A 367,647-nucleotide genomic window follows, 5' to 3' on the forward strand; every position below is an offset into this window, starting at 1 on the left:
TTGACGCAGCGGCTGATCCTTCAGCCCAAGGTGGAGTTCGATCTGTCCGCGCAGGATATGCCGGAGCTTGGTATCGGATCGGGGCTGACCGGCGCCGAATTCGGCCTGCGCCTGCGCTATGAATTCGCGCGCGAGTTCGCGCCCTATGTCGGCGTCGTCCACGAAACCAAGTTCGGTCGCACTGCGGACTATGCTCGCACCGGCGGAGGCGACGCGTCGTCGACCAACGTCGTCATCGGGGTGCGCGCCTGGTTCTGATCCGCGACCTGGCGCGCGTCTAGCCGGCGGTTTCCCGCCAGCTGCCGGGCGCCAGATCGTCGAGGGTCCAATCCCCTATGCGCCAGCGTACCAGGCGTAGCGTCGGGTGGTCGATCGTAGCGGTCATCCGACGCACCTGGCGGTTGCGGCCCTCACGGATCGTCAGGCGCAGCCAGCAGTCGGGCACTGTCTTGCGGAAGCGCACCGGCGGGTCACGTGGCCAGAGCTGCGGCGGATCGATCCGCTCGACCTCGGCAGGCAGCGTCATGCCGTCCTTGAGCCGCACGCCACGGCGCAGCTGGCCCAATGCGGCATCGTCCGGCTCGCCCTCGACCTGAACCAGATAGGTCTTGGGGGTCTTGAACCGCGGGTCGGCGATCCGCGCCTGCAGCCGTCCGTCGTCGGTGAGCAGCAACAACCCCTCGCTGTCGAGGTCGAGCCGTCCGGCCGGGTAGACGCCGGGGAGGTCGATAAACGCCGAGAGGGTCGGTCGCGGCGTGGGGTTGCGCGCATCGGTGAACTGGCAGAGCACGCCATAGGGTTTGTTGAACTGGATCAGCCGCGCCATGCCGAGGCCTTAGCGGCAATGTCGGGGTTCGTCCTCCCTTCCATGCGCCGGCGGGGAGCGGTTCCCGCCGTTTCACATAAGACCGGTCCGGAACGGGTCGAGTGTGGTTTCCGATAACAGCTTCATATGATTTGGATTTCTTTGCATCCGGCGCATGTGGGCTCCACGGTGGATACCAAAGTCGATGCAACGGTGCCTGCTGACCCCCGCGGCCGCGCGATAGAGCCATGATCTTCGCCAATGGCTCCGGAACGGATGCACATCCACCGACGTTCCCGAAATGATCGTCTAGTGTTCCCCCGCAGCGCAAAGCGGTGGGAACGTAAGATGCGGCTCGCGAATCATCTCTTCTATGGCGACAATCTGGATGTGCTGAGCGCGCATTTCCCGGACGAGAGCGTTGACCTCATCTATCTCGACCCGCCGTTCAATTCGAACGCCAACTACAATATCCTGTTCCGATCGCCCACGGGGGCGGAGGCGGACGCGCAGGTCGAGGCGTTCGAGGATAGCTGGCACTGGAACGACAGCGCCGAGCATGCATTCGATCAGGCAATGCAGAGTGGCTGCACGCGTGCCTTCGACCTGCTCAACGCGATGCGCGGCTTTCTGGGCGAGAACGACATGATGGCGTATCTCGCGATGATGGCGATCCGGCTGATCGAGCTGCACCGCGTGCTCAAACCGACGGGCAGCCTCTATCTCCACTGCGACCCGACCGCGAGCCATTATCTCAAGCTGCTGGCGGACGGCGTGTTCGGCGCCGACCGGTTCCGGAACGAGATCACGTGGAAGCGTACTTCGGCGCACAGCGATGGCGGGCGTTATGGGCGCAACACCGACACCATCCTCTTCTATTCCAAGGGGGCGAAGCCGATGTGGAACCCGCAATTCACACCCTATGATCGTGAGTATGAAGCGCGCTTTCGCCACAGCGACACCGATGGGCGGCTGTGGATGGACGATAATCTGACCGCCAAGGGGTTGTCGGGCGGCGGTTATCATTATGAGTATAAGGGGGTGCATTCCTATTGGCGGATGCCGCTCGAGACGATGGAGCGGCTGGACGCGGAGGGGCGTCTGCATTTCACGCGCAATGGTGGCGGCATCCGGCTGAAGCGCTATCTGGACGAGGCACGCGGGCTGCCGGTGCAGGCATTATGGACCGACATTCCGGCCATCAACTCACAGGCGCAGGAGCGGCTGGGCTATCCGACGCAGAAACCGATCGCGTTGCTCGAGCGGATCATCGCCGCCTCATCGAATGAAGGCGATCTGGTGCTCGATCCCTTTTGCGGCTGCGGGACGGCGGTTCATGCCGCGCAGAAGATGGGGCGGCGCTGGGCGGGAATCGACGTGACGCATCTGGCGATCAGCCTGATCGAGCGGCGGATGAAGGCCGCGTTTCCGGGGGTTGCGCTGAATGTGGAGGGCACGCCGCGCGACCGAGCCTCGGCAGAGGATCTGGCGCGGCGCGATCCGTATCAGTTCCAATGGTGGGCGGTGTCGATGATCGATGCTGTGCCCTTTGCGGGGCGCAAGAAGGGACCGGACGGGGGCATCGACGGGATCATCTACTTCAAGCCCGAACGGCAACGGACGGCCAAGGCGCTGGTATCGGTCAAGGGTGGCGAGCATGTCGGGGTGAAGGTGGTGCGCGATCTTCATTCGGTGATGGAGCGCGAGAAGGCGCCGATCGGCGTGATCGTCAGTCGTGCGCCGCCCTCCGCGCCGATGCTGCGCGAGGCTGCGGCGGTGGGACGGTTTCACTCCGAAGCCACCGGGCGAAGCTATGCGCGGATGCAGATCCTGACCGTGGATGAGTTGTTCCACGGGCGCCGTCCCGATATTCCGTTGGTCGATCCCACCGCGGCATTCCGCAGCGCGCCGCGGGAGGCGGGAGCGGCGCAGGCGCAACTGCTCTAGCCCGCTTCCCATTCGCTGCGGGGGTCCGTAAACCCGCCGGCGATGACGGGTTCTCCTCCCCAGCCGATCCCGGCCGCGACGCTGATCGTGATGCGTGAGCGCGAGTCCGGCGCACCCGAACTGCTGATCGTCGAGCGATCCGCGGCGATGCGTTTCGCGGGCGGGGCGCTGGTGTTCCCGGGCGGTCGCGTCGATCCGGGGGATGTCGCGCTGGCGGCGTTGCATGATGGCGACGCTGATGACCTCGCGGCCCGGATCGCGGCAATCCGCGAAACGATCGAGGAGGCGGGGCTGGCGATCGGGGTGTCGGGGTTGTCCGACAGCGAAGCTGCGCGGGCGGCTCTCTATGCGGGGTCACCGGTTGGTGAGGTGCTGGCCGGGCAGGCGCTGGACCTCGATGCGCTGGTACCCTTTGCGCGCTGGCTGCCACCGGAAGATGTCGCGCACAAGGTGTTCGATACGCGCTTCTATTTGGCGAAACTGCCAAGGGGAGCGGAGAGCGCCGCCGCTGTCGACGGGAATGAGAATGTGCGGCTGTTCTGGGCCAGCGCACAGGATGTTCTCGACATGGCCGACAGGGGCGAGGCCCGGATCATCTATCCGACGCGGCGCAATCTGGAGCGGCTGGCGCAGTTCGGAAGCTTTGCCGAGGCGGCGGCCAACGCACGCGCGCATCGGGTCGAGCCGATCACGCCCTGGATCGAGGTACGCGCCGGTGAAGAGCGGCTCTGCATTCCGGAGGGGCTGGGCTATCCCGTGACCTCGCAGCCCGCGAAGATGGCATCCCGCGCGTGAAGTCGCTGCGTAGCACCACCGTGGCGATCGTGCTGGCGGCATTGGCGTTGGCCCTGCTGCTGCTGCTCTATGCGGCTGTGAGGGATCGGCCGGAGGATCTGCCCTGGACCGATCTCGATCTGCGCCAGCCGATCGGACTGTTCACCGGGCGCAAGCTGGCGGCGCTGACCGATGATTTTCCCGCGTGCCGCAAGGCGTTGGACAAGGCGGGGGTGCGCTACACCGCGTTGGCGCCGCTGAGCGAGGAGAATGGCAAGTGCGGCTATGAGGATGCGGTGCGGTTCCGGTCGGGCGGCGCGCGACGGATCGGCCTTGCACCCTCGGACCTTGGCATGTCCTGCCCCGTCGCCGCGGCGCTGACGGTTTGGGAATGGGAAGTGGTTCAGCCGGCCGCGCAACGTCACTTCGGACAGAAGGTCGCCGAGATCGAGCATTTCGGCAGCTATAATTGCCGCCGGATGTACAATCGCGAAGGTGCCAGCTGGAGCGAGCACGCGACCGCCGATGCGGTGGACATCGCGGCATTCCGCCTGGCCGACGGGACGCGCATCACCCTAGTGGGCGATTGGGAGGGCAAGGGGTCGAAGGCGCGGTTCCTGAAGGATGTTCGCGACGGGGCGTGCGGGACATTCTCGACCGTGTTGTCGCCCGATTACAATGCCGCGCACCGCGACCATTTCCACCTGGATCAGGCGAAACGGATGTGGAGGGTGTGCCGTTAGAGGGGAGCGGGCTGATGCCGTGTCCCGCGCAAGCGGGAACCAGTTCAACCCGGCATCGGCTCCGTGCCGACCTTCTCCACCCATTGCGGGAAGAAGGCGGGCTGACGGTTCGACCAGCCCGACGCGGTCGCCGCCGCTTCGCTGATCGACTGGAGCAGCTTGCGCCGGAGATCCGGATGGAGATGCGGAAGCGCTGCAGCCGCGCAGAAGGCGGCGGGTAGCCACGGCCGCACTTCCGCGCCGACCAGTCGCTCATAGAGGAAGCGATAGGACGAGAAGCTGGTGAGCCGGCTCTGGCTCAAATCGAAGGCGGAAACGGTGATGAGCGGGGCCATGAACGGCTCCATCGCATCGAGTCCGCTGTCGTCGGGGATCAGCGCACGGATTTCAGGGAGGCGGTCGTACATATGCGCCTGGGCACGGATGCTGGCGGCTTCGACCACGTCACGGGACCAGCGCTCCATCGCATCGGTGCGATCGAGGCCGATGTCGAGCGCGCGGCGGATGTAACGCTGCGTCGCTGCGGCAAAGCCCGCGAACTCCTTCATCTCGGCCAGCGTCATCGCGCCTTCGGCCGGTTTGCTACGTGCGCTCATTCTCCTTCACTCCCACCCACTTTACTCCTTGCGACGGATGATGCCCTAAGATGGTTAACACCAAGCTTAACCCCGCGTCGTCCGTCGTTCAGACAAGGAATCACAGAAGGTTTTGCGTTGCAACAAGGCTTGCGACGAACGGAAGGCGGGCGGCGGAAACGGATTCGGGGCGCGACATTCGAGCAACAAATTGCGGTGAGTGGCGTAACGATCGGCTCGACAGCACGGGATTTGGTCGGATTTCGCTCTCCGAAGCTGAACAAAATGTCAGTCATCGCCGCGACGACACGATTCATCGGATAAGCGGCGCGACGGGCTAGGCTGGCCGGAACCGATCTGCCACCAACCCTTCAACGAGATTCGGGGTCGAAGGGGGCCATCATGACAGCCAAGGTTATCGCAGCGCGATTCGCGCTGATGGCAGCGCTTTGCCTGGCGACGATCGCTCCCGCGAACGCGCAGTTCTGGCAGTGCGCCCCCTATGCCCGCATGATTTCCGGCGTTCAGATCTTTGGTAACGCACACACCTGGTGGAGCCAGGCCGAGGGCCGCTATGCGCGCGGCGACGAGCCGGTGGTCGGCTCGGTCATGTCCTTCGCGTCGACCCAGCGCATGCGCCTTGGCCATGTCGCGATGGTGTCGAAGGTGATCAGCGACCGCGAAGTGCTGCTGACCCACGCCAACTGGTCGCGCCGCGGCGGGATCGAGAAGAATGTGGTCGCGATCGACGTGTCCGAGAAGGGCGACTGGAGCCGCGTCAAGGTCTGGTTCGCATCGAACGGCGGCCTTGGCACCTCGACCTACCCGGTCAACGGCTTCATCTACACCGGCAAGACGCCGAAGCTGGAGCGCGACGAGGATGTGTTCGGCGGCGTGACGATCGCGTCGGTCGATCTCGAGAAGTTCGGGATCACCACCTCGCTCCAGAAGTAAGGCGGCGCCAGCTTCCGGACTTTGTCATCGTCCCGGCCCTGAGCTATTCTGATCAGGCGGGAAGGCGATCAGAGACGGGAGCGGACCATGGCGGTTGCAAAAGTCATCGAAGTCATTTCGAGCTCGACCGAGAGCATCGAGCACGCGATCCGCGACGGTGTCGCGAAGTGCGGCGAGACCGTGGACAATATCGAAAGCGTCTGGGTCAAGGACACCAAGGGCGTCGTTCGCGACAACAAGGTCGTCGAATGGCGCGTGATCCTGGCGGTGACGTTCGTGGTCCGCTAGCGGCGCCCGCCGGCATCAGGCCGGGGTGAAGGTCATCGCCAGTCCGTTCATGCAATAGCGCTTGCCGGTCGGACGCGGGCCGTCGTCGAACACATGGCCAAGATGTCCGCCGCAGCGGCGGCAGATCACTTCGGTGCGCGGTATGCCGATCGCATAGTCGGTGCGGGTACGGATCGCGTCCTTGAGCGGTGCGTAGAAGCTCGGCCAGCCGGTGCCGCTATTATACTTGGTCCGCGAGCTGAAGAGCGGGAGCGCGCAACCGGCGCAGGCGAACACGCCCTCGCGCTTTTCCTTGTCGAGCGGGCTGGAATAGGGCCGCTCGGTCGCTGCCTGCCGCAGCACCCGGTATTGCGCGGGACTCAAGCGCTTGCGCCATTCCGCATCGGTCAGGGTGAATTCGAACCGCTGCGCCGCCTGTGACTCAGGTGAGGAGCAGCCGATGACAACGGCGATTCCGCCGGCGCCGGTGAGGGCAAGGAAGAGACGGCGACTGACGGGCATGGCAGCGTCCTTTTCACGGCTTCAGAAGAGCTACGCAGGAAGATGGGAAAAGGTTACGCTTGGCGCAAATGGCGGGCGCGGTTCACCGCCCTGAATGCCTGGTTGGTCGAGGGGGCGTGGCTGGCCCGCGAACAAATTCTCTGCGGTTGACAGTCACGTGTATTGCTTATGTAGTACACGCCACTGTCAATCGGGGGATTCATGAAGCTGCTAAATGGGTTCCACTTGACCGGCCTTCTCGCTGTGACCGGATTGCCGATGACGTTTCCGGCCCACGCGATGTCGTCGAAGGGGGACCCCTATCGCGCCTATCTGGCGGAGTGTCACACCAAGCATGTTTGCAATGGCACCTATCTGGTGGCCCGGAAGGGCAAGACAGTTTTCGCGGGTGCCTTTGGTGATGCGGGGGATCAGGCACGCACGCCGCTGACGGTCGATAGCGCTTTCGACATCGGGTCGATTTCCAAGCAGTTCACGGCCTTCGCCGTGCTTCGCCTTGCGGCGGAAGGGAGGCTTGCGCTCGACACGAGGGTCGTCAGCTACCTCTCTGATTTTCCTTATCCCGATGTGACCGTCGCGCAGCTTATGTCGCATAGCTCCGGCCTGCCCGATGCGATGCCCTATTATACGAAGCTCCTGCGGGAGGGCGGCGGCAAGCCACCCGTCACGGGTGCCGATATCGTTTCAGTGTTGGCTGAGACCCGCATGCCCGTCATCGCGGCTCCGGGCGCTCAGTTCAAGTACAGCAATACGGGCTATATGGTGCTCGCGGTGCTGGTGGAGCGTGTGTCGGGTATGCCCTTCGCGGTGTATCTGGAGCGTCGTTTCTTCAAACCGCTCGGGATGAAGAGCACCCTGTTGCCCATTCCGGGTGGGAAGCGCGAGATTCGCGGTCGCGCCTTCGGCTTCGTGCCGGCCGCCGTTGGCGGTCGTCGCGCTTTGGACCAGATTCCAGGTCTCTTCATGCGCGGCGCTGGGGGGATTTACTCGACGGTGCCTGATCTGCTGCGCTGGCAGAACGCCGTTACCGCCGGCCGCGTGGTGCCGCGCCGCTGGGTGGCGCTTGCGCGGGCGCCCACGCGGCTGTCGGATAACAGCACGATCCCCTATGGCTTGGGGCTGGGTCTCAAGCCCGATGTTGCAGGGGCCGCACGGATATCGCACGCGGGCCATTGGCGCGCCTTCAAATCGGACCTCTCATGGTATCCCGGCGGGGACGTGACCGTCATTCAGCTCACCAACAACGGCGAGGACGACAGTGTCGACGCCAATGCCGCCGCGCTGGCAATGATCGCGGTTGGCCGCAAGCCGCCGCCCTTGCGAGAGCCGATCGTGTGGGAGCTGGCCAGACGAGTGGCGGATGCGACCGCGCTCCACAGCTGGTTCACGGAAGAACGGGCGCGCGAACCGCGGCGTTACGACATCCAGGAAAGCGCACTCAATGCGCTGGGTTATGCATATTTGCAGCGGAAGGAACCCATCCACGCCGTCAACGTGTTCGCACTCGCCACGGAGGCCTTCCCCCGATCGGCGAACGCGTTCGACAGTCTCGCGGATGCTCAGGAAGCCGCCGGCGATATCCGTGGTGCTTATGAAAGCGTGCAATCAGCCGCGAAACTGGAACCGGGTTCGGCGTCTCATGGCAAGCGCGCCGCGAAGCTGAGGGCGCAGTTGAGGTAGTCGGATCGCGGCATTGCCCGCTCGCCGGATTCGGTAGATCAACGCTGGGTCTGGAAGGGTGAATCGATGGATGGAGAGTCACGCAGGGCGCGTGCGGCTGACGGGAAGCCCAGCGGCCTTCGCCAATTTGTGGACCTTGAGCGACAGCGCGCCTGGCTGGATGGCGAGATCGATCTGTACGACTTTGGCGAGCGTTCGGAGAATCTGGAGCACCGCTTCAAATACGCCGCGCGCTTCGACAAATTGTCACGCAGGCCGCAAGCCGAGGACGTGCTGGAAATCCTCGGCCGCTATGGCCGGACGTGCATCCCGGTGCCGCGCCAAACCGAACGCGATTACTGGTCGGTCTCGTGCCTGCCCTCGACCTCGGACAAGCCGTTGGTGCGAGTCAACGCAAGCTGGATGGAACTGTTCACCCTCTATGCGGACGGGGACGGCATACGATCCCGTTTCATCCTGCACCTATCGGATTTCACGATGGACGGCTCAGCGCTGCAGCACCAGTTGGACACCGACTTTCTCGACAGCTGCGTCGCGACGCCGGGCGATATCGGCTGGTTCTTCCCGCGCGGCGCCGACATGTTCGGGATCAAGGTCCGTGGCGCCGCGTCGGTCCGCGAATTCATGGCTTCGCCTCGCGCGTTGCGTGCGATCCGCAGATTCAACCTCACGCATATGAACCGCGGCCGGAACGCCTATCAGGCGAGCCACAGCTATAGCGTGGCCGACCATATGCTCGAAGCCTGAGGCTCCCCTCAGTAGCGGCTGAGTTCCACCGGCATCGCCTTGTAGCCATGGACGAAGCACGCGGAGACCCGCTTGGGCTCGCCCAGGACATTGGGCCGCAGCCGGCGCTTCGCCATCTCCTCCATCAACACGCCGATCTGCAGCTCCGCCAACCGCGCGCCGACACAGCGATGGATGCCGTGCCCGAAGGCGAGATGGCGCCGGGCATTGGCGCGATCGACGATGATGTCGTCGGGCCGTTCGAACACGCTCTCGTCGCGGTTGGCCGACAGGTACCAGAGGACGAGCTTGTCGCCCTCAGCGATCTTCTGTCCCATCAGCTCGGTATCCTGCGTCGCGGTGCGGCGCATATGCGCGAGCGGGGTCTGCCAGCGGATGATCTCCTGCGTGGCGTTAGGGATCAGTTCCGGGTTCGCTTCCAGCTTGGCGCGTTCCTCCGGAAACTGCTCGAGCGCCCAGGCATAGGCGCTCATCGAATTGCGCGTGGTATCATTGCCGCCGACGATCAGCAGGATGAGATTCCCCAGGAATTCCATCTGGTCCATCTCGGCCATCGCGTCCGAATGGATCATCATCGAGATCAGGTCGGGCGTCGGCTCCTTGCCGACCTTGCTATTCCACAGCGCGCCGAATTCGGCGGCGCATTGGAACAGGATGTTGCGGCGCTCCTCCTTGCGGACGGGATCCTTGGCGATCTCGATATCGCCGGCCCAGTCGGACCAGTAGGTGAGCTTGCGGCGCTCTTCCCACGGGAAATCGAACAACAACGCCAGCATTTGGGTCGTCAGTTCGATCGAGACGCGATCGACCCAGTCGAACGTCTCGCCGACGGGAAGCGAGTCGAGAAGCTCTCCGGTACGTGCACGGATGTCGCCGCTCATCCGCACCATCTCGCTCGGCGTGAAGGCGGGCGCGACGGTACGGCGCTGGCCGGTATGTTTGGGCCGGTCCATCGCGATGAACATCGGCATCTTGATGTCTTCGGGCATCAGGTCGGCGACGGTGATCCCACCGGCCTGCGACGAATAGAGATCGGGGAGCGACTCCACCTCGACGATCGGCTTGTAGGACGAGATTGACCAATAGGGGCCGAACGCGCTGTCATGGCACCGATAGACCGGCGCGTCCGCACGCAGCCGCCGAAAGGGCTCGTGCCACAGATCGTCGCGATAGAGTTCCGGCCGGGTGACGTCGAGCGGATCGACTGCGGGCTCGGCGGCTAGGGTGGCCATGGCTTTACTCTCCCGGACATTGTTTTCCGGGAGAGTGGCTCAACTTACAGCTTTGTCAATAGTGCTGCGATGGGTCGTCAGCCAACCGTTCTCTTCCGCAAACGCAGCCCCGGACTGCCCGACTGAAGCACGCCACGGCGGAACAGCCGGGCGGCAACGGTGACGGTGATCGCGACCCACAATGCCTGCCAACCCAGCGCGAGGATATGCGGCCAGATCTCCGGCGAATTGGCGGCACGGGCGACCATCGCGAAAGGCGAGCTGAACGGGAAGGCGGCCGCCGCCATGGCAAGTCCGCTGTCTGGGCTGAGCGCGGTCGCCGAGGCGAGGCCCCACATCGCGACCTGGAAGATGGTGATCGGCAACGACATCATCTGCAGTTCGCGCTGGGTGGATGCCTGTGCGCCCAGCCCCAGGAATACCGCGCCGAGCAGCATGTACGAGGTCACGAAATAGGCGAAGAACAGCAGACCGAACATCGGCAACCCGACCGCCGGCCCGACATCGATGAACGCGGTAGCGAGCCCGGACGGCAACAGGGTGCCGACATTGACGACAATCGTTCCCCAGAAGCCGAGGAACAGCAGCGCCACGCCGAACATGCCGACCAACTTGCCGAAGAATACGCTTTCGAGCGGCACGGCCGCGGCGAGGATTTCGATCACCTTGTTCGACCGTTCCTCGGCCATGGTGCCGACAACCTGGCCCGCGAGCAGCAGGCTGATCATGAACAGGGCGGTGGTCGCGAAGAAGGCCGCTTGACCTTGACCGCCAGCGGAGGTGCCGGCGCGCGCGATGACAATCTTGGTGGCCTCGCTGAGCGGAGCGGCGGTGCCGGCACGCTGGGCGCGCAGCACCTGATCGGCGAGCGCGGCGAGATAGGTGGCGGACCGGGTACCGTTGATGCTGTGCAGGATCTGCGGCCTGTCGAGCGGCCCGTACATCACCGCATAGGTATCGCTTTCCTTGCGCTCGAACATCGCGCGGCCTTGCGCCTCGGGATTCGCGCCCGGTACTTCGATCAGCAGCCGAGGCGGTTGCTCGACAGTGCGGAACATGGTGCGCAGCTGGCGATCGGCCGCGACCGCCATGCGTGCCTGATCGCCACTGGCGAGCAGCACGATCCGTGCCTTGTCGTCGCCGCTCTTGCTGATCGACGCCGCGCCGACGCCGCCGATGGCACCAAATCCGACCATCATTAGTGGTGCGAACAGAAAGAGCAGGAAGGTGGGCGTGAACACGGTCGCAACGAAATCGCGGCGAGCGATGGTCAGCGTCTGGCGGACCAGGCGGGCGAGGCTGCTCATGGCTGCGCCTCCGCCTGTGCCGCTTCGGCTTCGGCGAGCGCCTTGGCCCCGACGATGCGGACGAACACGTCGTGGAGGCTCGGCCGTTCGATCGACAGGCCCGAAATACCGTAGCCGGCGTCGATCAGCTTCACCAAGGTCCCCTCGATGCCTTCGTCCGGCAGTGTGAAGCGCCAGCCGTCGCCATCGGGCGCCGCGTCGGCAGGGAGCAGCGCGCGGATGCCGTTATCGGGATGATGCGGGACATAATGCGCCTTGAAGGGCAGGGTGGCGCGCGCATCGGCAACCGTGCCTTCGAAGCGCACCTTGCCGCCCGCGATGATCGCCAGCCGGTCGCACAGCCGCTCGGCATGCGCCATGACATGGGTGGAGAAGAGCACGGTGGCGCCGCGATCGCGCTCGGCCAGGATCAATTTCTCGAGCCGCTCCTGATTGACCGGATCGAGGCCCGAAAAGGGCTCGTCGAGCACGAGCAGGTCTGGCTGATGGACGACCGAACCGAGCAACTGGACAAGCTGGGCCATGCCCTTGGACAGCTTGCGAATCTTCTGGTCGGTGGCGTGGCCAAGTCCGGCGGCTTCCATCAGCTGCACCGCGCGGGTGCGGCCGGTGCGCCAGTCGAGCCCACGCAGCGCGCCCATGAAGGCGATCGCCTGAGTCGTCTTCATCGAGGGATAGAGGCCGCGTTCCTCGGGGAGGTAGCCGACATGGTCGCTTACCTCGCGCGGGCGATCATTGCCGAGCAATGTGCGTTCGCCGTCATCGGGTTCAATGATGCCGAGCAGCATGCGCAGCGTGGTCGTCTTGCCTGCGCCATTGGGGCCGAGTACGCCATAGATCATGCCCTTGGGCACCGCGATATCGACGCCATCCACCACGCGGCGGTTGCCGAAACGCTTCACCAGCCCGGTGGCGCTGACCGCCAGATCGCTACTCAACAAAATTCCCCTCACTAGCGGGAGCCGTGGTAGCGGGGGGTGATGCACGTAGGCAAGTCACTGGAAGCGCGAATCCGCGACAAGGCGGCGGAGCTGGGCTTCGCCGCTTGTGGCTTTGCGCGCGCCGACGCGGCGCCGCTCGCGGGCAAGCGGCTGCACGAATGGCTGGCTGACGGGCGTCACGGTGACATGATCTGGATGGCCGAGCGCGCGCATCACCGCGAGAGCCCTGAAGGGTTGTGGCCAGAGGTCAGGAGCGTGATCTCGCTCGGGATGAGCTATGCACCCGTGAGCGATCCGCTCGCGCTCGCTAAGGTGGCGGATCGGGCGCGCATCTCGATGTATGCGCAGGGCGCGGACTATCACGATGTGATGAAGAAGGCGCTCAAGGCGCTGGGCCGTTGGCTGGCGCAGGAGGCCGGATGCGATCTCAAGGTGTTCGTCGACACCGCGCCGGTGATGGAAAAGCCATTGGCCGAGGCCGCCGGGCTGGGTTGGCAGGGCAAGCACACCAACCTCGTCAGCCGCGACCATGGCAGCTGGCTGTTCCTCGGCGCGATCTACACAACGCTCGAACTGGCGCCGAGTGAGCGCGAACGGGGTGGATGCGGATCATGCGATGCATGCCAGACCGCGTGCCCGACCGATGCCTTTCCCGCGCCCTATCAGCTCGATGCGCGACGTTGCATTTCCTATTTGACGATCGAGTTGAAGGGGCCGATCCCGCAAGAGTTTCGCGAAGGGATCGGCAATCGCATCTATGGTTGCGACGATTGCCTGGTGGTGTGCCCGTGGAACAAGTTCGCGGCGGCCGCGGCGGCGAACCTGTCGTTCGCGCCGCGCGCGGAACTGACCGCGCCCGAGCTGCGCGACCTGCTCGCGCTTGATGATGCCGGGTTCCGTCAGGTCTTTTCCGGATCGCCGATCAAGCGGATCGGGCGCGACCGGATGATGCGCAACTGCCTGATCGCGGCGGGGAACAGCGGGGACGTCGCGCTGTTGCCCGCGGTGGAGGCGTTGCGGGATGATCCCGATCCGGTGATTGTCGACGCCGCCGAATGGGCGCGCGCGCGTCTTACTTCCCGCGACTAGCCCTGAGCGCGGCCGCGCAGCTTGACTGATCGATCGGCTTGCCGTCGCGTTGGCGCGTCTCGGCGAAGGTGACGGTGGCGTCGCCGCGGCCCGACTTGGGCGGGTAGAGATAGGCGTCGAGCACGCAGATCGGCCCCGCGAACTGGAGCTTGCGTGCGCTGCCTTCGCTGATGTCGAGCTGGGGGCGGCCGAACTGTCCGATCAGCGCGTTGGCACTGGCACCCATGACGGTGGTGAGTGCCGCCATGCCCGGCTGCGGCACGGGGATCGGCGCGGCGCGGACCACCGGCGGGGGGGCGGTGGTGCCGCCGCAGCCCGCGAGCAGGACAAGCAAAGCGGCCGGGGCGATAATCTTCACTGAACGGTCCTCCGGTGGAACAGGTGCGTCGCCATCGCCGCGCCGAGGACGGGCGCGACGAAATTGACGAACGGCACGAAAAACAATGCGGTGCCAGCCGCGCCCAGCGAGAAGCGCGAGAGACGGGTGGCGGACCGCCACTGGGCCAGGTCCGCAGCCGGCAGATGCCGCACGGCGACCATGTCTCCCAGGTCGCGCCCGAGCAGCCAGCTGTTGACGACGAAAAAGGCGAGCGCGGTGCCGATGCCGGTGACGAGCAGGATGATGTAGAGTGGCGAGAGGATCAGGTTGACGAGCAGCGCGCGCGCTGCGGACTTGAGGCCCATCTGGAGCGAGCGGACGAAGGAAAGGTCGCGGGCTGCGGCGAAGCGGTCGGGATAGTGTTTCGCCTCGACCGCATGGACGACCTCGTCCGCGAACACGCCGATCACCGCGACCGCGATCACGCGGAACAGCAGCCAGCCGCCGAACAGGCCGATCAGCAGTGCCACCGCGGAAGCGGCTGAAGCGGCGGCCTCGCTGCCCTCGAAATAATGCCGGACCAATGCATCGACCCCGAACCATAATCCGGTGCCGAACGCGACGAAGATCGCCAGTGTCAGCAGGATCGACTTCAGGAATACGCTGAGGATTCGCTTGTCGCCGAGTTGGCGGACCGACAGAAGAAAGGCATCGAGCATTACGGCCATGGATGGGCTGACGGAGAGGGATAAGTCAACGCGGTTGCGTGAATGCGCCGCGTCCACTAGGCGCGCAAAAACTTTCACCGGAGACCAATGTGACCGCACCCGTGCATGACGTCGTCGCCATCGGCAACGCCATCGTCGACGTCCTCGCTTCGGCCGAGGACAGCTTCATCGAGGAGATTGGTGTCGCCAAGGGCTCGATGCAGCTGATCTTCTCGCCCGAAGACGCCGACGCGCTCTATGATCGGATGGGGCCGGGCCGTGAGATTTCGGGCGGTTCGGCAGGCAATACTGTCGCGGGCATGGCCGCGCTCGGCAGCCGCTGCGCCTTCATCGGCCAGGTCGCCGACGATCAGCTCGGTGCGGTTTTCGCGCATGATCTGCGCGCCACCGGTGTCGATTTCGATACCGAGGTGCGCCCGGGCGCGCCGTCCACCGCGCGCTGCCTGATCTTCGTGACGCCCGACGGGCAGCGCACGATGAACACCTTCCTGGGCGCGTCGCAGTTCCTGCCCGAAAAGGCGCTGGACCGCGATCTGATCGCGGGTGGCGCGATCCTGTATCTCGAGGGCTATCTGTGGGATCCCGAAGAACCCCGCCAGGCGATGCGTGCGGGGATCGAGATTGCGCGTAATGCCGGCCGCAAGGTCGCCTTTACCCTTTCCGACGTGTTCTGCATCAGCCGTCATGGCGGCGATTTCCGCAAGCTGATCGCCGAAGGGCTGATCGACATCCTGTTCGCTAACGAGAACGAGCTGCTCGCGCTGGCCGAGGTCGAGGACTTCGAAGCGGCCGTCGCCAAGGTTTCCGCGCAGGTTCCGGTGCTGGTCGTGACGCGCAGCGAAAAGGGCGCGATCGCGGTGTCCAACGGCACGCGTGCCGAGGTGCCTGCGGAGCCGATCGACAAGGTGGTCGACACGACCGGCGCGGGCGATCTGTTCGCTGCGGGCTTCCTGCACGGGCAGGCGCAGGGCTGGACCCTCGAAAAATCGCTCAAGCTCGGTGCGGTCTGCGCGGCTGAGATCATCAGCCACTATGGCGCTCGGCCTGAGGTGAACCTCAAGGCGCTGGCTGCCGCCAAACTCGGCTGACGGTTCGCGGCGAGCCCGGCGAAATTCCGGGCCGCCGCTTACCTTATGTCAGCGATTTGCCCCTATCCCGTGCGCGAGCGTGGGAGAATGAATGCAGCGGGCGCGGACATCCGAACCAGATTGTGAGCCAGCGGTCGTCGTCGGGCTGCACAATGGCGTGCCCGCGCTGCTGGATGATCTGGCAGAGAACGCCGACACGTCGCATCGGTTTCTGCGGGCCGCCTGGTACGCGATGGCGGCGGGCGATGCTGTTGTCACGGTCGCCGCTACCCGCGAGGACGGCGCGCCGATCGTAGCGCTGCCCACCGCACCGCTGGGTCCTACGCTGATCGGCGCGCGCAGCGTTCCGGGAAGCTATTGGCCCTTCCGCTCGATCCCGCTCAATCCCGATGTGACGGACGCCGAACTGACGGCGTTCTTTGCCCATGCGGTCAGCATATCGGCGCTGGGGCCGGCATGGCGGATCGGGCCGATCTATGCCGATGACCCGGCGACAGCACGGATCAAGCGTGCCGCTGCGGTGGCGGGGTGGACGGTGCTGACGCGCAAGCTTGGGCGCACCTTTCTGTTCGACGCGCGTGATGAGGCCTGGCCGCGGCGCTCGACCCGACGGCGGCTGGCCAATTACGAGCGCCAGCTGGAGCAGCTGGGCGCCGTCGCGATCCGCCATGTGAGCGGGGACGCCTGGAGCGCCGCCGTGCTGGACGATCTCGCGGCGATCGAGGCGGCGAGCTGGGTGGGGACCGGAACCGACGGAACCGGCGCCAAGTTCCTGACCGACGAGAAGCGCGCGGGCTGGCTCGAAGCGGTGGCCGATCCGATTCTGGCGCGGGCGCTGTCCGCGACGATCCTGTCGGTCGGCGGCAAGCCCGCGGCTTTCTCGTTCGATCTCAAGTCCGGGGCGATGCAGTACGGCATCGCAAGTAGCTACGACCAGCGGTTCGCCGCGTTCCGGCCCGGCAAGATCGTTACGGCATATCAGTTGGAACAGGCGCGCAAGGACGGGGTCGAGACGATCGATCTGGGGGCGGGCGATTCGGGCTATAAGCGCGAGATGGGCGCTGTGGTGGGGTCGGAGATCCTGGATCTGCTGATCGTGCGCCACCGCACGGCGGCTTCGCTGCTGGGACTGCGCTGGGGCGCGGAGTCAGAGATCGCGCGAGAAGCCTATCTGGCGGCGTCAAAGCTGCGTGACGCCGGGCGGGATCGCAGCGATCGCGGGCGGATCGAAGCGCTGCTGGCGCTTGGCGCGCTAGCGGCGGCGGCATTGACCTTCGCGGAATAGGCGCGCCGAAACGACATGGCACAGGAATGAAGAAGGGGCCGGGAGATCGCTCTCCCGGCCCCTTTTCTTGTGCCCTATCCGGATCAGTGCGTGCCCGGAACCGGCGGATCGAGCTCCTGATACGCCTCATGCTCAGGCGTCTCGATGATGCCACGACCGACATGGCTCTTCCGGCGGCTATAGCCGAAATAGACGAGCAGCCCGAGCGCCGCCCAGCCCACGAACATCATCTTGGTGTCGTGGCCCAGGCTGTAGAACAGATAGGCGCAGCCCAGGATCGCGATCGGCGCCGTGATGATGATGAGCGGCGTGCGGAACGGCCGCTTGCGGTCCGGGTCGGTGCGGCGAAGCACCAGCACCGCGATCGACACCGCGGCAAAGGCGAACAGCGTGCCCGAGTTAGAGATGTCGGCGAGCTTGCCGACCGGGAAGAAGGCCGCGAACAGCGCCACGAACACGCCCGTCAGGATGGTGATGACGTGCGGGGTGTGGAACTTCGGGTGAACCTTCGAGAACACGGCGGGGAGCAGACCGTCGCGGCTCATCACGAAGAAGATGCGGGTCTGGCCGAACATCATCATCAGGATGACCGAAGGCAGCGCCAGGCCGGCCGCGAGGCCGATCAGATTGCCGATCTGGGGCCAGCCGATTTCACGCAGCGTCCAGGCGAGGGCCTCCTTCGAGCAGACCACGGCTTCCTTGCCGGTCGCTGCCGCGGTCTCGACGCATGCCTTGGCCAGCTCGGTGCTGCCCGGTGCCAGTGCCGCGCCGTCGGCGCCGAGAATCGGCTGGGCGCCGACACTGCCGATCACACCGGCGGCGACGAGCAGATAGAAGATGGTGCAGATGGCGAGCGAGCCGATCAGGCCGATCGGCATGTTGCGCTGAGGGTTCTTGGTTTCTTCGGCCGCGGTCGAGACCGCGTCGAAGCCGACATAGGCGAAGAAGATCGATGCCGCCGCTGCCGACACACCGGCGAAGCCGAGCGGCGAGAAGGGCTCGAAATTCTGCATGTTCATCACAGGCACAGCCAGGACGATGAACAGCGACAGTGCTGCGACCTTGACCAGAACCAGGATCGAGTTGACGAGCGCGCTCTCCTTGGTGCCGATCACCAGCAGCCAGGTGACAAGACCAGCGATCGCCATTGCGGGCAGATTGACGATGCCGCCGTCATAGGGGCCGCGAACCAGTGCATCCGGAATGTCGACCGCGAAGGCGTTCTCTATCAATCCCACGACATAGCCGGACCAGCCGACCGAAACCGCGCCCGCGGCGACGGCATATTCGAGGATCAGAGCCCAGCCGACCATCCACGCGATAAGCTCGCCCATCACGGCATAGCTATAGGTGTAGGCCGAACCCGAAACGGGGACCATTGCCGCCATTTCGGCGTAGCAGAGTGCCGCGACCGCGCAGACGACGCCGGCGATCACGAACGACAGCATCATGCCGGGACCGGCTTTCTGCGCCGCTTCGGCGGTGAGAACGAAAATGCCGGTGCCGATGACCGCGCCGATACCGAGCATGGTGAGCTGGAACGCTCCCAACGAACGGTGGAGCGATTTCTTTTCGGCGGTGGCTAGGATGGCGTCGAGTGGTTTTACTCGCCCGAATATCATGCAACTTCCCCCAATGCGGCTTGGTTCTTGCCTTGTCGCCGCTGATACGAAAGCGGCGACCCTAGCCGCAAAATGGGATGGCGCAATCCCCCAAAAGCTCAGCTTATCGCGCCAGCATCGGCCCCAGCGGCTTGCCCGCGAAAACATGGACATGGAGGTGGGGTACTTCCTGTCCGCCATTGAGGCCAACATTGGCGAGCAGGCGATAACCCGGTTCGACGGCCCCGGCTTCGCGCGCGACGATACCGACGGCGCGGACAAATCCTGCGATTTCAGCGTCTGACGCGCGGGCAGAAAAGTCGTCCCACGACACATAGGCGCCCGTTGGAATCACCAGCAGATGCGTTGGCGCCAAAGGGTTGATGTCGTGGAACGCGATGGCGAACGCGTCCTCATAGACGCGTCGCGAAGGGATTTCGCCGCGCAGGATCTTCGCGAAGATATTCTGATCGTCATAGGGCTTGGTTGCGTCAATCGGCATGTCGGCTGGCCTTTTCGTCGATTCCGGAGAGCCCCTCGCGGCGATCGAGTTCGGCGCGCACATCGTCGAGCGACAGCCCCGAATCCGCGAGCAGGACGAGGAGGTGGAAGATCAGGTCGGCCGCCTCGCCGGTCAGGCCCTGGCGGTCGTCCTGCACGGCGGCGATCGCTGCCTCGACCGCTTCCTCGCCCAGCTTCTGCGCGATCTTCGCGCGGCCCTTCCCCGTCAGCTTGGCGACATAGGAAGTTGCGGGATCGCCGGTGCGGCGCTCGCGGATCACGGCTTCAAGCGTGTCGAGGATATCGGCGGCCATACGGAGGGCAGTTCCCTAGCGGCGCGTCGGTGTCAATCCTTGGGCTTGCGCTTGCGGCGACGCATCGCGCGCTGGGCGAACCAGATGCCGAACGCGGCCATGGCGGCAAGTGCGAGGTCCGACAATTCGGGCATCGTTCGCCGTGTCACTTCCCCGCTATGCGCGGCGAGCGCGGGTGCGGCGGCGAGTAGCGGGAGGAGAAGGCGAAGCATCGGATCAGCGTCTAGCCCGATCCGGCTGCGAAAGCATTAATCGTGATTACGCACCGGAATGCCCGCCGCTGCGAGCGCCGCATGGGCATCGGCGATGCTCGCTTCGCCGAAATGGAAGATCGAGGCGGCGAGGACGGCGCTGGCATGGCCGTCGCGGATCCCGGCAACGAGGTGATCGAGACTGCCGACCCCGCCTGACGCGACCACGGGCACGGTCACCTGATCGGCGACGGTGCGGATGAGGTCGAGGTCATAGCCGTCGCGCGTACCGTCGCGGTCCATCGAGGTGAGCAGCAGTTCGCCTGCACCCAGCCGCGCGAGGTTGAGCGCGTGCTCGACCGCGTCGATTCCGGTGGGCTTGCGGCCGCCATGGGTGAACACCTCCCATCGGCCCGGCGCGACGCGGCGCGCATCGACCGAGGCGACGACGCACTGGCTGCCGAATCGCTCGGCGATCTCGCTCACCGCTTCGGGCCGCGTCACAGCGGCGGAATTGACCGCGACCTTGTCCGCCCCGGCAAGGAGGAGCGCGCGGGCGTCCTCGGCACCGCGCACGCCGCCGCCGACGGTGACGGGCATGAAGCAGACTTCGGCGGTACGGCGCACCACGTCGATGATCGTGCCGCGCGCCTCATGGCTGGCGGTGATGTCGAGGAAGCAAAGCTCATCGGCGCCCGCGGCGTCATAGGCGCGCGCCTGCTCGACGGGATCGCCCGCATCACGCAGATTGACGAAGTTCACGCCCTTGACGACGCGGCCATTGGCGACATCGAGACAGGGGATGACGCGCGCGCGGACGGTCATGCGGCGACCTTGAGCGCCTCGGCGAGGTCGAGACGGCCGTCATAGAGCGCGCGACCGGTAATGACGCCCTCGATGCCGGTCTGGCCGACCAGCGCGTGGATGTCCGCGATATCGGCGACCCCGCCGCTGGCGATGACCGGGATCGAGACCTCGGCGGCGAGCGCAACCGTTGCCTCGACATTGCAGCCCTTGAGCAGGCCGTCGCGGCCGACATCGGTGAACAGCAAAGCGGCGACGCCGGCATCCTCGAACCGGTGGCCGAGTTCTGCGATCGAAACGGTCGAGACTTCGGCCCAGCCCTTGGTCGCGACGAAGCCGTCGCGCGCATCCACGGCGACGACGATCTGGCCCGGGTGGGCGGCTGCGGCCTCACGCACGAAGCCGGGGTCTTCAAGTGCGGCGGTTCCGATGACGACCCGGCTGACGCCCATGTCGATCCAGCGCTCGACCGACGCGCGGTTGCGGATGCCGCCACCGAGCTGAACCTTGCCTGGAAAGCGCGCGAGGATCGCGGCGACCGCGCCGCCATTGATCGATTCGCCCGCGAATGCGCCGTCGAGGTCGACGACATGGAGGTGCGTCGCCCCGGCCTTGGCAAAGGCATCGGCCTGCGCGGCGGGATTTTCGCCATAGACGGTGGCGCGGGTCATATCCCCTTCGGCCAGACGGACGACCTGACCGGCCTTGAGGTCGATGGCGGGGAAAACGATCACGGGTTCCACCTCAGAAAGCGTTCGAGCAATGCCAGTCCGTAGCGCTGGCTCTTTTCGGGGTGGAATTGCACCCCGGCGAAATTGTCGCGGCCGATCGCAGCGGTGACCGGGCCGCCATGTTCGGTCGTGGCGAGCACGGTTTCACCGTCATAGGCGAAGCTGTGAAGGAAATAGGCTTCACCCGGCTCGATCAGCGGGTGGGGCGCGACCGGAACGACATCGTTCCAGCCCATATGGGGAATGCGGACATTGTTGGCGGGCAGTTCGCGCACGGTGCCGTCGAGCCAGCCCAACCCTTGATGCGTGCCCAGCTCTTCGCCGGTCTTGGCCAGCAATTGCATGCCTACGCACACACCGAGGAAGGGCGCGGCACCCTTGAGTACGCGCTGGTCGAGCGCCTCGACCATCCCCGAAATTGAGCGCAGCCCGGAGGCACAGGCACCGAAAGCGCCGACGCCGGGGAGCACGATCCGATCAGCCTTCGCGACGATGTCCGGATCGGCGGTGACCGCGACGTCCGTAGCACCCGCCGCCTTCAGCGCATTGTGGACCGAGTGAAGATTGCCCGCACCATAATCGATCAGCGCGATCGTCACTGGCTGAGCGCCTCGAGCCCCGGCGCGAGGATCGAGGGGGCGACCTCGATGAAGTCATAGTCGGCCGCGCCCTCGGTCGCGAACGGATCGGTTGCGGCCCAGGCCTTCGCCTCATCCAGCGTGCCGCGCACCAGCAGCATGCCGCCGGTCACCGGGACCTTGCGCCCGGCGAGCAGGAGCCGGCCATCGGCAAGCCCCTGCCTGAGCCATTCGACATGGGCGGGGCGGAGCGCGTCGATCGTCTCGATCGGCACCTTGTAGCTCAGCAGTACCGCGATCATCAGAGCGTGCCCTTGGTCGAGGGGATCGCGTCGGCCTTGCGCGGGTCGATCTCGACCGCCTGGCGCAGCGCGCGGGCAAGGCCCTTGAACGCGGCTTCTGCGATATGGTGGTTGTTCTGGCCGTAGAGCGTCTCGATGTGCAGCGTCACGCCCGCGGTCTGGGCGAAGCTGTGGAACCAATGCTCGAACATCTCGGTATCCATCTCGCCGAGCCGTTTCTGGCTGAACTCGGTTTTCCACACGAGATAGGGGCGGCCGGAAATGTCGATCGCGACGCGGGTCAGCGTTTCGTCCATGGGCGAGAGCGCGTCGGCGTAGCGGCGGATGCCGCGCTTGTCGCCCAGCGCCTTGGCCACCGCTTCGCCGATCGCGAGCCCGGTATCCTCGACCGTGTGGTGCTGGTCGATATGCAGGTCGCCGACCGTCTTCACGTCGAGATCGATCAGCGAATGGCGCGAAAGCTGCTCGAGCATGTGATCGAAGAAGCCGATGCCCGTGGAGATGGCATAGGCGCCGGTGCCGTCAAGGTTGACCGTCACGTCGACCGAAGTCTCGCTGGTCTTGCGGCTGATCGTCGCGGTGCGCATGGCCGCTCCATAGCGCCGTCGCGGGGCCATGCAATGATGGCGAAGCTATGCAAGACCCCAGTTGAGCTTGGCCCGGATGATCTTCGTCCGCAGTCCATCTTGACCCGGGCCGCCGGTCCGTTAGGTCAGGGCACATGACTGGTAGCGTGCCCGATAGCCTGATTCCCTATGACGAGATCGTGCAGGAGGCCCTGCGTGCGGTGGTCGGCCGTGTGCTGGACCAGGTTGCTGCGACCGGCGCGCTGCCCGGGACGCATCATTTCTACATCACCTTCAAGACCCGTGCACCGGGCGTGGATATCCCCGACCGGCTGATCGAGCGATTCCCGGACGAGATGACGATCGTCCTGCAGCATCGCTTCTGGGATCTGAAGGTCGATGACGAGCGATTCTCGGTTGGTCTCAGCTTCAACCAGATCCCGTCGATGCTTGTGATTCCGTTCGCAGCGATCACCGGGTTCCACGATCCGGCGGTCAATTTCGAGCTTCGCTTCCAGGCCGCCGAAGATCCCGATGGCCCCGAGCCGCATGACGAGGCCGAGAATGATGGCCCGCCGGTGGCAACGCCGGTCGAGGACGGGTCGAACGTCGTCGCGGTGGACTTCAAGCGCAAGAAATAGGCTGGCGCGCGCGGCGCCAGCCCTGACGCGTCACTTGGTGGTGTAGCCGCCATTGACCAGGATGGTCTGCCCGGTCATCCACCAGCCGTCGCTGACCAGAAAGCGGATCCACGGCACGATATCCTCGATATGCGTGAGCCCCGTGGGCGTGAAGGGCGACAGCGCCGCCGCCGTCTTGTGATAGGCCACCGCCTCAGGCCCCTCGGCGGGATAGAAGAAGGGCGTGTCCATCGGCCCCGGCCCGATCGCCGTCACCGAAATACCGCGCTCGCCAAACTCCTTCGATGCCGCGCGCGTGAAATGCTCGACCGGCGCCTTGGTCCCCGCATAGCTGGCGTAGAAGGGCGTGTAGGCGCCCAATAGCGAGGTCACCAACGTGCACACCTTGCCATTGTCGGCGACATGCCGGCCTGCTTCCTTGAGGAAGAAGAAGGCTGCCTTGGCGTTGATCGCGCTCATTGCGTCATATTCGGCCTCGCTGATTTCGACGATCGGCTTCTTGAGCACCTTGCCGACGGTGTTGATCGCGATGTCGGGCCGGCCGATCGCGTTGACCGTGTGAGCGAAAAGCTTCTCCATTGCGCCCGCTCTGGTGAGATCGGCCTGGATGGCGACCGCTTCCGCTCCTGCGGCGCGAATCGCATCGACGGTATCGGCCGCCGCGTCCGCCGTCGCGACGCTGTTATAGTGGATCGCCACCGCCTTTGCGCCATGCTCGGCAAGATCGCGCGCGATCAGTCCACCCAGATTCTTCGCGCCGCCCGCGATAAGGACCGTTTTTCCGCTGATGCCATGATCGGCCATGCGTTCGTCTCCAGATACTTCCGCCACACCGGAGCGGCGTGGGCGCTCAACCTCGCGCATGCCACTGTTCGTAAAAAGACGATCATTCTGGAATGACATGTCGTGATTTCTGGATAATCTACGGCCATGGATCAGGTAACGCTCTTCCGCGTGTTTCTGCGCGTGGCCGAAAGCGCGAGCTTCACGCGCGCGGCCGACATGCTCGGTATGCCACGCTCGTCGGTTTCGGCGGCGGTGCGTGAGCTGGAGGGGCGGGTGGGCGCCCGGCTGCTCCACCGCACGACGCGCAATGTCCGGATGACGCAGGAGGGGCGTACCTTCCATGCGCATTGCACGCGACTGGTCGCCGAGATGGAGGCGGTGGAAGGGCTGTTCCGTCCGCAGGACAGCCCGAGTGGCCGGCTGACGATCGATGTACCGGGCCGACTGGGGCGGCTGGTCATCGCGCCGGCGTTGCCGCACTTCCTCGACCGTCACCCGGGAATCGACGTGGTGTTGGGGGTGACCGATCGCGCGGTCAATCTGGTCGAGGACAATGTCGATTGCGCGCTGCGGGTAGGGCCATTGGCGGATTCGGCGATGGTGGCGCGCCGGATCGGCGAGCTTCGCTTTATCAATGTCGCCAGCCCCGCCTATCTGACCCGCTTCGGAACGCCGAAATCGCCCGCCGATCTTGCGGGGCACCAGGGCGTGCTGTTCGCGTCGCCGACGACGGGGCGGGTCGAGGATTGGGAGTGGGAGGAGGCGGGGGTGTTGCGGCGGCTGGCGATTCCCGGCCGGGTGACGGTGAACAGCGCGGAGGCGCAGATCGCCTGCTGCCTTGCGGGCCTCGGGCTGATCCAGATCCCGGCCTATGACGTCCGTGCGCATCTTGCCGCGGGGGAGTTGGTCGAAGTGATGCCGGACCATGTCGTTGCGCCGTTGCCGGTGACGCTGCTTCATCCCGACCGGCACCATGTGCCTGCTCGGCTGCGCGTGTTCATGGACTGGGTGACGACGCTGCTGCGCGCCGAGGTGCTTGATTGAGTGCTTGCCGATGCGCCGATCCTCCCTAGATCGGCGGCGAAAAGATGGAGGCGATGTGACGCAGACCCGCACCGAAACCGACTCGATTGGCGCGATCGAGGTTCCCGCGGACGCCTATTGGGGCGCGCAGACCCAGCGCAGCATCGAGAATTTCCCGTTCGGTCTGACCGAACGGATGCCGATCGGCATCGTCCATGCGCAGGCGATCGTGAAACAGGCGGCGGCGCGGGTAAACGCGAAGCATGGCCTGAAGCCCGAGATCGTTGCGGCAATCGAGGATGCGGCGCAAGCGATCGTCGCCAGTAAGCTCGACGAGCAGTTCCCGCTCGTCATCTGGCAGACCGGGTCCGGCACCCAGACCAATATGAACGTCAACGAGGTAATCGCGGGCTACGCCAACGAAAAGCTGGCGGGCGCGCGTGGCGGCAAGGCGCCGGTCCATCCCAACGATCACGTCAATATGAGCCAGTCGTCCAACGACAGCTTCCCCACCGCGCTGCACGTCGCGACGGTGCTGGCGACGCGCGATGCGCTGTTGCCGGCGCTGGAGGTGCTGACCGCTTCGCTCGTCGCCAAGGCGAAGGCGTGGGATCATATCGTCAAGATCGGCCGTACCCACACGCAGGACGCGACGCCGCTGACCTTGGGGCAGGAGTTTTCGGGCTACGCAGCGCAGCTGGTGAGCTGCCGCGCGCGGATCGAGGGGGCGTTGAACGGCAATATCCGCAAGCTTGCGATCGGCGGCACCGCAGTCGGCACCGGGCTTAATGCGCCGGAGGGCTGGGCCGAGGACATGACGGCGGCGATCGGCGACATCACCGGTACGGAATTCGAGAGTGCGCCCAACAAGTTCGAGCAGCTGGCAGCGAAGGACGGGCTGGTCTTCTTCTCGGGCGCGCTCAACACGCTGGCGGTGGCGCTCAACAAGATCGCCAACGACATCCGTTTCCTGGGATCGGGTCCGCGTTCGGGTCTTGGCGAGCTGTCGCTGCCCGCCAACGAGCCGGGCAGCTCGATCATGCCGGGCAAGGTCAACCCGACCCAATGCGAATCGCTGACGATGGTCGCCGCACAGGTGATCGGGAACAATCAGGCGGTGACCGTCGGCGGCATGCAGGGGCATTTCGAGCTGAACGTGTTCATGCCGCTGATCGGGGCGAACGTGCTGCGCTCGATCCATCTGCTTTCCGTCGGGATGACGAGCTTTGCTGAGCGCTGCGTCGACGGGATCGAGGCGAACGAGCGACAGATCGCCGATCTGGTCGGGCGGTCGCTGATGTTGGTCACCGCGCTGGCGCCCGAGATTGGCTATGACAATGCCGCCAAGATCGCCAAGGTCGCGCATGCCGAGGACCTGACTCTGCGCGAGGCGGGCCTCAAGCTCGGGCTGGTGGACGAAGCCACCTTTGACCGGCTGGTTCGACCCGAGACGATGGTGGGTCGCTAGGAGTCACCCGCTGTTCAGGGAACCGACGCGACAACCCGCAGTTGAAGGACAGGACCTAGGCAAGAGGAGCCACTATGATCGGACGGGTTATCGGCGCGCTGGTTGGGCGGGAAATCGATCGGCGCGACGGCAGCGGCGGCGCGAAGGGTGCCGCGATCGGCTTCATCGCGGCGGGCGCGCTGAAGCGGCTGGGTCCGATCGGTCTTGCGCTGGGCGGTGCTTACGTCGCCAAGAAGGCGTATGACCGGCACAAGGCGACGCGTGGGAAGTAACGCCCCGGCTTGACGCATGCGCCATGCCCGCGCCAAAGGCGCACATGGCGCATCGCGATTCCAAATTCCAATTCGACCGCAGGGGCGTTCTGTTCGTCCTCTCCTCACCCTCCGGCGCGGGGAAATCGACCATTGCGCGCAAGCTGCTCGAGGTGGAGCCCGGCATGGGCATTTCCGTCTCCGCGACCACGCGTCCGATCCGTGACGGCGAGCAGGACGGGCGCGAATATCATTTCGTGAGCACCGAGGAATTCAAGGCGCGGGCCGCGAACCACGAGTTCCTCGAATGGGCGCACGTCTTCAACTATCGCTATGGTACACCGCGCGCGCCGGTGAAGAAGATGCTGGCCGAGGGCCAGGACGTGCTGTTCGACGTCGACTGGCAGGGCGCGCAACAGCTCTTCCAGCTCGAAGGCGGCGACGTGGTGCGCGTATTCATCGTGCCGCCCTCGCTCACCGAGCTGGAACGGCGCCTGCGCGACCGCAATACCGACAGTGAAGAAGTGATCCAGTATCGGATGAAGCGCGCCGAGCGCGAGCTCTCCCATTGGGACGGCTACGACTATGTCGTGGTCAATGACGACCTCGATGCCTGTTTCGAGAAGGTCCACACGATCCTGCAGGCCGAGCGCGAGAAGCGCTCGCGCAAGCCGGGGCTGATCGGTTTCATCCGCGAGCGACAGGAAGAAGCGGTCGCCATGGGCCTAACGACGCGTTAGGCTCATTCCCCTGAACAAGGGGAGACGCATGATGCCGAGAGCTGTACTGGGCGGCCTGCTGGGCGGGATCGCCATGTGGATCGTGGGCTTCATCTTCTGGGGCACGCCGCTCAAATACCTCGCGCTGACTCAGACCAGCGACGCGGCAAGCGCCACGATCCAGGCGACGCTGGCGCAGCAGCTCGCGGCGACCGGGACCGGCGCCTATCCGATCCCCTGGCCCGATACCCCGACGGGCACTCAGCTCTACGGGCAGGGTCCGGTGGCGATGGTGTTGTTCAACAATAGCGGCTTCGCGGCGCTGGATACGAGCGCGCTGATCAGCGGGCTGATCCTGGGCATCGTCTGTTCGGTCCTGCTGGCGTTCGCGTTGGCCCGGGTAACGACAGGATGGAGCTTCGGCGGGCGGCTGACGATCGTCGGCCTCTTCGCGCTGGCGATCACCACCTATGCCCAGCTCGGTCAGCCGGTGTTCAACCACGCGCCCTGGGGCTATTTCATCTATCTGTGGATCAGCGAGATCGTCGGGTGGATCGCGGCGGGCGCGGCGATCGCGTGGCTGCTGCCCAAGCCAGTCGTTGCGGCGGTGGTGGTGGAACCGGCGGAGCCTCCGAGCGTCTGAACCTCCCGGCCGTCACCCCGGCCCTATGCCGGTGTCCACGCCGCCGCACCGGTGATCCTTGGACCTCTTGCCCAATGCCCGCCTCACGGTGGAGCCCGGCACAAGGCCGGGATGACGAGCAGGGGCTGGGGCGATGGCTTGCTAGAGCAGCGACAGGAGCCGCGCGCCGGCGTCGAAATCGGCGCGGTGCGCGGCGCGGGTTTTGCGGGCGAGGTCATCCTCGCCCCAGTGTTCGGCTTGCCAATCCTCGTCGAGATTGGCGGCGGACCAGATATCTTCAGGCGTCGCCGCGCCTTCGAGCAGCGCCAGCGCGGCGATGAGCGATCCGGTGACGGTGACCAAAGGCGAGAGCGCGGCGAGCTGGAACGGGGAGAGCGCGGCGACGGCGTCCGCGAGCCTTTCGACCGTCTCGGACGATTGCGGGCGATGCATCACGCCGGTGGTGGTGACCGGATCGATGCCGTAGCGGTCGCGCGCCCAGTCGAGCAGTGGATCCCATGCAGCCTGCTGGCGCAATTGAAGCTCGAGCGGGTGATCGGCGCGATAGCAGAGCAGGTCGCTCTCGCCATATTTGGCGAGGCCGGCGGCGAAGGCGGCGGGATCTGGGGCGATCCGGTCGATCGCGGCATTGCTGAGACCGGTAAGCGGCATTGCGCGCGGATCGATCGTCTCGCCGACATTGCGCCATTCGTCGGCGACCGCTTCGGCCAAGGCGGGAGAGGGCAGCGTCAACGGCACACGGCTGGGCGTGCGGACGGGCTTGCCGTCGAGATGGATGTCATGGCCACCCGACACCGCGATGGCGGCGGCGTCCTTCCAGAAACGCTTCATGAATTACTGATCCGGTGTCGGCGGCGTGCGCCAGCGGCGCGCCAAGAAGCGGGGAACGACGGCAAGGCAGTAGAGGCCGGCGAGCAGGATCGCGCCGCCGAGCAACCGCATCCACATCGTATCGGCCTTGCCCAGGATGACGAGGCCGAACACCGCGCCGGCGACCGCCACGATCTGCGACATCACCATCAGGAAATAACGGTTGCGGGCGGGATCCTCGGTCATCGCGGCACCATCTCCAGCAGGGCCTCCAGCATCGCCGGAAGTTCGCGCGCGTCAGAGGTAACGCGGTGTGCGCCGGCTGCCGTCAATTCATGGGACTCGTGATAGCCCCACGCAACCCCTACCGCATGCGTGCCCGCGTTGAGCGCCATGACGATGTCGAAGCTGGTGTCGCCGATCATCGCGGTGGTGTGCGGCGCGGCGCCGGCTTCGGCGATCGCCAGCTCCAGCATCGACGGGTGCGGCTTGGAGGGATGGCGGTCGGCGGTCTGGAGCGTGACGAAGCGCTTGGTGAGGCCATGATGCTCGAGGATCAGCGCAAGGCCGCGGTCGGACTTGCCGGTGGCGACGCCGAGCAGCCAGCCGGCCTGGTCGAGCGCCTCGATCGTCTCGGCGACGCCGTCGAACAGCGGCTCGGGATCAAGCGCGCGGTCGGTGCGCATCGCATGGAAGGCGCGCTTGTAATCCTCCGCCATGGCTTCGTGCTGGCGTGTTTCGGCATCGGGCAGCAGCGCGGCGATGGCGGGAACCAGGCTGAGGCCGACGATACGGCGGATCGACTCGCGGCTGGGCGGATCGAGCCGGTGCTGGGTAAAGCATGCCTCCATCGCGCGGCAGATATTGGCCTGCGAATCGACGAGCGTGCCGTCGCAGTCGAACACGGCGAGACGGTTCATTTCTTCTTCGGCTTCCCGGGCTTGGTCGGTTTCCCGATCTTCTCGGCCTTGTCACCGCGGCCGCGCCGTTCGCCGCGCCGTTCCTTGCGATAGGTTTTGGCGTGGGCCTTGGCCTTCGCCTTTTCCTGTTCGCGCGTCATCGGCGTCTTTTCGTCGGGCGGCAGATTGTCGCCGCGCTCGATGTCGAAACCCAATTGGGTAAGCGTTTCGGCGAAATGCGTGGGCAGATCGGCGGTCACGTCGAGCTTGCCGCCATCGGGGTGATCGATGCGAATGCGGCGCGAATGGAGGTGCATCTTGCGTGAGATGCTGCCCGACAGGAACGCCTCGGCGAGGCCGTATTTCCCGTCGCCGACGATCGGATGGCCGATCGCCGCCATGTGGACGCGCAGCTGGTGGGTGCGTCCGGTATGCGGCTGCAGCTCGACCCAAGCTGCACGGTTCCCTGCTCGATCGATCACGCGATAGCGGGTGCGGGCGGGCTGGCCCTCCTCCTCGTCCACCTGCATCTTCTCGCCGCCGGTGCCTGGCTGCTTGCCCAGCGGCAGGTCTATGAAACCGTCCTCGATGCTGGGTACGCCCATGATGATCGCCCAATAGGTTTTCCGCGCGGTGCGGCCGGAAAAGCTCTTGGAGAAATAGGCGGCGGCACGGGCGGTTCGGGCGAGGACGAGCGCGCCCGACGTATCCTTGTCGAGCCGGTGGACCAGCTTGGGTCGCGTATCGAGCTCGTAATAGAGGCCGTCGAGCAGCTGATCGACATGGTCGTGCGTCTTGGTGCCGCCCTGCGTCGCAAGGCCAGGGGGCTTGTTGATCACCATCGCCTGCGCGTCGCGATGGATGACCATCGATTCGGCGAATTCCATCTGTTCCGGCGTGAGCTGGGGACGGGCCTTTTTCGGCTTTGCCGTCGCCGCCTGAACCGGTTCGGCCGGCGGGACGCGGATCACCTGGCCTGCCTGGATGCGGTCGCCCGGCGTGGCGCGCGCGCCATCGACGCGGAGCTGGCCGGTGCGCGCCCAGCGCGAGACGATGTTGAAGCTCGCATCAGGCAGATGCCGCTTGAACCAGCGATCCAGTCGGATGCCGTCATCGTCGAGGCCAACGGTGAACTGGCGGACGTTCTGCGAAGCGTCGCTCATGCGGCCACCCGCGCGATCTGGAGCCCGGCGAAGAGGGCGAGGAGGGAGCCGGCTACCGAGGCGATGATGTAGAGGAGTGCGAAGCCATGGTCGCCGCGCTGGAGCATGGTCGCGGTCTCAAGCGAGAAGGCCGAGAAGGTGGTGAAGCCGCCGAGCACGCCGACGCCGAGCAGGTAGCGCAGCGCGTCATCCCCGCTGGCGCGGGCAGCGAGCCAACCCGCGAGCAGGCCCATGGCGAGGCCGCCGGCGAGGTTCACGATCAGCGTGCCCCAGGGAAAGCCCGGCCCCCACAATGCGAGCGCGGCGCGGCCGGTGAGATGTCGCGCCCCGGCGCCGATCGCGCCGCCGAGCATGACGAGGAAGAGGTGGTTCATCCCGTGCCACTAGCGGGAAACGGGGGCGGGGACTAGGGCCTGCACCCTGGACCACCGCCCCCGTCGGGTGGGGGACGGTGCCGAAGCCCCGTCCCCCGGGAGAAACTAGTTACCGCCGTTGGCGATCAGATCGAGATCCGTGCCGCCGCCGCTGCGCGCGGAGAGCATCACGACATAAGCGGAGCCGTCTCGAGCGCGCGTGCCGCCGAGAACGTGCTGACCATCCTTTGCCTGATGTTCGGCGGTGAAACCGCCCTTCACCGCGCGGGTGTAGTACCAATCGACCATGGTCTGTAATGGCTGCGGAGTCGAGAAGCTTACCACCCGAAGCGAGCATTGTCCGTCCTGCGCGCCCGCCGCCTCGCTGACGCGGGCCTGCGGATGGAGCGGCATGCCGGCGGGGAGGCGGGCCGCCCATTGCGCCGAATAGTTGAGTTTCGCCGCGCATCCGGCGGTGCGCTTATCCTTCTGCTTGGCGGCGAGACTGCCAAGCGTGATCGCGGCTTTCTGGGTATCGCATGTTTCGCACGTGCCGCTGGGGGCAGGCGCCTTGAGCAGTTCGCCGTCCTTGGGCATCGCGGCCTTGCCGGCGGCGACCGTCTCGGATGGGAGCGGCGCCGAATAGGGCTGGCTGGGCGGGCGGATCGCGTCCTTGTTCGACTGACCGGCGAGCTGGGGATCGACCATGATCTGGTCCTGCAGCGCACCCATCAGCGCGGGATCGGCGGTGTTGCCGGTAATCTCGTTATCGAGCGCGTCGACATTCTGGTTGCCCGCGCCACCGCCGCACGCGGCGAGCACGAGCGGCAGGATGGCGATGGCAGTGGCCCGGTGGATCATGTTCGCGCTTCCCATTTCAAAGAGCGTGATGACAGGACAGGGTTAAGGAAGCGTTGGGGATAGTGGTTCGACAAAGGTCTCGTCACCCCGGCCTTGTGCCGGGGTCCACCGCGAGGCGAGCGAAGGAAAAGAGGCTCTGGCTTTGCCCGTGCGGCACCGTGGATCCCGGCACAAGGCCGGGATGACGAATGAAGGAAGGGGCCGCTCACACTCACCCCTTCGTCTTCTCCGCCGCGATCCAGGTTTCGATCTGCGCGTCGAGTACGTCGAGCGGGACGGCGCCCTGGGCGAGTACGGCGTCGTGGAAGCCCTTCAAATCGAACCTGGCCCCCAGCGCCTTCTCCGCGCGTGCGCGCAATTCGCGGATCTTGATCTCACCGAGCTTGTAGCCGAGCGCCTGGGCGGGCCAGCTGATATAACGGTTGACCTCGGCATCGATGTTCGCCGCCGACAGCGCGGTATTGTCGAGCATGAACTGGACGGCCTGCTCCTTGGTCCAACCCTTGGAATGGATGCCGGTATCGACGACCAGGCGGCAGGCGCGCCACATCTCGTACGAGAGGCGGCCCATCTGCTTTTCGGGCGTATCGTACAGGCCCATCTCGATCCCGATCCGCTCGGAATAGAGGCCCCAGCCCTCGGTGAAGGCGGTGAAGCTGGCGAGATGGCGGCGGAACTTGCTCGTTTCCATCTCCTGCTGGAGTGCGATCTGGTGGTGGTGGCCGGGCACCGCCTCATGCGCGGTCAGCGCGGGCAGCTCGTAGAGCGGGCGCTGGTCGAGCTTTGAGGTATTGACGAAATAATTGCCGGCCATGCCGAGCTGTGGGTTGCCCGGGCCGTAATAGGCGGTGGTGGTGCCCTCCGCCGTTTCCGCCGGAATCTGCTTCAGGCCATAGGGAAGGCGGGCCATCTTGTAGAAGAAGCCCGGCATCTTGCCGTCGATCAGCTTGGCCTGGAAGGCCGCCGCTTCCATCAGCTCATCGGCGGTCTTGGCATAGTATTTGGGATTGGTGCGCAGCTCCTGAACGAACGCCTCGCGGCTGGGATAGCCGGCTTTCTTGGCGACCTCGGCCATCTCGGCGCGGATGCGGGCGACCTCGTCGAGACCGATCTTGTGGATCTGCTCGGCGCTATAATCGGTGGTGGTGAGCTGGCGGATGCGGAAGGCGTAATATTTGGCGCCGCCAGGCTGGGCCGAGACGCCGACCGCCTTGGCGCATTTCGGTTCATAGGTGGTGCGGTAGAATTGCGCCGCCTTGGCATAGGACGGGTTGATCGCGGTGGTGATCACCGATTTCGCGCGGGCCTGGAGTGCCGCCCATTCGGCGTCGCTGGCGTCGGCGGGCTTGGGGCGGGCGAAGGGCGCGTAGAAGCGCGATTTGGTCGCGTCCTCCTGGATCACGCCGGTGATCGTCTTCTCGAAGCCGGCGAGGCTGACGCAAGGCTGGACATAGCCGCCCTTCACCGCCTGTGCGGTGATGTCGATCAGCGTGTCGTTGGTCTTGGGGAATTTCTCGAGACGCGCGAGATAATTGGCATAATCGGCCTTGCGGCGGAACGCGGTGCGATCGGCCTGGCCGGCGGCGCCCTGCCACGGGTTCGAATAGCTGGTGAACAGCATCGTGCGCTGGCCATAGCCATTCGCCTCGACGCTCTCGGCGAGCAGGCGGCGCAGGATCGCCTTGTCGGTCCGCTCGGCGGGCGAGAGGCCCGAATCGGGAATGGCGTCGAGGCGCTTCAGGAACACACCCTCGGCGGCGGCGCGGCGATCCTCGGCGGCGAGGCTGACGTCGCCGACTTCGGTGGCGTACTGTGCATTGCCGATCGACAGGGCGAAACCGGGATTTTCCTTCTCCACCCAGGCGAAATGCTCGCCGAGGAGCGTACGGAGATCGTCCGACGGCGTCGCGGCGGCGGGGGCCGCAATGGCCAGGAACGCGGCGCCCAGCGCGAGTCGGGCGGCGGCACGGGAAAGCGATAGGTTCTGCATGGCGCGAGGCAAGCAGACCGCCCGCGATATTGCAACCGTTGCGCGGCACCTTTCGGTGCGGGCGGGGAAGGGTTACCAGACAGGAAAGGGCGGAGGCGATTGACCGGTGGCCGCAGGATGGGGAGTTGGTGCGGTGATCGAGGTTCGATGACAGAGGCTGCCGTTCCGCGCCGGACGCTTGGCGATCTGGACGTGTTCGCGCTGACCGTCGGCATCGTGGTGGGGGCGGGCATCTTCCGCACCCCGGCGATGGTCGCGGGATTCGCACCGGACGCGGCGACAATGATCGCGGCCTGGATCGCGGGCGGCCTGCTCTCGATCGTCGGGGCGCTCTGCTATGCCGAGATGGCGGCGACCTGGCCGCATATGGGCGGCGATTACCATTTCCTAGGGCGGGCCTATGGCGAGCGGCTGGCGTTCCTTTACGCCTGGGCGCGGCTGGCGGTGATCCAGACCGGGTCGCTGGCGCTGCTCGCCTTCATCGTCGGCGACTATCTGCAAGTGATCGCGCCGCTGGGACCGGTGGGGCCGGCGATCTGGGCGGGCATCGCCGTTGTCGCGGTGAGCGGGCTCAACTGGCTGGGCATCCGCTGGGGCGCCACCGCGCAACGCTGGCTGACCACAGTGGAAGTCGCGGGGCTGGTCGCGGTGATCGTGGCGGGCTTCATGGTCGCGCCAGCCGGGAGCGCACCCGCACCGGTGAGCGAAGGCGGCGCGATCGGGCTGATGATGGTGTTCGTCCTGCTCGCCTATGGCGGGTGGAGCGAGGCGGTGTACGTCTCCGCCGAGATGAAGGCGCCGCCGCGGCGGATCGCGCCGATCATGGCGGCGGCACTCGCGCTGGTGACCGCGCTCTATGTGCTGGTGAACCTCGCGGCGCTGCATTCGCTGGGCTTTGCCGGGCTGGCCGCGTCCGATGCGATGGCGGCGGAGGTGATGCGCCGGGCGCTGGGCGATGGCGGCGCGGCGGCGATCAGCGCGGCGGTGGCGGTGGCGGCGCTGACCAGCGCCAACGCCACCGCGATCACCGGGGGGCGGACCGCGTGCGCGCTGGGTCAGCGCTTTGCCGCGCTGCGCTGGCTGGGCCGTTGGGATCTGGTGCGCGACACGCCGGGCAACGCGTTGATCGCACAGGGGGCGGTGGCACTGGCGCTGGTGATCGCGGGCGGGTTCGCGCGCGACGGGTTCCAGCTGGCGGTGGAATATACCGCGCCGGTCTTCTGGTTGTTCCTGTTGTTGGTCGGTGTGGCGCTGTTCGTGCTGCGCCGCCGGTTTCCCGAGGTCGAGCGGCCGTTCCGCGTGCCGCTCTATCCAGTCCTTCCCGCGATCTTCTGCGCGACGACGGCGTATCTGCTGTGGTCGAGCCTGGCCTATACCGGCTGGGGCGCGCTGGCCGGGGTTGCCGTGCTGGGGGTGGGCGCCGTCCTGCTGTTGTTCCTCAAGCCCGAGGAAGCGGGGAAGGCGGGGGGCTGATTCCACCTGGCTGCAGCGACGTCGCCTCCTGCGCTGCGTCGTCAGCCCACCTTCTCTTCTTGTCCGATGCCTGCTGCCCGGTGGACCCCGGCACAAGGCCGGGGTGACGGGGAAAGCCAAATCCTATGGAAAGCGGATCACCACGTTCGGCAAGGGCATCGCGGCGGTGAAACGGCGCGCGGCGGCAGGCTGCCAGCGTTCGCCCGAAAAGGCCTGATCGATCGTTGCCCAACTGCCGACCTGATCGAACGCGTCGAGCGCGAAGGGCAGACCTTCGGCGCCGAGCGGGGAGTTGGTGTCGGCGACATGGAAATGGAGATGGGTGCCGCCGACCTGGCCGGTCGCGCCGACCCGACCGAGCAGTTGGCCGCGACGCACGCGATCGCCCTTCCTGACCGCCAGGCCCTGTTTCAGATGCTCGTAGAAGACGATGCGGCCGTTTCCGATATCGATCGCGACATAGTTGCCGGTGGCGTTTTCCGGATCGCTCGCCTCGTCGGGGTTGCGCTGGACCGGATCGACGAAATCGTCGCGCGCGGCGATGACGCGGCCATCAGCGACCGCGATCACTTCGGCGCCAAAGCCGGGATCGGCGGCGTAGCGTGGTTCCTTGGGGTTGCGATCGGCGTGGAAGAAGTCGATCGCGAAGCGGCCGGGGACGCGGGGGGTGCCGTTGAGGGCATAGACGTAGCGGCGGTGGCCGAATTCCATCTCAGGCTTGTAGACCGCCGACCAGGTGCCACCACGCAGCGGCGGGCCGAAGGGGCGGGGCGCTGCAGTGACGGCGCGCGCGGTGCTTTCGATCGTGACCGGTGGGCGATCGGTAATCGTGTAGGTGATGCGGTGGCGGACCGCGGCGACCGGCGCCGCGACCGGCTGGTTGACGAAGATCGTCGCGTGCGCGCCGGGCGCGACCAGGGTACGGTCGGCGTCCTTCGCGACCCATTGGCCGCCGATCAGCGCGGCGAGCGTGTCGCCTTCATAGCGGCCGAGCGTGCGACCCGTATCGTCGAGGATCTCGAGCGCGTTCAGGCGGAGCGGCGAGCGGTGGAAGCTTGAGATGCGAAGTTCATAGGCGATTTGCGTGCCGTCCGTGCGCACAAGGTGCGCGGGCTGAGCGGGGACGGTGAGCTCGAGCGAGATGGGCGGGATTTTCTGTGCGCTGGCCGGGACGGTGATCGCGAGTGCGGCGATGACGGGGAGCGTACGGATCATGCGGTCTCCAGCAGACGATCGGCCTGAGCGCGGGCCTCGTCGGTGATCTGGGCGCCGGAGAGCATACGGGCAATTTCTTCTCGACGAGCGTCGTCATCCAGCCCACGAACGCCGGTGCGGGTGACCAGCCCGTCATGACTTTTGGCGATGAGCAGGTGATGCCCGCCGCGTGCCGCGACCTGCGGGCTATGAGTGACGACGAGCAATTGCGCATCCGTGGCAAGACGCGCGAGGCGCTCGCCGATCGCGCTGGCGACCGCGCCGCCGACGCCGCGGTCGATCTCGTCGAAGATCAATGTGCGGGCGCCTCCCTCTTCGGCGAGCGCCACCTTCAAGGCGAGGATAAAGCGGGAAAGCTCGCCGCCCGAGGCGATCTTGATCAGTGGGGCGAAGGGCGCGCCGGGATTGGTCGACACCTCGAACTCCACCCGGTCGCGGCCCGAAGCGGCCCATTGGTCGCGCGGGAGCGGATCGACGACGGTGCGGAAGCGCGCCGCATCGAGCTTGAGCGGGGCGAGTTCGGTCGCGACGGCGGCGTCGAGACGCGCGGCGGCGGACGCGCGAGCGGTGGAGAGGGCTTCGGCGGCCCGGGTATAAGCTGTTTCGGTTTCCGCGAGCGCGGCTTCGAGGCGGTGGATGGTGTCCTCGCCTCCCTCGATTCGCGACAGGCGCGCGGCGAGGGTTTCGGCCAGCTCGGCAAGATCATCCGGCTGGATACGATGCTTGCGGGCGAGGCCACGCAGCTCGAACAGGCGGGCTTCGTCGGATTCGAGCGCGCGCGGGTCGAAGGCGAGCGCCTCGGCGGCCTCGTCGACCTTCTCCTGCGTGGTGCCGCCTTCGATCAGTGCACGGTCGAGCGCGGCGAGCGATTCGGTGAGGGCCGGGTGGTCGTCGGCAATGCGTTCGAGGATCCGTGCGGCCTGACGCAGCCGGGTGAGGGCGCCGTCGTTGCCGTCGAGCAGGTCGGCGATCGCCTGAAGCTCGCCCGCGATCTTCTCGCCCCGCTGCATCGATGCGCGGCGGTCGGCGAGTTGCTCCTCCTCGCCCGGTTCGGGGGCGAATGCCGTGAGTTCGGCGACGGCATGTTCGAGCCATTCGCGGTCGCGCGCGGCATTCTCCTGCTCCTCGCGCGCGGCGGCCAGTTCTTCCTCGGCGGCGCGGAAGGCGCGGTGCGCGTCGGCGACCGCATCGGTGTCGAGCCGCCCGAAGGTGTCGAGCAGGGCGCGGTGGCCGCGTGGGTTGAGCAGGCCGCGGTCGTCATGCTGGCCATGGATCTCGACCAGGAAGGCGCCGAGTTCGCGCAGCAGCGCGGCGGAGGCGGGCGAATCGTTGACGAAGGCGCGGCTGCCGCCATCGGCCTTGACGATGCGGCGGATCAGCAGCGGTTCGCTGGGGTCGAAGTCGAGGCCGTTCTCGGCGAGCAGCGCGGCGACCGGGGCGGGGTCGGCCAGTTCGAAGCTGGCGGTAACCACGGCCTGCGCCGCGCCCTGACGGACGAGGCCGCTGTCGGCGCGCATGCCGAGGGCAAGACCAAGCGAATCGAGCAGGATCGACTTGCCGGCGCCCGTCTCCCCGGTCAGCACGCCAAGGCCGGCGCGGAAATCGAGGTCGAGCGCCTCGATCAGCACCACGTCGCGGATATTGAGGCCGGTCAGCATCGGCCGCTGTTACCCCTTTTTGTTCCGCCTTGGGAGAGGCGATTCATCGGGGCGGTATGCCTTACTTGGTTTCGTCGTCGACGGGCTTGGGCTTTGGCACTTCGTCGAGCTTCGGTGCGGTCGCGGCCGCCGCGGCGGGGACGGGCACAGCCTCGCCATGCTTGCCGATCAGCTCATAGGCGCGTTGGTACCATTGGGTGCCGGGATAGTTGGCACCGAGCACCGCGGCGGCCTTCTTGGCCTCCTCCTTCACGCCGAGCGCGAGGTAGGATTCGGTCAGGCGCATCAGCGCCTCCGGCGTGTGGGTGGTGGTCTGGTAGTTGTCGACCACGGTACGGAAGCGGATGATCGAGGCGAGCCACTGGCCGCGCACCTGATAGTAGCGACCGACCTCCATCTCCTTGCCCGCGAGGTGATCGCGGACGAGATCGACCTTGAGCCGCGCATCGGCGGCGTAGCGGGTGTTGGGATAGCGGCGGTTGAGCTCGCCCAGCGCGTCGAGCGCCTGCTGGGTGATCTTCTGGTCGCGGGTGACGTCGCTGATCTGCTCATAATAGCTGAGCGCGATCAGATAATAGGCATAGGGTGCGTCGCGGTTGCCGGGATGGACGGCAAGAAAGCGCTGCGACGACTGGATCGCCTGAGTGTAGTTGCGGTCGAGATAATAGGCGAAGGCGCCCATCAGCTGCGCGCGGCGCGCCCAGATCGAATAGGGATGCTGGCGCTCGACCTCATCGAACAGCGCGGCGGCGAGCTTGTACTGGCCGCTGTCGAGCCGATCCTTCGCCGCAGTGTAGAGCGTGCCGACGTCGCGCGCGACATAGGGCAGATCGGCGCGGGTGCCGCCGCCGCGGTTGCAGCCGGTCAGCGCGAGCGCTGCGACAAGAGTAAGGGCGAGCGGACGGATCGAAAGCATACGCATGGCGAGGTTCTTAGCGGAGCCCTTGCACGACGCACACACTTTTTTGGTGGTCCTCGCCGCAAGGTTGATCGCAGGTCCAACAAGGTGTGTCTCGGCCCGCCGCGAGGGCGAGGCTGGGTGCCTGACTAGATCGCGACGCGCGCCCGTATCGGACGCCAGCGAGCTGCTGTTCGTCGATCTGGGCACCGCGCGACTGCAATTGTTGGCGGGTCGCCCGCCGGGGTCAGAAGAAGAAGCCGCCCAGCCAGAGCCGGACGAAACCAACCACCAGCACGACCAGGTTGAGATTCCGGCCCGTGTTCGAATCCGACAGCGCACCCAGTGCCGCACCAAGCACCGTGAGCGGGATCACCAGATAGTTGAGCCAGCCGAGCAGCGGGATGAGGCCAAGCAGCATCACCGGAAGGGCGACGACACCAACGACGATAGAGACCAGGTTCAGCATAGCTTGAAGATGGCTCCTTCCTGACGATCTGACAAGGTGTCTTGCCTAAATAACACACGAACTCGCAACGCGGAAGCTGCTGGGCGAAGATGAACGAACCTCATCCGGCTGCGACAATCGGCGACACAAAAGCACGGCTTTGGTGAAACTGCTGCGACAGCCCCTCCCGATAACAGCATTCGACCGCAAGACGGTCCGGTTTGAGTGAGGAGAACAGAGATGAAGAAGATCGCAATGCTGATCGCCGGCCTTGGCATCGCCGCCGCCACTATCCCCGCCGTTTCGGCCCAGCAGGGCGGCTGGCAGGGAATAAACCAGCGCCAGGCACAGCTCGACCGGCGCATCGACCAGGGCGTGCGCTCGGGTCAGCTCAACCGGCGCGAAGCCGAGCGGCTGCGGAGCGAGTTCCGTGGGATCGCGAACCTTGAGTACCGCTATCGCCGTTCGGCCCCGGGCCTGACGATGGCGGAGCGCCGCGATCTTGACCGCCGGTTCGACGCGCTGTCGCGCAAGATCCGCTGGGAGCGCAATGACCGGAACCATCGCCGCTAAGGCGCCCACCGGTTGAGATGAATAGCGGCCTTCGCCCTGACGGGCGGAGGCCGTTTCGTTATCCTCCGTTCGCCCTGAGCTTGTCGAAGCGCTGCGGTTGTCCGGCTTGGGAGAAGGGCAGTGCTTCGACAAGCTCGGCACGGACGGAGGATGGCTGGCGCTGCTCAGCGCAGCGGCTGGCCGCTGTCCTTCCACTTGTCGAGGATCTGCGATTCGGGCGCTGCGGTATATTCGGGGCGAACGTCGCCGCTGCGGGCATATTCCTGCTGCACCGGTGCGGGTGCCGGACGGGGTTGGGCAGCAGAAGGGGCGGGCATCGCCGGCATCGGGACGGTCGCGGCGGCGGCCGCAGCCGCGATCTCGGCCGCGGTGACGGCGCGGGGATGCGGGCCAGGATAGGGTTCGCCGCCGAGATACGCCTGTTTGAACGCGGCACCGGTGCCCCAATAGCCCTTCCACCGGTGGAAGAAGTGGGCGCCGAACACGCCGGTCATCACCAGACTGCGGTTCCAGGACGGGGTGACGGCATAGGTGTGATAATGGGTCGCCATGCCGACCGGCGCGAACACCTCGCCCGCCAGCGCGGAGGCGGCGACGCGCGAGGCGCGCAGCCAGGCGGCCCGCGACGGGCGGCGGGCCATCGCGCCGTCGCAGGCATAGCTGAACTGGCAGCCGGCCTTTTCCGACCCCTGATAGATCACACCACACACGGTGGCGGGGAAGGTGGGATGGCGGACGCGGTTCAGGATCACCTGCGCCACCGCGCGCTGGCCGTCATCCGGCTCATTTGCCGCCTCGTAATAGATGGCGGTGGTGAGGCATTCGAGCGCGCGCGCCTTGTCCTGCGGCGTGCCGCGCATCACGAAGGGCGCGGCGGGGCGCAGCGTCGGATCGGGCACATAATTGGCCGGCTCCGGGCCGGTGGGGAGTGCGACGGTGCCGGTCACGCCCGCGGCGGGGGCTGCGGTCTCGTCGCTGGCGAGCTGATAATAAGCGGAACCCGGGAAATGATCGTCGGCCTCATAGCCGGTGGGGGCTGGGCCGGGGAGGGTGACGCGCTCGTCGCCTGCGCTCAGCGCCGAGAAACCGGCATGGGCCGAAAAGCCCGCGCCGACCAGCGACACCAGCAATGCCGCCACGATTCCCCGAAGCTGTAGTCGCGTGAATTGCCGCAGCACGATGGGTTCCCATGCGAGGCAATGGCCTCGTCAGGCGGCTCCCATAGCGCAGAACGGGTGAATTTTCTGCCCCGCATTTCCGGCCGTCCCGGGGCGAGACGGTTGGTGGTTAAGGTAAGCTTTGGCGAGCGTCGCGCCTGCCCTCAGGCGGCTTCGGCCTTCGCCTGATTGAACAGGGCCATATTGGCGTCGCCCCAGGCCTGGAGCGCACGCAGGATCGGCTCGAGTGTTCGGCCACGTTCCGACAGGCAATAGTCCACGCGCGGCGGCACCTGGGCGAACACCGTCCGGACGAGCAGCCCATCCGCTTCCAGCTCGCGCAGCTGATTGGTCAGCATCCGTTGGGTGACGCTGGGGAGCTTCCGCCGGATTTCGTTGAACCGCATCGTACCCGACAACAGGTGATAGAGAATCACGCCCTTCCACTTGCCGTCGATCAGGCTGAGCGTGGCCTCGACCGCGCAACCCGGACTGCATGCATAGCTTGAATGGCGAGGGCGGGGCATTCCAATAGTTCCTTTTTCGACACTATGTGCTGAAAATGTGCATTCTTGTTGATGATGGTAATTGTGCGCAAATCGCTCCTGAACAGTCAATGGAGCAAGATGATGCGCGCAATCGGATACCGGCAAGCACAGGCGATCACGGCGGAGACGGCGCTGGTTGATATCGAATTGCCTCGTCCCGAGCCGACCGGCCGGGACGTACTGGTCGAGGTGAAGGCGGTTTCGGTCAATCCGGTGGACACCAAGATCCGTCGTTCGGTGACGCCCGAGGAGGGGCAGTGGAAGGTGCTGGGCTGGGACGCGGCGGGCGTCGTTGTCGCGGTCGGAGCCGATGCGACGCTGTTCAGGCCGGGCGACGAAGTCTTCTATGCCGGAGCCATCCACCGCCCGGGGACCAATGCCGAATATCATCTGGTCGATGAGCGGATCGTCGGTCGCAAGCCCCGGTCGATCGGTTTCGCCGAGGCCGCGGCGCTGCCGCTGACCGCGATCACGGCATGGGAGATGCTGTTCGATCGGCTCGACGTGAGCCGGCCAGTTGCGACCGGGGCGAACGCGTTGCTGGTGATCGGCGGCGCGGGCGGGGTCGGATCGATCGCGATCCAGCTGGCGCGCAGACTGACGGACCTCACCGTAATCGCGAGCGCGTCGCGGCCCGAGACACGGGCGTGGGTCGAGTCGCTCGGCGCGCATCACGTCGTCGACCACCGAGCGCCGCTTGCCGCGCAGGTCGCGGCGCTGGGGGCCGGCGCGCCGGGGTTCGTCTTCTCGACCACCAACAGTGACGATCACCTCGCCGAGATCGTCGAGTTGATCGCGCCACAGGGGCGGTTCGGACTGATCGATGATCCCAAGCTGCTCGACGTGATGCCGCTCAAGCGCAAGTCGCTCTCGCTGCACTGGGAGCTGATGTTCACCCGATCATTGTTCGGAACGCCCGATATCGAACAGCAGCACATACTGCTCAACCGGGTGAGCGAGATGGTCGATGCAGGTGAGATCACTTCGACGATCAGCGAGAATTATGGCGCGATCAACGCCGCGAACCTCAAGCGTGCGCATGCGCTGATCGAGTCCGGCAAGGCCAAGGGCAAGATCGTGCTCGAGAGTTTCTGACGCTTCCCGGAGGACCATGAAATGCCGAATGAAAAACTGACCGCGCTTGCGGTGTTGAAGGCGCGCCCGGGCAAGCGTGAGGCTTTGCTCGAGGCATTGCTCGCGCTGATCGAGCCGACGCGCGCCGAGCCCGGGAATCTGGACTATGTGCTGTTCGAGCGGCAGGACGCGCCCGGCACCTTCTATATGCGCGAGGCCTTCACCGATGCGGCGGCGCTGGAGCAACACAAGGCGCTACCCCATTTTCAGGCCTTTGCCGCGCGGCTCGACGAATTGCTCGCCGAGCCGCTGCGGCTGATCCTGCTGGATCAGGTGTCCAGCTGACGCGCGCTTATTTCAGCGTCGCGCTGTCGAGGTTGAGCGATGCCGCCGGGATCACCTCGAGATTCGGGTGGGCCTTGCGCAGCTCGTCCACGAACAGCTTGGCGTCGCCGACGACGACGATGCTGGCGCCGGTCGGGTCGAGTATCTTCTTCGCCGCCGCCTGCACCTTGGCTGGGTCGACGCCCTGGATCGAGGGGATGTAGGTCGACAGCGTGTCGAGCGGCACGCCCTCGGCGACATAGTCGGCGAGCGCGCCGGCGATGCCGTCGGTCCGCTCGATCCGGCGGCCGAAACCGCCGACCAGCACCGCCTTGCGCGAATCGAGTTCGGCGGCGGGGACGGGGGCCTCGCCGAGCTTCTTCATCTCCGCTGCGATCAGCGAGACCACCTCGGGCGCCGAGGGGTTCTTGGTCTGGGTGGAGGCGGTGACGATGCCGGGCGCGCGGCGCGCATCGACGCTGCTGCCCGCGCCATAGGCGAGGCCGCGCTTGATGCGGATTTCGCGGTTGAGGCGTGAGGTGAAGCCGACGCCGAGCGTGGCGTTGGCGACCTGCGCCGCATAGAAATCCTTGTCGGCGCGCGCGATTCCAGAGCGCGCGATGACGACGCCGGCCTGACCCGCGCCGGGCATGTCGACGACGATCACGCGCGGGCCAGCGCGTGCGCTATCCCCGTCTGGAACGCCGTCGTGAACACCGGTCTTCCAGTCGCCGAACAGTTTCTGTGCGAGGGCGGTTGCGTCCTTCTGAGCGATGTCGCCGACCACCACCAGCGCCGCCTGGGATGGAATCCAGGCGTTGCGATAGGCGCTGGCGATATCGGCGCGCGTGATCTTCGGCAGCGAGGTCACTGTGCCCGAGAGCAGATTGCCATAGGCCTGCTCTCCGAACACGGCGCGGCTGGCGACGATGCCAGACAGCGCGCCCGGATCCTTGAGCTGAACCGCGACGCCGTCGATCGACTGTTTGCGTGCGCGGTCGATCTCCTCCTGCGCGAAGGCGGGGTTGCGCGCGACGTCGGCGAGGATGGCGAGTGCTGGATCGGCCTGGTCGGCCTTGACCGTGACGGTGGCGAAGGCAGCGTCCCAATCTGCGCCCGCACCGATCGAGCCGCCGAGTGATTCCACCTGCTGCGCGATCTGTTCGGCCGAGCGGGTTGTGGTGCCCTTGGTCAGCAGGTCGGCGGCGAGCGCGGCGGTGCCGGCCTTGCCGTTGAGATCGCTTCCGCCGCCCGCAGGCGCAACGACGGTGGCGGTGACGATCGGCAGGTCGCGCTTCTCGACCACGATCACGCGCAGGCCGTTGGCGAGCCTGGTCTCGGTCGCCTTGGGGATGACCGGCGAGATCGGGGTGCCGGGCGCGGGAACGGCGACGCGCTGACCTTCGGGCGCCTGGGTGTGGATCACCACATCGCTTGGCACGACGAGCGGGGCGACCTTGACCGTCGAGGCGACGGTAATGCTGTCGCCCTTCGCACCCTTGGCCATGCTGTCGGGCAAATAGATCAGCGCGGCCGACTGATTGTCGCCCAGATATTTGCGGGCGACGCGCTGGACGTCGGCGGCGGTGACCCGGGCGACGGCGGCGAGCTGCTGGTCGGCGGCCTTGGGATCGCGGCTGACGATGATCGCATTGGCGAGCGTCGTGGCCTTGCCCTCCGCGGTCTCGCGGCTCTTGAGCGAGGCGGTCAGGATCTCGTTCTTCGCCTCGGCCAGCTCGGCGTCGCTGACCGGCTTGTCGCGCAGATCGGCGATCTCGCGGCGCATCGCCTTCTCGCCATCCTCGGCCGACTTGCCGCCGGCGAGGATCGCGTACATCGCATAGGAGCCGGTCGACTGGCGCGTGTCGAGGAAGGTGTCGGCCTGCGCCGCCAACTGATCGCGATAGACGAGGTTACGGTAGAGCCGCGAATTCTCGCCGCCCGAAAGGATCCCGTCGAGCACCGCGAGCGCGGGCGTGTCGGGATCATTGTCGGCCGGAAGTTGATAGCTCAGCAGCACCGCGGGCAGCGGCGTATTCGCCTCATAGACCGTCTGGCGCGTCGCGGTGGTGCGCGGCGGCTCGGCGACGGTGACGCGCGGGATCGGCCGGTTCGGCTTCGCGATTCCGGCGAAGTATTTGTCTACCCATTTGTCCAGCTGGGCCGGATCGAAATTGCCCGCGACGACCAGCACGGCATTGTCCGGCCGGTAATAGGTCGCATGGAAGGCGCGGATGTCGCCGATCGTCGCGGCGTCGAGATCCTCGATGCTGCCGATGCCGGGACGGGCATAGGGATGCGTCGAATAGGAGATGTTGGGGAAGTAGATGTAGAAGAGCTTGCCATAGGGCGAGGCGAGGACGCGGTTGCGCAATTCCTCCTTCACCACGTCGCGCTCGGACGCGAACACCTTTTCGCTGACCACCAGGCTGGCCATGCGGTCACCCTCGGCGAACAGCAGGCGTTCGAGATGGTTGGCGGGAACCACCTCGAAATAATTGGTGTAGTCCGAATTGGTCGAGGCGTTGTTGTAGCCGCCGACATCCTCGGTCAGCCGGTCCATCTGCTCGTCGACCAGGTTCTTCGTGCCCTTGAACATCAGGTGCTCGAACATGTGCGCGAAGCCCGACTTGCCCGCGGGGTCGTCCTTGCTGCCGACATCGTACCAGACCTGGACCGAGACATTGGCGGTCGAGGTGTCGCGGATCGCGTAGACCTTGAGCCCGTTGGGCAAGGTGCGCTCGGTATAGGCGAGCGGTGCGACCTTGATTTCCTTCGCGGGCGCCGGGGTGGCGGTCTGCGCATGGGCGGCGAAGGGGAGCAAGGCGGCGCTCAGGTAGAGCGCGGTGCGGGTCAGGCGCATCTGGGTCTCCGGTCTGGAGGAAGAGGGGTCAGTCTTTCTTGCGGTTGCGCGCGGCGTAGATCACCGCGGCGGCGAGGGCGGCGGAACCGATGCCGATGCCGATCTTGCCGAGCGGCCACTTCTTGTCCTCGCCGGGCTTGCGCGTGCCTTTGGCGCGCTCGGCGGTTTCGCGCGTGGCGCGGGCGGCGGCGGTGATCTCGTTGGCGATTTCGTCTTGTTCGTCGGTCTTGTCGGTCACTGGATACTCCTCTGTTTCACAGGAGTAAGACTCCGAAGCCAGCGGCGCAATCAGGCTTTGCCATAATAGGTAGCGCGGAAATCATTGGCGAAGGCGGTGAGGCGGCCCTCCGCGATCGCGGCGCGCAGATCGGCCATCAGTGCCTGATAGAACCACAGATTATGCTCGGTCATCAGCATTGCGCCGAGGATCTCGCCCGCGCGGACGAGGTGATGGACATAGGCGCGGGTGAAGGTGCCACAGGTCGGGCAAGCGCAGGCGGGGTCGAGCGGCCCCTGATCCTCGGCGAACTTCGCGTTGCGGATGTTGATCGGGCCCTGGCGCGTGAATGCCTGACCGGTGCGGCCCGACCGGGTGGGCAGGACGCAGTCGAACATGTCGATCCCACGCTCCACGGCCCCCACGATATCGTCGGGCTTGCCGACGCCCATCAGGTAGCGAGGCTTTGCAGGATCGAGCTGCCCGGGAGCGTAGTCGAGGCAGGCGAACATCGCCTCCTGCCCCTCGCCGACCGCAAGGCCGCCGACCGCATAGCCGTCAAACCCGATGTCGAGCAGCGCGTCGGCGGATCGCTTGCGCAACTCCTGATCGAGCGCGCCCTGCTGGATACCGAACAGCGCGTTGTTCTCGGCATGCGCGCCGCCGGCATCGAAGCCCTCGCGCGAGCGCTTCGCCCAGCGCATCGAGCGCTCCATCGCCGCGGCCTGCACTTCGCGGGTCGAGGTGGTGGGCACGAGTTCGTCGAACGCCATGACGATGTTGGAGCCGAGCAGCCGCTGGATCTCCATCGATCGCTCGGGGCTGAGCATATGGCGCGAGCCGTCGAGGTGCGACTTGAAGACGATGCCTTCCTCGCTGCGCTTGGTCAGTTCGGACAGGCTCATCACCTGATAGCCGCCGCTGTCGGTGAGGATCGGGCGGTCCCAGCCCATGAAGCCGTGCAGCCCGCCGAGGCGGTCGACCCGCTCGGCCGAGGGGCGGAGCATGAGGTGGTAGGTGTTGCCGAGCAGAATGTCGGCGCCCGATGCGCGCACGTCCTGCGGCTTCATCGCCTTGACCGTGGCGGCGGTACCGACGGGCATGAAGGCGGGCGTGCGGATATCGCCGCGCTGCATCGCGATCGTGCCGGTGCGCGCCTTACCGTCGGTGGCGTGGATGGTGAAGTCGAAACGGGGCGTGGACATGCGGGTGCCTTTGCCCTTTCGGCTGCGCGGTGCAAGTCTATCGTCCCGCACGACCGGGAAGGGGTTAAGGGGAATCGGATGAGCCTGCCCGCGATCGCCAATCTGTTCGCTCCACTGCCATTAGCGGCGGCGGGCGAAATATTCACCGAATTGCTCGCGCGGCCGGGCGTTCGGATCGAGCGGATCGTGTCGGAAGGGCAGGTGACGCCCGAGGACTCGCCGTTCGTGCAGGATGCCGACGAATGGGTGCTGTTGCTCGCCGGAAGCGCGGCGATCCGGCTGGAGGCGCATGACGAAGCCATGCTGGGACCGGGCGATCACCTGCTGATTCCGGGCGGGACGCGGCATTGGGTGACGCGCACCGACCCCGAGGTGCCGACGGTTTGGCTAGCGATCCACCTCGGCTGAGATGAGATAGGCGGTTACTTCCTGCGGGCTGGCGAAGGCGAAGTCGGGGTTGAGGTGCGCCAGCGCGTCGGGATTGGCATAGCCCCACAGCGCCGCGCCCGCGCGAACGCCGGTCTCGCGCGCGGTGTCGATGTCACGGGTTTCGTCGCCGATCGACAGCACCCGATGTGGTGGGACACCGCTGGCCTTCAACACCTTGCGGAATTTGGGCGCCTTGCCGAACAGCGACGCGCCGCATGCCCACCAGCTGACGCGGGCGGCATTCTCCGGGCCGAGCACGGCGCGGGCATTGGCCTCGCTGTTCGAGCTGACGACGGCGATGCGGATACCGGCGGCCTCGATCGCGGCGAGCATTTCGGGCACGCCGTCGAACAGATGGACCTGATGCGTATGGCGGCCGAACAGGCGGCGGACATAGCGGGCGATGAAAGGCAGCCGCCAGCGCGGAACCCGCAGGTGGCGGATTACGTCGCGCGTCGGCATCCGGCGCAATGGTTCGACCTCGTGCTTGCCGACCCGACGGAATCCGTAACGGTCCGACAGATGATCCATGATCGACAGGAACCACCCGCCGCTATCCGAAAGTGTCCCGTCGAAGTCGAAGATCACGAGCCTGGGGCCCGGCTCAGCCATGGCTGTGGCCGTCATGGTCGTGATCATCGTGCCGGTGGGTATCGTGCCCGCGACTATGCCCGTTGTGCATGCGACAGGGATCGCCGTCGCCGACCTCGATCTGGAGCGTCGCGTGACCGATGCCGAAATCATGTTCGAGCTTATGCTGGGCATCGTCGAGGAAGGCGTCACCCGGATGGCCGCCCGGGATGATCAGATGCGCGGTGAGTGCCGATTCGGTTGTGCTCATCGGCCAGATATGAAGATCGTGGACGCGGGTGACGCCGGGCAGGGCCGCGAGCGCTTCCTCGACCTTTTCGGGATCGATTCCGTCGGGGACGGCGTGAAGCGCCATCGTCACCGAATCGCGCAGCAGTCCCCAGGTGCTCCACAGGATCACTGCGACGATCACCAGGCTGATCGCCGGATCGATCCACGATGCATTGGTGAGCAGGATCAATCCACCGCCGACCACCACACCCGCCGAAACCACCGCGTCGGCAACCATGTGGAGATAGGCGCCGCGGATGTTGATGTCGCCGGCGCGGCCGCGCATGAACATGAAGGCCGTCGCACCGTTGATGAGGATGCCGACCCCCGCGACGATCATCACCGTCAACCCGGCGACCGGCGGGGGATCCTGGAAGCGCTGCACCGCCTCGAGCGCGATCGCGCCGACCGCCACCAGCAACAGCACGGCATTGGCAAGCGCGGCGAGGATGGTCGAGCTCGACAGGCCATAGGTGAAGCGGCGCGATGCCGGACGCTTGGCGAGCGAGGCGCCGCCCCAGGCGATCAGCAGCCCGAGAACGTCGGACAGGTTGTGCCCGGCGTCCGCTAGCAGCGCCATAGACCCGGTGATGATGCCGGCGGCGCCCTCAACGAGCACGAAGGCGAGGTTGAGCGCGGTTCCGATCGCGAAAGCGCGGCCGAAATCGGCGGGGGCGTGGCTGTGACCGGCGTGCGAATGGCCGGAATGACTGTGCGATCCGTGCATGGCGCCGCTTTTAACCGCTTGGTGCCATGTGATGCTAGGACACTGAGCAAGGAATTGCGCCGGGTGCTTGACCCTGACGCTGCGTCATCCCCGATAGGACGATTCGCGTGAAGATGAGGAACGACATGCGAACGGTACGGCAAGTGGCGAAGGCGGCGCGAATCAGTGTGCGCACGCTCCACCATTATGATGCGATCGGCCTGCTCAAGCCGGCGCATGTCGGGGCCAATGGCTATCGCTATTATGGCCGGACGGAATTGCTGCGGCTGCAGCAGATCCTGTTCTATCGCGAACTGGGGCTGGCGCTCGGCGAGATCGGTTCGATCCTCGACGATCCCGGCTTCGATCCGCTGGTGGCGTTGAAGGGCCACCGCACCGCGCTGGCGGCGCGGATCGACCAGTATCGCGACCTCATCCGCACGATCGACCGCACGATCGCGTCGCTCGAAAAGGATGAGACGATGGAAGACAGCGACTATTATGCCGGCATCGCGCCCGAGACCCGCGAACGCTGGGAAAACGAGGCCAAGAGCTTCTGGGGCGAGGACGCGGTGAAGGCGGCGCAGGCCAAGGCGCGAAACTTCTCGAAGGAGGAGGTCGCGGCGATCCGGGCCGAGATGGAGGCGATCAAGAGCGACTTCCGGCGGCTGTTCGCCGAACGCGTCGAGCCGGGATCGGACGAAGCGCAGGCGGTGACGGCCCGGCACTATACCTGGGTCTGTCACAGTTGGACCCCCGACGCGAAGGCGTTCGCGGGGCTGGGTCGCTTCTATGTCGAGAACCCGGAGTTCCGGGGGACCTATGACGATGGCGCGCTGCCCGGAACGGCGGCGTTCATCGCCGAGGCGATGGCGATCTACGCTGATCGATCGCTTTAGATCCTAACGGCGTTTCGGGCGGCGATCCTCGTCGCCTGGACGTCCGCCGGGTTGCGGCACCGGGCGGGTGGTGAGCAGCTCGGCGCGCGTGATCGCGCCGTTCTTGTCGCGGTCGAACCGCGTGAAGAACAGGGCGAAGCGAGCCCGCAGTTCACCCAGGCTGATGCGGTTGTCGCCGTCCTGGTCAACCTCGAACGGGCTGGGCAGCGCGTTGCGGTTGCCCAGCCAGCGCTCCGACCAGTCGCCGAACTGGATATAGCCGATCGAAGCCTGCCCCTTCGCTATGGCGTCGAAGCTCTTGCCCACGCCCGCGTCATATTCGGTGCGGGTGACGATGCCGTCGCCGTCCGTATCGAACGCGGCGATCGCCATCGCGACCGGTTCGGCGATCATCAGCGGGATCGGCTCGGAGCCGGGCTGCGGGGCCTGAAGCGGCACGCCCGGTGCGGGGGGCTGCTGCTGCGCGGCAAGGGCTATGGCGAGGGTGAAGAGGATCATGCGGTCTTTCCGGGCACGAGCAGGCTGGCATCGCCATAGCTATAGAAGCGGTAGCCCTCCGCAATAGCGTGGGCATAGGCGGCCTGCATCCGGTCCAGCCCCATCAGCGCGGAGACCAGCATGAACAGGGTCGAGCGCGGCAAATGGAAGTTGGTGACGAGGCCGTCAATGCCACGGAAGCGGTAGCCCGGCGTGATGAAGATCGCGGTGTCGCCTTCGAACGGGCGGATCACACCGTCCTCGCCGGTGGCGCTCTCGATCAGGCGCAAGCTGGTGGTGCCGACCGCGATCACCCGGCCACCCTTGGCGCGGACGGCGTTGAGCCGGTCCGCGGTCGCGGCGTCGATGCGGCCCCATTCGGCGTGCATCCGGTGGTCGTCGGTATCGTCCGCCTTGACCGGCAGGAAGGTGCCCGCGCCGACATGAAGGGTGAGGGTGGTGTGCCCGATTCCAGCGGTTTCGAGCGCGGCCATGAGGCCGGGCGTGAAGTGCAGCGCGGCAGTGGGTGCCGCGACGGCGCCCGGTTCGTTCGCGAACATGGTCTGGTAATCGTCGGCGTCGCGCGCGTCGGTCGGCCGCTTGGCGGCGATATAAGGTGGGAGCGGCATCCGCCCGGCACGCTGGAGCAGCAGCTCGACCGGCTCATCGCCGGGAAAGAGCAGGGTAAAACTTCCATCCTCGTGGCGCGCTTCGGCGGTCGCGGTGACGCCGTTACCGAAGTCGATGGTCTCGCCGACGCGCAGCCGCTTGGCGTTGCGGATGAAGGCGATCCAGTGGCGCGGCCCTTCGCGCTTATGGAGTGTGGCGCCGATCTTCGCTTCGCCGCGGGTTCCCTCGAGCTGGGCGGGGATGACGCGCGTATCGTTGAAGACGAGCAGATCGCCGGGTGCGAGCAGCGCGGGGAGATCGCCGACGGTGCGGTCTTCGGTATGCCCTGAATCGCCGGCACCGTCGAGCAACAGCAATCGCGCCGAATCGCGCGGCAAGGCCGGACGGAGCGCGATCCGCTCCGGCGGCAGCTCGAAATCGAACAGGTCGACGTTCATTGGGCCTCAACGCCCGGCGGTGCCGGGCGATCGATCACTTCTTGCCGGGGCCGGGCGGAAGCGCGGCGGGTTCCTGCACCGGCGCGGGCGGCGGTGGCGGGGCATAGGCCGGGGGGTTGTCCGCGGCGATATAGGCATGGACGATCTTGGCGGGGTCCGCAGGCGGCTCGCCGCGCGGGATCGCGTCGACATATTGCATCCCGTCGAGCACGCGGCCGAACACCGTGTACTTCTGGTCGAGCGCGAGCCGGGGCACGAACATGATGAAGAACTGGCTGTTGGCGCTGTCCTCGCTCTCCGCGCGCGCGGCCGACACCGCACCGCGAACATGGGGGAGGTAGTTGAATTCCTTGGTGAGGTCGGGCTGCTCGGAGCCGCCGGTGCCGTCGCCCTTGGGGTCGCCACCTTGCGCCATGAAGCCTTCGATCACGCGGTGGAAGGGGAGCCCGTCATAGAATTTCTTGCGGGTCAGTTCCTTGACCCGCTCGACCATCTTGGGTGCGACGTCGGGGCGCAACCAGATGGTGACGCGGCCACCGGTCGACAGGTCGAGAATCCACAGATTCTCCTTGTCGGTCGTCGCGGGCGGCGTCGCGCGCCCCTCGGGGCCGGGCACATATTGCGCGCTTGCCGGCAAGGCGAAGAGCGACGCCACAAAGGCAAGCATCAGGGCAACAAAACGCATCGATATCCTCACGGGACAGGAAGTTGCAGCGGCTTAGAGCAATTCGCGCGCGGCGGCAAAATGATTGCGCCGGGTGGCGGAAATAGGGCCGGCGAGGCCTAGGAACCCTTGCGCCCGATCACTTCCACCCGTGCCGAGACCTCATCGCGCACTATGGGTGGCACGAACTTGGCGATCTCGCCGCCGAACATCGCGATTTCCTTGACCAGCCGGCTGGCGATCGGCTGGAGCGAGACATCGGCCATCAGGAAGACGGTCTCGATCCGGCTGTTCAGCTGTTGGTTCATGCCGGCCATCTGATATTCGTACTCGAAGTCGGCGACCGCGCGCAGGCCGCGGACGATCATGCTCGCCCCTTCGCGTTCGGCGAAGTCCATCAGCAGCGAATCGAAGCTGACGACATGGATCTCACCCGCGATGCCCGAAACCTCGCGCTTCACCATCGCCATCCGTTCCTCGACGGTGAACATCGGATTCTTGGACGGGTTGGTGGTGACGCCGATCACGAGTCGATCGACCAGCTTCGCGCCGCGCCGGATGATATCCATATGGCCAAGCGTGATCGGATCGAAGGTGCCGGGATATACGCCGGTGCGGATGGTCATGGATGGGCTCCCTTAGCGGTCGCGTTCGAGCACGTAGCGGGCGATGTCGCGAAGTAGGTCGGCTTCCTCGCCATAGGCGTGGAGATGCTCGATCGCCTGATCGACAAGCAGACGCGCCTGTTCGCGCGCGCGGTCGGGGCCGAGCAGCGAGAGGAAGGTTTCCTTGCCCGCGTCGGCGTCCTTGCGCAGCTTCTTGCCTGCGGCTTCCTCATCGCCCTCGACGTCGAGCAGGTCGTCGGCGATCTGGAAGGCGAGACCGATGTCGCGCGCATAGCCGCGAAGGCCGGTGCGCCCCTCGGGCGGGACGCGGCCCAGGATCGCGCCGGCTTCCACCGACCAGGCGATGAGCGCGCCGGTCTTGAGTGCCTGGCAGCGCGTGACCGTGGCGAGATCGAAGTTCGACTGCTCCGCCACCAGATCCATCATCTGCCCACCCGCCATGCCAGCCGGGCCGGCCGCGCGCGCCAGTTCGGCGATCAGCTCGGCACGGACGAAGGGATCGGCATGGGTGGCGGGATCGGCCAGCACCTCGAACGCGAGCGCATGGAGGCAGTCGCCGGCGAGGATCGCGGTCGCCTCGTCAAAGGCGCGATGGACGGTCGGCTTGCCTCGGCGCAGATCGTCATTGTCCATCGCCGGCAGGTCGTCATGGATCAGCGAATAGACATGGATACACTCGACCGCGGTGGCGGCGCGCGCCGCGCAGACCGGGTCGACGGCGAACAGACGCGCGGTGGCGAAGGTCAGCAACGGACGCAACCGCTTGCCGCCGCCGATCGCGGCGTGACGCATCGCGGCGTAGAGGCGCGCGCGCGAATCGGTCGGGATGGCGAGCAGCAGGTCGAACTGGCGGTCGATCTCGTCCGCAACGTCGCGCATCGCCGATTCGAGTGCGATGCTCGCGCTGGCCACCGTCGAGTTCATCCTGCCGCGAAGGGCGTGGTGCCGGCGACGTTGCCGTCTGCATCGGCGCGGATCGCCTCGATCCGGGCCTGCGCCGCGTCGAGCCGGGCTGCGCATTGCTTGCGCAGCGCGTCGCCGCGTTCGTAGAGCGCGATCGCCTCGTCCAGCAGGGCGTCGCCGCTCTCGAGGCGGGAGACGATGCGTTCGAGTTCTTTCAGCGCATCCTCGAACGAAAGCGCGGCGATGTCGGTCCCCTCGGTCATGGCGCCGCTATGCGCTGTGGGCCGAACCAATTCAACCTCCCGCTATCGCCTCGGCGCCCCTACATTGGCCGTGAAGGAGACCTGCCATGTTCATCAGCATCAACCCGGCGACCGGCAAGGAGGGCGCGCGGTTCGAGGCGCTGGACGATGAGGGGATCGAGGCGGCACTCGTGCGGGCGCACGCCGCGTACCGCTCCTGGCGCGTGAGCGATATCGTTCAGCGCACCGCGCTGCTGACGGCCATCGCGGACCAGTTCGAGGCGAACAAACACCATCTCGCCGAGATCGCGACGCTGGAGATGGGCAAGACGCTGGCCTCCGCGATTGCCGAGGTGGAGAAATGCATCGCGGGGTTCCGCCATTATGTCGCCAAGGGGCCGGACTATCTCGCGCCGGTCGAGACGAAGACCGCCACGGGACGTGCAGTGGGACATTGGCTGCCGCTGGGGCCGATCCTGGCGGTGATGCCGTGGAATTTTCCTTATTGGCAGGTGGTACGCTGGCTGGCGCCGACGATCCTGGCGGGCAATGTCGGGCTGCTCAAGCACGCGTCGCTGACCCAGGGCTGCGCCGCGCTGATCCAGCAGATGGTGGGCGCCGCAGGCGCACCTGACGGCGTGTTCCAGAATCTGCCGATCAAGTCGGATAAGGTGTCGCGGATCATCGCCGACAGGCGCGTCGCCGCGGTTACACTGACCGGGAGCGAGGGCGCGGGCGCCAAGGTCGCGGAGGCGGCGGGCCGGGCACTCAAGAAGGTGGTACTGGAACTGGGTGGGTCTGACCCGTTCATCGTCATGCCCTCGGCCGATCTCGATCTGGCCGTGAAGACCGCGGTCAAGGCACGCGTCCAGAATGCCGGGCAGAGCTGCATCTGCGCCAAGCGGATGATCGTCCACGCCGATATCCATGACGCGTTCCTGGAGAAGTTCACTGCGGCGATGCTGGCGGTGAAGATCGGCGACCCGATGGCGGACGGGGTGGAGATGGGCCCGCTATCGAGCATCGAGCAGCGCGATACGGTGCTGGAGCAGATCGCGCGAGCCGTTGCGGACGGCGCGATACTAGTGGGCGGCGCGAAGATCGACCGCGACGGCGCATGGATGGGTGCGGGCGTGCTCACCCATGTCGATCCCGATGCCGATTTCGCGCAGGAGGAGATTTTCGGTCCGGTCGCGATGGTGTTCCGCGCGGACGATATCGACGCGGCGATCGCGCTGGCCAATGACGTGCCGTTCGGCCTCGGATCGAGTGTGTGGACCCGCGATCAGGCGGAAATCGACCGCTTCGTACGCGATATCGAAAGCGGGATGACCGCGGTGAACCAGCTGCTCGCCTCGACTCCCGAGGCGCCGTTCGGCGGCGTCAAGCTGTCGGGCCATGGCCGCGAGCTTGGGCCATGGGGACTCCATGAGTTCATGAACCTGAAGGCGGTGATGCTGGCGGAGTAGGTAGAGGGGGCCGGTCAGCGGGCCTTCGACATTTTTCGGCGTCTTCGCCTGGAAGCCGACATTCCGGATACGATCCGTTGCGGATATCGGCTGACTTCGCGATATTAGATGGGAATGATTGAATCACGACTTCTCGGCAAACACCTTTCACAGTTTGTTTCGGTGCTTGGCTATCCGGTTGTTGTGCCGCCCCGACCGGCGCCGGACGACCTTGAGTTCGGACTAGACCGGTACATAGAGCTACCCAGCCGCGGTGTTTGCGTGCTGATAGATTGGAACGATACGTGCAATAGTGTTCAGTTCTTCGGCGCGAAGAACGAGATGTCTTATGAGGAGTATGCAGGGGAGTTGCCTGCTGGCCTCACATTCGAAAGCTCAAGATGCGCAGTTCGCGAAGTGATGGGGCCGCCTGTCGCTAGCAACGATCGTACATTCATGGACCATCCGCTCATTGTTTATCCCTGGGATTGGTTCATTCACGAAGGTCGAAAGGTCCACTTCCAATACAACGCTACGGTCGATTGCATTTCGCAAGTTACCGTGATGCCCTTGCCCGAGCCGGGTTGAGGATTCTGGCGGCTGCTTCCTACCCAGATTCGGTCATTCAGTACTCCGTTAGTGGTGCCCGAAAGCTGGCAAATATCGGGAGCGTAATTCGCTGCGTGGCCTAGACGCTGGCCTCTGTCGCGATCTCGATCAGCAGGTCCTTGCGGCTGAGCTTGCCGATCATCGTCTTGGGCAGCTTCTCGCGGATCACCACGGCGTCGACGCGCTCGTGCTTGCCGAGCTGCGGATTGAGCCAGTCGCGCAGCGTATTGCCTGTCACCGCTTCGGCATCGTCGTTGAGCGCGACATAGGCGCGCGGGGTCTCGCCGCGATAGGCATCGGGCATCCCGACCACCAGCGCCTCCTTCACCGCGGGATGGCGGTAGAGCACTTCCTCGATATGTTTGGGGAAGACCTTGAAGCCGCCGACGGCGATCATGTCCTTGAGGCGATCGACGATCTTGATGAAGCCGTCTTCGTCGATCTGGCCGACATCGCCGGTGCGCAGCCAGCGCTGGCCGCTGGCATCGACGGTGAAGGTGCTGTCGTCGGTTTCGGGCCGGTCCCAATAGCCCTGCATCATCTGTGGCCCGGCCAGGACGATCTCGCCCGGTTCGCCTTCGGGGGCGGGCTTGGATGGATCCTCCTTGTCGACCAGCCGCACATGGGTGGCGATGATCGGCTGGCCGATCGTGCCCGACTTGCCCTCGGCGACATAGGGGTTGGCGGAGACCACGCCCGAGCTTTCGGACAGGCCATAGCCCTCGATCAGCTTGGCGCCGGTTGCGGCCTCGAAGCGGGTCTTGAGCTCGGCCGGAAGCGGCGCGCCGCCCGAGATGCAGTATTTGAGGCTCGACCAGTCGGTCGATGTCGAGTTGGGGTGGTCGAGCAGCGCCTGGAACATGGTCGGCACGCCGGGCAACGCCAGCGGGCGGGTGCGCGTGATCGCGGCGAGCGCCTGCGCCGCATCGAAGCGCGGGAGCATCACGATCTCGCCGCCGGTGATGACGGTGCGGTTGAGCACGCAGGTGTTGGCGAAGACATGGAAGAATGGCAGCACGCCCAGCACCTTGTCCTTGGTCGTGCCCAGTTCCGGGTCGAGCTTCGCCACCTGCCGCGCATTGGCGGTCAGGTTCTGATGCGTGAGCATCGCGCCCTTGGGCACGCCGGTCGTGCCGCCGGTATATTGGATCAGCGCGAGGTGCGTCTCGGGATCGATCGTCGCGGTTTCGCACGCGCCGTCGTTCGCGATGAGCTTGGAGAAGGCGATGATGCGCGGATCGTCGGGCTTCTCCGCGACTTCCTTGGCCTTGAACCAGCGGTAGAGCAGCGACTTGGCGGGGGGCAGCGCACCCGCGACCGAACCGACGACGAGCCGCTCGAGACTGCTCGCCTCCAGCACCTTGAGCGCGGTCGGGAGAAGCGCGGTGGCGCTGATCGTAAAGAGCAGGCGGGTGCCCGAATCCTCGACCTGGGCTTCGAGTTCCTCGACCGAGTAGAGCGGTGAGAAGTTTACGACCGTCGCGCCGAGCTTGAGGATGCCGTAATAGGCGGCGACATAGTGGGGGACGTTGGGCAGGAACAGGCCGATGCGGTCGCCCGGACCATAGCCCAGCGCCTTGAGGCCGCAGGCGACGCGGTTGGCGCCGTCGAGCGTCTCGGCATAGCTGTAATGCCGGCCCATGAAGTCGAGCAAAGGCGCATTGCCCATCCGACGGGCCGAGTCATCGAAAGCGGTCGCCATCGACAGCGGGGGCAAGACCTGATCCCAGGGACCGGGATGACGATAGGCGGTACGCCAGACCTGCTCGGGATCGCTCATTGACACAGGTGTAAGCAACTCGTCCGGCGTGTCAACGCGGCGAAAATCAGCGGCGCGAACCCTTCGCCGTCCAGGTATAGAGTACCGAGACGGCCATGACGCCGAAGTCGAGCGCCGCCTGGAATTTGTGGGGCGCGACGTCGGTCACGTCATGCGTGACGATGTGAATGTTCGCGGAGGGGTGGTGCATCGCGGAGAGCGCCAGCAACGCGGCGCCGCCACCGGCGAGAGCGATCCTGCGCTTGCTGAAACTGTCCATCCTAAGCGGCCTCCCTGCGCCGCGGGCCATTACGCAGCCGCCGGCTGAACGGCAACTGAATTGGGCGCGGATCAGGCGGCTTTCGACGCGGCGCGGACGCGGTCGCGCCCCGCCGATTTGGCCGCGAACAATGCCGTGTCGGCGGCGCGATAGAGGGTCTTCCAGTCTGCTTCGGCGGCAAGCGATCCGGTGGCGGTCCCGATGCTCGCGGTAACGCGCAGGTCGAACGGCATCCGCGTCGCGCGCAGGCGGGCCAGGATCGTGTCGGGATCGACGGGCTCGGCCATCGCGGTGACGATCGCGAATTCCTCTCCGCCGAAGCGAGCGATCAGTGCGCCGGTGGGCGCGATCGTGCGCAGGGTGCGGGCGACGACACGCAGCACTTCGTCCCCGCCGTCATGGCCGAGCGTGTCGTTGACCTGCTTGAAATGGTCGAGGTCGAGGATCAGCAACGTCTGCGCGCCCGGCCGACCGATCGCCTGGGCCAGGAAAGACCGGCGGTTGAGCAGGCCGGTGAGCGGATCGGTATCGGCAAGGCGGCGGGCGACGGTTTCGGCCGCGACCGCGGCGTCGCGCTCATGGCTGAGCAGGCGAATACGATAGGCGATCGCGACCGAGGAGATCAGCGCCTCCGCCGCCATCGACAGGATCGTCGAATTGTCGAGCCAGAAGTTCCAGCGGATCAGCCCCAGATTGGCGAAGGTGCGAAGGCTGGCGGCGAAGATCGGCAACGCCCAGGCCAGCGCGAACACCCACAGGAAATTGGATCGCCCGCGCCAGGCACTCCACAATGTCGCCGCGACGCAGATCAAGACGCCGAAGAACACCCAGGAATAGACGCGGTCGACGATCTGGACGCCCAGGGGGGCGAAGGTGACGAAGAAGACCCCGGTGCCGATCAGCACCGCCACGGTCGCACGGATCAGCAGCCGCAACCGCGGACCGAAGACATGCTCTTCGAAAAAGGCGCGGGCGAACAGCAGCGCCGAGGCGCTGGCAAGGGTGAGCAACAGATAGTTGAGGCGGAGTCGATCGTTGTTGGCGATGTCCGGCACCATCCACGCCATCGCGCCCGATGATGTGTAAGCATAGGCCAGCAGCGCGGCAACCATGACGCAATAGGCGAGCTGAAATCGGTACCGGAGCGAGGCCCAGAGCGCGAGATTGTAGATCAGCAGCGCGAGCGCGAGGCCGCCGAAGCCGCTGTAGATCGCCGCCATGACCAGGTTGGCGCGATCGCTGCCCGCCTTGGTCGCGATACGCGCGCCGATCACGATCCCGCGCAGGTTCCCCGCGCCCTCGACATGCCACATCAGCCGTTGGACGGGGGCATGGGTGTGGGGGATCGGGTATTGGACGATTGCGCCCAACTGGATGCGCTTGGTGATGCCGCGATTGTCGTCGGCCATCGTCGCCAATCGGCCATCGGCAAAGAGGATGTGCAGGCTCAGCCGCTGTTGCCAGACGCTGCCGAGCCGGGCGACGAGCGGGTCGTCAAACGTGGAGAGCTTTCCGATCGGGTTGGAGATCACCCAATAGTCGCCCGGTCCAAAGGCGGTCTGTTTGGTCGTGCAATCGAAGCGTTGCGGTTCGCGGATCAGTCTCGCCGGATCGTCGCCTGGTTGCGCGCGCAGCACGCAAACGCTGAGTGGCTGACCCACCTGGCCGGCACCGAGATTCGCGAATTGGGCGCGCGCCGGGGCCGCGAGCAGCATCAGCGCCGCGAGCAGCGTTCCGAGGAGGGCGGCAAAGCCACGAACCATGACGGAGGTCTACGCACAGGACCCGAACAACTGGTAAATGGAATCTTGTGTCGGAAAGGTTTCTTCGGGTGGGGATCAGCCCTCATCCGGGGTTGGCGCGGTCGTAGCGGTCACGATTGGCGTAGATGGCGGTAAGGTTACCCGATGCCCAGCCGCCGAGCTGCAGGATCGGCTCGGACAGCGAATGGCCAAGATCGGTGAGCCGGTACTCCACCTGTGGCGGCACGGTGGGGTGAACGGTCCGCGCGACTAGACCGTCGCGCTCAAGCGCCTTTACGGTACGGGTCAGCATCTGCTGCGAGATCCCCTCGACCGCACGCTTGAGTTCGTTGAAGCGATGCGGCCGCTGATACAGCGTCATCACCACCAGGACTGTCCATTTGTCGCCGATGCGCGCGAGGATGCCGGTGATCGTCTGGCATTCACGGCGTCCCAAGGAATGAGAGGGGGAGTTGGGAGTCATAGGCATGTGACCTAGCCTCAAAAATATGCGTTCTTGGCGCGCTTGGGGTGGTTACATAGCTAGCCCTGGTCACAAATCCAGACCAGGAAAATTGACCCATGAAACTGCTTCACATCGATTCAAGCATCACTGGCCAGGTTTCGGCAAGCCGCGCGATCAGCGCCGCCGTCGTCGAGCGGTTGGGTACCGAAAACCCGGCGATCGAAACCATTTATCACGATCTGGCCGCGCGGCCCTTGTCACATCTGACGCTCGATATCCTCGGTGATCCGGCGGCCAATGCTGAACTCCAGGCCTTTCTGGCGGCGGATGTCGTCGTGATCGGCGCGGGCTTCTACAATTTCGGCATCCCCAGCCAGCTCAAGGCATGGCTGGACCGCATCCTGATCAGCGGCCAGACCTTTCGCTATGGCACCGAGGGACCGGAGGGGCTTGCCGGGGACAAGCGCGTGATCGTCGCGCTGACGCGTGGTGGCGTCTACGGCGAAGGCTCGCCCGCAGCGGCGTTCGAACATGCCGAGACTTATCTCAAGGCGGTGTTCGGCTTCATCGGGATCACGCCCGAATTCATCGTGGCCGAGGGACTGGCGATGGGGGACGAAGCCCGCGTGACGGGCATGGCGGCGGCGCTTGAGGCAGCCCGCAACCTTTCCGCTGTTGCGCTGGCGGCCTGAGCAGGGCTGGATGAAGAATGGGGCGGGATCACTCCCGCCCCATTTCGTTACTTGGCCTTGGCCGCGACGGTCTTCTTGCCGCCGCCCTTCTTCGGCGGTTTGGGCGCCGCGGGGGTGATCGCGAAGGTCAGCGCGCCGTCCTTCAGCTTCACCTCGACCTCGCCGCCATGGACGAGCTTGCCGAACAGCAGCTCCTCGGCCAGCGGCTGCTTGATCTTCTCCTGGATCAGGCGGCCCATCGGACGCGCGCCATAGAGCTTGTCATAGCCGCGCTCGGTGAGCCACGCCTTGGCCGCATCGTCGAGGCTGATATGCACGCTACGATCGGCCAGCTGGAGCTCGAGCTGGAGGATGAACTTCTCCACCACCCGCTCGACCACCTTGGGCGGCAGATAGTCGAACGGCACGATCGCATCGAGGCGGTTGCGGAATTCGGGGGTGAAGAGCTTCTTCACCGCGTCTTCCTGAACGTCCTCGCGGCTCATCTCGCCGAAACCGATGCTCTCGCGCGCCATGTCGGACGCGCCGGCATTGGTCGTCATCACCAGGATGACGTTGCGGAAATCGACGGTCTTGCCGTGGTGATCGGTCAGCTTGCCGTTGTCCATCACCTGCAACAGGATATTGAACAGGTCCGGATGCGCCTTCTCGACCTCGTCGAGCAGCAGGACGCAATGCGGCTGTTGGTCGATCGCATCGGTGAGCAGGCCGCCCTGATCATAGCCGACATAGCCCGGAGGCGCGCCGATCAGGCGGCTCACCGAATGGCGCTCCATATATTCGGACATGTCGAAGCGCTGGAGCGGGATGCCCAGCAGCTCGGCGAGCTGCTTGGTCACCTCGGTCTTGCCGACACCGGTCGGGCCGGTGAACAGATAGTTGCCGATCGGCTTTTCGGGATCACGCAGGCCGGCCCGGCTGAGCTTGATCGCCGAAGCGAGCACTTCGATCGCCTTGTCCTGCCCGAACACGACACGCTTGAGGTCGGTCTCGAGATTGGCGAGCGTCTTGGTATCGTCGGTCGAGACCGATTTCGGCGGAATGCGCGCCATCGTCGCGATCACCGCCTCGATCTCCTTGGGGGTGATCGTCTTCTTGCGCTTGGACGGCGGCACCAGCATCTGCATCGCGCCGACCTCGTCGATCACGTCGATGGCCTTGTCGGGCAGCTTGCGGTCGTTGATGTAGCGCGAGCTCAGCTCCACCGCCGACTTGATCGCGTCGGGGGTGTATTTGACCTTGTGATGATCCTCGAACGCGGTGCGCAGACCGGCGAGGATCTTGATCGTATCCTCAATCGTCGGCTCGTTGACGTCGATCTTCTGGAACCGGCGCAGCAGCGCGCGGTCCTTCTCAAAGTGATTGCGGAATTCCTTGTAGGTGGTCGAACCGATGCAGCGGATCGATCCGCCCGACAGCGCCGGCTTAAGCAGGTTCGACGCGTCCATCGCGCCGCCGCTGGTCGCGCCCGCGCCGATCACCGTGTGGATCTCGTCGATGAACAGCACCGCGTGCGGTAGCTTCTCAAGCTCCGACACGACCTGTTTCAGCCGCTCCTCGAAATCGCCGCGATAGCGGGTGCCAGCAAGCAGCGCGCCCATGTCGAGCGAGTAGATCACGGCTTCCTTGAGCACCTCGGGCACGTCGCCCTCGACGATTTTCCGCGCGAGGCCTTCCGCAATCGCGGTCTTGCCGACGCCGGGATCGCCGACATAGAGCGGGTTGTTCTTGGAGCGGCGGCATAGGATCTGGACGGTGCGGTCGACTTCCGGCCCGCGGCCGATCAGCGGATCGACCTTGCCGGCCTTGGCCTTCTCGTTGAGGTCGACGGTGAATTGCTTGAGCGCGCTCTCGCTCTTCTTCCCGCCCTCGTTCTTCGCCGGTTTCTCTTCCTCCATCGCGCCCTTGGGCGGCGAGGTGTCGGCCGGGGTCGCGCCCTTGCCGACGCCATGGCTGATGAAGCTCACGGCATCGAGGCGGCTCATATCCTGCTGCTGCAGGAAATAGACGGCATAGCTCTCCCGCTCGCTGAACAGCGCGACCAGCACATTGGCACCGGTCACCTCGTCGCGGCCCGAGGACTGGACGTGCAGGATCGCGCGCTGGACGACGCGCTGGAACCCGCTGGTGGGCGAGGGGTCGGTCGCTTGATCGACGCGCAGCGCCTGAAGCTCGGTATCGAGGTAGTGCGCGACGGTGGTCTTGAGCTCGTCCAGGTCCACGCCGCACGCGCTCATCACCTTCGAGGCGTGCTCATCGTCGACCAGCGCCAGCAGCAGATGCTCGAGCGTCGCATATTCGTGGCGGCGCGAGCTTGCTGCTTCCAAAGCGCGGTGGAGGGTCGATTCCAGGGCGGAGGCGAAACTAGGCATTCGGATACAACTCCAGTCGGGCCATCAGGATATGCGGCCCGTCTTTTCCAATGTTGGAAGTGCGGGCCTCAGCATCAACCACTGGCGCATCAAGCGCTGTGAGCCTCGTGTCGGAGTTCATGGCGTTCCGCCCGATCCCCGGTCCTACGCTCATCGCTTGAATAGAGCGTCAGCGCTTGCGCGATGGTTAACGGCGCGTTCCATCTTTTGTCGGCTGCGAACGATTTCGGCTTCAAGCAGCTGGATGCGCTCCGCCAGTTCCTCGACCGAAAAGGGGTCAAGGTCTTGCCGGGCGAGCTGCGCGGCGGGGTCGTCCTTGCGACGGGGAAGATCGGCCTCGTCCATTGCACTGCAGCGTCGGATGCCATTTGGGTAAAGTCAAGCGGGCCGGGCAGCATAAACTGGTGATAGATAAGGTGGTTGAAGCCTTGACGTCGTGGCTTCAGCACCCGATTCATGGACCAAGGGGGAACAGCATGACGAGCGTGCCACAGCAGATGACGGCCATTGATCCGGAGGTACCGGGCGGTCCCGAGGTGCTGACCCCCGTGCAGCGTCCGGTGCCCCAGCCGGGCGCGGGAGAGGTGCTGATCCGTGTCGCCGCGGCAGGCGTGAACCGGCCCGACGTCGTCCAGCGGCTCGGCGCCTATCCGCCGCCGCCGGGCGTGACGTCGATTCCGGGCCTTGAGGTCGCGGGCGAAGTGGTGGCGATGGGTGAGGGTGTCCCGGCAGAGATGATGCACCAGCGCATCTGCGCGCTGATCGCGGGCGGCGGTTACGCTGAATATGCCGTCGCGCCGGCCGTCCAGTGCCTGACGGTGCCGGATGAGCTGACGCTGGTCGAGGCGGCGGCAATGCCTGAGACGCTGTTCACCGTCTGGACCAATTTGTTCGAGCGCGGTTATGCGACCGAGGGTGAGACCGCGCTGATCCATGGCGGCACCAGCGGGATCGGGACGATGGCGATCTCGCTCTGCAACCTGTTCGGGGTGAAGGTGATCGTGACCGCGGGCAGTGACGACAAGGTCGCGGCGTGCCTGGCGCACGGCGCCGATCACGTGATCAATTACAAGACTGAGGATTTCGTCGCGCGGGTGAAGGAAATCACCGACGGGCGCGGCGCCGATGTCGTTCTCGACATGGTCGGGGGCGACTATGTCGCGCGCAACATCCGCTGCATGGCCGATGACGGTCGCCACGTCTCGATCGCGGCACAGGGCGGGATGCAGGCGACCGTTCCGATATTCGAGATCATGCGCCGCCGCCTGACATTGACGGGATCGACGCTGCGCGCCCGCGACACGGCGTTCAAGGGGCTGGTCGCGGACGAACTGTCGCGCAACGTGTGGCCACATGTCGAGGCGGGGAAGCTGAAGCCGGTGATCGACCGTACCTTCCCGCTGGCCGAGGCGGCCGAGGCGCACCGCCACATGGAAAGCGGCGCGCATATGGGCAAGATCGTGCTGGTGACCGGCGCCTAGTCGGCGAGCGCCGCGTAGCGCGCGTCGATCTGCTTCGCCATGTCGAGCAGGTGGGTGCGGACTTGGCCCAGGTTCGCCGGACGTGGCGACCAGTCCGGGTCGGGAAACTGCTCGATCGCGCGTTCGAGGTTCGCCTCATCGACGAACCCGGCGTCCGGCGTCGCGGCACGCAGATCCTTGAACGGCGCCAGGAAGATATAGCCGTCGAACAGGTCCGCCAGGGTGAAGTCGCGGTCGCACATGCTGTAATGGCTATAGTCGCGGATCGACCCCATCGGGGCGCCGCGCAGGTCGAACCCCGCCGGACGATTGCCGTTCAGCCGCATGATCCGTTCGACCGCGCCGTCGCCCGGCTGCTCGAAGAAATCGCGGCGGCCTGGAAGCGCGGGCAATGACTGGTGCAGCATCACGTTGGTAATCCGGCTGCCATAGGCCGCATGCAGCCGGTTGCCGAGCGCGTTGGCGGATCGCTGGCAAAATCCCTCGCCGTCGCTTTGTGTCTGCCCGGCGGCAAAGCGGGTGAAGGCGTGGAGCGTGCCGGTCAGCACCAGCGCCTTCTGTCCCTTATCCAGCACCTCGCGGGCTATCCGTTCGGCGCGGAACTGGTCGACCATCCCGCGCGGGAAGACCTGTCGCAGCGTCTCGGGCGTACGGGTGCCCGTGAAGCCGCTCCAATCGAAGATATAGCTCATATTGACGATGCGGAACGGCGGCTTGCCCTTGGGCAGGCTGCGGTTGAACGCCCACACCGCGCGATAGAGGTCGCGATAGTCCTGCCAGCTCCACATGACGTTATAGTTGAACATCAGCGCGCGGGCGGCTGCTGCGTCATAGGCGGGTGCCGTCACCAGCCGGTCGAGCCGGGCCTGATCCTCCTCCGCGCCGAACTCCATGACCAGGTTGGTGATCCCGGCGGCGTAGAGCTTCGGAATCGCGTTGGCGACGAAGGCCACGCTCTGCCGGACCGCATGATCCTCGCCGAGCAGGACGACGTCGGCGCTGCGAAACTTCCCGAGCAGATAATCGTCGGGCGTCCGTGCCGCGCGCATCTGCGCTAGCCGGTCGGCTTCGACCCTGGTTTCGGAAGTGTCGTCCGGCGCGAGCAGGAAGGTCAGCGGATCGGCCAGCCGTGCGGCCCACGCCTTCTCGCTGTGATCGGTCCCAGGATAGACGCGGCTTCGGAACGTAGCGGTCCAGCCGGCGCGGCGCATGAACGCCTCGAACGGCGCGGTATAGGGCGTGTAGCGCGCGTCCAGCGTCTCGGTGCCCCGGTCGACATAGATACGGTGCCGCTCGGGCGAGAGGTGCGCGAGCGCGATCTGCGTCTCGAACGCGCGCAGCACCTGACCGGTATAGAGCGGCGCCTCGGGCAGCGGCTTGCCTGAATTGCCCAGCAGCCAGTGCATCGACAGCGACGCACTGCCGCCGAATACCTCTGGATATTGGATCTGCGCATAAAGCGAGATCAGCCCGCCCATCGACGATCCCATGACGAAGGTCCCTGACCGGTCCGCCCGGGTGCGGTAATGCTGGTCGATGAACGGCTTGAGCTCGCGGACGAGGAACTTGAGGTAAGCATCCGACCGCGGGCTGCCGCCCCATCCATCGCGGATCATCGTCCGGCTGGTCTCGGGCAGCAGGTCGAAGATGCGCTGGGGCAGATATTCGCGGCCCCGTGCGGCCGAATTGTCGATGCCGACGATGATGACGGGCGGGATCTTGCCCTCGCGGATCAGGCGGGCGGCGGTCTCGCCGACGCCCCAGCTCTGCCCGCCGAACGCGCGCGCGCCCTCGTGGAGATTCTGCCCATCCTGCATGTAGATTACCGGGAGCGGTGGGCCGCCCTCGCCATAGCCGTCGGGCAGCCAGACGGTGACGTCGCGGGCGTCCACATGGCTCGACGGAAAGGCGTCGTGGCGGATCAGCCGCGGCGCGGCATCGGCGGTTGCGGCATGGACCGCACCCAGGCAGGCAAGCATCAGGAAGATCGCACCCCGCAGCCACCTGCCGCCAATCCCCGTCATCCGCTTCCTCCCCATCTCCGCCCGGTCGCCTCGCCAACGGATCGCCGGGCGATAGGAAGGGGGCACCCTTGCGTAAAGCGAACGCGCGGGTGAATACGTATGTCGCGTGAATGCGCGGACGCGAATTGTCCGGCCATCGGGGGGTGGATGCAATGCGGGATTTCGTACTGGCGGTGCTGGTGATTGCCTTCGGGGCGATCCTGTTATTCTCTGAGCGGGGGTGGGTGCTGAGCGATCAGCGGCGCGTGGTTTCCCATGTGGCCGATATCCCCACGGACGGCGGGCCGGGGCTGGCCGAGCTGCCCTATTTCGTCTTCCGAGGCGGGGTGCATGTGCCGGTGGACCACAGCAAGTTCGAATCGCTGATGCTGAGGGTGACGACCGGGCAGGCGCGTTTCGAGCCGACCCTTCAGGATCGCGAGAAATGGCCGTCGCTCGGGTTTGCGGTGCGCGAATGGACGCTGTTCGGCATGCCGTTTGGCTATTTCAGTGAGATGAACCACGTCCTCTATACGGAATCCCCGCGTGAGACGGTGATGGTGCCGCTGGGCGAGGAGGGGCTGGCGCTGCTGCGCAAGGAGCTCGGGCGCGATTTGACCGAGGGGTTCGTCTATCCGTTCTGGCGGCATTTGTGGGGCTGGCTATTCGTCGCCGGTATCGCGCTGTGGGGCTGGCTGTATCACCGCAGCGTGTTGAAGCGTCGCGAGGAACTCGGCCTGATCTGAGGCCGGATGTCGTATGTCGATGCCGCATGGCGGTGCGTCGATGACGCCTTGCTCGCGGGATGGGCGATCCTAGCGGCACCGGCAGCGCGGTTGCGCGTTCAACAGGGGGAGATCGACATTGATCCTGCACGAATATTCCGCGTCGGGAAATTGCTACAAGATCCGCCTTGCCGCCGCGCTGGCGGGCAAGCCGATCGAGCGGCGTGAGTATGATATCCTGAAGGGCGAGACGCGGACCGAGGCTTTTCTGGCGAACGTCAACGCCAATGGCCGCATCCCGGTGCTGCAGGATGGCGCTCGCTTCCTGCCCGAAAGCAACGCCGCGGCCTTCTACGTCGCGGAGGGGTCGGGACTGATCCCGGCCGATCCGTTCGACCGCGCGGACATGCTGCGCTGGATGTTCTGGGAGCAATATAACCACGAACCCAATATCGCGACGGTGCGCTTCTGGCTGGGCTGGGTGGGGGAGGAGAATCTCTCCGACCTTCAGCGCGCGATGCTGCCCGGCAAGCGCGACGGTGGCGTGGCCGCGCTCAAGCTGATGGATGAGCATCTGGCGAACCGCGACTGGCTGGTGGGCGATGGGCCGAGCGTCGCCGACATCTGCCTCTATGCGTACACGCATGTTGCCGAGCAGGGTGGGTTCGAGCTGTCGCCCTGGCCGGCGGTGCGGGCGTGGATCGCGCGTGTCGAGCAGCTGAAGGGCTATATTCCCATTACCGCGTGACAGCGCGATGACGCCGGAACGCACGCGACTGTAACATTCGAAAGCCATTAGCGCCCCGGGCAAGGACTTGTTGCGGGGCGCATATGGCCACGATCACTCGGCTTCCGTTCGACGGACATGTCACCGATCTCGCGGATTTCGCCGCTTCCAACCCGGCGATCCCCGAACGGCTGATCGGCGGGCGCAAGCAGTATCGCACCATCTGGATTTCCGACATTCATCTCGGCACGCGCGGCTGCAATGCGGAGATGCTGATCGACTTCCTCGACCATGTCGACAGCGATACCATCTACCTGGTCGGCGACATCATCGATGTCTGGCAGCTCAAGAAGAAGTTCTACTGGCCGGCCGCGCACAACGACATCGTGTGGCGCGTGCTCAAGCGGGCCAAGCGCGGCGCGCGCGTGATCTATGTCCCCGGTAACCATGACGAGATTTTCCGCCAGTTCACCGGCCTCAATTTCGGCGGGGTCGAGATCAAGCGCCAGGCGATCCACCAGACCGCTGACGGACGGCGCCTGCTGGTGCTGCATGGCGATGAGTTCGACGCGATCACCATGTCCCACCGCTGGCTCGCGCATCTTGGCGACGCCGCCTACACGGCGGTGATGGCGCTCAACCGCTGGTGCAACAAATACCGGCGCTGGCGCGGACTGCCCTATTGGTCGCTGAGCAAGCACGCAAAACAGAAGGTCAAGAACGCGGTCGAGTTCATCTGCGGCTTTGAAGAGATTGTCGCGAAGGAAGCCGGCGCGCGAGGCGTGGACGGCGTCATCGCGGGCCACATCCACACCGCCGAGATGCGCAACATCGACGGGATCGACTATTATAACGACGGCGATTGGGTGGAGGGTTGCACCGCGCTGGTCGAGCATTACGATGGCCGGATGGAAATTCTCCATTGGGCCGACGAGATCGCAGCACGCGAGCCTCTCGACCCGCAACGGGTCGAGGCGCTGGCGGCAGCTTGATCGAGCAAGAGATGCGGATCGCGATCGTGACCGACGCCTGGGAACCCCAGGTGAACGGTGTCGTCCGTACGCTCCAGGCGGTGCGCAAGGTGCTTGAGGCGCAGGGGCATAAGGTGCTCGTGATCTCGCCCGACCTGTTCTACTCGGTGCCGTGCCCCACCTATCCCGAGATCCGGCTGGCTATGGTGCGGAGCCGGACGATCGGCGATCTGCTCGACGAGTTTTCGCCGCATGCGGTACATCTGGCGACCGAGGGGCCGGTGTGCGTGGCGGCGCGGCGCTGGTGCCTGCGCCATGATTTTCCCTTCACCACCGCCTATCACACCCAGTTCCCCGACTATGTCGAGGCGCGTTCGGGCGTACCTGCGGAGTGGGTGTGGCGCTATATTCGCTGGTTTCATGCGCCCGCCCAGTCGATCCTCGCCTCCACTCCCTCGATCCGGCAGGCGCTGGTCGATCACGGCCTGACGCAGGTACGGCATTGGGGGCGGGGGGTCGATCTTGCCAATTTCCGCCCAGGTCTCGATCCGCACCCGGCGATGGCTGAACTGGAAGGCCCGATTCAGCTCTATGTCGGCCGTGTTGCGGTCGAGAAGAATCTCGAGGCGTTCCTCGCCTCGAAGCATCCGGGCACCAAGGTCGTCGTCGGCGATGGTCCGGCACGGGCGGCGCTGGCGGCCAAATATCCGCAGGCACGCTTCCTGGGGTCGATGTTCGGGGCTGAGCTGGCGAGCGCCTATGCCGCCGCCGACGTCTTCGTCTTCCCGAGCAAGACCGATACATTCGGGCTGGTGATGATCGAAGCGCTGGCGTGCGGCACGCCAGTCGCTGCCTATTCGGTGACCGGGCCGGTCGATATCCTGACGCCTGAAACCGGGGCGATGAACGACGATCTCGATGTCGCGATCGCCACGGCGCTGACCAGGGATCGCGGGGCCTGTGCCGATTATGGCCGCGGCTTCACCTGGGAAGCGAGCGCCCATCAGTTCCTGATGGCGCTGGTCCCGATCGTCGAGGAAGCGCGCGCGGCCTGACGTCCGGTTATCAAGTTACGGTATCGCCGGGAAAAGGGATCGGTTATTACGCCGCGTCCTTCTGTGCGCCTATCGGAAGTCATGCGCGCCGTTGACCTGATATAAAGATATCTTTATATCTATAACCCCATGAAGATCGCTCTCGAAATCTTCCGCGCGCTCGCGGACTCGACGCGGCTGCGCATTCTTGCGCTGCTCCGCTCGATGGAGCTGAGCGTGGGCGAGCTGGCTCAGGTGCTGGGGCAGAGCCAGCCGCGCGTGTCGCGGCATGTGAAGATCCTCTGCGACGCCGGACTGGCCGAGCGGCGCAAGGAAGGCAGCTGGGTGTTCGTCGCTTTGGGCGATGATCGCCATGTTCGGCCCGTGCTGGCCGCGCTGGATGCCTGGTCGGCGGACGATGCCGATCACTGGGCGGTGGCGGACAGCGCGCGGTTGGCGGCGGTTCGCGCCGATCGCGCGGCGGCGGCTGAAGAGTGGTTCGAAACCCACGCCGGCGATTGGGATGCGATCCGCTCGCTCCACGTCGCCGAAAGCGAGGTCGAAGCGGCGATGGCCGCAGCGCTTGGCGATACGGCGATCGAACGGCTGATCGACATCGGTACCGGCACCGGCCGCATGCTCGAACTGTTCGCGCCCAAGGCGAAGAGCGCGCTCGGCATCGATCGCAGCTCGGAAATGCTTCGGCTCGCGCGCGCCAAGCTGTCGGGGCAGGGGCTGGCCAATGCCGAGCTGCGCCAGGCGGATCTCTACGCGCTGCCGATGGCGGATGACGAAGCAGACGCGGCGATCTTGCATCATGTCCTCCACTTTGCGCAGCAGCCGGGTGCCGCGATCCGTGAGGCGGCGCGGGTGCTGGGCGACGGCGGACGGCTGCTGATCGCGGACTTCGCGCCGCATGATCGCGAGGAGCTGCGCCAGCGCGAAGGGCATGTGCGGCTCGGCTTCTCGGATGAGCAGATGCTCGGCTGGTTCGAGGCCGCCGGTCTCGCGCCGGTCAAGACCGAGACGCTCGAGGGCGGCGAATTGACGGTGAAATTGTGGCTGGCGCGAAAATCGGGTCAGCCTTTTGGGAAAGTGATGGCAGCATGAGTGTGGTTCTGGATCCGGGTGCGCCGCTGTTCGCGGACGTGGCCGGCGATATCGACGTCAGTTTCGAATTCTTCCCGCCCAAGACGGAGAAGATGGAAGAGACGTTGTGGGAGTCGATCCAGACCCTGTCGCCGCTGGGGCCGCGCTTCGTGTCCGTCACCTATGGCGCAGGCGGATCGACGCGCGAACGCACTCACAACACCGTCGCCCGCATCGCGCGCGAAACGCCGATCGCCGCCGCCGCGCACCTCACCTGCGTCGAGGCGACGCGTGAGGAGATCGACGCGGTCGCCGAGGAATATTGGGCAGCGGGCGTCCGCCACATCGTCGCGCTGCGCGGCGATCCGCCCACGGCGGGCGCGAAGTTCGTTTCGCCGGTCGGCGGCTATGAGAACGCAGCCGCGCTGGTCGCGGGCCTGCGCAAGCTGCACCCGTTCGAAATCTCCGTCGCGGCCTATCCCGAGTGCCACCCGGACTCCCCCGACGCGGCGCACGATCTCGATAACCTCAAGCGCAAGATCGATGCCGGCGCCAACCGCGCGATCACGCAGTTCTTCTTCGAGCCGGAAACCTTCCTGCGCTTCCGCGATCAGGTCGCGGCTGCGGGAATCAACGCTGAAATCGTCCCGGGCATCATGCCGGTGATGAGCTTCGCCGCCGTGCAGAAGATGTCGGCGATGTGCGGCACTGCGGTGCCCGGCTGGATGGCACGCCTGTTCGACGGGTTGGATGATCATCCGGCCGCGCGGCAGCTCGTCTCTGCGACGCTGGCGGCGGAACTGTGCCGCAAGCTCTATGCTGGCGGCGTGCGCCAGTTCCATTTCTACACGCTCAACCGCGCGGAGCTGTCGTACGCGATCTGTCATCTGCTGGGCGTTCGGCCACAGGATCTGAGCGGGGAGAAGGCGGCATGACCGCGCGCGAGAAGCTGATGGCGGAAGCCGCCAAGCGCATCCTGATCACGGACGGCGCGTTCGGCACCGAGATCCAGAACTGGAAGCTCGACGAGGCCGCCTATGCCGGCGACCTGGGCCTGACCCATGACCAGAAGGGCAATAACGACATCCTCGCGCTGACCAAGCCCGAGGTGCCGGCGTCGATCCACCGCGCCTATTTCGAGGCGGGAGCGGACATCGCCGAGACCAACACCTTCTCGGCCAACCGGATCAGCCAGGCCGATTACGGTGCCGAGCATCTGGTTCATGCGATCAATTACGAGAGCGCGAAGATGGCGCGCACCATCGCCGACGAGTTCGAGGCGAAGGATGGCCGTCCACGCTTCGTCGCTGGCGCGCTCGGGCCGACGAACAAGACGCTGTCGCTGTCGCCCGACGTCAACGATCCCGGCTATCGCGAGATCGACTTCGATCACCTGAAGGATGTGTATCGCGAGCAGATCGACGCGCTGGTCGAGGGCGGCATAGACTTCGTCCTGATCGAGACGGTGTTCGATACGCTCAACGCCAAGGCCGGGATCATGGCCGCGATCGAGGCGGGCGAGGCGCTGGGCCGCGACCTGCCGATCATGCTGTCGATGACGCTGACCGATCTGTCGGGCCGCAACCTCTCCGGCCATACGGTCGAGGCGTTCTGGCACGCGGTGCGTCATGCCAAGCCGGTGACGATCGGGCTGAACTGCTCGTTCGGCGCCGAGCAGTTGCGCCCCCATGTGAAGACGCTGAGCAACCTTTGCGACACGCTGATCATGGTCTATCCGAACGCGGGCCTGCCCAACGAACTGGGCGCCTATGACGAGGCGCCGGCGACGACCGCCGGGCTGGTCGGCGAATGGGCCGAGCAGGCACAGGTCAATGTATTGGGCGGCTGCTGCGGGTCGACGCCTGCGCATATCAAGGCGATCGCCGACGCGGTGGCCGGGTTGCCGCCGCGCGCGATTCCCGTGCCGGAAGTGCGGACGCGGCTCGCGGGTCTCGAGCCCTTCACGATGGCGGCCTGACCATGGCCGATGGGCAGAGCTGGCAGGTCCGCCAGGCGGGGGCGGGCGACGTCGCCGCGCTGTCGCTGATCGGGGCCGCGACCTTCCTCGAAACCTTTGCGGGTGTTCTGCCCGGTGCCGCGATCGTCGCGCATTGCGCACGATCCTATGTGCCGGAAGCCTTTGCGGCCTATCTGGCCAACGGCAGTCGCGCCTGGATTGCCGAGACCGCGCCGGGCAGTGCCCCGGTCGGCTTCGCGCAGCTGGCCGCGCCCGATCTTCCGGGCGCGCAGGACGGCGATATTGAACTCAAGCGCATCTACCTGCTCTCGCGCTTTCACGGCACGGGCGTGGGCGCGGCGCTGATGGCGGCGGCGGTTACGGGTGCGACGGGACACAAAAGGTTGCTTCTCGGCGTTTATGCCCGCAATGCCCGCGCGATCGCCTTCTATCGCAAGCAGGGCTTTGAGCTCATCGGCGAGCGCCAGTTCGACGTCGGCGGGCAGCTGTTCGACGACGTCGTGCTTGCCCGGCCCCTCGCTGCATGAACCCTTGAACAGAAAAGACAAATGACCACCAGCTCCTCCACCGCCTTCGTCAACATCGGCGAACGGACCAACGTCACCGGATCGGCGCGCTTCAAGAAGCTGATCATGGCGGGCGATTACACCGCCGCGATCGAGGTCGCGCTGCAGCAGGTGGAGAGCGGCGCGCAGGTGCTCGACGTCAACATGGACGAGGGCCTGCTCGACGCGCACGAGGCGATGACGACCTTCCTGAAGCTCATTCAGGCCGAGCCGGACATCGCGCGCATCCCGGTGATGGTCGACAGCTCGAAATGGGACGTGATCGAGGCGGGGCTGAAGTGCGTTTCGGGCAAGCCGATCGTCAATTCGATCAGCATGAAGGAAGGCGTCGACCAGTTCCTCGAGCACGCCCGCAAGTGCATGGCCTATGGTGCCGCCGTGGTGGTGATGGCGTTCGACGAGGTCGGGCAGGCGGACACCAGAGATCGCAAGGTCGAGATCTGCGAGCGCGCCTATAACCTTCTCGTCGGGATCGGCTTCCCGCCCGAGGACATCATCTTCGACCCCAACGTCTTCGCGGTGGCGACCGGGATCGAGGAGCACAACAACTACGGCGTCGACTTCATCGAGGCGTGTCGCGAGATCAAGGCGCGCTGCCCGCACGTGCATATCTCGGGCGGCCTGTCGAACCTGTCCTTCTCGTTCCGCGGCAACGAGCCGGTGCGCAAGGCGATGCACTCGGTGTTCCTCTACCACGCGATCCCCGCCGGCATGGACATGGCGATCGTCAATGCCGGCCAGCTCGACGTCTATGACCAGATCGAGCCGGAACTGCGCACCGCGTGCGAGGACGTCATCCTCAACCGCGATCCCGATGCCGGAGAACGGCTCGTGGCGCTGGCCGAGAAGTTTCGCGGCACGGACGCCGTGGCCGAGAAGCAGGCCGCCGAATGGCGCGGCTGGGCGGTTGAGAAACGGCTCGAACACGCGCTGGTCAAGGGCATCGACCAATATGTGGTCGAGGATACCGAGGAATGCCGCCAGAAGGCCGCGCGCCCGATCGAGGTGATCGAAGGGCCGTTGATGGACGGCATGAACGTCGTCGGCGACCTGTTCGGTTCGGGCAAGATGTTCCTGCCCCAGGTGGTGAAGTCCGCGCGCGTCATGAAGAAGGCGGTCGCGCACCTGCTGCCCTTCATCGAGGCGTCGAAGGAGCCGGGTTCCAAGGGCAAGGGCAAGGTCGTGATGGCGACCGTCAAGGGCGACGTCCACGATATCGGCAAGAACATCGTCGGCGTGGTCCTGCAGTGCAACGGCTTCGAGGTCGTCGACTTGGGCGTGATGGTGCCTTGGACGAAGATCCTCGAGTCGGCGAACGAGAATGACGCCGACATGATCGGTCTCTCCGGCCTGATCACGCCTTCGCTCGACGAGATGGTGACCGTCGCCGAAGAGATGAAGCGCGCGCAGATGACGATGCCGCTGCTGATTGGCGGCGCAACCACGTCGAAGGTGCATACCGCGCTCAAGATCGCGCCGGCCTATGACGGTCCGGTCGTCCATGTCCTCGACGCCAGCCGCGCGGTCGGCGTCGCAACCACGCTCGTCTCCGATACGATCCGCGACGAATATGTCGCCAAGGTTGCCGGGGAGTACGAGGCGGTTCGCATCGCCCGGGCCAACAAGGGGCAGAGCGAACTGGTGCCGATCGCGGTCGCGCGGGACAATGCGTTCGACGCGGACATGAGCCTCAAGCCCGGCAAGCCGCGCATGCCCGGCGTGCACAGCTTCCCCGATTGGGATCTCAAGGATCTGCGCCAGTATATCGACTGGACGCCGTTTTTCCGCGCGTGGGAACTGGCGGGCAATTACCCCGCGATCCTGACCGACAAGGTGGTGGGCGAAAGCGCGACCAGCCTGTTCGCGGACGCGCAGAAGATGCTCGACAAGATCGTCGACGAGAAGTGGCTCACCGCGCGCGGTGTCGCGGGGCTCTGGCCGTGCCGCCGCGACGGCGACGACATCATCGTTCATGTCGAGGATGAGAAGCACGTCACGCTGCCGATGCTGCGCCAGCAGATCCAGAAGCGTGAGGGCCGGGCGAATATGTGCCTCGCAGACTTCATCGACCGGCAGGGCGACTGGATCGGCGGCTTCGCGGTCGGTATCCACGGGATCGAGCCGCATCTGGCGCGCTTCAAGAACGCGATCGACGACTATTCCGACATCCTTTTGAAGGCGCTGGCGGACCGCTTGGCTGAAGCGTTCGCCGAGCGGCTGCACCATTATGTCCGCACCGCCTTGTGGGGCTATGCCGAGGGCGAGCAGCTGACCAATGATGCGCTGATCAAGGAAGAGTATCGCGGCATCCGTCCGGCGCCCGGCTATCCGGCCTGCCCCGAGCATAGCCTGAAGCCGATCCTGTTCGACATGCTCGATGCGCACAAGCGCACCGGCATCAGCCTGACCGAAAGCTTCGCGATGCTGCCGACCGCCGCGGTGAGTGGCTTCTATTTCGGTCACCCCCAGGCCGAATATTTCGGCGTGGCACGCGTCGGCCGCGATCAGCTGGAGGAATATGCCACGCGGCGCGGCGTCGGCATCGAGCAGGCGGAGCGCTGGCTGCGGCCCAATCTCGACTGAGACCGGCGGCCGACTCAACCGTTTCGGATTTGAAGACTCGGCGCTCTGCCTCGTCCGTGGCATGATCCCGGCTCCACATGGAAGCCGGGGGGCATCATGGAAAAACGACTCGTCCTGTTCGTGGGCACGGTATTCGCTGCTCTGCCGTTTCCAGCAGCTGCGCAGGAGCTGCTCTATCACCTGCCCAAGGGAACGGCCGCGGCCGGATGGCAGGCGCGGTTGCTGAGCTGTCCGACGGCAGGAGACGCGGAGATCGCGACCCAGGTATCGATCACCGGCGCCTATGCGGCCGGCGAACTGGTCCGTATCAACTCGACCAGCCCGTTTCTCGCCAGCCGTAGCGTAGCGCTGACCTTTCACGAGAACGGCACGCTCAAGACGATCAATGCCGAGGGCGAAGGCAAGGGTGGGGCGGTCGTCGCTTCGCTGCTCAAATCCGCCGCGGGGTTCATCTCGCTCGGGCCTGTCGGTGCCGCGGCAGGCGTCATGGAGCTCAAGTCCTGGAACGACGGCGTGTTGCCGCCGAAACCGCCGCAATGTGCGAAGGTCATGCGCGAAGCGGTCAGGGAATGGACGCGGCACAAGGACGATGTCGGGAAATTCGAAACCCGGATCGCGGCGGGACCCGCGCTTCCCGCGCTGGATCAGGCGGTGTACGAGCGAAGCCGCGCGCGGATGGTCGAGCTTGAGAAGCAGCTCACCCTGTCGACCAGCGTGAAGCTCGAGGTGGAGTCACCGGCGGAGCTGCTCGCGAAGCAGCCGGTGATCGATCCGGACACAAAGAAGTTGCGCTATTTCATCCATGGCTGGGCGAAGCCCCTGGATATGTCGAAATGGTTCGATTCGAGCGTGCCGGAGCAGGAGACCGGGAGGGATGGCTTCTGCGTGCGGTTTGCGATCGACCGCGACGCGCTCATCGCCTCGCAACCGACCGAGCATTTCGCGTGGCGAACCTGGCGCGATCGCGGGGTCGGCGGCGACAAGCGGCTTGCACGTCATATGCAAGACCGGTTCGTTTATCTGCGCCCCGTCTTGGTCGAGGCAAGCTTGCGCGAGGCGACTGCGACGATCAAAGCCGATCCGAAACCGAACGATGCGTGTGGGTCCGCGTTCGCGACACTCAAGAAGATCGACAGCAAGTCGGTGACGGTACCGCAGCTGTCCGGTTATTTCATCCTTCCGCTGGGCGCAGGTGCGTTCGAAAGCAAGGCAAGCGCGGCGGAATTCGCCGCCGACGGGCGGATCGTCAGCATCTCGCACAAGTCGGGCGGCGCCGGACAGGGCCTTGCCGATGCGCTGGCGGGTGGACTTGCCGCCGCGGAGACGATGCGGGACGGCGAGACCAAGTCAGTCCAGCGCCGTATCGACCGGCTGAAGGCCGAAGCGGAACTGGACCAGTTGCTCAATCCGTCCGAGCAGAGCGAGGTGCAAACCGTCGAGCCGTGAAAGGCGCCGGCAGGGCGCTCGCGATATTGCGTGCCCGCCGGGTCCGGTGATAGCGTTGCCATTGGGCAGGACCAATTAAGTCCAATTTAGCCCAATTGGGGGAGCGAAACCATGGCACCAGCCGAGCTAAGTATCTATTTCTTCGCGCAACTTGCGCTCATCATCGCCGCGGCCCGAGTCGTCGGCTGGGCGGCGCGAAAATGGCTGGGGCAGCCGCAAGTTGTCGGAGAAATGATTGCGGGCGTCATTCTCGGCCCATCATTGTTCGGTCTGTTCTTCCCCGAAATCCAGCAGGCACTGTTCCCCAAGGACAGCCGCACGCTGCTCTTCGTCCTCGCCCAATTGGGTGTCGGACTCTACATGTTCCTCGTCGGTCTCCAGTTCCGCGGCGACGAGTTCCGCGCCAATGTGAAGAGCGCGGCGTCGGTCTCGATCGCGGGCATGGCGGCGCCGTTCGGCATCGCGGTGCTGATCACCCCGTTGTTGCTGGCAAATGGCGGCCTGTTCACCGCCGGGGTCTCGCAGTTCCAGGCGACCCTGTTCATGGGCGCGGCGATCGCGATCACCGCCTTCCCGATGCTGGCGCGGATCATTCATGAGCGCGGCCTCAGCGAAACGCGTCTGGGCACGCTGTCGCTGTCGGCCGGCGCGATCGACGATGCGGCGGCATGGACCGTGCTCGCGATCGTTCTCGCCAGTTTTGGCGCCGGACCCATGGTAGCGGTCAAGGCGATTGTCGGCGGTGGTCTGCTCGCTCTGTTTATCCTCTTTGCCGGGCCGAAGCTGCTCGCGCCGCTGGGCCGGATCGCGGAGCGTGAGGGCAAGGTTTCACAGTCGCTGCTGGGCGTCACGCTCATCCTGTTCGCGACGGCGGCACTGGGCATGGACTGGGCGGGGCTGCACGCGGTGTTCGGCGGCTTCCTTCTCGGCACGGTGATGCCGCGTGGCGTGTTCGCGACGGAGCTTCGCCGCACGCTGGAGCCGGTAACGGTGGTGCTGCTGCTGCCGATCTTCTTCACCTTCTCGGGCCTCAATACGCAATTGTCGCTGCTCGCCGATCCGTCGATGTTCCTCATCGCGGGTGGTATCCTGGTCGCGTCGATCGCCGCCAAGGGCGTCGCCTGCTGGGGCGCGGCGCGGCTGACCGGGCAGGACAATCCGACCGCGATGGCGATCGGCGCGCTGATGAACGCGCGCGGCCTGATGGAACTGATCATCATCAACATCGGGCTTCAGCGCGGGATCATCACCCCGGCGCTGTTCTCGATCCTGGTGGTGATGGCGATCGTGACGACGCTGATGGCGTCGCCGCTGTTCGAGCTGGTCTATGGCCGCAAGGCACGTGCGGAAGGCGCGCTGGGCGAGCTGGGCGAGGTGCAGGACGAGGCGCCGGCGGTGGAGGCGAAGCCGGCCTCGGCGTGATCCGCGCGACAGGGCGGTCCGGGGACTGACTCCGGGCTGTCACTGCGCTATCATGCGTGCAGATATCGAAGGAGAGGGGAATGGCCCGGTTTCCGAAGATCGATAGCCCGTGCCCGTACAAGAGCCAGCTGGCGACGGTGCTCGACGGCGATTTCTGCCGCATGTGCAAGCGCGACGTATTCGACCTATCCGGCTGGTCGGACGGGGAGCGGGCAGCGTTTCTGAGCGGATGCGAGACCGAGGTCTGCGTGCGTTATACGCTGCCGGTGCGGCCCGCGATCGCGGCGGCCGCGCTGGCGGTGGCGGCGATGGCCGCACCGGCCCATGCGCAGGATGCCGTATCGGCGGCGATCGAGGCGACGATACCCGCCGAAGCACTGGATGAGGTCATCGTCGGCGGGATCAAGGATCCGAAGAACGCCCGGCTGGTTCAGGTCGAGGATGCGGCCGATGCGGCGCTGCCCGAGCTGCCCGTCGTCTATGACGATCCGGCGGAACCGGCTCCGGTCAAGGCGACGCCCGCTTCCTGACTTCCGCCAGCGATTGCCAGTCGAGCAGACCGGCAAGCTGGCCCGCCGCACCGATCGATCGCGCATCGCCGTCGCCGATGGTCAGCGCGATATGGGTCGCGTCAAAGCCGTCTAGCGACATGTCGAAGCTGCGCCACGCGCCATCGACATAGGCGAGTGTCCAGCTATGCGGCATGAACACATTGCTGACCCCGTGATAGCGTTCGCGTGAAAAGACCAGGCCGCTGGCCACCTTGGTCGGGATCCCCGCTGCCCGGCCCAGCGCGGCGAGGATCACGGCATCCTCGGTACAATCGCCCGCGCCGCGTGCGAGCGCATCGACGGCGGTGAAGTGGCCGATAAAGTCGACACGGGTCATCACCTTCTTCGCCCGCTCCGCAAGCAGCATCATTTTCCGCGTGTCGCTGACATCGAGCTTCGCGACCGGCGCGGCGATGGCCTGGATGCGCGGATGATCGCGCTGGAGCCAGGCGGTGGCGCGGCGCGCGGCGGCGAGAGAGGCTGGATCGACGGGCAGGCCCGGGCCGCACGCCGCGCAGACATCGAACGTCACGCTCTCATCCTCCACCCGAACGCGCTGTTCGGGCGTGGCGGGCGGGACGAAGGCGATGCCGTCGCGAAAGCCGAAGCGGTAGCGAATCTGGCCGTTGACCGCGCCCGGTGGAATGCGGACCGGGGATTTGCGCATCACGCTGCGCAGCACGCGATAGGGTGGATGATCGCGCAACGCGGTCTCGCGATCGGTGGGCCGAGTCACCACAGCAGTGCCGAACATCGGCTGGATGACCGCCATGACCTGCCCGCGCGCGTCGAGATCGAGGCGGACAATGCCCCGCAACTGCCCGTCCTCATGGCGTTTGCGCAGGATCGTGATCCCGCCGGGGCGCTGGATCGGGGCCGGTTCGATCGTGGTCCGCTCGACCGTCATCGTCGCGGGATTGAAGTTGGCGAAGTCGAGCGGCGCCTTGCGATCCCACCCCGCGAGCAATCCTTCGCCATTGTCGAGCCGCGTGCCGGGCGGAAGCGGGACATGCTGGACATGACGGTCGCGCGCGGTCTGGCGGGTAACGGTGGCAGCCTGGGCGGTGATACGCGTTTCGGTTCGCGTGGTGTTGCGGCCATGCTGGGCGATGCTGGTGATCGTAACCGGGCGTCCGGCCGCGTCTAACCGCGTCACCGTGCGTTCGGTGATCCGGGATGCCCGCTGACCCGCTTCGGTCAGGAAGAGTGTGCGGGTGTCGATGACCTCGCGACCATCGGTCCGGGCCAGGCTTTCGCGGGTGGCATGGCCCAGCACCGCGCCGGCGTCGTCCGTGATCAGATACCAGCTGATCGACTCCGCGGGCTGCGCCGCGCTCACGATCAAGGGGACGGTGAGGGCGAGGAGGCGCGCGCGGGGCATCGCGCTCAGCCTAGCCGGGGGTCTTTCGGCTGGCTAGCGTTCCGCGACGATGCTTGCCGCCACGGCTTCGGCGACCTTGATCCCGTCGATCGCGGCGGAGAGGATACCGCCGGCATAACCCGCGCCTTCGCCGGCGGGGAACAGCCGCTCGACATTGAGGCTCTGGAAATCCTTGCCGCGCGTGATGCGCACGGGGGAAGAGGTGCGCGTCTCCACCCCGGTCATCACCGCGTCGGGATGGTCGTAACGCGCGATCTGACGGCCGAACACGGGCAGCGCCTCGCGGATCGCCTCGACCGCGAAATCGGGCAGGCAGCGCGACAGATCGGTCATCGTCACGCCCGGCTTGTAGCTCGGCGTGACTTCGCCAAGCGCGGTCGAGGGTCGGGCGGCGAGAAAGTCGCCGACGCGTTGGCCGGGGGCGTGGTAATTGCCGCCGCCGACCTCGAACGCCAGACTCTCCCAATGCCGCTGCAGCTCGATCCCGGCGAGCGGGCCGCCGGGATAGTCGCGTGCCGGATCGATGCCGACGACCAGGCCGGAGTTCGCGTTGAACTCGGCGCGCGAATATTGGCTCATGCCGTTGGTGACGACGCGGCCTTCCTCACTGGTCGCGGCGACGACGCGCCCGCCTGGGCACATGCAGAAGCTGTAGACGGTGCGCCCGTTCGATGCGTGGTGGGCCAGGCTATAGGCGGCGGCGCCAAGGTCGGGATGGCCCGCGCACTTGCCGTAGCGCGCCTGATCGACCCAGCTTTGCGGGTGCTCGATCCGCACGCCGATCGAAAAGGGCTTGGCTTCGAGGAACACGCCACGACGATGGAGCATCTCGAAGGTCGGGCGGGCGCTGTGGCCGACCGCCATCACCACCTGATCGGCTTCCAGGAAGCCGCCGTCATGCAGATGCAGCCCGCGCACGCGCTGATTGCCGTCGGTCAGGCGTTCCAGCTCAAGATCGTCGACGCGGGTTTCCCAGCGATATTCGCCGCCCAGTTCCTCGATCGTCCGGCGCATGCTCTCGACCATGGTGACGAGGCGGAAGGTGCCGATATGCGGGTGTGCTTCCCACAATATGTCGTCGGGCGCGCCCGCCTTGACGAACTCCTCCAGCACCTTGCGGCCCAGGAAGCGCGGGTCCTTGACCCGGCAATAGAGCTTGCCGTCGGAAAAGGTGCCCGCGCCGCCCTCGCCGAACTGGACATTGCTGTCGGGGTTGAGCTTGGCCTGGCGCCACAGGCCCCAGGTGTCCTTGGTGCGTTGGCGGACGACCTTGCCGCGGTCGAGGATGATCGGCTTGAACCCCATCTGGGCAAGGATCAGGCCCGCGAACAGGCCGCACGGCCCCGCGCCGATCACCACGGGCCGCTTGCCCGACCAGCCTTGGGGCGCGGTCACGGGCGGGCGATAGGCCATGTCGGGGGTGGGGCGGACGTCCTTGTCCCCGGCCAGCCGCTCCAGCACCTCCGCTTCGTTCTTCAGGTCGATGTCGAGCGTGTAGACCAGCAGGATCGCACTGCGCCGGCGCGCGTCGTTGCCGCGCTTGAACAGCGTCCACGAAGTCAGGTCGCCGGGTTCGATGCCCAGTCGCTGACAGATCGCGGGCGCGATCGCTTCGGGTGCGTGATCGAGGGGAAGGGAGAGGCCGGAGAGACGAAGCATGTGGAGGGCATTAGGCCGGATGCGCGCCGGTTTCCAGTAAGCCGCGAGCGGGGGGCCACATGACAAACCTGACGGAAAAGGCCGGTTTTTCGGGCGACGCGACTGGAATGCGACGGGTTCGCGCCTGCGACGCGACACCCGGGCGACACTCGAGCGACTGTGGCGCGCCAGCGACGCGACGCTGAAGCGACGGTTTCGAACGGAAACGCGACGGGTTGGCGACGGCAACGCGCCACTTGCGCGCCACTTGGGCGCCGGCGAAGCGCCGCGCGCGTTTGAATTCGGAAATGTCGGCCAGCGCTCCACCGCCCAGGGTAGATCAGACGAAATCCAACATTGGAAGCACGTTGCGCAAACGCCACCCGGCGAACGCAGCAAGCCCATGACGGCGCTGCACTTGCCGGACCGCTTCAACCCGTTAAACCCTTCCCCAGAACGGGGTTGGGGGATTCTGAATGGCGACTGTGGCGGACGACATCCGGCCGGAGCATGAGCCGAGCAAGAGCGAGATGCGGCAGGTCGTGACCGCATCGTCGCTCGGCACGGTGTTCGAATGGTATGATTTCTTCATCTACGGCACGCTCGCCGCCTCGGGGATCATCGGCCGCACCTTCTTCGCCACCGGCAATCCGGTGCTTGAGACGCTCTATGCCTGGGCCGGGTTCGCGGTCGGCTTCGGTTTCCGCCCGCTCGGCGCGGTGCTGTTCGGTTATCTGGGCGACAAGCTCGGGCGTAAATACACGTTTCTCGTCACGATCACGCTGATGGGCGTCGCGACGGCTGGGGTGGGCTTCGTCCCGTCCTATGCCTCGATCGGCGCGGCGGCGCCGGCGATCGTGATCGGGCTGCGCATCCTTCAGGGACTGGCGCTCGGCGGCGAATATGGCGGCGCGGCGATCTATGTTTCCGAGCATTCGCCCAAGGGGCGGGCCGGCTATCACACCAGCTTCATCCAGGCGAGCGTGTCGGCGGGCTTCATCCTCAGCCTCGCCGTGGTGCTGATCACGCGCTTCACCATGACCGAGAATGTATGGAACGACTGGGGCTGGCGCTTGCCCTTCCTCTTCTCGATCGCCCTGCTCGCCATCTCCCTCTGGATGCGGGTGAAGCTGAGCGAAAGCCCGGTGTTCAAGGCGATGAAGGATGCGGGCGAGATCGCGCGCAACCCGCTCAAGGAGAGTTTCACCTACCCCGGCAACTGGAAGCGGCTGTTCGTCGCGCTGTTCGGGATCGCGGCGGGGCTTACGGTGATCTGGTACACCGCGACCTTTTCGGTCCTCTCGTTCCTGCAGGGGACGATGCGGGTCGATACGGTGACGGCGCAGCTGCTGGCCGCCGGAGGCGCGGCAGCGGGACTGTTCTGGTTCATCCTGTTCGGCAAGCTGTCCGACCGGATCGGGCGCAAGAAGCCGATCGTGATCGGCTATGGCTTCACGCTGCTGCTGCTCTTTCCGATCTTCTGGGTGATGGGCCATGCCGCCAATCCGGCCCTGTCGGAGGCAGAGCGCAACGCACCCGTGATCGTCTCGGGTCCTACCTGCGCCTACGACCCCTTTGCGGCCAAACAAGCGGATACGTGCGGCCAACTGCTCGACTATCTCTCGAAGAAGGGCGTTCCCTATACCAAGGAGATCACACCCTCGGCGTCGGTGTCGGTGAATGGCGTGCCGGTGATCTCAACCGATACCGCCGATATCGACAAGGCACTGTCGGACGCCGGCTATAGTTTCGACCGGGTGATCCCGACGCCCGGCAATATCGTGCTGATCCTGATCGCGATCGTCGCTCTGGCGGCGCTCTCGGGCGCGACCTATGGCCCGGTCGCGGCGTTGTTGACGGAGCTGTTCCCGCCGCGGATCCGCTACAGTTCGATGTCGATCCCATATCATATCGGCACCGGCTATTTCGGCGGATTCCTGCCGTTGATCAGCCAGTATATGGTGGCCAAGAGCGGCAACCCCTATTCTGGGCTGTGGTACACTTGGGCAGTGGTGGCGATGGCGCTGCTCGTCACGTTGTTCTTCCTCAAGGAAAGCGATCTGCAGAAGAACGTGTGATCGGGAAGTCTGGGCCGTTGCGGCGGCCGGCGCGGGAGCCTAACCGGGCGGCATGATCACCGCACCCCTGCGCCTGCGCCTTGATGGCGACGCCCTGGTTTCCAACTGGCGGACCCTTGCCGAGATGAGCGGGGCCGCGGCGTGCGGAGCCGCGGTGAAGGCCAATGGCTATGGCCTTGGTTCGCGTGAGGTCGTGCGGCGGCTGGCAGAAGCGGGGTGCCGCGATTTCTTCGTCGCAACCTGGAGCGAGGCAGCCGTCCTAGCGGATCTTGGCGTGCCCGTCGCTGTTCTCCATGGCTTGCGTGAAGAAGACGTTGCCGCCGCCTTGACCGCTGCAACCGTGCGTCCGGTCCTCAATACCGTACAGCAAGTACGGCGCTGGCGCGAAGCGGGGGGCGGGGTGTGCGACGTCATGGTGGATACCGGCATGAATCGTCTGGGCATCCAGCCCGAGGATGTGGCGGCGGGGCTCCTTGACGAGCTTGAGGTCGAAACGTTGATGAGTCACCTTGCCAGCGCGGATGAGGATGTGCCGCTCAACCGGATTCAGCGTGACAGGTTCGTCGCTCTCGAGGGTAAGTCGAAGGCGCGGCGGATGAGTCTCGCGAACTCGGCGGGGATTGCGCTAGGTCAGGATTATGCCTTCGATCTGACCCGTCCCGGAGTAGCGCTATATGGCGCCGTGCCGGTCCCGGCGTTCGAAGGGCTGATCCGCCAAGTGGTAACTCCGGAAGTGCAGGTGCTTCAGCGGAGACGGGTGCCGGTGGGGCAGGGCGTAGGTTACAACATGACCTGGACCGCGGGGACCGAAACCGAGGTGGCGATCGTCAACCTGGGCTATGCCGACGGCTATCTGCGCTGCTTCTCGGGCAAAGGGCGCGCGTGGGTCGGGGGGCAAGAGGTCCCGGTGATCGGGCGGGTGTCCATGGATCTGACCGCGATCGACGTCAGCAGCGCACCGGAGCTTGCTGAAGGGGACTGGGTCGCGATCGATTATGCGCTACCCGCCACCGCGGCGCTATCAGGTATGTCGCAATATGAGCTGTTGACGGGTCTTGGTGCACGGTACGATCGGATGTGGTATTGATCCAATTGGTTCAGGGTAGCGAAAGCTCAAAACGGGTAGAAAGTTAGCGCTAGCAAGTAACCTGTTACTGATATCGAACGGAGAATACCGATGCGTAAGTTGTTTGCAGCCGCTGCGCTCGCGCTGGTCGCGTTGCCCGGTGCCGCAATCGCGGACGAGCAGGTCAACGCTAAGGGCGAGGCGGAGCTGGCCAAGATGCTTGAAGGCCGGGTGGCCGGAAAGGCGGTCAAGTGCCTGCCCACGCATGCGATGGACAACAGCACCATCATCGACAAGACCGCGATCGTCTATCGCAGCGGATCGAAGCTGTATGTCAACCGTCCGCGTTCGGGCGCCGACAACCTCGACGATGACGATATTCTGCTGACCAAGCTCTATGGCGCTCAGCTCTGCAATGTCGACAAGGTCGATCTGATCGACCGCAGTTCCAAGATGTGGAGCGGCTTCGTCCTGCTGGGTGATTTCGTGCCCTATGAGCGGGTGAAGACCGGCTCGAAATAATCATGCGGCCGGGTCGCCCTGCGGGTGCCCGGCCGTGAACCCTAGGACAGTGTCCAGGGGTCGACCGGCGCGGTCCGGATCCAACGCGTTGCCAGCCATTTGACGCCCTCGACCACCGGCATCCCGGCATGTTGTGTCCGGGTGTCCGGCGTCCCGTCGGGCCGCAGCGTATCGAACATCAATGCATCGCCGCCGCGTGGGGTCACATTGACGCCCAGCAGGGGAAAGCTGGTCTCGCCGCCCCGGAACCCGCCATTGAGATAGATGAGGACGGTACGGATACGCTGGTTCTCCGCGCCTGCGATCGTATCGAGATGCGGGCGATATTCCTGACCCGGCCGATAGCGCAGGAGCGTCAAGGGCTCGCCCTGGGCGACGTCGGTTTCGCTTGCGGCAGCGATCCGCAGGTTGATCGCCCGGGTCACCAGATCCTCCCGCGCGGGGCCGATCGCGGCATTGTCGGACGTGCGGATCGGGTGAGGCACCCAGCGGCCGGTCGCCGGGTCGATGACGCGCGCCGGCTCGAGCAGTTCGCCGCCCACCGTGGCGATGTGCGCGCATTCGTCGGCGGTCAGGAAGCCGGGCAGGTGCACCACGCGCGGATCATCGCATAGCAGGCGGGATTCCGCGGCCGCCAAGGGGCTCCCGTCGGGGGCCAGCGCCATTTGATCGAGCAGGGCCTTTTGTCCGGCCGCGATATAATCGCCGGCGGCCGCTTCGGCGAGCAGGCGGCGCGCTTCCGACCAGTCGGCGGGGCCTCCGGTGCCGTTTGCGGTAAGGGCGACCTCCATCAGCGCGCCATCGACGTGGCCGATCGAGACCGCCCGGCGGAGCTGCTTCCGCGCTTGCCCATGATCCTCCGGCACGAAGCGACCGGTCAGCGACCAGACGGCCAACTGCATAAGCGCGTCGACATTGTCGCGGTCCGCTGCCGCGTTCAGCATTTCCAATGCCTGATCGGTTCGGCCTGCTTCGGCGTGCGTGAGTGCGTCGGCGATGTTGAACGTCATGCGAACGGGATAGCTTGAACGGCAGGCAAGAAAAAGGGGCCGGAGATTGCTCTCCGGCCCCAGATCGTTCGATCGCAGGGCGATCAGAACTTGGCGGTGGCGCCCACGTAGAAGAAGCGACCACGGTTGTCGTAGATACCCGAGCCGGCACCGACGCCGGTCAGGCCGTACGGCGGGTTCTTGTCGGTGACGTTGTTAACGCCGAAGTTCATGTCGAACTTGTCGTTGACTTCGACGCCGAGGCGCAGGTCGTGATAGGCGACGACAGGGTACATTTCGAGCGTCGCATAGTCCGGGTTCTGCGGCGGCTCGCCGTTGACACTGTTATAGTCTTCGAACGTGTTCAGGTACATCTTGTCGATCCAGCGCATCGTATGACCGATGGTGACCTTGCCGATCTTGATGTCGGTCGAGATGTTGAACTGATCCGAAGGATCGCCAAGCTCGCCCGTCAGGACGTTCTTGTAGGTCGGACGCGACGGATCGGTGAAGTTGTCGCGCTGAATGACGTGGGTCCACACGCCCTTCATGTTGATCTGACCCCAGTCGAACCGCTTGTTGTAGGCAATCTGCGTGTCGATGCCGCGCGCCTTGAACTGGGCGTAGTTACGCGGCGCGTCCTGGTAGCTGCCTTCCAGAATGCGGAACTGCTGTTCGCCACGCGGACCACCACCAGCACCGGCGCGCTGGAACAGTGCGCAGAACTGGTTGTTCAGATCCGGCGCATCGTAGCAGGCGTTGAGTGCTGCCTGGATAGGCGGCGAGGTGATCACGTCGTCAACGGTGATGCTGTAATAGTCCACCGATGCCGAGAAGCCCGGCAGGAACGACGGCGTGAACACGCCACCCAGCGTCAGCGACTTCGACTTTTCCGCCTTCAGGTTGAGGTTGCCGCCGCTGACGATTTCCAGCGACGAGGTGTAGACGAAGTCGTAGCCAGCCGGACGACCGGCGGCGGTGCAGTTCGCCACGCGGGTCGAGGAGCCGGTGTTGATGTTGCGAGCCGAACACGGATCGGCCGGAGCCGGCGTGAAGTTCTGGCCGGGCAGCGAGTAGACGTCACCCAGATACGGCGCGCGAACCGACCGCGAATACGAACCACGCAGCAGCAGGTCGTTGACCGGACGCCAAGTAGCCGAACCGCTGTACGCGTAGACCGTGCCTGCCCCGCCCTTATAGTCGGCGACACGACCCGATGCGTTGAGGGTCAGTTCCTTCAGCAGGAACACGTCCTTGACCAGCGGGATCGAGATTTCCGCGAACGCTTCCTTCACTTCGAAGGCCGGCGCGGTGAACGACGGAATGGCGTTGTAGAACGCGTAACCCGCCTGCGTCAGATCATCGAGGTCATAGTCAAGCGTTTCGCGGCGATACTCGGCACCGACCGAGAAGCCAACCGGACCGCCCGGCAGCGTGAACAGCGAGCCGAGGTTGCCCGACACGAAGCCGCTGGCGACGAACTGGGTCGCCTTGCCGGTGGCGGTGGTCGGCATCGTCAGATAGGACTTGGCTGCCTGGCTGATGTTGCCTTCGCCGAACGGGTTGAGCGGAACGCAGGCCGCGATATCGGCGGCCAGCTGTGCCGGATTGCCGGCGCGATCGGAGCCGGCATAGCGGGCGTCCACCTGCGAACGGCAGACAATCTGCCCTGCGCCGTTGGTGGTGGTGTCCATCGCCAGCAGGAAGCGCTGACGATTGATGTTGCCGCTGATGACGTTGTTTTCTTTGTGCTCGCCATAGTTGGCCGAGACTTCATAGTTGAAGTCGCTGCCGAGATCGCCGCGAACACCCAGCACGGCGCGATAGGTTTCACGCGTGATACGCTCGTCGCGAGCGCTGAGGTCGAGATAGTTGCGACGCAGCGAGAAGCGGTACGTTCCAGCTGCCACCTGCGCGAGCGAGGTCGCCTGGTTGGCGAGACCCGCCGCCGTGGTGCCATAGGCGGTGCCGGTATTCGGGTTGACGCCCGAATTGATCGCAGCGGTCAGCTGAGCGGCGATGGTGGAGCGCGCCGCGGCCGACAGATAAGGGTTGTCGAGGCGGATGGCTTCGCGGTTGACCGAGCCGTTGGTCGTGCCGGTGGCCGAACCATAGGAGCGATCGTTGAAGCCCGCGATGCCGATGCCGTCCGAGAGCGTCTGGCCCTGCGAGAAGAACGGGCCGCTCTGCGAACCGAATGCCCGGGTGCGGATATACTTGGCTTCGATGAACGGCACGAACGCCGGGCTGACCTCGAAGTGGCCAAGCACGTTGACGACATAGCGCGTCACGTCCGGCGAAAGTGCGACCAGCTGGCCTTCGCGGCTGGTGGTGCCGTTGCCGCCGACGAAGTTGCCGTTGGGGCCCAGGCCGACGCGAAGGCCGGTCTGGTTGACCAGGCTGCCGTTGGGCTGGAACAGGAACGCACAGGTGAAGGCGGAGCCGACCGCGTCAACACCGCACGGTGCCGACGAAGTGTTGTTGTAGCGGAAGCCGAGCTGGCCGCCGAGCGAGATGGTCGTGCTGCGCAGGTCGCGATAGAAAACGCGATCCTTGACGTCGTCGAAGCTGGCGCCCGTGTCGGTGTCGACGATGACGAACGCATCGTTCTGGCGCAGGTTCGGGCGGCCCGAAGCGTAATAATCGCTCTGATGCGCAAACTCGGCGTTGATCGAGATGTTGCCACGGCCGTCGGCGAAGTTCTTGCCCGCGACGAGCGAGACATACTGGTTGCCGGCATCGCCATAGTCGCTGACGCCGGTCTGGGCGTGCAGCTCGAGGCCGTCGAAATTGTCCTTCAGGATGAAGTTCACAACACCGGCGATCGCGTCCGAACCGTAGATCGACGAGTTACCGCCGGTCACGATGTCGATACGCTCGATCAGGTCGGTCGGCATCGTGTTGATGTCGACGGCGCTGCCGTTGTTGATGATGTCAGCCGACACCTGGCGGCGGCCGTTGACCAGCACCAGCGTGCGTGCACGGCCGAGGCCACGCAGATCGAGGAAGTTGACGCCGCGCGTACCGAGACCCGAAGTCGAGTTCTGCGAACCCATCGAGGTGCGAAGCTGCGGCAGGTCGTTCAGCACGTCGCCGACAGAGATACGGCCCGACTGGAAGATCTCTTCGCTGCTGACGGTCGTGACCGGGGTCGGCGCCACGTCGTTCGGGCGACGGATGCGCGAGCCGGTGACAAGGACCTCTTCCTCGCTGGCCGAAGCCGCGCCGGTATCGGTCTGGGTGTCCTGCGCACTCGCAACGTGCGGAAATGCGAACGCGGCGCTCGCGAGCGCCGTCGCCGTCAGAAAGCGGCTGAGTTTCATGTGCTGCCCCTAAAATGGTTCCGGCCCTTACCGGAATGTCACTATTGAAACCTCCCGTTCATGCTGTGGCAAGCCAAACAGTCATTGGCGGGCAACTTCACTGTCTCGCTGTTGCAACAAAGTCACATGACGCGAGCGATTGAGACATTTTTGACCATTTTAGGGGTGCGGAGCTATGTGTTTGCTACGCAGCGTAAAGGGGCGTCATCGCTCCACGCACATCGCGATTCCCATGCCGCCGCCGATGCACAGAGTCGCGAGTCCCTTTTTCGCGCCGCGGCGCTGCATCTCGTAGAGCAAGGTCGTCAGCACACGCGCACCGCTCGCGCCGATCGGGTGGCCGATCGCGATCGCACCGCCATTGACGTTGACCTTGTCGGGGTCGAAGCCCAGCTCCTTGCCCACCGACAGCGCCTGTGCGGCAAAGGCTTCGTTCGCCTCGATCAGGTCGAGGTCGGCGACGGTCCAGCCGGCCTTTTCCAGCGCCTTCTTCGACGCGGGGACCGGGCCGATACCCATGATCGACGGATCGACGCCTGCGGTCGCCCAGCTCTTGATCGTGGCGAGGATCGGGGTGCCGCGCTTCTCGGCCTCCTCGCGGCTCATCACCACCAGCGCTGCGGCGCCATCGTTGAGGCCCGAGGCGTTGCCGGCGGTGACCGTGCCGTCCTTCTTGAACGCCGGGCGCAGGCCCGCAATGCCGTCGATCGTCGCGCCGGCGCGGATATACTCGTCCTGATCGACGATGGTGTCGCCCTTGCGGCCCTTGATCGTAACCGGGGCGATCTCATCCTTGAAACGGCCCTCCGAGCGGGCGGCTTCAGCCAGATTTTGTGAGCGGACGGCGAACTCGTCCTGCTCGCCGCGGGTTACTTGGTACTGCTCAGCGAGATTCTCGGCGGTGATACCCATGTGATAGCCGTTGAACACGTCGGTCAGGCCGTCCTTGATCATCGTGTCGACCAATCCGACATCGCCCATCTTGGCACCAGCGCGCAGCGATTGCGCATGGGCGGAAAGCGACATCGACTCCTGCCCGCCCGCGACGACGATCGTCGCGTCGCCGGTCTGCACCGCCTGTGCCGCGAGCGCGACCGCGCGCAGGCCCGAGCCGCAGACCTGGTTGAGACCCCAGGCCGGAACTTCCTTGGGCACGCCAGCAGCCATTGACGCCTGTCGCGCCGGGTTCTGGCCCTGCGCGGCGGTTAGGACCTGGCCCAGGATCACCTCGGACACGTCCTCGCCCTTGACGCCGGCCTGTTCGAGAGCCGCCTCGATCGCGATGCGGCCCAGTTCATGCGCAGGGGTCGCGGCGAAGGCGCCGAGGAAACTGCCGACGGGGGTGCGCTTGGCGGCGGTGATCACGACTTCGGTCATAGGGATGCGACTCCATGATGGGTTTGGGCGCTATCTAAGGCCGGCGAGCCAGTCCGCCAATGGGCGCCATAGTGCATCCTTCGCCGACGAGCCGACCATCATCCCGACATGCCCCAGCCGCAGCTCCCGCCGGTCGGCGAAGCCCGCGGCGCTGGTGTGGGGGACGATGCGGTCGGTGAGCGACACGAACTCGACCGCGCGGCAGGGCAGGGTGGCGGGATCGGCGATGGTGTCCGCCACCCGCCAGCGTTTGCTGCCCGGCAGGTCGGCGGTGAACAGATCGTCGAAGACCTGTCGTCCCGCGGCATAGGTGAGCGGTGCGCCGGCATTCGCCCAATCCTCCATCGCGACAAAGGACTTCGCCGCGGCGCTCGCGGGATCGAGGCGACCGAACCGCTCATACTTGGCGATCGTGCGGGCGGGGTCGAGCTGCCAGAAGCCGGACTGCAGCACTTCCATCGGGACGAGGCCGAGCCGGTCGCAGGTTTCGCGTGCGCCATCCCACAGCGATTCGATCCGCGCGATTGCCTCGGCGCCGAAGCCGGAGAAGCGCCAGGGGGCGGCGATCAGTGCCAGACCGCGCGCGGAAACCGCGGCGGCGGCGGCCATCGCCATCGTACCGCCGAGGCAATAGCCGACGAGCGCTGTCGGCTCGCCGATGCTGCGGAGCAGCGGGATCAGCATTTCCTCAATATGCTGCACCACATCCTGATCGCGATGCTGCGGTGATGGCGTGCCCCAATCGACCAGCAGCGGACGCATGCCCTGCCGCGACAGCCAGCGCAGCAGCGAGCGGCGATAGGGCATGTCGAGGATCAGCGGCGGATTGATCAGCGAGGGGACGAACACCACCGGCGAACCGCTCCCGCCATAGTCGCGCAGCACGACCCGACCGGCGTGCGCGACGATGGGCATCGGGCGACGCGGGCCTGGGCGTGGAGCTGCCTGATAGGCGGAGAGTCCCGCCAGCGCGGCGGCGCGCCGTTCGGGCGATGCTGCGGTTTCGCTGCGTAGCAGTCCCAGAAAGAGAGGGAGGGGGCGTGGCCCGTGTTGCGGTGCAGTATCAAAGGGTGTTAGGACCATATCAAACACCCGTGGGGGTCAAGATGAAGAAAACGGCGAATACCGATGGCCCGGTCATCATCAAGAAGTATGCGAACCGGCGTCTCTACAACACCGAAACCTCGTCCTACATCACGCTCGACCATCTCGCCGCGATGACGCGCGAGGGGCGCGACTTCAAGGTCATCGACGCCAAGACCGAAGAAGATATTACCCATAACGTCCTCACCCAGATCATCATGGAGGAGGAAGCGCGGGGGCAGACGTTGCTGCCGGTGAACTTCCTGCGCCAGCTGATCGCGCTCTATGGCGATTCGATGCAGGCGGTGGTGCCCGGCTATCTCGAAGCGTCGATGGATAGCTTCCGCCGCAATCAGGCGCAGTTCAAGTCGGCGGTCGAGGGGGCGTTCGCCAACTCGCCCTTCGCCGAGATCGCCAAGCGCAACATGGCGATGTTCGAGGCCGCTGCCGATGCGTTCAAGCCGGGGACCCCGGGCGCGGCCGCCGCTGCGGAAGCACCGGAGAAGAGCAAGGACGATGAGATCGCCGCATTGAAGGCGCAACTCGCATCGCTTCAGGACAAGATCGACAAGCTGGGCTGAGGGCCATAGGCTCCCCGAAAGATCAGGGGAGCTACATGAAGACCTTCGTTGCATTTACCGTCGCGATGTTTGCGGCGGGTGCCGCGTTTGCCCAAGCGCCTGCTGTGGATCGCTATATCCATGCCGGGAAGCTGCTCGACCGACCGGGGCAAGCGCCGCGCGGCGCGAGCACGATCGCGGTGAAGGGCGACAGGATCGTCGGCGTCTATGACGGATACGTCACCCCTCTGGGCGAGGCGCCGGTCATTGATCTCAAGAACCGGACCGTGCTGCCCGGCCTGATCGACAGCCATGTCCATCTGAGCTCCGATCGCGCCGGGCAGGAAGGGCTGCTCGCGGGGCTGACCGAGAGTAAGCAGCTCAGCGCCTATGAGACGTTGTGGAACGCGCGGAAGACGTTGCAGGCCGGCTTCACCACCGTGCGCAACCTGGGCGATGAAGGTGGCACGTTGGCGCTGCGCGAGGCGATCGCGCGCGGATGGGCGAGTGGGCCGCGGATCGTGGATGCGGGGCGGTCGATCTCCACCACCTCCGGGCATATGGACAATCGGTTGGGGCTGTCGGAGGATCTGCATCCTGTCATCGGCATCGAGAACCTTTGCGACGGCGTCGAGGAATGCCGCAAGGCGGTGCGCACCCAGATCGGGCGTGGCGCCGACGTCATCAAGATCGCAACCACGGGCGGGGTGAATAGCCGGATCGGTGCGGGTCTCGGCAAGCAGATGTTCGACGACGAGGCGAGGGCGATCGTCGAGACCGCGCACCTCTATGGCAAGAAGGTCGCGGTCCATGCGCATGGGGCGGACGGCATCGCGGTGGCGCTGCGCGCGGGCGCCGATTCGATCGAGCACGGCACGCTGATGGACGATGAGAGCATTGCGCTCTTCAAGAAGACGGGCGCCTATTACGTGCCCACGCTCTCAACCGTGAACGGCTATCTCGAGCGGATCGCGAAGGATCCGAACGCCTATCCGCCGGAGGTTCGGGCGAAGATCGATTGGCGCATCGGCATCACCGGCAAGGCGCTGGAAAGGGCAGTGCCGGCGGGGGTCAAGGTCGCGTTCGGCACCGATGCCGGCGTGTCGAAGCATGGCCGTAACGCCGATGAGTTCGAACTGCTGGTCAAGCACGGCATGACGCCGATGCAGGCGATTGCGGCAGCGACGGTCAACGCCGCCGATCTGCTGGGCCTCGCCAAGGAGGTCGGCAGCATCGAGCCAGGCAAGAGCGCCGATATCATCGCGGTGAGCGGCGATCCGCTGAGCGACGTGAAGCTACTGAAATCGGTCGGCTTCGTGATGCGCGCCGGGACGGTCCACAAGGGGCCGTGAGGCGGGCCGGCAAGTAACCGGCCCGCCGGGCCGGTTACTTGCCGGGCTTGACGAACTTCAGCGTCATGCGGTCGCTCTCGCCGATCGCTTCGTATTTGGCTCGGTCGACATCCTTGAGCGCATAGCTGGGCGGGAGGGTCCAGACGCCCTTTTCCCAGTCGGCGCTATCCTTGGGATTGGCGTTGATCTGGGATTCTCCGGCGAGGCGGAAGCCGGCGTCGGCGGCGAGCTTCTTGATCGTTGAGGTCTTGATATAGCCGCTGGTCCGCTCGCGCTCCGCATCGGCGCTCTCGGGCAGGCGATGGTCGACGATGCCGAGCGTGCCGCCGGGCTTGAGCATCGCGAAGATCTGCTTGAACGCGGCCGCCGAATAGTCCTGCTTGTCGTCGCGCTGATAGCCCATGCGCCAGTTATGGACGTTGCGGAAGGTGAGCACGACATCGACGCTGTTGTCGGGCACCTTGATGTCGGCGGGGTCGAAGATCGGGAAATGCGCCGTCCTGATCTTGCCATAGAGCTCGGGCTTCGCGGCCATCATCCGCTTGGTGCCGCCCGACAGCTTTTCGAGCGAGGCGGCATAGTAGGTGCCCCCGCCGTTGAGGACATAGGGTGCCAGAATTTCAGTGTACCAGCCGCCGCCTGGCCACAGCTCGACCACCGTGTGGTTGGGTTTCACACCGAAATAGGCCAGCGTTTCGGCCGGGTGGCGATATTTGTCGCGGACGGTGTTCGCCGCAGTCCGGGTAGGCGCGGCGACCGCGCTCTTCAGTTCCTTGCTGGCACTCGCCATCTGGGGTGCGCCGATCGCGGCGGCGCTGAAGACCGCGGTGGCGGCTATGGCAGCAAGGGTCAGGGTGTTGCGCATTGTGGGCTCCTCTCCGATATGGCGTGGATTGGTGGAGCGGAGCGTGCGCCGATGCAAGGGCCGTTGTGGATTGGTGTAGGCGCTTTCGTCGCGGTCGCGGCGGGTAGCGGATTCGCGGATTGGTGGCGGACGAAGCGGCGCGATCTTGATCGCGTCGGCTGGATGCCGTGGACGCTGATCCAGATCATGGCGGTGTTGGGTGCCGTGGTCACCGCGGCCCTGGCGATCAAGGGCTAGTAGAAACGGGCCAAAGTCAGGCTGCGTTCGGTTCCGTCGCATAGCTGCAGGCGAACGGTACGCCCCGGTACGCCGGTGGGCCAGCTTGCAAGCGGGCTCGCGGCGTAGGCCGCCGGGATCGGCGCGCCGTCAACCGCACAGATCTCCATCCCCGCCTGCCAGTCGGTCGCGGCGGGGCTGCCGCGCATCACATACAGGACGCGGAGGCGATCTCCGCGCTGACCGATCATCAGCCCGCTCGTCGACCGCGTCACCGGCCAGTCGCTGCGCGTGGCGGGAGCAAGGACCATGCGACCCGCGCCGGGATCGAGCAGGACTCGGTGCCGCCGCAGCAATCCGCCGCCAAGGCGCCCGGCCACGCCCTTGCGGCCGGAAAAGCCGGTGTCGGGTTCGATCCGCAACTCGACTTCGTTGGCGGGCAACGAGGCAATCCGTAGCGCGGGGACGATCGTGACTTCGCTCTCGACCTGGCCGCCCAGGCCCCAGGCGATTGCAGTAGTGACGTTGCCGCCGGCTCGCTCGATCCCGCGCCAAGCGGTGCGTGTGAGGGTCACCATGGCGCCGTCGCCGGTGTCGACGATCATCGGACGGTGGCGCCGTCCGCCCAGATCGAGCTCGCTGAGATAGAGACCAGCGGGGCTTGCGAGCCGCAGTGGTGCAGTAACGCCCTTGAACGGCATCCGCCCAGATGGGAGCAGGCGGAAGCGCTGCGCGTCATAGTCGATTTCGAGCGCATGCGCGGCGAGCAGGTCGGCGCCGACGAACAGGTCGACCGGCGCAGGGCCGGTGACGCGCGGATCGGCATCGATGATCGCAATGCGGCCGCCGGTGCGGACGAGTCCACCGACCTCGACGCGATCGATCGCGCCCCAGCTGAGCGCGACATTGCCCCCGATCGCGTCTGCCTGCCCGGCGACCAGCGGCTTCATGCCAACCAAACGGGCGAAGCGCGCGGAGACCGCCGTATCGCTGACCCCGGTATCGAGGATCGCGTCGACCCAGCGGCCGTTGAGCAGGGTGCGGAACCGGATCTGGTTCCCCGCCGTCAGTTCGAACGGGACCCAGCGCGCTTCGGTATCAGCGGCGAGATTCGACACCGGCGGGCTAGCCCGCACGTCCGATGCGGGCGCAAGCAACGCGAGCAGGGCGAGCGTGAAGGTCATGGCCGCGCGAACATCCATCCATGGAAGGATATTCCGCGAGGAATCGAACGCCAGCGGTTGCAGGCGTGGTTAATGTCCCGATTGCAAACGCGCGGCGACACGTATCAGAGACACGCCTCGAGCAGGGCATGGTCGAAGCCGAACGAGCGCGCCTTTTCGAGCGTGTAGGGACGCAGGCCCATCGAGCGATACTCGCCGATGATCTTGCCGTCGGCGCTCTCGTCCAGATATTCGAACTTGAACAACTCCTGCGTCACGATCACCGGGCCTTCCATCCCGATCACCTCGGTGATGTTGGTCACGCGGCGCGAACCGTCGCGCAGACGCTTCACCTGGACGATCAGGTCGACCGAGTCGGCGATCTGGCGGCTGATCGCTTCCTTCGGGATCTTGATGTCGCCCATCATCACCATGTTCTCCATACGGCCGAGGCATTCGCGCGGGCTGTTGGAGTGGAGCGTACACATCGAGCCATCGTGACCGGTGTTCATCGCAGACAGGAGATCGAAGCACTCGCTTCCGCGAATTTCGCCGAGGATGATACGATCCGGGCGCATACGCAGAGCGTTCTTGACGAGGTCGCGAATGGTAATCTCGCCCTGGCCCTCAAGGTTCGGCGGGCGAGTTTCGAGCGGGAGCCAGTGCGGCTGCTGCAGACGGAGTTCTGCCGCGTCCTCGATCGTGAGCACGCGTTCGCCCGGGTCGATCATTTTCGACAAGGCGTTGAGCATCGTGGTTTTACCCGAACCCGTACCGCCCGAGATGACGATGTTGAACCGGCAGGCGCCCGCGATCTTGAGCGCGGTCGCCATCTTGGTCGACATCGAGCCGAAGCCGGCCATCATGTCCAGCGTGATCGGCTTGTCCGAGAACTTACGGATCGAGATCGCGGTGCCCTTCAGGCTCAGCGGCGGCACGATCACGTTGACGCGGGAGCCGTCCTTGAGGCGGGCGTCCGCGAGCGGGGTGGTCTGGTCGACGCGGCGGCCGACCGAGTTGCAGATGCGCTGCGCGATCTGGAACAGGTGTTCCTCGTCGCGGAACTGGATGTTGGCGAGCTCGAGCTTGCCCTTGCGCTCGACAAAGGTCTGCTCGGGACCGTTGACCATGATGTCGCTGATTGCGCTGTCGGCCAGCAGTTCCTCGAGCGGGCCAAGGCCGAGCAACTCGTCGACCAGCACCTTCTCAAGTGCGAACTGCTCGCGGCGGTTCAGCGTCAGCTTGAGTTCGGCCAGCACCTCGCCGATGATCGGGCGGAATTCCTCGGCCAGCTCGTCCTTGTTGAGCGTTGCGGCCGCCTCGGGGTCGACACGTTCGAGCAGGCGCGGGAGCACCTGTTCCTTGATACGGTGGATCGAGGCCTCGAAGCCTTCGACGCGCGAGCTGCCGGCTTCGCCTGAGGCCGCCTGGCGATCGGCGAGACGCTGCATCGCGTCGGTGGTGGTTTGGGGCGTGGTGTCCGAAACGTCCGAGTCGCGCTGGTTCGCGCCGGGGAGTGGAACATCCTGGAGCGCGGGGAACTGGTCGCCTCCTAGCGGTTCCTGGGGACGCGGCGCGGGGCCGCCGCCCTGCATCGGGCGGGCAACGCCGAAGGCCGGCCGGGCAGGCGTTGCCCCTGGTCCGCTGCGACGTCCGAATGCGCTCACGCTCAAATCCCCACTAGCTCAACACAGAGGGGATAGCGGGCAAGCTTTTACAAGTTCCTAACCATCGGTTGAGCCGGGGCTGCGAATGAAGGGGCCGTTGGCGCGCTTTCGGGCCCGTCCGGGGGGTAATCCGCTGAGCGACTGGAACTCGCGGGTCATGTGCGCCTGATCGGCATAGCCGGATGCGGCCGCGGTATCGGCCAGCGCCGCTTCGGGGGTCTGGATGCCGCTGACCGCGGTACGGAAGCGGAGCAGGCGCAGGTAGCTGCGCGGAGCCATGCCGGTCTCTCGCGCGCAGATGCGCTCAAGCTGACGAGTGGAAAGCCGGGCGACCCGGGCGAGATCGTCGACGCTCGTCGCGTTGCGAATGGCGGCGATGGATGGCGGACCCTGTTCGTAAAGAGCGGCGGCAAGGCGCGGCATCGGATCGGTATCGCCGGAAAGCAGTGCCGCGAGCGGATCGCTTTCCGAAATCTCCCGCCAGCCATCGGCAAAGCCGCTACAGGGCGCGCCGCCCAGCATATGCCATGCCCAGGGCCACAACCGGATGCCGGTGAAGCGCGCATCGCCGCTGAAGCGCAGCATTGCGGGCCGAAGTGCCAGGCCGGTCACGAACAACGACGGTTGGTCGGTGCGCCAGATCGAATGGCCCGAATGGCGACGGATCAGCTCGATACAGCCATCGGGTATCGCTTGGTGATCGACCCAGCCGTCTGCACCGACGTCGAGCGTCCATACAGCCTCGACCAAGCCGTAGAGTTCGGGTGGCGGAGGTGTTTCGGCGTAGCGCACGCCGCGAACTTGCCATGTCGCATCGGTTCAAGCCAGCGGGGGTGTGGATGCGCTATGCGAGGGGTGAACAGGGAAGGAGAGGGCCGATGATGTGGAAGGCGCTGGGATTGATGCTGATGCTGCCGGGTATGGCGCCCGCAGCGAGCGGATTGCCAGAATGGCTGGCGGGGCGTTGGTGCACGGCGGAGGGCGGATCCACTCGAACCTGCGAGCAATGGCAGCCGGTTGCGGGCGGAATGATGCTGGGCGCTTCGCAGATGGTGAAGGGCGACAGGACGCTCGCGTTCGAATTCCTGCGGATCACGATGGACGGCGATACAGCGGTCTATCTCGCGCAGCCCAGCGGCAAGCCGCCCACGGCGTTTCGCGCGGTTGCGGGCGGGGAAGGGATCACCTTCGTCAATGCCATGCACGACTATCCGCAGCGCATCCATTATCGGTTGAAGGGCAATGAGCTGACCGCCGAAATCTCGCTTGCCGACGGGAGCAAGGCGATGCGGTGGAGCTATCGCCGGACACCCTAGAGGGGGCGCAAAACAAAAGGCCGCGGGTTGCCCCGCGGCCTTTGTTGTTTCGTCCGTGCGTTGAGCGGTTACTCGGCCTTTTCGGCGAGAACCGTCAGGCCCTTCTCGTTCACTTCGGCGAACCCGCCTTCGATACGAACGATTTCTGGGCTCTGGTTGCCTGCGGACTTGTAGATTTCCAGATTGCCGTCGCGGATCGTGGACATGAAGGGCGAATGGCTCTCCAGCACGCCGAAGTCGCCCTCGGTGCCGGGAACGACGACCATATGGACTTCCTCAGAGCGGACGAGGCGTTCCGGGGTGACGAGTTCAAAGTGCAGCGGCATTTCTTGTTTCCCTTAGCCCCTCTCCCGAAGGAGAAGGGCCAGTAGAGGATCAGGCTTCGGCGGCCAGCTTCTTGGCCTTGGCGATCACGCCGTCGATGCCACCGACCATGTAGAAGGCGGCTTCGGGCAGGTGGTCATACTCACCGTTGACCACCGCCTTGAACGACTTGATGGTGTCCTCGATCTGCACGAACTCGCCCGAGATGCCGGTGAAGACTTCGGCGACGTGGAACGGCTGGCTGAGGAAGCGCTGGATCTTGCGCGCGCGCGAGACGGTCAGCTTATCCTCTTCCGACAGCTCGTCCATGCCGAGAATGGCGATGATGTCCTGAAGCGACTTGTACTTCTGCAGGATCGACTGGACGGCGCGCGCCGTGTCGTAATGATCCTGGCCGACGACGCGCGGCTCGAGCACGCGGCTGGTCGAGTCGAGCGGATCCACCGCCGGGTAGATGCCCAGCTCCGAGATCGCGCGGTTGAGAACCGTGGTCGCGTCCAAGTGGGCGAACGAGGTCGCCGGCGCCGGATCGGTCAAATCGTCCGCGGGGACGTACACGGCCTGCACCGAGGTGATCGAACCCTTGTTGGTCGAGGTGATGCGCTCCTGCAGCGCCCCCATGTCGGTCGACAGGGTCGGCTGATAGCCCACGGCCGAAGGAATACGGCCGAGCAGCGCCGACACTTCGGCGCCCGCCTGGGTGAAGCGGAAGATGTTGTCGACGAAGAACAGCACGTCCTGGCCTTCGACGTCGCGGAAATATTCGGCGATCGTCAGGCCCGACAGCGCGACGCGTGCGCGTGCGCCCGGCGGTTCGTTCATCTGGCCATAGACCAGCGCCACCTTCGAACCTTCGCTGATCGCGTTGCCGTCGGCGTCCTTGGCGATAACGCCGGCGTCGAGGAACTCGTGATAGAGATCGTTGCCCTCACGGGTACGCTCGCCCACGCCCGCGAACACCGAGGTGCCGCCATGGCCCTTGGCGATGTTGTTGATCAGTTCCTGGATGAGCACGGTCTTGCCCACGCCGGCGCCGCCGAACAGGCCGATCTTGCCGCCCTTCGCGTAGGGCGCGAGCAGGTCGATGACCTTGATGCCGGTGACGAGGATCGCGCTCTCGGTCGACTGGTCGACGAACAGCGGAGCCTCGGCGTGGATCGGAGCGGTCTGCTCGGCGTTCACCGGGCCGCGTTCGTCGATCGGCTCGCCGATGACGTTGAGGATGCGGCCGAGCGTCTTCGGGCCGACGGGGACGCGGATCTGCGAGCCGGTGGCGGTGACGGGCTGGCCGCGGGTCAGACCCTCGGTCGAGTCCATCGCGATCGTGCGGACGGTGTTTTCGCCGAGGTGCTGAGCGACCTCGAGCACGAGGCGGTTGCCGTTATTGTCGGTCTCGAGCGCCGAGAGGATCGCCGGGAGTTCGCCTTCGAAGGCGACGTCGACGACCGCGCCGATCACCTGCGCGATACGGCCCTTGCCGGCGGCGGCGACGATTGCCGACGCGGGTGCGTCTGCCTTGGGCTTGGCCGCGCGGGGCTTCCGGGCGGGCTTTTCTGCGGGGGCTGCGGTTGCCATGTCTATTGTCCTTGCTTGGCGAATGCTTCGATCAGGGTTGCTTGGGCCGCTCCGCCGCTTCGGCCGGGGCCGTAGCGGTCGGGCGATTGAAAGTCACGGTGATGCGGCGGCGGCCTTCAGCCTTCTCCACCGCGATGGCCGTCGGGGCGTTCCCGATCTGGCCGTTGGCGTCCTGCTCCTTGGCGATGGCGTCGAGTGCGCCGCCGTCCTTGACGCCATACTGGAACAGGAAGGCGCGGACGTTGTCGGTCAGGCGCTTCTTGGCCGTATCGGCGTTGACATCGTCGGTCACGGTGAGCGCGAAGACGATGGTGTCGATCGCCGCGCCGTCCTTGCCCGAAAGCTCGACGGTGCCGCGATTGGGGTTCTTGGCATCCGACTGCGACAGGAAGACCGGCTCACCAGCGGCGGTGAAGCCGTTGGGGCCGTTCTCGTACGCACCGAGGCGGTAGCCGAACTGGTTGAGTTTCGCGACGGTCGTTGCCGGATCGGTGAAGGCGTCCGCCAGCGAACCCGGATTCTCCACCGCCGCATTCTCCGGCGCAGCGACGTTCGCCCCGCCGGGCTGCGCATTGCAGCCCGCGAGTGCCGTCGCGGCGATGAAGAGAAGGGCGGCAGTACGCATCGGGCTTAGAGCGCCTCTGCGCCCGAGATGATCTCGACCAGCTCGGTCGTGATCGCGGCCTGACGGGCGCGGTTATATTGGATCGACAGACGCTTGATGAGGTCGCCCGCGTTGCGCGTGGCGTTGTCCATCGCGGTCATCTTCGAGCCCTGCTCCGACGCAGCGTTTTCACGCATCGCGCGGTAGAGCTGGATCGCGACGTTGCGGCCGAGCAGGTCGGCAAGGATTTCCTCTTCGCCTGGCTCATACTCGGTGACGGCCGAGGCAGCGGCATCACCTTCAGGCGCCGCGGGGATCGCGACCGGGATGATCTGCTGCTCGGTCGGCTCCTGGGTCAGGACCGACTTGAAGTTCGAGTAGAACAGGTGTGCGACGTCGAACTCGCCGGCTTCGAAGCGGGCGATCAGGTCGTCGGCATAGCCACGCGCATCGGCGAAGCCGAGCTTGCCGAGATCACCCGGCTCGATCGCATGGTGCATGTCCTTGGGGAACAGCCGGTTCAGCACCGCACGGCCCTTCTTGCCGATGGTGTAGAACTTGACCGTCTTACCCTCGGCGATCAGCTCCTGCGCGCGACGGCGCGCCAGGCGGGCGATATTGGTGTTGAACGCGCCGGCCAGGCCCTTGTCCGACGTCGCGACGACGAACAGGTGGACCTGATCCTTGCCGGTGCCCGCGAGCAGCTTGGGCGAAGCTTCGCTGATGCTCACCTTGCTGGCGAGCGAGGCGACGACGGCTTCGAGACGCTGGGCGTAGGGACGCCCGGCCTCGGCCGCTTCCTGCGCGCGGCGCAGCTTGGCGGCGGCGACCATCTTCATCGCCTTGGTGATCTTCTGCGTCGACTTCACCGAGCCGATGCGGACCTTGAGGGCCTTCAAACTTGCCATTTACGAATTCCGAGCAAGGGCCAGACGGCCCGCGAGACCAATGAATGCCGTACCGAGCAGACCTTCGACCCAACGCATCGCGTTGCTCTGCTTCGCCGCGCGGCCCGCACGGGCAGCGACGAAAGCAAGGCCCGAAAGCCAGAAGCTGCCCAGCACATAAGGCACGGCGATCAGCAGCGCGCCCTTGAGCGGGGCACCGGGGCCTTCGCCCACGAACTGCGGCAGGATCGCCAGGAAGAACAGCGCGACCTTGGGATTGAGCGCCGTGGAGAGCAGGCCCTGCCAGAAGGGCTTGCCCAGCGCAGGCGCCTCAGCCGAGACCGGCGCCGGACGCACCGCACCGTGCAGCAGCTTGAAGCCGAGCCAGGCGAGGTAGATCGCACCGGCGGTCTTCACGACGATGAACAGGGTCGGGAAGGCGGTGAGGATGCTGAGGAAGCCGAAGCCGCACAGCGCCATGTACCACAATCCGCCCAGGCCAACGCCCGCGACCGCCGCCAGACCGGCCCGAATCCCTCCACGCGCCGCGTGACCCGCGACGAGCATCGTGTCCGGCCCCGGCGTCAGCACGAGGCCGATGCTGAGGAGCGTCCACGCAAGGAGGGAGTGGTCGGCCACCGGCGTGCGATCAGGCGAACGTCGTGCCGAACGCTGCCAGCGCGTCCTTGAGCTTGCCCTTGGTGGCGTCGCTCAGGTCCTTGCTGTCGCGGATATCCTTGAGGATGTCGGCATGCTTCGAACGCATCTCGGCCAGCATCGCCGCTTCGTAGCGGACGACGTCCTGCACCGGTACGCTGTCGATATAGCCGTTGGTGCCGGCGAAGATCGACACGGTCTGCTCCTCGAACGGCAGCGGCGAGAACTGCGGCTGCTTGAGCAGCTCGGTCAGGCGCGCGCCGCGGTTGAGCAGCTTCTGGGTCGAGGCGTCGAGGTCCGAGCCGAACTGAGCGAACGCGGCCATTTCGCGATACTGGGCGAGCTCGAGCTTGATCGAGCCCGACACCTTCTTCATTGCCTTGGTCTGCGCCGACGAGCCGACGCGCGACACCGACAGACCCACGTTGATCGCCGGGCGGATGCCCGCGAAGAACAGGTCGGTCTCGAGGAAGATCTGGCCGTCGGTGATCGAGATCACGTTGGTCGGGATGTAGGCCGACACGTCGCCCGCCTGGGTCTCGATGATCGGCAGTGCCGTCAGCGAACCATTGCCGTTGGCGTCGTTGAGCTTCGCGGCGCGTTCGAGAAGGCGACTGTGAAGATAGAAGACGTCGCCCGGATATGCTTCGCGGCCCGGCGGGCGGCGCAGCAGCAGCGACATCTGACGATAGGCGACGGCCTGCTTCGACAGGTCGTCATAGACGATCACGGCGTGCATGCCGTTGTCGCGGAAATACTCGCCCATCGCGCAGCCCGTATAGGGCGCGAGGAACTGGAGCGGAGCGGGGTCCGACGCGGTCGCGGCGACCACGATCGAATATTCCATCGCGCCATTCTCTTCGAGCGTGCGCACGAGCTGGGCGACAGTCGAGCGCTTCTGGCCCACGGCGACATAGACGCAATAGAGCTTCTTGCCCTCGTCGGTGCCCGCGTTGACGGTCTTCTGGTTGATGAAGGTGTCGATCGCGACGGCCGACTTGCCGGTCTGGCGGTCACCGATGATCAGCTCGCGCTGGCCACGGCCGACGGGGACGAGCGCGTCGATCGCCTTAAGACCCGTTTGAACAGGTTCATGCACCGACTTGCGCGGGATGATGCCCGGGGCCTTCACCTCGACGCGCGAGCGCTGGTCGGAAACGATCGGGCCCTTGCCGTCGATCGGGTTGCCAAGGCCGTCCACGACGCGGCCGAGCAGGCCCTTGCCGACCGGAACGTCCACGATGGTGCCGGTCCGCTTGACGACGTCGCCTTCCTTGATCTCGGCGTCCGAGCCGAAGATCACGATACCGACATTATCGGCTTCGAGGTTGAGCGCCATGCCCTGAACGCCGTTGGCGAACTCGACCATTTCGCCCGCCTGGACGTTGTCGAGGCCGTGGACGCGCGCGATGCCGTCACCGACGCTCAGCACCTGGCCGGTCTCGCTGACCTCTGCCTCGGTACCGAAATTGGCGATCTGGTCCTTGATGACCTTCGAGATTTCTGCGGCGCGGATATCCATTGTCTTAGCCTTCAGCCTTTCATCGCGTGCGCGAGGGAATTGAGACGGGTCTTGATCGAGCTGTCGATCATCTGGGAGCCGATCTTCACGACCAGGCCGCCCAGCAGCGAGGGGTCGACCGACAGGTCGACATTGACGTCGCGGCCGACGCGCTCGCGCAGCTGCGCCTTGAGCGCGGTGACCTGCGCGGGGGAAAGGGGATGCGCCGACACGACTTCGGCGCTGGTCTCGCCACGATGACGCGCGGCGAGCGTGCGGAAATCGCGGACGATGCCGACCAGAGCGGCGAGGCGGCGGTTCTGCGCCAGCACACCGAGGAAGTTCGCGGTGAGCGAATCGAGCTTCATCACCTTTGCCGCCGCGGCGACCGCATTGGTCGCTTCGGTGCGGCCGACCAGCGGGCTGCTCGCGAGCGCTGCGAAGGCCGGCGAATCGGCAAGCGCCTGCTTCACCGCGCCAAGGCTCGATTCGACCTTGTCGATCGCGCCTTTCTCACGCGCCAGTTCGAACAATGCGGTGGCATAGCGACCGCTTAAACTTGCTTGAATACCGCCGGAATTCTCCACGGACGCGTGCTTCCTCTTGGAATCTCGAAAATGGCCCCATGCGAAAAAGGGGCGCGCCGAATGATCGGCAGCCCCTGCTTGGGTTGGCGGGCGCGTAGCAAAGGGGGGCGGCGGTTTCAACCCGCGTGACGCATTGCGGGAGGATCATGGCCTTGCGAGCGCCCGGCTTCGATGCGAAACCGTAACAGCTATTTGCTCCATTGAGCATTTTTGGGGTGAGGGAATCATGCGGACGAAGCGGTGCGGCCGACGCGTTGCATTATATTGCGTTGCGGCGACGGGAATCGCCGCCGGACCCGCTTATGGCGAATCCGTGCAGATGACGGGCAAGTTCGCGCCGCCCCATCGCGAGGCGGCGATGCTCGATTCGCTGGGGATCGACCGCTTCAGCGGACGCGACGGGCGGCAGGTGGAACTGGCGATCGAGCGCGCGCTCTCGCAGCCCGATGTCGAAGGACGTCCGCATTTCGACCTGATCTCCGCGTTCGGCGGGGGGCGCGGGCCCGAGGGGGTGCTGGGCGGCGCGGTGACGAGCGGTGTCGATGAGACTCGCTACAAGGACAAGCGCGAGCGCTGTGTCGAGCGTGAGGGCGGCAAGGACAGCGGCAAGTGCCTGCGCAAGGCCGACGTCGAGGTGGATTGCTGGCGCCGGGTGGTGAACGTCACCGCCGACCTTCGGCTGACCCGCGTCAGCGACGGGCGCATCGTCTATTCGGCCGCCAAGCCGCTGCGTGACGAGACGAGCTGGTGCCGCGGCGATAGCCCGTCGCGCACCGAGGAAGAAGCGGTGCGCGAGCTGGTTCTTGAGATCGCGAAAGCGGTGCGTCGCGATATCGCGCCGGTGGTGGAAACCTACAGCATCCGCTTCCGCGAAAGCACCAAGGGGCTGCCCAAGGAACTCAACCGCCCGTTCAAGGATGTCGTCAGGCAGACGCAGCGCGACCTGCGCGCCGCCTGTGCCGCATGGGGGGCGATGGATGCGCAGGCGCCCAATCACCCCTCGATCACGTTCGACCTGGGCCTGTGTGCCGAGGCGGAGGGGGACTATCGTCGTGCGCAGAACCTGTACCGCCGCGCTGCGCCGTTGATCGGTGGCCGCGGCAACGAGGCGGTCACCGGCTATGAGCGGATCGATCGCCTGATCGCCGCACAGGCGGACGACGCAGCGCGCCGGCGCCGGTGAGTCTGAAGGGAGGCGGGCCGGCCTTGGCCCGATAGCAAACGGGCGGCCCTGGGGCCGCCCGTTGTCGTTCTACTTAGCGTCCGCCGCCGCTGCGCTGGCCGCCGGCGGGGCGGGGTGCCCACTTCTTCTTCTTGGGGCCGTAGAAGCGCGGCTGATCGCCCTGCGGACGCTGGCCGTTGCCGTTCTGGCCGCCCTCACGCCCGCCGAAGCTGGCGCCAAGCGTCTGGCGCTGGCCTTCGGGACGAGCCTGGCGCTGGCCTTCCGGCCGGGCCTGACGCTCGCCCTGCGGGCGATCGCTGCGCTGCTCACCCTGGCGACGGTCACCGGCGGGGTTGCCGCGCGGGCCGCGCTGGCTCTGCGAGTTGTGGCGATGATGTGCGTTGCGATCCGCCATGGTGCGGCCGTTGCGGCCGTTCATCTCGTCACGGCTGATCGGGATCGGGCCGCGCGCGGACTTGATCCGCGCGGATTCGGCCATGAAGTCCTCGGGCAGCGGAACGACGGTGAGCTTCTGACGCGTCAGCCGCTCGATGTCGCGCAGGTACGTCCGCTCGTCATCGGCACAGAAGCTGATCGCGATGCCGGTCGCGCCGGCACGCGCGGTGCGGCCGATGCGGTGGACATACTGTTCCGGCACGTTGGGCAGCTCGAAGTTGAACACGTGGCTGACGCCCGACACGTCGATGCCGCGCGCGGCGATGTCGGTGGCGACGAGCAGCTTGACCTTACCCGAGCGGAACTCGCCCAGCGCGCGCTCGCGCTGCGGCTGGCTCTTGTTGCCGTGGATCGCGTTGGCGGCGATGCCGCTGGCGGCGAGCAGCTTCACGACGCGGTCGGCGCCATGCTTGGTGCGGGTGAAGATCAATGCGCGATCGATGCTCTCGTCGCGCAGCTTGATCGTCAGCAGCGACTGCTTCTCGGCCTGGTTGACGTTCGTCACGAACTGCTCGACGCGCTCGGCGGTGGTGGCGACCGGAGTCACCTTCACCTCGACCGGGTTGCTGATGAACTGGCCGGCGAGGTCGCGGATCGACTTGGGCATGGTTGCCGAGAAGAACAGGGTCTGACGCTTGCTCGGCAGTTCGCGGACGATGCGCTTGAGCGCATGGATGAAGCCGAGGTCCATCATCTGGTCGGCTTCGTCGAGCACGAGGATCTCGATGCCGAGCAGGATCGCGTAGCACTGGTCGATCAGGTCGACGAGGCGGCCCGGGGTGGCGACGATGATGTCGACGCCGCGCGCGAGGTCGGTCTTGTTCTTGTGGATCGAGGTGCCGCCGAACACGGTGGCGACGCTGAGGCGCGAGCCCTTGCTATAGTCGCGGGCGCTCTGCGCGATCTGGCTGGCCAGTTCGCGGGTCGGGGCGAGGACGAGCATGCGGCAGCCGCGCGGCTGGGCGCGCTTGCCCGATGCGATCAGGCGATCGATCGAGGGCAGCATGAACGCCGCGGTCTTGCCGGTACCGGTCTGGGCGATGCCGAGCAGGTCGCGGCCCTCGAGCAATGCCGGGATCGACTGCGCCTGGATCGGGGTCGCGGTGGTGTAGCCTTTCGCGGCAAGCGCGGCGAGGGTGGTCTCGGACAGGCCGAGGGTATTGAATTCGGTCAAGGGAATCTCTTCGTAATAACGGCCGACGCGCACGCCGAAAGCGCGCACGGAGGCGGGGTCAAAAATGACAACCCGCGTGACAGGGGAGCCTGTAAATCAACCGAGGCGGAGCCGGGGCGGCCGGGTTTCCGGCACGTCCGATCACGCTGCATAACGCCTCGCTGGGCGGGGATATGGCAGTGATGCTGCCAAAAGTCAATGTGAGGTCAGCCGGCCTTGCGCGCGGGCGGTGCATTGGGGTCGAGGATCAGCGCCGCGGCGGCGGCGAGGCGGGTCATCAGCCCGACCGCTTCGAGGTCGACCGCGCCGGGGTGGCGCCAATAGGCGCCGAGCGCGGCGGTGCGCCCGATCGGGAACGCCGCCATGCTGGCGACGAAGGTCGCGAGATAGGCGTTGAGCGGGACGCGCGGATCGTTGCGGATATCGGGGATCAGGATCGGCTCGCCCGCCATGATCGCGAGGCCGGAGATGCAGCGTTCGACCGGAAAGCGCTGGCCGGTCCAGAGCGGGCTGATCGCATCCTCGGCCGCGTAGAACACCTCGTCGCCCTCGCGCCGCACCACGGTGATGCCGTCGGCATCGGCGATGGCGCGGGCATGGTCGCGCAGGATCTTGCTGGCATCGTCCCAGCCGGACGCTGAATCGAGCAGGCCGATCGCCTGCGCCAGCCGCGCGTGACGGCCCTGGATGTCGTACTGCGCCATCCGCTCCCCCTCTGGGGAAAGATGGTTAACACGCGGAGAGGGCGAGGAAAAGAGTGGGGTGGGCTGGCGGTTGTCAGTGTCGCGAGGGTGGTTGTCGAAGTTGACAAAGTTGACTCGAAACGCGGTTTTTTTGTCAACTTGGCCGCGATGGTGGGGTTGGAGCGTCAGGTTGCAGCCTGGCTCGTGCGGATCGACGGGGTCAAAGAGCGGTCGTCGTACGACGGGGTGAGGCGAGCAGACGAAATCCAACATTGCAAGGGGAGGTCGTCGGCTAAGGACTCGGCGAAAGCGGACAGTCCACGGCTTGATGAAGAGGAGGCGGGCCTCTTGGTCGGCCTCGCCTCCTCCTTGATCACATGTCGGAAATCACGGCGCGACGCCGACCAGGTAGTATTTTGTGCCATCGCTGATGAAAGAATAGGCGGTCACCGAATTCACGCTCGAGCTGGGATCGGGAATCGGCGGATTCGACGCGAAATTGCCGCTGGCGGCAAAGTTGATCGTCCGCCCACCCGTGCCGTCTTGCGTGGTGATGATCGTGAGCCTGTCCCCCTTCTTGCTCATGCCGAGGCCGTAAGCCACGGAAACGTTCTGATTCAGGAGGACCTGCACCACGTCCGCGTATCTGGGCAGAACCAGCGCACCGCTGGCGATGCTGGCAGTCGCGAACCCCCGGTCGGTCCGAATGTTATCGCTGTCAATCACACCCCTACCCGAAGCGAATGCGCAATTTTCGACGTGCAATGACTGTTTTAGGAACGTCGCGCTTTCGATCTTGATATCGGACAGGAATGTACAGGTATCGAACGTGTGCGGAATCTGTGCCGAGGTGCCCTTGTCGATAAAGACGGATGGGTGCTTTTCAGGATCGCTGGTGAATGCTGCGCAGCGGCTGAACTTGTTTGCCTTGTGGTCATTTGTGCTCGTGACCCCCCAATAGAGGCCGCATGATCCTTCCATCCAGGAGTTGCGGACATCAAGGCCGAATGCGCCTCCGATCGTACTGCCCATCTTCTTGTTGAAGATCAGATAGCCTGCGCCGTCCTCGCTTTCGAGCACCGGAGGCAGGGCGCCGAATCCCCCTTGGCAGGTATCGAGCACCGAGGCCTGACCGCCGCTGTCGAACCAAATACCATACCGGATCGGCTGCGCGATCGGCGAGTCATCATAGTAAAGGCTGATGCTGTCGAAAATCTGCTGGTCGGCGTTCCACTCGTTGATGTGGATTGCCGAGTAGGCGCAGCCATAGAAAGTGAGATCGGTAAAGCGATTTGCGAAGAACTGGCGGTCGCCGGGATTCGCATCGGGCTCTCCCCATCGCCCAACGATGATACCATCGCGCAGTGCGTAGTGAAAACTGCACCGTTCGACGATGTTCTTTACCGACCCCGAGTTGGGTGATGAGGACATGAACTGCAGGCCGTAGCGGGCCTTGTGATTACAGTTGATGCTGATACCGCTCCAAACCACGCCGGAGGCTTGGTCGAACTTCACCACGGCCTTTTCAGTATCCTCCGGTCCTACCCACTTCAGCGAAGTAAAGAGCCCGCTGTTGACTGGACCCCTAACGCCATCATAGCCCCCCTGGCTGACGATCTCGGCGCAGTTGAGCGCAATCGGGGCATGAAGCTCCTGATCGATGAGATATTCGGCCGGAGGCACCACGAGCTTCTTCGTGTCGGCATCGAGGGCATTCAGCGCTGCCTGCCAAGCCGCCGTATCGACGCTGGCAGATCCGGTGCCGACGCCGGTGCCAAAGTCCAAGAGATTAAGTTCTGACATTCAAGACCTCCTTTGAGAAGGCGACGCGACAACGGCTGCCGTGACGAATCGCCTCGGCATTGATGTTCATGATTTGTTCTGTGTAGGAAAATGAAAAGTTAAGGTGGTGAGGCCGCCAATGCCTCCCTCTCACCCCGCCGCCTTCGCCAGCCCCCGCGACAATTGTACCGCAGCATTCAACCGCGCGCGCGGCGTCGCCCACGCCCGGCTGATGACCAGCTTCATGTCGGGGCGCAGCTTGGCGGTGCCCTCCAGCTTGGCGACATAGGCCATCAGGCCCTCGACGCTGGGGAAGCTGTCTTCGTGGAAGCTGACCAGCGCGCCCTTGGGCCCCACATCGATCTTGGCGATGCAGGCGCGCTTGGCGTTGAGCTTGGCCTCGATCAGGAGGAGGAGGTTCTCGGTCTCCTCGGGCAGCTTGCCGAAGCGGTCGATCATCTCGGCGGCGAATTCCTCGATCCCGGTCTTGTCCTCGACCTCGTTCAGGCGACGGTAGAGGCCCATGCGCAGGTCGAGATCGGGAACGAAGCTCTCCGGGATCAGGATCGGGGCGTCGACGGTGATCTGGGGCGACAGGTCGCGCGGGCGCGCATCGGCGAGGCCGCCGGCCTTGGCGTCCATGATCGCCTCCTCCAGCATCGACTGGTAGAGTTCGTAGCCGACCTCCTTGATATGCCCCGACTGCTCGTCGCCGAGCAGATTGCCCGCGCCGCGATGGTCGAGATCGTGGCTGGCGAGCTGGAACCCGGCGCCGAGGCTTTCGAGGTCGGACAGGACCTTGAGGCGCTTTTCCGCCGCTTCGGTCATCAGCCGCTGGGGCGCGGTGGTCATGTAGGCATAGGCGCGGGTCTTGGCCCGGCCGACGCGGCCGCGCAGCTGGTAGAGCTGGGCGAGGCCGAAGCGGTCGGCGCGGTTGATGATCATCGTGTTGGCGCTGGGGATGTCGAGGCCGGACTCGATGATGGTGGTGGAGACCAGCACCTCATATTTCTTGTCGTAGAAGGCGGACATGCGCTCCTCGACCTCGCCCGCCGCCATCTGGCCGTGGGCGACGACGTAGCGCACCTCCGGCACCTCCTCGCGCAGGAACTTCTCGATATCGGGCAGATCGGCGATGCGCGGGGTGACGAGGAAGCTCTGACCGCCGCGATAATGTTCGCGCAGTAGCGCCTCGCGCAGCACGACCGGGTCCCACGGCATGACATAGGTGCGCACCGCGAGGCGATCGACCGGCGGGGTCTGGATCACCGACAGCTCGCGCAGGCCCGACATCGCCATCTGCAAGGTACGCGGGATCGGAGTGGCGGTGAGGGTGAGGACGTGGACGTCGGCCTTGAGGCCCTTCAGCCGTTCCTTGTGGGTGACGCCGAAGCGCTGTTCCTCGTCGACGATGACGAGGCCGAGGCGCTTGAACTCGATGCCCTTGGCGAGCACGGCATGGGTGCCGATGACGATGTCGATCTGGCCGGATTCGAGGCCTTCCCTGGTCGCCTTGGCCTCGGCCGCGGGGACGAGGCGGGAGAGGCGGCCGATCCGGATCGGGAAGCCTTCGAAGCGCTGGACGAAATTGGTGAAATGCTGGCGGGCAAGGAGCGTCGTGGGGCAGACCACCGCGACCTGCTGCCCCGCCATCGCCGCGACGAAGGCGGCGCGCAGCGCGACCTCGGTCTTGCCGAAGCCGACGTCGCCGACGACGAGCCGGTCCATCGGGCGGCCGGCGGACAGATCCTCGAGCACGTCGCCGATGGCGCGATCCTGGTCGTCGGTCTCGGTGAAGGGGAAGCGGTCGACGAAGGCGGGATACCCGCCGGGATCGGGTTCGAGCACCTCGCCCGGGCGGACGGCGCGCGCGGCGGCGGTGGCGATGAGTTCACCCGCGATCTCGCGGATGCGCTCCTTCATCTTCGACTTGCGGCGCTGCCACGCCTCGCCGCCGAGGCGGTCGAGCGATGCCATCTCGTCGGACGAGCCGTAGCGTGAGAGGACCTCGAGATTTTCGACGGGGACGTAGAGCTTGTCGCCGCCGGCATAGGTGAGCGCGACGCAATCGTGCGGCGCCTTCTGCACCGGAATTTGGGTCAGGCCCTCATAGCGCCCGATGCCATGCTCGAGATGGACGACGAGGTCGCCGGGGGAGAGGGTGGCGAGTTCGGCGAGGAAGGCGTCGGTCGACTTCTTGCGCTTGTTGCGACGGACAAGGCGGTCGCCGAGCATGTCCTGCTCGGTGAGCAGCGCGACCTCGGGCGAGGTGAAGCCGTGGTCGAGCGGCAGGACGATGAGGGCGACATTGCCCGAATCGCGTCCACCCGCGGCGACGCCGAGCGCCTCCTGCCAGCTCTCCGCGAACACGGCATTGGGCAGGCCATGGTCGGCGAGCAGGCCCTTGAGGCGCTCGCGCGAGCCGATCGAATAGCTGGCGAGGACGGGCTTCTTGCCGCTCTTGCGCAGCTTGGCGAGGTGATCGGTGACGGCTTCGTAGATGTTGGTGCCGGCGGCGCGCTCGGGCGCGAAGTCGCGCGGGCCATCGACGGCGAAGTCGAGGACGGTCGCGCTCTCGGGCTCGTGGAAGGGCGTGGCGAGATGGGCCCTGGCTTCCTTGATGCGCTTCTCCCACTCGGCGGGGAGAAGGTAGAGCTGGTCGGTGCCGAGCGGGCGGTAGCTGCCGGCGTCGGTCGACTGGGCGCGGACGCGATTGGCCTGATAGTCGGCGATCGCCTCGAACCGGCCTTCCGCCGCACCGGCGTCCCCGGCGTCGCGGACGATCACGGCGTCTGCGGGGAGATGCTCGAACAGGGTTTCGAGCCGTTCCTCGAACAGCGGTAGCCAATGCTCCATCCCGGCGAGGCGGCGGCCGTCGCTGATCGCCTGGTAGAGCGGATCGCCGGTGGCGGTGGCACCGAACTTCTCGCGATAGCGCGTGCGGAAGCGCTTGATCGTGTCCTCGTCGAGCAGGGCTTCGGAGGCAGGGAGCAGGGTGAAGCCGTCGACGCGACCGGTGGTGCGCTGGTCGGAGGGATCGAAGGTGCGGACGCTCTCGATCTCGTCGCCGAAAAAGTCGAGGCGCAGGCCTTGCTCGGAGCCCGAGGGGAACAGGTCGACCAGGCCGCCGCGAACGGCGAACTCGCCGGAGTCGTGGACGGTGTCGGTGCGGACATAGCCATTGGCCGAGAGCAATGCGGCGAGCTTGTCGAGCGAGATGCGCTCGCCGGGAGCGAGGCGCGCGGTCATCTGACGGATGCGGAACGGGGTAAGGGTGCGCTGGGTCGCGGCGTTGACGGTGGTGAGGATCAGCCGCGGCTTGGCGGACTTGCCCTGCAACGCGGCGAGGGCGGCCATGCGCTCGGCCATGACGCGCAGCGTGGGGCTGGCGCGGTCATAGGGCAGGCAGTCCCAGGCGGGGAACTGGATGATCTCAAGCTCGGGCGCGAAGAAGGCCGCGGTGGAGGCGACCGCGCGCATCGCGGCCTCGTCGGGCGCGATATAGACGGCGCCGGTGGTGGACGCGCGCGCGAGATCGGCAAGCAGCCAGGGGAGGAAACCCGAGGGCGCGCCGGAGAGGGTGAGCGGCGCCTTGGCCGAGAGGATCTGGTTCAGGTCGGGCATTCTGCTCTCTTCGTCACCCCGGCCTCGTGCCGGGGTCCACTTTGCCGCCCGCGATGCGCAAGAGGCTCTCTGGATTCATGCGCCGCCCGGTGGACCCCGGCACGAGGCCGGGGTGACGGCTTTGGAATTACTCGGCGACCGGCACGTAGTTCAGCGCCTTGAGCGCGGCCATGATCGCGCCATGATATTCGGGCGGGACGGGTTGCGTGCCCATCGCCCAGGCCATGATGTCGACGTCCTGCTCTTCCAGCAGCGCTTCGAACAATTCGATCTCGGCGTCGCTCCAGCTGGCGTGGTGCGCGTCGAAGAATCCGCCGATCATCAAATCGGCTTCCTTGACGCCGCGGTGCCAGGCGCGGAAGCGGAGACGTTTCAGGCGGGTTTCGCGGTCCATTTTCTCAACGCAAATTGGCCGACGGCGCTTTGTTGCGCTGCCGGCTGGGTGTAGGCACACGCAGATAGACATGCGCCCCGATATCCTCAACCCGCTGTTCGCCGAAGTCACCGCGCTCAAGGGCGTGGGGCCGCAACTCGCCAAGCCGCTGGAGCGGCTGGGGCTGGCGCGCGCGGTGGACGTGGCCTTCCACCTGCCGAGCGGCTGGATCGACCGGCTGCCGCGCGAGGAGCTCGATGCGGCGGATGTCGGGAAGATCATCGCGATCACGCTGACCCCGGTAAACTACCGGATGGGCGGTAGCGCGCGGGCGCCGTCGCGGGTGGAAGCGGTCGATGCCAAGGGCAATTATGTCACCTTGGTGTTCTTCGGCGGCAATTCGGGCTGGGCGAAGAAGCAGCTGCCACTGAACGAGCCGCGCTGGGTGTCGGGCAAGCTCGACCAATACGGCCAGGAACTGCAGATCGTGCACCCCGAGGTGGTCGCACCCGAAGCCGCCGAACCCGCCGGGCGAGAAGCGATCTATCCGTTGTCCGAGGGAATGACCTCGAAACGGCTGGCGGCACTGGCGGCGCAGGCGGTCGAGCGCGCACCCGAACTGCCCGAATGGATCGAGCCGAGCCTGAAGGAACGGAACGGCTGGCCGGCGTGGCGCGAGGCGCTGGCGCGGATCCATGCCGATCCCGCGGACGCGAAGGCGCGCGACCGGCTGGCCTATGACGAGGTATTCGCCAACCAGCTGGCCCTGATGCTGGTGCGCGGCGCGGCGCGGGCGAAGAAGGGAAGGCCGCTCGCGGGCGACGGGCGGCTGCGTGATGCGCTGCGGCTGCCCTATACGCCGACCGGTGCGCAGTCGCGGACGATCCGTGAGATCGAGGGCGACATGGCGCAGAACCGCCCGATGCTGCGGCTGCTGCAGGGCGATGTCGGCGCGGGCAAGACCTTGGTCGCGGCCATGGCGCTGCTGATCGCGGTCGAGGCGGGCGCGCAAGGGGCAATGCTGGCGCCGACCGAGATCCTCGCGCGACAGCATTTCGAAACGCTGCAACGGCTGTTCTCCGGCCTCGATGTCCGCATCGCCATCCTCACCGGGCGCGACAAGGGGCGGGCGCGGGAAGCGACGCTGATGGGGCTGCACGACGGCTCGATCGATATCCTGATCGGCACGCATGCGATCTTCCAGCAGGGGGTCGAGTATCGCGACCTCGGGCTGGTCGTCGTGGACGAGCAGCATCGTTTCGGCGTGGCCGAGCGGATGATGCTCCAGGCCAAGGCGAAGACCGCGCCGCATCTGCTGGTGATGACCGCGACGCCGATCCCGCGCACGCTTCAGCTCGCGACGCATGGCGAGATGGACGTGAGCAAGCTCGACGAGATGCCGCCGGGCCGCCAGCCGATCGAGACGAGCGTGATCAGCGAGGAACGGCTGGAGGAGATCGTCAATGGTCTCGCCCGGCATCTGTCGGGCGGGGGGCAGGCCTATTGGGTGTGCCCGCTGGTCGAGGAGAGCGAGAAGATCGACCTTGCCGCCGCCGAGGAGCGCGCAGAAGCGCTACGCGGGCGGTTTGGGGATCGCATCGGACTGGTCCACGGCCGGATGAAGGGGCCGGAGAAGGACGCGGTGATGGCGCGCTTCGCAGCAGGCGAGTTGGGCGTGCTGGTCGCGACGACAGTGATCGAGGTCGGCGTCGACGTGCCCAACGCCACCCTGATCGTGATCGAGCATGCCGACCGCTTCGGCCTCGCCCAGCTCCACCAGTTGCGTGGACGCGTCGGGCGCGGTGGTGGTCGGTCGGTGTGCGTGCTGCTGCGCGGCGGGACGCTGAGCGAGACGGCGCGCGCGCGGCTGGCGCTGATGCGCGAGACCAATGACGGGTTCCGTATCGCCGAGGAGGATCTGCGGCTGCGCGGGGCGGGCGAGATGCTGGGCACGCGCCAGTCGGGCGAGCAGACCTTCAGGCTCGCGCCGCCCGAGAAGTTCGCCGAGCTGATCGGCGCGGCCAATGCCGATGCGCGGCTGCTGGTCGATCGCGATGGCGGGCTGGACGGCGAGCGCGGGCAGGCAGCCCGGGTCGCGCTGTATTTGTTCGAGCGCGATGCGGCGGTGGGATTGCTGCGCGCGGGTTGAAGTCTGTTGCGAATCGATCGCATCTGTGACAGGGGCGAGCTGCCTTCACGCGAAGGCCGTAAGCGTCTCACGTCAGGCAACGCATCCAACCCGGTGATCGGCCGGGAAACGGGGATCTTCCCGGGATGCTGGCCGATGCCCTGACTATGAGAAACACATGCCAAGCAATTTTCGTCCTCGCCGCCTGCCCGCCCGTCATGCGGGCTTTATCTCGGCGCTGATCCTTTCGATCATGATGACCTTTGTCGTCTCGGCGATCGCCACCGCGCGGAGCCTGGGTTTCTCCGAAGCCTTTCCGCGCGCCTGGATGGGGGCCTGGGCCCTGTCCTGGGTGATCGCCTTTCCGGTCCTCCTGATGCTGCTGCCGGTGGTCCGACGAATTGTCGGTGCGATCGTCGAGCGGCCGTCGGCCTGATCGGGGAAAGGGCGTAGCACGGGTTGAACCGGCTGCGTCACGACCTATCTGCTGCGCAGATGTCCGCGATCTTCCCCATCTTGATGACGATTCTCGCGGGCATCGGCGTAGCGATGCAGCCGCCGGTCAACGGCACGCTGGCGCGCAGTGGATCGGTGATCCTGGCGTCATTGATCTCGTTCGGGGTCGGGACCGTGATCCTGCTTGGCATCTGGGCGACGCTGGATCGTACCTCACCCGCCACCCTCAAGGACGTGCCGTGGTGGGCCTGGACCGGCGGAATCTATGGCGTGATCTTCGTCTCGACCTCGGCCTATGCCGCGCCGCGATTGGGCCTCGCGTCGATGCTGACCATCGCCATTGCCGCGCAGCTGGCGGCGGCGCTGGTGATCGACCATTTCGGGCTGATCCGCCTCGCGCAGAACCCGGTGACGCCGATGAAGGCCTTTGGCGTGCTGCTGGTGCTCGCCGGAGTCGTGCTGGTCCGAAAGGGTTAGATCACTTCTTCATCAGCTGGGCGATCAGCTCATAGTAACCGGCGAGATCGATCGCGGTGTCGAAGCTGGCGCCCAGGCGGCCGCCGAGCGACCAGCGCACCTCCGCCGCGACCACCCCGACCGCGGGAAGCGTCACCCGCATCCGGTCGCCCTCGGCGAAGGGTTTTTCGCAGCGGGCCATCAGGCCGTGGGGCGAGATATTGACGATCAGCAGGGTCACCGGCTGGGCGTCGGGACCGAAGGCGCGGGCTCGGTAATGGACCTCGTCGCGCTCGACCAGGCGACGATCATCGGCGGCCGCGGCTGCCGCGCGGGATGAGAATTGATACGTCACGCGTCCATGCCCGCGAGTTCCCCCAATGCCCTGGAATCAAAGGCTAGGCGGCGGGTGTAAACGTCCCGGCAACTCTCGTGGTTAGCGAAACCCTATCAGGCCTGAACGATCAGGCCGTGCTTCTTCTGGCCGTAGCTGATCTTGTCGCCCGGCTTGACGATCACATCCAGGCTGGAGACCTTCTCGCCATTCACGCGGATCGCGCCTTCCTCGATCTTGCGCTTCACCTCCTTGTTGGAGGCTGCGAAGCCGATGGCGGTATTGGCCTGAACGATGCCCATGCCTTCCGCCGGCACCGCCAGCGTCGGGAGGTCGTCGCCCGACGTACCTTCCTCGAAGGTTTTCCGCGCGGTCTCGGCGGCGGCTTCGGCGGCCTCGCGGCCACGGCACATGGCGGTGGCTTCGGTGGCGAGGATCTTCTTCGCCTCGTTGATCTCGGCGCCTTCCAGCGCTTCGAGCCGAGCGATCTCGTCGAGCGGCAGATCGGTGAACAGGCGCAGGAAGCGGCCGACATCGCGGTCGTCGGTGTTGCGCCAGAACTGCCAGTAATCGAACGCGGGGAGCTGATCCTCGTTCAGCCACACCGCGCCCGACATGGTCTTGCCCATCTTGCCGCCGTCGGCGGTGGTGATCAGCGGCGTGGTAACGCCATAGACCTCGGTCCCGTCGACGCGGCGCGCCAGTTCGATCCCGTTGACGATGTTGCCCCACTGGTCCGATCCGCCCATCTGCAGGCGGCACGCGGCGCGGCGCGACAGCTCCAGGAAATCATATCCCTGGAGGATCATGTAGTTGAACTCGAGGAACGACAGCGACTGCTCGCGGTCGAGCCGCAGCTTGACGCTATCGAAGCTCAGCATGCGGTTGACCGAGAAATGCCGGCCGATGTCGCGCAGGAACGGGATGTACTCGAGCTTGTCGAGCCAGTCGGCATTGTCGACCATCACCGCGTCGGTCGGGCCGTCGCCGAAGGTCAGGAACTTCTCGAACACCGTCTTGATCGAGGCGACGTTGGCCTGGATGATCTCGTCGGTCATCAGCTTGCGGGCTTCGTCCTTGAAGCTCGGATCGCCGATCTTGCCGGTGCCGCCGCCCATCAGGACGATCGGCTTGTGACCGGCCTGCTGCATGCGGCGCAGCAGCATGATCTGAACGAGGCTGCCGACGTGCAGCGAGGGCGCGGTCGGATCGAAGCCGATATAGCCGGGCACGATCTCCTTGCTGGCCAGCGCGTCGAGCGCGGCGGCGTCGGTGACCTGGTGGATATATCCACGCTGGTCGAGCAGGCGAAGCAGATCGGACGTGTATTCGGTCATAGCGCGGCGCGGTTAGCAGGGTTGGAAGCGGCGCGCCATGGGGTGGTGTGGCAGGTAATCGAAAGCAGGACAAAACGGTGAATGGCATCGTCACCGGGCCAGGCTGAATCCGGGGATGCGGGAAAGCGATTTCAAGGCGGGGACGGGCGATGCTACGCCTGCATCATGTTTCCCCTCGCCCATGCGCTTTCGCTCGCTCCGCATCCGGACACCCCACCCGGAACCGTGAGGTCCGTCGACGTCGAAATGTCCATGGCCGACGGTGAGAAGGTGTCGCTGACCTTTTACGTCACGCCGGGTGGCGGGTTGGCGGTGCCCGATCCCGTATCGCCCGGCCGCATGGACGGCTTGTGGCAGCGAACCTGTTGTGAGCTGTTCCTCAAACCCGGCGGCGGTGATGGCTATGTCGAGTTCAATCTGTCGCCCTCGGGGCAATGGGCGGCCTATGCATTCGACGGGTACCGTGCCGGGATGCGCGACCTCGAGCTGCTGATTGAACCGCGCATCGAACTGGAGCGTCAGGGCGAGAGCTTCGTTCTGGAGGCGGAGATCGATCTCGCGGCGATTCCGGCAGGGCCGGTGGCAATCAGCCTCTCCGCCGTGATCGAGGAGGTCGACGGCACCAAATCCTATTGGGCGCTACGCCACCCGCCGGGAAAGCCTGATTTCCATCATCCCGATTGCTTTGCGCTCGAACTCCCGGCACCTGACGCCTCATGAACTTCGGTATCGACCGGCTGCTCGCCGACCCCGCGCTCCTCGACCAACTCAAGGGCCGCCGCGTCGCGCTGCTCGCGCATCCCGCATCGGTGACGGCGGACCTGACCCACTCGCTCGACGCGCTGGTTGCGGCCGGGGTGAATGTCTCGGCGGTGTTCGGACCACAGCATGGCGTGCGCGGCGACCTGCAGGACAATATGATGGAGTCGCCGGACTATACCGATCCCACCTACGGGATGCCGGTGTTCAGCCTCTATGGCGAAGTGCGGCGGCCGACCGGCCAGTCGATGCACACGTTCGACATCGTCCTGATCGACCTGCAGGACCTGGGTTGCCGCATCTACACCTATGTGACGACTTTGCTCTACATGCTCGAGGCTGCTGCGGCGCATGGCAAGGAAGTGTGGGTACTCGACCGGCCCAATCCGGCGGGGCGTCCGGTCGAGGGGCTAACCTTGCTGCCCGGCTGGGAGAGCTTTGTCGGCGCCGGGCCGATGCCGATGCGGCACGGCATGACCTTGGGCGAGATGGGTGCGTGGTTCATCGACCAGTTCAAGCTCGACTTGTCCTATCGCGTGATCGAGATGCAGGGCTGGGCGCCCGAGGAAGCGCCCGGTTTCGGCTGGCCGCCCGAGCGAGTGTGGATCAACCCCAGCCCCAATGCCGCCAACGTCAACATGGCGCGCGCCTATGCCGGCACGGTGATGCTGGAGGGGACGACCCTGTCCGAAGGGCGCGGGACGACGCGCGCGCTGGAGTTGTTCGGCGCGCCCGATATCGATGCCAAGGCGGTGATCGCGGAGATGCGGCGGATCGCGCCCGAGTGGCTCGCGGGCTGCACATTGCGCGATGTCTGGTTCCAGCCGACCTTCCACAAGCATGTCGGGCAGCTGTGCAGCGGCGTGTTCATCCATGCCGAGGGAGCGGGGTACGACCATGCGGCGTTCCGTCCGTGGCGGTTGCAGGCGCTGGGGTTCAAGGCGATGCGGTCGCTCTACCCGGACTATGACCTGTGGCGCGACTTCCCGTACGAATATGAATTCGACAAGCTCGCCATCGATGTGATCAACGGCGGCCCCGGGCTGCGCGAATGGGTCGACGACGCGGGCGCTGTACCCGGCGATCTCGACTCGGCGACTCGAGCGGACGAATCGGCGTGGGAAGCGGTGCGGCGGGGGTTCCTTCGCTACTGACTTTGCCCTAACCGCTGCATGATGTTGGCGGGGCTCATTTTCGCGACCGAGGACGCAGGCGACAAGCCCGGAACGCTGGCGGCGACGCTGCCGTTCGGGGGCATGACCCTGCTTGAGTACCAAGCACGGCTGCTGGTCGGGGCCGGGGCGGGGCAGATCCTGGTCGCGGTGACGCGCGTGACACCCGCGCTGCTGGGCGCCGTCAGCCGCGCGGCGAAACGCGGCGTTCCGGTCGATATCGTGCGCTCCGCCGCCGAGGCATCGACCAAGGCGCACCCGCTGGCGAGCGTGGTGGTGCTCGCCGACGGCCTGGTCACCACCGACGATGTCGTCGAGAGAATGGCGAACGAGGGCAAGGACGCGATCCTCGTCACTCAGGAGCCGGCGGCCTCGCTCGAACGGGTCGATGCGCAGAATTGCTGGGCCGGCGTGGCACGCATCCCGGCACAGCGCATCGCCGACATCGCCGCCTTTCCCGCCGACTATGATTTCCAGTCGACCCTGCTGCGCGCGATCGTGCAAGCGGGCGCCGAACAGGTGCCGCTGCCGTCGAGCGCGGTGCGGTCCGGCCATGGGGTCGAGCGCGACGGCGGGGCGCTCGCCTCGCGCAGCAACGCCGTTCTCGCGGCGCTGACCGAGCGGCGGACGAGCTGGGCAGACCGCCACGTCTTCACCCGCGTCGCGCGGCTGGTGCTGCCCAAGGTGGTCGAGAAGGCGGTGCCCGGCTGGGTGCTGACGGCGGGCGGCCTGGCGCTGGGCGCGGGCGCGGCGGCGCTGATCGGGTTCGGCTGGCCCTGGGGCGCAGGGGTGGCGCTGCCCGGAGTCGCCGCGCTGGCGACCGGCGCGGCGCTGTCAGCACTGCGTGGCGAGGAGAAGAGCGCAGCGACTCAAGAGCATCTGATCGGCGCGATCGCCGCGATGGTGGTGCTGGCGCTGGGCATCACCGAGACGCGGGTCGACGGCACGCTCGACGGGTTGATCCTGGCGCTGACCGGCATCGCCGCGGCGCTGATCGGCGAGCGGACCCAGGCCCGGATCCGGCGCTGGTGGGGCAGTCCGGCGGGGTATCTGCTGCTCGTCACCCCCTTTGCGATCGTGGACCGGGTGAGCTGGGGGCTCGCGCTGGTGACGATTTATGCCTTCGTCACGCTCGCGCTGGCGGTTGAGAGTCGGCGAGAAAAGCCTTAGCTCTGTCTTAACCGCAGTTCCTTTAAGTTCGGAACCATGTCCAGGCCGATTGGCGACATGCGTAAAGGTGCCCGCGACGGGGCACAGGCGTTGCTCGCGCGAAGCGCGGCGGCGGACGCTGTCGCGCATCGTGCGCTGAACGCATCGATCGCGGACTTCGCGCTTTCCGATGACCACCGGCTCGACGAGCGCTCGCGTGCCGCGTTGGCGCGGCTGTTGCGCGCGCTGGTCGCGACCGTGGAGGGCGAGGTGGGCGGCCATGCCGAACGACAGTTGCGCGCTCAGGGCGAGACGGCACTGGCGGATATGCTGGCGGCGCAGGATGGCGTTGCCGATACGCTGCAGGCATCGGGACTGCTCCGCGATCCGGCACTGATGGGCGAATTGATTGCGCGCGTGCGCCAGGACCTGCTGGCGGGCGGAATGGCGGTACAGGCGCAGGACGAACCTGACAGGGCAAGTCTGCTCAACCGGCTGGCGCAGCATCCCGACCGGCTGCTGGCCCAGGGCGCGGCGGCGGTGCTGGTGAGCGAGAGCCGCCGGCGCAGCCTGCCGGACAACGGCCCGCTGGCGCAGACCGATCTGCCGTCGGAGCTCCACCATAAACTGGTTTGGCAGGTCGCGGCGGCGCTCAGGGCCGGCGTCGCGGGGCCGGCGCCCGCGCTCGACCGTGCATTGGCGGAGGCGGCGCAGCGCAGTCTGGCCGCGCATGACGAGGGTGACCGGCTGGAGGCGGCGGCGATGCTGCTGGCGGCGGCGATCGATGCCCGGCCCGGCGAGCTTCCCGATCTGTTGGCCGAGGCGCTGGGCGACCGGCGCGTCGCGCTGTTCGCGGCACTGTTGGCGCATGCGCTGCGAATCGATTTCGACGGCGCGCGGGCGATGACCTTCGACGCGACGAGCGGGCGGCTGTGGGTCGCGTTGCGCGCGCTTGATTTCGACCGGGCCGCCGTCGCGCGGCTGGGCGTGGCGCTGAGCGAGGCCGATCCACGCCGTAATGTCGAGGCGTTTGCCGACCAGCTCGATTCGATCATGGAGATTAGTGTTGAGGACGCACGGGAGGCTATCGCATCGCTGACCCTTCCAGCCGACTATCGCGCGGCGCTGCTGGCATTGAATCGGGCCGGGCGATGAACGCGATGGAGCCCAATTTGCCCGTTTCGATGGGGCGGATCGGTCCCGACGGGCGGCTGGTCCATGCCGAAGCGCGCCTGGCCGACCTCAATTCGCGCGCCGGGGGCAAGGTAGGCGCGCCGCTGGCGGTGCCGCCGATCGCGTCGATCGTCCGGCTGGCGCAGCGGCTGGGCATCGCGGTGTCGCGTGGGGTGGTTGCCGCCGATGGCGAGGATGATCTGGACCTGTGGGTTCGTGCCGATCCCGACCGGGAGGGCGTGCGGCTGGAGGTGAGTGGCTGGCGCCCACGTGCGGCCTGGCAGGCGCCCGACGGCGATATGCTGCGTGAGAATGATTTCCTTCACGCCGAAGCCGACTGGGTGTGGGAGACCGACGCGGCGATGCGGATTACCCATCTGGCTGCCGAGGCCGGGAGCGAACATGGCTTCGACGCCGTGGCGATGTTGGGACAGCCGCTGACGTTGCTGTTCGCGCTTGAAGCCGATGACGAAGGCGCGCTGCCGATCCTGACCGCCGCCGCGGAGCAGACCCGCTTCGACGGACAGGTCGCCGAGCTGCGCGGGACCGGACAGCGGGTGCGGATTTCCGCCAGCCCACGGGTCGATGCGGTCGGCCGGTTTGCCGGTTTCAGCGGTTCGGCGGTGCTGGTCGATCCCGCTGAAGAGGCTGCCGCGCCTTCGCAGGCGGTGGCCGACCCGGAGTTCACCGCCGAGTTCGGCCAGCGGCTGGAAAAGGCGCTGCGGGCGCCGCTGTCGCGGATCATTGCCAATGCCGACAGCATCAGCGCACGGGTCGATGGGCCGCTGCGCGACGATTATGCCGAATATGCCACCGATATCTCCAATGCCGGGCGACATTTGCTGTCGCTGGTCGAGGATCTGGCCGATCTGAGCGCGATCGAGCGCGATGACTTCACCGTAGAGATCGAGCCGATCGACCTTGCCGATATCGCCCGCCGCGCCGCCGGACTACTGGCGGTGCGCGCGAGCGAGGCCGATGTGCGGATCGAAAAGCCGCGTGCCGACGCCGAAATGCCGGTGACCGGCGAATTCCGCCGCGTGCTGCAGATCATGGTCAATCTGATCGGCAATGCGGTGCGCTACTCGCCTCCGGGCGGATCGGTGTGGGTCCAGATCGAGCGCGAAGGCGCCCTTGGCTGCGTGATCGTCGCCGATCAGGGCAAGGGCATCGCGGCCGAAGATCAGGCCAAGATTTTCGAGAAGTTCGGCCGCGTCGATCCCGGCGAGCCGGGCGGCAGCGGGCTTGGGCTCTATATCGCGCGCCGGCTGGCGCGGGCGATGGGCGGGGATATCCTGGTCGACAGTGCTCCCAATGAGGGCGCGCGCTTTGTATTGACGCTGCCGAGCCGCGACGCGTGATCGCGCGCCGAGGGGTATTGGGCGGCGCGCTCGCCGGCGTCACGGCCCCGCTATGGGCGCGCGAGCCGGAGCGCGACATCAGCTACGCGCAGGATTTCGACGAGATGTGGCGCACGCTGGCCGAGCGCTATTGCTTCTTCGGCGAGAAGGCGACCGATTGGGCGAAGGTGCGCAGCGTCTATCGCCCGCAGGCGATCGCCGCGCCGTCGCGGGACGCGCTCGCGATGGTGCTGAAGCGCGCGCTGGCGGAACTCTATGACCCGCATACCTCGGTGCGCAACGGCCCCGACGGGATCGCGCGGACGCCGCCGTTCGACCTGATGGTCGCGCGGGCGCCGGGCGGGATCGGCGTCACCGCCGTACAGGCGGATTCGGCGGCGGCGGATGCGGGGATCGCGATCGGCGACGTGTTGACCGCGATCGACGGCGTGCCGATCGAGACCGCGATCCAGGCTGCCGCGTTGCGCTGCCTCAAGCGGCCCGACCCTGCGGCCGACGCCTTCGTCATCGGCACCGTCGCGGCGGGGCGGCGGGGGATACCGCGCCGCTTTGCCGTCCGGTCCGGCGATGCGCCCGTGCGGGACGTCGTGCTGCCGCTCAAGCAGCGGGCTGATCTGCCCAATGTCGCGCATCGGCGGCTGGAGGACGGGATCGGGCTGATCGCGATCCGCAGCTTTGCCGACGACGCGGTGGTCGCGGGACTCGACGCGGCGCTGACGGAGTTTCGCGACGCCCCGGCGCTGCTGATCGACGTGCGCGGCAATGGCGGCGGCGACACCGCGGTGGCGCGGCCGATCATGGGCCGCTTCATCACCGAACGCATGCCCTATGCCTATATGCGACGCAGGGCAGGTGCTGGTCTGAGCCCGCGCTGGACCGAAACCGTCGAGCCGCGCGGACCATTCACCTGGACCAAGCCGGTGATCGTGCTGTGCGATCACTGGAGCGCCAGCATGGCCGAGGGCTTCCCGATGGGCATGCGGGGGCTGGGCCGGGCGACGATCGTCGGCACGCCGATGATGGGGCTGGGCGCGGCGGTGTTTCAGCTGCGGCTCGACCGCAGCGGGATCGAGCTGCAATATTCGGCCGAGCCGGTCTATGACGTGCAGGATCGGCCGCGCTGGACGATGCGGCCCGATGTGCTGGTGCCCGACGGCGCCGATATCCTGGCGGCGGGCATCGCCGAGGCGAAGCGGCGGATGGCGCTCGGCTGACGCTGCCGTTATCCTGCACCGCATGAGCAAGGGACGCGAGACGATCGAGGCACTGCGCGAATGGGGGCTGACCTTGCCCGGCGCGCATCTCAAATCACCATGGCCGGGCCATGCGGACCTGGCGGTCAACGACAAGACCTTTGCCTATCTGTCGACCGACGACGCCTTCCAGATGTCGGCGAAGCTGCGCTACACCAGCGAGGTTGCGCTGGCGCTGCCCTTTGCCGCTCCGACCGCCTATGGGCTGGGCAAGAGCGGCTGGGTGACCTTCACGCCCGGCGACGATGCCATCCCCGATCTCGCCCAACTCAAGGACTGGGTCGAGGAAAGCTATCGCGCTCAGGCGCCGAAGAAGCGGGTCAGTGAACTGGATGCCCGGGATTGAGCGCGGCGCTCAGCATCCACACCGCCATTGCGATCATCATCAGATTCTCGGTCAGTGAGATGAAGCCCAGCGGCACGTTGCTGTCGCCGCCCATGCACGCGCATTTCAGTTCGCGCTTCTCGATATAGACTGCCTTGAACACCGATGCCGCGCCGATGCCGCCGATGAACAGCGCGATCGGGATGGAGAGCCAGTGGAACGCGTTGGCGACCATCAGCACGCCCGCCGCACTCTCGGCGAAGGGGTAGATATAGCCATAGGGCACCCAGCGTTTGGCGAGCAGGTCGTAGTTGAGGAACATGGTCGAGAAATTCTCGATATCGCGCAGCTTGAGCAGCGCGAGCACGATCATGCTGAAGCCGATGAACCATTCGCCCGCCTGGATGGTGAACGGCGATCCGAACGCGGCGTTGCTGGCGGCGAGCGCCATCAATGCGGTCATCGCGAACAGGGCGATCACGGGGGTATAGCTGGTCGCGCCCTTCACCGGCACCTTCAGGCCGAAGAAGCGGCGCAGATCGTCATAGCCGCCGACCCGACGACCGCCGATAAAGGTCTGGGGCGTGGTCTGGACGCCATGCTCGGCCTTGAACGCGTCAATTTCCTCGCGCGTGCGCAGCCAATGATCGTTGACGCCATAGCCGCGCCGTTCGAGCAGCGACTTTGCCTTGATACCATAGGGGCAGCTGTGACCGGGCATCATCATGCGATAGAGGTTTGCGACGGGACGAGACGACATTCTGGGCTCCTTGCGACTCTGAGAACCCGCCCTAGATAGGCTCTGTACCATAGTACGGAGTCAAGCGGTGTCTGACATGACGATCGGCGCGCTCGCGAAGGCGGGTGGCGTGGGAGTGGAAACGATCCGCTATTACCAGCGTCGCGGGCTGCTGGCGGAGCCGGCTCGGGTCGGTCAAGGCGCAGGGAGCGTGCGCCGCTATGACGGGCAGGACGCGCGGCGGCTGCGCTTCATCCGGTCGGCGCAGGAGGCAGGCTTCACGTTGAACGAGATCGGCGAGCTGCTGGCGCTCGATGCCGGCGAGGACCGGGCACGGGCGCGCGAGTTGGCAAGGGCGCGGATTACGGCGATCGATGCGCAGGTGGCCAAGCTGACCGCCGCGCGCGTGGCGCTGGAGGGGCTGGCCGAACGCTGTGCTGCGGGCGAGGGGAAGGGCTGCCCGATCCTGGGGGCGTTCGAAACGCGCTAGATTGAGGCGTAGCCATGCAGGATACGCAGCGCGCGGGTCAGCTGATCGTCGTCGGCGAGTCCGCCGAGCGACACGCGCACGGCATTGGCACGGGCGTCGCCCGCCGCGAAGCGGTCCGCCGGCATCACCGACAGGCCGGTCGGGCGCATGGCATCGGCCAGGTCGTTGGGCTCGATCGCGTCAGCCAGGCGCAGCCAGAGGTGATAGCCCTGGGGGTGCGCGGTGAAGTCCAGCCCCTCCAGCAGCCGTGACGCGAGCGCCTGGCGCCGGGACGCCTCGGCCCGCATCGCGCCGATCAGGCGGGTGGCGGTGCCGTCACCGATCCAGCGGGTGAGCATCGCGGCGTTGAGCGGTGGGGGCATCACGGCGGTCTGGTAGATAAGCGTCGCGAGCTGGAGTGCTGCGGCGACATGCGGCGCGCGCACGAACGCGACGCGCAATGCGGGCGAGATGATCTTCGACGCACTGGCGATGTACCAGCTATGCCCCGGAGCGTGGGCCGCGACGGGAGCGAGCGGGGCGGGGGCGAGGGGGCCATAGGCGTCATCCTCGATCACCTGAAGGTCGTGGCGAATTGCCGCCGCCGCGATCTCGTGCCGGGCGCTTTCGTCGAGCGTCTTGGCCGTCGGATTGTCGTTGGTGGGGACGAGGTAGATGGCGCGGATGCGCGGGTCGGCGGTGCAGGCCGCGGCGATCGCTGCCGCATCCAGCGTGTCGAGCGCGACCAGCCGGATGCCGATCCGCTGCGCCAGCGCGCGAAAGCCCGAATAGACGAAGGGGCGGCAGAGGATGGCTTCGCCGGGAAGCAAGATGGTGCTCAGGATCGCGTGCAGCGCGTTCTGCCCGCCCGCCGCTAGGATGAGCTGGTCCGGCTCGGCGGGCAGCCCGATCGCGCCCAGGAAGTCGACGCCGGCGGCGCGGTCCTCGCTATTGCCGCCCAGCGCCTGATATTGCAGCCGCAAGGGGGAGGCATCGAGCAGCAGCGCCCCCACCGTATCGGTGATCGTCCGCGCCAGCAGCCCGCCGGGAAGCTCCGGCGGCAGATTCATGCCGGTATCGATGCGCGCAAGGTCAGCGATCTCGACGCGTTGCGGCGCGCGGACGAAGCTGCCAGCGCGGCCACGGGGATCGATCAGACCACGGCGCCGGGCGACTTCATAGGCTCGGGTGACGGTGGTGAGATCGACCCCGAGCCGCGCGGCAAGATCGCGTTGCGGTGGTAGGCGGGTGCCGGCGGACAACTCGCCGCGATCGATCGCATTGGCAAGCGCATCGGCAATAAGCGTGTATTTGGCGCCCGCGGTCCGGTCGAGGACGGGAAGCCAGCCGTCAGTCATTGGGCGGCGTATCGCGGGCATCCGCTTCGGCATGTAGCTTCGCCCAGAGCTTGGCGGTGCCCGCTTCCTGGGCGTTGTTCAGATATTGCGAGGCGACCAGCCAGCCCTTGATCGGGCGTAACGCCAGCACGCAGCCGCCCACCATGATGGGGATCGTGGTGAGGAAATGAACCCAGAAAGGCGGATCGAACGCCACCTGGAACCACACGCCGAAGAAGGTCAGCGGAAAGGCAACGAAGCAGAGTGAGAAGAAGGCGGGACCATCGTCGGGCGAGGCGAAACGATAGTCGAGGCCGCAGGACGGGCATTTGCTGGTGATCTTGAGCCAGCCCGAGAACATCGTCTTCTTGCCGCAGCGGACGCACAGGCCCTTCCAGCCGGTGTCGATGATCCAGCGCAGCTTGTCCTTTTCTTCGGGGCGGTCCATTATGTATGGCCTCAATATTGGATATTGTATCCATACATAACGCGGCATCGGGCCTTACGCAATAGCGCCGCCTTCCGATCCGCGCGTTACGGGCTATCCTAGCGCCGCGCAGGAGGAGCTATGACCCAGCACCGCATATATTCGATGAGCGTCGCGAGCGTGTATCCCCACTATGTCGCGAAGGCCGATAAGAAGGGACGAACCCGCGCCGAGGTCGACGAGATCATCCGCTGGCTGACCGGCTACAGCGCCGAGCAGCTCGGCGCGCATCTGGAGCAGAAGACCAGTTTCGAGGATTTCTTCGCGCAGGCGCCGACGCTGAACCCGGCGCGGTTGCTGGTTACCGGCGTGATCTGTGGCGTGCGGATCGAGGAGATCGAGGACCCGCTGATGCGCGAGATACGCTATCTCGACAAGCTGATCGACGAGCTGGCCAAGGGGCGGCCAATGACGAAGATCCTGCGGGGGTAGGTGTGACTATAGCGCCGGCAAGAAGATCGATTGAGGAGCATCGTCGCCCGGGTCAACAATCAGATGCTCTCCGCCACGCATCATGGAAAGAAGCAGGTCGGAATTCATGAACACTCCGTTGCCTTCGAAAGTGCTACCCTTGATCTGACTTTTGAATCTTTCTTCACTGGTAAATACGGGGATGAACGACTCATTGTCGCGGATAAAATCTTGGATTGTGATGCTGTGAGACTGTTCATCGTGCCAAGACGCGATGACGATCACTTCTTTAGGAAGCGAGGATCGGGCCGCTTGAAACGCGACCGGAACCTGAAAGGGCGTAACGCCTTCGGATTGTCCCATAGGCACATTCTAGGCGGCCCGGTGAACACCCGCAATTGGTCGTAAGCGGTCGCCGCAGTTTTCGTCATCCCGGCCTCGTGCCGGGATCCACCGGAAGGCGGGACATGGGCAATCGGCTCCATTGCATCGCATGCGGCTCCGTGGATCCCGGCACGAGGCCGGGATGACGGTTTTTGCCGGCTCTTGGCTGGCGAACCCAACGAAAAGGCCCGCCGGATCGCTCCGGCGGGCCTTTTCTTGTCCGATGTCCGGATCAGCGCTTGCCGACCGGGACGTAGTCGCGCTCGGTCGGGCCAGTGTAGAGCTGGCGCGGACGGCCGATCTTCTGGTCGGGATCGCTGATCATTTCGTTCCACTGGGCGACCCAGCCGACGGTGCGGGCGAGGGCGAAGAGGACAGTGAACATCGTGGTGGGGAAGCCGATCGCGGAGAGGATCACGCCCGAGTAGAAATCGACGTTCGGGAACAGCTTCTTCTCGACGAAATACTCGTCCTTGAGCGCCATTTCCTCGAGCTGCAAAGCGACGTCGAACAGCGGATCGCTGACGTTGAGTTCGCTGAGCACCTCGCGCACCGTCTTCTGCATCACGGTCGCGCGCGGATCGTAATTCTTGTAGACGCGGTGGCCGAAGCCCATCAGGCGGAACGGGTCGTTCTTGTCCTTGGCGCGCGCGATATACTCGGGGATGCGTTCCGGACGGCCGATCTCACGCAGCATGTTGAGCGCGGCTTCGTTGGCGCCGCCATGCGCCGGACCCCACAGGCAGGCGATGCCCGCGGCGATGCACGCGAATGGGTTCGCGCCCGACGAGCCGGCGAGACGCACGGTCGAGGTCGAGGCGTTCTGTTCGTGATCGGCGTGGAGGATGAAGATGCGGTCGAGCGCACGCTCGACCACCGGGTTCACCACATATTCCTCGGCCGGGACGCCGAAGGTCATGCGCAGGAAGTTGCCGGTGTAGGACAGGTTATTGTCCGGGTACAGGAACGGCTGGCCGACGGTGTACTTGTACGCCATCGCCGCGATCGTCGGCATCTTCGCGATCAGGCGGTGGCTCGCCACCATGCGCTGATACGGATCCGAGATATCGGTCGAGTCGTGGTAAAAGGCCGAGAGCGCGCCGACCACGCCGCACATCACCGCCATCGGGTGCGCGTCGCGGCGGAAGCCGCGGTAGAAGGTCGCCAGCTGCTCATGCACCATGGTGTGGCGGCTGATCGTGTGGGTGAACTGGCCGAGCTCGTCCTGGCTGGGCAGCTCGCCGTTCAGCAGGAGGTAGGCGACCTCCATGAAGCTCGAATGCTCGGCGAGCTGGCCGATCGGATAGCCGCGGTGCAGCAGCGTACCTTCGTCGCCATCGATATAGGTCAGACCCGACTCGCACGAGGCGGTCGAGGTGAAGCCTGGATCGTAGGTGAATTGGCCGGTCTGGGCGTAGAATTTGCGGATATCGACGACTTCAGGACCGACGCTGCCCTGTCGAACCGGATAGTCTTTCCCGGCGATATTGAGGGTGGAGTCGGTCATAATCTCGTCCTTTCGCATCAGCTTCCCGAAGGAGCCGTCATTTGATCGGCAATCCGGCCCAGGCTTTCCTCGCGCCCCAGAAGGACGAGGACGTCGAAGATTCCGGGCGAAGTCCGCCGGCCTGTCAGCGCGGCGCGGAGCGGCTGTGCGGCCGCACCCAATTTCACTCCCCCCGACTCCGCCACCTGGCGTACCGCCGTTTCGAGCGCTTCCGTATTCCAGTCCGCGACCGCGTCAAGCGCCGTGTGAAGGGAATGGAGGATCGCTTTCGCGTCGTCCCCTAGCAGAGCTTGTGCATCTGCGTCCATTTCCAGGGGGCGAGTGCGAAACAGGAAGGCCGAACCGTCAGCGATTTCAAGGAGATTCGCGGCGCGCGGCTTCAATGCATGCATGCTGCGTTGCAGAAGCTCGATCTGCTGCGGTGACGCTTCGAAGGGCAAAAACGGTGCCGCCAGCGCCGCGAGTCGCGCGTCGTCGGCGGCGCGGATGTAATGGCCGTTGAGACTATCCAGCTTCTTCAAATCGAAGCGCGAGGCCGACTTGCCGACGCCCGAGAGGTCAAACCAGTCGATCGCCTGCTCGCGATTGATGATCTCGTCATCGCCATGGCCCCAGCCGAGGCGGAGGAGATGGTTGAACAGCGCCTCCGGCAGCACGCCCAATTCGTCGCGATAGGCATCGACGCCGAGCGCGCCATGGCGCTTGGACAGTTTCGCCCCGTCCGCGCCGTGGATCAGCGGGATATGCGCATAGACCGGCTCGGCCCAGTTCATCGCGTGGATGATGAGCAGCTGGCGGAAGGCGTTGTTGAGGTGATCGTCGCCGCGGATGACATGGGTCACGCCCATGTCGTGATCGTCGACCACCACCGCGAGCATATAGGTCGGCGTGCCGTCCGAGCGCAGCAGGATCATGTCGTCCAGCTCGGCATTCTGGACGGTCACTTCGCCCTGAACCGCGTCGCGGATCGTCGCCGCGCCCTCACGCGGGGCGCGGATGCGAACGACGTGCGGCTGGTCGAGCGGTCCGTCGGTGCGGTCGCGCCACGGGCTGCGGATGCGATAGGGCTTCTTCGCCGCCTGGGCTTCCTCGCGCTGGGCCGCGATTTCTTCCTGGCTCATCCAGCAACGATAAGCATGGCCCGACTCGAGCATCGCATGCGCGACTTCGGCGTGCCGTTCGGCGCGGGCAAACTGATAGACCTCGTCACCGTCCCAATCGAGGCCGAGCCAGCGCATGCCATCAAGGATCGCCTCGATCGCCGCGTCGGTGGAGCGGGCGCGGTCGGTATCCTCGATGCGCAGCAGGAACTTGCCGCCGTGATGGCGCGCGAACAGCCAGTTGAACAGCGCGGTGCGCGCGCCGCCAATGTGCAGAAACCCCGTCGGCGACGGAGCGAAGCGCGTGACGATTTGCGTACCCGTGGCGGGTTCAGATGTTGCGCCCAAGCGCGCTTGCTCCCAGAAACTGTGATCGATGGCCAGTTCAGCCGCGAGCGCCCCTAGCACGGGGTTTCGCCTGCTTCAAATAGCGGGCGGCTTGCGTTTCGCTGAGCGAATCGAGCGATGGCTGGAGGCCGAGCGCGGACAGATCGTGCTGTGGATTCCGGTGATGCTGGGCGTGGGCATCGTCGCATGGTTCGTGCTGCCCGATGCGAGCCGGTGGGGCGCGGTGGTGCTGGGCGGACTGGCGGTGGCGGCTGCGGGACTGGCGCTGGCTGGTGGCGGACGCGCCGCGCGATGCGTGACGGTGGCCGGGCTGCTGGTGGCGATCGGCTGTGCGCTGGTGTGGTGGCGGGCTGAGCGCGTGACGGCGCCGGTGCTGGCGCGGCCCGCGATCGTAGCGTTCCAGGGCAAGGTGGAACGGGTGGAGCCGTTGCCGGCGCGGGCAATGGTGCGGCTGCGAATCGCGCCGGATGCGGGGGCGGGGTTGCCGCCGATGGTGCGCGTCAATCTGGAGAGCAAGGACGTGCCCGCCGGGCTGACGCGCGGCGCGGTGGTGAAGCTGCGCGCGCGACTGATGCCGCCGGCGCCGCCCGCCGTGCCCGGCGCCTATGATTTCGAGCGGGTGGCGTGGTTCGACCAGCTGGGGGCGAGCGGGCGAGGCTTTGCGCCGGTCGAGATCGTGACGCCGGGTGAGGCGAAGAGCGGGTTGCGCGCGCGGCTGACGGCACATGTCCAGTCGCAGATCGAGGGCAGCGCGGGCGGGATCGCGGCGTCGCTGGTGACGGGCGATCGCGGGGCGATTTCGGAGGAGGATGGCGAGGCGTTGCGGCGGTCAGGCCTGGCGCATCTGCTGTCGGTGAGCGGGCTGCACGTCACGGCGGTAGTCGGTGCGACGATGCTGCTGGTGCTGCGGCTGCTCGCGCTGAGCCCGGCGCTGGCGCTGCGTTGGCCGCTGCCGGTGATCGCGGCGGGCGCGGCGGGTGTCGCGGCGGTGGGCTATACACTGCTGACCGGGGCTGAAGTGCCGACGGTGCGATCGTGCATCGCGGCGCTGATGGTGCTGGCGGCGATGATGCTGGGGCGCGAGGCGATCACGCTGCGGCTGGTGGCGTTCGGGGCGCTGGTCGTGCTGCTGCTGTGGCCCGAGGCGCTGATCGGGCCGAGCTTCCAGATGAGCTTTGCCGCGGTCACCGCGATCGTCGCACTGCACGAGAGCAAGCGTGTGCGCGGCTGGTTCGAGCGGCGTGAGGAGGGCTGGGGGTGGCGGCTGGCGCGCAGTGTGGGGTCGCTGCTGCTGACTGGCTTGGTGGTCGAGATCGCGTTGACGCCGATCGCGCTGTTCCATTTCCACAAATCGGGCGTCTATGGCGCGCTGGCAAACATTGTCGCGATCCCGCTCACCACCTTCGTCATCATGCCGTTGGAGGCGGCGGCTCTGTTCTTCGACGTGGCGGGGTTGGGAGCGCCGTTTTGGTGGCTGGCGGGCAAGGCGCTGGCGCTGCTGCTATGGATCGCACATGCCGCAGCGGGCGCGCCGGGAGCACTGGCGATGCTGCCCGGGATGCCGGGTGGCGCCTATGCGCTGATGGTGGCGGGCGGCCTGTGGTTCGCGCTGTGGAAGACGCGGGTGCGGCTGGCCGGGGCGTTGCCGGCGGTGGCCGGGGCGGTGTGGGCGCTGGCGACGCCGATGCCCGACCTGCTTGTGACGGGCGACGGGCGGCATCTGGCGCTGCGCATGCCGGGCGGGGAGATCGCGATCCTGCGCGACCGGGCGGGCGACTATGTGCGTGACATGATGGCGGAGAATGGCGGGGTGGACGCCGAACTGCCCGCGCTGGCGGAGCAGCGGGACGCGCGCTGCAGTCCGGATCTGTGCCTGATCGATGTCGAGCGCGGCGGCAGGCGCTGGCGGATCGCGGCGACGCGGAGCGGCTATCTGGTGCCGTGGCGCGAGATGATCGTGGTGTGCCGGTCGGTGGACATCGTGGTTTCGGATCGACGGCTGCCGCCGGGGTGTGAGCCCAAATGGCTGAAGCTCGATCGGGCGATGCTGGCAAAGACCGGTGGGGTGGCGATCACGCTGGGTGAACGGCCGCAGGTGCGGACGGTGCGCAAGGCGGGCGCGCGGCATCCATGGATCGAGGCGGAGCGGGTGATGGCGCGGCGTTGAAAGGCGAAGCTGCGGTCGCTGAGCGCGCAATCGGGATAACGGCTCCCGTTGCCGCTATGGCTGCGGGGGAGGGACAATAAGCGGGCTGGGAGCAGGCGAAGCTTTGATCGTGGGCCGCAAAGGGGCCGGGATCAGGAGTTCGGCACAAGCCATGCCCAGATGTGCTGGATTGTCGAGGTTGTAGGCCCCCTTGAGGGAAACGGCTGCGGCGATATCGGCTTTCGGCATCACGATGTTTTCGGCCGGATTTCCGGTTGCGGGAAGCTCACGCGTCCGTTTGAGGAAGGCCGCGCGCATGGCGCCGTAGGCGGTGTTCAGGGACGCAGATGCCGTGCGATCAAGCTCGTTGTCGATGCGTCTTGTGTAGACATGCATCGGTCCGGTAAAAAAGGATCGAAACCGCATTTCGCTCAGCTGAGGCTCGGGCACGATCTTCCGGATCGCGGTGACTGTTGCTGGCACAAGCATAGGGGCAAATCGGAGGCTGACCTCCCGATTGCTGTCCGCAATGGCGCGACACCCCTTCTCAAAGCCGACACGCTTGATCTCGGCCCGCATGGACGGATCATCGTAAATCAGGGGATATAGCCTGCGCGACAGTCTATTCTCCTTGATGGCGAGATCTTCGAGCGCCTGATCCGAGACCGCGGACTGCCCGGCCGTTGCCGCCGCCTGACCGCTCTGGAGCGGCGTCGAGGCGGCGGTCTGTATCAAGGCCAGGGCAAGAAAGATCATGGCCGATTGTTAGTGAACCGAGTTCCGGCGCACAACGGCCGCAGGTTTGCCAGCAACATGCATTGCCGCTCCGCTAATCCATCCCCGGATAGCGCGGGAATTCCGGCAGATTATGCGCATCCTTCATCCAGCCGATGCGGTCGGCGACCTGGACATGGACGCCGGCGGGGATTGCATCGGGATCGTCGAGCGTCGCGACCTGGGTGTCGACGATGCCGGGGAGGTTCTCCGCATTGCGGTAGAACAGGCCGGTGCCGCATGTGCCGCAGAAATAGCGGCGGCCATGTTCGGACGAGGCATATTCCTGTGGCTCACCCTGGACCACGCTCAGCGCATCCTCCTGGAACATCGCCCAGCCGACCATCGGCGCGCCCGATGCGCGGCGGCAATCGGTGCAGTGGCACAGGGCATGGTGCATCGGTTCGCCGGTGAGGGTGTAGCGGATCGCGCCGCAATGGCAGCCGCCTTCCAGGGTGGTCATCATTCTCTCCTGTCGTTGGGTGGGCCTATGCAGGATAGGCGCGGCAAGCGCATGCTCAATTACCGCTGCGGTAATGACGCACAGCCACGACATCCGGCACGCCGGGGCCAGCCATCAATGAAAAGGGCGACCGCAGCCGCCCTTGGGTTCAGTAGCGCCGCAGCAGCCCGGCGAGCCGGCCCTGCACCCGCACCTGATCGGGGCGGTAGCGCTGCGCATCATAGGCGCGGTTGGCCGGATCGAGCCGGACCATGCTGCCTTCGTTGCGGAAATATTTGAGTGTCGCCTCGCTGTCCTCGATCAGCGCCACGACGATCTCGCCGTCGCGTGCGGTTTCCTGGCGGCGGATCAGCGCATAGTCGCCGTCGAAAATGCCGGCCTCGACCATCGAGTCACCGGCGACTTCGAGCGCATAATGTTCGCCCGAACCGAGCAGGGCGGCGGGGACCGGGAGCATGGTCGAGCCTTCGAGCGCTTCGATCGGAACGCCGGCCGCGATACGCCCGTGGAGCGGGATTTCGATCACGTCGTTCGCAGGCTGCGGCGCCGGGCGGGCGAGCGTGACGACATTGTCCTTGGCGGGGGCGGACGTTGCCTTCTTCGCCTCGGCACGTTCGGGCATCTTGAGCACTTCCAGCGCGCGCGCCCGGTTGGGCAGGCGGCGCAGGAAGCCGCGTTCCTCGAGCGCCGAGATCAACCGGTGGACGCCGGACTTCGACTTGAGATCGAGTGCGTCCTTCATCTCCTCGAACGAAGGCGAGACGCCGGTATCGTTCAAGCGGTCGGCGATGAAGCAGATCAGCTCATGCTGCTTCTTCGTAAGCATCGGACGTTCTCCATCTGGAACAGACATGGAACGTTTACGCCTTGTTCTTGTATGATGTCAAGGCGGCCGGTTAGCCGAAAGGCAGGATTTCCACCGAGTCGCCCGATTGTGCGGGTGGCGCATGCGGCGGGCGGACGATCAGGCAGTCCGCGCGGGCCAAGGTGCGGAGCATCGAGCTGTCCTGGATCGCGGCGGCCACCACCTGTCCGCCGCGATGCGCGGCGCGCAGATAATCGGCGCGCGGGCCGTTGGCGGGCAGCGGCTCGCCAAGCGTGGCGGTACGCAGCGGCGGCGAGGGATCGGCGGCACCCGACAGGTGCGCGACCAGCGGGAAGAGAAAGAGCCGCGCTGTGACGAAGGCAGAGACCGGGTTGCCGGGAAGGCCGAGCACCACCGTGTCGCCGAGCCTGCCCGCGATCATCGGTTTGCCGGGGCGGACCGCGACTTTCCAGAAATCGAGCACCGCGCCCGCCGCCAGAAGCGCGGGGCGGACAAGGTCATGGTCGCCCACGGATGCGCCGCCAGTGGTGATAAGGATATCGGCGTCGATTCCAGCAAAGGCGGCGGTCAGCACGTCGAGCTTATCGGGCAGGATGCCTAGGTCGGTGATCTCGACCGGAAGCCCGGCCAGCATCGCGATGAGCATGGTTCCGTTGCTCTCGGGCAGCTGGCCGGGGGTGAGCGGGGTGCCTGGCGGGCGCAACTCGTCGCCGGTCGCGGCGATGGCGATCCGGACGCGGCGGCGGACGAGTAGTGCGGCATGGCCCGCGATTGCGGCGAGCGCGATGCCGGCGGGGGTCAGGCGCTCGCCAGGTGCGATCAGCAAGTCACCAGCTTGGAAATCCAGTCCGGCTGCGCGCACGTTGCCGCCCCTGACCCGCGGTCCCTCACCGTCGAGATGGAGGCGGCTGGCTTCGCGGCGGGCCTCCTCCTGCACCAGCACGGTATCGGTGCCGTCGGGCAATGCGGCGCCCGTGAAGATCCGCACCGCCTGTCGCGTGGCGACGGTGCCAGCGAACGGCCGGCCGGCGGCGCTTTCCCCGATTACATCCCACGGGCCGGGTAAATCGACGAAGCGGATCGCATAGCCGTCCATCGCTGACAGCGGCTGTTCGGGCTGAGTGCGGGTGGCGATGATCGACTCCGCGGCCCATCGCCCGGCAACCTCACTCAGCGGCAGTGTTTCCACGGCCAGCGGTACGGCGAGGGCGAGCAAGCGCTGCTGGGCGTCGGCGACAGGAAGCAGATCGGCCATCTCTGCGGGTTACCGCGCTGTCGCGACGGGGTCGAGAGGTCAGCGTCCTGGGCGTGCGGCCTCGGTCAGCCGTGCCATTTCGTGCGGGCGCAGCGCGATACGGAACTCGGCGACGTGGCGCGCGCCGTGGCACTCGATCACCCGGATCGGCCAGCCGCCGATCCCGGGCAGAGACAGCCAGAGCGAGGACAGCGGCGTAAATTCGGTATCGCTCTCGAATTCGGCCAGGGTGCTGCTCAGGCTGTTGAGCCGTGCGTTCCACCAATTGACGCCAGAGCGGACATGGGTGGCGATGTCGAGCCGCAGCGCGTCCTTGACCGCGCCCAGCGCCGAAGGCGTCTGATCGTGGATCGTCACGGGCACCGGTCCGCGCCGCTGGCTCGCGACCTTGCGCAACCAGGGCATCAGCAGCTGCCAGCCCAGTTCTTCGGCAAAGGCGATGCCGGCCTGGCCGCGCTCTGCCCAGCGGACTTCGCCCTGAATGGGGCGCAGCCCGTCTAGCGTCAGTTCGACCTGGGCGCCCGCCGTCAGCAGGGCACGCGTCTCGACGCCGACGCCTGTGTTGGACAGGTTGCGGGTCCAGGCGAAGTCGACCTGATCGCCGTGCCGGACACACAGCCGCTGGCGCAGCTCGATACGTGGCATCTCGCGGCGTTCGGCGGGCAGGGCGGCAAGGCAGCGGGCGAGGGCACCGACCACGTCGAGCGGCTCGTCGAAACGGAAGGCGAGGGCGGCGGGGTCATGGCCGACGATCGCGCCGTCGGCGACCAGACCAAAGGGGAGCTCAATCGTCGCGCGGTCGCCATTGGTTACGGGACCCGTAACGGTGAGTGTCGCTCCGGCGGAAGTCAGGCGGTGGACGAAGCAGCTCCGCTCGCCCGCGCTGCCCAGCAACAGGCGGGCGGGCGACGCGTCCTCAACGGCGCCAGGCGGCGCATCGAGCTCGCCAGACAGCGAGAAGATCGCCGATCGTGCCGGAAGTGTCATTGGATCCCCACCCTATTGCAGGTGGGGACGATGCGCAGGCGCGCCTCAAGAATGTCTGAGCGAGCAGGGTGGAGGACGGGTTAACCTTCCGGATTTACCCAGTCGCCGGATTTTCCGCCGGTCTTGGAAAGGAGGCGGATGCCGCCGATTTCCATTCCCTTATCGAGGGCCTTGGCCATATCGTAGACGGTGAGCAGCGCGACCGAGACTGCGGTCAGGGCTTCCATCTCCACCCCGGTGCGGCCGGTGAGCGCGACGGTGGCGGTGGCGGTGACGCCGGCCTCGTCCGGGACGAGGTCGAGCGTGATCTTCGTCAACGCCAGCGGATGGCAGAGCGGGATCAGGTCGCTGGTCTTCTTTGCCGCCATGATCCCGGCGACGCGAGCGACCGAGAGCACGTCGCCCTTCTTGACCAGACCGTCGCGGATCGCGGTGGCGGCCTCCGGCGACATTGCTATGCGACCGGTGGCGACCGCCTCGCGCTGCGTTTCAGCCTTGGTGCCCACATCGACCATGCGCGCGGCGCCGCTCTCGTCGAGGTGGGTGAGGTCGTTCATCCCACCAGCGCCCGCGTCGCCGCCTCGACATCGTCCTGCCGCATCAGCGATTCGCCGATGAGGAAGCAACGCACGCCATGCTCCGCCATGGCGTCGAGGTCGGCGCGCGAGGTGAGGCCGCTCTCCGCGACGAAGGTGCAGCCTTCGGGTGCGCGGCCGACAAGTTCATAGGTACGGTCAAAGGAGACCGAGAAGTCCTTGAGATTTCGGTTGTTGACCCCGATCAGCCGTGAGCGAAGCGCGAGCGCGCGGTCAAGCTCGGCCTCGTCGTGGACCTCGACCAGCACGTCCATGCCCAGGCCGATGGCGGCATCCTCGATCTCCGCCATCTGTGCGTCCTCGAGCGCGGCGACGATGATCAGGATCGCGTCGGCGCCGATGCTGCGGGCTTCGATGACCTGCCAGGGGTCGATCATGAAATCCTTGCGGATCACCGGCAGGCCGCAGGCGGCACGGGCGGCTATGAGATAATCCTCATGCCCCTGGAAGAATTCGGAGTCGGTCAGCACCGACAGGCACGCCGCGCCGCCGGCTTCATAGGCGCGGGCATGGGCCGGGGGATCGAAATCGGCGCGGATCAATCCCTTGGACGGAGAAGCTTTCTTGATTTCCGCGATCAGGCCGTAGCCGCTTGCCGCTTTGGCATCGAGCGCGGCGCGGAAACCGCGCGGTGGGGTCTGGGCGAGCAGGCGGCCCTGCAGGTTGGCGAGCGAGGTCGCGGCCTTGCGCTCAGCAATTTCGCGGCGCTTCACTTCGAGAATCTTGTCGAGGGTGTTCATGCCGCCGCGATCCAGCAGTCGAGCAGCGCGTTGGCAAGCCCCTTGTCGATCGTTTCGGCGGCTTCCTCCACGCCTTCGCGCAGATCGGCGGCTTCGCCCGCGACCACCAGCGCAGCTGCTGCATTGAGCAGCACCGCGTCGCGATACGGGCCGGGCTCCCCCTGAAGCAGCTTGCGCAACGCGGCGGCATTCTCGCGCGCGTCGCCACCGCGCAGGCTGATGAGCGGGTGGGACGGCAGTCCGGCATCGGCTGGGGTGATCCGGGCAGGCAGGTGGACGTCACCGATGCTGACGACAAGACTGCCGCCTTCGGGAGAGAGCTCGTCGAGCCCCTCTTCGCCGGCGACGATCGCCGCGCCCGTGACGCCCAGCTGCTCCAACGCCTCGGCATAGATCGGCGCGTAGTCGGGGCGGGCGATGCCGATCAGCTGGCGTTGCACCCCCGCTGGATTGGCGAGCGGGCCCATCAGGTTGAAGATCGTCCGTCGTGCGATCCGGCGGCGGAGCGGGGCGATCCGGCCCATCGCCGGATGATGCTTGGCCGCGAAGAGGAAGGCGATGCCGAGATCGTTCAGATGCGCTTCGGCATTTTCCGCGGCGCGATCGAGGTCGAGGCCGAGCGCTTCCAGCGTATCCGCCGCGCCCGACTTGGACGAAGCTGCGCGATTGCCGTGCTTGGCGACCGGCACACCCGCTGCGGCGACCACAATGGCTACGGCAGTGGAGACGTTGAGCGTATGGTGTCCGTCGCCACCAGTGCCACAGACGTCGATCGCGTTGGCGGGGGCGCTGACCGGGATCACCCGTTGGCGCATCGCGCGCGCCGCTTCGGCGATTTCGATGCTGGTCTCGCCACGCTCGCTGAGCGCGATGAGGAAGGCTTCGATCTCGGGCTCGGGCGCGATGCCGTCGAGGATATCGGCGAACGCCTGAGCGGCAGCCTCGCGCGCGAGCGGGCTGGCGGGGTCCGGAAGGAGGCTGAAGCTGGTCACGGGGCCTCTATTGGGGCAGGTAAGGGCCAAGTCGAGCAAATCCTGTTGCGCAGCGGACAAGCAGAGCTGGGGACCGTGCATTCCGCCTGCAAAACGATTATCCGGTTGGTATCAGAACGGGGAGACCTTCAATGGACCTTCGATCGACCGAACCGGTGAGCTTCCTCTATGCCGCCGACCGTGACCGCGCATTGGGTTTCTATTGCGATCAACTGGGGCTGACGCTGCGCCACTCGGACCCGTTTGGTGACTTTATCGGCATGGACCATGCGGTGATCCGCCTGACTGTGATGCCGGAGTTCAAGGCCGGGCAGCATCCGGTGTTCGGATGGAATGTCGGCGATATCCGCGCGGCCGTCCATGTTCTGCGCGACAAGGGCGTCGCCTTCACCATCTATGACGGCATGGGGCAGGACGAAGATGGCATCTGGACCGCGCCGGGCGGCATGGCGAAGGTCGCCTGGTTCAACGATCCCGACGGTAACGTGCTGAGCCTGTCCCAGGCATAGGGTCTGGCTCTAGTTGTTCTTGCCCTGAGAGGAACGGAAGAACTGCCATTCCTCAATCACCCGGCCATCCGTCAGGTGGCAGTATCCGATCTCGCCAGCGGTTTCCTTGCGGATTTCGACGCGGCCGCCGGCCTTCACGCAATGAACCGACGCGGGATTCGCCATCCCGACAGTCGCTTCGTTCGCGGGTTTCGGTGCGCAGGCCATGATAGCAAGCGGGAGCAAGAGCATTACGGGTTTCAAGCCGGCCTCCAGCGGTGACGAGCGACGCGGGATCGCCCGCCGCAGAGGCTATGCTCGGCAGCCGTGGCTTGCAATATCGCGACCGCCGCGACGGATCAGGCCAGTGCCTTCGCCTCGATCCCGGCGATCTTCATGAAGTTTGCCAGCATCGCATGGCCATGTTCGGTGGCGATGCTCTCGGGGTGGAACTGGACCGAGTGGATCGGTAACTCACGGTGGCGGAACGCCATGACGCTGCCGTCATCGGCGGTGGCGTTGATTACCAGCTCCTCGGGAATGTCGGTGACGATCAGCGAGTGATAGCGCGTCGCGGTGAAGGGCGAGGGAAGCCCCTCGAACAGGCCGGTGCCGTCATGGCGCACCGGGCTGGTCTTGCCGTGCATCAGCCCGCCGCGCACGACCTGTCCGCCGAAATGCTGGCCGATCGACTGATGGCCAAGGCACACGCCGAGCAGCGGCTTCCCCTGATCGGCACAGGCGGCGACGAGGTCGAGGCTGATCCCGGCCTCGTTCGGGGTGCACGGGCCGGGCGAGAGCAGAAAGGCCTGCGCGTTGCTCGCGATCGCCTCATTGGCGGTCAGCGCGTCGTTGCGCACCACCTTCACCTCGGCGCCCAGCTCCATCAGATAATGGACCAGGTTCCAGGTGAAGCTGTCGTAATTGTCGATGACGAGGATCATGATGGGGCGGACTTAGCGACGCTAATAGCCCGCGTCGAGATCGACGACGTTCTTCATTGGCCGCCCCTCGACAAAGGCGCGGGCGTTTTCGAGGAACAGCGTGGCGGCGCGCATGAACATCTTCGTCTGCGAACGGCCCGACAGATGCATCGAATGGATGACGTTGGGCGCGGTCCACAACGGATGGTCGGCGGGTAGCGGCTCGGGGTCGACGACGTCGAGAAAGGCGCCGGCGATGCGACGTTTCTCGAGCGCCTCGATCAACGCGGGCTGGTCGACCATGTCGCCGCGCGCGACGTTCACCAGCCAGGCGCCGGGCTTCATTGCTGCCAGCTCGGCTGCGCCGATCAGGGTATGGGTATCGCCGGTCGAGGGCGCGGCGAGGATGATCCAGTCATGGTCCCCGATGCGCTCGCGCCAATGATCCGGGGTCAGCGTGCCGTCGCGGCCCGAGCGAGTGACGCCGGTTATATCCACGCCGAATGCCGCGAGCCGATTGCCGATCATTCGGCCGATCGTGCCATAGCCGACGATCAGCGCGCGGCTCTCGAACAGCTCGATCTTGCCCGGCGCGTCGGCGGGCCATTCGCGGCGGTCGGCCATGCGCACGACCTGATCGAAGCGCTTGGCGGCGGCGAGCATGCCCATCACCGCATATTCGGCGACCGCGATGGCGTTGATCCCAACGCCGTTGGTCAGCACCGTGCCGCGTTGCTTGAGCAGATCGACATCGAACGCGTCGATCCCGGCATAGATGGTCGAGAGCCATTTGAGCCGCGCGCCGGCCGCCGCCGCCTCGCCGGTCCATTCGGGGCGCATCATATCGACCCAGGCGATGTCGGCGTCCGCGACCATCGCTGTGGCCTCCGCCTGACTGGCGAACCAGTGCGGCGCGATCTCGGGCGGCAACCCGGTTTCGATCAGCGGACGGGCGAGGGCTGGCAGGACAGCTTTCATCTCAACAGGTTAGGCCGATCGGCTGTCTCACGCAAACGGACGGTAAATGAAGGGTTTGCGATGAATTGATACGGTTTTGTGCTGGTGAAGCGCTACAGAGTGGAGGAGATCGTACAGACAGCGCGACCGGCAGAGTTCGCGCGCAGGGGGCATATGGACAATCCGGACACGCCTCTGGTCGAGGCGGGGAATGACGAAGTCGAAGCGGCCGTACCGGGCGCGGCGCTGAGCGGGGCGAGCGCGCTTGCGCTCGGTTTCGCCTTGGCGGCGTGCGACTCGGGCGGGGGTGGCGGTGGCGGCGTGGTGACCGTGCCGCCGGCACCCACCCCGACGCCGACACCCGCGCCGGTCAGCGCCGCGCAGGCCAGCCGCTTTCTGGGCCAGGCGACGATGGGGGCGACCAGCGCCGACATCGCCGATGTCCGGGCGCGGGGCTATGCGGCCTGGATCACCGCCGAATTCGCCAAGCCGCGAGCCACCACCCATTGGGACTGGCTGGTGGCCAAGGGCTATAATGTGATCGCCAACCGGGACGGCGAGGCCGGCTTCGACAATGTGATGTGGAGCCAGCTGATCGGCGCGGGCGATCAGCTGCGCCAGCGCGTCGGCATGGCATTGTTGGAGATGCTGGTGGTCGGCATCGGCGGGGTGAACCTCAACTGGCGGCAATTCGCGATGGCCGCCTATGTCGATGTGCTGCTCGACAACGCCTTCGGCAATTTCCGCACGATCCTGGACAAGGTCACGACCAATGCGGCGATGGCGTCGTTCCTGACCTTCCTGGGCAACCGCAAGGCGAACACGGCGACCGGATCGGTCCCGGACGAGAATTACGCGCGCGAACTGATGCAGCTCTTCACCATCGGTCTGCACCGGCTCAATATGGACGGCACGGTGGTGATGTCGGGGGGTGTTCCGGTCGAAACCTATACCCCCGCCGATGTCTCCGGCCTGGCACGGGTGTTCACGGGGCTGACGCTCGATTCGACCGACGGCAACACGCCGGACCGGTATCGCCGCCCGCTGATCGTCAATGCGGGCACGCATGAGACCGGCGCTTCGGCGTTTCTGGGCGCGAGCGTGCCGGCGGGAGCGGCGGGAATGGATGCGGTGAAGATCGCGCTCGATACGATCTTCGCGCACCCTAACATCCCACCCTTCGTTTCGAAGCAGCTGATCCAGCGGCTTGTCACCAGCAACCCGTCGCCCGCCTATGTCGGCCGGGTTTCGGCAAAGTTCGCCGACAATGGATCGGGCGTGCGCGGTGACATGCAGGCTGTGATCCGTGCGATCCTGCTCGACGATGAGGCGCGCGTTGACCCGTCGGGCACGACTGCGGGCAAGCTTCGTGAACCGGTGATGCGCTTCACCGGCTGGGCGCGGGGATTTGGCGCCAATTCGGTGGGTGGAAGCTTTTCGATCGGCGACACCAGCAGCCAGATCAACCGGCTGGCGCAGACAATGGGGCGCAGCGCATCGGTCTTCAACTTCTTTCGGCCCGGCTACACCCCTCCCAACAGCGGTTTCGCAAGCGGGGACCTGGTCGCGCCCGAGTTCCAGATCACCAACGAAATCAGCACTATTGGCTATGTGAACTACATGCAGTCGGTGGTGAACAACGGGCTCACCGATCTCAAGACCGATTATGCCGAGCTGACGGCGATCGCCGCGGACAGTCAGGCGCTGATCGACCGGGTCAATCTGGTGCTCGCCGCCGGGCAGCTGAGCACGGCGACGGTCACGCAGATCAAGACTGCGGTCGATAGTTCGAGCAACACCAACAACCGGATCGCGATCGCGCTGCTGTTGACGATGGCCGCGCCCGACTATCTGGCGCAGAAGTGAGGGGCGGGGACATGGACAGCAATCAATCCCGCCGCGCTTTTCTTCGCCGCTCAGCGACCCTTGGCATCGCGGGCGGCGCGGCGCCGTTCGTCACCCAGCTCGCGGCGATCGGCGAAGCATCCGCCGCGGTCGCCAGCGACTATAAGGCCTTGGTCTGCGTGTTCCTCTATGGTGGCAACGACTATGCCAATACGCTCCCGCCCTATGACGCGGCGAGCCATGCGCAGTATGAAGCGGCCCGGCCCGGACTTGCTCACCTTCGCGACACGCTGACAGCAACCGCACTCAACCCGCTGAATTCGCTGGGTGGTCGGCAATATGCGTTGGCGCCGACGATGGCGCCGCTATTGCCCTTGTTCGACGTGGGCAAGATGGCGGTGGTGCTCAATGTCGGCACGCTGGTGCGGCCAGCGACCAAGGCGCAGTATCAGGCGAATTCGGTCGCGCTGCCTCCCAAATTGTTCAGCCACAACGACCAGCAAAGCTATTGGCAGGCATCGAGTGCGGAAGGCGCGACGTCGGGCTGGGGCGGGCGGATCGGGGACCTGTTGCAGAGCGGCAATGGCAGCGCGGCGCTGACCTGCATCAGTGCGTCGGGCAATGCCGTCTATCTCTCGGGCCGCAGCTCGATCCAGTATGTGACGGGTACCAATGGCCCGACATCGCTGATCAACAATGCCTCGACGCTGTACGGCTCGTCTGCCGCGGCGACCGCGTTGCGTTCGCTGATGGGCGGGGCACGGACGCACCTGATCGAGAACGAGCATGCGACGATCTCGAAGCGCGCGCTCGACCTCTACGCGCAGGTCAACAGCGCGCTGGGCAGCGCACCGGCATCGAGCTTCCCGCTGTTTCCGACCGGCAACAGCCTCGCCGATCAGCTCAAGATCGTCGCGCGGATGATCTCTGTCTCGCAGGAATTGGGAGCGAAGCGGCAGGTGTTCTTCGTGTCGATCGGCGGGTTCGACATGCACGACTTCCTGGTGCGGGATCACCCGACCCAGATCGGTCGCGTGGCGGCGGCGATGCGCGCCTTCTACGACACCACCGCCGCGCTCGGCGTGGCGGACAAGGTCACGGCGTTCACCGCATCGGACTTCGGGCGCACGCTGACCCAGAATGACGACGGGTCCGACCATGGCTGGGGGGCGATGCACTTCGTCGTCGGTGGGGCGGTGAACGGCCAGCGCATCTATGGCACCCCATCCGCGATCGGGCACAACACCCCGGACGATGTCGGGCAGGGCCGGTTGCTGCCGACAATCTCGGTCGATCAGTACGCCGCGACGCTGGCGAGCTGGTTCGGGGTGTCGGCGGGCAGCCTGTCGACGGTGCTGCCTAATATCGGCAACTATACGACGCGGAATCTGGGGTTCGTTTGAGTTTCTCCCACCCACCCCTAACCCCTCCCTTGCAGGGAGGGGATGACGAATTGTCTAGAGTTCGACCTTCCAGTCCCAGCCGATCGGATCGCCGTCCATCACTTCGACTCCTGCGCCCAGCAATTCGTCGCGGATCGCGTCGGAACGGGCGAAATCCTTCGCCGCGCGGGCTTCCTTCCGCTGGGCGAGGCGGGCTTCGATCTCGGCCTCGGTCACGAGTGCATCGGCGGGGCGAACGCGCAGGTCGGCGCGGCTGAGATCGAGCAAGTTGAGGCCGAGCGCGGTGTCGAACTGAGTGAGCGTCATCAGCCGTGCTTCCTGGCCGAGTTGCTTGTCGGCGAGCAGTTCCTCCAGCACCGGTAGCGCCTTGGGCGTGTTGAGGTCGTCCGACATCGCCGCGTCGAGCCGCTCGAGATAGCTAGCGGCATTGCCGCCGCCGTTGCCCTCGGTCGCGCGGAATTTCTCGGCGGCAAGGACAAGGCGGCGCAGACGGACGAGCGCAGCCATCAGATTCTCGCCGCTGAACTCGAGCTCGCTGCGGTAGTGCGCCGACAGGCACATCAGGCGATAGGCGAGGGGGTGCACGCCCTTCGCCACCAGCGCGTCGAGCGTGGCGATGCCGCCCTTCGACTTCGACATCTTCCCACCGCGGTCGACGAGGAAGTTGTTATGCATCCACACGCGCGCACCGCTGTCGCCGCAGCGGCAATGCGCCTGGTTCTGCGCGATTTCGTTGACGTGGTGGATCTCGCGATGGTCGATGCCGCCGGTGTGGATGTCGAACGGCAGTCCGAGCAGCTCGGCGCTCATCACCGAGCATTCGAGATGCCAGCCCGGCGCGCCACGGCCCCAGGGTGAATCCCACTCCATCTGGCGCGTCTCGCCCGGCGGGGTGGTGCGCCAGATCGCGAAGTCCTGTGGGTGGCGTTTGCCCTCGACGCTCTCGATCCGGCCCTCGCCGGCATCGTCCTGCCCGCCGGAGAGCTTGCCGTAGTCGGGCACGGTGCTGCTGTCGAAATAGAGGCCGCTATCGAGCTGGTAGCAATTCGCGTCGGCGAAGCCCTTCGCGAACTCGATCATCTTCTCCACATAGTCCGTGGCCAGCGGCATGTGATCGGGGGTGCGGATGTTGAGATCGCGCAGGTTGCGGCGGAACACATCGGCATAATGGCGCGAAATGTCCCACGCGCTCATGCCGCGCTTCTTCGCAGCCGCTTCCATCTTGTCCTCGCCCTCATCGGCGTCGGAGGTCAGATGGCCCACATCGGTGATGTTGAGGACGTGCGTGAGTGGATAGCCCTTCCAGCGCAGCACGCGGGAGAGGGTATCGGTGAAGACATAGGCGCGCAGATTGCCGAGATGAGGATCGCTATAGACCGTCGGTCCGCACGAATAGACGCGCGCGCCCTTGGCGGTATCGATCGGCGCGAACGGCTCGATCGAACGGGTCAGCGAATTGTAAAGGGTGAGGGTGGCGCCAGTCATAGGGGCGCCATAGCGCGGTGGCGGCGGCGGTCAAACTCGCGCGCCCGATCGCCGCGCGTTCAGGCGGCGAGCGAGTCGGGCTTGGAGCTGGTGTGGAACACGCCCGCACCGAATGTGCCGCCATTGTTGATCGGCAGCGCGGTGGCGCAAAAGGCGCATTCGGCGGTCATGCGCCCGACGGTCCAGTGTGACTGGCCGCAGCCTGGGCAGTGGTTGCGTTCACCCGGATGGAAGGCGATCCGGTACCCGCTCTGGGCGGTGGTGAAGGCGTCGGTGTCGTAGTACATCGGTTCGTCTCCAGATTCGTACGGTTGGACGCGCAGAATCGGGATTTGTTCCAAGCGCGTTCCGAATTGGGACCGCGCCTGTTGCAAAACTGCAACAATCGAGAAGTCAGGCGAGCGGCCGAATCCGGTCGAGAACGGTGTAGGCCATCACCGCGGTCGCGACCGCCGCGTTGAGGCTGTCGGCTTTGCCCAGCATCGGAATCTTGACCCGAATGTCGCAGGCCTCCGCATAGGCGGTGGGCAGCCCCTGAGCCTCGTTCCCGGTGAGCAAGAATACCGGCGCAGCGAAATCGGGCGCGCGGTAATCGACCGCGCCTTCGAGCGCGAGGCCGACCAATTGTCCCGGTCCGGCACGCAGCCAGGCGTGGAATTCGTCCCATGGCGCGCGCGCGATGGGAATCGTGAACAGCGCGCCCATGCTTGCGCGAACCGCCTCGACGCTGAATGGATCGACGCAGTCATCGACGAGGATCAGCCCGCCCGCGCCGACCGCGTCAGCCGTGCGCAAGATCGTGCCGAGATTGCCGGGATCGCGCAGCCGCTCGGCGACCAGCCAGATCGGCGCGCTGTTGCGGTCGAGCCGGGTGAGATCGGTGGGAAGTTCGCGGTAGACGCCGACGACAGCGCCTGGATTGTCCTTGCCCGAAAGCTTGGAGAGGATGTCGCTGTCGGTGGCGATCACCTCACCGCCGGCGGCCTCGGTCGCGCTAATCAGCTCGGCGGCGAGCTTGTGGGTATCATGCCCCTTGGCGAAGAAGAGATAGTCGGGAAGGTGTCCCGCCTCGCGCGCTTCGGTCAGGATGCGCAGTCCTTCGGCCAGGAACAGGCCCTCGTCGCGGCGGTGCTTCTTGTCGCGCAGCGAGCGGACCCGCTTGACCAGCGAGTTGGAGAAGGCGGTAATCTCGCGCATCAATCCTCGCCGAAGCGGTCCTCGACCAGTCCGACCAGCTTGAGCACCGCATCCTCGGCGCCGTCGCCGGCGGCGCTGATCGTGATCGTGTCGCCCATCGCGGCGCCGAGCATCATCAGCCCCATGATCGAGGTGCCGGTGACCGAATTGCCGTCCTTCTCCACCGTCAGTTCGACCACCTGCGAAGAGGCGAGGGTGACGAACTTGGCGCTGGCACGGGCATGCAACCCGCGGCGATTGCCGATCAGGACGGTCCGGCTGACGCGGCTCAAGCGGCAGCCTCCCCGAGCACTTCGGATGCGACGGTGATGTATTTGCGCCCCGCCTCGCGCGCGGCGGCGACGGCTTCGGTGACCTTCATGGTCTTGCGCGCGCCGCCAAGGCGAATCAGCATCGGCAGGTTGATCCCGGCGATCACCTCGACCCGGCCCGCTTCCATCAGCGAGATGGCGAGGTTGGACGGCGTGCCGCCGAACAGATCGGTCAGCACGATGACCCCACGGCCCCCATCGACTTCGGCGATGGCCGTGGCGATGTCGGACCGGCGGCCCTCCATATCGTCCTCGGGGCCGATCGAAATGGTGGCGATTCGCTCCTGCTTCCCCACCACATGCTCCATCGCGACGACGAACTCCTCCGCGAGCCGCCCATGCGTCACGAGTACCAGACCGATCATTTCTATGCTTGTCCCATGCGGTTCATCTTGCCACCGGCGGGCCTTCTAACGAGTCCTGCGGCGCGGTCTGCAAGTCACGATGCGTCACCGTGGGCGAAAATCCCGCTTCGTGCAACCGGGCAGAGACCCGTTCCGCGACATGAACCGACCGGTGCCGTCCGCCGGTGCAGCCAAATGCGATGGTAACATAGGATTTTCCCTCGGCGCGATAGCGCGGAAGCAGCTGTTCGATCAGCCCTTCGATTCGCTCCAATGCTTCATCATAGGCGGGGTCGCCCGCAACATAATCCGCGACGTTGCGATCCTTGCCGGTGCCCGGACGCAGCGAATCGACCCAGTGAGGGTTACGCAGGAAGCGCATGTCGAAAACCAGATCGGCATTGCCGGGAATGCCGCGTGCGAAGCCGAACGACATCACCGACAGGGTCGGCTTGCCCTGACCCTCGCCCGAAAAGGTGGCACGGATCTTCTGCGCCAGTTCATTGCCCGACATGTTGCTGGTGTCGATCAGCCGGTTGGCCCAGCGGCGCAGCGGTTCGAGCAGTTCGCGCTCACGCGCGATTCCTTGGCCGGCGGGGCGGTCCTGTGCGAGCGGATGACGCCGGCGCGTTTCGTTGTAGCGGCGTTCAAGCTCCGCCCCGGCGCAGTCGAGGAACAACGTACCGACGTCATAGTCACGTTCGTCACGCAGCTTCTTGATCCGGCGGACCACGCTGTCGGCGTCGAAGCCGCGGGTGCGCGTCCCGATGCCAAGCGCGAGCGGGCGATCGTCACCATCGGTGCCCTCAGCCGGTTCGGTGTCGAGCAGGCGGTTGAGCAGGAGGAGAGGAAGGTTGTCGACGACCTCCCAGCCCAAATCCTCAAGCGTGCGGAGCACGGTCGACTTGCCAGCGCCGGACATGCCGGTGACGAGCAGGATCTGCTTGGCCTTGCGCTTGCTCATTGCGCGAGTGTCCAGCCGATGTGCTTGAGTGCCAGTTCGACCTTGATCGGCGCCGATGGCTCAAGCGCGGCGAGCGCGACCTCGGGAATGTCGATGCCGGCGATTCGCCGCTTCTTCGGTTCCTCCGGCATCCGCGGCGGAGCGTCCAGAATCGTCACCAGCAATGCGATCGGTGCCCGGTCCTGATGCGGGATATCGATCACGCCGATTCCGCGTACCTCGATCTTGCCGACGATGTTGGCCGGGGCGGTGCCGTGCAACGTGCCGTTCGCGCGCGTGCAGATCGTATAGTCGTCCGATATCAGCATCGCGCCGCGATCGATCAGCCGCAGGGCCAAGTCCGACTTGCCCTCGCCCGAACGCCCTTCGATCAGCACCGCGCGCCCGTTGATCGCGACGCAGGATGCATGGAGGGTTTCGGAGGAGATGACGGCCATGCGCTTCTTTCCGGTTAGTTTGGCTGTACCAGCGGCAGGCGAACGACGAAGCGCGCGCCGCGCACCCGGTCCTCCCGCGATTCGACCCCGATCATACCGTCATGGCCTTCAACGATGGTGCGTGCGATGGCAAGCCCCAGCCCCGAATGCTGGCCGAATGCCTCGCCGTCCGGGCGCACCGAATGGAAGCGGCGGAACACGGCCTCGCGCGCCTCTTCGGGGACGCCCGGACCTTCGTCCTCTACGCGCACCTCGAGCATGTCGCCGAGCAAGGTCACGGAAAGGCTGACGAGGCCCTGTTCGGGGGAGAAGGAGATCGCATTGTCGATGAGATTCTCGAACACCCGCTCCAACCGCGCGCCTTCACCCATTACCTTCGGCACGGATGTCAACGGATGGTCGAGCTGCAGGCGTACGCCGCGCGCCACGCCACGGTCGGCGCGCTGGTCGATCAGCCCTCGGAGCATCGCGGCAATATCGATCGGCTCGAACTTGGCGCGACTGAGCTGTGCGTCGAGCCGTGAGGCTTCGGAGATGTCGCTGATGAGCCGGTCGAGCCGGTGGACGTCGTCGCGGACGATGGCGAGCAGGCGCTCTTGCAGCTCGGGATCACGGACATTGGCAAGGCCGTCGACCGCTGATCGCAGCGAGGCGAGCGGGTTCTTGAGTTCATGCGCCAGATCCGCCGCGAACGCCTCAGTGGCGTCAATCCGGGCGCGCAATGCCAGGCTCATGTCCGACAGCGAACGTGCGAGATGGCCGATCTCGTCGCGCCGTTCCGGCAGGCGCGGCACGATCACTTCGCGGGCGCGGCCCAGACGCACCCGCACGGCCGCGCGGGCAAGCCGGCGCAGCGGACGGACGATCGTGCGTGCAAGGAACAGCGAGAGGAACACGGAAAGGCCGATCGCCACCGCCAGCACGACGGCCAGCCGGAAGCGCTCGATGCGGACCCGCTGGGTGATCTCGCGTGCGTTGTCGGTGGTGAAGACCGCGCCCTCGGGGCCGTAAGGGGCAGCGGCGGTGAGTACCGGGGTGCGGTCTGGCGCACGCCACACGGTGGCGCTCGCCTCGCCCGTGCGCAGCGCGGTTGCCAGATCGGGCCAGTCCATGCCCTTATCCGGCGCTCGCTCACGGAATTGTGGCGCGCGGTCAGCGCCGGCGACGGTGTCGATCGCGGCATCGAGGAAGCGCGCTGCGCTCTGGCCCCAGGGATCCTTGTCCGGATCGCGAAGCACCACATTGTGGAGGCCCATGGCGCGTGTATCGAGCGTCACATTGCCTTTGGGATCGTAGAGGCGGATGCGCAGTCCCGCCTCGGTCGCGACACGGAGGATCAGCGCGCTGCGGTCCTTGGGCGGGGTCATTGCCACCGCCTGTGCGATCAGCCGTGCCTCGCGCCCGGCCTGCTCGACCTCATCGTCGATGATCCTCGCGCGGAAGCTGTCGAGGTAGAAGAAGCCGCCCGCCAGCATCGCCAGCGCGAAAATGTTGACCGCAAGAATGCGCGGCGTGAGGCTGAGCCGGGCCGACCAGCGCAGCGAGAGATCGCGGTCCTCCCGATCCTCTCGCCTATTCGTCGGAGAATCGGTAGCCGGCGCCATAGAGCGTCTCGATGGCGTCGAACTCGGGATCGACCTGGCGGAACTTGCGACGGACGCGCTTGATGTGGCTGTCGATGGTGCGGTCATCGACATAGATGTCGTCCTGATACGCCGCGTCCATCAGCTGGTTGCGCGTCTTGACGATGCCCGGGCGCTGGGCGAGCGTTTCAAGGATCAGAAATTCGGTGACGGTAAGCGTCACATTGCCACCGCCCCACGTCACCTTGTGCCGCGCCGGGTCCATGGCCAGCCGACCACGCTCGATCACGGGCTGCGGTTGCTCAGTCGCATCGGCGTCGGCCGGCGCTGCCAGCGCCTCGGTCCGGCGCAGGATCGCGCGGATGCGGGCGATCAGCAGTCGCTGGCTGAACGGCTTGGCGATGTAATCGTCCGCGCCCATCGCGAGACCCAGCGCCTCGTCCAGTTCGTCATCCTTGCTGGTCAGGAAGATCACCGGGGTGGTCAGCTTCTCGCGCAGGCGGCGGAGCAGCTCCAGCCCGTCGAGGCGCGGCATCTTGATGTCGAGCACCGCGAGGTCGGGCGGGTTCTCAAGCAGCGCCTTCAGCGCGGTCTCGCCGTCCGAATAGACGCGCGTCACGAAGCCTTCGGCTTGCAGCGCGATCGAGACCGAGGTCAGGATGTTCCGGTCGTCGTCAACCAGTGCGATCGTTGCGGTCATGGCGGGTGGCGTAGCCCAACGCTTGCCGCCACTCAATCGCGGGATTGTAATGACGGGGCCGAAACGGTCACGGCGCTTGCCAACGTTGTCGGCGCTCAATGTGCTCCTGGTCAACGTTGTCGGGTGATTTGGGATGGTTAGCGCAGGCGATGACACCGGTTACTGGCATTGACCCCCCTTTTGGCTGCTGCCTATGCGCGACTCTGATTTCAGATGACACGATCTCTGGACCCCATGCAGGCCCGGAGACGATGAGGAGAACCATCGTGACTGACCGCACGCCGGCAATCGGCCTCGACGCACTGGGCGTCGGGGCGGGCGCTACCGTCCACTGGAACCTGCTGACCGCACCGCTGGTCGAGCATGCCGTACGTCGTGGCGAGGGCCGATTGGCCAAGGACGGCCCGCTGGTCGTCGCCACCGGCAAGCACACCGGGCGTAGCGCCAAGGACAAGTTCATTGTCCGCGATGCCGAGACCGAGAGCAATGTCTGGTGGGGCGACACCAACCGCGGCATGACGCCCGAGCATTTCGCGGCGTTGAAGGCCGATTTCCTCGCGCATCTCGGTACCAAGGACACGCTGTTCGCGCAGGACCTGTATGGTGGTTCGCAGCCCGAGCATCGCGTCAACGTCCGCGTCGTCAACGAATTCGCCTGGCACAGCCTGTTCATCCGCACGCTGCTGGTGCGGCCGGAGGCGGATGCGCTGCCCGGCTTCGAGGCCGAATACACGATCATCGACCTGCCGAGCTTCCGTGCTGATCCGGCCAAGCATGGCACGCGCAGCGAGACGGTGATCGCGGTCAATCTGACCGAGAAGCTGATCCTGATCGGCGGCACCGCCTATGCCGGCGAGATGAAGAAGAGCGTGTTCGGCCTGCTCAACTATCTGCTGCCGGTCGACGGCATCATGCCGATGCATTGTTCGGCGAATATCGGCCCGAACGGCGACACTGCGGTGTTCTTCGGCCTATCGGGTACCGGCAAGACCACGCTGTCGGCTGACGCCAGCCGTACGCTGATCGGCGACGACGAGCATGGCTGGTCGGATACCGCCGTCTTCAACTTCGAAGGCGGTTGCTACGCCAAGATGATCAACCTCTCGCCCGAGGCGGAACCGGAGATCTTCGCGACGACCAAGCGTTTCGGCACGGTGCTCGAGAATGTCGTGATGGACGTCGAGTCGCGCGAGCTCGACTTCAACGACAACAGCCTGGCCGAGAACAGCCGTGGTTCCTACCCGCTCGAGTTCATCCCGAACACGAGCGAGAAGAATCTGGGCCCGGTGCCCAAGAACATCATCTTCCTGACCGCGGACGCCTATGGCGTGCTGCCGCCGATCGCGAAGCTGACGCCCGATCAGGCGATGTTCCACTTCCTCTCGGGCTATACCGCGCGCGTCGCTGGGACCGAGATCGGCGTGACGGAGCCGACCGCGACCTTCTCGACCTGTTTCGGTGCGCCGTTCATGCCGCGCCATCCGTCGGTCTACGGCAATCTGCTCAAGGAGCGGATCGCCAAGGGCGGGGTCGATTGCTGGCTGGTCAACACTGGCTGGAGCGGCGGCAAGGCGACGATGCCGGGGATCAAGCGGATGCCGATCAAGGTGACGCGCGCGCTGCTCAACGCTGCGCTCGACGGTAGCCTCAAAGACGCCGAATTCCGCCAGGATCCCAATTTCGGCTTCATGGTTCCGGTCGCGGCAGGGGATGTCGACCCCAACATGCTCGATCCGCGCGCGGCCTGGGAGAACAAGGTCGACTATGACGCGACCGCAGGCAAGCTGGTCGACGAGTTCGTGGCGAATTTCGCCCAGTTCGCGGACCATGTGGACGAGGGAGTGCGGCAAGCGGCACCCCAAAGCCGAGCCACCGAAACCGCCTGAATTGCCCGGTCATCGATCGGGTACGCCAAGAGAGACCCGATCGATGACCGACCACCCAATCCGTTTCTTCACCAATGACGCCGCCATCGCCCATCTGGGCGAGGGGCTGGTCGCGTGCACGTTGGAGCGGGAGGAATGGACGCATGAGGCGCATCTCGCCGCGTGCCTCTATTTGCTCGCCAGGCGGCCCGATATCGATGTGGATGCGTCGATCGCCGGTCTTATCTCCCGCTTCAACGAGAGCGTTGGCGGAGTGAATGACGACCACAACGGCTATCATGACACGATCACCCGCGCCTATGTCGCGGGGGTGCGGCAGTTCTTGCGCGATGGTGCGTCAGGAGATCTGACGGCGGACGTCAACGCGCTGCTGGCGAGCGAAGCAGGCAGCCGCGACTGGCCGCTGCGCTTCTACAGCCGTGAACTGCTGTTCTCGGTAGAGGCGCGGCGCGGGTTCGTTCAGCCGGACCGCGCGCCGCTCCCCTGAGGATCAGTCGAGCATCGATGCCGGGACCTTGCCGCCATTCGCGGCGAGTTCCTGCATCACGCGCTTGTGCAGCCAGATGTTCATCTCCGCGCTGCCGTCGAGCGCGCCGGTATAGCCCAGCTCCTGCGCCAGTTCCTTGCGCTCGGCGAGACTCGACTCGAGGCCGACCAGCTTCATCAGGTCGACGATCGAGGTGCGCCAGTTGAGGCCGCGGCCGTCGCTGCCGTCCAGCTCGACCAACACCGCTTCGATATCCACTTCCTGCGGCTGTTCCGGCACCGGCTGAGGCGTCGGCTGTGCAGCGGCGAGTTCGGGCTGCGGCGCGGCTTCGGGTGCGGGTGCTGCCTTCGCCTTGCCGAAGATTGCGTCCTTGATCGATGAGAAAATGCCCATGGGTACCTCCTGCAGTGGCCGCGGGGAGTCGTGCGGCGGATCGCCCCGTCGCCATGCTGGCGATTTTCCGAGACAAGGCAATGACGCACGACCTGCGAAAAAGTGCCTTGGGCGCATTGGTTGCCCGTCTGCCGCTCGCACCGTCTTGCGGCCCGTGCTACGTTCTTGGCTCCCCAAGCGTAGCAATGAGGATCGGCAAAATGAGCATTCTCGACGGGATTCTGGGCCAGATCGGCGGAGACGCCACCGTGACCAACCTGGCGGCCAAGGTTGGGCTGTCGCCCGAACATGCCGAATCGGCGATCCAGGCGCTCGCCAAATATCACCCGATGGAAGGGGACACCGCCGAGGGCGCGGCTGCCGCGACCGGCCTGCCGGTGGCCAAGCTGCAGGAAATCATCGGCCAGATCGGCGGCGAAGGTTCGCTGGGCCAGTTCGCCAATCTGCTCCAGCAGGACGGCGGCGTGGGTGGCATCCTCGGCGCGCTCGACAAGGACGGCGACGGCAACCCGCTCAACGACCTGACCGGTATCGCCTCGGGCTTTTTCGGCAAGAAGTAAGGCTATCGCGCCGTCCGCTTGACAGCGGGCGGACGGCGCGGTCTCTTGTATGGCAATGGGGGCGGCGATCCCCCCATGAGGCGTCAGCCGAAGTGTCGCGTCCGCAACATTCGAAGGACGCACCATGCCTGCACCCGATCTGATCCCCGTTACGACGCTTGCCCGACTCCTCGGCGGGCCGGACTCGCCGCTTGTCATCGATGTCCGCGAGCCGCCCGGCACGCACCGGATTCCCGCCGCCATACGAAGACTGCCGACGGACAAGGACCAGCGCACCGTCATCGTGGACGAGGCGGGCGGTGCGCTCGCCCATGCCGCCGCGGCGCGCTTGCGATACGACGGATTCGCCGCCGAGGTGCTCGAAGGCGGGCAGGCAGCCTGGGCAGCGGCGGGGTTGCCGCTGGTGCCGGAGGCCGCGCTGGTCCGCGATGAGGACGATCGCACGCTCTGGGTCACGCGCAACCGACCCAAGGTCGATCGCATCGCCTGTCCCTGGCTGATCCGCCGCTTCGTCGATCCGCGCGCGGTGATTCTGTTCGTGCCCCCGGCCGAGGTCGCCGGGGTCGCGGCGAGCACGGGCGCCGCGCCGTTCGACATTGCGGGCGATGGCGTGCGCTGGACGCATCGGGACGATCTCTGCACCTTCGACGCGCTGCTGGACGGTCTGGGCCTTGCAGGTATCGCACCGCTCGCGCTGCTTGCTCCGATTGTGCGCGGGGCCGATACCGCGCGGTCGGAGCTTGCGCCCGAGGCGGCGGGGCTGCTTGCGCTCTCGCTCGGACTGTCACGGCTCCATGCCGACGATCATCGCCAGCTCGAAGCCGGGTTGGCCGTGTATGACGCGCTCTATCGCTGGGCGCGCGATGCGCGGGAGGAGAAGCACGACTGGACCTCGCACCAGCCGCGCGGGGTGAAAGCGTGAGGCCCGCACCGGTGTCGCTCGGCGAAGCGGCGAAAGTGTGGGCGCGGATCGCCGCGCTCTCCTTTGGTGGCCCGGCGGGGCAGATCGCGGTGATGCACCGCATCCTGGTCGATGAGAAGCGATGGATCGGCGAGCAGCGATTTCTCCACGCGCTCAACTTCTGCATGCTGCTGCCCGGACCCGAGGCGCAGCAGCTCGCCACCTATATCGGCTGGCTGCTCCACAAAAGGCTGGGCGGGCTGATCGCAGGCGTGCTGTTCATCCTTCCCGGCGCGCTGGCGATCATGGCGCTGAGCTGGATCTACGTCCTTTACGGCAACACGGGATTGATCGCTGGCCTGTTCCTTGGCCTGAAGGCGGCGGTACTCGCGATCGTGTTGCAGGCAGTGATCCGGATCGGAGGGCGGGCACTGCGCACGGTCGAGGCGAAGCTGCTCGCGGGTGCGGCCTTCGTGCTGATCTTCTTCCTGGGCGTGCCGTTCCCGCTGATCGTGCTCGGCGCCGGGTTGATCGGGTTCCTTGCGGGACGTGCGGGAAGTGCCGCTTTCAAGGGGGGCGGACATGGCGGTGGAAGCGGCGGCGTCGCGGATGCCGATACTTTGCTGGGCGAGGATCTGCCCAGTCATGCCCGACCGCGCTGGCAGGGCGTGTTGTTCGATATCGTCCTGTGGCTCGCCTTGTGGCTGGTGCCCATCGTCGCGCTGCTGGCGGTACTGGGTCCCGACCATGTGTTCAGCCAGATCGCGGTCTTCTTCGCCAAGATGGCGATGGTGACCTTTGGCGGCGCTTATGCGGTGCTCGCCTATGTCGCGCAGCAGGCGGTCGAGCACTACGGCTGGCTGCGTCCCGAGGAGATGCTCGACGGACTGGGCATGGCCGAGACGACACCCGGGCCGCTGATCATGGTGCTTCAGTTCGTCGGCTTCCTCGGTGCCTATCGTGATCCGGGTATGCTCGCGCCGCTCTGGGCGGGGACGCTAGGCGGGCTGCTCGCGACCTGGGTGACCTTTGCTCCATGCTTCCTGTGGATCTTCCTCGGCGCACCGTTCATCGAGCGGATGCGTGGCAATGCGGCGCTGGCAGGAGCACTGTCGGCGATCACCGCAGCGGTGGTGGGGGTGGTGCTCAATCTGGCGCTGTGGTTCGCGATCCATGCGGTGTTTCGTCAGGTCACGCCGGTGGGGGCTGGGCCGATCCAGTTCGACATGCCGGTACTGACGAGTATCGATCCGTGGACGGCAGCGTTGACGCTGGCTTCCATCGTGGCGGTATTCCGGTTCCGCATCGGCACCTTCACGGTGCTGGCTGCGGCGGCGGCGATCGGGGTTGCGCTGCGCTTCGCCGGGCTGGTCTGAAAAGCGATTGAAGGGGTGTGCCGGTGACGGCACGCCCCTTTTTTCTGGTTCAGATACTAAGGTGTTGCCCTAACTATTGTCCCGCGCTATCTGCCTCGCCTCACATGGTTGACGGAGTAGGTTGATGTTCCCGGCAATGGGGCAGGCTAATGCAGGCGCACCGCCACCGGCGATGATCGACGGCGTGTTTCGCGCGCTCGCCGATCCCAAGCGGCGGGATGTCCTTGAACGGCTCAATGCCGGGCCGGCATCGGTCAGCGATCTCGCCGCGCCCTATCGCATGGCGCTCCCCTCGTTCGTCGAGCATCTGAAGATGCTCGAGGGGGCGGGGCTGGTGCGCTCGCGGAAGGCCGGGCGGGTGCGAACCTATGAACTGGTGCCCGAACAATTGCTGGTCGTTGACGACTGGCTGCGCCGCCAGCGCACCATGTGGGAGGGCCGGCTCGACCGGCTCGACGCCTATCTGCTCGCAAAGAAGAAGGAGAGACCCGAATGACTTCCCCGCTCGTGAAGCCCGATCCCAAACTCGACCTGGTGCTGGAACGCGATATCGACGTGCCCGTCGAACTCGTCTGGGAAGCCTGGACCGACCCGGAGAGCATCAAGCAGTGGTTCGTGCCCAAGCCTTGGGTCATCACCGAATGTGAGGTCGATCTGCGTCCGGGCGGCGTGTTCCGTTCGCTGATGCGTTCCCCCGATGGACAGGAATTCCCTAATATCGGCTGCTATCTCGACATCGTCCCGCTGCAGCGGCTGATCTTTACCGACACGTTGCTGCCGGGCTTCCGCCCGTCGCCCAAGCCCTTCTTCACCGCCGGTCTCTATCTCGAGCCGAACGGTACCGGCGGCACGCGCTACACGGCGATGGCGATCCACGGCAATGAGGAGGCGCGCCAGACGCATGAGCAGATGGGCTTCCATGACGGCTGGGGCACCGTGGTCGACCAGATGGTCGCGCACATCAAGGCATCGCTCAACTAAGGCGCGGGAAGGGGAGGCAAGACATGGCGGATACCGATCTGGGGCGGTGGCTCCTGTTCGCGGGCGTGGCAGCGGGGCTGTTGTTTTTCATCGTTCCGACGATCGAGATCTTTCGCCGACCGGCCTTCGACATCGGGCGGCACGCGATCAGCATGCTGAGCCTGGGCGAGGGCGGCTGGAAGATGAAGACGGTGTTCGTCGTCTCCGGCCTTCTCACCTTCGCCTGCGCGGCGGGGATGTTCATGGCGCTGGGACGCGGCTGGGCGGGGTACGCCACGCTGCTGCTGATCGGGGCCTATGGCGTGGGGCTGGTGCTGGCAGGCATCTATGACGCGCCGGCGGGGATCGGTTTTCCGGCCGGCACGCCGCTGGATCATCAGCCGGACATGACCAGCCGCGCCGCGATCCTGCACAGCGTCGCGTTCATGGTGGCTTATGTTGGATTGATGCTCGCCTGCTTTGCGCTCGGCACGCATTTCCTGCTGACGGAGCAGCTGGTGCCCGGCGTCGGGTCGCTCATCGTCGGGTTGGCGCTTCCCGCGATAATCGCGATCGGCATGGCAAATCTGGTCCCGCCGGGGATCGCCTTCTACTGGGGCGGGATGCTCGGCTGGCTGTGGCTTGGCGCCACCGCGCTGCACCTCGCCAAGGCGGCCTAGCCGCCGAACAGGCTCCCGTCGGCCACGTCGCTATGTTCGACCCCGTACGGACGTTCGAGCAGGAAGCGGTCGTCCTCGGGATAGTAGCGCGCCACCGCGATATCCGCGCCAGCAAAGGCGCGGATATCGTCCAGCGACCGCCACCAGCTCATTGTCACGACTTCGCTGGTGCCATCGCCCAGATCGCGGAACAGCATCTGCCAGCCGAGATTGCCCGGTGTGGAGGTATAGTCGCTCCCCCCGGTTCCCGCGATATAGGCGCGATAGGCTTCGCGCTCGGCGGTGCGGATCACACCACGCCAGCGCCGCAGGATCATGCCCGTCGGCTCGCGATATGCCGGTCGATGACGCTTTCCAGCACCGTCAACGGCACGCTGCCACCCAGCACGACTGCGTCGTTGAACGCCTTGAAGTCGTAGCGCGGGCCGAGCGCCGTTTTCGCCTTGGTGCGCAGCGTGTTGATCTCGGTATGGCCGAGCTTGTAGCCGCACGCCTGGCCGGGCCATGAGCAATAACGATCGACCTCGCCTGAGACTTCCTCGACCGACGATCCGTTGGCGGTGGCGAACCACTCGATCGCCTGGCTCCGAGTCCAGCGCTTGGCGTGAAGGCCGGTGTCGACCACCAGGCGGCAGGCGCGGAAGGCGAGGCTCTGGAGATAGCCGAGCCGGCCGATCGGGTCCGCGTCATAGGCGCCCAGCTCGGCGCCGAGCTGTTCCGCATACAGCGCCCAGCCCTCGGTATAGGCGTTGAACGACAGCAGCGAGCGGACCAGCGGCAGCTTGAAGGTGTACTCACCCTGCCAGACATGGCCGGGAATGCCTTCGTGATAGGCGAGGGTTGGCAGGCTGAAGCGTGAGTGCAGCGCTGTGGTACGCAGGTTCAGCCACACTTTGCCCGGCACCGTGCCGTCGATCGACCCGGCGCCGCCATAGGCGCCGGGCGCGCCCGGCTCTTCGGCGAGCGGCAGGCGCTTCACCTCGACATTGCCCGGGACGAGCGTGTGGAAGGCGCGCGGCATGCGGCTGCGCATGTCCATGATCCGGTCGGTCATGAACTTGAGGATTTCCGCGCGCCCTGCATCATTGTCGGGGAAAAGGAAGCGCGGGTCCTTGCCGAGTGCGGTCATCCGCGCGCCGACCGTGCCCTTGGAATAGCCCTGCTTCTTCAGGATTACGTCCATCTCGGCCTGGAGCATCTTGAGCTCCTCCTGACCGGTCCGATGGACTTCGTCGGGCGTCATCGTCGTGGTGGTGCCGGCGCGCAGCGCCCAGGCGTAATAGGCCTCGCCGTCGGGGAACTTCCACACGCCCGCGTCCGACGTCGCCTTGGCGCGATGGCGCTTCAGTTCCTCGATTTGACGGTCGAGAGCCGGGGCGATTTTGCCCGCCGCGATTTTCGCCGCAGCCGCGGCCTGATCGCCGGTGACGGCGCGCTTGGTGGCAAAGCTCGTCACCAGCTCCCATTTTCCGGCATCGGTTCCACGGGTCAGCGCGATCTGGCGGAGGCATTTGTCGAGCAGGAAGTCGGGCGCGACGACGCCCTTGTCATAGGCGACCTTGAGCCGCTCGGTCTCGCCATCGAGCAGCCCGGCATATTGATCGAAGCGCGCCAGCCAGCTCGCCGCGTCCGCCGCATTCTCCACCTTGTGCTCGGTGTCGAGGAAACGCGGAATGTCGAGATAGCCGCCGACATTCTGCACCACGACATAGGGCGAATTGCGCCAGCCGCCGACCGCGACGTCGCCATAGGGGAAGGCCATCCCGTCCAGCCCGATCTCGAACGAAGTGCGGACGGAATCGACATTGGTGCGCATCACCGGGCTGAGCGACTTGGGGTCGAGCGCCTTCAATTCCGCGACACGCTTGCGCAGCCCCTCGGCCACCCGCGCCTTGCCCGCGAGGCTGCGATCCTCAAGCTTCGAGCGGAGATGCGCGCGCTCGCCCTTGTCGATGCCGAGCGATGTCGCGCCCTCCGGCCCGTTCTCCAGTAACTGCTCGGCCGCGGCGGACAGCAGGCCTTCAGCCGCCGCATCGCCCGGTGCTGCCGTCTGACCGCGCGCGAAGGCAGGAAGGGCGGGCATCGTTGCGAGGGTGGCGGTCGTGGCGAGGAACTGGCGACGGGTGGTGCGCATGGGATCTCCGGGAAACGGGAGGAAGTTTCGGCGGTTACCTTAGGGACCTCTCGTTGGCCGCGAAAGGTCCCCTTCGATCAACGTCAACCTTGGCGATAGCTCAGCCAGAACTTGTGCAACGCTTCGATGTCTCCGCTGGTCAGCAGCGGGATGGCCTCGCGCAGCCTGTCGTCGGGCCAGTCCCACCACGCCATGTCGAGCAGCAGGGCGATCCGCCGCTCATCGAACCGCTTGCGCAGCACCCGCGCGGGATTGCCGCCGACGATCGCATAGGGTTCGACATCGCGTGTCACCAGGGCGCGCGTGCCGATCACCGCGCCGTGGCCGATGCGGACGCCGGACATGACGATCGCTTCGGACCCGATCCACACATCGTGCCCGATGACCGTGTCGCCCGCGGGCAGATAGCCGTTGGCCGCCTCCGCGAAGTCGGGCGCATCGGGATAGAAATGGAACGGAAAGGTGCTGACCCATTCGTGTCGATGCCCCTGATTGCCTGCCATGATGAAGGCGGCGCCGGAGCCGATCGAGCAAAAGCTGCCGACGATCAGCTTGTCGGCATCGGGATCGGGCAGCAGGAAACGGGCGCAATCGTCGAAGCCGTGGCCGTGATAATAGCCCGAATAATAGCTGTAGCGCCCGACCAGGATATTGGGGTGCGTGACCTGACGGTCGAGGGGAATGCCCTTGAACGGGTTTTCGAAATAATTGGTCATAGGAGACTCGCTGAAATCGGCGCGCGTCGTGCGCAGGGCGCCGAAGAGATATGAGAATGCGAGCCGGGCGCGGGGCGTCCGGCTTCAGAGTTCCGCACGCGTCAGCGCGGGAACGCTTCAGATGGTTCGGTCAGCGAGCTTCATCTTGATGCATGCTATGCCGTGGCTGGCAGAAGCCGGCAAGCGCGTCGGTCACGCCGATCGCTCAGACGGCTTCGAGCACCATGTTGAACGGCCCTTCGGTGGCGCGCCGGACCTGATCGAACCCGGCTTCGCGAACGATCTGTGCGAGCCTGGCTTCTCCCGCCTGCGCGCCCAGTCCTTCGCCGACCTCCTGATCGAGCGAGGTCGGGACGCAGATCATCGTCGACGCATTGTAGTAGAGACGCCCGACCGGGTTGAAGTTCTGTTCCGGGCTGTCCCCGGCGATCGGCTCGACGATCATCCAGGTGCCGCCCGGCGTCAGGATGCTGCGCATATGCGCGGCGCACCCGCGCGGGTCACCCATGTCGTGCAGGCAATCATACATGGTGACGAGATCGAAGTCGCCGCCCGGCACTTCCTTCGCGGTGGCGACCTCGAAACGCACCCGGTCGCTCAGACCGTGCGCCTGCGCATGGCGGCGCGCTTCCTCGATCGACGGTGCGTGGAAGTCGTAGCCGGTGAACGCGCTTTCCGGATAGGCCTCCGCCATCAGCAGGGTGGAGAAGCCCACGCCGCATCCTACGTCCGCGACTTTCGCGCCGCTGCGCAATTTGGCCTCGACGCCGCGCAACGCAGGAATCCACGCCTGGACGATGTTGTTGACATAGCCGGGCCGGAAGAAGGCGCCGGTGGCACAGAACAGGCAGCCGGCATGATCGCCCCAGCGCACGCCGGTGCCGTGGCGGAAACATGCCTCGACCTTGGGCTCGGCCTCGATCATTGCGGCGATCAGCTCGAATGCGCCGGCAAGATAGACCGGGCTGTCCGGGTTCACAAAGATCATCGCCTGCTCGGGTGAGATGTCGAAGCGATCGGTTGCCGGATCGAAACCGATATAGCCGTTCGCCGCCTGTGCCAGCGCCCATTCACGGACATAGCGTTCGTGTAGTCCGCCCGTGCGCCCGGCGAGTTCGGCAGCGGTGGCAGGGCCCTGCGTCAGCGCCTCGAATAACCCCAGCCGCAGGCCGATGCGTACCGTCGGCACGGACATCGCCCCGCCCAGATCGCCCAGCATCTTGCCAATGAACGCGTGGAGTTTCGTTTCGTCGATCGGTGACATGCTGTGCCTCCATCAAATGAGGACGCGACTCTTCACCTGTCGCTGATCATAGCATGTCTTGTGCGTCACGACGACGGCCATTGGTCAGGCGGCGGGCGGCTCGATCGCCTTCACCGCCTCGACCACCACCACGCCACCACGCACACCCGCGATCCGCGCCTTGGCGCCAGCCGCAAGGTCCGGACCCTCGGCGGGCCATTCCCCGTCACCCACGCGAACACGGCCGGTGCCGCCATCGATCGCCTCGACCACCGTCACCGTCTGGCCGATCATCCGCGCCGCGCGGTTGTTGAGGTCGGGGTCGCTGCTCGGCACCGGGTTGGCGCCGTACCAGCGCTTACCCACCAGCACGAAGACGGTCGACCAGGCAGCGAAGCTGACCAGCTGACCCACCGGTCCCAGCTCGGGGAACAACAGGGCGAGAATGCCGGTGATCCCGGCGCCCATCGCGACGAAGGTCAGATAGACGCCGGGCAGCATCAGTTCCGCGATCGCCAGCACCGCGGCGAGGATCAGCCAGATGAAGCCGCCCTGTTCGCTCCAGTTCATTCGCCGTCCTTCTGAACGAACGGCGACTGGCGGACGCGCGCCGGCGGGGGGGTAGGGGCGGGCGGCGAAGCCTGATTGCCCAGCGCTTCCTTGGCCAGTTCGCCGATGCCGCCCAGCGTACCGATCAGCTGGGTCGCCTCGACCGGGAACAGGATCGTCTTGGCATTGGGCGAGGTCGCGAACTTGCCGACCGCTTCGACGTACTTCTGTGCGATGAAGTAGTTGAGCGCCTGGCCCGACCCGGCCTCGACCGCCTGGCTGACCAGCTCCGTCGCCTTGGCTTCCGCTTCGGCAGCGCGTTCGCGCGCTTCGGAGTCGCGGAATGCCGATTCCTTGCGGCCCTCCGCCTCGAGGATACGCGCCTGCTTCTGGCCCTCGGCGCGCAGGATCTCCGACGCGCGCGAGCCTTCGGCCTCGAGGATGTTGGCGCGCTTCTCACGCTCGGCCTTCATCTGGCGGCCCATCGCGTTGACGATGTCGGCGGGCGGGCGGATGTCCTTGATCTCGACGCGGGTGATCTTGACGCCCCACGGCGTGGTCGCATGGTCGACCACTGACAGCAGCCGCGCGTTGATCTCGTCGCGCTTCGACAGCGTCTCGTCGAGGTCCATCGATCCCATCACGGTGCGCAGATTGGTGGTGGTTAGCTGGAGGAGCGCGACATACAGGTCCGACACCTCATAGGCTGCCTTGGCCGCGTCGAGTACCTGGAAGAACACGACGCCGTCTGTCGAGATCATGGCGTTGTCCTTGGTGATGATCTCCTGTCCCGGAATATCGATCACCTGCTCCATCATGTTCACGCGGCGGCCGACCCGATAGAAAAAGGCCGGGTAGAGGTTGAACCCCGGCTTCGCGACCGCGGTGAAGCGGCCGAAATGTTCGATCGTATATTCATAGCCTTGTCGAACGATCTTGATGCTCGAGAAGAGGTAGAGCAGCACCAGCAGCATGCCGATGAAGAAGGCGCCTACGGTCAGTTCCATCGTGACTCCCCAAGAAATCTTGCCGGGCCTCGCAAAGCCAGCGTGATGCTAGCATAGAGCGGTCATGAGCACAGTCCATTACATCGCCCCGCGCACTGCGCTGTTCCTGCCCGCATCGAACCCGCGCGCGATCGAGAAGGCGCGGGGGCTGCCCGCCGACATGATCATTCTCGATCTGGAGGACGCGGTGAAGGCCGCGGACAAGGACACGGCACGTGAGGCCGCGAGAACGGTGGAGCGTTTCGGGGATCGTCTGTTCGGCATCCGGGTGAATGCCGAGGACAGCGCGCATTGGGCAAGGGATCTGGCGGCGGTCAAGGAATCGGCCGCGACGCATGTGATCGTGCCCAAGGTCGAGAAGCCCGAGACGGTCGCCCATGCCGCGCTCCATTCGGGTCGGCCGGTCCTGGCGATGATCGAGACCGCGGCGGGGGTGATGAATGTCGGCGCTATCGCCGGCACAAGCGGGCAGGGATTGGCTGGACTGATCGCGGGCACCAACGATCTCGCCGCATCGCTGAGGCTACCGCCCGCGGCGGGCCGCGCGCAAATGCAGGCCGCGTTGCAGTTGATCGTGCTGGCGGCGCGCGCGCGCGATATCTGGGCGCTCGACGGCGTGTTCAACAAGCTCGACGAATCGGATGGCCTTGCCGCCGAGGCTGCGGAAGGCCGGCTGCTGGGCTTCGACGGCAAGAGCCTGATCCACCCGAACCAGATCGACATCGCCCGCGCTGCGTTCGATCCGACCCCGGCCGAGCTGGACGACGCGCGCGCGCTGATCGCGGCGGCGGGCGGCGGCGCGGAACGCTACAAGGACCGGATGATCGAGGACATGCATGTCGAGCAGGCAAAGCTGCTGCTGGCACGGGGCGCGTGAAGCACTATCTGTTCGTCTGCAGTCAGAACCGGCTGCGAAGCCCGACTGCCGAGCAGATCTTCGCGAACCGTGCCGGAATCGAGGTCAGTTCGGCCGGCACAAATCATGATGCCGAGAATCCGCTCACGCCCGAACTGGTTGAATGGGCCCATACGATCTTCGTGATGGAGCGTGCGCATCGCAACAAGCTCCAGAAGCATTTTCAGCGTTATCTCAAGGATAAGCGCATCGTCTGTCTGGATATTCCGGACGATTATGAGTTCATGGATCCTGATCTCGTCAGGCTGCTCGAAGCGCGGCTGGCGCGCTACATGCCGGCGGCCCTCGATTCCCGGCAGACACCCCCCTAGCGCATAGCGGTAACCACGGTTACATGGGCCGCCAACTTCCGACTCAGGACATTGGCGCACACATGGATATCCCTCTCGGCCTCACCTTCGACGACGTCCTTCTCTATCCGGGCGAATCCGAAGTGTTGCCGAGCATGGCGGACACCCGCACGCATGTGACGCGTAACATCGCGCTCAATATCCCGATCCTCTCCTCCGCGATGGATACCGTCACGGAAGCCGACATGGCGATCGTGATGGCGCAGCTGGGCGGTATGGGCGTGCTTCACCGCAACCTCACGATCGAGGAGCAGGTCGAGGCGGTGCGGATCGTCAAGCGGTTCGAGAGCGGCATGGTCGTCAACCCGATCACGATCCGCGCCACTGGCACGCTGGCCGAAGCTCAGGCGCTGATGGCGCGGCACAAGATCAGCGGCATCCCGGTGACCGAGGCGGATGGCAAGCTGGTCGGCATCCTCACCAACCGCGACGTGCGCTTCGCCGAGAATCCGAAGCAGCCGGTCAGCGAGCTGATGACGCATGAGAATCTCGCCACGGTATCGACCGGGGTTGGGCAGGAAGAGGCGCGCCGCTTGCTCCATTCCCGCCGGATCGAGAAGCTGCTGGTGGTGGACGACGCCTATCGCTGTGTCGGCCTGATCACGGTCAAGGATATCGAGAAGGCCGTCACCTATCCCGACGCGACCAAGGACGGCGCGGGTCGCTTGTGCGTCGCCGCCGCGACCACCGTGGGCGACAAGGGGTTCGAGCGGACCGAGGCGCTGGTCGATGCCGAGGTCGATCTGATCGTGATCGACACCGCGCACGGCCACAACAAGGACGTCGCGCGCGCGGTCGAGCGGGTGAAGAAGCTGTCGAACCGCGTCCAAGTCATCGCCGGCAACGTCGCGACGGGCGAAGCGACCAAGGCGCTGATCGGCGCGGGAGCGGATGGCGTGAAGGTCGGGATCGGCCCGGGGTCGATCTGCACCACCCGCGTCGTCGCGGGCGTGGGCGTGCCGCAGCTCACCGCCGTGATGGACAGCGCCAACGAAGCCGCCAAGTCGGGTGTGCCGGTGATCGCCGATGGCGGTCTGCGCACCTCGGGCGATCTCGCCAAGGCGCTGGCTGCGGGTGCTTCCACCTGCATGGTCGGCTCGCTGCTCGCGGGTACCGAGGAAGCTCCGGGCGAGACGTTCCTGTATCAGGGCCGCGCCTATAAATCGTACCGCGGCATGGGCAGCGTCGGCGCAATGGGCCGCGGCTCGGCCGACCGCTATTTCCAGGGCGACATCAAGGATCAGCTCAAGCTCGTCCCTGAGGGGATTGAGGGGCAGGTGGCGTTCAAGGGGCCGGCCAAGGACGTGATCCACCAGCTCGTCGGCGGTATCAAGGCGGCGATGGGCTATACCGGCGCGGCGACGATCCCGGACCTGCAGAAGAAGGGCCGCTTCGTCCGCATCACCGGCGCGGGCCTGCGCGAAAGCCATGTCCACGACGTGACGATCACGCGAGAGGCGCCCAACTACCCGACGCGCTGAACGCTGCCTTACTCTGGGCGGTTCAGCGCAGGGTCAGTCGCGGCACCGCATCTCGCCCCGCGCGTTGGCGCGAGTAGAGGGAGATGCGCGATGTTCGAGGTTACCAACCGCCGACGGTTGATCGCGGGAGCCGCGCTGCTGCCGGTCGCCGCGCTGGCGGGCTGCATGAGCGGCCCGGGCAGCTACGGGGTCGAGGAGGGCGTGCGCCGCCTGCTCACCTTGTCGAGCCAGCGCGCGTTCGATCGGCTGATCCGTCCCGGCGGCTTCTACGATGATCAGCTGACCCGGCTGACCATGCCCGATCGGCCGGGCGACCGGTCCGGCGCGGTGCTGGGTGCGATCCTGCGCACCAATGCGGTGCGCACCCGCATCGCGATCGCGCTCAACGATCTCGCCGTAGATGCCGCCGATCGCGCGACGCCGGTGGTGCTCGACGCGATCCATCGCATGACCTTCGCCGATGCGCTGGCGGTGCTGCGCGGCGGGCCGACTGCGGCGACCGACCTGCTGGCGCGTGAGACCGAGGGCGCGGTGATCGAGGCGATGTTCCCCGAATTCTCCGACGGGCTGCGCGGCGACGCATTCGAGATCCTGACCGCTGCGCTTGCCGCCGCGTCGGGCTTCGACCTTGCGGCACTCGCCCGCGACGTCTCGCGTCAGGCGGGGCGGGCGATCTTCTTCACGATCGGGCGCGAGGAGGCGGAAATCCGCCGCAACCCGCGCGCGACGCGCGATCCGGTGCTGATCGCGCTGCTGGGTGGCTAACGGGCCAGATAGTCGACAAGCTTGCGATAGTCTGGGTCGTCATAAGCGGCATAGGTGATGTCGCGAATCAGCTTCGTGCCGTTCGCGCCGTTGGTCAGGATGACGACCCCGAACTTCTTGTCGGGCACGAAGAAGGCCGCGCTGCGTTCGCCGTCATTGATCCCGGTATGGGTAATCACCGTGCCGCCCGGGAAATCCTCGACGAACCATCCCAGTCCCATGGCGATGCGGGGTGGGCAGATTGCCATTGGAAGACCGCCTTCGCCGCCGCAGAACTCGGGTCGGCGGTCCGGGGCGGTGGCGAAACGCTGCGCGGCGATCTCGGGTGAAAGCCTCCTGTCCTCCATCACCCCCGCCACGAACCGCGCATAGTCGCCGATGGTGGTGTGGACGCAGCATGCCGCCGAGAAGTCGAGCCGCAGCACTGGCCATAGTTCGCGACCCTGCCCGTCATGCGGATAGGCCGCGCGCGCCTTGTACGCGGGCGCGACGGTGAAATAGGTGTCGCGCATGCCCATCGGCGCCAGCACCAGCTGCCGGGTCAATTCCTCGAATCCGGTACCGGTCGCCCGCTCGGCATAGCGGGCGGCGTAGGTGTAGCCCTCACCGGCATAGCGAAAGCGCGCGCCGGGCTCCGCGCCGAATTGCAGCATATTGCCGGTTTGCGAACGCCAGTTGGGCAGGCCGGTTCGGTGAAGCAGCGCCATCCGCACTGTCAGTCTTCCCGCACGCGAGTCTCCGGCGATGTCGGGATCGGTATAGGCGGAGGCCATCGGTGCATCGAGGTCCAGCCGCTTCGCCGATGCCAGCCGCAACAGCGTTTCCGCGGCGATCGGCTTGGTGAGCGACGCGATGTTGAACAAGGTCCGCGTATCGGCGGGAACGCCACGCCGCTGCTCGCCATAGACCCGCGTCCACGCGACACGGCCGTTCGAGACATATCCTATTGCTGCACCCGGGACGCGATAGCGCTTGAGCAGCTGTGGGATGTTCGCGTCGAGCCAGGTTGGCAGTCGCTCGCCCTGAGCGGCCGGGGGCGGGGGCGTCGCTTCACCGCGCTTCGCGCGGGCGACCACGTTGCCGGCTTCCGCCACCGTCAGGCCAGTGTCGGAAATGGTGATGACCAGATCGCGCTCGACAGCGGCATAGCGTCCGTCTCCCGCCGGCTTGAGCGTGAAGGTGGAGGGACCTGACTGGAGGGTGAGCTTGCCGTCCGTTTGCACGACGACGATCCGTCCGCCGATATCGTCGATATAGGTGCCGGCGATATCCGCCGGCGGGGCTGTCTGGGTAGGAGAAGCGCTTGCCGATTGGGCGATCGCCGCAAGAAGGATCGCGGTTGGTCGGAACATGATCAGCCTCCGGGCGCATAGCTGTATTAGTAAAATAATACAGCTATGCGGACCTAGCGCAAGCATATGCGGCTTGTGCGGCTGTTATGATCGTGCGGAACGCAGAAGGGGCGCGGCTATTTGCCGCGCCCCTCGATGCAGGGTCGGAAGGGGTGAGGTGTTCGCGCCTCAGCCCCCGACTTCCCTGGCCAGCGCCTCGAGCAGTTCGCGGCAACCCTGTTCGCGCATCGTGCCGTCGTCATGGCCGTCGAGATAGGTGCCCTGTTCGGTCTGGACGAGCAGCGTGCCGCCGTCCTTCTCGACCAGCTCGATCGTGGTGAGCGATGCGGACATCGGCGCGCCTGCCATCGCCATGCGGTAGCAATAGACCAGCCGCTCGCCGGGCAGGATGTCCTGGTAGATGGTCTCGTTCAGGATCTCCGGCCCGCCCTGATAGGCGAAGCGCGAGCGCTCATGGCCGCCGATCTCGAAGGCGGGGGTGTATTCGAAGATTTCCCATCCCTCGCCCTCGATCAGCCAGCGGCGCTTGGAATCGGGATCGGCAAAGGCGTCGAACACGCGATTGGGAGTCGCATTGTAGAACCGCTCGATGCGGAAAGTACTGTGTACGGCGGGCTTGGTTGCAACATCGGTCACGACTTGTTTCCTTCTTCGTTGAGAAAGGCGGCCAGCCGGTCGAGCTTGCGCTCGGACGGAAGGCGCCGGGCTTCGATCCACAGGGCGAGCGCGTCCATCCCTTCCGGCTCCAGCCGGCAGATACGGGAACGCCCGACCTTTTCGCTTGCGATGATCCCTGCCGCCTCCAGCACCTGCAGATGCTGCATGACCGCCGCGAGCGACATGTCATAGGGCTTGGCTAGTTCCCCGACCGCAGCCGGGGCGTTGCTCAATCGCTCGATGATCGACCGGCGGGTCGGTTCGGCCAAAGCGCGAAGCAGGGTATCGACGTCTTGATACTTAAGCATGGACTTAACTAACGACTCGGGTGGACGATAGTCAAGTGAAAACTTAAGTGTTGGATCGGAGCCGCTTTCAACGGGTCCAGAGGAGGGGCTGCCGCCCGGCGTAAACCGGGCGGGGCCGCCTGGAAATTAGGTTTTCAGCGTCGTCATCTCGACCGGCTTGCCCTTGAGCGACGGGTTCGATGCGTTGGGCTTCGGGTCCTTCGTTGCCTTGGGCTTGCGAATCTCACGGTTCGATTTCTTCTGGCTTTTGGCCATTGTTCAGTTCCTCACGGCGATGATGCTTGTCTGTCTGATCGTGTCCGGCCTATTTCGGTTTCCTGTCCTTGCGTGCCGCATAGCGCGCGTCGCGAGCGGCCTTGCGGTCCGCGTCGCTAGGCGCGGCCGGTGTTTGCGCGGGGGCGGAAGCCACGGCGGCGTCAGCGCGTTTCGCGGCGGCCGCTTCCTCGCTGGCGAGGCGTCTGGTCTCTCGCTTCTCAGCCGCCGCCGTTTCGCGTGCGGTCGCCCGAGCAACGCGCGCCGCCTGTTCGGCGGCGTTCACGGGTGGCTTTGTCCGGAATTTTTCCAGCGCCGCGTTTTTCGCACGCGCGGCAAGGGCCGCGCGCTCCTGGAATCCGGGTTCCCGATACGCTGCCATGCGGTTCTACCGCCTGCTCATTCGGGTGGGGAGGCGGATCACGGTGCCTGTGATCACCTTTGCCCCATAGGCCTTGGCGACACGCGCGGTATCTTCCGCATTGTTCATCACGACACGCGTGCCGCCCGATTGCAGGATCTCGATCGCGCTGATCGGTATGTTGTGCTTCGCGCAGGTCGCGACGACATCGTCCTTTGACGCGTTGATGTTGAGTGCTCTGGACATGGTGTCTCCGTTCGCAAGAAATTAGGGGCGCCCTTTCGGGGCGCCCCTCGGTCGGTTTAAGCGGACTGGAGATTGACCGCGGACGTCTTGCCGCGGTTGTCGGTCTCGAGTTCGTAGGTGACGCGCTGATCTTTATCGAGCGTGCGCATCCCGGCACGTTCCACTGCCGAGATATGGACGAATGCGTCGCCACCGCCACCTTCCGGTGCGATGAAGCCGAAGCCCTTGTCAGGATTGAAGAATTTTACGGTTCCGGTGATCATGATTGGGGTTCCTTGTCCCATGGGGCGGGCATGCTCCAACAGCGGCGCATCCCGGCTACGGCGAGGCTAGAAAGGGACAAAGGGAGGAGCCAGGTCGGCCCAATATCCGTCGCAGGCGACGTCAGCGAGAGTTGTATAGCACGTAGTCGTGTTAAATAGAAATCGGATTGAGCGACGGAATTATATTTGAGAATTCGGCGGACATTTCCTGAAGTATCAAAAATGAAAACACTCGCGTTTCGTTCGAGTTCGATCGCATCAGGCTGAAATTGTTTCTGGCGATGAGGCGAAGTGGCGTCATCTCAGCCCAATCCGAGTTTGCAATCTTCGACTTTAGCAGGTGCCGGCCGCCAGCCTTTCTCCTTCCGCCGGAACGCTGCTGCGCCGCGCCCACAGCACCATGACCAGGCCGATCGCGGAGGTCGCGGCGCCTGCCAGCGATACCGCAGGATAGCCAAGGCCTCCCGCGATCACCGCGCCGCCCAGTGCCGCGCCGATCGCGTTGCCCAGGTTGAACGCGCCGATATTGACCGAAGAGGCGAGGTTGGGCGCGTCCGCGGCTGCGGTCATCACCCGCACCTGCAGCGGCGGCACCAGCGCGAAGCTCGCCACGCCCCACAGGAGTACGAGGACCGCAACCGGCGCATGGAACGGCATCAGCGCGGCGAACGCGACCAGCACCGCCGAGAGTGAGGCAAGGGTGATGATCAGCGTGCGGTCAACCGATTTGTCGGCGAACTTGCCGCCCAGCCAGTTGCCGACGGTCAGCCCGACGCCATAGACCACCAGCATCGCCGTCACGAACCCCAGCGAGGCGTGGGTCTGGGTCTGCAGGATCGGCGTGATGTAGGTGAACACCGTAAACATCGCGCTCGACCCGATCACGGTGAGGCCGAGCGCCGCGAGCACCGGCTTGCGCGCCAGCACGCGCAGTTCGTCGGCGACATTGCCGCCTTCGGGTGCTGGCATGGCAGGCAGGGTGAAGCGCAGTGCCGTCATCGTCACCACGCCCAGCCCGGCGATCGCCCAGAAGGACGCGCGCCAGCCGAGATGCTCGCCCGCCCAGGTCGAGAGTGGTACGCCAACGATGATCGCCACCGTCAGCCCCATGAACATCGCCGCGACCGCGCCGGCCTTGCGGTCGGGCGCGACCACGCTTGCCGCGACGATCGATCCGACCCCGAAGAACGCGCCATGGTTGAGCGAGGTGAGCACGCGGGCGGCGAGGAGCGTCCAATATCCGTCGGCAATGGCGGACAGCAGGTTGCCGAGCGTGAAGATCGCGGCGAGCCCGATCAGCAGGGTCCGCCGCGGCACGCGCCCGGTGGTCAGCGTCATCAGCGGCGCGCCGATCAGCACGCCCAGCGCATAGGCGCTGACCAGCAGCCCCGCGGCGGGGATCGAAGCGCCCAGATCATTGGCGATCACGGGCAGCAGGCCCATCGGCGCGAACTCGGTCACGCCGATGCCGAAGGCGCCCGTGGCAAGCGCGAGTAAGGGAGGGTTGATCTTCATTGGAATTGCTCCGGGTCAGACCAGCGGCGGATTGAGGCGGGCGAAGCCCTCCTGCTGCCGATAGGGGGTGTGGGGATAGGGCGGCAGTACGTCGCTCGCAGCATCGAGTGCGGCGACCTGCTCTGCGGTCAGCGACCAGCCGACCGCGCCGAGATTCTGCCGCAACTGTTCCTCGTTGCGCGCGCCGATGATGACCGACGAGACGGTCGGGCGCTGAAGCAGCCAGTTGATCGCGACCTGCGGCACGGTCTTGCCTGTTTCCTGCGCCGCGGCTTCCAGTGCGTCGATCACCTTATAGAGATGGTCCTCGGTCACCGGCGGTGCGAACTGCTCCGTATCATGCAGGCGGCTACCTTCGGGCGCCGGGCGATCGCGGCCGATCTTGCCGGTCAGGCGGCCCCAGCCGAGCGGACTCCACACCAGCGCGCCCACGCCCTGATCGGCGGCGAGCGGCATCAGATCCGCCTCATAGGCGCGGCCGATCAGCGAATAATAGACCTGATGCGCCACGAAGCGCGGCCAGCCGTGTCGGTCCGATGCGGCCAGCGCCTTCATCAGCTGCCAGCCGGGATAGTTGGAGACGCCGGTGTGGCGGAGCTTACCCTGCGCGACCAGCGTGTCGAGCGTTGCCAGCAGTTCTTCGACCGGCGTGTGCGCGTCGAGGGCGTGGAGCTGGAGGATGTCGATGTAGTCGGTGCCCAGCCGTTTGAGCGACGCATCGACGGCTGCGATTAGCCGCGACCGCGACGCGCCCCAGTCGGCGGGGCCGTCGCCCATCGGCAGGCCGGTCTTGGTCGAGATCAGCACCTGATCCCGCCGCCCCTTGATTGCTTCCGCCAGCACCTCCTCGGAAGCGCCGTTCGAATAGACATCGGCGGTGTCGAACAGATTGACCCCGGCTTCGAGGCAGACGTCGATCAGCCGTCGGGCCTCGGCCGCGTCGCTGGTTCCCCAGGCGCTGAACAAGGGGCCGGTGCCGCCGAAGGTGCCGGTGCCGAAGCTCAGTACCGGTACGCGCAGGCCCGAAGCTCCCAATTGCCGATATTCCATCATGCACTCCCTGATACGTGTTCGACGCACAGATGGACGGCAGGGGCTCGAGCTTGTAGGGCAAGGGAAAGCGAAGGATTTTTGCATTGGATGCAAAGATGGAGAGTGGCGCCGACCGCGCCCGATCATTGGAGGTGTTCGCCGCCGTTGCCGCGCAAGGCAGCTTCTCGGCCGCCGGGCGCCTGCTCGGCCTCACGCCGTCGGCGGTCAGCCGCACCGTGGATCGGATCGAGGCGCGGCTCGGCGTACGCCTGCTACTGCGCACCACCCGTGCCCTGACCCTGACGGCTGAGGGGCAGGCCTATCTCGGCGCGGCACGCCGCATCCTCACCGATCTCGACGATGCCGAGCAGGCGATCGCCGATCAGGGTGCCCCGCGCGGGCGCCTGCGAGTCAGCGCTGCGCTGTCGCACGGACGGTTGTGCATCGTCCCGCTGCTCGGCGAGTTCGGCTGCCTCTACCCGCACATCCTTGTCGATATCAGCCTGAGCGATTCGATCGTCGATGTCGCGGCGGGCCAGGCGGATGTCGCGATCCGCTTCGGCCCGCTCGCCGACAGCGGCCTTACCGCACGCAAGCTCGGCGAGAATGGCCGGGTGATCGTGGCGTCACCCGGCTATCTGGCGCGTCACGGCACTCCGCGCGTGCCCACCGACCTGCACGATCACAATTGCCTCAACTTCAACTTCCGTCGTGCTGAGCCAGTCTGGCCCTTCCGGTGCGAGGGCCGCGACGACGCACTCACCGTGAGCGGTAGTATCGAAGCGAATAATGGCGAGACGCTGGGGCAGCTTGCCGCCGCCGGGGTTGGTATCACCCGTGTCGGCGCGTTCAGCGTCGCGGATGAACTGGCCGACGGTCGCCTCGTCCCGATCCTTGAGGAATATAATCCTGGCGATATCGAGGTGATCCATGCCGTCTTCGTCGGCGGCGCCAACACGCCGGCTCGGGTACGCGTCTTTGTCGATTTTCTTGCGGAACGGTTGCGCTGAGTCCGACATGTTTTAGTCGTATTGCCATCCTAGCCACGCTCCGTCCGCGCCGTTTCTGTCTCCCGAGGTTCATTGTCCCAGCCGGATTCTCCCGCACCCTCAAGCCTTGATCGTTTGCGCGGCCGGTTCGGCACGCGCACGCGTGGCTTTGTGCTCGCATTGCTGGTCGAGCTTCTGGTCGTGCTGATGATCTTCACATTGGCACCGGACATTGTCGGCCGTGAGGACGGCGATGCGGGCATGACGGTGTTCGGCGTGACGCCCGAACCCGAGCCGGAAGCCGAAGCCGAGGAAAAGCCCGCGCCCAGTGCAGCCCCGAACCCCGCGCGGGTTCATCCTGCGGAAACCCAGCCCGATCCGTCGCCGGAGCCGCCCGTCCCACAACCCCAGCCCCAGCCTTCGCCGCCGGTTCTGCTCAACATTCCGCTGGGCCGGATGCCGGATATCGCGACGCTTCCCCGGCAGCCCGCTGCGCCGGCGCCGGCGCGTCGGGCGGCGGGGCCGCCCAACCTTGCCAGCCTGCCCGGCGATACACCTCGGGTGGAGGGGAGAGGGCCGCGCGGCGAGCCACTCTATGCCGCCGCCTGGTATCGCGAACCCTATGACAGCGAGCTTAGCGGCTATCTCTCCACCGCGACCGGGCCGGGCTGGGGATTGATCGCCTGCCGTACCGTGCCCGATTTCCGCGTCGAGGATTGCATCAAGCTCGACGAATATCCGGAAGGGTCGAATATCGCCCGCGCGGTGCTGGCTGCCGCCTGGCAGTTTCGTGTGCGCCCCCCGCGCCTTGGCGGCCAGTCCAAGGTCGGCGAGTGGGTTCGGATCCGGATCGACTATGGGATCAAGCGGCAGACTCCGCCCTGACGGCGCGCGCGGAGAGCGTTGCCCGGACCGCCACCGCCGCCACGGCCAGCGCCGCGATTGCTTCCAGCGCCGGGAAGGCGAAGGGCAGGGCGATCACCGCCACGGCGAACACCGGCAACACCCATCGCGCGGCCCCGTGCAGCTCGAACCGGTCGCGCACCAGCCATAGCGCCAGGAAATAGATACCCAGCGGGATCGCCACCGCCAGATCGCCGGCACGAATCCCGATCTTCGAATGGCCGGTCAGGATCTCGACCAGCACGGCGAAGCCCGCTCCTACCGCCGCGCCCGATGCGAAGACAAGCATATGGCCATAGCCCCATTGCAGCGCGCGGCTGAGCTTGGTGCTCGACAGCTGCTCCTCACGAGAGAAATAGAGCCACCACATCGCAAAGGTGATGACGAGTGCGGACATGGCGGTGTGCACCAGTCGCACGTCGAAGCTGCCATCCCAGGCCTTTTCGAGCGCCAGCGTCGCCGCCAGCAGCACCTCGCCCAACACGATGATCGTCAGCAGGCCATAGCGCTCGACGATATGATGCCGGTGCCACGGCGTCATATTCGCGCGCTCGGCAAAGGCGGGGACGGCCAGCTCGATGACCCAGCCGAGCAGGATCAACGCAACGAAGGTCGGTGAATGCGGATCGCCCAGGAAATAGAGCGCGATCCAATAGGCCTGGGCGATCGCGATTCCCCCGGCATAGCGCAACGCGCAGACGCGCCGCTCGGGATCGTGCCGCGCCGCGCGCAGCCACAGCGCGATCATCGCCACCCGCATAATCGCATAGCCCGCCACGACCAGACTGATGTCGAGATGGGCGGAGAAGCGTTCGATGCCTGCTGCGATCAGCAGCGCGCCGCCCATGATCACCATCGTCAGCAGCCGGGTCGGCGCATCGTCATTGTCATAGGCGGAGGCGAACCACGTGAAGTTCATCCACGCCCACCAGATCGCAAAGAAGGTGAACAGGTAGCGGACGACGCCTTCGGGCGCGTGGTCCGCGGCGATGCCATGGTGCAGCGACGCAGCGGCGGCGGCGATGGCGATCACCGTGACCAGATCGAACAGCAGTTCCAGCGGGGTCGCCGCGCGGTGCGGTTCGTGCGGATCGCGCGGCGCCATCGGCCGGATCGCTTTGTGTTTCATGCTTCCCCCTTCCAATGTTGGAACCCATCTGCTTTGCCGTTCCGGCAATGCCTTCCGGATTCCCCCTGCCGATGCCTCAGACCCCGAGCATCATCGCTGCCGTAAAAACACGCGTGTTGTGTCAACTTTGTCAACCGACCCGTCACCCGGATCGGCGGGCATGACGCCCGCCGCGCGGACTCAGGCGGCGATCGAGCTGCTCGACCAGGTGATCGTCGCAGCGCGCGACGGCGGCGCATCGGCGGATGTGCTGATCCAGCGCGGGTTTGCGGCACGGCGCTATGCCGGGTCGAAGGACCGCCGCGCGATCCGTGGGCTGATCTACGACGCGATCCGCCTCTGCGGCGAGCGACCCGAGAGCGGGCGCGCGGCGCTGCTGGCACTCGCGGCGCGTGACGCCGAACTGGCTGCAACGTTCGACGGCTCCTCCTACGGTCCGGCGCCGATTGGTGCGAATGAGGCCGCGGCACGCGCCGGCGTCGCGCCGGCATGGCTCATGGATGCGCTTGCCGCCTCGGGCATTGGTGCGGATCAAGCCACGGCGCTGCTCGACCGCGCCTCGCTCGACCTGCGCGTCAACACGCTCAAGGCCAGCGTGGCCCAGGTCCGTGCGACGTTACCAGAGGCGGTACCGGTGGATGGCGTGGATGCCGCCCTTCGCCTTCCGCCCGATACCCCGGTCGAGAAGACTGGGCCCTATATCGATGGCTGGATCGAAGTGCAGGACGCGGGCAGTCAGATCGTAACTCTCGCTGCGGGCGTTCAGTCCGGAATGCGGGTGGTCGACCTATGCGCGGGCGGTGGCGGCAAGACGCTGGCACTCGCCGCCGCGATGGAGAACCGCGGTGAGCTTCTCGCCAGCGACACCGATCGGCCCCGCCTGTCCCGGCTGATGCCACGGGCAGAGCGGGCGGGTGTATCGATCGTCGAGACGCGATTACTCAATCCCGGTCATGAGGCTGAACCCCTCGCCGACTGGGCGGGTACGGCAGACACGGTGCTGATCGACGCCCCCTGCTCGGGCACTGGCACTTGGCGGCGCAACCCGGAGGCGCGCTGGCGGCTGACTCCTGCACGGCTCGCCAAACTGGTCGAGACGCAGGCCCGCCTGCTCGATGTCGGCGCCGCGCTGGTCAAGCCGGGCGGTGTGCTGATCCACATCGTGTGCTCGCTGCTCGATGCCGAAGGGGCTGGTCAGGTTAAAGCCTTTCTTGAGCGCAATCCCGACTGGACCGCCGCGCCGCTTGCGCTTCCGCTCGGGACCCCGCATGGGTCCGGAATGCGCCTGACCCCGCTGTCCCATTCGACCGACGGCTTTTTTGTCGCGAAGCTGCTGCGCGCATGATAGCCCTGCGGTTTCCACGTCCGGAGTCCCTGATGCGTATCACCTTGGTGTCCGCCGCCGCCGCACTCGCGCTGCTGAGCGTCTCGACCTCGCTCTACGGCCAGCGCGCCGACGACCAGATCGACGCGCGCTCGGTGGCGCTCCTTGAGCGTGGCAAGGTAGCGAAGGCGGCCGGAAACTTCGAGGGCGCCAACGACCTCATCGAAAGCGCGCTCGCGGTCGATCCGCGCAATCGCCAGGCCTTTATCGTGCTGGCGGAAATCGCACGGACACAAGGCCTGCCGGGCAAGGCAATCCGCTTCTATCGCGAGGCGTTGACGCTGGAGCCGAACGACGTCGTCGCGCTGCGCGGGCAGGGCGAGGCGATGGTGCAGAAGGGCGCCATGGAGCGGGCCAAGGAGAATCTGGCGCGCGTGAAGACGCTGTGCGGCAACAGCTGCGCCGATGCGAACCAGCTTGCTGCCGCGATCGCCAAGGGGCCGCCCGCGACGGTCACCGCACAGGCGGTTCCGCCCGCGGCTGAAGCAAAGAAGAATTAGGCCGAAAGCGCCCGCGCCAGTGCGACGAACTCGTCGACGCTGACCGTTTCCGCACGACGCGTGGGATCGATCCCCAGGGCTTCGGCAGCCTCAACCGAACCTGGGACCGCTTTCAGGCTCTGCCGCAGCATCTTGCGCCGCTGCCCGAACGCTGCCGCGGTCAGCTTCTCGAGCACCGCGAGCTTGACGCCCGGTGGCTCGTCGCCTGGTACGATATGTACGACCGCCGACATCACCTTGGGCGGCGGGGTGAAGGCGGAGCGATGGACCGGCATCGCGATCCTTGCGCTGCTTCGCCACTGTGCAAGCACCGCCAGTCGCCCATAGGCGCCGGTGCCGGGCGCAGCGACGATCCGCTCTGCGACCTCCTTCTGGAACATCAGCGTCAGGCTCGCCCACCACGGCTTCCAGCGTGCCGACAGCCAGCCGACGGTTAGCGCGGTTCCGACATTATAGGGCAGGTTCGATGCGATATGCGGCTTCCCCGCGAACAGCGCCGGGGCATCCACCTCCAGCGCGTCCCCCTCGATCACGCAAAGCTTGCCCGGAAACGCGTCGCCCAGTTCAGCCAGTGCCGGGATACAGCGCCGATCGCGCTCAACCGCCGTCACCTTCGCGCCGGCTTGCAGCAGCGCGCGCGTGAGGCCGCCCGGGCCGGGGCCGACTTCGAACACTTCCTGCCCATTCAGGTCGCCCGGCACTCGTGCGATCCGGTCGAGCAGCTGGGAATCGAACAGGAAATTCTGCCCCAGCGCCTTGCTAGCGCTCAGCCCATGGTTGCGGATGACTTCACGAAGCGGGGGAAGTGGGGTCACGCGGTCACTTCTGTCAGGGTGATCAATGCGCGTTTCTCGGCGGCCTGGCCCGCCATGCGGATCGCGGCGATCATCGCACCCGGTTCAGCTTGATCCCGCCCGGCGATGCCGAACGCGGTTCCATGATCGGGGGAGGTGCGCACAATCGGCAGTCCCAGCGTCATGTTCACTCCCTCGTCGAAATGCAGCGTCTTGAGCGCGACCAGCGCCTGGTCGTGATAGGCGCAGATCGCGGCATCGTAGGTCGCTCGGGCGCGGGCATGGAACATCGTGTCGGCGGCCAGTGGTCCAACCGCGTCGATCCCCTCGGCCTGCAGCAGGCGGATCGCGGGTTCGATGATATCGATCTCCTCGCGTCCGATCGCACCGCCCTCTCCAGCATGGGGGTTGAGGCCGGCAAAGGCCAGCCGCGGTGCCTCGATCCCGAAATTGCGGGTCAGTCCGCGCGCCGTGGCTCGCGCCTTGGCGACGATCAACTCGATCGAAATCGCCTGCGGTACGGCGGCAAGCGGGATATGCGTCGTTACGGGCACCACGCGCAGCGTCGGCCCGGCGAGCATCATCACTGTATTCTGCGGCGCGATTCCGCAGCGTTCACTGACAAACTCGGTCTGACCCGGATGGGTGAAACCGATGCGATAGAGCTGCGCCTTGGAAACCGGACCGGTCACCAGCGCCCCGGCTGCACCCGATCGTGTGAGGCCGGTCGCCAGCTCAAGGCTGTCGAGCGCGCAACGGGCGCCGGCATCGTCGGGCAGGCCCGGGGTGATCTCGCCTGAGCTCGTGACGGCAAGTACCGGCAAGGCATCTGCGAATACGCCGCGCGCTTCGTCGGGATAAGCAATTGTCGCGACCGGGCCGTCCCACACCGCTGCGATCGCACGAGGGTCACCGACCGCGAAGAACACCGGAAGCGCCTGCAACTCGCGGTCCCGCCAGGTCTTGGCGACGATCTCCGGTCCGATCCCGGCAGGGTCGCCCAAGGCAACTGCAAGGGGGCGGACCGGAGCGCTCACAACTCAGCGATAATCGATAATGGCGTCGCGGCGCAGATCGCGAAGATAGCGCTGGGCGCGAAGGTTGGTACGCTGTTCCTCGATCCCTTCACGGATCTGCTCGGGGCTGGGTAGGGCAGCAGTCTTGGGGTCGTCGCGGCCGCACAGCACCAACGCACGTACGCCTTCCTCGGGCGAGCCGAAAGGTGGGGTCGCCTCTCCAACCTGAAGCTTGAGAACGATGTCCTGCAACTGCGGCGGTAGATCGCGCGCGCGAACTGCGTCATTGTCGACGACCTCGGCACCCAGCGTTTCAGCGGCCTTGCCGACCGCGCCGCAGCCTGCGGTCGATTTCAGCACCGTGGCGAACTCGGCAGCCTTGCCCTGTGCCTGTGCCTGAGTTGTACCCGCCGGGAATTTGACGGTCAGCTGACGCAGGCTCAGCTTCGCGTCACGCGGATCGGCCATTAGCACCTGGCGCTTGTCGACCAGATAGAGGACCGAAAAACCGCCCGGCACTTCGATCGGGCCGGCGACTTGGCCGACCTGCATCTGCTGCGCTGCCTGTGCGAGCTGGGGTGGAAGCATCGCAGCGCGTACCCAGCCAAGATCGCCGCCCTGCGCACGCGTCGTCGCTTCGGAAAAGCGTGCGAAATACTCAAACGGGCGACCCTGCTGCATCTGCTGGATCATCTGCTGCATCGCCTGGAACACTTCGCCCTGCCGCTCGGGCGTGGCGGAGATGTATATTTCGCGAAGCTGGAACTCGTCGGTCCCCTTTGATTCCTCAAGGCGGACGATGATGTTCTTCACTTCTTCGTCGCCGACGTTGATGAAGGCGCCGATTTTGCGCGCGATGACGCGCTGCCAGGCGATTTCACCCTCGATCTGACGCTTGAAGGAGCGCTCCGACGATCCGATTTGGCGCAGCCATGCGCGCATCTGGTCAGGTGTGCGTTGGTAGCGGCTCGAGATCGACGCGAAGCTGCGGTCGATCTGATCCGCTCCGATCGTGATGTCGTTCGCCTTCGCTTCCTGAATCTGGATCGTCTCATCCGTCAGCAGGCGAAGCACCTGAAGACGGAGCCGATCCTGTTCCTCGGGTGACAGATTGAGCTGATTGAGCGCGACGAACAGCGCGAAACGCTGATCGATATCGGTGCGGGTGATGACATAGCCGTTCACCAACGCCGTCGGTTTGCGGACATTGGGATCGACCTTGCCCAGAAGCTGGACTTCCTTGGGTAGGTCCAGATTGGCGGCGCTGGACGGGGCTTCGTCCGCGGCCGGAGGCGGCGGAGCCGTCGGCGCGGTCTGCGCGGCGATCGCGGCGCTACCGGCAACGCCAATGATCAGAGCTGCCGAACGACAGAAATGTACGACCTTGGAAGTCATCTTCACCTGTACCTGAAACCCGTTCCCATTCGAGGGAATGCGGCGTTTAATCGCCAATTGTGCCTGAACTGGGGCTTACATGTTTTTGTTGGCGGCACCAGCCCGCTCCCACACCCGGTCACCCAGCGGGTGCATCATTTTGGGGGCCGAGTAGGGGAGCGGGCTGGTGCCGAGCCGGAACCTAGCGCCCCAAATTCTTGAGCGCCAGCGTGAACAGATAGCTGTTGCCGCGACGCGCATCGCCGGTGGTCTGGTAATCGCGCTTCCAGGTGACACCGATGCGCAGACAGTCATCCTCATATTCGACCCCGAGGCGATGGCGAACTGGTTCGAACCCGTCGGAGAGCGAGGAGGAATCCTCTTCGGCGTTGGTTAGATCGATCACCGCCGATCCGAACACCGACCAGAAGCGCGAGACCTTCACACGCGCGCCAACCCGCGCTTCCTCGCGATCCTGCAGATCCTCAAGCGCGAAATCGACATTTCGGTTGAGTCGCAGATAGCCGATCGTCGCGAAGGTTTCCCGTGAGCCGATCGTGGCGTCGATCTCGTTACGGCGGATAGCGATATTGTCCTTGTCGAGCCGGTAGCGGTGCGTGAAGGTCAGGAAATCCTTGTAGCGGACCACCGTTCGCCCGACGATGTCGGACAGTCGATCGTTCAACCCGGTGCCGTCAGGCAAGATCGTCGGGCGGGAATCGAGCCGGTAGCTCTGGCCGATATTGGCTTCGATCGAGATGCCTGGCAGGTACAGCGCGTAGTCGAGGCCGAACGTGAAACGCGTCGAATCCTCGAACCGGTCGTAGCCGGGGAAGCGATTGAGCGCGAACAGGTTCGAATCCTCGAGATCGACCGAGCGTGCATCCTCGTTCGGGATATCGAAATTCTGGATTCTGGGTGCCGCAACGACTTGAAAGCGCGGGGTGATCCGCTGAACGCCACCGAAAGCCTCACCGATCAACGGCCATTTCATGTCGAGGGCGAGCGCGCCGATCGCCCGACCGCGAAACCCTTCCAGCCCGCGATAGCTGATCTGGCTGGTCGAGGCGACGTCCGTGGTATTGTACAGGTCACCGCGGCCATAGGCGGTTAGGGTCACCTCCTGCCCCCAGGCGGTTAGTTTGCGCAGATCGTAGCGCAGCGAAGCGAAGGCGCGCTGCGTATCCTGCCCGCTTGTCCGGCTGATCGCGAGGCTGTTGAGCTGAAGCTCGAACCGCCCGCCTTCGACCAGCGACTGGCCAAAGCGCAGGCGATAGTCGATCTCGGGTAACGCGATCGGCTGCAGGCCCTGACTTTCGCTGGGCCGCAGCGTCTGGACGGCCCAGCCGTTGATGGTCAGCAGCGAGTTCCGGTCGATCCGCTCGATCCGCAGGCTGTTGCGCAGCCGGTCGTCGCTCGAGATGTCGTAACGCCGCAGGAAGGTGCGGTCGCTCGCCACACGAACCGTACCGCTTACGCTCCAATTGGGGTCGAGCTGGAACCGGCCCGCCGCATCGAGATAGCCGCGAAACGCACGCTCGCTTGAAGTCGAGGGTGTCGGCGAGACGCCGTCGTCACTGCGCCGGCTGTAGGTGCCGTAGCCGGTGACACGGAACGCTCCGTTGCCGGTGAGCTGGCGATATTCGGCCTGCAGCATCGGCAGCGCGCGGGTGAAGATATGCGGCGTGACGGTGACGTCACGGTTGGGAGCGAGGGTAAAATAATAGGGCAGGGCGACTTCGAACCCGTTCACCGCGTCAAGGCGGATGGCGGGAGCCAATAGGCCGCTGGCATTGCCGGCACCGATCGAATGCGAAAAGGCCGGCAATGGCAGCGATGCGAACCCGAAGAGCGATACGCGAGCGTCCTTGTAGCGCATCCGCTTCTTGGCCGGGTCATAGACCACGCGCACCGCGGTGATCTTCCACGACGGCTCCTTGGGGCAATTACCCGTATCGACCACCGCACATGGGGTGTAAGCCGCGTGCTCGACGTTGATAACGCCATTGGCATCGCGTGTTCCGCGTTCCGCCGCCAGTCGCCCGCCCTGTTCGAGCACGACAAGCATATTGTCGATCGCGCCGTCCTTGAGCGAATCGGTCAGCTCGATCTTGTCGCCATAGGCGGTGTCGCCTTCGGGATTGGTGACGGCGATGCTGCCGGTCGCGACCACCTGACCGGTCTTGCGATTCCAGACCACCTTGTCGGCGCGCAGGCGGTTGCCGTCGCGGAACAATCGCACATCGCCGCTGACGCTAACGACGTCGCCCTCCGAATCATATTCGGCGAGGTCGGCGGAGAATTGCATCTGATCGGGATCGTCAGGCAGCGGCGTGCTGGACGGCGGCGGCGGGTCCACCGGCCGGTCCTGCAGATTCTGCGCCGTGGCCGTAGCGGGCACGAGGCAGAGCGCGAACGGCAGAATCCCAGCGAGAAGCAGAGCCTTGCGCGTCACCTTTGAACCAACCCCTTCAACCCGGTGCTTCTCGTTACCACCTTCGGCCCTATCGCACCCTGAGCATCGCTTCGCAATCGCCGGGCTTTGCCGTTCGCCGCGCACTGGCCTAGAGAGGCCTCAAAATGACAACAACACGATCCACAGGAACAGGAAGCTTCATGCGCGTAACATTTTCCGCCGCCCGTCCAGCCGATGCGGGCGTGATCGTCCTGCCTGTCGAGAAGGACGGACTCGACCGCGTTCCGGCCGGGGTTCTGGACGACGCGACGCTGGCGCTCGCGCGCGGTGCGGCCAAGGCGGGCCGGTTCGAGGGCGAGGCGGGTTCGATCGTCGAGATCTTCGTATCCGCGACCGATGGCGCGAACCGAATCCTGCTGCTTGGCGTCGGCGCGGGGAATGAGGCGGATTACGAGCGCGCGGGCGGCGCCCTCACCGCGCGTTTCCTTACTTCTGGCGTCACGACGATCACCGTCGACTTCGCCAGCCTGGGCGGTGCGCCGTCCGCACGCGCGGCAGCGCGTCTCGCGTCGGCTGCGGTGCAGCGCGCCTGGCGCCACGACGTGTATCGCACGCGCCTGACCGAGAAGCAGAAGCCGACGCTCGAAGCCATCGTGCTGGTCGGCGCGGCGGAGGGCATCGAAGGCGCGTGGAAGGATCAGGCGGCCATCATCGACGGGCTCAACCTGACCCGCGGCCTCGTCTCCGATCCGCCCAACATCGTCTATCCGGCAAGCTTCGTGGAACGCTGCCGCCATCTGGCCGATCTGGGCATCGAGATCGAGGTGCTCGACACCGACGCAATGGCGAAGCTGGGCATGGGTGCGCTGCTGGGCGTCGCGCAGGGTTCGGTCCGCGAAGGCCGGCTGCTGGCGATGCGCTGGAACGGCAAGGGTTCGGGCGACATCGACCTCGCGCTGGTCGGCAAGGGTGTGACCTTCGATACCGGCGGCATCTCGATCAAGCCCGCCGCGGGCATGGAGGACATGAAGTGGGATATGGGCGGCGCCGGAGCCGTCGTGGGTGCGATGAAGGCGCTCGCCACCCGCAAGGCCAAGGCGAACGTCATCGGCGTGTGCGCGCTGGCCGAGAATATGCCCGACGGCAATGCTCAGCGCCCCGGCGACGTCGTCACATCGATGTCGGGCCAGACGATCGAGGTCATCAACACCGACGCCGAAGGCCGTCTGGTGCTCTGCGACGCGATCACCTGGGTCCAGCAGGTCCACAAACCCAAGACCATCGTCGACCTGGCGACGCTGACCGGCGCGATGATCATCAGCCTGGGCAGCGAGCATGGCGGCCTGTTCGCCAATGATGATGGCCTAGCCGACGAGTTGCTCGCCGCAGGCCGCGCGACGGGTGATCTGCTGTGGCGTTTCCCGTTGGGCGATGCGTACAACAAGCTGATCGACAGCCCGATCGCCGACATGAAGAATGTCGGTCCGCGCGGCGCCGGATCGATCACCGCGGCGCAGTTCATCCAGCGCTTCGTTGATGAGGGCGTGCGCTGGGCGCATCTCGACATCGCGGGAATGGTCTGGGCGGACAAGCCCGGCAGCACCTATGACAAGGGCGCGACCGGCTACGGCGTGCGCCTGCTCGACCGCTTCGTTCGCGACAATTTCGAGGGCTGAGACGCGCTTCGGTCCGCCGTCCCGTGATTGCACGGAACGGTGGGCCGGACGTTGACGGACGCGACCGCATCGATACTCTCCGGAGGCTGGCCTTTGCCGGCATTTGCTAGAGGGGAAGTCAGATGACGGTTTTGCAGATCAGTGCCGCCGTGTTGTTGATTGCACTCACGCCCGCAGCGATGCCCACTGGTCGGGCCGGGCCCGATCAGAGCCTGTGCCAGACCAATTGCGCCGGGAACTCGCTGTGCGAATTCTGGCAGGATATGCTGTGCAGATGATACCCGCCGCCCGCCGGCGCTGGAGGTAAGGTTGCAGGTCGATTTCTACCATCTCACCGTGACGCCGCTGGAGCGGGCGCTCCCCGGCATCGCGGTGAAGGTGGTGGAGAGCGGCCAGCGGCTGCTGATCGTCTCCGCCGACGAACATCAACGCCAGCGGATCGACGGATCGCTGTGGACCTGGCAGGTCGAAAGCTTCCTGCCCCATGCCCAGGCCGGGGCGGGTGACGATAGCGTCCAGCCGGTGCTGATCACGGGCGAGGTGGCGCCGGCCAACGGCGCGCGCTTCGTCGCGCTGATCGACGGCGAATGGCGTGACGCTGCGCTGGAGTTCGACCGGGCGTTCCACTTCTTTGACGGTGACAAGATCGTCGAGGCGCGCGCGGCGTGGAAGGGGCTTGCGGACCGCGAAGGCGTGGAGCGGCGCTACTGGAAGCAGGACGAGAATGGGCGCTGGGGGCAGGCGGCCTAAGCAGGGCTATACTCGCTAGCTTCGCTTCAATAGCCGGCCAGTGCTATCGCTATCAGCATCGCGACAAGACCGCCGCTGAATATCGTGATCAGCCAGTAGAGTGGCGGATTCTCGTCCCGATCGACGCCATCGGCGCGCCTGCCGAACAGGTTGAGCAAGAACACGACAACGCCAAACGCAACCAGAAACCAAGTCGAGTTCATATCAGGGCAGCAATATCGAGACATTCGCGATGTGTCAGGGGCGTCGCGCGATGGGGCATTCCGAATTTCACTCCCCCTTGCCACCACCGTCTTGCCCGACTAGAGCGCCGCGCAATCCCCACCCCTAATGACAGGAGCCGCACGGCCATGGCCGCGAACCGGACCTTTTCGATCATCAAGCCCGATGCCACCCGCCGCAACCTGACCGGCGCGGTCACCAAGATGCTGGAGGAAGCTGGCCTGCGCGTCGTCGCTTCCAAGCGCATCCAGATGAGCCGCGAGCAGGCCGAGGGTTTCTACGGCGTTCACCGCGAGCGTCCCTTCTTCAACGACCTGGTCGAGTTCATGATCTCGGGCCCGGTGGTCGTGCAGGTGCTGGAAGGCGAGAACGCCGTGCAGCGCAACCGCGACATCATGGGCGCGACCAACCCGGCCAATGCCGATGCAGGTACGATCCGCAAGGAGCTGGCCGAATCGATCGAGGCGAACTCGGTCCATGGTTCGGACTCGGACGAGAATGCGGCGATCGAAATCGCGTTCTTCTTCAAGCCGGAAGAAATCGTCGGCTGATTTCGGGCTTCGGCCTGAAGGACAAGGACAGGCCTCTCCCCTTGCGGGAGGGGCCTTTCTTTTTGCCTCAGGCAGGCGGCTGAAGGCGAGCCAGCTCCTGCGCCCACAGCGCGTCGATGCGCGCCTGATCGCCGCCGCGCTCGCGGATTCGAGCCGCCTCGATGCGCAGTTCGCGGCCCGCGAGCATCCGGCCGTTTGTGCGCCATACCAGTTCGACGATCGCGTGGTCGCGCTTGGTCGCGTCGCCCGCGCGATAGCTGACCGTCACCAGCACCGGCAGTCGCCCTTCGCGCTCGTCCGCGCCCTTGTCGGTCGCTGCGAGTACCGCGCCGCTGAACCAGCTCGATTCGATACGGGGCAGGACTGGCGCCTGCGTGCCGACATCCAATGTCTTGGGGAAGGCGACCGTGGTGTCGAGAATTTCGTGGGCGGGATCGCTCAGCATGATCTGCTTACCGCCCTCGTTTACAGTAGCGCGCAGGTCTAGTCGCGTTTCGGCAGCTGCGGCCTTGCTCGCCGCACTCGCCTTCTGATCCGCCTCGTCGCGCTTGTCGGCCCAGCTCACCCAAAGCGACACGCCGGCGATGATCACGCCCGCGACCGCTACCAGCTCGCCGATGGTGAGCCAACGACGGCGGATCGCGCGGGCCTCGGCCTTTTCCGCAGGAGTCTCGTTCATGTCCCGCTGCATATCGCCGGGGGCGGGCGGAGTCACCGTCGCGGCAGCGAAATGATGGCGGAAAGTCCGCCGCCCTCACGGTTGGCGAGCGCGATGTCGCCGCCCGCCTCGCGCACGATCGCGCGAGCGAGGGTAAGGCCGAGGCCGACCCCGCCCGTGGTACGGTTGCGCGAGGGATCGAGCCGGGTGAAGGGATCGAACACCGCCGCGATCTGGTCGGGGGGAATACCGGGTCCGCGATCGGCGACCTCGATTCTGATCGCGTCCACATCGGATGTCAGCAGTACTTCGCTGCCGCCGCCATATTTGACCGCGTTCTCGATAAGGTTGCGCACCGCACGTCGCATCAATGCCGGGCGCAGGCGGACGATGAGGCGCTGGCCGTCCTGATAGTCGACCGCGTGGCCGAGGTCGCGGAAGTCGTCGACCACCGCGTCGATCAGCGCCGATAGGTCGGTCTCGGTCGGCGGTTCGCTCGGGCGACCCAGGCGGGCAAGGCTGAGAATGTCGTCGAGCGTGCGGTTCATCTCGTCGATCGTGTCAGCCATCCGGGCGCGGTCTTCCTCATCCTCCACCGATTCGATGCGAACCCGCAGCGCGGCGAGAGGGGTACGCAGATCATGGCCGATCGCACCGAGCATCTGGTCCTTCTCGTCCAGCATGGCGGTCACGCGCTGGCCGAGGGCGTTATAAGCGCCGATCACCGCGCGCACGTCGCTGGGTCCGGCTTCTTCCACCGGCTCAGCCTCCACCCCTGGCTGGAACCGGCGTGCGGCCGCGGCAAGGCCGTGCAACGGACGCGAAATCCGGCGGGTCGCCCACAACACCGGCAGCAGCATGATGACGTAGAGGATCAGCGTCTGGCCCGCGAGCAGCCAGAACAGCCGACGCGGATTGCCCTGCCACGGCGCGATGGTCGTCACCCAACCCTTGCCCGGAAGTTCGATCGCGATCAGCAGCGTTGGCCCCGGCGGCTTGTCGCGCATTCGGCGGCGCTGTTCGATCGGCAAGGGCTCGTCGGATACGGGATGCACGCCGGTGTCGATCCGGCCGGCTGTCACACCCTGCTCCGCTAGCTGGCGGCGCAGCTCGTCCTGCACCTCGGGCCGGCGTGTCAGATAAGGGGGGATGGGGTTGCCGGAAGCTCGGCGGACGCGTCCACGGTCTTGCGGGATTGGGCGACCGGTCTGCGCTTCGCGCTCGAGTGCGTCGGCGACACGGGTCGCGACCGGGCGGGTGGCCTGCGACAGCCGGAAACTGGTGCGGTCGCGCAGCGCGAGGCCGAAGTTGATCGCCTGCGCCACGAACAATGCCAGCGCCACAACCAGCGCCATCTGGCCCATCATGCTGCGGGGCCAAAGAGGGATGCGCTTCATAGCCGGGTGACGTCGCTCGCGAGCGTGTAGCCGCCGCCCCACACGGTTTTGATCAAAGTCGGGTTCTTCGCATCCGGCTCTATCTTCTTGCGCAGCCGGCTGACCTGATTGTCGACCGCGCGGTCGAACGCCGCCGCTTCGCGCCCCTGGGTCAGGTCAAGCAGCTGGTCGCGCGTCAGCACCGCGCGCGGGCGCATCACCAGCGCGAGGAGGAGGTTATACTCGCCGGTCGACAGCGGCACGGACACGCCTTCGCGGTCGACCAGCGCGCGTTCGCCGGTTTTGAGCACCCAGCCGGAAAAGGCGAAGCTGCCGCTTTCGGGCGCGTGCTGGCGGGTCCCGCCTGCCTGCATCCGGCGCAGCACCACCTTGATCCGTGCCGCCAGCTCGCGCGGGCTGAACGGCTTCACGACATAGTCGTCGGCGCCCATCTCAAGCCCGACGATCCGGTCGGTCTCCTCGCTCTTCGCGGTCAACAGGATCACCGGCGTCTCGCTCGTCGCGCGGATATGGCGGCACAGGCTCAGGCCATCCTCGCCCGGCATCATGATGTCGAGCACCACCAGATCGATCGAATAGGCCGACAGCCGCGCGCGGGCCGCTTCCGCATCGGCGACCTGGGTCACGCGGAAATGCTGTTTGGTGAGATACTGGGCCAGCGGCTCGCGGATCGATCGCTCGTCGTCGACGAGCAGCAAATGCGGGGTCTCTGCGGTCATCCCGACCGGGGTAGCAGATTCATCGAGTACGGGAAGTGCCGGGCGGGCGGCACGGAGGAGGTCGTAAAGCCCGCCCGACACCGACGTCACTCGCCCTGGGGGGCAGGGGGCGGCGTCATTCCGCGGCGACCGCGCTGCGGCAGTTCGGACGCGTCGATCTTGCCGTCCTTGTTGGTGTCCATTGCGGCGAAGCGCGCGGCGTTGCTCGCGTCGAACTCGGCGCGGGTGATGACGCCGTCGCCATTGGCGTCGGCCTTCATGCCATGGCGCTTGCCGCCCTGCATCGGGCCTGGGCCGCCTTCGGTCGCGTCGCGGCCGCGGCGTCCCTCGCCACGCTTCCAGCGGCCCTTGCCACGCTCATCGGCACCGATCGTGCCGTCGCCGTTGGTGTCCATGCGGGCAAAGCGCGCTTCGGCGGCGGCGCGGTTCTCGGCCTTGCTGATCAGGCCGTCGCCATTGGTATCGACGCGCTGGAGCATGCCTTCGCCGACCATGCCGCCGCGACGTCCGGCACCGGGCATGAAGTCAGCCATCTCGCCGCCCTTGCGTTCCGCCATCGCCGCGCGCGCTGCCTCTGCACCGGCCTTGCGTTCATTGGCGTCGAGCTGGCCGTCCTTGTTGGTGTCCATCCGGTCGAAGCGCGCATCGGCGCGGGCGAGCATCTCGGCTTTGGTGATCGGTTTTTTCGGGGCGGCGTCGGGGGTTTCGCTCTGCATCGCGATCGCGACGCCCGCGACCAGCATCGCGCCGAGCGCGCCGGCGGTCAGAAGAGTCTTCATCACAGGGCTCCTGTCGAGGGCGGCAGGGGGCGCCGCTGTGGTGCCCTTCTGAACCTCCGCTGTCGCAACCCTGTGTCAGCGCGACGGGAAAGTGTCGCAATTTGTATCGGGGCTCGACCCGTGCAGCCTCCGTCGCCCCGGGGCTTGGACCTTGCGCGATCGGGTGGATTCCGGAGATCGTCGGCCAGCGGAAGACCGTCGACAAGTTGACGAAATTACGCGGAACGCGGTTCATTCTGTCAACTTCGTCGCCTGTGTCGGAGGCGGTTCGGCCGTTTTGCCGTGGGGATCGACTGAATCAAAGAGCGGCGCCGAGCACCAAATGACGCAAGCAAATCAATTCCAACATCGCAAGTGGGGTGGCTATTGGGTGGCCAGCGGTCGCTGGCGCAAGACGTGCTAGTGCCTCATCTTGAGGCGGCGGGGCCCTTCGGGCGTAGCCCAGTGGCTCACGTCATCGCTTGGATAGAGAGGCTCACCGGCGGTGGTCCATCTGCCCAATCTCATAGGGTTCCTCGTCTTCACCCGAGAAAAACTGATACTCGACTGTCCAGCCTAACCGCGTGAGTTCCGCCGCGTGGCGACTGGATCCCGTCCGTAGCAACCCACTCGGCATCCCTTCCTCCGAGAATGTAATGCTGGGACTACGATCCTAATGGCGTGGGACCCAACGCACGTAACGCGACTCTAACCGACCGCCTAGTCTTGCTGTGGCTTACCCGAAAATAGCCACCCCTTGCATCCCCTCCGCCACCCGCACACCATCAGCGTTCGACATCCGCATCGACTGGCTGGAATAGCCGTCCCGCGCCCGGTCGGTCTCGGCTTCGAGCAGCCACCAGCCGTCGTGGGTTTCGGGACGGGGCTGGAGGATGTTGACGATCCAGGTGAGCGAGGAGAGCGGAGTCATCTTCTGGAACAGCTTGAACGCCGCCGGAGGCAGCGCATCGCCCATCGCCATCAGCTCGACTTCCGGGTCAAGCCCTTCGCGGTCGATCAGCCGGCCCCAGCGCAGCCATTCGGTGGCGCCGGGCGCCTTGAGATCGAAGAAGTTGAAGTTGCCGGTGAAGAACTCCGCTGGGCCGGTGTAGAGCGAGGCGTCGGCGGGCGGAGGGCGGTGGTCCGAGAGGGCTGTCACGTCATGGTCGATCGCCGACTGGAGTTGCGCCATGAAGACGAAGGTCGTGCGCAGGCCGAGGCCGGCTTCGGACACCATATCCGCCTGAATGAACGCGGCGTTGCGCCCGCGGCGCAGCTTGGTCGCGGTGACGGTGACCGGGCCGGAGAGCGGGCCGATAAACGCCACCTGCGCCGAGCGGAGTGGGGGCAGATCCGGTTCGATCTGCTTCGCCGCCGCCAGCGCCAATGCGGTCGATAGCCCGCCATAGGCGGTTCTTCCCTGCAGCCAGTTGGACGGGATTTCTGTGACGAAACCAGTCTCACTGCGCTGTGCCTGCGCCAGAAGAGCGGGGAGCGAGGTCATGCCGGAAGCGCCTCGACATAGCGGTCGCGCAGCTCGCGCTTGAGCACCTTGCCGATCGCACTACGCGGCAGTTCGTCGACGGGAAGTAGCGCGGCGAGCCGCTGGGTCTTGCCGAGCGTCGCATTGATCGAGGTCAGCAGTTCGGTGGCCGGCGTTTCGTCGGTGGGGACATAGAAGCCGACCGGCGTCTCGCCCCATTGTTCCGACGGCACGCCCACCACGGCGCAATCGCGGACGCCGGAATGCTTGGCCAATTCCGCCTCGATGTCGCTCGGGTAGATGTTGAACCCGCCCGAGATGATCAGGTCCTTCTTGCGGTCCAACAGGGTCAGGAAGCCCTCCGCGTCGAACCGCCCGACATCGCCGTGGCGGATATAGCGGTTACCGTCGGCATCGAACCACTCCGCATCGGCGCTGGCCTGTTTGCGGCCGTGATAGCCGCTCATCATCGCCGGGCTGCGGCCGACCACTTCGCCCATCTCACCCTGCGGCACTTCGTGCCCGTCATCGTCGATCAGGCGGATATCGTGTCCGGGCACGGGCATGCCGACGGTGTGCAGCTTGTTGGGGAACATGTTGCACATCAGCACGCAGGTGCCGCCGCCCTCCGTCATACCGTAATATTCGATCAGCATGCCCGGCCAGCGTGCCAGTACATCGGCCTTGAGCGCGGGGGAGAAGGGCGCGCTAGTGCAGGTCTTGATGCGGAAAGCGGAGAGATCGAAGCTGTCGAAATCCTCGATCGCCATGATCCGCTGATACTGGACCGGAACCAGCATGGCATGGGTGCCGCGATGCTTTGCCGCCGCTTCGAGGAAACCGCGCGCGTCGAACTTGCCCAGCAGTACGGCGGTGCCGCCCCAGCCGAGCGTCGGGATGAAGCTGACCAAAGTAGTGTTCGAATAGAGCGGGGTGGCGATCATCGTCACCGCATCGCCGAACCCGGCGGCGGCATTGTGCACGATATGCGCCCAGCGCATCGCGTGCGGCTGAACGATTCCCTTCGGCATGCCGGTGGTGCCCGAGGAATAGATGATGTTGAACGGGTCTTCGGGAGCCATCAAGGCCGGGGCCGGGGTGCCCGCGTCGTCGAGCCACGCGTCGAACGCGATGCCTGCGTCACTGCCGTCGAGCGCCACCCGCTTTGCCGAAATCGCGCGCTCGCCGAGCGTCGCGGCGGCATCGGCATCGAGGAACACGATTCCGGTGCCGCTGTCGTCGATCATCGCCGCCATCTGGTCGCCGGTGGAAGAGGGGGCTACCGGGGCCGGAGCGCCCCCTGCGCGGATCGCGCCGAGGAAGAGTGCGGCATAGTCGAGCCCCATCGCACCGACGATCGCTACTGCCTGTCCGTGGCCGAGGCCGTCGCGTTGGAGCGCCGCGGCGACCGCATCCATGCGAGCGTCGAGCTCGGTGTAGGTGAGGGTGGCGTCGCCCTGGATGATCGCGGGCTTGTCTCCGCGCTCGCGTGCATGGGCGGCGATCAGATCGGACAGGGTGCCGAAGGGCTGGGTCAGGATTTCGGCGGCGGTTTGCATGCTCTCTCCTCGATTCGGATGGAGTGCTAGGCGAAACCGCCATTGGCTGCCATACGCGATCTTCGAAAATGTGTCAGGGAGCGAGCGGAGATGAGCGGTTCGATGGACGGCATGGTCGCGATCGTCACAGGCGGCGGCACCGGGATCGGCGCGGCGGTGGTGCGCAGGCTGGCGGCGCGCGGGGTGCGCTGCGTGATCAATTATGCGTCGAGCAAGGGTGCCGCCGATGCGCTGGCGGCGGAAATCGGTAACGGATCGATCGCGGTGCAGGCCGATATCGCCGACGACGCGCAATGCCGTGCGCTGGCCCAGGCCGCGACCGATGCATTCGGGCGGATCGACCTGCTGGTCAACAATTCGGGCAAGACCAAGTTCGCCAATCACGAGGATCTGGATGGCCTGAACGCCGATGATTTCCTCGACATCTATCGCCTCAATACCGTCGCGCCGTTCCAGATGATCCGCGCCTGCGCCCCGGCGATGCGCGAGGGGCCGGCGAGCGCGGTGGTCAACATCGCATCGGTCGCGGGCGTGTTCGGGAACGGATCGTCGGTGGCCTATGCCGCGTCCAAAGGCGCGCTGGTGACAATGACCAAGAGCCTCGCCCGCGTTCTGGCCCCCGCAATCCGGGTCAACGCGGTCGCGCCGGGCTATGTCGGCACCGGCTGGTTCAGCGAGCGGATGACGCAAGAGGCGTTCGAGGCGTTCGAGAAATTCATCGCCGGCCAGACGCCGATGCAGATGGCCGCGCACGCCGAGGATATCGCCGGGCCGGTGGTGAACCTGCTCGATCCTGCCAGCCGCGTGATCACCGGGGAGACAATGCTGCTCGACGCGGGGGCGCATCTCGACGTCGGCCTCTCCCGACGACCGGGCAAAGGTTAGCGCCGTGCCTCGGTCGCCATCCGCACCGCGAGGCCGGCGAGCACCGTGCCCATCAGCCAGCGCTGGACCAGCGCGAAGCCGGGGCGGCGCTGGAAGAAGCGCGGAATGAAGGCGGCGCAGACGATGATCGCGGCGTTGACCGTGACGCTGGTGGCGATCTGGATCGAACCCAGCACCACCGCCTGACCCAGCACGCTGCCCTTCGTCGGATCGATGAACTGGGGGAGCAATGAAAGGTAGAGAACCGCGACCTTGGGATTGAGCAACACGGTCACCAGCCCCATCGAGAACAGCCGCCCCGGCCCGTCCTGCGGCAGATCGCGCACCTCGAAGCTGGAGCGGCCGCCGGGGCGCACCGCCTGCCAGGCGAGCCACAGGAGATAGGCTGCGCCGGCGATGCGGATCGCATCATAGGCGAAGGGTACCGCCATCAGCAGCGCGGTGAGACCATAAGCGGCGCAGAGCATGTAGACGACGAAGCCCAGCGCGATCCCGCAAAGCGAGATCAGCCCTGCCGTGCGCCCCTGAGAGATCGAGCGCGAGATCAGGTAAATCATGTTCGGTCCGGGTGTCAGGACCATGCCGAGCGCGATGGCAGCGAAGGCAAGCAATGTGTCGGGTCCGGGCATGTCATCCTCCAGGTCGAGAGCGATGCCCAGACGCGCGGCGCAACCCGCTCGCGCTTCCCGATGGTGTCCCATCTTGCAGCGTCAGTCACGCGGCGGTGAGGGAAGGTTAGGCGGGCTATGGGGCGCGGGGAAGGGCAGCGCTGCTAGGGTTGCCGCAAGTGTGACTTTACCGGCTGTCGGTCATCCGGAAGCGCTTTTCAGCCATTGCTCATGTCCCGCTCATGCCGCTCACCTCGGCCCGTGCAAGGAGGGGGCGGTATTTTCAAAGGAGGCAGAGGCATGAACGGATCGAGCAAGGCGGCCGGGATGGCGGCGGGCGGTAGCGCCGCCTATCGCGCGGGCGTGGGCGTGGCGGCGCTGACATCGTTCCTGATTGTGTGGACCACGATCGTCCGCGACAGCGTCGACAGTGCCGGCTTCTTCCTGTTGGTCATGGCGCCGGTCGTGGGCGGATACGCCGCGCGGTTCCGGGCGGCGGGGATGGCGCGGACGATGCTGGGCGTGGCGGTGATGCAGCTTGTCTGGACCCTTGCCGTCGCAACCGCGCCGGTGACCGCGCAGGTGCCGGACGGCGTGTTCAAGACCTGGCTGTTCGGCGGCTTCTTCACGCTGCTGTGGCTGGTATCGGCGTCGTTGTTCCGAGCGGCGGCAAGGGCGGGCCAAGAAGGCGTGGCGGGCCTTACCGACGGTATCTGATTCGGTGAATCGCCAGAATGGGTAATAACGATTCGTCAGAATGGGGAATTCGGTCACAATGACATTAACCGCGACCGTGTAGTGATAGCTCTTCCAGTGTGGAGGAAGATCTGTGCGTAATATTATTCCAGTAATTTGTCGTAACAAGCGCGGTGCAACGGCAATTGAATACGGATTGATCGCGGCATTGATTGCTGTTGCGGCGATAGCTGCGATGCAGGGTCTTGGAAATCAGGTATCAAAGACGTTTCGCAACGTATCTTCTAATATGAAGGCGAGTTAATCCAGAAATGTTGTTGGGCAGGGCCGTGTCATTTGGGCTCTCCCGGGTTCTGGCGTGCGAGCGTTGCGAAAAATGGCGGGTTCGGCGTGATTTTCGAACCCGCCATATCATACCATTTTATGTCGTTGCCGTGTTCGCTGCGGTCTGACCGAACAGGATCTTCTTGTCCTCTTCGCTCATCGTCGGGTTGCCGGGACGGACTTCCTCGCCCTTTTCATAGGCGCGGATCGTCGCGGGGCGGGCCTTCACGGCTTCGAACCAGCGCTTCAAATTCGGGAAATCGTCGAGATTCTGGCCCTGCGCTTCGTGCGGGACGATCCAGGGATAGATCGCCATGTCGGCGATCGAATAGTCCTCGCCTGTCACGAACGGCTTGCCCGCGAGCTGGCGATCGAGCACGCCGTAGAGGCGGTTGGTCTCGTCGATATAGCGCTTCTGGGCGTAGGGGATCTGCTCGGGCGCGTAGCGGTTGAAATGGTGGTTCTGCCCGGCCATCGGGCCAAGGCCGCCCATCTGCCACATCAGCCACTGCATCTGCACGACCTTGTCGCGCTGGGCCGGGCCAAAGAACTTGCCGGTCTTGTTGGCAAGATAGGTCAGGATCGCACCGCTCTCGAACACACTGATCGGCTCGCCGCCATCGGCCGGATCGGTGTCGATGATCGCGGGCATGCGGTTGTTGGGGGCGATCTTGAGGAAGTCGGGCTTGAACTGGTCGCCCTGGCCGATGTTGACCGGATGGATGGTGTAGGGGAGGCCGGCTTCCTCAAGGAACAGGGTGATCTTGTGGCCGTTCGGGGTCGGCCAGTAATAGAGGTCGATCATGTCGGGGAAGCCTCCGGCTTGGGTTGGAGCCGCGAGATAGGAAGCGGCTCGCCGTGTACAACCGCCGTTACGCTGCCGGTTCGGATTCCGCCGCGTCGCGCTTGTGAACCTTGGGCACCACGCGCAGCACGATGATGATCAGCGCCCCGAAGGCGAGCGCGGCGGCGAGGACGAAATTCCCCGCGTTGAAGCCGTGCTCCGCCCCGAAGGCCAGCGCCTGAGTGAGCGCCAGCGGCGCGAAGATCAGCGCGACGCTGTTCAGGCTGGCGATGCCGCCCTGCAGTGCGCCCTGGCGGCTTGCATCTGTCATGCGGGAGAGCAGCGCGTTCATCGACGGGAAGGCGAGCGCCTGGAACGCGCTGACCGCGAGGATGACGTAGATCATCCACGTCTCGCGCGCGAAGATATAGGCGGTAAAGGCGAGTCCGCCCGCCGCCATGCCGAGCACGACGGTGCGTTCCTCGCCCCATGCCTTGATCGCGCGGCCGGTGACCAGCATCTGGACCGCGGCCATGCACAGGCCGGCGGCGGCGAGCGACAGGCCGATCATCTTCTCGTTCCAGCCGAGCGTGATTTCGCCGAAGAACGCCCAGGTCGCGGGATAGACCATGTGCGCGAACTGCCACAGGAACATGGCGGCGAGCAGCCAGCCGGCATTGCCCGAATGGAACAACGGCTTGAACGCGGCAAAGATGTGCGCATTGCCCCAGCGGAAGGGGCGGCGCCCCTCCGGCTTGATCGTCTCGGGCAGCATGGTGAGGATCCAGATCGCGTTGAGCCCCGCCAGTACCGCCGCGGCGATGAACGGGGTTCGCGGACCGAACCCGGCAAGCAGGCCGCCGAGCGCCGGACCGAGGATGAAGCCGATGCCGAATGCCGCGCCCATCAAGCCGAAGGTGGCACCACGTTTTTCGGGTGGGGTGACGTCGGCGAGCACCGCATTGGCGGGGCCGTACGAGGCGCCCGCGATGCCGGCGATGACGCGGCCCAGGAACAGCCAGCCGATGGTGGGGGCGGCGGCCATCAGGGCATAGTCGATCGAGAAGGCGATCATCGAGAAGAGCAGCACCGGCCGCCGTCCGATCGCGTCGCCCAGCGTACCGAGGATCGGACCCGCGAAGAACTGGGCGATCGCGAAGGCGACGAGCATGTAGCCGCCAATCCGCGCCGCATCCTCGAGTCCGACATGAGCGAGCTCGACGATCAGTCGCGGAAGCACCGGCATGATGATGCCGAAGCCGATCGAGTCGATCATGACCGCGGTCAGCACGATCGGCACGGCACGATGATGGAAGCGCATGAGGTCCCCTTTGGACGCGGCTTTTAGCCGGAGCGCGGCGGTGTGTCTCGGGGGATATCTCAACGGATCGCGAGGCTGCTGCCAAAACGGTGCTTGACCTGCCTAGGGCCATACCGCAAACTCGAAAAATGGCTTCGAGACCGACTCTGGCTGGGACGGGTCCGGAGACGAAGTAGAACATGTCGGTGCCGATGTTTGGACTCGCGCAAGTGAGCGTGTCTCCGGCGCGGAGGGGAAAAGGAGAATAAGGTGGCAACCCTGGCAGAACCGGCGACGGCGAACGAGCTCGACTCTTTCCGTACCGAGGTGCGCGAATGGCTGGCGGCGAACTTCCCCGCGTCGCTCAAGGGCAAGGACAACACCATGTCCGCCGTCGAAGGCCCGACCGAGGAAACCCCCGATCAGGCCGCCTGGCGCAAGGCGATGGGCGAGAAGGGCTGGGGCGTGCCGACCTGGCCCGCCGAATATGGTGGTGGTGGGCTTTCCCGTGCGCAGGCCAAGGTGCTGGCGGACGAGATGGCGAAGGTCGGCGCGTGGAACCCGATCGGCGGGATGGGCGTGATGATGTTCGGCCCGACGCTGCTGGAATATGGCAACGAGGCGCAGAAGCGCGAGCATATCCCGGCGATCGCCAAGGGCGAGGTGCGCTGGTGCCAGGGCTATTCGGAACCCAATGCCGGGTCGGACCTGGCCAATTTGCAATGCTTCGCCGAGGACAAGGGCGACCATTATCTGGTCAACGGCCAGAAGACCTGGACCAGCGGCGGGCAGTGGGCGGACAAGTGCTTTTGCATCGTCCGCACCGACAAGACCCAGAAACAGGGCGGGATCACCTTTGTCCTGATCGACATGGATACGCCGGGCGTCGAGGTGAAGCCGATCCAGATGATCAGCGGCATGTCGCCCTTCTGCGAGACCTTCTTCACCGATGTGAAGGTGCCCAAGGCGAACCGCGTCGGCGAGGAGGGGCAGGGTTGGACGATCGGCAAGCGCCTGCTCCAGCACGAGCGGACGAACCTGTCGGGCGGCGGATCGCGTCTGATGCCGAGCGGGCCGTCATTGGCCGATATCGCCAAGAAATATGTCGGTGCCGATGCCGAAGGCCGCGTCGCCGATCCGGACCTGCGCGCACGGATCGCCAAATGGGAGATGGACTGGCGCGCCTTCCTGCTGACCGCGATGCGGGTGCAGGCGGAGAGCAAGGCTGCGGGCGGGGTATCGGAGGTCTCGTCGATCCTCAAGACCGTCGGCACCAAGCTGGGCCAGGAGCGCGCCGAACTGCTGATCGAGATCCAGGGGATCGAGGGGCTGGGCTGGGAAGGCGAGGGCTTCAGCGAGGCGCAACTCAAGGGCACGCGTGCCTGGCTCTTTGGCAAGGCGACGACGATCTATGGCGGATCGACCGAGATCCAGAACAACATCATCGCCAAGCGGATTTTGGGGATGCTGGACCACCAGTGAGTGTTCGTCACCCCGGCCTTGTGCCGGGGCCCACCGTGCCGCGGGCGATGCACAAGAGGCTCGATCGCATCGCGTGAGGCGGAGTGGATCCCGGCACAAGGCCGGGATGACGATCGAGAGGTTTGGAGAAGAAGAATGGCCGTTCTGACCGAAGAACAGACGATGCTGCGCGACATGGCGCGCGATTGGGCCGGGAATGAGAGCCCGGTTTCGGCGTGGCGCAAGGTGCGCGATGGCGGCGATGCGGCGGGCTATGACGCCGGCGCCTTTGCGACGATGGCCGAGATGGGTTGGACCGGGATCATCATTCCCGAGGCGCAGGGCGGCAGTGACTTTGGCTGGCTGAGCCTGGGGCTGGTGATCGAGGAGCTGGGCAAGACTCTGACGGCCAGTCCGCTGGCGTCGTCGGCGGCCGCGGCATCGGCGATCCTGCTCGGCGGGAGCGAGGCGCAGAAGGCCAAGTGGCTGCCGAAGATCGCGAGCGGCGAGCTGGTCGCGACACTGGCGGTGGATGAGGGGCCGCGCTTCGATCCGGCGACCATCGCCGCGAAGGTGGGGGGCGGTAAGCTATCCGGCACCAAGGCGTTCGTCGCCGAGGGCGATAGCGCCGGACTGTTCGTGGTCGCGGCGACCGATGGCCTGTACCTGGTGGAGGCGGGTGCGGGCGTGACTGTTTCGCGCCGGCATCTCGCCGACGTCCGCAGCCATGCGCAGGTCACGTTCGACGGCGCGGCAGCCGAGAAGCTGGCTGAGGGCGGCGACGGGTTGCTCGACGCGGTGATCGATCGCGCGGCGGTGCTGGCGAGCGCCGAGATGCTCGGCATGGCCGGCGCGGCGTTCGACACGACGCTGGCGTACCTCAAGCAGCGCGTGCAGTTCGGACAGGTGTTGGCGACCTTCCAGGCGCTGCAGCACCGCATGGCGAATCTGTTCAGCGAGATCGAGCTGATGCGATCGGCGGTCGAAGCCGGGCTGGCGGCGATCGATCGCGGTGGCGACACGCGTCAGGCGGCGTCGCTGGCAAAGGGCAAGGCCAATGAGGTCGGCCATTTGATGAGCCGCGAGCTGATCCAGCTGCACGGCGGCATCGGCATGACCGACGAGTATGACGCGGGCTTCACGCTCAAGCGGATGCGCGTGCTCGAGCAGATGTGGGGCAATGCGGCGTATCATCGGGATCGCTTCGCGCGGTTGAGCGGGTTCTGAGGCGAACGCTGGTCGTGGGCGCGAACCCCCGGGAGGTTGAACCCGGTGGGACGGGCGACGCCTGCCCTTGGCCAGCAGGCGCGGTCGACAACCCCTTGTTATCGATGCCGAAGAGGGATTCGCAGAGCCCGTTGATCAGAGTTCACAATGCGACGCCGATGACGTAGGGCTGCTGCTTCCGGAAGCCGATCGCTACTGCAGGTCGCCAAAACTGCCAGGCGGAGGAAGTGTTGTTGTTGAAGAGAGCGTTGGCTTCGGCCCTGTTTTGCGCCCTGATCAGTGGTTGTGGCAACGGTGGATCGTCGGGCGGCGTGATTGTTACGCCAACGCCAACGCCAACGCCCGCGCCCACTCCGACGCCTACACCCACACCGGCACCGATCTATAACCAGGCAGTTTTTGGCCAGAACCTCTCGTTTACGGGGCTCAGCGTCTCTCTTTCCGTGATCACTCCATCGGATGGGAGTCCGGTGGTTCGCACCTCTGGAATAGATGAGAATCCGGAGAGCGGGCGCCTGACTTATACCGCAAACAACGAAGCTGCCGCAGTTGCCTTCGCACAGGAAACGTCGTCCTTCACCGCTGCCAACATCATGTATCGGAGCGATTGGGTGAAGGACTACCGCTTGGCGACCGCTGGCGGCGAGGACACCCTCCTTATTGCCTTATCTCAACCGAGCGACAATTACTTCGTCCAGGTGAGGCAGGCGGTGAAGGACACCGTATTATCGCCTGCCGGTGCCAGGGACCTGACCCGTTTTTTCATCGGCGGCTCTCCGACCGTTGTGACGGACATGCCTAGAACCGGCGGGAGCTCTCGCGACCGCTTGGTATTTTCGGCTTCGCGCGGCTATTCGCGGTCCAACAGCTTCTACGGCGGTGGCGGGGTCGGCGAGTTCAATTTCGGCGAAGGCATCATGAGTGCCGGAATCGACATTTTAATAACCGGCGGTGGTGGTAGCGATGGCGGGATTGGAACCGCTGACTCTGGCAGGCTCTACTTCGCGGGACGGATCGACCGCCAGGGCAACAAGCTGGAAGGTACCATCACCGGCCAGTCGTACCAGCCCTCCGGGCGCTCGTACTCGGGCACGTTTACGGGCCTGTTCTTTGGGCCTCAGGCTCAGCAGTTCGGGGTCGTCTGCAGAGTGATTCGTTCGGATGGCTTCGTGATGGTCGGCGTTTTGTATGGACGGGCAAAGTAACATCGCCGTTCGATGTCGTTCGGCAGCTCGGTGAGCGAGGGAATTGCGGCCGCGTCTGTCTGCTCATCGTGCCCGACAGAGGCCTGTGTCCGTAACTGGGGCTTTAGGCCTTGATCTTCCATATAATGCCGATCAGGGTCCAGCTGCCTCAGCCTCATGCCGCCAGGTTTCTGGCCAGGACGAAGGGGACCGCGCCCACGATCGCGACGATGGCGATGCGGACGAGCAGATAGCCGCGGACATCGCGGCGGGAGAAAATGGTGCGCAGATAGCGCAAATCCCCGGCGAGGGTCAGCAGCGCTCCGCTGAGGGCGGCGTAGGCGAGAAACGTCGCGACCGGCACGCCCGAGAACCCAAGTCTTGCCGGCAGAATGACCATGATGGCGAAGTTGACGGCGAAGGGCAGCAGAAGGTCCGGCCGGATGAAGTGCCGGCTCATGCTTGACCGCTCTCGTGCGAGCGCCGGATGACGCGGACCAGTGCGACAATCAGAAACTCGGCGGCGACGAGCGCGATCGACGCTCGCAAGCCGACATAGAACAGGGAATGCGAGGTGCCCTTCAGCAGGAAGCCGAGCAACAGGAAGGGCAGGTTCCAGACCAGAATGCCGAGCGTAGCGGCGGTGAGGAATGAGATGGTCGGTAGCTTCAGCACGCCGGCGGGCAGCCCGAGATAGACCCGCGCCACCGGAATGGTCTGGCCGAATGCCGTTACCCGAAAGCGATTGCGCCGATAGGAGGCCGCCAGCCGCTGGTAGGTCGACAGCGGGAAAAAGACATATTTGCCGAAGCGCGCGACAAGCCGCTCTATTCGTTGTTCGCCCAAGATACGGCCGATCGCGAACCAGCCGGCCGAGCCGCATAGCGAGCCGATCACCGTGATTCCCAGCATCAACGTCAATCGTGGCAGATCGGGCGCGTTCATCCCCAGCGCCAGCAGCATGACGTAGGACGGAACGACCGGGATGAACTTCTCCAGCGTCGCGACGAGGAAAACGCCCATCAATCCAAGGGACAGCAGGTCGGTAACCAGGTCGGGGCCAGGCATGCGTCAGTCCGCCTGTGCCTGGCGGGCGGCGATCCGGTAAACCGAAGCCGGGGGGATATTCCGCCGGATCGTCGCGATGCGAACTGCATTCAGGTCGAGGCGCTGAAGCACCGCATCCGGCACCGGGCAATTGCGGCCATAGGTGAACAGGTAGAGCGGCGCGCCGCTGCGCATCCGCATGAAGGCGGCCCGCAGGATCGCCTCGACCTTCGCCGGCTTCATGTTCAGCAGGCCGAGTCCGCATATCGCCGCGCCGAACAGATCCGATGGCGATCGGTGAGCTTCGGCCAGGTCGGCGGCATCGATGCTGAGGATGTTCGCCCGCGGAAAGCGTCGCTTGAGCAGTCGCGCGAAGCCATCGTCATATTCGACGAGGGTCAGGTCATGTTCCGCGACACCCCGATCCAGCAATGCCTGCGTGAACACCCCCGTCCCAGGACCCAATTCCAGCACCGGTCCGGTTCGCGCATCGAAGTCACGCGTGATCAGTTGAGCCAGCGCCTTGCCCGACGGGGCGATCGCCGCGACGCTGCGTGGATTGCCCAGCCAGGCCGTAAAGAAGCGGATGCGATCGAGCGGCGACGTGGCAGCCGGCCCGCGCAGCCGATTGGTCTTTCTAGAGGCATTCCAACGCATAAGGGGACGGTCCAGTTCGTCTCATGATGGCCGACATCGATCCGATGGCGGTGGCGGGCAAGGTGGCAGGAGAAGGCGCGAGGGAAGGCATGGAGGCATCGGGCTACCAATAGTGATGCACTATGACAATACAGCGATACACTTTGCCCGTGAATACACCGCCGATCTCACCCATCGGCAGGCGGGCCGCAGATATCGACCCACTCGGCGCCAAGCAGCGTCGCGAGGCGATCCGTCGCGACCTCGACCGAGCTGTTGCGCGAGCCGGCGGCCGGGAAGACGGTGGCAAAGGCGCGCAGGCTGACGTCGCAATAGATCGGTAGCGGGGCGGGGAGTCCGAAGGGGGAGACGCCGCCCACGGGATGGCTGGTGGCGGCGAGCGTCTGGTCCGCGTCGAGCATTCGCGGCTTTCCGCCGAGCGCGGCCTTGGTCTTCTGATTGTCCAATCGGGCGTCGCCGCGCGCCACCACCAGCACGACACGCTCGTTGACGCGCAACGCCAGCGTCTTGGCGATCTGTCCCGGCGTCACGCCCAGCGCTGCCGCGGCCTCGATGACGGTAGCGGTGCTTTGCTCGGCCTCGATGATCGACAGGTCGGGCGCGCGTTGGGCGAGGTCGTTGCGGACGGATTCGTAGCTCATGGCGCGGGACATAGGAGCAGCGGTGTGCGGACGGCAATGTGCTTCAAGCGGGGCTTGGCTCCTGTTCTCCGCCATCCCGGCCTTGTGCCGGGATCCACGGTGCCGGGTGCGATACGACGGAGCCGGGAATTCCACGCGCGCGGCGTGGCGGATCCCGGCACAAGGCCGGGATGGCGGAATGGGAAATGGAGTCATTTCGAACAAGCGTTCAGCATACCCTTTATGCTGCACTGCCGCGTGGCGTGCCCGATCTACGCTAGTGTAAGTGGCAATTTGCAACGGTTTTGTGGTCTTGACCGCAAGCCGGATAAACGATCTATTCGAGTTTGCGGTATGGAGCCGGGAGGCGCTCCAACCCGAACGGGAGTGGGATCTATGAAACGGATTAGCCTTTTCTCGGCTGCGGCCATTCCGGCGCTCGCCATCGCCACGGCGTCGCCCGCCTTCGCGCAGGACACGCAAAAGCCGGCGGAGCCCGAGGCGGCGGCCGGTGAAATCGTCATTACCGCGCAAGGCCGTGCACAGCAGCTTGCAGACGTACCGTTGGCCGTGTCCGCGGTGAATTCGGAGCAGATGCAGAATTCGGGCGCGAACGACATCCGCCAGCTCAATCAGGTCGCGCCGTCGCTGCTGGTGTCCTCGACGGGCAGCGAGGCGAACGGTTCGGCGCGCATCCGTGGCATCGGTACGGTCGGCGACAATCCCGGCCTCGAAAGCTCGGTCGCGGTGTTCATCGACGGCGTCTATCGCTCGCGTTCGGGCATCGGCCTCAACGAACTGGGTGAGATCGAGCGCGTCGAGGTGCTGCGCGGGCCGCAGGGCACGTTGTTCGGCCGCAACGCCTCGGCGGGCATCATCAGCATCGTGTCGAAGGCGCCGTCGTTCAGCGGTTTTTCGGGCGGCGCCGAGGCGAGCTACGGCAATTACGATCTGATGCGCTTCAGCGGCAACCTCAACGTGCCGCTGGGCGAAACGCTCGCGGCGCGGGTTGACGGCGTCTATGTGAAGCGCGACGGCTTCTATAACGACGCGACCAACAAGACCGACGTCAACGATCGCGACCGCTATTTCCTGCGCGGGCAGTTGCTGTTCGAACCGTCGAGCGACCTGCGCATCCGCCTGATCGGCGACTATACCAAGCGCGACGAGAAATGCTGCGGCGCGACCTATGTCAGCAACAGCGTCAATCCGTATATCGGCAACCTCAACAATCCGGCGATCCCGCTGCAACAGCCGGGAGCGGTGCCGGGGCGTACGAATGACAGCGGCAACAATATCGTCAACGTGCTGACGGCGCTGGGCCAGAACCCGGCGGCGCTCCACGCCGGCTGGTCACGCGAGCTGTCGGTGTCGCCGGGCCGGACCTATGGCGGGCGGACCGAGGATTATGGCGTCTCGCTCCAGGCCGATTGGAGCTTCGGCAACACGACGCTGACCTCGATCACCGGCTATCGCAATTATTTCAGCAGCCAGGCTTCGGATACCGACTATAGCGCGGTCGACATCCTCTACCGCGCCGACAATGACGGCTCGTCGCGCCGGTTCGAGACGTTCAGCCAGGAACTGCGGCTGCAGGGCACGGCATTCGGCGACAAGCTCGACTGGCTGGTCGGCGGCTATTTCGCGAACGAGAAGCTGACCGCGACCGACAATCTGCGCTTCGGCAACCAATATGGCCGGTTCGCGAGCTGCCGCATCGTTTCTCCCGGCGGGCTTTCGGCACTCTACTCGCCGACTTCGCCCGCATGCCTTGCCGCGCGTCCGGCGCTGTTCGGCGCGGCGTCGCCGCTGATCTATGCGGCGTTCGACAATCTCGATTCGATTAACGACCGCGGCACCACGCGCGACACCTATCGCCAGGACAGCCGCAACTGGGCGCTGTTCACGCACAATATCGTCCACCTCACCGACACGCTCGATCTGACCCTGGGCCTGCGCTACACCAATGAGCGCAAGAAATTCGCGGCGAGCTTCGGCAACGACAACACCGCCTGCGTCGCCAATCAGGCGTTGCTCGGGGCGTTCGTCAACCCGAACAGCCCCGGGTTCAACACCGCGCTGTTCGCCGTGTCGCAGTCGCTGATCAACCTGTCGTGCCAAGGCAATTCGACCGCCGAGCTCAACGGCGTCTCGATCAGCGACGAGCGCAAGGAGGACCAGTTCACCGGCACCGCGATCCTGTCGTGGAAGCCGATGCAGGACCTGCTGCTCTATGCGAGCTATTCGCGCGGCTACAAGGCGGGCGGCTTCAACCTCGACCGGTCGGCGCTCAAGGCGCCGGTGTCCTCCTTCGCCAGCCTTGGCGGTGCGCAGGCGCTGGTCAAGAACCTGCAGTTCGACCCCGAGATCGTCGACGCGGTCGAGATCGGCGCGAAATACGCGACCGGGCCATTCAGCCTGAACGTTTCGGTGTTCCGCCAGCAGTTCAAGAACTTCCAGCTCAACACGTTCGACGGCACGGTGTTCATCGTCCAGAACGTCAATGGCTGTAAGAGCAGCCTGGGCGGCGCCGATCGGGACCAGAGCGCCAACCCCGGATCGGCCAACTATATCGCGCCGGTGATCGCGGCGGGCACCGCGTTCAACCTCAACCCGGCGCTGGGCACCGGGGCATGTCCCAAGAACGATGTCGGCTATGGTGTCAGCTCGACCGGTGTCGAGCTGGAGGCGACGTTGGTGCCGCACCGCGACATCCGCGTGGGCCTGGGACTGACCTACGCGAATACCAAGTATCGCGACAATCTGGTCGGCAACTCAAGCGGTGCTCCGCTCAACCCGGCGCTGCGCATGCTGCCCGGCGACAACCTCTCCAACGCACCGGAGATCGTCGCCACCGGATCGTTCGCCTGGACGCCCGATATCGGGTCGAGCGGCCTGTCGGGGCTGTTCTACATCGACAGCCGCCTGACCGATGACTTCAACACCGGTTCGGACCTGTTCCCGCAGAAGGAGCAGACCAGCTATGTCGTGGTCAACGGGCGCGTCGGTATCCGCGGCAAGGACGAGCGCTGGGCGCTGGAATTCTGGGCACAGAATCTGTTCAACGAGAAATACGCCCAGGTCGCGTTCAACTCGCCCTTCCAGCAGGGTGGGTCGACCACGCCGCCCTATGCGGCCGGGTTCACCGCGATGCCGTTCGCCGATCCGCAATTCCCGGGCGGGCGCCAGATGTTCTCGCAGTTCCTGGCCGAGCCGCGGACCTATGGCATCACCGGGCGGATCAAGTTCTGAGAGGTGCAGGTTCGAGAGGGTCGGGAACATTTCGATTACAGAGCCGTCACCCCGGCCTTGTGCCGGGGTCCACGGTGCCGCGTTGGCGGCCCTCGAACTTCTTGTCCAACGCCAGCCGCCCGGTGGACCCCGGCACAGGGCCGGGGTGACGGATGAGGTGAATTGAAACGGGTGTGAATCATCAGGGCGAGTCCGGGTTTCAGGGCTCGCCCTTCTTCGTGAAGGGTGATGATGGCTGAACTTTCGACGGACGAACGCGCCATTCGGCAACGTAGCGCCACGCTGGCGCTGCTCACCGCCGCCTATTTCTTCAGCTATATGGACCGGCAGATCCTCGCGATCCTGCAGGAAGACATCAAGGCCGAGCTGCTGCTGTCGGATACGCAGCTCGGGCTGCTCGCCGGCTTCGCCTTCGCGATCTTCTACGCCACGCTGGGACTGCCGGTGGCGCGTTGGGCCGACAAGGGCAACCGCGTCAACATCATCGGCATCGCGCTGGCATTGTGGAGCGCGATGACCGCGGTGTGCGGCCTCGCCCAGAATTTCGTGCAATTGCTGCTCGCCCGCATTGGCGTCGGGATCGGCGAGGCGGGGTCGAGCCCGCCCAGCCACTCGATTATCGCCGACCTCTATCCGCCCGAGAAGCGCGCGGGGGCGATGGGTATCTACTCGCTTGGCGTGGTGCTGGGGGCCGCGGGCGGGACGATGATCGGCGGCACGCTGGCGCATTTCTTCGGCTGGCGCGTGGCGATGTTCGCGGTCGGCGTTCCCGGCATCGTCCTGGCGGTGGTCATCAAGCTGTTCGTCGTCGAGCCGCGTCGCGGCCTTTCGGACCCCAGTCATGTGCCGGCGGCGCACGCAGCGATGCCCAGCTTCAGCGAAGGATTTCGCTCGCTCTTCGCCAACCGCGCGGCGGTGCATCTGGTGATGGGCGTCACGCTGACCTCGCTGATCGGCTATGGCCAGACCGCCTTCGGACCCAGCTTCCTGATCCGCACCATCGGTCTCGACAAACTCCAGATCGCGTCGATCGTCGCGCCGGTCGGGGCGGTCTGCGGAACCCTGTCGGCGGTGCTCGGCGGCTGGCTCGCCAACAAGGCGGCGGAGCGCTGGGGCCTGCACAGCCAGGCATGGCTGGTGCTGGTGATGAAGGGAGTTGGGTTGCCGCTTTCCTTCCTGTTCTTCGCTTCGTCCGACCCGTGGATCGCGATCCCGATCTACTGGGCGTCGCTGATCCTGGTGAACTCCTATCTCGGCCCGACCTTCGCACTGATCCAGGGGCTGGCGCCGCTGCGCATGCGCGCTTTGTGGGCGGCGGTGACCTTGCTGGTGATCAACCTGATCGGGTTGGGACTGGGGCCGACGTTGATCGGGGTGATCTCCGACGCGCTGCGGCCGTCGCTGGGGCAGGCGGAAGCGCTACGCTGGGCGATGCTGACCTTCGCCGCCGCGACCCCCTGGGCGCTGTTCCACTATTGGCGCGCCGGGGTGTGGCTGAAGCGCGGCGCCGCGTAGGCGCCGCCTTCGTTCCCGCGATCGACCTCCATTTCCGGCAGCGCCGTTCGGAATGCTAAAAAGCATATTATATACATACATTCTTGATTGTATGTAAGTTGAGGCATAGGCTCGCGAGGCCGGCGAAGATCGGCGAACGGGAGAGGATTTTTCACGCATTCGCGATGGCGGATGCGGGTCTGCACACATGCGCAAAACTTCCGCTCGTCTGCCTTCGCGCGGCCGGACCATCCGGCGCGCCGTCCATCGTCGCGCTCTGGTTCGGGAACGAAAACGACAAGCGCAAGGAGAGGCAGATGAAGGGATTATCTCGGGCGATCACGCTCATTTCCGCCACCGCACTGGCCGTGCCGGCCGCCGCTCAGTCGGTGCCGAACGCACCCACCGGACCCATCGAGACCAAATATTACGCCAACGGCCCGCTCGCGACGACGCAGACGCGATCGGCGGCGGCATGCGATTCCAAGGGCAATCAGTGCGACGTCTTCTACCCGAGCACCATGACGAATTCGCAGGAGCGACTGCCGCTGGTGGTATGGGCCAATGGCACCGGATCGACGCCGGACAATTACACGTTGTGGCTGAAGCATCTCGCCAGCTGGGGCTTTGTCGTGGTGGCGACGCGCGACCAGCAGACCGGCTATGGCAACACCGCGCTCGACTCGCTCGCCTATATGCGGGCCGAGGAGGCCAATCCGGCCAGCCCCTTCTATCACCGGATCGATTTCACCAAGGTCGGTGCGGCGGGGCATTCGCAGGGCGCGTCGGGCGCGGCGAACGCCATGTTCAATTCGAACGGCGTCATCACCACCACGGTGACGTTCGAACTGCCCGCTCAGATGTGGTGCAACCCGGCGGACAATTGCCTGCTGACCCCGAAACTGACCGGCGGATCGGGATCGATCTTCTATGTCAGCGGTACCGCCGACAGCATGATCGCGCCCGACACGCAGAATGGCGGCACCCAGCTCAACTCGCAGACCGCTTATTACAACGCCACGCCCACCACGATGCTCAAGGCCAAGGGGTTGCTGCGGGGCGCGAACCACAACGACATCAGCGGGACGCCCGGATGCGGCGTGCTGGGTTTCCTGCGTGCCTGCTCGAACGGCGTGTACGGCTATATGGGTTTCCCGACGGCGTGGTTCGCATGGCGTCTGAAGGGTGACACGGCGGCGGGCGCGGCGTTCAAGACCGGCACCGGCGAATTCTTCACCGCCACCGCCTGGACCGGCCGGGTCAGCAACATTCCGTGAGGAAGCTGATCGTCTTCGCGGCGATTGCCGTGGTTGCGGTGGCCGCCGCCCTTCTGTGGTGGCGGCCGTCGCAGGGCGATCCGGATGTCGGAGTGGTGGCGGTGACGCCGCGTCCGGGGGCGGTTCAGCCGTCCCCGGCACCGCCCGAGCCGGTACCAAGCTCGAGCCCGGCACGACCGGCGATCGAAACCGCGATCCTGGCGTCGATCGGCGATCCGGGCGCTGAGCTGAAGGGGGTCGTCGTCCGTCGCGATGCACCGCACATCGCCTGTGGCGAGAAGCGCACGTCGAAGGATCGCGGATTCCGGCGTTTCGTGTGGCTGGGGCATTTGAAGATGCTGGCGACCGATGACGGGTCGGGCTCCTTCGACGCGGTGGCCGGGGTCTGCCGCGAGGGTCAGCCGGTGCCGTGAAGCGGGCGGCCGCGCGGGTCGATCGCGCCCGCGCGGACCGCTCCGTCGATCAGCAACCGGAGGTAATCGATCGAGCGCTTGAGTTCGGCGGGGTCGGGCGCGAGCATCTGGGCGATCGAGAGGCCGCGCACCGCCCAGACGAGCAGGCGGATGCCCGGCAGCATCTCCGCCGCATCCGCGCCGCCGAACTGCGCATCGATTGCCGCGAGCGACATGCGCTCGACCGCCGCCTGCATCGGCGCGACCAGCGCGGCGAGTTCGGGATCGCTGCGCGAGGCTTGAAGGATCTCGAGTACGGCGAGGCCGGAGGGTTTGCTGAGAACTTCCCACAGCATGTCGGGCCAGTCGGACAGGCGCGAGCCGCGACCGGTTGCCGCCGCCATCTCCTGATAGGCGTGCTGCTCGCGTTCGTAGACGGTGCGGATCACCTCCGCCATCAGGTGCGCGCGGGTCTTGAAATGGTGGTGCAGCGCGCCGCGCGTCAGCCCCGCCTCCTCGGCGATCAGCTCGGTCGGGGCGCCGCTATAGCCGTTGCGATGGAGCAGCCGGATCGCCGCGTCGATCAGCGCCTCGCGCGTGCTCGCGGTGCGCTCCGCCTGCGTCCGCCGTTTCGGATTTGCCGCTCTTTCCACCGCGCCAGTCTGGCGGGGCGGGGGAAGGTCCGTCAACCGGCGATGGGTCAATCCTGGCGCTGGAAGGCGGTGGCGAAGCGCGGCATGTCGTTGACCGATCGCACATAGGTCGGCGGGCTGCGGCGGGGCAGCAGCTTCTCCAGCGCGGCGCCCGTCGCCAGCAATTGCCCATCGCTCCACGCCGGACCGATCAGCGAGATGCCGAGCGGCAGGCCCTCGACCTGGCCCATCGGCAGCGTGAGGTGCGGGTAGCCGGCGATCGCGGCCATGGTGGTGATCGACGTCATGCGCGGCCCGCCGCCGACCATATCGACCATAGGCGCGACATCGGTGGTGATGCCGATCAGCGCGCTGACCCTATACTCGGCACAGAGGCGGGCGATACCCTCGGGACCGGCCATCCGCCGCGCCTTGGCGACCAGCGCTTGCCAGGCGGGGTCATTCGCGGATGGCGCGGTCAGTGCGCGTACGAACAATTCCTGCCCGAACAGGACAGTCTCGCGCGGCGTGGCGTTGTTGAACGCGACCAGCTGTTCGAGCGAGCGTACACGGACCTGGGGCGCCGCGCTCGCCAGATACGCGTCGATACTTGCCTTGAAGTCGGGGACGAAGATGTCGAGCTGCATCGCCCGCAGCGGTGCCTCGTCATAGCCGGGCACCTCGACGATCTCGGCCCCCGCCGCGCGCAGCCGGTCAAGCGTCTGCGTGAGCAGCGCCTGGCGGGGGTCACCCGGCGTGCCGGCACCGTCGGGCCGGATCACCCCCAGCCGCACGCCCTTGAGATCGGCGGCGCGCACGCGGGCGGGATAGTCCTCGCGCCGGGCCGATGCTTCCGCCGTGGCGGAATCACCGGCATCGGACCCGGCCATGATCGACAGCAGCAACGCGGCGTCGGCCACCGATCGCGTGAGCGTGCCGACACTATCCTGTACCGGCGACAGCGGAACGACGTGCGTGCGCGGCACCAGGCCGAGCGTCGGCTTGTACCCGACCACGCCGTTGAACGCGGCCGGGCCGATGATCGAGGAATTGGTCTCGGTCCCGAGCGCGGCGGGCGCAAGGCTCGCCGCCACCGCCACCGCGCTGCCCGAGCTGGATCCGCCGGGGTTGCGGTCGAGCGCATGGGGGTTGCGCGTCAGCCCGCCGACCGCGCTCCACCCGGCCAGGCTGCGAAAGCCGCGGAACTGCGCCCATTCGGACAGGTTGGCCTTGCCCAGGATGATCGCGCCCGCCGCGCGCAGCCGCGCGACCGAGGGGGAATCGCGCCCCGTCCGGTTGTCCTTGAGCGCGAGCGACCCGGCGGTGGTCGGCAGCTCGATCGTCTCGATATTGTCCTTGATGACGATCGGCACGCCATGGAGGGGGCCGCGCAGCTTGCCCTGCCGGCGCTCGGCATCCGCGCGCCGAGCCTCCGCCTTCGCGTTCGGGTTGAGCGCGAGGATACTCTGCAGTCGCGGCCCGTTGCGGTCGATCGCCGCGATCCGCGCGAGATAGGCGTCGACGATCGCCGCCGAGCTCAGCTTTCCGCTCTGAAGGTCGGCGGCCAGCTCCGACAGCGAGCGTTCGACGACCTCGGCCCGCAACCGCGAGGGATCGACGGCCGCCCGCTCGTGCGGCGGCGAAGCGGCCTGTGCGCCGGTCGTTGCCATCAGGGCGAGCGCAAGCGCGAGGCGAAATGGGGCGTGCATCGATACTCTCTGGCTAGGGGCTGGGTGGCCGCTCGCGCGCCGGGGTGGCTCCCATCGGCGCACGAGCGACCATAAGCTTATTGGCGATAGGTGAGCGTCAGTCCGAAGGTGCGCGGGCGGATCGTCTGCGCATAGTAATTGGTGTCGGTCGGCAGCGAGTTGCGGACCAGGTTGAGCTGGGGCCGCGTGTCGAACAGATTGTTGACGAACAGCGACGCGTCGACCGCCTTGCCGCGATAGCCGAGCCGGACGCTCGTCTCCCCGAACCCGTCATTCTCGCGCAGCGTCGGATCGTAGCCCGACGCCTGGGGGTTGTCGAAGCGCGCGAAACGGCCGTTGTTGCGGCTGCGATATTCGTGGATCAGGCGGACATAGCCCTCGTTGGACCCGATCGACGCGGCATATTCACCGGTCAGCGTCACCTTCCACGGCGGCACGTCGCTGACCACCGCGCCCTTTTCGGCGAGATAGATACCGTTGGTGACGATCGATTGCTTGTAGCGCGTGCGGTTATAGCCGACCGCGGCGTTGAGCGAGAGGCCGGGCAGGGGGGCGGCCGAGACGTTGAGGTCGAACCCGTCGCTCTTCGCCGCGCCGAGATTGGCGATGAAGCCCGACGCGCATCCGGTAAGCTGGATATAGCTTTGGATGTCGGTCCAATCGACATGATAGGCGCTGACCTCGAAGCGCAGCTTGCCGAGCCGCGCTTTCGCCCCCGCTTCATAGCTCCATAGCGAGTCCGAATTATACTGGGTCGGTGCGCTCGACAGGCCGAGCTGCGCCAGCCCGGCGTTGCACAGCGGCGTCGATTGAGTCCCCTGATTGGCGCCGCCGATGCGGAAGCCCTTGGCCGCGCTGAGATAGAGCAACGGCCCGCCCTCCGGTTTCCACGACAGGCTGACGCGCGGGGTGATCGGCGTGTCCTGCTGCGATCCCGATGAGGTCTTCGGCCCACGGTTGAACGGCCCGTCGAGATCCTCGCGGAACGAGAAGCGCGTGTCGGCGATGCGGCCGCCTGTCGTCAGGGTGAAGGCGCCCAGGCGCAGGTCGACATTGGCAAAGCCGGCCAGCTGCTCCTCGCGATAAACGCCGTCGGTGGTGTAACGCACATTTCCGTCGATCGCGGGCGAACCGAAGAAGCCGGCGAAGAAACTGGCGTAGTAGGGATCCTCGATCCGCGCGGCGAACCCTTGTTTGTTGCGCTGGTAAAAGCCGCCGATCAGCCAGCTGATCGTGCCGCCGCTATCGGATTGCAGGCGGATCTCCTGCGTGAAATTGTCCTGGCGGCTGCGCGTGCGGCTGACCGCGCCGGTGAAGGCGGCGGGGAGCTGCTGCGGGATCGGCAGCTGCCCGCTGAACAGGCGGTAGAGACCGAAGTCCAGCGTGCTGAAATCGATGTCGCTGCGCGCGCGGCGCACGAGGTAGGAGGTGACCGAGGTGGCGGTGAGCGACCCGATCTCCGCCTCGACCTTCAGCGCGGGCAGGTAGAAGCGGTCGCGCATCGGCTGGGCGAGGCGGCGACCGCTGCGCAACACGCCGTCGTCGGGCCGCGACAGGCGCGGATAATATTGCTCGCGGTCGTGCAGATGCGTGTCCTGGAAGTTCAACGACGGGACGATGCGCACGCCGTTCAGGTCGAGGTTCAGGATCGCCTTGAAGGTCTTTGACGTCGTGCGATTGGAATCCGCCTCGACCACCGCGCCGCTCGCGTCGTCGACCCGATCGACATAGCCGCCGTCGCGGCGCCAGGAACCGCTGAGCCGGAGGCCCGCGACCCCCTCGATCAGCGGAAAGCCGACCGCGGCCCCGGCCTCGTACGACATGCCGCCATGCTCGGTCGCCGCCAGCTCGCCACGGGCATAGATGCTGGTCTTCGACACGTCCGGAACCGGGGTGATGAAGCGGATCGTGCCGCCCATGGATCCGGCGCCGAACAGCGTGCCCTGCGGTCCGCGCAGCACCTCGACGCGTTCGAGGTCGAAGATGGCGGGGAGCGGCGCCCCCGCCTCGCTGGCGTTGGTGTTGCGCGTCTGAACCGGCGTGTCGTCGATATAGATGCCGGTGGTGGCGGCGCCGACCACCGACTGGATACCGCGCACCGCGATGTTGGGCGGCTGGAAACTGCTCTGCGGGATCAGCGACAGGCCCGGCGTCTGGGCGATGATGTCGCCGACATCGCGAATGCCCTGTTCGTCCAGCTTCTCGCTGTCATAGCCGGCGACGCTGGCCGGAACGTCGCTCAGCCGCTCGGCACGGCGGTTGGCGGTGACGATGATCTCGTCGCTATCCTCGGCTGCTGGCGCGGACACGGTCTGAGCTCGCGCCGTGCCGATTCCGGCCGCCAGCGCATAGGTTCCGGCCATGCCGAGTCCGGCAATGAGCAGCCGGCGTGCGTTGATCCTGTTCATTCTTCCTCCCCGATCCGGGACGTGCGGCGGGTCTCCATCCCGGGCCTCGCCGTCATCTCCGTCCCTGGCCGCGATTATCCGGGGCGGGCGCCGCGTCCGCCATCGCCATCAGGGATGGATTCGCGCCAATTGGCGGTCAGGCCGCGCCATCGGAGCGCCAGGGACTTTCCCGACGGGGAATCGGGGATGATGATGGGGACGGATCGAGCGAGGACGCGATGGAACAGGACGGTATCTGCGGGGCGGCGCGGGCGATTACCTTCGTCGCGTTCGACGATGTCGCGCTGATCGACCTGTTCGCGCCGATGGAGGCGCTGGTGATCGCCAACGCGATGGCCGGGGGCGGGCGCTACCGGATCGAGCTGGCATCGCTTCGCGGCGGAACGATCACGGCGGTGGGCGGGGTGCGGGTCGAGACGATCCTGCTCGACGATGCGTTCGCGGCGGATACCGATACGTTGATCGTGGCGGGCAGCGGCGCGGTGCTGCCCGAAGGCGAGCTAGCGACGCTCGTGCCCTGGCTGCGCGCGCACGGGCCGGCCTATCAGCGTATCTGCTCCGTGTGCACCGGCGCGGTGATCCTGGCGCGCGCGGGGTTGCTCGACGGGCGGCGCGCGACGACCCATTGGGCGGCGCTCGACACGCTCCAGCGTGAACATCCCGGCGTGACGGTCGAACGCGGGCCGGTGTTCGTCGAGGATCGCGGCGTCTGGACCTCGGCAGGGGTGACGGCGGGGATCGACCTGGCTCTGGCGCTGATCGAGCGTGATCTCGGCCACCGCATCGCGATGGCGGTGGCGCGGACGTTGGTGGTGTTCATGCGGCGGCCCGGCGCGCAGGATCAGCTCAGCCATGTGCTGGCCGCGCAGTCCGCGTCGGACCCGGCCTTTTCCAATTTGCTCGCCTGGATCGCCGACAATCTTTCCCGTGACCTGTCGGTCGCGCGACTGGCCGATCAGGTGGGGATGAGCGTGCGCACCTTCGGCCGATTGTTCCGGCAGGCGGTGGGGGACACGCCCGTGCGCACGGTCGAGGCGATGCGGCTGCGCGCCGCGGCCGAGGCGCTCGCGAACAGCGACCGATCGATCAAGGACGTGGCTCGGATTACCGGCTTTGGATCAAGCCAGAATCTGCGCCGCGCCTTTCTGCAGCGTCATGGCGTGACGCCGGGGGCCTACCGCGAGCGCTACGGCAGCGGGGTCGGTTAGGGCCTTCGTCACCCCGGCCTTGTGCCGGGGTCCACTCAGCCTCGCGGACTGAACCAGCGCCTCATTTCCAGCGCCTGCCTCCCGGTGGACCCCGGTACAGGGCCGGGGTGACGGCGGAAGGAAGGGCGCCCAGGCCGGAAACCCGGATGTCTATCGGCCCTACGCCGCCAGTTCCTTGAGCGGGGTCGCGGCGTCGGCGAGTTTCGCCGGATCGATCGCCAGCCGCTCGACCACCAGCTTGCGGCCCTGGACATAGTCCTTGGTCGCGTTGACGCAGTCGAGCGCGATGACGTGGCCGTCCTTGAGGTAGATGACCGAAAAGCTGCGCGTCGCCGGATCGCCGCGCACCACGCTGGTATCGTGGCCGGTCGAAAGGCCGACGGTCTGGAGCTTCAAGTCATACTGGTTCGACCAGAACCATGGCACCGCGTCGTAATGCGCTTCGACGCCCGCGATGGTCTTGGCCGCGACGGTCGCCTGATCGTTGGCGTTCTGGACCGATTCCAGCCGCACCGGCATGTCGTCGGCATAGTGATTGGCGTGGAGCGCGCAGTCGCCGATCGCGAAGACATCGGGCAGCGAGGTGCGGCAATGCCCGTCCACCGCGACGCCGTTGCCGCCCTCGGCCCCCGCATCGATCAGCGGCTGGACGGCTGGGATGATGCCGATGCCGACGATCACCATTTCCGCCGGGATGACGCTGCCGTCCTTCAGGCGCACGCCGTTGGCCTTGCCGTCCATGGTCTCGATGCAATCGACCGCGACCCCCAGCCGGACATCGACGCCATGCGCGCGATGCTCGCCCTCGAAGAAGCGCGACAGCGGCTCGCCCGCGACGCGCGCCAGCACCCGGTCGAGCGCTTCGAGCAGCACGACCTTCTTGCCCGCCTTGGCGAGCACCGCCGCCGCCTCCAGCCCGATATAGCCGCCGCCGATCACGACCGCCTGGGTCACGTCGGGCAGTTCGGCGACCATGCGGTCGGCGTCGGCGCGGGTGCGGACGGTGTGGACGCCCGTGGCATCGCCGCCACCACAGCCGAGCCGTCGGGGCGATCCGCCCGCCGCCCAGATCAGATGGCCATAGCCGATCGTCGCGCCGTCTTCAGTGGTGACGCTATGCCCCTCGGGATCGACGCTGGCGACGCGGCGACCCAGCAGCATGTCGACCTTGCGCTCTTCCCAGAAGGCGGCGGGGCGGATCAGGATGCGTTCGAACGCCTTCTCGCCCGAGAAATAGTCCTTCGACAGCGGCGGGCGCTCATAGGGCAGTTCCGGCTCGTCGCCGATGACCGCGATGCTCCCTTCGAACTTGGCCTGGCGCAGCGCGATCGCCGCCTGCGCGCCGCCATGTCCGGCCCCCACGATCACCACGTCATAGCGCATGCGTCTCTTCCTCCCGTCGCGGACTGATGCCGCTTATTCCTCAGCCGCCAATTGCCTGAGCATTGTTTCCAGCGCCTGCGCCTGTTCGGCGCCGAGGCTCTTGCGCAGTGCGCGATCGAACGCAACGGCCTGTTCGGCAAGCCCGTCGAACAGGGCGCGGCCGGCTTCGGTCAGGCGCAGCAATTCCGCGCGGCGATCGTCGGCGGCGACGCGTTCGAGCCATCCGCCGTCCTCGAGCGCCGCCACGGCGCGGCTGACCTTGGACTTTTCGGTATTCGAGCGGCGAGAAACGGTCGCGGCGGTCAGTTCGCCGTAGCTGCCGAGATGCGCGAGGATGCGCCATTGCGTGCGGCTGAAACCATGTGCCTCGCGATAGGCCGGCTCGAACTTCTTGCCCGTCCGTTCCCCCGCCTGGTTGAGCAGATAGGGGAGGAACCGGTCGAGATCGAAGGGCTTCCCGGAAGGCGGTCTGGCGCTCATGGGTGCTTGCTTATCGTTGCATTCGCATCTATTGCAAGAACTAATTGTTGCATATGCAACTAATCATGGAGAGTGGCATGGCGTCGCACAACATGCGGGCGGTGGGCTATATGCCCGGCTTCGGCAACGACTTCGAGACCGAGGCGCTGCCCGGCGCGCTGCCGCAGGGGCAGAATTCGCCGCAGCGTTGCCCCTATGGCCTCTATGCCGAGCAATTGTCGGGAACGGCGTTCACCGCGCCGCGCGGTCAGAATGAGCGCAGCTGGTGCTATCGCATCCGTCCCAGCGTCCGCCATGTCGGCCGGTTCCAGGCGATCGACGTGCCGCATTGGAAGTCGGCGCCGAACGTGCTTCCCGATGTGACGAGCCTCGGCCAGTATCGCTGGGATCCGGTGCCGCATGCGCAGGAGGCGCTGACCTGGATCACGGGCATGCGCACCGTGACCACGGCGGGCGACGTCAACACCCAGACCGGCATGGCGAGCCATGTCTATCTCGTCACCGAATCGATGGTGGATTCCTATTTCTACTCGGCCGACGGCGAACTGCTGGTCGTGCCGCAGGAAGGGAAGCTGCGTTTCTGCACAGAACTCGGCGTGATCGACATCGCCCCCGGCGAGATCGCCGTGCTACCCCGTGGCCTACTCTATCGCGTCGAGGTGATCGAGGGGCCCTGCCGCGGCTTCGTCTGCGAGAATTACGGCCAACCGTTCGACCTGCCCGAGCGCGGCCCGATCGGTGCGAACTGCATGGCCAATCCGCGCGACTTCAAGACCCCGGTGGCGGCGTTCGAGGATCGCGAGGCGCTCTCGACCATCACCCTCAAATGGTGCGGGCAGTTCCACCGCAGCACGATCGGTCACAGCCCGCTCGATGTGGTTGCGTGGCACGGCAATTACGCGCCGTACAAATACGACCTGTCGACCTACAGCCCGATCGGGGCGATCCTGTTCGACCATCCCGATCCGTCGATCTTCACGGTGTTGACCGCGCGGTCGGAGATGCCGGGGACCGCGAATATCGACTTCGTGCTGTTCCGCGAGCGCTGGCTGGTCGCCGAGCACAGCTTCCGCCCGCCTTGGTATCACAAGAATGTGATGAGCGAGCTGATGGGCAATATCTATGGCGCCTATGACGCCAAGCCTGACGGCTTCGCGCCCGGCGCGATGAGCCTGCACAATTGCATGCTGCCGCACGGACCGGACCGCAACGCGTTCGAGAAGGCGAGCGCCGCCGAGCTCAGGCCCGAGAAGCTCGACCGCACGATGAGCTTCATGTTCGAGACGCGCTTCCCGCAGCATCTGACCCGCTGGGCGGCCGACGTGGCGCCGATGCAGGACGATTATGCCGATTGCTGGGACGGGCTGGACAAGAAGTTCGACGGCACGATCGATCCGGCGTGACGCCACTCCCCTAATCTTCCTGCTGAAAGGCCGATATGCCCCTGTTGCGATCCTGGGTGGATAGCGCGAATGCACCCGCTTGCCCGTTTCCCCTCAACAATCTGCCGTGCGGCGTGTTCAGCACAGTGGAGACCTCGCGACGCTGTGGCGTCGCGATCGGAGACCGCATCGTCGATATGGCTGCGCTGGAAGCCGCGGGTGTGCTCAGGCTGGCCGATGAGCCTCTATTCGCCGAACCGGTGTGGAATGCGGTGATGGCGGCGGGGCCGGCGGTGTGGCGGGCGCTGCGCGAGGCATTGACCGGCCTGCTCGCGGAAGGATCGGCGCAGCGCGAGGCGGTGGAGCCGCACCTGGTATCGCTGGCGGACGCACGGATGCACCTGCCGTTCCGCGTCGCGGGCTATACCGATTTCTACGCGAGCCGGCAGCATGCGTTCAATGTCGGGACCATGTTCCGCGGGCCGGAGAATGCGCTGCCGCCCAACTGGCTGCATATCCCGATCGGCTATAACGGCCGCGCCTCGTCGGTCGTCGTTTCGGGCACCGAGGTGCGCCGGCCCTGGGGGCAGGTGAAGGCGCCGGACGACGCGGCGCCACGCTTCGCGCCCTCGGCTCGGTTCGACATCGAGCTGGAGTTGGGCGCGGTGGTCGGGGCCGGATCGGTGGATCCGGTGACTGTTTCCGAAGCCGATGCGATGATCTTTGGCTATGTGCTGCTCAACGATTGGTCGGCACGCGACATCCAGGCGTGGGAGTATCAGCCGCTGGGGCCCTTCCAGGGCAAGGCGACGGCGACCACGATCGGGGCGTGGATCGTCACCAGCGCAGCGCTCGAGCCGTTCCGCGTCGAAGGGCCGGCGCGCGAGAAGACGCTGCTGCCTTATCTCGATGAGCCGGGGCCGATGCTCTTCGACATCAAGCTGGAGGTCGGGCTGACCGCGGAAGGCGGCACGGAAACGGTGATCAGCCGGACGGGCTACCGCGAAATGTACTATTCCGCCGCACAGCAGCTGGCGCATCATACGACGGCGGGATGCCGCATGGATGTGGGCGATCTGCTCGGCACCGGGACGATTTCCGGCCCGGATGCGGGCACTTACGGCAGCTTGCTCGAGCTCAGCTGGGGCGGGAAGCAGCCGATTCGTCTGGGCGATGGGGCTGAACGCAGATTTCTTGAGGATGGCGATACGGTCGATCTGCGCGGCTGGTGCGAGGGCAACGGATACCGGATCGGTTTCGGCGATTGCAGCGGCCGGATTCTTGCTGCGTACACAGATCCTTATCGGCGGGGCTGAAGCTTCATTTCTGGCTTGGAACTGGCCGTCCGGCGATCCCTCGCCGGGCGGCCAGTTGCTCTCTGCGCAACTTTTTCTGTCACGTATAGCGTAACGGTGTTGCGTATATTGACACTGTTTCAGTTCGGAGTAATTTCCTCGAACACGTTCAAACACACATAATAAAGGGGTGGCCCGATGCGGTTCAGGGACGGACAGGGAGTGGAGAAGAAGCTGAAGGTGCGGGCGCTGCTGCTCGCGACAGCGATTTGCGGCGTGCCGGTTGCGGCCAGCGCCCAGACCGCGCCGGCAAGCGAGCCGGCGGTCGCTGAAGAGGCGCAGGAGCAGGAAATCGTTCTGACCGGCAGCCGCATCTCGCGGCGCGACGTCGAAGCGCCGACGCCGATGAAGGTGCTGGGCGCCGAGGCGATCGAAGCGCGCGGCGCGGCCAGCATTGGCGAGTTCCTGGTGGAAGTGCCGTCGTTCCGCAACACGCAGGGTCCGCAGACCAACACCGCCGGTACGCTGGGCACTGGCCAGTTCTCGGCCGATCTTCGCGCACTGGGCGTCATCCGCACCCTGACGCTGGTCGATGGCCGCCGCTTCGTGCCGTCGGCCGCGACCGGCCAGGTCGACCTCAACCTGATCCCGCAGATCCTGGTCGACCGCGTCGATGTCGTCACCGCCGGCGCGTCGGCCACCTATGGTTCGGACGCGGTCTCGGGCGTGGTCAACGTCGTGCTCAACAAGCGGCTTGAAGGCATCAAGGGCGACTTCTCGATGGGGATCAGCGATCGCGGAGACGCGCGCGAGACCCGTGCCGCGCTGGCGTTCGGCGCCCCGTTCGCCGATGGCCGTGGCCACATCGTGATCGGCGGCGAATATGTGAAGTCCAAGGGCGTCAACGACCCGTTCGCGCGCGAAGCCTTCGCTGAACAGCCAGGACTGGTTTCCTATGTCGGTGCCCGCCCGGCGGGCAAGCCGTCGCGCGTCTATGAGCGGGGCGTTTCGTTCATCAACATGGCCTATGGCGGCCTGATCACCGGCGTGAACGCCGATCTCAACGCCGGCAATGGCGCGGACGTGCTGCGCGGCATCCAGTTCGGACCGAACGGCGCGCCGACGGCGTTCAACTACGGCAATTTCGCCGACTATGGCACCGGCAGCACGCTCGCGAGCAACTTCACGGGCGGCAACAAGGGTCTTTATCCGCAGGACGGCTGGACGCTGATCGTGCCGACCACGCGCCGGGTCGCCTTCGGCCATATCGACTATGAAGCGACCGACAAGCTGAACCTGTTCGTCGAGGCGAGCTACGGCCGCAGCGGCGGTTACGGCAACTCACCGCCGGTTCGCGATCAGGGTTCCGCCGCGACGATCCTGCGCGACAACGCCTTCCTCCATTCGTCGATCCGCGACATCATGGTCGCGAACAACATCTCGTCGTTCACGCTGGGCCGTCCGTATAATGACTTCGGTCCGATCACGCGCGCCAATGAGAACACGACCGAGCGGTTCGTCGCGGGCTTCGACTATGATCTGGGCGGCAGCTGGAAGATCGACGGCTATTATCAATATGGCCGCAACGTCCTGAATGCGAATGTCGCCAACCTGCGGATCGAGAACAACTTCCGCTTCGCGACCGACGCGGTGAATGTCGGTGGTCAGATCGTTTGCGCGGCGACGCAGGCGAACGGCACGGTGACCTCGACCGGGCAGGTGCTTAACCGCTTCAATTCGGCGGCTTCGGGCTGCGTGCCGATCAACCTGTTCGGCCAGGGTTCGCCGAGCAAGGCGGCGATCGACTATGTCACCGGCGACGTCTTCTACCAGGTGACGACCAAGCAGCAGGTCGCCGCGCTGAATATGCAGGGCGAGCTGTTCAAGCTGCCCGGCGGTGCTTTCGCGGTGGCGTTCGGCGGCGAGTGGCGCAAGGAAGAGGCCGCGGCCATCTCCGACGCGCTGTCGCAGGCGAACGGCTTCAACTACAGCAACCCCAAGCCCTATTCGGGTGGCTATGATGTGAAGGAAGTCTATGCGGAAGCGGTTGCGCCGCTGCTGCGTGACATGCCCTTCGCCCATCATGTCGAGCTGAACGGCGCGATCCGCTACACCGACTATTCGACCTCGGGCGGCGTCACGACCTGGAAGCTGGGCGGCATCTATGCGCCCTTCGCTGATCTGCGCCTTCGCGCCACCCGGTCGCGTGACATTCGTGCGCCCAACAATGCGGAACTCTATGCGACGACTGCGGGTCTCGCGCAGTTGCGCAACCCGTGGAGCGGCGTGACGACCCAGATCACGACGCTCAACCAGCCGAGTCCGACGCTGAAGCCGGAAAGGGCGGATACCTGGACCGTGGGCGGCGTGTTCACGCCCCGCTTCATTCCGGGCTTCACCTTCTCCGCCGATTACTATGACATCAATATCAAGGGCGCGATTTCGAGCTTCTCGTCGCAGTCGATCCTCGACAATTGCTTCGCGGAGACGGGTACGCCGTTCTTCTGCAACTTCGTCACCCGGACCGGGACGGGCTCCGCCACCGTGGTCGACCTGGTGTCGGTGCAGCTGCTCAACATCGCCGGAGTTCGGACACGCGGGTTCGACTTCTCGGCCACCTACCGTACGCGGATCGGTGAGAGCGAACTGACGCTTCGCGGCATGGCGACCTACGTCAAGGATCTGATCTTTGACGACGGCACCGGCGCTGCGCCGCGCTTCAACGCGGCGGGTGTGATCCAGTCGCTGGGCGGCCGGATCGACCGCGCCGGATCTGTCGGCGGCACGGCATTTACCGCCGGGCAGCAGACCAGCGCGACCAACACGCCGAGCTGGACCGCGACGGGGTCGATCGCCTGGGCGCTCAAGCCGGTGAACGTGAGCCTGCAGGGCCGCTATATCGGCGGCGGCAAGTTCGACGCGACGCTGGTCGGGCCGGGCGATCAATATTACGATGCCGCCTCGCCGATCTCGATCGGCAACAACCGGGTCGACAGCCGCTTCTACCTTGATCTCGCGGCACAGGTGGACGTGATCAAGGACGGCAACCGCAAGCTGCAGTTCTACTTCAACGTCAACAACCTGACCGACAAGGCACCGCCGTTCCCGGTGACCGCGATCGCGGGCATGTATGATCGTATGGGGCGCTATTATCGTGCCGGCCTGCGCTTCACCTACTGACGATAGCGTGGCCGCGCTCAGGGAAATCCTGGGTGCGGCCATGTTCGTCGATGACCGCGTCGCGTGCGACGCCCATCTTCAGGACATGACCGGCAATTGGCCGAGTGACGCGATTGCCGTTGCTCGGCCTTCGTCGCCACAGGAAGTGGCGGCGCTGGTGCGGCATGCCACCACCAACAACATGTCGATCGTGCCGCAAGGGGGGAACACCGGGCTGGTCGGTGGATGTGCCGTTGGGCCGGAAGCGCGCGCGGTGCTGCTATCTTCCCGGCGGCTCAATGCGGTGCGGGGGATCGATCCGCATGTTCCCGCGGTGATCGCCGAGGCGGGGTGCATCCTGGCCGATGTCCAGGCGGCGGTAGCCGAACAGGGGTTCTCGATCCCGCTCGGCCTCGGCTCGGAGGGAAGCGCAACGATCGGCGGACTGATCTCGACCAATGCCGGCGGCGTCCGCGCACTGCGCTACGGCGTGATGCGCAACCTCGTCCTCGGCCTTGAGGTCGTGCTGCCCGACGGGCGCATCTGGGACGGGCTGCGCACGGTCGCCAAGAACAATATGGGCTATGACCTCAAGCAGCTGTTCATCGGCGCCGAGGGGTCGTTGGGTGTCGTTACCGCCGCGGCGTTGCGGCTGACTCCGGCTTGGCGGCAGATCGAGACCGCCTGGCTGGCAGTCGAAAGCCCGGCATCGGCGTTGGCGCTGCTCCAGGATCTGCGTGCATCGCTCGGCGATCTGGTGGTCGCGTTCGAGCTGATCCAGCGGCGCGGTGTCGAATGGGCGACGCGAGCGGTTCCGACGCTTCGCGTGCCCGATACCGGCGATCATCCGTGGTTCGTGCTGGTCGAGTTCGCTTCCGCCGCCGCCAGGCTTCCGATCCGCGATGCGGTCGAGGATGCGCTTGGCCATGCCATGGAGCAGGGGCTGGCGGTCGGCGGGCTGCTGGCCGAGAGCGAGGCGCAGCGCCAGCAGCTATGGCGCATCCGCGAGGCGCTGGTCGAAGGCAAGCGCGGCGCAAAGCCGTCGGTCAGCGTGGATGTCGCGGTGCCGCTGGGGCAAGTTCCGGCCTTTCTCGAGGCCGCGAACCTTGCGGTGCAGGTGTTGCCGGGGTGCGAGACGCTCGCCTTCGGACATGTCGGTGACGGCAATATCCACCTGTCCGTGCATCGCGGCAAGAATCACCCCGAGCGGTTCGCGGAAGCGGCCGAAGAATTGTCAGCGGTGATCGAGGCGGTGGCACTCGCGCATGGCGGATCGATCTGCGCGGAGCATGGCGTGGGCCGGCGGATGCGCTCCGCCGTCGCCGCGGCGCTGAGCGAGACCGAGCTCGACCTGTTCCGCGCGGTCAAGCGGACGATCGACCCGGGGAACATCATGAACGCCGGGGCGGTGATCGCCGAGCGTTAGTCGCGCAGCACGAACTTTGCATTGGCCTCGACCGCCACGCCAAAGGGCAGGGCGGCGACGCCGATCGAGGTGCGGGTGTGGCGGCCGCGCTCACCCAGCACCGCGACGATCAGGTTTGACGCGCCGCTGATGACCTGGCTCTGCTCGGTGAAGCCGGGCGTGCAGGCGACGAAGCCATTGAGCTCGAGGCAGCAATCGACGCGGTCCGCATCGTCGCCGGTCGCCTCCGCCAGCCAGGCGAGGATGTTGAGCGCGCTGAGTTCCGCCGCCTTCGCACCCTGCTCGGTCGCAAGCTGGGCGCCGAGCTGGCCGAGATAGGGCTTGTCGCCCTCGAACTGCGCGATCATCCCGGAGACGTGCACGACATTGCCGACATGGCGATAGAGCAGGAACGGCGTGTCCTTCTGCACCACGCGCGGCAGGCGGTGGCCAGCGCGAATGACGGCGTCGGAAATGCGGTTGATGGCGGTCATTGACGCTCCTGCGGTCTTGGATTGATGCACGATAGAGTCGCATATCGTGACGACGTATCGTAAATCGAGACATGGAGGCTGGCAATGGATCGCCGGACACTGATCGCAGGCGCAAGCGGCCTTGCCGCGACACTTGCAATGGGCGCACCGCTGAGCGCGAAGGAAGGGGAGAAGGCCGTGGAGCAGAAGCCGTTCACCATCGGGATGATCGCGTTCGACATGATGACGAACCTCGATTTCGTCGGGCCGTTCGACATCCTATCGCGCGTGCGCGGCGCACGAACCATCGTGCTGGGCAAGTCGCTGGACCCGATCACGACCGATTCCAAATATCGCCTGCTGCCCGAGATGCGGCTGGCGGATGCGCCCGAGCTCGACATGATCTTCCTGCCCGGCGGGCCAGGGACGACCGGCATGATCGAGGACGCTGAGATGCTGGCCTTCCTGCGCGAGCGGGCACCGCGCGCGAAGTGGATCACATCGGTCTGCACCGGCGCGTTGGTGCTCGGCGCGGCGGGGTTGCTGGAGGGATATAGGGCGGCGACGCACTGGAGCGCGATGCACATCCTGCCGGTGCTGGGCGCGACGCCGGTCGACGAGCGGGTGGTGATGGACCGCAATCGCGTCACCGGCGGCGGGGTGACGGCGGGGATCGACTTCGCGTTGACGCTGATCGCGCATATCTGGGGCGAGGATCAGGCGAAGCTGATCCAGCTGGGCAATGAATATAATCCCCAGCCGCCGTTCGATGCGGGGCACCCGAAGCGCGCGCGCGAAGTCGCCACGCGCTATCGGGAGCTGACCAAGGGCATGACCAACGCCCGGCTGGAGGCATCGAAGCGCGCCGCGGCGAAACTGGGTATCGCCCCGGCGGCATAGCCCCGCGTTTGCGTCCATCCCGCACTGCCTGGGAGCTTAGCGTGCGTTCCACCATCGATGACGATTTCACGTTCGCCGCGGTCGGCGACACGTTGCAGGTTCGCGCGCAATTGCCGACCGACGACAAGGGTTTTCTGGCGGTCACCGAAGTGGTGCAGGCGGCCGATGTGGCCTTCGCCAATGGCGAGATGACCTGTTTCGATCTCACCACCTTCGACGGCCATCCTGCCGCGCAGACCGGAGGCGGGTTCACGCTGGGCAGTCCCGATGTCCCGGCCGACCTCAAGGCACAGGGCTTCTCCTTGATCGCGCGCGCCAACAACCATGCGGTGGACTGGGGCATTGAGGGGATGCGCGAGACCGACCGGTTGTTCGCGCGGCAGGGGCTGGTGATCGCGGGGACGGGGGAGAGCCGCGCTCAGGCGCGTGCGCCCCGCTATCATCAGTCGCGCAAGGGCCGGGTCGCGCTGGTCGCCACGACCACGACCTTCACGATTCAGTCCGAAGCGGGTGCGCCGCTGGGGCAGGCACGGGCGCGACCGGGGGTGGCGGCGCTGCGGGTCAAGCCGTCGGTGCATGTCGGGCAGGGCGTGATCGACGCGCTGCGCACGGACTATGGCGAGCAGGCCACGCCCGCGGTGGTGACCTGGACCACCGATCGCGCCAGCGCGCCGAGTGGGCGACCGGACCAGCTCAACATCTTCGGCGTCAACTTCAGGGCGAGCGAGACGCCCGGCGTCAGCTACGAGATGAACCCGGTCGACCTGGCGGAGACGATGGCGTCGATCCGGCAGGCGCGGGCGGCGTCCGACTTCGTCGCCTTCAGCGTCCACGCGCACGAGAGCGCGACCGGGCGGTTCAACGATCAGGAACAGGCCGACTTCATGCCCGTGCTGGCGCATGCCGCTATCGATGCCGGCGCCGACATCGTCCTCGGCCATGGGCCGCACGTGCTGCGCGGGATCGAGATCTACAAGGGCAAGCCGGTCTTCTACGGTCTCGGCAACTACTTCTTCCAGCTCGACCTGCTCGAAGGGCTGCCGCGCGACATCCTGAACCCGGCCTATCTGTCCGAGCATGAGCAGGTCGCGGCGCTGCTGGCCAAGGGCTTCGGCGACACCGCGACCTGGGAAAGCGTCGTCGCGGTCAACCGCTTTTCCGGAGGGGCGGTGCGCAGGATCGAACTACACCCGATCGATCTGGGCGCCGATTTGCCCTCGAGCCGGCGCGGGGTGCCGCGCCGGGCGTCGCGGGCCAAGGCGAGCGTGATCATCCGGCGCATCGCCGAATTGTCCGCGCCCTATGGCACCGCGATTGCCGAGAGCGACGGGATCGGGGTGATCTCCATCGCGCCCTGACCGGGCGTCAGCACGGCATATAGGCGAGGCATTCCACTTCGGTCAGCGCGCCGCCGACGAGCTTGGCCGCGCCGAACGCGCTGCGTGCTGGCAGGCGGTCCGCCGGGAAATACTCCAGATAGACCGCATTGAACTCGGGCCACTGGTCCATGTCGGCGAGCATCACGGTGCACTTGAAGATCGCATCCATGCCGAGGCCAAAGGTCGCGAGCTCGTCCTTGATGTTCTCCATCGTCTGGCGGGTCTGCGCGGCGAGGCCGGTGGGTTTGCTGCCGTCGGGCAGATTGCCGATTTTGCCCGACAGATAGAGCACGTCGCCGACGCGGACGGCGCGGGAGAAGGGTGAGCCGGGGCGACCGCCGGGGAAATATTCGATGCCGGGCCGTGTCGTGTCGTTCATGCCAAGATCCTCATCGCATTGCCGCCCATCACTTTTGCGGCTTCGTCTTCGGTCAGTCCGCGCGCGAGCAGGGTTCCGGCGAGGGCGGGCCAGTCGCGGTAGCTGGGCAGCACGCTGCGGTAGGTGAAATCCATGTCGGTCCCGATCGCGACATGATCGACGCCAAGCTGGTCGATCATGCGCAGGATCGTCTCGACGAAATCCTCGAAGCTCGCCTGGGCGAAGCCCGCCGGCACGCAACCGACCACGCCGCCGGTCGCGGTGACGAGGCGTGCATGCTCGGGCGAGATCAGCCGCGGATGCGGACCGGCGATCGGTGCGATGTTGGAATGCGACAGCAGCATCGGCCGCGTCGCGATGGCGGTGGCCTGCTTCACCGTATCGAAGCTGGCATGCGACAGATCGACCAGCACCCCGGCATCCTCCATAGCCTTGATCGTCGCGCGACCGAGCGGGGTGAGGCCGTGATGCACCGGCGCTTCGGTCTGGGTGTCGCCGATCTGGTTGACCCTATAGTGTATGATCGTGATCGAGCGGACGCCCAATGCCGCGGCCTGCGCGATCCGTTCGAGCTGGTCCTCGATGAAGTCGCCGCCTTCGATCGAGATGAACCCGGCGAGACCGCCCGAGGCGTGTGCGGCGCGGATGTCGGCGCAGCTGCGGGCGAGGGCGATATCGGTCGTGTCGAACAGCAACCGCGCCGCGTCGATCTGACGCAGATGATCTTCATGGGCCTCGCCTGGGGTGAAGGCACGGGTCGCGCCGAGGCCGCGCTCGGTCTTTCCGAGGACGGCGAGGTCGGCAACGGTCGCGAACATTGCACCGGCAAGCCCGCCATGACGCATATCGGCGACCGCCTGTTCCGGATCGGGCGCGGGATAGGAATCGACAAAGGCGCTACGCTGCGCGCCGGCCATGAAGAAGCGGCCGGGATGGGCGTGCAGATCGAAGGTTGGATGACGTGCGAGAAAGGCGACGCCCGCTGCGCGGCGTTCGGCATCAACCGAGGGCGAGTGCGGGGAGGGTATCGCCGCACCGGCAGGGGGCATGGCGCAGATCACGCACATCGGCGATCAATCCCTGCCATCACCGGCATTTTTCGGCGTTTCGCATTGCGGCCCTTCGACTGGCTATTGTAACGTATAACGTCACAGCGTATCGTATAACGAAACAACTGGAGATCACAATGTTCGCAGAACTCGCCGAGCCGCCGCTCGATCCGATCCTCGGGCTGGCCCAATTGCTCGCGCGCGATACCAGCCCCGACAAGGTCGATCTGGGCATCGGCATCTATCAGGATGAGCAGGGGCAGGTCCCGGTTCTGGATTGTGTGAAGGCCGCCGAGCGCTGGCTGGTCGAGACCCAGCCGAGCAAGCGCTATCTCTCTTCAGCGGGCAATGCCGACTATAATACGCAGACGCGCGGACTGTTGTTCGGCGAAGGCAGCGACGGGTTCGCGCGCAGCCGCACGATTCAGGCACCAGGCGGCACCGGCGCGCTGCGGCTGGCGTCGGACCTTCTCTACAAGCTGCGTCCCGGCGGGCGCGTATTCATCCCCGGCCCGACCTGGCCCAACCATCCCGGCATCCTCAAGGCCAGCGGGCATGAGGTCGTCGTCTATCCCTATTACGACATGGCGACGGGCGCGCTGCGCTTCGACGAGATGATGGCGACGCTCGCCGATCTCGGCGCGAACGACACGTTGTTGCTGCATGGCTGCTGCCACAACCCGACCGGCGCCGACCTTGACCTCGACCAGTGGAGCGCGGTCGCCGATCTGGTGGCGAAGGTGGGCGCGGCGGTGCTGGTCGACCTGGCCTATCTGGGCCTTGGCGACGGCGTCGATCAGGACGCGGCGGGCCTGCGCCTGCTGGCGACGCGGATCCCCGAATTCCTGGTCGCCAGCTCCTATTCCAAGAATTTCGCGCTTTATCGCGAGCGTGTCGGCGCGCTGACTCTGGTCGGCGGGAATGAGCAGGCGGCGGTCCTTGCGCACGCGCATTCGCTGCCGGTGGCGCGCACGCTCTGGTCGATGCCGCCGGATCATGGTGCGGCGATCGTCGCGCGCATCCTGAGCGATGCCGAATTGCGGCAAGGCTGGACCGGCGAGCTGACCACGATGCGCGAGCGGATCAACGGGATGCGCGCGCGGCTGGCGGCGCGGCTCGCCGAGCATGGCGGGCGCGACTATGGCTTCATCGCGAACCAGCGCGGCATGTTCACGATGCTCGGCATCTCGCCCGAGGGCGTCGAGACGCTGCGCCGTGACCATCACGTCCATCTCACCAGCTCGGGCCGCGTCAATGTCGCGGGCCTCAACAGCAACAATGTCGAGCGGGTCGCGGACGCGATCGCCGCCGTCAGCCAGAATTGAGCGGAGTAAACTAGAATGGCCAAGCCGTTTGCATCGTCGACAGACCTGACGGAAAAGACCGAGACCCTCGAAATCGTTGCGGACGGCGTCTACGCGCTGACCGCCGAGGGCGACCCCAATGTCGGCGTGATCGAGGGCGAGGATTTCATCGTCGCGATCGAAGCGCGTGCGACACCCGCTGCCGCGCGCGACTGGCTGGTGAAGCTGCGCGAGCATACCGACAAGCCGGTCCGCTATCTGATCCTGACCCACTATCATGCCGTACGCGTGTTGGGTGCGAGCGCATTCGACGCGCAGGACATCATCATGAGCAACGCAACCGCGGCGCTGGTCGAGGAGCGCGGCGAGCAGGATTGGGCAAGCGAGTTCGGCCGCATGCCGCGCCTGTTCAAGCAGCATGAGGAGATCCCTGGGCTGACGCGTCCGTCGATCACCTTCTCGAACAGCTACGCCATCGACCTGGGCGGGGATCGCGGACGGATTGATCTGCAATTCTGCGGGCGCGGGCACACCGAGGGCGACATCGTCGTGTGGCACGAGAGGACCGGCACGCTGTTCGCGGGCGATCTGGTGGAAGCGCAGGCCGCGCTCTACACCGGTGACGCCTTCCATTTCGACTGGGCGACCGGAACGCTCGACAAGGTGAAGGCGTATCAGGCCGAGCATCTGATCGGCGGGCGCGGCGCGGTTGCACATGGCCGCGCGGCGGTGGACGCAGCGGTCGAGCAGACGCGCGAGTTCCTGAACGGCATGATCGAGCATGTCGGCGCGGCGCACAAGAATGGCGGCACGCTCAAGGACGCGTTCGAGGCGACGCACACCGCGCTCGGCCCCAAATTCGGGCATTGGCCGATCTTCGAGCATTGCCTGCCGTTCAACGTCCAGCGCTTGTGGGACGAGTTCGACGGGATCGAGCGGCCGCGCATCTGGACGATGGAGCGCGACCGCGAGGTCTGGGCGCAGCTGCAGGGCTGATCCGATGGCCAATTTGCCCAACATTCCGGTGTGGCGCGAAATGGGTGCCACACCCGCCCCGGCGAGTGCGCATGAGTCGGCTCCCGTGATCGTGGTCGGCGCGGGGCCGATCGGCCTGGCGATGGCGCTCGATCTCGGGCGCCGGGGACATCGCGTCGTCGTGCTCTCGCAGCTCGATTTCGTTGCGGCGGGATCGAAGGCGATCTGCTTCGCCAAGCGCTCGCTCGACATCTTCGATCGGCTCGGCGTCGGCGATGCGATCGTCGACAAGGGCGTGATCTGGAATGTGGGCAAGGTGTTCTGGGGGGATCGCGCCGATCCGGTATTCCAGTTCGACATGCTGCCGGTGAAGAACCAGAAGCGTCCCGGCTTCATCAACATCCAGCAATATCATGTCGAGGAGCGGCTGATCGACGCGCTCGCCGCGCTGCCCAATGTCGAGCTGCGCTGGGGGCACAGGCTGTCGGCGATCGCGCCCAATGCCGACGGCGCGCTGATCGCGGTGGAGACCGCGGGCGGCAACTACACGATCGACGCCGGCTGGGTGATCGCGTGCGACGGCAGCCGCTCGGCGGTGCGCACGCAGCTGGGGCTCGATTTCGACGGGCGGGTGTTCGAGGACAATTTCCTGATCGCCGACGTCAAGATGAAGGGCGAGCGGCCGTCGGAGCGCTGGTTCTGGTTCGATCCGCCGTTCAACCCCGGCCAGTCGGCGCTGATGCACAAGCAGCCCGACGATGTCTGGCGGCTCGATTTCCAGCTCGGCTGGAACATCGATCGCGCGGCGGCGATGCGGCCCGAGAATGTCGAGCCGTTGGTCCGCGCAATGCTGGGCGACGACGTCGCGTTCGAGGAGGAGTGGTACAGCGTCTATACCTTCCAGTGCCGCCGCATGGCGCGCTTTGTCCATGGCAAGGTGATCTTCGCGGGCGATAGCGCGCACCTCGTCTCGCCGTTCGGCGCGCGCGGCTGCAATGGCGGGCTGGCCGATGTCGACAATCTCGGCTGGAAGCTCGACCTGATCCTGCGCGGCGAGGCCGGGGCGGGGCTGCTCGAAAGCTATAATGACGAGGCGATCACGATCGCCGACGAAAATATCCTGAACTCGAGCCGTTCGACCGATTTCATGACGCCTAAATCGGCGGCGAGCCGCATCCTGCGCGATGCCGTGCTCGAGCTGGCGAGCGAAGTGCCGTTCGCCCGCCCGTTCGTGAATTCCGGACGGCTGTCGACCGCGGTCGCACTGCCTGGCAGCGCGCTGAATACGCCCGATGGCGATGATTGGCAGGGGCTGGGCGTCGCGCCGGGCTATCCCGCGCTCGACGCCCCGGCCGGTGACGGCTGGCTGCTGGAGAGGTTGGCTGCCGGGTTCACGCTGCTGGTCGATGGCGATGTGCCGGAGGTTGAAGGGCTCGTCGCGATCGCGGTGGGCGAGGGCGATGATGTGTTGCGCGAGCGCTATGCGATGGCGCCGGGGTCGGCCTGCCTGATCCGGCCCGACCACCATGTCTGCGCCCGCTGGCGCCAGCCCGACGTGGCAGCGATCCAGGCCGCGATCGAACGCGCGAAGGGGAATTGAGATGAGCGGTCTGATTACCGATCCCAACATCAATGGCGTCGATGATGTCTATGAGCGGCTGATCGGCATTCTCGACGGGGAGTCGGTCGAGAACAGCCTGAAGGTCGCGATGCGGCTCAACCTGATCCTGATGAACCATGTCGGTGACCGCGCGGTGATCGCGGACGCGCTGGCGCTGGCTACGGGTCAGCCGCGCGGATAGATGTGGCGCGAGCCCAGCGCGTGTGAGCAGCGCTGGGCACAGGCGAGTAGGGATTCGACCAGCCACGGCTCGGGCGGACCCGGCGCCATCGCGTCACTCGCCAGCATCACCGTCACGGCGGCGACGATCGTGTCGCGATCGAAGATCGGCGCGGCGAGTGCGCTGTGACCGATGCCGAACTTGTTGACGCCCCAGCTGTAATGGCGCGCCTGCACGCCTGCGATTTCGCGTTCGAAGGTTTCGCGATCGTCGATGCGGAAATTGTCGCCGCGCGATTCCGCATGATCGAGAATCTCGTGCCGCCGCTCGCGCGGCTGGAAGGCGAAGCAGACGCGCGCCGTCGGCGATTCGGGCAGGCTGAGCATCAGCCCCGGCTGGACGTCGATCCGCATCGCCGCGCGCGCGGGCAGGCAGCTCATCACCACCGCATCCCCGCCGGCGACGGTGCACAGCAGCACGGTGCAGCCGCTCGACGCGTTGAGTTCCTCGAGCGGCGCGCGAAGCAGCTGGGGGAGCTGCATCCGGCCGGCGGCGATCTGGCCCCAGCGGCCGATCCGCCAGCCGAGCTGGAAGCCGCGCCCGGCGCTGCCGCGCGAGACCAGTCCGAGCATCTCGAGATTGCTCAAATGCCGAGACACGCGCGACTTGGTCATGCCCAGCGTCTCCGCCATTTCCTGCACGCCGATCGGGCGTTCGCTCTCTGCCAGGAAGTCGAGAATCCAGGCGGCGGTCGCCACCGTGGCGATCGAGGCGGGCGTATCCGGGGCGCGGCGTCGCAAGTCGCGGTCTGTCATGCAGCGATCCTAGCATTTGTTTCACTATACGCAACTCCTGAGGGTATATGTTGCGCATAGCGTTCCAAGTTCCATAACTTGTCTCATGAGAGGATGGAGTTGACGCGGTGAGGGCCGAACAGAATCAACGTTTCACGCAGGTTGGGCCGGGCACGCCGATGGGCGAGCTGCTACGCCGCTATTGGCACCCCTTTGCCGCGGTCGCCGAGGTCGATGAGCTGGGGGTCAAGCCGGTGCGGCTGCTCGGCGAGAATCTGGTCGCGTTCAAGTCCAAGAACGGCAGCTATGGCCTGATCGACCGGCAGTGTCCGCACCGCCGCGCCGACATGCTCAACGGCATCGTCGAGGACGACGGCCTGCGCTGCAGCTATCATGGCTGGTGCTTCGCAAGCTCGGGTCAGTGCCTGGAACAGCCGTTCGAGGACATCGCCAACCCCAAGGCGCGCTTCAAGGACAAGATCCGCACCAAGGCCTATCCGGTCGAGGCGAAGGCGGGGATGCTGTGGGCCTATATGGGGCCGCAGCCGGCGCCGCTGGTGCCGAATTGGGAGCCGTTCACCTGGGCTAACGGGTTCCAGCAGATCGTGTTCGCCGACGTTCCCTGCAACTGGTTCCAGTGCCAGGAGAATAGCTGCGATCCGGTCCATTTCGAATGGATGCATCGCAACTGGACCTCGGTGCTCAAGGGCGACGGCAGCTATGGCCCGACGCACCTGGAGCTGGCGTTCGAGGAGTTCGAGTTCGGCCATATCTACAAGCGCGTGCGCGAGGATACCGACAAGGACAATCCGCACTGGACGGTCGGCGCGACCGCATTGTGGCCCAACGCCTTCTTCCTGGGCGACCATATCGAATGGCGCGTGCCGATCGACGACGAGAACACGCTGTCGGTGACCTGGATGTTCCATCGCGTGCCGGCCGACCGCGAGCCGTTCGTCCAGAAGCGCATCCCCTATTGGACCGGCCCGGTGAAGGACGCCAATGGTGAGTGGATCACCAGCCATGTGATGAACCAGGACATCGTTGCCTGGGTCGGCCAGGGCACGATCGCCGACCGCACCAAGGAGCATCTGGGCAAGAGCGACTGGGGCATCGTGATGATGCGCCGCGCGTTCGAAGCCGACATGAAGCGCGTCGAGGCGGGCGAGGGTGATCCCAAGGCGGTGATCCGCGACGCCGAGTTCAACAAGTGCGTCGAGCTGCCGATCAAGCACAAGGAGCTCTTCACCGCGTCGATGACGCTCGAGGAGAGCCGGAGGCTGGGCGACACGCTGCAATACCGGATCAACCGGCCCGACTATCAGCACCAGGTCGGCCAACCCGAAGCGGTGAAGCGCGAATATCAGATCGCGATGGGGATGATCCCCGAGGACGCGACCGAAACCATCTGAACAATCGATAAGATCTAGGGAGTCGACGGCATGAAACTGGGTACGATCCGAATTGATGGCAAGCCGACGGTGATTGCCCGCGTCGCCGACGACAAGGCGGTGGCGCTGGACGCCTATCGCTGGATGGAAGACCTGATCGAGGCGGGCAATGCCGGACTCGACACCGCGAACGAGGCGATCCAGGCTGCGCTTGCCGGCAAGCTGCCGGTGATCGACCTGTCGGCGAGCACCGACTGGATGGCGCCGAACCCGCGCCCATCGAAGATCCTGGGCTGTGCGGTCAACAACAACAACCTGAACAGCAAGGCGATGAAGCCGATGACGGCGCCGATGTTCTTCATCAAGGGGCGTTCGGCGCTTACCGGCCACAACAAGACGATCGACATCCTGAAGGATCACGGCCCGTCGATCCCCGAGCCGGAGCCTGTCGTGGTGTTCGGCAAGACCGCCAAGAACGTGCCGCCCGAAAAGGCGCTCGACTATGTGTTCGGCTACACTCTGACCAACGACGTCACCGCGAGCGGCGTCAAGTTCGGCGAGGATTCGATCGCGCTCAAGCAGACCGCCGACATCGTCAAGCCCCACCACACCGCGTGGCGCCCGCAGTTCGAGGATGACAATAACTGGCTGCTGTTCATCTATCACTCCAAGTCCAAGGCGGCGGATACGTTCGCGGCGATGGGCCCGTGGCTGACGACCAAGGACGAGGTGCCGGACCCCAACAAGCTGCTGGTGCGCGGCTATATCGACGGCGAGTGCTTCACCGACGATTCGACCGCCAACTACTTCTTCCCGGTCGAACAGGTCATCTCGACCGCGTCGAAATGGTTCACGATGGAGCCGGGCGATTGCATCCACACCGGCACCGCGTCGAAGGGCACCGAGAAGCACCCACGCGGCAATATCGGCACCTATCTGTCGGGCTATGACGGCAAGCTGTGCGACGTCGAGATCGACGGGCTCGGCCGCCTGTCCAACCGCATCAACCTGGAGAAGTGACCATGTCGTCGGTGCCGGTGATCGACGTCCACACGCACATGCTGAGCGAGGCATGGCTGAACGATATCCGCGCGCATGGCGCCCCCAAATATGGGGTCAAGCCGACCGCGGCGGGGCAGGACAGCGTGTGGATGAGCGGCGCGCCGTTCGTCACGCTCTTCCCCGAGATGTTCGACTATGATCTGCGGGTCGCGAACATGGACAAGGCCGGCGTCGACATCGCCATCGTCTCCCTGACCTGCCCCAGCGCATACTGGGGAGGGGAGGCGGTGAGCACCCGCGTGTCGCGCGAGATGAACGCACACATGGCGTATCAGCAGGGGCGGTTCCCGGACCGCATCCGCTTCTTCGCGACCTTGCCCTGGCAATATCCCGAGCGCGCGGTCGAGGTGCTTGCCGAAGCCGTCGTCCAGGGCGCGGTCGGCGTATTCGTCAGCGCCAATATCGACGGCAAGAGCCTGACCGCGCCGCAGTTCGCGCCGATCTGGCAGGCGATCGACGATCTGGCGCTGCCGGTGCTGGTCCACCCCACCGCGCCGCAAGGCTCGGCGGAGATGGAACTGAGCGAATATGGCCTGGTGCCGCCGATCGGCTTCATGTTCGATACCACGCTGGCGGTATCGCGGATGATCCTCGACGGGTTCATCGACCGCTATCCCAACCTGGCGATCATCGCCGGGCATGGCGGCGCCACCTTGCCCTATCTCGCTGGCCGGCTCGACCGTTGCCACGAAATGATCCCGGCCTGTTCGGAGAAGATCAAGGACAAGCCGTCGAGCTATCTTCGCCGCATCTATTATGACACGGTCGTCTATGAGAAGAGCGCGCTCGACCTGTGTATCGAGGTCGCGGGCGGACCGGAGCGAGTGATGTACGGATCGGACTATCCCCATAATATCGGGGACATGGCGGGCTGCCTCGCTCGGGTGAATGCGCTCGATCCCGCCGCCGCGAAGCTGGTGAAGAGCGGCACCGCGCAGAAGCTGTTCAAGCTGTGACCGGGGTCCGCCTGATCGTCGACGGGAAAGCGCTGGCGACGGCGGAAACCTTCGCAGTGATCGACCCCGCCACGGGGCAGCCGTTCGCGGATGCCCCGCTGGCGAGCCGCGCCGACCTTGACCGTGCAGTCGATGCAGCGCGCCGCGCATTCCCAAGCTGGGCGGCGACACCGATCGATGAGCGGGCGCGGGCGATCCTAGCGATTGCCGACGCGTTGGAGGGCGCGAAGGACGAACTGGCGAAGCTCCTGTCGAACGAGCAGGGCAAGCCGGTCCCCAATGCCGGTGGCGAGATCATGGGGTCGGTCGGCTGGGCGCGCGCCACCGCGGCGCTACGCCCGCCGGTCGATGTCATCAAGGACGACGACAGCGTCCGGATCGAGGTGCATCGGAAGCCCTTGGGCGTGGTCGCGTCGATCAGCCCGTGGAACTTCCCGGTGATGATCGCGATCTGGCACATCATCCCGGCCTTGCTGTCGGGCAATACGGTGGTGATGAAGCCATCGTCCTACACGCCGCTGACCGCGTTGCGCATGGTCGAGATCGCCAATGCGCATCTGCCGGCGGGCGTGCTCAACTCCGTGACCGGCGAGGGCGATATTGGCCGGGCAATGTCCGAGCATCGCGGCATCGACAAGATCGTTTTCACCGGCTCCACGCCGACCGGCCGCTCGATCATGGCGAGCGGCGCGGCGAACCTCAAACGGCTGACGCTCGAGCTGGGCGGCAACGACGCGGCGATCGTGCTGCCCGACGCCAATGTCGACAAGATCGCGGCGAAGATCTTCGCCAAGGCATTCGGCAACAGCGGCCAGATCTGCGCCGCGGTGAAGCGTGTCTATGTCCATGACAGCCTGCACGATGCGCTCGCCGACAAGCTTGCCGAGATGGCGCGTGCGGCGGTGGTCGGCGCGGGAAGCGAGTCCGGCAGCCAGTTTGGCCCGGTCCAGAACCGCGCGCAGTTCGATCTGGTCCGCACCCTCGCCGACGATGCGCGGGCGCAGGGCGGCCGCTTCCTGGCCGGTGGCGAGCCGATGGATCGCGACGGTTATTTCTTCCCGCTCTCGGTCGTGGTCGACGTGACCGACGGGATGCGGGTGGTGGACGAGGAACAGTTCGGCCCGATCCTGCCGGTCATCCGCTATTCGGACCCCGAGGACGCCCTCGCGCGCGCCAACGCCAATGAGAATGGCCTGGGCGGATCGGTCTGGTCGTCGAACGTCGACGCCGCGACCGCGCTCGCGCAGCGGCTCGAGGCCGGGACCGTCTGGGTCAACGATCACGCCAGCATCTCACCCGACGCGCCGTTCGGCGGCGCCAAGCAATCGGGTGTCGGCACCGAATTCGGCCTCTATGGGCTGGAAGAATATATGCAGCTTCAGACTATCAGGGTGGCGAAGATCTGAAGCGCTTCGAGAGGGTACGGGATGTTTCAGTTCAACCAGGCATTCCGCGATGAGTTCAGCGCCAATTGGCGCGTGCTGGCGATCGCGATCACCGCTTTGTTCTTCGGATTCTCGGCGCCGGCCTATGCGCTGCCGTTCATCTATCCGGAGGTGATCAAGGATTTCGGCTGGACGCGCGAGCAGGCGACCCTGCTCGCCACCGCAAAATATCTGACGGGCGTGATCTCCTGCCTGGTGTTCGGGCGCTTCCTCGACATCGCGGGCGCGTGGAAGGCGTTGATGACCTCCATCGTCGTCGGCGGCTTCGCACTGCTCGGGTTCGCATTTGTCGGCGGGCTGACGAGCTATTATGCGGTCGGCGTGCTGCTCGGCATCGCCGGGCCGGGCGCGATGGTCTCGTGCTTCGTGTTGGTCGGGCGGACCTTCCGCGCATCGCAGGGGACCGCGACCGGGATGGTACTGCTCGGCACCGCGATCGGCGGCGTGGTCATGCCCATCGTCACCGCCGAACTGATCCAGGCATTCGGCTGGCGCAACGGCATGGCCGCACTGTCCGCGGGCATCTGGCTCGTCGCGATCCCGGCGCTGATCTACGGGATGCTGCGCGTGCCGATCACCGAGCAGGCGGCGAGCGCCAGCGACGCCAGCGAGAGCGTCGGCGTACGCGAGTATTTCGGCAAGATGATGCGCGGATCGAGCTTCTGGCTGATGTCGATCGCTTTCTTCCTCGTCACCATCGTCGATCAGGCGCTGACCCAGCATCAGGTGCTGATGCTGCTCGACGCCGGCCTCAGCAAGGACGAAGGGGCGTGGGCGGTCAGCGCGATCAGCGTCGTCGCGATCTTTGGCCGGGTGCTGGCGGGCAATATCCTCGACCGTAGTTCCAACCGCGGGCTGGCGGGACTGTATTTCCTGCTCACCACCTGCGCGATCCTGTCGTTCGCGCTGACCAACCCGATCGTGCTGATGTGCTATATCGTGGTGCGCGCGATGGGTCATTCGAGCGTAATGGTCGACGGTCCGGTGATCTCGCGTCACACCTATGGCACCCAGCATCTGGGGCTGTTGACGGGCCTCCTGACGGCGATGGCCAATCTGGGCTCGGCCACCGGTCCGTGGGTGATGGGCCGGATGTACGACGCGGCGCAGTCCTACCAGTCCGCGCTGATCCTGTTCATGATCCTGCCGGCGATGTCGGCGGCGTGCATCTGGTTCGTGAACCCGCGCGCGTGGAAAGCGCAGCGCGCGGACGCGCAGCGGCGGCAGGACCAGCCGGCGGAAGGCAGTCCGGCGGTCGGCTTGCCGACATCAGGCTGAGAGGTTGGCGAGCAGGGCGGCAGGATCGATATTGCCGCCCGACAGGATCGCCACGACGTTCCGCCCGCTAAGGTTGGGCGAGCGCGCTGCGGCATAGGCGATCGCGCTTTGCGCCTCGACGATCAGATGACTGTCATGGGCTAGGGTGCGGAACGCCGTTAGCGCCTCGGCTTCGCTGACCACGATCACGCCGTCGATCAGCTCGCGCAGCAGCGGCCACATGATGTCGAGCACCGATTGGGTGCCCGCGCCGTTCGCGAAGGTCGCGCCGCGCTCGAACGGGACAGGGTGGCCCGCGGCGAACGCGGCGGCGAGGGGGGCGGCGGCGTCGATCTCGCACGCCAGCACTTTCACCCCGACCCGCATCGCGCGCATCGCCGCGGCGATGCCGGAGATCATCCCGCCACCGCCGAACGGCACGATCACGGTATCGACCTGCGGCCATTGCTCGACCAGCTCCAGCGCCATCGTGCCGTTGCCGGTGATACCGTGCTCCTCGCACACCGGATGGAGGAACAGCGCGTCGGGATCCCCGGCGTCGCGCGTCTGCATGATCCGCCACCAGTCGGGAAAGGCGTGCGGCACGATTGCGACGTTCAGCCGCTCCAGCGCCGCAAGCTTCACCGCCGCGGCATTGGCCGGAACGTGACAGGTCAGCCGAAAGCCGCGCGCCGCGCCGACCATCGCGACGGCGGGTGCGAAATTGCCCGCGCTCGCCGTCACCAGGCCATGCGCGGCCGCATCGTCAGAAAGCTGTTCGACGCTGTTGGCGGCACAGCGGATCTTGAACGAGCCGCCGGGCTGGAGATTTTCGCATTTGATGCGGATCTCGCGGCCCTCCGGGGCGGGCGCGGCGAGCAACGGGGTGATAATCGCGTGCGGCGCGATCCGGGCGGCTGCGGCACGGAAATCGGCTTCCGTCTTGCCCAGGATCGCGTCGCGCAGGCTCATGCCCGACGTTCGCCGATCGTGTTGCGCAGGATGCCGATCCCCTCGACCTCCAGCTCGATGATATCGCCGGGTTCGAGATAGCGGCCGGTTTCGAATCCGCAGCCATTGCCCGCCGTGCCAGATCCGAACACGTCGCCGGGGTAGAGCGTCTCGTCGCGCGAGACGAAGGCGATGCACTGGGCGAAGTTGAACTGCATTCCGCTCGAATTGCTGCGCCCCTGGACCACGCCGTTGATGCGCGATTCCATCGCCAGGCTGGAGACGTCGGGCAGTTCGTCGCGGGTGACGATCCATGGCCCCATCGCATTGCCGGTGTCGAAATCCTTGCCCTTGGACGGGCCCATGCGGAACTGCTGGTCGCGCACCTGCTCGTCGCGCGCCGAAAAGTCGTTGTAGATCATGTAGCCGAAGATGTGATCCGGGGCGTCGGCCTCGGCGATGTCGGCGCCGCGCTTACCTATCACGGCGGCGAACTCCAGTTCATAGTCCATCGTACCGCTGAAGCGTGGCCACTGGATCTCCGACCCATGGCCGGAACAGGTCATGCGGTTGCCCTTGAAATAATAGGGCCGCTGGTACCAGCTCGCGGGCAGGTCATAGGCGCCGCTCGCCTTGAAGCCGGCATAGGCGGCCTCCGGATCGGGTTGGCTCGCCGCGCGCATCCGCATGCTCGCCTCCAGCGCCTGAAGGCAGTGCAGCTCGAAATTGGCGAAGTCGCGGATCGAGTTCGGCACGGGCAAGGGCGGCAGATAGCGGACATAGGCCGGGTCGAAACCATGGTTGCCGCGATAGCGCGCGACGATATCCGACGCGGCTTCGAGCGCGATGTCGCCGCCTTCGATCAGCGCCAGCATCGACGAGAACATGGGTCGCCCCGCAGCCGGCGCTGCCGCCGCGAGATCGACGATGGACCCGTCTCCGGCGATGGCTCCCACCAGCGCGCCGTTGCCCGCGTCGAATGTGACGAGTTTCATCGCTATCTCTCCATTTTTATATCGCATTACGCTACGAAGTAACGCATAGCGTAACAGATTATCGCGTCAATCGGTCGGAGGAAGCATGGCGAAGATCGTTTTGGGCATCGGATGCGCACACACGCCGCAGCTGCACACGCTTGCTCATGACTGGGACATTCGCGCCGAGCGGGACCGCCAGGACGGGATCCCGTTGTGGTTCAAGGGCCGCAAGCTGCGCTACGCCGAGCTCGAGGCGGAGCGCGTGGGTGAGAATATCGGGGCGCTGCTCGATCTGCCGACCCGGCAGGCGGCGCTGGACAAGAGCTTCGCGGCGATGGATGCGCTCCACGACGCCTATAAGGCGGCGGATCCCGACGTGGTCGTGATCATCGGCAACGATCAGCACGAGATCTTCTCGGAAATGGTCCCGACCTTCGCGGTGATCGCGGCGGACGAGATCGCCAATATCCCGCGTACAGATGTGCAGAAGACCCGTCTTCCCGTCGGGATCGAGATTTCGGATCACGGCCATCTACCCGATGCGCCGACCGTCTATCCCGGCCATCGCGAATTCGGTACGCATCTCGCCCGCCATCTGGTGCGCGAGAGCAGCTTCGACGTGACGCTGTGTCACGAGAAGCCGACCGTCAACAACGACAAGTCGCTGCTGTTCGGGATGCCGCACGCATACGGGTTCCTCTACAAGAACATCATGCGCGACCATATCCGGCCGCACGTGCCGGTGGACGTCAATTGCTGGTATTACGACAACAGCCCCAGCGCGGCGCGCAGCCATGATTTCGGCAGCGCGGTGGCACGGGCGATCGCGGCGTGGGACAGCGATGCCCGCGTCGCCGTGCTCACCACCGGCGGCCTGACCCATTTCGTCGTCGATCCCGAATGGGACGCGCGCTTCCTGGAGGCGATGCGCACCCGCGACCATGACTGGCTCCGCGCCATCCCGCAGAACGAGCTGATGGCAGGCACCTCGGAGTGCAAGAGCTGGATCGCGACCTCGGCGGCGATGGACGCGGCCGGGCTGTCGATGGACGTGGTCGACTATCAGAAGCTGTACCGGACCGAGGGTGGCACCGGATCGTCCTGCGCCTTCACGCTCTGGCGTTGAGAATTCCGGCGCCGCTGGCGGCGCCGGCATGTGCTCTCACCCGGTCATCCGCAAGGTATTCGCGTTGGGTGGTCGGGTGGGGGACCTGGGCTTGCAAGCCCTTGGACAAGCAGGCGTCTCGCTTATCGTGACGAGCGATGTTAGGGGGCAATGATGAGCGATCCGACCGCAGGCATGGAAGACGACGCCGGCTCAGCCCGGGTGAAGAGCGTCGAAGTCACCGTCCAGATCCTGGAGGTGCTCACCGAAGCGTCCGACCCGGTGCGCGTCACCGACATGGCGCGTCAGCTCGACATGACCAAGGCGCGTGTCTCGCGACACCTCCAGACGCTGACCCGTCTCGGCCTGGTCGATCGCGCGCGCGAGGGCGAGGGCTATGTCTTCGGGCGCAAGCTGCTGAAATTCGGCCGTGCGGCGGTCTATCGCAGCAACCTGGTCCAGCTCGCGCGACCGTTCCTGCAGGACCTGTTCAACGCGACCGGCCACACTTCGCTGCTCGCTACACCCACTCGCGGCGGTGCGATGGTGGTGCATTCGGTGCAGAACCAGTTCGAGCCGGGGATCATGATCCACCCGGGCACGCTGCTGACCCTGCCCAATTCACCCGCCGCGCGGCTGATCTATTTCTTCGAGAACCAGAAGCCGACCCCGCCGCGCGTGATCGCCAACCTCAAGCGCTACGGCGTCGATTTCGAGGCCAATCCGCGCGGCACTGGCCTGGGCGGCGTCGCCGCGCCGATCTTCGAGCCGGATGGTCTGATCGCGGGCACCGTCGGCGTCATCCTGTCCTCGTCGCTGCTGATGCCCGATCCCGACGAGGATCTGCTGGCGCAGGTCCGCTACACCGCCGCGCGGCTGCAGAACGAATATGCCGAAGGCGCGCTCTCCGCGCTCATGCCTGAGCGCGAAGGCGACGATAGCGAGGCCTGAGGCCGGTCAGTCCGGGAATGGCGTAACCAGCAACCGGTCTAGGAAGTCCTCGCACCGGGCGAGTTGTTCGAGCGTGACGAACTCGTCGGGCTTGTGGGCCTGCTCGATCGATCCCGGGCCGCAAAGCACCGACTGGATATTCTTCGCCTGGAACAGCCCGGCTTCCGATCCATAGGCGACGAACGCCGGCGCCGCGTTGGACCCCGCGAGCCGCTGGACATAGCGGGTCAGCGGCGCCTCTGCCTCGACCGCGAAACCGGGGACGCGCCCGTTCATCACGATTTCGATATCGGCGGTCTCGCTCACCGCGCGCATCTCGGGCAGCAGTTCGCTGTCGATATAGTGGCGCAGTTCGGCAATGATCGCGTCCGGGTCGGTGTCGGGCAGGGTGCGGATATCGAAGCGGAACTTGCAGATCGCCGGGACGATATTGCTGGCCTGGCCGCCTTCGATGACGCCGATGGATACGGTCGAGTAGGGGACCGAGTAGCCTTCGTTGCGGGGTTCGCTCTCGCGCAGGCGCGTGCCGATCGCTTCGATCCGCGCGATGATGCGCGCGGCGAAGAAGATCGCGTTGACGCCATAGGGCGCGAGCGAGCTGTGCGCCTCGAGCCCGCGCACGGTGCAGCCATAGGCGCTGCCCGTCTTGTGCCCGATGACGACGTCCATCGAGGTCGGCTCGCCGACGATGCAGCCGCGCGGACGCACGCCGCGCGCGACCAGGTCGTCGAGCATATAGCCGACGCCCTTGCACCCGATCTCCTCGTCGAAGGAGAGGGCGAGGTGGACCGGCTCCGTACGCTCCGCCGCGGCCAGCGCCGGCACCTTGGCGAGCACGGCGGCGATGAAGCCCTTCATGTCGCAGGTGCCGCGCCCGAACAGCTTCCCGTCGCGCTCTTCCAGCACGAACGGGTCGCTGCTCCAGTCCTGGCCATCGACCGACACGACGTCGGTGTGGCCGGACAAGACGATGCCGCCTTCGCCCGATCCGATCGTGGCGAACAGGTTCGCCTTGCCCGGATCGGCGCCATGGCTCAGCACCGACTCCACCCCGTGCGCGGCGAGATAGTCGCGTACCCAGTGGATCAGGTCGAGGTTCGAATCCCGGCTGACGGTCGGAAACCCGACCAAGGTACGCAGGATATCGACCGTGGCCGCCGACGGGCGGCGCTCAGCGGACCTTGCGACCATGGACGTGCTTCCAGGGGGAGGCGGTCGAATCCGAGTCCATCGGCACTTCGATCAGCACCGGGCCGTCGACGGTCTTGGCGGTCGCCAGCGCGGCGGCGAGGCCTTCCGGTCCCTCGGCGCGCAGGCCGGTGGCGCCGAACGACTGGGCGAGCGTCACGAAGTCCGGATTGTGCAGGTTCGACGCGATCAGGCGGCCGCCATATTTGTTCGCCTGGATGCGGCGGACATTGCCGAAATTGCCGTCGTTGAACACGATCGCGATCAGCGGGATGCGATGCAGCACCGCGGCCGCCAGCTCGGGCATGGTGTACATGAACCCGCCATCGCCATTGACCGAGATCACCCGGCGCTGGCCGGCGCCGACCTGCGCGCCGAGCGCGGTGGCGAAGCCATAGCCGAGCGTGCCCTGATAGCTCGAATTGACGTAGCTGCGCGGCGTGTAGATCGGGAGGGCGTAGCGCGAGGCATAGCCGACCTGCGTCATCTCATCGACGAACACGTCGTCCTCGGCCATCGCCGCGCGGATCACGTCGAGATAGCCGACCTGCGGCTGGATCTCGGCGGCGACTTCCTCCCGGAAGGCGGCGCGGATCGCGGCGAATTCGGCGGTGCGCGGCGCGGGCGACAGGCTCTTGGCCGCCAGTGCCTCGACCAGCTTCGCGGTGGCTTCGGCCGCATCGGCGACGATGCCGACGGCGGGCGGAGCGATGCGGTTGATCTCGGTCTGGTCGAGGTCGATGTGCACGACCTTGAGGCCGCCGCCCATGCCCCATTCGCGCAGCTGGGTCAGGCGCGATCCGATGCCGATCACCACGTCCACTTCCGGCCAGTGCGGCAGCGCGGCGGCGGCGGGCAGGGCATAGTCGTCGTCCGAGCGGACGACGCCGCGGCCCATATGGCGGCTGACGATCGGCGCCTGGATCAGTTCGGCGAGCGCGCGAACCTCACGGCCCGCTTCCTGCGCGCCGCTGCCGATGACGATCATCGGGTTACGCGCGCCTGCGATCAGCGTCGCGGCCTGATCGATCGCGGCCGGATCGGCGAGCGGGTTGGCGAGCGAGGGCAGCGCGTCGGGATAGGCGAAGAAGCCGGTCTGGGCGAGGACATCGGGCGGAATTTCGAGCGCCACCGGACGCGGGCGGCCGGTCAGCAGCTGACGGAATGCCTCGTCGAGCAGACCGGGGATTTCGCTCGCATGGGTCGCACGCGCGCTCCACTTGGTCAGGCTGCGCAGCAGGCCGTCCTGGTCGTTGATCTCATGCAGCGCGCCATAGCGGCGGTCGATCAGCGCGCTGTTGACGGTGCTGGTGAGGCACAGCACGCGCGCGTTGCAGGCATAGGCGGTCGACAGCGCCGCGCCCGCGTTGAGCAGGCCGGGGCCGGGGACCACGGCGCAGATGCCCGGCTTGCCGGTGACCATCGCATAGCCCAGCGCCATATAGGCCGCGCCCTGTTCGTGGCGGCTGTGGAGCACGCGGATATCGCCGCGCCCGCGCTGAAGCCCGTCGAACAGTTCGTCGAGCTGGACGCCGGGGACGCCGAACACCGTGTCGACATTCCACCGATGCAGTCCGGCCACCAGCACATCGCCACCCGTCATCCGCACGCCGCTGGCAACCGCCGCCCCTGTCCGCTCTGCAACTGTCACGATTCACGCCCTCCGTTGTAACGTATTGCGAGACTATGTCGCGTATATCGTGATAAAACGCAATGGCATTTGTCTCGCCTCACCTATATCGTCTCGCGAAGACCCGAGACAGACGATCGTTTGGCGCGCCGATCACGGTGCTGGAGGCCCAATGGAACGCAACGCTCCGATCCGTACCCTGATCCTGGCGTTCGACGGCATCAACCTGCTGGATATCAGCGGACCGCTACAGGCGCTGGGGGCGAGCGAGCGGCAGCGCGGGACGCCCGAACGCTATGAGACGATCGTCGCGTCGGTGAAGGGCGGCGAGGTCCAGACATCGGCGCGGATGCCGATCGTGACCCGCAAGCTCGCCGATCTTGAGGGGCTGGACTTCGACACGGTGATCGTCGGTGGCGGCAGCACCGGGGACGGGCCGATCGCGCCGCCCGAGCTGGTCGAATGGCTGATCGCGAACCAGGGGGACATCCGCCGCGTCTGTTCGATCTGTGCCGGCGCATTCATCCTCGCCACCGCCGGTTTGCTCGAGGGTCGCCGCGCGACCACGCACTGGCATTGGGCCGCGACGCTTCAGGCGCGCCACCCGGGGATCAGCGTCGAGCCCGATTCGATCTATGTCAACGATGGCAAATTCTGGACCTCCGCCGGCGTCACCGCCGGGATTGATCTGACGCTGGCGCTGATCGAGCAGGATTATGGTCATCGCGTCGCGATCGAGGCGGCGCGGCGACTGGTCGTGTTCATGAAGCGGCCGGGCGGGCAGGCGCAATTCTCGGTCCCGCTGCTGCTTCAGAGCGGCAAGGACGAGCGGTTCGCCGATCTTCATGCCTGGATGCGCGAGAATCTGACGCGCGACCTGCGCGTCGAGCAGCTGGCGGCACGCGCCGGCATGTCGGAGCGCTCGTTCACCCGCGCCTATGCCGCCAGCATCGGATCGACGCCGGCGCGCACGGTCGAGTCGATGCGGGTCGAGGCCGCGACCGGGCTGCTCGAATCGACGCGGCTTTCGCTCAAGCAGGTGGCGTCGGCGGCGGGGTTCGGCGACGAGCAGAATCTGCGCCGCGTGTTCGTGCGCCGCTTCGGCGTGAACCCACTGGCCTATCGCGCGCGATTTGCGTCGCCGAACCGCGGAACCGCTGGCGGGAATTGACCGGCGCTTGTCCTTTCGACCGGACCCGCCTGGCGATAGGTCGGCGTCGAAGGCCGGGCACAGGCGCGGCGATCCGGAGAGACAGGGCATGGAAGACGATCGGTCGAGCGCGGCAAACCCGAAGGGGCGCCGCCAGTTCCTCCAGACGATGGGCGCGGCGGGGTTGTCGAGCTACATGCTCGCGATGAGCCAGGCGGCCTATGCCCAGGCAGGGCAGGCCGGTCATGGCGGGCACACGGGGCACGGCCAGCCGGCGCGGCCGATGCATGGTGTGCTCGGCAAGGCGGGGGCGGGGCCGGATCGGCCGAAGATCGCGATGCTGGTGCATCCGAAGATGGTGATGCAGGACCTGGTCGGCCCGCTCACCGTGTTCAATCTGATGCACAGCGAGATCCATCTTGTCTGGAAGACGCTTGATCCTGTGCCGACCGACCTTGGCATCCCGGTGACACCGTCGACCGCCTTTCGCGACTGCCCGGACAATCTCGACGTGCTGTTCGCGCCGGGCGGACTGGACGGCACGGTGGCGTGCATGGAGGACCGCGAGGTGGTCGAGTTCTTCGCGCATCACGGCAAGACCGCGCGCTATGTCACCAGCGACTGCACCGGATCACTGCTGCTCGGCGCGGCGGGGCTGCTGCGCGGTTATCGCGCCGCGAGCCACTGGACGGTGCGCGACGTCGTGGCGTTGATGGGCGGAATCCCATCGACCAAGCGGGTCGAGGTCGACCGCAACCGCATCACCGGCGGGGGCGTGACGGCGGGGATCGATTTCGGGCTGACCGTCGCGGCGCTGCTGCGCAGCCCGGAAGCTGCCCAGACCATCCAGCTGACGATGGAATATGCGCCGGAGCCGCCGTTCAACGCCGGGCGCCCCGAAACCGCGCCCAAGGCGATCACCGATCGCCTCACCGCGGCGCGCGCGCCCGCGGTCGGTCGGGCAAGGGACAGGGCGCGGGCGGCGGCGGCGCTCTTCAAGGACTAGGGGCATTCTTGTCACCGGCGTCGCTCCGCCCTAGCTTCTCCCTGGTCCTGCCCGGGCGAAATTGGGGGGAGCGGCGCCGATGCTTTTGATTGTCCTTGCAATGGCAACCCAACAGGCTGGGACTCAGCCGCCAGCCCCAGCGCCGGATGTCGTCGTCACCGGACACCGGATGCGCGACGCGCTGGAAAAGTGCCTCGCGCGCGGCTGTCCGCCCGAAGAAGAGATCCGCGCCGCCATGAAGGCGGGCGAGGAGGGGTTTGCCGCAGGTCGCTATGTCGAGGCCAAGGCGATCCTGCGACGCGCGATTTCGCGAAACAGGCAATATGCGGCGCGCCTGCCTGGTCCGGTTTCGGACCTCTACTCCACTTATGCCGACGTGACCGAGCATGAGGGTGACGACAAGGAGTTCCGCTACGCCACGCGCGAGAGCGTTGCCGTGGTGCGCGACGCGCTGGGCCGTGAGCATTCGCAGGCGTTGAGCGTCTCCGGTCGCCTGGGCGATATGTGGGCCAAGCTCGGCGACCCGGCCAATGCCGACCGCGTCTATCGCGCAGTGGCCGGAGAGGCAGAGCGCGCCGGCAAGACCGACATCGCCGCGGGGCTGACCTTTCGCCGCGCGTGGCTGGCGCTCAGTGTCCAGGATCTGGCGCGGGCGCGCAGCCTGCTCGAGCAACTCGAGCGCAGCTATGGCAAGGATGCCCGTTTCGCCGGGGTGCTGCCCGTGCTGCGGGCGCGGATCGCCATCGCGAAGGGCGATGAGCGCGGGACGGACGAACTGATCGCCGCGTTGCGCGGCGCGGGCGGGACGGGACCCGTGATGCTGCACGAGCCGCGTTATCCCGAGTTCAGCCAATCAGGACCGTCAGGGGTTGCGATCGACGACAACGACACGATGGCCGCGTTCATTAATGCCAAGCTCGACAGTCCGGACATCAAATGGGCCGATATCGGCTATTGGATCCGGCCCGACGGCCGGCCTGGCGAGGTCGAGATTCTGCGTCCCGCGAAGGGTACGCAATGGGCGAAGCCGCTGGTCAAGCATGTCGAAGCACGCCGCTTCATGCCCGCCAAGGCGGATGCGAGCGGTATCGGAACCTATCGCGTCGAGCGATACACCCTGCGCCCCTCCTACGGGGCGCCGATCGGGTCGCTCGTCACGCGGCGTACGGGCGCGCCCAGACTGCATGTGATCGACCTGGCGAAAATAGATCCGTCGCGGCCGTAGGGCGCGGTCAGAAGTCCAGCACCCGGTCGTCGAACAGGCCGAAGACGATGGTCGAGGCATAGAAGGCGACGGCCTTGTCGCGCTCCATGGTGCCGGCCCATTTGCGCATGTCGAACGCCGCGTTCTGGATCGCCATCATCGCCTGACTGGCGACCAGCGGGTCGATCGCGCGGATCGAACCTTCGGCGATGCCGTCCGACAGCATCCCGGCATAGCGGCGCGCGATGCGGTTCGACCGGTCGACCATCGCGGTGCGCACGCGCGGCGGCAGGCCCGACAATGCCGTGGTGCGCAGCAGCGGCCCGCGTTCGGAGAACTGGACGTCGAGCAAGGTCGCGATGACACTGATCAGCTTGTGCCAATGGTCGCCCGGGCCTTCCTCGGCGAGGCGCTGGGCGTCGGCGATGATGTCGAAGCTGCGCTTGTAGCATTCGATCACCAGCTCGTCCTTGGCGTCGAGATGGTGGTAGAAGCTGCCTTTGGTGACGTTGAGCTCGCTCGCGATCTTCTGCACCGAAGCGCCGCGATAGCCGAGCTCGTTGATCAGGCGCGTCGCGGCGAGCAGGAACGCCTCGCGCCCCGGTTCGGCCTCGTCATGCTCGAGGTCGAGCATCCGCGGTTCCCACACCGCGCCCTTGGCGGCGATGCCGTGGCGGAACACGTCCATCAGCCGCGCCTCGACGCGCGGATATTCGCTGAGCTCGTAGCGGATCAGCCAGACCGGCAGCCAGAAGGTGTTTTCGAGAAGCACATGCGCGCGGCCGCCATAGAGGTCGGTCTCGGCGCGGGTGCGACCTTCGCCCCATAGCGCGCGCGTGCGGCGGAAGACATTCTGCCAGCGCTTCAACAACCCCGCCTTGAGGTCGCCTTCCATCGCGCGCAGGTCGGACAGGATCGCGAACGCCTTTTCCTCGCCGCGATGGATCTGCGCCAGTCGCTCCATGTTGATCGAGAGGTAGCGCGCGACACGGGCTTCGGGCGTGGCTTCCTTGTGCGCCTCGTCCAGCATCTCGTCGAGGCGGTCGAGCGTCACCTCGAACGCCGCCGCCGCCAGGTCTTCCTTGCGCTTGAAATAATAAGTGACGCTGGTGGTGTTGAGCCCCACGCGCTGTGCGACGTCCGCGAAGGTCATGCCCTTCGCGCTCTGTTCGTTGATCACATCGGCTGCCGCGGCGAGGATCGCGTCGCGCTTCGCCTTGAACCGTTTCGTCTCGCCCCGCGCTTCGGCGGGGAGCCCCTCTTCGACTACCATCCAGCCAGATTAGCAGCTTTGATTCGAAGGAACAGTCCTAAAGCGGGGAGGGCCGCACGCGGTGGATACGCTACGGAAAAATGGGTCCGGTCCCACTTTACCGAAAATCGGGTATGGCGTATTCGAGTCGAAACGAGCGATGCCAAGGAGAAGGATGATGGACTTCACGCTGACCGAGCGCGAAACCTATTTCCGCGACCGCGTGAAGGGGTTCATCGACCAGCACGTCATGCCGCGCAACGGCGACTATTACCGCCAGACGGCCGAGGGCGAGCGGTGGAAGGTGCTCCCGGTGATCGAGGAGCTGAAGGTCATCGCCAAGGCGCAGGGGCTGTGGAATTTCTTCATGCCGCCGCACTCGGGACAGACCCATGTCGATGACAGCTTCGAGTTCGAAGGCACGCAGCTCACCAACCTCGAATACGCGCTGTGCGCCGAGGAGATGGGGCGCGCCGGCTGGGCGAGCGAGGTATTCAACTGCTCGGCGCCCGACACCGGCAACATGGAGGTGTTGCACCGCTACGGCACCCGTGAACACAAGGATCGCTGGCTGAAGCCCTTGATGAACGGCGAGATCCGATCGGCATTCCTGATGACCGAGCCCGAGGTCGCCTCGTCTGACGCAACCAATATCCAGACCTCGATGGTCCGCGACGGTGACCATTATGTCATCAACGGCCGTAAATGGTGGTCGTCGGGCGTGGGCGATCCGCGCTGCGCCGTCGCCATCGTGATGGGCAAGACCAACCCCGACGCCTCGCGCCACGCGCAGCAGAGCCAGATTCTGGTGCCGATGGACACGCCGGGCGTCAGGATCGAGCGTATGCTTTCGGTTTTCGGGTATGATCACGCGCCGCATGGCCATGGCGAAGTGGTGCTCGAGAATGTTCGCGTGCCGGTCGAGAATATCCTGCTCGGCGAAGGGCGCGGGTTCGAGATCGCGCAGGGCCGGCTCGGGCCGGGGCGTATCCACCATTGCATGCGGTCGATCGGTGTGGCCGAGGCGGCGCTGGAGCTGATGTGCAAGCGGCTGCTGAGCCGCGTCGCGTTCGGCAAGCGCATCGCCGACCATTCGATCTGGGAGCAGCGCGTGGCCGAGGCGCGGTCGAACCTGGAGATGATGCGCCTGTTGTGCCTCAAGGCCGCGGACATGATGGACAAGGCCGGCAACAAGTCGGCGCAGGGCGAGATCGCGATGATCAAGGCGATGGGGCCGCGCATGACGCTGCAGATCCTCGACGATGCGATCCAGGCGTTCGGCGGCGCGGGCGTGTCGGGCGACACGCCGCTCGCCAGCGCCTGGGCGAGCATGCGCACGCTGCGCTTTGCCGACGGGCCGGACGAGGTGCACAATCGCGCCATCGCGCGCGCCGAGTTCGGCAAATACGGGGACTTCAAGGCGGATCGCCCGTCGAGCGGCGATCTGGCCGCGGCGCGTTAAGGGAGAGTTTGGTGAAGGCAGCTGTCCTGTTCGAGGCGAAACGGCCCCTCGAGATCCACGACATCACGATCGACAAGCCCGGCCCGCGCGAGGTGCTGATCCGCACCGCGGCGTGCGGGGTGTGCCGGTCGGACCTCCACTTTGTCGATGGCGCCTATCCGCACGTCATGCCGACCATTCCGGGGCACGAGGCGTCGGGCGTGGTCGAAGCGGTGGGCAGCGAGGTGACGCGGATCAAGCCGGGCGACCATGTCATCACCTTCTTCACCGTCTTCTGCGGATCGTGCGAATTCTGCGTCTCCGGGCGACCGTCGCTGTGCGTCGATAGCTCGACACGGCGCCCGAAGGATGCCGAGCCGAAACTGCGCCTGTCCGACGGCACTCCGATCGCGCATTTCCTCAACCTCTCGGCCTTTGCCGAGCAGATGCTGGTGCACGAGAATGCCTGTGTCGCGATCAGCAAGGACATGCCGCTCGACCGCGCGGCGCTCCTCGGCTGCGCGGTGATCACCGGGGCAGGAGCGATCTTCCGCGACAGCAAGGTCACGCCGGGCGAGACGGTGGCGGTGATCGGCTGCGGCGGCATCGGCCTGTCGGCGGTCAACGCCGCCAAGATCGCCGGCGCGGGCAAGATCATCGCGATCGATCCTGTGCCCGAGAAGCGCGAGATCGCGCGAAAGATGGGCGCGACCCATGTCTTCGACGCCATGGCCGACGATCTGGTCAAGCAGGTCGCCAAGCTGACCGATGGCGGGGTCGATTATGCGATCGAGGCGGTCGGGCGGCCCAATACCGCCGAGCTGGCGTGGAACCTGCTGCGCCGCGGCGGCACCGCGACGATCCTGGGCATGATCGCGCCGGGCCAGTCGGTGAGCATCCCCGGTCCCACCTTCCTGACGGGCAAGAAGCTGCAAGGTTCGCTGCTCGGATCGATGCGCTTCCCGGTCGATCTGCCGCGGCTGGTGCAGATGTACCTCGACGGGCTGCTCGATCTCGACACGATGGTCGCGGAACGCATCCGGCTGAAGGACATCAACCATGCCTTTGACAACCTCCGCAAGGGCGATGCCGTGCGATCCGTGATCGAGTTCACATGAGCGCGCCCGCAGGCCATCGCGGCGGGCAGCCGATGGAGGCGGTGAGCGACCTCGACACCGCGAAGCTGACCGCGTGGATGGATGCGAACGTCGCGGGGTTCGAAAGCCCGTTGACCTACGCCAAGTTCCCCGGTGGGCAGAGCAACCCGACCTATCGTATCGACGCGGCGAGCGGCACGTACGTCCTGCGCCGCAAGCCGTTCGGGCCGCTGTTGCCCTCGGCGCACGCAGTGGATCGCGAGTATCGGCTGATCGCCGGACTTCATCCGACCGGCTTCCCGGTGCCGCGCCCCTATGGGTTGTGCGAGGACGACGCGGTGGTCGGCTCCGCCTTCTACATCATGGAGCGGGTCGAGGGCGTGACCTATTGGGACGGCGCGTTGCCCGGGATGACGCCGGAACAGCGTAGCGGGATCTATTTCGAGATCTGTGACCGGCTCGCCCAGTTGCACAATACCGACTACGCCGCCGCCGGCCTGGGCGAGTACGGCAAGCCCGGCAGCTATTTCGAGCGGCAGGTTGGGCGCTGGACCAAGCAGTATCGGCTCGCCCAGACCGACGATCTGCCCGATGTCGAGAAGCTGATCGAATGGCTCCCGCGCACGCTGCCGCCGCAGACGCGCACCAGCATCGTCCATGGCGACTATCGCATCGACAATATGATCTTCGACGCGGATGCCCCATATGTGAAGGCGGTGCTCGACTGGGAGTTGTCGACCCTTGGCGATCCGATGGCGGACTTCTCCTATCTGCTGATGAACTGGTTCGTGCCCGCCAATGGCGCGTCGGGGATCGCCGGGATCACCGGACCGGAGACCGGCATTCCGACCGTCGATGCGATGGTCGAGCGTTACTGCGCTGCGACCGGGCGCGACGGCATTCCCGACCTCAACTGGTATTTCGCCTTCGGCACTTTCCGCCTGATGAGTATCGTCCAGGGGATCAAGAAGCGGCTGCTCGACGGCAATGCCAGCAATGCGCATGCCGAGGAAACGGCCGCGCGGGTGCCGGGGCTGGCGGCGAGCGCATGGGATTTCGCGCGGAAAGCGGGAGCATAGGACAATGAAGCTGTTCGACCTGACCGGGAAGGTCGCGATCGTCACCGGTAGCTCGCGCGGGATCGGCAAGGCATCGGCCGAGGCGCTCGCCGATCACGGCGCGAAGGTCGTGATATCGAGCCGCAAGCAGGATGCATGCGACGAGGTCGCCGCCGCGATCAACGCGAAGCACGGAGCGGGCACCGCGATCGCGGTCGCGGCGAGTATCTCGGACAAGGCGGCGCTGCAGCATCTGGTGGACGAGACGCGCCGGGCGTTCGGCCGGATCGACATCCTTGTCTGCAACGCTGCGTCCAACCCCTATTACGGGCCGCTTGCCGACATCGCCGACGATCAGTTCCGCAAGATCCTCGACAACAACATCGTCTCCAACCACTGGCTGATCCAGATGGCCGCGCCCGAGATGCGCGAACGGCGCGATGGCGCGATCGTCATCATCTCTTCAATCGGGGGCCTGCGTGGATCGCCGGTGATCGGCGCGTACAACGTGTCCAAGGCCGCCGACTTCCAGCTCGCGCGCAACTATGCGGTCGAATACGGACCCGACAATGTCCGCGTGAACTGCATCGCGCCGGGCTTGATCAAGACCGACTTCGCGCGCGCTCTATGGGAGGACCCTGCGGCGGAGGCACGCGTGAACAAGGGCACCCCGCTGCGCCGGCTGGGCGATCCCGAGGATATTGCGGGCGCGGTGGTCTATCTCGCTTCGCCCGCCGGCCGGTACATGACCGGCCAGGCGATGGTTGTGGATGGCGGGGTGACGATCTGATGGCCCGCTTTGCGGGCAAGTCGATCATCGTCACCGGTGCGGGTAGTGGCATCGGCCGCGCCGCCGCGATCCTGTTCGCGGCCGAGGGCGGCAAGGTGATCGTCGCCGACAAGACCGAGGGCGCCGACGAGACCGTAACCTTGATCGCGGAAGCGGGCGGCACGGCCAAGGCGATCCGCATGGACGCGGGCAGCGAGCCGGACGTGATCGCCACGGTTGATCTCGCGGTCACCGAATATGGCGGGCTCGACATCCTCTTCGCCAATGCCGGCATCTCGGGCGGCATGGCCAATATCTTCGACACCACGCCCGAGCTGATCGCGGAGGTGCTGCGGGTCAATCTGATCGGTCCGCTGCTGGCGATCAAGCACGGTGCGCCGAAGATCGCCGAGCGGGGCGGCGGAGCGATCGTGCTCACCGCCAGCGTCGCGGGCATCCGATCCGGCGCGGGCAGTCCGGCCTATTCGGCGTCCAAGGCGGGAGTGATCAATCTGGCGGCGGTTGCTGCGCAGCAATTGTCGGGGTCGAATGTGCGCGTCAACGCGTTGTGCCCGGGACTGACCGAGACCGGTATGACCAAGCCGACCTTCGACTATGCGCGCGAAGCGGGCAAGACCGACCGGATCGGCCGGCTCAACCCGTTGCGCCGTGGGGCGCAGGCCGAGGAGCTGGCGCGCGCGGCCCTGTTCCTCGCCTCGGACGATGCGAGCTATGTCAACGGACAGGCGCTGGCGGTGGACGGCGGCCTGTCGTCGAGCCACCCGGTAACCCGTCAGGAATACGGCAAGACGGCGGTTTGATCCGCACATCTGCCTTGCGCGTGCAATAGAGCTGCGCGAAGCTGAAGCGATGATCACATCGTTGATGCTCTTGGTCGGTGCGGCGAACCCACAGGTTGATCCCGCGCCCGTCATTCCCGCGCCGCCCGCCAGGGTCTCACCATCGGTGGCGCGTAGCCCCGTGCTTGTCGATTTCGTGCCTGCCGAAATCCGGTGCGACGGCACGCCGGTGACGCCGCGCTTCTCCGTTCGGCCGGTGCCCGCAGCAATCTATGCGCTGGCCGGAATGCCGGCGCGGGTCACGCTCGACTTCCGGATCGATGAGACCGGTCGTCCCTTGTCGATCGGATCCCCGAAGTCCGATGGATATTTCTATGCGGACATGAGCGATCTGGCGCCGGCGTTGGCGGCGTGGCGGTTCGCGCCCGGTGCGACCCGCAGCGGCTGCACCGTCAGTTTCGCGCTCGAAGCAGAGCCCATTGCCACCGCACCTGCCGCGCTCGTGCACCGGGCGTTCGCGCTGCCGCATGCGACTCAGCCCGCCGAAGCCGCGTTGCGGGAGCGGTTGCGCGCCGACGATGGCGATTGCGCTAGGACCGGCTCTCCAGCCGTACGTCTGCGCGCCTATCCTGATTTCGATCGCATTCCGGAGGCCCCGGGCTCAAGCAGCTATGCAATGGTCGGCTTCGACATCGATACCGGCGGCAAGCCGCGCAACGTGCGGATCCGGACAAGTGACGGCAATGCAGCGCTGGACCGCGCAGCGATCAAGGCGGTCGCTGATTCTCGCTTCGTACCCGGCGCGCGCAAGGGCTGCAGCTACTCCTATCACCGCCAGCAAAGCACGCCGATACCGGCGCCGCCACTGCCGTCCAAGGACAGCTTCCGGCCCGCCAATGCAACCTGCCCGCCGGTCCCTCCGCGTGTCGCGCGCGTGTCGCGGAGCGACTTCCCCATGCCGTTCGTGCGCCGCTCGATCGAGGGAGCCGCGATTATCGGCTATGATGTCGCGCCATGGGGGGCGATCGGCAATGTCAGGGTATTGGCCGCCGAACCCTCCGCCGCCTTTGGCGAGCAGGCGAAGCGGGTTATCGAGCGCACGGCGGCGCCCGTGCCTGAAGCGGGGAACGGCCTGACGGGCTGCGTCGCCCGCTTCGCGTTCCGGCTTGGGTGGGATGACGACACGACGACCGATTGAGCGTCCGCTCAGTGGCGGGCGGCCCCCGTCCTAGCCCCGCAGCCGCATCAGCCCTTCCTGTGCGGTGCTCGCCACCAGCCGCCCGTCCCGGGTGAAGATCTTGCCGCGGTTGAACCCGCGAGCGTGCCCGGCCCAGGGGCTGTCGGTGGCGTAGAGCAGCCAATCGTCCGCACGGAACGGCTCGTGCAGCCACACCGCATGATCGAGGCTGGCGGTCTGGAGATTGCCGGTCAGCCAGGTCACGCCATGCGGCAGTAAGGCAGTGCCGAGCAGCGACATGTCCGAGGCGTAAGACAGCACCGCGCGGTGCGTCGCCGGATCGTCGGGCAACGGCGCGATCGCGCGGAACCAGCTATACCAGATCGGCGGCGCCTTCTCCGGGTTGATCCAGTCGCGTGGGGCAACCGGGCGGATCTCGATCGGGCGGCGGCGCAGGAAGAAGGGGCGCATCCCCTCCGGGATCTCGTCGATCTTCTCGCGGCGCAATTCCTGTTCGGAACGAAGCCCCTCCGGCGGCGGCACATCGGGCATCGCGTCCTGATGATGCAGCCCTTCCTCGGCACGCTGGAACGACGCGGTCATGTTGAGGATCGGCACGCCGCGCTGCATCGCGATCACCCGGCGGTTGGCGAAGCTGCCCCCGTCGAAATCGCGCACCACGCGATAGGTGATCGGGTGATCCTCGTTGCCCGGCCGCATGAAATAGGCGTGGAGCGAGTGCGCGACCTTGTCCTCGACCGAGCGCTGCGCGGCCTGAAGCCCCTGCGCGATCACCTGCCCGCCGAACACGCGCCCGCGCCCGCCCGGCTGGCGGTGGCCACGATAGAGATCGGCATCGAGCTCCTCGACGTCGAGCAGCGTCAGCAGCTCCTGGACGATCTCCGCGTCGGTGCGCCGGGGTTTGACTTCATCCGCCATCAGTAGCCGCTTGCCCTCGCCAGCTGGTCGGCATGGAAATTGGCGTCGCCGAACATTTCCGCCAGCACGCGGCCGCGCTTCATGTAGAAGCCGATGTCGAACTCGTCGGTCATGCCGATGCCGCCATGCATCTGCACCCCTTCCTGCACCGCGAGCGTCGAGGCAAGCCCCGCCATCGCCTTGGCGACCGAGACGGCCTCGTCTGCCTTGGCATCGCCCGCGTCGAGCAGTTGCTGTGCCTTGAGCACCGCCGCGCGCGCGACTTCCAGCTCGGTGTAGAGATGGGCGGCGCGATGCTGCAGCGCCTGGAAGCTGCCGATCAGCGTGCCGAACTGCTTGCGTTCCTTGAGATACTGGACGGTCAGGTCCATCGCCCCGCCACCGACGCCGAGCGATTCCGCCGCGGCGCCGGTACGCCCGGCCGCGAGCAATGCGTTCAGCATCGAACGACCGCCATCGACCTCGCCGATCACCGCATCGGCATCGACTTCGACGCCCTCGAAGGTCAGGCGCGAGGCGAGGCTGGAATCGGCCAGCCGCTGCGGATCGGCGGTGAGGCCGGCTGCATCCTTTTGCACCGCGAACAGGGTGACGCCGGCATCGTCTTCAGACGACCCGGCGGTGCGCGCGGCGACGATCAGCAGGTCGGCGACATGGCCGTGGGTGACGAACTGCTTGGCGCCGGAAAGCTTGAAGCCATTGCCCGAACGCTCGGCCTTCATGGCGACCGCGCGGCCATGCTTGCCGCGCTCGTCGATCGCCAGCGCGGCGACGGTCTCGCCGGCGAGGATGCCGGGGAACCAGCGTTCGCGCTGGGCGCTGCCCTTGAGTGCTTCGACCGCCGCGATCGCCGTGGTCAGGAACGGGGAGGGGGAGAGGTTGCGGCCGATCTCCTCCAGCACCACACCCGCCTCGACATGGCCAAGGCCCAGGCCGCCATCGGCCTCCGGGATCAGGATGCCGGTAAAGCCCATCTCGGCGAACTGCTTCCACAGGTCGCGGCTGAAGCCGGTGGCGTCGTTAGCGTCACGCAGCCCACGCATATGGCCGACCGGGGCGGCTTCGCCCACAAATTGCTGCGCAGCATCGCGGAGCATCGTCTGTTCGTCGTTGAGGTAGAGAGGCATCGATTTCTTCCTTCGTCATCCCGGCCTTGTGCCGGGATCCACCGCGCCGGCAGCGCAAGTGGAGAAGTGGACCCCGGCACAGGACCAGGGTGACGGTGTTCGGTTCAGCCGCCCGGCAGTTCCAGAATCCGCTTGGCGATGATGTTGAGCTGGACCTCGCTGGTCCCGCCCTCGATCGAATTGGCCTTGGTGCGCAGCCAGGCGCGCGGCGCGGCGCCGTTGTTCGATGCCGCGCTCTCCCATTCGAGCGAGTCCGACCCGCCCGCCGCCATCTCCAGCTCGTGCCGCGCCTTGTTCAGCTCGGTGCCGTAGTACTTCATCATGCTCGGCTGGGCGGGATGCGCACGGCTGGCCTTGAGTTCATCGAGGAAGCGCTCCGACATCGCCGCGAAGGCGCGCGCACGCACCTCGTGCAGCGCGATCTGTCCGCGCAGCAGCGGATCGGCGAGGCGGCCGTCGTCGTCCAGCCCCATCCGCGCCACCGCATTGCCGATCAGCGTACCGCCGCTCGACAGGCCGAGTCCCATGCCGCTGATCATCTCGCGCTCGTGACCCAGCAGATATTTCGCGACGTCCCAGCCCTTGTTGAGCTCGCCCACCAGATTGGCCTTGGGCACCTTCACATCGTCGAAGAAGGTCTCGCAGAAGGGGGAGTAGCCGCTGATCAACAGGATCGGCTTGGTGGACACGCCGGGCGAGGCCATGTCGAACAGCAGGAAGCTGATCCCGGCCTGCTTGACGCTCTTGTCGGTGCGGACGAGGCAGAAGATCCAGTCGGCCTTGTCGGCATAGCTGGTCCATACCTTCTGGCCGTTGACGAGATAATGGTCGCCCATGTCCTCGGCGCTGGTCGCGAGCGCGGCGAGGTCGCTGCCGGCGTTCGGCTCGGAATAGCCCTGGCACCAGCGGATCTCGCCGCGCGCGATCCTGGTCAGATGCTCGAGCTTCTGTTCCTCGTTGCCGTATTTGAGCAGCGCCGGGCCGAGCATCGAGATGCCGAAGCTGCTCAGCGGATTGCGGCAGCCGAGCGCGCGCATCTCCTCGCGCAGAATCTTGCTCTCGGCCGGGGAGAGCCCGCCGCCGCCATAGGCCTTGGGCCAGTCGGGCACGGTCCAGCCGCGCTCGGCCATGCGGTCCATCCACAGCTTCTGGTCGGGGGTCAGCGCCGACTGGTCGCGGCCGCCCCACACCGTGTCCTTCTCGCCGCGCACCGGCTCGCGCATCGATGCGGGGCAGTTCGCCTCCAGCCAGGCGCGCGTCTCGGCGCGGAAACTCTCAAGCTCACTCATTGCAGCACTCCGTGGAGAAGGTCGGCGATCGCGATGGCGCGGTGATCGTCGCGATAATCGGCGATCACCTGCAGGCCGACGGGCAGGCCATCGGCGGTGGTTCCGGCGGGGAAAGCGGTAGCGGGCAGGCCGGGATAGGTGGCGATGCCCGCCCAGACGAGCTGCGCGTCATACGACGTATCCTGCCCGTTCACGGTCAGCCGCCGGTCGTTATAGGGATCGTCGCGGTGCGGAAAGGCGGTGACGACGTTGGCGGGCGTCACCACCGCATCGAATTCGTCGAACAGCCGGCCCCAGGCGCGGCGGTTACGTACCTGTGCGTCGAGCTGATTGAACCAGTCCGACAGGCTTGCGGCCTGACCGTTCGGCCCGGGCGCGCCACGTGCGAAGGTGATCGCCAGCATCTTGCAATAGGCGCGATGCTGCGCGGCGAGGTCGGGCAGCAAGTCGCTGGACCGGGCTAACTGGATACCCGCGCGGCCCGCCGCGGCATCGAGCCGCTCGAGCGCGGCGTGGATCGCGGGATCGGTCGGCGCTGCCGGGTGGCCGTCGATCAATAGCAACCGCTTACTGCTGGGATCGAGGAACCTCCCGGCACGCGGCAGCGGCGTATCGGCAAGGATATCGAGCATCGCGGCCAGATCGGCGGCATCCCGCGCCATCGGCCCGACCACGCCGAGCGGCACGGATGCGCCGTCGCTGCCGGGGAAGCGATGTCCATAGGCGTCGACCAGTTCGTAGCTGGGCTTGTGTCCCCACACCCCGCAAAAGGCGGCGGGAACGCGGATCGATCCGCCGATGTCCGATCCAATCTCGATCGGCACGAACCCGGCCGCCAGCGCCGCCGCCGACCCACCCGAGGAGCCGCCTGCCGTCAGCGAGGGGTCGTGCGGGTTGCTCGTGCGGCCATAGACCGGATTGTCCGACTGCCAGTCGGCGAGCCCCGCCGCGACATTGGTCTTGCCGAGGACAATCGCGCCCGCCGCCTTTATCCGTTGCACCACCACCGCATCGCTGGTGGCGAGGTTGTTTGCCGCATGGGCGAAGCCCCAGCTGGTCGGCAGCCCGGTGACATCGAATGCCTCCTTCACCGTCATCGGCACGCCCAGGAACGGCCGGCGCTCGCCGCGCGCGACGGCGGTGTCGGCGCGATCGGCCGCCTCCAGCGCCCGCGCGAAGTCACGGACGACGACGGCGTTGATATCGCCGTCGCCCGCCTCGATCCGCGCGATCGCCAGTTCGCATTGCGCGCACGCGCTGGTATCGCCGGCGGCGATGGCCGCGGCGATTCCGAGCGCGCTGGTCCCGGCCCATGCATCGGTTGCCCGATGCGGTGCCGGGACAGCCAGGTCAGCCATTGAACTTCCCGCCGCTCTCGGCCTTGTCGCGGAGCAGCTTGGAAATCTCGAAGCCGTGCTTCTCCAGCCCCGCGACGATGGTCTTGAGGCCCACCTGATCGGCCCAGAACATCGGGCCGCCGCGATAGGGAGGCCAGCCATAGCCATAGATCCACACGACATCGATGTCCGACGCGCGCTGGGCCATACCCTCTTCCAGGATCTTCGCACCCTCGTTCACCATCGTGTAGAAAGTGCGCTCCATGATCTCCTCGTCGGTCACCTCATGCTGCGGGGTGCCGGTCTTGGTGCGGAACTCCTCGATGATCTCGGCGACGCGCGGCGACGGCGACGGATTGCGCTTGTCGTCATAGTCGTAGAAGCCGGCCTTGGTCTTCTGGCCCCAGCGGTTCTCGGCGGCGAGCGCGTCGCGGATATTCTCGATCCGGGTCGGGTCGCGGTGCCAGCCGATGTCGACGCCGGCCAGATCGCTCATCTGGAACGGGCCCATCGGCATGCCGAACTCGACATGGACCTTGTCGACCTGCATCGGCGTCGCGCCCTCGTGGAGCAGCTTCATCGCCTCCATCTGACGCGGGATCAGCATGCGGTTGCCGATGAAGCCGTAGCAAACGCCCGCCACGACAGCGACCTTCTTGATCTTCTTGGCCAGGTCCATGACCGTCGCCAGCACGTCCTTGTCGGTCTTGGCGCCGCGCACGACTTCAAGCAGCTTCATGATATTGGCGGGCGAGAAGAAGTGCATGCCGACCACATCGCCCGGACGGCTGGTCGCCGCCGCGATCTCGTCGATGCTGAGGTAGCTGGTGTTGGACGCCAGGATCGCGCCCGGCTTGGCGATCTTGTCGAGCTTGCCGAAGATGTCCTTCTTGACGTCCATATTCTCGTACACGGCCTCGATGATGAGGTCGCATTCGGCGAGGTCGTTCAGGTCGAGCGTGGGCTTGAGCAGCCCCATCGCGCCCTCGACCTGCTCGGCGGTCATCCGGCCCTTGGCGGCGGTCGCCTCGTAATTCTTGCGGATCGTGCCCGCGCCGCGGTCGAGCGCCTCCTGCTGCATCTCGGCGATCGTCACCGGAATGCCTGCCGACAGGAAGTTCATGCTGATGCCGCCGCCCATGGTGCCGGCGCCGATCACGCCGACGCGCTTGATCGGGCGCAGCTTGGTGTCCTCGGGTACGTCGTCGATCTTCGCGGCCTTGCGCTCGGCGAAGAAGATGTGGCGCAACGCCGCGCTCTGCGCGCCCATGATCAGCTTCATGAAGCCCATGCGCTCGCGCTGCACGCCCTCGGCATAGGGTTTGCCCGCCGTCTCCTCGATCACCGCGATGATCTCGGCCGGAGCATCCATGTTGCGGAACCGCTTGGCGTTGGTCTTGCGGAAGGCGTCGAACACGCCCGCCTCGATCGTCACCGGCTGCTCGCTGGTGCGGGGCAGGGGCCGCGCGGCGGCGACTTCGTTGGCATAGGCGATCGCGTCGGCGGTCAGGCTGTCCTCACCGGCCAGACGGTCGACCAGACCCGCGTCCTTGGCGGCGCTGGCCGAGACCGGGTCGCCCTTGGTCGCCAGCTCGAGCGCGAATTCGACACCCGCGACGCGCGGCAGCCGCTGCGTGCCGCCCGCGCCGGGCAGGATGCCGAGCTTGACCTCGGGCAGTCCGAACTTCGCCGAGGGCACGGCAATGCGATAGTGGCACGCCAGCGCGACCTCGCACCCGCCGCCAAGGGCTGTGCCGTGGACCGCCGCGACGACCGGCTTCTCGCTCGCCTCGATCAGGTCGACCAGCACCGGGAGTGACGGCTCCTGCATCGGCTTGCCGAATTCGGTGATGTCGGCGCCGGCGAAGAAGGTGCGCCCGTCGCAACGGATTACCGCGGCCTTCAGGCTGTCGTCGCCCGCCAGTTCCTTGATCGCCGCGTCCAGCCCCTGCCGCACCGCCGCGCCAAGCGCGTTGACCGGCGGGTTGTTCGAGGTGATGACAAGGATCTCGCCCTGACGTTCGGTGGTGATAACGGACATCAAACTCTCCAGTGATAGGCCAGTGTGAAAGGGCGCCGGTCAGGCCAGCGCGGAGTAGATCATCGTCTTGAGCTCGCGCCGGACCGGGTAGGCGCCCGACGGCGAAAGCTGGGTCATGAACACCATCGTGATCCGTTCGACCGGATCGACGAAGAAGGCGGTCGAGAACATTCCGCCCCAATAATACTCCCCGACCGATCCGGGGATCATCGACTTGGCCGGGCTGAGGTTGACCGCGAAGCCCAGGCCAAAGCCGGTGCCGGCATTGCTGGTCTCGCTGAACAGGGATCGCGACAGGCTGGCGAGGTCGCCGCCGCCGGGCAGGTGGTTTTGCGTCATCAGCTCGAGCGTCTTGCGCCCGATGATCCGCACCCCATCCAGCGTGCCACCATTCAGCAGCATCGTTGCGAAGCGGTGATAGTCGAGCGATGTCGAGACGAGGCCGCCGCCACCCGAAACCAGGGTCGGCCGCCGGCTCCATGCCGACTTTGCGCCCTCGTCATACATGACGCGCGATCCCTGGATCAGGGTCCAGCAATCGGTGAGGCGCCCGATCTTGTCCTCGGGCACCCAGAAGCCGGTATCGGCCATGCCGAGCGGCGCGAAGATGCGTTCCTCGAATACGCGGTCGAGCGGCATGCCCGCGACGCGCTCGACCACCGCGCCGAGCACGTCGGTCGACACCGAATAATTCCACGCCTCGCCCGGCGAGAACTCCAGTGGCAGCTTGCCCAGCGCCGCGACGAACTCGTCGAGGGTGAGGTTGCCGTACCAGTTCTCGATCTTTCCGGCGCGGTAAGCCGCATCGACATTGCTGCGGTTCTGGAAGCTGTAGGTCAGGCCCGACGTGTGGCGCAGCAGATCGATCATTCGCATCGGTTCTGCGGTCGGCCTGGTGATGAACGGTACGCCGCCGCCGCCGCCATTATAGACGCCGACTCCCTTCAACTCGGACAGGACATGGTGGACCGGCGTGTCGAGCGCGACCTTGCCCTCCTCGACCAGCTGCATGAACGCGATCGAGGTGACCGGCTTGGTCATCGATGCGATGCGGAAGATCGAGGCTTCGTCGACCGGTGCGCCATTTTCGCGCGCGGCGCCCTGATGACTGAAATGCGCGATCCGCCCGTCGCGGGCGATCAGCAGCTGCGCGTGCGGCAGCAGGCCGGTGTCGAGATAGCGCGCCTTGATGAACGCATCGATCGCGCCGAGCCGGTCGGCGTCGAAGCCCGTCATGGCGGGCGGTGCGAAGCTGGCGGCGTCCATACCTCTAATTCGAATCCTTGCTTCCGGCGGTTTGCCATGCCTGTCGCTTCCCTATTGCGTTTGGCGGCATATGAATCAAGAATAACCTGAAATTCGGGGCGGTGAAATCGCCAAACCGGAAATTCAACAAACTGGAGAGAGTGCTGTGGCTGCCGAACCGATCATCCCGCTCGACCCCAACTGGCCGAAGATGACGCTAGGGCAAGCACAGGCGCTGATGACCGCGCCCGGCCAGAAGTTCGAAATGGACGAGGTCGAGATTCGCGGCGTCTCCACCCGCGTGTGGAAGAATGCGCCGCCCAGCCTCGCCTGGTTGATCCAGGCCTCGCGGACGCACGGCGACCGCATCTTCACGATCCACGAGGATGAGCGCGTCAGCTTCGACGCCAATTTCCGCGCCGTCGCCCGGCTCGCCACGCAGCTGCGTGAGATGGGCGTGGGGAAGGGCGACCGCGTCGCGCTGGCGATGCGCAACCTGCCCGAATGGCCGGTGGTGTTCTTCGCCGCGGTCAGCATCGGTGCGATCCTCGTCCCGCTCAACGCCTGGTGGACCAGCGGCGAGCTCGACTATGGCCTGCGCGATTCGGGCAGCGTGGTGCTGTTCACCGATGGCGAGCGCTATGACCGGCTCGCCGATGCGCTGCCGGGCCTGCCCGATCTCAAGCACATCGTCGTCAGCCGCGCGCGCGGTCCGCTTGGCGAGGGCGTGCGGCAGCTCGAGGATCTGATCGGCAAACCCAATGACTGGGCCGAACTGCCCGATGCGCCGCTGCCCGCCGAACCCTCGCTGGTGCCCGAAGATGACGCGACCATCTTCTATACCAGTGGCACCACCGGCCACCCCAAGGGCGCGCTCGGCACCCACCGCAACCTCATCACCAACATCCTCTCCAGCGGCTATTGCGGCGCGCGCCCATATCTACGGCGCGGAGAGATGCCGCCTGAGCTGAGCCCCAAGGTCGGCCTGATGGTGATCCCGCTGTTCCACGTCACCGCCTGTTCGGCCAGCCTGATGGGCGCGGTCTTCGCCGGCCACACCACCATCTTCATGCGCAAATGGGACGTCGAGCAGGCGATGGAGATCATCCAGCGCGAGAAGGTCAACCTGACCGGTGGCGTGCCGACCATCGCCTGGCAGCTGCTCGAACATCCCGCGCGCGCCAATTACGATCTCTCCAGCCTCGAGATGATCGCCTATGGCGGCGCGCCCTCGGCGCCTGAATTGGTCAAGCGCATCTACACCGAATTTGGCGCGCTGCCCGGAAACGGCTGGGGCATGACCGAGACCATGGCGACGGTCACCCAGCATTCGGCCGAGGACTATCTCAACCGCCCGACCAGCGCCGGCCCGCCCGTGCCGGTGGCCGAGCTCAAGATCATGGATGCCGAGGGCGAGAACGAGCTGCCCGTGGGCGAGGTCGGCGAGCTTTGGGCCAAGGGACCGATGATCGTGAAGGGCTATTGGAACAAGCCCGCCGAGACCGCCGAAAGCTTCCGCGACGGCTGGGTGCGTACCGGCGATCTCGCCCGGGTCGACGAGGAAGGCTTCCTGTTCATCGTCGACCGCGCCAAGGACATCATCATCCGCGGCGGCGAGAACATCTACTCGTCGGAGGTCGAGGACGTGCTCTACGCGCATCCGGCGGTCACCGACGCCGCGCTGATCGGCATCCCCCACCGTACGCTGGGCGAGGAGCCGGTGGCGGTGGTCCATTTGGCGCCGGGCAAGCAGGCGAGCGAGGCCGAGCTCCAGCAATGGGTCCGCGATCGCCTGGCCGGCTTCAAGGTGCCGGTGGCGATCCGCTTCACCAAGGACACGCTGCCGCGCAATGCCAATGGCAAGATCCTCAAGAAGGATCTGAAGGGGCTGTTCGCCGAGGAAGCGGCGGCCTAGCCGTCGAAGCTGTAGTGGAGCCGGACGCAGCCGCGGTCGAGCGCCTTGGCGGAGAGCAGGCGCGGCGAGGCGGCAAAGCCGGTCGGCGGGAACAGTGGTTTACCGCCGCCGATCAACTCCGGCATCACATAGATCTCGATCGCATCGAGCGCGCCGCGTTCGAGGAATGTCATCTGCAGCTGCCCGCCGCCCAGCATCCACACATCGCCATCGTCGAGCGCACGCAGCTCGGCGATCAGCGCATCGACATCGCCACGCGTCTCCAGCGGCCCCTTGGGCGTGTCGATCGGTCGTGAGGTGACGACCCGCACGCGTTGCTCTGCATAGGGCCACGGGCCGTTGTCGCGCGCGAGGAAGTCATAGGTGCCACGCCCCATCACCACGGTGCGGATGCCCTTCAGGAACTTGCCATAATCATGCTCGCCCAGATCGAGCCCGTCATAGCTGAACAGCCAGTCCAGTCCGTTGTCAGGCGTGGCGATGAACCCGTCGAGGCTCGTGGCGATGTAACCCAGAATTCGTGCCATCGACTCGCTCCTTGTCAATAAACGAACGATCGTTCATAAAATCTCGATGGGGCGGCGCAAGACGATTTCGGACGAAGCGGTGCTCGATGCGCTGCTCGCGGCGCTCAAGGCGGCGGGACCGGATCGGCTCAGCTTCGCCCTGGCGTCGAAGGCATCCGGGCTGGCGGCGGCGACCTTGGTCCAGCGCTTCGGTTCGCGTGAGGCGATGGTGGAAGCGGTGCTGCTGCACGCCTGGAATGCGCTCGATCGTGCCACCGCGCGGGCCGATAGCGAGATGCCGGCGACCCCGGGAGGCGCGATCGCGCTGTTGACGCGGCTAACCGTGGCCGAAACCGCGGCGGAAGACCTGACCGGCGGTCTGCTCCTGCTGCGCGAGGATTTCCGCAACCCGGTGCTGCGCGCTCGCGGGCGGGCATGGGGTGAGACCCTCGCGCGGGCGTTGGGCCGCCGTCTCGCCAACCGGCGGGACGAGGCCGAGCAACTAGGCTGGCAGATGGCGCGGTTGTGGCAGGGCAGTTTGATCTGGTGGGGCTTCACCCGCGACGGCGACGCGCGCACTCACGTCGAAGCGGTATTGCATGACTGGTATCGTACGTCGGCGTCGCCTGGGCTGCGTCCTAGCGGCGAGGCGGGCTGCTCCGGCGGATGATCGTTTCGGAGAGAATCGAGATGCCTGCGCCCGCTGCGTAGGCGACGAAGTCCCATGCTTCGAACCCCATGCCCAGCACCGTGCGCGCGACCGGGCTATGGGACAGGCCAAGCAGATGGACGATGCCGATGAGCTGGCCCAGTTCGACCGCGACGGCCACCGCGAACGCGGCGATGGCAGCGGCCGCCACCCCAATCCCTAGCACCGCGCGCAGTCCGAGATAGACCAAGATGACGGCAAGAACGTCGCCTAGATATGGGCGCACGAACCGGTCACGCACGTAAAGCGCGATCAGCACCTCGATCGCGAACACGAGCAGGGCCAGCAGCGCATAGCCGGTGTGGAAGCGAAGGAGTTTCATGAGTCTGCCGGGGTCAGTCGACGCGACCCGGCAACACCGCTGCGACGGCGCTTCGCCACCCCGCCAATCGCGCCGCGCGGGCCTCCGCATCCATTCCCGGCTCGAATCGCTCAACCTCGCCCCGCATCGCCGCCGCTTCGTCCAGCCCGGCGAACATCCCGCAACCCACGCCCGCCAGCATCGCCGCGCCCAATGCCGTCGTCTCGGTGAAGGCGGGCCGTTCGACCGTCACGTCCAGCACATCGGCCAGGTCCTGCGCGATCCAGTCGTTGGTCACCATCCCGCCGTCGATCCGCAGGCTCGACCAATCGGCGCCGTCGGCGGCGAAGGCGGCCTTCAGGTCATGGCTCTGGTGCGCCATCGCCTCCAGTGCGGCGCGGACGACATGCGCCTTGGTGCTGGCAAGGCTGAGGCCGCTGATCGCCCCGCGCGCGTCCGGCTCCCAATATGGCGCGCCTAGCCCGGTGAGCGCGGGCACGAAATAGACGCCGCCATTGTCGGGCACGGATCGCGCCAGTCCCTCGGTCTCGCCGGCATTGGCGATCAGCCCCAGCGAATCGCGCAGCCATTTGACCAGGCTGCCCGCGACGAACACCGATCCCTCGATCGCATAGGTGCGCCGCCCGCCCATCTGCCACAGCACGGTCGACAGCAGCCGGTTCTTCGACGCGGGCTGGCGCTCGCCGGCGTTGGTCAGCACGAAGGCGCCGGTGCCATAGGTCGCCTTGGTATCGCCGGGCGACAGGCATGCCTGGCCGATGGTCGCGGCCTGCTGGTCGCCTGCCATGCCGCAGATCGGGATCGATCCGCCGAAGATCGATGTCGCGCCGAACCGCCCGGCGCAGTCGACGATCTCGGGCAGCGCCGCGCGAGGCGCGCCGAACAGGTCGAGCAACCCGTCGCTCCACCCGCCGCTGCCAAGGCCCATCAGCAGCGTGCGGGAAGCGTTGGTCGCGTCGGTGATATGCAACCCTCCAGTCAGCTTCCACACCAACCAGCTCTCGACCGTACCGATCGCCAGCCGGTCGCCCGCTTCACGCAATTGCGGCCATTCCCGCATCGCCCAGGCGATCTTGGTGCCGCTGAAATAGGGATCGAGCAGCAGGCCGGTGCGCGCCTGCACGCCCGGTTCCTCGCCCGCCTCCTTAAGCTCACGGCAGATCGCCGCGCTGCGCCGGTCCTGCCACACGATCGCGGGCGCCAGCGGCTCGCCGGTGACCTTGTCCCAGAACACCACTGTCTCGCGTTGGTTGGTGATGCCGATCGCGGCGATCGCGTCCGCGCCGCCCGCCTTCTCGACCATCGCGGTCGCGCAGCGCAGCGTCTTCTCCCAGATTTCGGCCGCGTCATGCTCGACCAGCCCGGGTGCGGGATAATATTGCGTCAGTTCGGCGGATTGGCTTGCGAGCGGCGTCCCGTCCCGCGCGAACAGCATCGCGCGGGTCGAGGTCGTTCCCTCGTCGATGACCAGCAGTGTGTCTCCCATGGGCGTATGATAGCCGCTTTCCGCTGACGCGGAAGCTGCACCGGTTCGCTCCCCTCCCGGCCACCCATTCAGAATACGCTGTGGGTGGCTGGGAGGGGGAGCGGGCCGGCGCGGCACTCAAACCGCGGACGCCGGGATTACAAGACACGCAAATCACGCTAGAAAAGAGTGCTGGTCATTCTTCTCGCACCGTCATCCCGGCCTTGTGCCGGGGTCCACCGGGAGGCAAGAGCTGGACAGGAGGCTCAAGCCCCGCCGGTGTGGCGCCGTGGACCCGGGCACAAGGCCGGGGTGACGGCAGGCAGAGGCGACGGCGCGTAGAGGAGCGGGAGTTGGTCGAACAGGCGGGCAGGGTAGAGGAAGCGGAGACTGGCGCTGGGTCGTTTCCCAAGCCGCCGCTTCAGCCGCTCGTGACTCCCGTGGAAGACACCGAAGCGGAGAATCGCCGCGACCGGCTGCTGGCCGCGCTCACGCTGATGGCCGGTGCCGGCTTGTTCCTCGCTTTGCCTTTCGCGCTTCAGGCTGGTTCGGCCTTCTTCATGCCGCTCACCGCGGCGTTGGTCATCGCGGTTGCGCTGGTACCGGTGCTCGAATGGCTTGAGCGGCACCGGGTGCCCGCGCCGCTCGCCTCGCTGATCTGCGTGCTGTTGTTCCTCACGGCCGCCAATGCCGCGATCGTCTCGATCGTCGTGCCCGCCTGGGGCTGGCTCACCGCGATTCCGGAGCGGATCGACAATATCCAGTCGAACGTGAAGCCGCTGATTGATTTCTACGCCAACCTCGAGTCCTTCGTGAACAAGACGATTCAGGAGTTTGCGCACCGTCCGATCGGCCCGACCCGTGCCGCTGCCGAACCGCCGCGCTCGCTGCTCGAATTCGTCACCACCGCGGCGCCGACCGCCTTTATCGAGATGTTCTTCGCGATCCTGGTGATCTTCTTCTTCCTGTCGGGTTGGACGCGGCTGCGTCGCCGGGCGATCACCAGCCGCACCAGCTTTGGCGGGGCGATGGCGACCGCGCGGGTGATCCAGGACGTGGTCGACGATACCTCGGCCTATCTCGGCACGATCACCGCGATCAACGTGACGCTGGGCCTGCTCGTCGCGGGGGCATTGTGGCTGATCGACATGCCCAGCCCGCTGATGTGGGGCGGCATCGTCACCCTGCTCAACTATATCCCCTATCTGGGGCCGATCTTCGCGGCGATGCTGCTCGCCCTGGGCGGGCTCATGACCTATCAGGATGTGTGGACCGCGCTGGCGCCCGCCGGGATCATGATCGTCCTGCATCTGATCGAGGCGAATGTCGTGACCCCGCTGATCGTCGGACGGCGTTTGACGATCAATCCGATCATGATCCTGATCTCATTAAGCTTCTGGGGCTGGGTATGGGGAACGCCCGGCGCGCTGCTCGCCGTGCCGCTGCTGATCATCTTCCAGACCGTGCTCAATGCGGCGGGCAAGCCCGACATCGCTGGTTTCCTGTTCGAACACGGCACCTTGGTGGCCGGCGGAACTCCGTTGCCGCCGGGCGCGAAAAATAATCGCAACAATCTGCATGAAAGGGCTGTTGACAGCCCCGAACCCCCCGTCTAGTTGCCGCGCTCTCGCAAGGGAAAGCGCCGCGGCGCAGGACTTAAGCGGGTGTAGCTCAGTTGGTTAGAGCGCCGGCCTGTCACGCCGGAGGTCGCGGGTTCGAGCCCCGTCACTCGCGCCATCCTCTTCAGGATGGCGGCCCCTTCGAAACGATCCAGTCGATTGAAAAACGCCCCGCGCCGATCGTTGCGAACATCAGCCCGATCGTCACCAAGGCCGCCGCCGGAAAGGCCAGCCGGATGCCGAGCGCCGCATCGACCATCACCAGTGCGACGATGAAGTTGAATGCGCAGACCAGCCCCGCCCAGCGGATCGCGAATCCGGCGATGAAGGCGATTCCGACCAGAAACTGCGCATAGACGGAGAGGGGGGCCATCAGCCCCGGCATCGCGAATCCCTTGATGGTCAGAAACGTCTCGAACTCGGCCATCCGCTCGGCGCTGACGATATTGTCCCACACGCCGAAGACCAGGAATCCGCCCACCACCAGCCGCATCGCCAGCAACGCCAGATCCGCGCCGCCCGATAGCTGCGGCAACGTCAGCCAATTCGCGTTGTTCATCGTTTCCTCCCCCGTTGTGATTAGTCGCAATCCTCCGTGCGCAGCGGGATCGCCGCGCTCTGCTTGTGTACCCGTTTGACGAAGCCCGTCTCGTATCGCCGTACCGCCGGATCTTCCTGAAACAGCCGCTCGGCCAGATCGTTATAGTCCGCCATGTCGCGCGCGCTGATCAGCACGGCGAGGTCGTTGGCGCCGGCGACATCCAGGATCATCTGCACTTCCGGCACCGCCGCCAGCTTCGCGCGCAGCGCGGCGATCCCGCGTTCCTCGGCATGTTCATGGACCTGCACGTTCACTAGCGCGCGAAGCCTCTTGTCGGTCAGCTTCGGCGAGACCACCGCGGTGTCCGCCGTGATCCAGCTCTCCGCGCGCAGCCGCCGCACGCGCCGGGTGACGGCGGAGGCGGAAAGGGGCACTTCGCGCGCGAGCTGCTCGGCGGTCGCCAGCGCGTTCGCCTGCAGCAGATTGAGCAGCTGGATGTCGAATGCGTCGAGCCTGCCCATCTTCGCCGCCTGCACCTCCGCCATTGCCGATTTTCGTTGCATAGTCGGTTCAGATCGCCCGCAAAAGGCGTGTTGGCGGGGTAGAACACGTCGTATGTCGAATCATGGAGAGTGTTGATGCGTAAGCATGTTCTCGCGGCGGCCATGCTGACGGTGGTGGCACCGCCGGCGATGGCTCAGACCCTGACCAAGGTGACGGCGCCCAACGCCGAGATCGCGATCTTCGAGGCGGCCGAGGCGAAGAAAGCGGTGGCGAAGTTGGCTGACGAGATCGAAAAGACCTTCGTCTTTCCCGACGTCGCCAAACGCTACGCCGCCGCGCTGCGCGCCAAGCTTGCGGCCGGGGGCTATGATGACTTCACCGACAGCGGTGCGTTCGCACGCGCGGTGACGGCGGATCTTCAGGCGGTCGCGCCCGACGGCCATCTGGCCATGTTCCCGGTCGGCGGCCCGCCGCCTCCGCCCCAGGCCGCTCAGGGCGGGGCGCAGAAAGCGCCGCCGTCCGCGCCGATGGAGCAGGCGGGGATGATCGCGCCCGGCATCGCCTTCGTCCGCTTCAACGGCTTTTACGGCCAGCCCGAGACGCTCAAGGCCTTCGCCGAATTCCTCGACGCGAATGCGGGGGCGAAGACCCTGATCATCGACGCGCGCACCCATCGCGGCGGCGGGCTGGAGGAGATGGACGTTCTCTTCCCGCGCATCTTCGCAAAGGCGCAGGCGGTGATGGTGATGGACACCCGCGCCTCGGTCGCCGAGGCGGAGGGGCCGCTGCCCTATCGTTCGCTGGTGAAGGTCGATGCCCCGGTAGAGCTTGCGCGCAGCGAGCACCGGGTCACGCCCGTCAGTCCCGCCAGCCCATGGGTGAATGCAAAGATCTATTACCTGGTTTCGCCGCGCACCGCGTCGGCGGCGGAGCATCTTGCCTCGTCGTTCAAGGGAACGAAGCGCGCCACGCTGATCGGCGATACCACGGCGGGGGCGGGGAACTATGGCGGCGAGGTGAAGCTGGGCGGGGGCTATTCGGCCTTCATCCCCTTCGGCCACAGCTATTTTCCGGGCGACAAGGGCTGGGAGGGAACCGGCGTTACCCCCGACATCAAGGTCGCCCCCGAACGCGCTTTGGTCGAAGCGCTCACGCGCGCGGGCGTCACACCGGCGGAGGCGGAGGCGCTGTCGGCCAAATACATGCCGTCCGGTTCGATGGAGCGCCGCAAGCCGCGCAAGCCCTGACACGGTTCCACCCGGCCATCGTCGCGACGGCCGGGTGGAAGCAGGCACGGACAATCCGCCTCAGGCATAGGCGCGGGCGGCCTTGCCCTCGTTGCGGAGCGCCAGGATCTGGAGCTCCGCGAACAGCGCCACCGCCAGCGCCTGCGCCGTCACGAAGACATAGCCGAACGCGTTGGGGCTGACGAAGGCGGCCATCGTCACGAAGCTGGCGATCACCCAGGCGATGTTGATCGCGATCACCGCGATCACTCCGCCGCGCGCCGGCTTGACCGCCATCGCGAGCACCAGCGCAAGAAACGGGATCAGCGCCAGGCCGGCGCCGCGGATCAGCGGTTCGGGCAGGTCGGTGAGGCCGGCGGTGAAGCCGGCGGCGGCGATGGCGAGGACGGCGGTGGCGCCGGTGCCGACGAAATCGACGACCATCGCCTGGCGGACATTGAGCGGAAAGCGGATCATCTTGGTTCTCCCTTACGATCGTGCGGCATCTCCGCCGCGGTGATTGCAAGGTCGCCGTTCCGCCGAATCATTCCAATTACGTCACAGGTAATGGGCGTTTCGGCCTATCCACAGCGATCCGCCGCAGGCCCCTTGCACCCCTTGCTCCAGCCGCTAAACGCCCGCGTTCACCCTAATTGGCACCTTATTTGGAGCAGGACATGAGCGACTCGATTTCTGCCGAGCAGCTGCGCCTTCTGATCGAGCGGATCGAGCGGCTGGAAGAAGAGAAAAAGGGCATCAGCGACGACATCAAGGATGTCTACACCGAAGCCAAGTCGACCGGGTTCGACGCCAAGACGATCCGCACCATCGTGCGCCTGCGCAAGATGGAGAAGCACCAGCTCGACGAGCAGGACGCGCTTCTCGAAACCTATCGCAACGCGCTGGGCATGAGCTAATGCTTGTCCGGTTCAGCGGTCGCTGAACCGGATTGCGGCACCAGTCCGCTCCCCCACCCGGCCACCCGACGCCAGTATCCTATGGGTGGCCGGGTGGGGGAGCGGGCCGGCGCCGCGTCGGCGAAGCCGACACAAGCAAAGGAATCCCCCCTATGATTCTGACCACTACCAGCACCGTCGATGGCCACGGCGTCACCCGTTATCACGGCATCGTGACGGCTGAGGTCATCATCGGCGCCAACATCTTCCGCGATATCTTTGCGGGCATCCGCGACATCGTTGGTGGCCGCTCCGGCAGCTATGAGCGCCCGCTCAAGGAAGCGCGCAAGACCGCGCTCGACGAGCTGGTGGATGAAGCTCGCGCGCTCGGAGCCAATGGCGTGATCGGCATCGATTTCGATTACGAAGTGATCGGCAAGGGCGGGTCGATGCTGATGGTCTCGGCATCCGGCACGGCGGTCACGGTCAGCGGGGCGTAGCCTGGGTTCGTCATCCCGGCCTTGTGCCGGGATCCACCGTCCCGCAGGCAATGCCCTCCAGCCTCTTTCGTCTCGGGTGCGGAAAGCTGGCCCCCGGCAGAAGATCGGGATGACGGGTAAGCATTGCGCGCCGCCCCGCCTCTCGCCTAGAGACGCCGCCACACATTTGCACAGAGACGACCCATGGCAGGCCATTCCAAATTCAAGAACATCATGCACCGCAAGGGCGCGCAGGATAAGAAGCGCTCGGGCATGTTCTCCAAGCTCAGCCGCGAAATCACCGTCGCGGCCAAGATGGGCTTGCCCGATCCCGACATGAATCCGCGCCTGCGCGCGGCGGTCAACGCCGCCAAGGCGCAGTCGATGCCCAAGGACAATATCCAGCGCGCGATCGACAAGGCGAGCAAGGGCGACGGCGAGAATTACGAGGAAATCCGCTATGAGGGCTTCGGCCCCGGCGGCGTCAGCCTGATCATCGAGGCGCTGTCCGACAACCGCAACCGCACCGCGACCAACGTCCGCACCGCCGTCTCCAAGAACGGCGGCAACCTCGGCGCCTCGGGTTCGGTCAGCCACGCCTTCGACCGCGTCGGCCTGATCAACTATCCGGCCAGCGCCGGCGATGCCGAAAAGGTGTTCGAGGCCGCGCTCGAAGCCGGGGCCGAGGACGTGACCTCGAGCGAGGACGGCCACGAGATCTGGACCTCCAACGCCGACCTGCACGAAGTCGCCAAGGCGCTCGAATCGGTGCTGGGCGAGGCGGAGGGCGCCAAGCTCGCCTGGAAGCCGCAGACGATGGTCGAGGTCGACGAGAATGACGCCGCGACGCTGTTCAAGCTGATCGACGCGCTCGACGACGATGACGACGTCCAGACCGTGTGGGGTAATTACGAAGTCTCCGACGCGGTGATGGAAAAGCTCGGATAATGTTCGCGCTGATCGCCAAGGCGCTGCTCTCGGGCGCGCTGATCGTGGCGATCGCTGAGATCGGCAAGCGCCAGCCCGCGCTTGCCGCCCTCGTCGCCTCGCTGCCCCTGGTCTCGATCCTCGGCATGATCCTGCTGTGGAGCGGGCGCCCGGACGCCGAGAATATGGCGCATCATGCCGAGGCGACCTTCTGGTACGTGCTGCCCTCGCTGCCGATGTTCCTGTTGATCCCGGTGCTGTTGCGCAGCGGCGTCAATTTCTGGATCGCGCTCGTCGGGGGCTGCGCGCTGACCTTCGTGCTCTATCTCGGCATGATCGCGATCGGTCCGCGCTTCGGCCTGCGGCTCTGAGATGATCGCGCGCGCGCTTCTGCTCGCTGGCCTGTCCACGGTGCTCGCGGCGCCGGCGGTCACGCCCCTGACGGCCGGACCATCATCCGCACCGGCCAGCCAGTGCCGCGCGGGCGAGAAGATCGTCTATACCTGTGGCTTCGGCAAATCGGTGGGCAGCATCTGCGCGAATGGCGGCAAGCTCCATTATCGCTATGGCCCACTCAGCAAACCGGCGATCGACATCGCCAGCGATGCCAGGTGGAGCAATGTCCGTCGCGGCTTCATCGTCGGCGGGGGCGGGGGATCGCAGCGGCATCTGCGCTTCACGCGCGGCGATCACAGCTATGTCGTCTTCTGGGGTATCGGCGGGCAATATACGCAGGTTCCGGGCAAAACCTGGTCGGGCATCCATGTGAGCGAAGGCAAGACGGACCTCGCCACGCTGCGCTGCAAGCGCGCGGCATCGCCGTCGGACGATTGGGAAGACCTCGCCTACGACGCGCCCGAGGAAGACGATCCCCAGTTCGAAATGTGGTTCTGATGATTCTTCTGGGCCTCGATCCCGGCCTCGGCACCACCGGCTGGGGGCTGATCCGTGCTGAGGGCAACCGCCTCAGCCACCTCGCCAATGGTCAGCTCAAGACCGATGCCAAGGCGCCGCTGCCGCGCCGGCTCGCGCATCTCGACGCGATGCTGGCCGCGCTGATCGCCGATCACGCGCCGCAGGGCGCGGCGGTGGAGGAGGTGTTCGTCAACTCCAACCCGCAATCGACACTGAAGCTGGCCCATGCCCGCGGCGTCGCCATCGCGGCTGCGGCACGTGCGGGGCTCGATGTCGGTGAATACGCGCCGCGCCTGGTCAAGAAGGCCGTGGTGGGCACGGGTACTGCCGAGAAGGCACAGGTTCATGCGATGGTCGCCCGCCTGCTCCCCGGTATCAAGATCGCGGGCGCCGATGCTGCCGACGCGCTCGCCGTGGCGATCTGCCACGCCCACCATCTCGCCAGCGCGCGGGCACTGGCGCGCTAGGCCCTATTCGAAGATCTCGGCGGCTGCCTCGTCGAAGCCGCCCTTGCGCAGAGCCCAGGCCCCACGAACGCCATTCACGATCACGATCACGATCAGCAGGATCGCGTTGATGAGCAGCCCGAACAGGCTCAGCGTCATCAGCTTGGAAAGCGCCTCGATCAGCAACAGCGCAACTGCGGCCCCACCCCAGAAGACACCCTTGCCCTCGCGCAGCCGGATTCCGGCGGAGAGGTAGATGACGATCGAGGCGGCGGCGAAGCCGAGTATGACGGGCGCCTGGGCGCCGAGGCTCGCCGCACCAACGATGAACACCGCGCCCAGCAGGGTCAGGCCGCCGGCGATGAAACACGCCGTTCCACCCGTGGCGGCGGCATTCGCCGCGCCGTCCTCGGTCGTCAGGTCGATTTTCCAGAACGACATGCTTTCCCTCCCCGATCTTGCCCCGGCGCGCACCCTCGCGTGAAGGCGGCACTATGGCAAGCTGCGCCTGGCCTTGCCTCAGGCTGCCAGGGCAAGAAGCGCCGGCGCAGGCCCGTCGGCGTCGTTGGCGGGCGGGCGGGTCCGTCGGGTCCGCTGCGTACGGCGCGTGCGCGATCCCTGTCCCGGCAGGTGCATCTTCACCCACGCCATCACGCCGCGCAGCCGGACCGAAGCGGCGGTGGCGATCGCCACTGCGACGGCATCGATGGCCGCGGTGAACTCGACGCTGGCCAGCAATCCGATCAGTTCCGGGGCATAGAGGCTGGCGAACCGCAGTCCCGCCTCTCCCATGATCCAGAAGATCAGTCCGGCGAACAGCATCAGCACTGCGGCGAAGATCGCCTGACCGCGACTGAAACGGTTCAGCCAGCTGGCTGGCCGCTTGATCAGCGCGGATCGCATGGACTGCCCGGTGCGCGTGGCCCCGGCGAGCAGCAATGCCGCCCATCCCAGCAGCAATCCGATCGTCAGCATCCGTTCTGTCCCCCTATCCGTGGATGAGATGGGGCGGCTGCCCTGTATGCCAAGAGCCGGACCGCAATTTCGCTTTCCTACTTCGGGCTGTTCCGCTTATGTACCGGCATGGCCTGTTACCTTTCCCTCGATGCCGCCGGACGCAGGTCGCCCGGATGCGCGCGCGCGCGTAAGAGCCGGACGTTTGAGACTTTCCGGTATCTGGATACCTGCAAATGATCGCGCATTTGAACGGCCATCTCGCGGCCACCGGCATCGATCATGCGGTGATCGACGTGAACGGCGTCGGCTATCTCGTTGGCGCGTCGGCAAAGACGCTGGCTGCGCTGGGGAGCCTCGGCGAGTTCGTCACCGTCCATACCGAAATGCTGGTCAGCGAGGATTCGATCCGCCTGATGGGCTTCGCCTCGGCCGATGAGCGCAACTGGTTCCGCCTGCTCACCAGCGTTCAGGGGGTAGGGGCCAAGGTCGCGCTCGCCATTCTCTCGATCCTCTCCCCGGCCGAGGTGCAGACCGCCGTCGCCCGCGCCGACGCGGCGATGATCGCGCGCGCCAATGGGGTCGGTCCGAAGCTCGCCCAGCGCATCGTCAACGAATTGAAGGACAAGGCCGGCGCCATCGCGCTCGGCGGCGGCGGGGCGGGGGCGGCGATCCCGGCCAGCGGCGCCGCGAACGACGCGGTTTCCGCGATGCTCAACCTCGGCTTCAAGCCCGCCGAGGCGAGCAATGCGGTCAACACCGCGCACGACGAGCTGGGGCCGAACGCGAGCCTCGACGCGCTAGTCCGGCTGGCCTTGCGAAAGGCGGCGAAGTGATGCGCGTGCTTCTCTTTCTGGTGATCGGCGTGTCTGCTGCAATTCCCGCCCAGGCGTGCCGGGGTGCGTTCGATCATCGCAGCGTTGTGCTTGCCGATCCCCCTTCGGGGGTGCCGAAGGAGGCGGTGCTACTCAAGGTGCGGTTGGCCGAGGACGGACAGACGCTCGACTGGAGGCAAATGGAAACTGGCGTTCGTGCAACAGTACTCGCGGGCGGGGGGCTGTCGGGAAAGGTCATACGCTTGCGTTCCAAATTCTGGACGTCGTGTAGCTGGATCGGGCCGGCCCAGGGTTATGTGGTCGGCTATCCCGACCATTCGAATCGCACCGATGTTGCGATCGACACGATTCAATACCGCGCGCGCCAGTATCGCACCGCTGACGAGGAATGGTCGCGTGGATATAGGCGGTCTGATTCATTCCAATGACTGACCCCGATCGCATCCTCACCGCCTCCCGCCGTCCCGAGGACGTCGATGCAGCGCTGCGCCCCAAGTCGCTCGACGAGTTCGTCGGCCAGCGCGCCGCACGCGACAACCTCCGCGTGTTCATCGAAGCTGCCCGGCAACGTGGCGACGCGCTCGACCATGTCCTGTTCTTCGGCCCGCCCGGCCTCGGCAAGACCACGCTGGCGCAGATCATCGCCAAGGAAATGGGCGTTGGCTTCCGCGCCACCTCCGGCCCGGTCATCGCCAAGTCGGGCGATCTCGCGGCGTTGCTCACCAATCTCGAGGATGGCGACGTCCTCTTCATCGACGAGATCCACCGGCTCGCGCCAGCGGTCGAGGAGGTGCTCTATCCCGCGATGGAGGATCGCGCGCTCGACCTGATGATCGGGGAGGGGCCGTCGGCACGTTCTGTCCGCATCGATCTCCCGCGCTTCACTTTGGTCGGCGCCACCACACGCCAGGGCCTGCTCACCACGCCGTTGCGCGACCGCTTCGGTATCCCGGTCCGCCTGCAATTCTACACGGTCGAGGAACTCACTCGTGTCGTCACCCGTGCCGCCGGCCTGCTCGACCTCGGCATCGCCCCGGACGGCGCGGCAGAGATCGCCCGCCGCGCGCGCGGTACCCCGCGCATCGCTGGCCGCCTGCTGCGCCGCGTACGCGATTTCGCCAATGTCGCGGGAGAGACCGTCGTCCATGCCCGCGCCGCCGACGCAGCGCTCAACCGGCTTGAGGTCGACGCGCTCGGCCTCGATGCGATGGACCGGCGCTATCTCACCATGATCGCCGACATCTACCGGGGCGGCCCGGTGGGCGTGGAGACGCTTGCCGCGGGCCTCAGCGAGCCGCGCGACACGGTCGAGGAGGTGATCGAACCCTACCTCATCCAGATCGGCATGATCGCCCGTACCGCGCGTGGCCGCTGCCTCAACGCCTCGGCCTGGAAGCATCTCGGCCTCAACCCGCCCGCGGGATCGCAGGACGGATTGTTCGATGGCAAGTAGCTGGTTCTGGATGGCTGCCCTGCTCGTCATGATGCCCGTCCAGACTCACGCCGTGAAGGTCGATCTGCCGTTAGCCGGTCCAAACTAGCAAAGTGCCTGGACGCTCGCGTCCGGGCCGCGCTCTTTCTCATTGTTGAATCCGCTGAGCCGTATGCGATCCTGAGCTGCGGGGAAGCGAACGCAATCGAGGTGGCTGCGCGACGTTCCGGCTAAAGGAGCCCTTGTTTTTCTTGAGACTTCTGACGGGGTGAGCGCCGCCCACCCCGTACCCATTACAGGCCTTCGACGGCTTTGCTGACCATGATGTTCACCGCGACGCGGCGGTTCTGCGCCTTGCCTTCAGGCGTGGTATTGTCCGCCAGCGGGTCGGCTTCGGCCATCCCGGTCGGGGTCAGCACGCGATAGGGCTTCCATTTGCACGCCTGCTGCAGATAGTTGACGACGCTGCTCGCGCGCTTCTCGCTCAGCGTCTGGTTGAGCTCCTGGCTTCCCGTCGAATCGGTATAGCCGACGACGAGCAGCAGGGCGTTGTCCATCCCCTCGGCCTGCTGCGCCGCGGCGCAGAGATCGGCCTTCGCTTGGGCTGACAGCACGGCCTTGCCCGTGTCGAAGTTCACGTTGGTCGTGCCCTTGATGTTATATTGGTCGATATCGCCCACGCGGCTGCGCAGCGCGTCCGTCGCCGCGGTCTGCTCGGCAAAGCGCTGGTCGGTGCCGTTATGGATCATCGACGCGGTCCGCAGATCCTTGTTCTGCAGGTTGATCTGGCTCGCCACCAGCGTGTCGCCCGCCTGTAGCGTCTTGATCGTCACTGGCAGGCCGTTGAGCAGCGCGCCCGCCGCGAGCTTGCTGCCGCCCAGGCCCAGGAAGCCGCCGCTGGACTTGATCTTGGTGGCGTCGGTAACGGCAACCACCGTCCGGGCGCCGTCGGCGGCGGTGACCTGCACCTTGTCCCCGCTGCGGGCGGAGATAATGCCCTTGATCTCGGGGCCCTTGGCCATTTCGGCTGCGACAGGCGCCGCCGGGGCGGTGCCATAGATGGATACGTCTGCTGGCGGCTGGGTCTGCTCCTGCGCCGCCAGGCTGGCCGGTACCGCCACGGCACATACGGCCAGCGGCAACAGCGCTCTCTTTGAAATCACTCGCATACTTCACTCCTAAACTCGACCGGTCGGGCGCGCGCACTCGCAGCCGCTTGTCCAATCCCCGCCCGCCGGAAGGCGCAATCGGTCGTCATCGCCCCCTCCATTCTGTTCATGGGATGCGCCGCGAAATCGCGGCACTCGAACCCCACGGGTAGTTGGGTGATCTGCGCAACCGCCAAGTTTGAGTAACGATCCCGGCGCGGTCCGGTTGTGCCGTTAACCGGAGCGGATCGTGCGACGGACCGATGCGGCAACCCAGGAAACCCGCCGATGGGTGGGAAGGTCGGTGCTGCAACCGCTTGGCGCCACCTCGCTGCAAGCCGGTTCACGCCCTGCCCAAACCGCCAACGCCGCGATAAATGCCCGCCGCGGTTAGTGCGCCATCAGATACCGCGACCGCCTGCCAGATGCTCGGAGTTCGGCAATCACTGTGCAAGGTGGTAGCTGTGCCGCGCAAGTGCATGTGTAAAAGCGGAAGTTTCCATATCGGGATAGCGCTTGGTGCTAACGGCTCGATGTTCGCAGCGCGTTGATGTGTCAGGAGAAGCCATGGTGAAACCGGCGTGGATCGCTTCCCTCGCATTCCTGTGCATGTTCGATCCGGCGGCGATGGCCGCCGTCCAATCTACGCCTGTACCCACGGGGGAGGGGACAACCGCATCATCTGGTGGCTCGAACATGGGGCCGGCCTGGTCATCCTGATGAACTCGTCGAACCGCACATGCTGATGGAAGCCTTTCCACGCAAGGTGACGGAATTGCTGTTCGACGGACGGCCCGAAGCAGACAGCATGGTCGCGGCGGCGGCCGTCGCGGATCCGATCCGACGCGATGCCTGGCGCCGGACCCTGCAAATTCCCACCGACCCCGATCGGGCCGCGATGCTTGCGACCCACTATCGCGGCGACCTGCTGGGGGAGGTACGGGTCAGCCGCACCGACCGCCAGACGATATTCGATATGGGCGCCTGGCAGGCGCCCGTGGCATCGCGCGTCGGCTCCGACGGAGCGGTGGAGTTCGTGCTCGTTACGCCGAGTTCACCTTTTCCGTTCATCACGGGCAAGACGGGCGACAACCGCACGCTCACAATCCGTGACGCGCAGATTGTCTATGTTTTCACCGAGGTGAGGCTTCGTCGTCGCCAAGCTCCCACGACGTGAATTGGGTCGACTTCAGCCTGTCCGGTTCTGGTCCGAGCGGCCTTGCTAGCGGACATTCCCTACCCACTCAGCGGACCGGCGTAGCTCAGAGTGCAAACCGCTGCGAAGCATGTGGCCTGGCTCGCGCGACGCTCACGGCCTGTCGTGAAATATTCTCCTAAACTCTGTCCGGATTTCTCCGATCTCGTTCCATCGGGCCAGTTGTGCGTCCGTTGATACGGGGGATTTCCGATGGTTGCCATTTTCACCGGGGCCGGGACGGGTTTCGAGCGGGGATCGGGGAACGTCATCGGCGGAGGCGGGCTGCTGGGCTCGGCGGCGCAGGGACGCGGCGGCGACAACATCTTCCTCAATGCCGCCAACGGCAATCTGCTGATCAGCCGCCAGGACGAGTTCCTGTCGGGCCGCGGTCCGGACGTCGGCATCAACCGCACCTATAACAGCCTTGGCGGCGGCCTCGATGACAATGGCGACAACTGGCGCCAAGGAATGGACCGGCGCGTGTTCGGATTGACCGGTGCGGTCAATACCGCCGGCAGCCACGTCAAGCGAATCGATGGCGATGGCGGGCGCAGGCGTTACGACTGGAACGGCTCAGCCTATGTCGCGACTGACGGTTCGGGCAGCTACGACACGCTGACCCATGATGGGACCAACTGGACCTGGACCGATGGCGACAGCCGGACCACCGAAGTCTATTCGTCCGATGGTTCTGAGTGGCGGATCGTCTCGCAGACCGACACCAGTGGCAACAGCCTGACCTTCAGCTACACTGGCGATAAGTTGACCCGGGTCACGACCGCGAACGGAGAATATACAGAATTCAACTGGGACGGGAACAATCTCATCCAGTTGGTGACCGGCTATAGCGAGGGCGGGGTCGCAAAGACACTGACCCGTACGCGCTACAGCTACGACACTTCCTATAACCGGCTTTCGACCGTCACGGTCGATCTCACGCCGAATGACAATAGCATCAACGACGAGGCGTTCTACAGGACGACTTATACCTACCACGGCAGTTCGAAGCTGGTCGCGACGATCGCCCAGACCGACGGCTCCTATGTCGCGTTCGGCTATGACGGGGCGAACCGCGTCACCTCGATCGCGCAGACCGTGTCCAGCGGCGTCACCCGCACCACCGGCATCGTTTACGGCTCGGATACCACCACCATCACCGATCCGATGAATCAGGCCACCACGCTTCATTATGACGCCAACGGCCAGCTGACCCAGATCACCGCCCCGCCCGCGACCGCCGGAGCGCCCGCTCAGACGGTTCACTTCGCCTATAACGCCAATGGCGACCTGATCCGCTCGGTCGATGCCGGTGGCACGGTCACCAGCTATACCTATGACGCATCGGGCAATCTGCTCACCCGAAGCGACCACACCAGCGTCGCGATTCAGAATGGCATCAACGCGATCGCCACGCTCCAGCCCGACGGCACCTATCGCATCACCAAGACCGGCGGCAGCTCCGGAACCTATGATGCCCAGGTTCAATCATCGCAGGGCATCTCGGGCGATTTCGCGTTGCGCCTGCGCCCGCAGCAGACCAACAAATATATGATGATCGGGGTCTCCCAGAACCCCAATGCCTCGGTCAGCTACAACAATCTCAACTTCGCGATCGAGGCGGCCGACAACAGCAACATCTATTATTACGACAATGTGACCGGCGGTTATGGTGTGTTGACCAGCTACAATGCCGGCGACAGCATCTGGCTGGTCCGCACCGGAAGCACAGTCAACTATTACAAGGGCGCCACGCTCGAGGCGGCCAAGGCTGCCGGATCACTGCGCACCGTCTCCGGCGCCAACGGCACCTATTATTTCGATTCTGCGCTCTATCACAGCAACGGGCTGGCCGATGTTTCACTGACCCCGCTAGTCGAGGGCGCTTACAACAGCGTCACCCGCACCTACAATGCGGCAAATCAGGTCGTCACCGAGACGCGGATATCATCCGATCGCAATTCGGCCAATGCGAGCCAAACCAACCGCTATGTCTATGATGCCGGCAACCGGCTGATCTACACGGTCAGCGCCGAAGGCCATGTCACCCGGTATCTCTACAGCAGCGAAGGCCTGAACACCTGGGTCTACGAGTTCCCTGCCCATCTCTACGACGTCAGCGCGCTGGCGCCGTCGACCGCGCTGTCGCAGACGCAGCTCGACAGCTGGTACAGCAATCTCGAAGCGACCGCGGGCGGCACCTCGCAATTCAACATCCGCCATATCGGCTATGATCTACGCGGAAATGTCGCGGTTCAAATCCAGGGCGGCAGCAACAATGGCGCCGGATCGATCACCGATACCGACGGCTATCAGCACGCCTACTCCTCCTACGATCAGGCCGGACAGCTGCTGAGCCGCTACAAGTCGACGCAGAACACCGAGCATTTCGCCTATGATGGCCTCGGGCGGTTGACGGCATCGACCGACATCAACGGCGGCGTCACCAGCATCTACTTCAACGATGCCGCGACCCAGACCACGGTGACGCTCGCGGGCGGGCTGGTACAGGTCTCGACCTACAGCAAGGCGGGCGAGCTGCTCAGCATCACCGAGGGCGGCGCCTATGCCACCGGCGGCACGGCCTATTCTGCCTATGATCAGAACGGACGACTGCGAGTCGTCACTGACGCGACCGGCAACAAATCCTATTTCCTGTATGATCATGCCGGTCGCAAGGTAGCCGATGTCGCTGGGGATGGCTCGATCGTCGAGTATCGCTACGACGCACGCAACCGGGTAACCGCACGCGTCCGCTATTATTCGCAGCTTACCACCACCCAGCTATCGTTGGTTGCTGATCCCAACACCTATGTCGATATCGCATCCATCCGCCCCACTCCTAACGCTGATGAATGGGTGTGGACCGTCTATGATGCCGAAGGCCGGGTGCTGCAGGCGATCGACGGCGATGGTTCGACCACCAGCTACGACTATGACGCTTCGGGTCAACTGATCCGCACGACCGGCTATTTCAACAAGCTGACCGCCGCCCAGATCGCCGCCTTCAAGCTGGCCGCGCCGACCGGTGTCGTGCTGCCGACAGCAGACACCAGGGACGCGATCGCGCGGGTCTTCTACGACAAGGACGGCCGCAGCATCGGCGCGCTCGACGGCGCGGGCTATGTGAGCCGCATCGCCTATGACCGGGCTGGCCGCAAGGTGAAGGAAGTCGCCTATGCCAAGGCGACCGATCCGGCGCTGCGCGCAAGCGGCACCTTCCAGCAGCTGCTCGACAGCACCAACCCCAATCCCAACCCCGCCAACCGTCAGATGAGCTATGTCTATGACGGTCAGGGCTTGCTGCGGTACCAGATCGACGGGCTCGGCCAGGTCACTGAATATGGCTATAATTCAGGGGTCGCGGGGAGCTCGGTCGGTTTGATCCGCCAGATCACGACCTATGCGACCGCGATCAGCTTCCCTTCGGGTCTGACCTTCGCGGCGGTCAAGGCGGCGATCGCGTCGTCGGGGGCAGCCAGCAACACCGCCAACCGGACGAGTTGGGCGGTCTATGATACCGCCGGACGGGTCGCCTATGCGATCGATGCCGGCGGCGCGGTCACCGGCTTCAGCTACGATAGCAGCGGCCGGGTGACGAAGAAGGTCGAGTACGCGACGCTGCGCGCGACCCCGTCGCTCCCGACCCAGGCGGACATGAACGCCTGGGTGGCCGCCAACCCTGCCGCGACCGATCGCACGACGCGTTTCTACTACGACGCGATGGGCCAGCTGCGCCTGACCGTCGATCCGGAAAACTACGTCACGCGCACCGACTATGACGCCGAAGGCCGGGTGTCCGTGACCTATCGTTACGACACCGCCGTAACGCCGAATGACAGCTGGACGATCGCCGAGGCTTTCGGCGCCCTCAGCGGCACCCACAGCTCAACCAGCGTCACCTATGATGCGCTCGGCCGCGTGCTGTTCGAATATGACGCGACGGGGAGCGTTACCTATTACTGGTACCGCGGCAATGGCCAGCTCGGCTGGCAATCGACCGCATACGGCACCGCCGACCAGGCTGATACGGTCTTTTATTATGACGAAGCCGGACGCGTGCATACGCGGGTCGATGCCAACGGCACGCCCGAAGCGACGACCACGCAATATGCCTATGACGGCCTCGGCAATCTCGTCTCGGTCACCGACCCGCTCAATCGCGTCACGACCTACACGCATGACAAGCTCGGCCGGGTCCTGACCCAGACCAATGCCGCATCGGGCACGGTCAGCTATCAGTATGACTCGTTCGGCAATGTCGTCCGCACCACCGACCAGCGCGGCAATTCGACCTATAATTACTACGACAGCTATGGCCGCGTGATCGCCTCACGCGATGCCGAGAACTATCTGACCCTGACTAGCTATACTGCGTTCAGCGAGGTCGCGACGGTTACGCGAAAGATGATCGCGACCGAAGATCCGATCTCGCTGGATGTGATCCCGACCACCGGCTCACATGTCAACGACGCCACAACGACCTTTGGCTACGACAAGCTGAGCCGCGTCATCAGCACAACCGACGCTGAAATCAAAACCGAATATCGTAACTATGACGCCTTCGGCAAGCTGGTGCGTGCCGAGAACAAGATCGGCGGCGTAGTGTACTACAGCTACAACCGGCGCGGGCAGTTGACGCATGAATATGTTCCCGCACCAATTCACGACAGCGTCGGAAGCCAGGTTGCGGCGGCCTACTACCGCTACATCAACTACTACGACGCGCGCGGCAATCTAACCCATCAGATTGAAGGCTATGTCGAAGGCTATGCTCTGTCCGAGCGCCGCGACACGGCATTCGCCTATGACAAGGCGGACCGGCTGATCTCGAAGACCGGGGGGGCGGTTAAGACAGGGCTGACCAATACCGAGGTCATCCCGGTCGAGATCTATACCTATGACAAGCGCGGCAACCTGATCCAAACTACTGATGCGACGGGCAACCGCACGCTGTCCTACTATGACGATCTCGATCGGAAAGTGGCACAGATCGATGCGACCGGCGCGGTGGTGCAATATATCTACGACGCGACCGGCAACCTCAAACAGACCCGCGCCTTCAACGACCGGATCGGCCTGCCCGCCACGCCGGGCGGTGCCTTCGAAGCGCCAACCGGCGCCGCGCGCGACACCTGGTACAATTACGACAATTTGAATCGGGTGACCTCAAGCTACATCAATGTCAGGCGGGCCGGCTATTGGGACGCGATCACGCAACAGTTCGTCACCCAGACCGCCGAAACACTCCTGGCCGAAACGCTCTACGACTACGACGCCGCCGGGAACGTCATCAAGACGACCGATCCCAATGGCGCCACCGTCTTCTCCTATTACGACAAGCTCGGCCGCAAGACGCACGAGGTCGATCGTGAGAACTTCCTGACCAAATGGGAGTATGACGCCGAGGGCAACGCCCTGACCGAGCGCCGCTACGCGCTCCAGGGCAGTACACCGACCATCACCGCGCCGCCGGTGATCGGCGAGACCACTTCCGACCGTGTCACGCTGTTCAGCTACGACAAGCTTGGCCGCCGCCTTACCGAGACTCGCTATGGGGTCGAGGCGTGGAAGCTCGACGCCGGGACCGGTGTGCTGAACACGGATAACCGCGACGCGACGATCACCTACACCTACAATGCGCTCGGCCAGGTACTGAAGAAGGTCGAGGCCAATGGCGATCCGGCAAACAGCATCCTGGGCGACACCACCAAGTATGAATACGACACCGCAGGTCGCCTGATTAGAGAGGAGCGCGCGGCGTACAAAGATCATACCGGCGCCGAGGTCAGGCCCGAACTGCGTTATTTCTACAACGGCCTCGACCAGCTAACGACCACGATCGAGATCGGCGGCGGCGCCTGGAACAACCGCACCACCGGCAACAGCTACGAAGACGGACGCCTGCGTTTCACCACTGATGCCGACGGGCGCACGCGCAACTATCACTATGACGCCGCCGGCCGCCTGGTTGCCGAAAGCTATGCGCGGATGCTCTCGGCCGGCTATTCGGTCACCGAAGCGATCTTCTACGTCCATGACGCTGCCGGCCGGGTGATCGCGCAGACCTTCGCGCGCTGGGATGGCGCAAACTGGGTCCATACCGACGCCGGCGGCCAAGTCTATGAGGCGACTCGAATGCGCTACAATGCGCATGGCGAACTCATTGGCCGTACGATCACGGCGGGCCTGACGACGCTCAACGAAGAAACCGACTATCGCGAATTCTACAAATATGATGCCGCAGGCCGCATGTGGCAGACCAATGCAGGGGACGGCGTTCGCAAGTTCCAGCTCTACGACAAGGCTGGCCGCCAGACGCTGACGCTGACGTCGGCGGGGGCCGATCTGTCCGCCCTGACCGAGGCCAACTACACCGCCTCGATCACAAGCACCGGCGATACCAACACGGCGAACGCCGTCACCACCGTCACCGTCTATGACAAGCGCGGCATGGCCACCCAGACCCGCGCGCCAGACCGGCAGCTCAACGCCACCACGACCGCCGACATCACAGCCTCGCGCGATTACAACGCGTTCGGAGAAGTCACCAAGGAAACCGATAACTTCGGCAAGGCAACCAGCTTCACCTACAACAATATGGGTCGGCTCCTCCGCAAGGAGGGGCCCACGGTGAAGATCGTCCACGCGCATGGCGGCGAGCAGTGGATCAAGCCCTCGGAGGACTATTATTACGATATCTCGGGCCGCCTGATCGCCACCCGTGACGCCAATGGCACTTATGGTACCTATGGCATCGACGGCATCACCGAAAATGCCCCCGCCGCCAAGCTGGCCGACACCGGCAACCTCACCCGGCGCATCCTACTCGCGGGCACCGGCCATGGCGGTGGCGAGGCGCTGACGACCAGGGAGATCCGCGCCGACGACCGGAGCTTCCGCACGCTCTACGACCGGTTCGGTGACGCCCGCATCCTGCGCAACGAACTCTACTATCGGGATGATCTGACCGGCATCGACAATGCTGCCGTCACCGACGAACACTACAGCTACGACGGCATGGGCCGCGTCACCTCGATCCTCCGTCGCGACGGGCTGCTGACCGAGGAGTATCGCTACGACGGCCTCGGCCAGCGGATCCAGCAGTGGAACTCGTTCCAGGGGTCGGGCAACAAGGCGCTGACCGACTATGACATCCAGGGCCGCGTCATCTCATCAGTGACGATCGGCGGCGATACCACCACCACCAGCTACCAGTGGAGCAATAGCCTCGTCACCACCGGTCTCGGCACGTTCGGCGGTTGGACGAAGACGACCCTGAACGCCGCCGGCCGCACCATGACCGAACGGCATGACATGTTCGATCGCCTGGTCGACAAGATCGACTTCGGCGGCAACGACACCGATTTCACCTTCGACAAGGGCGGTCGTCTCGCCACCCAGGCCATCGGTGGCGGAACCATGACGTTCAGCTGGTTCAACACCGGCCTGGTCGGCAGCGTCACCACAACCGGGGGCTCCGGTTTCGACACGATCGTCTCGACCTATGGATATGATGCGGCAGGTAACCGCACCTTTGAAGGCCAGGCGGGTACGGTTCACAGCTACTATTTGCCCTGGGGCACAACCTCCGCCTGGCAGTCGCTTCAGAACACGACGATCACCTATGATGCGCACGGCCGCATGACCCAGGTCACCGATCGCGACGCCAGCAACAATGTCCGCGCCAGCATCACCAACAGCTATGACGCCAACGGCAATGTGCGCCGGACCCAGACCACCTATCCCAACCTCGCTTATCCCCAGTACGGCAATATCAACGAGGATAAATGGTATCGTTACGACACCATGAACCGGATGACGGTGGCCGACGGTATCCTCTACAACAACCAGGTCGTCAGCGGGTACATGGGTACCGACATCACCTATGACGCCGCCGGACGCCGCGCGACGGTAACCCGAAAGACGTCGCTGACCGGTTATGCCCTAAGCTGGTACTGGTATCCTGGACGTTCGCCGGAAGAGACCGGATGGGCGGAACCGATGTCCCCGGGCATCAACGGCGATTATGAATATCGAACGGTCGGCTATACCGGCGACCGCCGCGAGGAGTATCGATACAACGCCAAAGGCGAACTGATCGGCGTCTACTTCGCCGATGAGGGCTATTCCGACAATGGCGACGGAACCGCCAGCGGCGACGGTACGATCGGCCCGGCGGTACAACGAGCAAGAACCGACCGGGACGCGCTGGGCCGCACGACACGCTATCAGGAGTATAACGCCGCCGGATCGGTGACGCAGGACCGATACAACATCGTCTATAACGCCGCCGGACAGGTGACCTCGGAAAGCGTGAGCCAGCTCAAGATCGAGACCGGGGCGCACAATACCTATCTCACCCACACGACCAATGGCTATGGCGCGGGTGGCCTGCTCGGCTGGACCACTGCCACCCTGCTCAAGAACAACAATGACGGCGCGGTGCCCAATACGCGCGACGATTACGCCTATACCTGGGCCGACGACGCACGGCTGCTGACCAGCACGCATGACAGCGACACCGGATCGGGCTCCAATCCGACTTGGACCTCCAGCTACACCTATGATGGCCTCGGACGCCTCGCCTATGTCCACATCGCCGACGGGCGGGTGCGCACGGTCAGCTTCACCTCGAATGTCGAGGGTCAGGCGCTGCTGCGCAAGGAGCGCAGTGGCGCCGCCGCCAATCCGGAGGATCAGCGGATCTTCGTGGCGGGGGTTGAGGTCGGTTCGATCACCAACAACGGCAACAACGATCCCACCAAGGCGACCTACACCCAGAATCTCGACTATATTCGCAACTGGACGCCCAACAGCCAGAGCGCGGCGTTCCGCTGGAACACCAACGGCGGGGTGACCGACGGCAGCTACGGCCCGCCGGGCTATGATCCGATCAATCCCTATTCCGATGGCGTTCAGGGTGCCGGCAGTGTCGGTTACATGGTGCGGAGCGGCGACACGCTCGGCAGCATCGCCGCGCAGCTATGGGGCGATTCCAGCCAATGGTACCGGATCGCGGAGGCCAACGGCATCTCGGGCGGCGCCACATTGGTCGCGGGCACGCAGCTGCGCATCCCGGACCAGCTTCCCAGCGCCTACAACAACGCCTCGCGCTTCCGCCCCTATGATGCCGGCGGCGCATTGGGCGATCTCTCACCCACCGCCGCGCCCAAGCCGCCGAAGAAGAATGGCTGCGGCATCGTCGGCCAGATCATCATGATGGCCGTGGCGATCGCGATCACCGCGGTGATCAAGGTTCCGGTCGCCAAGCTGTTTAGCGGCCTGTTCGCGGGCGTCGGTGCCGGTGCGACCACCGCTGCGGTGGCTGGAGGCATTGTGGGCGGCGCGGTGACCGCCGCCGCCGCGAGCGCCGGCAGCCAGCTGTTCGGGATGGCGACAGGCATCCAGCAGGGCGGGTTCAACTGGAATGCCGTCGGCATCGCTGCGCTTAGCGCGTTCATGCCGACGGTATCCGTGGACAACATCGCGGGCAGCCAGTTCCTCGGCAAGATCGCCGGTGGCGCGATCACCAGCGCGATCTCGCAAGGCGTCGGACGGTTGACCGGGCTTCAGAAGAAGTTCGACTGGGCGGCGGTGGCGACCGCCGGTCTCAGCCAGGCCGTGCCGGGCGCGGTCGGCGGCATGTTCAAGTCACCGGGAAGCCCGCTCGTGCAGGTCGCGGCCGTCACCGCTAACTCGGTCTCCACCGCGGCGGCGCGCAGTCTCATCGAGGGCACCAGCTTCGGCGACAACCTCGTCGCCACGCTACCGGACATGGTGCTGACGCTGGGAAGTCTGGTGGTGAACGAAGTAAAGACTTCCCGCGCGCGGAGAGAAGACTCGTCTAGCGAGAAGCCTCTCGGCGCTGAGATTGGCGATATTGTTGCTACAAAACTGAGATCGAAGAATAATACTTCGGTTACGGCGCCGATAAGTGCCTATGATGCCAGTTGGGCGAATGCAGATGGCCTAATTGATAGCGAAGTACAACATGAAGAAATTGTGATTACGTCTGCTCCGTTACGGGATGCCGTTTATCTGAGGGTTGATGCCTCACTCCAGCCGATCGGCAACGTCAGGGTGGAAGAAGATCTTGGTCCCCTTGCTAATGGTGATGACAGGAGGTTTGGCAATCCGTTTAGAATGCGGTCTGGGCGCACATTCCTCTTTGGAGGAGCGGGTAACGATCCGAACCTTGATTATCTTCCGAAATGGAAGTCTGCATTTGAATCCGCCGGGATTGGAGGCATCGAAATTACCAGGGGTGATTTCAGCTATGGGAATGCGCTTGGATCGCCTGGCGGAATGATAGTTGATGCCATAAATGTTATAGAGTTTAACAATCTATTCGACAAATCGTACTACAATATTGGAGATTTGAGCGCGTTAAACTCTTATGATGGTCAGATAAATCTTATAGGATATTCATACGGAGCAATTGTTGCTGCGCAAAAGTCGTTAACCATGGCTTATTCTGGCGCAAAGGTGGATAATGTTGTCCTTGTTGGGGCGCCTATCAACAAAGATCTACTTAATGGATTAGTGTCTCATCCGAACATAGGTCGGGTTACTGTGATAAATCTGTCGGAATACGGTGACCCCATCTACGCAGGGATGAGCGACCAGTCTATAATCTCATCAACCGGCAGGCTGGCATATCAGATGACGCAGGGTTCCGGTCATTTTGTATATGGGCAAAATGGCAAAATCGCGGACCAGAGAAGAGATACGTTAGGCCGAATTCTCTACCAGAGCGGGGTGAGGTAAATGAAGCGGGCATTCGCTGCCGTACCGAAAGCGCACCGCAGGATCGCCACGGCAGGCACCACCCGAGCGCGCCCCTTCCTTCTTGGCGGCTCATAGTGTTGAAGAGGCCCTGCTAGGCCGCCCTGCTCCCGCGCAATTGCTCACTAAGGCTATGAAAACTAGTATCCTTTGCTAAAGTATGTCACTCTGATCGGCGAAGCTAAAGACTAGGCTGATATGTTCGAAGAACGAGTTTCGAAACAGATGCAGGCGGCGGATATGGCGGAGTGAGGCGTCCTTCCATAGGCGCGCCCATGGGTTGGCTGTTAGGAGCAGTGGTCTCTCTTGCGGTGTGCTGGATACCCGGCAGCTGGTTGTTGTTTGTTGTCGCCATGTCCATCGGCTTTTCTGACTTCAGCGCGCCCTTCAGATGGCTGGTCCTTATAGCGACACTTATCGTTATTGGCGCCGGGGCGTTCCTACTCGCGAGAACTATAAAGCGAGCGTTGACGGCTAGGGAACCGAGCGCTTGAAACTGTTGGAGGCGCGGTGACAGTTTAGTAGATTCGCAAAACCGCCCGCCCCTTGCAATGTAGGATTTCGCCTGCTCCACTCGAGCCGTCGGAGCATCGTCCGGCCGCTCTTTGACTCCGTCGAACCGCGCCGCCTGACACCCGCGCGAAAGACCGGCCAGATGTGTCAACTTCGTCAACCGAAGTTGACACCATCACCCGCGCTCCGCGTCACGCCGCTAGCTTCGTCCGCCTCTCGCGCACGCGTAAGAGCGTGACTTTTGGGACTTTCCACCGCTCTCGCGGTGCATCCGCCGAACCCAGGCCGGCTACTTCGGGCAAAGTCTAAAGTCCGCTACCCACCCAACGGCGGACGGCGGACCATCACTTGAACGAACGGCGGGTTTCGGGCTTGTCCGCATGCCGCGGGGCCCGGCAAGATCTCCGGACCGGCGATCATTCTCGACACGGGCAATCCGCGCATGGCCTTCGGTTCGCCCGGCGGCGAGACGCAGCTTCCCGCGCTGGTCAACCTGGCTGGCCGACGCATGCCGATCCCGGCGGCGATAAGGGCGCGGCACTGACCGTTCAGGCCGCGCGTCGCTTCAGCGATACATCGCCTGCGCGTCTCGTTTGAACTCGGCGCCGCTATCGGGACGGCTGTAGAACATGTGCCCGCCGGCATAGACGCGCAGCGCTACCCGCTCCTGTTGGCCAAAGGCGGGCATCTGGTCGATGATGAGGCGCGAAGCGAAATAGGGGCAGGACAGGTCGTCCCAGCCATGCACGATCAGCACGTGCATCTTGGGATCGGCGGCGATCGCCTTGCGCAGGTCGGTCACTGGCGTATCGGCGGGCTTGCCGCGATCCCAGGCCGAATTCACCGCATAGGAGAGCGCATAGTAGCGCGCATCGGTCTTCCACCCCAGCTCGCGCGTCATGAAATCAACCGCAGCGCTGGTAGTGGGCGCGATCAGCGCGTCGAGCAGCGGATCATTCGATCGCTGCTGCGGCGACCAGGGGAAGGGGTCGAAGGCGGTGACGTTCGAGTCATAGACGCTGCCGACCTTGCCCTCGTCGCGGCGAATCTCTCGGAGGAATGTGCGGGTATCCACGCGCCCGCCCAGACGCCGGACCAGCGCCGGATCCAGCCCGGTCAGCTCGGTCACCCGCTGGACAATGCGTCCGGTCGCCTCGGGATCCGAGCGGCCGCGCAACAGGTCGCGTGCGAAATCGCCGCGCGTATAGGCCTCGACCTCCGCCATTGCCGCAGCTGTCAGGCGATGCTGCCGCTCCAGATTGGCGGCCGCCATCGAGGGGAGATCGATCATCCAGGGCAACGGCGAGAGCGCAGTGGCGTCGTCACCCGAGGCGGGATCGAGATAGGGCGAAACCATGATGAGCCCGTTCACGCCCACCCCGATCTGCGACTGGAGCTCATAGGCGATGCGTGGCGCGCGATAGCCGCCATAGCTTTCGCCCATCACATATTTGGGCGAGCGCAACCGGCCTTCCTTCACCAGCCAGTCGAACACGACCTTCGACAAATAACGGATGTCGGGGTCGTTGCCGTAAAAGGCCTTCTTGGTCTCCGCTTCGTCGACCAGGCTTCGGCTGTAGCCGGTCCCGATCGGATCGATGAAGACGAGATCGGTGAAATCGAGCCAGCTATTGGCATTGTCGGCGGCAATCGGCGCGTCGGAGGGCGCGTCGCCCTGCGCCCCGAACTGGACTCGCTTCGGCCCCACCGCGCCAAAGTTGAGATAGACTGACGAGGCGCCCGGTCCGCCGTTGAAAGCGAAGGTGACCGGGCGACCGGGGCCAGCGCCAGGCACGGTATAGGCGGTGTAGACCACCTCGCCGATCACCTTGCCCTTGGCGTCGCGCACGGGAATGTTTCCGACGGTCGCATTGTAGGCAATGACGCGCCCGCCGATCCGTGCCGATTGCGCGATCGACTTGTCAGCCGGCAGCGGCGGCAACTTGCTCTCGTCCTTCTTCTCGGTGGCCGCAGGCGTCTTGGCATCCTGGCCATGGGCAGTGGCCGCCACGCTCAGGGCGAACAATGCGGCGATCAGACGAAAGGACAAGGCATCGACTCCCTCAGAATGTGGCTACTCTTGTTGCAACGCCGACCGTCCTTGAGCAATCCGCACCGACATACCATCACGGACAACCGGTTCCATTCGGGCATGTGTGGACCGAATAGGGACGCCGGATGAAGTGGTTTGCGGGGCGGGCACTTGCAGTGAGACCCATCTCGTCACCGCCAGATACCAGCTCCAACAAGCCCTCGCCGCCTAGTTCGCCGGTGCGGAGGCACCTCGATAGCGATCGAACCAGGCAAGGATTGCGCTCGCCTTGGCCGCCGATTGTGACGGACGACTGGTGAAGCCGCCGTGACTCGCACCGGGCACCTTGACCAATGCAGTTGGCACGCCGGCGATCTGGAGTGCGGCATAATATTGCTCGCTCTCGCTCACCGGTGTCCGATAGTCCTCGCTGCCGACCACCACCAAAGTGGGGGTCTTGACGTTACCGACGAGGCTCAGTGGCGATCGGTTCCAATAGCTCATGGGGTCTTCCCATGGCAGCTTCGTGAACCAATAGCGCGACGTGAACAACGTGTTGTCCATGGTCAGCGCCTCGCTGATCCAATTGATCACCGGCTTCTGCGTAGCCGCGGCCTTGAAACGGTTCGTCTTGCCGACAATCCATGATGTCAGCACGCCGCCGCCCGACCCGCCAGTGACGAACAGGTTGCTCGGATCGGCGACGCCCTCGGCAATCGTCGCGTCGACTGCGGCCATCAGGTCGTCATAATCCTGGCTGGGATAGTTCTTGTCGATCAAGTTGGCGAATTCGGCACCATAGGAGGTCGAGCCGCGCGGGTTGGTCCACAGCACGGCATAACCGCCAGCGGCATATAGCTGCACGTCGGTAGCGAAGGTCGGGCCATAGGCCGAGTGCGGGCCGCCATGGATTTCGAGGATCAGCGGTATGCGCGTGCCCGGCTGCCAGCCTGGTGGCATGGCGAGCCACGCGTCGATCGGTCGGCCGTCGGGTGCGGTAACGGCGACCTTGCGGACCGGCGCGAGCGCCTTGGACGCCGTGAGCACCTGATTGAGCTCGGTCAAGCGGCGCGGCTTGCCGCCGCTCGTCACCCACACGTCCGCGGGCGCGGAGGCGTCGCCCCCGGTGTAAGCGATCGTGCCGGTGCGTGAGACCGAGAAGTCGCCGCCAGTGTACGGCCGATCGAGCCCGCCGCCGGCGAGATTGTCAGCCACCACGATGGAGCGCCCGTCCATGCCGATGCGGGCCAGCTTGCGCCGCCCCTTGTCATCGTAGGTCGCATAGAGCGCGCGGCCGTCCGCCGCCCATTGCGCGTCCTCGATCGACCGGTCGAGGGAGGCGGTGAGCGACCGTGGATTGCCGGCACTCGCATCGCCGACATACAGCTCGGCATTGGTATAAGCGCGGCGCTTGTCGTCGAAGCCAATCCACGCGATGCGATCCCCGTCGTTGGAGAAGCGCGGCGCCCCATCGGGGCCGTCGCGGCTCGTCAACGTGCGCATCGCGCCCGACGCGACGTCGACGGCGATCACGTCGGAGTTCATCACCTGCCGCTCGGCATCGGGGCCGCGGATCGCGGAGAACAGGATCGTGCGGCCGTCCGCGCTCCACGAGAGCGGGCCGCCATCATCAAACTTGCCGAAGGTTAGTTGTTGCGCTGCGCCACCGCTCGCCGCGACGACGAACAGATGGTCGTAGCCTGGCTTGCGATAGCCAGGGCCGTCGTTGCGATATGTGACGCGCTCGATCACTTCCAGCGGCTCGGCCCATTTCGCGCCTTCGGGCTTGGCGGGCGCCTTGCCGAGCTTGCTCGGCTCACCAGCAACAGTCGCGATATAGGCGAGGCGGCTGCCGTCGGGCGACCAGGCGAGGCTGTTGGGATCGCCGGGCAGGTTCGTCACCCGTGCGCTGGCGCCGCTGTCAAGCCAGCGGACGAACAGCTGCGAGCGCTCGCCATCGCCCGCGACATAGGCGATGCGCGTGCCATCGGGCGACCAGCGCGGGCTGGAACCGCTGGTGGCGAACGGCGATTGCCTACCACTCGCCACGTCGATCAACCACAGCGAGGACTGCATCCGGTCGGTCATGATGTCGCCGCTGCGGCGCACATAGACGATCGTACGGCCGTCAGGACTGATCTGCGGGTCGGCGGCGATCGACAGCCCGAACAAATCAGCGCCGGTGAACGTGCGCGTCGGGCCATCGGCAAGCGTGGCGTTGGTCTGCGGCTGGGCGGCGGCAGGCACATCGAAGGCGGGCAGGGCGATGGTGGTGCAGGCGAGGAGGAAAGCGATACGGCGCATGGGAGACTCCAGCGTGATGCGGCTATGAAGCGCGATCGGGCGTTGAGCGCAAGCTACGAGTGATGACGACGTAGCCGCGCAGCGTCGGCGCGGGGTTCCAGCCGTTCAATGTGGCGGGCGTTGTAACGGCCTCTGCTGGGCCGATAGCGGACTGCGGGCATCGGCTGAATGAACGGCAGCAATGAGGGGGCAAAGTGGTCATGGAAAAGGCGCCGAAGTTTCCCCCGGCGCCCTCCAATCTCAAACCTGATCCGGCGGCTTACGCGGCCTTCGCCCGGCTCGCGCGCTTGCGCTCGTGCGGGTCCAGGTGGCGCTTGCGCAGGCGGATGGTCTTGGGGGTCACCTCGACCATCTCGTCGTCGTCGATATACGCGATGGCCTGTTCCAGCGTCATCTTCTTCGGCGGGGTCAGGCGGATCGCATCGTCCTTGCCCGACGAGCGGACGTTGGACAGCTGCTTCGCCTTCATCGGATTGACCTCGAGGTCGTCCGGCTTGGCGTTCTCGCCGATCACCATGCCCTCGTACAGTGCCTCGCCATGGCCGACGAACAGAATGCCGCGCTCTTCCAGCGTGTTGAGCGAATAGGCGTTCGCCTCGCCCGCGCCGTTGGAGATCAGCACACCGTTCTTGCGGCCTTCGATGCTGCCCTTGTGGGGGCCGTACTTCTCGAACAGCCGGTTCATGATGCCGGTGCCGCGCGTGTCCGACAGGAACTCGCCATGGTAACCGATCATGCCGCGCGAGGGGGCGCTGAAGGTGATACGGGTCTTGCCGCCGCCGGAGGGACGCATGTCGGTCATCTCGGCCTTGCGGATGTTCATCTTGTCGACGACCGTGCCCGAATGCTCCTCGTCCACGTCGATGATGACCGTCTCATACGGTTCCATCTTCTGGCCGTCCTCGTCACGGAACAGCACGCGCGGGCGGCTGATGCCGAGCTCGAAGCCCTCGCGGCGCATCGTCTCGATCAGCACGCCGAGCTGAAGCTCGCCGCGGCCGGCGACTTCGAACGAATCGCGGTCGTCGGCTTCGGTGACCTTGATCGCGACGTTCGATTCGGCTTCGCGGAACAGGCGGTCGCGGATCATGCGCGACGTCACCTTGGTGCCCTCGCGGCCCGCCATCGGGCTGTCGTTGACGGCGAAGCGCATCGACAGCGTCGGCGGATCGATCGGCTGCGCCTGGATCGCGTCGCTCACCGAGGTGTCGGCGATGGTGTTCGAAACGGTCGCGACTGTCAGGCCCGCAAGCGAAATGATGTCGCCTGCCTGCGCCTCGTCCACCGGCACGCGGTCAAGGCCGCGGAACGACATGATCTTCGATGCGCGGCCGGTCTCGATGACCTTGCCGTCCATATCGAGCGCGTGGATCGGCTGGTTGACCTTGAGCTTGCCACTGGTGACGCGGCCGGTGAGCACGCGGCCAAGGAAGTTGTCGCGGTCGAGCAGCGTCACCAGGAAGGTGAAGGGTGCATCGACATCCAGCGCCGGCGGCGGCACGTGATCGACGATCTTCTTGAACAGCGGGGTCAGCGTGCCCTCGCGCAGCGTCGGGTCCTCATTGGCATAGCCGTTGCGGCCCGACGCATAGAGCACCGGGAAGTCGAGCTGCTCGTCGGTCGCGTCGAGCGACACGAACAGGTCGAACACCTCGTCCAGCACTTCCTGGATGCGCTCGTCGGGACGATCGACCTTGTTGACCACGACGATCGGACGCAGGCCGAGCGCGAGCGCCTTGCCGGTCACGAACTTGGTCTGCGGCATCGCGCCTTCCGACGAATCCACCAGCAGGACGACCCCGTCGACCATCGACAGGATGCGCTCCACCTCGCCGCCGAAGTCGGCGTGGCCCGGGGTGTCGACGATGTTGATCCGCGTGCCTTCCCACTCGACCGAGGTCGGCTTGGCGAGAATGGTGATCCCGCGCTCCTTCTCGAGGTCATTCGAGTCCATCGCGCGCTCTTCGACGCGCTGGTTGTCGCGGAAGGTGCCTGACTGGCGGAAAAGCTGATCGACGAGCGTGGTCTTGCCATGATCGACGTGGGCGATGATCGCCACGTTACGAAGGTTCATGCGAATATCCTGGATCCCGCTGAATCGCGGGTTGCGCGCGCCCTTAGCGGAATTTGTGCGGCGCGGGAAGTGCCGGCGATTCCTCGGCCGGTTCGGCCCTGAGGCGATAGGTCTTGCCGAGATCGACAGCCGCAGGAGCCGCCTGCGCAGCCGTGGAGACCGGCACCCAGACCGCGATCGAACCGGCAATCATCATCTTCAGCCTGCGTTCCATGCCACCCATCCTAGCGGCCATATGTTAACAGGCCGCGTCGTTCGGAACCCTGATAAGATCGGTCTGTTGCACCCGAATGCAAGTGTATTATATTGCCGATACACTTGAAGCGTGCGCGGTTCCCGTTCATCTTACACGGAACCGCTGGAGAGATGGGCACATGGCGACCGAGACTGCGACTGCCGAGAAGACTGACGATCTGGTGCTGACTGCGCCCGAGCCGCTGAAGGAACGCGCCCCCGAGAAGATGGCCGGCCTGGTTCCCGTCGACGACGGCAAGAAGGGCGAACTGGTCAGCCGGGTCGAGACCTTCATCGACGATCTGGTTGCGCAGGACGTGAACTCTCCGGAGTTCGGCAAGCGCGTCGACGCGATCACCGCGATGGGATCGAAGGAGATCCGCGATGCCGCAGGCCAGTCGAACCGTTTTCTCGACCGGCCGGTGCGCGCGATGGACAAGGATGTCGGCGTCGGCAAGGATCTGGCCGAGCTGCGTCGGGTGGTCGAGGATCTCGATCCCGGCAAGAAGGGCGACCTGACCCAGCGCAAGAAGCTGTTCGGGATCATCCCGATGGGCAACAAGCTGCGCAACTATTTCGACAGCTACAAGTCGAGCCAGACGCACATCGCCGCGATCCTGAAGAGCCTACAGTCGGGCAAGGACGAACTGCTGATGGACAATGCCGCGATCGACGTGGAGCGGCAGAACCTGTGGGCGGCGATGGGTCGGCTGGAGCAGATGATCTACATCTCGAAGGAGATGGACCAGCGGCTCGAGGACAAGGCCCTGGAACTGGATCACACCGATCCGGCAAAGGCCAAGGCGGTCCGCGAGACCGCGCTCTTCTATACCCGCCAGCGCACCCAGGACCTGCTGACGCAGATGGCGGTGACGGTGCAGGGCTATCTGGCGCTCGACCTGGTCAAGAAGAACAATGTCGAGCTGGTGAAGGGCGTCGACCGCGCATCGACCACCACCGTCGGCGCGCTGCGCACGGCGGTCACGGTGGCACAGGCACTGACCGCGCAGCGGCTGGTGCTCGACCAGATCACCGCACTCAACACCACCACCGCGAACATCATCGATTCGACCGGCAACCTGCTCAAGCAGAATACCGCGATGGTGCACGAGCAGGCGGCGGCGAGCACGATCCCGATCGAGACGCTGCAGCGCGCGTTCCAGAATATCTACGACACGATGGACGCGATCGACACGTTCAAGCTCAAGGCGCTCGACAATATGAAGACCACGGTCAACGTGCTGTCGAACGAGATGGAGAAGTCCAAGGGCTATATCGCCCGCGCCGAGGGCGCCGCGCAGAACCAGATTTCGGGCGGGGCCGAGCAGTTCAAGCTGGAGGCGCTGTAAGTACCGCCATGCACAGTGAGATCGATCGTGAAATTGCCCGGGCCGATGCGGTGCTCAACCGCTCGCGTGAGCGCTACACCACGCTGAACGCACGCGCCAATAAGCGGCGCAAGACGGAAATCCTGACGCGGGTCGGCCGGATTGCCGGTGCCGCGGGCGTGATCCTGATCGGCGCGATGATCCTGGGCTGGTTCCTGCCGCTCGGCATGGGTGGCGCTCTGGCCGTGATGGCGTTGCTGATCGCCACGACGTTGTTCTTTGGCCTTTCGCCGACGAGCAAGGAGGTCGCGCCTGAGAAGTTTGGTGAAGCGGCGCTCGCGACGTTGCCGCTGCGTACCGAAGAATGGCTCGATCGCCAGCGGAGCACGCTGCCGGGCGCAGCGATGCCGCTGCTCGATTCGATCGGGATGAAGCTCGACGTGATCGCGGGGCAGCTCAAGACGCTCAACGAGGGCGAACCCGCGGCAGCCGAAGTGCGCAAGCTGATCGGCGAGCAGCTGCCCGAGCTGGTCAAGGGCTATCAGCGCGTGCCGCAGAATCTGCGCGGGCAAGACCGGTTCGGTCAGTCGCCCGACAAGCAGCTGGTCGATGGCCTGAGCCTGATCGACCAGGAGATTTCCGATATGTCTAGGCAATTGGCACAGGGCGACCTGGATGCGCTGGCGACGCGTGGCCGGTACCTTCAGGTCAAGTATCGGGGCGACGACGAGGTTGCCGGGGCCTGATGCCCGTCATGCTCATCGCAGCGCCGGTGCTGATCGCGGCGGCGGCGCTCGTTGAGCCACGAGGCGGCGTCTATACGCCGCCGGTCGGTAGCGTTGAGCGCTCAGCGATCATCAAGACGCTGAAGGAGGGCGGGGACCCGCGATCGCGCTATACCTTCAAGCGCTTTCATGTCCTTCGTCAGCACGGCCGCGCGATTTCCTATGTCGAAGGGCAGGGCGATATCGGCGGGTTCCAGGTGATCCTGACCCGTGAGGACGATGCGCCCTGGCGCATGGTGTGGAGCGAAGGCGACGGCGGCAGCGACAGCTGCGCCGCTGGTGCGCGACACTATGAATGGGCCGTGCGGCTCATCCAATCCTACAGTGTCGCGCCCGACCGGCTGTTTCCTGGTATTACCGCCCGGACGCGCGAACTGAATCGGATGGCGACGAGTGAGCCGGAAACGCAGTGCGTCGGCGATCTCGATGGCGGGCCGCAATAGGCGCTTACTCCCTCATGTCTTGGTGATCGAGGCGCCGCCGTCGACGGCAATCGCTCCGCCGGTGACGAAGCTCGCGGCGTCGGATGCCAGGAACAGCGCCATCTCCGCGATCTCCTCCGGCTCCGCGAGGCGCTTGAGCGCATGGAGCTGCTCCATCCAGGCCTGAATGCCGGGATCGGCATCCGGCTGGCGCGCGGCGCTTGCCGGGGTGTCGGTGCCGCCGATAATGAGGGCATTGGCGCGGATGCGCTGCGGCCCAAGCTCCACGGCCAGCGTGCGGACCAGACCGAGCAGTCCGGCCTTGGCGGCGGCATAGGCCCCCATGCCCGGAATACCGTTGGCCGCGCCCACGAAGCTTGAGCTGAACAGGATCGATCCCCCGCCACGCGCCGCCATCGCGGCGGCCTGGTGCTTGGCGCCATGGAAAGCGGCGGTGAGGTTGGTGGCGATCGTCCAGTCCCAGTCTTCCGCGCCAAGGCCGGTCAGCGGGCCGCTCGCACCGACCGCGCCGGCATTGTTGAACGCGATGTCGAGCCCGCCGAAACGCTCAACCGCCAGTGCCACCAGCGCTTCGGCATAGGCTTCGTCACGGACGTCGCCCGCTAGGATCGCGGTCTTGGTGCCCAACTCGCCGGCGACGCGCGCGAGTTCATCCGGGCGCCGGGCGGCGAGAACCAGCCTCGCGCCTTCCGCCGCGAAGCGATGCGCGGCGGCCTCGCCGATTCCCGAGCTGGCGCCGGTGATGATCGCAACCTTGCCGTCGAGTGTTGCCATGTTCCTGTCTCCCTGGTTCGGAGCGGGAGATGCAGGGCGCGGCTGCCGGGCGCTTCCCGGCGCTTGCCTTCAAACGCGCGGGCGGCCCAGCGCGGCGACGGCGCGTTCGCGCAGATGCTCGGTGGTGGCCTGATGGATGCCCGGGGCGGTGGCGAGCACGCCAAAGGCCTCACCCGCCGGCGTGTTGAAGCGCAGCTTCCTGCCGAGTGAATCGGTGATCTTTGCGCCGGCCTCCCGCGCGATCACCGTGGCCGCGGCAATGTCCCACTCATTGCCCCAGCGGAAGGTGGCGAGCAGATCTGCATCGCCCGCCGCGACCATCGCGATGCGCAGCGCGATCGAATTGGGCTTGTGCACCATCGTCAGCAGGTGATCGACTTTGGGCAGATCGTCGGCGGGGACGCGGGCACCGGCGAGTTCGGTACGGTCGGATGCCGCGATCAACTTGCCGTTGAGGGTCGCGCCCTGATCCTTCACCGCCAGCCAATGCTCACCCCGAACGGGCGCGTCGAGCACGCCGATCACCGGCTGGCCATTCTCGACCAGCGCAACGGAAACTGCCCAGCCGGGGCGGTGGCGCAGGAAATCGCGGGTGCCGTCGATCGGGTCGACCACCCAAACCCGCTTGGCCGAGAGGCGGGCGAGATCGTCAGCGGTCTCTTCCGACAGCCAGCCGGCGTCGGGGAGCAGCGCGGAGAGGCGCGCGCGGAGCAGCTCGTCCACCGCCAGATCGACTTCGCAGACGAAGTTATCTGGCGATTTCTCCCACTTGCGCACATCCTGTCCGTAACGGGCCTGCGCGAGCTGGCCCGCCTCGGCAGCGATGCCGCTGACGGCGCGGGCGAGCGTATCAGCCACTGGCCACCGTCATCCCATCGATGCGCAGGGTCGGCACGTTGATGCCGTAGCGAAACTCCAGATCATTGGCCGGGATCAGTTCGGCGAACATCGACTGGAGCGTGCCGGCGACGGTGAATTCGGAGACGGGGCGGGTGATCTCGCCATTTTCGATCAGGAAGCCCGCGGCGCCACGGCTATAGTCACCGGTGATGATGTTGACACCCTGGCCAATCAGTTCAGTGACATAGATACCATAACCGATATCGGCTATGAGCGTTTCGACCGGGATTTTGCCCGCTTCCATGAACAAGTTGCTCGGCCCGGCGGCCGGTGCGCCGCCGATGCCACGGCTGGCATGACCGGTGGGCTCCAGCCCGAGCTGACGCGCGGCGGCGCTGTCGAGCAGCCAGGTCTCGAGCTTGCCGTCATCGACCAGTGCGACGGGAGAGACCGGCAAGCCTTCGCCATCGAACGGACGTGAGCGCATGCCGCGCGGGCGGTGCGGATCGTCCTGGATGCGGATGCCGGGCGCGAAGATCCGCGTACCCATTGCATCGAGCAGGAAGCTGGTCTTGCGGGTGATCGCGCTGCCGGAGATGGCGCCGCTAAGGTGTCCGAGCAGGCTGGAGCCGACACGCGGGTCGAGCACCACCGACATCGTGCCGCTCTTGACCCGACCGGGGTTGAGACGGGCGACGGCGCGCTCGCCCGCGCGGCGGCCGATGTCGGCGGGGGATTCAAGATGCCGGGCATGGCGGGCGCTGTGATGGGCATAATCACGCTCCATCGCGCCCGCTTCGCCGGCGAGCACACTGGCGGACAGGCCATGGCTGGTCACCGCATAGGCGCCCGCAAAGCCGTGGCTGGTAGCGAGCGCCCAGATGCTGCGGCTGGCCGAGGCGCCGCCGCCTTCGCTGTTGGTGACGCCGGGGATGGCGCGCGCGGCGTCCTCGGCGGCGAGCGCTAGCGCCTTGAGCGCGGCGGGATCGCCAAGCTCGCCGTCGTCGAGGTCGAGATCGGGGATCGTACCATGGAGCAGGCGTTCGGCAGGGGCGAGACCGGCCCACTCGTCTTCTGGCGCCTCACGCGCCATCGCGACGGCGCGTTCGGCGAGCGTGTCGAGCGCGGCGGATGACAGGTCGGTCGAAGAGATACTTGCCGAACGGCTGCCGACAAAGACGCGCAAGCCGAGTTCCTCGTGCTCGGCGCGACCGACATCCTCGAGTGCGCCGAGACGGACGGAGACGGAGAGCGATTCGCCGCCGGAGAGCATGGCGTCGGCGGCATCGGCGCCCGCCTTGCGTGCGCGGGCAATGGCGTCCTGGACTCTGGCGGCGGCGTGTTCGGTGATCAGCATCGCGGCGATCTAGGTATTGGCGGCATGAAGGTCAAAAGGCGTCCCTTCAAACCGCGGTCGTGCCGACGACGAAACAGGCGGCGAAGACGAGCAGGCCGGTGAAGCGGTTCGAGCGGAAGCGATGCAGGGCGTTGGCGCCGTCGGCGGGGACCAGCGTGCCGACTTGCCATAGCAGGTGGATCGCGGCGGGTGCCAGGGCGACGAGCGCGAGCTTGTCGGGGCGGACTTGCCACAGCGCCGCGCCCCAGAGCGTGACGGCGATGGCATAGAAGGCGGCGACGCCCAGCCGGACATTCTCGCCCAGCCGCCGCGCGGAGGAACGGACGCCGACCAACGCATCGTCCTCGACATCCTGAAGCGCGTAGATCGTGTCGTAGCCGATCACCCAGAAGACGCAGCCGGTGTAGAGGAGCAGGGCGGGGGCGGGCAGCTCACGTGCCACCGCGGCCCAGCCGACCAGCGCCGCCCAGGAGAAGACGAGGCCGAGCCACGCCTGGGGCCACCAGGTGATCCGCTTCATGAAGGGGTAGGCGGCGACCAGCGCCAAGCTGGCGAGGGCGATGACCGCGGCGAAGGGATTGAGCTGGACGAGGACGATCAGGCCGACGAGGCAGAGCGAGACCAGCCAGATCCAGGCCGCCTTGAGGCTGACCGCGCCGCTGGCGAGCGGGCGGCTACGGGTACGCGCGACCTGGCGGTCGAGGTCGCGGTCGACGATGTCGTTGTAGACGCAGCCGGCGCCGCGCATCGCGATGCTGCCGAGCAGGAACCAGAGGATCATGTCCCAGCGCTCGACCGCGCCGCCCGCCAGCGCGATGGCCCAGGCGCCAGGCCAGAACAGAAGCCACCAGCCGATCGGTCGGTCGAAACGCGCCAGCAGGGCGTAGGGACGAGCGACGGCGGGGAGCAGGCGCATCAACCCGCGATGCTCGGTATCGGGGACAGTCTGGGCAGCGTCAGTCATGTGCATTCAGCTTGTCGAAGTTGACAAAGTTGACACTTTTGACGGGTTTCATTCGCGGTGCCGGAAGAGGGAGTGACGTCGTGCAGGCCATGCTTTCTGCTGCCACAAGCGGGACCTTGTAGGACAGCGAAAAGATCGAGCGCGGTTTCGGCTCGGGGTGACGAAGCCGATGGGGCGGGGTAGGGGGAATCCATGATCGCCACTCCCGCCTGGCCGCCGCAATCGACCCCGCGCCTGTTCGTCGAACCCGCGCTGACCGCAGGTGAGCTGCGGCGGATCGACGGGCCGCAAGGGCATTATCTGGCGAGCGTGATGCGGCTGAAGGCCGGCGATCCGGTTAAATTGTTCGACGACGCCACCGGCGAATGGCTCGCGGTTGCCACCGAGGTCCGCAAGCGTGACGTGACGCTGGAGCTGCGTGAGAGATTGCGCGAGCGTGAGGCGGTGCCCGATCTGTGGCTGTGCGCCGCGCCGATCAAGAAAGGGCGGATCGACTGGGTCGCGGAAAAATCGTGCGAGCTGGGCGTCGCGCGGTTGGCGCCGGTGCTGACGCGGCGCGCGGTGGTCGACAAGCTTAACCTGGATCGGCTGCGCAGCCACATGATCGAGGCGGCGGAGCAATGCGGCCGTACCGCGCTGCCCGAACTGGTCGAGCCGGTTAAGCTCGCGGCAATGCTCAAGGACTGGCCGACGGACCGCGCGCTGTTCTTCGCCGACGAGACCGGCGGCGCGCCCGCGTTGGAGGCGATGCGGACCCATCGCGGTCCAGCGGCGATCCTGGTCGGGCCCGAGGGTGGATTCGATGCCGAGGAGCGCGAGGCGATCCGCGCGGTGCCACAGGCGGTGGGCATTTCGCTTGGCCCGCGTATCCTGCGCGCGGAGACCGCGGCGGCGGCGGCGGTGAGCTTGTGGATGGGCGCCGCCGGGGACTGGTGATTTCCCACTGAAAATTGGGTGTTTCATCCCCTCTTTCGCGGATCGTTACGCGCGCCTACATGCCGCGCATGAGCACCAAGACGGCTGTAAGCAGCAACGCGCCTGTCATCGAGAGCCGTCAGCAGCTCCTCGATTATTTTGCCGGTGGGGAGAAGCCCGCCGAGCGCTGGCGAATCGGCACCGAGCACGAGAAGTTCGTCTATTCGACGAAGGACTGCCACGCGCCGTCCTATGACGAGCCGGGCGGCATTCGCGATCTGCTCGCCGAGCTGACCCAGTTCGGTTGGAAGCCGGTGATCGAGGGCGACAATGTCATCGCCCTGTCCGGTCCGGACGGCACGGTCAGCCTCGAACCGGCCGGGCAGCTCGAATTGTCGGGTGCTCCGCTCGAAAACCTCCACCAGACCTGCGCCGAGACCGGCCGCCATCTGCAACAGGTCAAGGCGGTGGGCGAGAAGCTGGGCCTGGGTTTCCTGGGCCTTGGCATGTGGCCGGACAAGACGCGCGCCGAGCTGCCGATCATGCCCAAGGGCCGCTATGGCATCATGCTGAGCCATATGCCGCGCGTCGGCAGCCTTGGCCTCGACATGATGCTGCGCACCTGCACGATCCAGGTGAATCTCGACTATTCGAGCGAGGCGGACATGGCGCAGAAGTTCCGCGTCGGCCTGGCGCTTCAGCCGCTGGCGACCGCGCTGTTCGCCAACTCGCCCTTCACCGAGAAGAAGCCCAACGGCTATCTCAGCTATCGCAGCCATATCTGGTCGGACACCGATCCGGCCCGCACCGGCATGCTGCCCTTCGTGTTCGAGGACGGCTTCGGCTATGAGCGCTATGCCGAGTACGCGCTCGATGTGCCGATGTACTTCGTCTATCGCGAGGGGAAGTATATCGATGCCGCGGGCCTCAGCTTCCGCGATTTCCTGAAGGGTGAGCTGTCGGTCCTGCCGGGCGAGAAGCCGACGATCGACGATTGGGCCGATCACCTCTCGACAGCTTTCCCCGAAGTGCGCCTCAAGACCTTCCTCGAAATGCGCGGCGCCGATGGCGGCCCTTGGAACCGCATCTGCGCGCTACCGGCGTTCTGGGTCGGCCTGCTCTACGATCAGGGCGCGCTCGACGCGGCGTGGGATCTGGTCAAGGACTGGGACATGGCCGGGCGCCAGGAACTGCGCGATTCCGTGCCGAAACTCGGCCTCGACGCGCCGCTTCCGTCTGGCGGCAAGCTACGCGACATCGCTGGTCAGGTAATCGACATTGCCGGAGCGGGTCTCACCTCGCGGGGGCGGCTCAACTCGGCCGGCGACAATGAGAGCGGCTTCCTCGACCCGCTGCGCGAGATCGTGCGGACGGGCAAGGTGCCCGCGGAAGTGCTATTGGAGCATTATCGCAACGCCTGGGATGGCGATCCCTGCCGGATCTATGGCGAGACCAAATTCTAGATGGATCTGACGCGCTGGCTGGCCGGTGACGGTGCATTGGCCATCGCGATCCCGGTCTTCCTCGCGTTGGTCAACCTCGTCACCCTGTTCAGCTTCCGGCATGACAAGCTGCAGGCGATACGGGGTCGGCCACGCGTGCGCGAAGCGGACCTGCTGTTTCTGGCGCTGGTGGGCGGATCGCCCGCAGCGCTGGTTGCGCGGCGGATGTTCCGGCACAAGACGCGCAAACAGCCCTTTTCCGCGCTGTTGCTGCTGATCGCGGGCGTGCAGGCCGGGGCGCTGATCGGATTGCTCCTGATCTAGGCGCCCCGGTTGCGGCTCAGACGAGCAGTCCCATCACTTCCTGTGCCTTGCGCAGCAGCGGGGCAGCGAGCGCGGAGGCGCGCTCGGCACCCTTTCGCAGCTCGGCATCCACCGCGCCGCGGTCGGCGGTCAGGCGAACCATCTCGTCGCGGATCGGACCAAGCGTCGCCACGGCCAGGTCGGCGAGCGCGGGCTTGAAGCTGCCAAAGCCCTGGCCCGCATATTCCGCGACCACCTCGTCCGGCGTACGATCCGACAGCGCGGCGAAGATGGTGACGAGGTTCCTGGCCTCGGGCCGATCCTTCAAATCCTCGAACGTCTCGCCCAACGGCTCCGGATCGGTCTTCGCCTTGCGGAACTTCTGCGCGATGGCGTCGTCATCGTCGATCAGGTTGATCCGCGCCGCCTCGGACGGGTTCGACTTGGACATCTTCTCGGTCGCGTCGCGCAGGCTCATGATCCGCGGCGCGGCCTTGCTGATCAGCGGTTCGGGCTGGACGAGCAGATCGACGCCATAGTCCTGGTTGAACTTGGCGGCGATGTCGCGGGCCAGCTCCAGATGCTGCTTCTGATCCTCGCCCACCGGGACGTGGGTGGTGGAGTAGAGCAGTACGTCGGCGGCCATCAGCACCGGATAATCGTAGAGGCCGACGCTTGCGCCCTCGCGGTTCTTCCCCGCCTTGTCCTTGAACTGGGTCATGCGGTTGAGCCAGCCGACGCGCGCGACGTTGTTGAGCAGCCAGGCGAGTTCGCTGTGCGCGGGGACGCGCGCCTGGTTGAACAGGATCGAACGGTCGGGATCGATTCCGCTTGCGATCATCGCCGCTGCGATCTCGAAGGTGTTGGCGTTGAGCGCAGCCGGCTCGATCCACTCGGTCAGGCCGTGCAGATCGGCGATGAAGTACATGCTCTCGCCACCGGCGGCATCGATCTGCGCCTGCATGCCGACCCACTGCTTGATCGCCCCCAGATAGTTGCCGAGGTGGAGGTTGCCCGTGGGCTTGATGCCGGAAACGACGCGCATAGCACTTCTCTGTATTGGATAGGTCTCAGGCGGCGCGGCGGCGGACTAGCGCTTTCAAGTCGCCGATCCGTACCGCTCCGGTGCCGAAGCACGCGACCGCGTACACGATGGATCCGGCGCCGACCAGCACCAGCATCGCCGCGGTGCGGATCGTCCAGGCGCCGTGAATGTAGGGCGTGAACAGGTCGTTGAGGAAGAACATCACCGCGCCCATGGCGATCGACGCGCCGACCAGCCGCCAGACGCGGCGCCGGAGCTGATCGTCGGCGACGAAATGGCCGCGCTTCGTCAGTGCGCGATAGAGCAGGGCGACGTTGACCCACGCCGCAACCGCGGTGGCGAGCGGCGGCCCCATATGCTGAAGCGGAACGATCAGTGCGAGATTGAGACCCAGGTTCACCGCGATCGATATCATGGCGTAGCGCACCGGGCTCTTGGTGTCCGAGCGGGCGTAGAAGCCGGGGGTCAGGACCTTGACCAGGATATAGGCGGGCAGGCCGACCGAGAATGCGGCGAGCGCCTGGGCGGTCTTCACCGTGTTCTCGGCGGTAAAGGCGCCGTGCTGGAACAGCGCCGCGACGATCGGGCTGCCGCAGATCACCAGCGCGGCGGTGGCGGGGAGAGTGAGGAACAGCGCCAGCTCCGCGCCGCGATTTTGCGTGTGCATCGCCGCATCATCATTCCCAGCGCCCAGCTGGCGGGCGATGGTCGGGAGCAGCACGGTGCCAAGGCCGATGCCGATCAGTCCGAGCGGGAGCTGGTTCAGGCGGTCGGCGTAATAGATGTAGGAGACCGATCCCTCGGCCAGCAGGCTGGCGGCGAGCGCGGTCGAAATGATGAGGTTGATTTGGGTCGCGCCCGCGCCCGCAGCGGCGGGGCCGATCAGCGCAAGCAGTTTTCTCACATCGGGCGTCAGGCGTGGCGCGCGGATGCGCAGCTTAACCCCGCTGGCGCGGCAGGCCAGGAACAGCCAGAGCAGTTGGAGCACGCCCGAAACGGTGACGGCGATCGCCTGGTTGCGCGCGGTCAGCAGCGTGTTGTCATTGTGGAAGAACAGCAGCGCCGCGATCAGCGTCGCGTTAAGCAGGATGGGGGCTGCGGCGTTGACCCAGAATTTATGGAGCGAATTGAGAATGCCGCCGAGCAGCGAGACCAGGCTGATCAACAACAGATAGGGGAAGGTGATGCGCGACAGCTCGACCGCGAAAGCGAACTGCCCGGGCGTCACGTCGTTGAACCCACCCGACATCGCCCAGACGACCGGGTAAGCCGCGATCTCCATGATCGCGGTGAGCAGGATCAGGATGGGGAGGAGGACCGAGAGCGCTTCCTCCGCGAAGGTGAGCGCCGGCTTGGTGTCGCCGCCCGCTTCGCCCACCTTCTTGCTGAACATCGGCACGAAGGCGGCACTGAACGCCCCTTCCGCGAACAAGGCGCGGAACAGGTTCGGCAGGCGGAAGGCGATCAGAAAGGCGTCGGAGGCGAAGCTCGCCCCGACATAGCGCGCGAATAGTGAATCGCGAACCAGTCCGAGCACGCGGCTGGCGAGCGTCAGCCCGCCGATCGACCCGAGTGCCCGGACAAGGTTCATGGGGTGGCCCCGAAAGCCGGAATCAGGCCTGGCCGGCTTCCCCGCCGGCGGCCTCTTCGGCAGCGCGCTGCTCGAGTTGCTGGTAATAGAGGCCGTTGAAGTCGATCGGCTCCAGCATCAGCGGCGGGAAACCGCCGTCGCGCACGGCATCGGCCAGCACGCGGCGCGCGAACGGGAAGAGCAGGCGCGGCGCTTCGCCCAGCAGGAAGGGCTGGAGATGCTCGGTCGGGATGTTGCGGGCGGCGAACAGACCGGCGAAGGAAAGATCGACGACGAACGCGACCTGGCCCTCATTCTCGGCGCGCACGTCGATCTTCAGGACGACTTCATAGACGTCCTGGCCGACTTCGCTCGATCCGATGTTGAACTGGACGTCGAACTGCGGCTGGCCCTGCATCTGATAGATGGCGGGCGAATTCGGATTCTCGAACGAGAAGTCCTTCACATATTGCGAGATAACGCCAACCGAAGGGGCGGTATCGGCGCCGTTCGCAAGCGGCTCACCCTGCGACGCTGCGTTTTCCGGCTCGTCCATCGTTCGAAAGTCCTTCTTGTCTGGGATACATGTCGCGGCGTGCCGCGTTTGGAATGACGGACGCGCCTAGCAGGGGCGATCCGGCGTTTCAACGGGCGTGCGCGGTACTCGGTCCACACTTCTGTTCATGCTATATTTGAATCACAAGCGTATCCTGCCTATGTGGAGAGCTGAAACGAGGTGTCCCAAGTGTATCTAGTCGTCCTGTTTGCAGCGATCGCGGCCTTTCTGGCGCTCCGGCTCTACTCCGTCTTGGGCAAGCGTACCGGGCATGAGCAGCAGCCGCTGCCGCGTGCGGCGGACGAGCGCGTCGGCGCCCCGCCGATGCCGCGGACCATCGACATGCCGGCGGAAGTTCGCGATGCCGGTCCGCGCGCGGTGGAGCCGGGTGCCGAGGGTGGCCTGCGCGCGCTGGTCGCCGCGGACCCGTCGTTCGACGTCGGCCAGTTCGTCGAGGGCGGCAAGTCGGCCTATCGGATGATTCTCGAAGCCTTCTGGAAGGGTGACCGCGAAACGCTGAATTGGCTGGTCGAGAACGAAGTTCGCGACAGCTTCGTCGCCGCGATCGATGCGCGCGAAGCCGCTGGCGAGACGCTCGACAACCGACTGGTGTCGATCGAGCGCGCCGCGATCTCCGAAATCGCGGTCGAGGGGCGCATCGCGCGCATCACGATGCGCTTCGACGCCGATATCGCAGCGGTGACGCGTGACAAGGACGGCAACGTCGTTGCCGGATCGCTGTCGGATGCGGTCGAAACGCATGACGTCTGGACGTTCAGCCGCGATCTGCGCAGTGACGATCCGAACTGGAAGCTCAGCGATACCGACGAAGCCTGAGGGGTAAGTATGCGCGCTTGGGGGGTAGCGGCGCTGGCCGTAGCGGTTAGCGCCTGTTCATCGGGCGTGGTTCCTTCGCGACCGGGCGCAGTAAGGCCTGCGCCGTCGGGACCTTCGGTTCCCGTCCGCCAGCCGACCGCGGCAACCCCGCTGGCGCCCAAGCCGGCGCCGGCCGCCACTGCGACCACCGCGACCGCTGCAAACGCCGGGCTGGTCGCTGGGCCGGATATAGCCGATCTCCCGATCACAGCGATCGGTGCGACACGCGCGCTCGAGGCGTTCCGGATCAGCTGTCCCAGTCTGGTCAAACGTAACGATGCCAGTGGCCTGACGCGTGCTGACGATTGGCGCGCGGCGTGCGACGCGGCGCGGACCGCGCAGCCACGCGACGCCACCGCCTTCTTCGCCCGCTATTTCGAGGCGGTGCAGGTCGCCGACGGCAAGGCGTTCGCGACGGGCTATTACGAACCGGAGATCGCTGGATCGCGCACGCGGCGCTCGGGCTATGAAGTACCGATCTATGGCCGCCCGGCGGACTTGATCGACGTCGATCTCGGCAGCTTCTCCGACAATCTCAAGGGCCGCTCGATCCGTGGGCGTGTCGATGGCACCAAATTCGTGCCCTTCTACGACCGTGCCGCGATCGAGCAGGGCAGTCTTGTCGGGAAGGGTCTCGAGATCGCCTGGGCGGCCGATCCGGTCGAATTGTTCTTCCTGCAGATCCAGGGTTCGGGGCGGCTGCGGCTTCCCGATGGCGGGATCATGCGCATCGGTTATGCCAGCCAGAACGGCCGCGACTATACCGGCATCGGCAAGCTGATGATCGATCGCGGCATCCTGCCCAAGGGGCAGGGGTCGATGCAGGGGATCATGGCTTATCTGCGCCAGAACCCCGAAGAGGGCCGCGCGATCATGCGCGAGAACAAGAGCTATGTGTTCTTCCGCGAACTGACCGGCGCGGGCCCGCTCGGCGCGATGGGCTATCCGGTGACCGGGCGTGGCAGCGTCGCCGCCGATCCCAAGTTCGTACCGATGGGTGCCCCCGTCTTCCTGTCGATGGATCGTCAGGACGCGACCGGAATCTGGGTCAACCAGGATACCGGCGGCGCGATCAAGGGCAGCAACCGCTTCGATACCTTCTGGGGTGCCGGCGACGATGCGCGGGCGATTGCGGGCGGCATGGCGGCGCGCGGCACCGCCTGGCTGCTGCTGCCCAAGGGGACGCTGGCACGCCACGGCGTGGATTGATCGATGAGACCGCCGCGAACGATGACGCCCGATGAACGGGCGCTCTGGGCGCGCGTGATCGCCACGGTGACGCCAATTGCGCGGGAACCGGTGCCCGCGAAGGTGCCGTCGCCCAAACCGCCCGTATCGCTTCCGCCAGAGGCTGCACCCGTTGCGCGTGTGAAGGGGCGGGTTCCGCCCGCACCGCTGCCTAAACCGCGGCCCGCACCGCCCGCCGCCGACACGCTCGACGCGAGCTGGGATCGGCGCCTCAGCCGTGGGCTGGTGGCACCCGAAAGTGCGATCGATCTCCACGGCCACACGCTCTCCAGCGCGCATGCGCGGCTCGATCGCGGGCTGGAGGCGGCGATCGCCCGAGGCGACCGGGTGCTGCTGCTGATCACGGGCAAGCCGCCGCGGCCCGAATCGGAGCGTCCGCACGCGCGCGGGGCGATCCGCGCGGCGGTGGGTGACTGGCTGGCGGCATCGCGGCATGGTGACCGAATCGCGGCGGTCCGGAACGCGCATCCGCGCCATGGCGGGCTAGGTGCGCTCTATATCGTTTTGAAAAGGCAACGATCGGCGCCGCCGCAAAATTCTTAACCCTTTTGGGTCAATATTCTCCCGTCGCCCGCAACCTGTTGGGCTTATGGGGGACCACGCAGTCGCGATGAACGGATTTTCGCTCAAGAGTCGTGCGATCGTGTTTGCGATCTGCGCCGGAGCGTTCGTGTTCATCCTCGCGCTTGCGGCCACCTCGCGTGGCCATTTCGACACCGAAAATGCCGGCCGCGCGCTGATCGCCGCGATCATTTGCGCCGCGATGTGCTGGGCCTATGCCGAGCGGACCATCGCCTCCACCGCGGCCGCGATCGATGCCGCGATCGCTCGCCTGTCGAGCGCCGCCAATGGCGATCTGGAAAGCGAAATCCCGGCCGAGGTGGGTGAGTTCGTACCCCCATTGGCCGACGCGATGGGCGGACTGTTCCGGCAACTCCATTCGAACCTGGAAAGCGTCCAGCGGCTCGCATTGTTCGATCCGGTGACCGCGCTGCCCAATCGGATCCATTTCCGCCGCAGCTGTGAGCGGACGCTGACCGAGCTTCCGCACGACGCGATGGCGGCGCTGTTCTTCATCGACCTCGACCGGTTCAAGGCGGTCAATGACACGCTCGGCCATGCGATGGGCGATCAGTTGCTGGGCATGGTTGCCAACCGCCTGCGCGCGGTCGCCGACCGCTTCATTGTCGAAGGCGATCTGCGCCAGCCGCTGATCGGGCGGCTATCGGGCGACGAGTTCACCATTTTCTTCCCGAGAATGGCCAATGCCCGTGACGCCGACCGGATCGGCAGGGGAATCCTGTTTGCCCTGTCAGAGCCGTTCGATCTGGCCGATCAGGAAGTGAGCATCGGTGCTTCGGTGGGTATCGCGATGCGGCCCGAGCATGGCACGACGCTGACCGATCTGATGCGCGCGGCCGATGCCGCCATGTATCACGCCAAGGGCAATGGCCGTGGTCGCGCCGAGCATTTCAGCGAAGGCCTTGCCGCCGAGATCGCGGAGCGCGCGCAGCTTGAGAGCGATCTGCGCGGCGCGGTCGAGCAGGACCAGTTCACGTTGGTCTATCAGCCCCAGATCAGCGCCGGCGATGGTCGGATCGTCGCTGCCGAGGCGCTGTTGCGCTGGCAGCATCCCGAGCATGGATTGCGCCTGCCCGGCACGTTCATTGGGCGCGCCGAGGAGACAGGCCTGATCGTCGAGATCGGCGAATGGGTGGTCGAGAATGTCGCCAACACTATCGCCCGCTGGGGCAAGATGGGCGTCGAGCAGCGCATGGCGGTCAATATCAGCCCGCGTCAGCTGGATCATGCCGCCTTCTTCCGCCGGTTGCGCGACGCGATGCAGGCCGCGGGCGCCCCAGCACGCTTGCTGGAGCTCGAAATCACCGAAACGCTGGCGATGCATTGCTCGGGTGAGGTGATCGATGCGATCGCCGCACTACGAGCTGACGGCGCCAGCATCGCGATCGACGATTTCGGGACGGGTTACTCGAACCTTGCCCGGCTGCGCGATCTCCCGCTCGATCGGGTGAAGCTCGACCGCAGCCTGGTCGAGCATGTCGCGACCAGCGCCGAGGCGCGGACCATTGCACAGGCCGTGATCGGCCTGATTCACGGCATCGGCTGCGAGGTCGTCGCCGAGGGCATCGAGACCCAGGCCCAGCTCGATGTGCTGCGGGTGATCGGCTGCGACGTACTGCAGGGCTTTGTCATCGCCCAGCCGATGGCTGAGGACGCCTTTATCGCCTGGGCTGGGCAGATCCCGCAGATCGAAGCACGGACTGCCTAAGCGTACACCCGCCGCAACAGGGTTTCGTAGATCGCGGTCAGTTTGTGGAGGTCGTCGAGCGCGACCGCCTCGTCCAGCTTGTGCATCGTGGCATTGAGCAGACCGAACTCCACCACCGGACAGATACGCGACAGGAAGCGCGCGTCGGAAGTGCCGCCGCTGGTCGACAGCTCGGGCCTGATGCCGGTTTCCGCCTCGATCGCGTCGCCGACCAGCGTTGAAAGCGCGCCAGGCTCGGTCAGGAACGCCTCGCCATAGACGCGGCCGCGCACGATGCCCGCTGGGGCATGGGTATGAACGATCCGCTCGATCCGTTCGATCAGATCCTGACCGCGATGCTGGTCGTTGAAGCGGATCGAGAGCCGTGCGCTCGCCTTGCCGGGAATGACGTTGGTCGCCGGGTTGCCGACCGTCAGATCAATCACCTCGATGTTCGACGGCTGGAACCAGTCGGTCCCTTCGTCGAGCACGATGGCGTCGACCTCCGCAAGCGCACGGATCAGACGCGGGATCGGATTGTCGGCGAGGTGTGGATAGGCGACATGGCCCTGCCGCCCCGGTACCTCGATATCGATCACCGTCGACCCACGCCGACCGATCTTGATCGTGTCCCCCAGCCGATGGGCGGACGTCGGTTCGCCGACCACGCAGAAATCGGGCGTCAGCCCCGCCGCCGCCATGCGCTCGATCAGCGCGACCGTGCCATAGGTTGCCGGACCTTCCTCGTCGCCCGTGATGATCAGGCTGAGCGTCCCGGTGGCGGGGCGGGCGGCGACCGCGGCGGCAAAGGCGGCGATCGATCCTTTCATGTCCACCGCGCCACGGCCGTAGAGCAGGTCACCACGCACCTCCGGCTCGAACGCGCCAGAGGTCCAGCCTTCGCCCGGCGGCACCACGTCGAGATGGCCGGCAAAGGCGAAATGCGGCCCCGGCCCGGATTTGCGGACGGCAAGGAGATTCTCGACCGGTCCGTCCGGCGCCTCGCCCGCCACGAAGCGATCGACGGTAAAGCCGAGCGGCAACAACGCCGCCTCGAGCACGTCGAAGACTGATCCAAGCGCGGGCGTGATGCTCGGCGCGGCGATCAAAGCCTTGGTGAGTTCGACGACGTCAGGCAAAATGGCCTCCAAATCTTGTGGAGGCTCCATTGCCCAAGCTCGACCTCGACACAATCCCACAGACCAATGCGACCGGTTATCCGCCCGAATATGCCGGGGAGGTTCGGGAGCGTTGGTACCGGCGCCTTGCGCCCGCTGCGGGTCTCACCGATTTCGGCGCCAGCCATGTCGTGCTCAAGCCCGGCGCCTGGTCCGCCCAGCGCCACTGGCATGAGGGCGAGGACGAGATGGTGGTGATGATCGCGGGTGAGGCGATGCTGGTGGACGACAGCGGCGAAACGTTGTTGCGCGCCGGCGACGTCGCGACCTTCGCCAAGAATGACGGCAACGGCCATGTGCTGCAGAACCGTAGCGATACAGATTGTGTCTATGTCGCGATCGGCAAGCCGTCGGTCACCGCCTGCCACTATCCCGATATCGACCTGCACCTGTTCCCCGGCGAGGGATTCAGGCGCAAGGATGGCAGCCGGTTCTAATCCGGGTCGGACCTGCCGCTGCCCCCTGCGGTGATTGCCAATCCGACGCCAGTCGCCAGGCCGATCGCGATACCCAGCGCGGTATTGTCAAACGCGGCACCAAGTGCCGCCCCGGCGGCGATGCTGAGCGCCATCATGCCGCCGGACTTGTAGTCGTTTCGACGGCTCCTCACGGAGCGAGTCCGTTCAAGCCGGCGTCTGCTCGAACTGCTCGATCACCCATTCCTCCTCCTGCGCCGCCGCGATCCAGTCCTGCATGAAGGGGTGGAGGAGTACCGCCTGCATATAGGCCGGGGCAAAGCGTGCGACGGGGAGGGAGTAGGTGACGAAGCGGGTGACCACCGGCGCGAACATCGCGTCCACGGCGCCGAACTCGCCGAACAGGAACTCGCCGTCGCCGCCAAAGCGCGCGCGGGCCTGTGCCCACAGTTCCATGATCCGATGAATGTCCTGCATGACATCGTCGTCGGGCGTCTTCGGCTCATAGACCTGGCGGATGTTCATGCTGTGCTTGCGGCGCAGCGCTGCGAAGCCCGAATGCATTTCCGCCGCCATCGATCGCGCCATCGCGCGCGCGGTGGGATCCGTCGGCCAGAATTTGTCGCCGCCCGATTTTTCGTTGAGATATTCGATGATGGCCAGGCTGTCCCACACCACGGCGTCGCCATCCCACAGGATCGGCACCTTGCCCGATGACGGCGCGAACTCGTCGCCCTCGCGGCGCTGATCCCAGTCCTGGTCATAGAGCGGGACCACCACTTCCTCGAACGGAAGGCCCGACAGTTTGCAGGCGAGCCAGCCGCGCATGGACCAGGAGGAATAGGCCTTGTTGCCGATGAAGAGCTTGAGCATGGCCCGGGGGATAGCGGCGGGGCGGGGCGGGGGCAACGCCGTTGGGTATGCACATGTGCCTTTCGACCAAATGCATCTGGGGTCGACAGGTTGCGTTGCGCGATCCGGTCGCATCCGAAACAACTTCGCCATGGACAAGATCGATCATCTCTCACGCCGAACGCTGCTCGCTCTCGCGGTTTCCGTCCCGGCCATCGCCAACGCCGCCACATCGCCCGCGCCGCATCGCCTGAATGTCGGCGACCGGCTGGCCCGGTTCGATTGGCTCAAGGCTGGGCGACGAACCTATCTGCGCTCGCAGAGCAAAAACGGTAGGCATGTCGCCACCGACATCTGGCAGCGTGAGGTGCGGTTCCAGCGCGTTGACGGGGTCGAGCGGTTGCGAATCGTTCAGCGCTGGGACGGGACCGGCAAGGATCCGTCGCTGGTCGAGCGTGATTCGCTATTCGAGCTCGGCAGTTTCCGCCCGCTGACCCATGTCCGCACCACGCGATCGGGCGGTAAGACGGTGGTGGAAGGGTTCGTGTTCGGATCGAAGGCGTTGACCGGGATGCGCGATCTTCCCGACAACAGCCAGGCCGCGGTCGATGTGCCCTTCCCGGAGCCGATGTACAATTTCGAGACCGATATGGAGATGCTGCAGACGCTTCCGCTCGCGCGCGACTATGCGGTGTCGATCCCCTTCTTCCATCCGGTTGGCGGCGCTCCAGCACGCTATTTGTGGCGGGTGGCGGCGGAGGAGGCGCTGCCGGGTCCGGACGGGCGCGGGATCGACTGCTGGGTGGTGGAGACCGATTATAACCGCCCGCAATCGCCGCCGGCGCGCTTCTGGCTCGCCAAGCGGACGCAGCAACTGGTCCGCCAGGAATCGCGGGCGCCTGATGGGGTTATCCATCTGAAGACGCTCTTGTTCTGACGCTTTCGGGCGCTTGCGGGCGTAACGATTTGGCGGCACCTATACGTCTGATTTCGGGCGTTTGGGGGTAGGGATGTCGGGTATGTTGTGGGCGGGGGCGTCTGCGCTCGCATTGGTGGTGGGCGTGGGCTCGAATGCCGTGGCGCAGACGGCGCCACCAACCACGCCGGCGGCAGCGCCCGTGCCGGTCGTACGCGCAGCTGCACCGCGCGCGCCGTTGCCGGTTGAAGCCTTTGCTGAGCTTCCGGATCTCGATGAGCCCGTCATGTCGCCGGACGGCAAACAGATTGCGGCGAAGGTGGCAATCCAGGGCAAGCAGTATTTCGCGATCATGAGGATTGATCGCGCGGGGTCCCCTAGACTGCTCAACCCCGGCAAGGCCGACCTGAACTGGTGGCGCTGGGTCAATGACGAGTGGGTCGTTGTCGGAACCGGGCAGGAAGTGCCGGTGGAGGGCGACAGCTGGTATGTCCGGCGCGCGATCGGCTTTCATATTCCCACCGGCAAGATGGTCCAGCTTGCGCCGCGCAACGTCGCGCAGATTGGCGACGACGTGATCTGGGTGGCGCGCGACGGATCGGCGCGGGTGATGCTGTCGTACCAGACCTCGATCTATACGAACGAAGCCGGCTTCTGGCCGCAAGTGGACGAGATCGATCTGGTGACCGGCAAGCGTCGAACGGTCGTCGCGAGCAAGGCGGGCGTACTCGACTGGTACGCCGACGCCGCTGGCGTGGTGCGGATGGGCATCGGAATGAGCGAGGATGGGCGCTCACGGCGTTTGCTCTATCGCGACCGGCAGAACGCGCTGTTCCGGACAATCGACCGGGCCAAGAAGCATAGCGACCGCTTGACGGTGCCTGCGCTGTTCCTGGAGGACACAACCAAGGCGCTGGTGATCGACGATGACGAAGGGGGCTATTCGGCACTCTACGAGCTCGACCTGACCACGCTTGAGCGCGGCAAGCAATTGTTCGCGAGCAAGGGCTACGACATTGGCGGCATCGTCCGGGATTCCACCGGATTCGGCTACCTTGGCGTTCGCGTGGAAGAGGAACGTCCTCTGATTCGTTGGACCGATGCAGAGATGACCGCGATGCAGACGACCGCATCCGGACGGATAAAGGGTACGCAGGCGAACATCGCTTCATTCAGTCGAGACCGTTCACGGGCATTGCTTGCCGTCGGTGGCGCGGAAGCACCCGGGGGCTTCTTCGTCTTTGATCGGCCCACCGACGCGATCGAACTGCTCAGCTACAACAACAGCACGATCAAGATGCGCCGTATGCATCCCGTACGGACGATCCGGTACAAGGCACGCGACGGGCTTGAGATCGCGGCGGTCCTGACCGTGCCCACCGCGCGTCAGGGCAAGTTGCCGCTGATCGTGATGCCGCATGGCGGCCCGTTCGCGCGCGACAGCGAGAGTTGGGACTGGTGGCCTCAATTCCTGGCCGATCGCGGCTATGTTGTGATCCAGCCCAATTACCGCGGCTCGTCGGGCTATGGCACCGAATTCGCCAGGAAGGGGCAGGGGCAATGGGGACTCGCCATGCAGGACGATCTCGACGATGCGATCAAGGCGGTGGCGGACCTTGGCATCGCCGATCCGGCGCGTGTCTGCATGGTCGGCGCCTCCTATGGGGGCTATGCGGCGATGCGTGCCGCGCAGCGTGACGGTAGCAAATATCGCTGCGCCGTTTCCTATGCCGGCGTCTCCGACCTCAACCGGATGCTCAAGCACACGGCGGGCTTTCTGGGTGGCGGCGCACGGACCGACTGGCTGCGCCAGCAGGCGCCCGACCTCAAGGGCGTGTCGCCGCTCAATTTCCCCGAACAATTCTCGATCCCGATCCTGCTCGTGCATGGTGACGAGGATCGCGTCGTTCCGCCGGTCCATTCGAAGGTGATGGCGCAGAAGCTGAAGGCGGCGGGGAAGGATGTGACCTATATCGTCCAGCCCGAGGCCGATCATCATTTCAGCCGGACCGAGGACCGGCTGGAGTTCCTGAAGGCGCTCGAGGCGTTCCTGGCCAAGCACAACCCGGCTTGATTGGACGGAACAAGAAAGCGCCCTGGCGGAAGGCCAGGGCGCTTTCGGTGTCAGTTCTCCTGAGCGATCAGTTCGACGTGGTCGTCGTGGCTGCGGGCGCGACTTCGGTGGTTGGCGCAGCGGCCGGTGCGACCGGAGCTGCCACGGCGGGCACCAGAAGGGGGATCGCGGCGGTCGTGTACACCTTGTGCTCGCGGCCCTGCTCAATGACCGCGCTGCGGCCGGTGACGAGGAGGCCGCCGATCAGGCCGGCCCCGACCACCGCGCCCACGGTCGCGCCGGTGTTGCCGTTGCCGTCCTCGCGGAACTGGCCTGAGACCGGCACGCGCTGGCCCTCCAGGTCCAGGCTGTGGAACTCGTACCGCATCTTGGCGCTCTTGCCGAACGACCCCTTGCCGGTGCGCCACGTGACCACCCCGTTGGCGGGCGTTCCGCGGCGGATCACCACCATGTTGCCCACCATCACGTCCTGAGCCACCGACGCCACGAAGACATCGCCTTCTCGCGCCTTCTTGGAGCTGAGTTCGGTGTTCATCTTGAGGACGATTTCCGTGTTGGGCGGCAGGAGCGTTCCGGCGGAGACCGTCGGTGTGGCATTGGCGATGCCGACCGGCCAGGTGAGCGCAACGGGTTTCAGCCCTTCCTTCGGCGCCGAGATGCTCGCGATCGACGCGGCGACCTTCTCCTCGTCGTCGGGTTTCTCTTCCTTCTTCTGCTTCTCGGCTTCGGTCCCGGCCTTCTTGTCCTTCGCCATGGCCGGTGCCGCGGTAATAGCGAACGCAGCCGCGGTCGCGGCCCAAAACAGCTTTTTCATGATACCCCCTCCGACTCGCCTCCCCCCGGAGGCGGTGCTGGGAATATTGTCAGACAAGCGAAGACCGGCAACAGATTTCTAAAGAAGAAGGGGCGCGATCGGCAGGCACTCGTTCCGATGGTAAAGTCCCGGTGCCGGTTAAGTGGCGATCATCCTCATCCGGTATATGGCAGCGCCGCTTGCCCGACGATGATGTAAGGGCAATCCGGCTTGATCGCGACGACAAGATTGCCGCCGATTGCCGGATCCATCACCATGATCATGTTCGTCTGAGTATCATAGCCGTAGCAGATCACGACATGCCACCACAGCGGATCGTCTGGATGATAGCCAGGCTGCCCGGGCTTCGGGTTCCAGCCCGTGTCATGGAACATGATCAGCACATATCTGAAACTGTCGATGTAGCTCTTGATGATCTCCATCGTCAGCACCTTGAGCGGCGGCAGACTCGGCTCTTCCAGGATCGAGAACACACTGCACACCTTTTTCCACAGGTCGAGTGCGTGGGGGCCGGTCAACATATGGCTGCCCGCTTCGACATAGGTGACGCCGTCGGCGGCGCCCTGATCGATCATGCGCTGGATCACGGCGTCGGTGGTCAGATAGTCCTGCTTATAGGCCTTGGCCTCGGGTGGCATGTTGCCGACCGACAGCGTGTTCAGAAACGAACCCATCGCCGTTGCCCAGCATGTCATGCGGTTCGGTTGCTTCACGCGAAACGGGAGCGGCCGCAGGAATTTGCGCGTTCCCGTCGGCCGCCGGCGTTTCAGGACGTGAGTGACTCCATCACCCACCAGGATGAACTTCTCGTCGGCGCCATGGGGTTCGATCGATACGTCCTGCGGCTGCGTGCCGGCGGCGAGCAACTGCACGATGAGCGGCTGCAGCAACGGTCCGGCGTCGAATATGCCACCGATATCCGCCTTGGTATGATCGATGCCGATATTGGCGGCGACCGCCTGGTACTGGACCCGGTCGTCCTCCATCCGCGCCTCGATCCGAAGCTCGCCCGTTGCGGTCAGTCCTACGGTGGCCTGAAGCCCCATCAGGTCGAATGCGATTTCGGGCGCAGCTATCGTGAAACGGCCGTCGACCTCCATTTCGACCGCGATCGGTGCGGTCGGCTTTCCGGGCAAGGCGTCGGATTGTGCCAGCGTGTCGTCGATATCCAGCGACCAGCTGCCCGCCAGATAGACGGTCAGCGCATCCGCGGCGTGCCGATTGGCTTGCTCGAGGGCAGCGGCGAGATCGTCGGGCTCGACGGTCCCGGTCGAGCCGTGAATATGATAGGCGTCGTCGTAGAGACCGTCGATCAGGATCGGGCGGCCATCTTCGGTCCGCCGGTTCATGCCGCCCATATCCGCTCCTCACCGCCGGAGTGCGGGAGAAGCATAGGGTCAATCCGGTATCTGTCCAAACGGACTCTTAGACGCTCACGGCCTCCAGCACGGCGGCGCGCAGTTCGGCGATGCCGTCGGCCTTCTCGCTCGATGTCGAGAGGATGTCGGGGTGCGCGGCGGGGCGCTTGCGCGCCTCGGCGATGGTGCGCTCGGTCACATCCGCCAGCTCGGCTGGCTTGATCTTGTCCGCCTTGGTCAGGACGATGCGATAGCTCACCGCCGCCGCGTCGAGCATGTCGAGGATGTCGCGGTCGACCTCCTTGATGCCGTGGCGGCTGTCGATCAGCACCAGCACCCGCTTGAGCACGTCGCGCCCGCGCAGATAGTCGTTCACCAGGAAGCGCCACTTCTTGACGATATCCTTCGGCGCCTTGGCGAAGCCATAGCCGGGCATGTCGACCAGCCGGAACTTCAACGGATCGCCGATGTCGAAGAAGTTGAGTTCCTGCGTCCGCCCCGGCGTGTTCGACGTGCGAGCCAGGCCGTTGCGGCCGGTCAGCGCATTGAGGAGCGACGATTTGCCGACGTTGGACCGGCCCGCGAACGCCACTTCCGGTACCGTGGGATCGGGCAGGAAATGGAGCGCGGGTGCGGATTTGAGAAAGGCGACGGGGCCGGCGAAGGTCTTTCGCGCGGCCTCGATCGCTTCGGGTTCGAACTGCGTCACTTCTTCCCCGACTTCCCATTGCCACCCGCCGGTGCCGCGGCGATCGGCTCCTTGAGCGCGGGGTGGCGCATGTAGAGCAGCTTCTGCTGCGCGATGGTGAGCAGGTTCGAAGTGATCCAGTAGAGCTGGAGACCCGCCGCGAACGGCGCCATCACGAACATCAGCACCCAGGGCATGATCGCGAAGACCTGCTTCTGCATGTCGTCCATCGGTGCCGGGTTCAGCTTGAACTGCGCCCACATCGACAGGCCGAGCAGGATCGGCAGCAAGCCGATCGCCAGGAACCCCGGCGGGTTGAAGTCAAGCAGGCCGAACAGGTTCAGGACGTGCAGCGGATCCGGCGCCGAAAGGTCCTTGATCCACCCGACGAACGGCTGGTGACGCATCTCGATCGAGAGCATCAACACCTTGTACAGCGCGTAGAGGATCGGAATCTGGAGCAGGGTGGGGAGGCAGCCCGCGAGCGGATTGACCTTCTCCTCCTTGTACAGCTTCATGATCTCCTGCTGCTGGCGCGGCTTGTCGTCCTTGTAGCGCTCCTGGATCGCCTTCATCTTCGGCTGCACCGCGCGCATCGACGCCATCGACGCGAACTGCTTCTGCGCGATCGGGAACAGCAGCAGGCGAACGGTCAGCGTCAGCGCGATGATCGCGACGCCGAAATTGCCGATCATCCGGAACAGCCAATTCAGGTAGTGGAAGATCGGCTTTTCGAAGATTTCGAACCAGCCCCAGTCGATCGCCTTGCCGAACTGGTGGATGCCGCCCTGTTCCTCATAGTGATCGAGCAGGTTGATGTCCTTGGCGCCCGCGAAGAAGCGCGACGTCTGCGTGACCATCTGGCCCGGGCCGACCACGCGAGCGGTGGTCGGTTCGAACTGTGCCTGCGACGCGAGGCCGCCGGTCGGGCGGAACTTCAGCGCGACGTTCATGCCCTGGTCGGGGATCAATGCCGTCAGCCAATAGATATCGGTATAACCGACCCAGCCGCCGGTGGAGTCGAAGCTCTTGGCGCCCTCGTCCTTCACCGTGCTATAGTTGACGCTATAGTCCACGGTGCGGTTGTACGAGGCGACCGGACCGGCATGGATCGTCCAGGTGTCGTGATCCTTGCCCGGGCCGTAGCGCGACAGATAGCCATGACCGGCGACGCTGATCGGCTTTTCGCCCAGGTTCGCGACGCGCTGGCGGACGGTGAACATATAGCCTTCATCCACCGAGATCTCGATGATGAAGCGCTGCGCGCCGTTGCCCGTGGTGAGCTTGACCGGAGTGGTCGGGGTCAGCTTGTTGCCGCTCGCGGTCCACACCGCGTCAGGCGCGGGCGCGTTAAGGCCGCTGCCCGACCAGCCGAAGCCCGCGAAATAGGCGTCCTGCGTTCCCGAGGGGGACAGGAGGCGGATCGGCGGGCTGTCCGGCTTGATCGTTTCCTTGTGCTTGACCAGCACCAGATCGTCGATGCGCGCGCCCTTGAGGTTGATCGAGCCGCGCACGGTGGGGGTCTCGATTGCGATACGCGGGGTTTCGGCGAGGACGATCTTGCGGTCGCGGGTCACGGTGACGCCGTCCGTTGCAGGGAGCGCGCCCGGATTGGCGACGGCCTCGCTCTTGCCGTCCTTGACCTGCGTCACCGGCGGCTTGGGCGTCGGAAACAGGCGTTCGGCGACCATCGGCCACCCGAACAGCAGCAGCGCTGCGAGCACGGCGAAGATCAGGAAATTCTTCTGGTCGTCTTTCACGTCAGTCCCCGGTTCAGGAAATCAGGGCACGGGATCATAGCCGTGCCCACCCCACGGATGGCAGCGAAGGATGCGCCGGAGCGCAAGCCATCCGCCTTTGAGCGCGCCATAGCGGGAGAGTGCCTCGATTGCATAGGCCGAACAGCTGGGCGCATAGCGGCAGCTGGGAGGAAGGATGCGCGACGGGCCGATCTGCCAGCCACGCGTGATCAGGATCAGGGCACGGGCGATCATCTGCGGATCTTGCCCAACGCCTTGGTCAGGTCAGCCCTGAGCGCCGCGTAATCGCGTTCGATGCCCGAATTGCGGCCGATCAACACATGGTCCGCGCCGGCAATGCCCTCGGCAGGCAGGATCGCGCGCGCGAGTTCTCGGAAGCGGCGCTTCATGCGATTGCGCACGACTGCGTTGCCGACTTTCTTGGATACGGTGATGCCGATTCGCATCGTCGAATCATCATCATCGCCGCGAACGCGGACTAGCAACACGAACCCTGGCATGGGCACGCGCTTGCCTGCGTTGGCGGCGAGATAATCCTTGCGCAGCGTGAGCCGCGCGAGAGAGGCGCCTTCCATGGCCGCCAGCGAAGCTGGCGGTGGGGTCAGGCGCTCAGCTTGTTGCGGCCGCGGGCGCGGCGGGCGCGAATCACATTGCGGCCGCCGGGGGTCGCCATGCGCGCGCGGAAGCCGTGCCGGCGCGCTCGCACCAGGTTGCTCGGCTGAAAAGTCCGCTTCATCGCTCATTCCCTGAATTCTAGAAACTAAAAGGGCCGCCACAGGGGCGACCGCGTGTGCAGGGCCGTTAGCCAAAGGGCAGGGCAAAGTCAATTCGTTGCGATCGATTTGGGGCGTTCGCGGCGACGTTTCGCGCTGGCGCGGATCAGGATGCGATCGATGAAGGCGCCCACGCGCGGCCAGCGCGCCTTCAGAATGACGAAGCGTCGCCGCGCCCAGCGCGAATTGCGCAGGATCAGGATCAGGCCCAACGCGGCGACGACCGTGCCGGCCGGTCCAGGCAGGGGGGAAATCAGCGGCGCGACCACCAGAAACAGCAGGATGCCGGTTACGAGCAGGGTGATTCGCAGGATCGGATGCGGTTTACGTCGCATGGACCTGACGTGGGGAGTGGGTGTTGGCCCTGCAAGCCGCGGGTGCGATCAGCCGTTCCCTGCCGCGTAAAAGCCGTTACAAGCAGTGAACAAATGGGGGGCATATGGTCGCGAGCGTCGCTACGGTTGCGTATCTGGGGCTGGAGGCTCGCGCCGTGGAGGTGCAGTGCAACCTCGTCCCCGGCCTGCCCAATTTCGTCGTGGTCGGTCTGCCGGACAAGGCGGTGGCGGAGAGCCGTGAGCGGGTGCGCGCGGCGATGGCGGCGATCGGTTTGGCGCTGCCACCCAAGCGGGTGATCCTCAATCTCTCGCCCGCCGATTTACCCAAGGAGGGGTCGCATTTCGATCTGCCGATCGCGCTGGCATTGCTGGGCGCGATGGGCGTGGTCGATGCCGAATCGTTGAGCGAGCATGTCTTTGTCGGCGAGTTGGGACTCGATGGCCGCATCGCGTCGTCGCCCGGGGTGCTGCTCGCCGCGCTTCATGCGGCGGAAATGGGGAAGGGGCTGGTCTGTCCCGTCGCGCAAGGCGCGGAGGCCGCCTGGGCGGGGACGACGGGGGTGATCGCCGCGCCGGACCTGATCGGCCTGATCAATCATTTCAAGGGCCAGCAACTGCTCGGCGCGCCGCGGCCGGGCGAGGCGGACGAGGTGTTGCACGGCCCCGATCTCAGGCAGGTGAAGGGGCAGGAGATCGCCAAGCGCGCGCTGGAGATCGCGGCGGCGGGTGGGCATAACCTCTTGATGGTCGGTCCGCCCGGGGCGGGCAAATCGCTGATGGCGAGCTGTCTGCCCGGCATCCTTCCTCCGCTCGATGCGACCGAGGCGCTCGGCATTATGTAGCAAATGCACCAATGCGTAGATGGTTGTCTGCGCTGGTGATGGCGGGTGTCATCGTATACGCCGCCTTTTCAGGCAGTGCAGGCCCCGGCCAGGGGCCTACCGTTTCGCCAGATCGAAACCCCCGCATCTTCAAGGACAGTGCCAATGCGGGGATCATTATTCATCTCCACAATGGCGGGCGTTTTGAACGTGTATTGCTTAACGAAGGCGGTACCGAACGTCGTGCGGTACGTAAGCCCGATCACTACGCTGATCCTTGTAATTTCATCGGCTTTGTATGCGGCGCGGATGGCGGCGGCGGTGTCAGGCGTCATCATCTGCTCAAACCAGCATTCAATGGCGGGATGCGGCGACATTTCGGCGCTCCTGTAGCGATCTGGAGCAATGCAAACGACAGGGCCCGCTTCCCGCATGAACACAGTCATCGTTCCCGTGACCGCAATATCGTAAGCGGCGGTGGGTCCGGAGTTGGAAAGGTAGAAATAAAGCCGGTTCATGTAGGTCGAGGCGGGATCGAAGGCCTCATCGTCGAACCAGTGCTTCAGCCCCTCGTTCCTAAGCCTTTCAACGATCACGTTGGCTTCGGTGCCCGCGCGGCTGACATTGGCACCGGTCTCGGTGTGATTAGCGGCGTCCCTAGCAAACTTGGCGGCAGCAATAGCTGCGCCCATCGTTATTGTGCCGAGAACCAGACCGATCCAACCAATATGATTTGTTGTTTCGGCAGCGTCAGCAGCCTGCGCAGCAGCGTTCGCAGCCTTCCACTGGGCGCAAAGATCGGACTCACGATCTTCGGCGTCATCGGTGCAGTCGGCTGTTTCGCGCTTGGATTCGTTCGCCTTCTCCAGCGCCCCAGCTATCCGCTCAAGGGAGTTGCCTATTTGTTGTTCGGCTTTGCGGCTTTCGGGGCTGCTACGTTGCCCGCTTGGTGAAGCGCCGCAGAGGATCAGCCATCCGACAGTCGCAAGGAAGATGCCCCGATTGCTTCCAGACATTGCAGTAGAAACACCGCTGTAAATTTACCCCGGCTGATCTTGTTCCTGACATTCGGCTCAGAGTCCATCACGCCGATTTCAGCGAGCTTTCCGACTAGTTGTGCATAGGTGATGCCCCTGCGTGTCAGTTCGGCTTTCAGGAGCCGCTTGACGCGATCCTCCCACTCTTTCTCCTGAACCGGCATACAAGCTCCATATGATGCGAAATGTCATCATATGCGATGCAAAGGCCATTGACAACAGTGTGTCATGCCATCATATACAGTGCATAAGCACTGGAAATGATGGCAATGCAGCACTTCCTCCTCTCCGCCGCCGCCCGCACCCTGAGCCTCAAGGCTGTGTTCCGCATGGGCGAGGACAAGGCGTACGAGACGTTCTGCGAACTGCGTTGGCCGGAGAATGACGGCGAGGCGATTTGCCCGCGTTGCGGCTGCACCGAGACCTACAACATCACGTCGCGCCGTCGCTTCAAGTGCGTTGCTTGCCATCACCAGTTCAGCGTCACCAGCGGCACGATCTTCGCCAGCCGCAAGCTGTCATTCACCGATCTGCTTGCCGCCATCGTGATCTTCGTCAACGGAGCTAAGGGTGTGTCGGCGCTCCAAGTCAGCCGCGATCTGGACGTGCAGTACAAGACTGCCTTCGTCCTGGCGCACAAGCTGCGCGAAGCCATGAGCCTTGAGCAGCAGAACCGCCGCCTTGATGGCGTGGTCGAGATCGATGGCGCGTATTTCGGCGGTTACGTGAAGCCGGAGAACGAAAAGGCTGACCGCAAGGACCGCCGCCTACTGGTCAACCGGTCGGGCAAGCGCCAGTGCGTGGTCATCATGCGCGAGCAGGACGGGAAGTCACTTCCGTTCGTCGTGAAGAATGAAGGCGATGCGGTTCCCTTCGTCCGCGATCATGTCGAAACCCTCGCCACGATCCACGCCGACGAAGGCACCGGTTGGGATGCCCTTCACGCCGGTTGGGAGACGAAGCGCGTCAATCACTCGGTCCAGTTCATGGACAAGGGCGTCTGCACCAACATGGCCGAGAGCTATTTCAGTCGCCTGCGCCGCATGGAAGTCGGCACTCACCACCATATCGCGGGTCCGTACCTGCACGCCTACGCGCAGGAAGCTAGCTGGCGAGAAGATAACCGCCGCGTGTCGAACGGCTCGCAAGCAACGCTGGTGACGGAAAGCGCGCTGGCTTCGCCGGTGTCGCGCAAGTGGGCTGGGTACTGGCAGCGCTCCGCTTAACGCAAGGACGCACCGCTTCGCCGCTGAAACGAAACGATCGATTCGCGCAAATAACGAATTTCAATTAACTATGGCGCTTCCGAAGGCGTCCGACCGGGAATCCCGATCAGACGCCCCGGAACAGCTCAGCTGAGCCGCCTCTTGTGCAACCCTGTGCTACGGCACAGGTAAGAAAGCGTCCAGCCGAGTTGAGCATCACCTCAACTACCTGAAAAGGCTGGATAATATGGCAAATTTAGTACCACAGAGCATCACCCAAAAGCAGTACAAACTCGACCTTGAAATTGAGGTCGAACGCGAGGTTGATGGCATTGGGATGGGCGTCCTTTCGGATGGCTCGCCTTTCCTAAACATTCGCGGTCTCGCCAGCATGTGCGGCGTGGATAGCTCGATGATCACCCGCATTACCGGCGATTGGATTTCCACCCCGCTCAAGCCGCGCGAGCAGAAAATTCGGGAACTTGTCCGCGCTCAAGGAGCGGATGATTCGGTGGCATTCATTGCCATCGAAAAGAACGGGACAATTAACCACATCATCCCGTCAGCCGTGTGCATGGCGGTGCTGGAATACTACGCGTTTGAAGCAAAAACCTCCAGCGATAAGGCCGCGCAGAGCTATCGCATTCTGGCGCGCAAGGGCTTTCAGCAGTTCATCTATGCGCAGGTGGGGTATAATCCGTCTGGCGCCCCAAGCGTAGCGTGGCAGCAGTTTCACGACCGTGTTTCGCTGGTGTATCACACAGTTCCAGACGGATATTTCAGCATCTTCAAGGAAGTCGCCGATATCATCGTCACGATGATCCGGTCGGGCGCGAAGATCGGAAAAGACTTCATCCCCGATATCAGCGTTGGTATGGCGTGGGCCAAGTACTGGAAGGCCGAAAACCTTGAAGTGATTTACGGCGAGCGGCGACGGTACGAGCACAATTACCCTGACTATTTCCCGCAAGCCTTGTCCAATCCTCAGCCGGCTTATTGCTACCCGGACGACGCGTTGGGCGAGTTCCGCAAGTGGGTCCGGGACTTCTATTTGGATCAGCAAATGCCGAAGTACCTTGAGAGCAAGGTGCGGGAGGGCAAGCTTCCAGCTCCGTCCGCGACGGCGGCTATCGCGGCGTTCAAGCCCAAGCTGATCAAGTAAAGGTACGGGCGGCGAGTGCGACGCCGCCCTACCGCACAATCTCCCATTGCAGCCAAAGCCCGGTTTCCTCGACCGACCGAACTAAGCCGCTCTCGCGCTTGTCGCGCAGCACATGGCCAACACGGCGGGTCATGATGTTGAGGATGCCGTTATCGCTCTCCAAGCCTCGCTGGGCAACGATCTGGGCCGCGATCTCTCGCGTGGACTGCGGCCCCCTGGCAACGCGTAGAATCGACAGGACAGCGCGGCTCATTTCACCCCGCTTGCTCCAGGACTTGGGCGGAGTGAACACCTTGGGAAGCACGCTCTCTGCCACGAAGTCCGGGGCGAAGAGCCGTAGCGTTCCGTCCAGATGCTCAAGGTCCGCTGACAGCTTGGCTAGGTCCGCGTGGCACCGGGCAATCTCGCCGGTTATCTCTGCGCGCTTACGTTTTAGCGCTTCTAGGGCAATGTCCGTCATATGCGGATGATACGCATCGCAGGCGATTACATCTATCTAGCCTTTGGTGCATTTGCTACATAATGCCGGAGGCGCTGGAGGTGTCGATGGTCGCCAGTGTCGCGGGGACGCTACAGGGCGGCAAGCTCACCCGCACTCGGCCATTCCGTTCGCCACATCATTCGGCGTCGATGGCCGCGCTCACCGGTGGCGGTCTCAAGGTCAAGCCGGGTGAGGTGAGCATGGCGCATCTCGGCGTGCTGTTCCTCGATGAGTTGCCCGAATTCCAGCGCGCGGTGCTCGATTCGCTGCGTCAGCCGCTGGAAAGCGGTACGGTCAGCGTCGCCCGCGCCAACGCGCACGTCACCTTCCCGGCGCGCGTTCAGCTGGTCGCGGCGATGAATCCATGCCGCTGCGGCCACCTCGGCGACCCCGCACTCGCCTGTGCCCGTGCCCCCAGATGCGCCGCCGACTACCAGGCCAAGGTATCCGGTCCACTACTCGACCGCATCGATCTGCATGTCGAGGTTCAGCCGGTCACCGCGGCCGATCTGGTGCTCCCACCGCCCGCCGAAGGATCAGCCGAGGTCGCGGCGCGGGTCGCGGCGGCGCGCAGGGTTCAGGCGGTGCGCTACAAGGGCTCGGCTACCCGCACCAACGCGGAAGCGGACGGCCCGGTGCTCGATGCCGCCGCGACGCCGGACGAGCCGGGTCGCAAGCTGCTGGCACAGGCGGCGGAGACGATGCGCATGTCCGCGCGCGGCTATACCCGCGTGCTGCGCGTCGCGCGCACGATCGCCGATCTCGCTCAAAGCGATGCGGTCGGACGAATCCATATCGCCGAGGCGCTGAGCTACCGTCGCCAGGCACCGCGCAGCTAGGCCTTGGGGTCAGGCCGCCGCTGGCCGCGCCTTGCGCATCGGCTTGGGCCGCTTGAACCAGAAGGTCCACACCGCCAGCGTGCCGAGCATCGCAAGGACAAGACCCGTCGCCGCGATCACCAGCTTCCACAGGAAGCCGCCGACCTTGGCGGCGTGGAGCGGGTAAATGGCGTTATAGGCGCGGACGCCTTTGGGCATCGCCTGGATGTTGCGGGTGTCGACCAGCTGGCCGTTCTCCGGCCGGAACCACAACAGAGTGCGGCCATTGGGCAGCCATTCGGGTTGCTGGCGCAGGCGCATCAGGATCAGCCCGCCGGGCTTGCGCGGGAAGGATACCAAGCGGACCTCGGCATCCGGATATTGCGCGCGGGCCGCCGCGAACACCGCCGCCCAGTCGAGCTTCGCGGCGAGCGGGCCGCCCTCGACCTTGGGTGCTTCGAAGGGTGCGCTCAGGCCCGTCGCGGGCGCGAACAGCGCCTCGCTGATCGGGCGGAACACCATCAGCGATCCCGTGGCGAGCGCCAGGAACAGCAACGGCGCGAAGACCACGCCGATGTCGCGATGGTGGGTGACGATCGCCGGCCGGCTCATCCGCTTCGGGATCAGGCGGAACTTGAACGTCTTGCGCAGACGCCACCACAGGATTGCGCCGGTGATGACGAACAGCAGGCCGATCAGCGCCGCGATCCCCGCCACCGTCTCGCCCGTGTCGCCGAAGAAGAGATGATGGTGGAAATCGAACAGCCAAAGTTCGACCCGGTCCCATTTGCTGCCCCATTCGGTGACGATCTGGCCCGACTGGTCGGCATAGGCGCCTGCGCCCTCACCCCGCGACAGGCGGGTGAGGCCGAAATCCTGTGACGCGAACAGAATCGACTGCGGTGGCCCGCCGGGCGCGGCCATCGCGGTATCGACCTGCGCCGCGAGCGACGCGATATCCTGACGCTGCGCATCGCCCGCACCCGGCAGATAGGCGAGCCACCAGCTCTTGAAGACAAGGATCGCCCCGGTCAGGCCGAGCAGCCCCAGCACCAGCCCGATGATCCCACCCGTCCAGCGGTGGAGAAGGTCGATCCACTTCATCGCCGCTGTCCTTAGAACCGGAAGTCCCAGCCGAGCGTGAAGGTCCGTCCGCGACCCGCGAAGAACGCGAGGTTGTCGGTCGGCAGCCGGGTGTCGCTCGAATAGTCGATATATTGCGTGTTGAGCAGGTTCTGCACGCTCAGGCTCAGTGCGCCGATGCCGGTGTCGTAACGGACATTGGCGTCGGTGACGTTGTAGCCGCTGAAATTGTTGCGCTGGTCGGGCTGGATCTTGCCCGCGTCGGCATGGAAGCTGCGTGCCAGGTAAAATTGCGACTGGACGCGTGCCGAGAACGGTCCCTTGGCATAGCTTGCCGACAGGTTGAGACGGTCGGGTGAGATGTTCACGCCGTCGAGATCGGTATCGACCTTGCCGTCGGGGTTGGTGTCGGCATCATATCGGCCGAGCAGATGCGCATAGCCAATGCCGAGCTTCAGCCCGTCGATCGGCATCTTGATACCTAGATTGACCTCAAGACCCTGGATCTCGACGCGCAAGCGCTGAACGTCGAAGATGCGGTCGGGGCGGGCGATCAACAACTGACCCTTGTCGCTCGACGACCAGAAATAGGTGGCGCTGGCGTCGAGCGGTCCGCGCTTCACCTCGACCCCGATCTCGCGGTTGTTGGTGACGATCGGCGAGATGTCGACATAGCTGTCGATATCGATTCCCGTGCGGTTCACGGCGCGGGTGATGCGACCGATATCGGGAACGGTAAAGCCCTCGGCATAGCTGGCATAGGCGCGGATGCCGGCGACCGGCTCGAAGATCACGCCGCCGTTGAATAGCACGTCCTGGAACTTCGGGCTGCCGCCGGAGACCGCGACGCCGCCGTAGCTCGCCAGGCCGCAGGGCGTGACCGGTGCCGCAGGCGGGGTGGTGCAGGCGACGAAGGTGGTCGAGGCGAGCGTGTGATAGTCGTCGATCGTGATCTTGACGTTCTCCCACCGCGCGCCGCCAGCGAGACGCAGCACGCCGTCGAACAGCTTGAGGTTCGCCTGGCCGAACGGCGCAAGGCTCTGGAAGTCGCTCGGCGGCACCCAGGTGCGCCCTGTGGCGATCAGGCGTTGCTCGGTCCGGTCCCACAGCGCATCGAAGCCCAGCGTCAGCGTCAGGTCCTCGAACCCGGGCAGGCCGCGCTCGTAGCTCAGCTTGCCGCCGATCTTGCGGCTGCGGTTCTCGGACTGGTCGAACAGGTCGTTGACCGGTGCGATCTTCGGGTCCTGGAAGGTCGCGGTGTAGCGGCCAAGCGCATCGCGTACCTCGCCACCGAACGTGTCGTGGCTGCGGTTGAAGAAGATCTGGCTGACGAAGTTGCCGCCCCACAGGTCGCGATCGGTGAGCGACAGCGCGAGGCTCTCGACGCGGTTCGCGGCGGGAATGCCGGGCGGCGTGCCCTTGATCGAGGTCGTCGGGATGCCAAGCGTGCGGTTGCCTGGCGTCGCGACATAGTCGCCATCGCCGTCCAGTTCGAAGCGGCTGGCGATCAGGTCGAGCCGCGCGCTCGACGACAGCTCATAGCCGAAGCGCGCGAACAGCGATGTCGCGCGCGAATCCTGCGTCTCGCCCTGGGTCAGGTTAAGGCCGATGCGGCGTCCGTCGGCGTCGTAGAAGGCGCCGCGCTTCTCATAGGCGGCGCCCACCGTCGCGTCGAAACGGCCGGCCTTGTACTGGATCAGTCCCGCGGCCTTGTAGCCGATGCCGTCGCTCTTGAAGTCGCCATCGGCGGTGCCCTGAAGCAGCACGCGGCCTGACAGCCCGTCGCTTTTCGGCGCGCCCACGGTCACCTGATTGACGATGCCGCCGGTGCCGCCGATTCCCTGCAGCGCGTTCGAGCCATAGATCAGCTCGACCCGGTCGACGAAGAAGCCGTCGATGGTGAAGCCGTCACGGCTGCTGTCGCGCATCGGGGTCGACTGGGGGATGCCGTTGATCGCGTAAAGCGGCGAGCGCCCACGCAGCGTTTCGCCCGCGCCCGACAGCTTCTGGCGAGTAGGGGAAAAGGACGGAGTCAGCGTCGCCACCGCGTCGGTGACCGAGCCGGAGATCGCGATCTGCTGGTCGAGTGCTTCCTTGTCGATCACGTCGATGGTCAGCGGCAGCGCGTTGGGCGGCAGCACCGTGCGCGCGGCGGTGATGACGACCTGGCCCTCGTCCTCGACCTTCTCGGCGTCGCTCGGCGCCTCGGCTCCGGTTGCGGCGACCACTTCCCCTGCATGCGCGGCGACCGGCGCGAGCCAGACGAGCGCAACGAGGGGCAGGGGCGAACGCGGACGACGGAACATGGGAATCTCCTTTGCTGCGCGCGCTAACAGCGAAAGGATGGTAATGCAAACTAGTCGCATTAACGAAGTTGAGTCGGCGTCCTTCAAGGGTGAGGGTTAAAGCTAACGCGGTCGTACGACCTGCAGGCCGCCGCACGGCACCCCGCGCGGCGGCGTCCACTGCCAATCCGCCGCTACATCGCCGGATCGATGCCGATCAGGCGTGCGCTGAACTGGTTCCACGGATAACTCGTCCACGACGTGGAGCTGACCCAGGTTGCCGGGTTGCTTCCGGTCAGCAGCGCAATGTTTCCGGGCAGGTCCAGCTCGTTCGGCGGACCATAGGGGTCGCGCCAATGCATCAGGGCATAGATCGCGCTGTCGCCGTTGCCGTCCTGCCCGACTTGATAATAGAAGCGCATCTGCTGCGGCTCGTCACCGCCCTCGGGTCGCGAGTGATTGACCGCGCCAAGCTCGGTCAGCACCCCGTTCGCGGGCACGAGTTGCTGCGAGAAGTGGTTGGTGTCGCCATAGAACGCGCCGTCGAGCGACCAGCGGAACTCGACATAGGCCAATCCGGTGGCGATGTTGGCGACCAGCCCCGCCAGCCGCGGCGACACCGTCAGCGCGTTGAGATCTGCGCTGGCGAGCTGTGACATGGTCAGCCCGGTGATGCGCGCGCGGTGATTGCTGCATACATTGGCGATCTGGTTCAGCAACGTCGTGTACGCCGGCAGCGCCAGATTGCCGTGTGCCAGCAGATCGGTGCAGCTGTTCTCGATATAAGCAAGCTCGCCATATTCGGCAGTCAGCGCATCGAGGTTGGGCTGCAGCGTTTCATACTGCAGTGCGTTGGGCTGGTTCATCGCGTTGAGCGCGGCCTGGATTGCCGGAATCTCGTCCCAGGTTCCGCATACGAACGCGATCGCGTCACCGGTGGTGCCCGCGCTGCTGTTCGGAGCCAATGTGAAGTTGTTCCAGGCGGTGACCATCTGGTCCAGCGTGCTGGCGCGTGCACTGTCGCCGTCGCCGACGGTGGTCAGATCAACGGTTGTGGAGGCGCTGCTGCTAGCGCTGCTCACCTGGCTCGAGAAACTCGCATCGACTGATCCTGAGACGCCGAAACCCGATATCGATCCGTGTACCGCGGCCGCGACATTGGTCTTCTCTGTCGATGATGCCGTCAGGATCTTGAGCCGCCCGGCGAACGAGCCGCCGTAGAGCACGCCCTTGACGTAGTGCGTGCCGTATTTGTCGGCAAAGCCGAGCGGGCCGAGCGCTTGGAGATCGGCGATCACGGACTCGGCGACGGTAACTTGGCTGAGATCAGCGACCCGAAGCTGCGAACGATGCACGCGCAGTCCGACGAACGAGATCGAGGTCTCGCTGCCGGTCTGGTCGCGCAGGAACGACATCGATGCCGACGCCGACCAGGTCAGCCCTGACGCGGAGAGGCTGGCGGCGGTCTGGAGCAGCGAGGCATAGCTCTGGCTGTCCTGTACCACGAGCAGGTGACGCTGGTCGAAGCTGCGATCCTCGTAGCCGCCGGGGGTGACCCCGCCGAGTGCCGCTGGCGCGGTCACAGCGCGTCCCGAAATACAGTTGATGCCGCTGCCGAAGATATTGCCTTCGCGGCCATCGATCGGTGCCAGGTACATTTCGGTCATGTTGTGCCTCCCGGTGATGGGATGGACGGCGGAATATGATTGCTCACCGCGGACGAATCACGTTCCGTACTCGTTACAGTCGCGAGTGCCCCTGCGCGGGGCCCCGGATCAGTTGGCGGTTGGCGGCACCAGCGTCACGGTGATCTGGTTGTACGGATACTCGGGCCACGCCGCGGTGGAGGACAGGGTCGAGGTCTGGTTGAGATAGACCGGAGTGCTCGGCCAGTCCTGTTGCTGCGTCGCTTCGGGCGCATAGGTATCCTGATAGTGCATCCGCGCCGCGATGTACGGCGTACCGTTGCCGTCGCGGTCGAAGGTGTAGAGGATCGTCAGGATCTGGTTGCCGCCATCGGGGGTGCCCTCCGCCCGATAGTGATTGAAATGCTGGTAATTCACCTCGCCGGTATAGCCTGGCTGGCCGGAGCTGACGGGTTTGTGCAGCACGTTGAAGGTGTTGCTCGCAACCTGGCCGTCAATGTTGAATGCCCAATCGAGCGTGTAGTTGACCTGAATCTGTCCATAGCCACGGCCGATCCAGTCGGTTTGCGGCTGGAGCGTCGGTGAAAGAATAAGATGATCGGCGGTCCCCGCGGCGTAGGAGCGGAGGTCGGCAAGCGAAAGCCGCGAGATCCGCTGGGCCATGCCAGCGGCGGCATTGGCGGCGCGTACCAGCGTCGGGCCATAGGCCGGAATGATCGTGCCAGATCCCTGCAGCTGCGATGCCGTGCCGCTGATATAGGTGAGCTTGCTATACTCGGCCGACAGCTTCGTCAGAGCCGGCTGCAACCCAGCCAGCGACAGATCACCGGTGGACGATGTGAGGGCTTTGGCGATGTCGGTGAACTGGTCCCAGCTCACGCAAAGCAGCGCCACCGGCACCCCGGTCACGCCCGGCAGCGGCCCGTTGGCGCTGGGAGCGAAGGCCGCCGCCGCGGCTCTCATCCCGTCGGGGTCGAGGGTGGCGAAGTTGATCGGTGTCGCGCCCACCACTTTGGTGTCCTGCGTGGAGGAATAGCTGACATTCGAGCTGGCGAGGTCGCTGGTGAAGCTTGCCGAGACCGATCCGCTGATTCCGAATCCGGAAGCCGATCCCTGAATCGCGGTGTTGAGCTTCTCCTTGTCCGAGATCGAATCGGTCTGGATTTGTGCGTAGCCAGAGAAGGAGCCGCCATAGGCGATGCCCACGATGCAGTGCGTGCCGTATTTGTTGATGAAGGCGTCGGCGCCCTGTTTGAGCGTGTCGAGCGCGTCCTGCGAAACCGTCGCCTTGCTGCAGTCGAATATCCGGTCCTGCGTGCGAACGACACGCGTCCAGGTGAAGGTGATGGAGGTGTCGTCCTTTGCCTGCTCGCGCAGGAATGAGACCGACGCCGATGCCGACCAACTGACTCCGGAGGCGCTGGCGGTGGCGACGGTCTCCATCAAGGTCGAATAGCTCGTGCTGTCCTTCACCATCACCGTATGCATCTGATCGCCGCTGCCCGACGGGAGGCGGACCTCCGGATCGGGGTGCCTGGCCAATGCGCTGATCGGGATGCGCTCACCGGTCAGCTGGCTGATGCCAAAGCCAAACAGCGCGCCGTCCGCGATATCGATCGGTGCAACCATAATCGTCGTCATGACGGGGCCCCTCCACAGATTTTAGGAAATGCCCGGAATTGTATCGCAATGGGTAGGGGGCGTCTGTCGCTACAAATAGTGACAGGACCGAAATTACCCCCGGGAAAGCTAGGTTTCCGAGGGGGAAGGCGAAAGGCGTTGGCCGCCTTGGGTTCGTTCGCTTCGAACGATTTGGCATGGCCGGATGCGCAAAACAAAACCGCCGCCCGGAAGGTCCGGACGGCGGCTTGTTGGTTTCAGCGAAGATCGCTGACGCAACCGATCACTCGGTCTCGTTCAGGTAATCGCCGGCGGCTTCGTCGCTGCCGTTGCCCGACACTTCGACCTTCTCCAGCGCATCGCTGGTGGCCATCGCATCGATCGGGTCCTGCGCCAGCTCGGCTGCACGTTCCTCAGCGGCCGAGTTCGGCGCGATAAGGACTTCCTGCAGACGGCGCTGCTGCGCGCGGAGCGCGGCGTCGCGGCTGGTGGCCGCGATGCGCATCCGATTCATGCCCGCGCCGGTACCGGCTGGGATGAGACGGCCCACGATCACGTTCTCCTTGAGGCCGATTAGCGTGTCCTGCTTACCCTCGACCGCGGCCTGGGTGAGGACGCGGGTGGTCTCCTGGAACGACGCCGCCGAGATGAAGCTGCGGGTCTGCAGCGACGCCTTGGTGATGCCGAGCAGGATCGGCTTGCCCTGTGCGGGGGCCTGACCGGGCTCGAGCTTCTCGTTGGTCTCGTCCATCTCGTCGCGATCCACCTGCTCGCCGGGGAGCAGGGTGGTGTCGCCGGCGTCGGTGATCTCGACCTTCTGCAGCATCTGGCGAACGATCACCTCGATGTGCTTGTCGTTGATCTTCACGCCCTGGAGTCGATAGACTTCCTGGATCTCCGCGACGAGATATTCCGCGAGCGGCTCGATGCCGAGCACCTCGAGAATGTCGTGCGGATCGGGCGAGCCGCCGATCAGGTTGTCGCCACGCTTGACGTAGTCGCCTTCCTGAACGTCGATCACCTTCGACTTCGGAACCAGATACTCGACGATCTCGCCGCCATCCTCGGGCTGGATGCCGATCTTGCGCTTCGCCTTGTAATCCTTGCCGAACACGACGCGGCCCGAGACCTTCGCGATGATCGCGTTTTCCTTGGGCTTGCGTGCTTCGAACAGCTCGGCGACGCGCGGCAGACCGCCGGTGATGTCGCGGGTCTTGGCCGATTCACGGCTGACGCGTGCGAGCACGTCGCCGCCATGGACCACCGCACCATCCTCGACCGAGATCACCGCGCCCATCGCCAGCATGTAGCGTGCGGCTTCGCCGTCGCCGTCGCCGGTGAGGGTCAGGCGCGGACGCAGATCCTCCTTCTTGGCTGCGGCGCCGCGGTTCTCGATGACGACGCGCTGGGCGATGCCCGTCGCTTCGTCGACCTGCTCGGCGAGCGTCTTGCCCTCGATCAGGTCCTGATACTTCACGGTACCGCCGGTTTCCGTGATCACCGGCATGGTGAACGGATCCCACTCGGCCATGCGGTCGCCCTTGCTGACGACGTGACCATCGTCGAACAAGATGTAGGCGCCGTACGGGATGCGATGCACCGCCAGCTCGCGACCGTCCATGTCGAGGATCGCCAGTTCGGCCGAACGCGAGGTGACCACGCGGCGGCCGCGCTGATCGACGATCATGCGGACGTCACGGAACTCGACCTTGCCGTCCACAGGGGCTTCGAGGTTCGACTGCTCGTTGAGCTGCGCCGCGCCGCCGATGTGGAAGGTACGCATGGTGAGCTGGGTGCCCGGCTCGCCGATCGACTGCGCCGCGATCACGCCGACCGCTTCGCCGATGTTCACCGGCGTACCGCGGGCGAGGTCACGCCCGTAGCACTTGGCGCACACGCCGATCTTGGCTTCGCAGACCAGCGGGCTGCGGATCTTCATGCCCTGGATACCCAGCGCTTCGATCTGCGCGATCATCGGCTCGTCGAGCAGCGTGCCGATCGGGATCGCCACTTCGCCCGTCTTGGGATCGACCACGTCTTCCGCGGTCGTACGACCGAGGATACGTTCGCCGAGCGACGCGATGGTCGAGCCGCCCTGCACGATCGCCTTCATCTCAAGCGCGCGCTCGGTGCCGCAATCCTCCTCCATGACGACGCAGTCCTGCGACACGTCGACAAGGCGGCGGGTCAGGTAACCCGAGTTCGCGGTCTTCAACGCCGTGTCCGCCAGACCCTTGCGGGCGCCGTGGGTGGAGTTGAAGTATTCAAGAACGGTCAGACCTTCCTTGAAGTTCGAGATGATCGGCGTTTCGATGATCTCGCCCGACGGCTTGGCCATCAGGCCGCGCATGCCGGCAAGCTGCTTGATCTGAGCCGCCGAACCACGAGCACCGGAATGAGCCATCATGTAGATCGCGTTGGCGGGCTTCTCACGGCCGGTCTCGGGGTCCTTCTTGACCGCCTTGATCTCATCCATCATCGCAGCCGCCACCTGGTCGCCGCAACGGCTCCAGGCATCGATCACCTTGTTGTACTTTTCCTGCTGCGTGATCAGGCCGTCCTGATACTGCTGCTCATAGTCCTTCACGAGGGCACGGGTCTCATCGACCAGTGCATCCTTCGAGTCCGGGATGATCATGTCGTCCTTGCCGAACGAGATGCCGGCCTTGAACGCGTTGCGGAAGCCCAGCGCCATGATGGCGTCGGCGAACAGCACCGTCTCCTTCTGGCCGGTGTGACGATAGACCTCGTCGATCACGTCGCCCACGTCCTTCTTGGTGAGCAGGCGGTTGACGACGTCGAACGGCACCTTGTGCGAGTGCGGAAGGCACTCGCCGAGCAGCATGCGGCCCGGGGTGGTCTCGAAGCGCTTCATGTAGGTGTTGCCGTTCTCGTCCGTCTGCGGGACGCGGCTGACGATCTTCGTGTGAAGCGTCACGGCGCCGGCGAACAGCGCCTGGTGAACCTCGGCCATGTCGCCCAGGATCATCCCCTGGCCCGGCTCATTCTCCTTCTCCATCGAGATGTAGTAGAGACCGAGGACCATGTCCTGCGACGGCACGATGATCGGCTTGCCGTTCGCGGGCGACAGGATGTTGTTGGTCGACATCATCAGGACGCGCGCTTCCAGCTGGGCCTCGAGGCTCAGCGGGACGTGCACGGCCATCTGGTCGCCGTCGAAGTCGGCGTTGAAGGCCGAGCAGACCAGCGGGTGAAGCTGGATCGCCTTGCCCTCGATCAGCACCGGCTCGAACGCCTGGATGCCCAGACGGTGAAGCGTCGGCGCGCGGTTCAGCAGAACCGGGTGCTCGCGGATCACCTCGTCGAGGATGTCCCAGACTTCCTTGCGCTCCTTCTCGACCCACTTCTTCGCCTGCTTCAGCGTCATGCTGAGGCCCTTGGCATCGAGGCGGGCGTAGATGAACGGCTTGAACAGCTCGAGCGCCATCTTCTTGGGCAGGCCGCACTGGTGCAGCTTGAGCTCCGGACCGGTCACGATGACCGAACGGCCCGAATAGTCGACGCGCTTGCCGAGCAGGTTCTGACGGAAGCGGCCCTGCTTGCCCTTGAGCATGTCGGACAGCGACTTGAGCGGACGCTTATTCGCACCGGTGATGGTGCGGCCGCGGCGGCCGTTGTCGAACAGCGCGTCGACGGCTTCCTGCAGCATGCGCTTTTCGTTGCGGACGATGATGTCCGGCGCACGCAGCTCCATCAGGCGCTTGAGGCGGTTGTTGCGGTTGATCACGCGGCGATACAGATCGTTGAGATCCGAGGTCGCGAAGCGGCCGCCGTCCAGCGGCACCAGCGGGCGCAGCTCGGGCGGAATGACCGGAACGACGTCGAGGATCATCCACTCCGGACGGTTGCCGGAATCGATGAACGATTCGACGACCTTCAGGCGCTTGATGATCTTCTTGGGCTTCAGCTCCGACTTGGTCGTCGCCAGCTCTTCCAGAAGCTCCTTGCGCTCACCCTCGAGGTCGAGGTCCATGAGCATGATCTTGACCGCCTCGGCGCCGATACCGGCCGAGAAGGCGTCCTCGCCATACTCGTCCTGCGCGTCGAGCAGTTCGTCCTCGGTGAGGAGCTGGAACTTCTCGAGCGGGGTCAGGCCCGGCTCGGTGACGATGTAGGACTCGAAGTACAGCACGCGCTCGAGCTGCTTGAGCTGCATGTCGAGCAGCAGGCCGATGCGCGAGGGCAGGCTCTTGAGGAACCAGATGTGCGCGACTGGCGCAGCCAGCTCGATATGGCCCATGCGCTCACGGCGGACCTTCGAGACGGTCACCTCGACGCCGCATTTCTCGCAGACGATGCCCTTGTACTTCATGCGCTTGTACTTGCCGCACAGGCACTCATAGTCCTTGATCGGGCCGAAGATGCGCGCGCAGAACAGGCCGTCACGCTCGGGCTTGAACGTGCGATAGTTGATCGTCTCGGGCTTCTTGATCTCGCCGAACGACCACGAGCGGATGCGGTCAGGCGACGCAATGCCGATCTGGATCTGGTCGAAGGTTTCCGGCTTGGCCACCGGGTTCGCGAAGTTGGTCAGTTCGTTCATTTCTTGTGTCCCTCTGGAGGGTCAAATTCGTCGGGCGGGGAGGGAAGGAGGCTGCCTGCGGGCAGCGCCCGATCCTGTTATTCCGCCGCCTCGGCCAGGCCGTCGCCGTCCTCGTTTTCGTCGAGAGTCTTGAGCTCGACGTTGAGGCCCAGCGAGCGCATTTCCTTGACGAGAACGTTGAAGCTCTCGGGAATGCCGGCCTCGAACGTGTCGTCGCCCTTGACGATCGCCTCATAGACCTTGGTGCGGCCGACCACGTCGTCGGACTTCACCGTCAGCATTTCCTGCAGCGTGTACGCCGCGCCATAGGCCTGAAGCGCCCAGACCTCCATTTCACCGAAGCGCTGGCCGCCGAACTGCGCCTTACCGCCCAGCGGCTGCTGGGTGACGAGCGAGTACGGGCCGATCGAACGCGCGTGGATCTTGTCGTCGACCAGGTGGTGGAGCTTCAGCATGTAGATGATGCCCACCGTGACCTTGCGATCGAACATGTCACCGGTGCGTCCGTCGAACAGGTCCGACTGGCCCGACGTGTCGAGACCCGCCAGTTCCAGCATCTCCGACACGTCGCTTTCGCGTGCGCCGTCGAACACAGGAGTGCCCATCGGCACGCCGGTGCGGATGTTCTGGACCAGTTCGGCGACCTGCTCGGGGCTACGCGCATCGATGTCGCTGGCGTAGTGGTCGCCATAGATCGTCTTGAGGCGATCCTTGACTGCGCCGGGCATTTCGCCCGCCTTGGCGTCGGGGTTGGCCTCACGCCAGTCTTCGAGCTGCGCGGCGACCTGCATGCCGAGGTTGCGCGCGGCCCAGCCCAGGTGCGTTTCGAAGATCTGACCGACGTTCATGCGCGAAGGCACGCCCAGCGGGTTCAGCACGAGATCGACCGGGGTGCCGTCCTCGAGGAACGGCATGTCTTCCTGCGGCAGGATCCGCGAGATGACGCCCTTGTTGCCGTGACGGCCGGCCATCTTGTCGCCCGGCTGCAGCTTGCGCTTCACCGCGACGAAGACCTTGACCATCTTGAGCACGCCCGGCGGCAGCTCGTCGCCACGCTCCAGCTTCTCGCGACGGTCCTCGAACTTGTCCTTGATGCGACGCACGGCCTCATCATACTGGCCCTTCACCGCTTCAAGGTCGCCCTGAACCTTGTCGTCCTGAACGGCGAACTTCCACCACTCGTGACGGTCGACGCTGTCGAGCAGATCCTCGTCGATCACCGAGCCCTTCTTGAGGCCCTTCGGGGTGCCGGTCGCGGTCTGGCCGAGCAGCATCTCACGCAGACGCGACCAGGTCGCGCGGTTGAGGATGTTGCGCTCGTCGTCCGAGTCCTTCTTCAGGCGCTCGATCTCCTCGCGCTCGATCGCCATCGCGCGCTCGTCCTTGTCGATGCCGTGACGATTGAAGACGCGAACGTCTACGATCGTGCCCGACACGCCCGGGGGCAGGCGGAGCGAGGTGTCGCGGACGTCCGAAGCCTTCTCGCCAAAGATGGCGCGGAGGAGCTTTTCTTCCGGCGTCATCGGGCTTTCGCCCTTCGGCGTGATCTTGCCGACCAGGATGTCGCCCGGCTCGACCTCGGCGCCGATGTACACGATGCCCGCCTCGTCGAGGTTGCGCAGCGCTTCTTCACCGACGTTCGGGATGTCGCGGGTGATGTCTTCCGGCCCGAGCTTGGTGTCGCGGGCCATCACCTCGAACTCGTCGATATGGATCGACGTGAATACGTCGTCCTTCACGATCCGCTCGCTGATGAGGATCGAGTCCTCATAGTTGTAGCCGTTCCAGGGCATGAACGCGACGAGCGCGTTGCGGCCCAGCGCCAGTTCGCCGAACTCGGTCGACGGACCGTCGGCGATCACGTCGCCCACGTTGACGACGTCGCCCACCTTCACCAGCGGACGCTGGTTGATGCAGGTCGACTGGTTCGAACGCTCGAACTTCATCAGCGTGTAGATATCGACGCCGCTCTCTTCCGCCGACACGTCGCCGGTGGCGCGGATGACGATACGCGAGGCATCGACCTGATCGACGATGCCGCCACGGCGCGCGCCGATCGCGGCGCCGGAGTCACGGGCGACGGTCTCTTCCATGCCGGTGCCGACGAAGGGCGCTTCCGCCTTCACCAGCGGCACGGCCTGGCGCTGCATGTTCGATCCCATGAGCGCGCGGTTGGCGTCATCGTTTTCCAGGAACGGAATGAGCGATGCGGCGACCGAGACGAGCTGCTTGGGCGAGACGTCCATCAGCGTGATCGTTTCCGGCAGCGCCATCAGGAATTCACCTGCCTGACGTGCCGAGGTCAGATCCTCGGTAAAGCGATTGTCGCTGTCCAGCTCGGCCGAAGCCTGCGCGATGGTGTGCTTCGCTTCTTCCATCGCCGAGAGATAGACGACCTCATTGGTCACCTTGCCGTCGATCACCTTGCGGTACGGCGTCTCGATGAAGCCGTACTTGTTGACGCGCGAGAAGCTCGCCAGCGAGTTGATCAGGCCGATGTTCGGGCCTTCCGGCGTCTCGATCGGGCAGATACGGCCATAATGCGTCGGGTGAACGTCGCGGACTTCGAAGCCCGCGCGCTCACGGGTGAGACCGCCCGGCCCAAGCGCCGAAACACGGCGCTTGTGGGTGACTTCCGACAGCGGGTTGGTCTGGTCCATGAACTGCGACAGCTGCGACGAGCCGAAGAATTCGCGGACGGCCGCAACGGCCGGCTTCGCGTTGATCAGGTCGTTCGGCATCACGGTCGACACGTCGACCGAGCTCATGCGCTCCTTCACGGCGCGCTCCATGCGGAGCAGACCGACGCGGTACTGGTTCTCGAGCAGCTCGCCCACCGAACGCACGCGGCGGTTGCCAAGGTTGTCGATGTCGTCGACTTCGCCCTTGCCGTCCTTGAGGTCGACCAGCGTCTTGACGACCGCCAGAATGTCCTCGGTGCGCAGCGTGGTCACCGTGTCCTCGGCGTCGAGGTCAAGGCGCATGTTGAGCTTGACGCGGCCCACGGCCGACAGGTCGTAGCGCTCCGGATCGAAGAACAGGCCGCCGAACAGCGATTCCGCGGTCTCGAGCGTCGGCGGTTCGCCGGGGCGCATGACGCGATAGATGTCGGACAGTGCCTGCTCGCGTTCCTCGGCCTTGTCGGCCTTGAGCGTGTTGCGGATCCACGGACCGGTCGAGACGTGGTCGATGTCGAGCAGCTCGATGCGCTCGATGCCGGCCTTGTCGAGCTTCTCGAGGTTCTCGGCCGACACTTCGTCGCCCGCCTCGATGTAGATCTCACCGGTCGACTCGTTGATCAGGTCGTACGCCGAGTAGCGGTTGAAGATCTCCTCGGTCGGGATCAGCAGCGTCTCGAGGCCGTCCTTGCCCGCCTTGTTGGCGGCGCGGGGGCTGATCTTCTGGCCCGCCGGGAACACGATCTCGCCGGTCTTGGCGTCGATGATGTCGAACATCGGCTTCGCGCCGCGCCAGTTCTCGGGCTGGAAGGGGATCTGCCAGCCGTTCGGACCGCGCACGAAGGTGACGGTGTTGTAGAAGTGGTTCAGGATCTCTTCGCTGTTCAGGCCCAGGGCATAGAGCAGCGAGGTCACCGGCAGCTTGCGCTTGCGGTCGATGCGGACGTTGACGATGTCCTTGGCGTCGAACTCGAAGTCCAGCCACGAGCCGCGATACGGGATCACGCGCGCCGCGAACAGATACTTGCCGCTGGCGTGGGTCTTGCCACGGTCATGGTCGAACAGCACACCCGGCGAACGGTGCATCTGGCTGACGATGACGCGCTCGGTGCCATTGATGAAGAAGGTGCCGTTACCCGTCATCAGGGGCATGTCGCCCATGTAGACGTCCTGCTCCTTGATATCGAGAACCGACCGGGCTTCCGTATCGGGATCGACCTCGAACACGATCAGGCGAAGGGTAACGCGCATCGGAGCCGCGTAGGTGATGCCGCGCTGACGGCATTCCTCGACGTCGAACTTGGGCTGCTCGAGCTCATAGGTGACGAAGTCGAGCTCGGCGGTGCCGGCGAAGTCGCGGATCGGGAACACCGAGCGCAGGGTCTTTTCGAGACCCGACACATAGCCGATCGAAGGATCGCTGCGGAGGAACTGCTCGTAGGATTCGCGCTGAACCTCGATCAGGTTCGGCATCTGGACCACTTCGTGGATGTCGCCGAACACCTTGCGGATGCGGCGCTTTGCGGTGCCGCCTTCGATCGCTTTGGTTGCCATGGGTGTGTTTTGCCTCGTCAGCCTGAATGTCATCCCGGTATCCGCCGGGGCAGGCACGCAAACAGACGCCAAAAGGGCCGAGCAACTTCCTCTTCGAAAAGAAGAATAACTCAGCCTCTCAAGCGTCTATGGTATCCGGCGGCCAATTCGTTCGATGCGCTGCGCGACGGCACATCATTTCCCGACCGATCGGATGAAACGCGATATAGGAAGTGGGGCAGGCGCTGTCAAACGCCGGCCCCTCTTTCTACATGTCAGCGATTAGCAGGGATTAGGCCGGGACAGCACCGCATTGGCGGTTTCGGGCGGGCACGCACTGAGAATCGCCGCGCGAAGGCGCGCTACTTCGGCGTCCCATGCCTGGCGTACCCTGATCTTCGCCAGCAGGTCGTCGTCTGCGGCGGTCAGCGATCCGGTCAGACCGATCACCACGAGCAATGCTGTCGCTGCCGCAACCGTGAGGCCGATCGCGACGCCGGTCAGGATAAGCCCGGCTGGGATGCCGAATACCGTGGCGATGGCGGCGGCGGCAGCTGCGAAGGTCGCGACGGCGGCGATGACCAGCGCGACATGAACCGCTGTCGCGGCGATCACCTGCGCGCGCAGATCGGCGGCGATCAGATGTGCCGCATCCTGATCCCGCTTGGCGTTGCACGCCATTTGCCGTGCGGTGTCCCATTGTTTGCTGGCATCCTCGCAGCCGTCCGGCTTGGAGCCGCTGGGACCATCCTGGGTTGGTGGAAGCCGGGTTCTACCGAACTCGCGGCCAAGGACTGCCGCGCCGATGACGGCCAATAGCCCTGCGGCGATAAAGATCACGATCATGGTATCTCCTGTTGTTCGCCCGTCCGGTGCCCCCGGGGTCCGCTTGCATAGCCAGCGCCGCGATGGCATTTCTTCCCCCGGTAAGGGGAAGGATCGGCCGCGGGCGTTGCGCGGCGCTCACATCGATTTCTATGCCGAACCGGTGAGGAGGCTTCCGTGCGTAACCACGCCGCGCTTGCCCATCTGTCGCAACTGGCTCGGCTCGGCCTGCCCAGTCGCACCGTCATTCCCGAGATGCTGAAGACGCTGGCCGAACTGGTGCCGAGCCATTTCTGCATGTTCGTCTGGGTCGACAGGTTGGGCCGTCCGGTCGATTTTCACCTGCCCTGGGTCATTCCTTCGGCGCTCGAGGTGAACGCGACGCTGCTCGCGTGCGATGATATGGAGGTGCCGAGCTTCACCAGTCTTGTGCGCCGTGGCGGCCCGGCCGGCGTGGCGGCGGAGGCGACGCGGATGCCCGAGTTCCGCAGCTCGCTCTTCTACAATGAATGCTGCCGACCCTATGGCATCGGCCACGGCTTCGACGTCTTCGTGCGGGAGGGGGAAGAGGTGCGTGGAGTCGTTCTCGCGACGCGTGAGCCGGGTGGATGCGACTATTCGCGTCGGGATATCGACACGCTGATCGCGGCGGTTCCGACCTTCGCCCATGCGCTCGCCGCCGATAATCTCGCTCCGCCGGTTGATTATGCCGACAGCAGCGATCGGTCGATCCTGACGCTGGATGGAGACGGTCACCTGATCGAGGCGAGCAGGGGCTATGAGGCACTGCTCCGCGCGCTGCTGGGCGTACAGTTCGACCGAAAGTTTCGCCGCGAAGCGCTGGAAGGCTCCACGCGGGACTTCTTCGCCCCGCTGATTCGACGCGCGGTGCGTGAGCCCGCGGTCGTTCGCACCACCCCCTATGGCCGTATCGTCGTCCGGCTCTATCCGGCCGAGCCGTCTCTCGGACCGACCGGCTACTCGGACTCGTTCGAACCCCGGACCTACTATGCCCTGATCGAACGGCATGTGCCGCTGGCGTTGAAGATATTGACCCGTCTCGGCGCGCTCGATCTCTCCCCGCGCGAGCGTGAGGTCGCTCGGCATCTGGTGATGGCGCGCGGACCGGGAGAGATTATGCGCGATCTCGGAATCGGCGCGCACACGCTCCACGACTATCGCCGCCGCATCTATCGCCGCGTCGGCGTGGCTTCGCGCGAGGAACTCGGACGCATGGTCCTCGGCGAAGCCTAGGTTCAGCCGATGAACGCGAGCATGTCGTCGCGTACCCGGTCGTGATGCGTGACGAACAGGCCGTGCGGCGCCCCTTCATAGACGTTGAGCTGCGCACCGCGAATTCCCGCTGCGGTCGGCCGGCCGGTGATCTCGATCGGGGCGGAGGCGTCCTTGGTACCGTGGATGATCAACACCGGCCTGTCGATCTTGCCCAGTGCCGGTCGCAGATCGGCGCCGATCAGCGATCGGTTGCATTCCATCGCGGCGGGCAGCCAGGTGTTGCGCATCATCGCCGCCATCCAGTCCATCGTCTCGACCGATGTGTCGGGGGTGAAGAAGGGCGCCTTGTTGTCCTCGATCCATTTGGGGAAGTCGCGGCGCCACTCGGCACGGATGCTTTCGAAGAACGCATCCGGCGCGCCAAACGCATTGTCCGCGGTCTTGAGCAGGAACGGCGTGACCGGCGCGAGCAGCACGATCTTCGCGATCCGCGCGGTGCCGTGCCGCTGGGTGTAGCGCAAGATCTCTGCCGCGCCCATGGAATGGCCAACGAGGATCACGTCGCGCCGGTCGCCGATGATGGTGGCGAGATCGTCGGCCAGTGTGTCCATGTCATAGCCCGATGCGGGGGCGTCGGAACGGCCGTGGCCGCGCCGGTCGAATCCGATGCATTCGAAGCCGCGCTCGGCGAGATCGAGGAACATCCGGCCCCACATGCTGCTGTCGAGTGCCCAGCTATGCGTGAAGACGATCGGCCGGCCTCGACCCCAGCGACGGACGAACAACTGGGTGCCGTCGGGCGCGGTGATCCGAGCGGGAGTCGGGTTTTGCGCCGCCCGTGCCGGGGCGGGAACGGCCAGGGTGGTGGCGACCGATCCGGCGGCGAAAGCGAGCAAGAGATTGCGGCGGTGCATCTTGGCCTCCTTGGTTGTTGGAGGCTGGATAGATGCTCGCCGAGGGGGGATCGATTACGTCACAGGTAAAGTCGGTTGCTCGCCGCGCCCGCATCGTCTAGCGACCGGCGCTCGCGACGGGCCCCTGTGGCGAAATGGTAGACGCAGTCGACTCAAAATCGACCGCCGAAAGGCATGCTGGTTCGAGTCCGGCCAGGGGCACCATCGCTGGTTCTAACCATCTGATTTTCCGTCGTTTGTTGAGGGTTGGACACAGGCAAGGGCGCCAAGGTTGGACAACGCTCGGTCCGCAAGCGCAGTCCGATTGGCCTTCGCGCGGTAGTAAGCGAACGTCGAATCCTTCGTGTGACCCGTAACGGCCTTGCCCTCGGCGTCGGTCGCACCGCTCTCTGCCAGTTGTCGAGACATTGCCTTGCGCAGCCCGTGCATAGTGCAATGTGGCAAGCCGGCTTCGTCACACCATTTCCGCATCCGGTTGCCTAATCCGGCATCCGAAAATGGCTTCCCGAACTGGGTTGTGATGAGGAAGCGAATCGGTGCGGCAGGCAAGGCGTCGAGCGCTGCTTTCGTAGTCGCCAGCATCGGCACTGAGGCGTCGTTGTTGCCCTTGGCGTGATCGACATAGATCCGGCCGCCTTCCACATGATCGCGCTCGATCTTATTGATGTTGCAACGGCGGGCGGCGGTGTTCAGCGCGAGCTCGAGAGTAAGGCGGGCCATCGATCCGAGCGCGTGCTTGGCTCGATATTGTTCGATCTCGGCGTTAGTCCAGTCGTGAAACCCTTCGCCGTCCTCGAATTTGTCGGTTAGCTTCACCGGATTGTCGGTGCGCCATTCCATCCGTATCGCCGCGTCCATGAGGCCGACCAGGACCTTGCGAAGCTGGTTGGCTGCTCCGGGCGTCTCGACCATCGTTCCGAAGATGTTTTCGAGCCACGCAACGGAAACGTCGGACACTGGCCGCTCACCATAGCGCTGACCACGTTTGCTCAATCGGTCAGCGAAGCGCTCCAGGATGCGCGATTGCCGGTGTTGGTTGCCCGGTGATTTTTTGCGCCAGCGGATGCTCTTTTTGTATCGAGTGATGAGGTCGTCTAGCGAGCGAGGAATGACCTTGCGGGGCGAAACGGCGCTGTCCTGCTCGATTTCACCGCTGGCAATGATGTCTGCATAGGCGCGATGAAACTCGGCCGATCCCGGCTCGCCCGGAAGATAGGCGCTTTTCCAGCCCCTGCGCCGGAAGCGATAGCGCGTCTTGCCGTGGCGGTCCTTTACCGCGCGGACATTGGCGGGCAGATCAGAAGTCATCATCGCTCCACTTCCTTGGAGCCGGTTCCGGCGCCGGCGATTCGCCGACGAAAATTTCGATCTTGCGGGCCTCCAAGTCCATGACGATGTGCGCGCGCTTGAATCCAGCCGCGGCAACCGCTTTGGTTGCACGCTCCATATCAGATTGCGAGATGCGCGCAGCCGCAGTCACCTGCATTCCCCCATCCGATAGCGGCGCCAGTACGATGCCCAGCGCGTGGCCGCGCCGCGCGCGACGACGGCGCACGACAGGCTGTGCTTGTCGGGCAGCCAGCATCGCGCGACGATGCGATTCCAGGAATGATCAACCGCGGTGCAGGTCAGGCGCTTGCCCAGCACCAGGCCGGCGGTGACGCGCTGCGCCTCGCGGGCGCGGCGATCGTCGCAGACAAAGCCGGCCTTCCCGGTGCGGCACGGCTCGGCGTCCTCGAAATCGGGCGCCTGGACCCCGGCGATGCGAACCTTGACGCCGCTTGAGCAGGTCAACGGCCCGTCGCCGTCATGGACGCGGATGACGTCGCAGGTGAACGTTTGGCCTGTCGCGACCTGGGCGACGGCGAGGAGAGCGGCGGCGATCATTTGTTGCTCGAGAGCATATTGGAGGCCTCACGGGCACGAGTTTCGGCCATACTCAGCTTGCCAGCGGGGAGGTAGATCTTGGACGGGTCCATGATTGGCCCGTTGGCGATATCGTGCAGATTGCGCGCGCCGAGGCCGTCGCTCATCTCAACCCAGAAGGACTGGCCGTCGGGATAGGCCTTCTTCCCGGTCCACAATGGAGCGGCACGAGCGATCCCATTTGCCAGTTCGGCGGAGGCAACTGAAGCGTGAGACCCTCGAACGAGCACCGCCGCGCCGAATGGAACGACGCCAACCGCGGTAACTATTGTGCCCTTACCCACGACGCCGCGCCTCCTCACAAACTGCGCGATCGGCATCAGGCCCGAACGCGGCACAGGCAAAGGTCCGCCCATTTGGCAGCCGCAATTCAGTATGGCCCGGACTGCGCTCGCTGGGTCGGTTGCGACGGAAGCCGTCGGCGTCGTAGGCCCGCTCTATCATTGCCCCTGCTCCGGCTGAGCGACCGCGATCTCGATATCCATGCCAACGACTTGGCGAACAGCCTCGGCGATCGCGGTCGCATCGATGTGGACCGCTTGTTCGGGGTGTTCGACTTTGATCGATGCCGACAAGGAGGGAGTCTCGAAGAGTGCGATGGGTAGCTCAACCTTGAGATTGATGGCGCGCTCGTTGCGCGAAAGTGCCGGGTAGCCAGCAGTGACGCGGACACCGGGCCGGTCGCTTCCGCCCTGGCCTCGTGCGACCGTCAGCCAAAAGTCGAGGCACATCGTGTGCTTGCCCTTGGCCCGGCTCTCGTATCCGAAGACTCTGCTCACGCCAGCACCGCCTTCCCGAACCGCCCACCCGCACCGCGGCCCTGCACCCGAACCGGCGCCCGGTTCTCGAAAACGCTGCGATGCCGCGCGACCTGCAACGGCCACTCGCGGACCTCGAAGGTCGTCGATCCGCGCGTGATCGTCCGCATAATGCAGGGGCCGTCGTTGTTCGGCGTGGGGATGGCGGTCATTGTCGTGCGGGGCCGCTTGTTCGGCTGACACCCCGTCCTCTCAGGGAATTGGTCAGGCGGCCATTGGCTCGGTGATTTCAGCAAACTCCGGCAATCCCTCGCGCGCCTTGGCGGCCATGCGTCGACCGATGCTGGCGCAGGCCGGGGTTTCGAGCGCGTTGATCTCGCGCAGGATGCTGCGGGCGGCATCCCGTTCGGTCAGCAGATCCGAGGCGAGGCGCCCCGACTTCATCGCGCGGGCCTTCTCGGCTTCGTAGGCGGTGCGAGCATTGTCGCGCTCGAAACGCATCTGGATCGCCGCGTCACGGGCTTGCTTGAGCTTGGCGGTGGTGGTCAGTCCGAACATAGGTCAGTCCTCCTCAATGGCCGGCTCTTCGCCGGGGAATTGGTCGCCGTGCTGGGCGTCGGATCGGCCCTCGGCGAAGGGATGGTCGGCGAAGCTGGTGATCGCCGCTTCGAGGTCGGCGGAAAGCTGCGGGCGCTCCTTCTCAAGCCAGGGGCGACGCTTGGCCACGACCGGCTCGTCGAGGATTGCTTCGACGGCGGCGCGGTCAGGCGCGGCATGGATACGCGCGATCAGGTCGCGGACGTAACCAGCGACGTCGTCCTGCGCTGACCGCTGCTGGACCTCGGCCACGAGCGGGTGAAAGGTGAACATGCCCTTCTTGCCCTGCGAGACGGTCAGTTTGACGTTCACCGGTTTGTCGATGTCCGACATATGGCTGATGCGGATACCGCCGACTTCACCTTGGTCGCCGAACCGCACCGTAGGATCGCGGTAGACCCGGACTGAACGGCCCACGAACTGCGCTTCGTCGGTGATCGCCCAGGCCATCACCATGGCGCGGCCCATCGTCTTGCATGGCTTCCACGGCTTGCCGTTGTCGCCTTCGAAGTTGAGCACGATCTTGGTGGCACGATCTTCTTTCGAGATGCGAGCCTTGGTGATCTTGAGGACGCGCGGCCCAGCAATAAGGTCGTCGGCGTTCAGCTGGTCGCTACGCGGCGCCAGCGCTTCTGCGAGCGTGGTCATAGGTAAATCAGCCTTTCGGTGTCGATCAGGCGCGCGTCGGATTGGACGAGCTGCTGATATGTTTCGAGAATCTGGGTGATGCGCCGCTCGGCGTCGGTCGCGGCGTTGCCAATCGCTTCCTGAATGACGGGATCGCGGTAGCAACGCACGACAGCCATCTTCATGCCGCCGCTGTAGCTGATGAAATCCAGCCACTCACGATCGTCGGCGATGAACAGGCCGGTCTGGCACTGCATCACATAGTCGGGCGGGATCGCGCCGTTGGCCACGAACTCGACCAGTGTTTGCATCTGCAGCTTCTGAAGCCGAGACTTGGCCTCGATAAGCCCTCCAGCGGGCAGACCGTCGGGCGAATAGCCGATCGTGAAGCCCAGCTTGTCATTGGTAATGAAACCGCATTCCTCGACCTCGCCATAGTGCTCGGCATACTTGGCGCGCGCGTGCTCCTCATCAAACTTGCCGCGCTCCATGTCGTAGCTCTCGAAGTGCGGATCGACGAACTTGGTCACGCGCTGGGCGGCGAGGTGGTAGAAATGCGTGCGTACCTTGTCGTTGTCGGCGATCTTGAGCGTGGGCGTAATGACGAGCTTCATTTCCGACGCGGTGAGAATGCCGCAGCGAAGCTGATGCCATTGCTCGGAGCCTTGCTCGACGTCGTGGTGGTATACCGCGCCGCTCTTCGGCTTGGCCTTGAACGACTGCTCGTCGGTGCCGACCGCGGCTTCGAGGTCAACGACCGGCTCGCGATAGTCGGGGGCGAAGGGGTTGTCGGTCATCCCAGCACCTTTGCGATGTGCGCGATCGCCTCATCCGCATAGGTGGTCACGCGAACCGGCTGGTTAGAGCCAATGGCGGCCATGAAAGAACCGGTGCCGACATGGAGCTTGAGCGCGGAAAGGTGCAGGCTGGCGGTGCGCAGCGCGCGCTCCAGCGAGTCGACGCGTTCGAGCACCGTGGCCATGTTGGACTTTGCGGCGGTCATTGCCCTCACGGCCTCCCGCTCGCGGCTGATTTGGTCCTCAGTCATTTCCATCGTCAGAACTCCAGCTTCACAGCCGGCACTTCCCCGGCGATGATGGCCATCACGATCTTCCGGGCGGTGTCATCGTCGGCGCCGCAGGACATGATCGCCTGCTTGGCCTTCGACTTGACGGCGGTGCGGTGGGCCTGATCGGCTTCGCGTGCGGCCTGCTCGTCGGCGAGGCGCTTGGCTTCAGCGGCACGGGCGGCTTCCTCTGCGTAGATGCGGTCGGTTTCGGCCTGCGCCGCCCGTTCCGCTTCTTCGGCACGTCGGCGCTCGGCGGCCAGCTGTTCCTCGTGTTCGCGGGCAAGGCGCTGGCGCTCGGCCTCCGCTGCCTGCTCAGCTTCACGGCGGGCATTTTCGGCGGCTTCCCGCTCGATCCGTGCCAGACGCTCCGCCTCGGCCTTCTCCGCTTCGACGCGGCGCTCCTCGGCAAGCCGGGCCTCTTCGGCCTCGCGCGCTTCATTAGCGGCGGCTTCATCGGCCAGCCGGTCCTGCTCGGCGCGCTCCTCGGCTTCCCGGCGCAACCGCTCCAACTCGGCACGGTCGGCCTCTTCCTTGGTCAGGCGGGCCAGCGCCGACTTGAGCGTTTCGACCGCTGCGTCCTTTGCCGACTGCGCCTCGGGCAGCATGTCGCGGAACTGCTCTTCGTCGAGGACGATCTGCCAGATGCCAGCACCACGAGCGCGCACGGTGTCCGCCGTATCATCCAGCGTGACAACGGCATCTGCCTTAAATGCCTCGATGATCTCCCGGCACCGATTGACGCGCGCCGTTTCGGCCTCTTCCCACTCGGTCAGTGGCTTGCGGACGTCGACGGCCAGCTGTTCCAGCCGCTCATTGATCTCCTTCCCAGCGTCGTTCGCTTGCGAGACCATGTCGCGCCATTCCTTGGTCAGGCGGAGACGAGCCTTGTCGATCGCAGCTTTCTCGCTGCGGACCTCGGCGGCGAACGAACGCAGCGCATCGCGGCCCTTCTTGGTCGTGATATCGACATCGGTGGGCGCCTTGGCCGCGAGCTTCTCGTACCAGGCATCGAACTTGACGCGGTCGAGCAGGACGATGCCGGGTTCCTTCGACACAGTGACCGCGATGTCGGTGCCGGGTTCGTCGGTGACGAGTTCAAGGGCGGCGGTGGCCATGTCAGAAAGGTCCCCAGAAACAGAGACAAGCGAAGGCGAACAGCGGCACGGATGCGGCGGTCCAGCGAGTGCGGAGGGCGAAGAGGGCATCAGTGCTGCCTCATCCGATCGATGCGAACACTGCCGAACAGCAGGTCGATGATGATGGACGATCCACCGATTGAAATGCCGAGCTTGTACTTCCAGCCGCCGCCGAAGCGGGCGCCAGAGCGGTTCAGTGGCGCTGTCGGGCCTTTGCCGTTCCGGTGCGGAAACCAGCCATAGCCTTGCCACGGGCAGCGATCAGCCTTGATGCGATATGGTCCGATCTGCATCACGCGACTCCCCGGGCTTTGGCGATGGCTGACTTCAGCGCGTGGATCGCGGCGTCATAGGCGGCGACTTGGAGCGCTTCTTCGTTGGTCAGCGACTTCGGGTCGCCGTTGATGGTGTGGCAGTCGAAGAAGGCCCGGCGATCCGCTTCGAGCAAAGGAAGCGCCAGTTCGGCGGCTGCGTCGTAGTCTGGCGCGGCGGCGATCAGGCGGGCGTTAGCCTCATCCTCGGTGACAGACGAAGTGTCAGCTCCGTTGATGACCGCAATGCCGATGAACTCGGTGCCATCTGCGGTTTCGCGAACCGCGACGACCTCACCAATATCCAAGTCGGTCCAAGGCCCCGGCGTGTGCTGCGCGCTCATCTCACCGACCCCCAAACGGCCGAGTGATCTCGGCGAAGGCGTTGGCGAAGTGATCGCGCATACCCTTCTGGGCCAGATCGCTGCGCCCCGGCACGTTGAGCACCGAAGTGTCGAAGTGCGCGCGGCCTAGGGCTCGCCGTTCCTCGCGGGTCAGCTCGCGCTCGACGGGAATGAGGGGGTGCTGCGGGGCCATGTTCAGGCCTCCACCAGCTCGCCGCCGACGGCCTTGTACCAGACGTTCGACTTGATCCCGTCGCGACCGACGATGCCAGCGGCGGCGGACACGATCGGTCCATTCCAGGAATGCCGCTCCACAGCGAAGAGCGCGTTGCCCTCTGCGCCCATGACCCGGCCTTCATATCCTGATGCTAGAGCCGCGCCCTGCGTGCCGGTGGCCGAAGCCGCGCCCTGCGTGCCGGTGGCCGAAGCCGCGCCCCGCGTGCCGGTGGCCGAAGCCGCGCCCTGCGTGCCGGTGGCCGAAGCCGCGCCCTGCGTGCCGGTGGCCGAAGCCGCGCCCTGCGTGCCGGTGGCCGAAGCCGCG

361 protein-coding genes, 2 tRNA genes, 2 pseudogenes and 1 riboswitch (1 of these 366 cut by a window edge) are annotated in these 367,647 nt (G+C 65.7%); of the genes and pseudogenes, 154 read left to right on the top strand and 211 right to left on the bottom strand.

The window, feature by feature from the left end:
- Positions 1 to 258, top strand: the 3' portion of a protein-coding gene (locus AC07M1_RS12260; protein ID WP_495162895.1) for a copper resistance protein B. It extends 873 nt beyond the left edge of the window; the window shows 258 of its 1,131 coding nt (coding positions 874–1,131); the start codon falls outside the window, past its left edge; the stop codon is at positions 256 to 258.
- 19 nt (positions 259 to 277) lie between these two features.
- On the opposite strand, the gene AC07M1_RS12265 is transcribed toward AC07M1_RS12260, so the two are convergent.
- Complete coding sequence (locus AC07M1_RS12265; RefSeq protein WP_495162896.1) at positions 278 to 826, bottom strand: pseudouridine synthase; 549 nt, start codon at positions 824 to 826, stop codon at positions 278 to 280.
- A 327-nt stretch (positions 827 to 1,153) separates the two neighbouring features.
- Between AC07M1_RS12265 and AC07M1_RS12270 the strand changes: the two genes are divergently transcribed.
- The 3 genes from AC07M1_RS12270 to AC07M1_RS12280 are packed head-to-tail and all read left to right on the top strand — an operon-like array spanning position 1,154 to position 4,269.
- Positions 1,154 to 2,752, top strand: coding sequence for a DNA methyltransferase (locus AC07M1_RS12270; protein WP_495162897.1), 1,599 nt, complete (start codon positions 1,154 to 1,156; stop codon positions 2,750 to 2,752).
- A 42-nt stretch (positions 2,753 to 2,794) separates the two neighbouring features.
- Entirely contained in the window at positions 2,795 to 3,547 is a 753-nt protein-coding gene (locus tag AC07M1_RS12275) for an NUDIX hydrolase (protein ID WP_495162898.1), read from the top strand.
- Positions 3,544 to 4,269: an extensin-like domain-containing protein gene (locus AC07M1_RS12280; RefSeq protein ID WP_495162899.1), complete on the top strand. Its 726-nt coding sequence runs from the start codon at positions 3,544 to 3,546 to the stop codon at positions 4,267 to 4,269. Before AC07M1_RS12275 ends, AC07M1_RS12280 begins: the two co-directional genes overlap by 4 nt.
- Before the next feature lie 44 nt (positions 4,270 to 4,313).
- Here AC07M1_RS12280 and AC07M1_RS12285 read toward each other — a convergent pair whose 3' ends face one another.
- Positions 4,314 to 4,865 (bottom strand): hypothetical protein, encoded by a 552-nt coding sequence (locus tag AC07M1_RS12285; RefSeq protein ID WP_495162900.1) that lies wholly within the window; start codon positions 4,863 to 4,865, stop codon positions 4,314 to 4,316.
- 381 nt (positions 4,866 to 5,246) lie between these two features.
- On the opposite strand from AC07M1_RS12285, the gene AC07M1_RS12290 reads away from it, so the two are divergent.
- Both AC07M1_RS12290 and AC07M1_RS12295 read left to right on the top strand, forming a co-directional pair.
- Complete coding sequence (locus tag AC07M1_RS12290) at positions 5,247 to 5,798, top strand: CHAP domain-containing protein (RefSeq protein WP_495162901.1); 552 nt, start codon at positions 5,247 to 5,249, stop codon at positions 5,796 to 5,798.
- Positions 5,799 to 5,885: 87 nt separating this feature from the next.
- The gene (locus AC07M1_RS12295) at positions 5,886 to 6,086 is read left to right on the top strand and encodes a dodecin family protein (RefSeq protein ID WP_126004945.1); all 201 of its coding nucleotides are present in this window, start codon (positions 5,886 to 5,888) and stop codon (positions 6,084 to 6,086) included.
- Positions 6,087 to 6,101: 15 nt separating this feature from the next.
- Here AC07M1_RS12295 and msrB read toward each other — a convergent pair whose 3' ends face one another.
- Positions 6,102 to 6,587 (bottom strand): peptide-methionine (R)-S-oxide reductase MsrB, encoded by a 486-nt coding sequence (gene msrB / locus AC07M1_RS12300; protein ID WP_495162902.1) that lies wholly within the window; start codon positions 6,585 to 6,587, stop codon positions 6,102 to 6,104.
- 201 nt (positions 6,588 to 6,788) lie between these two features.
- On the opposite strand from msrB, the gene AC07M1_RS12305 reads away from it, so the two are divergent.
- Positions 6,789 to 8,267, top strand: a complete 1,479-nt coding sequence (locus tag AC07M1_RS12305; protein ID WP_495162903.1) for a serine hydrolase — start codon at positions 6,789 to 6,791, stop codon at positions 8,265 to 8,267.
- 129 nt (positions 8,268 to 8,396) lie between these two features.
- Positions 8,397 to 9,014, top strand: a complete 618-nt coding sequence (locus AC07M1_RS12310; protein WP_495162904.1) for a hypothetical protein — start codon at positions 8,397 to 8,399, stop codon at positions 9,012 to 9,014.
- 8 nt (positions 9,015 to 9,022) lie between these two features.
- Here the strand turns inward: AC07M1_RS12310 and AC07M1_RS12315 are convergent, their stop codons facing one another.
- The 3 genes from AC07M1_RS12315 to AC07M1_RS12325 all read right to left on the bottom strand — a co-directional run bounded on the left by AC07M1_RS12315 (position 9,023) and on the right by AC07M1_RS12325 (position 12,491).
- On the bottom strand, positions 9,023 to 10,246 hold the full coding sequence (locus AC07M1_RS12315; protein WP_495162905.1) for a cytochrome P450: 1,224 nt from the start codon (positions 10,244 to 10,246) through the stop codon (positions 9,023 to 9,025).
- A 77-nt stretch (positions 10,247 to 10,323) separates the two neighbouring features.
- Entirely contained in the window at positions 10,324 to 11,553 is a 1,230-nt protein-coding gene (locus AC07M1_RS12320) for an ABC transporter permease (protein WP_495162906.1), read from the bottom strand.
- Entirely contained in the window at positions 11,550 to 12,491 is a 942-nt protein-coding gene (locus AC07M1_RS12325) for an ABC transporter ATP-binding protein (RefSeq protein ID WP_495162907.1), read from the bottom strand. Before AC07M1_RS12325 ends, AC07M1_RS12320 begins: the two co-directional genes overlap by 4 nt.
- Positions 12,492 to 12,533: 42 nt before the next feature.
- Between AC07M1_RS12325 and queG the strand changes: the two genes are divergently transcribed.
- Positions 12,534 to 13,583, top strand: coding sequence for a tRNA epoxyqueuosine(34) reductase QueG (gene queG, locus AC07M1_RS12330; protein ID WP_495162908.1), 1,050 nt, complete (start codon positions 12,534 to 12,536; stop codon positions 13,581 to 13,583).
- Here the strand turns inward: queG and AC07M1_RS12335 are convergent.
- The gene (locus tag AC07M1_RS12335) at positions 13,567 to 13,941 is read right to left on the bottom strand and encodes a hypothetical protein (RefSeq protein WP_495162909.1); all 375 of its coding nucleotides are present in this window, start codon (positions 13,939 to 13,941) and stop codon (positions 13,567 to 13,569) included. The two genes, queG and AC07M1_RS12335, sit on opposite strands and share 17 nt — an antisense overlap.
- Positions 13,938 to 14,630, bottom strand: coding sequence for an EI24 domain-containing protein (locus tag AC07M1_RS12340; RefSeq protein ID WP_495162910.1), 693 nt, complete (start codon positions 14,628 to 14,630; stop codon positions 13,938 to 13,940). Before AC07M1_RS12340 ends, AC07M1_RS12335 begins: the two co-directional genes overlap by 4 nt.
- Before the next feature lie 89 nt (positions 14,631 to 14,719).
- Between AC07M1_RS12340 and AC07M1_RS12345 the strand changes: the two genes are divergently transcribed.
- On the top strand, positions 14,720 to 15,718 hold the full coding sequence (locus tag AC07M1_RS12345; RefSeq protein ID WP_495162911.1) for an adenosine kinase: 999 nt from the start codon (positions 14,720 to 14,722) through the stop codon (positions 15,716 to 15,718).
- Positions 15,719 to 15,809: 91 nt separating this feature from the next.
- Positions 15,810 to 17,003: a GNAT family N-acetyltransferase gene (locus tag AC07M1_RS12350; protein ID WP_495162912.1), complete on the top strand. Its 1,194-nt coding sequence runs from the start codon at positions 15,810 to 15,812 to the stop codon at positions 17,001 to 17,003.
- 83 nt (positions 17,004 to 17,086) lie between these two features.
- Here the strand turns inward: AC07M1_RS12350 and AC07M1_RS12355 are convergent, their stop codons facing one another.
- The 9 genes from AC07M1_RS12355 to hisB form a co-directional block, all read right to left on the bottom strand.
- On the bottom strand, positions 17,087 to 18,625 hold the full coding sequence (locus tag AC07M1_RS12355; RefSeq protein WP_495162913.1) for an amino acid permease: 1,539 nt from the start codon (positions 18,623 to 18,625) through the stop codon (positions 17,087 to 17,089).
- 103 nt (positions 18,626 to 18,728) lie between these two features.
- On the bottom strand, positions 18,729 to 19,106 hold the full coding sequence (locus AC07M1_RS12360) for an HIT domain-containing protein (RefSeq protein WP_495162914.1): 378 nt from the start codon (positions 19,104 to 19,106) through the stop codon (positions 18,729 to 18,731).
- Positions 19,096 to 19,419 carry a phosphoribosyl-ATP diphosphatase gene (locus AC07M1_RS12365; RefSeq protein WP_495162915.1) on the bottom strand — a complete coding sequence of 108 codons (324 nt, stop codon included), beginning with the start codon at positions 19,417 to 19,419 and terminating at the stop codon, positions 19,096 to 19,098. Before AC07M1_RS12365 ends, AC07M1_RS12360 begins: the two co-directional genes overlap by 11 nt.
- Before the next feature lie 32 nt (positions 19,420 to 19,451).
- Positions 19,452 to 19,631: a hypothetical protein gene (locus AC07M1_RS12370; protein WP_495162916.1), complete on the bottom strand. Its 180-nt coding sequence runs from the start codon at positions 19,629 to 19,631 to the stop codon at positions 19,452 to 19,454.
- A 36-nt stretch (positions 19,632 to 19,667) separates the two neighbouring features.
- Entirely contained in the window at positions 19,668 to 20,435 is a 768-nt protein-coding gene (hisF, locus tag AC07M1_RS12375) for an imidazole glycerol phosphate synthase subunit HisF (RefSeq protein ID WP_495162917.1), read from the bottom strand.
- On the bottom strand, positions 20,432 to 21,148 hold the full coding sequence (gene hisA, locus AC07M1_RS12380) for a 1-(5-phosphoribosyl)-5-[(5-phosphoribosylamino)methylideneamino]imidazole-4-carboxamide isomerase (RefSeq protein WP_495162918.1): 717 nt from the start codon (positions 21,146 to 21,148) through the stop codon (positions 20,432 to 20,434). The genes hisF and hisA overlap by 4 nt, the downstream gene beginning before the upstream one ends.
- The gene (gene hisH / locus AC07M1_RS12385) at positions 21,145 to 21,744 is read right to left on the bottom strand and encodes an imidazole glycerol phosphate synthase subunit HisH (RefSeq protein ID WP_495162919.1); all 600 of its coding nucleotides are present in this window, start codon (positions 21,742 to 21,744) and stop codon (positions 21,145 to 21,147) included. Before hisH ends, hisA begins: the two co-directional genes overlap by 4 nt.
- Positions 21,741 to 22,025, bottom strand: coding sequence for a YciI family protein (locus AC07M1_RS12390; RefSeq protein ID WP_495162920.1), 285 nt, complete (start codon positions 22,023 to 22,025; stop codon positions 21,741 to 21,743). The genes hisH and AC07M1_RS12390 overlap by 4 nt, the downstream gene beginning before the upstream one ends.
- The gene (gene hisB, locus AC07M1_RS12395; protein ID WP_495162921.1) at positions 22,025 to 22,612 is read right to left on the bottom strand and encodes an imidazoleglycerol-phosphate dehydratase HisB; all 588 of its coding nucleotides are present in this window, start codon (positions 22,610 to 22,612) and stop codon (positions 22,025 to 22,027) included. The genes AC07M1_RS12390 and hisB overlap by 1 nt, the downstream gene beginning before the upstream one ends.
- Positions 22,613 to 22,746: 134 nt before the next feature.
- Between hisB and AC07M1_RS12400 the strand changes: the two genes are divergently transcribed.
- Positions 22,747 to 23,232 carry an SspB family protein gene (locus AC07M1_RS12400; RefSeq protein ID WP_495162922.1) on the top strand — a complete coding sequence of 162 codons (486 nt, stop codon included), beginning with the start codon at positions 22,747 to 22,749 and terminating at the stop codon, positions 23,230 to 23,232.
- Between the two features lie 30 nt (positions 23,233 to 23,262).
- Here the strand turns inward: AC07M1_RS12400 and AC07M1_RS12405 are convergent, their stop codons facing one another.
- Positions 23,263 to 24,036, bottom strand: a complete 774-nt coding sequence (locus AC07M1_RS12405; RefSeq protein WP_495162923.1) for an SDR family oxidoreductase — start codon at positions 24,034 to 24,036, stop codon at positions 23,263 to 23,265.
- A gap of 126 nt (positions 24,037 to 24,162) precedes the next feature.
- Here AC07M1_RS12405 and AC07M1_RS12410 point away from each other — a divergent pair, with 126 nt between their 5' ends.
- The 5 genes from AC07M1_RS12410 (at position 24,163) to AC07M1_RS12430 (ending at position 28,122) form a co-directional block, all read left to right on the top strand.
- Positions 24,163 to 25,062, top strand: a complete 900-nt coding sequence (locus AC07M1_RS12410) for a LysR family transcriptional regulator (protein WP_495162924.1) — start codon at positions 24,163 to 24,165, stop codon at positions 25,060 to 25,062.
- A gap of 55 nt (positions 25,063 to 25,117) precedes the next feature.
- The gene (gene fumC / locus AC07M1_RS12415; RefSeq protein ID WP_495162925.1) at positions 25,118 to 26,509 is read left to right on the top strand and encodes a class II fumarate hydratase; all 1,392 of its coding nucleotides are present in this window, start codon (positions 25,118 to 25,120) and stop codon (positions 26,507 to 26,509) included.
- Positions 26,510 to 26,583: 74 nt separating this feature from the next.
- Positions 26,584 to 26,781 carry a hypothetical protein gene (locus tag AC07M1_RS12420; protein ID WP_495162926.1) on the top strand — a complete coding sequence of 66 codons (198 nt, stop codon included), beginning with the start codon at positions 26,584 to 26,586 and terminating at the stop codon, positions 26,779 to 26,781.
- 44 nt (positions 26,782 to 26,825) lie between these two features.
- On the top strand, positions 26,826 to 27,500 hold the full coding sequence (gene gmk / locus AC07M1_RS12425; protein WP_495162927.1) for a guanylate kinase: 675 nt from the start codon (positions 26,826 to 26,828) through the stop codon (positions 27,498 to 27,500).
- Positions 27,501 to 27,528: 28 nt separating this feature from the next.
- Positions 27,529 to 28,122 (top strand): hypothetical protein, encoded by a 594-nt coding sequence (locus AC07M1_RS12430; protein WP_495162928.1) that lies wholly within the window; start codon positions 27,529 to 27,531, stop codon positions 28,120 to 28,122.
- Positions 28,123 to 28,263: 141 nt separating this feature from the next.
- Here AC07M1_RS12430 and AC07M1_RS12435 read toward each other — a convergent pair whose 3' ends face one another.
- From AC07M1_RS12435 to AC07M1_RS12465, 7 genes are all read right to left on the bottom strand, one after another.
- Positions 28,264 to 28,953 carry an ATP12 family chaperone protein gene (locus AC07M1_RS12435; RefSeq protein ID WP_495162929.1) on the bottom strand — a complete coding sequence of 230 codons (690 nt, stop codon included), beginning with the start codon at positions 28,951 to 28,953 and terminating at the stop codon, positions 28,264 to 28,266.
- Between the two features lie 3 nt (positions 28,954 to 28,956).
- Positions 28,957 to 29,178, bottom strand: a complete 222-nt coding sequence (locus tag AC07M1_RS12440) for a hypothetical protein (protein WP_495162930.1) — start codon at positions 29,176 to 29,178, stop codon at positions 28,957 to 28,959.
- Positions 29,175 to 29,852, bottom strand: a complete 678-nt coding sequence (locus tag AC07M1_RS12445) for an HAD-IA family hydrolase (protein WP_495162931.1) — start codon at positions 29,850 to 29,852, stop codon at positions 29,175 to 29,177. Before AC07M1_RS12445 ends, AC07M1_RS12440 begins: the two co-directional genes overlap by 4 nt.
- Entirely contained in the window at positions 29,849 to 30,994 is a 1,146-nt protein-coding gene (locus AC07M1_RS12450) for an RluA family pseudouridine synthase (protein WP_495162932.1), read from the bottom strand. Before AC07M1_RS12450 ends, AC07M1_RS12445 begins: the two co-directional genes overlap by 4 nt.
- A complete protein-coding gene (gene crcB, locus AC07M1_RS12455) occupies positions 30,991 to 31,368 on the bottom strand; it encodes a fluoride efflux transporter CrcB (protein ID WP_495162933.1) in 378 nt (125 codons plus the stop codon). The genes AC07M1_RS12450 and crcB overlap by 4 nt, the downstream gene beginning before the upstream one ends.
- A gap of 105 nt (positions 31,369 to 31,473) precedes the next feature.
- The gene (locus AC07M1_RS12460; protein WP_495162934.1) at positions 31,474 to 32,208 is read right to left on the bottom strand and encodes a hypothetical protein; all 735 of its coding nucleotides are present in this window, start codon (positions 32,206 to 32,208) and stop codon (positions 31,474 to 31,476) included.
- Between the two features lie 211 nt (positions 32,209 to 32,419).
- Positions 32,420 to 34,198, bottom strand: coding sequence for a DUF885 domain-containing protein (locus AC07M1_RS12465; RefSeq protein WP_495162935.1), 1,779 nt, complete (start codon positions 34,196 to 34,198; stop codon positions 32,420 to 32,422).
- Between the two features lie 147 nt (positions 34,199 to 34,345).
- Between AC07M1_RS12465 and AC07M1_RS12470 the strand changes: the two genes are divergently transcribed.
- Positions 34,346 to 35,671 carry an APC family permease gene (locus AC07M1_RS12470; protein ID WP_495162936.1) on the top strand — a complete coding sequence of 442 codons (1,326 nt, stop codon included), beginning with the start codon at positions 34,346 to 34,348 and terminating at the stop codon, positions 35,669 to 35,671.
- Between the two features lie 123 nt (positions 35,672 to 35,794).
- Here AC07M1_RS12470 and AC07M1_RS12475 read toward each other — a convergent pair whose 3' ends face one another.
- The 4 genes from AC07M1_RS12475 to AC07M1_RS12490 all read right to left on the bottom strand — a co-directional run bounded on the left by AC07M1_RS12475 (position 35,795) and on the right by AC07M1_RS12490 (position 39,911).
- The gene (locus AC07M1_RS12475) at positions 35,795 to 36,886 is read right to left on the bottom strand and encodes a M23 family metallopeptidase (RefSeq protein ID WP_495162937.1); all 1,092 of its coding nucleotides are present in this window, start codon (positions 36,884 to 36,886) and stop codon (positions 35,795 to 35,797) included.
- The gene (recN, locus tag AC07M1_RS12480) at positions 36,883 to 38,544 is read right to left on the bottom strand and encodes a DNA repair protein RecN (RefSeq protein WP_495162938.1); all 1,662 of its coding nucleotides are present in this window, start codon (positions 38,542 to 38,544) and stop codon (positions 36,883 to 36,885) included. Before recN ends, AC07M1_RS12475 begins: the two co-directional genes overlap by 4 nt.
- A gap of 61 nt (positions 38,545 to 38,605) precedes the next feature.
- A complete protein-coding gene (locus AC07M1_RS12485; protein WP_495162939.1) occupies positions 38,606 to 39,466 on the bottom strand; it encodes an outer membrane protein assembly factor BamD in 861 nt (286 codons plus the stop codon).
- A 223-nt stretch (positions 39,467 to 39,689) separates the two neighbouring features.
- The gene (locus AC07M1_RS12490; protein ID WP_495162940.1) at positions 39,690 to 39,911 is read right to left on the bottom strand and encodes a hypothetical protein; all 222 of its coding nucleotides are present in this window, start codon (positions 39,909 to 39,911) and stop codon (positions 39,690 to 39,692) included.
- A gap of 219 nt (positions 39,912 to 40,130) precedes the next feature.
- Between AC07M1_RS12490 and AC07M1_RS12495 the strand changes: the two genes are divergently transcribed.
- Entirely contained in the window at positions 40,131 to 40,463 is a 333-nt protein-coding gene (locus AC07M1_RS12495; protein ID WP_495162941.1) for a hypothetical protein, read from the top strand.
- 164 nt (positions 40,464 to 40,627) lie between these two features.
- Here AC07M1_RS12495 and AC07M1_RS12500 read toward each other — a convergent pair whose 3' ends face one another.
- Positions 40,628 to 41,641: a cell wall hydrolase gene (locus AC07M1_RS12500; RefSeq protein WP_495162942.1), complete on the bottom strand. Its 1,014-nt coding sequence runs from the start codon at positions 41,639 to 41,641 to the stop codon at positions 40,628 to 40,630.
- 143 nt (positions 41,642 to 41,784) lie between these two features.
- Positions 41,785 to 42,147: a winged helix-turn-helix transcriptional regulator gene (locus tag AC07M1_RS12505; protein WP_495162943.1), complete on the bottom strand. Its 363-nt coding sequence runs from the start codon at positions 42,145 to 42,147 to the stop codon at positions 41,785 to 41,787.
- 102 nt (positions 42,148 to 42,249) lie between these two features.
- Here AC07M1_RS12505 and AC07M1_RS12510 point away from each other — a divergent pair, with 102 nt between their 5' ends.
- The gene (locus tag AC07M1_RS12510) at positions 42,250 to 43,263 is read left to right on the top strand and encodes a zinc-binding alcohol dehydrogenase family protein (RefSeq protein ID WP_495162944.1); all 1,014 of its coding nucleotides are present in this window, start codon (positions 42,250 to 42,252) and stop codon (positions 43,261 to 43,263) included.
- Positions 43,264 to 43,284: 21 nt separating this feature from the next.
- A complete protein-coding gene (locus AC07M1_RS12515) occupies positions 43,285 to 43,587 on the top strand; it encodes a putative quinol monooxygenase (RefSeq protein ID WP_495162945.1) in 303 nt (100 codons plus the stop codon).
- A 7-nt stretch (positions 43,588 to 43,594) separates the two neighbouring features.
- On the opposite strand, the gene AC07M1_RS12520 is transcribed toward AC07M1_RS12515, so the two are convergent.
- From AC07M1_RS12520 to tgt, 3 genes are read right to left on the bottom strand one after another with little or no spacing between them, the layout of a single operon-like run.
- Positions 43,595 to 46,429 (bottom strand): M16 family metallopeptidase, encoded by a 2,835-nt coding sequence (locus AC07M1_RS12520; protein ID WP_495162946.1) that lies wholly within the window; start codon positions 46,427 to 46,429, stop codon positions 43,595 to 43,597.
- Positions 46,430 to 46,457: 28 nt separating this feature from the next.
- Positions 46,458 to 46,667 carry a hypothetical protein gene (locus AC07M1_RS12525; protein WP_495162947.1) on the bottom strand — a complete coding sequence of 70 codons (210 nt, stop codon included), beginning with the start codon at positions 46,665 to 46,667 and terminating at the stop codon, positions 46,458 to 46,460.
- 50 nt (positions 46,668 to 46,717) lie between these two features.
- On the bottom strand, positions 46,718 to 47,851 hold the full coding sequence (gene tgt / locus AC07M1_RS12530) for a tRNA guanosine(34) transglycosylase Tgt (protein WP_495162948.1): 1,134 nt from the start codon (positions 47,849 to 47,851) through the stop codon (positions 46,718 to 46,720).
- Between the two features lie 78 nt (positions 47,852 to 47,929).
- Here tgt and AC07M1_RS12535 point away from each other — a divergent pair, with 78 nt between their 5' ends.
- Positions 47,930 to 48,259, top strand: a complete 330-nt coding sequence (locus AC07M1_RS12535) for a cupin domain-containing protein (protein ID WP_495162949.1) — start codon at positions 47,930 to 47,932, stop codon at positions 48,257 to 48,259.
- Here the strand turns inward: AC07M1_RS12535 and AC07M1_RS12540 are convergent.
- On the bottom strand, positions 48,239 to 48,892 hold the full coding sequence (locus tag AC07M1_RS12540; RefSeq protein ID WP_495162950.1) for an HAD hydrolase-like protein: 654 nt from the start codon (positions 48,890 to 48,892) through the stop codon (positions 48,239 to 48,241). The two genes, AC07M1_RS12535 and AC07M1_RS12540, sit on opposite strands and share 21 nt — an antisense overlap.
- Positions 48,885 to 49,868 carry a cation diffusion facilitator family transporter gene (locus AC07M1_RS12545; protein ID WP_495162951.1) on the bottom strand — a complete coding sequence of 328 codons (984 nt, stop codon included), beginning with the start codon at positions 49,866 to 49,868 and terminating at the stop codon, positions 48,885 to 48,887. The genes AC07M1_RS12540 and AC07M1_RS12545 overlap by 8 nt, the downstream gene beginning before the upstream one ends.
- A 113-nt stretch (positions 49,869 to 49,981) precedes the next feature.
- On the opposite strand from AC07M1_RS12545, the gene AC07M1_RS12550 reads away from it, so the two are divergent.
- On the top strand, positions 49,982 to 50,746 hold the full coding sequence (locus AC07M1_RS12550) for a MerR family transcriptional regulator (protein ID WP_495163247.1): 765 nt from the start codon (positions 49,982 to 49,984) through the stop codon (positions 50,744 to 50,746).
- A gap of 3 nt (positions 50,747 to 50,749) precedes the next feature.
- Here AC07M1_RS12550 and AC07M1_RS12555 read toward each other — a convergent pair whose 3' ends face one another.
- From AC07M1_RS12555 to AC07M1_RS12580, 6 genes are all read right to left on the bottom strand, one after another.
- Positions 50,750 to 51,244 (bottom strand): EF-hand domain-containing protein, encoded by a 495-nt coding sequence (locus AC07M1_RS12555; protein WP_495162952.1) that lies wholly within the window; start codon positions 51,242 to 51,244, stop codon positions 50,750 to 50,752.
- Positions 51,241 to 52,290, bottom strand: a complete 1,050-nt coding sequence (gene queA / locus AC07M1_RS12560; RefSeq protein ID WP_495162953.1) for a tRNA preQ1(34) S-adenosylmethionine ribosyltransferase-isomerase QueA — start codon at positions 52,288 to 52,290, stop codon at positions 51,241 to 51,243. Before queA ends, AC07M1_RS12555 begins: the two co-directional genes overlap by 4 nt.
- Positions 52,291 to 52,324: 34 nt before the next feature.
- Positions 52,325 to 52,975 carry a peptidylprolyl isomerase gene (locus AC07M1_RS12565; RefSeq protein ID WP_495162954.1) on the bottom strand — a complete coding sequence of 217 codons (651 nt, stop codon included), beginning with the start codon at positions 52,973 to 52,975 and terminating at the stop codon, positions 52,325 to 52,327.
- A 98-nt stretch (positions 52,976 to 53,073) separates the two neighbouring features.
- Complete coding sequence (gene coaD / locus AC07M1_RS12570) at positions 53,074 to 53,580, bottom strand: pantetheine-phosphate adenylyltransferase (protein ID WP_495162955.1); 507 nt, start codon at positions 53,578 to 53,580, stop codon at positions 53,074 to 53,076.
- Positions 53,581 to 53,592: 12 nt separating this feature from the next.
- On the bottom strand, positions 53,593 to 54,504 hold the full coding sequence (locus AC07M1_RS12575) for a polyprenyl synthetase family protein (protein ID WP_495162956.1): 912 nt from the start codon (positions 54,502 to 54,504) through the stop codon (positions 53,593 to 53,595).
- Positions 54,501 to 54,746: an exodeoxyribonuclease VII small subunit gene (locus AC07M1_RS12580; RefSeq protein WP_495162957.1), complete on the bottom strand. Its 246-nt coding sequence runs from the start codon at positions 54,744 to 54,746 to the stop codon at positions 54,501 to 54,503. The genes AC07M1_RS12575 and AC07M1_RS12580 overlap by 4 nt, the downstream gene beginning before the upstream one ends.
- An 86-nt stretch (positions 54,747 to 54,832) precedes the next feature.
- Between AC07M1_RS12580 and AC07M1_RS12585 the strand changes: the two genes are divergently transcribed.
- Positions 54,833 to 56,194: an NAD-dependent succinate-semialdehyde dehydrogenase gene (locus tag AC07M1_RS12585; RefSeq protein ID WP_495162958.1), complete on the top strand. Its 1,362-nt coding sequence runs from the start codon at positions 54,833 to 54,835 to the stop codon at positions 56,192 to 56,194.
- Between the two features lie 114 nt (positions 56,195 to 56,308).
- Entirely contained in the window at positions 56,309 to 56,761 is a 453-nt protein-coding gene (locus AC07M1_RS12590) for a DUF6392 family protein (protein ID WP_495162959.1), read from the top strand.
- 100 nt (positions 56,762 to 56,861) lie between these two features.
- Here the strand turns inward: AC07M1_RS12590 and AC07M1_RS12595 are convergent, their stop codons facing one another.
- From AC07M1_RS12595 to AC07M1_RS12610, 4 genes are all read right to left on the bottom strand, one after another.
- The gene (locus tag AC07M1_RS12595; RefSeq protein WP_495162960.1) at positions 56,862 to 58,562 is read right to left on the bottom strand and encodes a long-chain-fatty-acid--CoA ligase; all 1,701 of its coding nucleotides are present in this window, start codon (positions 58,560 to 58,562) and stop codon (positions 56,862 to 56,864) included.
- Positions 58,563 to 58,608: 46 nt separating this feature from the next.
- Positions 58,609 to 58,821, bottom strand: coding sequence for a hypothetical protein (locus AC07M1_RS12600; RefSeq protein WP_495162961.1), 213 nt, complete (start codon positions 58,819 to 58,821; stop codon positions 58,609 to 58,611).
- Between the two features lie 71 nt (positions 58,822 to 58,892).
- Positions 58,893 to 60,584, bottom strand: a complete 1,692-nt coding sequence (locus AC07M1_RS12605; RefSeq protein WP_495162962.1) for a GGDEF domain-containing protein — start codon at positions 60,582 to 60,584, stop codon at positions 58,893 to 58,895.
- An 82-nt stretch (positions 60,585 to 60,666) separates the two neighbouring features.
- Complete coding sequence (locus AC07M1_RS12610; RefSeq protein ID WP_495162963.1) at positions 60,667 to 61,020, bottom strand: winged helix-turn-helix transcriptional regulator; 354 nt, start codon at positions 61,018 to 61,020, stop codon at positions 60,667 to 60,669.
- Between the two features lie 125 nt (positions 61,021 to 61,145).
- On the opposite strand from AC07M1_RS12610, the gene AC07M1_RS12615 reads away from it, so the two are divergent.
- Entirely contained in the window at positions 61,146 to 61,721 is a 576-nt protein-coding gene (locus AC07M1_RS12615; protein ID WP_495162964.1) for an FMN-dependent NADH-azoreductase, read from the top strand.
- A gap of 47 nt (positions 61,722 to 61,768) precedes the next feature.
- On the opposite strand, the gene clpA is transcribed toward AC07M1_RS12615, so the two are convergent.
- Together clpA and AC07M1_RS12625 are read right to left on the bottom strand one after the other, a co-directional pair.
- Positions 61,769 to 64,093 (bottom strand): ATP-dependent Clp protease ATP-binding subunit ClpA, encoded by a 2,325-nt coding sequence (gene clpA / locus AC07M1_RS12620; protein WP_495162965.1) that lies wholly within the window; start codon positions 64,091 to 64,093, stop codon positions 61,769 to 61,771.
- A gap of 150 nt (positions 64,094 to 64,243) precedes the next feature.
- The gene (locus AC07M1_RS12625; protein ID WP_495162966.1) at positions 64,244 to 64,438 is read right to left on the bottom strand and encodes a DUF1192 domain-containing protein; all 195 of its coding nucleotides are present in this window, start codon (positions 64,436 to 64,438) and stop codon (positions 64,244 to 64,246) included.
- A gap of 131 nt (positions 64,439 to 64,569) precedes the next feature.
- Between AC07M1_RS12625 and AC07M1_RS12630 the strand changes: the two genes are divergently transcribed.
- Entirely contained in the window at positions 64,570 to 65,574 is a 1,005-nt protein-coding gene (locus AC07M1_RS12630) for an NAD(P)H-quinone oxidoreductase (RefSeq protein WP_495162967.1), read from the top strand.
- Here the strand turns inward: AC07M1_RS12630 and AC07M1_RS12635 are convergent.
- On the bottom strand, positions 65,571 to 67,598 hold the full coding sequence (locus AC07M1_RS12635; RefSeq protein WP_495162968.1) for an alpha/beta hydrolase: 2,028 nt from the start codon (positions 67,596 to 67,598) through the stop codon (positions 65,571 to 65,573). The genes AC07M1_RS12630 and AC07M1_RS12635 overlap by 4 nt on opposite strands.
- 110 nt (positions 67,599 to 67,708) lie before the next feature.
- On the opposite strand from AC07M1_RS12635, the gene AC07M1_RS12640 reads away from it, so the two are divergent.
- The 12 genes from AC07M1_RS12640 to AC07M1_RS12695 all read left to right on the top strand — a co-directional run bounded on the left by AC07M1_RS12640 (position 67,709) and on the right by AC07M1_RS12695 (position 80,648).
- Complete coding sequence (locus tag AC07M1_RS12640) at positions 67,709 to 68,323, top strand: hypothetical protein (protein WP_495162969.1); 615 nt, start codon at positions 67,709 to 67,711, stop codon at positions 68,321 to 68,323.
- A 118-nt stretch (positions 68,324 to 68,441) separates the two neighbouring features.
- Positions 68,442 to 69,050, top strand: coding sequence for a glutathione S-transferase family protein (locus AC07M1_RS12645; protein WP_495162970.1), 609 nt, complete (start codon positions 68,442 to 68,444; stop codon positions 69,048 to 69,050).
- 83 nt (positions 69,051 to 69,133) lie between these two features.
- On the top strand, positions 69,134 to 70,021 hold the full coding sequence (locus tag AC07M1_RS12650; RefSeq protein ID WP_495162971.1) for a UDP-2,3-diacylglucosamine diphosphatase: 888 nt from the start codon (positions 69,134 to 69,136) through the stop codon (positions 70,019 to 70,021).
- 11 nt (positions 70,022 to 70,032) lie between these two features.
- The gene (locus AC07M1_RS12655; RefSeq protein ID WP_495162972.1) at positions 70,033 to 71,055 is read left to right on the top strand and encodes a glycosyltransferase family 4 protein; all 1,023 of its coding nucleotides are present in this window, start codon (positions 70,033 to 70,035) and stop codon (positions 71,053 to 71,055) included.
- A gap of 129 nt (positions 71,056 to 71,184) precedes the next feature.
- Entirely contained in the window at positions 71,185 to 72,144 is a 960-nt protein-coding gene (locus AC07M1_RS12660) for an ArsR/SmtB family transcription factor (protein ID WP_495162973.1), read from the top strand.
- The gene (metF, locus tag AC07M1_RS12665) at positions 72,141 to 73,058 is read left to right on the top strand and encodes a methylenetetrahydrofolate reductase (protein WP_495162974.1); all 918 of its coding nucleotides are present in this window, start codon (positions 72,141 to 72,143) and stop codon (positions 73,056 to 73,058) included. Before AC07M1_RS12660 ends, metF begins: the two co-directional genes overlap by 4 nt.
- Positions 73,055 to 74,101, top strand: a complete 1,047-nt coding sequence (locus AC07M1_RS12670) for a homocysteine S-methyltransferase family protein (protein WP_495162975.1) — start codon at positions 73,055 to 73,057, stop codon at positions 74,099 to 74,101. Before metF ends, AC07M1_RS12670 begins: the two co-directional genes overlap by 4 nt.
- 2 nt (positions 74,102 to 74,103) lie before the next feature.
- Complete coding sequence (locus tag AC07M1_RS12675) at positions 74,104 to 74,628, top strand: GNAT family N-acetyltransferase (RefSeq protein WP_495162976.1); 525 nt, start codon at positions 74,104 to 74,106, stop codon at positions 74,626 to 74,628.
- A 21-nt stretch (positions 74,629 to 74,649) separates the two neighbouring features.
- On the top strand, positions 74,650 to 77,250 hold the full coding sequence (gene metH / locus AC07M1_RS12680; protein WP_495162977.1) for a methionine synthase: 2,601 nt from the start codon (positions 74,650 to 74,652) through the stop codon (positions 77,248 to 77,250).
- 96 nt (positions 77,251 to 77,346) lie between these two features.
- The gene (locus tag AC07M1_RS12685) at positions 77,347 to 78,696 is read left to right on the top strand and encodes a hypothetical protein (RefSeq protein ID WP_495162978.1); all 1,350 of its coding nucleotides are present in this window, start codon (positions 77,347 to 77,349) and stop codon (positions 78,694 to 78,696) included.
- Positions 78,697 to 78,807: 111 nt separating this feature from the next.
- Positions 78,808 to 80,118, top strand: a complete 1,311-nt coding sequence (locus AC07M1_RS12690) for a cation:proton antiporter (protein WP_495162979.1) — start codon at positions 78,808 to 78,810, stop codon at positions 80,116 to 80,118.
- A gap of 80 nt (positions 80,119 to 80,198) precedes the next feature.
- Positions 80,199 to 80,648: a hypothetical protein gene (locus AC07M1_RS12695; RefSeq protein WP_495162980.1), complete on the top strand. Its 450-nt coding sequence runs from the start codon at positions 80,199 to 80,201 to the stop codon at positions 80,646 to 80,648.
- Here the strand turns inward: AC07M1_RS12695 and AC07M1_RS12700 are convergent.
- Both AC07M1_RS12700 and AC07M1_RS12705 read right to left on the bottom strand, forming a co-directional pair.
- Entirely contained in the window at positions 80,626 to 82,050 is a 1,425-nt protein-coding gene (locus AC07M1_RS12700) for a transglutaminase-like domain-containing protein (protein ID WP_495162981.1), read from the bottom strand. The two genes, AC07M1_RS12695 and AC07M1_RS12700, sit on opposite strands and share 23 nt — an antisense overlap.
- Before the next feature lie 33 nt (positions 82,051 to 82,083).
- A complete protein-coding gene (locus AC07M1_RS12705) occupies positions 82,084 to 83,709 on the bottom strand; it encodes an NAD(P)/FAD-dependent oxidoreductase (protein ID WP_495162982.1) in 1,626 nt (541 codons plus the stop codon).
- 455 nt (positions 83,710 to 84,164) lie between these two features.
- On the opposite strand from AC07M1_RS12705, the gene AC07M1_RS12710 reads away from it, so the two are divergent.
- From AC07M1_RS12710 to AC07M1_RS12720, 3 genes are all read left to right on the top strand, one after another.
- Positions 84,165 to 85,766 carry an MFS transporter gene (locus tag AC07M1_RS12710; RefSeq protein WP_495162983.1) on the top strand — a complete coding sequence of 534 codons (1,602 nt, stop codon included), beginning with the start codon at positions 84,165 to 84,167 and terminating at the stop codon, positions 85,764 to 85,766.
- Positions 85,767 to 85,818: 52 nt separating this feature from the next.
- Positions 85,819 to 86,853: an alanine racemase gene (gene alr / locus AC07M1_RS12715; RefSeq protein ID WP_495162984.1), complete on the top strand. Its 1,035-nt coding sequence runs from the start codon at positions 85,819 to 85,821 to the stop codon at positions 86,851 to 86,853.
- A 90-nt stretch (positions 86,854 to 86,943) separates the two neighbouring features.
- Positions 86,944 to 87,354: a hypothetical protein gene (locus AC07M1_RS12720; RefSeq protein WP_495162985.1), complete on the top strand. Its 411-nt coding sequence runs from the start codon at positions 86,944 to 86,946 to the stop codon at positions 87,352 to 87,354.
- Positions 87,355 to 87,395: 41 nt separating this feature from the next.
- Here the strand turns inward: AC07M1_RS12720 and AC07M1_RS12725 are convergent, their stop codons facing one another.
- The 4 genes from AC07M1_RS12725 to AC07M1_RS12740 all read right to left on the bottom strand — a co-directional run bounded on the left by AC07M1_RS12725 (position 87,396) and on the right by AC07M1_RS12740 (position 94,126).
- Complete coding sequence (locus AC07M1_RS12725) at positions 87,396 to 88,364, bottom strand: 2OG-Fe(II) oxygenase (RefSeq protein WP_495162986.1); 969 nt, start codon at positions 88,362 to 88,364, stop codon at positions 87,396 to 87,398.
- Positions 88,365 to 88,447: 83 nt separating this feature from the next.
- On the bottom strand, positions 88,448 to 91,666 hold the full coding sequence (locus AC07M1_RS12730; protein ID WP_495162987.1) for a TonB-dependent receptor domain-containing protein: 3,219 nt from the start codon (positions 91,664 to 91,666) through the stop codon (positions 88,448 to 88,450).
- 204 nt (positions 91,667 to 91,870) lie between these two features.
- Positions 91,871 to 93,043 carry an acetyl-CoA C-acetyltransferase gene (locus AC07M1_RS12735; protein ID WP_495162988.1) on the bottom strand — a complete coding sequence of 391 codons (1,173 nt, stop codon included), beginning with the start codon at positions 93,041 to 93,043 and terminating at the stop codon, positions 91,871 to 91,873.
- Between the two features lie 30 nt (positions 93,044 to 93,073).
- Positions 93,074 to 94,126 (bottom strand): alpha/beta fold hydrolase, encoded by a 1,053-nt coding sequence (locus AC07M1_RS12740; protein WP_495162989.1) that lies wholly within the window; start codon positions 94,124 to 94,126, stop codon positions 93,074 to 93,076.
- Between the two features lie 23 nt (positions 94,127 to 94,149).
- Here AC07M1_RS12740 and phaR point away from each other — a divergent pair, with 23 nt between their 5' ends.
- Positions 94,150 to 94,707 (top strand): polyhydroxyalkanoate synthesis repressor PhaR, encoded by a 558-nt coding sequence (phaR, locus tag AC07M1_RS12745; RefSeq protein WP_495162990.1) that lies wholly within the window; start codon positions 94,150 to 94,152, stop codon positions 94,705 to 94,707.
- A gap of 35 nt (positions 94,708 to 94,742) precedes the next feature.
- Positions 94,743 to 96,038 carry a metal-dependent hydrolase family protein gene (locus tag AC07M1_RS12750; protein WP_495162991.1) on the top strand — a complete coding sequence of 432 codons (1,296 nt, stop codon included), beginning with the start codon at positions 94,743 to 94,745 and terminating at the stop codon, positions 96,036 to 96,038.
- Positions 96,039 to 96,072: 34 nt separating this feature from the next.
- On the opposite strand, the gene AC07M1_RS12755 is transcribed toward AC07M1_RS12750, so the two are convergent.
- Positions 96,073 to 96,903, bottom strand: a complete 831-nt coding sequence (locus AC07M1_RS12755) for a class I SAM-dependent methyltransferase (protein WP_495162992.1) — start codon at positions 96,901 to 96,903, stop codon at positions 96,073 to 96,075.
- Positions 96,904 to 96,954: 51 nt separating this feature from the next.
- On the opposite strand from AC07M1_RS12755, the gene AC07M1_RS12760 reads away from it, so the two are divergent.
- Positions 96,955 to 97,140: a hypothetical protein gene (locus AC07M1_RS12760; RefSeq protein WP_495162993.1), complete on the top strand. Its 186-nt coding sequence runs from the start codon at positions 96,955 to 96,957 to the stop codon at positions 97,138 to 97,140.
- On the opposite strand, the gene AC07M1_RS12765 is transcribed toward AC07M1_RS12760, so the two are convergent.
- The 3 genes from AC07M1_RS12765 to AC07M1_RS12775 all read right to left on the bottom strand — a co-directional run bounded on the left by AC07M1_RS12765 (position 97,137) and on the right by AC07M1_RS12775 (position 100,741).
- Positions 97,137 to 98,321 carry an aspartyl protease family protein gene (locus AC07M1_RS12765; RefSeq protein ID WP_495162994.1) on the bottom strand — a complete coding sequence of 395 codons (1,185 nt, stop codon included), beginning with the start codon at positions 98,319 to 98,321 and terminating at the stop codon, positions 97,137 to 97,139. The genes AC07M1_RS12760 and AC07M1_RS12765 overlap by 4 nt on opposite strands.
- A gap of 86 nt (positions 98,322 to 98,407) precedes the next feature.
- Positions 98,408 to 99,949, bottom strand: a complete 1,542-nt coding sequence (locus AC07M1_RS12770) for a TadA family conjugal transfer-associated ATPase (RefSeq protein ID WP_495162995.1) — start codon at positions 99,947 to 99,949, stop codon at positions 98,408 to 98,410.
- Between the two features lie 57 nt (positions 99,950 to 100,006).
- The gene (locus tag AC07M1_RS12775) at positions 100,007 to 100,741 is read right to left on the bottom strand and encodes a helix-turn-helix domain-containing protein (RefSeq protein WP_495162996.1); all 735 of its coding nucleotides are present in this window, start codon (positions 100,739 to 100,741) and stop codon (positions 100,007 to 100,009) included.
- Positions 100,742 to 100,827: 86 nt separating this feature from the next.
- On the opposite strand from AC07M1_RS12775, the gene AC07M1_RS12780 reads away from it, so the two are divergent.
- The gene (locus tag AC07M1_RS12780) at positions 100,828 to 101,265 is read left to right on the top strand and encodes a DUF6265 family protein (RefSeq protein ID WP_495162997.1); all 438 of its coding nucleotides are present in this window, start codon (positions 100,828 to 100,830) and stop codon (positions 101,263 to 101,265) included.
- Positions 101,266 to 101,333: 68 nt separating this feature from the next.
- On the opposite strand, the gene AC07M1_RS12785 is transcribed toward AC07M1_RS12780, so the two are convergent.
- Genes AC07M1_RS12785 through AC07M1_RS12815 form a run of 7 tightly spaced genes read right to left on the bottom strand, consistent with a single transcriptional unit; the run spans position 101,334 to position 107,400 of the window.
- The gene (locus AC07M1_RS12785; protein ID WP_495162998.1) at positions 101,334 to 101,591 is read right to left on the bottom strand and encodes an ATP synthase F1 subunit epsilon; all 258 of its coding nucleotides are present in this window, start codon (positions 101,589 to 101,591) and stop codon (positions 101,334 to 101,336) included.
- A 49-nt stretch (positions 101,592 to 101,640) separates the two neighbouring features.
- Positions 101,641 to 103,164 (bottom strand): F0F1 ATP synthase subunit beta, encoded by a 1,524-nt coding sequence (atpD, locus tag AC07M1_RS12790; protein ID WP_495162999.1) that lies wholly within the window; start codon positions 103,162 to 103,164, stop codon positions 101,641 to 101,643.
- Between the two features lie 31 nt (positions 103,165 to 103,195).
- The gene (locus AC07M1_RS12795) at positions 103,196 to 103,789 is read right to left on the bottom strand and encodes a hypothetical protein (protein ID WP_495163000.1); all 594 of its coding nucleotides are present in this window, start codon (positions 103,787 to 103,789) and stop codon (positions 103,196 to 103,198) included.
- A 5-nt stretch (positions 103,790 to 103,794) separates the two neighbouring features.
- Positions 103,795 to 104,676, bottom strand: a complete 882-nt coding sequence (locus tag AC07M1_RS12800) for a F0F1 ATP synthase subunit gamma (RefSeq protein ID WP_495163001.1) — start codon at positions 104,674 to 104,676, stop codon at positions 103,795 to 103,797.
- The gene (locus AC07M1_RS12805; RefSeq protein ID WP_495163002.1) at positions 104,677 to 105,294 is read right to left on the bottom strand and encodes a LysE family translocator; all 618 of its coding nucleotides are present in this window, start codon (positions 105,292 to 105,294) and stop codon (positions 104,677 to 104,679) included.
- 10 nt (positions 105,295 to 105,304) lie between these two features.
- Positions 105,305 to 106,834 carry a F0F1 ATP synthase subunit alpha gene (gene atpA, locus AC07M1_RS12810; protein WP_495163003.1) on the bottom strand — a complete coding sequence of 510 codons (1,530 nt, stop codon included), beginning with the start codon at positions 106,832 to 106,834 and terminating at the stop codon, positions 105,305 to 105,307.
- Positions 106,835 to 106,845: 11 nt separating this feature from the next.
- A complete protein-coding gene (locus tag AC07M1_RS12815) occupies positions 106,846 to 107,400 on the bottom strand; it encodes a F0F1 ATP synthase subunit delta (protein ID WP_495163004.1) in 555 nt (184 codons plus the stop codon).
- A gap of 313 nt (positions 107,401 to 107,713) precedes the next feature.
- On the opposite strand from AC07M1_RS12815, the gene AC07M1_RS12820 reads away from it, so the two are divergent.
- Positions 107,714 to 108,583 (top strand): tetratricopeptide repeat protein, encoded by an 870-nt coding sequence (locus tag AC07M1_RS12820; protein WP_495163005.1) that lies wholly within the window; start codon positions 107,714 to 107,716, stop codon positions 108,581 to 108,583.
- Between the two features lie 73 nt (positions 108,584 to 108,656).
- Here the strand turns inward: AC07M1_RS12820 and AC07M1_RS12825 are convergent, their stop codons facing one another.
- The 5 genes from AC07M1_RS12825 to AC07M1_RS12845 all read right to left on the bottom strand — a co-directional run bounded on the left by AC07M1_RS12825 (position 108,657) and on the right by AC07M1_RS12845 (position 116,675).
- Complete coding sequence (locus AC07M1_RS12825; protein WP_495163006.1) at positions 108,657 to 110,192, bottom strand: DEAD/DEAH box helicase; 1,536 nt, start codon at positions 110,190 to 110,192, stop codon at positions 108,657 to 108,659.
- A gap of 206 nt (positions 110,193 to 110,398) precedes the next feature.
- Complete coding sequence (locus AC07M1_RS12830; RefSeq protein ID WP_495163007.1) at positions 110,399 to 110,896, bottom strand: GAF domain-containing protein; 498 nt, start codon at positions 110,894 to 110,896, stop codon at positions 110,399 to 110,401.
- A 366-nt stretch (positions 110,897 to 111,262) separates the two neighbouring features.
- Positions 111,263 to 112,678: a hypothetical protein gene (locus AC07M1_RS12835; protein WP_495163008.1), complete on the bottom strand. Its 1,416-nt coding sequence runs from the start codon at positions 112,676 to 112,678 to the stop codon at positions 111,263 to 111,265.
- Positions 112,679 to 112,807: 129 nt separating this feature from the next.
- On the bottom strand, positions 112,808 to 116,281 hold the full coding sequence (mfd, locus tag AC07M1_RS12840) for a transcription-repair coupling factor (RefSeq protein WP_495163009.1): 3,474 nt from the start codon (positions 116,279 to 116,281) through the stop codon (positions 112,808 to 112,810).
- 127 nt (positions 116,282 to 116,408) lie between these two features.
- Entirely contained in the window at positions 116,409 to 116,675 is a 267-nt protein-coding gene (locus tag AC07M1_RS12845; RefSeq protein ID WP_495163010.1) for an FAD assembly factor SdhE, read from the bottom strand.
- 70 nt (positions 116,676 to 116,745) lie between these two features.
- On the opposite strand from AC07M1_RS12845, the gene recG reads away from it, so the two are divergent.
- From recG to AC07M1_RS12860, 3 genes are all read left to right on the top strand, one after another.
- The gene (recG, locus tag AC07M1_RS12850) at positions 116,746 to 118,803 is read left to right on the top strand and encodes an ATP-dependent DNA helicase RecG (RefSeq protein WP_495163011.1); all 2,058 of its coding nucleotides are present in this window, start codon (positions 116,746 to 116,748) and stop codon (positions 118,801 to 118,803) included.
- Between the two features lie 157 nt (positions 118,804 to 118,960).
- Entirely contained in the window at positions 118,961 to 119,218 is a 258-nt protein-coding gene (locus tag AC07M1_RS12855; RefSeq protein WP_495163012.1) for a DUF2798 domain-containing protein, read from the top strand.
- Between the two features lie 59 nt (positions 119,219 to 119,277).
- Positions 119,278 to 119,715, top strand: a complete 438-nt coding sequence (locus AC07M1_RS12860; RefSeq protein ID WP_495163013.1) for a DMT family transporter — start codon at positions 119,278 to 119,280, stop codon at positions 119,713 to 119,715.
- Between the two features lies 1 nt (position 119,716).
- Here the strand turns inward: AC07M1_RS12860 and AC07M1_RS12865 are convergent, their stop codons facing one another.
- Both AC07M1_RS12865 and tyrS read right to left on the bottom strand, forming a co-directional pair.
- The gene (locus AC07M1_RS12865; RefSeq protein WP_495163014.1) at positions 119,717 to 120,049 is read right to left on the bottom strand and encodes a PilZ domain-containing protein; all 333 of its coding nucleotides are present in this window, start codon (positions 120,047 to 120,049) and stop codon (positions 119,717 to 119,719) included.
- Positions 120,050 to 120,144: 95 nt separating this feature from the next.
- Positions 120,145 to 121,365, bottom strand: coding sequence for a tyrosine--tRNA ligase (gene tyrS / locus AC07M1_RS12870; RefSeq protein ID WP_495163015.1), 1,221 nt, complete (start codon positions 121,363 to 121,365; stop codon positions 120,145 to 120,147).
- A gap of 246 nt (positions 121,366 to 121,611) precedes the next feature.
- Here tyrS and AC07M1_RS12875 point away from each other — a divergent pair, with 246 nt between their 5' ends.
- The 7 genes from AC07M1_RS12875 to AC07M1_RS12905 are packed head-to-tail and all read left to right on the top strand — an operon-like array spanning position 121,612 to position 128,578.
- On the top strand, positions 121,612 to 122,085 hold the full coding sequence (locus AC07M1_RS12875) for a DOMON-like domain-containing protein (protein ID WP_495163016.1): 474 nt from the start codon (positions 121,612 to 121,614) through the stop codon (positions 122,083 to 122,085).
- Positions 122,082 to 123,278, top strand: coding sequence for an exo-beta-N-acetylmuramidase NamZ family protein (locus AC07M1_RS12880; RefSeq protein WP_495163017.1), 1,197 nt, complete (start codon positions 122,082 to 122,084; stop codon positions 123,276 to 123,278). The genes AC07M1_RS12875 and AC07M1_RS12880 overlap by 4 nt, the downstream gene beginning before the upstream one ends.
- 21 nt (positions 123,279 to 123,299) lie before the next feature.
- Positions 123,300 to 124,466 carry a hypothetical protein gene (locus AC07M1_RS12885; protein ID WP_495163018.1) on the top strand — a complete coding sequence of 389 codons (1,167 nt, stop codon included), beginning with the start codon at positions 123,300 to 123,302 and terminating at the stop codon, positions 124,464 to 124,466.
- Positions 124,467 to 124,523: 57 nt separating this feature from the next.
- On the top strand, positions 124,524 to 125,600 hold the full coding sequence (locus tag AC07M1_RS12890; RefSeq protein WP_495163019.1) for a DUF2336 domain-containing protein: 1,077 nt from the start codon (positions 124,524 to 124,526) through the stop codon (positions 125,598 to 125,600).
- Positions 125,597 to 126,979 carry a sensor histidine kinase gene (locus AC07M1_RS12895; protein ID WP_495163020.1) on the top strand — a complete coding sequence of 461 codons (1,383 nt, stop codon included), beginning with the start codon at positions 125,597 to 125,599 and terminating at the stop codon, positions 126,977 to 126,979. Before AC07M1_RS12890 ends, AC07M1_RS12895 begins: the two co-directional genes overlap by 4 nt.
- The gene (locus tag AC07M1_RS12900; RefSeq protein WP_495163021.1) at positions 126,976 to 128,193 is read left to right on the top strand and encodes a S41 family peptidase; all 1,218 of its coding nucleotides are present in this window, start codon (positions 126,976 to 126,978) and stop codon (positions 128,191 to 128,193) included. Before AC07M1_RS12895 ends, AC07M1_RS12900 begins: the two co-directional genes overlap by 4 nt.
- Positions 128,194 to 128,215: 22 nt before the next feature.
- Positions 128,216 to 128,578 (top strand): MmcQ/YjbR family DNA-binding protein, encoded by a 363-nt coding sequence (locus AC07M1_RS12905; RefSeq protein WP_495163022.1) that lies wholly within the window; start codon positions 128,216 to 128,218, stop codon positions 128,576 to 128,578.
- Here the strand turns inward: AC07M1_RS12905 and AC07M1_RS12910 are convergent.
- On the bottom strand, positions 128,553 to 129,317 hold the full coding sequence (locus AC07M1_RS12910) for a MauE/DoxX family redox-associated membrane protein (RefSeq protein ID WP_495163023.1): 765 nt from the start codon (positions 129,315 to 129,317) through the stop codon (positions 128,553 to 128,555). The two genes, AC07M1_RS12905 and AC07M1_RS12910, sit on opposite strands and share 26 nt — an antisense overlap.
- A gap of 76 nt (positions 129,318 to 129,393) precedes the next feature.
- Here AC07M1_RS12910 and AC07M1_RS12915 point away from each other — a divergent pair, with 76 nt between their 5' ends.
- Positions 129,394 to 129,786, top strand: a complete 393-nt coding sequence (locus AC07M1_RS12915) for a MerR family transcriptional regulator (RefSeq protein WP_495163248.1) — start codon at positions 129,394 to 129,396, stop codon at positions 129,784 to 129,786.
- On the opposite strand, the gene AC07M1_RS12920 is transcribed toward AC07M1_RS12915, so the two are convergent.
- Both AC07M1_RS12920 and AC07M1_RS12925 read right to left on the bottom strand, forming a co-directional pair.
- Positions 129,783 to 131,123 (bottom strand): aminotransferase-like domain-containing protein, encoded by a 1,341-nt coding sequence (locus tag AC07M1_RS12920; protein ID WP_495163024.1) that lies wholly within the window; start codon positions 131,121 to 131,123, stop codon positions 129,783 to 129,785. The genes AC07M1_RS12915 and AC07M1_RS12920 overlap by 4 nt on opposite strands.
- Complete coding sequence (locus AC07M1_RS12925; protein ID WP_495163025.1) at positions 131,116 to 131,550, bottom strand: DUF983 domain-containing protein; 435 nt, start codon at positions 131,548 to 131,550, stop codon at positions 131,116 to 131,118. Before AC07M1_RS12925 ends, AC07M1_RS12920 begins: the two co-directional genes overlap by 8 nt.
- 120 nt (positions 131,551 to 131,670) lie before the next feature.
- On the opposite strand from AC07M1_RS12925, the gene AC07M1_RS12930 reads away from it, so the two are divergent.
- The gene (locus AC07M1_RS12930; RefSeq protein ID WP_495163026.1) at positions 131,671 to 132,021 is read left to right on the top strand and encodes a DUF2200 domain-containing protein; all 351 of its coding nucleotides are present in this window, start codon (positions 131,671 to 131,673) and stop codon (positions 132,019 to 132,021) included.
- 6 nt (positions 132,022 to 132,027) lie between these two features.
- Here the strand turns inward: AC07M1_RS12930 and AC07M1_RS12935 are convergent, their stop codons facing one another.
- From AC07M1_RS12935 to gltX, 3 genes are all read right to left on the bottom strand, one after another.
- Positions 132,028 to 132,363, bottom strand: a complete 336-nt coding sequence (locus AC07M1_RS12935; RefSeq protein ID WP_495163027.1) for an SseB family protein — start codon at positions 132,361 to 132,363, stop codon at positions 132,028 to 132,030.
- Between the two features lie 253 nt (positions 132,364 to 132,616).
- Complete coding sequence (locus tag AC07M1_RS12940) at positions 132,617 to 133,891, bottom strand: citrate synthase (protein ID WP_495163028.1); 1,275 nt, start codon at positions 133,889 to 133,891, stop codon at positions 132,617 to 132,619.
- 17 nt (positions 133,892 to 133,908) lie between these two features.
- The gene (gene gltX, locus AC07M1_RS12945) at positions 133,909 to 135,339 is read right to left on the bottom strand and encodes a glutamate--tRNA ligase (protein ID WP_495163029.1); all 1,431 of its coding nucleotides are present in this window, start codon (positions 135,337 to 135,339) and stop codon (positions 133,909 to 133,911) included.
- Between the two features lie 163 nt (positions 135,340 to 135,502).
- Between gltX and AC07M1_RS12950 the strand changes: the two genes are divergently transcribed.
- A complete protein-coding gene (locus AC07M1_RS12950; RefSeq protein WP_495163249.1) occupies positions 135,503 to 137,506 on the top strand; it encodes a ComEC/Rec2 family competence protein in 2,004 nt (667 codons plus the stop codon).
- A 54-nt stretch (positions 137,507 to 137,560) separates the two neighbouring features.
- On the opposite strand, the gene AC07M1_RS12955 is transcribed toward AC07M1_RS12950, so the two are convergent.
- The 8 genes from AC07M1_RS12955 to trpD all read right to left on the bottom strand — a co-directional run bounded on the left by AC07M1_RS12955 (position 137,561) and on the right by trpD (position 144,118).
- Entirely contained in the window at positions 137,561 to 138,241 is a 681-nt protein-coding gene (locus tag AC07M1_RS12955; protein WP_495163030.1) for a hypothetical protein, read from the bottom strand.
- A 73-nt stretch (positions 138,242 to 138,314) separates the two neighbouring features.
- Positions 138,315 to 138,725: a GFA family protein gene (locus AC07M1_RS12960; protein WP_495163031.1), complete on the bottom strand. Its 411-nt coding sequence runs from the start codon at positions 138,723 to 138,725 to the stop codon at positions 138,315 to 138,317.
- 145 nt (positions 138,726 to 138,870) lie between these two features.
- A complete protein-coding gene (gene lexA / locus AC07M1_RS12965) occupies positions 138,871 to 139,548 on the bottom strand; it encodes a transcriptional repressor LexA (RefSeq protein WP_495163032.1) in 678 nt (225 codons plus the stop codon).
- A 70-nt stretch (positions 139,549 to 139,618) separates the two neighbouring features.
- Entirely contained in the window at positions 139,619 to 140,803 is a 1,185-nt protein-coding gene (locus AC07M1_RS12970) for a molybdopterin molybdotransferase MoeA (protein WP_495163033.1), read from the bottom strand.
- Between the two features lie 39 nt (positions 140,804 to 140,842).
- On the bottom strand, positions 140,843 to 141,790 hold the full coding sequence (locus AC07M1_RS12975) for a PilZ domain-containing protein (RefSeq protein WP_495163034.1): 948 nt from the start codon (positions 141,788 to 141,790) through the stop codon (positions 140,843 to 140,845).
- Positions 141,791 to 141,870: 80 nt separating this feature from the next.
- Positions 141,871 to 142,347 carry a cyclic pyranopterin monophosphate synthase MoaC gene (moaC, locus tag AC07M1_RS12980; protein ID WP_495163035.1) on the bottom strand — a complete coding sequence of 159 codons (477 nt, stop codon included), beginning with the start codon at positions 142,345 to 142,347 and terminating at the stop codon, positions 141,871 to 141,873.
- A complete protein-coding gene (trpC, locus tag AC07M1_RS12985; RefSeq protein ID WP_495163036.1) occupies positions 142,344 to 143,126 on the bottom strand; it encodes an indole-3-glycerol phosphate synthase TrpC in 783 nt (260 codons plus the stop codon). Before trpC ends, moaC begins: the two co-directional genes overlap by 4 nt.
- The gene (gene trpD, locus AC07M1_RS12990; RefSeq protein ID WP_495163037.1) at positions 143,123 to 144,118 is read right to left on the bottom strand and encodes an anthranilate phosphoribosyltransferase; all 996 of its coding nucleotides are present in this window, start codon (positions 144,116 to 144,118) and stop codon (positions 143,123 to 143,125) included. Before trpD ends, trpC begins: the two co-directional genes overlap by 4 nt.
- 131 nt (positions 144,119 to 144,249) lie before the next feature.
- Between trpD and AC07M1_RS12995 the strand changes: the two genes are divergently transcribed.
- Positions 144,250 to 144,627: a VOC family protein gene (locus tag AC07M1_RS12995; RefSeq protein ID WP_495163038.1), complete on the top strand. Its 378-nt coding sequence runs from the start codon at positions 144,250 to 144,252 to the stop codon at positions 144,625 to 144,627.
- A gap of 9 nt (positions 144,628 to 144,636) precedes the next feature.
- On the opposite strand, the gene AC07M1_RS13000 is transcribed toward AC07M1_RS12995, so the two are convergent.
- The 3 genes from AC07M1_RS13000 to AC07M1_RS13010 all read right to left on the bottom strand — a co-directional run bounded on the left by AC07M1_RS13000 (position 144,637) and on the right by AC07M1_RS13010 (position 146,507).
- Complete coding sequence (locus AC07M1_RS13000) at positions 144,637 to 144,792, bottom strand: putative hemolysin (protein ID WP_495163039.1); 156 nt, start codon at positions 144,790 to 144,792, stop codon at positions 144,637 to 144,639.
- Between the two features lie 173 nt (positions 144,793 to 144,965).
- A complete protein-coding gene (locus AC07M1_RS13005) occupies positions 144,966 to 145,550 on the bottom strand; it encodes an anthranilate synthase component II (RefSeq protein ID WP_495163040.1) in 585 nt (194 codons plus the stop codon).
- 21 nt (positions 145,551 to 145,571) lie between these two features.
- On the bottom strand, positions 145,572 to 146,507 hold the full coding sequence (locus AC07M1_RS13010) for a D-2-hydroxyacid dehydrogenase (RefSeq protein WP_495163041.1): 936 nt from the start codon (positions 146,505 to 146,507) through the stop codon (positions 145,572 to 145,574).
- 84 nt (positions 146,508 to 146,591) lie between these two features.
- Between AC07M1_RS13010 and AC07M1_RS13015 the strand changes: the two genes are divergently transcribed.
- Together AC07M1_RS13015 and AC07M1_RS13020 are read left to right on the top strand one after the other, a co-directional pair.
- Positions 146,592 to 148,352, top strand: coding sequence for a DUF1800 domain-containing protein (locus AC07M1_RS13015; protein WP_495163042.1), 1,761 nt, complete (start codon positions 146,592 to 146,594; stop codon positions 148,350 to 148,352).
- 11 nt (positions 148,353 to 148,363) lie between these two features.
- A complete protein-coding gene (locus AC07M1_RS13020; RefSeq protein WP_495163043.1) occupies positions 148,364 to 149,734 on the top strand; it encodes a DUF1501 domain-containing protein in 1,371 nt (456 codons plus the stop codon).
- 54 nt (positions 149,735 to 149,788) lie between these two features.
- Here the strand turns inward: AC07M1_RS13020 and cysS are convergent, their stop codons facing one another.
- From cysS to AC07M1_RS13065, 9 genes are all read right to left on the bottom strand, one after another.
- Entirely contained in the window at positions 149,789 to 151,219 is a 1,431-nt protein-coding gene (gene cysS, locus AC07M1_RS13025) for a cysteine--tRNA ligase (RefSeq protein ID WP_495163044.1), read from the bottom strand.
- Positions 151,220 to 151,278: 59 nt separating this feature from the next.
- Positions 151,279 to 151,506 carry a hypothetical protein gene (locus AC07M1_RS13030; RefSeq protein ID WP_495163045.1) on the bottom strand — a complete coding sequence of 76 codons (228 nt, stop codon included), beginning with the start codon at positions 151,504 to 151,506 and terminating at the stop codon, positions 151,279 to 151,281.
- A gap of 106 nt (positions 151,507 to 151,612) precedes the next feature.
- Complete coding sequence (locus AC07M1_RS13035; protein ID WP_495163046.1) at positions 151,613 to 152,419, bottom strand: TrmH family RNA methyltransferase; 807 nt, start codon at positions 152,417 to 152,419, stop codon at positions 151,613 to 151,615.
- Positions 152,416 to 152,688, bottom strand: coding sequence for an HPr family phosphocarrier protein (locus AC07M1_RS13040; RefSeq protein ID WP_495163047.1), 273 nt, complete (start codon positions 152,686 to 152,688; stop codon positions 152,416 to 152,418). The genes AC07M1_RS13035 and AC07M1_RS13040 overlap by 4 nt, the downstream gene beginning before the upstream one ends.
- The gene (locus AC07M1_RS13045) at positions 152,685 to 153,092 is read right to left on the bottom strand and encodes a PTS sugar transporter subunit IIA (protein ID WP_495163048.1); all 408 of its coding nucleotides are present in this window, start codon (positions 153,090 to 153,092) and stop codon (positions 152,685 to 152,687) included. The genes AC07M1_RS13040 and AC07M1_RS13045 overlap by 4 nt, the downstream gene beginning before the upstream one ends.
- A gap of 22 nt (positions 153,093 to 153,114) precedes the next feature.
- Positions 153,115 to 154,035: an RNase adapter RapZ gene (rapZ, locus tag AC07M1_RS13050; protein WP_495163049.1), complete on the bottom strand. Its 921-nt coding sequence runs from the start codon at positions 154,033 to 154,035 to the stop codon at positions 153,115 to 153,117.
- Entirely contained in the window at positions 154,032 to 154,472 is a 441-nt protein-coding gene (locus tag AC07M1_RS13055; protein ID WP_495163050.1) for an HPr kinase/phosphorylase, read from the bottom strand. The genes rapZ and AC07M1_RS13055 overlap by 4 nt, the downstream gene beginning before the upstream one ends.
- A gap of 14 nt (positions 154,473 to 154,486) precedes the next feature.
- The gene (locus AC07M1_RS13060) at positions 154,487 to 156,076 is read right to left on the bottom strand and encodes a stimulus-sensing domain-containing protein (protein WP_495163051.1); all 1,590 of its coding nucleotides are present in this window, start codon (positions 156,074 to 156,076) and stop codon (positions 154,487 to 154,489) included.
- The gene (locus tag AC07M1_RS13065) at positions 156,045 to 156,755 is read right to left on the bottom strand and encodes a response regulator (protein WP_495163052.1); all 711 of its coding nucleotides are present in this window, start codon (positions 156,753 to 156,755) and stop codon (positions 156,045 to 156,047) included. Before AC07M1_RS13065 ends, AC07M1_RS13060 begins: the two co-directional genes overlap by 32 nt.
- Before the next feature lie 251 nt (positions 156,756 to 157,006).
- Here AC07M1_RS13065 and AC07M1_RS13070 point away from each other — a divergent pair, with 251 nt between their 5' ends.
- Positions 157,007 to 158,641 (top strand): phosphoenolpyruvate carboxykinase, encoded by a 1,635-nt coding sequence (locus tag AC07M1_RS13070; protein ID WP_495163053.1) that lies wholly within the window; start codon positions 157,007 to 157,009, stop codon positions 158,639 to 158,641.
- 43 nt (positions 158,642 to 158,684) lie between these two features.
- Positions 158,685 to 159,128, top strand: a complete 444-nt coding sequence (locus tag AC07M1_RS13075; RefSeq protein WP_495163054.1) for a hypothetical protein — start codon at positions 158,685 to 158,687, stop codon at positions 159,126 to 159,128.
- A 3-nt stretch (positions 159,129 to 159,131) separates the two neighbouring features.
- On the opposite strand, the gene AC07M1_RS13080 is transcribed toward AC07M1_RS13075, so the two are convergent.
- Complete coding sequence (locus AC07M1_RS13080; protein WP_495163055.1) at positions 159,132 to 159,521, bottom strand: DUF3597 domain-containing protein; 390 nt, start codon at positions 159,519 to 159,521, stop codon at positions 159,132 to 159,134.
- A 200-nt stretch (positions 159,522 to 159,721) separates the two neighbouring features.
- Between AC07M1_RS13080 and AC07M1_RS13085 the strand changes: the two genes are divergently transcribed.
- The 6 genes from AC07M1_RS13085 to AC07M1_RS13110 all read left to right on the top strand — a co-directional run bounded on the left by AC07M1_RS13085 (position 159,722) and on the right by AC07M1_RS13110 (position 163,998).
- Entirely contained in the window at positions 159,722 to 160,081 is a 360-nt protein-coding gene (locus AC07M1_RS13085) for a hypothetical protein (protein WP_495163056.1), read from the top strand.
- Positions 160,082 to 160,205: 124 nt separating this feature from the next.
- Positions 160,206 to 161,003 carry a chromate resistance protein ChrB domain-containing protein gene (locus AC07M1_RS13090; RefSeq protein ID WP_495163057.1) on the top strand — a complete coding sequence of 266 codons (798 nt, stop codon included), beginning with the start codon at positions 160,206 to 160,208 and terminating at the stop codon, positions 161,001 to 161,003.
- Positions 161,000 to 162,358 (top strand): chromate efflux transporter, encoded by a 1,359-nt coding sequence (gene chrA, locus AC07M1_RS13095; protein WP_495163058.1) that lies wholly within the window; start codon positions 161,000 to 161,002, stop codon positions 162,356 to 162,358. The genes AC07M1_RS13090 and chrA overlap by 4 nt, the downstream gene beginning before the upstream one ends.
- Positions 162,359 to 162,482: 124 nt before the next feature.
- Entirely contained in the window at positions 162,483 to 162,854 is a 372-nt protein-coding gene (locus AC07M1_RS13100) for an ArsR/SmtB family transcription factor (RefSeq protein ID WP_495163059.1), read from the top strand.
- Positions 162,851 to 163,339 carry an SRPBCC family protein gene (locus AC07M1_RS13105; protein ID WP_495163060.1) on the top strand — a complete coding sequence of 163 codons (489 nt, stop codon included), beginning with the start codon at positions 162,851 to 162,853 and terminating at the stop codon, positions 163,337 to 163,339. The genes AC07M1_RS13100 and AC07M1_RS13105 overlap by 4 nt, the downstream gene beginning before the upstream one ends.
- A gap of 23 nt (positions 163,340 to 163,362) precedes the next feature.
- Positions 163,363 to 163,998, top strand: coding sequence for a DUF998 domain-containing protein (locus tag AC07M1_RS13110; RefSeq protein ID WP_495163061.1), 636 nt, complete (start codon positions 163,363 to 163,365; stop codon positions 163,996 to 163,998).
- Here AC07M1_RS13110 and AC07M1_RS13115 read toward each other — a convergent pair.
- The 6 genes from AC07M1_RS13115 to AC07M1_RS13140 all read right to left on the bottom strand — a co-directional run bounded on the left by AC07M1_RS13115 (position 163,995) and on the right by AC07M1_RS13140 (position 169,647).
- Complete coding sequence (locus AC07M1_RS13115; protein WP_495163062.1) at positions 163,995 to 164,315, bottom strand: hypothetical protein; 321 nt, start codon at positions 164,313 to 164,315, stop codon at positions 163,995 to 163,997. The two genes, AC07M1_RS13110 and AC07M1_RS13115, sit on opposite strands and share 4 nt — an antisense overlap.
- Positions 164,312 to 166,132 carry a DUF885 domain-containing protein gene (locus tag AC07M1_RS13120; RefSeq protein ID WP_495163063.1) on the bottom strand — a complete coding sequence of 607 codons (1,821 nt, stop codon included), beginning with the start codon at positions 166,130 to 166,132 and terminating at the stop codon, positions 164,312 to 164,314. Before AC07M1_RS13120 ends, AC07M1_RS13115 begins: the two co-directional genes overlap by 4 nt.
- 83 nt (positions 166,133 to 166,215) lie before the next feature.
- On the bottom strand, positions 166,216 to 166,848 hold the full coding sequence (gene catB, locus AC07M1_RS13125) for a type B chloramphenicol O-acetyltransferase (RefSeq protein WP_495163064.1): 633 nt from the start codon (positions 166,846 to 166,848) through the stop codon (positions 166,216 to 166,218).
- A gap of 205 nt (positions 166,849 to 167,053) precedes the next feature.
- Positions 167,054 to 168,112, bottom strand: coding sequence for a class I SAM-dependent methyltransferase (locus AC07M1_RS13130; RefSeq protein ID WP_495163065.1), 1,059 nt, complete (start codon positions 168,110 to 168,112; stop codon positions 167,054 to 167,056).
- Between the two features lie 84 nt (positions 168,113 to 168,196).
- On the bottom strand, positions 168,197 to 168,661 hold the full coding sequence (locus AC07M1_RS13135; protein WP_495163066.1) for an NfeD family protein: 465 nt from the start codon (positions 168,659 to 168,661) through the stop codon (positions 168,197 to 168,199).
- Positions 168,658 to 169,647 (bottom strand): SPFH domain-containing protein, encoded by a 990-nt coding sequence (locus tag AC07M1_RS13140; protein ID WP_495163067.1) that lies wholly within the window; start codon positions 169,645 to 169,647, stop codon positions 168,658 to 168,660. Before AC07M1_RS13140 ends, AC07M1_RS13135 begins: the two co-directional genes overlap by 4 nt.
- Before the next feature lie 64 nt (positions 169,648 to 169,711).
- On the opposite strand from AC07M1_RS13140, the gene AC07M1_RS13145 reads away from it, so the two are divergent.
- The 4 genes from AC07M1_RS13145 to AC07M1_RS13160 all read left to right on the top strand — a co-directional run bounded on the left by AC07M1_RS13145 (position 169,712) and on the right by AC07M1_RS13160 (position 173,159).
- Positions 169,712 to 170,524 (top strand): HpcH/HpaI aldolase/citrate lyase family protein, encoded by an 813-nt coding sequence (locus tag AC07M1_RS13145; protein WP_495163068.1) that lies wholly within the window; start codon positions 169,712 to 169,714, stop codon positions 170,522 to 170,524.
- On the top strand, positions 170,521 to 170,874 hold the full coding sequence (locus AC07M1_RS13150; protein WP_495163069.1) for a low molecular weight protein tyrosine phosphatase family protein: 354 nt from the start codon (positions 170,521 to 170,523) through the stop codon (positions 170,872 to 170,874). The genes AC07M1_RS13145 and AC07M1_RS13150 overlap by 4 nt, the downstream gene beginning before the upstream one ends.
- Positions 170,875 to 170,936: 62 nt before the next feature.
- Positions 170,937 to 172,394 (top strand): IMP dehydrogenase, encoded by a 1,458-nt coding sequence (guaB, locus tag AC07M1_RS13155; protein ID WP_495163070.1) that lies wholly within the window; start codon positions 170,937 to 170,939, stop codon positions 172,392 to 172,394.
- Positions 172,395 to 172,484: 90 nt separating this feature from the next.
- Positions 172,485 to 173,159, top strand: coding sequence for a DUF4197 domain-containing protein (locus AC07M1_RS13160; protein WP_495163071.1), 675 nt, complete (start codon positions 172,485 to 172,487; stop codon positions 173,157 to 173,159).
- Here the strand turns inward: AC07M1_RS13160 and AC07M1_RS13165 are convergent.
- The 9 genes from AC07M1_RS13165 to AC07M1_RS13205 form a co-directional block, all read right to left on the bottom strand.
- Complete coding sequence (locus AC07M1_RS13165; protein WP_495163072.1) at positions 173,156 to 174,511, bottom strand: serine hydrolase domain-containing protein; 1,356 nt, start codon at positions 174,509 to 174,511, stop codon at positions 173,156 to 173,158. The genes AC07M1_RS13160 and AC07M1_RS13165 overlap by 4 nt on opposite strands.
- Before the next feature lie 168 nt (positions 174,512 to 174,679).
- On the bottom strand, positions 174,680 to 175,147 hold the full coding sequence (locus AC07M1_RS13170) for an SRPBCC family protein (protein WP_495163073.1): 468 nt from the start codon (positions 175,145 to 175,147) through the stop codon (positions 174,680 to 174,682).
- On the bottom strand, positions 175,144 to 175,476 hold the full coding sequence (locus AC07M1_RS13175) for an ArsR/SmtB family transcription factor (RefSeq protein WP_495163074.1): 333 nt from the start codon (positions 175,474 to 175,476) through the stop codon (positions 175,144 to 175,146). Before AC07M1_RS13175 ends, AC07M1_RS13170 begins: the two co-directional genes overlap by 4 nt.
- A 126-nt stretch (positions 175,477 to 175,602) precedes the next feature.
- Positions 175,603 to 175,731, bottom strand: coding sequence for a hypothetical protein (locus AC07M1_RS13180; protein WP_495163075.1), 129 nt, complete (start codon positions 175,729 to 175,731; stop codon positions 175,603 to 175,605).
- Between the two features lie 49 nt (positions 175,732 to 175,780).
- A complete protein-coding gene (locus tag AC07M1_RS13185) occupies positions 175,781 to 176,110 on the bottom strand; it encodes a DUF6481 family protein (RefSeq protein ID WP_495163076.1) in 330 nt (109 codons plus the stop codon).
- Positions 176,111 to 176,116: 6 nt separating this feature from the next.
- Positions 176,117 to 176,335, bottom strand: coding sequence for a hypothetical protein (locus AC07M1_RS13190; RefSeq protein WP_495163077.1), 219 nt, complete (start codon positions 176,333 to 176,335; stop codon positions 176,117 to 176,119).
- A 56-nt stretch (positions 176,336 to 176,391) separates the two neighbouring features.
- Complete coding sequence (locus AC07M1_RS13195) at positions 176,392 to 176,598, bottom strand: cold-shock protein (RefSeq protein ID WP_066577768.1); 207 nt, start codon at positions 176,596 to 176,598, stop codon at positions 176,392 to 176,394.
- Positions 176,599 to 176,931: 333 nt separating this feature from the next.
- Positions 176,932 to 178,113, bottom strand: coding sequence for an MFS transporter (locus tag AC07M1_RS13200; RefSeq protein WP_495163078.1), 1,182 nt, complete (start codon positions 178,111 to 178,113; stop codon positions 176,932 to 176,934).
- A gap of 15 nt (positions 178,114 to 178,128) precedes the next feature.
- Positions 178,129 to 179,163 (bottom strand): aldo/keto reductase, encoded by a 1,035-nt coding sequence (locus AC07M1_RS13205; RefSeq protein ID WP_495163079.1) that lies wholly within the window; start codon positions 179,161 to 179,163, stop codon positions 178,129 to 178,131.
- A gap of 98 nt (positions 179,164 to 179,261) precedes the next feature.
- Between AC07M1_RS13205 and AC07M1_RS13210 the strand changes: the two genes are divergently transcribed.
- A complete protein-coding gene (locus AC07M1_RS13210) occupies positions 179,262 to 180,155 on the top strand; it encodes a LysR family transcriptional regulator (RefSeq protein ID WP_495163250.1) in 894 nt (297 codons plus the stop codon).
- A 114-nt stretch (positions 180,156 to 180,269) separates the two neighbouring features.
- On the top strand, positions 180,270 to 181,019 hold the full coding sequence (locus AC07M1_RS13215; protein ID WP_495163080.1) for a hypothetical protein: 750 nt from the start codon (positions 180,270 to 180,272) through the stop codon (positions 181,017 to 181,019).
- On the opposite strand, the gene AC07M1_RS13220 is transcribed toward AC07M1_RS13215, so the two are convergent.
- The gene (locus AC07M1_RS13220) at positions 180,997 to 182,166 is read right to left on the bottom strand and encodes a low temperature requirement protein A (RefSeq protein WP_495163081.1); all 1,170 of its coding nucleotides are present in this window, start codon (positions 182,164 to 182,166) and stop codon (positions 180,997 to 180,999) included. The two genes, AC07M1_RS13215 and AC07M1_RS13220, sit on opposite strands and share 23 nt — an antisense overlap.
- A gap of 160 nt (positions 182,167 to 182,326) precedes the next feature.
- Between AC07M1_RS13220 and AC07M1_RS13225 the strand changes: the two genes are divergently transcribed.
- Both AC07M1_RS13225 and AC07M1_RS13230 read left to right on the top strand, forming a co-directional pair.
- Positions 182,327 to 183,511, top strand: coding sequence for an RsmB/NOP family class I SAM-dependent RNA methyltransferase (locus tag AC07M1_RS13225; RefSeq protein WP_495163082.1), 1,185 nt, complete (start codon positions 182,327 to 182,329; stop codon positions 183,509 to 183,511).
- 32 nt (positions 183,512 to 183,543) lie between these two features.
- The gene (locus tag AC07M1_RS13230) at positions 183,544 to 184,050 is read left to right on the top strand and encodes a tetratricopeptide repeat protein (RefSeq protein WP_495163083.1); all 507 of its coding nucleotides are present in this window, start codon (positions 183,544 to 183,546) and stop codon (positions 184,048 to 184,050) included.
- On the opposite strand, the gene rsmA is transcribed toward AC07M1_RS13230, so the two are convergent.
- The 4 genes from rsmA to AC07M1_RS13250 form a co-directional block, all read right to left on the bottom strand.
- On the bottom strand, positions 184,047 to 184,865 hold the full coding sequence (gene rsmA, locus AC07M1_RS13235; RefSeq protein WP_495163084.1) for a 16S rRNA (adenine(1518)-N(6)/adenine(1519)-N(6))-dimethyltransferase RsmA: 819 nt from the start codon (positions 184,863 to 184,865) through the stop codon (positions 184,047 to 184,049). The two genes, AC07M1_RS13230 and rsmA, sit on opposite strands and share 4 nt — an antisense overlap.
- Entirely contained in the window at positions 184,862 to 185,881 is a 1,020-nt protein-coding gene (pdxA, locus tag AC07M1_RS13240) for a 4-hydroxythreonine-4-phosphate dehydrogenase PdxA (protein WP_495163085.1), read from the bottom strand. Before pdxA ends, rsmA begins: the two co-directional genes overlap by 4 nt.
- 3 nt (positions 185,882 to 185,884) lie before the next feature.
- Positions 185,885 to 187,255, bottom strand: a complete 1,371-nt coding sequence (locus AC07M1_RS13245) for a peptidylprolyl isomerase (protein WP_495163086.1) — start codon at positions 187,253 to 187,255, stop codon at positions 185,885 to 185,887.
- Positions 187,256 to 187,436: 181 nt separating this feature from the next.
- Positions 187,437 to 189,689 carry an LPS-assembly protein LptD gene (locus tag AC07M1_RS13250; RefSeq protein WP_495163087.1) on the bottom strand — a complete coding sequence of 751 codons (2,253 nt, stop codon included), beginning with the start codon at positions 189,687 to 189,689 and terminating at the stop codon, positions 187,437 to 187,439.
- A gap of 161 nt (positions 189,690 to 189,850) precedes the next feature.
- On the opposite strand from AC07M1_RS13250, the gene AC07M1_RS13255 reads away from it, so the two are divergent.
- Both AC07M1_RS13255 and AC07M1_RS13260 read left to right on the top strand, forming a co-directional pair.
- Positions 189,851 to 191,326: a leucyl aminopeptidase gene (locus tag AC07M1_RS13255; protein ID WP_495163088.1), complete on the top strand. Its 1,476-nt coding sequence runs from the start codon at positions 189,851 to 189,853 to the stop codon at positions 191,324 to 191,326.
- 309 nt (positions 191,327 to 191,635) lie between these two features.
- A complete protein-coding gene (locus AC07M1_RS13260) occupies positions 191,636 to 192,076 on the top strand; it encodes a DNA polymerase III subunit chi (RefSeq protein WP_495163089.1) in 441 nt (146 codons plus the stop codon).
- Positions 192,077 to 192,102: 26 nt separating this feature from the next.
- On the opposite strand, the gene AC07M1_RS13265 is transcribed toward AC07M1_RS13260, so the two are convergent.
- Entirely contained in the window at positions 192,103 to 192,279 is a 177-nt protein-coding gene (locus AC07M1_RS13265) for a hypothetical protein (protein ID WP_495163090.1), read from the bottom strand.
- 147 nt (positions 192,280 to 192,426) lie between these two features.
- Between AC07M1_RS13265 and ndk the strand changes: the two genes are divergently transcribed.
- A complete protein-coding gene (gene ndk, locus AC07M1_RS13270) occupies positions 192,427 to 192,849 on the top strand; it encodes a nucleoside-diphosphate kinase (protein ID WP_495163091.1) in 423 nt (140 codons plus the stop codon).
- 67 nt (positions 192,850 to 192,916) lie between these two features.
- On the opposite strand, the gene AC07M1_RS13275 is transcribed toward ndk, so the two are convergent.
- The 6 genes from AC07M1_RS13275 to AC07M1_RS13300 all read right to left on the bottom strand — a co-directional run bounded on the left by AC07M1_RS13275 (position 192,917) and on the right by AC07M1_RS13300 (position 199,423).
- On the bottom strand, positions 192,917 to 193,528 hold the full coding sequence (locus tag AC07M1_RS13275; RefSeq protein WP_495163092.1) for a hypothetical protein: 612 nt from the start codon (positions 193,526 to 193,528) through the stop codon (positions 192,917 to 192,919).
- A gap of 32 nt (positions 193,529 to 193,560) precedes the next feature.
- Positions 193,561 to 194,874 carry a sensor histidine kinase gene (locus AC07M1_RS13280; protein WP_495163093.1) on the bottom strand — a complete coding sequence of 438 codons (1,314 nt, stop codon included), beginning with the start codon at positions 194,872 to 194,874 and terminating at the stop codon, positions 193,561 to 193,563.
- Between the two features lie 26 nt (positions 194,875 to 194,900).
- Positions 194,901 to 195,623 carry a response regulator gene (locus AC07M1_RS13285; protein ID WP_495163094.1) on the bottom strand — a complete coding sequence of 241 codons (723 nt, stop codon included), beginning with the start codon at positions 195,621 to 195,623 and terminating at the stop codon, positions 194,901 to 194,903.
- 86 nt (positions 195,624 to 195,709) lie between these two features.
- A complete protein-coding gene (locus tag AC07M1_RS13290) occupies positions 195,710 to 196,402 on the bottom strand; it encodes a hypothetical protein (RefSeq protein ID WP_495163095.1) in 693 nt (230 codons plus the stop codon).
- A gap of 715 nt (positions 196,403 to 197,117) precedes the next feature.
- Positions 197,118 to 197,885 carry a thioesterase family protein gene (locus AC07M1_RS13295; RefSeq protein WP_495163096.1) on the bottom strand — a complete coding sequence of 256 codons (768 nt, stop codon included), beginning with the start codon at positions 197,883 to 197,885 and terminating at the stop codon, positions 197,118 to 197,120.
- Complete coding sequence (locus AC07M1_RS13300; RefSeq protein WP_495163097.1) at positions 197,882 to 199,423, bottom strand: class I adenylate-forming enzyme family protein; 1,542 nt, start codon at positions 199,421 to 199,423, stop codon at positions 197,882 to 197,884. Before AC07M1_RS13300 ends, AC07M1_RS13295 begins: the two co-directional genes overlap by 4 nt.
- Before the next feature lie 90 nt (positions 199,424 to 199,513).
- Between AC07M1_RS13300 and AC07M1_RS13305 the strand changes: the two genes are divergently transcribed.
- On the top strand, positions 199,514 to 200,308 hold the full coding sequence (locus tag AC07M1_RS13305) for an SDR family NAD(P)-dependent oxidoreductase (protein ID WP_495163098.1): 795 nt from the start codon (positions 199,514 to 199,516) through the stop codon (positions 200,306 to 200,308).
- On the opposite strand, the gene AC07M1_RS13310 is transcribed toward AC07M1_RS13305, so the two are convergent.
- Entirely contained in the window at positions 200,305 to 200,937 is a 633-nt protein-coding gene (locus tag AC07M1_RS13310) for a LysE family translocator (RefSeq protein ID WP_495163099.1), read from the bottom strand. The genes AC07M1_RS13305 and AC07M1_RS13310 overlap by 4 nt on opposite strands.
- A 17-nt stretch (positions 200,938 to 200,954) precedes the next feature.
- A riboswitch (ZMP/ZTP riboswitch) is annotated at positions 200,955 to 201,036 on the bottom strand.
- 180 nt (positions 201,037 to 201,216) lie between these two features.
- Between AC07M1_RS13310 and AC07M1_RS13315 the strand changes: the two genes are divergently transcribed.
- Both AC07M1_RS13315 and AC07M1_RS13320 read left to right on the top strand, forming a co-directional pair.
- A complete protein-coding gene (locus AC07M1_RS13315) occupies positions 201,217 to 201,633 on the top strand; it encodes a hypothetical protein (protein WP_495163100.1) in 417 nt (138 codons plus the stop codon).
- A 121-nt stretch (positions 201,634 to 201,754) separates the two neighbouring features.
- Positions 201,755 to 201,916, top strand: a complete 162-nt coding sequence (locus AC07M1_RS13320) for a Flp family type IVb pilin (protein WP_495163251.1) — start codon at positions 201,755 to 201,757, stop codon at positions 201,914 to 201,916.
- Positions 201,917 to 202,033: 117 nt separating this feature from the next.
- Here AC07M1_RS13320 and AC07M1_RS13325 read toward each other — a convergent pair whose 3' ends face one another.
- Both AC07M1_RS13325 and AC07M1_RS13330 read right to left on the bottom strand, forming a co-directional pair.
- The gene (locus AC07M1_RS13325; RefSeq protein ID WP_495163101.1) at positions 202,034 to 202,741 is read right to left on the bottom strand and encodes a glutathione binding-like protein; all 708 of its coding nucleotides are present in this window, start codon (positions 202,739 to 202,741) and stop codon (positions 202,034 to 202,036) included.
- Between the two features lie 67 nt (positions 202,742 to 202,808).
- On the bottom strand, positions 202,809 to 204,041 hold the full coding sequence (locus AC07M1_RS13330; protein ID WP_495163102.1) for a TCR/Tet family MFS transporter: 1,233 nt from the start codon (positions 204,039 to 204,041) through the stop codon (positions 202,809 to 202,811).
- A 249-nt stretch (positions 204,042 to 204,290) separates the two neighbouring features.
- Between AC07M1_RS13330 and AC07M1_RS13335 the strand changes: the two genes are divergently transcribed.
- From AC07M1_RS13335 to AC07M1_RS13345, 3 genes are all read left to right on the top strand, one after another.
- Positions 204,291 to 205,502: an acyl-CoA dehydrogenase family protein gene (locus AC07M1_RS13335; protein ID WP_495163103.1), complete on the top strand. Its 1,212-nt coding sequence runs from the start codon at positions 204,291 to 204,293 to the stop codon at positions 205,500 to 205,502.
- 135 nt (positions 205,503 to 205,637) lie between these two features.
- On the top strand, positions 205,638 to 206,708 hold the full coding sequence (locus tag AC07M1_RS13340) for an acyl-CoA dehydrogenase family protein (protein ID WP_495163104.1): 1,071 nt from the start codon (positions 205,638 to 205,640) through the stop codon (positions 206,706 to 206,708).
- Between the two features lie 230 nt (positions 206,709 to 206,938).
- Entirely contained in the window at positions 206,939 to 207,913 is a 975-nt protein-coding gene (locus tag AC07M1_RS13345; RefSeq protein ID WP_495163105.1) for a hypothetical protein, read from the top strand.
- Between the two features lie 154 nt (positions 207,914 to 208,067).
- Here AC07M1_RS13345 and AC07M1_RS13350 read toward each other — a convergent pair whose 3' ends face one another.
- From AC07M1_RS13350 to AC07M1_RS13365, 4 genes are all read right to left on the bottom strand, one after another.
- Positions 208,068 to 208,352, bottom strand: coding sequence for a hypothetical protein (locus tag AC07M1_RS13350; protein WP_495163106.1), 285 nt, complete (start codon positions 208,350 to 208,352; stop codon positions 208,068 to 208,070).
- Positions 208,349 to 208,960 carry a DedA family protein gene (locus AC07M1_RS13355; protein WP_495163107.1) on the bottom strand — a complete coding sequence of 204 codons (612 nt, stop codon included), beginning with the start codon at positions 208,958 to 208,960 and terminating at the stop codon, positions 208,349 to 208,351. Before AC07M1_RS13355 ends, AC07M1_RS13350 begins: the two co-directional genes overlap by 4 nt.
- Positions 208,961 to 208,963: 3 nt before the next feature.
- Positions 208,964 to 209,596 (bottom strand): class I SAM-dependent methyltransferase, encoded by a 633-nt coding sequence (locus tag AC07M1_RS13360; protein WP_495163108.1) that lies wholly within the window; start codon positions 209,594 to 209,596, stop codon positions 208,964 to 208,966.
- Between the two features lie 167 nt (positions 209,597 to 209,763).
- On the bottom strand, positions 209,764 to 210,237 hold the full coding sequence (locus tag AC07M1_RS13365) for a YbaK/EbsC family protein (RefSeq protein ID WP_495163109.1): 474 nt from the start codon (positions 210,235 to 210,237) through the stop codon (positions 209,764 to 209,766).
- Between the two features lie 375 nt (positions 210,238 to 210,612).
- On the opposite strand from AC07M1_RS13365, the gene AC07M1_RS13370 reads away from it, so the two are divergent.
- The 4 genes from AC07M1_RS13370 to AC07M1_RS13385 all read left to right on the top strand — a co-directional run bounded on the left by AC07M1_RS13370 (position 210,613) and on the right by AC07M1_RS13385 (position 216,652).
- Positions 210,613 to 213,468, top strand: coding sequence for a TonB-dependent receptor (locus tag AC07M1_RS13370; RefSeq protein ID WP_495163110.1), 2,856 nt, complete (start codon positions 210,613 to 210,615; stop codon positions 213,466 to 213,468).
- 231 nt (positions 213,469 to 213,699) lie between these two features.
- Complete coding sequence (locus tag AC07M1_RS13375; protein ID WP_495163111.1) at positions 213,700 to 214,983, top strand: spinster family MFS transporter; 1,284 nt, start codon at positions 213,700 to 213,702, stop codon at positions 214,981 to 214,983.
- Between the two features lie 296 nt (positions 214,984 to 215,279).
- A complete protein-coding gene (locus tag AC07M1_RS13380; protein ID WP_495163112.1) occupies positions 215,280 to 216,239 on the top strand; it encodes a poly(ethylene terephthalate) hydrolase family protein in 960 nt (319 codons plus the stop codon).
- Positions 216,236 to 216,652, top strand: a complete 417-nt coding sequence (locus tag AC07M1_RS13385) for a hypothetical protein (protein WP_495163113.1) — start codon at positions 216,236 to 216,238, stop codon at positions 216,650 to 216,652. Before AC07M1_RS13380 ends, AC07M1_RS13385 begins: the two co-directional genes overlap by 4 nt.
- Here the strand turns inward: AC07M1_RS13385 and AC07M1_RS13390 are convergent.
- From AC07M1_RS13390 to AC07M1_RS13400, 3 genes are all read right to left on the bottom strand, one after another.
- The gene (locus AC07M1_RS13390; protein WP_495163114.1) at positions 216,637 to 217,284 is read right to left on the bottom strand and encodes a TetR/AcrR family transcriptional regulator; all 648 of its coding nucleotides are present in this window, start codon (positions 217,282 to 217,284) and stop codon (positions 216,637 to 216,639) included. The genes AC07M1_RS13385 and AC07M1_RS13390 overlap by 16 nt on opposite strands.
- Before the next feature lie 47 nt (positions 217,285 to 217,331).
- The gene (locus AC07M1_RS13395; RefSeq protein WP_495163115.1) at positions 217,332 to 218,972 is read right to left on the bottom strand and encodes an amidase; all 1,641 of its coding nucleotides are present in this window, start codon (positions 218,970 to 218,972) and stop codon (positions 217,332 to 217,334) included.
- 77 nt (positions 218,973 to 219,049) lie between these two features.
- Complete coding sequence (locus AC07M1_RS13400) at positions 219,050 to 221,380, bottom strand: TonB-dependent receptor (protein WP_495163116.1); 2,331 nt, start codon at positions 221,378 to 221,380, stop codon at positions 219,050 to 219,052.
- Between the two features lie 218 nt (positions 221,381 to 221,598).
- Here AC07M1_RS13400 and AC07M1_RS13405 point away from each other — a divergent pair, with 218 nt between their 5' ends.
- Positions 221,599 to 222,588, top strand: a complete 990-nt coding sequence (locus AC07M1_RS13405) for a GlxA family transcriptional regulator (RefSeq protein WP_495163117.1) — start codon at positions 221,599 to 221,601, stop codon at positions 222,586 to 222,588.
- A 159-nt stretch (positions 222,589 to 222,747) separates the two neighbouring features.
- On the opposite strand, the gene AC07M1_RS13410 is transcribed toward AC07M1_RS13405, so the two are convergent.
- A complete protein-coding gene (locus tag AC07M1_RS13410; RefSeq protein WP_495163118.1) occupies positions 222,748 to 223,971 on the bottom strand; it encodes an NAD(P)/FAD-dependent oxidoreductase in 1,224 nt (407 codons plus the stop codon).
- 33 nt (positions 223,972 to 224,004) lie between these two features.
- A complete protein-coding gene (locus AC07M1_RS13415; protein WP_495163119.1) occupies positions 224,005 to 224,451 on the bottom strand; it encodes a MarR family winged helix-turn-helix transcriptional regulator in 447 nt (148 codons plus the stop codon).
- A gap of 77 nt (positions 224,452 to 224,528) precedes the next feature.
- Here AC07M1_RS13415 and hmgA point away from each other — a divergent pair, with 77 nt between their 5' ends.
- The 4 genes from hmgA (at position 224,529) to AC07M1_RS13435 (ending at position 231,713) form a co-directional block, all read left to right on the top strand.
- Positions 224,529 to 225,854 (top strand): homogentisate 1,2-dioxygenase, encoded by a 1,326-nt coding sequence (gene hmgA / locus AC07M1_RS13420; protein ID WP_495163120.1) that lies wholly within the window; start codon positions 224,529 to 224,531, stop codon positions 225,852 to 225,854.
- A 35-nt stretch (positions 225,855 to 225,889) separates the two neighbouring features.
- Positions 225,890 to 227,149, top strand: coding sequence for a fumarylacetoacetase (gene fahA, locus AC07M1_RS13425; RefSeq protein WP_495163121.1), 1,260 nt, complete (start codon positions 225,890 to 225,892; stop codon positions 227,147 to 227,149).
- Between the two features lie 177 nt (positions 227,150 to 227,326).
- The gene (locus tag AC07M1_RS13430) at positions 227,327 to 230,308 is read left to right on the top strand and encodes a TonB-dependent receptor plug domain-containing protein (RefSeq protein ID WP_495163122.1); all 2,982 of its coding nucleotides are present in this window, start codon (positions 227,327 to 227,329) and stop codon (positions 230,306 to 230,308) included.
- A gap of 7 nt (positions 230,309 to 230,315) precedes the next feature.
- On the top strand, positions 230,316 to 231,713 hold the full coding sequence (locus AC07M1_RS13435) for an FAD-binding oxidoreductase (protein ID WP_495163123.1): 1,398 nt from the start codon (positions 230,316 to 230,318) through the stop codon (positions 231,711 to 231,713).
- Here the strand turns inward: AC07M1_RS13435 and AC07M1_RS13440 are convergent.
- Complete coding sequence (locus AC07M1_RS13440) at positions 231,710 to 232,186, bottom strand: RidA family protein (RefSeq protein ID WP_495163124.1); 477 nt, start codon at positions 232,184 to 232,186, stop codon at positions 231,710 to 231,712. The two genes, AC07M1_RS13435 and AC07M1_RS13440, sit on opposite strands and share 4 nt — an antisense overlap.
- Before the next feature lie 84 nt (positions 232,187 to 232,270).
- Here AC07M1_RS13440 and AC07M1_RS13445 point away from each other — a divergent pair, with 84 nt between their 5' ends.
- Both AC07M1_RS13445 and AC07M1_RS13450 read left to right on the top strand, forming a co-directional pair.
- Positions 232,271 to 233,065 (top strand): DJ-1/PfpI family protein, encoded by a 795-nt coding sequence (locus AC07M1_RS13445; protein WP_495163125.1) that lies wholly within the window; start codon positions 232,271 to 232,273, stop codon positions 233,063 to 233,065.
- A 41-nt stretch (positions 233,066 to 233,106) separates the two neighbouring features.
- Positions 233,107 to 234,423 carry a CapA family protein gene (locus AC07M1_RS13450; RefSeq protein WP_495163126.1) on the top strand — a complete coding sequence of 439 codons (1,317 nt, stop codon included), beginning with the start codon at positions 233,107 to 233,109 and terminating at the stop codon, positions 234,421 to 234,423.
- Between the two features lie 7 nt (positions 234,424 to 234,430).
- Here AC07M1_RS13450 and AC07M1_RS13455 read toward each other — a convergent pair whose 3' ends face one another.
- Positions 234,431 to 234,823, bottom strand: coding sequence for a RidA family protein (locus AC07M1_RS13455; RefSeq protein ID WP_495163127.1), 393 nt, complete (start codon positions 234,821 to 234,823; stop codon positions 234,431 to 234,433).
- Positions 234,820 to 235,890, bottom strand: a complete 1,071-nt coding sequence (locus AC07M1_RS13460) for a dipeptidase (protein ID WP_495163128.1) — start codon at positions 235,888 to 235,890, stop codon at positions 234,820 to 234,822. The genes AC07M1_RS13455 and AC07M1_RS13460 overlap by 4 nt, the downstream gene beginning before the upstream one ends.
- Positions 235,891 to 236,009: 119 nt before the next feature.
- On the opposite strand from AC07M1_RS13460, the gene AC07M1_RS13465 reads away from it, so the two are divergent.
- The 4 genes from AC07M1_RS13465 to AC07M1_RS13480 are packed head-to-tail and all read left to right on the top strand — an operon-like array spanning position 236,010 to position 239,953.
- On the top strand, positions 236,010 to 237,197 hold the full coding sequence (locus AC07M1_RS13465) for an amino acid aminotransferase (RefSeq protein WP_495163129.1): 1,188 nt from the start codon (positions 236,010 to 236,012) through the stop codon (positions 237,195 to 237,197).
- A 15-nt stretch (positions 237,198 to 237,212) separates the two neighbouring features.
- Positions 237,213 to 238,172 (top strand): MBL fold metallo-hydrolase, encoded by a 960-nt coding sequence (locus AC07M1_RS13470; RefSeq protein ID WP_495163130.1) that lies wholly within the window; start codon positions 237,213 to 237,215, stop codon positions 238,170 to 238,172.
- 4 nt (positions 238,173 to 238,176) lie between these two features.
- Positions 238,177 to 239,751: an FAD-dependent oxidoreductase gene (locus AC07M1_RS13475; RefSeq protein WP_495163131.1), complete on the top strand. Its 1,575-nt coding sequence runs from the start codon at positions 238,177 to 238,179 to the stop codon at positions 239,749 to 239,751.
- 1 nt (position 239,752) lies between these two features.
- On the top strand, positions 239,753 to 239,953 hold the full coding sequence (locus AC07M1_RS13480) for a DUF2783 domain-containing protein (RefSeq protein WP_495163132.1): 201 nt from the start codon (positions 239,753 to 239,755) through the stop codon (positions 239,951 to 239,953).
- Here AC07M1_RS13480 and AC07M1_RS13485 read toward each other — a convergent pair.
- On the bottom strand, positions 239,938 to 240,747 hold the full coding sequence (locus AC07M1_RS13485) for an IclR family transcriptional regulator (RefSeq protein ID WP_495163133.1): 810 nt from the start codon (positions 240,745 to 240,747) through the stop codon (positions 239,938 to 239,940). The two genes, AC07M1_RS13480 and AC07M1_RS13485, sit on opposite strands and share 16 nt — an antisense overlap.
- Before the next feature lie 107 nt (positions 240,748 to 240,854).
- On the opposite strand from AC07M1_RS13485, the gene AC07M1_RS13490 reads away from it, so the two are divergent.
- Genes AC07M1_RS13490 through AC07M1_RS13510 form a run of 5 tightly spaced genes read left to right on the top strand, consistent with a single transcriptional unit; the run spans position 240,855 to position 246,858 of the window.
- The gene (locus AC07M1_RS13490; protein WP_495163134.1) at positions 240,855 to 242,138 is read left to right on the top strand and encodes a Rieske 2Fe-2S domain-containing protein; all 1,284 of its coding nucleotides are present in this window, start codon (positions 240,855 to 240,857) and stop codon (positions 242,136 to 242,138) included.
- 30 nt (positions 242,139 to 242,168) lie between these two features.
- Positions 242,169 to 243,137: a fumarylacetoacetate hydrolase family protein gene (locus AC07M1_RS13495; RefSeq protein WP_495163135.1), complete on the top strand. Its 969-nt coding sequence runs from the start codon at positions 242,169 to 242,171 to the stop codon at positions 243,135 to 243,137.
- Between the two features lie 2 nt (positions 243,138 to 243,139).
- Positions 243,140 to 244,135: an amidohydrolase family protein gene (locus tag AC07M1_RS13500; RefSeq protein ID WP_495163136.1), complete on the top strand. Its 996-nt coding sequence runs from the start codon at positions 243,140 to 243,142 to the stop codon at positions 244,133 to 244,135.
- Positions 244,132 to 245,541 (top strand): aldehyde dehydrogenase family protein, encoded by a 1,410-nt coding sequence (locus AC07M1_RS13505; protein WP_495163137.1) that lies wholly within the window; start codon positions 244,132 to 244,134, stop codon positions 245,539 to 245,541. Before AC07M1_RS13500 ends, AC07M1_RS13505 begins: the two co-directional genes overlap by 4 nt.
- Before the next feature lie 21 nt (positions 245,542 to 245,562).
- Positions 245,563 to 246,858, top strand: a complete 1,296-nt coding sequence (locus tag AC07M1_RS13510) for an MFS transporter (protein ID WP_495163138.1) — start codon at positions 245,563 to 245,565, stop codon at positions 246,856 to 246,858.
- Here the strand turns inward: AC07M1_RS13510 and AC07M1_RS13515 are convergent.
- The gene (locus AC07M1_RS13515) at positions 246,850 to 247,809 is read right to left on the bottom strand and encodes a threonine ammonia-lyase (RefSeq protein ID WP_495163139.1); all 960 of its coding nucleotides are present in this window, start codon (positions 247,807 to 247,809) and stop codon (positions 246,850 to 246,852) included. The genes AC07M1_RS13510 and AC07M1_RS13515 overlap by 9 nt on opposite strands.
- The gene (locus AC07M1_RS13520) at positions 247,806 to 248,783 is read right to left on the bottom strand and encodes a fumarylacetoacetate hydrolase family protein (protein WP_495163140.1); all 978 of its coding nucleotides are present in this window, start codon (positions 248,781 to 248,783) and stop codon (positions 247,806 to 247,808) included. The genes AC07M1_RS13515 and AC07M1_RS13520 overlap by 4 nt, the downstream gene beginning before the upstream one ends.
- An 85-nt stretch (positions 248,784 to 248,868) precedes the next feature.
- Here AC07M1_RS13520 and AC07M1_RS13525 point away from each other — a divergent pair, with 85 nt between their 5' ends.
- Positions 248,869 to 249,891: a DODA-type extradiol aromatic ring-opening family dioxygenase gene (locus AC07M1_RS13525; protein WP_495163141.1), complete on the top strand. Its 1,023-nt coding sequence runs from the start codon at positions 248,869 to 248,871 to the stop codon at positions 249,889 to 249,891.
- A gap of 153 nt (positions 249,892 to 250,044) precedes the next feature.
- Entirely contained in the window at positions 250,045 to 250,821 is a 777-nt protein-coding gene (locus AC07M1_RS13530; RefSeq protein WP_495163142.1) for an IclR family transcriptional regulator, read from the top strand.
- 6 nt (positions 250,822 to 250,827) lie between these two features.
- On the opposite strand, the gene argE is transcribed toward AC07M1_RS13530, so the two are convergent.
- Together argE and AC07M1_RS13540 are read right to left on the bottom strand one after the other, a co-directional pair.
- Positions 250,828 to 252,012 (bottom strand): acetylornithine deacetylase, encoded by a 1,185-nt coding sequence (gene argE / locus AC07M1_RS13535; protein ID WP_495163143.1) that lies wholly within the window; start codon positions 252,010 to 252,012, stop codon positions 250,828 to 250,830.
- The gene (locus tag AC07M1_RS13540) at positions 251,993 to 253,660 is read right to left on the bottom strand and encodes a thiamine pyrophosphate-dependent enzyme (protein WP_495163144.1); all 1,668 of its coding nucleotides are present in this window, start codon (positions 253,658 to 253,660) and stop codon (positions 251,993 to 251,995) included. Before AC07M1_RS13540 ends, argE begins: the two co-directional genes overlap by 20 nt.
- A gap of 151 nt (positions 253,661 to 253,811) precedes the next feature.
- Between AC07M1_RS13540 and AC07M1_RS13545 the strand changes: the two genes are divergently transcribed.
- The 3 genes from AC07M1_RS13545 (at position 253,812) to AC07M1_RS13555 (ending at position 257,020) form a co-directional block, all read left to right on the top strand.
- On the top strand, positions 253,812 to 254,810 hold the full coding sequence (locus tag AC07M1_RS13545; protein WP_495163145.1) for a GlxA family transcriptional regulator: 999 nt from the start codon (positions 253,812 to 253,814) through the stop codon (positions 254,808 to 254,810).
- Positions 254,811 to 254,898: 88 nt separating this feature from the next.
- On the top strand, positions 254,899 to 255,795 hold the full coding sequence (locus AC07M1_RS13550; protein WP_495163146.1) for a DJ-1/PfpI family protein: 897 nt from the start codon (positions 254,899 to 254,901) through the stop codon (positions 255,793 to 255,795).
- A gap of 100 nt (positions 255,796 to 255,895) precedes the next feature.
- A complete protein-coding gene (locus AC07M1_RS13555) occupies positions 255,896 to 257,020 on the top strand; it encodes a tetratricopeptide repeat protein (RefSeq protein ID WP_495163147.1) in 1,125 nt (374 codons plus the stop codon).
- Positions 257,021 to 257,027: 7 nt separating this feature from the next.
- Here the strand turns inward: AC07M1_RS13555 and AC07M1_RS13560 are convergent, their stop codons facing one another.
- Complete coding sequence (locus AC07M1_RS13560) at positions 257,028 to 258,272, bottom strand: TetR/AcrR family transcriptional regulator (protein ID WP_495163148.1); 1,245 nt, start codon at positions 258,270 to 258,272, stop codon at positions 257,028 to 257,030.
- A gap of 157 nt (positions 258,273 to 258,429) precedes the next feature.
- On the opposite strand from AC07M1_RS13560, the gene AC07M1_RS13565 reads away from it, so the two are divergent.
- The 6 genes from AC07M1_RS13565 to AC07M1_RS13590 are packed head-to-tail and all read left to right on the top strand — an operon-like array spanning position 258,430 to position 264,614.
- On the top strand, positions 258,430 to 259,713 hold the full coding sequence (locus AC07M1_RS13565) for an acyl-CoA dehydrogenase family protein (RefSeq protein ID WP_495163149.1): 1,284 nt from the start codon (positions 258,430 to 258,432) through the stop codon (positions 259,711 to 259,713).
- Between the two features lie 11 nt (positions 259,714 to 259,724).
- Positions 259,725 to 260,810 (top strand): Zn-dependent alcohol dehydrogenase, encoded by a 1,086-nt coding sequence (locus AC07M1_RS13570; protein WP_495163150.1) that lies wholly within the window; start codon positions 259,725 to 259,727, stop codon positions 260,808 to 260,810.
- Positions 260,807 to 261,868, top strand: coding sequence for a phosphotransferase family protein (locus tag AC07M1_RS13575; RefSeq protein ID WP_495163151.1), 1,062 nt, complete (start codon positions 260,807 to 260,809; stop codon positions 261,866 to 261,868). The genes AC07M1_RS13570 and AC07M1_RS13575 overlap by 4 nt, the downstream gene beginning before the upstream one ends.
- A gap of 4 nt (positions 261,869 to 261,872) precedes the next feature.
- Positions 261,873 to 262,637: an SDR family oxidoreductase gene (locus AC07M1_RS13580; RefSeq protein ID WP_495163152.1), complete on the top strand. Its 765-nt coding sequence runs from the start codon at positions 261,873 to 261,875 to the stop codon at positions 262,635 to 262,637.
- Positions 262,637 to 263,437: an SDR family NAD(P)-dependent oxidoreductase gene (locus AC07M1_RS13585; RefSeq protein WP_495163153.1), complete on the top strand. Its 801-nt coding sequence runs from the start codon at positions 262,637 to 262,639 to the stop codon at positions 263,435 to 263,437. Before AC07M1_RS13580 ends, AC07M1_RS13585 begins: the two co-directional genes overlap by 1 nt.
- A 49-nt stretch (positions 263,438 to 263,486) precedes the next feature.
- Positions 263,487 to 264,614 (top strand): energy transducer TonB, encoded by a 1,128-nt coding sequence (locus AC07M1_RS13590; RefSeq protein WP_495163154.1) that lies wholly within the window; start codon positions 263,487 to 263,489, stop codon positions 264,612 to 264,614.
- Between the two features lie 30 nt (positions 264,615 to 264,644).
- Here AC07M1_RS13590 and AC07M1_RS13595 read toward each other — a convergent pair whose 3' ends face one another.
- The 6 genes from AC07M1_RS13595 to AC07M1_RS13620 all read right to left on the bottom strand — a co-directional run bounded on the left by AC07M1_RS13595 (position 264,645) and on the right by AC07M1_RS13620 (position 272,592).
- Positions 264,645 to 265,532 (bottom strand): acyl-CoA thioesterase, encoded by an 888-nt coding sequence (locus AC07M1_RS13595; protein WP_495163155.1) that lies wholly within the window; start codon positions 265,530 to 265,532, stop codon positions 264,645 to 264,647.
- A complete protein-coding gene (locus AC07M1_RS13600; protein ID WP_495163156.1) occupies positions 265,532 to 266,659 on the bottom strand; it encodes an acyl-CoA dehydrogenase family protein in 1,128 nt (375 codons plus the stop codon). Before AC07M1_RS13600 ends, AC07M1_RS13595 begins: the two co-directional genes overlap by 1 nt.
- Positions 266,660 to 266,763: 104 nt before the next feature.
- Positions 266,764 to 267,948 carry an acyl-CoA dehydrogenase family protein gene (locus AC07M1_RS13605; RefSeq protein WP_495163157.1) on the bottom strand — a complete coding sequence of 395 codons (1,185 nt, stop codon included), beginning with the start codon at positions 267,946 to 267,948 and terminating at the stop codon, positions 266,764 to 266,766.
- A complete protein-coding gene (locus AC07M1_RS13610) occupies positions 267,945 to 269,306 on the bottom strand; it encodes an amidase family protein (protein WP_495163158.1) in 1,362 nt (453 codons plus the stop codon). The genes AC07M1_RS13605 and AC07M1_RS13610 overlap by 4 nt, the downstream gene beginning before the upstream one ends.
- Entirely contained in the window at positions 269,299 to 271,326 is a 2,028-nt protein-coding gene (locus AC07M1_RS13615) for a 3-hydroxyacyl-CoA dehydrogenase NAD-binding domain-containing protein (RefSeq protein WP_495163159.1), read from the bottom strand. The genes AC07M1_RS13610 and AC07M1_RS13615 overlap by 8 nt, the downstream gene beginning before the upstream one ends.
- Before the next feature lie 39 nt (positions 271,327 to 271,365).
- The gene (locus tag AC07M1_RS13620) at positions 271,366 to 272,592 is read right to left on the bottom strand and encodes a serine hydrolase domain-containing protein (protein ID WP_495163160.1); all 1,227 of its coding nucleotides are present in this window, start codon (positions 272,590 to 272,592) and stop codon (positions 271,366 to 271,368) included.
- A 190-nt stretch (positions 272,593 to 272,782) separates the two neighbouring features.
- On the opposite strand from AC07M1_RS13620, the gene AC07M1_RS13625 reads away from it, so the two are divergent.
- Positions 272,783 to 274,486: a class I adenylate-forming enzyme family protein gene (locus AC07M1_RS13625; protein ID WP_495163252.1), complete on the top strand. Its 1,704-nt coding sequence runs from the start codon at positions 272,783 to 272,785 to the stop codon at positions 274,484 to 274,486.
- Here the strand turns inward: AC07M1_RS13625 and AC07M1_RS13630 are convergent.
- A complete protein-coding gene (locus AC07M1_RS13630) occupies positions 274,483 to 275,013 on the bottom strand; it encodes a dihydrofolate reductase family protein (protein WP_495163161.1) in 531 nt (176 codons plus the stop codon). The genes AC07M1_RS13625 and AC07M1_RS13630 overlap by 4 nt on opposite strands.
- Positions 275,014 to 275,059: 46 nt before the next feature.
- On the opposite strand from AC07M1_RS13630, the gene AC07M1_RS13635 reads away from it, so the two are divergent.
- On the top strand, positions 275,060 to 275,662 hold the full coding sequence (locus AC07M1_RS13635) for a TetR/AcrR family transcriptional regulator (protein ID WP_495163162.1): 603 nt from the start codon (positions 275,060 to 275,062) through the stop codon (positions 275,660 to 275,662).
- On the opposite strand, the gene AC07M1_RS13640 is transcribed toward AC07M1_RS13635, so the two are convergent.
- Positions 275,631 to 276,023, bottom strand: a complete 393-nt coding sequence (locus tag AC07M1_RS13640) for a ribosomal maturation YjgA family protein (RefSeq protein WP_495163163.1) — start codon at positions 276,021 to 276,023, stop codon at positions 275,631 to 275,633. The two genes, AC07M1_RS13635 and AC07M1_RS13640, sit on opposite strands and share 32 nt — an antisense overlap.
- A 13-nt stretch (positions 276,024 to 276,036) precedes the next feature.
- On the bottom strand, positions 276,037 to 277,509 hold the full coding sequence (gene glpK, locus AC07M1_RS13645; protein WP_495163164.1) for a glycerol kinase GlpK: 1,473 nt from the start codon (positions 277,507 to 277,509) through the stop codon (positions 276,037 to 276,039).
- A gap of 332 nt (positions 277,510 to 277,841) precedes the next feature.
- Here glpK and AC07M1_RS13650 point away from each other — a divergent pair, with 332 nt between their 5' ends.
- Together AC07M1_RS13650 and AC07M1_RS13655 are read left to right on the top strand one after the other, a co-directional pair.
- Complete coding sequence (locus AC07M1_RS13650; protein WP_495163165.1) at positions 277,842 to 279,104, top strand: AI-2E family transporter; 1,263 nt, start codon at positions 277,842 to 277,844, stop codon at positions 279,102 to 279,104.
- A 44-nt stretch (positions 279,105 to 279,148) separates the two neighbouring features.
- Positions 279,149 to 279,225, top strand: a tRNA-Asp gene (locus AC07M1_RS13655).
- Positions 279,226 to 279,231: 6 nt separating this feature from the next.
- Here the strand turns inward: AC07M1_RS13655 and AC07M1_RS13660 are convergent.
- Both AC07M1_RS13660 and AC07M1_RS13665 read right to left on the bottom strand, forming a co-directional pair.
- Entirely contained in the window at positions 279,232 to 279,666 is a 435-nt protein-coding gene (locus AC07M1_RS13660) for a DoxX family protein (RefSeq protein WP_495163166.1), read from the bottom strand.
- Between the two features lie 20 nt (positions 279,667 to 279,686).
- Entirely contained in the window at positions 279,687 to 280,193 is a 507-nt protein-coding gene (locus AC07M1_RS13665) for an Lrp/AsnC family transcriptional regulator (RefSeq protein ID WP_495163167.1), read from the bottom strand.
- Positions 280,194 to 280,286: 93 nt separating this feature from the next.
- Here AC07M1_RS13665 and AC07M1_RS13670 point away from each other — a divergent pair, with 93 nt between their 5' ends.
- A complete protein-coding gene (locus AC07M1_RS13670; protein WP_495163168.1) occupies positions 280,287 to 281,399 on the top strand; it encodes a S41 family peptidase in 1,113 nt (370 codons plus the stop codon).
- A 60-nt stretch (positions 281,400 to 281,459) separates the two neighbouring features.
- On the opposite strand, the gene AC07M1_RS13675 is transcribed toward AC07M1_RS13670, so the two are convergent.
- Positions 281,460 to 281,855, bottom strand: coding sequence for a hypothetical protein (locus AC07M1_RS13675; RefSeq protein ID WP_495163169.1), 396 nt, complete (start codon positions 281,853 to 281,855; stop codon positions 281,460 to 281,462).
- Between the two features lie 200 nt (positions 281,856 to 282,055).
- On the opposite strand from AC07M1_RS13675, the gene AC07M1_RS13680 reads away from it, so the two are divergent.
- The 6 genes from AC07M1_RS13680 (at position 282,056) to ruvC (ending at position 285,062) form a co-directional block, all read left to right on the top strand.
- Complete coding sequence (locus AC07M1_RS13680) at positions 282,056 to 282,295, top strand: DUF2312 domain-containing protein (protein WP_495163170.1); 240 nt, start codon at positions 282,056 to 282,058, stop codon at positions 282,293 to 282,295.
- Between the two features lie 152 nt (positions 282,296 to 282,447).
- The gene (locus AC07M1_RS13685) at positions 282,448 to 282,774 is read left to right on the top strand and encodes a heavy metal-binding domain-containing protein (protein ID WP_495163171.1); all 327 of its coding nucleotides are present in this window, start codon (positions 282,448 to 282,450) and stop codon (positions 282,772 to 282,774) included.
- A 183-nt stretch (positions 282,775 to 282,957) separates the two neighbouring features.
- Complete coding sequence (locus AC07M1_RS13690; protein WP_495163172.1) at positions 282,958 to 283,701, top strand: YebC/PmpR family DNA-binding transcriptional regulator; 744 nt, start codon at positions 282,958 to 282,960, stop codon at positions 283,699 to 283,701.
- The gene (locus AC07M1_RS13695) at positions 283,701 to 284,051 is read left to right on the top strand and encodes a DUF3147 family protein (RefSeq protein ID WP_495163173.1); all 351 of its coding nucleotides are present in this window, start codon (positions 283,701 to 283,703) and stop codon (positions 284,049 to 284,051) included. Before AC07M1_RS13690 ends, AC07M1_RS13695 begins: the two co-directional genes overlap by 1 nt.
- Position 284,052: 1 nt before the next feature.
- Complete coding sequence (locus AC07M1_RS13700; protein WP_495163174.1) at positions 284,053 to 284,574, top strand: hypothetical protein; 522 nt, start codon at positions 284,053 to 284,055, stop codon at positions 284,572 to 284,574.
- Positions 284,574 to 285,062, top strand: coding sequence for a crossover junction endodeoxyribonuclease RuvC (gene ruvC / locus AC07M1_RS13705; RefSeq protein WP_495163175.1), 489 nt, complete (start codon positions 284,574 to 284,576; stop codon positions 285,060 to 285,062). Before AC07M1_RS13700 ends, ruvC begins: the two co-directional genes overlap by 1 nt.
- 3 nt (positions 285,063 to 285,065) lie before the next feature.
- Here the strand turns inward: ruvC and AC07M1_RS13710 are convergent, their stop codons facing one another.
- Positions 285,066 to 285,482, bottom strand: coding sequence for a hypothetical protein (locus tag AC07M1_RS13710; protein WP_495163176.1), 417 nt, complete (start codon positions 285,480 to 285,482; stop codon positions 285,066 to 285,068).
- 78 nt (positions 285,483 to 285,560) lie between these two features.
- A complete protein-coding gene (locus AC07M1_RS13715) occupies positions 285,561 to 286,016 on the bottom strand; it encodes a hypothetical protein (protein WP_495163177.1) in 456 nt (151 codons plus the stop codon).
- Positions 286,017 to 286,231: 215 nt separating this feature from the next.
- Between AC07M1_RS13715 and ruvA the strand changes: the two genes are divergently transcribed.
- From ruvA to ruvB, 3 genes are read left to right on the top strand one after another with little or no spacing between them, the layout of a single operon-like run.
- Entirely contained in the window at positions 286,232 to 286,831 is a 600-nt protein-coding gene (gene ruvA, locus AC07M1_RS13720; protein ID WP_495163178.1) for a Holliday junction branch migration protein RuvA, read from the top strand.
- Positions 286,831 to 287,259 (top strand): hypothetical protein, encoded by a 429-nt coding sequence (locus tag AC07M1_RS13725; protein WP_495163179.1) that lies wholly within the window; start codon positions 286,831 to 286,833, stop codon positions 287,257 to 287,259. Before ruvA ends, AC07M1_RS13725 begins: the two co-directional genes overlap by 1 nt.
- Positions 287,256 to 288,284 carry a Holliday junction branch migration DNA helicase RuvB gene (ruvB, locus tag AC07M1_RS13730; RefSeq protein ID WP_495163180.1) on the top strand — a complete coding sequence of 343 codons (1,029 nt, stop codon included), beginning with the start codon at positions 287,256 to 287,258 and terminating at the stop codon, positions 288,282 to 288,284. Before AC07M1_RS13725 ends, ruvB begins: the two co-directional genes overlap by 4 nt.
- Before the next feature lie 272 nt (positions 288,285 to 288,556).
- On the opposite strand, the gene AC07M1_RS13735 is transcribed toward ruvB, so the two are convergent.
- Positions 288,557 to 289,432, bottom strand: a complete 876-nt coding sequence (locus AC07M1_RS13735) for an OmpA family protein (protein WP_495163181.1) — start codon at positions 289,430 to 289,432, stop codon at positions 288,557 to 288,559.
- A gap of 718 nt (positions 289,433 to 290,150) precedes the next feature.
- Here AC07M1_RS13735 and AC07M1_RS13740 point away from each other — a divergent pair.
- Together AC07M1_RS13740 and AC07M1_RS13745 are read left to right on the top strand one after the other, a co-directional pair.
- Positions 290,151 to 290,588: a hypothetical protein gene (locus AC07M1_RS13740; RefSeq protein WP_495163182.1), complete on the top strand. Its 438-nt coding sequence runs from the start codon at positions 290,151 to 290,153 to the stop codon at positions 290,586 to 290,588.
- Between the two features lie 231 nt (positions 290,589 to 290,819).
- Positions 290,820 to 301,376, top strand: a complete 10,557-nt coding sequence (locus AC07M1_RS13745; protein ID WP_495163183.1) for a LysM peptidoglycan-binding domain-containing protein — start codon at positions 290,820 to 290,822, stop codon at positions 301,374 to 301,376.
- A gap of 1,096 nt (positions 301,377 to 302,472) precedes the next feature.
- Here the strand turns inward: AC07M1_RS13745 and AC07M1_RS13750 are convergent.
- The 4 genes from AC07M1_RS13750 to AC07M1_RS13765 form a co-directional block, all read right to left on the bottom strand.
- A complete protein-coding gene (locus AC07M1_RS13750) occupies positions 302,473 to 303,957 on the bottom strand; it encodes a S10 family peptidase (protein ID WP_495163184.1) in 1,485 nt (494 codons plus the stop codon).
- Positions 303,958 to 304,167: 210 nt separating this feature from the next.
- A complete protein-coding gene (locus AC07M1_RS13755; RefSeq protein ID WP_495163185.1) occupies positions 304,168 to 306,243 on the bottom strand; it encodes a S9 family peptidase in 2,076 nt (691 codons plus the stop codon).
- A gap of 259 nt (positions 306,244 to 306,502) precedes the next feature.
- Positions 306,503 to 308,317, bottom strand: coding sequence for a translational GTPase TypA (typA, locus tag AC07M1_RS13760; protein ID WP_495163186.1), 1,815 nt, complete (start codon positions 308,315 to 308,317; stop codon positions 306,503 to 306,505).
- Between the two features lie 43 nt (positions 308,318 to 308,360).
- Positions 308,361 to 308,531 (bottom strand): hypothetical protein, encoded by a 171-nt coding sequence (locus AC07M1_RS13765; protein WP_495163187.1) that lies wholly within the window; start codon positions 308,529 to 308,531, stop codon positions 308,361 to 308,363.
- A 160-nt stretch (positions 308,532 to 308,691) separates the two neighbouring features.
- Between AC07M1_RS13765 and AC07M1_RS13770 the strand changes: the two genes are divergently transcribed.
- Genes AC07M1_RS13770 through AC07M1_RS13780 form a run of 3 tightly spaced genes read left to right on the top strand, consistent with a single transcriptional unit; the run spans position 308,692 to position 311,107 of the window.
- Positions 308,692 to 309,900, top strand: a complete 1,209-nt coding sequence (locus AC07M1_RS13770) for a toxic anion resistance protein (protein ID WP_495163188.1) — start codon at positions 308,692 to 308,694, stop codon at positions 309,898 to 309,900.
- 8 nt (positions 309,901 to 309,908) lie between these two features.
- Positions 309,909 to 310,625 carry a hypothetical protein gene (locus AC07M1_RS13775; RefSeq protein ID WP_495163189.1) on the top strand — a complete coding sequence of 239 codons (717 nt, stop codon included), beginning with the start codon at positions 309,909 to 309,911 and terminating at the stop codon, positions 310,623 to 310,625.
- A complete protein-coding gene (locus AC07M1_RS13780) occupies positions 310,625 to 311,107 on the top strand; it encodes a hypothetical protein (protein ID WP_495163190.1) in 483 nt (160 codons plus the stop codon). The genes AC07M1_RS13775 and AC07M1_RS13780 overlap by 1 nt, the downstream gene beginning before the upstream one ends.
- Before the next feature lie 12 nt (positions 311,108 to 311,119).
- On the opposite strand, the gene AC07M1_RS13785 is transcribed toward AC07M1_RS13780, so the two are convergent.
- The 4 genes from AC07M1_RS13785 to ubiA all read right to left on the bottom strand — a co-directional run bounded on the left by AC07M1_RS13785 (position 311,120) and on the right by ubiA (position 315,042).
- A complete protein-coding gene (locus AC07M1_RS13785; protein WP_495163191.1) occupies positions 311,120 to 311,881 on the bottom strand; it encodes an SDR family oxidoreductase in 762 nt (253 codons plus the stop codon).
- Positions 311,882 to 311,950: 69 nt separating this feature from the next.
- A complete protein-coding gene (locus tag AC07M1_RS13790) occupies positions 311,951 to 312,739 on the bottom strand; it encodes an inositol monophosphatase family protein (RefSeq protein ID WP_495163192.1) in 789 nt (262 codons plus the stop codon).
- Positions 312,732 to 314,078, bottom strand: a complete 1,347-nt coding sequence (locus AC07M1_RS13795) for a TldD/PmbA family protein (protein WP_495163193.1) — start codon at positions 314,076 to 314,078, stop codon at positions 312,732 to 312,734. The genes AC07M1_RS13790 and AC07M1_RS13795 overlap by 8 nt, the downstream gene beginning before the upstream one ends.
- A gap of 46 nt (positions 314,079 to 314,124) precedes the next feature.
- Positions 314,125 to 315,042 (bottom strand): 4-hydroxybenzoate octaprenyltransferase, encoded by a 918-nt coding sequence (gene ubiA / locus AC07M1_RS13800; protein WP_495163194.1) that lies wholly within the window; start codon positions 315,040 to 315,042, stop codon positions 314,125 to 314,127.
- A gap of 192 nt (positions 315,043 to 315,234) precedes the next feature.
- On the opposite strand from ubiA, the gene AC07M1_RS13805 reads away from it, so the two are divergent.
- The 3 genes from AC07M1_RS13805 (at position 315,235) to AC07M1_RS13815 (ending at position 317,723) form a co-directional block, all read left to right on the top strand.
- Positions 315,235 to 315,978: a 16S rRNA (uracil(1498)-N(3))-methyltransferase gene (locus tag AC07M1_RS13805; RefSeq protein ID WP_495163195.1), complete on the top strand. Its 744-nt coding sequence runs from the start codon at positions 315,235 to 315,237 to the stop codon at positions 315,976 to 315,978.
- Between the two features lie 68 nt (positions 315,979 to 316,046).
- The gene (locus tag AC07M1_RS13810; RefSeq protein ID WP_495163196.1) at positions 316,047 to 317,420 is read left to right on the top strand and encodes a glutamate--cysteine ligase; all 1,374 of its coding nucleotides are present in this window, start codon (positions 316,047 to 316,049) and stop codon (positions 317,418 to 317,420) included.
- A complete protein-coding gene (locus AC07M1_RS13815; protein WP_495163197.1) occupies positions 317,421 to 317,723 on the top strand; it encodes a DUF1294 domain-containing protein in 303 nt (100 codons plus the stop codon).
- Positions 317,724 to 317,739: 16 nt separating this feature from the next.
- Here AC07M1_RS13815 and trpS read toward each other — a convergent pair whose 3' ends face one another.
- Genes trpS through secB form a run of 3 tightly spaced genes read right to left on the bottom strand, consistent with a single transcriptional unit; the run spans position 317,740 to position 320,873 of the window.
- On the bottom strand, positions 317,740 to 318,747 hold the full coding sequence (gene trpS, locus AC07M1_RS13820) for a tryptophan--tRNA ligase (protein ID WP_495163198.1): 1,008 nt from the start codon (positions 318,745 to 318,747) through the stop codon (positions 317,740 to 317,742).
- A gap of 25 nt (positions 318,748 to 318,772) precedes the next feature.
- Positions 318,773 to 320,338, bottom strand: a complete 1,566-nt coding sequence (gene murJ / locus AC07M1_RS13825; RefSeq protein WP_495163199.1) for a murein biosynthesis integral membrane protein MurJ — start codon at positions 320,336 to 320,338, stop codon at positions 318,773 to 318,775.
- A 22-nt stretch (positions 320,339 to 320,360) separates the two neighbouring features.
- A complete protein-coding gene (gene secB / locus AC07M1_RS13830; RefSeq protein ID WP_495163200.1) occupies positions 320,361 to 320,873 on the bottom strand; it encodes a protein-export chaperone SecB in 513 nt (170 codons plus the stop codon).
- A 189-nt stretch (positions 320,874 to 321,062) separates the two neighbouring features.
- Here secB and AC07M1_RS13835 point away from each other — a divergent pair, with 189 nt between their 5' ends.
- The 4 genes from AC07M1_RS13835 (at position 321,063) to AC07M1_RS13850 (ending at position 325,287) form a co-directional block, all read left to right on the top strand.
- Positions 321,063 to 321,710 (top strand): Tim44/TimA family putative adaptor protein, encoded by a 648-nt coding sequence (locus AC07M1_RS13835; RefSeq protein ID WP_495163201.1) that lies wholly within the window; start codon positions 321,063 to 321,065, stop codon positions 321,708 to 321,710.
- 9 nt (positions 321,711 to 321,719) lie between these two features.
- Positions 321,720 to 322,958, top strand: coding sequence for a murein transglycosylase A (gene mltA / locus AC07M1_RS13840; RefSeq protein ID WP_495163202.1), 1,239 nt, complete (start codon positions 321,720 to 321,722; stop codon positions 322,956 to 322,958).
- Positions 322,959 to 322,961: 3 nt separating this feature from the next.
- Positions 322,962 to 323,540 (top strand): Smr/MutS family protein, encoded by a 579-nt coding sequence (locus AC07M1_RS13845; RefSeq protein ID WP_495163203.1) that lies wholly within the window; start codon positions 322,962 to 322,964, stop codon positions 323,538 to 323,540.
- Positions 323,541 to 323,607: 67 nt separating this feature from the next.
- Positions 323,608 to 325,287 carry a putative bifunctional diguanylate cyclase/phosphodiesterase gene (locus AC07M1_RS13850; RefSeq protein ID WP_495163204.1) on the top strand — a complete coding sequence of 560 codons (1,680 nt, stop codon included), beginning with the start codon at positions 323,608 to 323,610 and terminating at the stop codon, positions 325,285 to 325,287.
- Here AC07M1_RS13850 and dapE read toward each other — a convergent pair.
- Positions 325,284 to 326,435, bottom strand: coding sequence for a succinyl-diaminopimelate desuccinylase (dapE, locus tag AC07M1_RS13855; RefSeq protein ID WP_495163205.1), 1,152 nt, complete (start codon positions 326,433 to 326,435; stop codon positions 325,284 to 325,286). The genes AC07M1_RS13850 and dapE overlap by 4 nt on opposite strands.
- On the opposite strand from dapE, the gene AC07M1_RS13860 reads away from it, so the two are divergent.
- A complete protein-coding gene (locus AC07M1_RS13860) occupies positions 326,435 to 326,881 on the top strand; it encodes a cupin domain-containing protein (RefSeq protein WP_495163206.1) in 447 nt (148 codons plus the stop codon). The genes dapE and AC07M1_RS13860 overlap by 1 nt on opposite strands.
- Here AC07M1_RS13860 and AC07M1_RS13865 read toward each other — a convergent pair.
- Complete coding sequence (locus tag AC07M1_RS13865) at positions 326,878 to 327,054, bottom strand: glycine zipper domain-containing protein (protein ID WP_495163207.1); 177 nt, start codon at positions 327,052 to 327,054, stop codon at positions 326,878 to 326,880. The genes AC07M1_RS13860 and AC07M1_RS13865 overlap by 4 nt on opposite strands.
- A gap of 13 nt (positions 327,055 to 327,067) precedes the next feature.
- Complete coding sequence (locus tag AC07M1_RS13870) at positions 327,068 to 327,733, bottom strand: glutathione S-transferase family protein (RefSeq protein WP_495163208.1); 666 nt, start codon at positions 327,731 to 327,733, stop codon at positions 327,068 to 327,070.
- 130 nt (positions 327,734 to 327,863) lie between these two features.
- On the opposite strand from AC07M1_RS13870, the gene AC07M1_RS13875 reads away from it, so the two are divergent.
- A complete protein-coding gene (locus tag AC07M1_RS13875) occupies positions 327,864 to 328,649 on the top strand; it encodes a DUF3108 domain-containing protein (RefSeq protein WP_495163209.1) in 786 nt (261 codons plus the stop codon).
- Positions 328,650 to 328,722: 73 nt separating this feature from the next.
- A complete protein-coding gene (locus AC07M1_RS13880; RefSeq protein ID WP_495163210.1) occupies positions 328,723 to 330,702 on the top strand; it encodes an alpha/beta hydrolase family protein in 1,980 nt (659 codons plus the stop codon).
- 67 nt (positions 330,703 to 330,769) lie between these two features.
- Here AC07M1_RS13880 and AC07M1_RS13885 read toward each other — a convergent pair whose 3' ends face one another.
- The 8 genes from AC07M1_RS13885 to AC07M1_RS13920 all read right to left on the bottom strand — a co-directional run bounded on the left by AC07M1_RS13885 (position 330,770) and on the right by AC07M1_RS13920 (position 336,430).
- Positions 330,770 to 331,516 carry a hypothetical protein gene (locus AC07M1_RS13885; protein WP_495163211.1) on the bottom strand — a complete coding sequence of 249 codons (747 nt, stop codon included), beginning with the start codon at positions 331,514 to 331,516 and terminating at the stop codon, positions 330,770 to 330,772.
- Positions 331,517 to 331,671: 155 nt separating this feature from the next.
- Entirely contained in the window at positions 331,672 to 332,865 is a 1,194-nt protein-coding gene (locus AC07M1_RS13890) for a hypothetical protein (RefSeq protein WP_495163212.1), read from the bottom strand.
- A 76-nt stretch (positions 332,866 to 332,941) separates the two neighbouring features.
- Positions 332,942 to 333,583: a ribosome biogenesis GTP-binding protein YihA/YsxC gene (gene yihA / locus AC07M1_RS13895; RefSeq protein ID WP_495163213.1), complete on the bottom strand. Its 642-nt coding sequence runs from the start codon at positions 333,581 to 333,583 to the stop codon at positions 332,942 to 332,944.
- A complete protein-coding gene (gene yidC, locus AC07M1_RS13900; protein ID WP_495163214.1) occupies positions 333,580 to 335,322 on the bottom strand; it encodes a membrane protein insertase YidC in 1,743 nt (580 codons plus the stop codon). The genes yihA and yidC overlap by 4 nt, the downstream gene beginning before the upstream one ends.
- A 21-nt stretch (positions 335,323 to 335,343) precedes the next feature.
- Positions 335,344 to 335,556 carry a membrane protein insertion efficiency factor YidD gene (yidD, locus tag AC07M1_RS13905; protein ID WP_495163215.1) on the bottom strand — a complete coding sequence of 71 codons (213 nt, stop codon included), beginning with the start codon at positions 335,554 to 335,556 and terminating at the stop codon, positions 335,344 to 335,346.
- Positions 335,553 to 335,897 (bottom strand): ribonuclease P protein component, encoded by a 345-nt coding sequence (rnpA, locus tag AC07M1_RS13910; RefSeq protein ID WP_495163216.1) that lies wholly within the window; start codon positions 335,895 to 335,897, stop codon positions 335,553 to 335,555. The genes yidD and rnpA overlap by 4 nt, the downstream gene beginning before the upstream one ends.
- 26 nt (positions 335,898 to 335,923) lie before the next feature.
- Positions 335,924 to 336,058, bottom strand: a complete 135-nt coding sequence (gene rpmH / locus AC07M1_RS13915) for a 50S ribosomal protein L34 (protein WP_044332822.1) — start codon at positions 336,056 to 336,058, stop codon at positions 335,924 to 335,926.
- Positions 336,059 to 336,145: 87 nt separating this feature from the next.
- Positions 336,146 to 336,430: a hypothetical protein gene (locus AC07M1_RS13920; RefSeq protein ID WP_495163217.1), complete on the bottom strand. Its 285-nt coding sequence runs from the start codon at positions 336,428 to 336,430 to the stop codon at positions 336,146 to 336,148.
- 104 nt (positions 336,431 to 336,534) lie between these two features.
- On the opposite strand from AC07M1_RS13920, the pseudogene AC07M1_RS13925 reads away from it, so the two are divergent.
- A pseudogene (locus AC07M1_RS13925) lies at positions 336,535 to 337,260 on the top strand (magnesium chelatase domain-containing protein); the annotation flags it as partial.
- 80 nt (positions 337,261 to 337,340) lie between these two features.
- On the opposite strand, the gene AC07M1_RS13930 reads toward AC07M1_RS13925, so the two are convergent.
- Together AC07M1_RS13930 and AC07M1_RS13935 are read right to left on the bottom strand one after the other, a co-directional pair.
- On the bottom strand, positions 337,341 to 338,267 hold the full coding sequence (locus AC07M1_RS13930; RefSeq protein ID WP_495163218.1) for a hypothetical protein: 927 nt from the start codon (positions 338,265 to 338,267) through the stop codon (positions 337,341 to 337,343).
- Positions 338,219 to 338,452, bottom strand: coding sequence for a DUF6471 domain-containing protein (locus tag AC07M1_RS13935; protein ID WP_495163219.1), 234 nt, complete (start codon positions 338,450 to 338,452; stop codon positions 338,219 to 338,221). The genes AC07M1_RS13930 and AC07M1_RS13935 overlap by 49 nt, the downstream gene beginning before the upstream one ends.
- Positions 338,453 to 338,557: 105 nt before the next feature.
- Here AC07M1_RS13935 and AC07M1_RS13940 point away from each other — a divergent pair, with 105 nt between their 5' ends.
- Both AC07M1_RS13940 and AC07M1_RS13945 read left to right on the top strand, forming a co-directional pair.
- The gene (locus AC07M1_RS13940; protein WP_495163253.1) at positions 338,558 to 339,514 is read left to right on the top strand and encodes an IS1595 family transposase; all 957 of its coding nucleotides are present in this window, start codon (positions 338,558 to 338,560) and stop codon (positions 339,512 to 339,514) included.
- 226 nt (positions 339,515 to 339,740) lie between these two features.
- Positions 339,741 to 340,655: a BstA C-terminal domain-containing protein gene (locus AC07M1_RS13945; protein ID WP_495163220.1), complete on the top strand. Its 915-nt coding sequence runs from the start codon at positions 339,741 to 339,743 to the stop codon at positions 340,653 to 340,655.
- Positions 340,656 to 340,683: 28 nt separating this feature from the next.
- Here the strand turns inward: AC07M1_RS13945 and AC07M1_RS13950 are convergent, their stop codons facing one another.
- Positions 340,684 to 341,115 (bottom strand): hypothetical protein, encoded by a 432-nt coding sequence (locus tag AC07M1_RS13950; RefSeq protein WP_495163221.1) that lies wholly within the window; start codon positions 341,113 to 341,115, stop codon positions 340,684 to 340,686.
- A 65-nt stretch (positions 341,116 to 341,180) separates the two neighbouring features.
- On the opposite strand from AC07M1_RS13950, the pseudogene AC07M1_RS13955 reads away from it, so the two are divergent.
- Positions 341,181 to 341,975, top strand: a pseudogene (locus tag AC07M1_RS13955) (ATP-binding protein); the annotation flags it as partial.
- A gap of 9 nt (positions 341,976 to 341,984) precedes the next feature.
- On the opposite strand, the gene AC07M1_RS13960 reads toward AC07M1_RS13955, so the two are convergent.
- The 7 genes from AC07M1_RS13960 to AC07M1_RS13990 form a co-directional block, all read right to left on the bottom strand.
- Positions 341,985 to 343,058, bottom strand: coding sequence for a PepSY-associated TM helix domain-containing protein (locus AC07M1_RS13960; protein ID WP_495163222.1), 1,074 nt, complete (start codon positions 343,056 to 343,058; stop codon positions 341,985 to 341,987).
- 11 nt (positions 343,059 to 343,069) lie between these two features.
- Positions 343,070 to 345,343, bottom strand: coding sequence for a TonB-dependent receptor (locus tag AC07M1_RS13965; RefSeq protein ID WP_495163223.1), 2,274 nt, complete (start codon positions 345,341 to 345,343; stop codon positions 343,070 to 343,072).
- A gap of 173 nt (positions 345,344 to 345,516) precedes the next feature.
- Entirely contained in the window at positions 345,517 to 346,989 is a 1,473-nt protein-coding gene (locus AC07M1_RS13970; protein WP_495163224.1) for a hypothetical protein, read from the bottom strand.
- A 108-nt stretch (positions 346,990 to 347,097) separates the two neighbouring features.
- On the bottom strand, positions 347,098 to 348,609 hold the full coding sequence (locus AC07M1_RS13975; RefSeq protein ID WP_495163225.1) for an MAC/perforin domain-containing protein: 1,512 nt from the start codon (positions 348,607 to 348,609) through the stop codon (positions 347,098 to 347,100).
- Between the two features lie 262 nt (positions 348,610 to 348,871).
- Complete coding sequence (gene rpoC, locus AC07M1_RS13980) at positions 348,872 to 353,152, bottom strand: DNA-directed RNA polymerase subunit beta' (protein ID WP_495163226.1); 4,281 nt, start codon at positions 353,150 to 353,152, stop codon at positions 348,872 to 348,874.
- A gap of 77 nt (positions 353,153 to 353,229) precedes the next feature.
- Positions 353,230 to 357,384, bottom strand: a complete 4,155-nt coding sequence (rpoB, locus tag AC07M1_RS13985) for a DNA-directed RNA polymerase subunit beta (RefSeq protein WP_495163227.1) — start codon at positions 357,382 to 357,384, stop codon at positions 353,230 to 353,232.
- A gap of 261 nt (positions 357,385 to 357,645) precedes the next feature.
- Positions 357,646 to 358,209 (bottom strand): hypothetical protein, encoded by a 564-nt coding sequence (locus AC07M1_RS13990; protein ID WP_495163228.1) that lies wholly within the window; start codon positions 358,207 to 358,209, stop codon positions 357,646 to 357,648.
- A 156-nt stretch (positions 358,210 to 358,365) separates the two neighbouring features.
- On the opposite strand from AC07M1_RS13990, the gene AC07M1_RS13995 reads away from it, so the two are divergent.
- A complete protein-coding gene (locus AC07M1_RS13995) occupies positions 358,366 to 359,442 on the top strand; it encodes a helix-turn-helix transcriptional regulator (protein WP_495163229.1) in 1,077 nt (358 codons plus the stop codon).
- A 2-nt stretch (positions 359,443 to 359,444) separates the two neighbouring features.
- Here the strand turns inward: AC07M1_RS13995 and AC07M1_RS14000 are convergent, their stop codons facing one another.
- Positions 359,445 to 360,338 carry an alpha/beta fold hydrolase gene (locus AC07M1_RS14000; protein ID WP_495163230.1) on the bottom strand — a complete coding sequence of 298 codons (894 nt, stop codon included), beginning with the start codon at positions 360,336 to 360,338 and terminating at the stop codon, positions 359,445 to 359,447.
- Positions 360,339 to 360,458: 120 nt separating this feature from the next.
- On the opposite strand from AC07M1_RS14000, the gene AC07M1_RS14005 reads away from it, so the two are divergent.
- A tRNA-Leu gene (locus AC07M1_RS14005) sits at positions 360,459 to 360,542 on the top strand.
- A gap of 9 nt (positions 360,543 to 360,551) precedes the next feature.
- Here the strand turns inward: AC07M1_RS14005 and AC07M1_RS14010 are convergent.
- From AC07M1_RS14010 to AC07M1_RS14080, 15 genes are all read right to left on the bottom strand, one after another.
- Complete coding sequence (locus AC07M1_RS14010) at positions 360,552 to 361,646, bottom strand: site-specific integrase (RefSeq protein ID WP_495163231.1); 1,095 nt, start codon at positions 361,644 to 361,646, stop codon at positions 360,552 to 360,554.
- Complete coding sequence (locus tag AC07M1_RS14015) at positions 361,636 to 361,824, bottom strand: hypothetical protein (RefSeq protein WP_495163232.1); 189 nt, start codon at positions 361,822 to 361,824, stop codon at positions 361,636 to 361,638. The genes AC07M1_RS14010 and AC07M1_RS14015 overlap by 11 nt, the downstream gene beginning before the upstream one ends.
- Entirely contained in the window at positions 361,815 to 362,225 is a 411-nt protein-coding gene (locus tag AC07M1_RS14020) for a thermonuclease family protein (protein ID WP_495163233.1), read from the bottom strand. The genes AC07M1_RS14015 and AC07M1_RS14020 overlap by 10 nt, the downstream gene beginning before the upstream one ends.
- A complete protein-coding gene (locus AC07M1_RS14025) occupies positions 362,222 to 362,584 on the bottom strand; it encodes a hypothetical protein (RefSeq protein ID WP_495163234.1) in 363 nt (120 codons plus the stop codon). Before AC07M1_RS14025 ends, AC07M1_RS14020 begins: the two co-directional genes overlap by 4 nt.
- 120 nt (positions 362,585 to 362,704) lie before the next feature.
- Positions 362,705 to 363,043, bottom strand: a complete 339-nt coding sequence (locus AC07M1_RS14030; protein ID WP_495163235.1) for a hypothetical protein — start codon at positions 363,041 to 363,043, stop codon at positions 362,705 to 362,707.
- Positions 363,040 to 363,234 carry a hypothetical protein gene (locus AC07M1_RS14035; RefSeq protein WP_495163236.1) on the bottom strand — a complete coding sequence of 65 codons (195 nt, stop codon included), beginning with the start codon at positions 363,232 to 363,234 and terminating at the stop codon, positions 363,040 to 363,042. The genes AC07M1_RS14030 and AC07M1_RS14035 overlap by 4 nt, the downstream gene beginning before the upstream one ends.
- A gap of 52 nt (positions 363,235 to 363,286) precedes the next feature.
- The gene (locus tag AC07M1_RS14040; RefSeq protein ID WP_495163237.1) at positions 363,287 to 363,580 is read right to left on the bottom strand and encodes a hypothetical protein; all 294 of its coding nucleotides are present in this window, start codon (positions 363,578 to 363,580) and stop codon (positions 363,287 to 363,289) included.
- A gap of 3 nt (positions 363,581 to 363,583) precedes the next feature.
- Positions 363,584 to 364,267 carry a hypothetical protein gene (locus AC07M1_RS14045; protein WP_495163238.1) on the bottom strand — a complete coding sequence of 228 codons (684 nt, stop codon included), beginning with the start codon at positions 364,265 to 364,267 and terminating at the stop codon, positions 363,584 to 363,586.
- Positions 364,264 to 365,043 (bottom strand): YqaJ viral recombinase family protein, encoded by a 780-nt coding sequence (locus tag AC07M1_RS14050; protein WP_495163239.1) that lies wholly within the window; start codon positions 365,041 to 365,043, stop codon positions 364,264 to 364,266. Before AC07M1_RS14050 ends, AC07M1_RS14045 begins: the two co-directional genes overlap by 4 nt.
- The gene (locus AC07M1_RS14055) at positions 365,040 to 365,300 is read right to left on the bottom strand and encodes a hypothetical protein (protein ID WP_495163240.1); all 261 of its coding nucleotides are present in this window, start codon (positions 365,298 to 365,300) and stop codon (positions 365,040 to 365,042) included. Before AC07M1_RS14055 ends, AC07M1_RS14050 begins: the two co-directional genes overlap by 4 nt.
- A 2-nt stretch (positions 365,301 to 365,302) precedes the next feature.
- Positions 365,303 to 366,430: a hypothetical protein gene (locus AC07M1_RS14060; protein WP_495163241.1), complete on the bottom strand. Its 1,128-nt coding sequence runs from the start codon at positions 366,428 to 366,430 to the stop codon at positions 365,303 to 365,305.
- A gap of 89 nt (positions 366,431 to 366,519) precedes the next feature.
- Complete coding sequence (locus tag AC07M1_RS14065) at positions 366,520 to 366,747, bottom strand: hypothetical protein (protein WP_495163242.1); 228 nt, start codon at positions 366,745 to 366,747, stop codon at positions 366,520 to 366,522.
- On the bottom strand, positions 366,744 to 367,106 hold the full coding sequence (locus AC07M1_RS14070) for an XkdD/Y8K6 family phage-associated protein (RefSeq protein ID WP_495163243.1): 363 nt from the start codon (positions 367,104 to 367,106) through the stop codon (positions 366,744 to 366,746). The genes AC07M1_RS14065 and AC07M1_RS14070 overlap by 4 nt, the downstream gene beginning before the upstream one ends.
- A 1-nt stretch (position 367,107) precedes the next feature.
- On the bottom strand, positions 367,108 to 367,299 hold the full coding sequence (locus tag AC07M1_RS14075) for a hypothetical protein (RefSeq protein WP_495163244.1): 192 nt from the start codon (positions 367,297 to 367,299) through the stop codon (positions 367,108 to 367,110).
- A gap of 2 nt (positions 367,300 to 367,301) precedes the next feature.
- The coding region (locus AC07M1_RS14080; protein ID WP_495163245.1) for a hypothetical protein at positions 367,302 to 367,647 on the bottom strand (346 nt) is incomplete at its 5' end.

Source organism: Sphingomonas sp. GW821-FHT10C01, assembly GCF_059415525.1.

Coding starts and splice junctions, on each gene's coding strand:
- AC07M1_RS12265 (WP_495162896.1), bottom strand. CDS start 826: ATGGCGCGGCTGATCCAGTTCAACAAACCCTATGGCGTGCTCTGCCAG.
- AC07M1_RS12270 (WP_495162897.1), top strand. CDS start 1,154: ATGCGGCTCGCGAATCATCTCTTCTATGGCGACAATCTGGATGTGCTG.
- AC07M1_RS12275 (WP_495162898.1), top strand. CDS start 2,795: ATGACGGGTTCTCCTCCCCAGCCGATCCCGGCCGCGACGCTGATCGTG.
- AC07M1_RS12285 (WP_495162900.1), bottom strand. CDS start 4,865: ATGAGCGCACGTAGCAAACCGGCCGAAGGCGCGATGACGCTGGCCGAG.
- AC07M1_RS12290 (WP_495162901.1), top strand. CDS start 5,247: ATGACAGCCAAGGTTATCGCAGCGCGATTCGCGCTGATGGCAGCGCTT.
- AC07M1_RS12295 (WP_126004945.1), top strand. CDS start 5,886: ATGGCGGTTGCAAAAGTCATCGAAGTCATTTCGAGCTCGACCGAGAGC.
- msrB (WP_495162902.1), bottom strand. CDS start 6,587: ATGCCCGTCAGTCGCCGTCTCTTCCTTGCCCTCACCGGCGCCGGCGGA.
- AC07M1_RS12305 (WP_495162903.1), top strand. CDS start 6,789: ATGAAGCTGCTAAATGGGTTCCACTTGACCGGCCTTCTCGCTGTGACC.
- AC07M1_RS12315 (WP_495162905.1), bottom strand. CDS start 10,246: ATGGCCACCCTAGCCGCCGAGCCCGCAGTCGATCCGCTCGACGTCACC.
- AC07M1_RS12320 (WP_495162906.1), bottom strand. CDS start 11,553: ATGAGCAGCCTCGCCCGCCTGGTCCGCCAGACGCTGACCATCGCTCGC.
- queG (WP_495162908.1), top strand. CDS start 12,534: ATGCACGTAGGCAAGTCACTGGAAGCGCGAATCCGCGACAAGGCGGCG.
- AC07M1_RS12340 (WP_495162910.1), bottom strand. CDS start 14,630: ATGGCCGTAATGCTCGATGCCTTTCTTCTGTCGGTCCGCCAACTCGGC.
- AC07M1_RS12350 (WP_495162912.1), top strand. CDS start 15,810: ATGCAGCGGGCGCGGACATCCGAACCAGATTGTGAGCCAGCGGTCGTC.
- AC07M1_RS12355 (WP_495162913.1), bottom strand. CDS start 18,625: ATGATATTCGGGCGAGTAAAACCACTCGACGCCATCCTAGCCACCGCC.
- AC07M1_RS12360 (WP_495162914.1), bottom strand. CDS start 19,106: ATGCCGATTGACGCAACCAAGCCCTATGACGATCAGAATATCTTCGCG.
- AC07M1_RS12365 (WP_495162915.1), bottom strand. CDS start 19,419: ATGGCCGCCGATATCCTCGACACGCTTGAAGCCGTGATCCGCGAGCGC.
- AC07M1_RS12370 (WP_495162916.1), bottom strand. CDS start 19,631: ATGCTTCGCCTTCTCCTCCCGCTACTCGCCGCCGCACCCGCGCTCGCC.
- hisF (WP_495162917.1), bottom strand. CDS start 20,435: ATGACCGTCCGCGCGCGCGTCATCCCCTGTCTCGATGTCGCCAATGGC.
- AC07M1_RS12390 (WP_495162920.1), bottom strand. CDS start 22,025: ATGATCGCGGTACTGCTGAGCTACAAGGTGCCGATCGAGACGATCGAC.
- hisB (WP_495162921.1), bottom strand. CDS start 22,612: ATGCGCACCGCGACGATCAGCCGCAAGACCAGCGAGACTTCGGTCGAC.
- AC07M1_RS12400 (WP_495162922.1), top strand. CDS start 22,747: ATGACTGGTAGCGTGCCCGATAGCCTGATTCCCTATGACGAGATCGTG.
- AC07M1_RS12405 (WP_495162923.1), bottom strand. CDS start 24,036: ATGGCCGATCATGGCATCAGCGGAAAAACGGTCCTTATCGCGGGCGGC.
- AC07M1_RS12410 (WP_495162924.1), top strand. CDS start 24,163: ATGGATCAGGTAACGCTCTTCCGCGTGTTTCTGCGCGTGGCCGAAAGC.
- AC07M1_RS12420 (WP_495162926.1), top strand. CDS start 26,584: ATGATCGGACGGGTTATCGGCGCGCTGGTTGGGCGGGAAATCGATCGG.
- gmk (WP_495162927.1), top strand. CDS start 26,826: ATGGCGCATCGCGATTCCAAATTCCAATTCGACCGCAGGGGCGTTCTG.
- AC07M1_RS12430 (WP_495162928.1), top strand. CDS start 27,529: ATGATGCCGAGAGCTGTACTGGGCGGCCTGCTGGGCGGGATCGCCATG.
- AC07M1_RS12435 (WP_495162929.1), bottom strand. CDS start 28,953: ATGAAGCGTTTCTGGAAGGACGCCGCCGCCATCGCGGTGTCGGGTGGC.
- AC07M1_RS12440 (WP_495162930.1), bottom strand. CDS start 29,178: ATGACCGAGGATCCCGCCCGCAACCGTTATTTCCTGATGGTGATGTCG.
- AC07M1_RS12445 (WP_495162931.1), bottom strand. CDS start 29,852: ATGAACCGTCTCGCCGTGTTCGACTGCGACGGCACGCTCGTCGATTCG.
- AC07M1_RS12450 (WP_495162932.1), bottom strand. CDS start 30,994: ATGAGCGACGCTTCGCAGAACGTCCGCCAGTTCACCGTTGGCCTCGAC.
- crcB (WP_495162933.1), bottom strand. CDS start 31,368: ATGAACCACCTCTTCCTCGTCATGCTCGGCGGCGCGATCGGCGCCGGG.
- AC07M1_RS12460 (WP_495162934.1), bottom strand. CDS start 32,208: ATGATCCACCGGGCCACTGCCATCGCCATCCTGCCGCTCGTGCTCGCC.
- AC07M1_RS12465 (WP_495162935.1), bottom strand. CDS start 34,198: ATGCAGAACCTATCGCTTTCCCGTGCCGCCGCCCGACTCGCGCTGGGC.
- AC07M1_RS12470 (WP_495162936.1), top strand. CDS start 34,346: ATGACAGAGGCTGCCGTTCCGCGCCGGACGCTTGGCGATCTGGACGTG.
- AC07M1_RS12475 (WP_495162937.1), bottom strand. CDS start 36,886: ATGATCCGTACGCTCCCCGTCATCGCCGCACTCGCGATCACCGTCCCG.
- recN (WP_495162938.1), bottom strand. CDS start 38,544: ATGCTGACCGGCCTCAATATCCGCGACGTGGTGCTGATCGAGGCGCTC.
- AC07M1_RS12485 (WP_495162939.1), bottom strand. CDS start 39,466: ATGCGTATGCTTTCGATCCGTCCGCTCGCCCTTACTCTTGTCGCAGCG.
- AC07M1_RS12490 (WP_495162940.1), bottom strand. CDS start 39,911: ATGCTGAACCTGGTCTCTATCGTCGTTGGTGTCGTCGCCCTTCCGGTG.
- AC07M1_RS12495 (WP_495162941.1), top strand. CDS start 40,131: ATGAAGAAGATCGCAATGCTGATCGCCGGCCTTGGCATCGCCGCCGCC.
- AC07M1_RS12505 (WP_495162943.1), bottom strand. CDS start 42,147: ATGCCCCGCCCTCGCCATTCAAGCTATGCATGCAGTCCGGGTTGCGCG.
- AC07M1_RS12510 (WP_495162944.1), top strand. CDS start 42,250: ATGCGCGCAATCGGATACCGGCAAGCACAGGCGATCACGGCGGAGACG.
- AC07M1_RS12515 (WP_495162945.1), top strand. CDS start 43,285: ATGCCGAATGAAAAACTGACCGCGCTTGCGGTGTTGAAGGCGCGCCCG.
- AC07M1_RS12520 (WP_495162946.1), bottom strand. CDS start 46,429: ATGCGCCTGACCCGCACCGCGCTCTACCTGAGCGCCGCCTTGCTCCCC.
- tgt (WP_495162948.1), bottom strand. CDS start 47,851: ATGTCCACGCCCCGTTTCGACTTCACCATCCACGCCACCGACGGTAAG.
- AC07M1_RS12535 (WP_495162949.1), top strand. CDS start 47,930: ATGAGCCTGCCCGCGATCGCCAATCTGTTCGCTCCACTGCCATTAGCG.
- AC07M1_RS12540 (WP_495162950.1), bottom strand. CDS start 48,892: ATGGCTGAGCCGGGCCCCAGGCTCGTGATCTTCGACTTCGACGGGACA.
- AC07M1_RS12545 (WP_495162951.1), bottom strand. CDS start 49,868: ATGCACGGATCGCACAGTCATTCCGGCCATTCGCACGCCGGTCACAGC.
- AC07M1_RS12550 (WP_495163247.1), top strand. CDS start 49,982: ATGAGGAACGACATGCGAACGGTACGGCAAGTGGCGAAGGCGGCGCGA.
- AC07M1_RS12555 (WP_495162952.1), bottom strand. CDS start 51,244: ATGATCCTCTTCACCCTCGCCATAGCCCTTGCCGCGCAGCAGCAGCCC.
- queA (WP_495162953.1), bottom strand. CDS start 52,290: ATGAACGTCGACCTGTTCGATTTCGAGCTGCCGCCGGAGCGGATCGCG.
- AC07M1_RS12565 (WP_495162954.1), bottom strand. CDS start 52,975: ATGCGTTTTGTTGCCCTGATGCTTGCCTTTGTGGCGTCGCTCTTCGCC.
- coaD (WP_495162955.1), bottom strand. CDS start 53,580: ATGACCATCCGCACCGGCGTATATCCCGGCACCTTCGATCCGATCACG.
- AC07M1_RS12575 (WP_495162956.1), bottom strand. CDS start 54,504: ATGAACTCGACGGTGGCCAGCGCGAGCATCGCACTCGAATCGGCGATG.
- AC07M1_RS12580 (WP_495162957.1), bottom strand. CDS start 54,746: ATGACCGAGGGGACCGACATCGCCGCGCTTTCGTTCGAGGATGCGCTG.
- AC07M1_RS12585 (WP_495162958.1), top strand. CDS start 54,833: ATGTTCATCAGCATCAACCCGGCGACCGGCAAGGAGGGCGCGCGGTTC.
- AC07M1_RS12590 (WP_495162959.1), top strand. CDS start 56,309: ATGATTGAATCACGACTTCTCGGCAAACACCTTTCACAGTTTGTTTCG.
- AC07M1_RS12595 (WP_495162960.1), bottom strand. CDS start 58,562: ATGAGCGATCCCGAGCAGGTCTGGCGTACCGCCTATCGTCATCCCGGT.
- AC07M1_RS12600 (WP_495162961.1), bottom strand. CDS start 58,821: ATGGACAGTTTCAGCAAGCGCAGGATCGCTCTCGCCGGTGGCGGCGCC.
- AC07M1_RS12605 (WP_495162962.1), bottom strand. CDS start 60,584: ATGGTTCGTGGCTTTGCCGCCCTCCTCGGAACGCTGCTCGCGGCGCTG.
- AC07M1_RS12615 (WP_495162964.1), top strand. CDS start 61,146: ATGAAACTGCTTCACATCGATTCAAGCATCACTGGCCAGGTTTCGGCA.
- clpA (WP_495162965.1), bottom strand. CDS start 64,093: ATGCCTAGTTTCGCCTCCGCCCTGGAATCGACCCTCCACCGCGCTTTG.
- AC07M1_RS12625 (WP_495162966.1), bottom strand. CDS start 64,438: ATGGACGAGGCCGATCTTCCCCGTCGCAAGGACGACCCCGCCGCGCAG.
- AC07M1_RS12630 (WP_495162967.1), top strand. CDS start 64,570: ATGACGAGCGTGCCACAGCAGATGACGGCCATTGATCCGGAGGTACCG.
- AC07M1_RS12635 (WP_495162968.1), bottom strand. CDS start 67,598: ATGACGGGGATTGGCGGCAGGTGGCTGCGGGGTGCGATCTTCCTGATG.
- AC07M1_RS12640 (WP_495162969.1), top strand. CDS start 67,709: ATGCGCGGACGCGAATTGTCCGGCCATCGGGGGGTGGATGCAATGCGG.
- AC07M1_RS12650 (WP_495162971.1), top strand. CDS start 69,134: ATGGCCACGATCACTCGGCTTCCGTTCGACGGACATGTCACCGATCTC.
- AC07M1_RS12655 (WP_495162972.1), top strand. CDS start 70,033: ATGCGGATCGCGATCGTGACCGACGCCTGGGAACCCCAGGTGAACGGT.
- AC07M1_RS12660 (WP_495162973.1), top strand. CDS start 71,185: ATGAAGATCGCTCTCGAAATCTTCCGCGCGCTCGCGGACTCGACGCGG.
- metF (WP_495162974.1), top strand. CDS start 72,141: ATGAGTGTGGTTCTGGATCCGGGTGCGCCGCTGTTCGCGGACGTGGCC.
- AC07M1_RS12670 (WP_495162975.1), top strand. CDS start 73,055: ATGACCGCGCGCGAGAAGCTGATGGCGGAAGCCGCCAAGCGCATCCTG.
- AC07M1_RS12675 (WP_495162976.1), top strand. CDS start 74,104: ATGGCCGATGGGCAGAGCTGGCAGGTCCGCCAGGCGGGGGCGGGCGAC.
- metH (WP_495162977.1), top strand. CDS start 74,650: ATGACCACCAGCTCCTCCACCGCCTTCGTCAACATCGGCGAACGGACC.
- AC07M1_RS12685 (WP_495162978.1), top strand. CDS start 77,347: ATGGAAAAACGACTCGTCCTGTTCGTGGGCACGGTATTCGCTGCTCTG.
- AC07M1_RS12690 (WP_495162979.1), top strand. CDS start 78,808: ATGGCACCAGCCGAGCTAAGTATCTATTTCTTCGCGCAACTTGCGCTC.
- AC07M1_RS12695 (WP_495162980.1), top strand. CDS start 80,199: ATGGCCCGGTTTCCGAAGATCGATAGCCCGTGCCCGTACAAGAGCCAG.
- AC07M1_RS12700 (WP_495162981.1), bottom strand. CDS start 82,050: ATGCCCCGCGCGCGCCTCCTCGCCCTCACCGTCCCCTTGATCGTGAGC.
- AC07M1_RS12705 (WP_495162982.1), bottom strand. CDS start 83,709: ATGCTTCGTCTCTCCGGCCTCTCCCTTCCCCTCGATCACGCACCCGAA.
- AC07M1_RS12710 (WP_495162983.1), top strand. CDS start 84,165: ATGGCGACTGTGGCGGACGACATCCGGCCGGAGCATGAGCCGAGCAAG.
- alr (WP_495162984.1), top strand. CDS start 85,819: ATGATCACCGCACCCCTGCGCCTGCGCCTTGATGGCGACGCCCTGGTT.
- AC07M1_RS12720 (WP_495162985.1), top strand. CDS start 86,944: ATGCGTAAGTTGTTTGCAGCCGCTGCGCTCGCGCTGGTCGCGTTGCCC.
- AC07M1_RS12725 (WP_495162986.1), bottom strand. CDS start 88,364: ATGACGTTCAACATCGCCGACGCACTCACGCACGCCGAAGCAGGCCGA.
- AC07M1_RS12730 (WP_495162987.1), bottom strand. CDS start 91,666: ATGAAACTCAGCCGCTTTCTGACGGCGACGGCGCTCGCGAGCGCCGCG.
- AC07M1_RS12735 (WP_495162988.1), bottom strand. CDS start 93,043: ATGACCGAAGTCGTGATCACCGCCGCCAAGCGCACCCCCGTCGGCAGT.
- AC07M1_RS12740 (WP_495162989.1), bottom strand. CDS start 94,126: ATGGTCCTAACACCCTTTGATACTGCACCGCAACACGGGCCACGCCCC.
- phaR (WP_495162990.1), top strand. CDS start 94,150: ATGAAGAAAACGGCGAATACCGATGGCCCGGTCATCATCAAGAAGTAT.
- AC07M1_RS12750 (WP_495162991.1), top strand. CDS start 94,743: ATGAAGACCTTCGTTGCATTTACCGTCGCGATGTTTGCGGCGGGTGCC.
- AC07M1_RS12755 (WP_495162992.1), bottom strand. CDS start 96,903: ATGCGCAACACCCTGACCCTTGCTGCCATAGCCGCCACCGCGGTCTTC.
- AC07M1_RS12760 (WP_495162993.1), top strand. CDS start 96,955: ATGCAAGGGCCGTTGTGGATTGGTGTAGGCGCTTTCGTCGCGGTCGCG.
- AC07M1_RS12765 (WP_495162994.1), bottom strand. CDS start 98,321: ATGGATGTTCGCGCGGCCATGACCTTCACGCTCGCCCTGCTCGCGTTG.
- AC07M1_RS12780 (WP_495162997.1), top strand. CDS start 100,828: ATGATGTGGAAGGCGCTGGGATTGATGCTGATGCTGCCGGGTATGGCG.
- AC07M1_RS12785 (WP_495162998.1), bottom strand. CDS start 101,591: ATGCCGCTGCACTTTGAACTCGTCACCCCGGAACGCCTCGTCCGCTCT.
- atpD (WP_495162999.1), bottom strand. CDS start 103,164: ATGGCAACCGCAGCCCCCGCAGAAAAGCCCGCCCGGAAGCCCCGCGCG.
- AC07M1_RS12795 (WP_495163000.1), bottom strand. CDS start 103,789: ATGCGTACTGCCGCCCTTCTCTTCATCGCCGCGACGGCACTCGCGGGC.
- AC07M1_RS12800 (WP_495163001.1), bottom strand. CDS start 104,676: ATGGCAAGTTTGAAGGCCCTCAAGGTCCGCATCGGCTCGGTGAAGTCG.
- atpA (WP_495163003.1), bottom strand. CDS start 106,834: ATGGATATCCGCGCCGCAGAAATCTCGAAGGTCATCAAGGACCAGATC.
- AC07M1_RS12830 (WP_495163007.1), bottom strand. CDS start 110,896: ATGGCGCAGTACGACATCCAGGGCCGTCACGCGCGGCTGGCGCAGGCG.
- AC07M1_RS12835 (WP_495163008.1), bottom strand. CDS start 112,678: ATGTCAGAACTTAATCTCTTGGACTTTGGCACCGGCGTCGGCACCGGA.
- mfd (WP_495163009.1), bottom strand. CDS start 116,281: ATGCCCGACCTGAACCAGATCCTCTCGGCCAAGGCGCCGCTCACCCTC.
- AC07M1_RS12845 (WP_495163010.1), bottom strand. CDS start 116,675: ATGGACCGCGAAACCCGCCTGAAACGTCTCCGCTTCCGCGCCTGGCAC.
- recG (WP_495163011.1), top strand. CDS start 116,746: ATGCGCCCCGATATCCTCAACCCGCTGTTCGCCGAAGTCACCGCGCTC.
- AC07M1_RS12855 (WP_495163012.1), top strand. CDS start 118,961: ATGCCAAGCAATTTTCGTCCTCGCCGCCTGCCCGCCCGTCATGCGGGC.
- AC07M1_RS12860 (WP_495163013.1), top strand. CDS start 119,278: ATGTCCGCGATCTTCCCCATCTTGATGACGATTCTCGCGGGCATCGGC.
- tyrS (WP_495163015.1), bottom strand. CDS start 121,365: ATGACCGAATACACGTCCGATCTGCTTCGCCTGCTCGACCAGCGTGGA.
- AC07M1_RS12875 (WP_495163016.1), top strand. CDS start 121,612: ATGTCCATGGCCGACGGTGAGAAGGTGTCGCTGACCTTTTACGTCACG.
- AC07M1_RS12880 (WP_495163017.1), top strand. CDS start 122,082: ATGAACTTCGGTATCGACCGGCTGCTCGCCGACCCCGCGCTCCTCGAC.
- AC07M1_RS12885 (WP_495163018.1), top strand. CDS start 123,300: ATGTTGGCGGGGCTCATTTTCGCGACCGAGGACGCAGGCGACAAGCCC.
- AC07M1_RS12890 (WP_495163019.1), top strand. CDS start 124,524: ATGCGTAAAGGTGCCCGCGACGGGGCACAGGCGTTGCTCGCGCGAAGC.
- AC07M1_RS12895 (WP_495163020.1), top strand. CDS start 125,597: ATGAACGCGATGGAGCCCAATTTGCCCGTTTCGATGGGGCGGATCGGT.
- AC07M1_RS12905 (WP_495163022.1), top strand. CDS start 128,216: ATGAGCAAGGGACGCGAGACGATCGAGGCACTGCGCGAATGGGGGCTG.
- AC07M1_RS12910 (WP_495163023.1), bottom strand. CDS start 129,317: ATGTCGTCTCGTCCCGTCGCAAACCTCTATCGCATGATGATGCCCGGT.
- AC07M1_RS12915 (WP_495163248.1), top strand. CDS start 129,394: ATGACGATCGGCGCGCTCGCGAAGGCGGGTGGCGTGGGAGTGGAAACG.
- AC07M1_RS12920 (WP_495163024.1), bottom strand. CDS start 131,123: ATGACTGACGGCTGGCTTCCCGTCCTCGACCGGACCGCGGGCGCCAAA.
- AC07M1_RS12925 (WP_495163025.1), bottom strand. CDS start 131,550: ATGGACCGCCCCGAAGAAAAGGACAAGCTGCGCTGGATCATCGACACC.
- AC07M1_RS12930 (WP_495163026.1), top strand. CDS start 131,671: ATGACCCAGCACCGCATATATTCGATGAGCGTCGCGAGCGTGTATCCC.
- AC07M1_RS12935 (WP_495163027.1), bottom strand. CDS start 132,363: ATGGGACAATCCGAAGGCGTTACGCCCTTTCAGGTTCCGGTCGCGTTT.
- AC07M1_RS12940 (WP_495163028.1), bottom strand. CDS start 133,891: ATGACCGACTCCACCCTCAATATCGCCGGGAAAGACTATCCGGTTCGA.
- AC07M1_RS12950 (WP_495163249.1), top strand. CDS start 135,503: ATGCTGGGCGTGGGCATCGTCGCATGGTTCGTGCTGCCCGATGCGAGC.
- AC07M1_RS12955 (WP_495163030.1), bottom strand. CDS start 138,241: ATGATCTTTCTTGCCCTGGCCTTGATACAGACCGCCGCCTCGACGCCG.
- AC07M1_RS12960 (WP_495163031.1), bottom strand. CDS start 138,725: ATGATGACCACCCTGGAAGGCGGCTGCCATTGCGGCGCGATCCGCTAC.
- lexA (WP_495163032.1), bottom strand. CDS start 139,548: ATGCTTACGAAGAAGCAGCATGAGCTGATCTGCTTCATCGCCGACCGC.
- AC07M1_RS12970 (WP_495163033.1), bottom strand. CDS start 140,803: ATGGCCGATCTGCTTCCTGTCGCCGACGCCCAGCAGCGCTTGCTCGCC.
- AC07M1_RS12975 (WP_495163034.1), bottom strand. CDS start 141,790: ATGACACTTCCGGCACGATCGGCGATCTTCTCGCTGTCTGGCGAGCTC.
- moaC (WP_495163035.1), bottom strand. CDS start 142,347: ATGAACGACCTCACCCACCTCGACGAGAGCGGCGCCGCGCGCATGGTC.
- trpC (WP_495163036.1), bottom strand. CDS start 143,126: ATGAACACCCTCGACAAGATTCTCGAAGTGAAGCGCCGCGAAATTGCT.
- AC07M1_RS12995 (WP_495163038.1), top strand. CDS start 144,250: ATGGACCTTCGATCGACCGAACCGGTGAGCTTCCTCTATGCCGCCGAC.
- AC07M1_RS13000 (WP_495163039.1), bottom strand. CDS start 144,792: ATGGCGAATCCCGCGTCGGTTCATTGCGTGAAGGCCGGCGGCCGCGTC.
- AC07M1_RS13005 (WP_495163040.1), bottom strand. CDS start 145,550: ATGATCCTCGTCATCGACAATTACGACAGCTTCACCTGGAACCTGGTC.
- AC07M1_RS13010 (WP_495163041.1), bottom strand. CDS start 146,507: ATGAAAGCTGTCCTGCCAGCCCTCGCCCGTCCGCTGATCGAAACCGGG.
- AC07M1_RS13020 (WP_495163043.1), top strand. CDS start 148,364: ATGGACAGCAATCAATCCCGCCGCGCTTTTCTTCGCCGCTCAGCGACC.
- cysS (WP_495163044.1), bottom strand. CDS start 151,219: ATGACTGGCGCCACCCTCACCCTTTACAATTCGCTGACCCGTTCGATC.
- AC07M1_RS13030 (WP_495163045.1), bottom strand. CDS start 151,506: ATGTACTACGACACCGACGCCTTCACCACCGCCCAGAGCGGGTACCGG.
- AC07M1_RS13045 (WP_495163048.1), bottom strand. CDS start 153,092: ATGATCGGTCTGGTACTCGTGACGCATGGGCGGCTCGCGGAGGAGTTC.
- rapZ (WP_495163049.1), bottom strand. CDS start 154,035: ATGAGCAAGCGCAAGGCCAAGCAGATCCTGCTCGTCACCGGCATGTCC.
- AC07M1_RS13055 (WP_495163050.1), bottom strand. CDS start 154,472: ATGGCCGTCATCTCCTCCGAAACCCTCCATGCATCCTGCGTCGCGATC.
- AC07M1_RS13060 (WP_495163051.1), bottom strand. CDS start 156,076: ATGGCGCCGGCTACCGATTCTCCGACGAATAGGCGAGAGGATCGGGAG.
- AC07M1_RS13065 (WP_495163052.1), bottom strand. CDS start 156,755: ATGACCGCAACGATCGCACTGGTTGACGACGACCGGAACATCCTGACC.
- AC07M1_RS13070 (WP_495163053.1), top strand. CDS start 157,007: ATGAGGAGAACCATCGTGACTGACCGCACGCCGGCAATCGGCCTCGAC.
- AC07M1_RS13075 (WP_495163054.1), top strand. CDS start 158,685: ATGACCGACCACCCAATCCGTTTCTTCACCAATGACGCCGCCATCGCC.
- AC07M1_RS13080 (WP_495163055.1), bottom strand. CDS start 159,521: ATGGGCATTTTCTCATCGATCAAGGACGCAATCTTCGGCAAGGCGAAG.
- AC07M1_RS13085 (WP_495163056.1), top strand. CDS start 159,722: ATGAGCATTCTCGACGGGATTCTGGGCCAGATCGGCGGAGACGCCACC.
- AC07M1_RS13090 (WP_495163057.1), top strand. CDS start 160,206: ATGCCTGCACCCGATCTGATCCCCGTTACGACGCTTGCCCGACTCCTC.
- AC07M1_RS13100 (WP_495163059.1), top strand. CDS start 162,483: ATGTTCCCGGCAATGGGGCAGGCTAATGCAGGCGCACCGCCACCGGCG.
- AC07M1_RS13105 (WP_495163060.1), top strand. CDS start 162,851: ATGACTTCCCCGCTCGTGAAGCCCGATCCCAAACTCGACCTGGTGCTG.
- AC07M1_RS13110 (WP_495163061.1), top strand. CDS start 163,363: ATGGCGGATACCGATCTGGGGCGGTGGCTCCTGTTCGCGGGCGTGGCA.
- AC07M1_RS13115 (WP_495163062.1), bottom strand. CDS start 164,315: ATGATCCTGCGGCGCTGGCGTGGTGTGATCCGCACCGCCGAGCGCGAA.
- AC07M1_RS13120 (WP_495163063.1), bottom strand. CDS start 166,132: ATGCGCACCACCCGTCGCCAGTTCCTCGCCACGACCGCCACCCTCGCA.
- catB (WP_495163064.1), bottom strand. CDS start 166,848: ATGACCAATTATTTCGAAAACCCGTTCAAGGGCATTCCCCTCGACCGT.
- AC07M1_RS13130 (WP_495163065.1), bottom strand. CDS start 168,112: ATGTCACCGATCGACGAAACGAAACTCCACGCGTTCATTGGCAAGATG.
- AC07M1_RS13135 (WP_495163066.1), bottom strand. CDS start 168,661: ATGAACTGGAGCGAACAGGGCGGCTTCATCTGGCTGATCCTCGCCGCG.
- AC07M1_RS13140 (WP_495163067.1), bottom strand. CDS start 169,647: ATGGAACTGACCGTAGGCGCCTTCTTCATCGGCATGCTGCTGGTGCTG.
- AC07M1_RS13145 (WP_495163068.1), top strand. CDS start 169,712: ATGAGCACAGTCCATTACATCGCCCCGCGCACTGCGCTGTTCCTGCCC.
- guaB (WP_495163070.1), top strand. CDS start 170,937: ATGGATATCCCTCTCGGCCTCACCTTCGACGACGTCCTTCTCTATCCG.
- AC07M1_RS13160 (WP_495163071.1), top strand. CDS start 172,485: ATGTTCGAGGTTACCAACCGCCGACGGTTGATCGCGGGAGCCGCGCTG.
- AC07M1_RS13165 (WP_495163072.1), bottom strand. CDS start 174,511: ATGTTCCGACCAACCGCGATCCTTCTTGCGGCGATCGCCCAATCGGCA.
- AC07M1_RS13175 (WP_495163074.1), bottom strand. CDS start 175,476: ATGCTTAAGTATCAAGACGTCGATACCCTGCTTCGCGCTTTGGCCGAA.
- AC07M1_RS13180 (WP_495163075.1), bottom strand. CDS start 175,731: ATGGCCAAAAGCCAGAAGAAATCGAACCGTGAGATTCGCAAGCCCAAG.
- AC07M1_RS13185 (WP_495163076.1), bottom strand. CDS start 176,110: ATGGCAGCGTATCGGGAACCCGGATTCCAGGAGCGCGCGGCCCTTGCC.
- AC07M1_RS13190 (WP_495163077.1), bottom strand. CDS start 176,335: ATGTCCAGAGCACTCAACATCAACGCGTCAAAGGACGATGTCGTCGCG.
- AC07M1_RS13195 (WP_066577768.1), bottom strand. CDS start 176,598: ATGATCACCGGAACCGTAAAATTCTTCAATCCTGACAAGGGCTTCGGC.
- AC07M1_RS13200 (WP_495163078.1), bottom strand. CDS start 178,113: ATGAAGATCAACCCTCCCTTACTCGCGCTTGCCACGGGCGCCTTCGGC.
- AC07M1_RS13205 (WP_495163079.1), bottom strand. CDS start 179,163: ATGGAATATCGGCAATTGGGAGCTTCGGGCCTGCGCGTACCGGTACTG.
- AC07M1_RS13210 (WP_495163250.1), top strand. CDS start 179,262: ATGGAGAGTGGCGCCGACCGCGCCCGATCATTGGAGGTGTTCGCCGCC.
- AC07M1_RS13220 (WP_495163081.1), bottom strand. CDS start 182,166: ATGAAACACAAAGCGATCCGGCCGATGGCGCCGCGCGATCCGCACGAA.
- AC07M1_RS13225 (WP_495163082.1), top strand. CDS start 182,327: ATGACGCCCGCCGCGCGGACTCAGGCGGCGATCGAGCTGCTCGACCAG.
- AC07M1_RS13230 (WP_495163083.1), top strand. CDS start 183,544: ATGCGTATCACCTTGGTGTCCGCCGCCGCCGCACTCGCGCTGCTGAGC.
- AC07M1_RS13245 (WP_495163086.1), bottom strand. CDS start 187,255: ATGACTTCCAAGGTCGTACATTTCTGTCGTTCGGCAGCTCTGATCATT.
- AC07M1_RS13255 (WP_495163088.1), top strand. CDS start 189,851: ATGCGCGTAACATTTTCCGCCGCCCGTCCAGCCGATGCGGGCGTGATC.
- AC07M1_RS13265 (WP_495163090.1), bottom strand. CDS start 192,279: ATGAACTCGACTTGGTTTCTGGTTGCGTTTGGCGTTGTCGTGTTCTTG.
- ndk (WP_495163091.1), top strand. CDS start 192,427: ATGGCCGCGAACCGGACCTTTTCGATCATCAAGCCCGATGCCACCCGC.
- AC07M1_RS13275 (WP_495163092.1), bottom strand. CDS start 193,528: ATGAACGAGACTCCTGCGGAAAAGGCCGAGGCCCGCGCGATCCGCCGT.
- AC07M1_RS13280 (WP_495163093.1), bottom strand. CDS start 194,874: ATGATGGGCCAGATGGCGCTGGTTGTGGCGCTGGCATTGTTCGTGGCG.
- AC07M1_RS13285 (WP_495163094.1), bottom strand. CDS start 195,623: ATGACCGCAGAGACCCCGCATTTGCTGCTCGTCGACGACGAGCGATCG.
- AC07M1_RS13290 (WP_495163095.1), bottom strand. CDS start 196,402: ATGAAGACTCTTCTGACCGCCGGCGCGCTCGGCGCGATGCTGGTCGCG.
- AC07M1_RS13295 (WP_495163096.1), bottom strand. CDS start 197,885: ATGACCTCGCTCCCCGCTCTTCTGGCGCAGGCACAGCGCAGTGAGACT.
- AC07M1_RS13300 (WP_495163097.1), bottom strand. CDS start 199,423: ATGCAAACCGCCGCCGAAATCCTGACCCAGCCCTTCGGCACCCTGTCC.
- AC07M1_RS13305 (WP_495163098.1), top strand. CDS start 199,514: ATGAGCGGTTCGATGGACGGCATGGTCGCGATCGTCACAGGCGGCGGC.
- AC07M1_RS13310 (WP_495163099.1), bottom strand. CDS start 200,937: ATGCCCGGACCCGACACATTGCTTGCCTTCGCTGCCATCGCGCTCGGC.
- AC07M1_RS13315 (WP_495163100.1), top strand. CDS start 201,217: ATGAACGGATCGAGCAAGGCGGCCGGGATGGCGGCGGGCGGTAGCGCC.
- AC07M1_RS13325 (WP_495163101.1), bottom strand. CDS start 202,741: ATGATCGACCTCTATTACTGGCCGACCCCGAACGGCCACAAGATCACC.
- AC07M1_RS13330 (WP_495163102.1), bottom strand. CDS start 204,041: ATGCGCTTCCATCATCGTGCCGTGCCGATCGTGCTGACCGCGGTCATG.
- AC07M1_RS13340 (WP_495163104.1), top strand. CDS start 205,638: ATGGCCGTTCTGACCGAAGAACAGACGATGCTGCGCGACATGGCGCGC.
- AC07M1_RS13350 (WP_495163106.1), bottom strand. CDS start 208,352: ATGAGCCGGCACTTCATCCGGCCGGACCTTCTGCTGCCCTTCGCCGTC.
- AC07M1_RS13355 (WP_495163107.1), bottom strand. CDS start 208,960: ATGCCTGGCCCCGACCTGGTTACCGACCTGCTGTCCCTTGGATTGATG.
- AC07M1_RS13360 (WP_495163108.1), bottom strand. CDS start 209,596: ATGCGTTGGAATGCCTCTAGAAAGACCAATCGGCTGCGCGGGCCGGCT.
- AC07M1_RS13365 (WP_495163109.1), bottom strand. CDS start 210,237: ATGAGCTACGAATCCGTCCGCAACGACCTCGCCCAACGCGCGCCCGAC.
- AC07M1_RS13370 (WP_495163110.1), top strand. CDS start 210,613: ATGAAACGGATTAGCCTTTTCTCGGCTGCGGCCATTCCGGCGCTCGCC.
- AC07M1_RS13375 (WP_495163111.1), top strand. CDS start 213,700: ATGGCTGAACTTTCGACGGACGAACGCGCCATTCGGCAACGTAGCGCC.
- AC07M1_RS13380 (WP_495163112.1), top strand. CDS start 215,280: ATGAAGGGATTATCTCGGGCGATCACGCTCATTTCCGCCACCGCACTG.
- AC07M1_RS13395 (WP_495163115.1), bottom strand. CDS start 218,972: ATGCACGCCCCATTTCGCCTCGCGCTTGCGCTCGCCCTGATGGCAACG.
- AC07M1_RS13400 (WP_495163116.1), bottom strand. CDS start 221,380: ATGAACAGGATCAACGCACGCCGGCTGCTCATTGCCGGACTCGGCATG.
- AC07M1_RS13405 (WP_495163117.1), top strand. CDS start 221,599: ATGGAACAGGACGGTATCTGCGGGGCGGCGCGGGCGATTACCTTCGTC.
- AC07M1_RS13410 (WP_495163118.1), bottom strand. CDS start 223,971: ATGCGCTATGACGTGGTGATCGTGGGGGCCGGACATGGCGGCGCGCAG.
- AC07M1_RS13415 (WP_495163119.1), bottom strand. CDS start 224,451: ATGAGCGCCAGACCGCCTTCCGGGAAGCCCTTCGATCTCGACCGGTTC.
- hmgA (WP_495163120.1), top strand. CDS start 224,529: ATGGCGTCGCACAACATGCGGGCGGTGGGCTATATGCCCGGCTTCGGC.
- fahA (WP_495163121.1), top strand. CDS start 225,890: ATGCCCCTGTTGCGATCCTGGGTGGATAGCGCGAATGCACCCGCTTGC.
- AC07M1_RS13430 (WP_495163122.1), top strand. CDS start 227,327: ATGCGGTTCAGGGACGGACAGGGAGTGGAGAAGAAGCTGAAGGTGCGG.
- AC07M1_RS13440 (WP_495163124.1), bottom strand. CDS start 232,186: ATGACCGCCATCAACCGCATTTCCGACGCCGTCATTCGCGCTGGCCAC.
- AC07M1_RS13445 (WP_495163125.1), top strand. CDS start 232,271: ATGGATCGCCGGACACTGATCGCAGGCGCAAGCGGCCTTGCCGCGACA.
- AC07M1_RS13455 (WP_495163127.1), bottom strand. CDS start 234,823: ATGAACGACACGACACGGCCCGGCATCGAATATTTCCCCGGCGGTCGC.
- AC07M1_RS13460 (WP_495163128.1), bottom strand. CDS start 235,890: ATGTGCGTGATCTGCGCCATGCCCCCTGCCGGTGCGGCGATACCCTCC.
- AC07M1_RS13465 (WP_495163129.1), top strand. CDS start 236,010: ATGTTCGCAGAACTCGCCGAGCCGCCGCTCGATCCGATCCTCGGGCTG.
- AC07M1_RS13470 (WP_495163130.1), top strand. CDS start 237,213: ATGGCCAAGCCGTTTGCATCGTCGACAGACCTGACGGAAAAGACCGAG.
- AC07M1_RS13475 (WP_495163131.1), top strand. CDS start 238,177: ATGGCCAATTTGCCCAACATTCCGGTGTGGCGCGAAATGGGTGCCACA.
- AC07M1_RS13480 (WP_495163132.1), top strand. CDS start 239,753: ATGAGCGGTCTGATTACCGATCCCAACATCAATGGCGTCGATGATGTC.
- AC07M1_RS13485 (WP_495163133.1), bottom strand. CDS start 240,747: ATGACAGACCGCGACTTGCGACGCCGCGCCCCGGATACGCCCGCCTCG.
- AC07M1_RS13495 (WP_495163135.1), top strand. CDS start 242,169: ATGAAACTGGGTACGATCCGAATTGATGGCAAGCCGACGGTGATTGCC.
- AC07M1_RS13500 (WP_495163136.1), top strand. CDS start 243,140: ATGTCGTCGGTGCCGGTGATCGACGTCCACACGCACATGCTGAGCGAG.
- AC07M1_RS13510 (WP_495163138.1), top strand. CDS start 245,563: ATGTTTCAGTTCAACCAGGCATTCCGCGATGAGTTCAGCGCCAATTGG.
- AC07M1_RS13515 (WP_495163139.1), bottom strand. CDS start 247,809: ATGAGCCTGCGCGACGCGATCCTGGGCAAGACGGAAGCCGATTTCCGT.
- AC07M1_RS13520 (WP_495163140.1), bottom strand. CDS start 248,783: ATGAAACTCGTCACATTCGACGCGGGCAACGGCGCGCTGGTGGGAGCC.
- AC07M1_RS13525 (WP_495163141.1), top strand. CDS start 248,869: ATGGCGAAGATCGTTTTGGGCATCGGATGCGCACACACGCCGCAGCTG.
- AC07M1_RS13530 (WP_495163142.1), top strand. CDS start 250,045: ATGAGCGATCCGACCGCAGGCATGGAAGACGACGCCGGCTCAGCCCGG.
- argE (WP_495163143.1), bottom strand. CDS start 252,012: ATGGTCGCAAGGTCCGCTGAGCGCCGCCCGTCGGCGGCCACGGTCGAT.
- AC07M1_RS13545 (WP_495163145.1), top strand. CDS start 253,812: ATGGAACGCAACGCTCCGATCCGTACCCTGATCCTGGCGTTCGACGGC.
- AC07M1_RS13550 (WP_495163146.1), top strand. CDS start 254,899: ATGGAAGACGATCGGTCGAGCGCGGCAAACCCGAAGGGGCGCCGCCAG.
- AC07M1_RS13555 (WP_495163147.1), top strand. CDS start 255,896: ATGGCAACCCAACAGGCTGGGACTCAGCCGCCAGCCCCAGCGCCGGAT.
- AC07M1_RS13560 (WP_495163148.1), bottom strand. CDS start 258,272: ATGGTAGTCGAAGAGGGGCTCCCCGCCGAAGCGCGGGGCGAGACGAAA.
- AC07M1_RS13565 (WP_495163149.1), top strand. CDS start 258,430: ATGGACTTCACGCTGACCGAGCGCGAAACCTATTTCCGCGACCGCGTG.
- AC07M1_RS13575 (WP_495163151.1), top strand. CDS start 260,807: ATGAGCGCGCCCGCAGGCCATCGCGGCGGGCAGCCGATGGAGGCGGTG.
- AC07M1_RS13580 (WP_495163152.1), top strand. CDS start 261,873: ATGAAGCTGTTCGACCTGACCGGGAAGGTCGCGATCGTCACCGGTAGC.
- AC07M1_RS13585 (WP_495163153.1), top strand. CDS start 262,637: ATGGCCCGCTTTGCGGGCAAGTCGATCATCGTCACCGGTGCGGGTAGT.
- AC07M1_RS13590 (WP_495163154.1), top strand. CDS start 263,487: ATGATCACATCGTTGATGCTCTTGGTCGGTGCGGCGAACCCACAGGTT.
- AC07M1_RS13595 (WP_495163155.1), bottom strand. CDS start 265,532: ATGGCGGATGAAGTCAAACCCCGGCGCACCGACGCGGAGATCGTCCAG.
- AC07M1_RS13600 (WP_495163156.1), bottom strand. CDS start 266,659: ATGCCTCTCTACCTCAACGACGAACAGACGATGCTCCGCGATGCTGCG.
- AC07M1_RS13605 (WP_495163157.1), bottom strand. CDS start 267,948: ATGAGTGAGCTTGAGAGTTTCCGCGCCGAGACGCGCGCCTGGCTGGAG.
- AC07M1_RS13610 (WP_495163158.1), bottom strand. CDS start 269,306: ATGGCTGACCTGGCTGTCCCGGCACCGCATCGGGCAACCGATGCATGG.
- AC07M1_RS13615 (WP_495163159.1), bottom strand. CDS start 271,326: ATGTCCGTTATCACCACCGAACGTCAGGGCGAGATCCTTGTCATCACC.
- AC07M1_RS13620 (WP_495163160.1), bottom strand. CDS start 272,592: ATGGACGCCGCCAGCTTCGCACCGCCCGCCATGACGGGCTTCGACGCC.
- AC07M1_RS13625 (WP_495163252.1), top strand. CDS start 272,783: ATGACGCTAGGGCAAGCACAGGCGCTGATGACCGCGCCCGGCCAGAAG.
- AC07M1_RS13630 (WP_495163161.1), bottom strand. CDS start 275,013: ATGGCACGAATTCTGGGTTACATCGCCACGAGCCTCGACGGGTTCATC.
- AC07M1_RS13635 (WP_495163162.1), top strand. CDS start 275,060: ATGGGGCGGCGCAAGACGATTTCGGACGAAGCGGTGCTCGATGCGCTG.
- AC07M1_RS13640 (WP_495163163.1), bottom strand. CDS start 276,023: ATGAAACTCCTTCGCTTCCACACCGGCTATGCGCTGCTGGCCCTGCTC.
- glpK (WP_495163164.1), bottom strand. CDS start 277,509: ATGGGAGACACACTGCTGGTCATCGACGAGGGAACGACCTCGACCCGC.
- AC07M1_RS13660 (WP_495163166.1), bottom strand. CDS start 279,666: ATGAACAACGCGAATTGGCTGACGTTGCCGCAGCTATCGGGCGGCGCG.
- AC07M1_RS13665 (WP_495163167.1), bottom strand. CDS start 280,193: ATGGCGGAGGTGCAGGCGGCGAAGATGGGCAGGCTCGACGCATTCGAC.
- AC07M1_RS13670 (WP_495163168.1), top strand. CDS start 280,287: ATGCGTAAGCATGTTCTCGCGGCGGCCATGCTGACGGTGGTGGCACCG.
- AC07M1_RS13675 (WP_495163169.1), bottom strand. CDS start 281,855: ATGATCCGCTTTCCGCTCAATGTCCGCCAGGCGATGGTCGTCGATTTC.
- AC07M1_RS13680 (WP_495163170.1), top strand. CDS start 282,056: ATGAGCGACTCGATTTCTGCCGAGCAGCTGCGCCTTCTGATCGAGCGG.
- AC07M1_RS13685 (WP_495163171.1), top strand. CDS start 282,448: ATGATTCTGACCACTACCAGCACCGTCGATGGCCACGGCGTCACCCGT.
- AC07M1_RS13690 (WP_495163172.1), top strand. CDS start 282,958: ATGGCAGGCCATTCCAAATTCAAGAACATCATGCACCGCAAGGGCGCG.
- AC07M1_RS13695 (WP_495163173.1), top strand. CDS start 283,701: ATGTTCGCGCTGATCGCCAAGGCGCTGCTCTCGGGCGCGCTGATCGTG.
- AC07M1_RS13700 (WP_495163174.1), top strand. CDS start 284,053: ATGATCGCGCGCGCGCTTCTGCTCGCTGGCCTGTCCACGGTGCTCGCG.
- ruvC (WP_495163175.1), top strand. CDS start 284,574: ATGATTCTTCTGGGCCTCGATCCCGGCCTCGGCACCACCGGCTGGGGG.
- AC07M1_RS13710 (WP_495163176.1), bottom strand. CDS start 285,482: ATGTCGTTCTGGAAAATCGACCTGACGACCGAGGACGGCGCGGCGAAT.
- AC07M1_RS13715 (WP_495163177.1), bottom strand. CDS start 286,016: ATGCTGACGATCGGATTGCTGCTGGGATGGGCGGCATTGCTGCTCGCC.
- ruvA (WP_495163178.1), top strand. CDS start 286,232: ATGATCGCGCATTTGAACGGCCATCTCGCGGCCACCGGCATCGATCAT.
- AC07M1_RS13725 (WP_495163179.1), top strand. CDS start 286,831: ATGCGCGTGCTTCTCTTTCTGGTGATCGGCGTGTCTGCTGCAATTCCC.
- ruvB (WP_495163180.1), top strand. CDS start 287,256: ATGACTGACCCCGATCGCATCCTCACCGCCTCCCGCCGTCCCGAGGAC.
- AC07M1_RS13735 (WP_495163181.1), bottom strand. CDS start 289,432: ATGCGAGTGATTTCAAAGAGAGCGCTGTTGCCGCTGGCCGTATGTGCC.
- AC07M1_RS13740 (WP_495163182.1), top strand. CDS start 290,151: ATGCTGATGGAAGCCTTTCCACGCAAGGTGACGGAATTGCTGTTCGAC.
- AC07M1_RS13745 (WP_495163183.1), top strand. CDS start 290,820: ATGGTTGCCATTTTCACCGGGGCCGGGACGGGTTTCGAGCGGGGATCG.
- AC07M1_RS13755 (WP_495163185.1), bottom strand. CDS start 306,243: ATGCGCCGTATCGCTTTCCTCCTCGCCTGCACCACCATCGCCCTGCCC.
- typA (WP_495163186.1), bottom strand. CDS start 308,317: ATGAACCTTCGTAACGTGGCGATCATCGCCCACGTCGATCATGGCAAG.
- AC07M1_RS13765 (WP_495163187.1), bottom strand. CDS start 308,531: ATGGAACGCAGGCTGAAGATGATGATTGCCGGTTCGATCGCGGTCTGG.
- AC07M1_RS13770 (WP_495163188.1), top strand. CDS start 308,692: ATGGCGACCGAGACTGCGACTGCCGAGAAGACTGACGATCTGGTGCTG.
- AC07M1_RS13775 (WP_495163189.1), top strand. CDS start 309,909: ATGCACAGTGAGATCGATCGTGAAATTGCCCGGGCCGATGCGGTGCTC.
- AC07M1_RS13780 (WP_495163190.1), top strand. CDS start 310,625: ATGCCCGTCATGCTCATCGCAGCGCCGGTGCTGATCGCGGCGGCGGCG.
- AC07M1_RS13785 (WP_495163191.1), bottom strand. CDS start 311,881: ATGGCAACACTCGACGGCAAGGTTGCGATCATCACCGGCGCCAGCTCG.
- AC07M1_RS13795 (WP_495163193.1), bottom strand. CDS start 314,078: ATGCTGATCACCGAACACGCCGCCGCCAGAGTCCAGGACGCCATTGCC.
- ubiA (WP_495163194.1), bottom strand. CDS start 315,042: ATGACTGACGCTGCCCAGACTGTCCCCGATACCGAGCATCGCGGGTTG.
- AC07M1_RS13805 (WP_495163195.1), top strand. CDS start 315,235: ATGATCGCCACTCCCGCCTGGCCGCCGCAATCGACCCCGCGCCTGTTC.
- AC07M1_RS13810 (WP_495163196.1), top strand. CDS start 316,047: ATGAGCACCAAGACGGCTGTAAGCAGCAACGCGCCTGTCATCGAGAGC.
- AC07M1_RS13815 (WP_495163197.1), top strand. CDS start 317,421: ATGGATCTGACGCGCTGGCTGGCCGGTGACGGTGCATTGGCCATCGCG.
- trpS (WP_495163198.1), bottom strand. CDS start 318,747: ATGCGCGTCGTTTCCGGCATCAAGCCCACGGGCAACCTCCACCTCGGC.
- murJ (WP_495163199.1), bottom strand. CDS start 320,338: ATGAACCTTGTCCGGGCACTCGGGTCGATCGGCGGGCTGACGCTCGCC.
- secB (WP_495163200.1), bottom strand. CDS start 320,873: ATGGACGAGCCGGAAAACGCAGCGTCGCAGGGTGAGCCGCTTGCGAAC.
- mltA (WP_495163202.1), top strand. CDS start 321,720: ATGCGCGCTTGGGGGGTAGCGGCGCTGGCCGTAGCGGTTAGCGCCTGT.
- AC07M1_RS13845 (WP_495163203.1), top strand. CDS start 322,962: ATGAGACCGCCGCGAACGATGACGCCCGATGAACGGGCGCTCTGGGCG.
- AC07M1_RS13850 (WP_495163204.1), top strand. CDS start 323,608: ATGAACGGATTTTCGCTCAAGAGTCGTGCGATCGTGTTTGCGATCTGC.
- dapE (WP_495163205.1), bottom strand. CDS start 326,435: ATGGAGCCTCCACAAGATTTGGAGGCCATTTTGCCTGACGTCGTCGAA.
- AC07M1_RS13870 (WP_495163208.1), bottom strand. CDS start 327,733: ATGCTCAAGCTCTTCATCGGCAACAAGGCCTATTCCTCCTGGTCCATG.
- AC07M1_RS13875 (WP_495163209.1), top strand. CDS start 327,864: ATGGACAAGATCGATCATCTCTCACGCCGAACGCTGCTCGCTCTCGCG.
- AC07M1_RS13880 (WP_495163210.1), top strand. CDS start 328,723: ATGTCGGGTATGTTGTGGGCGGGGGCGTCTGCGCTCGCATTGGTGGTG.
- AC07M1_RS13885 (WP_495163211.1), bottom strand. CDS start 331,516: ATGAAAAAGCTGTTTTGGGCCGCGACCGCGGCTGCGTTCGCTATTACC.
- AC07M1_RS13890 (WP_495163212.1), bottom strand. CDS start 332,865: ATGAACCGGCGGACCGAAGATGGCCGCCCGATCCTGATCGACGGTCTC.
- yidD (WP_495163215.1), bottom strand. CDS start 335,556: ATGATCGCCCGTGCCCTGATCCTGATCACGCGTGGCTGGCAGATCGGC.
- rnpA (WP_495163216.1), bottom strand. CDS start 335,897: ATGGAAGGCGCCTCTCTCGCGCGGCTCACGCTGCGCAAGGATTATCTC.
- rpmH (WP_044332822.1), bottom strand. CDS start 336,058: ATGAAGCGGACTTTTCAGCCGAGCAACCTGGTGCGAGCGCGCCGGCAC.
- AC07M1_RS13920 (WP_495163217.1), bottom strand. CDS start 336,430: ATGCGACGTAAACCGCATCCGATCCTGCGAATCACCCTGCTCGTAACC.
- AC07M1_RS13930 (WP_495163218.1), bottom strand. CDS start 338,267: ATGTCTGGAAGCAATCGGGGCATCTTCCTTGCGACTGTCGGATGGCTG.
- AC07M1_RS13935 (WP_495163219.1), bottom strand. CDS start 338,452: ATGCCGGTTCAGGAGAAAGAGTGGGAGGATCGCGTCAAGCGGCTCCTG.
- AC07M1_RS13940 (WP_495163253.1), top strand. CDS start 338,558: ATGCAGCACTTCCTCCTCTCCGCCGCCGCCCGCACCCTGAGCCTCAAG.
- AC07M1_RS13945 (WP_495163220.1), top strand. CDS start 339,741: ATGGCAAATTTAGTACCACAGAGCATCACCCAAAAGCAGTACAAACTC.
- AC07M1_RS13950 (WP_495163221.1), bottom strand. CDS start 341,115: ATGACGGACATTGCCCTAGAAGCGCTAAAACGTAAGCGCGCAGAGATA.
- AC07M1_RS13960 (WP_495163222.1), bottom strand. CDS start 343,058: ATGAAGTGGATCGACCTTCTCCACCGCTGGACGGGTGGGATCATCGGG.
- AC07M1_RS13965 (WP_495163223.1), bottom strand. CDS start 345,343: ATGTTCCGTCGTCCGCGTTCGCCCCTGCCCCTCGTTGCGCTCGTCTGG.
- AC07M1_RS13970 (WP_495163224.1), bottom strand. CDS start 346,989: ATGACCGAAATGTACCTGGCACCGATCGATGGCCGCGAAGGCAATATC.
- AC07M1_RS13975 (WP_495163225.1), bottom strand. CDS start 348,609: ATGACGACGATTATGGTTGCACCGATCGATATCGCGGACGGCGCGCTG.
- rpoC (WP_495163226.1), bottom strand. CDS start 353,152: ATGAACGAACTGACCAACTTCGCGAACCCGGTGGCCAAGCCGGAAACC.
- rpoB (WP_495163227.1), bottom strand. CDS start 357,384: ATGGCAACCAAAGCGATCGAAGGCGGCACCGCAAAGCGCCGCATCCGC.
- AC07M1_RS13990 (WP_495163228.1), bottom strand. CDS start 358,209: ATGATCGTGATCTTTATCGCCGCAGGGCTATTGGCCGTCATCGGCGCG.
- AC07M1_RS14000 (WP_495163230.1), bottom strand. CDS start 360,338: ATGCACCGCCGCAATCTCTTGCTCGCTTTCGCCGCCGGATCGGTCGCC.
- AC07M1_RS14010 (WP_495163231.1), bottom strand. CDS start 361,646: ATGACTTCTGATCTGCCCGCCAATGTCCGCGCGGTAAAGGACCGCCAC.
- AC07M1_RS14015 (WP_495163232.1), bottom strand. CDS start 361,824: ATGCAGGTGACTGCGGCTGCGCGCATCTCGCAATCTGATATGGAGCGT.
- AC07M1_RS14020 (WP_495163233.1), bottom strand. CDS start 362,225: ATGATCGCCGCCGCTCTCCTCGCCGTCGCCCAGGTCGCGACAGGCCAA.
- AC07M1_RS14025 (WP_495163234.1), bottom strand. CDS start 362,584: ATGCCGATCGCGCAGTTTGTGAGGAGGCGCGGCGTCGTGGGTAAGGGC.
- AC07M1_RS14035 (WP_495163236.1), bottom strand. CDS start 363,234: ATGACCGCCATCCCCACGCCGAACAACGACGGCCCCTGCATTATGCGG.
- AC07M1_RS14040 (WP_495163237.1), bottom strand. CDS start 363,580: ATGTTCGGACTGACCACCACCGCCAAGCTCAAGCAAGCCCGTGACGCG.
- AC07M1_RS14045 (WP_495163238.1), bottom strand. CDS start 364,267: ATGACCACGCTCGCAGAAGCGCTGGCGCCGCGTAGCGACCAGCTGAAC.
- AC07M1_RS14050 (WP_495163239.1), bottom strand. CDS start 365,043: ATGACCGACAACCCCTTCGCCCCCGACTATCGCGAGCCGGTCGTTGAC.
- AC07M1_RS14055 (WP_495163240.1), bottom strand. CDS start 365,300: ATGGAAATGACTGAGGACCAAATCAGCCGCGAGCGGGAGGCCGTGAGG.
- AC07M1_RS14060 (WP_495163241.1), bottom strand. CDS start 366,430: ATGGCCACCGCCGCCCTTGAACTCGTCACCGACGAACCCGGCACCGAC.
- AC07M1_RS14070 (WP_495163243.1), bottom strand. CDS start 367,106: ATGAGCGCGCAGCACACGCCGGGGCCTTGGACCGACTTGGATATTGGT.
- AC07M1_RS14075 (WP_495163244.1), bottom strand. CDS start 367,299: ATGGCCCCGCAGCACCCCCTCATTCCCGTCGAGCGCGAGCTGACCCGC.